The sequence below is a fragment of the Microbispora triticiradicis genome (assembly GCF_005864065.1).
Classification (GTDB): domain Bacteria; phylum Actinomycetota; class Actinomycetes; order Streptosporangiales; family Streptosporangiaceae; genus Microbispora; species Microbispora triticiradicis.
Window position 1 is genome coordinate 171,895 of the sequence record NZ_VANP01000005.1, and the last position, 426,334, is coordinate 598,228.

At 72.3% G+C, this 426,334-nt stretch carries 362 protein-coding genes, 2 rRNA genes and 4 pseudogenes; 147 read left to right on the forward strand and 221 right to left on the reverse strand.

Going from position 1 to position 426,334, the window contains the following annotated elements:
• The first annotated feature begins 535 nt into the window (after positions 1-535).
• The 3 genes from FED44_RS14935 to FED44_RS14945 all read left to right on the forward strand — a co-directional run bounded on the left by FED44_RS14935 (position 536) and on the right by FED44_RS14945 (position 3,006).
• The gene (locus FED44_RS14935; protein ID WP_187406095.1) at positions 536-1,348 is read left to right on the forward strand and encodes a ThiF family adenylyltransferase; all 813 of its coding nucleotides are present in this window, start codon (positions 536-538) and stop codon (positions 1,346-1,348) included.
• Positions 1,345-2,190 carry a pyridoxal-phosphate dependent enzyme gene (locus FED44_RS14940; RefSeq protein WP_138461050.1) on the forward strand — a complete coding sequence of 282 codons (846 nt, stop codon included), beginning with the start codon at positions 1,345-1,347 and terminating at the stop codon, positions 2,188-2,190. Before FED44_RS14935 ends, FED44_RS14940 begins: the two co-directional genes overlap by 4 nt.
• Before the next feature lie 330 nt (positions 2,191-2,520).
• Positions 2,521-3,006, forward strand: a complete 486-nt coding sequence (locus tag FED44_RS14945; RefSeq protein ID WP_138461051.1) for a hypothetical protein — start codon at positions 2,521-2,523, stop codon at positions 3,004-3,006.
• A 34-nt stretch (positions 3,007-3,040) separates the two neighbouring features.
• Here FED44_RS14945 and FED44_RS35795 read toward each other — a convergent pair whose 3' ends face one another.
• Positions 3,041-3,199 carry a hypothetical protein gene (locus FED44_RS35795; RefSeq protein WP_167521478.1) on the reverse strand — a complete coding sequence of 53 codons (159 nt, stop codon included), beginning with the start codon at positions 3,197-3,199 and terminating at the stop codon, positions 3,041-3,043.
• 91 nt (positions 3,200-3,290) lie between these two features.
• Between FED44_RS35795 and FED44_RS14950 the strand changes: the two genes are divergently transcribed.
• Together FED44_RS14950 and FED44_RS14955 are read left to right on the forward strand one after the other, a co-directional pair.
• Positions 3,291-4,019, forward strand: coding sequence for a VOC family protein (locus FED44_RS14950; protein ID WP_138461052.1), 729 nt, complete (start codon positions 3,291-3,293; stop codon positions 4,017-4,019).
• A 97-nt stretch (positions 4,020-4,116) separates the two neighbouring features.
• Positions 4,117-4,983, forward strand: coding sequence for a dihydrodipicolinate synthase family protein (locus FED44_RS14955; RefSeq protein ID WP_111701049.1), 867 nt, complete (start codon positions 4,117-4,119; stop codon positions 4,981-4,983).
• Here FED44_RS14955 and FED44_RS14960 read toward each other — a convergent pair.
• The 3 genes from FED44_RS14960 to FED44_RS14970 all read right to left on the reverse strand — a co-directional run bounded on the left by FED44_RS14960 (position 4,980) and on the right by FED44_RS14970 (position 7,996).
• A complete protein-coding gene (locus FED44_RS14960; RefSeq protein ID WP_138461053.1) occupies positions 4,980-6,206 on the reverse strand; it encodes a DUF6716 putative glycosyltransferase in 1,227 nt (408 codons plus the stop codon). The two genes, FED44_RS14955 and FED44_RS14960, sit on opposite strands and share 4 nt — an antisense overlap.
• Entirely contained in the window at positions 6,203-7,255 is a 1,053-nt protein-coding gene (locus FED44_RS14965) for a hypothetical protein (RefSeq protein ID WP_244301944.1), read from the reverse strand. The genes FED44_RS14960 and FED44_RS14965 overlap by 4 nt, the downstream gene beginning before the upstream one ends.
• Positions 7,256-7,345: 90 nt before the next feature.
• Positions 7,346-7,996, reverse strand: a complete 651-nt coding sequence (locus tag FED44_RS14970; protein ID WP_138461054.1) for a TetR/AcrR family transcriptional regulator C-terminal domain-containing protein — start codon at positions 7,994-7,996, stop codon at positions 7,346-7,348.
• A gap of 81 nt (positions 7,997-8,077) precedes the next feature.
• Here FED44_RS14970 and FED44_RS14975 point away from each other — a divergent pair, with 81 nt between their 5' ends.
• From FED44_RS14975 to FED44_RS15010, 8 genes are all read left to right on the forward strand, one after another.
• Positions 8,078-9,613, forward strand: a complete 1,536-nt coding sequence (locus tag FED44_RS14975; protein WP_138461055.1) for an FAD-dependent monooxygenase — start codon at positions 8,078-8,080, stop codon at positions 9,611-9,613.
• A 90-nt stretch (positions 9,614-9,703) separates the two neighbouring features.
• On the forward strand, positions 9,704-10,522 hold the full coding sequence (locus tag FED44_RS14980; RefSeq protein WP_111701012.1) for an aldo/keto reductase: 819 nt from the start codon (positions 9,704-9,706) through the stop codon (positions 10,520-10,522).
• A 392-nt stretch (positions 10,523-10,914) separates the two neighbouring features.
• Entirely contained in the window at positions 10,915-12,366 is a 1,452-nt protein-coding gene (locus FED44_RS14985) for a sulfatase family protein (protein ID WP_244301945.1), read from the forward strand.
• Positions 12,367-12,669: 303 nt separating this feature from the next.
• Positions 12,670-14,019: an ABC transporter substrate-binding protein gene (locus tag FED44_RS14990; RefSeq protein ID WP_111701014.1), complete on the forward strand. Its 1,350-nt coding sequence runs from the start codon at positions 12,670-12,672 to the stop codon at positions 14,017-14,019.
• Between the two features lie 84 nt (positions 14,020-14,103).
• The gene (locus FED44_RS14995; RefSeq protein ID WP_111701015.1) at positions 14,104-15,078 is read left to right on the forward strand and encodes a carbohydrate ABC transporter permease; all 975 of its coding nucleotides are present in this window, start codon (positions 14,104-14,106) and stop codon (positions 15,076-15,078) included.
• Entirely contained in the window at positions 15,075-15,968 is an 894-nt protein-coding gene (locus tag FED44_RS15000) for a carbohydrate ABC transporter permease (RefSeq protein ID WP_111701016.1), read from the forward strand. The genes FED44_RS14995 and FED44_RS15000 overlap by 4 nt, the downstream gene beginning before the upstream one ends.
• Positions 15,969-16,009: 41 nt before the next feature.
• A complete protein-coding gene (locus tag FED44_RS15005) occupies positions 16,010-17,401 on the forward strand; it encodes a GH1 family beta-glucosidase (protein WP_138461219.1) in 1,392 nt (463 codons plus the stop codon).
• Between the two features lie 28 nt (positions 17,402-17,429).
• A complete protein-coding gene (locus FED44_RS15010; protein ID WP_111701018.1) occupies positions 17,430-18,449 on the forward strand; it encodes a LacI family DNA-binding transcriptional regulator in 1,020 nt (339 codons plus the stop codon).
• A gap of 104 nt (positions 18,450-18,553) precedes the next feature.
• Here FED44_RS15010 and FED44_RS15015 read toward each other — a convergent pair whose 3' ends face one another.
• Genes FED44_RS15015 through FED44_RS37325 form a run of 9 tightly spaced genes read right to left on the reverse strand, consistent with a single transcriptional unit; the run spans position 18,554 to position 36,905 of the window.
• Positions 18,554-21,733, reverse strand: a complete 3,180-nt coding sequence (locus tag FED44_RS15015; RefSeq protein ID WP_138461057.1) for a non-ribosomal peptide synthetase — start codon at positions 21,731-21,733, stop codon at positions 18,554-18,556.
• Positions 21,730-23,736, reverse strand: a complete 2,007-nt coding sequence (locus FED44_RS15020) for a non-ribosomal peptide synthetase (RefSeq protein WP_167521479.1) — start codon at positions 23,734-23,736, stop codon at positions 21,730-21,732. Before FED44_RS15020 ends, FED44_RS15015 begins: the two co-directional genes overlap by 4 nt.
• Positions 23,737-23,749: 13 nt before the next feature.
• Entirely contained in the window at positions 23,750-25,180 is a 1,431-nt protein-coding gene (locus tag FED44_RS15025) for a condensation domain-containing protein (RefSeq protein WP_167521480.1), read from the reverse strand.
• Between the two features lie 8 nt (positions 25,181-25,188).
• The gene (locus tag FED44_RS15030; protein WP_111701022.1) at positions 25,189-25,371 is read right to left on the reverse strand and encodes an MbtH family protein; all 183 of its coding nucleotides are present in this window, start codon (positions 25,369-25,371) and stop codon (positions 25,189-25,191) included.
• 1 nt (position 25,372) lies between these two features.
• On the reverse strand, positions 25,373-27,244 hold the full coding sequence (locus tag FED44_RS15035) for a condensation domain-containing protein (protein ID WP_138461060.1): 1,872 nt from the start codon (positions 27,242-27,244) through the stop codon (positions 25,373-25,375).
• A complete protein-coding gene (locus FED44_RS15040; protein ID WP_182875282.1) occupies positions 27,241-27,552 on the reverse strand; it encodes a phosphopantetheine-binding protein in 312 nt (103 codons plus the stop codon). The genes FED44_RS15035 and FED44_RS15040 overlap by 4 nt, the downstream gene beginning before the upstream one ends.
• A complete protein-coding gene (locus FED44_RS15045; RefSeq protein WP_138461061.1) occupies positions 27,546-29,129 on the reverse strand; it encodes a condensation domain-containing protein in 1,584 nt (527 codons plus the stop codon). The genes FED44_RS15040 and FED44_RS15045 overlap by 7 nt, the downstream gene beginning before the upstream one ends.
• A 1-nt stretch (position 29,130) precedes the next feature.
• Entirely contained in the window at positions 29,131-30,765 is a 1,635-nt protein-coding gene (locus tag FED44_RS15050; protein WP_138461062.1) for a class I adenylate-forming enzyme family protein, read from the reverse strand.
• Positions 30,762-36,905, reverse strand: a complete 6,144-nt coding sequence (locus FED44_RS37325; protein ID WP_244301947.1) for a non-ribosomal peptide synthetase/MFS transporter — start codon at positions 36,903-36,905, stop codon at positions 30,762-30,764. Before FED44_RS37325 ends, FED44_RS15050 begins: the two co-directional genes overlap by 4 nt.
• Before the next feature lie 558 nt (positions 36,906-37,463).
• Between FED44_RS37325 and FED44_RS15085 the strand changes: the two genes are divergently transcribed.
• The 3 genes from FED44_RS15085 to FED44_RS15095 are packed head-to-tail and all read left to right on the forward strand — an operon-like array spanning position 37,464 to position 40,749.
• Positions 37,464-38,375, forward strand: a complete 912-nt coding sequence (locus FED44_RS15085; RefSeq protein ID WP_244301948.1) for a thiamine pyrophosphate-dependent dehydrogenase E1 component subunit alpha — start codon at positions 37,464-37,466, stop codon at positions 38,373-38,375.
• On the forward strand, positions 38,372-39,349 hold the full coding sequence (locus tag FED44_RS15090) for an alpha-ketoacid dehydrogenase subunit beta (RefSeq protein WP_111701027.1): 978 nt from the start codon (positions 38,372-38,374) through the stop codon (positions 39,347-39,349). The genes FED44_RS15085 and FED44_RS15090 overlap by 4 nt, the downstream gene beginning before the upstream one ends.
• Positions 39,346-40,749, forward strand: a complete 1,404-nt coding sequence (locus tag FED44_RS15095) for a 2-oxo acid dehydrogenase subunit E2 (protein WP_138461064.1) — start codon at positions 39,346-39,348, stop codon at positions 40,747-40,749. The genes FED44_RS15090 and FED44_RS15095 overlap by 4 nt, the downstream gene beginning before the upstream one ends.
• A gap of 352 nt (positions 40,750-41,101) precedes the next feature.
• Here the strand turns inward: FED44_RS15095 and FED44_RS38620 are convergent.
• Positions 41,102-41,212, reverse strand: a pseudogene (locus FED44_RS38620) (helix-turn-helix domain-containing protein); the annotation flags it as partial.
• A 149-nt stretch (positions 41,213-41,361) separates the two neighbouring features.
• On the opposite strand from FED44_RS38620, the gene FED44_RS15105 reads away from it, so the two are divergent.
• From FED44_RS15105 to FED44_RS15115, 3 genes are all read left to right on the forward strand, one after another.
• Positions 41,362-42,684, forward strand: a complete 1,323-nt coding sequence (locus FED44_RS15105) for a GH1 family beta-glucosidase (RefSeq protein ID WP_111701029.1) — start codon at positions 41,362-41,364, stop codon at positions 42,682-42,684.
• 593 nt (positions 42,685-43,277) lie between these two features.
• Positions 43,278-44,168 carry an aldose 1-epimerase family protein gene (locus FED44_RS15110; protein ID WP_138461065.1) on the forward strand — a complete coding sequence of 297 codons (891 nt, stop codon included), beginning with the start codon at positions 43,278-43,280 and terminating at the stop codon, positions 44,166-44,168.
• The gene (locus FED44_RS15115) at positions 44,168-45,181 is read left to right on the forward strand and encodes a phosphotransferase family protein (RefSeq protein WP_111701031.1); all 1,014 of its coding nucleotides are present in this window, start codon (positions 44,168-44,170) and stop codon (positions 45,179-45,181) included. Before FED44_RS15110 ends, FED44_RS15115 begins: the two co-directional genes overlap by 1 nt.
• Before the next feature lie 91 nt (positions 45,182-45,272).
• On the opposite strand, the gene FED44_RS35800 is transcribed toward FED44_RS15115, so the two are convergent.
• Complete coding sequence (locus tag FED44_RS35800; protein WP_165900698.1) at positions 45,273-45,440, reverse strand: hypothetical protein; 168 nt, start codon at positions 45,438-45,440, stop codon at positions 45,273-45,275.
• A gap of 169 nt (positions 45,441-45,609) precedes the next feature.
• Between FED44_RS35800 and FED44_RS15120 the strand changes: the two genes are divergently transcribed.
• Together FED44_RS15120 and FED44_RS15125 are read left to right on the forward strand one after the other, a co-directional pair.
• The gene (locus tag FED44_RS15120) at positions 45,610-46,860 is read left to right on the forward strand and encodes an FAD-dependent oxidoreductase (protein WP_111701032.1); all 1,251 of its coding nucleotides are present in this window, start codon (positions 45,610-45,612) and stop codon (positions 46,858-46,860) included.
• 11 nt (positions 46,861-46,871) lie between these two features.
• Positions 46,872-48,206: a class II 3-deoxy-7-phosphoheptulonate synthase gene (locus FED44_RS15125; protein ID WP_396700325.1), complete on the forward strand. Its 1,335-nt coding sequence runs from the start codon at positions 46,872-46,874 to the stop codon at positions 48,204-48,206.
• 95 nt (positions 48,207-48,301) lie between these two features.
• Here FED44_RS15125 and trxA read toward each other — a convergent pair whose 3' ends face one another.
• Positions 48,302-48,667 carry a thioredoxin gene (trxA, locus tag FED44_RS15130; RefSeq protein WP_111701033.1) on the reverse strand — a complete coding sequence of 122 codons (366 nt, stop codon included), beginning with the start codon at positions 48,665-48,667 and terminating at the stop codon, positions 48,302-48,304.
• 127 nt (positions 48,668-48,794) lie between these two features.
• Between trxA and ctaD the strand changes: the two genes are divergently transcribed.
• Positions 48,795-50,480, forward strand: coding sequence for an aa3-type cytochrome oxidase subunit I (ctaD, locus tag FED44_RS15135; RefSeq protein ID WP_111701034.1), 1,686 nt, complete (start codon positions 48,795-48,797; stop codon positions 50,478-50,480).
• Positions 50,481-50,597: 117 nt separating this feature from the next.
• Here ctaD and FED44_RS15140 read toward each other — a convergent pair whose 3' ends face one another.
• The 3 genes from FED44_RS15140 to FED44_RS15150 form a co-directional block, all read right to left on the reverse strand.
• Positions 50,598-53,096, reverse strand: a complete 2,499-nt coding sequence (locus FED44_RS15140; protein ID WP_138461066.1) for an ExeM/NucH family extracellular endonuclease — start codon at positions 53,094-53,096, stop codon at positions 50,598-50,600.
• 251 nt (positions 53,097-53,347) lie between these two features.
• Positions 53,348-54,280, reverse strand: a complete 933-nt coding sequence (locus tag FED44_RS15145; RefSeq protein WP_138461067.1) for a universal stress protein — start codon at positions 54,278-54,280, stop codon at positions 53,348-53,350.
• 92 nt (positions 54,281-54,372) lie between these two features.
• Complete coding sequence (locus tag FED44_RS15150) at positions 54,373-54,843, reverse strand: universal stress protein (protein ID WP_111701037.1); 471 nt, start codon at positions 54,841-54,843, stop codon at positions 54,373-54,375.
• Between the two features lie 452 nt (positions 54,844-55,295).
• On the opposite strand from FED44_RS15150, the gene FED44_RS36420 reads away from it, so the two are divergent.
• Entirely contained in the window at positions 55,296-56,012 is a 717-nt protein-coding gene (locus FED44_RS36420; protein ID WP_187406077.1) for a permease prefix domain 1-containing protein, read from the forward strand.
• Here the strand turns inward: FED44_RS36420 and FED44_RS15160 are convergent.
• Positions 55,972-56,295, reverse strand: coding sequence for a PadR family transcriptional regulator (locus FED44_RS15160; RefSeq protein WP_111701038.1), 324 nt, complete (start codon positions 56,293-56,295; stop codon positions 55,972-55,974). The genes FED44_RS36420 and FED44_RS15160 overlap by 41 nt on opposite strands.
• Before the next feature lie 88 nt (positions 56,296-56,383).
• Between FED44_RS15160 and FED44_RS15165 the strand changes: the two genes are divergently transcribed.
• The 4 genes from FED44_RS15165 to cydC are packed head-to-tail and all read left to right on the forward strand — an operon-like array spanning position 56,384 to position 61,977.
• Complete coding sequence (locus tag FED44_RS15165; protein ID WP_111701039.1) at positions 56,384-57,571, forward strand: cytochrome ubiquinol oxidase subunit I; 1,188 nt, start codon at positions 56,384-56,386, stop codon at positions 57,569-57,571.
• Between the two features lie 10 nt (positions 57,572-57,581).
• On the forward strand, positions 57,582-58,319 hold the full coding sequence (locus tag FED44_RS15170; RefSeq protein ID WP_138461068.1) for a cytochrome d ubiquinol oxidase subunit II: 738 nt from the start codon (positions 57,582-57,584) through the stop codon (positions 58,317-58,319).
• An 11-nt stretch (positions 58,320-58,330) separates the two neighbouring features.
• Positions 58,331-60,253, forward strand: coding sequence for a thiol reductant ABC exporter subunit CydD (gene cydD, locus FED44_RS15175; RefSeq protein ID WP_138461069.1), 1,923 nt, complete (start codon positions 58,331-58,333; stop codon positions 60,251-60,253).
• Positions 60,250-61,977, forward strand: a complete 1,728-nt coding sequence (gene cydC, locus FED44_RS15180; RefSeq protein WP_138461070.1) for a thiol reductant ABC exporter subunit CydC — start codon at positions 60,250-60,252, stop codon at positions 61,975-61,977. Before cydD ends, cydC begins: the two co-directional genes overlap by 4 nt.
• Positions 61,978-62,036: 59 nt before the next feature.
• On the opposite strand, the gene FED44_RS15185 is transcribed toward cydC, so the two are convergent.
• The 7 genes from FED44_RS15185 to lon all read right to left on the reverse strand — a co-directional run bounded on the left by FED44_RS15185 (position 62,037) and on the right by lon (position 71,548).
• A complete protein-coding gene (locus tag FED44_RS15185; RefSeq protein ID WP_117410516.1) occupies positions 62,037-63,344 on the reverse strand; it encodes a S1C family serine protease in 1,308 nt (435 codons plus the stop codon).
• Positions 63,345-63,501: 157 nt separating this feature from the next.
• Positions 63,502-65,022: an acyl-CoA synthetase gene (locus FED44_RS15190; RefSeq protein WP_244301949.1), complete on the reverse strand. Its 1,521-nt coding sequence runs from the start codon at positions 65,020-65,022 to the stop codon at positions 63,502-63,504.
• A 75-nt stretch (positions 65,023-65,097) separates the two neighbouring features.
• Positions 65,098-66,237: a Fic family protein gene (locus tag FED44_RS15195; RefSeq protein ID WP_138461072.1), complete on the reverse strand. Its 1,140-nt coding sequence runs from the start codon at positions 66,235-66,237 to the stop codon at positions 65,098-65,100.
• Positions 66,238-66,304: 67 nt separating this feature from the next.
• Complete coding sequence (locus FED44_RS15200) at positions 66,305-67,135, reverse strand: MetQ/NlpA family ABC transporter substrate-binding protein (RefSeq protein WP_138461073.1); 831 nt, start codon at positions 67,133-67,135, stop codon at positions 66,305-66,307.
• A gap of 22 nt (positions 67,136-67,157) precedes the next feature.
• A complete protein-coding gene (locus tag FED44_RS15205; RefSeq protein ID WP_138461220.1) occupies positions 67,158-67,799 on the reverse strand; it encodes a methionine ABC transporter permease in 642 nt (213 codons plus the stop codon).
• Positions 67,800-67,810: 11 nt separating this feature from the next.
• Positions 67,811-68,755, reverse strand: coding sequence for a methionine ABC transporter ATP-binding protein (locus tag FED44_RS15210; protein WP_138461074.1), 945 nt, complete (start codon positions 68,753-68,755; stop codon positions 67,811-67,813).
• 432 nt (positions 68,756-69,187) lie between these two features.
• A complete protein-coding gene (gene lon / locus FED44_RS15215; RefSeq protein ID WP_138461075.1) occupies positions 69,188-71,548 on the reverse strand; it encodes an endopeptidase La in 2,361 nt (786 codons plus the stop codon).
• Between the two features lie 165 nt (positions 71,549-71,713).
• On the opposite strand from lon, the gene FED44_RS15220 reads away from it, so the two are divergent.
• Entirely contained in the window at positions 71,714-73,180 is a 1,467-nt protein-coding gene (locus FED44_RS15220; protein ID WP_244301950.1) for an MFS transporter, read from the forward strand.
• Between the two features lie 69 nt (positions 73,181-73,249).
• Here FED44_RS15220 and FED44_RS15225 read toward each other — a convergent pair whose 3' ends face one another.
• Both FED44_RS15225 and FED44_RS15230 read right to left on the reverse strand, forming a co-directional pair.
• On the reverse strand, positions 73,250-73,840 hold the full coding sequence (locus FED44_RS15225) for an HAD-IA family hydrolase (protein WP_117410508.1): 591 nt from the start codon (positions 73,838-73,840) through the stop codon (positions 73,250-73,252).
• Positions 73,841-73,870: 30 nt separating this feature from the next.
• Complete coding sequence (locus FED44_RS15230; protein WP_138461076.1) at positions 73,871-74,704, reverse strand: hypothetical protein; 834 nt, start codon at positions 74,702-74,704, stop codon at positions 73,871-73,873.
• 204 nt (positions 74,705-74,908) lie between these two features.
• Between FED44_RS15230 and arfB the strand changes: the two genes are divergently transcribed.
• Entirely contained in the window at positions 74,909-75,331 is a 423-nt protein-coding gene (gene arfB, locus FED44_RS15235) for an alternative ribosome rescue aminoacyl-tRNA hydrolase ArfB (RefSeq protein ID WP_117410506.1), read from the forward strand.
• Positions 75,332-75,377: 46 nt separating this feature from the next.
• Here arfB and FED44_RS15240 read toward each other — a convergent pair whose 3' ends face one another.
• From FED44_RS15240 to FED44_RS15255, 4 genes are read right to left on the reverse strand one after another with little or no spacing between them, the layout of a single operon-like run.
• Positions 75,378-75,866 carry an SRPBCC family protein gene (locus FED44_RS15240; RefSeq protein WP_117410505.1) on the reverse strand — a complete coding sequence of 163 codons (489 nt, stop codon included), beginning with the start codon at positions 75,864-75,866 and terminating at the stop codon, positions 75,378-75,380.
• On the reverse strand, positions 75,863-76,105 hold the full coding sequence (locus tag FED44_RS15245; protein WP_138461077.1) for a hypothetical protein: 243 nt from the start codon (positions 76,103-76,105) through the stop codon (positions 75,863-75,865). Before FED44_RS15245 ends, FED44_RS15240 begins: the two co-directional genes overlap by 4 nt.
• Before the next feature lie 26 nt (positions 76,106-76,131).
• Entirely contained in the window at positions 76,132-76,767 is a 636-nt protein-coding gene (locus tag FED44_RS15250; RefSeq protein WP_138461078.1) for a hypothetical protein, read from the reverse strand.
• A gap of 54 nt (positions 76,768-76,821) precedes the next feature.
• Positions 76,822-77,601, reverse strand: a complete 780-nt coding sequence (locus tag FED44_RS15255; protein WP_117410502.1) for an HAD-IIA family hydrolase — start codon at positions 77,599-77,601, stop codon at positions 76,822-76,824.
• 169 nt (positions 77,602-77,770) lie between these two features.
• Between FED44_RS15255 and FED44_RS15260 the strand changes: the two genes are divergently transcribed.
• Positions 77,771-78,832 (forward strand): LLM class flavin-dependent oxidoreductase, encoded by a 1,062-nt coding sequence (locus FED44_RS15260; RefSeq protein WP_138461079.1) that lies wholly within the window; start codon positions 77,771-77,773, stop codon positions 78,830-78,832.
• 76 nt (positions 78,833-78,908) lie between these two features.
• On the opposite strand, the gene FED44_RS15265 is transcribed toward FED44_RS15260, so the two are convergent.
• On the reverse strand, positions 78,909-79,799 hold the full coding sequence (locus FED44_RS15265; RefSeq protein ID WP_117410191.1) for a TIGR03619 family F420-dependent LLM class oxidoreductase: 891 nt from the start codon (positions 79,797-79,799) through the stop codon (positions 78,909-78,911).
• 23 nt (positions 79,800-79,822) lie between these two features.
• Here FED44_RS15265 and FED44_RS15270 point away from each other — a divergent pair, with 23 nt between their 5' ends.
• Positions 79,823-80,704 carry a phosphotransferase family protein gene (locus FED44_RS15270; protein ID WP_244301951.1) on the forward strand — a complete coding sequence of 294 codons (882 nt, stop codon included), beginning with the start codon at positions 79,823-79,825 and terminating at the stop codon, positions 80,702-80,704.
• Positions 80,705-80,722: 18 nt separating this feature from the next.
• Entirely contained in the window at positions 80,723-80,989 is a 267-nt protein-coding gene (locus tag FED44_RS15275) for a TFIIB-type zinc ribbon-containing protein (RefSeq protein WP_117410188.1), read from the forward strand.
• A gap of 73 nt (positions 80,990-81,062) precedes the next feature.
• Here the strand turns inward: FED44_RS15275 and FED44_RS15280 are convergent, their stop codons facing one another.
• The gene (locus tag FED44_RS15280) at positions 81,063-82,028 is read right to left on the reverse strand and encodes a hypothetical protein (RefSeq protein ID WP_111701563.1); all 966 of its coding nucleotides are present in this window, start codon (positions 82,026-82,028) and stop codon (positions 81,063-81,065) included.
• Between the two features lie 253 nt (positions 82,029-82,281).
• Between FED44_RS15280 and efeU the strand changes: the two genes are divergently transcribed.
• The 7 genes from efeU to FED44_RS15315 all read left to right on the forward strand — a co-directional run bounded on the left by efeU (position 82,282) and on the right by FED44_RS15315 (position 90,321).
• Positions 82,282-83,127 carry an iron uptake transporter permease EfeU gene (gene efeU / locus FED44_RS15285; protein ID WP_111701562.1) on the forward strand — a complete coding sequence of 282 codons (846 nt, stop codon included), beginning with the start codon at positions 82,282-82,284 and terminating at the stop codon, positions 83,125-83,127.
• A gap of 14 nt (positions 83,128-83,141) precedes the next feature.
• Positions 83,142-84,284: an iron uptake system protein EfeO gene (gene efeO, locus FED44_RS15290; protein WP_138461080.1), complete on the forward strand. Its 1,143-nt coding sequence runs from the start codon at positions 83,142-83,144 to the stop codon at positions 84,282-84,284.
• A 55-nt stretch (positions 84,285-84,339) separates the two neighbouring features.
• A complete protein-coding gene (efeB, locus tag FED44_RS15295; RefSeq protein ID WP_244301952.1) occupies positions 84,340-85,590 on the forward strand; it encodes an iron uptake transporter deferrochelatase/peroxidase subunit in 1,251 nt (416 codons plus the stop codon).
• A 205-nt stretch (positions 85,591-85,795) separates the two neighbouring features.
• Positions 85,796-86,932: a hypothetical protein gene (locus FED44_RS15300; RefSeq protein WP_138461082.1), complete on the forward strand. Its 1,137-nt coding sequence runs from the start codon at positions 85,796-85,798 to the stop codon at positions 86,930-86,932.
• A gap of 56 nt (positions 86,933-86,988) precedes the next feature.
• On the forward strand, positions 86,989-88,152 hold the full coding sequence (locus FED44_RS15305; RefSeq protein ID WP_244301953.1) for a toxic anion resistance protein: 1,164 nt from the start codon (positions 86,989-86,991) through the stop codon (positions 88,150-88,152).
• Positions 88,149-89,714, forward strand: a complete 1,566-nt coding sequence (locus FED44_RS15310) for a VWA domain-containing protein (protein ID WP_138461083.1) — start codon at positions 88,149-88,151, stop codon at positions 89,712-89,714. Before FED44_RS15305 ends, FED44_RS15310 begins: the two co-directional genes overlap by 4 nt.
• The gene (locus tag FED44_RS15315; protein WP_111701557.1) at positions 89,701-90,321 is read left to right on the forward strand and encodes a hypothetical protein; all 621 of its coding nucleotides are present in this window, start codon (positions 89,701-89,703) and stop codon (positions 90,319-90,321) included. Before FED44_RS15310 ends, FED44_RS15315 begins: the two co-directional genes overlap by 14 nt.
• A gap of 16 nt (positions 90,322-90,337) precedes the next feature.
• Here the strand turns inward: FED44_RS15315 and FED44_RS38085 are convergent, their stop codons facing one another.
• The 4 genes from FED44_RS38085 to FED44_RS15335 all read right to left on the reverse strand — a co-directional run bounded on the left by FED44_RS38085 (position 90,338) and on the right by FED44_RS15335 (position 97,506).
• Positions 90,338-92,290 carry a CehA/McbA family metallohydrolase gene (locus FED44_RS38085; protein ID WP_138461084.1) on the reverse strand — a complete coding sequence of 651 codons (1,953 nt, stop codon included), beginning with the start codon at positions 92,288-92,290 and terminating at the stop codon, positions 90,338-90,340.
• A gap of 241 nt (positions 92,291-92,531) precedes the next feature.
• Positions 92,532-93,593, reverse strand: a complete 1,062-nt coding sequence (gene meaB, locus FED44_RS15325) for a methylmalonyl Co-A mutase-associated GTPase MeaB (protein WP_138461085.1) — start codon at positions 93,591-93,593, stop codon at positions 92,532-92,534.
• Complete coding sequence (gene scpA, locus FED44_RS15330; protein ID WP_138461086.1) at positions 93,590-95,719, reverse strand: methylmalonyl-CoA mutase; 2,130 nt, start codon at positions 95,717-95,719, stop codon at positions 93,590-93,592. The genes meaB and scpA overlap by 4 nt, the downstream gene beginning before the upstream one ends.
• Entirely contained in the window at positions 95,716-97,506 is a 1,791-nt protein-coding gene (locus tag FED44_RS15335) for a methylmalonyl-CoA mutase family protein (RefSeq protein ID WP_138461087.1), read from the reverse strand. The genes scpA and FED44_RS15335 overlap by 4 nt, the downstream gene beginning before the upstream one ends.
• 204 nt (positions 97,507-97,710) lie before the next feature.
• On the opposite strand from FED44_RS15335, the gene FED44_RS15340 reads away from it, so the two are divergent.
• Entirely contained in the window at positions 97,711-98,457 is a 747-nt protein-coding gene (locus tag FED44_RS15340; protein WP_138461088.1) for a VOC family protein, read from the forward strand.
• Positions 98,458-98,581: 124 nt separating this feature from the next.
• On the opposite strand, the gene FED44_RS15345 is transcribed toward FED44_RS15340, so the two are convergent.
• The 3 genes from FED44_RS15345 to FED44_RS15355 all read right to left on the reverse strand — a co-directional run bounded on the left by FED44_RS15345 (position 98,582) and on the right by FED44_RS15355 (position 101,103).
• Complete coding sequence (locus FED44_RS15345) at positions 98,582-99,157, reverse strand: nucleotidyltransferase domain-containing protein (RefSeq protein WP_138461089.1); 576 nt, start codon at positions 99,155-99,157, stop codon at positions 98,582-98,584.
• 54 nt (positions 99,158-99,211) lie between these two features.
• Positions 99,212-100,228 carry a phosphotransferase gene (locus FED44_RS15350; protein ID WP_208759006.1) on the reverse strand — a complete coding sequence of 339 codons (1,017 nt, stop codon included), beginning with the start codon at positions 100,226-100,228 and terminating at the stop codon, positions 99,212-99,214.
• A 95-nt stretch (positions 100,229-100,323) separates the two neighbouring features.
• Positions 100,324-101,103: a peptidoglycan recognition protein family protein gene (locus FED44_RS15355; protein WP_111701549.1), complete on the reverse strand. Its 780-nt coding sequence runs from the start codon at positions 101,101-101,103 to the stop codon at positions 100,324-100,326.
• Between the two features lie 280 nt (positions 101,104-101,383).
• Here FED44_RS15355 and FED44_RS15360 point away from each other — a divergent pair, with 280 nt between their 5' ends.
• Together FED44_RS15360 and FED44_RS15365 are read left to right on the forward strand one after the other, a co-directional pair.
• Positions 101,384-102,448, forward strand: a complete 1,065-nt coding sequence (locus FED44_RS15360; RefSeq protein WP_111701548.1) for a DUF5925 domain-containing protein — start codon at positions 101,384-101,386, stop codon at positions 102,446-102,448.
• A gap of 469 nt (positions 102,449-102,917) precedes the next feature.
• Positions 102,918-103,652 carry a TNT domain-containing protein gene (locus tag FED44_RS15365; RefSeq protein ID WP_111701547.1) on the forward strand — a complete coding sequence of 245 codons (735 nt, stop codon included), beginning with the start codon at positions 102,918-102,920 and terminating at the stop codon, positions 103,650-103,652.
• 8 nt (positions 103,653-103,660) lie between these two features.
• Here FED44_RS15365 and FED44_RS15370 read toward each other — a convergent pair whose 3' ends face one another.
• Positions 103,661-104,377 (reverse strand): alpha/beta hydrolase, encoded by a 717-nt coding sequence (locus FED44_RS15370; RefSeq protein WP_138461090.1) that lies wholly within the window; start codon positions 104,375-104,377, stop codon positions 103,661-103,663.
• Between the two features lie 64 nt (positions 104,378-104,441).
• On the opposite strand from FED44_RS15370, the gene FED44_RS15375 reads away from it, so the two are divergent.
• The 4 genes from FED44_RS15375 (at position 104,442) to FED44_RS15390 (ending at position 109,429) form a co-directional block, all read left to right on the forward strand.
• Complete coding sequence (locus FED44_RS15375) at positions 104,442-105,020, forward strand: TetR family transcriptional regulator (RefSeq protein ID WP_138461091.1); 579 nt, start codon at positions 104,442-104,444, stop codon at positions 105,018-105,020.
• Between the two features lie 101 nt (positions 105,021-105,121).
• Positions 105,122-106,228, forward strand: coding sequence for a C39 family peptidase (locus tag FED44_RS15380; protein ID WP_244301954.1), 1,107 nt, complete (start codon positions 105,122-105,124; stop codon positions 106,226-106,228).
• On the forward strand, positions 106,225-108,066 hold the full coding sequence (locus FED44_RS15385; protein WP_244301956.1) for a S9 family peptidase: 1,842 nt from the start codon (positions 106,225-106,227) through the stop codon (positions 108,064-108,066). Before FED44_RS15380 ends, FED44_RS15385 begins: the two co-directional genes overlap by 4 nt.
• Positions 108,067-108,133: 67 nt before the next feature.
• Complete coding sequence (locus FED44_RS15390; protein WP_138461092.1) at positions 108,134-109,429, forward strand: M20/M25/M40 family metallo-hydrolase; 1,296 nt, start codon at positions 108,134-108,136, stop codon at positions 109,427-109,429.
• 6 nt (positions 109,430-109,435) lie between these two features.
• On the opposite strand, the gene FED44_RS15395 is transcribed toward FED44_RS15390, so the two are convergent.
• Positions 109,436-109,933, reverse strand: coding sequence for a DinB family protein (locus tag FED44_RS15395; protein WP_138461093.1), 498 nt, complete (start codon positions 109,931-109,933; stop codon positions 109,436-109,438).
• Positions 109,934-110,374: 441 nt separating this feature from the next.
• Between FED44_RS15395 and FED44_RS15400 the strand changes: the two genes are divergently transcribed.
• Positions 110,375-111,019 (forward strand): hypothetical protein, encoded by a 645-nt coding sequence (locus tag FED44_RS15400; RefSeq protein ID WP_138461094.1) that lies wholly within the window; start codon positions 110,375-110,377, stop codon positions 111,017-111,019.
• A gap of 52 nt (positions 111,020-111,071) precedes the next feature.
• Here FED44_RS15400 and FED44_RS15405 read toward each other — a convergent pair whose 3' ends face one another.
• Both FED44_RS15405 and FED44_RS15410 read right to left on the reverse strand, forming a co-directional pair.
• Complete coding sequence (locus FED44_RS15405) at positions 111,072-112,427, reverse strand: nucleotidyl cyclase domain-containing protein (RefSeq protein ID WP_208759007.1); 1,356 nt, start codon at positions 112,425-112,427, stop codon at positions 111,072-111,074.
• A 153-nt stretch (positions 112,428-112,580) separates the two neighbouring features.
• The gene (locus tag FED44_RS15410; RefSeq protein ID WP_167521481.1) at positions 112,581-114,524 is read right to left on the reverse strand and encodes a tetratricopeptide repeat protein; all 1,944 of its coding nucleotides are present in this window, start codon (positions 114,522-114,524) and stop codon (positions 112,581-112,583) included.
• Positions 114,525-115,133: 609 nt separating this feature from the next.
• Between FED44_RS15410 and FED44_RS15415 the strand changes: the two genes are divergently transcribed.
• Entirely contained in the window at positions 115,134-115,694 is a 561-nt protein-coding gene (locus FED44_RS15415; protein WP_167521482.1) for a DUF1707 SHOCT-like domain-containing protein, read from the forward strand.
• Between the two features lie 102 nt (positions 115,695-115,796).
• Here the strand turns inward: FED44_RS15415 and FED44_RS15420 are convergent, their stop codons facing one another.
• From FED44_RS15420 to FED44_RS15435, 4 genes and pseudogenes are all read right to left on the reverse strand, one after another.
• Positions 115,797-116,636, reverse strand: coding sequence for an ABC transporter permease (locus tag FED44_RS15420; protein WP_244301957.1), 840 nt, complete (start codon positions 116,634-116,636; stop codon positions 115,797-115,799).
• On the reverse strand, positions 116,623-117,552 hold the full coding sequence (locus FED44_RS15425) for an ABC transporter permease (RefSeq protein WP_111701538.1): 930 nt from the start codon (positions 117,550-117,552) through the stop codon (positions 116,623-116,625). The genes FED44_RS15420 and FED44_RS15425 overlap by 14 nt, the downstream gene beginning before the upstream one ends.
• 7 nt (positions 117,553-117,559) lie before the next feature.
• Complete coding sequence (locus tag FED44_RS15430) at positions 117,560-119,155, reverse strand: peptide ABC transporter substrate-binding protein (protein WP_167521483.1); 1,596 nt, start codon at positions 119,153-119,155, stop codon at positions 117,560-117,562.
• A 90-nt stretch (positions 119,156-119,245) separates the two neighbouring features.
• Positions 119,246-120,277, reverse strand: a pseudogene (locus tag FED44_RS15435) (RNA-guided endonuclease TnpB family protein).
• A gap of 137 nt (positions 120,278-120,414) precedes the next feature.
• On the opposite strand from FED44_RS15435, the gene FED44_RS15440 reads away from it, so the two are divergent.
• The 3 genes from FED44_RS15440 to FED44_RS15450 all read left to right on the forward strand — a co-directional run bounded on the left by FED44_RS15440 (position 120,415) and on the right by FED44_RS15450 (position 123,216).
• Positions 120,415-121,386, forward strand: a complete 972-nt coding sequence (locus tag FED44_RS15440) for a helix-turn-helix transcriptional regulator (RefSeq protein ID WP_111701536.1) — start codon at positions 120,415-120,417, stop codon at positions 121,384-121,386.
• Between the two features lie 49 nt (positions 121,387-121,435).
• Complete coding sequence (locus FED44_RS15445; protein ID WP_111701535.1) at positions 121,436-122,251, forward strand: DUF4253 domain-containing protein; 816 nt, start codon at positions 121,436-121,438, stop codon at positions 122,249-122,251.
• 92 nt (positions 122,252-122,343) lie between these two features.
• Positions 122,344-123,216 (forward strand): SAM-dependent methyltransferase, encoded by an 873-nt coding sequence (locus FED44_RS15450; RefSeq protein WP_244301959.1) that lies wholly within the window; start codon positions 122,344-122,346, stop codon positions 123,214-123,216.
• Positions 123,217-123,241: 25 nt separating this feature from the next.
• Here FED44_RS15450 and FED44_RS15455 read toward each other — a convergent pair whose 3' ends face one another.
• The 3 genes from FED44_RS15455 to FED44_RS15465 all read right to left on the reverse strand — a co-directional run bounded on the left by FED44_RS15455 (position 123,242) and on the right by FED44_RS15465 (position 125,939).
• Positions 123,242-124,240, reverse strand: a complete 999-nt coding sequence (locus tag FED44_RS15455; protein ID WP_167521484.1) for a lactonase family protein — start codon at positions 124,238-124,240, stop codon at positions 123,242-123,244.
• Positions 124,241-124,388: 148 nt separating this feature from the next.
• Entirely contained in the window at positions 124,389-125,132 is a 744-nt protein-coding gene (locus tag FED44_RS15460) for a sensor histidine kinase (RefSeq protein WP_167521485.1), read from the reverse strand.
• Between the two features lie 123 nt (positions 125,133-125,255).
• A complete protein-coding gene (locus FED44_RS15465; RefSeq protein WP_208759008.1) occupies positions 125,256-125,939 on the reverse strand; it encodes a TetR/AcrR family transcriptional regulator in 684 nt (227 codons plus the stop codon).
• 188 nt (positions 125,940-126,127) lie between these two features.
• Here FED44_RS15465 and FED44_RS15470 point away from each other — a divergent pair, with 188 nt between their 5' ends.
• The 3 genes from FED44_RS15470 to FED44_RS15480 all read left to right on the forward strand — a co-directional run bounded on the left by FED44_RS15470 (position 126,128) and on the right by FED44_RS15480 (position 128,852).
• The gene (locus tag FED44_RS15470) at positions 126,128-127,150 is read left to right on the forward strand and encodes an aldo/keto reductase (RefSeq protein WP_111701532.1); all 1,023 of its coding nucleotides are present in this window, start codon (positions 126,128-126,130) and stop codon (positions 127,148-127,150) included.
• A 129-nt stretch (positions 127,151-127,279) separates the two neighbouring features.
• Positions 127,280-128,185 (forward strand): alpha/beta hydrolase family protein, encoded by a 906-nt coding sequence (locus tag FED44_RS15475; RefSeq protein ID WP_187405990.1) that lies wholly within the window; start codon positions 127,280-127,282, stop codon positions 128,183-128,185.
• Positions 128,186-128,471: 286 nt separating this feature from the next.
• Positions 128,472-128,852 carry a hypothetical protein gene (locus FED44_RS15480; protein WP_138461103.1) on the forward strand — a complete coding sequence of 127 codons (381 nt, stop codon included), beginning with the start codon at positions 128,472-128,474 and terminating at the stop codon, positions 128,850-128,852.
• 40 nt (positions 128,853-128,892) lie between these two features.
• On the opposite strand, the gene FED44_RS15485 is transcribed toward FED44_RS15480, so the two are convergent.
• From FED44_RS15485 to FED44_RS15495, 3 genes are all read right to left on the reverse strand, one after another.
• Positions 128,893-129,477: an Rv1733c family protein gene (locus FED44_RS15485; RefSeq protein WP_138461104.1), complete on the reverse strand. Its 585-nt coding sequence runs from the start codon at positions 129,475-129,477 to the stop codon at positions 128,893-128,895.
• A 452-nt stretch (positions 129,478-129,929) separates the two neighbouring features.
• Positions 129,930-130,919, reverse strand: coding sequence for an Acg family FMN-binding oxidoreductase (locus FED44_RS15490; protein ID WP_117408297.1), 990 nt, complete (start codon positions 130,917-130,919; stop codon positions 129,930-129,932).
• A 59-nt stretch (positions 130,920-130,978) separates the two neighbouring features.
• Positions 130,979-131,641: a CBS domain-containing protein gene (locus tag FED44_RS15495; protein ID WP_138461105.1), complete on the reverse strand. Its 663-nt coding sequence runs from the start codon at positions 131,639-131,641 to the stop codon at positions 130,979-130,981.
• A gap of 281 nt (positions 131,642-131,922) precedes the next feature.
• On the opposite strand from FED44_RS15495, the gene FED44_RS15500 reads away from it, so the two are divergent.
• The gene (locus FED44_RS15500) at positions 131,923-132,624 is read left to right on the forward strand and encodes a CBS domain-containing protein (RefSeq protein ID WP_117408299.1); all 702 of its coding nucleotides are present in this window, start codon (positions 131,923-131,925) and stop codon (positions 132,622-132,624) included.
• A gap of 208 nt (positions 132,625-132,832) precedes the next feature.
• On the forward strand, positions 132,833-133,717 hold the full coding sequence (locus tag FED44_RS15505; protein WP_138461106.1) for a PRC-barrel domain-containing protein: 885 nt from the start codon (positions 132,833-132,835) through the stop codon (positions 133,715-133,717).
• A 340-nt stretch (positions 133,718-134,057) separates the two neighbouring features.
• Here the strand turns inward: FED44_RS15505 and FED44_RS15510 are convergent, their stop codons facing one another.
• From FED44_RS15510 to FED44_RS15535, 6 genes are all read right to left on the reverse strand, one after another.
• Positions 134,058-134,669 (reverse strand): FxsA family protein, encoded by a 612-nt coding sequence (locus FED44_RS15510; RefSeq protein ID WP_244301960.1) that lies wholly within the window; start codon positions 134,667-134,669, stop codon positions 134,058-134,060.
• 71 nt (positions 134,670-134,740) lie between these two features.
• Complete coding sequence (locus FED44_RS15515) at positions 134,741-135,484, reverse strand: polyprenol monophosphomannose synthase (RefSeq protein WP_138461107.1); 744 nt, start codon at positions 135,482-135,484, stop codon at positions 134,741-134,743.
• Positions 135,484-137,052 carry an apolipoprotein N-acyltransferase gene (lnt, locus tag FED44_RS15520; protein ID WP_244301961.1) on the reverse strand — a complete coding sequence of 523 codons (1,569 nt, stop codon included), beginning with the start codon at positions 137,050-137,052 and terminating at the stop codon, positions 135,484-135,486. The genes FED44_RS15515 and lnt overlap by 1 nt, the downstream gene beginning before the upstream one ends.
• Positions 137,053-137,593: 541 nt before the next feature.
• Positions 137,594-139,945 (reverse strand): HelD family protein, encoded by a 2,352-nt coding sequence (locus FED44_RS15525; RefSeq protein WP_138461108.1) that lies wholly within the window; start codon positions 139,943-139,945, stop codon positions 137,594-137,596.
• A gap of 99 nt (positions 139,946-140,044) precedes the next feature.
• Complete coding sequence (locus FED44_RS15530) at positions 140,045-140,518, reverse strand: Lrp/AsnC family transcriptional regulator (protein ID WP_117408305.1); 474 nt, start codon at positions 140,516-140,518, stop codon at positions 140,045-140,047.
• Positions 140,519-140,681: 163 nt separating this feature from the next.
• Positions 140,682-141,806, reverse strand: coding sequence for a M24 family metallopeptidase (locus FED44_RS15535; protein ID WP_396698094.1), 1,125 nt, complete (start codon positions 141,804-141,806; stop codon positions 140,682-140,684).
• 209 nt (positions 141,807-142,015) lie between these two features.
• Here FED44_RS15535 and FED44_RS15540 point away from each other — a divergent pair, with 209 nt between their 5' ends.
• The 3 genes from FED44_RS15540 (at position 142,016) to pdxR (ending at position 145,475) form a co-directional block, all read left to right on the forward strand.
• Entirely contained in the window at positions 142,016-143,038 is a 1,023-nt protein-coding gene (locus tag FED44_RS15540) for a PP2C family protein-serine/threonine phosphatase (protein WP_138461109.1), read from the forward strand.
• Between the two features lie 25 nt (positions 143,039-143,063).
• Positions 143,064-143,954 (forward strand): 5'-3' exonuclease, encoded by an 891-nt coding sequence (locus FED44_RS15545; protein WP_117408329.1) that lies wholly within the window; start codon positions 143,064-143,066, stop codon positions 143,952-143,954.
• A 72-nt stretch (positions 143,955-144,026) separates the two neighbouring features.
• Positions 144,027-145,475, forward strand: a complete 1,449-nt coding sequence (gene pdxR, locus FED44_RS15550) for a MocR-like pyridoxine biosynthesis transcription factor PdxR (RefSeq protein WP_244301962.1) — start codon at positions 144,027-144,029, stop codon at positions 145,473-145,475.
• A 20-nt stretch (positions 145,476-145,495) separates the two neighbouring features.
• Here the strand turns inward: pdxR and FED44_RS15555 are convergent, their stop codons facing one another.
• From FED44_RS15555 to FED44_RS15565, 3 genes are all read right to left on the reverse strand, one after another.
• Complete coding sequence (locus tag FED44_RS15555) at positions 145,496-146,851, reverse strand: FAD-binding oxidoreductase (protein WP_138461111.1); 1,356 nt, start codon at positions 146,849-146,851, stop codon at positions 145,496-145,498.
• Positions 146,852-146,984: 133 nt separating this feature from the next.
• Entirely contained in the window at positions 146,985-147,434 is a 450-nt protein-coding gene (locus FED44_RS15560; protein WP_138461112.1) for a hypothetical protein, read from the reverse strand.
• Positions 147,435-147,578: 144 nt separating this feature from the next.
• A complete protein-coding gene (locus tag FED44_RS15565; protein ID WP_138461113.1) occupies positions 147,579-148,388 on the reverse strand; it encodes a nuclear transport factor 2 family protein in 810 nt (269 codons plus the stop codon).
• A gap of 114 nt (positions 148,389-148,502) precedes the next feature.
• Between FED44_RS15565 and FED44_RS15570 the strand changes: the two genes are divergently transcribed.
• Positions 148,503-149,111 carry a TetR/AcrR family transcriptional regulator gene (locus tag FED44_RS15570; protein ID WP_167521486.1) on the forward strand — a complete coding sequence of 203 codons (609 nt, stop codon included), beginning with the start codon at positions 148,503-148,505 and terminating at the stop codon, positions 149,109-149,111.
• A gap of 66 nt (positions 149,112-149,177) precedes the next feature.
• On the opposite strand, the gene FED44_RS15575 is transcribed toward FED44_RS15570, so the two are convergent.
• Positions 149,178-149,810, reverse strand: a complete 633-nt coding sequence (locus tag FED44_RS15575) for a TetR/AcrR family transcriptional regulator C-terminal domain-containing protein (RefSeq protein ID WP_138461115.1) — start codon at positions 149,808-149,810, stop codon at positions 149,178-149,180.
• Positions 149,811-150,160: 350 nt separating this feature from the next.
• Between FED44_RS15575 and FED44_RS15580 the strand changes: the two genes are divergently transcribed.
• Together FED44_RS15580 and FED44_RS15585 are read left to right on the forward strand one after the other, a co-directional pair.
• A complete protein-coding gene (locus FED44_RS15580) occupies positions 150,161-151,120 on the forward strand; it encodes a quinone oxidoreductase family protein (protein ID WP_138461116.1) in 960 nt (319 codons plus the stop codon).
• Positions 151,117-151,470, forward strand: coding sequence for a site-specific integrase (locus FED44_RS15585; RefSeq protein WP_138461117.1), 354 nt, complete (start codon positions 151,117-151,119; stop codon positions 151,468-151,470). The genes FED44_RS15580 and FED44_RS15585 overlap by 4 nt, the downstream gene beginning before the upstream one ends.
• 558 nt (positions 151,471-152,028) lie before the next feature.
• Here FED44_RS15585 and FED44_RS15590 read toward each other — a convergent pair.
• Entirely contained in the window at positions 152,029-152,814 is a 786-nt protein-coding gene (locus FED44_RS15590; protein ID WP_138461118.1) for a TetR/AcrR family transcriptional regulator, read from the reverse strand.
• Between the two features lie 60 nt (positions 152,815-152,874).
• Between FED44_RS15590 and FED44_RS15595 the strand changes: the two genes are divergently transcribed.
• From FED44_RS15595 to FED44_RS15615, 6 genes are all read left to right on the forward strand, one after another.
• The gene (locus tag FED44_RS15595; RefSeq protein ID WP_117408314.1) at positions 152,875-153,702 is read left to right on the forward strand and encodes an ABC transporter ATP-binding protein; all 828 of its coding nucleotides are present in this window, start codon (positions 152,875-152,877) and stop codon (positions 153,700-153,702) included.
• Positions 153,699-154,511 (forward strand): ABC transporter permease, encoded by an 813-nt coding sequence (locus FED44_RS15600; protein WP_138461119.1) that lies wholly within the window; start codon positions 153,699-153,701, stop codon positions 154,509-154,511. The genes FED44_RS15595 and FED44_RS15600 overlap by 4 nt, the downstream gene beginning before the upstream one ends.
• Positions 154,512-154,720: 209 nt before the next feature.
• The gene (locus FED44_RS15605) at positions 154,721-155,032 is read left to right on the forward strand and encodes a transposase family protein (RefSeq protein ID WP_138461120.1); all 312 of its coding nucleotides are present in this window, start codon (positions 154,721-154,723) and stop codon (positions 155,030-155,032) included.
• Positions 155,029-155,190, forward strand: a complete 162-nt coding sequence (locus tag FED44_RS35805; protein WP_165900787.1) for a hypothetical protein — start codon at positions 155,029-155,031, stop codon at positions 155,188-155,190. The genes FED44_RS15605 and FED44_RS35805 overlap by 4 nt, the downstream gene beginning before the upstream one ends.
• A 53-nt stretch (positions 155,191-155,243) precedes the next feature.
• A complete protein-coding gene (locus FED44_RS15610; RefSeq protein WP_244301963.1) occupies positions 155,244-156,671 on the forward strand; it encodes an RNB domain-containing ribonuclease in 1,428 nt (475 codons plus the stop codon).
• 86 nt (positions 156,672-156,757) lie between these two features.
• A complete protein-coding gene (locus FED44_RS15615) occupies positions 156,758-157,237 on the forward strand; it encodes a hypothetical protein (RefSeq protein WP_138461121.1) in 480 nt (159 codons plus the stop codon).
• Positions 157,238-157,329: 92 nt separating this feature from the next.
• On the opposite strand, the gene FED44_RS15620 is transcribed toward FED44_RS15615, so the two are convergent.
• The 9 genes from FED44_RS15620 to FED44_RS15660 form a co-directional block, all read right to left on the reverse strand.
• The gene (locus tag FED44_RS15620; RefSeq protein WP_138461122.1) at positions 157,330-158,301 is read right to left on the reverse strand and encodes a hypothetical protein; all 972 of its coding nucleotides are present in this window, start codon (positions 158,299-158,301) and stop codon (positions 157,330-157,332) included.
• Between the two features lie 85 nt (positions 158,302-158,386).
• Positions 158,387-158,740, reverse strand: coding sequence for a PadR family transcriptional regulator (locus FED44_RS15625; RefSeq protein ID WP_244301964.1), 354 nt, complete (start codon positions 158,738-158,740; stop codon positions 158,387-158,389).
• A gap of 78 nt (positions 158,741-158,818) precedes the next feature.
• Positions 158,819-161,536 carry a DEAD/DEAH box helicase gene (locus tag FED44_RS15630; RefSeq protein WP_117408320.1) on the reverse strand — a complete coding sequence of 906 codons (2,718 nt, stop codon included), beginning with the start codon at positions 161,534-161,536 and terminating at the stop codon, positions 158,819-158,821.
• 96 nt (positions 161,537-161,632) lie between these two features.
• On the reverse strand, positions 161,633-162,523 hold the full coding sequence (locus FED44_RS15635; protein ID WP_138461123.1) for a diacylglycerol/lipid kinase family protein: 891 nt from the start codon (positions 162,521-162,523) through the stop codon (positions 161,633-161,635).
• Positions 162,524-162,572: 49 nt separating this feature from the next.
• On the reverse strand, positions 162,573-163,439 hold the full coding sequence (tatC, locus tag FED44_RS15640; protein WP_117408322.1) for a twin-arginine translocase subunit TatC: 867 nt from the start codon (positions 163,437-163,439) through the stop codon (positions 162,573-162,575).
• 39 nt (positions 163,440-163,478) lie between these two features.
• Positions 163,479-163,805 (reverse strand): Sec-independent protein translocase subunit TatA, encoded by a 327-nt coding sequence (gene tatA, locus FED44_RS15645; protein ID WP_117408323.1) that lies wholly within the window; start codon positions 163,803-163,805, stop codon positions 163,479-163,481.
• A 64-nt stretch (positions 163,806-163,869) separates the two neighbouring features.
• Positions 163,870-164,058, reverse strand: coding sequence for a hypothetical protein (locus FED44_RS15650; protein WP_117408324.1), 189 nt, complete (start codon positions 164,056-164,058; stop codon positions 163,870-163,872).
• 36 nt (positions 164,059-164,094) lie between these two features.
• Positions 164,095-165,048: a helix-turn-helix transcriptional regulator gene (locus FED44_RS15655; RefSeq protein ID WP_244301966.1), complete on the reverse strand. Its 954-nt coding sequence runs from the start codon at positions 165,046-165,048 to the stop codon at positions 164,095-164,097.
• The gene (locus FED44_RS15660) at positions 165,045-165,986 is read right to left on the reverse strand and encodes a helix-turn-helix transcriptional regulator (RefSeq protein WP_117408325.1); all 942 of its coding nucleotides are present in this window, start codon (positions 165,984-165,986) and stop codon (positions 165,045-165,047) included. The genes FED44_RS15655 and FED44_RS15660 overlap by 4 nt, the downstream gene beginning before the upstream one ends.
• 38 nt (positions 165,987-166,024) lie before the next feature.
• On the opposite strand from FED44_RS15660, the gene FED44_RS15665 reads away from it, so the two are divergent.
• Positions 166,025-167,092 (forward strand): DUF3866 family protein, encoded by a 1,068-nt coding sequence (locus FED44_RS15665; RefSeq protein WP_138461124.1) that lies wholly within the window; start codon positions 166,025-166,027, stop codon positions 167,090-167,092.
• Here FED44_RS15665 and FED44_RS15670 read toward each other — a convergent pair.
• Both FED44_RS15670 and FED44_RS15675 read right to left on the reverse strand, forming a co-directional pair.
• Complete coding sequence (locus FED44_RS15670; RefSeq protein WP_138461125.1) at positions 167,038-167,514, reverse strand: DUF3291 domain-containing protein; 477 nt, start codon at positions 167,512-167,514, stop codon at positions 167,038-167,040. The genes FED44_RS15665 and FED44_RS15670 overlap by 55 nt on opposite strands.
• A gap of 14 nt (positions 167,515-167,528) precedes the next feature.
• On the reverse strand, positions 167,529-168,254 hold the full coding sequence (locus FED44_RS15675) for a helix-turn-helix transcriptional regulator (protein WP_396698175.1): 726 nt from the start codon (positions 168,252-168,254) through the stop codon (positions 167,529-167,531).
• A 249-nt stretch (positions 168,255-168,503) separates the two neighbouring features.
• On the opposite strand from FED44_RS15675, the gene FED44_RS15680 reads away from it, so the two are divergent.
• Positions 168,504-169,373, forward strand: coding sequence for a chitosanase (locus tag FED44_RS15680; RefSeq protein ID WP_279633869.1), 870 nt, complete (start codon positions 168,504-168,506; stop codon positions 169,371-169,373).
• An 82-nt stretch (positions 169,374-169,455) separates the two neighbouring features.
• Here the strand turns inward: FED44_RS15680 and FED44_RS15685 are convergent, their stop codons facing one another.
• The 5 genes from FED44_RS15685 to prcB form a co-directional block, all read right to left on the reverse strand.
• Entirely contained in the window at positions 169,456-170,427 is a 972-nt protein-coding gene (locus FED44_RS15685; RefSeq protein ID WP_117408752.1) for an FKBP-type peptidyl-prolyl cis-trans isomerase, read from the reverse strand.
• 71 nt (positions 170,428-170,498) lie between these two features.
• Positions 170,499-171,857: a Pup--protein ligase gene (pafA, locus tag FED44_RS15690; RefSeq protein WP_117408751.1), complete on the reverse strand. Its 1,359-nt coding sequence runs from the start codon at positions 171,855-171,857 to the stop codon at positions 170,499-170,501.
• Between the two features lie 69 nt (positions 171,858-171,926).
• Entirely contained in the window at positions 171,927-172,613 is a 687-nt protein-coding gene (locus FED44_RS15695) for a hypothetical protein (protein WP_117408750.1), read from the reverse strand.
• Between the two features lie 157 nt (positions 172,614-172,770).
• Positions 172,771-173,607: a proteasome subunit alpha gene (gene prcA / locus FED44_RS15700; protein ID WP_117408749.1), complete on the reverse strand. Its 837-nt coding sequence runs from the start codon at positions 173,605-173,607 to the stop codon at positions 172,771-172,773.
• Between the two features lie 21 nt (positions 173,608-173,628).
• Positions 173,629-174,444, reverse strand: a complete 816-nt coding sequence (prcB, locus tag FED44_RS15705; RefSeq protein WP_208759019.1) for a proteasome subunit beta — start codon at positions 174,442-174,444, stop codon at positions 173,629-173,631.
• Positions 174,445-174,759: 315 nt separating this feature from the next.
• Here prcB and FED44_RS15710 point away from each other — a divergent pair, with 315 nt between their 5' ends.
• The 3 genes from FED44_RS15710 (at position 174,760) to FED44_RS15720 (ending at position 181,018) form a co-directional block, all read left to right on the forward strand.
• A complete protein-coding gene (locus tag FED44_RS15710) occupies positions 174,760-176,022 on the forward strand; it encodes a Gfo/Idh/MocA family protein (RefSeq protein ID WP_244301968.1) in 1,263 nt (420 codons plus the stop codon).
• Between the two features lie 61 nt (positions 176,023-176,083).
• Complete coding sequence (locus FED44_RS15715; protein ID WP_244301970.1) at positions 176,084-179,323, forward strand: glycoside hydrolase family 38 N-terminal domain-containing protein; 3,240 nt, start codon at positions 176,084-176,086, stop codon at positions 179,321-179,323.
• A gap of 105 nt (positions 179,324-179,428) precedes the next feature.
• A complete protein-coding gene (locus tag FED44_RS15720; protein WP_138461126.1) occupies positions 179,429-181,018 on the forward strand; it encodes a phosphatase PAP2 family protein in 1,590 nt (529 codons plus the stop codon).
• Between the two features lie 97 nt (positions 181,019-181,115).
• Here FED44_RS15720 and FED44_RS15725 read toward each other — a convergent pair whose 3' ends face one another.
• On the reverse strand, positions 181,116-181,328 hold the full coding sequence (locus FED44_RS15725; protein ID WP_117408698.1) for a ubiquitin-like protein Pup: 213 nt from the start codon (positions 181,326-181,328) through the stop codon (positions 181,116-181,118).
• Between the two features lie 256 nt (positions 181,329-181,584).
• Between FED44_RS15725 and FED44_RS15730 the strand changes: the two genes are divergently transcribed.
• Complete coding sequence (locus tag FED44_RS15730) at positions 181,585-182,700, forward strand: serine/threonine-protein kinase (RefSeq protein WP_165900812.1); 1,116 nt, start codon at positions 181,585-181,587, stop codon at positions 182,698-182,700.
• Positions 182,701-182,756: 56 nt separating this feature from the next.
• On the opposite strand, the gene FED44_RS15735 is transcribed toward FED44_RS15730, so the two are convergent.
• The 6 genes from FED44_RS15735 to FED44_RS15760 all read right to left on the reverse strand — a co-directional run bounded on the left by FED44_RS15735 (position 182,757) and on the right by FED44_RS15760 (position 189,758).
• The gene (locus tag FED44_RS15735) at positions 182,757-183,113 is read right to left on the reverse strand and encodes a PepSY domain-containing protein (protein WP_138461127.1); all 357 of its coding nucleotides are present in this window, start codon (positions 183,111-183,113) and stop codon (positions 182,757-182,759) included.
• A gap of 24 nt (positions 183,114-183,137) precedes the next feature.
• Positions 183,138-183,611, reverse strand: coding sequence for a response regulator (locus FED44_RS37335; protein WP_244301972.1), 474 nt, complete (start codon positions 183,609-183,611; stop codon positions 183,138-183,140).
• A gap of 293 nt (positions 183,612-183,904) precedes the next feature.
• Positions 183,905-185,422 (reverse strand): depupylase/deamidase Dop, encoded by a 1,518-nt coding sequence (dop, locus tag FED44_RS15745; RefSeq protein WP_117408704.1) that lies wholly within the window; start codon positions 185,420-185,422, stop codon positions 183,905-183,907.
• 75 nt (positions 185,423-185,497) lie between these two features.
• Positions 185,498-186,709 (reverse strand): acyltransferase family protein, encoded by a 1,212-nt coding sequence (locus FED44_RS15750; RefSeq protein ID WP_244301973.1) that lies wholly within the window; start codon positions 186,707-186,709, stop codon positions 185,498-185,500.
• Between the two features lie 216 nt (positions 186,710-186,925).
• Positions 186,926-188,689: a proteasome ATPase gene (gene arc, locus FED44_RS15755; RefSeq protein WP_117408706.1), complete on the reverse strand. Its 1,764-nt coding sequence runs from the start codon at positions 188,687-188,689 to the stop codon at positions 186,926-186,928.
• Between the two features lie 205 nt (positions 188,690-188,894).
• Positions 188,895-189,758: a tRNA (adenine-N1)-methyltransferase gene (locus FED44_RS15760; RefSeq protein ID WP_117408707.1), complete on the reverse strand. Its 864-nt coding sequence runs from the start codon at positions 189,756-189,758 to the stop codon at positions 188,895-188,897.
• Positions 189,759-190,039: 281 nt separating this feature from the next.
• Here FED44_RS15760 and FED44_RS15765 point away from each other — a divergent pair, with 281 nt between their 5' ends.
• The gene (locus FED44_RS15765) at positions 190,040-191,155 is read left to right on the forward strand and encodes a GNAT family N-acetyltransferase (RefSeq protein ID WP_117408709.1); all 1,116 of its coding nucleotides are present in this window, start codon (positions 190,040-190,042) and stop codon (positions 191,153-191,155) included.
• A gap of 147 nt (positions 191,156-191,302) precedes the next feature.
• Here the strand turns inward: FED44_RS15765 and FED44_RS15770 are convergent, their stop codons facing one another.
• Together FED44_RS15770 and FED44_RS15775 are read right to left on the reverse strand one after the other, a co-directional pair.
• Entirely contained in the window at positions 191,303-192,526 is a 1,224-nt protein-coding gene (locus tag FED44_RS15770; RefSeq protein WP_117408711.1) for an aminotransferase class III-fold pyridoxal phosphate-dependent enzyme, read from the reverse strand.
• An 85-nt stretch (positions 192,527-192,611) separates the two neighbouring features.
• The gene (locus FED44_RS15775; RefSeq protein ID WP_138461129.1) at positions 192,612-193,514 is read right to left on the reverse strand and encodes a carbohydrate kinase family protein; all 903 of its coding nucleotides are present in this window, start codon (positions 193,512-193,514) and stop codon (positions 192,612-192,614) included.
• 52 nt (positions 193,515-193,566) lie between these two features.
• Here FED44_RS15775 and FED44_RS15780 point away from each other — a divergent pair, with 52 nt between their 5' ends.
• On the forward strand, positions 193,567-194,160 hold the full coding sequence (locus FED44_RS15780; RefSeq protein WP_138461130.1) for a TetR/AcrR family transcriptional regulator: 594 nt from the start codon (positions 193,567-193,569) through the stop codon (positions 194,158-194,160).
• 60 nt (positions 194,161-194,220) lie between these two features.
• Here FED44_RS15780 and FED44_RS38090 read toward each other — a convergent pair whose 3' ends face one another.
• Positions 194,221-195,843: an FHA domain-containing protein gene (locus FED44_RS38090; protein ID WP_138461131.1), complete on the reverse strand. Its 1,623-nt coding sequence runs from the start codon at positions 195,841-195,843 to the stop codon at positions 194,221-194,223.
• 250 nt (positions 195,844-196,093) lie between these two features.
• Positions 196,094-197,224: a site-2 protease family protein gene (locus FED44_RS15790; protein WP_117410590.1), complete on the reverse strand. Its 1,131-nt coding sequence runs from the start codon at positions 197,222-197,224 to the stop codon at positions 196,094-196,096.
• A gap of 186 nt (positions 197,225-197,410) precedes the next feature.
• On the opposite strand from FED44_RS15790, the gene FED44_RS15795 reads away from it, so the two are divergent.
• From FED44_RS15795 to FED44_RS15805, 3 genes are all read left to right on the forward strand, one after another.
• Positions 197,411-198,271 carry a RecB family exonuclease gene (locus tag FED44_RS15795; RefSeq protein ID WP_117410591.1) on the forward strand — a complete coding sequence of 287 codons (861 nt, stop codon included), beginning with the start codon at positions 197,411-197,413 and terminating at the stop codon, positions 198,269-198,271.
• A gap of 199 nt (positions 198,272-198,470) precedes the next feature.
• Positions 198,471-199,901 carry a sensor histidine kinase gene (locus FED44_RS15800; protein ID WP_138461132.1) on the forward strand — a complete coding sequence of 477 codons (1,431 nt, stop codon included), beginning with the start codon at positions 198,471-198,473 and terminating at the stop codon, positions 199,899-199,901.
• Between the two features lie 58 nt (positions 199,902-199,959).
• Positions 199,960-200,643, forward strand: coding sequence for a response regulator (locus tag FED44_RS15805; RefSeq protein ID WP_138461133.1), 684 nt, complete (start codon positions 199,960-199,962; stop codon positions 200,641-200,643).
• A 243-nt stretch (positions 200,644-200,886) separates the two neighbouring features.
• On the opposite strand, the gene FED44_RS15810 is transcribed toward FED44_RS15805, so the two are convergent.
• The 8 genes from FED44_RS15810 to metH all read right to left on the reverse strand — a co-directional run bounded on the left by FED44_RS15810 (position 200,887) and on the right by metH (position 212,009).
• Positions 200,887-201,963, reverse strand: a complete 1,077-nt coding sequence (locus FED44_RS15810) for an ABC transporter ATP-binding protein (protein WP_187405988.1) — start codon at positions 201,961-201,963, stop codon at positions 200,887-200,889.
• Positions 201,960-202,985 (reverse strand): ABC transporter ATP-binding protein, encoded by a 1,026-nt coding sequence (locus FED44_RS15815; protein ID WP_117410594.1) that lies wholly within the window; start codon positions 202,983-202,985, stop codon positions 201,960-201,962. Before FED44_RS15815 ends, FED44_RS15810 begins: the two co-directional genes overlap by 4 nt.
• A complete protein-coding gene (locus FED44_RS15820; protein WP_117410595.1) occupies positions 202,982-203,998 on the reverse strand; it encodes an ABC transporter permease in 1,017 nt (338 codons plus the stop codon). Before FED44_RS15820 ends, FED44_RS15815 begins: the two co-directional genes overlap by 4 nt.
• Before the next feature lie 73 nt (positions 203,999-204,071).
• The gene (locus FED44_RS15825; RefSeq protein WP_117410596.1) at positions 204,072-205,832 is read right to left on the reverse strand and encodes an ABC transporter substrate-binding protein; all 1,761 of its coding nucleotides are present in this window, start codon (positions 205,830-205,832) and stop codon (positions 204,072-204,074) included.
• Positions 205,833-205,876: 44 nt separating this feature from the next.
• Positions 205,877-206,875, reverse strand: coding sequence for an ABC transporter permease (locus tag FED44_RS15830; RefSeq protein ID WP_396698130.1), 999 nt, complete (start codon positions 206,873-206,875; stop codon positions 205,877-205,879).
• A gap of 360 nt (positions 206,876-207,235) precedes the next feature.
• Positions 207,236-207,715: a cellulose synthase gene (locus FED44_RS15835; RefSeq protein ID WP_117410597.1), complete on the reverse strand. Its 480-nt coding sequence runs from the start codon at positions 207,713-207,715 to the stop codon at positions 207,236-207,238.
• Positions 207,716-207,789: 74 nt separating this feature from the next.
• Positions 207,790-208,431 (reverse strand): HAD family hydrolase, encoded by a 642-nt coding sequence (locus FED44_RS15840; protein ID WP_117410598.1) that lies wholly within the window; start codon positions 208,429-208,431, stop codon positions 207,790-207,792.
• Positions 208,432-208,544: 113 nt separating this feature from the next.
• Positions 208,545-212,009, reverse strand: coding sequence for a methionine synthase (gene metH / locus FED44_RS15845; protein ID WP_138461134.1), 3,465 nt, complete (start codon positions 212,007-212,009; stop codon positions 208,545-208,547).
• A 218-nt stretch (positions 212,010-212,227) separates the two neighbouring features.
• Between metH and FED44_RS15850 the strand changes: the two genes are divergently transcribed.
• On the forward strand, positions 212,228-213,082 hold the full coding sequence (locus FED44_RS15850) for a PAC2 family protein (RefSeq protein WP_117410600.1): 855 nt from the start codon (positions 212,228-212,230) through the stop codon (positions 213,080-213,082).
• A gap of 51 nt (positions 213,083-213,133) precedes the next feature.
• Here the strand turns inward: FED44_RS15850 and FED44_RS15855 are convergent, their stop codons facing one another.
• Genes FED44_RS15855 through FED44_RS15865 form a run of 3 tightly spaced genes read right to left on the reverse strand, consistent with a single transcriptional unit; the run spans position 213,134 to position 214,518 of the window.
• Positions 213,134-213,721 (reverse strand): TIGR03086 family metal-binding protein, encoded by a 588-nt coding sequence (locus FED44_RS15855; protein WP_138461135.1) that lies wholly within the window; start codon positions 213,719-213,721, stop codon positions 213,134-213,136.
• Complete coding sequence (locus FED44_RS15860) at positions 213,708-214,190, reverse strand: SRPBCC family protein (RefSeq protein ID WP_117410602.1); 483 nt, start codon at positions 214,188-214,190, stop codon at positions 213,708-213,710. The genes FED44_RS15855 and FED44_RS15860 overlap by 14 nt, the downstream gene beginning before the upstream one ends.
• The gene (locus FED44_RS15865; protein ID WP_117410603.1) at positions 214,123-214,518 is read right to left on the reverse strand and encodes an ArsR/SmtB family transcription factor; all 396 of its coding nucleotides are present in this window, start codon (positions 214,516-214,518) and stop codon (positions 214,123-214,125) included. The genes FED44_RS15860 and FED44_RS15865 overlap by 68 nt, the downstream gene beginning before the upstream one ends.
• A 259-nt stretch (positions 214,519-214,777) precedes the next feature.
• Between FED44_RS15865 and FED44_RS15870 the strand changes: the two genes are divergently transcribed.
• Positions 214,778-215,107, forward strand: a complete 330-nt coding sequence (locus FED44_RS15870) for a plasmid mobilization protein (RefSeq protein WP_167521487.1) — start codon at positions 214,778-214,780, stop codon at positions 215,105-215,107.
• Between the two features lie 14 nt (positions 215,108-215,121).
• On the opposite strand, the gene FED44_RS15875 is transcribed toward FED44_RS15870, so the two are convergent.
• The 7 genes from FED44_RS15875 to FED44_RS15905 all read right to left on the reverse strand — a co-directional run bounded on the left by FED44_RS15875 (position 215,122) and on the right by FED44_RS15905 (position 225,088).
• A complete protein-coding gene (locus FED44_RS15875; protein WP_117410605.1) occupies positions 215,122-215,835 on the reverse strand; it encodes a sirohydrochlorin chelatase in 714 nt (237 codons plus the stop codon).
• Between the two features lie 113 nt (positions 215,836-215,948).
• Positions 215,949-217,112 carry a uroporphyrinogen-III synthase gene (locus FED44_RS15880; RefSeq protein WP_117410606.1) on the reverse strand — a complete coding sequence of 388 codons (1,164 nt, stop codon included), beginning with the start codon at positions 217,110-217,112 and terminating at the stop codon, positions 215,949-215,951.
• Entirely contained in the window at positions 217,109-217,465 is a 357-nt protein-coding gene (gene nirD, locus FED44_RS15885) for a nitrite reductase small subunit NirD (RefSeq protein WP_117410607.1), read from the reverse strand. Before nirD ends, FED44_RS15880 begins: the two co-directional genes overlap by 4 nt.
• Complete coding sequence (gene nirB, locus FED44_RS15890; protein WP_117410608.1) at positions 217,462-219,915, reverse strand: nitrite reductase large subunit NirB; 2,454 nt, start codon at positions 219,913-219,915, stop codon at positions 217,462-217,464. The genes nirD and nirB overlap by 4 nt, the downstream gene beginning before the upstream one ends.
• Positions 219,916-219,929: 14 nt before the next feature.
• Complete coding sequence (locus tag FED44_RS15895; protein ID WP_138461137.1) at positions 219,930-221,330, reverse strand: FAD-dependent oxidoreductase; 1,401 nt, start codon at positions 221,328-221,330, stop codon at positions 219,930-219,932.
• A complete protein-coding gene (locus FED44_RS15900) occupies positions 221,327-223,429 on the reverse strand; it encodes a molybdopterin oxidoreductase family protein (RefSeq protein WP_244301974.1) in 2,103 nt (700 codons plus the stop codon). Before FED44_RS15900 ends, FED44_RS15895 begins: the two co-directional genes overlap by 4 nt.
• A gap of 288 nt (positions 223,430-223,717) precedes the next feature.
• Positions 223,718-225,088 carry an MFS transporter gene (locus tag FED44_RS15905; protein WP_117410611.1) on the reverse strand — a complete coding sequence of 457 codons (1,371 nt, stop codon included), beginning with the start codon at positions 225,086-225,088 and terminating at the stop codon, positions 223,718-223,720.
• 513 nt (positions 225,089-225,601) lie between these two features.
• Between FED44_RS15905 and FED44_RS15910 the strand changes: the two genes are divergently transcribed.
• A complete protein-coding gene (locus FED44_RS15910; protein ID WP_138461139.1) occupies positions 225,602-226,429 on the forward strand; it encodes a peptidoglycan recognition protein family protein in 828 nt (275 codons plus the stop codon).
• A 66-nt stretch (positions 226,430-226,495) separates the two neighbouring features.
• On the opposite strand, the gene FED44_RS15915 is transcribed toward FED44_RS15910, so the two are convergent.
• The 4 genes from FED44_RS15915 to FED44_RS15930 are packed head-to-tail and all read right to left on the reverse strand — an operon-like array spanning position 226,496 to position 230,380.
• Complete coding sequence (locus tag FED44_RS15915) at positions 226,496-227,752, reverse strand: nucleotide sugar dehydrogenase (protein ID WP_138461140.1); 1,257 nt, start codon at positions 227,750-227,752, stop codon at positions 226,496-226,498.
• 33 nt (positions 227,753-227,785) lie between these two features.
• On the reverse strand, positions 227,786-228,763 hold the full coding sequence (rfbB, locus tag FED44_RS15920) for a dTDP-glucose 4,6-dehydratase (protein WP_138461141.1): 978 nt from the start codon (positions 228,761-228,763) through the stop codon (positions 227,786-227,788).
• Positions 228,760-229,827, reverse strand: coding sequence for a glucose-1-phosphate thymidylyltransferase (locus FED44_RS15925; protein ID WP_138461142.1), 1,068 nt, complete (start codon positions 229,825-229,827; stop codon positions 228,760-228,762). Before FED44_RS15925 ends, rfbB begins: the two co-directional genes overlap by 4 nt.
• Positions 229,828-229,864: 37 nt before the next feature.
• The gene (locus FED44_RS15930; RefSeq protein ID WP_117410616.1) at positions 229,865-230,380 is read right to left on the reverse strand and encodes a GNAT family N-acetyltransferase; all 516 of its coding nucleotides are present in this window, start codon (positions 230,378-230,380) and stop codon (positions 229,865-229,867) included.
• 243 nt (positions 230,381-230,623) lie between these two features.
• Between FED44_RS15930 and FED44_RS15935 the strand changes: the two genes are divergently transcribed.
• Positions 230,624-231,598: a glycosyltransferase family 2 protein gene (locus FED44_RS15935; protein ID WP_138461143.1), complete on the forward strand. Its 975-nt coding sequence runs from the start codon at positions 230,624-230,626 to the stop codon at positions 231,596-231,598.
• A complete protein-coding gene (locus FED44_RS15940; protein WP_138461144.1) occupies positions 231,595-232,329 on the forward strand; it encodes a WbqC family protein in 735 nt (244 codons plus the stop codon). Before FED44_RS15935 ends, FED44_RS15940 begins: the two co-directional genes overlap by 4 nt.
• Here the strand turns inward: FED44_RS15940 and FED44_RS15945 are convergent.
• From FED44_RS15945 to FED44_RS37345, 7 genes are all read right to left on the reverse strand, one after another.
• Complete coding sequence (locus FED44_RS15945) at positions 232,296-234,551, reverse strand: hypothetical protein (RefSeq protein WP_138461145.1); 2,256 nt, start codon at positions 234,549-234,551, stop codon at positions 232,296-232,298. The two genes, FED44_RS15940 and FED44_RS15945, sit on opposite strands and share 34 nt — an antisense overlap.
• A gap of 328 nt (positions 234,552-234,879) precedes the next feature.
• On the reverse strand, positions 234,880-235,584 hold the full coding sequence (locus FED44_RS15950) for a class I SAM-dependent methyltransferase (protein ID WP_138461146.1): 705 nt from the start codon (positions 235,582-235,584) through the stop codon (positions 234,880-234,882).
• Between the two features lie 19 nt (positions 235,585-235,603).
• A complete protein-coding gene (locus FED44_RS35810; RefSeq protein ID WP_167521488.1) occupies positions 235,604-236,002 on the reverse strand; it encodes a GtrA family protein in 399 nt (132 codons plus the stop codon).
• 173 nt (positions 236,003-236,175) lie between these two features.
• Positions 236,176-237,330 (reverse strand): dTDP-4-amino-4,6-dideoxygalactose transaminase, encoded by a 1,155-nt coding sequence (gene rffA / locus FED44_RS15960; RefSeq protein ID WP_138461148.1) that lies wholly within the window; start codon positions 237,328-237,330, stop codon positions 236,176-236,178.
• A 110-nt stretch (positions 237,331-237,440) separates the two neighbouring features.
• Positions 237,441-238,580, reverse strand: a complete 1,140-nt coding sequence (locus FED44_RS15965) for an ice-binding family protein (RefSeq protein WP_117410621.1) — start codon at positions 238,578-238,580, stop codon at positions 237,441-237,443.
• A gap of 175 nt (positions 238,581-238,755) precedes the next feature.
• Complete coding sequence (locus tag FED44_RS15970) at positions 238,756-240,810, reverse strand: DUF4082 domain-containing protein (protein ID WP_167521489.1); 2,055 nt, start codon at positions 240,808-240,810, stop codon at positions 238,756-238,758.
• A 421-nt stretch (positions 240,811-241,231) separates the two neighbouring features.
• Entirely contained in the window at positions 241,232-241,549 is a 318-nt protein-coding gene (locus FED44_RS37345; protein WP_117410623.1) for a hypothetical protein, read from the reverse strand.
• Between the two features lie 1,375 nt (positions 241,550-242,924).
• On the opposite strand from FED44_RS37345, the gene FED44_RS15980 reads away from it, so the two are divergent.
• A complete protein-coding gene (locus FED44_RS15980) occupies positions 242,925-246,281 on the forward strand; it encodes a DUF4082 domain-containing protein (protein ID WP_117408533.1) in 3,357 nt (1,118 codons plus the stop codon).
• Here FED44_RS15980 and FED44_RS15985 read toward each other — a convergent pair.
• The 7 genes from FED44_RS15985 to FED44_RS16015 form a co-directional block, all read right to left on the reverse strand.
• Positions 246,273-247,325 (reverse strand): glycosyltransferase family 4 protein, encoded by a 1,053-nt coding sequence (locus FED44_RS15985; protein ID WP_117408532.1) that lies wholly within the window; start codon positions 247,323-247,325, stop codon positions 246,273-246,275. The genes FED44_RS15980 and FED44_RS15985 overlap by 9 nt on opposite strands.
• 79 nt (positions 247,326-247,404) lie before the next feature.
• On the reverse strand, positions 247,405-248,697 hold the full coding sequence (locus FED44_RS15990) for a lipopolysaccharide biosynthesis protein (RefSeq protein WP_117408531.1): 1,293 nt from the start codon (positions 248,695-248,697) through the stop codon (positions 247,405-247,407).
• A 3-nt stretch (positions 248,698-248,700) separates the two neighbouring features.
• The gene (locus FED44_RS15995; RefSeq protein WP_138461150.1) at positions 248,701-249,840 is read right to left on the reverse strand and encodes a glycosyltransferase; all 1,140 of its coding nucleotides are present in this window, start codon (positions 249,838-249,840) and stop codon (positions 248,701-248,703) included.
• A gap of 9 nt (positions 249,841-249,849) precedes the next feature.
• Positions 249,850-251,124 (reverse strand): hypothetical protein, encoded by a 1,275-nt coding sequence (locus tag FED44_RS16000; RefSeq protein ID WP_138461151.1) that lies wholly within the window; start codon positions 251,122-251,124, stop codon positions 249,850-249,852.
• A complete protein-coding gene (locus FED44_RS16005; RefSeq protein WP_165900803.1) occupies positions 251,121-252,224 on the reverse strand; it encodes a glycosyltransferase in 1,104 nt (367 codons plus the stop codon). The genes FED44_RS16000 and FED44_RS16005 overlap by 4 nt, the downstream gene beginning before the upstream one ends.
• 37 nt (positions 252,225-252,261) lie before the next feature.
• Complete coding sequence (locus FED44_RS16010) at positions 252,262-252,993, reverse strand: class I SAM-dependent methyltransferase (RefSeq protein WP_165900802.1); 732 nt, start codon at positions 252,991-252,993, stop codon at positions 252,262-252,264.
• Between the two features lie 142 nt (positions 252,994-253,135).
• The gene (locus FED44_RS16015; protein ID WP_138461152.1) at positions 253,136-255,394 is read right to left on the reverse strand and encodes a hypothetical protein; all 2,259 of its coding nucleotides are present in this window, start codon (positions 255,392-255,394) and stop codon (positions 253,136-253,138) included.
• Positions 255,395-255,692: 298 nt separating this feature from the next.
• Here FED44_RS16015 and FED44_RS16020 point away from each other — a divergent pair, with 298 nt between their 5' ends.
• The 5 genes from FED44_RS16020 to FED44_RS16040 all read left to right on the forward strand — a co-directional run bounded on the left by FED44_RS16020 (position 255,693) and on the right by FED44_RS16040 (position 261,289).
• Positions 255,693-256,853, forward strand: a complete 1,161-nt coding sequence (locus FED44_RS16020; RefSeq protein WP_244301976.1) for a glycosyltransferase — start codon at positions 255,693-255,695, stop codon at positions 256,851-256,853.
• Positions 256,850-257,794 (forward strand): NAD-dependent epimerase/dehydratase family protein, encoded by a 945-nt coding sequence (locus FED44_RS16025; RefSeq protein WP_138461153.1) that lies wholly within the window; start codon positions 256,850-256,852, stop codon positions 257,792-257,794. Before FED44_RS16020 ends, FED44_RS16025 begins: the two co-directional genes overlap by 4 nt.
• A gap of 65 nt (positions 257,795-257,859) precedes the next feature.
• On the forward strand, positions 257,860-258,858 hold the full coding sequence (locus FED44_RS16030; RefSeq protein ID WP_117410289.1) for an NAD-dependent epimerase/dehydratase family protein: 999 nt from the start codon (positions 257,860-257,862) through the stop codon (positions 258,856-258,858).
• Entirely contained in the window at positions 258,855-259,883 is a 1,029-nt protein-coding gene (locus FED44_RS16035) for a glycosyltransferase family 4 protein (RefSeq protein WP_138461154.1), read from the forward strand. Before FED44_RS16030 ends, FED44_RS16035 begins: the two co-directional genes overlap by 4 nt.
• A 5-nt stretch (positions 259,884-259,888) precedes the next feature.
• Positions 259,889-261,289 carry a tyrosine-protein kinase domain-containing protein gene (locus FED44_RS16040; protein ID WP_138461155.1) on the forward strand — a complete coding sequence of 467 codons (1,401 nt, stop codon included), beginning with the start codon at positions 259,889-259,891 and terminating at the stop codon, positions 261,287-261,289.
• A gap of 98 nt (positions 261,290-261,387) precedes the next feature.
• On the opposite strand, the gene FED44_RS16045 is transcribed toward FED44_RS16040, so the two are convergent.
• The 4 genes from FED44_RS16045 to FED44_RS16060 all read right to left on the reverse strand — a co-directional run bounded on the left by FED44_RS16045 (position 261,388) and on the right by FED44_RS16060 (position 265,659).
• Positions 261,388-261,981: an arsenate reductase/protein-tyrosine-phosphatase family protein gene (locus FED44_RS16045; protein WP_117410286.1), complete on the reverse strand. Its 594-nt coding sequence runs from the start codon at positions 261,979-261,981 to the stop codon at positions 261,388-261,390.
• Between the two features lie 75 nt (positions 261,982-262,056).
• Positions 262,057-263,826 carry a DUF4012 domain-containing protein gene (locus FED44_RS16050; protein WP_138461156.1) on the reverse strand — a complete coding sequence of 590 codons (1,770 nt, stop codon included), beginning with the start codon at positions 263,824-263,826 and terminating at the stop codon, positions 262,057-262,059.
• A 36-nt stretch (positions 263,827-263,862) separates the two neighbouring features.
• Entirely contained in the window at positions 263,863-264,549 is a 687-nt protein-coding gene (locus tag FED44_RS16055) for a hypothetical protein (protein WP_138461157.1), read from the reverse strand.
• A 282-nt stretch (positions 264,550-264,831) separates the two neighbouring features.
• Positions 264,832-265,659 carry a hypothetical protein gene (locus FED44_RS16060; protein ID WP_138461158.1) on the reverse strand — a complete coding sequence of 276 codons (828 nt, stop codon included), beginning with the start codon at positions 265,657-265,659 and terminating at the stop codon, positions 264,832-264,834.
• A gap of 285 nt (positions 265,660-265,944) precedes the next feature.
• Between FED44_RS16060 and FED44_RS16065 the strand changes: the two genes are divergently transcribed.
• On the forward strand, positions 265,945-266,595 hold the full coding sequence (locus FED44_RS16065) for a class E sortase (RefSeq protein WP_244301978.1): 651 nt from the start codon (positions 265,945-265,947) through the stop codon (positions 266,593-266,595).
• 16 nt (positions 266,596-266,611) lie between these two features.
• Positions 266,612-266,752, forward strand: coding sequence for a hypothetical protein (locus FED44_RS35815; RefSeq protein ID WP_165900863.1), 141 nt, complete (start codon positions 266,612-266,614; stop codon positions 266,750-266,752).
• Between the two features lie 43 nt (positions 266,753-266,795).
• On the opposite strand, the gene mshC is transcribed toward FED44_RS35815, so the two are convergent.
• The 6 genes from mshC to FED44_RS16095 all read right to left on the reverse strand — a co-directional run bounded on the left by mshC (position 266,796) and on the right by FED44_RS16095 (position 271,837).
• Positions 266,796-268,013 carry a cysteine--1-D-myo-inosityl 2-amino-2-deoxy-alpha-D-glucopyranoside ligase gene (mshC, locus tag FED44_RS16070; RefSeq protein WP_138461159.1) on the reverse strand — a complete coding sequence of 406 codons (1,218 nt, stop codon included), beginning with the start codon at positions 268,011-268,013 and terminating at the stop codon, positions 266,796-266,798.
• A 10-nt stretch (positions 268,014-268,023) separates the two neighbouring features.
• Complete coding sequence (locus tag FED44_RS16075; RefSeq protein ID WP_244301980.1) at positions 268,024-268,836, reverse strand: NRDE family protein; 813 nt, start codon at positions 268,834-268,836, stop codon at positions 268,024-268,026.
• A 94-nt stretch (positions 268,837-268,930) separates the two neighbouring features.
• Entirely contained in the window at positions 268,931-269,707 is a 777-nt protein-coding gene (locus FED44_RS16080) for an SCO1664 family protein (protein WP_117409433.1), read from the reverse strand.
• Between the two features lie 37 nt (positions 269,708-269,744).
• Positions 269,745-270,311 (reverse strand): DUF3090 domain-containing protein, encoded by a 567-nt coding sequence (locus FED44_RS16085; RefSeq protein ID WP_117409432.1) that lies wholly within the window; start codon positions 270,309-270,311, stop codon positions 269,745-269,747.
• A gap of 9 nt (positions 270,312-270,320) precedes the next feature.
• Positions 270,321-271,022, reverse strand: a complete 702-nt coding sequence (locus FED44_RS16090; RefSeq protein ID WP_117409431.1) for a histidine phosphatase family protein — start codon at positions 271,020-271,022, stop codon at positions 270,321-270,323.
• Entirely contained in the window at positions 271,019-271,837 is an 819-nt protein-coding gene (locus FED44_RS16095; protein WP_117409430.1) for an undecaprenyl-diphosphate phosphatase, read from the reverse strand. Before FED44_RS16095 ends, FED44_RS16090 begins: the two co-directional genes overlap by 4 nt.
• A gap of 35 nt (positions 271,838-271,872) precedes the next feature.
• Between FED44_RS16095 and FED44_RS16100 the strand changes: the two genes are divergently transcribed.
• The 3 genes from FED44_RS16100 (at position 271,873) to FED44_RS16110 (ending at position 274,730) form a co-directional block, all read left to right on the forward strand.
• Positions 271,873-272,820, forward strand: a complete 948-nt coding sequence (locus tag FED44_RS16100) for an aldo/keto reductase (protein ID WP_117409429.1) — start codon at positions 271,873-271,875, stop codon at positions 272,818-272,820.
• Between the two features lie 141 nt (positions 272,821-272,961).
• Positions 272,962-273,945, forward strand: a complete 984-nt coding sequence (locus FED44_RS16105; protein ID WP_117409428.1) for a hypothetical protein — start codon at positions 272,962-272,964, stop codon at positions 273,943-273,945.
• Between the two features lie 182 nt (positions 273,946-274,127).
• Positions 274,128-274,730 carry a DUF2690 domain-containing protein gene (locus FED44_RS16110; protein WP_154956589.1) on the forward strand — a complete coding sequence of 201 codons (603 nt, stop codon included), beginning with the start codon at positions 274,128-274,130 and terminating at the stop codon, positions 274,728-274,730.
• Positions 274,731-274,764: 34 nt separating this feature from the next.
• Here FED44_RS16110 and FED44_RS36435 read toward each other — a convergent pair whose 3' ends face one another.
• The 3 genes from FED44_RS36435 to FED44_RS16125 all read right to left on the reverse strand — a co-directional run bounded on the left by FED44_RS36435 (position 274,765) and on the right by FED44_RS16125 (position 277,326).
• Positions 274,765-275,667 carry a helix-turn-helix domain-containing protein gene (locus FED44_RS36435; RefSeq protein ID WP_187405989.1) on the reverse strand — a complete coding sequence of 301 codons (903 nt, stop codon included), beginning with the start codon at positions 275,665-275,667 and terminating at the stop codon, positions 274,765-274,767.
• A 158-nt stretch (positions 275,668-275,825) separates the two neighbouring features.
• The gene (fabI, locus tag FED44_RS16120) at positions 275,826-276,590 is read right to left on the reverse strand and encodes an enoyl-ACP reductase FabI (protein WP_117409426.1); all 765 of its coding nucleotides are present in this window, start codon (positions 276,588-276,590) and stop codon (positions 275,826-275,828) included.
• Between the two features lie 31 nt (positions 276,591-276,621).
• Positions 276,622-277,326, reverse strand: coding sequence for a beta-ketoacyl-ACP reductase (locus FED44_RS16125; protein ID WP_117409425.1), 705 nt, complete (start codon positions 277,324-277,326; stop codon positions 276,622-276,624).
• Positions 277,327-277,402: 76 nt separating this feature from the next.
• Here FED44_RS16125 and FED44_RS16130 point away from each other — a divergent pair, with 76 nt between their 5' ends.
• Together FED44_RS16130 and FED44_RS16135 are read left to right on the forward strand one after the other, a co-directional pair.
• Positions 277,403-278,896, forward strand: coding sequence for a TldD/PmbA family protein (locus FED44_RS16130; protein WP_117409437.1), 1,494 nt, complete (start codon positions 277,403-277,405; stop codon positions 278,894-278,896).
• On the forward strand, positions 278,893-280,338 hold the full coding sequence (locus FED44_RS16135; protein ID WP_244301981.1) for a metallopeptidase TldD-related protein: 1,446 nt from the start codon (positions 278,893-278,895) through the stop codon (positions 280,336-280,338). The genes FED44_RS16130 and FED44_RS16135 overlap by 4 nt, the downstream gene beginning before the upstream one ends.
• A 41-nt stretch (positions 280,339-280,379) precedes the next feature.
• Here FED44_RS16135 and FED44_RS16140 read toward each other — a convergent pair whose 3' ends face one another.
• Entirely contained in the window at positions 280,380-280,595 is a 216-nt protein-coding gene (locus tag FED44_RS16140; protein WP_117409424.1) for a dodecin, read from the reverse strand.
• Positions 280,596-280,681: 86 nt separating this feature from the next.
• On the opposite strand from FED44_RS16140, the gene FED44_RS16145 reads away from it, so the two are divergent.
• Positions 280,682-281,005 (forward strand): DUF3099 domain-containing protein, encoded by a 324-nt coding sequence (locus FED44_RS16145; RefSeq protein WP_244301982.1) that lies wholly within the window; start codon positions 280,682-280,684, stop codon positions 281,003-281,005.
• 261 nt (positions 281,006-281,266) lie between these two features.
• Here the strand turns inward: FED44_RS16145 and FED44_RS16150 are convergent, their stop codons facing one another.
• The 4 genes from FED44_RS16150 to FED44_RS16165 form a co-directional block, all read right to left on the reverse strand.
• Entirely contained in the window at positions 281,267-281,569 is a 303-nt protein-coding gene (locus FED44_RS16150) for a DUF6457 domain-containing protein (protein WP_117409422.1), read from the reverse strand.
• The gene (gene mobA / locus FED44_RS16155; protein WP_117409421.1) at positions 281,566-282,222 is read right to left on the reverse strand and encodes a molybdenum cofactor guanylyltransferase; all 657 of its coding nucleotides are present in this window, start codon (positions 282,220-282,222) and stop codon (positions 281,566-281,568) included. Before mobA ends, FED44_RS16150 begins: the two co-directional genes overlap by 4 nt.
• A 21-nt stretch (positions 282,223-282,243) precedes the next feature.
• Positions 282,244-283,233, reverse strand: coding sequence for a GTP 3',8-cyclase MoaA (gene moaA / locus FED44_RS16160; RefSeq protein ID WP_117409420.1), 990 nt, complete (start codon positions 283,231-283,233; stop codon positions 282,244-282,246).
• Positions 283,234-283,370: 137 nt separating this feature from the next.
• Positions 283,371-283,802, reverse strand: a complete 432-nt coding sequence (locus tag FED44_RS16165) for a YjdF family protein (protein WP_167521490.1) — start codon at positions 283,800-283,802, stop codon at positions 283,371-283,373.
• A gap of 269 nt (positions 283,803-284,071) precedes the next feature.
• Between FED44_RS16165 and FED44_RS16170 the strand changes: the two genes are divergently transcribed.
• Positions 284,072-284,434 (forward strand): cupin domain-containing protein, encoded by a 363-nt coding sequence (locus tag FED44_RS16170; RefSeq protein ID WP_138461163.1) that lies wholly within the window; start codon positions 284,072-284,074, stop codon positions 284,432-284,434.
• A gap of 22 nt (positions 284,435-284,456) precedes the next feature.
• Here the strand turns inward: FED44_RS16170 and FED44_RS16175 are convergent, their stop codons facing one another.
• A complete protein-coding gene (locus tag FED44_RS16175) occupies positions 284,457-284,891 on the reverse strand; it encodes a hypothetical protein (RefSeq protein ID WP_138461164.1) in 435 nt (144 codons plus the stop codon).
• 186 nt (positions 284,892-285,077) lie between these two features.
• On the opposite strand from FED44_RS16175, the gene FED44_RS16180 reads away from it, so the two are divergent.
• On the forward strand, positions 285,078-286,232 hold the full coding sequence (locus FED44_RS16180; RefSeq protein WP_117409417.1) for an RtcB family protein: 1,155 nt from the start codon (positions 285,078-285,080) through the stop codon (positions 286,230-286,232).
• Here FED44_RS16180 and FED44_RS16185 read toward each other — a convergent pair.
• The 3 genes from FED44_RS16185 to FED44_RS16195 all read right to left on the reverse strand — a co-directional run bounded on the left by FED44_RS16185 (position 286,220) and on the right by FED44_RS16195 (position 290,234).
• Positions 286,220-287,500, reverse strand: coding sequence for a cytochrome P450 (locus FED44_RS16185; protein ID WP_117409416.1), 1,281 nt, complete (start codon positions 287,498-287,500; stop codon positions 286,220-286,222). The two genes, FED44_RS16180 and FED44_RS16185, sit on opposite strands and share 13 nt — an antisense overlap.
• Positions 287,501-287,583: 83 nt before the next feature.
• Positions 287,584-288,756, reverse strand: coding sequence for a cellulose binding domain-containing protein (locus FED44_RS16190; RefSeq protein ID WP_138461165.1), 1,173 nt, complete (start codon positions 288,754-288,756; stop codon positions 287,584-287,586).
• A 140-nt stretch (positions 288,757-288,896) separates the two neighbouring features.
• Positions 288,897-290,234 (reverse strand): hypothetical protein, encoded by a 1,338-nt coding sequence (locus FED44_RS16195; protein ID WP_138461166.1) that lies wholly within the window; start codon positions 290,232-290,234, stop codon positions 288,897-288,899.
• 93 nt (positions 290,235-290,327) lie between these two features.
• Here FED44_RS16195 and FED44_RS16200 point away from each other — a divergent pair, with 93 nt between their 5' ends.
• The 4 genes and pseudogenes from FED44_RS16200 to FED44_RS37350 all read left to right on the forward strand — a co-directional run.
• Positions 290,328-290,975 carry a glycosyltransferase family 2 protein gene (locus FED44_RS16200; RefSeq protein WP_138461167.1) on the forward strand — a complete coding sequence of 216 codons (648 nt, stop codon included), beginning with the start codon at positions 290,328-290,330 and terminating at the stop codon, positions 290,973-290,975.
• The gene (locus FED44_RS16205) at positions 290,972-291,655 is read left to right on the forward strand and encodes a TIGR04282 family arsenosugar biosynthesis glycosyltransferase (RefSeq protein ID WP_208759011.1); all 684 of its coding nucleotides are present in this window, start codon (positions 290,972-290,974) and stop codon (positions 291,653-291,655) included. Before FED44_RS16200 ends, FED44_RS16205 begins: the two co-directional genes overlap by 4 nt.
• Entirely contained in the window at positions 291,652-292,263 is a 612-nt protein-coding gene (locus tag FED44_RS16210) for a methyltransferase domain-containing protein (protein WP_208759012.1), read from the forward strand. The genes FED44_RS16205 and FED44_RS16210 overlap by 4 nt, the downstream gene beginning before the upstream one ends.
• Positions 292,264-292,370: 107 nt before the next feature.
• Positions 292,371-293,720: pseudogene (locus FED44_RS37350) on the forward strand (DUF2079 domain-containing protein); the annotation flags it as partial.
• 113 nt (positions 293,721-293,833) lie between these two features.
• Here FED44_RS37350 and FED44_RS16220 read toward each other — a convergent pair.
• Positions 293,834-294,712, reverse strand: a complete 879-nt coding sequence (locus FED44_RS16220) for a UbiA family prenyltransferase (RefSeq protein ID WP_138461169.1) — start codon at positions 294,710-294,712, stop codon at positions 293,834-293,836.
• A 100-nt stretch (positions 294,713-294,812) separates the two neighbouring features.
• On the opposite strand from FED44_RS16220, the gene FED44_RS16225 reads away from it, so the two are divergent.
• The 9 genes from FED44_RS16225 to FED44_RS16265 all read left to right on the forward strand — a co-directional run bounded on the left by FED44_RS16225 (position 294,813) and on the right by FED44_RS16265 (position 305,320).
• On the forward strand, positions 294,813-295,892 hold the full coding sequence (locus tag FED44_RS16225) for a type III polyketide synthase (RefSeq protein ID WP_111698770.1): 1,080 nt from the start codon (positions 294,813-294,815) through the stop codon (positions 295,890-295,892).
• Positions 295,893-295,935: 43 nt separating this feature from the next.
• Positions 295,936-296,487 (forward strand): isoprenylcysteine carboxyl methyltransferase family protein, encoded by a 552-nt coding sequence (locus FED44_RS16230; protein ID WP_138461170.1) that lies wholly within the window; start codon positions 295,936-295,938, stop codon positions 296,485-296,487.
• Positions 296,484-297,545: an NAD(P)/FAD-dependent oxidoreductase gene (locus FED44_RS16235; RefSeq protein WP_138461171.1), complete on the forward strand. Its 1,062-nt coding sequence runs from the start codon at positions 296,484-296,486 to the stop codon at positions 297,543-297,545. Before FED44_RS16230 ends, FED44_RS16235 begins: the two co-directional genes overlap by 4 nt.
• Positions 297,546-297,786: 241 nt before the next feature.
• A complete protein-coding gene (locus tag FED44_RS16240) occupies positions 297,787-298,500 on the forward strand; it encodes a sensor histidine kinase (RefSeq protein ID WP_138461172.1) in 714 nt (237 codons plus the stop codon).
• Between the two features lie 279 nt (positions 298,501-298,779).
• Positions 298,780-301,389: a class III lanthionine synthetase LanKC gene (gene lanKC, locus FED44_RS16245; RefSeq protein WP_138461173.1), complete on the forward strand. Its 2,610-nt coding sequence runs from the start codon at positions 298,780-298,782 to the stop codon at positions 301,387-301,389.
• 6 nt (positions 301,390-301,395) lie between these two features.
• Positions 301,396-301,521 carry a SapB/AmfS family lanthipeptide gene (locus tag FED44_RS16250; protein WP_111698761.1) on the forward strand — a complete coding sequence of 42 codons (126 nt, stop codon included), beginning with the start codon at positions 301,396-301,398 and terminating at the stop codon, positions 301,519-301,521.
• A gap of 82 nt (positions 301,522-301,603) precedes the next feature.
• Positions 301,604-301,735, forward strand: coding sequence for a SapB/AmfS family lanthipeptide (locus tag FED44_RS16255; RefSeq protein WP_111698776.1), 132 nt, complete (start codon positions 301,604-301,606; stop codon positions 301,733-301,735).
• 88 nt (positions 301,736-301,823) lie between these two features.
• Positions 301,824-303,563, forward strand: a complete 1,740-nt coding sequence (locus FED44_RS16260) for an ABC transporter ATP-binding protein (protein WP_244301983.1) — start codon at positions 301,824-301,826, stop codon at positions 303,561-303,563.
• Positions 303,560-305,320, forward strand: a complete 1,761-nt coding sequence (locus FED44_RS16265) for an ATP-binding cassette domain-containing protein (protein ID WP_138461175.1) — start codon at positions 303,560-303,562, stop codon at positions 305,318-305,320. The genes FED44_RS16260 and FED44_RS16265 overlap by 4 nt, the downstream gene beginning before the upstream one ends.
• On the opposite strand, the gene FED44_RS16270 is transcribed toward FED44_RS16265, so the two are convergent.
• The 4 genes from FED44_RS16270 to FED44_RS16285 all read right to left on the reverse strand — a co-directional run bounded on the left by FED44_RS16270 (position 305,222) and on the right by FED44_RS16285 (position 310,105).
• Positions 305,222-305,878, reverse strand: coding sequence for a response regulator transcription factor (locus FED44_RS16270; protein WP_111698755.1), 657 nt, complete (start codon positions 305,876-305,878; stop codon positions 305,222-305,224). The genes FED44_RS16265 and FED44_RS16270 overlap by 99 nt on opposite strands.
• A 210-nt stretch (positions 305,879-306,088) precedes the next feature.
• Complete coding sequence (locus tag FED44_RS16275) at positions 306,089-307,045, reverse strand: hypothetical protein (protein ID WP_138461176.1); 957 nt, start codon at positions 307,043-307,045, stop codon at positions 306,089-306,091.
• Positions 307,046-307,222: 177 nt separating this feature from the next.
• Complete coding sequence (locus FED44_RS16280; RefSeq protein ID WP_133305899.1) at positions 307,223-308,185, reverse strand: hypothetical protein; 963 nt, start codon at positions 308,183-308,185, stop codon at positions 307,223-307,225.
• A 75-nt stretch (positions 308,186-308,260) separates the two neighbouring features.
• The gene (locus FED44_RS16285) at positions 308,261-310,105 is read right to left on the reverse strand and encodes an AMP-dependent synthetase/ligase (protein ID WP_138461177.1); all 1,845 of its coding nucleotides are present in this window, start codon (positions 310,103-310,105) and stop codon (positions 308,261-308,263) included.
• 167 nt (positions 310,106-310,272) lie between these two features.
• Between FED44_RS16285 and FED44_RS16290 the strand changes: the two genes are divergently transcribed.
• Positions 310,273-311,778, forward strand: coding sequence for a peptide MFS transporter (locus FED44_RS16290; RefSeq protein ID WP_138461178.1), 1,506 nt, complete (start codon positions 310,273-310,275; stop codon positions 311,776-311,778).
• Between the two features lie 61 nt (positions 311,779-311,839).
• Here the strand turns inward: FED44_RS16290 and FED44_RS16295 are convergent, their stop codons facing one another.
• Both FED44_RS16295 and yczR read right to left on the reverse strand, forming a co-directional pair.
• On the reverse strand, positions 311,840-313,687 hold the full coding sequence (locus tag FED44_RS16295; RefSeq protein WP_167521491.1) for an HNH endonuclease signature motif containing protein: 1,848 nt from the start codon (positions 313,685-313,687) through the stop codon (positions 311,840-311,842).
• Between the two features lie 618 nt (positions 313,688-314,305).
• Positions 314,306-315,787 carry a MocR-like transcription factor YczR gene (gene yczR, locus FED44_RS16300; protein WP_138461180.1) on the reverse strand — a complete coding sequence of 494 codons (1,482 nt, stop codon included), beginning with the start codon at positions 315,785-315,787 and terminating at the stop codon, positions 314,306-314,308.
• A gap of 64 nt (positions 315,788-315,851) precedes the next feature.
• Here yczR and yczE point away from each other — a divergent pair, with 64 nt between their 5' ends.
• From yczE to FED44_RS16320, 4 genes and pseudogenes are all read left to right on the forward strand, one after another.
• Complete coding sequence (gene yczE / locus FED44_RS16305) at positions 315,852-316,490, forward strand: membrane protein YczE (RefSeq protein ID WP_111698739.1); 639 nt, start codon at positions 315,852-315,854, stop codon at positions 316,488-316,490.
• A 24-nt stretch (positions 316,491-316,514) separates the two neighbouring features.
• Positions 316,515-318,350 carry a glycoside hydrolase family 15 protein gene (locus tag FED44_RS16310; RefSeq protein ID WP_138461181.1) on the forward strand — a complete coding sequence of 612 codons (1,836 nt, stop codon included), beginning with the start codon at positions 316,515-316,517 and terminating at the stop codon, positions 318,348-318,350.
• A 132-nt stretch (positions 318,351-318,482) separates the two neighbouring features.
• The gene (locus FED44_RS16315; protein ID WP_111698735.1) at positions 318,483-319,070 is read left to right on the forward strand and encodes a snapalysin family zinc-dependent metalloprotease; all 588 of its coding nucleotides are present in this window, start codon (positions 318,483-318,485) and stop codon (positions 319,068-319,070) included.
• A gap of 12 nt (positions 319,071-319,082) precedes the next feature.
• Positions 319,083-320,882 (forward strand): annotated as a pseudogene (locus tag FED44_RS16320) (glycoside hydrolase family 15 protein); the annotation flags it as partial.
• A gap of 3 nt (positions 320,883-320,885) precedes the next feature.
• On the opposite strand, the gene FED44_RS16325 reads toward FED44_RS16320, so the two are convergent.
• From FED44_RS16325 to FED44_RS16335, 3 genes are all read right to left on the reverse strand, one after another.
• Positions 320,886-321,875, reverse strand: coding sequence for a pirin family protein (locus FED44_RS16325; RefSeq protein ID WP_138461183.1), 990 nt, complete (start codon positions 321,873-321,875; stop codon positions 320,886-320,888).
• 91 nt (positions 321,876-321,966) lie between these two features.
• Positions 321,967-322,872, reverse strand: a complete 906-nt coding sequence (locus FED44_RS16330) for a hypothetical protein (RefSeq protein WP_244301984.1) — start codon at positions 322,870-322,872, stop codon at positions 321,967-321,969.
• A gap of 43 nt (positions 322,873-322,915) precedes the next feature.
• Complete coding sequence (locus tag FED44_RS16335) at positions 322,916-323,878, reverse strand: S66 peptidase family protein (RefSeq protein WP_244301985.1); 963 nt, start codon at positions 323,876-323,878, stop codon at positions 322,916-322,918.
• 31 nt (positions 323,879-323,909) lie between these two features.
• Between FED44_RS16335 and FED44_RS16340 the strand changes: the two genes are divergently transcribed.
• Positions 323,910-324,788: a sulfotransferase family protein gene (locus FED44_RS16340; protein WP_117410030.1), complete on the forward strand. Its 879-nt coding sequence runs from the start codon at positions 323,910-323,912 to the stop codon at positions 324,786-324,788.
• Here FED44_RS16340 and FED44_RS16345 read toward each other — a convergent pair.
• The 5 genes from FED44_RS16345 to FED44_RS16365 all read right to left on the reverse strand — a co-directional run bounded on the left by FED44_RS16345 (position 324,785) and on the right by FED44_RS16365 (position 330,545).
• On the reverse strand, positions 324,785-326,680 hold the full coding sequence (locus FED44_RS16345; protein ID WP_138461184.1) for an ABC transporter ATP-binding protein: 1,896 nt from the start codon (positions 326,678-326,680) through the stop codon (positions 324,785-324,787). The two genes, FED44_RS16340 and FED44_RS16345, sit on opposite strands and share 4 nt — an antisense overlap.
• A gap of 56 nt (positions 326,681-326,736) precedes the next feature.
• Positions 326,737-327,591 carry an enoyl-CoA hydratase/isomerase family protein gene (locus tag FED44_RS16350; RefSeq protein WP_117410032.1) on the reverse strand — a complete coding sequence of 285 codons (855 nt, stop codon included), beginning with the start codon at positions 327,589-327,591 and terminating at the stop codon, positions 326,737-326,739.
• A gap of 198 nt (positions 327,592-327,789) precedes the next feature.
• Positions 327,790-328,005 (reverse strand): helix-turn-helix domain-containing protein, encoded by a 216-nt coding sequence (locus tag FED44_RS16355; protein ID WP_030904785.1) that lies wholly within the window; start codon positions 328,003-328,005, stop codon positions 327,790-327,792.
• A 115-nt stretch (positions 328,006-328,120) separates the two neighbouring features.
• Positions 328,121-329,719: an ABC-F family ATP-binding cassette domain-containing protein gene (locus tag FED44_RS16360; protein WP_117410033.1), complete on the reverse strand. Its 1,599-nt coding sequence runs from the start codon at positions 329,717-329,719 to the stop codon at positions 328,121-328,123.
• Between the two features lie 130 nt (positions 329,720-329,849).
• Entirely contained in the window at positions 329,850-330,545 is a 696-nt protein-coding gene (locus tag FED44_RS16365) for an acVLRF1 family peptidyl-tRNA hydrolase (RefSeq protein WP_138461185.1), read from the reverse strand.
• A gap of 119 nt (positions 330,546-330,664) precedes the next feature.
• On the opposite strand from FED44_RS16365, the gene FED44_RS16370 reads away from it, so the two are divergent.
• Positions 330,665-332,005 carry an EAL domain-containing protein gene (locus FED44_RS16370; RefSeq protein ID WP_244301986.1) on the forward strand — a complete coding sequence of 447 codons (1,341 nt, stop codon included), beginning with the start codon at positions 330,665-330,667 and terminating at the stop codon, positions 332,003-332,005.
• Between the two features lie 16 nt (positions 332,006-332,021).
• Here the strand turns inward: FED44_RS16370 and FED44_RS16375 are convergent, their stop codons facing one another.
• From FED44_RS16375 to FED44_RS16405, 7 genes are all read right to left on the reverse strand, one after another.
• Entirely contained in the window at positions 332,022-332,627 is a 606-nt protein-coding gene (locus FED44_RS16375; RefSeq protein WP_117410035.1) for a response regulator transcription factor, read from the reverse strand.
• Positions 332,624-333,805 (reverse strand): sensor histidine kinase, encoded by a 1,182-nt coding sequence (locus tag FED44_RS16380; protein ID WP_117410036.1) that lies wholly within the window; start codon positions 333,803-333,805, stop codon positions 332,624-332,626. Before FED44_RS16380 ends, FED44_RS16375 begins: the two co-directional genes overlap by 4 nt.
• Positions 333,806-333,824: 19 nt before the next feature.
• Complete coding sequence (locus FED44_RS16385) at positions 333,825-334,562, reverse strand: ABC transporter permease (RefSeq protein ID WP_117410037.1); 738 nt, start codon at positions 334,560-334,562, stop codon at positions 333,825-333,827.
• Between the two features lie 2 nt (positions 334,563-334,564).
• Positions 334,565-335,449, reverse strand: coding sequence for an ABC transporter ATP-binding protein (locus FED44_RS16390; protein ID WP_117410038.1), 885 nt, complete (start codon positions 335,447-335,449; stop codon positions 334,565-334,567).
• Between the two features lie 95 nt (positions 335,450-335,544).
• Positions 335,545-336,390: an ATP phosphoribosyltransferase gene (gene hisG, locus FED44_RS16395; protein WP_138461186.1), complete on the reverse strand. Its 846-nt coding sequence runs from the start codon at positions 336,388-336,390 to the stop codon at positions 335,545-335,547.
• Positions 336,391-336,457: 67 nt separating this feature from the next.
• Positions 336,458-336,721, reverse strand: a complete 264-nt coding sequence (locus tag FED44_RS16400; protein WP_117410040.1) for a phosphoribosyl-ATP diphosphatase — start codon at positions 336,719-336,721, stop codon at positions 336,458-336,460.
• 131 nt (positions 336,722-336,852) lie between these two features.
• Positions 336,853-337,818 carry an acetylxylan esterase gene (locus FED44_RS16405; protein ID WP_117410041.1) on the reverse strand — a complete coding sequence of 322 codons (966 nt, stop codon included), beginning with the start codon at positions 337,816-337,818 and terminating at the stop codon, positions 336,853-336,855.
• A gap of 321 nt (positions 337,819-338,139) precedes the next feature.
• On the opposite strand from FED44_RS16405, the gene FED44_RS16410 reads away from it, so the two are divergent.
• The 3 genes from FED44_RS16410 to FED44_RS16420 all read left to right on the forward strand — a co-directional run bounded on the left by FED44_RS16410 (position 338,140) and on the right by FED44_RS16420 (position 341,317).
• The gene (locus FED44_RS16410; protein WP_117410042.1) at positions 338,140-339,405 is read left to right on the forward strand and encodes an extracellular solute-binding protein; all 1,266 of its coding nucleotides are present in this window, start codon (positions 338,140-338,142) and stop codon (positions 339,403-339,405) included.
• Between the two features lie 122 nt (positions 339,406-339,527).
• A complete protein-coding gene (locus FED44_RS16415) occupies positions 339,528-340,442 on the forward strand; it encodes a carbohydrate ABC transporter permease (RefSeq protein ID WP_117410043.1) in 915 nt (304 codons plus the stop codon).
• On the forward strand, positions 340,442-341,317 hold the full coding sequence (locus FED44_RS16420) for a carbohydrate ABC transporter permease (protein ID WP_117410044.1): 876 nt from the start codon (positions 340,442-340,444) through the stop codon (positions 341,315-341,317). The genes FED44_RS16415 and FED44_RS16420 overlap by 1 nt, the downstream gene beginning before the upstream one ends.
• Before the next feature lie 117 nt (positions 341,318-341,434).
• Here the strand turns inward: FED44_RS16420 and FED44_RS16425 are convergent, their stop codons facing one another.
• The 9 genes from FED44_RS16425 to FED44_RS16465 form a co-directional block, all read right to left on the reverse strand.
• Positions 341,435-343,021: a DEAD/DEAH box helicase gene (locus FED44_RS16425; RefSeq protein WP_138461237.1), complete on the reverse strand. Its 1,587-nt coding sequence runs from the start codon at positions 343,019-343,021 to the stop codon at positions 341,435-341,437.
• Between the two features lie 401 nt (positions 343,022-343,422).
• Positions 343,423-343,815 carry a metal-sulfur cluster assembly factor gene (locus FED44_RS16430; protein ID WP_373868694.1) on the reverse strand — a complete coding sequence of 131 codons (393 nt, stop codon included), beginning with the start codon at positions 343,813-343,815 and terminating at the stop codon, positions 343,423-343,425.
• 73 nt (positions 343,816-343,888) lie between these two features.
• A complete protein-coding gene (gene sufU / locus FED44_RS16435) occupies positions 343,889-344,326 on the reverse strand; it encodes a Fe-S cluster assembly sulfur transfer protein SufU (protein ID WP_117410045.1) in 438 nt (145 codons plus the stop codon).
• A gap of 2 nt (positions 344,327-344,328) precedes the next feature.
• A complete protein-coding gene (locus FED44_RS16440) occupies positions 344,329-345,594 on the reverse strand; it encodes a cysteine desulfurase (RefSeq protein ID WP_138461187.1) in 1,266 nt (421 codons plus the stop codon).
• Positions 345,594-346,346 (reverse strand): Fe-S cluster assembly ATPase SufC, encoded by a 753-nt coding sequence (sufC, locus tag FED44_RS16445; protein ID WP_117410047.1) that lies wholly within the window; start codon positions 346,344-346,346, stop codon positions 345,594-345,596. The genes FED44_RS16440 and sufC overlap by 1 nt, the downstream gene beginning before the upstream one ends.
• 6 nt (positions 346,347-346,352) lie before the next feature.
• The gene (locus tag FED44_RS16450; RefSeq protein WP_117410048.1) at positions 346,353-346,679 is read right to left on the reverse strand and encodes a non-heme iron oxygenase ferredoxin subunit; all 327 of its coding nucleotides are present in this window, start codon (positions 346,677-346,679) and stop codon (positions 346,353-346,355) included.
• Positions 346,676-347,800: a Fe-S cluster assembly protein SufD gene (sufD, locus tag FED44_RS16455; RefSeq protein WP_117410049.1), complete on the reverse strand. Its 1,125-nt coding sequence runs from the start codon at positions 347,798-347,800 to the stop codon at positions 346,676-346,678. Before sufD ends, FED44_RS16450 begins: the two co-directional genes overlap by 4 nt.
• Positions 347,800-349,212 carry a Fe-S cluster assembly protein SufB gene (gene sufB / locus FED44_RS16460; RefSeq protein ID WP_138461188.1) on the reverse strand — a complete coding sequence of 471 codons (1,413 nt, stop codon included), beginning with the start codon at positions 349,210-349,212 and terminating at the stop codon, positions 347,800-347,802. Before sufB ends, sufD begins: the two co-directional genes overlap by 1 nt.
• Positions 349,209-350,012: a helix-turn-helix transcriptional regulator gene (locus FED44_RS16465; protein WP_244301987.1), complete on the reverse strand. Its 804-nt coding sequence runs from the start codon at positions 350,010-350,012 to the stop codon at positions 349,209-349,211. The genes sufB and FED44_RS16465 overlap by 4 nt, the downstream gene beginning before the upstream one ends.
• A gap of 352 nt (positions 350,013-350,364) precedes the next feature.
• Here FED44_RS16465 and FED44_RS16470 point away from each other — a divergent pair, with 352 nt between their 5' ends.
• From FED44_RS16470 to FED44_RS16480, 3 genes are all read left to right on the forward strand, one after another.
• Positions 350,365-351,294 carry an ABC transporter ATP-binding protein gene (locus FED44_RS16470; RefSeq protein WP_244301988.1) on the forward strand — a complete coding sequence of 310 codons (930 nt, stop codon included), beginning with the start codon at positions 350,365-350,367 and terminating at the stop codon, positions 351,292-351,294.
• Positions 351,295-351,350: 56 nt separating this feature from the next.
• Positions 351,351-352,067 carry an ABC transporter permease gene (locus tag FED44_RS16475; RefSeq protein WP_117410060.1) on the forward strand — a complete coding sequence of 239 codons (717 nt, stop codon included), beginning with the start codon at positions 351,351-351,353 and terminating at the stop codon, positions 352,065-352,067.
• A gap of 90 nt (positions 352,068-352,157) precedes the next feature.
• Positions 352,158-353,069 carry an EamA family transporter gene (locus tag FED44_RS16480; protein ID WP_117410051.1) on the forward strand — a complete coding sequence of 304 codons (912 nt, stop codon included), beginning with the start codon at positions 352,158-352,160 and terminating at the stop codon, positions 353,067-353,069.
• A gap of 18 nt (positions 353,070-353,087) precedes the next feature.
• On the opposite strand, the gene FED44_RS16485 is transcribed toward FED44_RS16480, so the two are convergent.
• Positions 353,088-353,798 (reverse strand): GntR family transcriptional regulator, encoded by a 711-nt coding sequence (locus FED44_RS16485; protein ID WP_117410061.1) that lies wholly within the window; start codon positions 353,796-353,798, stop codon positions 353,088-353,090.
• Between the two features lie 173 nt (positions 353,799-353,971).
• On the opposite strand from FED44_RS16485, the gene FED44_RS16490 reads away from it, so the two are divergent.
• Complete coding sequence (locus FED44_RS16490) at positions 353,972-354,979, forward strand: COX15/CtaA family protein (RefSeq protein WP_138461190.1); 1,008 nt, start codon at positions 353,972-353,974, stop codon at positions 354,977-354,979.
• A complete protein-coding gene (locus FED44_RS16495; protein ID WP_244301990.1) occupies positions 354,976-355,704 on the forward strand; it encodes a SanA/YdcF family protein in 729 nt (242 codons plus the stop codon). The genes FED44_RS16490 and FED44_RS16495 overlap by 4 nt, the downstream gene beginning before the upstream one ends.
• Positions 355,705-356,073: 369 nt before the next feature.
• On the opposite strand, the gene FED44_RS16500 is transcribed toward FED44_RS16495, so the two are convergent.
• Together FED44_RS16500 and FED44_RS16505 are read right to left on the reverse strand one after the other, a co-directional pair.
• Positions 356,074-357,189 (reverse strand): lytic polysaccharide monooxygenase auxiliary activity family 9 protein, encoded by a 1,116-nt coding sequence (locus tag FED44_RS16500; protein ID WP_222867892.1) that lies wholly within the window; start codon positions 357,187-357,189, stop codon positions 356,074-356,076.
• Positions 357,190-357,370: 181 nt separating this feature from the next.
• Positions 357,371-358,720 (reverse strand): PrsW family intramembrane metalloprotease, encoded by a 1,350-nt coding sequence (locus FED44_RS16505; RefSeq protein ID WP_244301991.1) that lies wholly within the window; start codon positions 358,718-358,720, stop codon positions 357,371-357,373.
• 141 nt (positions 358,721-358,861) lie between these two features.
• On the opposite strand from FED44_RS16505, the gene FED44_RS16510 reads away from it, so the two are divergent.
• A complete protein-coding gene (locus FED44_RS16510) occupies positions 358,862-360,424 on the forward strand; it encodes a N,N-dimethylformamidase beta subunit family domain-containing protein (RefSeq protein ID WP_138461193.1) in 1,563 nt (520 codons plus the stop codon).
• Positions 360,425-360,432: 8 nt separating this feature from the next.
• Here the strand turns inward: FED44_RS16510 and FED44_RS16515 are convergent, their stop codons facing one another.
• Positions 360,433-361,386 carry a heme o synthase gene (locus FED44_RS16515; protein ID WP_111699317.1) on the reverse strand — a complete coding sequence of 318 codons (954 nt, stop codon included), beginning with the start codon at positions 361,384-361,386 and terminating at the stop codon, positions 360,433-360,435.
• A 198-nt stretch (positions 361,387-361,584) separates the two neighbouring features.
• Between FED44_RS16515 and tkt the strand changes: the two genes are divergently transcribed.
• From tkt to FED44_RS16560, 9 genes are all read left to right on the forward strand, one after another.
• Positions 361,585-363,726, forward strand: coding sequence for a transketolase (gene tkt / locus FED44_RS16520; protein WP_208759013.1), 2,142 nt, complete (start codon positions 361,585-361,587; stop codon positions 363,724-363,726).
• Between the two features lie 10 nt (positions 363,727-363,736).
• The gene (gene tal / locus FED44_RS16525) at positions 363,737-364,840 is read left to right on the forward strand and encodes a transaldolase (protein WP_111699318.1); all 1,104 of its coding nucleotides are present in this window, start codon (positions 363,737-363,739) and stop codon (positions 364,838-364,840) included.
• Between the two features lie 7 nt (positions 364,841-364,847).
• Positions 364,848-366,473 (forward strand): glucose-6-phosphate isomerase, encoded by a 1,626-nt coding sequence (locus tag FED44_RS16530; protein ID WP_111699319.1) that lies wholly within the window; start codon positions 364,848-364,850, stop codon positions 366,471-366,473.
• 214 nt (positions 366,474-366,687) lie between these two features.
• Positions 366,688-368,208: a glucose-6-phosphate dehydrogenase gene (zwf, locus tag FED44_RS16535; protein ID WP_138461241.1), complete on the forward strand. Its 1,521-nt coding sequence runs from the start codon at positions 366,688-366,690 to the stop codon at positions 368,206-368,208.
• Entirely contained in the window at positions 368,205-369,152 is a 948-nt protein-coding gene (locus FED44_RS16540; RefSeq protein WP_138461194.1) for a glucose-6-phosphate dehydrogenase assembly protein OpcA, read from the forward strand. Before zwf ends, FED44_RS16540 begins: the two co-directional genes overlap by 4 nt.
• On the forward strand, positions 369,149-369,928 hold the full coding sequence (gene pgl, locus FED44_RS16545) for a 6-phosphogluconolactonase (protein ID WP_138461195.1): 780 nt from the start codon (positions 369,149-369,151) through the stop codon (positions 369,926-369,928). The genes FED44_RS16540 and pgl overlap by 4 nt, the downstream gene beginning before the upstream one ends.
• 164 nt (positions 369,929-370,092) lie before the next feature.
• Positions 370,093-375,264 (forward strand): pentapeptide repeat-containing protein, encoded by a 5,172-nt coding sequence (locus tag FED44_RS38095; protein ID WP_138461196.1) that lies wholly within the window; start codon positions 370,093-370,095, stop codon positions 375,262-375,264.
• Between the two features lie 3 nt (positions 375,265-375,267).
• Entirely contained in the window at positions 375,268-375,942 is a 675-nt protein-coding gene (locus FED44_RS16555; protein WP_111699323.1) for an SLATT domain-containing protein, read from the forward strand.
• Positions 375,943-376,057: 115 nt separating this feature from the next.
• Positions 376,058-377,290, forward strand: a complete 1,233-nt coding sequence (locus FED44_RS16560) for an ROK family transcriptional regulator (protein ID WP_111699324.1) — start codon at positions 376,058-376,060, stop codon at positions 377,288-377,290.
• A gap of 162 nt (positions 377,291-377,452) precedes the next feature.
• Here FED44_RS16560 and FED44_RS16565 read toward each other — a convergent pair whose 3' ends face one another.
• The 3 genes from FED44_RS16565 to FED44_RS16575 form a co-directional block, all read right to left on the reverse strand.
• Positions 377,453-378,334, reverse strand: a complete 882-nt coding sequence (locus FED44_RS16565) for a hypothetical protein (protein WP_138461197.1) — start codon at positions 378,332-378,334, stop codon at positions 377,453-377,455.
• Between the two features lie 93 nt (positions 378,335-378,427).
• On the reverse strand, positions 378,428-379,945 hold the full coding sequence (locus tag FED44_RS16570) for an SMP-30/gluconolactonase/LRE family protein (RefSeq protein ID WP_167521494.1): 1,518 nt from the start codon (positions 379,943-379,945) through the stop codon (positions 378,428-378,430).
• Between the two features lie 430 nt (positions 379,946-380,375).
• Positions 380,376-381,440 carry a GNAT family N-acetyltransferase gene (locus tag FED44_RS16575; RefSeq protein ID WP_111699326.1) on the reverse strand — a complete coding sequence of 355 codons (1,065 nt, stop codon included), beginning with the start codon at positions 381,438-381,440 and terminating at the stop codon, positions 380,376-380,378.
• A gap of 195 nt (positions 381,441-381,635) precedes the next feature.
• Between FED44_RS16575 and FED44_RS16580 the strand changes: the two genes are divergently transcribed.
• Together FED44_RS16580 and FED44_RS16585 are read left to right on the forward strand one after the other, a co-directional pair.
• A complete protein-coding gene (locus FED44_RS16580) occupies positions 381,636-383,033 on the forward strand; it encodes an NAD(P)/FAD-dependent oxidoreductase (RefSeq protein WP_111699327.1) in 1,398 nt (465 codons plus the stop codon).
• A gap of 43 nt (positions 383,034-383,076) precedes the next feature.
• A complete protein-coding gene (locus tag FED44_RS16585) occupies positions 383,077-384,681 on the forward strand; it encodes an amidohydrolase (RefSeq protein ID WP_138461198.1) in 1,605 nt (534 codons plus the stop codon).
• Between the two features lie 53 nt (positions 384,682-384,734).
• On the opposite strand, the gene FED44_RS16590 is transcribed toward FED44_RS16585, so the two are convergent.
• The 12 genes from FED44_RS16590 to uvrA form a co-directional block, all read right to left on the reverse strand.
• Positions 384,735-385,505, reverse strand: coding sequence for an SDR family NAD(P)-dependent oxidoreductase (locus tag FED44_RS16590; RefSeq protein ID WP_165900546.1), 771 nt, complete (start codon positions 385,503-385,505; stop codon positions 384,735-384,737).
• Between the two features lie 304 nt (positions 385,506-385,809).
• Complete coding sequence (locus tag FED44_RS16595) at positions 385,810-386,157, reverse strand: RNA polymerase-binding protein RbpA (RefSeq protein ID WP_111699330.1); 348 nt, start codon at positions 386,155-386,157, stop codon at positions 385,810-385,812.
• Between the two features lie 74 nt (positions 386,158-386,231).
• Positions 386,232-386,462 (reverse strand): preprotein translocase subunit SecG, encoded by a 231-nt coding sequence (gene secG, locus FED44_RS16600; protein WP_111699331.1) that lies wholly within the window; start codon positions 386,460-386,462, stop codon positions 386,232-386,234.
• Positions 386,463-386,627: 165 nt separating this feature from the next.
• A complete protein-coding gene (gene tpiA, locus FED44_RS37370) occupies positions 386,628-387,407 on the reverse strand; it encodes a triose-phosphate isomerase (protein ID WP_111699332.1) in 780 nt (259 codons plus the stop codon).
• On the reverse strand, positions 387,408-388,595 hold the full coding sequence (locus FED44_RS37375; protein WP_111699333.1) for a phosphoglycerate kinase: 1,188 nt from the start codon (positions 388,593-388,595) through the stop codon (positions 387,408-387,410).
• Complete coding sequence (gap, locus tag FED44_RS16615) at positions 388,595-389,599, reverse strand: type I glyceraldehyde-3-phosphate dehydrogenase (protein WP_138461199.1); 1,005 nt, start codon at positions 389,597-389,599, stop codon at positions 388,595-388,597. Before gap ends, FED44_RS37375 begins: the two co-directional genes overlap by 1 nt.
• A gap of 205 nt (positions 389,600-389,804) precedes the next feature.
• On the reverse strand, positions 389,805-390,785 hold the full coding sequence (whiA, locus tag FED44_RS16620) for a DNA-binding protein WhiA (protein ID WP_138461200.1): 981 nt from the start codon (positions 390,783-390,785) through the stop codon (positions 389,805-389,807).
• A 63-nt stretch (positions 390,786-390,848) separates the two neighbouring features.
• Positions 390,849-391,883: a gluconeogenesis factor YvcK family protein gene (locus tag FED44_RS16625; protein ID WP_111699336.1), complete on the reverse strand. Its 1,035-nt coding sequence runs from the start codon at positions 391,881-391,883 to the stop codon at positions 390,849-390,851.
• 237 nt (positions 391,884-392,120) lie between these two features.
• On the reverse strand, positions 392,121-392,990 hold the full coding sequence (rapZ, locus tag FED44_RS16630) for an RNase adapter RapZ (RefSeq protein WP_111699337.1): 870 nt from the start codon (positions 392,988-392,990) through the stop codon (positions 392,121-392,123).
• Positions 392,991-393,231: 241 nt separating this feature from the next.
• Complete coding sequence (uvrC, locus tag FED44_RS16635; protein ID WP_138461201.1) at positions 393,232-395,370, reverse strand: excinuclease ABC subunit UvrC; 2,139 nt, start codon at positions 395,368-395,370, stop codon at positions 393,232-393,234.
• A 181-nt stretch (positions 395,371-395,551) separates the two neighbouring features.
• The gene (locus FED44_RS16640) at positions 395,552-395,977 is read right to left on the reverse strand and encodes a Rieske (2Fe-2S) protein (protein WP_111699338.1); all 426 of its coding nucleotides are present in this window, start codon (positions 395,975-395,977) and stop codon (positions 395,552-395,554) included.
• Positions 395,978-396,155: 178 nt separating this feature from the next.
• Positions 396,156-398,996 carry an excinuclease ABC subunit UvrA gene (gene uvrA / locus FED44_RS16645; RefSeq protein WP_111699339.1) on the reverse strand — a complete coding sequence of 947 codons (2,841 nt, stop codon included), beginning with the start codon at positions 398,994-398,996 and terminating at the stop codon, positions 396,156-396,158.
• Between the two features lie 268 nt (positions 398,997-399,264).
• Here uvrA and FED44_RS16650 point away from each other — a divergent pair, with 268 nt between their 5' ends.
• The 4 genes from FED44_RS16650 (at position 399,265) to menC (ending at position 403,389) form a co-directional block, all read left to right on the forward strand.
• Positions 399,265-400,089: a maleylpyruvate isomerase family mycothiol-dependent enzyme gene (locus FED44_RS16650; protein WP_138461202.1), complete on the forward strand. Its 825-nt coding sequence runs from the start codon at positions 399,265-399,267 to the stop codon at positions 400,087-400,089.
• A gap of 12 nt (positions 400,090-400,101) precedes the next feature.
• Positions 400,102-400,746, forward strand: coding sequence for an MBL fold metallo-hydrolase (locus FED44_RS16655; protein ID WP_111699341.1), 645 nt, complete (start codon positions 400,102-400,104; stop codon positions 400,744-400,746).
• Positions 400,747-400,805: 59 nt separating this feature from the next.
• Positions 400,806-402,224, forward strand: a complete 1,419-nt coding sequence (locus FED44_RS16660) for a GntT/GntP/DsdX family permease (protein ID WP_111699342.1) — start codon at positions 400,806-400,808, stop codon at positions 402,222-402,224.
• A 64-nt stretch (positions 402,225-402,288) separates the two neighbouring features.
• The gene (gene menC / locus FED44_RS16665) at positions 402,289-403,389 is read left to right on the forward strand and encodes an o-succinylbenzoate synthase (RefSeq protein WP_138461203.1); all 1,101 of its coding nucleotides are present in this window, start codon (positions 402,289-402,291) and stop codon (positions 403,387-403,389) included.
• Positions 403,390-403,399: 10 nt separating this feature from the next.
• Here menC and FED44_RS16670 read toward each other — a convergent pair whose 3' ends face one another.
• The 13 genes from FED44_RS16670 to FED44_RS16730 form a co-directional block, all read right to left on the reverse strand.
• Positions 403,400-403,696, reverse strand: a complete 297-nt coding sequence (locus FED44_RS16670) for a hypothetical protein (RefSeq protein WP_111699344.1) — start codon at positions 403,694-403,696, stop codon at positions 403,400-403,402.
• A 100-nt stretch (positions 403,697-403,796) separates the two neighbouring features.
• Positions 403,797-404,648 (reverse strand): CDP-diacylglycerol--serine O-phosphatidyltransferase, encoded by an 852-nt coding sequence (gene pssA / locus FED44_RS16675; RefSeq protein WP_111699345.1) that lies wholly within the window; start codon positions 404,646-404,648, stop codon positions 403,797-403,799.
• Complete coding sequence (locus FED44_RS16680; RefSeq protein ID WP_396699172.1) at positions 404,635-405,309, reverse strand: phosphatidylserine decarboxylase; 675 nt, start codon at positions 405,307-405,309, stop codon at positions 404,635-404,637. Before FED44_RS16680 ends, pssA begins: the two co-directional genes overlap by 14 nt.
• Positions 405,310-405,434: 125 nt before the next feature.
• Positions 405,435-406,448, reverse strand: coding sequence for a TerC family protein (locus tag FED44_RS16685; RefSeq protein WP_279633875.1), 1,014 nt, complete (start codon positions 406,446-406,448; stop codon positions 405,435-405,437).
• 298 nt (positions 406,449-406,746) lie between these two features.
• Positions 406,747-407,856, reverse strand: coding sequence for a glycosyltransferase family 4 protein (locus tag FED44_RS16690; protein WP_262367384.1), 1,110 nt, complete (start codon positions 407,854-407,856; stop codon positions 406,747-406,749).
• Positions 407,853-409,691, reverse strand: coding sequence for a murein biosynthesis integral membrane protein MurJ (gene murJ / locus FED44_RS16695; RefSeq protein WP_138461204.1), 1,839 nt, complete (start codon positions 409,689-409,691; stop codon positions 407,853-407,855). Before murJ ends, FED44_RS16690 begins: the two co-directional genes overlap by 4 nt.
• A gap of 49 nt (positions 409,692-409,740) precedes the next feature.
• Positions 409,741-410,709: a hypothetical protein gene (locus FED44_RS16700; RefSeq protein ID WP_244301993.1), complete on the reverse strand. Its 969-nt coding sequence runs from the start codon at positions 410,707-410,709 to the stop codon at positions 409,741-409,743.
• Positions 410,710-410,834: 125 nt separating this feature from the next.
• Positions 410,835-411,818, reverse strand: coding sequence for a copper transporter (locus tag FED44_RS16705; protein WP_165900947.1), 984 nt, complete (start codon positions 411,816-411,818; stop codon positions 410,835-410,837).
• On the reverse strand, positions 411,815-413,011 hold the full coding sequence (steA, locus tag FED44_RS16710) for a putative cytokinetic ring protein SteA (protein ID WP_244301995.1): 1,197 nt from the start codon (positions 413,009-413,011) through the stop codon (positions 411,815-411,817). Before steA ends, FED44_RS16705 begins: the two co-directional genes overlap by 4 nt.
• A gap of 273 nt (positions 413,012-413,284) precedes the next feature.
• The gene (gene recN / locus FED44_RS16715; RefSeq protein WP_138461206.1) at positions 413,285-415,057 is read right to left on the reverse strand and encodes a DNA repair protein RecN; all 1,773 of its coding nucleotides are present in this window, start codon (positions 415,055-415,057) and stop codon (positions 413,285-413,287) included.
• 345 nt (positions 415,058-415,402) lie between these two features.
• On the reverse strand, positions 415,403-416,323 hold the full coding sequence (locus tag FED44_RS16720) for an NAD kinase (protein WP_117410446.1): 921 nt from the start codon (positions 416,321-416,323) through the stop codon (positions 415,403-415,405).
• A gap of 122 nt (positions 416,324-416,445) precedes the next feature.
• Positions 416,446-417,255 carry a TlyA family RNA methyltransferase gene (locus tag FED44_RS16725; RefSeq protein ID WP_117410447.1) on the reverse strand — a complete coding sequence of 270 codons (810 nt, stop codon included), beginning with the start codon at positions 417,253-417,255 and terminating at the stop codon, positions 416,446-416,448.
• Between the two features lie 136 nt (positions 417,256-417,391).
• Positions 417,392-417,658, reverse strand: coding sequence for a hypothetical protein (locus FED44_RS16730; protein WP_138461207.1), 267 nt, complete (start codon positions 417,656-417,658; stop codon positions 417,392-417,394).
• A 265-nt stretch (positions 417,659-417,923) separates the two neighbouring features.
• On the opposite strand from FED44_RS16730, the gene FED44_RS16735 reads away from it, so the two are divergent.
• Complete coding sequence (locus tag FED44_RS16735; protein ID WP_138461208.1) at positions 417,924-418,271, forward strand: SCP2 sterol-binding domain-containing protein; 348 nt, start codon at positions 417,924-417,926, stop codon at positions 418,269-418,271.
• Between the two features lie 154 nt (positions 418,272-418,425).
• Here the strand turns inward: FED44_RS16735 and FED44_RS16740 are convergent, their stop codons facing one another.
• Positions 418,426-419,448 carry an HAD-IIA family hydrolase gene (locus FED44_RS16740; RefSeq protein ID WP_117410450.1) on the reverse strand — a complete coding sequence of 341 codons (1,023 nt, stop codon included), beginning with the start codon at positions 419,446-419,448 and terminating at the stop codon, positions 418,426-418,428.
• A 2-nt stretch (positions 419,449-419,450) separates the two neighbouring features.
• Positions 419,451-419,789 (reverse strand): tetratricopeptide repeat protein, encoded by a 339-nt coding sequence (locus tag FED44_RS16745; protein ID WP_225311584.1) that lies wholly within the window; start codon positions 419,787-419,789, stop codon positions 419,451-419,453.
• A gap of 174 nt (positions 419,790-419,963) precedes the next feature.
• Between FED44_RS16745 and FED44_RS16750 the strand changes: the two genes are divergently transcribed.
• A complete protein-coding gene (locus FED44_RS16750; RefSeq protein WP_244301997.1) occupies positions 419,964-421,190 on the forward strand; it encodes a DUF1015 family protein in 1,227 nt (408 codons plus the stop codon).
• Here the strand turns inward: FED44_RS16750 and FED44_RS36445 are convergent.
• Positions 421,165-421,722 (reverse strand): single-stranded DNA-binding protein, encoded by a 558-nt coding sequence (locus FED44_RS36445; RefSeq protein ID WP_208759014.1) that lies wholly within the window; start codon positions 421,720-421,722, stop codon positions 421,165-421,167. The genes FED44_RS16750 and FED44_RS36445 overlap by 26 nt on opposite strands.
• Positions 421,723-421,823: 101 nt before the next feature.
• Here FED44_RS36445 and FED44_RS16760 point away from each other — a divergent pair, with 101 nt between their 5' ends.
• Complete coding sequence (locus tag FED44_RS16760) at positions 421,824-422,750, forward strand: MBL fold metallo-hydrolase (RefSeq protein WP_244301998.1); 927 nt, start codon at positions 421,824-421,826, stop codon at positions 422,748-422,750.
• A 68-nt stretch (positions 422,751-422,818) separates the two neighbouring features.
• Here the strand turns inward: FED44_RS16760 and FED44_RS36450 are convergent, their stop codons facing one another.
• From FED44_RS36450 to FED44_RS16775, 3 genes are all read right to left on the reverse strand, one after another.
• Positions 422,819-425,686, reverse strand: coding sequence for a tetratricopeptide repeat protein (locus FED44_RS36450; RefSeq protein WP_187406109.1), 2,868 nt, complete (start codon positions 425,684-425,686; stop codon positions 422,819-422,821).
• A 362-nt stretch (positions 425,687-426,048) separates the two neighbouring features.
• Positions 426,049-426,165 (reverse strand): 5S ribosomal RNA (gene rrf, locus FED44_RS16770).
• Positions 426,166-426,250: 85 nt separating this feature from the next.
• Positions 426,251-426,334 (reverse strand): 23S ribosomal RNA (locus FED44_RS16775); the annotation flags it as partial.

Below are 426,334 nucleotides of genomic sequence, written 5' to 3' on the forward strand. Positions count from 1 at the left end.
TCGAATCGTTCACGTGATGTCCTGCATCCATGGTGCGCGAGCATGCTTGAGGATCACTTATGGCCGCTCTTAAAAGGCGCTGGAATTATCCTTAACCGCGCGAAGTCGAAGTCGCGGATCGTCACACATCCCCGTGGCGCCGACTTCCCGCGTACGGCGCGTCGGGCCGGTACGCGAGTGGGCGCCCGGCCCACTCGCCTGAGCGCAACGACGTTCGCGCTGGTCACAGAATCTTGACAGTGTCACATCGGATATGCCTAGGATGTCGGCGTGGAACCCGACGACGATCGCCGTGGACGTCAAAGGGCGGCCCGTCATTCCGAGTAGGGCGGCGGCCGCCGTCTTCCCCTCCTATATCCGCGAGCCGCGCGCATCTGCGATGAGACGAACACCGAGACGCCCGTCGGGCGCTCCGTGAGGCGTTTCCTCGACAGGATCCAGATGCGCGCCCCGGCTCGAAACACAGACTCAGCCTGCCGAGGGCGCTGCGGCACTCCACAGCGGAATGGCTCCGTGTGCAGAAATGAGGTTGCCCATGGAAGGCTTCACCGTGAATCCCCGGCTTCAACGTAATCTGGGGATCCTGGACGAGGAATCGATGCGGAAGGTCGCGGACACCCATGTTCTCGTGGCCGGGGTGGGCGGCGCGGGCGGGCAGTGCGCGGTGGATCTGGCCCGCCTGGGCTTCGGCTGGGTGACGCTGGCGGATTTCGACGTCTACGAGGTGCACAACGCCAACCGCCAGATCGGCAGCTTCGACAGCACCCTCGGTCAGCCGAAGATCGAGGTCGTCGGCGACATGTGCCAGGACATCAACCCCGAGCTGCGCATCCGTAAGGCCGCCGAAGGCGTGACGGAGGACAACGTCGATTCGCTGCTGTCGGGATTCGACGGCAAGCCGGTGGACTACGTGGTGGAGACCATCGACATCGCCGGCGCCCGGGCCAAGGAATGGTTACATCAGGAATGCCGCAAGCGGGGCATCGTCGTCATGACCGGCCTGATGCTGGGATTCGGCGCCGCCCTGCACGTCTTCCAGCCCGAAGCGCCCCTCTACGAAGACCTGTTCATTCTCCCGGACGGACGCATCGACCTCCCCAAGATCGTTCCCGGGCTCGGCAGCTACGTCGTCCAGGAGTATTGGGACGCCTGCTTCGCCGGACGCGGACACGCTCCCACCTGCGTTCTCGGAGCCACCACCGCGGCCGGGATGATGGTCGGCGAGATGATGCGCGGCATCCTGCTGGGACGCGATCAGATGGTGTCCTACCCCGAATACCTGTACGTGGACCTGTTCGACCACCGCTACGTGCGAGGCCCGGTCGCCGGCCGCGTCTCCCCCACATGAACGCCACGCTCACACGTTTCCCCCTCACCCGGCCCGAGGAGAATGGCCCCGCCGTGCTGTGGGGCGGGATGTACGAATCCGGCAGCCTCAAACACCTGACGTACGAGCTGTGCCTGAACGCGGCTCCCCGGGACGCCCGGGGATTCGTCGAGATCTCCGGCTCCTCGACCGCGCTCGCCCTGGACCTGCTCGGGAGAAGACGACGACTGCCGACCGTCGCCGTCGCCGACGCGTCCGGCCGCGATCACCTCACCCGGCGCGGCTTCCGCGGCCGGGTGCACACGATCACGAGCATCGGCGAAGCCCACGAGGTGTGCCTGGAGTACGAACGGGCGGGCTGGTACTGGCCCAGGCAGTTCACCAACCCGGCCCTGGTGGGATACGTGGAGCGATGGGCGTGGCGTCTTCTGCGGCAGCTCCGCGCGGACTGGCCCGGCATCCGCCACCTGGTGTGCGGGTTCGGCACCGGCGCCACCGTCGCGGGACTGCACCGCGTCTTCGCCCCGCTCGGGTACGCGGTCGTGGGACTGCAGGCCAGGCGAGGCGACCCCGTTCCCGGATGGCGGAACTACGCCCTGCAGAACGTGGGCGAGCAGGATCTCTTCCACCGCTACCAAGCGGACATCCCGCTGGCCACCGCAGCCGGAGCGGACGCCCCCGGTAGAGGCGCGCTGCAGTCGCTTGTCGCGTTCGCCCACACCCACACCCATCCCGAACAGGTACTGGTGATCTCCCACGACGGCCGGCCCCGCGGGGATCTCGCAGGGCGATCCGATGACCGGCCACCGTGGGTTCGGCCCAGGAGCCCGGCCCTTACCGACAGACCGCGGCCACTCGGATAAGAGCGACCCGCTGCACCATGCGACACCACCGGTTCGGAGGTACGGATTTTGCTCCACGAGATCCCGGAGACAGGCCATAGACGGATAGTCGCCGCCACGGTACTGGACGATCTCCTTCGCGAGTGTGAAGCCTGGTTCAGTCGGCGACGGCTGACTCTGAAACACGACGAGGACGTCTCGAACTGGGTCCGTCACATGCGAACAGCGCCCGCGACCGACGGCATAAATCCTACTTATGACCCGGAACACAGTCCCGTTTCCCCAGGGAACAGTTACTGGCTGGACGTCAGGGACCGCGACGCACGGACTGTCGCGTGCATCGCCGCTCGAATGATCCATACGGACGACTTCGCGCAGCACATGAGCTCCATGCGGCTGTGGTTCGACCCGCTCCCCTCGGAGATGGGAGGGCCACTGAATCTTCTTCTGCCTTCGAATACGCCGGTCATCTCCGGCACGGTGGCGCACTACGGTGGACATTGGGTCCACCCGGACTGGCGGGGAAACGGAATTCCGGGAATCCTCCTCCCCATGGCGAAGATCCTCACGATGGAGCTGTTCGGGAGCGACTGGGACACGGGGATCGTGCTCTCGAACAGTGCTCAGAGGCGCAACCTCATGGCCGCGTATGGTTTCGCGAAGGCAGAACTGTGCTACTCCGGCTTCTTTCCTCCTCTGCGTCGCGACGAGACTTTCTTCCTGGTTCGCAGCACCCGGGAACAGACCCTGCACGACCTGCCCGCTGTGATAACCGGTTTGCGCGAGGACGGAGAGGAACCGGTCCTCACAACCCGGACCGGAAGTAGAAACGGTTGAGGCCGACGGCGTTGGAGATGACGCCGCCCGCGGCTCAGGCGTGGGAGGAGTCGGAGCGGGTGATGTCCTCCAGGCCGCCGTTCTCGTTGTGGTCTAGCCGTTTAAGTGGGTGCCGGGGATGGTGCGGCTGGTGGTGGGCAGCGCGGGACAGGTTCTGGCCCGTGACCTTCCCGGCCCAGCGCTCCCGCCGCACCTGGTGACATGAGGCACGGCGTTTGGAGCGATCCATGTGCGAGTGCCGCCGAAGGCTGTAACCATCGCCGGGCGACAGGAAGGTGAGTGACTTGAGTGAGCCCGCGGTCCGGCCGAACGAGACGACGGTGCCCTTGATGCCGTGCGCGTCGGTGGAGGAGACCCTGGCGTTCTACGAGGCGCTGGGATTCGAGGCGACCTACAAACAGAGCAAGCCCTATGTCTATCTGGCGTTGCGGTGGAGCGGATTCCAGCTGCACTTCGGGCCGGCGCCCAAGGGCCTGGATCCGGCCCGGGAGGAGTCCGGCGGCTGCCTCGTCATGGTCGACGCCGTGGCGCCGTACCACGCGGCGTTCGTCGCGGCGATGCGCCGCGTCTACGGGAAGGTGCTGAGTTCCGGCCTGCCGCGGATTACCCGCTACCGCCCCGGCGCATCCCGGTTCACGCTGATGGATCCGTCCGGGAATTCGATCATATTCATCCAGCGCGACGAGCCGGCCGCGTTGGAGTACGGCGGCTCGAAGAAGCTGACGGGCCTGGCCAAGGCGCTCGACAACGCGCGGATCCTGCGCGAGTTCAAGAACGACGACCTGCAGGCCTTCCGTGCGCTCAAGTCCGCGGTGCGCAGGCACGGCGCGGACGCCTCGCCGGTCGAGCGGGCCATCGCCCTGTGTCACCTCCTCGACCTGTCCACGGTCCTCGGTGAGCCCGCCGATCCCTGGCTCGCCGATCTGCGCGGTCTGGAGCTCACCGCCGACGACCGGCGGCGCGTCGAGGCGGAACTCGGGCATCTCGCCGGACTCCAGGAGTGGCTCCCCTGAGAGCAACGCGGCATTGATGCCATGATTAGAGTTTCTAATAAATAAATTCAGGAGAATTAAATTGTTCTTATAGATCGCGGTGCCGGACGCTGCCGTCATGACACTGACCGGTTTGTACGTCCCACTGATCACCCCCTTCGACGTCGAGGGCGCCGTCGCCCTGACAGTGCTGGAAGCCCTGGCGCACGACGTGCTGGACGCCGGCGCGACGGGCGTCGTCGCGCTGGGCACCACGGCAGAGCCGGCCTCGCTGACAGACGGCGAGCGGCGCGCCGTCCTCGACGTGGTCGCCGGGGTCTGCCGGGCCCGCTCGGCGGAGCTTCTGGTCGGCGCGAACACTGCGGAGGCGCTGACGGCGCTGCGCCGCCGTCCCGAGGTGACCGCCGCCCTCACGCTCGTGCCGCCGTTCGTGCGGCCCGGCGAGGCCGGGGTGGTCGCGCACTTCACCGCGCTCGCCGCGGCGAGTCCGGTGCCGCTGGTCGTCTACCACGTGCCCTACCGGACGGGTCAGCACCTGTCCGCCGACGCCCTCCGGCGGCTCGCCGGGCTGCCCGGTGTGGCCGGGGTGAAGTACTCCGCCGGTGGGATCGACGCGGAGACCGTCGAGCTTCTGGCGGATCCGCCGGAGGGCTTCGCGGTGCTGGGCGGTGACGACGTCGTCATCTCACCTTTGCTGGCGCTCGGCGCGCACGGCGGGATCCTCGCCTCGGCGCATCTCGCCACAGCGCGGTTCGCCGAACTGATCACCTTGTGGCGGTCGGGCGACGCCGCCGGGGCCCGGGCGCTCGGCCACCGCCTGGCGGCCCTGTCGGCGGCCCTGTTCGCCGAGCCCAATCCCACCGTCGTCAAGGCCGTCCTGCACGCGCGGGGCCGCATCCCGGCCCCCGGCGTACGGCTGCCGCTGCTGCCGGCGGGCCCGGAGACGCTGCGACGGGCGCTCCGGGCGGCGGACGCCGTCGTCTAGAGGGCCTTGAGGTAGCGGCGCATGCGGCGCTTGGCGCGGTAGCCGTACCGGAGGACCTTGGGCGGCACCTCCAGGCGCAGCCGGGCGCGGCGGCGGGCGGCGGCGTGCTCGGGACCGTCCAGGAGCGAGCGGGCGGGCTCCAGCGTGCCCGCGCGGGCCGCCGAGACCAGCGCGGCCACCCGGCCGGTCCAGTCGGTGGCCGAGGCGTCGTGGAAGTAGTTGGCCCGGCACCACTCCGCGTCCGGGGTGCGGAAGTCCGCCTTCGCCAGGTCGTCGAGCGTGCCCAGGCAGCTGCTGCCCTCGAACACCAAGTTGATCATCTCGGCGCTCACCCCGAAGTCCGACAGCACGAGCAGCGGCACGTTCCCGGCGATGGCCTCCAGCGCGGCCGTCGAGCTGACCGTGACGAACCCGGCCGCGCGCGACAGGTGCTCGTGCATCGGCCCGGCGGCGAAGCGGACCAGGTCGCGATCCACCCGGCCCTCGTCGGCCAGCGCGTTCCACAGCCGTTCGTAGTGGTGGCGTTCGTTGTGCGTCTGCCGCTCGTCGTCGCGGGCCCGCAGCTTGACCACCACGTCCAGGTCCGGCCGGGCCCCCGCGAGCGCGGCCAGGGCGAGCAGGACGTCCTCGCGCTCCTCGCGGCGGCGGGGCACCTTCGCCTGCGTGGCGAACACCACCCGGTCGCGGACGCCCCCGCCGGTGTCCGCTCCGAGGCCGCCGAGGTCCAGGTAGGGCAGCCGGGCGAGCGCCACCGCCCCTCCCCCGCCCAGTTCCCGGCCGATGGCCGAGAACTCGGCGACCTCGCGGCCGCTGTGCACCACGAACAGGTCGCAGCCGCTGCGGAACAGCCAGGCCTTCTCCGTCGCGGGCACGGAGATGCCGGGCAGCCCCGACACCAGCACCGGGCGGGGCCGCAGCCCGGCCAGCGTCTCCGCCGCCAGCGCGTCCACGACGGGTCCGGTGCAGGCGAGCAGCACGACGTCGGGCCGGAACCGTTCGGCGGTCCGCCGCAACTGCCGCGCCGGCAGCACCGCGGGCAGTTCCCGCCCCGCGGCCCCGGCCCGGGTGCCGCTGACCGCGGCGGCGATCTGCGCCGCCGAGGGCGCGATGGGGGTACGGACGACGACCAGGTCCGTGGTCCAGTCCTCCGGGAGCGCGTCGAGCAGGCCCGCGGCCCACTTGAGGTACGAATCGGAGTCGGCCACGGCGAGCAGACGGGTCAAGGAGCGACCTTTCCTTCACTTGTACGGGGAGAGTCCGGCGGCGCCCCGCTCACCTGCTGGGGCTGGTGCGCGAACAACTGGAGATGGGAACGGAGGGACGGGGCGGCCGAGGAGGTCCACCAGTCGTCCGGCACGTCCACGGCCTCCACCGGCACGCCCCGGGCCGACAGCAGCACGCGCAGCGAGGTCACGGCGGTGGACGGCAGGCTCAGCACCCGCTGGCCGGGCCGCAGGTCGCGCAGCGTCATCTCGGCCGGGGCTCCGGCGTCGTACACGGTCAGGCCGGCGATGCGGCGCACCCGGTCGAGGTCGCGGGGGTCCTCGCGCCGGTGGGGGAAGTACGCGACGGGCTCCTCGATCCGCTCCAGCCAGCGCAGGTAGCGGTCGCGGTGGATGAGCCCGTTGCGTACGAGCGAGGTGCCGAGCACGACCGTGCGCTCCGGCGGCGGCCGATCGGCGGGCTGGGCGCGCAGCCAGGCGAAGTCGTGCCGGACGAGCCGGACGCCCGCGCCCTCCACCTCCTCGGCGAGGCCGGGGGGCACGGGAAGCGCGGTGAAGACCGAAGGGCGGCGCGTGCGCAGGCGGAACCCCGCCGCCGCGCCCAGGACCTTGCGGCCCAAACTCGCCGTCGCGCGGGCGCGTAACAGGGGGCGCCGCGCGACCAGCAACTCCAGGAGGCGGATCGTGGCGAGCCCGTCGTCCACGAGCACGGTGCGCCCGGGAACGGCCGTCACGAGGGCGAGCTGGACCCGCCCGGAGAAGGCGTCGCCCACCGCCCAGGTTCGGCTCGGCCGGGGAATCCGCTCGGACGGCTCGGCGAACTCCAGCCCTTCGGGCAGCCCGAGCCGCCCCAGCTCACGCCGGGTCATCCGGAGCGCGGGCAGCCCCGCCCGCGGCACCACCCGGGTGATGCTGCCGAGGAGCCCCGCACTGTGCGCCTCGACGACGCACAGAAGCTGCAGGGGGGACTCCACCCATGCGACGGCCTGCCCCTGCCCGGCGGCGTGGCGCCGTCCCTCGTCATCCACGCCGCGTGAGGATTCGTTCACGACGCGCTCACCCTAGCCACCCCATGCGACGTACGCGGGAACTCGGGGTGAACGGACCCTGGCCGGAAGTGTGATGTCCAGGTCGGCGGGTCAGCCGCCAGCGGGTTGCCGCGACGAGTCCTCGTGAAGGACGCGTAGTCCCGTCAGCATGAGCGTGAGGCTGTAGTGGAAGTCCTCGTCGGCAGTGCGACCGGACGCGTGGCGCTCGCGCAGCGCCCGCGCGAGGGTGGGGAACGGGAACCGTTCGTCGGAGACCATCGCGAGTTCGGCGTCCGGAGCCGGACGCGACTGCTCTTCGACGGCACGGCCGATCACGAAGTGCGTCAGTGCGCCCGCCGCGCGCGAAGCGTCCGCGAGCTCGAAGCCCGTCTCGTGGAGCACGGCCGTGACGCGCTCCACGAAACCGCCGAGCGCGAGTGCCCGCGTGACGTCGGCGCCGAGTGCGACGCGCGCCCCGTCCCGATGGGCGAGCAGGCCGCGCCGGAGCTCATCGCAGGACCGCTCCAGCCACAGCCACCAGGGCTGCGCGGGACCCGGGCCACCCAGTCCGGCCACCACCGGCCCGAGCATGAGTTCGGTCATCTGGTCGAGCAATGCCCGCTTGTCGGCGAAATGCCAGTACAACGCCGGCGCCTTGACGCCCAAGGCGGTCGCCACCCGTCGCACGGTCAGCTTGTCCAGGCCCTCCTCCCGCAGCAGTTCGAGCGCCACCTGAGCCACGCGGCGCTTGTCGATCCTCACTCCGCTCACCTCCGGTTTGACATTTTAACAAGTTAAGGACAGCGTGGCTCCCGTTCATTTAACAAGTTAAGGAGAGATGGGATGCACGAGGATGTGATCGTGGTCGGAGCCGGTCCCGTCGGCCTCATGCTCGCCGCCGAACTTCGCCTGGCCGGCGTCTCGCCGCTCATCCTGGAGCGCTTGGCCGAGCCTGCCCCGCAGCGCAAGTCGCGTGGAGTCGGGCCGCTGGCCTTCGAAGCGCTCCAGCGGCGCGGACTCGGCGAGAGGCTGGCCGCTCACCAGCCGGAACGCACCGCGGAGAAGGCACGGGACCACGGCAGCGAGAAGAACCACTTCGCCTGGATCCACAAGATCGACCCGTCACCGCGGGACGAACCCGACCGCCGCGGCGCCCTCGTCTGGCAGCCCGACCTGGAAGCCGTCCTCGCCGAGTACGCGGCCGAACTCGGCATCCCCGTTCTTCGCGGGCACACGGTGACCGCGATCACCCAGGACGACGCCGCAGTGACGGTGACGGCCGAGACCGCCGGCGGGCGGTGCGAACGCACAGCGGCCTACGTCGTGGGATGCGACGGCGGGCGCAGCACGATCCGCAAGCTGGCCGGGTTCGACTTCCCGGGAACGCCGCCGCTCATGACGGCCCGCCAAGCCCGTGTGGAGATCACCGACCCTGATGCACTGCCCCCATCGGGCCGCACCGCGGCCGGCATGCTCATCCACGGCCCGGGAATGATCGGAGTCTTCGACTTCAGCCCCGATCAGGAGGAGCCACACGGCCCGCTCACCCGCGAGGAACTCCAGGCCAGCGTGCGGCGCGTCGCCGGCGTCGACGTGACCGTCACGGCGATGACCGACACGTCGCGCTTCACCGACAACGCCCGCCAGGTCACCACCTATAGAAAGGGGCGTGTCCTGCTGGCCGGCGACGCGGCACATGTCCACTCCCCCAACGGCGGCCAGGGGCTGAACCTGGGCCTGATCGACGCCGTCAACCTCGGCTGGAAGCTGGCCGCCGAGATACGCGGCCAGGCGCCCCCCGGACTGCTCGACAGCTATACGGCCGAACGGCACCCCGCCGGGGCCGCCGTGCTGCACAACACCCGCGCCCAGTCGGCACTCATGCTGCCCGGGCCGCACACCGACGCGCTGCGCGACATCGTCTCCGACCTGATGGACATCCCGGAGGTGAACCGGTACTTCGGCCGGATGCTCGGAGGGCTCGCGACGCGCTACTCCTTCCCCTACACGCCTCCGCACGCGCACCCCCTGATCGGCCGCCTCTGCCCCGACCTCACCTGCGTCGTCACCACGGGCGACGGCGAGCTCCGGTCCGCGCGGCTCAGCCGGTTCACCATCACCGGCCCCTTCGTCCTCCTCGTGCCGGCCGGCCACCCCGCCATCGCGGCCGCCGCCGGATGGCGAGACCGGTTGAAGGTCGTCCCGGCCGCCGCCATCGACCATGACCAGCTTTCCGCGGCGCTGATCCGCCCGGACGGCGCCGTCGCCTGGGCGAGCGCGCCCGGCCGGCCGTGTGACATCGCACTTATGCGAACCGCGCTGCACACCTGGCTCGGCGCCCCGGCCGCCTCTCGTCCGCCCGGGGCCGCCGTCGTCTGACGGGCCGCCCGTACAGGTGCGCGCATGGACGCCGACCGCGGGTCCGCACCCAGAAGGGATCATGCCGGGGCGTTGGGGCAGCATGGGGGCATGGAAGACATCGACTTGAACAACGGCGTTCCCATGCCCCGGCTCGGCTTCGGCGTCTGGCAGGTGGCCGACGACGAGGCGGAGAAGGCGGTCACGACGGCGCTCGAATGCGGGTACCGGAGCATCGACACGGCCAGGCTCTACCAGAACGAGGAAGGCGTCGGCCGGGCCCTGCGCGCCTCCGGCATCCCCCGCGAGGAGCTGTTCGTCACCACGAAGCTGTGGAACGACCAGCAGGGCTACGACGAGGCGCTGCGCGCCTTCGACGGCAGCACGCGGCGGCTCGGCCTGGAGACCGTCGACCTCTTCCTGATCCACTGGCCCTCGCCGAAGCAGAACCGGTACGTCGAGACGTGGCGGGCCCTGGAGAAGCTGTACGCCGACGGGCGGGTCCGGGCGATCGGGGTGTCCAACTTCACCGTGGACACGATGGAGCGCCTGCTCGCCGAGACCGGCGTGGTCCCCGCGCTCAACCAGATCGAGCTGCACCCGCAGCTCGCCCAGCGGGAGCTGCGCGAGTTCCACGCGCGGCACGGCATCGCCACCGAGGCGTGGAGCCCGCTCGGGCAGGGCCGGGGCCTGCTCGACCTGCCGGTTCTCGCCGAGATCGGCGGCAGGTACGGCAAGACCGCCGCGCAGGTGGTGCTGCGCTGGCACCTCCAGCTCGGCAACGTGGTGATCCCGAAGTCGGTGACGCCCTCGCGCATCAGGGAGAACATCGAGGTCTTCGATTTCGAGCTGAGCGCGGAGGACATGGCCGCGATCGACGCCCTCGACGCCGGTCGCCGCCTCGGGCCCGACCCCGCCACCTTCGGATAGGAACCGGCCCGCCGGACAGGGAGACCGGCCCGCGCCCCGCGGAACCCGCGCCCTGTGGAACGCGCCTACAGAAAGCGCGCCCTATAGAGAACGGTCGCACCGCCCTCCCCGCGGCGCCCCGCCGCGCGGAGGGCGGCGCGTACGGGCCGGGTGCGCGCATCCGCGGAGCGGGGTGCGGCATCGGGGGGCGAGCCTGGGAGAGCTCAGCCGGCGCGGGCACGCAGCGGGCCCGGCTTGAGGGGACGGGCCCCGCGTGAGCGCAATAGGAGTGGACAGGCGTGGCCGGGCCGGGGACGCATGTCACGGCGAAGCCTCCCGAACCGGACGCGGCACGTCCACAGGGTCACCCTGCGTGCGTTTCCGCAGGCGGGCAGGGGGATATGGTTGCTGCCGTGCCGCAACCGCGACGATCGACGAAGCTGTGGGCAGGGCTCGCCGCGGCGCTCCTGCTGGCTCTCGGGCTCACCGGCGCGGCCCGGGTCGAGCCCGCCCCGCCGGAGCACCGGCCCAACATCGTGCTGATCCTGACCGACGACCTCGACGCGGCGGATCTCAGCCGGTTCCCCAACATCGGCAATCTGCTGGTGAGTCAGGGCACCACCCTGTCGCGCTTCTTCGTCACCAATCCCTGGTGCTGTCCCTCCCGCTCCTCGATCCTCCGCTCGCAGTTCATGCACAGTCACCAGGTCGAGAGCAACCGGGCGCCGACCGGCGGGTTCACGAAGTTCCGGCCGCTGGAGGGGTCCACGATCGGGACGTGGATGCACGACGCCGGCTACCGGACCGCGCTCTTCGGCAAATATCTCAACAACTACCCTCAGGGAGCGCCGCGCACGTACGTCCCGCCCGGCTGGGACGACTGGGCCGTGCCGGTCACCCGCCTCTACCAGGAGTACGGCTACGCGCTCAACGACAACGGGACGATCCGGCGGTACGGCGACGCTCCGGAGGACTACCTGGAGGACGTGCTGAGCGCCAAGGCCGCGGCGTTCGCCTCGTCGGGAAGCGCACCGTTCTTCCTCTACCTCGCCCCCGTCGCACCGCACCTGCCCGCGCACCACGCGCCGCGTCACGCGGCCGCCTTCGCGGACGAGCAGGCGCCGCGCACGGCGTCGTTCGACCAGGCCGACCTGTCCGCCGAGCCCCGATGGCTGCAGGAGCGGACGCCGTTGTCCGACGCCGACGTACGCAGGATCGACCGGGTCCACCGCGACCGGCTGCGCGCGATGCTCGGCGTGGACGACATGGTGGGCGCCTTGGTGGACGCGCTCACCCGGGCGGGGCGGCTCGACGACACCTATATCTTCTTCACCTCCGACAACGGCTTTCATCTCGGCCAGCATCGGCTGAGGCCGGGCAAGACGACGCCCTTCGAGGAGGACGTCCGGGTGCCGATGGTGGTGCGCGGGCCCGGCGTGCCGGCCGGGGGCGTGATCGACGCGCTCGCCTCGTCCGTCGACCTCGCGCCGACGTTCGCCGAGCTGGGCGAAGCGTCCGTGCCGCTCTCCGCGGAGGGCCGCTCGCTCGTCCCGCTGCTGCGCGGGCTCGACGTGCCCTGGCGCGACGCCGTCCTGGTCGAGTTCTACCACCCCTCCTACTCACCGCAGTCGCCGCCGAGCTACGCCGTGCTGCGCACCGGCCGCTACGCGTACGTGGAGTACGAGACCGGGGAGCGGCAGCTCTACGACCTGTGGGAGGACCCGGCGGAGCTGCGCAACATCGCGGGCTCGGCGGAGCCGGGCGTCGTCGCCGTGCTGTCGGCCCGGCTGGCGCTGCTCCGGGCATGCGCGGGCATGACCTGCGCGCTGACGGACGCCGCGGGCGTCGGAGACGGCTCGGCATAACGGCGACTCCGGCCGCAGGTTAGGGGCAACCGGTATTCATTTCTGCCCATATGGTGATGGGAGCGCTCCCATGCGTAGTATGTACCGTAACATCCCATTTGAAGGCCCTAACCCCCCGTGGAGTAACAGTTAGGTTTCGGCATATTGACGCCCGCGTTGCTCATAGAGGACCCTTCGTGGGAGCGCTCCCAACAGTGCTCGCTCCTACAAGCACAACCATTGATCGCGGGCCGTGACGTCGGGGACCGGCCTGGGATGAACCTCCCAAGAGATTCGGGTACCACCTGAGAGGGGTCCGGAAGAATGTTCAACAACTCGCGCCGCGGCAGGCTGCTCGCGGTCGCCGCGGTGGCGGCGCTGACGCTCGGCGTCACCACCGCCTGCGGCTCGGACGACAAGCCCGCCGACAACGCGGCAGGCGGCTCCACCGCGGCGGCGGGTCCCGTGACCATCACGCTTCAGACGTTCGGCGGCGGCAAGAACTTCGGTTACAAGGAGGCCGTCGACAAGTGGAACGCCGAGCACAAGGACATCACGATCAAGTATGACAACCTGACCGACCAGTTCGAGCAGGTCTACTGGCCGCAGATGATCCAGTGGCTCCAGTCCGGCGCGGGCGCCGGCGACGTCGTCGGCATCGACGAGGGCGGCATGGGCCTCGCCAAGGCGCACCCCGAGTGGTGGGCCGACCTCGGCGAGTTCGGCCTGCAGAACCGCAAGGCCGACTTCGCGGACTGGAAGTGGGAGAACGGCGTCACCGCCGACGGCAAGCTGTTCGGCCTCGGCACCGACGTCGGCGGCATGAGCCTCTGCTACCGCCGTGACCTGTTCGAGAAGGCGGGCCTGCCGGCCGACCGCGACGAGGTCAGCAAGCTCTGGCCGACGTGGGACGACTTCGTCAAGGTCGCCCACAAGTTCCAGGACAAGATCAAGGACACCAAGTTCGTCGACGGCACCAACACGCTCTACAACGTGGTCCTGGTGCAGGAGGCCGCCAAGAACGGCAACGTCTCCTACTTCGACAAGGACAACAACCTGATCGTCGACAAGAACCCGGCGGTCAAGTCGGCCTACGAATTCGCCCAGAAGATCAGCCAGGAGGGCCTCACGGCCAAGCTGCGCAACTTCACGCCCGAGTGGAACACCGGCATGAAGAAGTCGCAGTTCGCCACCCTCGGCTGCCCGTCGTGGATGCTCGGCGCGGTGAGCGGTGACGGCGGCGCCGGACCGGACTTCAAGGGCAAGTGGGACGTCGCGGCGGTGCCCGGCGGCGGCGGCAACTGGGGCGGCTCCTGGCTCGCGGTGCCGAAGCAGTCCAAGCACCCCAAGGAGGCCGCGCAGGTCCTCGACTACCTGACCGGCAAGGAAGCCGAGGTCAGCGTCTTCAACTTCGCCGGCAACATGCCGAGCAACGTCCAGGCGCAGCAGGACCCGGCCGTTCAGGGCGCGAAGAACGAGTACTTCAACGACGCTCCGGTCGGCGACATCTTCGCCAAGTCCGCCTCGGCGCTTCAGCCGGTCTTCCTCGGCGTGAAGCACGCCCAGGTCAAGAACGCCGTCGAGTCGGTCGTCTCGGCGATCGACGACGGCTCGGTGCCGTACGCGAACGGCTGGAAGAAGCTGGTCGACGACGCAGTGAAGGCCGCGGGCTGATCCTGCCCGCCAGGTGAGCACCGGCCCGCCGCAGCGGCACCCCGCCGGCGGGCCGGTCGCCTGCTTTCACCCGAAAGGTAACTTATGAGCCTGCACGTCGACGCCGGGCGACCCACCCGCGCACCGATGCCGCCCGGCCGGAGGCACGTCCGGCCGAGATCGGGCCGGTCCTTCCTGACCTGGCTGGACCTCAAGGCCGCTCCGTACCTCCTGGTCTCTCCCTACTACCTGCTCTTCCTGATCTTCGGGCTCTTCCCGCTCGGCTTCACCCTGTACTACTCGTTCTTCGACTACGACCTGACCGGTACGGTCGAGTGGACGGGCCTCGGCAACTACACCGCCATGCTCGCCGACGCCGACTTCTGGAAGGCGGTCGTCAACACACTCGCGATGTTCGTCATCGCGACGGTCCCGCAGATTCTGCTGGCGCTGCTGCTGGCCAACGCGCTGAACAAGCGAATCAAGTTTCAGCTGTTCGTCCGGCTGGGCGTCCTGCTCCCCCTCGTCACCTCGGTCGTCGCGGTGGCGGTCGTCTTCACCCAGCTGTACGGCCGCGACTGGGGCGTCGTCAACTGGGTGCTGGGCTGGTTCGGGGCCGACCCCATCGACTGGAAGGCCCAGCGCCTCCCCTCCTGGATCGCCATCGCCACGATGATCGACTGGCGCTGGACCGGTTACAACGCGATCATCTTCCTGGCCGGCATGCAGACGATCCCCAAGGACCTCTACGAGGCGGCCTCGATCGACGGCGCGTCCCGGCGGCGCCAGTTCTGGCAGATCACGATCCCGATGCTCCGGCCCACGATGATCTTCGTGGTGCTGAACTCCACCATCGGCGGTCTCACGCTGTTCTCCGAGCCGACCACGTTCTACAACGGCAACGTCCACGGCGGCAGCGACAGCCAGTTCCAGACCGTCTCGATGTTCATCTTCGAGCAGGGCTTCCGCGAGTTCGACTACGGCTACGCCTCCGCGGCCGCCTGGCTGCTGTTCCTGCTCATCCTCGTCGGGTCGGCCATCAACTTCCTGCTCATCCGCCGGATCGGGGGCAACAAGTGACCACGCTCTCCGCGCCCGCCTCCACGCGGCGGCGCCGCGCCAAGGCGCCGGGAGGGGCCTCCGGCCTCTGGACCGCCACGCCGATGACGAGGCTCATCCTCGCGGTCACGATCATCATCTCGGCGTTCCCGCTGTACTACATGATCGTCATCGCCTCGCGCACCAACACCGAGGCGACCGACATGCCGCCGCCGTTCCTGCCGGGCGGCAACCTCGGGGAGAACATCCAGCGGGTGCTCACCAACCCCGACGCGCACTACCTGGCCGGTCTCACCAACTCGCTGATCATCGCCGCCACGGTGACGGTCTCGGTGGTGCTGATCTCGACGTTCGCCGGCTTCGCGTTCGCCCGGCTGAACTTCCGGGGCGGCAAGGTCCTCCTGCTGCTGGTCCTGCTGACCATGATGGTCCCGCTGCAGCAGATGGGCATCGTCCCCCTCTACCGCCTGATGGTCAGCCTCGAATGGGTCGGCTCGATCAAGGCGGTGATCCTGCCCTACCTGCTCAACGGGTTCGGCGTCTTCCTCATGACGCAGTACACCCAGCAGGCCGTGCCCAACGAACTGGTCGAGGCCGCCCGCGTCGACGGCGCGTCCACGCTGCGGATCTGGTTCAACGTCGTCCTGCCGGCCGTACGGCCGGGCATGGCGGTGCTGGGCATCAACACGTTCATGCTGATCTGGAACGACTTCATGTGGCCGCTGATCGTCCTGACCCCGGACAACCCGACGGTTCAGGTCGCCATCAACTCGCTCAACGCGAAGTACGGCACGGACTACGTGCTGATCTTCAGCGGCACGCTGATGTCGATTCTCCCGCTCATCGTCGTCTTCATCCTGTTCGGCCGACAGATCATCGGCGGACTCATGGAAGGTGCGGTCAAGGCGTGACAACGCAAGACACACGACCAGAGGCGGAGGCGGCCGGCCTGATGTTCCCCACCGGGTTCGTCTGGGGCGCCGCGACCTCCGCATACCAGATCGAGGGCGGGCTCTCCGCGGACGGGCGGGGCACCTCGATCTGGGACAGCTTCTGCCGTCAGGAGGGCCGGATCGTCGGCGGCGACCACGCCGAGACCGCGATCGACCACTACAACCGGTACCGCGACGACGTGAAGCTGATGGCCGACCTCGGCCTGACGGCCTACCGGTTCTCCGTCTCCTGGCCGCGGATCCAGCCGGACGGCTCGGGCGCGTACAACGCCAAGGGCCTCGACTTCTACAAGAGGCTCGTCGACGAGCTGCTCAGCTACGGCATCGACCCGTGGCTGACGCTTTACCACTGGGATCTTCCGCAGGCCCTGGAAGACGCGGGCGGGTGGCCCGCGCGGGACACGTCGAAGCGCTTCGCCGACTTCGCCGCGACCGTCCACGCCGAGCTCGCCGACCGGGTCAGGAACTGGAGCACGGTCAACGAGCCCTGGTGCTCGGCGTTCCTGGGGTACGCCTCGGGCGAGCACGCGCCGGGCAGGCGTGAGCCGGCCGCCGCGCTGCGCGCCGCGCACCACCTCAACCTCGCGCACGGCCTGGCCGTGCAGGCGATGCGGGCGCAGAACGCCGGCTCGCAGATCGGCGGGTGCGTGAACCTCTACCCGGTCACGCCGGCCACCGCCAGCGAGGCCGACCAGGACGCCGCCCGCCGCATCGACGGGCTGCAGAACCGGTTCTTCCTCGACGCGCTGCTCAAGGGCGCGTACCCGGAGGACGTGCTGGCCGACCTGAGCCACATCTCCGACATGTCCTTCATCCAGGACGGCGACCTGGCCGCGATCGGCGCTCCGCTCGACATGCTGCTGGTCAACTACTACAGCCGCTTCACCGTGTCGGGCGCCCCCGGCGGCGCCGTGTCGGCCGCGGCCGCCCCGACCGACTCCGGGTCCCCGTGGATCGGCAGCGAGCACGTCGGGTTCGTCAACGCCGGCCGCCCGGTCACCGCGATGGGCTGGGAGGTCGACGACAGCGGGCTGTACGAGACGCTGCGGCGGCTCGCCGACGAGTACCCGCGCGTCCCCCTCTACATCTCCGAGAACGGCGCGGCGTACGACGACGTGTTCGGCGAGGACGGGACCGTGCACGACCCCGATCGCGTCGCCTACATCGAGGCGCACCTGCGCACCTGCCACGCCGCCATCGAGTCCGGCGTCCCGCTCCAGGGCTACTTCGCGTGGTCCCTGATGGACAACTTCGAGTGGGCGTGGGGATACGGCAAGCGCTTCGGCCTCGTCTACGTGGACTACGAGACCCAGGCGAGGACGATGAAATCGAGCGCGTTGTGGTATGCCGACACCATCAGGCACGGCGGCCTGCTGGGTCGGGCACAATAAGCGCAGACGCGATAAGGGGGCAGTATAGATGAACGGGGACCGCCGTTCCGGAGGTCGGCCGACTCTGGAAGCGGTCGCCGCGCGTGCCGGTGTCGGCCGCGGCACCGTGTCGCGGGTCATCAACGGCTCACCGAAGGTGAGCGACCGTGCCCGCGACGCGGTGTTACTGGCGATCCAGGAGCTCGGCTACGTGCCCAATCGGGCGGCGCGTACCCTTGTGACCAACCGGACCGACACCATCGCCCTGGTGGTGTCGGAATCGGAGCAGCGCGTCTTCGACGAGCCGTACTTCGCCGGGCTGATCCGCGGGATCGGCTCGGCGCTGGGCGAGACCGGTCTCCAGCTGATCCTCACGATGGCGCAGAACCGCGCCGAGCACGACCGCCTGGAGCACTACCTGACCGGGCAGCACGTCGACGGCGTCCTGCTCACCTCGGTGCACGGCGCCGACCCCCTGCCGGGACGGCTGGAGGATCTGGGCGTCCCCACGGTGCTCGGTGGCCGGCCCGTCGGGCTGAACCCCTACAGCTTCGTCGACATGGACAACCGCGCGGGTGCGCGGCAGGCGGTCAAGTATCTGGTCTCCAAGGGCCGGAGCCGGATCGCCACCATCGCCGGTCCCCAGGACATGGGCGTGGGTGTCGACCGTCTGGCCGGGTACCGCGACGCGCTGCTCGCCACCGGGATGAGCGAACGGGTCTCGTACGGCGACTTCTCCGAGGAGAGCGGCTCGGCGGCCATGCGTGAGCTGCTGGCCCGGCATCCCGATCTCGACGCGGTGTTCACGGCGTCCGACCCCATGGCGGTCGGGGCGCTGCGCGTGCTCAAGGAGAACGGCATGGTGGTGCCGGACGACGTCGCGCTGATCGGTTTCGAGGACTCGAAGGTCGCCCTGCACACGGAGCCGCCGCTGACCAGCGTGCACCAGCCGACGGAGGCGATGGGCCGGCAGATGGTCCAGCTCCTGATCGCCCGCATCAACGGCGAGCCGCTGGAGCAGCCGGTCGTCATACTCGACACCCACCTGGTGATCCGCGCCTCCGCCTGACGGGAGCCCTACCGCGAGACCGCCGCACACCCCCCGGGGTGTGCGGCGGTCTCGTTTCGCGTGCTTGCGAGGCCGTGCTTGCGAGCCCGTCCTCTGAGCAGGGCTCAGCCGTCGGCGGACGAGAGCAGGCGCTCGGCCTCCTCCTCCGACATGCCCTCCAGCTCGGCGACGAGCAGGTCCTCCAGCGCGACCGCGAGGTCGGCCACGGTGCGCCGCTCGAAGATCGTCCGGACCGGCACCTCCACCCCGGTCGTACGGCGCAGCCTGGCCGCGATCCGCGTCGCGAGCAGCGAGTGCCCGCCGAGGGCGAAGAAGTCGTCGTCCGCGCCGACGGAGGCGACGCCGAGCAGCTCGGCCCAGACCTCGGCCACCAGCAGCTCCGCGTCCGTGCTCGGCGGTACGTGCCCGGCCGACGGCCCCCGGACCGGCGCGGGCAGCGCCGCGCGGTCCACCTTGCCGCGGCTGGTGAGCGGCAGCGCGTCGAGACCGACCCAGGCGGTCGGGACGAGATGCCGGGGCAGGGTCCGCGCGAGGTGCGCGGCGAGCTCCTCCCCCGTCGCGGTCCCGGTCACGTACGCCACGAGTTCCTCGGCGTGGACCGTCACGAAGGCCTGGCCGACCCCAGGATGGTCGAGCAGCCGCGCCTCGACCTCGCCCGGCTCGATCCGGAAGCCGCGCACCTTGAGCTGCCCGTCGAGCCGCCCGAGGAACTCCAGCTCGCCGGCCTGGTTCCAGCGTGCCCGGTCTCCGGTGCGGTACCTGCGCGCTCCCGGCGGCCCTGCGGGGTCGGGGACGAAGGCGGCGGCCGTGAGCGCGGGGCGGCGCAGGTAGCCGCGGGCCACGCCGGCTCCGCCGACGACCAGTTCGCCGATCGCGCCCTGCGGGACCGGGACCCCGGCGGCGTCGAGCAGGTGGACCGTCGTCGCGCCGACGGGCCGGCCGATCGGCGGCCTGCCGTGCGGCGCCGCGCCGAGGCCGGCCCGCAGATCGGCGCCGAGGTCGGCCCACGTCGCGATGACCGCGGCCTCGGTCGGGCCGTAGGTGTTCAGCAGGCGGACGCCGTCGCCGAACCGGCGGCGCCAGCGCGTCACGGCGCCGCCGGACGCCTGTTCGCCGCCGATGATCACCAGGCGGAGCGCGGGCGGCCAGGCGATCTGGTCGATCTCCTCGACCAGGTGGTGCCAGTAGGCGGTGGGCAGGTCGAGCACGGTGATCCGCTCCCCGCCCGGCGCGGCCAGCAGGTCGGGCAGCGTCGCCGCCCCGCCGGGGAGCAGCACCAGGGTCGCTCCCGCGGCGAGGGCGGGGAACACCTCTTCGAGGTGGGTGTCGAAGCTCAGCGACGCGAACTGGACGACGCGGTCGCCGGGCGTCAGGCCGTACTCGCGGCGCATCCACCGGATCCGGGCCGCGATGGCGCGGTGCTCGACGGCGACGCCCTTGGGGCGGCCGGTGGAGCCGGAGGTGGAGATGACGTAGGCGACGTCTTCCGGCCGTGTCTCGTACGGCCCGTCCGGCTCCTCTCCGTCCGTGCGCCGTTCGCCGGCGGCCGCCTCTTCCTCGGCGAGCCCGCCCGCCGGGTCGACGGCGGTGAGCCCGGCGGGCGGCGTACGGGTCGTGATCACATGCGTCGCCCCGGCGTCGGCGAGCGAGAAGGCCATCCGCTCGTCCGGCTCGTCCGGCTCGAACGGCAGGTAGGCCGCACCGGCCCGCCAGACGGCGAGCAGCGCGACGATCGCCTCGGCCGATCGGGGCAGGCGGACGCCGACCACGTCGCCGGGTCGGACGCCGGACCCGCGCAGCGCCGCGGCGAGCCGGTCCGCCCGCCGGTCCAGCTCGCCGTACGTGACCTCGGTCTCCCCGCAGACCACGGCGACGGCCTCGGGCGTGCGGCGCACGGTCTCGGCGATCATCTCGGGCACCGTCGGCCCGGGGACGTCCGCGCCGTCACCGGCCAGGGTGCGGATGTCGGCCTCGTCGTCCCCGGTCCAGACGCGCAGCTCGGAGATCCGGCGGTGCGGCTCGTCGGCGACGGAGGCGAGCAGGAGCAGGAAGCGCTCGGCGAGCCTGCGGACGGCCTCCGCCTCGTGCGGGGAGCCGCTGGACCCGTCGTGGCCGAACGACACGGTGATCCCGGCGCCGTCCCGCCAGGCCTCGGTGTAGAGGCCGAGCTTCACCTGCCGGAAGCCGTCGGGGAAGAAGCCGACGGACAGGTCCCCGAAGGGGCGGGTGGGTCCCGTGTCCTGCGTGTGCAGGATGAACACGGTCGGCATCAGCGCCTGGGCGGGGTGCCCGATCCGCTCGAACGGCACCGAGGTCTTGCTCATCGCCGTCAGCGCCTCCCGCCCGGTGCGCCGCAGCAGCTCGCTGAACGCGGGATCCCCGCCGAGGTCGCCGCGCAGCACGACGGTCTGCGTGAGGTAGCCGATCAGCGGCTCCAGCTCGACCCGCTCGCGCCCGGCGACGACCGTCCCGACGAGGACGTCGTCGTGGCCGGAGTGGCGGTGCAGGAGCACCTGGTAGGCCGCCATGAGCACGGTGAACAGGGTGGTCCGGTGCTCGCGGGCCAGCCGGTCCAGCCGGTCCGCGACCTCCGGGCCGACCCGGACGATCTGGAACCCGCCCTGCCCGTGGCCCTCACCGCTCTCCGCGCCGTCGGCGTCCCCGCCGCCGATGCCCCCGATGCCGTACGGCAGGTCGGCCGGCGGCGGATCGGCCAGCCGCTCCTGCCAGTACGGCACCGCGCGCTCGGCGCGGCGGCGCTGCCAGCGGGCGTAGTCGGACGGGTGGACCGGCAGCGGCGCCAGTTCCGGCGCGCGGCCGCGCAGCCGCGCGGTGTAGCACTCCGCCAGGTCGTCGAGGAGGATCCCCAGCGACCAGCCGTCGCCGATGATGTGGTGCATCGTGACGCACAGGACGTGGTCCAGCGGCCCGATCCCGATCACCGCCACGCGCAGCGGCACGCCCTCCGCGAGGTCGAACGGCGCGTTGACGCGCTCGGCGACGAGCCGCCCGGCGTGCTCCTCGCCGGTCGCGGCCGGCCACGCCACCGGCGGCGGGGACCCGGCCGGTTCCGCGACCGCCCAGGGGACGCCGTCCTCCTCCTCGAACCGGGTGCGCAGGCCCTCGTGCCGGGCCACCACGTCGGCGATCGCCCCTTCGAGGGCGTCCCGGTCGAGGGGGCCGCGCAGCCGGCGGACGAGATACATGGTGTAGGAGGCGTCGCGCGGATCGAGCTTCTGCAGGAGCCAGAGCCGTTCCTGGTCCGGCGACAGCGGCGCCCTCATCGGTCCGACATCCCGTCGAGCACGGCCGCGAGGTCCTCGGCGCTGAGGCCGTCGAGTTCGTCGCGGAGCGCGGCGATCTCGGCGAGGTCGAAGTCGTCGTCGTCGAGCCGGTCCATCGCCGCCGCCAGCCCGGCCACCGTGGGGTTCTCGAACAGCTCCACGATCGGCACCGCGATCGCGAACCGCGCCTGGACCCTGGCGATGATCTGGGTGGCGGTCAGCGAGTGCCCGCCCAGCTCGAAGAAGTCGTCGTCGACGCCGACCGGCTCCGCGATGCCCAGCACCTCGCCCCACAGCGCCGCGAGGTCCTCCTCCAGCGCCGTGGACGGGGCCCGGTACGGCCGGCTCCCGGCGCGGGTCCACTCGGGCGCGGGCAGGGCGCCGCGGTCGAGCTTCCCGTTGGGCGTGAGCGGCAGGGCGTCCAGCACCACGAGACGCGCCGGCACCATGTATTCGGGGACGCTGCGGCGCAGCCGGTCCCGGAGGGAGGCCCACAGGCCCGCCTCGTCCGCGTCCGCTCCGGTTTCCCGGAAGGTCTCCCCGGCCGCGGTCTCCACCGCGACCTCTCGGGTGACGTGCTCTCCGGCGGCGCGCACGACGTAGGCGACCAGGCGCGCGAGGCCGTCGGGGCCGGCGTGGACGCCGACCGCAGCGCCGGCCACCTCCGGCGCGGCCCGCAGCACGGTCTCGATCTCGCCCAGCTCGATCCGGAAACCGCGCACCTTCACCTGCTGGTCGGCCCGGCCGAGGTAACGGAGCCTGCCGTTCTCCAGCACGGCCAGGTCTCCCGTGGCGTACAGGCGGGCCCCGGGCGTGCCGGAGAAGGGGTCGGGCCGGAACCGGTCCGCCGTCTGGCCCGGCATGCCGCGGTAACCCCTGGCCAGGCCGGCTCCGCCGATGTGCAGCTCCCCCGCCTCGCCGGGCGGCACCGGACGCCCGTCGGGCCCGAGGATGTGCACGGTCGTCCTGCCGATGGGCTCACCCAGGTCGATGGGGGCGGGCAGTCCGCTCTCGTCGGTCAGGGCGACCCGCCCGGCCGTCGACCAGACCGTCGTCTCGGTCGGGCCGTACACGTTCCAGAGCCGGGCGCCGTCGGTGAGGAGGGCGTCGGCGAGGTCGCGGGGCAGCGCCTCGCCCCCGCACAGCCGGGTCGCGATGTTCCCGGGGACGCCGCCGGACTCGATCAGGATGCGCCAGCTCGCCGGGGTCGCCTGCATGATCGTGACGGCGTCGGTCACGGCGCGCGACCGCAGTGCCCGGCCGTCCGTCGTCTCGTGCGCGGACGCGACGACGACCCGGGCGCCGCAGGTCAGCGGCAGGAGCAGCTCCAGCACGGAGATGTCGAACGACAGCGTGGTGACCGCGAGCCAGGCGTCGCGCGGGGTGAGCTCCAGCAGGGAGGCGAAGGACTCCAGCAGGTTGACCACCGCGCCGTGCGGGACCGCGACCCCCTTGGGCCGGCCGGTGGACCCGGAGGTGTACATGAGGTAGGCGAGATCCCCCACCGGCCCCTCGCCGTCACCGTCGCCGGCACCGTCCTGCCCCCGGCCCGCGACCGGCACGCCGTCCCACGCCAGCTCGACGACGTCCGGGACGCCGTCGAGCAGCCGGGAGTCGACGCCCTGCCCGGCCAGCACCAGCCGGATGCCCGCGTCCTCGCGCATGTGACGGAGCCGGTCCTCCGGGAACGCCGGGTCGAGCGGCACGTACGCGCCGCCGGCCCGCCACACGGCGAGCAGCGCGACGACCATGCCGGGGCACCGCTCCAGGCACAGGCCCACCGGCGTCTCCGGTCCGACGCCGCGGGCGCGCAGCAGCGCCGCCAGCCGGTCGGCCCGGTCGAGCAGCTCCCGGTACGTCAGCACGCCGCCGTCGCCGCTCACGGCGACCGCGCCGGGGCTCTCGTCACGCCACCGGCGGATCAGCGCGAGCGCCGTCGCGGCGTCCGTTCCCGGCTGCCCGGCACCCGAGGGAGCCGGCACGCCGCTCACCGCGTCACTCACTGTCATGCACCTTTCAATTCGAGAACGCGCCGCTCAGCGCGGACAGACGGGTGTCCGGGTCGGCCCCGGCCCGCCGTACGACCTCGGCGAAACCCCGCACGAGGCGGCGCGCGGTCGCGGGCGTGAACAGGTCGGCGCTGTAGTCGAAGACGCCGCCCAGCCCCTCCGGTCCGCGCCACAGGTCGAGCGAGACCTCGGACTTGGTGTGGCTGGGCGGGATCGTGTGGACCTCGGCGTCGAGGTCGGCGAACCGGGTCCCCAGCAGGTCGTCCTTGGGCAGGTCGCTGTGCAGGTTGAACATGGCCTGGCACAACGGCGGCCGGCCGACGTCGCGGGGGACGCGCAGCGCGGCCAGGATGTGCTCGAACGGCACGTCCGCGTGCCGCATCCCGGCCAGGGTCGCCTCCCGCACGCGGTCGAGCAGCTCGTGGAACGCCGGATCGCCGGACAGGTCGGCCCGCAGCACCAGCGCGTTGCCGAAATAGCCGATCAGCGGAGCGAGCTCGCTGCGGGTCCGGCGGGACACCGGGACGCCGACGCAGAAGTCGGTCTGGCCCGAGGCCAGAGCCAGGGTCGCCTGGTAGGCGGCGACCAGGGCCATGAAGGACGTGCAGCGCCGTTTCCTGGCCACCCGCTCCAGCGGGGTGACCTCCTCCGGCGGCAGCAGCAGCTCCTCGCGCGCGCCGCGCCCCGACCACCGGGACGGCCGGGGATGGTCGGCCGGCAGGTCGAGTGAGGGGGCTCCGGCCAGGCGGCCCGCCCAGTGCTCCACACCCGCCGTGTGGTCCCGCCGCCTCTCCTGTACGGCGAAGGCGGAGTACTGCATGGGCAGCTCCGCCAGGACGGGCTCACGTCCCTCGCGCGTCGCCGCGTAACACTCGGCGAGCTCGCGCATGAGCACGTCGAGCGACCAGCCGTCCACCACTATGTGGTGCAGGACGATGCACAGCACCACATCGTCCTCTCCCCGCCGGGCCACGCCGACCCGCAGGGGAGGCTCGTTCTCCAGGTCGAACGGGCGCTCGGCGAACTCCCGCAACGCCTCTTCGACCCCCGTCCCGTCGGGACCCGCCTCGCCGGAGGTCGCGAGGTCCTCCACCGGCGTCGGCGCGGGCGGCAGCACGACCTGCACGGGGGCGTCCCCGCGCAGCCGGAAGCGGGTCCGCAGCACCTCGTGCCGCTCGGTGACCCGGGTGAACGCCGCGGCCAGCGCGGCCGTGTCGAGCGGCCCGCGCAGCCGTACGGACCAGGGCAGGTTGTAGCTGGTGTCGGCGGGGTCGAAGCGGCTGAGGAACCACAGGCGCTCCTGCCCCGGCGACAGCGGCCACTCCTGCCCGCCGGGGTCCGCCGCGCCCCCGAGGGAGCGCAGTAGCGCCGCCCGGCGCTCGGGGGGCAGCCCGGCCAGCTTCTCGATCAGCGCCGCGCGGCGGTCGGCGGTGGTCATCCGCCCGGTCATCTGCCGCGTACGCTCAGCGGGCGCATGTCGGTCCACACCGTCTCGATGTGGTCGAGGCATTCCTGGCGGGTGCCCGTGAAGCCGGTGGGCCGCCACCCGGCGGGCGGCTCGCGGTCGCTCCACCACACCGAATACTGCTCCTCGTCGTTGACGACCACGAGCATCGGGGATTCGGTCATGTCACCTTCCCAAAGCAGTCATTGCGGAAGAAGGGACCCGGCCGCCGCCCTCCATGAGGCGGGGGCAGTCCGGCCAGCCGGAGGGGCAGGCCGGCGGCGCCGGGCACAGCACGTAGTGCCGGGGGGCGAGCACGCCGGTGCGACCGGCCGCGGCCCGCATCACCGCGGCGTGGACGGCGTCGGGCGTGTCCAGCCCGGGACGCGCCACGAGATAGCCGGTCAGCCGGGGCGGCCCGTCGTCGCCGGGCTCCACCACGACCGCGGCCGGCCCGGGTGCGCAGACCCGGCGCAGCAGCGCCTCGGTCTCCGGCAGGTTCACCCAGTCGGGACCGATCCGCGTCCATCCGGCGGGGCGCCGCACCGGGTCCAGGCCGGCGACCTCCGCGACCCGGTCCAGCTGCACGTCCGCCGAGACCGCCCGGACCAGCAGCTCCTCCAGGCCGCCGAGCATCCGCTCGGCGACGCGCCCGGGCAGGAAGGCCGTGTCCACCAGGACGAAGAACTCGCAGGTGGACGGGGCCGGGCCGGTGGCGAAGAAGATCTTCGCCTTGACCTTCGAGTAGGCCCCGACGAAGAACGTCCTGGTGCGGCCCCGGAGCGCGGCGAGCGCCGCGGCGTCCCCGGGGTCGACGTCCGGCAGGCCCGACCAGCGGCCGCCCTGCCGGACGTCGTTGAAGAACGCGTCCAGGTCGATGTCGGCGCCGCGGTTCCACGCCTCCGCGTCCCGGGCGGCGAGCACGAGCGAGGGGTCGTAGTGCCCGTTCCGGTAGGTCGCCATGGTCCTGCGGTGCCCCGGCCCCAGCGCCTCGGCGAAGGTGCCGGCCACCGGATCGCCGCGCCCCGGATCGACGGACCCCGGATCGCCGGCGCCCAGGTCGATGACGCAGAGCCCGTCCTGTGCGGCCGGCCCGGCCATCGCCCCCGTACGGAGGTGGTGCCGGTTCGACACGATGAGCTGCAGCGCGGCCGTGGAGTGCCCGGTGACGGCGGCCAGCAGGGCGGCGCTCGCGACCGTGAGCACGCTGGAGGTCGTCACGCCGTGCCGGGCGGCCAGCGCCTCGGCGGCGACGGCCGCCGCCGGGGAGTCCATCCCGTAGCGGACGAAGCGCGGCTCCTCCGGCTCCCGCTCGGGAAAGTCGAACATCGAGCGCGGCGCGGCCGCCAGACCGCTCCGCCAGTGACGCAGCGCCTGGGCGCCGGGCGGCGGGTCCGACCGTTCGAAGGCCGCCTGGTCGAGCGGCTGCCACTCCGGGACGGGCAGGTCCTCCCCGGCGACGAGCCGCGGCCACTCCGCGGCCACCATGTTCAGCGACCAGCCGTCGAGCGCGAGATGGGACAGCGCGAGCGCCAGCGCGCGCGGCCGGCCCCTCAGGCAGACCACCGCGCACCGGACCGGCAGCTCGGCCGCGTAGTCGAACCCGGTCGCGGCCAGCTCGGCGGCCAGCGCCTTGGCCGCGGTCATGGGCTTCGCCGCCGCCTCGTACACGCCCACGGTGAGCCGGCCTTCCCGCCTCACCCGCTGGACGGTCCCCGCCCCGGCGCCCGCCTCTGTGCCCTCCCCGGCGCCCGCCTGCGTGCCGGTCCCGGGGCGCGCGCCCTCCCGGACGTACGCCGTGCGCAGCGTCTCGTGCCGCTCGACGAGGCGTCCGACGGCGCGCAGCACGGCGTCGAGGTCGGCGGCGCCGGTCACCGGCAGGGTCCAGGGCAGGTTGAAGTAGGGGTCGCCGTCGTCCAGCCACTGGGTGGACCGCCAGATGCCCTGCTGCCCCCAGGTCAGCGCGGCCTGCCCGCCCCGCGTGCCACGGAACTCCACGGTGCGGGGCGGCAGCGCGGTGAGGCCGGGCGTCCGCGCCGCAGGCGGGCTGCCGGTCACCTCCGCTGCCCGCCGGGGTGCCCGTCGTCGTGCCCGCCGCTGTCGCCACCGCCGTCACGGTCCCCGGCACCGTCCTCGCCGGTGTGCGCGGCGATGTGCCCGGCCAGGCCGTCGAGCGTGTCGAGGTAGCCGCCGTCCAGGTCGACGTCGCAGTCGAACTCGGTCTCCACCATGTCGATCAGCCGGAGGTAGGCGAGCGAGTTGAGGCCGAGCGCGGGCAGGCTGCAGTCGGCGGCCAGCACGTCGGCGGCGGCCAGGTCCCCGCCGCTCGCCTTGGACACCAGCTCGGCGAGGCGTTCCCTCAGCATGCCTCCTCCCGCAGGAGGGCGACCTCCGCGGCGACCCCCGCGATCGTCGGCTCGTCGAAGAACAGGTCGAAGGACAGCTCCACGTCCATGCGCTCGCGCACCTTCGCGATGATCTCGACGATCGTCAGCGAGTGCCCGCCGAGGTCGAACAGGTCCTCGTCCGGCCCGATTTCGGGCCGTTTGAACACCTCGCTCCAGATCTCCGCGACCTCCGCCAGGTAGGGCGTTGCGTCCGCCTCGCCGGCGCGCGGCACCGCGGCCGGCTCCGCCTCGGTCCGTACGGAGGACGGCCCGGCCGGGACATCGACCGTGACCTCGACCGGGGCCGGCAGCGGCAGGTGGGAGATCTCGGTGTCCGGGGCGGTGGCCACCGCCTCCAGGAGGGCGAGCAGGTGCTCGACCAGGGACTCGCAGCCGGAGCGGCTGAGGATCGCCGGGTTGAACTGCAGCCGGGCCGTGATGCCGTCCGGCGCGTCGACCACCTGCAGGTGCAGCGTGCCGCGCACCGCGTGGTTGAACGACATCCAGTCGACCGACGCCGCCACGCCGGGGAACTCCGGCGCGCTCCCGTCCCGCCCGCGGTAGCTGACCGAGACCGGCGTCAGCGCGGTGCGCGGGCTCACGCCGCCGACCGCGCGGGCGAGCGGCACCTGCCGGAACCGGTAGACGGCCCGCAGCTCGCCGCGCACCGACCGGGCGAAGTCGGCGAACGTCCCGCTCGGGGTCCCGGCCCGCACCGGAAGCTCGTTCACGAAGAGGCCGATGTGGTCCCGCGTCTCCTCGGTCCTGGTGGACAGGTCCACCGACACCGCCGCGTCCTCGTTGCCGTACGCCGCCAGCAGGGTGTGCACGGCGGTGAGCACCAGCTCGAACCGGGTGACGCCCATCTTCTCGGCGGCGACGGCGAGGCCCGCGGGAAGGGCGAAGTCGACCGCCTCTCCCGCGGCGGCCCGGGTGGACACCCCCGACAGCCCGGGGAGCCGCAGGTCCTGCCGGTCCTGCCAGCGGTCCCGCCAGAACGCGGCGGCCTCGTCGAGCAGTTCGGCCACCCGGGCGTTCTCCCGCTCGACGGCCTCGCCGTACGTCAGCGGAAGGACCGGCAGCGGCAGCCCTGCGTAGGCGTCGGCCAGGCCGCGCACCAGGAGGTCCTTCGACATGCCGTCGAAGACCGCGTGGTGGGCGACGACGACCAGGAGGTGCCGCTCTGGCGCGAGCCGGAAGAGCCTGAACCGGGCCGTCGGGCCGGTCCCGAGGTCCAGGTCGAGGGACGCCTCGCGGTCGACCAGCTCGCCGGCCTCACGCCCGGCGGCGTCCTCGAACCCGATCGGCGGCGGAACGGCGGCCAGGGCGGGGCGCAGCACTGCGTCCCGCTCCGCCAGGGCCGTGGCCAGCTGGGGATGCGCGCCGACCACGTCGTGGCAGGCGGCCAGCAGCCGGTCCGTGTCGAGAGGGCCGTCGAAGCGGATGGCGAGCGGCATGTGGTACACCTGACCGCCGCAGCCCATCCGCTCCGTCACCCACATGCCGTGCTGTGCGAGGGACGCCTGCTCCCCCTCGCCCGTGAGCGTCGGTGACATCTCACTCGCCTTCTTTGCTGATCGTGGAGTCGCCCAGCAACGTGAGCAGTTCCTTCTTGATGACCTTTCCTGACTGGTTCCTGGGCAGGTCGTCGACCACGAGGATGCGTTCGGGCAGCTCGTGCCAGGCCAGCCGGTCCATCAGGAAGGCGCGTACCTCGCTCGCCGACAACCCCTGCCCCGCCCCCGGAACCGGCCCTGAGACCGGCCCTGAGGCCGGCCCCGGAACCGTCGCCGCCACCGCTGCGGGGCCCGACCTGGCGACGACCGCGGCGCCCAGCACGGAGCCCAGCACCGGGTGCGGGAGGCCGAACACGGCCGCCTCGGCGATCCCCGGATGCTCGTACAGCGCCGCCTCCACCTGGAGCGTGGACACCTTGTACGCGCCGGTCTTGACCACGTCGCTCTCGCGGTCGACGAGGTAGAGGTAGCCGTCGGCGTCCACGTATCCGACGTCGCCCATCCGCACCCAGCCGTCGCGGAACGCGCGGGCGCTGGCCTCCTCGTCGCCGTAGTAGGACCTGCTGGCGGCGGGCGACCGCATCCACACCTCGCCGGTCTCCCCGGGCGGGAGCGGGTTGCCCTCCTCGTCGGCGATGCGCAGCGACCCGTCGAACGCGGGCCGTCCCAGCGCGGCCGGCCGGGCCCGGTCGTAGATCATGATGGTCTGGGCGGGGGCGGCCTCGGTGGACGTGTAGTAGTTCGTCACCGTCGCGTTCGGGAAGGCCGCCGCGAGCCGCTCCGCCAGGGCGGGGGGCAGCGCCGCCGCCGCCGAGCCCAGCAGCACCACGCCGGACATGTCGTGCCGCTCGTGCAGCCCGGCGTCGAGGAGTTCGACCGCCATGGAGGGCACCAGGAACACGGTGCCGGGACGGTACGTCTCGATGAGCCGGGCGAACCTGCCGGGGGTGAACCGCGCGGGGGTCAGCACGGTGGGCCGGGCGTCCAGCGCGTTGATCAACATGGTCTGGCCGGCGTTGGTGCCGATCGGGAAGGCGTGCAGCAGGTGCCGCGAGTGGGCGAACCTGCGGTGCCTGGGCTGCGTGACGCACCCGTAGGCGAGGTTGGCGTGGCTGGCGCCGACCCCCTTGGGCCGGCCGGTCGTGCCCGAGGTGTAGAGGATCTGCGCCAGGTCGCCGGGCCGCACCGGCGGCGCGGCCGGGCGGGAGCCGGGCCCGGCGACGGACTCGAGCTCCGCCGGGGTCGCGGTCCAGGGCTCCGGCGCCGCCGGGCCCGGAGCCGCGCCGGAGCGGTCCGGCGGCAGGGAGAGGTCCCGGCCGAGCAGCACCGCCGACGCCGAGCAGTGCCCGATCATGTAGCGGATCTCGGCCGGCGCCAGCCGGTCGGACATCGGCACGGCCACCGCGCCCGCTTCGAGCACCCCGCAGAACGCCACGGCGAAGTCGATCCAGTCGCGGCTGCCGAAGTGCACCGCCACCCGGTCGCCCGGGGCGACGCCCCTCTCCGCCAGCCCGGCGGCGAGCGCGGCCGACCTGCGCTCCCACTCCGCGAAGGTGAGCGTCCCCTGCCCCTCCACGATCATCGCGACGCCGTCCGGCTCCTGCTGGGCGCGCAGCCGCAGCAACTCCGGCACGGTGAGCGTGGGCGTCCTCCGCGTCCTCGTCGTGCGCGTCATACCTGCTCCTTCTCGGCTGCCCGGCCGGACGTGAGGGTCGACACGGGGGCCGGCTCACCGGCCGGCTCAATCGGGGCGGCCGCGTCGAGCAGCGCCCGTCCCCGCGCGGGCCGGACGTCCACCGCACCGTCTGCCGGGCCGCCTGCCGGGCCGTCTCCCGCACCGTCCTTCCGGCCGGCGCCGGCCGCCCGGACCGACGCCATCCGCCGGGTCAGGGCCTGGTAGCCGACGACGTCGTCCGGCAGGGCGTCGGGCACCTCGTCGTCGAACCGGCGCAGCACCCCGATCCGCATGCCGACCAGTGCCACGGCGGCGATCGCCAGGGCGAAGCAGGCGTACATGAAGCCGATCCCGCGGCCGGGCCCGGTGCCGAGCACCGCGCCCACCGTCCCGGCGAGCGGTCCGCCGGGGGCGAGCAGCGGCTCGAAGACCTGCGCGCCGTACGGCGCGACCAGGCCGAACCCGATGGGCAGGGTGGACCAGGCGACCAGCGTGTTCAGCGCGATGACCCGGCCGTGGAACCGCTGCGGCACCTTGACCTGGATGATCGTGGCGTAGACGCCGTTCAGCAGGGTGAGGCACAGCGACATGCCGAACGCCCCGGCGGCGATCGGGAACAGGTCCGCGCGCAGCCCGGTCAGCAGGCAGAACACCGACAGGGCGAGCGTGGACAGCAGCACGCCGTGCAGCCTGCGGCGGCGCGGCCCGCCCCAGGCGGCCATGGCCAGGCCGCCGAGGAAGGCGCCGAGCCCGCCCGCGAACGACACCCGGCCGACCTCCGCCAGCGACGCGAACGACAGCACCAGCGGCGAGATCATCAGGAACAGCGGGGACAGGAAAACGTTCAGCACCGCGAAGTAGAACAGCATCGCGCGGAAGCCCCGGTTGCCCCAGGAGTGGCGGATGCCGCCCATCATCTCCGCGAGCACGCTCTCCCGCCGCTTCCACGCCATCGTCGCCGGGAAGCGGACCAGCAGGATGGTGAGCGTGGCGACGGCGTAGCTCGCCACGTCGATGACGAGGATGCCCTCCAGCCCGATCGCCGCCATCAGCCCGACGGCGATCAGCGGCACGATGAGCTGCGCGGTGCCGGCGGCCATCTGGACGACGCCGTTGGCGTGCCCGAGGAACCGTTTCGGCACGAGCTGCGGGATCGCCGAGCCGTACGCGAGCCGCTGGAAGGTCAGCGCGATGGACAGGCACACCAGCAGCGGATAGATGTGCCAGATCTGCAGGTTGCCGGTCCACAGCAGCACCCCCAGCGCGAGCTGGGTGCCGCCGGCGGCCAGGTCACCGGCGAGCATGACCCTGCGCCGGTCGAACCGGTCAACGATGGCGCCGGCCAGAGGTGCGACGAGCATGCCGGGCAGCAGGCCGAGCACGGAGAACAGCGCGAACCTGGCCAGCGACCCCGTCGTGAGATAGATCCACAGCGGGATGGCGAACTCGGTCAGCGCCGAGCCGGTGATCGAGACGAGCTGGCCCGCCGCGACGACGAGGAAGCGGCGCATGCTGGGAGGCGGGCCGACCCGTGGAGACGAGTCCGCCGAACCGGCCTGCCCGTCGCGCCCCGCCCGCCCGTCCTGCGCCGCGCCCGCGGAGCCGTCCCGACCGGCGGCTTCCGGACCGGCGGGTTCCGGACCGGCGGGTTCCGGACCGTCGTGACCGATGCCGTTCACGCCGTTCGCCGCGGTCTCCGCCGGGCCGTCATGAATGACACCGTCCACGCCGCTCCGACCGGTTGCGGCAACCTGGGCCTCGGCTTCGGGTCGTCGTGAGACGCCCTGGAGCCACCAGGTGCGGGTCTCGTCCCGTTCCATCCCCTCGGTGCGCCCGGAGGCGAGGGCGGCGTGCGTGCCGGTGACGATGTCGGCCAGCTCGGTGTTCCGGTATCGCAGGAAGAAGTGCCCGGCCTCGTCGAGCACGACGCACGCCGTCTCGTCCGACAGGCAGTGCCACTCCTTGTAGCGTTCCTGGTAGAACTCGGCCGCCGGGTCGCGTTCGCCGACCACGGCGATCACCGGCGCGCGCAGCGCCGGGCCGCCGCCCTCCTCGAAGATCCGGGTGAAGTACCGCTCGGCGGCGCGGGTGCCCTCCCGGCGGTTGCGCACGATCAGCTTGATCTGCTCCCGGCCGAGGTCCTCGACGTCGAGCCCGGCCGCGGTGAGCATGTTCACCCGCTGCTGGTCGCTGGTGAGGTGATCGAAGAACGTCCCGATCCAGCTCATGCCGCGACCCGGCCGGGCGAAGGGGAACACGCCGCCGAGGTACAGCGCGTCCACTGTGTGGCCGTCCGCCTCCAGTTTCCGGGTGATCTCGGCGGACAGCATGACGCCGAGGCCGCAGTGGCCGTACAGAACGAGCGAACCGCCGTTACGGTCCATGATCTCGGCGATCTCGGCCACGCAGCCGAGGACGACCTCGTCGAACGGCCGGGACTCCTCGCCCAGTTCGTGGCCGGGCACGGCGACCGAGTAGAGCGCCCAGTCGGCGGGCAGCGCGTCGGCGAGCGGCTGGTAGACGACCGCGCTGCCCCCGCCGTACGGCACGCAGACCAGGGTGGTGGTCGCGGTCCGGGCGGGGGTGAGCCGGTGCAGCAGGGAGCGCGGCACGTCCCCCTCGGCCGTGAGCAGCCGGGCCAGCTCGCGGACGGTGCGGTGCTTGAACACGTCGAGCACGGTGACCGGCCGGTCCGGGTACGCCCTGCGCAGCCGGGCGATGACCCGCATCGCGAGCAGCGAGTGGCCGCCCAGCGCGAAGAAGTCGTCGTGCGCCCCCACCCGCTCGACGTCGAGCACCTCCGCCCAGACGCTCGCCACGTCCTCCTCGGGACCGGGCTCCGGGGCGACGTACTCGGCCGCCGGGACGTCGGCCTCCGGCTCGGGCAGGCGCGAGCGGTCCACCTTGCCGTGCGACTTGAGCGGCAGCTCGTCCAGCCAGGCGTACCTGGAGGGGATCATGTACGCGGGCAGCCGGTCGGCCAGCCAGGCGCGCACGGCCGCGGCGCCGGGCCGTTCCCCGGGCCGTTCCCCGGGCCGTTCCCCGGGCTCGCCGTCCGGTGCGCTCCCGGGTGTGGTCCCGGCGGCCGGTCCGGCCGTGCCTCCGGCCGTGCTTCCGGTCGCGTTTCCGGCGGCGGGGACGAGGTAGGCGACGAGCTGTTCCCCGCGTGGTTCGACGACGGCCTGGGCGACGTCCGGGTGGTCGGTCAGCACCGACTCGATCTCGCCGAGCTCGACGCGGTAGCCGCGGATCTTCACCTGCAGGTCGCGGCGGCCCAGGAACTCGAGGTCGCCGGAGTCGGACCATCGGCCGAGGTCCCCGGTGCGGTACATGCGCGCCCCGGGCGGGCCGTACGGGTCGGGGACGAACCGGTCGGCGGTGAGGCCCGGTCGGTTCAGGTAGCCGCGGGCCAGCCGGTCGCCGCCGAGATAGACCTCGCCCGGCACCCCGGCGGGGACCGGCCGCAGCCGCTCGTCCAGCACGTACGCCCGCGCCCCGGGCAGCGGCGAGCCGATCGGCAGGCTCACGCTCGCCTCGGCCGGGCCGTCGGGAGCCGGGAGCCGGGCGACGTCGTAGGTGGTCACGCCGACGGTGGCCTCGGTGGGCCCGTAATGGTTGACGACCCGGCAACGGCTCGTCGCCGCCAGCTCGGCCGCCCAGCCGCGCGGGGCCGCCTCGCCGCCCAGCAGCAGCAGCTTCCTGGGCAGCAGGTCGGCCGGTCCGGCGGCGGCGAGCTGACCGGACGCGGGGAGGGTGGCCTCGCTCACGGACGCGAGCAGAGTGGCGAGGTGCGACGGTGTGATCTTGAGGTAGTCGATCCCGGTCCGGCGGAAGATCTCCGCCAGCTCCGGGCCGGCGGTGCGTGAGGGCACCAGATGAAGGGTGCCGCCGGTCATCAGGCACAGGTAGAAGACCGTGACGCCGAAGTCGAAGGCGAGCGACTGGAGCAGGGCGAAGGACGAACCGGGTTCCACCTCCAGCCTCTCGCGCACTCCGGCGAGGTAGACCAGCACCTCGTGGTGCTGCACGGCGACGCCCTTGGGCCGCCCGGTGGTGCCGGAGGTGTAGATCACGTACGCGAGGTCGCCCGGCGTCCCGGTCTCCCCGTCGGCGGCGGGCGGCTCCGGCGCGCGGTCGTCGTCGAGGTACACGGGGGTGACGTCGTCCGGGAGACGGTCCAGCAGGTCGGCGCTGGTGACGACGAGGGCGGCCCCGGCGTCGGCCAGCACGTAGCCGAGCCGGCTCTTCGGGTGCTCCGGGTCAAGCGGCAGATAGGCGGCGCCGGACTTCAGCACGCCGAGCACCGCGACCGCGAGCCCGGTGGACTGCTCCAGGCAGATCGCCACGCGGTCGTCGCGGCGCGCGCCGAGCGCGCGCAGCCTCCGGGCGAGCCGGTCGGCCGCCGCGTCCAGCTCGGCGTACGTGAGAGCGTCGTCGCCGCACACGACGGCGGTCGCGGTCGGAGTGCGGGCCGCCTGCGCCGCGATCACCTCGTGCAGGCTCACGGCGTTCCACTCGTGCGGACGCGCGGCGATCGGCTCATGCGCATGCTCGGCGGCCGGCGGCTCAGCGAGCCGCGCCGGGGCCGGCTCTTGCAGGTACGCGGCAATCGGCTCGTGCGGACGCGCGGCGGTCGTCTCGTGCGGACGCGCGGCGGTGGGCTCGGGTGACGCCGGGGTCGCACCGGATACCTCGGCGGCGGGCCCGTCCACCGGCACGCCGGCGAAGCCGAGCACGCGGCGCCGCTCCGCCTCCGGGAGCAGCTCCAGGTCCGACACCCGCGTGTCCGGGGCGGTGACGATCGACCTCAGCAGGTTCTCGAAGCACTCCGCGAGGCGTGCGACGGTGGCCGGGCGGAACAGCTCGGTGCGGTAGGTGAGGTTGCCGTGCAGGCCGTCGCCCAGATCCATCAGGTACAACCCGAGGTCGAACCGGCTCGCGGTCACCTCGAACGGATAGGCCGACAGGGTCAGGCCCTGCCCGCGCAGCGGGGCCGACCGGTAGTTCTGCAGCGCGAACATCACCTGGAACACCGGTGACCTGCTCACGTCGCGCTCGACCCCGAGCTCGCCGACGAGCCGGTCGAAGGGCAGCTCCTGGTGGGCGTAGGCGTCCAGCGCCGTCTCGCGCACCCGGCCGAGCAGCTCGGTGAAGGCCGGATCGCCGGACAGGTCGGCCCGCATCGGCAGCGAGTTGATGAAGAGGCCGACCACCCGCTCCAGCTCCGGCAGTTCGCGCCCGGACACCGGGGATCCCACCGCGAAGTCGTCCTGACCGGAGTACCGCGCGAGCAGCACCTCGAACGCGGCGAGCAGCGTCATGTACAGCGTCGCGCCGTTGGCCCGGCCCAGCTCGGTCAGCGCGTCCGCGAGCGCGCGGTCGAGCACGAAGCGGTGGGCGGCGCCCGCGGCGCCCTGCTCCGGCGGGCGCGGCAGGTCGGTCGGCAGCTCCAGCGGCGGCAGCCCGGCGAGCCGCTCCCGCCAGTAACGGACGTCGTCGTCGTGGGTCCGCCCGCGTTCCCACACCGCGTAGTCGCCGTACTGCACCGTCGGGGCGGCGAGATCGGCCTCGGTCCCGGTCCGGTACGCCTCGTGCAGGGCGAGCAGTTCCTCCATCACGATGTCGCAGGACCAGCCGTCGGTCACGGCGTGGTGCATCGTCAGGACCAGCACGTGCTCCCGGGCGCCGAGCCGGACCAGGAGCACCCGCAGCAGCGGGCCGTTCGCGAGGTCGAACGGCCGGTCCAGCTCCTCCTGCACGATCTCGTGCACGGCGGCGGCGTCGCCGGACACCCGGAACCCGACCGGCGGATCGTCGTCCAGCACGATCTCCGGGGTGCCGTCGTCGGTGGTGACGAACCGGGTGCGGAGGCTCTCGTGGCGCCGGGCGACCTCGGCGAGCGCGCGCTCCAGGGCCGTCTCGTCGATCTCGCCGCCCTCCAGCCGTACGGCGAAGGCGACGGTGTAGGCGGTGGTGCCCGGCGCGTACTGCTCCAGGAACCACAGGCGCTCCTGGGCGTGCGAGAGCGGCGGGTGGGTGCCGGCCGGGCGCGGCGGCACGGTGACCCTCGCGGCTTTCCCGGCCTTGAGCCGCTGCGCCAGCAGGGCCTGCTTGGCAGGTGAGAGACCGGTTCGGGTCACGGCGCCGGCACCTCGGGTGAATCCTGCGTTATGAACATGGCATTCCTCTGTGCGCTTCGCGCACCGGCACGCCGGCGGGCCGGTGCGGATATGCGGGCGGCCGACGACACGACGGTGACCGAATCACCGCCGGCGGGCCTCCCGCCTGATGCCGGCGCGCGCGGCGCGAATTTCGCCGCTCTTCGCGCCGGTAACCCCCCTCAAACAAGACGCATAAGTGGGAACGCTCCCACGGCAACGGAGGCTAGGGATGGGACCTTTCGTTCGTCAAGAGTCATGGAAGTTTCTGTCCGTTATTAGACCCAGGACGGGGAATGTGAGGATATTGCCGCAGATCGCGGACAATATGGGCTACAACCAGCCAAATCGCCCTATCGCCGAGGATTGACAGCACCCCTTACCCCACCTACGCTCCGTGGGAGCGCTCCCAGAATGGGTGCTCCTGTCCCTAGGCCGGGAACCCGGTGACCGAGCGCGCCCCTCCGTCAGTGACGCACCAGGAGCGGACCACCTTTGACCGTCACCGCCGCCGCACCCCCTCGGAGCCCACGGCCCGCCGTGAGCGACCAGGATCTCCGCTCGCTGCTTCTCATCCGGCACTTCGAGCGAGCCCTGCTCCGCCTGTTCGAGCGGGGTGTGCTGAGCGGCACCACCCATACCTGCCTCGGGCAGGAGTACGTCCCGGTCGCCCTTTCGGCCCTGCTCCGGGACGACGACTTCGTGTTCAGCAACCACCGCGGGCATGGTCACTTCCTCGCCCGCCATCCCGACCCGGACGGCCTGCTCGCCGAGATCATGGGCCGGGAGGGCGCTCTGTGCGGAGGCGTCGGCGGCAGCCAGCACATCTACCACCAGCGCTTCCTGTCCACCGGCGTACAGGGCGAGAGCCTGCCGGTGGCGACCGGGGTGGCCCTGAAACTGGCCGGCACGGGCGCGCTGGCCTGCGCGTACATCGGGGACGGCACCTGGGGTGAGGGCGCCGTCTACGAGGCGCTCAACATGGCGTCCCTGTGGCGGGTGCCGCTGCTGGTCGTGGTGGAGCACAACGGCATCGCCCAGTCGACCCCGACGTCCGTCCAGATGGCCGGCACGATCGCCGCCCGGGCGGCGGCCTTCGGCGTCCGCCACCACCACATCGCCTCCACCGACGTCGATGAGATCAGGGCGGGCCTCGCCCCGCTGGTGGACGCCGCACGGGCCGAGCCGTCCCCGCTGGTCGTGGAGTTCGCCACCCACCGTCTCGGACCGCACAGCAAGGGCGACGACACCCGCTCGCCGGAGGAGATCCGCCGGGTCCGGGAGTCCGACTGGTACGACCGGTACGCCGAGGCCGATCCCGAGCGGTTCGCCCGGATCGACGGGGAGCAGCGCGACCTCGTCGAACGGGTGGTCGCCGAGGTCTCCGCCCGGCCCGCCGCCTCGGCCGCCCCCACTGCCCTCGCCGCTCCGTCGCCGGAGGGCCGGTCGTGACCAGAGTCTCCGAGCACCTCAACCAGGCGCTGCACGATCTCATGGAGTCCGACCCCTCGGTCCACCTGCTCGGCGAGGACGTCAGCGACCCGTACGGCGGCGCGTTCAAGGTGACCCGTGGGCTGTCCAGCCGGTTCGGTTCCCGGGTGCGGTCCACTCCGCTGAGCGAGGGCGCCATCGCGGGGGTCGGCGCCGGGCTGGCCCTGGCCGGCGACAAGGCCATCGTCGAGATCATGTTCTCCGACTTCGTGGCCCTGGCGTTCGACCAGATCACGAACTTCGCCGCCAAGTCCACCTCGATGTACGGCAGGCCCGTGCCGGTGCCGCTCGTGGTCCGCTGCCCCACGGGCGGCAACCGCGGCTACGGCCCCACCCACAGCCAGAACCCGCAGAAGCACTTCATCGGGGTGCCGGGGCTGTCCCTGTTCGAGATGACGCCGTTCCACGACGCCGGCGACCTGCTCACCCGGATGTTCGAGCTGGCCCGGCCCTGCCTGTTCTTCGAGGACAAGGTCCTCTACACCCGGCAGATGCACGACACCGGCGACCTGTTCCGGTTCGAGGTGACCGACGACGTGGCGCGGGTGTACGTCGACGGCGCGGGCCCGCCCGACTGCACGCTGGTCACCCACGGCGGGCTCGTCCACCGGACGCTCGACGCCATGCGGGCGCTGCTGCTGGAGGACGAACTGGTCTGCGAACTGCTCGTGCCGGCCCAGCTCTACCCGGTGCCCCACCTGCCCGGGCTGGAGGACGCGCCGCACGTCTGCGTTGTGGACGACGGCACCGAGGGCGGCACCTGGGCGGCCGAGGTGGCCACGGCGCTCTACCCGCGCCTGTGGGGCCGCCTGCGCCGCCCGATCACCCTGGTCAACTCGGCGGACAGCGTGATTCCCGCCGCCCCCCATCTCGAACGCGAGGTGCTCGTGCAGGCCGGCCACATCCGGGCCGCGGTTCGGGAGGCCCTGTCGTGACCGGCTTCCCCGTGCCCAAGCTCAACAACAACGACACGACGTACGTCCTGGTCGAGTGGCTGGCCGAGGACGGCCAGGCGGTGCGCGACGGTGATCCGGTCGTGCTGCTGGAGACGTCGAAGGCCACCGAGGAGGTCGTCGCCCCGCGGGACGGCGTCCTGCGGCGGCTGCTCGCCGAGGGCGCCGAGTGCGAGCCGGGGCAGGTGATCGCCCAGTTGCTGGGGCCGGGTGACGAGGCCGCCCCGGAAGACCCGGCAGGCACCGTGAGGAGTACGGGAAGCGCGGAGAGCGCGGGCGGCGACCCGCGCGGGCCGGGCCTCCCGGCGGCGCCCGGCGACTCCGTTCCGGGCGGTCCCGGCGGCGCGGGTACCGGCGACGGCTCCGGCGTCGTCGTCACCATGCCCGCCCGCGAGCTGATCGAGGCGCACGGCGTCGCGATGGAGCGGGTGTACGCCCTGGGCCGCAAGGTGATCAGGCGGGCCGACGTCGAGGAACTGCTCGGCGGCCCGGCGCGCCCCTCCCCCACCGGAAGCACCGCCACGAGCGGAGGCGCGTCCGGGAGCGACCGGCCGAGCACGCCGGGGCACGTGGACGGCCTCTCGGCCACGGCCCACCCGGCCCCGGCCGGCTCGACCCCGAACGGTGCGGGCCGGGCCGAGTTCACCCTGGCCGAGGCGGCGCCCGACGGCGCGGGCCGGGACGACGACGCGGAGTGGATCACGCTGTCCCGGGCGCAGCAGCGGACGGCCGAGGTCGTCGAGCGGTCCCGGCGCGAGATCCCCGCGGCCTTCACCGTGATGAGCGTCGACGTGACCGAGGTGCTGTCGCTCGCCCGCGACCTCACCCGGAGGCTGCGCGCCCTGGTCGGCCTGCCCGAGATGGTGGTGAAGGCGACGGGTGGGCTGCTCGACCGCTTCCCGGTGTTCTTCGCCCAGCCCGGCCCCGGCCCTCGCCCGCGCCTGCGGCGGGCCACCGCCGCCAACGTGGGCGTGACTGTCGACGTGGGCCGGGGGCTGTTCATCCCGGTCGTCCGTGACGTGGCCGACCGGCCGCTCGCCGAGATCGCCCGCGACCTGGTCGGTTTCCGCAAGACGGCCCTCACCGGGTCCTTCCGGGAAAGCGACCTCGAAGGAGGCAATATCACGCTCACCCTGCACACCAGCGACGGCATCGTGCACGCCGTCCCGATCGTCTTCCCCGGCCAGACGTGCGCGCTTTCGCTGACCGCGCCCCGCCCGGAAGTCGTCCCCGACGGCTCGGGCTTCGCCGTACGGAAGACCGCCGCGATCGGCCTCGCGTACGACCACCGTTTCGTCAACGGCCGCGACGCCGCGGAGTTCCTCGGCGAACTCCGGTCGGCGCTCGAATCACCCGCGCGTTTCCTCACCGAGAATGGTTGACCTCATCCCCTCCCTGAAGGGAGGGCATTCCGACCGTCACCGGGCGGGTTTCCTGCTTCATTGCCGGTCGCCTCGTCCGAGAGGGCTCTCGTCGAGGTCTTACACCAGCTCCACAGGCGTTTCACCTCTCCGCCGGCCCGGCGGCGAGGACATTCTTGGCGGCGTTGACGTTCCGGCGCCGGTCGGCGATCCGGGCGCGGGCGACCTTCAGCCGGGCCCTGGCCCGGTTCGCGCTGCCCGCCGCTTTACGCGCGAGCGAGCGCTGGGCCTTGCCCATGCGCCTGCGGCCGGCCCGCTCATGGCCGGGGTTGGTGACCCTGCCGTCCTGGTCGGTCAGATCGGGAATCGGACGGGCCTTGTTGTAGACGACACGCACACACCCGAACGTCCGGGCAAGCTCGGACGCCTGCTCGGGAGTCGGGTAGAAGCGGTACCGGTAAGCCCGCCTCACGATCTGCGCCACGCCGCACATCAAGCCACCCGCCCGGCCAAGGTTCGCACCTTTGTTCGTACGGCGTTCCGCCTGGCAGACAACCGCCTGCCCATGCCCCGCTCCGCAAGGGGTCCGATTCCGCTCCCGCCCGAAGGCGGGGGTATCCACCGGAGGTTCTCATGAACTCACCCGCACGGTTTCCGACCGACTTCGTCTGGGGTGCGTCGACCGCGGCGTACCAGGTCGAAGGCGCGACCACGGAGGACGGCCGCGGGCCCTCGGTGTGGGACACGTTCTGCGCGGTTCCCGGAAACGTGCTCGACGGCGACAACGGTGACCAGGCCGCCGACCACTACCATCGCTACAACGACGACCTGGACCTGATCGCCGATCTCGGTCTGGGCAGCTACCGCTTCTCGATCGCGTGGCCGCGGATCCAGCCGACCGGCTCGGGCAAGGCCAACCAGAAGGGCCTCGACTTCTACCGCAGGCTCGTCGACGGGCTCGTCGAACGCGGCATCCGGCCGATGGCCACGCTCTTCCACTGGGACCTGCCGCAGGCGCTGCAGGACCGAGGGGGCTGGGAGAACAGGGACACCGCCGAGCGCTTCGCCGAGTACGCCGAGATCTGCTTCGACGCCCTGGAGATCAGGGACTGGCTGACCATCAACGAGCCCAAGACGGTCGTCGACTGCGGCTATCGGGAAGGTCAGCACGCGCCGGGCTTCAAGGACGACGCGCGCGCGTTCGTCGCCTGCCACCACCTGCTGCTCGCCCACGGCCTCGCCTCGCGGGTGCTGCACGAGCGGCACGCGGGACGCCGGATCGGGCCGGCGCTCAACCTCCACCCGACGTACCCGGCCGACGACACTCCCGAGGCGCTTGAGGCGGCCCGACACCAGGACGGCCTGGAGAACCGGCTCTACCTCGACCCCATCTTCAAGGGCTCCTACCCCGAGGACACGCTGCGCTGGATCTCCGAGCGTGGCCCGATGGCCGATTACATCCTGGACGGCGACCTCGCCGTCATCAGCGAGCCCATCGACATCCTCGGCGTGCAGTACTACACGCCGATCTTCGTGGACGCCAAGGGCGAGCGGGTCTTCCTGCACGAGCGGACCCAGGCCGAATGGCTGGAGGTCTACCCCGAGGGCTTCCACGACATCCTGGTGCGGGTGCAGCGCGACTACCCCGGCGTACCGATGATCATCACGGAGAACGGCCTGCCCACGGAGGACGCGCCCGGCCCCGACGGCCGCGTCCGCGACGAGCGGCGCATCACGTTCCTGCGCGACCACCTGGCCGCCATGCACCGCGCCATGGAGGACGGCGCGCAGGTGGAGGGTTACCACGTGTGGTCGCTGCTCGACAACTTCGAGTGGGCGCAGGGCTACAGCCAGCGTTTCGGCATCGTCTACGTGGACTACTCGACGCAGAAGCGCACCCCCAAGGACAGCGCGCTCTGGTACCGCGACGTCGTGAAGAGCGGCGAACTGCGCTGACGCGAGGGCCGCGCTCCGCGCGGTCGCGGCGGCACCCGCCTCGCAGGGCCCTCGCAGGGCCCTCGCAGGGCCGTGCCACCCGCCCCGCAGGGCTGTGCCATCCACCCGGCCGGTTCCGCCCCGGCCGGCCGCCCTCGCCGGATCCGGCTCCGCGGGCCCTGACTCCGGGCCGCCCGTCCGCTGCCGGGCCCACGGGCTCGGCATGCTCTGCCCATCGCTCCGGGCCGCCCGGCCCGGAGAGCACGGCGCGCACACCCGCGTGTTTCGCACGCGCCCGCCGGCCCTCGCCCGGCGAGGGGCGGCGACACGTGCCGTGAGCGGCTGAAACTTTCAGCGCGGTCAGGTGGGCGGTTTCCCATGCACGTGCAGCGAGACGCCGTGGAACGGCAAATTCAAAGCCGTTATACCGATCTACACCACAATCCCGGAATAAGTTGACGCGTTCGTCGGAAAGACTTAGCTTTACCTCCGGTGGGAGCGCTCCCACTCATCCCCCACCCCGCTTGGATCAAGGGCGATGAGCTGGGATAAAGTCCCTGCACACCGGCAGATGACCCGTTTCTTGACCTCGCGTCAGCGAAAGGACTCCCCCCGTGCCTGATTACACGATCACCGGCGGCGGCTACCAGGCCACGATCAGCGAGCGGGGCGGCGCGCTCCGGGTGCTGCGTCACGGAGACCGCGACCTGGTGACGAGCTGGCCGGAGGGCGGGCCGGTCCCCTACTACAGCGGCACGATGCTCGCTCCCTGGCCGAACCGGGTGGTCGGGGCCGAGTACGCCTTCGACGGACGGCGTCACCACCTGCCGGTGAACGAGCCCGACCGCGGTCACGCCCTGCACGGCCTGGTCTCCGACCGCGACTGGGAGTGCGCGGAACTGCTCGTGGTGGAGGACCACCACGGCCACGTCCGGCTGACGTACATCGTGGAGCCGGTCGAGGGCTATCCCCACAGGATCTCCCTGGAGGTGCGGCACGCGCTCTCCGAGGAAGGCCTGTCCACCACCCTGACCGCGCAGAACGTCGGCGAGAGCGCCGCGCCGTACGGCTGCGGGCCGCACCCCTGGCTGCTCGCCGGGCCGGACGTGACCACGTACGAGCTGGAGCTTCCGGCCGGCCGGGTGCTGCTCACCGACGAACTGCTCGCCCCCACCGACCTGGTGGACGTGGCGGGCACGCCGTACGACTTCAGGGCCCCGCGTGTCATCGGGGAGACCGCCGTCGACCACGCCTTCACCGGCGTGGCGGACGGCCGGGTGCGCGTGCGCGGCCCGGAGGGCGGGGTGGACCTGACCTGGGACCCGGCGGTCATGCCGTGGGTGCAGATCTGCACCGGTACGGGGCTCGGCCACCAGGGGCTGGCCGTGGAGCCCATGACCTGCCCGCCCGACGCGTTCAACTCGGGCACCGATCTGATCGTCCTGCAGCCGGGGGACAAGCACGAGGCCACGTGGACCATCGCGGCCGTCAACGAGGAAGGCTGATGGACAGCAGGACCAAGAGACGACTGTCCCCCGCGCAGCTCGGCGAGATCGCCCGTGACGCGCTGGGCTGCGGGCTGACCTCTTCGGAAGAGCTCACCGACGGCTTCGCCAACGCCGTGTGGCGGCTCGGGCTGGACGACGGGCGCCAGGTGGTCCTCAAGGTGGGGCCGCCGCCGGACCTCCGGATGCTGACCTACGAACGGCACCTGCTGCGCACCGAGGCGATGGTCTACCACCTGGCCAAGCCCGCGGGGCTGCCGATGCCCGACCTGCTGCGCGCCTCGTTCGACGACCCGGCTCTCGGCGGCGACTACCTCGTCCTGTCCGCCCTCGACGGCACCTCGTGGAGCGACACCCCTCTCGGCCCGGCGGAGGAGAACGCGGTCCGGTTCGAGCTGGGCCGCCATCTCGCCCGGCTGCACGCTATCCCGGGCACCGGCGTCTTCGGCTACCCGTACGCGGGGCTGACCGGCCGGACGTGGCGGGACGCGTTCCTCGTCATGATGGGCGCGGTGCTGGACGACGCCGTCCACTACAACACCCGGCTCCCCGCGACGATCGTGGAGATCGCCGGGCTCGTCCACAGGAACACGCACGTCCTCGACGAGGTGGTCACCCCGGCGCTGGTCCACTTCGACGTGTGGCCCGGCAACGTGTTCCTCGACGGCGACCGGCGCATCCAGGCGGTCATCGACTTCGAGAGGGCCTTCTGGGGCGATCCCCTGGCCGACTTCGTCACTCCCACCCTGTTCGGCGAGTTACGCGAGGACGACCCGCTGCTCGTCGGCTACCGGGCGGAGGGCGGTGAAGCGGACCTCGGCGACGGAGCCCGGATCCGGCTCGCCCTCTACCGGGTCTACCTCTACCTGATCATGCTCGTGGAGGACGGCCCCCGGCAATACCCGGAGGAGTCCTACGGCCGCATCCGCGACCTGTCCACCCGATCACTCGCGAGCTCCCTCGACACCCTGAGGGCCGGCCTGCGACAGCACGGGCCACACGCCCGCGTCTGAACCGGGCTCCCGCCCGGCCCGTCACACTGTCCGACGGGCACGCCACACCCCCGTGACCACCCAGGGTCACGGGGGTGTGGTCCGTTCCGGGTCAGGCGTCCAGCACGAGGGACTGCGAGCCGCAGCCGGTGCCGGTGTGCGGTTCGGCGTCGCCGGTCGCCGCGACGGCCGCGGGGGCGCCGACGGTCACCGAGGCCACGAAGGCCAGGACCATCGCTCCGGCCGCGACACGCGGCGCGCGGGGGACACGAGCAATCACGACGACTCCTCACAGCCGACTCTACTGATCACAAAATAGCGCGCCGTGGTCCGCTCCGGTAGGCCCGCTTCTCCTCGCCCCTCCCCGCTCCCGGGGGTCACCATCTGGTGGCCTGCCGGGTATGGAGTCCCCGAGCCGCTCGTGCGACAATCTCAACGGGTGATGAATTATGGACACGACATGTGTAATCGCGGGCGGCGGGCCCGCGGGGGCCATGCTCGGGCTGCTGCTGGCCCGTGCGGGCGTCGACGTCACGCTCCTGGAGAAACACGCGGACTTCCTGCGCGACTTCCGCGGCGACACGATCCATCCCTCCACCCTTCAGGTGCTCCACGAGATCGGGCTGGCCGAGGCGTTCCACCGGCTGCCGCACTTCGAGGCGCGCACCATGTCCCTGGAGACCGACGAGGGCCGGGTGCGCATCGCCGACCTGAGCAGGCTGCCCGGCAGGTACAAGTACATCGCCTTCGTCCCGCAGTGGGACTTCCTCGACCTCGTGACCGGCGAGGCGCGCCGCTACCCCAACTTCCGCCTGCTGATGAACGCCACGGTCACCGACCTCGTACGGGACGGCGGCGCCGTCCGGGGGGTGCGCTACCGCGACGAGCACGGCGCGGAGCACGAGATCCGGGCCGCGCTGACGGTGGCGGCGGACGGCCGGAACTCCGTCCTGCGGCAGGCGGCCGGTCTCGCGCCCCGGCGGTTCGGCGCGCCGATGGACGTCGTCTGGTTCCGGCTGTCGCGCGAGGCCGGCGATCCGGGGCAGCCGTTCCTGCGGGCGTCGGCCGGCGAGCTCATGGTCGCCATCGTGAGGGAGACGCACTGGCAGCTCGCCTACGTCATCCCCAAGGGCGGCTTCGAGGCGCTGCGGGCGCAGGGGGTCGCGGAACTGCGCGACCGGGTGCGGCGGCTGCTGCCCTTCCTCGGCGGCCGGGTGGACGAACTGCGCTCCTTGGACGAGGCCGGCGTGCTGCGCGTCGAGGTGAACCGTGTCTCCCGCTGGCACCTGCCCGGGCTGCTGCTGATCGGCGACGCGGCCCACGCGATGTCGCCGATCTTCGGCGTCGGGATCAACCTCGCGGTGCAGGACGCCGTCGCGACGGCCAACATCGTCGGGCCCGCCCTCCTGCGCGGCCGGGCGCCCTCGGCGCTGCTGGCGAGGGTGCAGCGCCGCCGTCGGATACCCACGGTCGTCGTCCAGACCGCGCAGCGGCTGGTGCAGGACCGGTTCGTCCGGCCCGCCCTCGCCTCCGGCGCCGTACGGCGGATTCCCGATCTCACCCGCGTGCCGGTGGTCCGCTCGCTGCTGCCCAGATTCGTCGGCCTCGGCGTGCTCCCCGAGCACGTCCGTCTTCCGCCACGAGTGAAAGGATCTCAGCAGATGGACAAGGAGGGGGCCACAGGGGACGCGGTGCAATAACCTTGGTGTCCGTGAGCGCATCGAACCTCGACACCTGGCGTGACCTGTCCGCGGCCCAGCAGCCCGACTGGCCCGACCGCGGTGAGCTCGACAAGGTCGTCGCGGAGCTGGCCGGCCTGCCTCCGCTGGTCTTCGCGGGCGAGTGCGACCAGCTCAAGGACAGCATGGCCGCGGTCGCCCGCGGCGAGGCGTTCGTCCTGCAGGGCGGCGACTGCGCCGAGACCTTCGCGGGCGCCACGGCCGAGAACGTGCGCAACAAGCTCAAGACGCTGTTGCAGATGGCGATCGTGCTGACCTACGCCGGCCGCGTCCCGGTCGTCAAGATCGGCCGGCTGGCGGGCCAGTTCGCCAAGCCGCGCTCCAAGCCCACCGAGGTGCGCGACGGCGTCGAGCTGCCCGCCTACCGGGGTGACATGGTCAACGGGTTCGACTTCACCCCGGAGGCCCGCCGCCCCGACCCGAACCGGCTGCTGCGCGCCTACCACTCCTCGGCCGTCACGCTGAACCTCGCGCGGGCCTTCACCAAGGGCGGGTACGCCGACCTTCGCCAGGTGCACGCGTGGAACCAGGACTTCGTCGCCGAGTCCCCGGCCGGGCGGCGCTACGAGCAGCTCGCGCGGGAGATCGACCAGGCGCTCGCGTTCATGCGGGCCTGCGGGGCCGACCCCGAGGAGTTCCACACCGTCGAGTTCTACTCCTCCCACGAGTCCCTGATCCTCGACTACGACCGGGCGCTCACCCGGATCGACTCCCGTACGGGCCTGCCGTACGACGTGTCGGCGCACATGGTGTGGATCGGTGAGCGCACCCGGCAGCTCGACGGGGCGCACGTGGAGTTCTTCAGCCGCATCCGCAACCCGATCGGCGTGAAGCTCGGCCCGACGACCACGCCGGAAGAGGCCATCGCGCTGATCGACAAGCTCAACCCGGACAACGAGCCGGGGCGGCTCACCTTCATCACGCGGATGGGCGCCGGGAAGGTGCGCGACGCGCTGCCGACGCTCGTCGAGAAGGTCAACGCGAGCGGCGCGACCGTGGCCTGGGTGTGCGACCCCATGCACGGCAACACGTTCGAGGCGCCGAGCGGCCACAAGACCCGCCGGCTCGACGACGTGCTCGACGAGGTCGCGGGCTTCTTCGAGGTCCACCACGCCCTCGGCACGCACCCCGGCGGCATCCACATCGAGTTCACCGGCGACGACGTGACCGAGTGCGTCGGCGGCGGGCACGCGATCGTGGAGGAGGACCTGGCGCTGCGGTACGAGACGGCCTGCGACCCCCGCCTCAACCGCGGTCAGTCGCTCGATCTCGCCTTCCGCGTCGCGGAGCTCTACCGCTCCAGCTGAAGTCGGGAGCTGAAGTCCGGCTGAGACCGGCACCGTCGCCCCGGCCGGTCCGCGTCCGGGGTGACGGGAGGGCCGGGCCGACACGGCCCGGCGCCTCAGCCGTTCTTGGCCTCCGCCTCGATCTGGGCACGGATGGAGTCCATGTCCAGCGCGCGGAGCTGACTGATCAGGTCCTCGAGCGCCGGCTTGGGAAGCGCGCCCGGCTGCGCGAACACCACGATGCCGTCCCGGATCGCCATGATCGTGGGGATCGCGGTGATCTCGAACCCCTCCGACAGGCCCGGCTGCGCCTCAGTGTCGATCTTGCCGAACGTGATGTCCGCGTGCTCTTCCGACGCCTTTTCGAAGATCGGTGCGAACGATCGGCAGGGGCCACACCAGGACGCCCAGAAATCGAGCAGTACGATGCCGTTGTCGGCGATGTCGTTGAAGTTCTTCTCGGTCACCTCGACGGTTGCCATGGGCGACTCCTTTCAGTCGGTCTTCAGCGGGCATAACCAGCCGGACGATTCAAGCATTCCATTCGCAGTGAGCCTCATGTCACCGGGTAGGAGACCCCCTTGAGCTGACGTTCGAAGGAGCAGGCGGATGACGACCCACGCCGTACGGCCGAGTGATCTGGTGCCCCACCGGGGCCCCGGCGCCCGTATCACCTCGTGGCTGTCGACCACCGACCACAAGGTCATCGGCAACCTGTACATGGTCACCGCGTTCTGCTTCTTCCTGGTCGGCGGCATCGAAGCGATGATCATCCGCGCGGAGCTCTTCGAGCCGGGGATGCAGTTCGTCACCCTGCAGCAGTACAACATGATGTTCACGCTGCACGGCAGCGTCATGCTGCTGCTGTTCGCCACTCCGCTGTTCGCCGGGTTCGCGAACGCCGTCATGCCGCTGCAGATCGGCGCTCCGGACGTGGCGTTCCCCCGGCTCAACATGGCGAGCTACTGGCTGTTCCTGTTCGGCGGGCTGATGGTGGTGGGGTCGTCGCTGGCGGGCGGGGCGCCGACCTTCGGGTGGACGGCCTACACGCCGCTGTCGACCGCGCCCTTCACCCCGCAGCTCGGCGGAGATCTGTGGATCATGGGGCTGGCGCTGTCCGGCCTCGGGACGATCCTCGGCTCGGTCAACTTCATCACGACGATCATGTGCATGCGCGCGCCGGGCATGACCATGTTCCGGATGCCGATCTTCACGTGGAACGTCTTCTTCACCTCGATCCTCGTCCTGCTCGCCTTTCCGGTGCTCGCCGCCGCGCTGCTGGCGCTGGAGATCGACCGCAAGCTCGGCGCGCACATCTACGACCCGCAGACGGGCGGCCCGCTGCTCTGGCAGCACCTGTTCTGGTTCTTCGGCCACCCCGAGGTCTACATCATCGCGATCCCGTTCTTCGGCATCATCACCGAGGTGATCCCGGTGTTCAGCCGCAAGCCGCTGTTCGGGTACGTCGGGATGGTCGGTGCGACAATTGCGATCACGGCGTTGTCGGTGACCGTGTGGGCCCACCACATGTTCGCCACCGGGCGCGTGCTGCTGCCGTTCTTCTCGTTGATGACGTTCCTGATCGCCGTGCCGACCGGGGTGAAGTTCTTCAACTGGACGGGCACGATGTGGCGGGGCCATCTCACGTTCGAGACGCCGATGCTGTGGGCGGTGGGGTTCCTCGTGACGTTCCTGCTCGGCGGGCTGACCGGGGTGATCCTGGCCTCTCCGCCGCTGGACTTCCACGTGACCGACACCTACTTCGTGGTGGCCCACTTCCATTACGTGGTGTTCGGCACGGTGGTGTTCGCGATGTTCTCCGGCTTCTACTTCTGGTGGCCCAAGTTCACCGGGCGGATGCTGAACGAACGTCTCGGGAAGATCCACTTCTGGATGCTGTTCATCGGGTTCCACCTGACGTTCCTCATCCAGCACTGGCTCGGCGCGCAGGGTATGCCCCGGCGGTACGGCGACTACTCGGCCAACGACGGCTTCACCTGGATGCACCAGGTGTCGAGCGTCGGGGCGTTCCTGCTCGGGCTGTCGACCCTGCCGTTCATCTACAACCTCTTCTGGACCTGGCGGCACGGCGAGAGGGTCACGGTGGACGACCCGTGGGGGCACGCCAACTCGCTGGAGTGGGCCACCTCCTGCCCGCCGCCGCGGCACAACTTCGTGTCGATCCCGCCGATCCGCTCCGAGCGGCCCGCCTTCGACCTGCGCTACCCGAGGGCCGGCGGCAAGCCGGGCGAGCCGCCGGAGACCAAGCGGGACTTCTTCGATCCCAACGCGTGAGCCGCCCACTGCGCCTGGCCCGTCCGGGGCGTCACAGGTCCCGCGGCGGCACAGGTCCCGGGGCGGCATGGAAAGGGGCCCCCGTCTCCGGGGGCCCCTTCCTTCACGTGCGGACCGTCAGCCCTTGCCGCCGGGCAGGTCCAGCCCGATGAGCAGCGGGTCGTGGTCGGAGGAGCGGAACGCGTCGGGCTGGTACAGCCCCGGCGGGTTGAACTCCGTGTTGTAGTCGAGGATGCGGGACTCGTCGGAGTTGACGTGCCAGATGGTCGCCCCGGTGACCCGGCTCGCCAGTTCGCCGCCGGCGAGGGCGTGGTCGAGCTCGCCCGACAGCCCGTCGAACAGGTAGCTGTAGCGCAGGGCCTCGGGGACGAACCGCTTGGTGAGGCTCACCAGCCCGCCCTGCTCCAGAGTGTGGATCGGGTCCTCCTCGCCGTACGCGTTGAGGTCGCCGATCACCAGCGGGCTGGTCAGGTGCATGCTGTCGATCAGCCCGAGCACGGCCCTGGCCTGCCGCACCCGCTCGTCGTTGTAGCAGCCCTGGCCGTGTTCCTGGTCCGGGGCGGGAGCGTCCGTGTCGCAGCCCTTCGACTTGAAGTGGTTGACGACCAGCGTGAACGACGGCCCGCCGTACACGCGGCGGAACTCCTGGATGAGCGGCGGGCGGCGGAAGACGGGGTCGGTGGACGACCTGGCGGCGCCGACCGGGGTGACCCTGGCCGGCTTGTAGATCGCCGTCACGTGGATGGCGTCGCCGCCCGGGTACGGGTGGGTGAGCGCCTTGTAGGTGCCGGCGCCGACCTTGGCGTTGAGCGCGTCCACGAGGGCCTGGACCGCGGTCTGGCCGTTGTTCTCCACCTCCATGAGCCCGACGACGTCGGCGTCGAGGCCCTGGAGGGTGGCGACGATCTTCGCGAGCTGGCGCTGCTGCTCCACGACCGTGTTCGCGCCGCGGGAGCCGAGCGTGGTGAACCAGTTCAGCGTGTTCAGGCTGGCCACCCGCACCGTGCCGCCCACCGCCTGGGGGGTGCCGAGGCGCGGGTTGGTGCGGGCGAAGCGGATCTCGGTGGTGGGCTGCAGGCGGTGCACGTCGAAGCCGTAGGTCAGGACTCCGGTGACGCCGTACGCGGTGTCGCCCAGGCGGGGGACGCCCCGCGTCCCGACGTACGGGATGGTGGCCGGGTTCTGCACCGTCGAGCCGTCGTCGATCAGCAGGGAGCGCCGCGCGTCGAGCGCGGGGTCGACGCCGTTCCGGTCGGTCGGCTGGAAGAGGCGGCCTCCGGCCGCGACGGTCACCTCGCCGTACCGGCCGAGGTTGTAGTGGTCGGTGAGGGTCAGCGGCTCGGGGAACGTCACGAGCATGTTCTCCAGCGGCTCGAAGGTCGTGCCCGCGGCCCTCGGCAGGGCGGTGTCGGCGGGCTTGACGCTTCCGGTGCCGCAGACGTCGACGGCGGTGACCGGCGACAGCTCGGTCAGGCCGTTGAACTCGGCCACCCGGCCGGTGACGAGCACCCGGTCACCGACCTTGACGTCCTTGAAGGATTCGCGGGCGAACGCGAACAGGCCGTCGGAGGTGGCGGGGTCGGCGTCGGGCGTCGGGTCCTGGAAGTAGAACCCGCTGAGCTGGTCGGTGCGCTGGAAGTCGCCGGTCACGACGCCTTCGACCCGGACCGTCTGCCCGGTCAGCGGGGAGGCCGTCCCGCTCCCCTGCACCTCGGCGATCTGCCGGTCCGGCGACACGCCGCAGGGATCCCCGGTGGGGGTGGACGACGGCGACGCGGACGGCGTGGCCGAGGGAGAGGCAGAGGGTGAGACGGAGGGAGAGACGGAGGGCGACGGCGTGACCGAAGGGGACTCCGACGGGGTCGCCGAGGGGGTCGCCGACGGCGACGGCGCGCCACAGGGGGCCGGCGCCGTGGCCGTGTTGCGCGGGGCGGGCGCGCCCGAGGCGAAGTCGGCGGCGTTGTCGTCGGTGTCGGCGCAGCCGCCGCCGGCCCGCAGGGCGGCCGTGGCGTTGCTCAGCGTGGGAGCCGCCGCCGTTCCCTCGAAGTAGTTGGCGTTGCCGTATCCGACCAGGTCCGCGATCTGCGCGGTCTGCTCGGGCGTGCAGGGGATGGAGCCGCCGTTGCACGCGAGGCCCGTGGCCGAGCGGACCAGGGCGACCTTCCCTGCTGTGCCGCTCAGCGTGAGCGTGCCCACGGTGTCGGGCGCCGGGAGCGCGCCGCTCGGCGTCGTCCCGGCCGAAAGCTGGACCAGGTGATACTGCCCGGGGGCGAGCGAGCCCGACAGGTTCTGCTTCTGGGAGCCGAACGACCCGGTGCCGGTCGCGCTGGCGTACTGCAGCGACCAGCCGTCCAGGCTGACCGTGGCCGTGCCGCGGTTGAACAACTCGACGAAGTCGTTGGTGTAGGGGGCGCCGGTGTTGCCGCCGCCCCCGTACACCTGGCTGATCACGGCGGTGCCCGGCTCGGCCGAGGCGGGCACCGGGGAGATGGCGGTGGCGAGGACGGGCAACAGGCCGGCCGCGGCGAGCACGGCGACGGCCCGCCCGCGAACACGGCGGCGAAGGCCGCGACCACCGGGGTGGTCGGCGGCGCTGACTCGGGAGAGAGCACGCATGCCCCGGACTTTAAGGGCAAGCCCCCTCAACACCAGGACCAAATGGTGTCTTTAGTAAAACATTGGCTTAATTTGACGATCTGCGTACGGCACGGCAGTGCGCGTGCTGCCATTGCGCGGCGCGGCCGGTGCTGGATCGGTCCATCGGGCGGGCCCGGCGCCCCCGGCTCAGCCCACCGGCTCAGCTCCCTGCGCACCCTCCGGCCGCACAGATCCGGTCGGATCGAAGCGGGCGGATCGGTGAGCGCGGGTCAGGGATGGACGACCGCCACCGGACAGGTGACGGCGTCGATCAGCGGCCGGGTGACCGACCCGAGCCTGGCGAGCGCGCCCTTCTCCCGGGTCGCGCCGACGACCAGCATGGTCGCGCCGGAGGAGGCGTCGGCCAGGACGTCCAGCACCGGGCCCGAGACGGGCTGGAGCGCCGTCTCCACCTGCGGATACCGCTCCCGCCAGGGCCGTACGGCGGCCTCCAGAAGCTCGACCGCCTCCCGGCCGGGGACGTCGGACATCACCATGGGAGCCATGCCCGCGCTCCAGGCGGCGGCCGGGTAGCGCATGGCGTGCACCGCGATCATCGACAGCCCGCGCAGAGCGGCCTCGCGGTAGGCGAAGGCGAGGACGTGGTCGTCACCGCCCCCGACGCCCGCGACGATCGGGCCGGGGTGGCGGGGGTGCGGCAGCGATCCCACGCCGCGCACCACGATCACGGGACAGCGTGCGTACGTGGCCACGTGCCCGGCGACGGAGCCCATCACGCGACGGGCCGCTCCGCTCAGGCCCCGCGATCCCACCACGACGAGATCGGCCGTCGCCGACAACGCGACGAGCCTCTCGGTGGCCTGGCCCTCGAACAGGTCCTCCCGCACGCGCACGCCGCTCGTGCACTGGCGCGCGCACTCGGCGCCGTGCCACAGCACGTGCTCGGCCGCGTGGTGCAGCGACTTGCGCGCCTCCTCGTCGCCCGGGGCGTACGGCGACTGCCAGGCGTGGCACACGGTGATGGGCGCCCGGCGGAACTCGGCTTCGTCCATCGCCCAGTCGAGCGCCTGCATGGCGAAGTCGGAGCCGTCGTACCCGACGACGATCCCCCGTCCGGTCTCCTCGCCGCTCTCCCGGCTGGTCCCCTGACCGATCCGCCGGCCGATCTCCTGGCCGGTCCCCTGCCGCCTGTCAGCATCCATGTCCTCAGGCTGCCCCGGCGCCGTACGGCCGGGCAGGGCGGAAAGTCCCGAAACGGGGAGGACGTCCGGCCCCGGGCCGGATCAGCGGCAGATCAGGAGCGGCTGCCGGCGAGCATCCCGGGACGGCGGTCGTGCTCCATGCCGGGCAGCACGACGACGACCGGGCACCTGGCCCGCAGCAGGCAGGCGGAGACGACGGGGTTGAGCACGGGGTAGGGCTCGGACTCGGCCTCGTGGGCGCCCAGCACCAGCAGGTCCGCGCCGTCCGTCGCGCGCAGCAGGACCTGGGCCGGAGGGCCCTCCACGACGACGGGCTCGACATGGCGCTCGCCGAGCTCGGCGACCGCACGCCCGGCGATGTCCAGTGCGGCCCCCCGCTCCTCCTCCCGGGAGGTACGGCCCGCGATCGGCGCGTAGTGCGCGTGCAGCCCGCCCGTCCACTCCCAGGCGTACACCGCCTCCACCACCGCGCCGCGCAGCGAACCCTCGGCGGCGGCCCACCGAAGTGCGGCCTGCGACGCCATCGATCCGTTGATTCCCACCACGATCTTCGGCTGGTTCACGTCCCGCCTCGCTCTCCGCTCTCAGTCTCGCCCACCGGGGTTAACGGCATGTTGCCGCGGCGAAACGGTCAGAAGACAGGGGTCCACGAGCATCCTCGTACCCACAAAGCCCCTCTGCCCCTCTCGTCCCATCGGGAACAGGCCATGTCTTGGAATGCGGCCCGGTCTGAGGACAGGGTATCGGTGGACCGGAGCGGTGCCGCTCGGCCGTTTTGCTCAGTGGATAGCAACTCCTTTCCCGGCCGTTGCCGTGTCTAAAGAAGATCATGTCGGGGTGGGCCGACGGCAGTGCCGTAGTGCTCGTGCCGGGGTGGCGCAGGTCCCCGCGTCCTGGGACCTTCGCCCAGGCCCACCGGCGGGCGAGCACGGCGGATGGGTGCGGGATCGGGGATCACCCTGATGCGCCCCGGCCTCCCGGACCGTACGCTGGCCCCTGGCCGGGGAGGGAGTCCATGGCGGGGGCGGGTGTGATCGACGAGTACGTCGCGGCGCTGGGGCGTGCGCTGCGCGGGCCTTCCGGCGTGCGGCGCGACCTGCTGGCCGAGGCGCGCGACGGCCTGCTGGACGCCGCCGAGGCCTACGAGTCCGGGGGCCTCCCCCGGGCCGAGGCCGAGCGGCGGGCGATCGCCGACTTCGGCACGGTGGACGAGATCGCGCCCGGGTTCCAGCGGGAGCTCGCGGTGAGCCAGGGCAGGCGGACGGCGGCGCTGCTGTTCCTGAGCGTGCCGCTGACCGCGTTCCTGTGGGCGGTGATCTGGCGGGTCTTCCCCGAGACCGCGCGGATCGAGCAGGTCAAGCCGGGATGGTTCGGCCTGCTGGCCAGGGCGGTGGACCTGCTGCAGCTCGGCGTGGGCGTCGTGGGCGGGCTCACGCTGCTCGCGCTCGGCCGCGGCCTGCGGCGGATCCGCCGCCCCGCGCTGGTCACCCGGCGACTGGGGCTGTTCGTCTGGGTGCAGACGCCGCTGGTCGGGGCGATGGGCCTGACGCTGGCGGCGGCAGCCCGGGGCCCGGTGGGGTTCTCGACCTATCTACCGGGGGTGGCCGTGTCGGCCATCAGTTATCTGTTCGCCGGATCCGCCCTGTTCAGCGCGGCCCGCTGCCTGCGCTGCACGACGGCGGTCACCGCGCTCAGCGCAGCGGATCGAGGACGCTCCCTATCGCGGTGGTGAACGAGCGCCAGGCCGACCGCTCCCCCGCCAGTGCCTTGCGTCCCGCGTCGGTGAGCCGGTAGGTCCGCCGCCTGCGCCCGCCGTCGGCGGCCCACTCCCCGGCGAGCAGCCCGGCCCGCTCCAGGCGCCGCAGCGCCGGGTAGACCGTCCCGGTCGGCACGTCGAGCGCGCCGCCGCTGCGCTCGCGCAACGCCTCGATGATCGCGTAGCCGTGCAGCGGCTCGCGCTCCAGCACGGAGAGCAGCAGGGCGTCCATGTGGCCCCGGAGCGCGTCGGCGTTCACGATCGCAGCCTATCCAGGTTCGTCACCGCCTCAGTCTATATGTAGGCTGTCTACATGTAGGCTGCCTACGCTTTCCCCTGGGAGAATCATGGATGTCGTCGATCTCGCCCGGCTGCAGTTCGCCGTGACGGGAAATCTCCATTTCCTGTTCGTCGTGCTGACACTCGGGCTCGCTCCGCTGGTGGCGATCATGCACACCCGCCTCGCCATCAGCGGGAATCTCCTGTACGAGCGGATGACCCGCTTCTGGGGACAGATCTACGTGATCAACTACGCGCTCGGCATCTTCACGGGCCTGGTGATGGAGTTCCAGTTCGGGTTGAACTGGAGCGGGCTGACGTCCTACGCGGGCGACGTGTTCGGCACACCGCTCGCCCTGGAGACGCTGCTCGCCTTCTTCCTGGAGTCCACGTTCCTCGGCTTGTGGATCTTCGGCTGGCACCGCCTGCCGCGCGGGCTCCACGTGGCCTGCATCTGGCTGGTGACGCTGACGGCGTACGCCTCGGCCCTGTTCATCATGGTCGCCAACTCCTTCCTGCAGAACCCGGTGGGCTCGGCCGAGGAGGGCGGACGGCTCGTGCTGCGCGACTTCGGCGCCCTGTTCACCAACCCGACCCTCGTCTTCGCGCTCCCCCACGTGCTGAGCGCCGGTCTGTGGGCCGGCGGGTTCGTCGTGATGGGCGCCAGCGCTTATCACCTGTACCGGCGCACCGCCGAGCGGGAGTTCTTCACCCGCTCCCTGCGCATCGGCGTGCTGACCGCCTTCATCGGGTCGCTGTTCACGGTGGGGTTCGGCTACGCTCAGTTCGGGCCGGTCAGCGACGTGCAGCCGGACAAGTTCCACGGGGCGGTCCCCGGCCTCGCACTCGGACTGATGATCACGATCGGGCAGTTCGTCCAGTTCGGCGTGATGTTCGTGCTGGCGCCGCTGCTCATCCGCGACCTGCTGGCCCGCTGGCGCTGGCTGCACCCGCTCCTCATGCTCATGACCCCGCTGCCGTTCGTCGCGGCGATCGCCGGCTGGCTCACGCGCGAGGTGGGCCGCCAGCCCTGGCTGGTGTACGGCAAGCTCTCCGTGGCCGACGCCCTCACCCCCGGGCTGACCCCGGCGGCGATCACGGCCTCCTTCGCCGCGTTCGCCGGCGTGCTCGGCCTGCTCGCCGTCGTGGACTGGGCCCTGATCATCCGCGCCGTACGGCGGGGTCCCGGGGAGGTCGCCCTCGGCGCTCCCGACCACTCCGCCGATCACTCTCCCGCCCCCGCCCACTCGTTCTGAGGACCCCGCAATGGAGATTGTCTGGTTCGCGACGTTCGCCGTCCTGCTGGCCGGTTACTTCGCCCTGGAGGGCTTCGACATCGGACTCGGCGTCCTGCTGCCCGTTCTGGGGCGCTCCCCCGCCGCCCGGGACCGCCTCGTCGGCGCGATGGCCCCGTTCGTGCTCGCCAACGAGGTGTGGCTGATCGCGCTCGCCGGAGTGCTGTTCGGTGCGTTCCCGGCGTTGGAGGGCCCGGTCCTGAGCGGCCTCTATCCCCTGGTCGCCGTCGTGCTGCTGGCCTGGATCGTGCGTGACGCGGGGCTGTGGTTCCGCCGCAGGGCCGGCGGCGCCCGCTGGCGGCTGCTGTGGGACGGCGCGGTGTGCGCGGGCTCCGCCGGGCTGGCCCTCGGCTGGGGAGCCGTGCTGACGGCCGTCGCCCGCGGACTGCCCGCCTCGCCCCTCGACCCGCTCGGCCTCGCGGGAGGCGTCGCGCTGCTGGCGCTGCTCGCCTGGCACGGGCGGACGTTCGCCGCGTGGCGGCTCGACGGCGCGCGGGGCGGTTCGCTGCTGCTGTCGGCCTGCGCCGCCGCGCTTCCCGCGGCGCTGGTCGTGGCGGGGGCGGCCGGGCGGATGCTCGGCGACGCCGCCCCGGATCAGACACTGACGGTGCTGGGTGTCATGGTGGTGCCGTTCGTCCCGTTCCTCGTGGGCGCGCAAGTATGGGTGTGGCGCACCTTCTCGAAGGGCGCCCTGCCGACGTTCTTCTAGATGGGTGACCGGTGCACAAGGATCTCCTTCGGCTGGCCCGCGCCGAGCGGAGCGTCCGTCTCCACCTCGTCTGCTGCCTGGCGGCGGCGGTGGCGGCCGGGCTGCTCGTGCTCGTGCAGGCGGAACTGCTCGCCGGGGTGCTGTCGGGCCGCTTCGCCGTCGCCGCGCTGCTCCCCCTGGCGCTGGTGGTCGCGGCGCGCGGGCTGTTCGGCTGGGCACAGGGGGTTCTCGCGGGCCGCGCGGCCACCGCGCTGAAGTCGGCCCTGCGGCGGCTGCTGCTCGGACGCGTGCAGGATCTCGGGCCGTCGTACCGGTCGGGTGAGGTGGTGACGCTCGCGGGGCGGGGGCTCGACGCGCTCGATCCGTATCTGACCGGTTATCTCCCGTCGGCCGCCGTGGCCGGGGTCGTGCCGTTCGCGGTCGTGGTCCGGCTGTTCGCCGCCGATCTCGCCACGGCGGTGATCGTGGTGCTCACGCTGCCGCTGATCCCGGTGTTCGGGGCGCTCGTCGGGTGGACCACCAGGGCGGTGACCGAACGCCAGTGGCGCGCCCTGGCCCGTCTCGGCGGCCACTTCCTCGACGTGGTGCGCGGCCTGCCGACGCTGCGCGCCTTCGGCCGGGCCCGTTACCAGGCGTCGGTGATCCGCGAGGTCGCCGAGGCGCACCGCGCCGCGACCATGCGCACGCTGCGGGTGGCCTTCCTGTCGTCGCTGGTGCTCGAACTCGTGGCGTCGCTGTCGCTCGCCCTGGTGGCGGTGCCCGTGGGCCTGCGGCTGCTGTCGGGCTCGCTCGACCTGCGCACGGCGCTGCTCGTGCTGCTGCTGGCGCCGGAGGCGTACCTGCCGCTGCGCGCGATGGGCACCCGGTTCCACGCCGCGATGGAGGGCGTCGCCGCCGCCGACGAGGCGTTCGCCGTGATCTCGCCCCCCGGACGGCCCGGCGAGACGGACGACACCGGGCGCGAGGCCGTACGGGAGGACGCGCCCGCCGGGGCGCCCCCGGTGTCGGCGGAAGACGCCGCGCCCGCGACGGAGACGCGTGCGGAGCACGCCGCGCCGGACGCGACGAGACGGGCGAGGGGCGCCGCTCCGCCCGGCGGGCCGGAGCCTCCCGAGATCCGGCTGGAGAACGTGACCGTGCGCTATCCGGGACGGGCCGAGGCCGCGCTCGACCGGGTCACGCTGGTCGTCGAGCCGGGTGAGCGGGTGGCGATCGCGGGTCCGAGCGGCGCGGGGAAGAGCACACTGCTGCACCTGCTGCTCGGGTTCGTGACCCCCGACGAGGGACGGGTGCTCGTCGGCGGTGAGGACCTCACGAGCCTCGACCTCGGCGAGTGGCGGCGGCGGCTCGCGTTCGTGCCGCAGCGCCCGCACCTGTTCGCGGACTCGGTGGCCCGGAACATCTCGCTCGGCTCGGCCGCCACGGCCGGGGAGATCCGGGCCGCCGCCGAGGCGGCCCAGGTGGCGGAGTTCGCCGAGTCCCTGCCCCAGGGGTACGACACCCCGCTCGGCGAGCGGGGGGCGAACCTGTCGGCGGGCCAGCGCCAGCGGGTCGCGCTGGCCAGGGCCTTCTGCCGCACCGGCACCGAGGTGCTGCTGCTGGACGAGCCCACGGCCCGGCTCGACGGCAGGAGCGAGGCGGCCGTCGTGGCGGCCACCCGAGGGCTGGCGCGGGGCCGTACGGCGATCATCGTCGCGCACCGCCCCGCGATGATCGAGCTGGCCGACCGGGTCGTCCGCCTCGACGGCGGCGCCCTCGTCCCCGCCGGGAACGAGCCCGCGCACGACGGACGGGAGGACGGACCGCGCGGCGAGGCCGCTCCCGGCGCCCTCGCCGCTCCGCGTGCGTGGCGCGGCCGGGCCGGTCACGGGACCGGCGGCCCCGGGGACGTGCGGAGACCGGCGGATCGAGGCGAGGACGGGGAGGCGGGATGAGCCGCACGAGGACGGCCGGCCCGTCGCCGCTGTCGGTGGTCGCCGTCGCCGGGACGGGGCGGCGGCTGGTGCTGGCCGCGGTCGCCGGGTCGGCCGCCGACCTCGCGGGGGTGGCGCTCATCGCGTCGGCCGCCTGGTTGATCACCAGGGCCGCCGAGCAGCCGCCGCTGGCGGCCCTGTCGGTCGCCATCGTGGCGGTGCGGGCGTTCGCCACCACCCGGGGGGTGTTCCGCTACGGCGAGCGGCTGGCCGGGCACGACGTCGCGCTGCGCGCCCAGGCGGGCACCCGCGAGCGCCTCTACCGGGCGCTGATCCCCGCCGGGCCGCTGCCGCAGCGCGGCGCCGACCTGCTCAGCCGGATGGTGGACGACACCGACGCCGTGCAGGACCTGCTCGTGCGGTGCCTGCTCCCGGCCGTCGCCGCCCTGGTCACCGGGCTCACCGCCGTCGTGATCGCGGGCTTCCTGCTGCCGGTCGCCGCGCCGGTGCTCGCCGCCGGTCTGCTCGCCGCCGGACTGGCCCTGCCGGTCGGCACGGCCGCCGCCGCGCGCCGCTGGTCGGCGCGGATCGCCCCGGCCCGCGCCGACCTCGCCGCCCGGGTGGCCGACCTGGTGCACGGCGCGGCCGACCTCGCCGCGTACGGCGCGCGGGACGAGGCCCTGTCGGCCGCGATGGACGCCGACGGGCGGCTCGCCCGCCTCGAACGGGGACAGGCCCGGATCAACGCCGCGGCGCTCGGGATCGGCGTGCTGGCCCAGGGGCTGACCGTCGCGGCGGTGGTCTGGGTGGCCCAGGGCGCCGGACTGGACCGGGTCGCGACGGCGGTGCTCGCCCTGACCTCGCTGGTGGCCTTCGAGCCCGCGCTCGCGCTGGGCGCCGCGGGCGAGCGGTTCGCGGCGGTGCTCGCGGCGTTGCGCAGACTGCGGGAGACGGCCGCCACTCCCCCGGCGGTCCGCGAGCCGGACGAGCCGGCGCCGCCGCCGGAGCCGCCGCTGACGGTCGAGGTGGAGGACCTGGTGGTGCGGCACGGCGGACGCGAGCCCGCGCTGAACGGCGTGAGCCTGACGCTGACGCCGGGCCGCCGGGTCGCGGTGGTCGGGCCGAGCGGCGCCGGGAAGAGCACGCTGCTGTCCGCGCTGATGCGCACGGTGGAGATCGAGTCGGGGGCGATCCGCCTCAACGGAACGGACGTGCGCCGCCTGTCCTCCGACGACGTGCGGGCGCGCGTCACCGGCCTCACCCAGGACCCGTACGTGTTCCAGGCCTCGTTCACGGACAACCTGCGCCTCGCCGGGCCGAGCGCCTCCACCGGCGAGATCGAGGCGGCCGTACGGCGGGCCCGCCTGGACGCGTGGGCGGGCCGCACGGGGTGGGACACGGTGCTCGGCGAGGACGGACGCACGGTCTCCGGCGGCCAGCTTCAGCGGCTCGCGCTGGCCCGGGCCCTGCTGTACGACCCGCCCGTGCTGCTGCTGGACGAACCGGCGGAGGCGCTGGACGAGGAGACGGCCGACCTGCTGACGGCCGACCTGCTGGACGCCACCAGGGGCCGCACCACTCTGCTGGTCACCCACCGGCTGCGCGGCCTGGAGCAGGTCGACGAGATCGTGGTGCTGGAGGGCGGCCGGGTCACCCAGCGCGGCGCCCACGCCGACCTCGTCGGCGTGCCCGGCTACTACCGGGACCTGTGGGAGTCGGAGGCGCTGACCCGGCGCCGCGCCTGAACGCCGATCGCCGGCGGGCCATCCCCCCGGAGGCCCGCCGGCGACGATCGTGGACGCCGTCAGTTCGTCGGCGAGTTTTCGGCGAGCGTGGTGGTGATGGTGCTCTCCTTGCCGTCACGGGTGAAGGTGACGGTCACCTTGTCGCCGGGACGGGAGCTCCGGATGATGCCGAGGACGGCCTCGGCGCTGTCCACCAGCTTGTCGTTGATCTTGGTGATCAGGTCGCCCTCCTTGAGGCCGGCCTTCTCCGCGGGGCCGCCCGCCGTGATCGAGCTGACCACCGCACCCGGCGAGCCGCCGACCGAGTCAGCCACGCTCACGCCGAAGAACGCGTGGGTCGCCTTGCCCGTCTTGATCAGCTGCTCGGAGACCAGCTTCGCGGTGTTGATGGGGATCGCGAAGCCGACGCCGATGTTGCCGGAGCTGGAGCCCGAGGTGGCGATCGCGGTGTTGACGCCGACGACCTCGCCGGCCGCGTTGACCAGCGCGCCGCCCGAGTTGCCGGGGTTGATGGCGGCGTCCGTCTGGATCATGCCGCCGATCGTCGTGCCCTGGCTCTGCTGCTGCTGTTCCTGCTGTCCCATCCCCCAGGGGAACTGCGGCTGCTGCTGCTCCTCCGGGCTCTCGGTCAGGGTGCGGTCGAGCGCGCTCACGATGCCGGAGGTGACCGATCCCTCCAGGCCGAGCGGGCTGCCGATCGCGAGCACCGCGTCGCCGACCTGGAGCCTGTCGCTGTCGCCGAGCGAGGCCGGGGTGAGCCCGGAGACGCCCTGCGCCTGGATGACCGCGAGGTCGGTGGTGGGGTCGGTGCCCTTGACGACGGCGTCCGCCGTCTTGCCGTCGCTGAACTTCACCCTGACGGTGCCGCCGCCCGCGCCGCCGGCCGTCACCACGTGGTTGTTGGTCAGGATCAGGCCGTCGGCGGACAGGATGACACCCGAACCCTCGCCGCCGCCCGCGGAGGTCTTCACCTCGATCGACACGACCGAGGGCATGATCGCCTTGGCCACCGCCGCGATGGTGTTGCCGGAGGAGTTGGAGACCCCCTTGACCACCGGACTCGCGATCACGGGCCGGTCGCCGTTCACGCCGTTGGCGACGAGGGCCCCGGTGACCCCGCCGCCCAGCGCCACGGCCACGAGGGCGAGGCCCGCGCCCGCCTTCTGGCGAGCGGTCAACGTGCCCTTCCGCACCGGAGGCGCCGGGAACTGTGCCGTGTCATAAGGACCGCTCCCGTGCGAGCCGTACGCCTGGTAGGCCCCGGTGTACTGCCCGTGCTGCGGCGGAGTGCTGCCGAACTGGCTCCAGCCGTGGCTGGGAAGCACATCGGTGTTCTCGTTGCCGGGAACGTGCTCAGGTGAGCTCATCGCCATCCCCCTCAATGGATCCGCCGGTCATCCCGGCTCTCCGCCGGTACAGGTAATACGATGACGCATAGGCGATAAGGTCACGTTAAGCGATCAGCGACGGGGTTCCCCGAGCGCCCTACGCGTACTTTATGCGAGGCCGCCCGATGCTCACGGCTCAGGCCGTACGCTGCCGGTACTCGTCCCTGAGCAGTCGCTTGTAGAGCTTGCCGCTGGCCTGGCGGGGCAGTTCGCCGCGGAAGTCGACCGACTTCGGGCACTTGTAGTGCGCCAGGCGCTCCCGGCAGTAGGCGATGAGCTCCGCCTCCAGGGCCGGACCGGCCTCCGCCGGGTCGAGCGGCTGCACGACGGCCTTCACCTGCTCGCCCATCTCCGGGTCCGGCACCCCGAAGACGGCCACGTCGGCCACCTTGGGATGCACCGCCAGCACGTTCTCCGCCTCCTGCGGATAGATGTTCACGCCACCGGAGATGATCATGTAGGAGCGCCGGTCGGTGAGGTAGAGGAAGCCGTCCTCGTCCACGTACCCGATGTCGCCCAGCGTGGTCCAGCCGCGACCCTTGGGGTCCCGCGCCGACGCGGTCTTCTCCGGGTCGCCGTGATACTCGAACTGCGGCCCCTTGGAGAAATAGACGGTGCCGCGCTCGCCCGGCGGCAGTTCGTCGCCGTTCTCGTCGCAGACGTGGGGGATCCCGAGCAGCGGGCGGCCGACCGTGCCCCGGTGCGCGAGCCAGTCCTCCGGCGAGGCGTACAGGAAGCAGTTGCCCTCCGTCCCCGCGTAGTACTCGTGGATGATCGGGCCCCACCACTCCATCATCCGCTCCTTGACCTCGACGGGGCAGGGCGCGGCGGAGTGGACCGCGCAGCGCAGCGACGACAGGTCGTAGCGCTCGCGCACCTCCCGCGGCAGCTTGAGCATCTTGACGAACATGGTGGGCACCCACTGCGCGTGGGTGACCTGGTGCCGCTCGACGAGCGCCAGCGCCTCCTCCGGGTCGAACCGCTCCATCACGACGACGGTCGCGCCGAGGCGCAGGAAGGTCAGGCAGTACCGCAGCGGGGCGGCGTGGTAGAGCGGCGCGGGCGACAGGTACACGCTGTCGGCCGCCGGCGCGAACAGGCGCTCGACCAGCCGGAGCAGGACTCCGGGCGCGTCCAGCGGCGCCAGCCTGATCGGCGGTTTGACCCCCTTGGGCCGGCCCGTCGTGCCGGAGGAGTACAGCATGTCGATGCCCTGGCACTCGTCCTCGACCGGCGTCGCGGGCTGCCCGGCCACGGCCTCCTCGTACGACGTGAAGCCCGGGGCGACGCCGTCGAGCATGAGCCGCACCTCGACGCGGGGCGTGGCCTCGGTGACGGCGCTCGCGACCTCGGCGAGCCGCGCCGAGGAGATGAAGACCCGCGCCCCGCAGTTGTCGACGATGTACGACAGCTCGTCGGCCTGGAGGCGGGAGTTGATGGCCGTGTAGTACAGCCCGGAACGGTGCGCGGCCCACGCGATCACCAGGAAGAGCGGATGGTTCTCCAGCATGAAGGCGACGTGGTCGCCGGGGCGCAGGCCGGCGGCCCGCAGCAGGTGCGCCAGGCGGTTGGACTCCTCGTCGAGCTCCCGATAGGTGATCACCCGGCCGGAGCCCGCCATGATCACTGCCGGTTTGTCCGGCGCCGTCGCCGCCATCGCCCCAGGGTGCATGACCGAAAGTTACTCGGTCCGCCACCGGCGCGGTAGGCGCGAGTTCCCGATGGCGTCCGCTCAGCGCTCCAGCGTCCGATAGGGGTCGCGCAGCGGCCTGGCCCGCTCGGCGTACGCGGCCTTGATCTCCGTCATCTTCGGCCCCGGGGAGTAGAAGCGCCCCTTCGTCTCGCCGTACGGCTGGAGCCATCCGGTGGCCGCCAGTTCACGCAGGTCGCGGGCGGCCTGGCCCTGGCTCAGCCCCTCGTCGGCCTGGTACATGCCGCGGCGCAGACGCCGGGAGACGAACACCTGGTAGAGCGCCGAGACCGTGCGCGGGTGCAGGCCCTGCTCCCCGGTCCGCTCCTCCAGCAGCATCCACACCTCGCCCGCCTCCGCGAGCCGGCGCCCCACGCGCTGTGCCTGCATGTGGTGGCAGCGCAGCACGAACCGCACCCACGCGAGGGTGTCACCGTGCGGGCTCCACCGGCCGCGTCCGACCAGGCCGAGCACGTCGTAGTAGTCGTAGGTGGTGCGGCCCTCGCCCAGCCACTCCTCGATCGAGGCGAACTCCGGCGTGGTGATCTGGTCGCGGCCGAGCACGAGCGTCTGCAGCGCCCGCGACATGCGTCCGTTGCCGTCCCGCCAGGGGTGGATCTTGACGAGGTTGAGGTGGGCCATAGCTCCGCGCACGTAGCCGGCGGCGTCGAGATCGCCCTCGTTGAGCCACTCGACCAGTTCCGCGAGCAGGGCGGGCACCTGCTCGTGGTCCGGGCCCTCGTAGACCACCTCGCCAGTGGCCGAGTTCCGCACGTAGATCCCTCCGGGCCGGATCGTGCCCGGGGTCTTGTTCACGTGGTGGCCGATCATCATGAAGTTCAGCGCGTGCAGCAGGCCGGCGTCGTAGCGGAAGGCCCATGCCCGCGAGAGGGCGCCGATGTAGGTGAGCGCCTGCTGGTACCCGGAGATCTCGCGGGCGACGGCGGCCGGCGTCTCCAGGGGGTCCTCCCCCGACATGATCGACTCGATGTCCTCGACGCTGGCGTGGTAGCCCTCGATGGAGTTCGAGCCCTGGATCGCCCGCGCCTGCAACTGCCGCCGCAGCAGGCCGTCCCAGCGGTGCGCCTCGGCCAGCCGGTATTTCAGGTCGCGCTGCATCTCCTCGATCTCGGCGAGCACCTTCTCGTCCGCGGCCTCCAGCGCCGGTGTGCCGTACAACATGGGGCCATGACAGCACGAACGAATCATCCAGTCAAGCGACCGGATGATTCGTCCATTTATGTGCGCATCAGGCCGCGGGGACGACCGATCCCTTGAACGTCTCCTCGATGTACTTCTTCACCTCGGGCCCGGTCAGCAGCCCGACCAGCGTCTTCACCCGGGGGTCGCTCTCGTGCCCCTGGGCGACCACCAGGCCGTTGGCGTACGGGTTGCCCTCGGCCTTCTCCAGCACCAGCGCGTCGGAGGACGGGTCGAGGTCGGCCTCCAGGGCGTAGTTGCCGTTGATCACGGCGGCGTCCACGTCGTCGAGCGAGCGCGGGAGCTGCGCGGCCTCCAGCGGGCGGAAGGTCAGGTTCTTCGGGTTGCCTGCCACGTCGCGCTCGGTCGCGGCGGTGCCCGCGCCGTCCTTCAGCGTGACCACGCCGTTGTCGGCGAGCAGCTTGAGCGCCCGGCCGAGGTTGGTGGCGTCGTTGGGCACCGCGACCGTGCCGCCCTGCGGCAGCGAGGCGAGGTCCTTCACCTTCCGCGAATACAGGCCGAGCGGCTCCAGGTGCACCGGGGCGACGAAGCTCAGCTTGGTGCCCTTGGACGCGTTGAAGTCGTCCAGGTAGGGCTTGTGCTGGAAGTAGTTGGCGTCGAGCCGGCCGTCCTGGAGCTGCAGGTTGGGCTGGACGTAGTCGCTGAACTCGACGAGCTCAAGCTTCAGCCCCTTGGCGGCGGCCAGGTTGTCGGCCACGTACTTCAGGATCTGCGCGTGCGGCACCGGGCTCACGCCGACCTTCAGCGGGGCGTCCGCCGCCGAGCCGGTGGCGGTCGCCGTGCCCGGCGACGAGGATCCGCAGGCGGACAGCACGAGCGCGACCACGGCGGCGATGACGAGGCCGAGCGTTCTACGCATGGGAAAGGACTCCTTCTTGTGGTTAACGGTGGGAAAGCCGGCGGGCGACGGCGTCGCCGAGGGTCTGCGCGAGCTGCACCACGACGACCAGGACGACCACGGTGACGACCATGAGCGTGGTCTCGAACCGCTGGTATCCGTAGCGGACGGCGAGGTCGCCGAGGCCACCGCCGCCGATCACCCCGGCCATCGCGGAGTAGGAGATGAGGGTGACCACGGTGACGGTCAGCCCGGCGACGAGGCCGGGCAGCGCCTCGGGCAGCAGGACGCGTGTCACGATCGTCACCCGGCCCGCCCCCATCGCCTCTGCCGCCTGCACGACGTCGCGGCCGACCTCGCGCAGCGCCGTCTCGACCAGCCGGGCGAAGAAGGGCGCCGCGCCGATCGTGAGCGGGACCACCGCGGCGGTGGTCCCGATCGTCGTGCCGGTGAGCACGCGCGTCAGCGGAATGACCGCGATCATGAGGACGATGAACGGCAGCGACCGCCCGACGTTGACGACCAGGCCGAGCACGCGCCGCACGGCGGGGGCGGGGAACAGCCCGCCGCGGTCCGTCCCGGCGAGGCAGACGCCGAGCGGGAGCCCGAACAGCACGGTGAACAGCGTGGACCAGCCCACCATCACGGCGGTCTGCCCGGTGGCCTCCCACAGCAGAGGGCTCATCTCCGACCAGGTCACGCGGCCTCCTCCACCAGCAGGCCGCGCTCACGCAGGCCGGCGAGGGCGGCCGCCGCACCGGCTCCGGTGATCCGCAGCCGCAGCCGGCCCGCCGGAGCCCCCGCCACCTGCTCGACCGCGCCGCCCACGACGGCGACGTCCACGTCGTACGTGCGCGCGAGACGCGACAGCAGGGTCTCGTCCGCGGCGAGGGCGACCGTCACGGTGCCGGGCTCGGCGGCCGGCAGCGGGAACAGCTCGGCCGCCAGCCGCGATCCGGGGGTGGCGAGCAGGCCGGGCAGGGAGCCCGCCTCCGCGATCCGCCCGTCACTCATGATCGCCGCGGAGTCGCAGACGGCCTTGATGACGTCCATCTCATGGGTGATGAGCAGGATCGTCAGCCCCAGCTCCCGGTTGAGCCGCCGGAGCAGGGCCAGGATCGACTGGGTCGTGGCGGGATCGAGCGCGGAGGTGGCCTCGTCCGACAGCAGCACCGACGGCTCGGCCGCGAGCGCCCGCGCGATGCCGACCCGCTGCTTCTGCCCGCCGGACAGCTGCGCGGGGTAGGCCCCCGCGCGGTCGGCCAGGCCCACGAGGTCGAGCAGCTCCGCGACCCGCCGGGCCCGGGCGGCCCGGCCGACGCCCATGACCTCCAGCGGGAAGGCCACGTTGCCCGCCACCGTGCGCGACGACAGCAGCGCGAAGTGCTGGTGGATCATGCCGATGCGCTGCCGGGCGCGGCGCAGGTCGGCCGCGCCGAGGGTGGTCAGCTCGTGCCCGTCGACGGTCACCACGCCCTCGTCGGGGCGTTCGAGCAGGTTGACGCAGCGCAGCAGGGTGCTCTTGCCGGCGCCGCTGCGTCCGAGCACGCCGAAGACCTTTCCCCTGCCGACGTGCAGGTCGACGCCGTCGAGCGCGACGACGTCGCCGTAGGCCTTGCGCAGGCCGGTAACCGTGATCACTTGCTGTCTCCGGAGAACGCGTACGGCTGCTGCGTGCCGGTCGGGAAGGGCGGGCGCCCGATCCGGAGCGGGGCCGGGTCGGACGGCGAGGAGAGCGTCATCGGGTGTGCGCCTTCGCGGGAGGGGCGGGAGGACCAGGGGCTCAGCCCGCGGGACACTCGCGTCGAGGCGGGTTCATCAGGTTCGGTACGCTCACGACCAGCTGAAACCACCTGTGAGCCTTCCGGTATTCCAGACCTGGAATGTGCCCTTTGTCACATGACAAGGCCCGCGCCCCGGGACGGGGACGCGGGCCTTGCGCGGGCAACCGCCATACGCAGGAACCCCCATGCGCAGGAACCTCCGGGCGGCGCCGCCGCGCTCACCGGCAGCGCTCCGGGCACCCGATGCCGATACCGGCCCTGCGACGGCCCTGCGACGGTCAGCCGGCGGTCAGGCGACGGCCTGCCGCGTGACCGTCGCGGGGGTCAGCGCCAGGTCGAGGACCTCGCGGACGTCGCTCACCGCGTGGACGGTGAGGTCGGCCAGCACCTCGGCCGGCACGTCGTCCAGGTCGGGCTCGTTGCGCGCGGGGATGAGCACGGTGGTGATCCCGGCCCGGTGGGCGGCCAGCAGCTTCTGCTTGACCCCGCCGATCGGCAGCACCCTGCCGGTCAGGGACACCTCGCCGGTCATCGCCACGTCGCCGCGGACCGGGCGGCCCGAGAGCAGGGAGGCCAGGGCCGTGGTCATCGTGACACCCGCCGACGGGCCGTCCTTCGGCACCGCGCCCGCGGGCACGTGGATGTGCACCGATCGGTCCCTGAGCGACCCGACCGGCAGCTCCAGCTCCGCGCCGCGCGACCGCAGGAAGGACAGCGCGATCTGCGCCGACTCCTTCATCACGTCGCCGAGCTGCCCGGTGAGCGTGACGCCGGTCGCGCCGGTCTCGGGGTCGGCCAGCGACGCCTCGACGTAGAGGACGTCGCCGCCCGCGCCGGTCACCGCGAGGCCCGTGGCCACGCCCGGCACCGCCGTACGCTGGCGGGCCTCCGGCAGGGACGACTCGGGCACGTGCCGCGGCCGGCCCAGGTAGGCGACCAGGTCATCGGGGGCGACCGTCACCGGCAGCTCCGTCTCGCCGAGGGCGACCTTCGCCGTCACCCGGCGCAGAACGCGGGCGATCGACCGCTCCAGCGACCGGACGCCGGCCTCGCGGGTGTACTCGCCCGCCAGGCGGCGCAGCGCCCCCTCCTCCACCGTCACGTCGGCGGTGGTGAGACCCGCCTTCTCCAGCTGGCGCGGCAGCAGGTGGTCGCGGGCGATGGCGACCTTCTCGTCCTCGGTGTAGCCGTCCAGCGTGACGAGCTCCATCCGGTCGAGCAGCGGCCCGGGCACCTGCTCCAGGACGTTGGCCGTCGCGAGGAACAGCACGTCGCTGAGGTCGAGCTCGACCTCCAGGTAGTGGTCGCGGAAGGTGTGGTTCTGCGCCGGGTCGAGCACCTCCAGAAGCGCGGCCGTCGGGTCGCCCCGGTAGTCCGCGCCGACCTTGTCGATCTCGTCCAGCAGCACGACGGGGTTCATCGAGCCCGCCTCGCGGATGGCCCGGACGATGCGGCCCGGCAGCGCCCCGACGTACGTGCGCCGGTGGCCGCGGATCTCCGCCTCGTCGCGCACGCCGCCCAGGGCGACCCGGACGAACTTCCTGCCCATGGCGCGGGCGACCGACTCGCCGAGAGAGGTCTTGCCGACCCCGGGAGGACCGGCCAGCGCGAGCACGGCGCCGCTGCGGCGCCCGCCGACCACGCCGAGGCCCTGGTCGGCCCGGCGCTTACGGACCGCGAGGTACTCCACGATGCGGTCCTTCACGTCGTCGAGGCCGGTGTGGTCGGCGTCGAGCACCGCGCGGGCGCCCGCGATGTCGTAGGAGTCGGTCGTGTGGACGTTCCACGGGACGTCCAGCACCGTGTCGAGCCAGGTGCGGATCCAGCCGGTCTCGGGCGACTGGTCGGAGGTGCGCTCCAGCTTGGCGACCTCCTTGAGCGCCGCCTCCCGGACCTTCTCGGGCAGGTCGGCGGCCTCGATGCGGGCCCGGTAGTCCTCCTCCTCGTCGGAGGGGTCGCCGCTCAGCTCGCCCAGCTCCTTGCGTACGGCGGCGAGCTGCTGGCGCAGCAGGAACTCGCGCTGCTGCTTCTCCATGCCCTCCTGGACGTCCTTGCGGATGGTCTCCGCGACGTCCATCTCGGCGAGGTGGTCGCGGGCCCACCCGACGAGCTTGTCGAGACGCTCCGCGGGGTCGGCGATCTCCAGCAGCAGCAGCTTCTGCTGGATGGTCAGCCAGGGGGCGTACCCCGAGCTGTCGGCGAGGACGGCGGGGTCGGTGATCTGGTTGACGGCGTCGACGACCTGCCACGCGCCCCGCTTCTGCAGGATCGTGGTGGTCAGGGCCTTGTACTCCTTGGCCAGCTCACCGGCCCTCGGCCCGGCGGCGACCGGCTCCAGCACCGTCGCCTCGACCCACAGCGCCGCGCCGGGGCCGGTGGTGCCGGTGCCGACGCGCATGCGGTGCACGCCGCGCACGACGGCCGCGGGCTCGCCGCCCGGCAGCCGTCCGACCTGTTCCACGACGGCGCTCACCCCCACCGGGCCGTAGCGGCCGTCGACGCGAGGCACCAGCAGGACCGTGCTCTCTCCACCGGCCCGGGCGGCGTCGATGGCCGCGCGGACCTCGGAGGCCGACAGGTCAAGGGGAACGACCATGCCGGGCAGGACGACCTCGTCATCGAGCGGGAGGACGGGAAGGACCTGGGACATCAGCACTCCAATGGGTTGAGTTATGCCGACTCAACTAACACGAGCCCGTCCCTGTTCCCTGTTCTGCGTCAGTTCGCTGTGAGCGATCGTAATCGTGTAATCACCGCATGATTCCCCCCGATGCCGCGACGCGTCCACCCCTCCGGATGGCGCATGATGGCGTGCATGGAATCCGGGCATATCCGACTCCGCTCGGCGACGGGCCGGTGGGTGCTGCTCACCACGGTCCTCGGGTCGTCCCTGGCGACCCTCGACGGCACCGTGGTCAACGTGGCCCTCCCCGCCCTCGGGCGCGACCTCGACGCCGGGATGTCCGGCCTGCAGTGGACCGTGAACGGCTACACACTCACGATGGCCGCGCTGATCCTGCTGGGCGGGTCGCTGGGCGACCGGCTCGGCCGGCGCAAGATCTTCGTCGTCGGGGTGGTGTGGTTCGCCCTGGCCTCCGCCCTCTGCGGGATCGCGCCGAACGCCCCGGTGCTCGTGCTCGCCCGCGCGCTCCAGGGCATCGGGGCGGCCCTGCTGATCCCCGGCAGCCTCGCGATCATCCAGGCGAGCTACGCGCCGGACGACCGGCCCCGCGCCGTCGGCGCCTGGTCGGGGCTGGGCGGCGTGGCCGCCGCCGTCGGGCCGCTGCTCGGCGGGTGGCTCGTCGAGGCGGCCGGCTGGCGGTGGGTGTTCCTGCTCAACCTGCCGCTCGCGGCCGTCGTGGTCGGCGTCGCCGCCCGGCACGTGCCCGAGACCAGGGACGCCGGGCCGCACGGCCGCTTCGACGTGCTCGGGACCGTCCTCGCCGCCCCCGCCCTGGCCGGCCTGACGTACGGCCTGATCCTGGCGGGCGACGGGCTGGTGCCGCTGTCCGCCGGAATCGCCTTGTCCATCTGCTTCGTGGTGGTGGAGATCCGGCGCTCTCCCCGATCGCTCGTCCCCGTGGGGGTGTTCGCCTCGCGGGAGTTCACCGCCGTCAACGTCGTCACGCTGGTCATGTACGCGGCGATGGGACTGGTGTTCTTCCTCCTGGTCGTCCAGCTCCAGGTGTCGGCCGGGATGTCACCCATCGCCGCCGGGTCGGCGATGCTCCCGGTCACCATCCTCATGCTGCTGCTGTCGTCCCGGGCCGGCGACCTGGCGGGGAGGATCGGCCCGCGCCTGCCCATGACGGGAGGGATCCTGCTGTGCGCGGCCGGGCTGCTGCTCATGAGCCGCATCGGCCCCGGCGCGTCCTACCTGGCCGACGTGCTGCCCGCGGCGTGCGTCTTCGGGCTCGGCCTGTCCGCCGCCGTCGCTCCCCTCACCGCGACGGTGCTCGCCACGGCGGAGGAGCGCTACGCCGGCGTCGCGAGCGGGGTCAACAACGCCCTGGCCAGGACGGGCGGGCTGCTGGCCGTCGCCGCCGTGCCGCCGCTCGTGGGGCTGACGGGCGACGCCTACGAGTCGCCCGCCGCGTTCACCCGGGGGTTCCACACGTCGATGCTGGTCTGCGCGGTCATGATGGCCGTCGCGGCGGCCGTCGCCTTCGTCACGATCAGGACGAACATCCTCGCCGCCCAGGCGGGCGGGCCGCCCCCGCCCGAACTCCCCGGCGAGGCTTCGCCGCTCGGCTCCCGCCCTCCGGCGAGTTCGGGCACCTGACCCGGGCGTTCACGCGCCCCCGCGCCCCGTGCGCGGGTGGCCGGAGACGGTCGCGGAGCGGCCGCGCGCTCAGCCGAGAAGCGTCTTCAGGTCCTCACGGAGCGCGGCGGCGTCGCGGAAGTGGACGGCGGCGAGCCCCGCCCCCTCGGCCGCCGCGACGTTCTCCAGCCGGTCGTCCACGAAGACGAGGTCGCCGGGGGCGACCCCGAGCCAGGCCACCGTCTCATGGAAGATCTCCGCCTCCGGCTTCACCAGGCCCATCCGGCCGCTGTAGAAACGCGGGCCGATCGGCCGCATGAACGGCAGCGCGTCGATGCCCTCGGCGACGCAGACCGGCATGTTGGACAGCAGCGCCATCGGCACCCCGACCTTGGCCAGCTCGTCGACGATCGCCACCGTCTCCTCGTTGGGCCGCGACCAGCTCGCCACGTCGAGGGCGACGACCTCGTCCAGGCCGGCGCCGTCCATCGGCCTGCCGTACACGTGGGACCAGTACGCGGCCGGGTCGAGCGAACCCCGGTCGAAGTCGAGCCGCACCTCCCAGTAGCGGTCTTCGAACCCGGGCTCGGCCCCTGTGACGTACGAGGCCAGGCGGGCGACGTCCTCGGGGGCCTGGGGGAGGGAGACGACGTTGCCGTAGTCGAAAAGCACAGTCTTCATGGTCGTACGATCATAACGCGTGTGCGCGACTCAGGTCACGAAGGGCTTCAGATACTCGTTGGCGCCCCCGCAGCGCAGGTAGTTGCGCACGGTGTGGAAGTCGAGCCAGTCGATGTCGCAGGAGACGTCCCGCTCGACCCCGTCGAAGCACGACGCCAGCGCGGCCGGGATAGCGGCGATGTCGTCCTTGTCGGCGATGTTGATCCAGCGGCGCACGCCCGGCGGGCGCGCTCCCCGGCCCCGGACCGGCACGGGGGCGAGCCGGTCGAACACGACGCGGCGCATGCCGAGCGGGCTGCCCAGCGTGACCAGCAGGTCGACGGACAGGTCGGGATGGGCCCACAGCGCCTCGTACGTGACCACGCTGCCGAGGGAGTGCGCGACGACCGCCCGGGGCCGGCGCCGGCGGATGACGTCGGCCACCGTGTCGCGGGCCCGTACGCGCGGGGCGCCGCCGCCGAGGTAGGTGGCCACCTCCGGGCAGAAGTCCTGCGCGAAGCGCACCGCCGCGGGGCCGAGCCTCGCCAGCAGCCACTCGGCCAGCAGGTGCGCGACGCCGGTCAGCGACTCCCCCGCCGCGTCCCGGAACGGGCCGCCGAGCTGGGCGGCCCAGTCGGCGAAGACCAGCTTCGAGGGTGTGCCCATCTGCCGGACCGGCCGGGGCGGGCCGCTGTGGAGATGGTGGGCGTAGTAGGCGATCTCGGTGAAGTAGTCGCCGGCGCCGCCCGTCCGGCCGCCCAGTCCCTGGTGCAGGTAGGCGTTCCACTTGGCCCGCACGGCCGCGGCGGCACCGTCCGCCGATCCGCCGGCGTCCTCGTAGTAGTGGTACTTGCCTATGCCGTGCACGCCGACGATCGAGGTCATGCTCCCGCCCCACAATGTCGCCCGGTTTCCGGAGGTCCCGGTTTTCCGGACGTCACTGTGCACGAGGTGCTGGACCGCGACAACCACAAGCCGCGTTTACGGCGATAAATGACGCGCGCCGGTGGTATCTACGTGGATAAGTTGTTCGTCCGGTCCATTCGTCTCCCCTGTTCGCCCCGTCCGTCCGACCGAAGAGGACTCGCCATGCCAGGCCCGTTGCACGTCCGCGGCTCGATCGTCGTGCCCGAGGCCGAGCTGACCTGGCGTTTCTCCCGCTCGTCCGGCCCGGGCGGCCAGGGCGTCAACACCACCGACAGCCGGGTCGAGCTGGGCTTCGACGTCGCGCGCACGACGGCCCTCGGCCCGGCGCTCCGGACCCGCGCGCTCGAACGGCTCGCTCCCCGGCTGGTCGACGGTGTGATCACGGTGACGGCCTCGGAGCACCGGTCGCAGTTGCGCAACCGCGAGGCGGCGCGGGAACGGCTGGCCGCGCTGCTCCGCGACGCGATCGCGCCGCCGCCGAAGCGGCGCCGTTCCACCAAGCCCTCCAGGGGCGCGGTCGAGCGCCGCCTGGCGGCCAAGAAACAGCGCTCCGACCTCAAGCGCCTGCGCCGTACGGCGGACTGAGCCGACCGGCGGGCACCCGGCCGGGGCCACGGCGCCGGCCGCGCCTCTACCGGTGCCCTCGGGGCGTCTCCGCCGTACGGGCGAGGTGGGCGGCGATGGCCTCCTCCCAGGAGCGCAGGAACGCGGGGTAGCCGTCCGCGAACCCGGCCAGTTCGGCCTCGGCCGCGACGGTCAGCGGAGTGAGGTCGTAGGTGACCGTCACGTCGCTGTGCCCGCTCCCGTCCGGCGCGAGCACGACGCCGACCGTCCCGGCGTGGACTCCCTCGCGCACCCGGGCGTAGGAGACCGACGAGCCGGGCTCGTGGGGGTCATGGGCGCGGTGCAGGACGATCCAGGTGGTGGCCGCGCCGTCCGCGCCGGTCTGGAAGACCGTTCCCGGCGCCGTGTCGTCCGCGACCCCCTCGGGGAAGCGCGGCTCCCAGCCCTCGACCCACTCCCGTTCGCCGTACGGCGTGAAGAGCCGGAACGCCTCGGCCGGCGGGAGCGCGACCCGCAGGCCGCCGGTGAGGCGGCGGCGCCGCGGCGCGGCGCTCACCTCTCCTCCAGCAGGTGGGCGTCGGCGGCCGTGAGCGTCAGGCCGTAGACCTCTCTGAGCTGCTCGATCTTGGTGAGGGTCTCCGGCCCGAACGGCGGCCTGCCCTCGAAGGCGTGCAGGACGATCCCCTCCACGAGGTCACCGAGGGAGATGTCCAGGTATTCGGCCAGGCCCTTGAGCACCTTCAGCGTGTTGCGCTCGATGCGGAGGCCGGTCTGGGCCCGCTCTACTGTTACCATGGTAACAAGTTACCATCCAGATAAGATCAGACCCTCCGGTCCTCCATCTCCCAGATGTGGTCGATCACGTGCCAGACGATCCGGCGGGCGGCGTAGCGGGCCGGCCATCCGCCCTCGGCGAGCGGCCCGCCGTCCGACGGCCGCGACAGGACGCGGGCGATGTCGTCACGCATGGCGGTCAGGCCGGCCGTGTCCTTGAACGGCTTGTGCCGTACGCCGATCTTCCTGGCATAGGACCGCTCGGCCTCACGGACGTGGGCCACCATCTTGTCCCGGTCCCTGCCGCCGCCCCTCGGGCCCTTGCGCAGTTCCTCCGGGGACGCCGCGGCCACCTCGGCGAAGACCTCCCACGCCGCCCGGGCGAGGGCGACCGTGCGTACGGCCTCCGGCGCGTCCACCGGCTCCCGGTCGAGGCCGGGGATCGCGGAGATCGCGCCGAAGTCTGTGGTCCTGTCGCCCTTGACCCGCTCGACGACCTCCGGGTCCCCCGGCGAGAACTCCAGCCCGGCCCGCTCGGCGATCACGCGGTAGCGCGGCGCGTAGTCCGCGAGGGTCCCGATCGCGGCCTCCTCGGTCCTGCCGATGCGGCACCAGCCCGGCCAGTCGGCCGAGCAGGCGAAGACCTTCTTGGGCCCGATCTCCAGATAGACACGGTGGTTCATGGGGCCAGCATGGCAGCCATACCTGCCGGCCCCTGTCAGGTTCTCCCGGCCGGCTCAGACGAGGTCGATGAGGTCGGCCACGGAGTTGACCACCTGGGTCGGCCGGAACGGGTACCGGTCGATCTGGTCCTTCTGCGTGACGCCGGTGAGCACCAGGATCGTGTTCAGGCCCGCCTCGATGCCGCAGACCACGTCGGTGTCCATGCGGTCGCCGATCATGGCGGTGCTCTCGCTGTGCGCGTCGATCTGGTTGAGCGCGCTGCGCATCATCATCGGGTTCGGCTTGCCGACGAAGTACGGCTCGACCCCGGTCGCCTTGGTGATCATCGCCGCGACCGCGCCGCAGGCCGGGAGCGAGCCCTCGGTCGAGGGGCCGATGGGGTCGGGGTTGGTCGCGATGAACCGGGCGCCGTTGTCGATCAGCCGGATCGCCCGGGTTATCGACGTGAAGCTGTAGGTGCGGGTCTCGCCCAGCACCACGTAGTCGGGGTCGAGGTCGGTCAGCACGTAGCCGACCTCGTGCAGGGCCGTGGTCAGCCCCGCCTCACCGATGACGTACGCCGAGCCCTCGGGCCGCTGGTCGGCCAGGAACTTGGCGGTGGCCAGCGCGGAGGTCCAGATCGACTCGGCGGGCACGTCCAGCCCCGCCGCGCGCAGCCGTACGGACAGGTCGCGGGCGGTGTAGATCGAGTTGTTGGTGAGGACGAGGAACCTCTTCCCCGACTCCTTCAGCCGCCTGATGAACTCGTCGGCCCCCGGCACCGGCTGGCCCTCGTGGACCAGCACGCCATCCATATCAGACAACCACGACTCAATGGGCTTTCGCTCGCTCATGCGTCCAAGCATGGCAGGTGGCGGGGCATCGAAGCACATTTCGCCAGACACCCGGAAATATCCGGATGCGACCTCAGGTTGGGCCGAACATGAGCGAGCGAAACAGGCAGGACGGCACACACGGCCTGACCGGCCCACGCGGTCCCGAAGCGCGAGGCGAGGGAGTGGCATGAGCGGCGAGGACGAGATCCGCGGCGTGCCGCGCGGAACGGCCGGAGTGCCGCTGTCGATCCTGGAGCTCGCGACCGTCGGCGAGGGCCAGACAGCCACCGAGTCGCTGCGTGACGCCACCGAGCTGGCCCGGCGGGCCGAGGAATGGGGTTATCACCGCATCTGGGTCGCCGAGCACCACGGCATGCCCGGGGTGGCGAGCTCCTCCCCGGCCGTGCTCATCGCGCATCTCGCGGCGGCCACCCGGACGATCCGGATCGGGTCGGGCGGCGTGATGCTGCCCAACCACGCCCCGCTGGTGATCGCCGAGCAGTTCGGCACGCTGCACGCACTGCACCCCGGCCGCATCGACCTCGGCCTCGGCCGCGCCCCGGGCACCGACATGGCGACGGCGAACGCCCTGCGCCGCTCCGCCGAGGTGGACCCCGACGACTTCCCCCGGCAGGTGGCCGAGCTGACCGGGTTCCTCGACGGCTCGTTCCCGCCCGGCCACCCGTACGAGAGGATCCGGGCCGTGCCGGGCGGCCCCGACTCGGCGGACACGGGCCGGCCGCCGATCTGGCTGCTCGGCTCCAGCGGGTTCAGCGCCAGGCTGGCCGGTCTGCTGGGGCTGCCGTTCGCCTTCGCCCACCACTTCAGCGCGGCCAACACCGAGCCCGCGCTCGACCTCTACCGTTCCTCCTTCCGCCCCTCCGAGGTGCTCGACCGCCCGTACGCGCTGATCGGGGTGGCGGCGGTCGCCGCCGACACCGAGGAGGAGGCGCTGCGCCAGGTCATGCCGGGCGCGCTGTCGTGGCTGCGGATGCGCCACGGCCGGCCCGGCCGGATGCCGACCCCCGAGGAGGCGCTGGCCTATCCGTACACCCCGATCGAGCGGGAGTTCGTCCGCGACCGGCTGGCGACCGTCGTGCACGGCGACGCCGAGACCGTGCGGGCCGGGCTGGAGGAACTGCGCAAGCGCACCGGGGCCGACGAGCTCATGATCACCACGATGGTCCACGGCGCCCCGGCCCGGCTGCGCTCCCACGAACTCGTCGCCCGCGCGTACGGCATGGTCTAGCGCCCGGCCGCCGCGTGGACCGGGCGGTGGCGCGCGACGCGTCCGCCCGGGCCCGCGCACAGCGGGCGGGCGGGCGCTACGGGGCGAGGGCGTCGAGGGCCTCCTCCGCGCGGCGCAGGGACTCTCCGGGGTCGGCCTCGGGGTCACCGATCTCGGGGTCGAAGTTGAGGTCGTGGAACACCTCGGTCACGCCCCTGGCCGCGAGCTCCTCCACGTCCCGCCGGATCTTGTCGTACGACCCGGTCAGCGGGCCCTCGTCCGCCGGGCGGACGCGGGTGACGCCGCGCACGACGAACCGCAGCGCGTCCGGGTCGCGTCCGGCCCCCCGGGCCGCCTCCTTGACGATGGCGATCTGCTGGTCGATGGTGCCGAGGTCGGCGCGGCTGGAGCTGATCCAGCCGTCGGCGATCCGCCCGGCGCGCTCCAGCGCCACCCGCGCGGTGCCGCCCAGCAGGACGGGCGGCGGCGTGGCGGGCCGGGGGTCCTGGTGGGAGCGCGGCACCTCGTAGAACTCGCCCCTGTGCTCGACGACGTCCTCGGTCCACAGCCGCCGCAGCAGGCCGACGTACTCCTCCGCGCGCCTGCCCCGCCGCTCCATCGGCACGCCGGACGCGGTGAACTCCTCCGGCAGCCAGCCCAGCCCGAGGCCCACGTCGAGCCTGCCGCCGGACACCTGCTGCAGGGTCGAGAGCTGCTTGGCCAGCAGCACCGGGCTGACGAACGGCAGGTTGAGCACGGCCACGCCGAGCCGCACCCGCTCGGTGATCCCCGCCAGGTACGCGAGCGCGACGACCGGGTCCTGCACACTGCGGTAGACGGGCCCCATCGCGTGGCCCTCCGGGTAGAGCAGCCGCTGGAACGCCCACACCCCGTGGTAGCCGAGCTCGTCGGCGCGGCGCGCGATCCGCCTCATGTTCTCCGGCGTCGCCCACGAGCCCGACACCGGCACGGCAAATCCAATCCTCATACCCGCACACTAGGGTGTCCGCCGTGGACGATCATCGCTTACAGGCCGGCGAGCTGGCCCGGCTGGCGGGGCGCGACGGGCCGGTGACGGTGCTCAAGCAGACCATGGCTCTCAAGCGGACCAAGGTGCTCGTGGTCCGGGCCGGCGACGTGGTCGTCAAGGCGCATCCGCCCGGCACCGACGAGAGGGCCCTGCGCGCCCGGCTCGACGCGGCCCGCGCCCTCGACGGCATCATGCTCGCCCCGCTCGGCCTCGAACGGCTGGACGGCCGCCTGGTGACGATCTGGCCCGCCGGCGAGCCGCTGACCATGGACGACGTGGAGGCGGGGACGACGCCGTGGGAGGAGGGCGGCCGGCTGCTCGCGCTGCTGCACGCCCGGCCGGTCCCCGCGGGCCTGCCGCCCGCCGGGGGCCCGTCGCGGCTGCCGCGGGCCATGGCCGACCTGGCGTCGGCCGGTGTTCCCGCCCCCGTCGCCGCCCCGATCCTGGAGGCGTACGCGACGCTGCCGCCGGCCCGGGAGGGCGGCGCGCTGACCCACGGCGACTGGCACCTCGGCCAGATCGTCCGGCACGGCGGCGGCTGGCTGCTGATCGACCCCGACGACCTCGGAGCGGGCGACCCGGCCTGGGACCTGGCCCGCCCCGCCGCCTGGTTCGCCGCCGGGCTGCTCGCCCCGGACGACTGGGAGCGGCTGCTGACGGCCTACCTCGCGGCGGGCGGGACCGCGGTGTCCGCGGACGATCCGTGGCGGGAACTCGACGCGCCGGCCCGGGCGTTGACCGTTCAGCTGGCCGCGACGGCGGTGGCCGCGGGGGCGAGAGCCGGGAAACCACCCGACGACGCCGCCGAGGCCCTGGTGTCCGCCTGCGAAAGGATCGTCGCGGCCGCCCGTGCCGGGACCTGAATGAGGGAGAGTTCGTACATGCAGTGCCCCAAGTGCCGTGGCCGGATGCGGACGTTCGACCGCAACGGGGTCCACATCGAGCAGTGTGACAACTGCCGCGGCGTCTTCCTGGACTACGGCGAGCTGGAGACGCTGACGCGCATGGAGGCCCAGTGGGCCCAGCAGACCTACGCTCCCCCGCCGCCGGCGCACGGAGGCCCCGCCTGGGGCGGCCACCACGGTGGCCATCACGGCCACCACGGCCACCGCCGTGACAGCTGGGTCGGCATGCTGTTCTCCAGCTGAGCACCACCCCCGTCGCGAACGAGGCCGCGGCCCGGTCACCCGGGCCGCGGCCTCGTTCGCGTCCTCCGTACGGTCACATGGGGAACGCGTCGGGGTCGACGTCGCTCGTGCTGGCGTTCCCGCCGAACACGGTGTTGAGGGTGAGGGTCCAGTTGTCCCAGCTCACCCGGCCCGCCGAGTAGACGGTGCGGAACCGCAGCGGATCGTCGAACTTCGAGAAGCCGCAGTCCCTGGTGAACGCGCGGGCGCTCCTGTCGTAGTCGGCCCCGGTCGTGAAGTAGACGCGGTAGGTCCCGTCCCGGACGTTCGCGAGCTTCGCGTTCGCCCCCTTGCGCACATAGAAGCTGACGGCCTTCCGCCCTCCGCGTACGAGGGTGACGACGCCGTCGTGCGATCCGCCGTTCTTCACGGTCAGTGCGCCCCGGCCGCCGCGGATCGCCGACAGCAGCACCGTGCCGTTGCCGAGGCGGCGGGTGTGCCGGGCGGGCGGCCTGAGCGCGACCACCGGGTAGTCTCCGGCCTTCGCCAGGTCGTCCGCGGACGCCCGGAAGGTCGTGAAGTCGCCCGACGCCCCGAGCTTGGCCAGCACGGCCGTGCCGTTGCACAGGGCGTGCGACGACACGTCCTGGTCCAGTGCGCCGAGCCTGCCGTTGAGAGCGCGCAGCGCCGCCACGTAGTCGGTGTGCTCGGGGGCGACGTCCTGGGGAGGCCGCAGGGCCCCGAGCCGCGCCACCGCGGACTCCAGGGCGCTCTCCGCCCGCCCGATGCGCTGGTGGAGGGACTTGAAGGTCCGCGCCTTGGCGATGGCGGCGAGGGTCGTGCCCGCGGGGCGGGCGGCGGCGAGCGCGCTCCGGTAGGCCTCCGGGGTCATCGCCGCCGGTTCCGTGGAGGAGGCGGCGGCCGACGGCCCCGCCGTCCCGCCGGAGGCGTTCCCGCCCGTTCCGCCGGGCCGCGCCGTGCAGGCGGCGAGCGCGCAGGTCGCGGCCAGCACGGCGACGACGCCGGGAACGGGGCGTGTGAGGGTCCGGGGGAAGATCACCCGAGACACTGTCGGCCTGTCGGCGGACCCTGTCAACACGATTCGGGGCATAGGTCGCCAACCGAGACCTCCGGCGCCTGTCCGGCCGAGTTGAGAGCGCGGACGGACGACGGTGCGGCACGGCCGCGCCCGCCCACCCCAGCGGTCCCTTGAGGTGACAAAGGCCCTACCCGGTTACTCGCGTCCGGGCTCTTGTCGCTAAGGTGAACCTGACCTAACTTAGGTAAGGCTTACCGACTATCCGGAGGGCGATGTGTTCGCGAGCTACCTCATCGGCCTTCGCGAGGGCCTGGAGGCGACCCTGGTCGTCTCCATCCTGGTGGCCTTCCTCGTGAAGAGCGGCAAGGGCGACCGCCTGCCGCTGGTCTGGGCCGGTGTCGGAGCCGCCGTGGCGCTCTCCGTGGCGTTCGGGGCGTTGCTGACCTTCACCGCGGCCAACCTCGGCTCGCGGGAGCACGAGATGTTCGACGCCTTCGCCTCGCTGGCCGCGACCGTCTTCGTCACCTTCATGATCTTCTGGATGCGTACGGCGGCCCGCCGGATGTCGGGCGACCTGCGCGAGAAGCTCGGCGACGCCCTGCGGCTCGGTTCCGCGGCCGTGGTCGTGGTGGCCTTCCTCTCGGTCGCCCGCGAGGGGCTGGAGACCGCCCTGCTGTGGTTCGCCGCCGTCCAGGGCGCGACCACCAGCGCGAGCCCGCTCACCGGCATCACGCTCGGCCTGCTCACCTCCGTCGCACTCGGCTACGGGCTGTACCGCAGCGCGGTGCGGATCAACCTCACCAAGTTCTTCACCTGGACCGGCCTGCTGCTGATCCTGGTCGCCGCCGGCATCTTCAAGTACGGCGTACACGACCTGCAGGAGGCGGGCCTGCTGCCCGGTCTGAGCACGTACGCCTTCGACATCAGCGGCCTGCTCGACCCCGGCGCCTGGTACTCGACGCTGCTGAGCGGCATGTTCAACATCACCGCGCAGCCGAGCGTGCTGGAGACCGTCGCCTGGGTCGCCTACGCCGTGCCCGTCCTCGTCCTGTTCCTGCGGCGGCCCTCGGTCAAGGCGCCCGCCGGCACCGCTCCCAAGTCTCCCCAGCCCGCTTCGTGACCGGAGTCCACCCGATGCGCACCCCCACTGTCCTGGCCGTCGCGACCATGGCCCTGGCAGGCCTCACGGCCTGCTCGTCCACCGGCTCCGGCGCCGGTGCCGGCACCGAGGCGACCGCGGCCGGCTCCGGCGCGATCGCCGTGGCCGCCACCGACACCGAGTGCAAGGTGGCGAAGTCCGACCTCGCGGCCGGCACCTCGACCTTCGCCATCACCAACAGCGGCACGAAGGTCACCGAGTTCTACGTGTACGCGCCGGGCGACCGGGTGATGGGCGAGGTGGAGAACATCGTGCCCGGACTGACCCGCGAGGTCGTGATGGAACTCCCCGCCGGCATGTACGAGACCGCGTGCAAGCCCGGGATGACCGGCAAGGGCATCCGCGGCCCGCTCAAGGTCAGCGGTGAGCACAAGCCGCTGAGCGGCGACGCCGGGCTCGCCGAGGCCGTGGCCAGCTACAAGCGCTACATCAAGAGCCAGTCCGACACGCTGCTCGACAAGACCAAGGAGTTCACCGAGGCGGTCAAGGCCGGCGACGTGGCCGGGGCCAAGGAGCTCTACCCGGTCGCCCGCACCTACTGGGAGCGGATCGAGCCCGTCGCCGAGGTCTTCGGCGACCTCGACCCGGCCATCGACGCGCGGGAGAACGACGTGCCGGACGGCGAGGAGTGGACCGGCTTCCACCGCATCGAGAAGGACCTGTGGGTCAAGAAGGACGTCGGCGGCGACGGCCCGATCGCCGACAAGCTGATGACCGACGTGAACACGATCGTGACGAAGGCCGCGGCGGTCGACCTCTCCCCCGTGCAGCTCGCCAACGGCGCCAAGGGGCTGCTGGACGAGGTGGCCACCGGCAAGATCACCGGCGAGGAGGACCGCTACTCGCACACGGACCTGTGGGACTTCGACGCCAACCTGCAGGGCTCGAAGGCGGCCGTACAGGCGCTGCGCCCGGTCCTGGAGGAGCGCGACGCCGATCTGGTCAAGACGCTCGACGCGAAGTTCGCCGACGCGGAGGCGGCGCTCGGCCGGCACCGTGACGGCGACGGGTGGAAGCTGCACACCGAGCTGTCCAAGGACGACCTGCGGGCGCTGTCCGACGCGATCAACGCGCTGGCCGAGCCGATCAGCAGGGTCGCGGCGGTGGTGGTCAAGTGAGCCCGAAGGCGCTCCGGCAGGCGGTTCGGAAGGCATGGCGAGGCGGGGAGGCATCGTGAGCGAGGGCTTGAGCCGCAGGCGGCTGTTCGGCCTCGGCGCGGCGGGAGTCGCCGCCGTCGGGGCGGGCGCGCTCGCCACCCGCTCCCTCGCGGAGCAGCCGGTCGCGTACGCCTCCGCCACCTCCGACGCCGTCCCCTTCTACGGCGCCCACCAGGCCGGCATCACCACACCCGCCCAGGACCGGCTCCACTTCGTGGCCTTCGACGTGATCACGAAGGACCGGGGCGAACTGGTGGAGCTGCTCCAGGAGTGGACGGCGGCCGCGGCCCGGATGACCCAGGGCAGGGACGCCGGCACCTTCGGCGCGGTGGGCGGCGCGCCGGAGGCGCCGCCGGACGACACCGGCGAGGCCCTCGGCCTGCCCGCGTCCGGCCTGACGCTGACCGTCGGCTTCGGCCCCTCGCTGTTCGACGACCGGTTCGGCCTCGCCGACCGCAGGCCCGCGGCGCTGGCCGACCTGCCCGCCTTCCCGGGCGAGGACCTCCAGCCCCAGATCTCGGGCGGGGACATCTGCGTGCAGGCGTGCGCGCACGACCCCCAGGTGGCGGTGCACGCGATCCGCAACCTCGCCCGCATCGGCTTCGGCAAGGTCTCCGTGCGCTACTCGCAGCTCGGCTTCGGCCGCACCTCGTCCACCTCCCGGGCCCAGGCGACGCCGCGCAACCTGATGGGCTTCAAGGACGGCACCAACAACCTCAAGCTGGAGGACACCTCCATGCTGCGCGACCACCTGTGGGCCGCGCCCGGCGACGGACCGGCCTGGATGGACGGCGGCGCCTACCTCGTCACCCGCAAGATCAGGATGCACATCGAGACCTGGGACCGCGCCCCGCTGGCCGAGCAGGAGGCCATCTTCGGCCGGGACAAGGGCAAGGGCGCGCCGCTAACCGGCAAGGACGAGTTCGACGCGCCGGACTTCGCCGCGAAGGGCCCGGACGGGCAGCCGGCGATCGCCGGCGACGCACACGTACGGCTCGCGCACCCCGACGCGCACGGCGGCGCGCGGCTGCTGCGGCGCGGCTACAACTTCGTGGACGGCTCCGACGGCCTCGGACGGCTCGACGCCGGCCTGTTCTTCATCGCCTACCAGCGCGACCCGCGCAAGCAGTTCGTGCCGATCCAGCGCATGCTGTCGCAGAAGGACTCGCTGAACGAGTACATCAAGCACGTCTCCAGCGGCCTGTTCGCCTGCCCGCCCGGGGTGGTCGACGGCGGCGACTACTGGGGCCGCACGCTGTTCACCTGAGCACGTGTCCTTGAAATAGCGCTTTGTCCCTTTTCGAGACAACTGAATTCCGGCCGGAGAGACCCCGATCGCCGCTTCGATGAATTCACCGTGAACATGCGTGGAATTCCTCGGGATCCCTCTTTCCTTCCGCCCGCGAATTTCCCTTTTCTCCCATAATTCGGGTACGGGGAATTCAGAGGCACGGGGCGAAGGAAACCGGGGAATGAAGCGTTGGATCGGGGTCGGGCTGGCGCTGCTGCTGGGTGTGGCCGTCGTCCTCGCCCTCGTGCTCGGCGACGACCGGGGCGGCGGTGACGGACAGGGCGACGGGCGGGGTGACGGGCAGGGAGCGCTCACGACGGTCCGCGGCGTCATCGGCTCGGAGAAGAAACCCTTCTTCGACGACGGCGCGGTCAGGGCGGCGTTCGCCAGGCACGGGCTGCGGGTCGAGGTCGACACCGCCGGTTCCCGCGAGATCGCGTCCACCGTGGACCTGCGTCCGTACGACTTCGCCTTCCCCTCCAGCGTCCCGGCGGCGGAGAAGATCCGGCAGACGCGCAAGATCGCCCGGACGTACTCGCCGTTCTACTCACCGATGGCCGTCGCGACCTTCCAGCCGATCGTGGACGTGCTGGCGAAGGCGGGGGTGGTGCGCGACTCGGGCTCGGGCTACCAGGTCCTCGACCTGCGGCGGTTCCTCGACCTCGTCGCCCGGGGCACCCGCTGGGACGCGCTGCCCGGCAACACCGCCTACCGGGCGCGCAAGCGGGTCCTGCTGACCACCACCGACGTCCGCACGTCGAACTCCGCCGCCATGTACCTCGCGGCGACCAGCTACGTGGCCAACGGCGACGACGTCGTGAGTTCCCGTGAGCAGGTCGCGGCCGCGGCCGCGAAGATCGCGCCGCTCTTCCTCGACCAGGGCTACTCCGAGTCGAGCACCGAGGCGCCCTTCGAGGACTATCTCGCGCTCGGGATCGGCAAGACCCCGATGGTGGTGATCTACGAGGCGCAGTACGCCGCGCGGCTGTTCGCGGGCGGCGGGGCCGTCCGCCCCGACATGCGGCTGATCTACCCCGCGCCGACCGTGCTGAGCAAGCACACGCTCGTGCCGCTCACGGCCCGGGCCGCCGAGGTCGGGCGGCTGCTGCAGGAGGACCCGGAGTTCGCCCGGCTCGCCGCGAGGCACGGCTTCCGCACCGCCGATCCCGGGGTGTTCGCGGACCTGGCGGCCAAGGCGAAGGCGCCGGTCCCCGGAAGCCTGGTCGACGTGGTCGAGCCGCCCGCCTACGACCGTCTGGAGGAGCTCGTCGCGACCATCGAGCGGCGCTATCTGGCCGGTGCGAAGCCGTCGTCCTGACCCCCCTTGTCCAGGAAGACAGTTTCCAGGAAGAGTCCCAGGAAGAGAGGACATCCGTGTCCGAAGATCTCGTGCTGACCCCGCCCGCCCCGGTGGCCGCGGTGCCGGTCGAGAAGGCGGCCACCATGCTGCCGCTCCCCGGCGAGCGCGCCGGCGAGCTCGCCCGGAAGGCGGCCGGCTTCGCCGACGAGCTCGGCACGCTCGACCACCGGTCGCCGGAGTTCACCAGGAAGGTGCACGACATCACCTCGATGGGCGACTCGGAGATCCGCGCCTCGTCCCAGGTGGCAAACCGGATGCTCAGGCGCCCGGTGGCGGCGCTGGCCTCGGCCAAGGGTGAGGGCGCCGACGGTCAGGCGCGGGTCGCCGGGCAGCTCGTGGCGCTGCGCCGGACGATCGTCGACCTCGACCCGAAGCAGGCGACCGCGGGCACCCGGCGGCTGCTGGGCGTCATCCCGTTCGGCGACCGGCTGCGCGACTACTTCGCCAGGTACCGCAGCGCGCAGAAGCACATCGACGACATCATCCGGGCGCTGAAGTCCGGGCAGGACGAGCTGCGCAAGGACAACGCGGCGATCGAGGGCGAGAAGGCGAACCTCTGGGAGTCGATGACGAAGCTCCAGGAGTACGCCGTGCTGGCGGCGGCGCTCGACTCGGCCCTGCAGGAGCGGATCGACCGGATCGAGCTCACCGACCCGGAGAAGGCGAACGCCCTGCGGTCGGACGCGCTCTTCGGGGTGCGCCAGAAGCACCAGGACCTGCTGACCCAGCTCGCCGTGTCGGCCCAGGGCTACCTCGCGCTCGACCTGGTGCGCAAGAACAACCTGGAGCTGATCAAGGGGGTGGAGCGGGCGACCACCACGACGATCGCGGCGCTGCGCACGGCCGTCACCGTGGCCCAGGCCCTGGCCAACCAGAAGCTCGTGCTCGACCAGATCACGGCGCTGAACGCCACCACCTCCGACCTGATCCTCGCCACCAGCGAGATGCTGCGCACCCAGGCCGGGGACATCCAGACCCAGGCCGCCGCCACGACGGTGAGCATGGAGACGCTGAGCAAGGCGTTCGACAACGTCTACTCGACGATGGACATGATCGACGGCTTCCGGGCCAAGGCCGTGGAGAGCATGGCCGTCACCGTCGGCAACCTCACCGTGGAGCTCGACCACGCCCGGGCCTACCTGGAGCGGTCCCGCCGCGCCGACGAGGCCGCGTCATGAGGCGAGCGGTCACGGCCGCCCTGGCCCTGCTGCTGGCCGCCACGGGCGCCTGCTCGGGCGGCGGAGCCGAGTCCCCGCCGGACGACCCCGCCGTACTGCGCGTCCTGGCGGGCAGCGAGATCAAGGACCTGGAGCCGCTGCTCGCCAAGGCGGCCGGAGCGGCGGGCGTGAAGGTGTCGCTCTCCTACACCGGCACCCTGGACGGCGCCGAGCAGGTGGCGAGCGGCGCCGCGGACGGCCGCTACGACGCCGTCTGGTTCTCCTCCAACCGCTACCTGTCCCTGATCGACGGGGCGACCGCGCGCCTGTCCACCCAGACCAAGATCATGGTGTCCCCGGTCGTCCTCGGCCTCACCCGCGCCAAGGCCCGCGAGCTGCACTGGGACACCGGCGAGGTCACCTGGACCGACATCGCCGAAGCCGCCGCCGGACACCGCTTCACCTTCGGCATGACCAACCCTGCGTCGTCCAACTCCGGTTTCTCCGCCCTGGTCGGGGTGGCGGCGGCGCTGTCGGACGCGGGCGAGGCGCTCGACCAGACCCAGATCACGGCCGTCACCCCCAAGCTGACCGGGTTCTTCGCCGCCCAGACCCTCACCGCCGGCTCCTCCGGCTGGCTCGCCGACGCCTTCCGCCGTCGCGCCGACGTGGACGGGCTGATCAACTACGAGTCCGTGCTGCTCGGCCTGCGCTCCGCCGGAGGCGAGCCGCTCACACTGGTCTACCCGGCGGACGGCGTCGTCACCGCGGACTACCCGCTCACGCTGCTCGCGTCCTCGCCGAAGAAGGCGCAGTACGGCAAGCTGGCGGCCTGGCTGCGCACCCCGGTTGCGCAACGAGAGATCATGACGACCACGGCCCGCCGGCCCATCGTGCCCGAGGTGCCGCCCGACGCCAGGTTCGGCACGGCCCCGCTGCTGGAGCTGCCCTTCCCCAACCGGCGCAGCGCCGCCGACGCGCTGATCAGCGCGTACCTGAACAAGGTGCGCCGCCCGTCGCGCACGCTGTTCGTGCTGGACACCTCCGGGTCGATGGAGGGCGACCGCATCGCGGCGCTCAGGGCGGCGCTCGCCACGCTGACCGGCGCGGACACCTCCGTGTCCGGGCGGTTCTCCCGGTTCCGCGACCGGGAGACGGTCACCCTGCTGCCGTTCAACACCGGGACCGGCCCGGGGAGCACGTTCACCGTGCCGGAGGGCGACCCCGCACCGGTCCTGGCCCGGATCCGGGCGTACGGCGACGGCCTGGAGGCCGGGGGCGGCACCGCCATCTACGACGGCCTGCGCGCGGCGTACCAGACGCTCGGGAGCGAGCAGGACGGCGGAAGCTTCACCTCGGTGGTCCTGATGACCGACGGCGAGAACACCGACGGCTCCTCCTACGAGGACTTCGCCGCCTTCCACCGGACGCTGAACACCCACGTCCCCACGTTCGTCGTGCTGTTCGGCGACAGCGACGTCTCCGAGATGCGCCAGGTCTCCGATCTGACCGGCGGCGCGGTGTTCGACGCCCGGCAGGCGTCCCTCGCCTCGGCGTTCAAGGAGATCCGTGGCTACCAGTGACCGCGTCCTCGCCTACCTCGGCTCGCTGCGGAACATCGTCGGCTCCGCGCTCGCGCTGGGCGGTCTCGCGCTGCACTTCCTCGGACTCGCCGGGTCGCTGTGGCCGGTGGTCGTCGCCGGGCTGTACGGCGTGGGCGCCCTGCTCACCCCGCCCGACCGGGTCCGGCTGACGATCTCCCACGCGGAGGTGGAGACGCGCGCGCTGCGGGCCGACCTGGACACCCTCGTGGCGAAGGTGACGACCGCCCGCTTCCCCGAGGACGTGGTGGCGAAGGTCGGCGACCTCGCCGGGATCCTGCGTGAGGTGCTGGCCAGGGCGGAGGCGCTCACCTCCGCCCCCGACCACCTGCACGTCGTCTCGCAGGCCGTCCGCGACTACCTGCCCACCAGCCTGGAGGCGTACGCCAACCTGCCCAGGTCGTACGCGCTGACCCGGCGGGGGTCGCGTGAGCGCAGCGCGCACGAGGAGCTGATGGCCCAGCTCGGCCTGCTGGAGTCGGGGCTGTCGGCCGTCGCGGAGGCCGTCTACCAGGGGGACGAGCAGGCCCTCAGGGACCAGGGCCGGTTCCTGCGGGACCGCTTCGGCGGCTCTTCACTCGACTTGTAGAGCGGGAGGGCCGGCGTCACAGGCGCGACTCGTACACCGCCCTGGCCTTCTCGACGAGGTCGAGATGATCGCGGAGCTGGGCCCTGGTGTGCAGCCGGGCCCGGCTCCTGATCAGCTCGTCGAGCAGGTCGAGCCAGCGCAGGCACCACCGGACGTCCTCCGGGCGGGCCACGTGCCGTCCCCGCACGTCGAGGTGGACCGGGCTCGTGTGGGCGTACGCCCGGCCGCCGGGGGACCGCGGATGGGCGCCGCCGCGGGCGACCGCGACCACGTAGGCCGGCGCGTCCACCGTCAGGGACACGGTGATCTCGGGACCCGGTCCCTCGGCCGTCACACCGTCCGCGGTGCGGATCTCCAGGTGCTCCACCTCCGGCCCGACGGTCCGCGCCCGGACCGTGACCGTCTCGCCGCCGTCCAGGTTGAGCGTCTCCCCCGGGCCCAGGCCGTCCACCGTGAGCTCCAGCCAGGGTCCGGTGGTGGCGAACGTGCGGCCCCGCCGTACGGCCTCGGCGAACGAGTCGGCGCCGAGCGGGCCGTCCACGCGGGCGTAGACGCGTTCCCAGCCCGGCGGGCTGGAGACCGTGTCCTGGCGGGTGAACGACAGCATGGCGTCGGTCCCGGCGAGCGCGGCGAGGCGGTTGCCCGCGCCGAGCAGCCTCCGGTAGACCTCGGCGGTCCCCGGCGTGGCCGACAGGTCGCTGAAGTGCAGCACCTCCATCCCGTCGACCAGGCCGAGCGCGGCGTCCACCACGAGGGCACGGCCGGAGCAGTTCCTGGCGCCGCCCGCGACGACGTCCTCGGGCGAGGAGACCGGGCCGTGGAAGGGGTGGGCGTACCCCAGCACGGCGCGCGGCTCCCGCAGGTCGCCGCAGACCGTCCCGTTGGGCGGCCAGTCGGCGTCCGCGCCGAAGCCGGTGTGGCAGACGGCCGGCGGCGCGGCGATCCCGAACACGTGGACGTGGCCGAAGAGGTCGTTGCGGTACTCCACGCCCATCCGGGCCACGTGCCCGGCGTCCGACCACGGCAGGTCGCGACCGGCCCAGTGCCGCAACGCCTCCAGGTCGTAGACCCGGTCGCCCGCGACGTTCCCGGCGACGAGGTTCAGCACGTGCAGGTCCTCGCCGTGCTGCGCCGCCGCCGCCTCGGCCGGGGCCGCGACCAGGTCACCCGCCCAGTTCAGGTGGACGTGCAGGTCCGCGCCGTACCAGCCCCGGGCGGCGGCGTCGTACAGCCGTTGCGGCGTCAGCCCGACCAGCGTCTCCTCCCCCTCCCTCGGGACCACCGTGGTCTCGGCCACGCCGTACTCCATGCCGCGGGTCACCCTGATCGCGACGGGCTCGGCGGGGACGGCGAGCACGAGGTCGTCGCCGTGGAAGAACGGCACGTCGTCGTTGTCCCGCCGCTCCGGCGCGCCGTCCGGGTACCACCCCTGGCCGTCCCGGGACGTCACGCTCCAGCGGCAGGGGAAGCCCGCGCGCAGGCGCAGCCGCGCGGCCCGGGCCGGCCGGGTGAGCCCGGACAGGTCCACCGCCTCGCCGTCCACGGTCAGCGTGGTCGCGGTCGTGACGTCGAGGAGCCGGGCGCCGCCCGCGGCGATTGCATACGGCACGCCACCGGCCGTCACCTCCACCGGGCCCGGCAGTGCGGAGTCGACCAGCAGGACGACGGGGACGGCCCCCGGTGACAGCAGCGGCCGGGCCGGTCCGTGCTCCAGGCGGCGGCCGTCCGGGGTCAGTCGCAGCACCACCAGGCCCCGGGGGACCTCTCCGTCCAGCGCGTCCCGGAAGGCCGCGTCGAGGTCGGGCCCGTGAGCCATCCGCCCGGCCACCGGGGGAAACCGGAGGAACGGCATCATCCGGACGTATCCCAGCGGCGGCTCACCCCAGGTGATCCCGTGCGCGGCCAGCAACGCGCCGTACTCCCGCAGCGCCCGCTCCACCTGTGGCGGCGTCATCGGGTCGTGGGTCATTCGCACCTCCCCGTAGTCGAAAGCGGCCACATCGTGGCACGGTTTCGGCCGGGGAAAACGTGCAATTGCACGTGCCCGGGCCCGCGGGTAGCGATCTGTCTCACCCGGGGGAAAGGTGATGACCCGAGTGCCCCCAGGATTCCACCGGCGTTCCGTCCCCGCCCCTCCGCCGGCGCACGCGGCGGGTCCCGGCGGCGCCCCGTGCGTCAGGCGGGCGGGGCCCGTGGGTCAGGCGGGCGCGTCAGGCGGGCGGGGCCTCCGCGGCGGTGCCCGCGCCGGGCGCCGGGCTCTTCCCGGCGTCCGGGCCGGCGGCGCCCCCGGTGGTGCCCCCGATGGTGCCCGACGCGTCGGGAGCGGCGGGCAGGAAGGCCGCGAGAATGCGGTCGGCGGCGAGGGCCGGGGTGAGGGTGCCGTCGAGGACCCGCCGCTCGATCTCCGGCGCGAGCGGCGCGACCGTCTCCCGCAGCATGGCCAGCAGGCGGTCGGTGACCAGCGCCCACGTCCACTCGACCTGCTGGCGGCTGCGCCGGCCGGCGAGGTCGGCGCCCTCCTGGTGACGCACCACGTGCGCCCACAGCTCCTCCAGGCCCGCGCCGGTGAGCCCGCTGCAGGTCAGCACCGGTGTGGTCGAACGCAGCAGCCGGAGCGCCCCGGACAGCTCCCGCGCGGCCCTGCGCGCGGCCGTCTCGTGCTCGCCGTCGGCCTTGTTGACCGCGATCACGTCCGCGAGCTCCAGCACGCCCTTCTTGATCCCCTGGAGCTGGTCTCCCGTACGGGCGAGGGTGAGCAGCAGGAACGTGTCGACCATGTCGGCGACCGCGGTCTCCGACTGGCCGACGCCGACGGTCTCGACGAGCACGACGTCGTAGCCGGCCGCCTCCACGACGACGACCGCCTCCCTCGTGGCCTTCGCCACGCCGCCGAGCGTCCCGGCGGTCGGGGACGGCCGGATGAAGGCGTCCGGGTCGGCCGACAGCTTGGCCATCCGGGTCTTGTCCCCCAGGATGCTGCCGCCCGAGCGCCGCGACGAGGGATCGACGGCCAGCACGGCCACCCGGTGCCCCTGACCGGTGAGATAGGTGCCGAGGGCCTCGATGAAGGTCGACTTGCCGACCCCCGGCACCCCCGACACCCCGACCCTGCGGGCCTTCCCGGCGTGCGGGGTGAGCTCGACCAGCAGCCGCTGCGCCAGCTCCCGGTGATCGGCCCTGGTCGACTCCACCAGCGTGATCGCCCGGGCGGTCCACCGCCGGTCGCCCGACAGCACGCCCTCGACGTAGTCCTCGACCACCGGTGCGGTCACTTGTGGCCCAGCCGTGCCGACAGCTCGCCCAGCAGCTCCAGCGCGGCGTCGGCGATCACCGTGCCGGGCAGGAAGATCGACGAGGCGCCCGCGGCCCGGAGCTCCGCCACGTCGCCGGGCGGGATCACCCCGCCGACCACGATCATGATGTCCGCCGCGCCGAGGCCGGCGAGCGCCTCGCGCAGCGCGGGCACCAGCGTCAGGTGCCCGGCCGCGAGCGAGGAGACCCCGACCACGTGGACGTCCGCCTCGACAGCCTGCCGGGCGACCTCCTCGGGCGTCTGGAACAGCGGGCCGACGTCGACGTCGAAGCCGAGGTCGGCGAAGGCGCTCGCGATCACCTTCTGGCCCCGGTCGTGGCCGTCCTGGCCCATCTTCGCGACGAGGATCCGGGGCCTGCGGCCCTCCGCCTTCTCGAACTGCGCGCTCGCCTCGCGGACCTGGTCCGCGGCGCCGCCCACCTCCGCCCGGTACACCCCCGATATCGTACGGATCTGGGCGGCGTGCCGTCCGAAGACCTTCTCCAGCGCGTCGGAGATCTCCCCGACGGTCGCCTTGGCCCTGGCCGCGTTCACCGCCAGCTCCAGCAGGTTCTCCCCGCTCGCCGCGCCCTTGGTCAGCGCCTCCAGCGCCCCGGCGACCGCGTCGGCCGAGCGCTCCTCGCGGAGCCTGCGCAGCTTCTCGATCTGCTGGTCGCGCACCGCCGTGTTGTCGACCTTCAGCACCTCGATCGGCTCGTCGGCCTCGAGGCGGTACTTGTTGACGCCGATCACCGGCTGGCCGCCGGAGTCGATGCGCGCCTGCGTGCGGGCGGCCGCCTCCTCGATGCGCATCTTGGGCAGCCCCTGGTCGATGGCCCTCGCCATGCCGCCGGCCTGCTCGACCTCCTGGATGTGCTTCCACGCCGCCCGGGCCAGCTCACGGGTCAGCCACTCCACGTAGTGGGAGCCGCCCCACGGGTCGATCACCCGGCCGGTGCCCGACTCCTGCTGGAGCAGAAGCTGGGTGTTGCGCGCGATCCGCGCCGAGAAGTCGGTCGGCAGCGCGAGCGCCTCGTCCAGCGCGTTCGTGTGCAGCGACTGGGTGTGCCCCTGGGTGGCCGCCATCGCCTCCACGCAGGTCCGTACGACGTTGTTGAACACGTCCTGCGCGGTCAGCGACCAGCCCGACGTCTGGCTGTGCGTGCGCAGCGACAGCGACTTGGGGTTCTCCGGCCCGAAGCCCTTCACCAGGCGGGCCCACAGCAGCCGGGCGGCGCGGAGCTTGGCCACCTCCATGAAGAAGTTCATGCCGATGCACCAGAAGAACGACAGCCGCGGCGCGAACTCGTCGATGCCGAGCCCGGCCCCGACGCCCGCCCGCAGATACTCCAGGCCGTCGGCCAGCGTGTACGCGAGCTCCAGGTCGCAGGTCGCCCCGGCCTCCTGGATGTGGTAGCCGGAGATCGAGATGGAGTTGAACTTCGGCATGTTCCGGGAGGTGTACTCGAAGATGTCGGAGATGATCCGCATCGACGGGCCCGGCGGGTAGATGTAGGTGTTGCGGACCATGAACTCCTTGAGGATGTCGTTCTGGATGGTCCCCGCCAGCTTGTCGGGCGTGACCCCCTGCTCCTCGGCGGCGACGATGTAGAGCGCCAGGATCGGCAGCACCGCCCCGTTCATGGTCATCGACACGCTCATCCGGTCGAGCGGGATCCCCTCGAACAGCTGCCGCATGTCGTAGATCGAGTCGATCGCCACGCCCGCCATGCCGACGTCGCCCGCGACGCGCGGGTGGTCGGAGTCGTAGCCCCGGTGGGTCGCGAGGTCGAAGGCGACCGACAGGCCCTTCTGCCCGGCGGCGAGGTTGCGCCGGTAGAACGCGTTGGACGCCTCCGCGGTGGAGAACCCGGCGTACTGCCGGATGGTCCACGGCTGCGTGACGTACATCGTGGGATACGGGCCGCGCAGGAACGGCGCGAGACCGGGATAGGTCCGTGGGGCGCCGTCCGCCCCGAGGTCGGCGGCCGTGTAGAACGGCTTCACCGCGATGCCCTCGGGGGTCTCCCACGCCGGCCCGCCGCCGGGGACCTCCGGCGCGGCGGCGCCCGATCCCAGATCTATCTCCGAGAAATCCGGAATCATCGGCTCACTCCCAGGTCGTCGAACGTCGTGCGGAGCACCCCGAGCGCGTCGCATCCCGCGTACACGTTGGCGTCCACCCCTTCATACTCGCCCTTCCCCGCCAGCCACACCTTCCGCGCCCCCGCCTCACGGAGCGCCGCCGCGACCGCCGCCGCGTGCTCGCCGTACAGGCGGTCGCTGGAGCACAGGCAGGCCACGGGGGCGCCGGACTCGCGGAACGCCGCGGCGATCGCGGCCGGGTCGGTGCCCGGCCCGCCGGCGACCGTCGCGATGCCGCCCGCGGCGAACAGGTTGGCCGCGAACGTCGCCCTCGCGGTGTGCGCGGCGATCGGCCCGATGGTGGCGAGGAACACCGTGGGCCGGCTCGGCTGCGCGTCGGCGAGGTCGCGCAGCGCCTCGAACTCCTCGGCGTGGCGCACCAGCGGCAGCCCGTCGCCGGGCGTACGGGCGAGGCCGGGGCCCGGCCTCCGGGTGACCGGTCTCTCCCCCAGGTCGGGGAACTCGCTGACCCCGGTGATCGGGTCCCGCCGGTGGGCGATGTTCACCGCCCGCGCGGCGCGCGTCTCCGCCAGTCGCTCCGGGACCAGCCGCTCCAGCGCCGCGGCCATCCCGCCGGACCGCTCGATCTCCTGGAACCACTCCCAGGCCCGGCGGGCGAGGTCGTCGGTGAGCCGCTCCACGTACCACGAGCCCCCGGCGGGGTCGGCCACCCGGGCCACGCCGGCCTCCTCCACCAGCAGCGCCTGCGTGTTGCGCGCGATGCGCCGGGCGAACGCGTCGGGCAGCCCGAGGCAGGCGTCGAACGGCTGCACGGTCACCGCGTCGGCCCCGCCCGTCCCGGCCGCGAAACAGGCCAGGGTCGTGCGCAGCATGTTCACCCAGGGGTCCCGCACGGTCATCATCGCCGAGGACGTGACGGCGTGCTGAAGCTGGCGCCCCGACCCTCCGGCGACCTCGGCCACCCGCGCCCACATCCGCCGCGCCGCCCGCAGCTTGGCGATCGTGAGGAACTGGTCGGCGGTCGCGGCGTACCGGAACTCGATCTGGCCCAGCGCCTGCTCCACCGGCAGTCCCGCGCCGGTCAGCGCCCGCAGGTAGGCCACGCCGGTCGCGATCGAGCAGCCGAGCTCGTCGGCGTCCGCGCCGCCCGCGTCGTGGTACGGCAGCGCGTCGACGGTGATCGCCCGCAGGCCGGGGTGATCCGTCGCGCAGCGGCGGGCGAGCGATACCGCGTCGTCCAGGACGGCCGGCGCGCCGGTGCGGGCCGCCAGCCCGATCGGGTCGGCGCCGAGGTTCCCGCCGGGCAGCGCCACGTCCCCGGCCAGGCGCAGGAACGCCTCCGCCGCCTCCGCCGTACGGGGCCCGGCGTCGAGGACGACCGGGGCGAGGTCGAGCAGGACGCCGTCCAGCACGGCCGGCAGCGCGGCGGGGTCGATCGAGGTCAGGTCGAGCCAGAGGGAGGTGACGCCGTTCTCCAGGTCGGCGTGGATCGCCTCGCGGGTGACGGCCGGGTCGGGGTCGGCGTGCCGCTGCCGCACGTCCCACAGGCCGGGTCCGCGGACCACGCGCGGCGCGTCGGGCAGGTCGCTCGCGTCGTACAGCGCGGCGATCCGGACACCGTCATAGGAGATGGTCGACAGGGCGTCCTCGGCCGCGTCGTCCGTCCCCTCCCAGCCGGTTTTGCGCAGCACCCCGAGCGCGAGCGCGCGCCACCGTTCCCGCGTTGCCTGCGGAAATCCTGCGGTGGGATCGGCGAGGTCGTCGAGTTCAACAGGCGGCACCGTCATGAACCGGATGCTATGGGGATTCTCGCGTCGGCGGGGCAACTGCCCCCGAGTCTGGGGTCCCCGGGTCCCGAATCTGGGGACGGCGAGCGTCGCCCGGACGCCTCACGGAGGCGTCCCCGGCACCGGCGACGCGGGAGAGAGCCGGTCTCCGTCTGGCGACGGCGCCCGCGGATGTCGTACGCAGGACGCCTAGGATCGGGCGGCATGGCGCTGCGACCTGTCATGGTGAACATCAAGGCCGTCGATCACGCGGCGGTCGGCCGGTTCTGGGCGGAGGCGCTCGGCTGGACCGTTCACAGCGGAGGATCCGGCGTGACCACCTACGCCGCACCCGCCGGCGACCTCGTCTGGCCGCACCCGGTCGCCGTGTGCGTCGACGTCGTCACCGTCCCGGAACCCAAGACGACGGCGAAGAACCGGGTGCACCTCGATCTCGCCACCACCTCGGCGGCCCATCAGGCGGACCTGGTCGCGCGCCTGGTGGATCTCGGTGCGACGCCGGCGGATGTCGGCCAGGGCGACGTGCCGTGGACGGTTCTGGCCGATCCGGAGGGCAACGAGTTCTGCGTGCTGGAGCCCCGGGAGAGGTACCGGGACACCGGCCCGATCGCCGCGGTGGTGGTCGACTGCGCGGACCCGCGGGCTATGGCCCGGTTCTGGGGCGAGGCGATGGACTGGACCCTGCACGAGGTGACCGGCGACCAGGCGACGCTGCGCTCCGCCAAGGGCGTCGGCCCATATCTGGAGTTCCTCCGCACGCCCGGCGTGAAGACCGTGCCGGACCGCGTCCATCTCGACCTGCTGCCGTACCCCGGTGACGACAAAGCGGCGGAGGTGGCCCGGCTGCGGGCCCTCGGCGCCACCGACCTCGACCTCGGCCAGGGCGACGTCCCGTGGACGTGCCTGGCCGACCCGGAGGGCCACGAGTTCTGCGTCCTCGCCCTCTCCTGACGCGGAGCCTGAACGACACTCTCCGGTGCGCGGGCGGGAGGTGCCGCCACGCCCCGCCCGGACCGCGGACGACGGTTACCCGCGTCTCTCGGAGTGGTCGAGGCAGCGGGAAGCGCTCCCGGCGTCAGGAATGGGGGGTCCGGCTTCTGGGCCCGACCTCCGATTGCCTGTGCCTTCTTTCGTACATGGCGGCCTGCAGCCGGGCGACGTCTTCGAGGTCTTTGGGGCGGCGGGGCACCCCGGGAACCCAGACCGGCATCATCCGCTTGATCTCGATCTGCGCGGCGGGACTGATGATCGGGCACCGCAAGCGGCCCAGCCGGCCGGGCTCCGCGTCGAGCATTCCCTCCGGCCAGGGCTCCCCCTTCCACGGGCCGCCTCCGACCACCACCCGGCCGTCTCCGTCCGTCGCCAGAAGAGCGAAGCTCAGTTCCACGTCCCCACGGCCGAAGTCCAGTTGCTGCTCGGGCGGCGGGCCGGGTATCGGTTCGTAACCGCGCCCTGTCAGCTTCGCGGCCAGGCCGGGCGCGTCCTCCGCCCAGGCGAACCAGTCGACGTCCCTGTGGTCGCGGGTGATCTCACCGAGGTAGAAGTCCATCGCCCAGCCGCCGCGTAGCCAGACCTGGACACCGATCTCCCCCGCCAGACCGATCACCTCGTCGATCGCGTGCAGGTGCCGAGCCGCGCGTTCTTCATCCACGTATGGGACGCTACGCCACGATCTTTACGCTTGTGAGCTCCCCGGGCGTACAGGTCAGTCCCGGCCGGATTCGAGGTAACCGGTCAGGTAGGTCAGCGCCGCGGCGGCGTCACCGCCGGGGCCGTGCGGACGGCGCAGGTCGTCGACGAAGGCGGCGATGTCGGCGAGCCGCCACCAGAGAGGATAGAGAGCGAGGCCGGCCGCCGTGACGGCCCGGCCGGTGAGGCGGGTGTAGCGAGCCAGCACGTCGCCGCCGTCGCCGGTCTCGTCCTCGCCGAGCATGCGGGCGAGTGCCGGGGTGAGCATCCACAGGTCCCGCTCCGGAGGAGCGACCAGCACGGTGTCCCAGTCGACGAGTCGCGGACCGGCCGGGGTACGCAGGATGTTGCCGGGGTGCGGTTCGCCGTGTGTGACGACCCACGCCGTTCCAGGGTCGCGCACCTGCTCGACGCGTGAATCGAACTCTGCGAGCGACCTCCGCACCTGCCCGGCATGGGCGGTCAGCAGCGCACGGGCCGGCTCGGCGTACGGCCCGCCGGTCCACTCGCGATCGAGGTCCCGCAGCGCCTCCTCCAGCCCGTCCCGGCCGGGCAGCGCCAGGTCGGACCGGGGCGCGACGTCCGCCACGAGCGGGGTCGCCTCGTGCAACGCGGCCAGCAGGCCGGCCAGCTCGGCGCGGTCCTCGGGCCGGTGCGCGCCGAAGTGCCCGGCGGCGCCCTCCACCATCGGGAACACCGACAGGGCGTACCGCGAGGTCAACCGCCGGACCAGGGCGCCGGTCGCGGCCGGGATCGGCGCGAGCACGAAGTCGAGCCCCGCGTCCCGGCGCAGTGCCAGCGCGACGCCGAACGCCCGCTCGAGGCCGTGGAAGGCGTCATCGCGTCCGGCGTCCACGGCGCCGAGGTCGTCCACCTTGACGAACCACGCCTGCCCACTCCGATCCACCACCGACCAGTGATGGCTGCCCGCGCCCACCGGGAGGTACGCGGCTGAGCGGGGCTCCATGCCCCAGCCCTCGGCCAGCGCGTTCGTGAGCTCGGCCTCCGCCAGGTCGGCCGGTCTGTCCCTCATACGCCGAAAGTGTGGCCGATCCCGGGGCCCGGACGCGGATAATTTCTCGCCTGGCGGCATCGGCGGCCGTGGGCGCGCCGAGGCCGGATCCGGGGTCAGGACTTGGCGGTGAAGGCCGCGTCCCAGGTCTGCTTGCCGACGATCCCGTCGACGTCGAGGTGCTTGTCCTTCTGGAACCGGCGGCACGCCTCCTGGGAGTCCGGCCCGTACGCGCCGTCGACCGTGATGTCGTAGCCGAGTGTCTTCATCCGCGACTGCCAGGCGCGGACGTCGTCACCGTGCATCACCGGGGGATACTTCAGCAGCCGCCCGGGCCACTTCTGGGTGGGCTGCGGTCCGGGCTTGGGATCGGGCAGGCTGGTGCCGCCGGGGCGAGGAGCGCCCTTCTTGACCCAGGCGTACAGGGCGTCGCCGGGGCAGTCGGTGGAGTAGCCGTCGCGGTGGCCCTTGATCTCCTTGCCCGCGCCGCCCTTCGCACGGAGGTACTCCACCGCGTCGAGGATGGCGTGCAGGATCCCGTCGGTGGGCTGGACCAGCCCGGCGTTGCCGACCAGGCCGAGCACGGCGTAGTGGCCGGAGTTCAGGCCGGGGCCGTTGGCGGCGGGCAGGTGGCCCGGCCCGCGGCCGACGAACACCTTCCGGTGCGGGCACGCGACCATCGAATAGCCGATGTCGAGCCAGCCGTTGCCGTCCATGTGGAAGTTCTGGATCGACTTGACCATGGCCACGCACTTGGCGTGGTCGCGGACGATGCCGGGGTCCACGCGTCCGCCGGTGTAGTGGACCTTCACGCCCCGGGTGGAGGCCAGCGAGGAGTACGAGCCCCTGGGCGAGCGCGCCCCCCAGTCGGCGCGGGACACGAGATCGATGGCCACAGTTCTCTCCGTAGAAGCCGTACAACTGGACACCGAGGGTAGCGGGAACTCCTCGGCAACCACTGCCTTTTGCCGATAAGAAACCGCTTAAACGGCAAGCAAACTGAATAGAGTGATAAATCCGTCGACAATCCACGTCGAACGTCGAGATCATGACCGTATGTCCGTTGTCAGGGAGGTCGACTTCACTCCGCCGTCCATGCCCACGCCCCCGCCGCCGTCCGGGCCTTCCGGACCCTCCGGACCGTTGGGGCCGTCCTCCGGACCGCCGGCTCTGCCGATGCGGATCTGGCTCGACGACGCCGACAGCCCGGCCGACGTGATCGACGCCCTCGCGCTGTCGCCGTTCGCCACCGGGGAGCAGCCCTGGTCGCGTACGACCAACCTCAGCCGGGTCCGCGCCGACGCCCCGCTCGCGGCCGAGGGTGGCCGTCTGCTGCGCGTGGCACAGCACACCGACGGGTACGAGACCCGGCTGTTCGCCGGTGAGGGGTGGACGCTGCGGGTGGTCCGCAACCTCAACCGGTCGGCGATGCTCACCGCCACGGCCGTCAGCGAGGAGCTGGCCGGCACGGTCCTGGAGCAGGCGACCAAGGGCGCGGAGGAGGAGCCGCCGGGCGGCGACCACGTGCGGATGGGCTTCTGGTGGAGCTCGGGCCACGGCCCCCGCCGCTCCGCCAAGCCGATCACCACCTCGTCCTGGCAGGACATCAGGCGGAACTACCCGGCGGCGGCCGCCGGTCGCCTCGACGCGCTCATGGCGGTCGACTCCCACGACGTGGCCGGCCGGCTGATCCTCCTGCACGGCCCGCCGGGGACCGGCAAGACGACGCTGCTCCGTACGCTGGCGCGCGAGTGGGCGTCGTGGTGCCAGGTCGACTGCGTGCTCGACCCCGAACTGCTCTTCAACGACCCCGGCTACCTGATGGACGTCGCCGTCGGCTGGGACGGCCCGGACGACGACGACGAGGAGCCGCGCTGGCGGCTGCTCGTCCTGGAGGACTGCGACGAGCTGATCCGCGCCGAGGCCAAGCAGTCGACGGGCCAGGGCCTCTCGCGCCTGCTCAACCTGACCGACGGGCTGCTGGGCCAGGGCCGGGACGTGCTCGTGGCCATCACGACGAACGAGGACCTCAGCCGGCTCCACCCGGCCGTCGTACGGCCCGGCCGGTGCCTCGCCCAGATCGAGGTCGGCCGGTTCGACCGGCCACAGGCGGCGGAGTGGCTGGACGGCGCGGCGGCGACTCCCCCGGACGGCGCCACGCTCGCCGAGCTGTTCGCCCTGCGGGACGGCCGTCCTGCGCCCCTCCCCGAGCCGCCCGCCACCACCGGGCAGTACCTCTGAGCGACAGGTCCCCGGCCCGCCGGGGCCGGGGACCTGCGTCCGCCAGCGAATCGATCACGGACGCCGCTCGGGGTGCCGAGGCCGCTCAGCCGACGTGACAGGCGCGGCCGGGCACGTGACCGCCGGGCACGTGACCGCACCATCGGGACACCCCGCGCGCTCTCACCGGCAGGGAGCGTCTCGGCATACATTTCGATTTCGGCCGCCTCCGCGCGAATCGCCGCAATGGCACGGCCCACCGCCTGCCGCCATTCTCCACACCCGCCGTTATCCGCTTTTTTTCAGCTTTGATACATCCGGCCCACCAGGGGTTTTGGTCGTCACGGCGAATTCCTTGCGCTGCATCTGAATGAAGATCGGGTAGGCACGAGTTCATCGCGTCAGAGCGATCACGGGATTTCCCAGAAACAGCTCGATCTGATGCGCCATGTCCAGATCGCATGCTGCATGCGCATTCTCGGGAGAATTCGTGCGCGTTCTTTCTCGCAAAACGTCCCTGGCCGCCTGCGCCCTCACCGTGGCGGCCCTGACCGGAGCCCCGGCCCAGGCCTCGGCCACATCCGGGCAGGCGGCGGCCGGGTCCGCCAAGGGCGTCCCGGCCGCCGCGCCTCCGGCCCGGAGCGCGAACTGGGGCACGCCCTGCGGACCGCCGTTCGTGCAGGACGACAAGCTCCTCGGACCGCTGGTCCTGCCGCACACCTCCCCGCTGAGCGAGATCCTGGCCGGCTACCGGCGGTACGGCGGCCTCATCCCGGCCGACTTCCTGCGCCGTTATCTGAACCCGGCCACCAACTTCTACCGCTTCCCTCCGGACTCCGGCTTCGCGCACGCGGGCGGGTTCAGCAATGCCCGCGTGCTCGTCACGCAGGTCAAACTGCCGATCGGATACAAGGTGGACCGCTTCGGCGGGGAGACCGGCGCGTTCCTCGCCCCCTACGGCACGCCGTTCCCCGCCCGGGCGCTGCCGCCCAGCAACCTCAACAACGCGCCGGGCGACCCCCACCTGTGCAACTATCACGTCTACCGGGTGATCCGGCCGTTCTACGTCGACGGCGGCCCGGCGGCCCCGGCCTTCCAGCAGCCCGGCCAGGGCGAGCAGTTCCACACGATCGCCCGGTACATCCCCGGCGCGCCGGCCAACCCCGACGGCGAGGTCTCCATCGGCTGGCTGGTCGGAAACGGCTACCTCCTCCCGCTCAACTGACGGCCCCGTCATCCGTCGGCGGTGAGGCGCAGGACCAGGCCGGCCACCTCATCCGGGCGAGACAGGAACGGGTGGTGGCCCGCGTCGATCTCCACCACCCGGTCCGCCCGCGCCGCCTGGGCGCGCTGCAGGGGCGGCGGCGTCCCGTTGTCGCAGGCGCAGACGAGGTAGGTCGAGGGGATCTCCTTCCAGGCGGCGGCGCCCACCGGCCGGACGGTGACGGCGGCGGTCTGCCGCACCAGGCGGGCGTGCGCCCCCGCGACGGCCTCCTCGTCGCAGTCCTGCAGGAACGTCTCCGTCGCCGTCTCCGGGCGCACGCCGAACGTCCCGTCGGAGCCGAAGTCGAGGTAGGGCGAGGGCCCGCCGTCCCCGAAGGACGACAGGCTCTCGCCCGGCTCGGGCAGGAAGCTCGTCACGAACAGCAGGTGCCGCACCGAGTGCAGCCCCGCGGCGGCCTCGGCCACGACGACGCCCCCATAGCTGTGCGCCACCACCACGACCGGACCGGCGACGGACGCGAGATGCGCGCGAACCGCCGCCACGTCGTCGGGCAGCGACGGCCCGTCGGCGCCCGGGAGCCGCCCGCCCTCCTCATGGCCCTCTCCGCAGCTCGGCAGGGGCGGCGCGCCGCTGGGGACTCCCTCGGACTCCAGGATCGCGGCGGTGCGGTGCCACCACCACGCTCCGTCCCGCACGCAGGCTCCGTGGACGAACACGACACGCACGACGGCCTCCTCCGACGACGGTAGGCTTATAAGCGTAATGCGTGTTACGTGAAAGGCGGCCGCGATGCCCCGGCGTCCCCAGCCGGAGATCAGGGCCAGGCTGCTCGCCGCCTGCGCCGACCACCTCCTCGCCCACGGCCTGCCCGCGAGCCTGGCCGCCCTCGCCACGAGCGCCGGCACCTCGCCGCGCATGCTGATCTACCACTTCGGCACCCGGGAACGGTTGCTGCGCGAGGCGCTCCAGCAGGCGAGGACCCGTCAGCTCGCGTTCTTCCGGACGGCCCTCGCGCCCCGGGACGAGCCGTACGCGCGGACGCTGGAGCGGGCCTGGCGCACGCTGACCGCCCCGGAAGGCGCGCCGTTCCTCCGGCTGTTCGGCATGGTGCACGGCACACCCGAGGGGGCCGCCCTGTGGCCGGACTTCCGCGAGGCCGCCACCACGGACTGGCTCGGCGTGCTGGAGGAGGGCCTGCGGCCCGAGCACGGCGAGGCGGCCCCCGCCCTGGCGACCGCGACGCTGGCGGTCGTACGCGGGCTGCTCCTGGACCGCGACACCACGGGAGACGACGGCCGCACGGCCACCGCCTTCGCCGCGTTCCTGCGCCTGCTCGGCCCGGACGGAGCACGGCGCGCGATGCCGTAGCGTCCGTGTGTCGGATACGTAAACCATCCGATGCGCCAGGTCAGGGCGGAAACCACAATCGGCGAGGTGGTCACCCTGCTGTATGCCGAGCGGAGCCCCAGTTGAGCCTCGTCGTCCTGCACCGATGGTCCGTCGGCGGGCAGGAGGACGGAACGGCGAAGTACCTGGACCCGTTCGCGCCCGGCGGTGAGCGGGAATGGCCCTACATCCGCTGGACCTCCGAGGAGCGGGAGATCGGCTTCCCGGCCACCCAGCTCGTGCCGTCGTGGACGGCCGCCACGCCCCCCGGCGCGTGGCTGGAGATCGAGATGCGGGCCCGGACCGTGAGCGGCGCCCTGACCAAGTGGTACGTCATGGGCCGGTGGGCCGAGAGCGACGCCGACATCCACCGCACGTCCCTGCCGGGCCAGGGGGACGCCGACGGCGACGTGGCGGTGGACACCCTCGTCGCGGCCCGGCCCGTCACGTCGTACCGGGTGCGGGTCACCCTTTACGGTGGCGGCGGCCACGTGCGGTCGCTCACCGTGATGGCCTCCTCCGTACGGCCGGGCACGAGGGGCGGCGCCGCGCCGGGAACCATGGGAGCACGGGGCGCGCGGGGGGTCGAACTGGACGTGCCGCGCCGGTCGCAGAAGGCGCACCTCGGGCACTACCCGCAGTGGGACGGCGGCGGGGAGTCGTGGTGCAGCCCCGCGGCGTTCACCATGGTGCTCGGCTACTGGGGACGCGGGCCCACTCCGGCGGACCTCGCCTGGGTGACTCCCGGCGATCCGTGCCCGGCCGTCGACCACGCCGCCAGGGACATGTACGACCACAGCTACCAGGGCACCGGCAACTGGCCGTTCGGCGTCGCGTACGCGGGCCGCTACGGGCTGGACGGCTTCGTCACGCGGCTGCGCTCGCTGAGCGAACTGGAGCGTTTCATCGCCGCCGGAATCCCGGTGATCACCTCACAGGCGTTCCGCGAGCACGAGCTTCCCGGCGCCGGATACTCCACGAGCGGCCACATCATGGTCGTCACGGGGTTCACGGCGGAGGGCGACGTGATCGCGAACGACCCCGCCGCGCCGGACGACGACGGCGTACGGCGGATCTACCCGCGCGCCGCCTTCGAGAGCGTCTGGCTGCGCGGCACGAGCAGCGGGGGGATCGTGCACATCGTCCACCCGCCGGGTACGACTCTTCCGGACTCGGGGGGGAACTGGTGACGATTCGGGCCGTGGACGTCGCGCGGGTGGACGACCGCCCGCTGTGGGTGGAGATCTCGGGCGACGAGGTCTGGTGGGACGAGCCCCGGCCGCACGAGGGCGGCCGGCGCTGCGTGGTGCGGCGGACGGCCGGCGGCGCGATCGAGGACGTGCTGCCGCAGGGCTGGAACGCCCGGAACCGGGTGATGGAGTACGGCGGGCGGTCCTGGCGCGCGCACGAGGGCCGGCTGGTGTTCACCGACTGGGCGGACGGCCGGATCCACCTGTGCGCCCCCGGCGGGGAACCGGTCCCGCTCACCCCCGAGGGCCCCGCCCGCTACGCCGACCTGGTGGTGCGCGGCGACGAGGTCTGGTGCGTGCGGGAGCAGGGCGGCCCCCGGAGCGCGGACCGCGACATCGTCGTGGTGCCGCTCGACGGCTCCCCTCTGCGCAGCGTGGTCGCGTCCCACCGCTTCCTGATGAACCCCCGGGTGTCGCCGGACGGCCGCACGCTCGCCTACATCGGCTGGAACCACCCCGACATGCCCTGGGACGCCACCGAACTGTGCGTGGCGCCCGTCGCCGGCGGCCCGCACCGGGTGCTGCTGTCCGGCGCGTCCACCTGCCAGGCCGAGTGGCGCGACGACGAGAGCCTTTACGTCGTGACCGATCCCACCGGCTGGTGGAACATCCACCTCGTGGGGCTGGACGGCACGACGTGTGACCTCACCCCCGTCCCCCTGGAGTTCGGCGACGCCACCTGGAAGATCGGCGGCACGTTCTTCGCCGTCACCGGCGGGCGGATCGCCGCCGTGTACGGCACCGCCGACGAACGGCGGCTCGGCGTGCTCGACCGGCCCCTGCCGAACGGCTCGGGCGGCGCCGCCATCCGCGACGTCGGCGGCGGCTACACCTTCTGGGCGCCCACCCTGTCGGCGCAGGGCTCCCACGTCGTCGGCGTCGCGGCCTCGCCGCACCGGCCGTACGAGGTGGTGCGGGTCGACCTGGACACCGGGCGGCACGAGGTGCTCTCCCCCGGCAAACCGGTGCCCGGCGACGCCGAACTGCCCACGCCCGAGGCCGTGACCGTCGACGGCGTCCACGCCCACGTGTACGCCCCGCCCGGCGGCGGGCCCGCGCCGTACGTGTTGTTCGTCCACGGCGGGCCGACCGGGTCGGCGGCGCCGGTGCTCGACCTGGAGATCGCCTACTTCACCAGCAGGGGCATCGGCGTCGCCGAGGTCAACTACGGCGGCTCGACCGGATACGGCCGGGCCTACCGCGAGCGCCTGCGGCACAACTGGGGGGTCGTCGACGTCCGCGACTGCGAGACCGTGGCGCGGTGGCTGCTGCGCACCGGGCGGGCGGAGAAGGTGGCGATCAGGGGCGGCAGCGCGGGCGGCTGGACCTCGATGGCCGCCCTCGTCCACAGCGACGTCTTCTGCGGGGCGGTGTCCCACTACGGCATCTCCGACCCCGAGCGCTGGGCGGCGCAGACGCACGACCTGGAGTCGCACTACCTCGACGGGCTGATCGGCCCGCTGCCCGAGACCCGCGACCGGTACCTCGACCGGTCGCCGGAACGGCACGCCGCGCGGGCGTCGGGCCCGGCGCTGCTCCTACACGGGCTGGAGGACAAGGTGGTCGATCCCGCCGAGTCCGAGCGCTTCGCCGCCGCGCTCGCCCGGCACGGCCACCGGTGGGCGTACCTCACCTTCGAGGGGGAACAGCACGGATGGCGGCGGGAGGACACCATCGTCCGGGCGCTGGAGGCGGAGCTCGCGTTCTACGGGATAGTCTTCGGCTTCCCCACGCCCGAGGTCCCACCGCTGACACTGCACAACGGGGAGGCACATTGAGGGAGCGGAGCGACAGACACGGTGCGATTCGCTCCTGCGACTCCGAGCCGTCAGGCGAGGAGACGGCATGAGCGAGGTCGCGGCGATCTGTTCGGAGCTGCTGAGGATCGACACCACCAACGACGGGTCGGGCGACGGCCCGGGCGAACGGCGGGCCGCCGAATACGTGGCGTCCCTGCTCGCCGAAGCCGGGATCGACCCGGTGGTGTTCGAGTCGGCGCCGCGCCGCACCAGCGTGGTCGCCCGCATCCCCGGCGACAGTCCCGACGCGCTGCTCCTGCACGGGCACCTCGACGTCGTGCCCGCCGACCCCGCCGAGTGGCGTACGCACCCGTTCTCCGGGGAGATCGAGGACGGCTGCGTACACGGCCGGGGCGCGGTCGACATGAAGGGCACGCTCGCGATGACGCTCGCGTGGGCCCGCGAGAACGCGCGCCGGGGCGTACGGCCCCGGCGCGACCTGGTGCTGGCGTTCCTCGCCGACGAGGAGGCCACCGGGGAGTACGGCGCGGGGCACGCGGTGGAGCGGCACCGCGACCTGTTCGAGGGCTGCACCGAGGCGATCAGCGAGTCCGGCGGTTTCTCCTGGTACGAGGGCGATGTCCGCATCTATCCGGTGGCCGTCGGGGAACGCGGCACCGCGTGGATGCGGTTGACCGCCCGCGGTGTGCCGGGGCACGGGTCCAAGCCCGCCGTGGACAACCCCGTCGCCGAGCTGGCCGCCGCCGTCGCCCGCATCGCCGCCCACGACTGGCCCGTACGGCTCACGCCCGAGGTTGCCCGGCTGATCGAGGAGCTGTCGCGGGCACTCGGCCGGCCGATCGACGTCGACCGGCTGGACGAGGAGATCGAGCGGTTGCCCCGCGCGGCCGCCCTGTTCAAGGGGGTGCTGCGCAACTCGGCCAACCCGACGATGCTGAACGCGGGATACAAGGTCAACGTCATCCCCGGCACAGCAGAGGCCCACGTCGACGGCCGTTTCCTGCCGGGACAGCGCGAGGAGTTCCTGGAGACCGTCGACCGGCTGCTCGGCCCGAAGGTCTCCCGCGAGTTCGTCAGCTTCGAGGAGGCCGTCTCCTCCCCCGCCGACGGGTTGTTCGACGAGCTCACCGCCGCCCTGCTCGCCGAGGACCCCACCGGCAGGCCCGTCCCGTACGTGATGACCGGCGGCACCGACGCCAAGTGGTTCGCCAGGATCGGCATCCGGGGATACGGCTTCGCGCCGCTGCTGCTGCCGCCAGGCCTCGACTACTTCGGCATGTTCCACGGGCTGGACGAGCGGGTCCCCGTCGAGGGCCTGGAGTTCGGCGTCCGCGTCCTCGACCGCCTCCTTATGGGCGATCAGCCGGCCGAATTACCGTGACAGACGCTAGGCGTGCCGGTGATCGCCGCTCGCGCCGTCGATGAGCTCGCGCACGATGTCCATGTGGCCGACGTGCCGGGCGGTCTCCTCGATCATGTGAATGAGCACCCAGCGCAGCGTCATCCTCTCGCCGCGCTCGTTGGTGCCGAGGTCCTCGAGGCCGAACTTCTCGATGACCTCGTCCGAGGACGCGCGGGCGCGGGCGTAGAAGGCGAGGACGTCGGCCGTGGTCTCGCCAGGGTCGACGCGCAGGTCGGCGTCCTCGTCATCGTCGTCGAACGGGAGCTCCTCGTGCTCCTGCCCGAACGTGCCGGCGAACCACCAGTACTCGACGGCTGCCAGATGCTTGACCAGGCCCAGGAGGTTCGTCCCAGACGGGGTCATGGGGCGTCGCAGCGCCTCGTCGTCCAAGCCCTCGACCTTCCACAGCACCGCGTCGCGATGCCGGTCCATGCTGGCCTGGAGGCTTTCCTTCTCACCACCGGTGAATGGGACTCTTCTCATGCCCGGAACGTAACAGTCGCCCCGTCACTCGGGCTAAGTGGTGGGGCCACCCGGCACACCCGCCATGGACCTCGAAGGGCGTGTCATCAGACCTGGTGAACGTATGTGGTCAACGCACTAGACAGGAAAGCGATCCACCCGCAGTGCTGAAGTTGGCGGCCTTGGCCTGGGCGCGGGTGGCGAAGTGACGCCGGTCGAGCAACGACGCCTGCTTCTCAGCGCTGGTCAGACCGTCCTTACGGCGGCCCTCATCACGCTCAGCCTGGACCACCCAGTTAGGTATGGACTGCGCGGTCGGCTCGAACTCCTTGCCCAGTGTTCCACGGGCTGGACGAGCGGGTCCCCGTCGAGGGCCTGGAGTTCGGCGTCCGCGTCCTCGACCGCCTGCTGACGGCGTGAAATCAGCTGTGCCCGGCCGTGGATCGGTGAGACATTCGGAGGATGGGGATCGATCGCGAGGCGTGGGCCGACGGTCTGTTCGGCCCACGGGAGGACCTGCGGGATGGTCTGCTGGACGACGTGCCGGACGAGCCGCTCGACGTCGTGGTCTCGCTGACCGAGTTGCTCGGCACCGCCGGGGAACTCGTGGGCAGATACTCCACTCCGCAGCTCGCGGATGGTCTGTGGTATCTGGCGGCCGACTCCGGGCTGTTCCGGCAGCTCTACAACCCTGCCGTGCCCGAGGACCCGCGAGCCGAATGCGCCGCCGCGATCCGGGAGCTGCACAAGCGGCTGTTCGAACCCCTCTGCGAGAACGCGCTGAGCCACGGCGACCACGGCGCGGCCGTGAAGGAACGCCTCAACAGCATCTGTTACATGTGGTGGGATGTCTTCCCCACCTGGGGCAGCCCGAACGACCCCGCCGCCCGCGGGGTCGACGAGGTGCTGCTGAACGTCATGCGCGGCACCCTCTCGAGTGAGAACGTCGCCTGCGTGGAGAGCGGTCTGCACGGGCTCGGTCACTGGCACACCAGTTACCCGGACCTGGTCGAGAGCACGATCGACGCGTTCCTGCGTGAGCGGCCGGAGATCGGCGTGGCCCTGCGCGACTACGCGCACGCCGCCAGGCGCGGCAGGGTGCTGTGAGCCACCGCACCGGCGCCCCGGCCGTCCCCTGAGCGGCCGGGACGCCGCGAGGTCACCCCAGGTGGAAGGTCATGTCCACGCCTGAGACGGTGTGGCGGACAAGGGCGAACCCGTCCAGGTCGGCGTGCGCGCCGACCGCCTGGCTGAGGCACACCGCCTGCTGCGGGGCGAGGTCCTGCGCCATCTTGGAGGCCAGGTTCACCGGCGCGCCGGCCACGTCCCAGACGCCGGCCGGCGTCCAACCGGCCAGCACCGGACCGGTGTCCACCCCGATCCGGCAGGTCATCCCGACCTCCGCCAGGGCGGTCCGCAGATCGCGGGCGAAACGCACCGCTGGAGCGGGCTCGTCGAACAGGTAGATGGCCAGCGGGCCGGCCACCTTGATCTCGACGGCGCCCTCCGGCGGCAGGAGGCGCCGCCCGGTCTCGCGCATCAGGGCCGACAGGTCCAGCCCCCGCAGGATCGCGACCTCGGATCCGCCGTGCCCGTCCACGACGCCGTCAACGACCTGGTGCACGGCTTCGTCCACGGCGCGGTCGCCGGCGTCCGCCTCGCCGCGCTCGACCAGGACCACCGTCCGCTCGCTCAGGTGCCGCTCGGCGAGCGTCGCGGCGAGCCCGGTGTTCCCCGGATCGCGCTCCAGGCGCAGCAGGTCCTCGTAGAAGGCGGCGGAGTACGGGATCGGATACCGCGCCCCTTCTCCGGACGCCCCGTTAGCGGACGCCCCGTTACCGGACGCGGTCTCGGCGGCGGCGCGCGGGCCGTCGAGCACCCGGTAGACGGCCCGCAGCGGGCCACCGGGGACACCCGGCACGTCCTTCCTGCGCAGGACGAAGGAGTGGCCTTCCGGCAGCCGCTCGGCGACCGCCTCGGTCACCGCGATCTCGCCGCCTTCGGTGTGGTTCTCCGCGAGGACCTCGACGGCGTCGGCCTCCGCGCCGTACAGGCCGCCGTCCAGGTCGTAGAAGCTTCCGTGGTGGACGCCGACGCCGATCCGGACCCGGCAGCGGCGGACGATCTCGTCCTGCGTCCGCAGCAGGGCCGACAGCAGCACGTCGGCGCCGATGGAGGCGGGATGGAACATCTGCGCGTTGTCCGCCGCCCAGACGCCGACCGCCCGGCCTCCCGCCGCCGTGCCGTACGCGTGCAGGAGGCGTTTCGGGCCGTCGATGAGCGCCAGCACCTCCAGCAGGCCGAGGCTGCGGCTGAGCCTGGTCAGCCCTGCCGAGTCGGACACCACGCTGTAGCCGGTGGTGACGTGCGCGCCGAGCAGGCGCCGCGCGTCGGCGGCGGTACAGCCGCTCGCCCGCCACTGTTCGACCAGAGCCATCGGCAGGCCGGGGGCCACATCCCGGGCGAGGTCGAAGGCGCCCGGGTCGTGCCGGGGCATCGTACGATCGGAAGTCACGCACGAACGCTACTTACAGCAAACAGGCAGCCACTCACGGTTTCCCGCCTAAGTTGGAGCGCCCGTTTCCAGGTGAAGACACTCCCGTAATCGCGGGAACAGCGGTCTTCGCGCCCGGGCGCCCCCGGAGGCCGTCACACGTCTGGACCCAGGTCACCGTTGCAGGGCGTCTTCCGCCAGCTGGAAGTCTTCGAACACCGAGTGGCCTTCCGGGACCGATCCACCCAACTCGGTCAGGACACGATTGAGTTCGGCCCGCGCGTCCCTCTTCCGTCTCATCGTCGCCAGTGCGCGCGCCAACGTCAGCCGGGTCTTCAGCATTTCGGGATGCCTGTCGCCGAGCGTTCCGCGCCCGGCGTCCAGCACCGCTCGCAACTCGGCCTCCGCCTCTCGCGGTTCCCCCTGTTCGAGCAGCACACGCGCGAGAAGGTGCTGTGTGGTGATGGTCAGGAAATGCTCGGCACCCAGGAGGGTGCGCACATCGCCGAGCAACGCAGTACATCGTTGCCGACACTCCTCATATCTTCCCTGCCGGAAAAATATGTCATCGAGCACGTATCGCGTGACAAGTATGTAGTAATCACCGGGTTCGAGCACTCTGATCCTGACCTCGAGCACCCGGCGGGCCACTTTCTCGGCCTCGTCGAGCCGATCCGTCATCGCCAGGACATACGCCAACTGGAACAGGCTGATCAGCGTCTGCGGATCTTCCGCACCAAACGCCTTCGACCTTGCCTCGGCGACAGCGCGGTACTCCCGCTCCGCATCGGCGGCGTTTCCGGTGTAAAGCAGCGCCCCTGCCAGCTCGTGCCTGAGATCCAGAAGCCCCGGATCGGATTCCCCGAGACCGCGCACGAGTGAGAGCGCGGTCCGCGTCACGTCGAGCGCGGTGGTGTAGTAGCCCGCGTAGACAAGAGCGGCGATCGCGCGCGCCACGCACTTCGCCATCTCGCCGAGGTACCCGTCCACAGGATGCCGACTGACCTGCTCCAACGCGGACATCATGTGAGGCCGCATATCGAACCAGCGTGGCCAGTCGCGAGGTTCCTCCATCTTCAGCCCTTCGACGGCATGAAGGACGAGCGCAACGGAGACTTTCGTGACGAGCGCGGTCTCCCGCCCCTCGTCCAGGTGGAGGCGGTTGGCCTCCGCGATGAGGGGATGGACCACGATCGCGACGCCATCGACCGGCTGCCCCTCCGCTATGTCGATGAGTTTGACGGACTCGAGCGCCTTCATTCCCTCGGTCACCGCTTCGACGTCGCCGTCGCACAAGTCCGCCAGAATCCCCTTGTCCAGCATCCGGGTGGGGATTGGTATGGAGGGCGCGAAGCACGACAGGGTTCGCAGTATCGGACGCGCCTGACCTCGTCCCTGCGCGTTCAGCATGTCGAGCGACGATTCCCAGGTTCTCGACAGGACGTCACGCTCGCTCTCGCCTTGTTTCATCAGTGTGCTCAGATTGGTTCTCAAGGAGAAGGAGTAGGCGGCGAAACTCGGCTCCGAGGAGAAAGGCGAGGACAGGAGGGAGCCGACATGGCGCAGGGCTAGCGGAAGGAACCCGAGTCCGTCGGCCAGCGCCTCGGCCTCCTGATATGAGCCCGACGACGGCGCGAGGTCACGGAGCATCAGTGCCGCATCCCGCGGATCGAGCGGCCCCACCTTATCGGCGCTCGTGAAGGTCCCCCACTGCGACAGGTCGCCCAGCCGGCTTGTCACGAGCAGAGTTCCCCTGTGTGTGGGGCGGAGCCAGCCGTTCCCGTCGCCGGCCTTGATCGTGCCCACGTCGAGCACCCGGATGTCATCGACGTTGTCGATGATCAGCAACCACTTCTTGTGCCGCTCCAGATATCTCCAGACGAGGTCGGCGGGATTTCCGCGGCCGGCCAGAACATCCTCGACCTCGTTTTCCCTCGCCCCGAGCGCGCGTGCGATGTCCACCATGGAGGTGATGAATTCCGGCGAGGTAACACCCGAAACCCACCACACCATCCGCCTCCTGCCAGCGACTTCCTGGGCCGTCTTGATGGCTATCGCGGTCTTACCCGAACCGCCCAGGCCGTGCAGTAGGTGAACCTTTCCGTTGGGCCGCCGCACGGCCTTTCGGAGCTTTCGGCGCACGGCCTTCCGGTCTCTGAATACCTTGGGCAGCCGCCCTACCGGCGGCCTGAGAATAACTCGTGGGTCCAGCACTGCACTTCCGGAAGGAAGAGGGTCGTGCGGCTTCTTCCCGCCATCCCGTCTAAGCTGCAAATACGCTATTACTACCCCGATCACGCCGACGGCCGACCCGACCACTTTCAAAGATAATTCAACGTCCACCATTCCAGACTAAAGACCATGCGGATCGGGTACAAGCAGGCAACCGATCGCAGGGAACGATCGGAATCACACCCGCCTAGAAATCCGACATTCCACGGGAAACGGGTCACCTACTGCTGCGACGCCTGGACGACCTGCAGGCCGTGGAGGGCGATCACGACCTGCGGGGCGTGAATCCGGCTCGGCTTCGTGGGATAGGAAACCGACAGCGCCGTGACGATGCCCGTCCCCCCGCGGTCGGCATGGGCGAGCGGCAGTTCCCAGGTTCTGGCTGGGACGTCGCGATTGGCGGCCGCACGCTGGGCATGTGCTCAGACCCCTACGTACCCCCTAAAGCTCCACAAGCCCAGGGACGGGGAACGGACACATCATTACAGTGAAGATATGTCTGGTGAAACGGTGCCCGGTCGGGGCGAGCTGCGCGCGTCTGACAAGGATCGAGAGCAGGTCGTGGAGCTGCTACGAGTCGCCGCCGGAGACGGCCGGTTGAGCTCGGACGAGTTGGACCAACGGATCGAAGCGGCGCTGACGGCGCGTACCTATGGGGAGCTCGATGCGCTGACCACGGACCTCCCCGCGGCCGGACGGGCGTTGGCGGCCGGTCTTCCGAAGGAGATGACGCGGATCGCGGTCGGCAGCGCGAGCGCGAAGCGCGACGGCGCTTGGGTGGTGCCGCAGCGCATGCAGGTCGAGTGCAAGAGCGGATCCGTCCTCCTCGACTTCACCGGTGCCGTCATCTCTTCACCCACGTTGGAGATCGAGGCGTCGGTGGGCAGCGGATCGGTGACGCTGGTGGTTCCGCCGGACGTCCTCGTGGACGTCGAGGATGTGGCGGTGGGCAGTGGCAGCGTGCAGAATCACACGCGTGTCGCCCCTGGCACGCCGGTTCGGCTGCGCGTCCACGTGACGGGGAGGATCGGCCCAGGCACCATCATCGTGCGATAGCACGGGCCGCCCCGCAGCGGTTTCCGGCGACAGCCGCCGCGGCGTCCGAGGCCGCACAACGCACTCCCCGCCGACGATTCGGGCGGCCCTCGGGCATGCGGGTCAGCGCAGGCGGGGGTCGAGGGCGTCGCGGACGACGTCGCCGAGCATGAGGAAGCTCAGCACGGTCGCGGTGAGGAACAGCGCCGGGAAGACCAGCAGGTGCGGGTGCTCGGCGAAGAACGTCTGCGCCGTGTTGAGCTGCAGGCCCCAGGACACGTCGGGGTACTGCAGGCCGACGCCGAGGTAGTCGAGCGTCGCCTCGCCCGCGATCACGTTGCCGACGTTCAGCATCGCGACCACGAAGACCGGGGCGACCGCGTTGGGCAGGATGTGCCTGACCATCAGCCTGCGGTCGCTCGCGCCGAGCATGCGGGCGGCGGCGACGTAGTCCATGTGCTTGATCGCGATGACCTGGCCGCGCATCAGGCGGGTCATCGTCGTCCAGCCGAGCAGGACGAGGACCAGCGTCATCGCCCACATCCCGTGGTCGGGGAAGGCCACCAGCACGACCGTCGCCCCCAGCACGAAGGGGACGCCGAAGAACACGTCGGTGGTCCGCGAGATCAGCGCGTCGGCGAGGCCCCCGTAGAACCCGGCGACGAGCCCGAGCACGATGGCGATCAGCAGGGCGAACACGGTCACCGCGACGCCGACCACGACGGACGCCCGGGTGCCGTGCACGACCTGCGACCAGTAGTCGCAGCCCTGCAGGTCGTATCCGAACAGCGCGCCGGCCTGCGGGCCGCGCTTGGACATCCGCAGGTCGCAGCGCTCGTTCGGGCCCAGGGCGGCGAACAGCCCGGGGAAGGCCGCCATCGCCGACGCGACCAGCAGGACGGCGGCGGAGAGCCAGAAGACCACCCGGCCGCGCAGTTCCAGCCAGGCGTCACGCGCGAGCACGGCGGATCCTCGGGTCGAGCACGCCGTACAGAAGGTCGACGGCGAGGTTGGCGGCGATGAAGACCATGACGAGCAGGGTGACGACGCCGACGACGACCGGGCCCTCCTGGAGCTGGATCGACTGGAACACCTGCTGGCCGATCCCGGGCAGGTTGAAGATGCCCTCGGTGACGACCGCGCCCGCCATGAGGTTGCCGAAGTCGACGCCGAGGTAGGTCACGACCGGGATCAGCGAGTTGCGCAGCGCGTGCAGCCCGACGACCCGCCGCCGGACCATCCCCTTCGCGGTCGCCGTACGGACGTAGTCGGCGCGCAGGTTCTCCACCAGCGAGGTGCGGGTGAGCCGCGCCACGTACGCCAGGCCGAACGAGCCGAGGACCATGCCGGGCAGCAGGTAGCTGCCCGGCCAGCCGTCGTCGGTCCCCGCGGTCGGGAACAGTCCCAGGTTGAGGCCCAGCACGATCTGGGCCGTGTACCCGACCACGAACACCGGGACCGCGATGACGAACGTGGTGCCGGCGAGGACCGCCGTGTCGGCGGCCCCGCCCCGGCGCAGCCCGGCGAGGACGCCGAGGCCGATGCCCACGACGAGTTCGAAGACCCAGGCGGTCAGCGCGAGCTGTGCGGTGACCGCCCACCGGTCCTGGAGCAGCTCGCTCACCGGCTGCCCGGTGAAGGTCTCCCCCAGGTCGCCGCGGAACACCCCGAGCATGTAGTGGCCGTACTGCACGAGCAGCGGCTCGTCGAGGTGGTAGCGCTGCCGCATGACGGCGAGCACCTGCTCGGGCACCGGCTTGTCGCCCGCGAGCGCCAGCATCGGGTCGCCGGGCAGCGCGAACACCATCGTGTAGATCAGGAAGGTGGTCACGACGAAGACCGGGACCGCCTGCGCCAGGCGCCGCGCGGCGTACCTCACTCCCGCGTCACCCCTGCTTCACGCTGATCGCGTAGAGGTTCTTGCTGTACGGGGTCACGTTCACGCCGCTGATCCGGCCGGAGAAGCCGACCTGGTTCTGCCAGTTCCACAGCGGGATCATCGGCATCTCGGCGAGCGCGACGTCCTCGGCCTTCTGGTAGAGCGGCAGGCTGGCGTCGAGGCCGGGCGCCGAGTTGGCCTGCTTGATCAGGTCGTCGAACTCCTTGTTCTCCCAGCCCATCCGGTTGCCCGCGCCCCACATGTACTCCAGGTAGTCCTGCGGGCTGGGGTAGTCCATGACCCAGTTGTTCCGGTACGGGCCGTCCTCCTTGCGCTCGCGGAGCGACGACAGGTAGTCGGAGGCGGGGACCTTGCGCAGCTTGATGTCGGAGATGCCGAGGTTCTGCTTGAGCTGGTTGGCGACGGCGGTCATCCACTGCTCGTAGCTCGGGTCGGCGTTGGAGAACCACAGGGTCAGGGTGCCGCTGAAGCCGCCCGCCTGGTCGAACAGCGCCTTGGCCTTGGCCGGGTCGTACGTGCAGGCCTCGCCGCAGGCGTTCTCCCGGTAGCCGGGCACCAGTGGCGCGAGCAGCGACGCCATCGGCTTGAACGCGCCGTCGTAGACGGCGTCGACGATGGCCTTCCGGTCGATCGCCATCGAGAACGCCCGGCGCAGGTCGCGGCTGGCGAACCGCTTGTCGAACGTCGGGAAGCCCAGGTAGTCCATCGTGCCGTCGGGGGTCCGCAGGAACCGGTCGCCGAGCAGCCGCTGCGCCTCGGCCGTGCTGGCCGGCGGGATCGTGGTCAGCAGGTCCACCCGGCCGGCCCGCAGGTCGGTGTAGGCGGTGTCACGGCCGGCGTAGATCTTGAAGGTGACCCCGCCGGCCTTCGCCCTGCGCTCTCCGTTGTAGGCCGGCGACCGCTTGACCTTGATCTGCCGGTCGTGCTCCCAGGCGCCGTCGAGGACGAACGGCCCGTTGCCGACGGGCGCCTGGTCGTACGCCTTGAGGTCGGCGAACGCCGCCTTCGGCATCGGCGCGAACGCGATGTACGCCAGCGTGATCGGGAACTGGCTGAACGGCGCGGTGAGCGTGACCTCCAGGGTGTGGTCGTCCACGACCTTGAGGCCGCTCATCTTGTCGGTGGACGGGTCGCCCTTCTCGGGGTTGAGCTTGTCGTAGCCCTCGATGTTGGCGAAGTAGTAGTTGTTGGTCCACCCGTTCGGGCCGTAGGCGGTGGCGTTCCAGGAGTCGGCGAAGCTCTGGGCGGTGACGGGCTCGCCGTTGCTGAACGCGCCCCCCTGCCTGATCTTGATCGTCCAGACCTTCTGGTCGGTGCTGGTCACCGACTCGGCCGCGCGCATCACCGGCTTGCCGCTGGCGGCGTCGATGGAGACCGGGGTCTCGAAGAGCGTGTCGAGCACGGTGATCGAGTAGTCGCTGGACGTGTTGCCGGGGGTGAGGTGGTCGGGCTCGGTCAGCGCGACGGAGAAGCGGTCGGCGTCCGCGCCCTTCGCGCCGCCGGACGAGGATCCTCCACAGCCGCCGCTCAGCATGACCGCGGCCGCGGCGAGGGCGGCCGCCCGGCTTCTCGTGACCCGCACTGTGCTCCGCCTCTCCGTGGTGTTGCGGGTGAGGGTAGGAAACGGGGCCGCCGTCTGCATCGGAGACTTTACGTATTGCTCGCGAGATCTTTACCGGGCAGTCTGAGCGTGGAGGATCGTTGACATCCTCCCCTCCTGCAGGGAGGGGAGTCCAACCCTCACAGGTTGGTCTTCCTGCTTCGCTGCCGGTTGCCCGCTCGGAGGACTCCGTTGAGGTCTTACACCAGCTCCACAGGCGTTTCACCTCTCCGCCGGCCCGGCGGCGAGGATGTTTCTGGCGGCGTTGACGTCCCGGTCATGGACCGCGCCGCAGGCGCACTCCCAGGTTCGGACGTGCAGCGGCATCGACTTCTGCAGTGCCCCGCAGGCCGAGCACAGCTTGGAGGAGGGAAACCACCGGTCGATCACGACGAGTTCCCGCCCGTACCACCCGGCTTTGTACTCCAGCATCGACCGCAGTTCCCGCCAGGAGGCGTCGGAGATGGCGCGGGCGAGGGAGTGGTTCTTGACCATGGCGCGGACGGTGAGGTCCTCGATCACGACCGTTTGGTTCTCATGGACGAGCCGAGTGCTGAGTTTGTGCAGGAAGTCCCGGCGCCGGTCGGCGATCCGGGCGTGGGCGCGGGCGTCCTTCAGCCGGGCCCTGGCCCGGTTCGCGCTGCCCGCCGCTGTGCGGGCGAGCGAGCGCTGGGCCTTGGCCAGGCGCCTGTGGCCGGCCCGCTCATGCCGGGGGTTGGCGACCTTTCCGTTCTCGTCGGTCACGCCGGGGATCGGGCGGGACAGAGCCACCAGGCTGGTGATCCCCGCGTATTTGGCCCGCTTGGCGAAGAAGTTCGCGAAGGCGGCCTGCAGGTGCCGCAGCGCCTGCTGCAACGGCACGGACGACACCTCGGCCAGGAACGCCAGCTCTTCGGTGCGTTTCCACGCCGTCAGCGCGGCCGAGGACTCCGCGTAGCAGACGCGGGCGCCCTCCCGGGTGTAGGCGCGGGTGCGTTCCTCCAGCGCCTTGTTGTACACCAGGCGCACACACCCGAACGTCCGGGCAAGCTCGGACGCCTGCGCGGGGGTGGGGTAGAAGCGGTACTTGTAGGCCCGCCTCACCGTCTGCGCCACGCCGCACATCATGCCACCCGATCAGCTGACGATCGCGCGACTTCCTACAGCGGTTCGCCTTCCGGCGAAACGCCTCCCCCCGCCCTGCCCCGCAGGCAGCCCGATTCCTCCCCCGCCTGAAGACGGGGGTTCCCTCGGAGGGATCGATGAACCCAATCAGCCTCAGCGCCCGCGGCCTGCACGCGGTCGCCGAGCTGGGCTTCCAGGTGGCCCGGCAGGGGGCGCACGGGGCGATGACCGCGCTGGGCGAGGTCATCCCCGTGGAGGCCTACGAGTTCGTCGCGTTCGACCCGGCGACCGGCCGGCACCGCTCGCTGGTCTCGGCCGGGTACACCCGCGTGGACGACGACGCGGCCGAGGAGTACGCCGGGCTCGACGCCTACCGCCGCGCGATGTCCGCGCGCACGCCGGTCGTCATGGGCTCTCCCGGCACCGAGCGCTACTTCCGCCGCCATCTGGAGCCGTACGGCTGGCGCTCGGGGATCACCACGCCGCTGTTCCTCACCGGCGGGCGCTACACCGGCCTGCTGCACGTCGGCTCCCGCGCGGACCTGCCGCCCGAGGCGCCCGCGGTGATCAGCGCGGTGTCGCCCGCCCTGGCCCACCTCACCGACGTGACCCGCTGCGTGGTCGATCCCCTCGGCCTGCCTCCGGGCTTCCACGCGCTGGCGTTCGAGCGCGGCGGGCGGCGGCGCGACGTGGCGGGCTGGCCGCCCTCGCGGGCCCTCGCCGCCGAGCCGGCCATGGCGGACCTCGCGCGGGAGTTCATCGACTCGCGGGAGCTGTCGCGCCGCGGGCTGTGGCTCGACGGCACGGGCCAGTGGCGGGAGATGCGCCTGCACCGGGCCGGCGTCGGCTTCCACGGCTCCATCCAGGGCGCGGTTCTCGCCGAGCGTCCCTGCGCGCTGCCGTACGACCTGACCACCCGGGAGATCGAGGTGCTGACCCGGGTCGCGCGGGGCGACTCCAACCCCCAGATCGCCGCCGCGCTGGTGCTGAGCGTGCGCACAGTGACCACTCATCTGGAGCACATCTTCGCGAAGCTGGGCTGCGACAGCCGTACGCGCCTGACGACCAAGGTCCTCGCCGAGGGACTGGGCCGGCTCGACATCGCATAATGATCGCCCTGGCGGGACGCGCCGGGGCCAGGTCCGACATTATTGGCGCATGTCGGTTCACGAGCGTCGGCGCCTCCCCACGGGTCTGGAGCTGCTGTTCGGCGACGGCGGCGACGGCCGGGTGCTGTCCGCCGGCCTGCCGCCGGGGTCCCTCGTGTGGCCGGACCCCGACTACGACCGGATGCGCACCCATCACCGCCCGTCGTTCTGGCTGAGCGACGAGCCGGTGCCCGCCGGGCTGTGGGCCCGGCTGCGCGCCGAGCACCCCCGCTCGGGCCTGTGGCCGGTGCTGCTGGAGGACGGCGTGCAGCCCTGGTCGGCCGGGCAGATCGCGCCCGACTCGCCCGAGCAGGTCGACTACTTCACCGCGGCCGGGTTCATGGCCGAGGCGTGGCAGGACCTGCTGCTGGGCCACGAGGCCTACCTCGCGCCGTTCGGGGCCGAGTGTCCCGGGCCCGCGCCGCCCGCCGCGCCGGTGGCCGACCCGGACGTGGTGGCCGACTGGTACGCCGACGTGGTGGCCGAGCGCATGACGCTCCTGGGGCTGGCCGCGGTGGGCCGCGGCGCCGACGCGATGGTCGCGATCGGCTGGCAGGGGGCGCTGCACCACAACGAATGGACCGTGCCGCTGGCGGCCGTCGTGCGCAGCTGGGAGGAACGGTTCGGGGCGCGGGTCGTCGGCATGGGGTTCAACACCCTCGACCTCAGCGTCGCCGCGCCGCCCGCCACACCGGCGCACGCGTTGCACGTCGCGGCGGAGCACTGGACGTTCTGCCCCGACAGCGTCCTGCAGGGGCCGGGCACGCTGGCCGACTACGCCGAACAGCTTGTAGGCAGCAATGCCTGGTCATTCTGGTGGGATTGAAGGTCCTCGCGGTTTTCCCGGGTGATCGGCATTCGACACATCGAACTTACCGGAATAATCATTCATGGTTGATCCGGAGCGAGGGAGGCCGAGTGGACGGCGCGGAACTGGGTGGCCTGAACGCGGGTGGCCCGGATCGGGGCGGCCCGGACCCGGGAGGCCCGCGGCCCGCCAAGGTGGCGGGCCTCGACGTCGGGCGCGCCAACATCGCGCGGATGAGCGACTACATCCTCGGGGGCAAGGACAACTTCGCCGCGGACCGGGAGTTCGCCGAGAGCCTGATGGCCATCGCCCCCGAGGTGAAGACGATGGCCGTGGACACCCGGACGTTCCAGGAACGGGTGGTCCGCTTCCTGGTCGACCAGGGCGTGCGGCAGTTCCTCAACGTGGCGTCCGGCCTGCCGACCCGCCGCAACACCCACGAGGTCGCCCAGGAGCTCGCGCCGGACGCCCGGGTGGTCTACGTGGACGACGACCCGGTGGTGCTCAGCCACGCCCGGGCCCTGCTCGCGCGCACCCCCGGCACCGGGGTGGTCAAGGGCTCGCTCCTGCGCCCGGCGGAGATGCTGGCCGACCCCGAGATGCTCAGGCTCGTCGACTTCCGGGAGCCGGTCGGGCTGCTGATCCCGGCCCGGCTGCAGTACCTCCCCGACTCCGACGAGCCGTACAAGTGCGTGGCCCACATGCGCGACCACCTCTCCTCAGGCAGCTACCTGGCCCTCGGCCACGCCGTCTTCGACACCCGGCCCGAGCTGGCCGCACCGCTCGTCGAGCTGTTCCGGCAGATCGTGGCGCGGGCCGACGAGGTGCCGCGGACCAGGGAGAAGGTGCTGCGCTTCTTCGACGGGACCGAGCTCGTCGAGCCCGGCCTCGTCTACATCCGGCAGTGGCGGCCGGAGGCGCGGGAGAGCGTCACGCGGGCCCAGCGGGTGTGGATCGTCGGCGGCGTCGGCCGCGTCCCCTGATCGTCGCGCCGCACCCGCGGGCCGGTCAGCGGACGAGCACGCACGAGGGGGTGCCCACGGCCAGCACCTGGCCGCCGTGCTCCGGCAGCCCCTCCTTCAGCCCCAGCGCGACGACCGCGTCCGACCGCTGGCAGGCCACGTAGAGACGGTCGCCGTCGATCGCGAAGTGCCGGGGCCACCGGCCCCCCGCGGGCGCCTCGGCCACCATCCTGAGCCCGGGCCCGCCGACGGCGAAGACGGCGACGGTGTCCGGCCCCCGGTTGGCGACGTACAGGTGGCGGCCGTCGGCGGACAGGGCGATGTGGGACGGCAGGTTCTCCCCCTCGGCGCCGCTCGCCCGGACCATCCCCGCCTCCCGCCAGGAGGCGTCGTAGACGCGTACGGTGCCGTCGAGCTCGCCGGTGACGTACCAGTGGCCCTCGTGGTGCAGGAAGTGCCGGGGGCCGCTGCCGGGAGCCAGCCGTACGGAACCCTCCGGGTGCGGGCGCATGCCGGGCAGGAAGCGGCGGACCTCGTCGGTGCCGAGGTCGGTCACGTAGAGGACGCCGTCGGGGCCGAAGACGGCCATGTGGGCGTGCGGGCCCTCCTGCCGTTCGGGGTGGGGGCCCCGGCCCTCGTGCGGGAACGTCAGCGGGCCGGGCTCCGGCATGCCGTCCTCCCCCAGCCGGTACGCCGTGACGGTCCCGTCGCCGTAGTTGGCGATCGCGAGCCACTCGCCCCGGTCGTCGATCGCGAGATGGCAGGGCAGCGACCCGCCGCTCGGGTGCTCGGCCAGCAGGCGCGGGGCGGCCCGGTCCTCGCCGGCGGCGAGGACCGCGAGGCCGCCCTCCCCCTCACGTTCGAGCACGGCGTAGAGCAGCGGCAGCCGGGGGTGCCCGGCGACGAAGGACGGCCCGGAGACGGCCGTCTCGGCCACCGCCTCCAGCCGCCCCTCCGCGTCCGGCCGGGCCACCGTCAGACCGGGGCCCGATCCCTCCGTGTCGGGCGTGTATCCGCCGATCACCAGGTCGCCGGGTCGGGGCATCGTCACTCCAGGGGGATGAGTCGGGCCGGTCAGGTGATCGAATGCTATCGGCGCGGCGGCCCTCATCGGTCAAGGACCCGTCAGGCGGCGGGTCAGATGCGCCGTCAGGGGCACTGTCAGACGTCGGGCAGACGGCCGGAAGCGCCTGTCAGGCGGCGGGCAGGCGGAGCACGAACCGGGCGCCGCCCGACGGCGCCTCCTCGACCTCGACGCTGCCGCGGTGGGCCTCGGCGATGACCCTGGTGATCATGAGCCCGAGCCCGCCACCGTCGTGGCCGCAGTGGCCGCTGAGCCGGGTGAACCGCTGGAAGACCCGGCTCCGTTCGGCCTCGGGGACGCCGTCCCCGTCGTCGTCCACCAGCATCCGCGCGATCCCGCCATGCCGGGACACCTCCACCACCACACCGCGGCGGGCGTACCGCTGGGCGTTGTCCAGCAGGTTGGTGAGCACCTGACGCATCTGCTCGCGTACGGCGCTGACGTTGACCTGCCCGGACAGGCGGACCGTGACCGGGTGAGGGTCGCGGCGCGAGGCGACCTCCCGGCCGACGAGGTCACTCAGGTCGACCAGCTCGCGCCCCTCCTCGCCGGCCTGCCGCCCGGTGAGCAGCAGCATGCTCGTCACCACCGCCTCCGCCCGGTCGAGGCTGGGCAGCAGGCGCCCGGTCAGCGACGCGACGTCGGCCTCGGCGTCCTGGGCGGCGTCCTCCAGCTCCAGCCGTACGGCCGTGAGCGGGGTGCGTAGCTCGTGCGACAGGTCGGCGGCGAACCAGCGCAGCCGGTCGCACTCCGCGGCGAGGGCCTTCCGCGCGCGTCGTTCCATCGTCGCGGCGGCGGCCGCGCACACCAGCACGCTCGCCACCGCCCACACCGAGATTCGCTTAGTCCGCATCAGAATGCCTCGTACCCCTATCTCTTCTTTAGGCATATACGACAAGAAGGGTTATGGGGTTGCAGGGGCCCAGTTTTTACCTAATATCCGACATATGGGAAGGAAAAGGTCTGATCAAAGCGCTCAAGAGTGAGCCCGGCTCGCATCGGCGCCGTAACGTAGCCCGTCGACGAGCAGTCCGACCATGCGCCGGCTGAAGGCCGCCCCCTCGCCCGCCACGGGCAGGCACAGGTTGGCGACGGCGTAGAGAAGGTCCTCCGGGCTGACGTCGGCGCGGATCTCGCCGCTCGCCGCCGCGGCGTCGAGCAGAGATCCGAGTGCGGGTCCGAGACGCCCCTGGAAGTAGCCGGGCAGGGCGTCGAACGCCGGATCGCCCGAGTGGAGGGCGGCGGCGAGTCCTCGCTTGGTCGCGACGAACTCGGTGTACCGGTGGAGCCAGCGGGCGAGCGCCTCTCCCGGGTCGTGCTCCTCCATCAGCACCGGGGCCGCCTCGGCACAGGCGTCCACCTCTCGCTGGAACACGGCCTTGACCAGGTCGGAGCGCTGCGGGAAGTGCCGGTACAGCGTGCCGACTCCGACGCCGGCCAGATCGGCGATCTCCTTCGCGGGCGCGTCCACGCCCGAGGTGGCGAAGACGGCTTTCGCCGCCGTGAGCAGGGAGTCGATGTTGCGTTGCGCGTCGGCCCGCAGCCGGCGCGGCGCGCGCCCGGGTGCGCCGGTGCCCGTGGAACCGCCCGTGGAACCGCCTGCGGTGCCGTCTGTGGTGCCGTCTGTGGTGCCGGGTCCGGCCGGCGCCGTGTTCTCCACCACGTCCCTCCTTCGCTTGCGTAACCGGAAAGCCATTCCGTATAGTCGTTTCCGGAAAGCCGTTCCGCTTCGCCTCAGGATACGGCACGCCCCGGCGTCCCACGCCCCGGGCTTCACGTCCCCGGCCTTCATCAACCCGGCGGCCGCCGCCCGGCCGCCGCCACCCACTCGTCATCACGGGAGATCGCATGCGTTACCGACCCCTGGGCCGCACCGGCATCAAGGTCAGCCCCTTCGCCCTCGGGGCGATGATGTTCGCCACGTCCTTCGGCAATCCCGACCCCGACGACTCGATCCGCATCATCCACAAGGCGCTGGACGCGGGGATCAACTTCATCGACACCGCCGACGTCTACGGCGACTCCGAAGAGGTCGTGGGCAGAGCGCTCCAGGGACGTCGCGACCACGTCGTCCTGGCGACCAAGATGAGCCGCCCGATGGGCGACGATCCCAACCAGCAGGGCGCCTCGCGGCGCTGGATCATGATCGCGGTCGAGAACTCGCTGCGCCGGCTGCGGACGGACCACATCGACCTCTTCCAGATCCACCGGCCGGACCCCGACACCGACATCGAGGAAACCCTCTCCGCGCTCACCGACCTGATCCGCAGCGGGAAGGTCCGTGCGATCGGATCGTCCACGATGCCCGCCTCCGACATCGTCGAAGCGCAGTGGGTCGCCGAGCGGCGCGGCCTCGAACGGTTCCACACCGAGCAGCCGCCCTACTCGATCCTCAACCGCGCCATCGAGACCGAGGTGCTGCCGGTCACGCAACGCCACGGGATGGGCACGCTGGTGTGGAGCCCGCTCGCGCAGGGCCTGCTCACCGGCCGCGTCCGCAGGGGGCAGCACAACGACCTGCGCCGCGCGAGCCTCTTCCGGCACCTCAACGACGAGCGCCGGCTCGACGCCGTCGAACGGCTCATCCCGATCGCCGAGAAGGCGGGCCTGCCGATGACCCACCTCGCGATGGCGTTCGCGATCGCCCATCCCGGCGTGACCAGCGCGATCATCGGGCCGCGCACGATGGAGCACTTCGACGACCTGCTCGCGGGCGTCGACGTCACGCTCACCGACGAGATCCTCGACCAGATCGACGAGATCGTCCCGCCCGGCACCGACGTCGGCACGCTCGACCAGGCCTACCTGCCCCCGGCCCTGCTGCGCCCGGAACTCCGGCGCCGGCCGGTCACCGAACGTGCCGCCGCCTGACCGCGACCCTCACGGCCGGTCCCACTCCGCACCGGCCGGAAAACCGCGACGAACCTCTTGGAAGAAGGACCTGTGAGCGCGCCGTTCACCGAAGCCGCCGGTATTCCCGTCAGCGATCCCACGCCTGTCATGACCTTCAGCCCTGTCGTGCTGCCTGTCCCGGGCCGGACCGTCGATCTGCGGATCAAGGTCTCCGCGCCCGCCAGTGGGGGCGACCTGCCCGTCATCCTCCTGTCGCACGGCCACGGGCCGTCGAACTTCGTGTCCTCCCTGCACGGCTACGGGCCCCTCGCGGACTTCTGGGCCGCTCACGGTTTCGCCGTGATCCAGCCCACCCACCTGGACTCGATGACGCTGGGTCTGCGTGAGTCGGACGACCCGGAGGCGCCGTTGTACTGGCGGTCCCGGGCCGAGGACATGCGCCACATCCTGGATCACCTCGATCGGATCGAGGCCGCCGTACCGGGACTCGGGGGACGCCTGGACCACAGCCGGATCGCCGCGGCCGGGCACTCGATGGGCGGGCACACGGTAGGCCTGCTGTGTGGCCAGGGGGTCGCCGATCCGGCCGGCGGGACGCCGGTGGACCTCTCCGACGCCCGCGTCAAGGCGGGGGTGCTCATGGCCCCTCCGGGCGGAGGCGAGGACCTCGCCGCGTTCGCGGCCGAGCACTATCCGGTTCTGAGGACCACCGGCTTCGCCGCGATGACCACGCCCGCCCTCGTCGTCGTCGGCGAGAACGACCGGAACCCGGCGTTCTCCGATCGCGAGGACTGGCGCGCCGACGCGTACCACCTGAGCCCCGGCCCCAAGAGCCTGCTGACGCTGTTCGGGGCGGAGCACGGCCTCGGCGGCGTCGGCATGTACGACGCGGCGGAGACGACCGACGAGAACCCCGAGCGCGTCGCCGCACTGCGGGCGCTCGTCTGGGCCTATCTCCGCACCACGCTCTATCCCGGCGACTCCGCCTGGGCCGACGCGATCGCCGCGCTGCACGGCATGCCCGATCCGCTGGGCACGGTCGAGTCGAAGTGAACCGGTCACCTGGCCCTGGCGGCTCCGCGCGGGCCTGCCCGCCGTACGGGCCGCCGAGGCCGGGCGGCGGGCTCGGGCAGCGGGGTCGGAGCGGCGTCGGACCGCGGCGTCGGACCGCGGCGTCGGGCAAGGGGCAGGAGCGCCCGGCTGACGCGGCGAATCGCCGTCACGCGGGTAATTTCCCGTTCTCGGCTCCCCCAGGACGCATGTCGGGCCCCAATAGTGCGGGTACGGAACTTATGCCACATCTGTTCGCTTAGCACCGGATTTGATAGGGGGTTCTCCGGTGGCTCCTCTCCGCACGGAAGCTCTCCGATCCGAACCGGTCCCGCCGGTCCTGCGCCTCGGCCTGGCCGCGCTGCTGGCCGCCGCGGCGGCCGCGGTCACCCTCGCGGTGCCGCCACCGGCGGACGCCGCCACGGCGCACCGCCATCGGCCGCGCGCGGCCGCGGCCAAACACGGCCACAGCGTACGGCAGGTGGCCCGTGGCTCCCGGACCCACGTGAGGGCCTACCGGTCCGGCAACGGCCGGTACAACCAGAACCAACTCGGCGTCTACACGCCGTCCTTCCTGGGCGGCCCGCAGCAGAGCACCGTCACCAACGCCGGGCAGAACAACGTGCAGAACGCCTACGGCGGCGGCGACGTCTGCCAGTTCATGCGGTGACCACGACGGCGGCCGGTGGTCGCCCCACCGGCTCCGCCGGTCAGATCCGGTGCCTGCGCCACCGCTGGTCGGCGTCCGCCCAGGCCGCGTCCCACTCCCGGTAACGGGCGCGGTCCAGCCGCCGCCGCGTCAGGACGAGGCAGGCGGCGGCGAGTGCGACCGCGGCGGCCATGACGCCGGAGGCGGCGAGCCCCGCCCTGGCGGTCATCTCGGCCCGATGCGGCGGCGGCGTGACCGGCCTGCCCTCGCCGTCGATCCACAGCCGGGCGCGGGGCCCGTCCCGCAGCAGGAGGGCGGCCGGCACCATGCCTTCGCGGACCCCGCCGTCCGGCAGCGTCCAGCGCGCCGCGGTCGCCCCCAGCAGGACGTGCGCGTCGGCCGCGCTCGCGGTGGCCTCGCCCGTAAGCGTCGCCTCGACCAGCTGCCGCGCCCCCGGCCCCGCCGCGGGCCCGCCGCCGTACGCCGCGCGGGCGGCCAGCGCGGCCGGCCACACCGCCAGGAGGACGGCGACCAGCGCGGCCGCCACGAACCCCGCCTCGACCCGGTCCGACCGGCGGCGCAACGGGTTGCGGTCGGGCCGGTAACGACGCAGCCCCGCAACGACCCAGACGGCGATCGATCTCATGGCAACACCTCCCAGGCATGGTTCTCGCGCCACCGTCGGCTCCCAGGAGAGTGCCCCCCAGAGCGTCCCCCAGAGTGAGCCTGAGGGCCGCTGCCGGGAGTCCGGCGAAACCAGACGGCGTGGGCGGGATCTCGGGCGGGCCGGCGGTCCGCGTCCACTGCCCACGGCTCCGCCTTCCACGCACGCGCGAGCCACCCGGAAGTGAGGAGATCCCGGCCCGCGAACCAGGTGTGCCGCTGACGCGGACCGGAGGGAGACGAAAGCGACTCGCGTCGCGGGGCGCACCCGGGTGAGCCGGATCGGTGCACCAGGTATCAGCAGGCGTCAGCTCTCCGGCGTGCCGCCGTACCGGACGTCGAGCGGCCTGTGCGGCTTGCCGGGGTTCTCGCTGGCTCGGCGCTCGGCGCTCGGCGCTCGGCGCTCGGCGCTCGGCGCTCGGCGCTCGGCGGAGCTTACTCCAGGACGTCGGAAGGGGTGCGCCGGACGCTTTCGCTCTCGTCGAGGACGAACCCCATCCTCATGATCATCTGGGGCGCCTCGCCCGAGCACAGGTGCCTGCGGATGAACTCGCGCAGCTCGCACATCTCCAGCGCCTGGGTGTGGAAGGCGGCGCTCACGCCGTACGCGGAGGCGTGCAGCAGCATCCGCTGCAACCCCTCCCCCGCGATCAGCCAGTCCTCCCGGGCGTCGCCCGGCGTGCAGAGCAGCGCCACGAGGCCGGTCGAGGTGGAGACCCGCTCCTCGGTGGCCGCCCCCCACTCGTTTCCCCTGCTGTAGTCGCGGGACGCGAAGTGCTGCGGGTAGGTCCGCCGGGGATCGGTCGGGTAGCCCGCCACCGGCACGCCGTCGCGCCGCGCGCTGCCCGGAGGCCGGGCCCAGCGCATGAGTTCGAGCACGAACTGCCGGTCCTGCGCCTGCACGTCCTGGGCGGCCCCGGTGAGCGCGGCGAGCACCCGTGCCGGGGCGTCCGACCTGACGGGCGCGAGGTGCGCCCCCTCGGCCGCGGCCTCCCGTACGAGCGCGTCGGTCAGGGGGTCGGGCATGGGCAGCGCGGTGAACCCGGCCCGATGGGTGCGGCGGCGCTGGACCTCCCCGTACAGCAGGCGGGTGTGCTCGCCCGGCTCGCGCCCCGGCCGCACCCGCACCGTGGCCAGCAGCATCGGACCCTCCGGATTGGGCAGCCGGCGCACCTCGGGCTCGTACCCGAGCGCCATCAGCGTGATCCGCACGTTGAACAGGGCGGCGCCGCAGCTGATGGTCATCTGCCGGCCGGTGGGATCGGAGACGCGCAGTCTCCGGTCCGGGTCGGCGCGCAGGCTGATCTCGTCGCCGGAGACGGCGAACGTCCAGGGCTGGGTGTTGTGGATCGAGGGCGCCCACAGGGCGGCCTCCACGGCCTCCCGCGCCGCCTGCGCGATCCCCTCAGATGTCCGAGTGTTCACGATCTTTCCCTCTCACGGGGCGCGTACCGCCCGGCCTCGAAGCGCCGCGGCGTGCCGCGCTACAGCAGCGGCGGCGCGATGAGCAGGTCGTCGACGAGGAAGGCGAGGTCGTCGGCGTCGACCTCGACGACGCCCTCGACCCGGCGGACGGCGTGCAGCAGCGGCTTGACGGCCGACCTGCGGGGCACCTGCCCCTTGATCGTCACCACTCCGCCGGAAACGTTGACGTCGAGGTCGCCGATGTCGAGATCCATCCGGTCGACGACCCGCTCGATCTCGGCCCGGATCTCCGCCGCCGGCCGCGCGAAGACGCGCAGCAGGTCGCCCTGGTGCACGGTGCCCACGATGCGGCCGCTCACCGCGTCGATCACCGGGAGTTGCTTCACGCGGTTGCGGTGCATCAGCCGGGCCGCGTCGCGCACGGGGGTGCCGCCCGTCACCGTGATCGCCGGCCGCGTCATGATCTGCCCGGCGTTCGCACCCGCCGCCTTGCGCTGCTCCACGCGCCGGCGCGGACCGCTGAAGACGCGCTCGCCCAGGTCGATCTCCTTCAGCAGCATGTCGTCCTCGGAGACCACCCCGACCGGGCGCCGGTCGGCGTCGATGACGGTGACCGCGCCCACTCCGAACCGCCGCATGGTGGCGACGAGGTCCGCGAACGACGCGTCCATCCGCACCGCGATGGCCACCCTGCCCATGACATCCTTCACCTTCGCCGTCATGACGACGCCTCCCGTCTCTCCATGCCAGCGTGCCCCGCCCGCGTTCCCGCTGGTGAGCGGTGAAGGTCCCGAGTGGACGGGACTTTCGGCCACCGATCCGCGGCTCCGGGGCGGGCGCGTCAGCGGCTGGACGGATGGCCGGACGGGTGGCCGGACGGGTGGCTGGACGGGTGGCGGGGTGGTGGCGAAGGGCCCGGCCGGGAGGGTCGTCGGTCCCTTCGCGCCCGGCCCGCGACGCGATGCGATGGGAGATGAAGGGACCCGTCCGGAAGGAGCCGGTCATGCACATGAAGGTGCGGGACGTCATGACGAGTGAGGTCGCCTCCGTCAACGGCAGCACGCCGTTCCGCGACGTGGCCGAGATCATGATCGCCCATGGAGTCAGCGCGGTGCCCGTCGTCGACGGCGAGGGCCACGTCATCGGCCTGGTCTCCGAGGCCGACCTGCTGCGCAAGGAGGAGTTCCGCGAGCAGTTCTACCGCGAGGGCTACCGGCCGCCCCTGCGCGCCCGTCTCCGCGAGGCCGTGGGCCACGGGACCGTACGGACCCAGGAGCGGGCCCGTGGCGTGACCGCGGCCGAGCTCATGTCGGCGCCCGCGGTCACCACCCGGCCGTACACCAGCGTGGTCAGCGCGGCCCGCCTGATGAGCGAGCACGGTGTGAAGCGCCTGCCGGTCGTGGACGACGAGGACGTGCTCGTCGGCATCATCAGCCGCCACGACCTGCTCAAGGTCCTCGCCCGCGGCGACGCCGACATCGCCCGCGAGGTACGCGAGGACATCGTCGGCACCTGCCTGTGGGCCGACCTGTCGGGCGTCGAGGTGTCGGTCGAGAACGGGGTCGTGACCCTCACCGGCGCCGTCGGACGCCGCTCGCAGGCACGCGTGCTCACCCGGATGGTCGAGCGGACCAACGGCGTGCTCGGCGTGGCCGACCGCCTCGAATGGAAAGAGGACGACCTCGGCCCCTGGGAAGGGCACTGACGGAGGCGGCCGCCGCCCGGGACGGGGGACGACGAATTTTCCGCCGGATCCCGTGCCGCGTCGGTCATCGTTGACCTGGGCAGACGCGGACGGAGAACGGGTACGGCGGAGACGCGGCAGCCCGTGTTTTTCCACGGGAGTGGTTTTCGCCCGCCGATCGGCGGTAGCGAGAAAAGAGACCGATCAAGCGAGAGACAAGGAGAAGCACGTGATCACCCACGAGCAGATCCCCATGGTGCTCGACCACCCGGTCCACGACTCGAACGGCGACAAGATCGGCGACGTCTCGCACGTCTTCCTGGACGACGCGACCGGCCTGCCGAAGTGGCTCTGCGTGAAGACCGGCCTGCTGCACACCAAGGAGGCCTTCGTTCCCCTCCACGAGGCGAACGTGACGGCCGGCGGGATCGAGGTTCCGTACGACAAGGAGCACGTCAAGAACGCCCCCGACGTCGACCTGGACGAGGGCGGGCACCTGTCCGCCGAGCAGGAGCGCCTGCTCTACCGCCACTACGACATGGGCTGGGACGAGGCCTGGGAACGCGCCAACGAGCCCGGCAGCCTGACCGGCTGGGCCGACAGCGGCGGGCGCCGCGAGCGTGAGCGCCTGGGCCACCCCGGCGAGACCGCGGACCGCGCCGGCGACGGCACGGACTACGCCGGTACGGGGACGGACTACGCGGTGACCCGTCGCGGGGAGCGGTACGGCACCGACGACCCGTCGCTCGGCTCCATGGACCGGCTGGACGCCGAGATCCCCGGCACCCGGCCCGGTGAGCCGCTCGCGCCGCGGGACCCGGCGACCCGCTCCGGCGAGCTCTTCGGCGGCGGCGACACCGGCGTCTCCTCCAGCGAGCCGTACGACATGGACGACCCGGCGACCAGGTCAAAGGAGCGGTTCGAGGGCGGCGACCCCGTGAGCGGCTCCGGGGAACGGTTCGTCGGCGACGCCGAGACCCGCGCCGAGAAGCGCTTCGACGCCGATCCGGACATCCGCGCCGGGCAGCGTTTCGGCACCGACGCGAAGACCCGCGACCGCTACGAGGATCCGGACGCCGAGCGGGACCGCGATCATCGGGGCCCCGGCCTCTGATCCGGCCGCTGATCCCGGCTCCGGACCCGGGCATCCGCCCGTCACCAGCCCCGTTGCCCCGGTGTGCCTCCGCCGCCGGGGCAGCGGCGTGCCCGGGACCCCCACCGCGTTTGACCCACCGCGTTTGACCCACCGCGTTTGACCCACCGCATCGGACCCACCGCGTCGATTCGTGCCAGGACTGGGACGGCCCCGGCGAAGCGAGCCAGGGCAGTGCGGCCGGCCGTCGCCGGGCACTCGCAGGGCTCCCCCGCCGCGTCGACCCACTGCGTCGGCCCACTGCGTCGACCAAGGCCGGGGCCAGGTCGCAGTGGCGAGGCGTCTTGGGCCCGGGCTCGGGTCAGTGCGAGCGGCCGTCGCCGGGGGCCGGGAAGGGGTCCTCCTCGATCACCTCGCCGCGCACCACCCTGTTGCGGGAGCCTTCCGCGCGACCGGACCGCGCCTGATCGAACCCTGCCTGACCGGACCGTGCCTGACCGGACCGTGCCCGGTCGGACCCCGCGGGGCCGAATCCCGCTGGGTCGGACTCCACCTGGCCGAACAGCGGCGCGTACGGCGAGCGGGCGGCGAGCGACCGCACCCGGCGGCCGAGGAACCACGACAGCCACCGCCGGGCGATCGGCCGGGTGAACGGCAGGATCAGGAAGAACCCGAACACGTCGCTGAGGAAGCCGGGGGTCAGCAGCAGGGTGCCGCCGGCCACGATCATCGCGCCGTCGGCGAGCTCACGGTCGGGCATCCGCCCCGACTCGACGGCGCTGCGCAACGCGGCCCACGCCCGCCGTCCCTCCCGGCGCACCAGCCAGGCCCCGACGAGGCTGTCGGCGATGAGCAGGGCGACCGTCTGCCACCCGCCGATCACGCTGCCCACCCGGATCAGAAACCAGATCTCCAGGACGGGCACCACGAGGAACCCCAGGAACAGCCCGATCCGCACCATTTCTCGCCCCACTCACCCCGGCACCCGTACGTTGCGGTCAACGTCCCCGCGCCCGCCGGGGTTCCTGAGGATCTCCCCCGCGCCTATCGCCGTGGGCGAAACCGCTCCCCCAGGCCGGCGATACCCCAGAGGGCGACGCGCCAGAACGCCTCAAGGATGATCTTACGGCTCATCTTGCTGCTGCCCACGGTGCGCTCGACGAACGTGATCGGCGCCTCGGTCACCCGCAGGCCCTGCCGTACGGTCCGGAGCGTGAGGTCCACCTGGAAGCAGTAGCCCTGCGACTCGACGCCGTCCAGCTCGATCTTCTCCAGGGTGGCCGCGCGGTAGGCGCGGAAGCCCGCCGTGGCGTCGCGGACCGGGATGCCGAGGACCAGCCTGACGTAGGTGTTCGCGCCCCGGGACAGGAACTCGCGCGAGGCCGGCCAGTTGACGGTCTTGCCGCCGGGCACCCAGCGCGAGCCGATGGCCAGGTCGGCGCCGTCGGCCACCGCGTCGAGCAGCTTGTGCAGCTCCTCGGGCTGGTGGGAGCCGTCGGCGTCCATCTCGACCAGCACGTCGTAGCCCTCGGCGAGGCCCCACCGGAACCCGGCGATGTAGGCCGCGCCCAGCCCCTGCTTGCTCGTCCGGTGCAGGACGTGGACGTGGTCGTCCCGCTCCGCCAGCTCGTCGGCGATCCGGCCGGTGCCGTCCGGGCTGTTGTCGTCGGCGACGAGGAGGTGGACGTCGGGCAGCGCCTCTCGCAGCCGCCGCGTGATCAACGGGAGGTTCTCCCGCTCGTTGTACGTGGGGACGATAACGAGCACCCGCCCTGGGGTCCGCTCCATCAGCTTCTCCTCCGCCCAGAGATGGCCCCAGAGACGGCCGCCACCGTCGCTCCGGCTCCCATGAGTACCAAAACCCACTCCGGTAGCGCACCTACCCTTGCCGCCACCGTCTTCTGCGTCCTGACCGGCACGTCCAGCACGTTCATGCCCGCCACGAGCTCACCGGTCCGCCAGCCGACCCGGCCGTCCGGGCCGACGTACGCGGAGATCCCCGTCGTCGCGGCGGTGACCACGGCGCGGTTGAACTCCACCGCGCGCAGCTGCGACATCGCGAGCTGCTGCGGGGGCAGGTTGGTGAGCGCGTAACTGGCGTTGTTGGTCTGCACGACCAGGGGCGTGCCGCCGGCCAGCACCGCGTCGCGCACCGTGCCGTCGAACGCGACCTCGTAGCACTCCACCGCGCCGATCGTGACCGGCCCCATCCGCAGCGCGCCCGGCCGGTCGCCCGCGACGGACTGCCGGCCGACCAGGTTGGCCCGCGACGACAGGGCCAGGAACAGGTCCTTGAACGGGGTGTACTCCCCGAACGGCACCAGCCGCCGCTTGTCGTAGTACGCGCCGGGGCCGGTGACCGGGTCCCAGACCACGCCACGGGTGGCCCGGTTCTCGGCCCCGATCTTGACGACCGCGCCGACCAGGACCGGCACGCCGACGTCCTTGACCGCCGAGTCGATGACCTCCCGGGCGTACGCGCTGTCGTAGGGGTCGATGTCGGTGGAGTTCTCCGGCCAGACCACGATGTCGGGGCGCGGAAGCGTCCCGGCGCGTACGGCCTGCGCCATGCGGTGCGTCTCGTCGGCGTGGTTGCGCAGCACGACAGCGGGTTCGTCGCCGAGGAAGTTCATCCCCCGCCCAGGGACGTTGCCCTGGATGACCCCGATCCGCACAGTCCTGCCCTCGTCGCCGGGCCGGGGCACGATCAGCCCCAGCACTGGTACGGCTATCGCGGCGAGGAACGTTCCGGCAACCACCCGGTCCGCGCGCCACCTCGGCGGACGCCCTCTGACCAGCGCGGCGAGCAGCGCGCCCGTGAGGGCCACGGTGAAAGTTACAAGCGGCGCGCCGCCCAGGGCGGCGAAACCCGTGTACGGCGACTCGCCCTGGCTGAAGGCCAGCCGCGCCCACGGGAAGCCGCCGACGGGGAACAGTCCCCGGGCCCATTCCTGCACCACCCACAGGCAGGCGACCCACAGCGGCCACAGGCGCAGCCGCATCACCAGCGCGGCCGCGACGGCCAGCGCCGCCCAGAACAGGCTCTCGACGCCCACCAGGGCCAGCCAGGCGTCGTCCCCGATGGGACGGACCCAGGCCAGCGCGGGCAGCAGGAACGCGAGCCCGCCCGCGTACCCGATCCAGGCGGCCCGGCGCGGGCGGGCGCCGCGCAGCGCGAGGGCGAGCAGCGCCACGCCCAGCGGGGCGCAGAACCACCAGCCGAGCGGCGGGAAGGCCAGGTAGAGCAGTACGCCGCCCGCGACGGATGCGGCGAGGCGGGCCGGTGCCTCCGGCACCCGCCACGAGCCCGCGCGGGAGGCGGCCGCCGCCGGCTCCTGCGCCGTCTTCAATGCCACGGAGCGGTCTCTCCTCGCCTCTTCCCAGCACCGGGGCATCTGTCGTGAGCCCGATGACCTGCCGCGAGCCGGTGCCACGCCTGCCCGTACTCACCGAGGTCCAGCGTCGCAGACGACTCCGGAGCCCGCCAAACCGAGCCCCGGCCACTCTACGGCCGCCGCAGTGGTGATCTTCGCGAGGAGGAGAGGGGGTAAGGGGTCCCGGGCGCCCTTCGGACCGGTTCCGTCCCGTCGGCGGCGGGCGCGGATCTCCGTTGTCTACTGGGCGCCCGGGCCCCTCCTGGGTCCAACCCCCCGGCCGGCTGGGGTGCCCCGCCTAGGCGGGACGCGGCTCTACGCCTGGTGTGCTGACGGAGGTATCCCCAGGTCAGGCCCGGGAGCCACGCTCCGTCATCGACGCAGGAGCCGACGGCGCCACAGTACGGCCAACCGGTCAGTCCCGTGCTGGACTGCGCAGCAAACTACCGACCTCAGCGCAGTTGTCAACCACTCCCTGACCAGCGCAGACATCACGTTTCCGCAGGTGGGAAGGGGGCCTGGATCAGCGCCGTCCCAGTCCCTCCAGAACCTGCGGCAGCTCACCCCTGTGGACGACGCCGAGACGGCTCGTGGCGCGGGTGAGGGCCACGTAGAGGTCGCTCGGCCCGCGGGACGACTCACGCAGGATCAGCCCCGGCTCGACCACGATCACCGCGTCGAACTCCAGCCCCTTGGCCTCGGCGACTGGCAGCACCGCGACCGGCGCGTCCAGCGCGGCCGGGCCCGTGCCGACGGCGGCGCCCGGCACCGCCGAGCGGACGATCTCCCCGATCTCCGCCGCCATGCCCGCTGGGACGATCACCACGACGCGGCCCTCCTCGACCACCTCGGCCGCGGCCAGCGGGCCCGTCTCGGCCAGGGAGGCGACCGGCAGGGCCCACGGCCGCTCCCCGGTCTCCCGCACCGACTCCGGCGCCTTGAGGTCGGGGCCGACGAGCTGGAGCACGCGGGCGGCGACCTCCATCAGCTCGGCCGGGGTGCGGTAGTTGACGGTGAGGCGCTCCTCGCGCCAGCGGCCCGCGACGTACGGGTCGAGGACCCGGCCCCAGCTCGCCGCGCCCGCGGCCGACCCGGTCTGCGCGATGTCCCCGACGATCGTCATCGACCGGCTCGGGCAGCGGCGCATCACCATCCGCCAGGCCATCTCCGACAGCTCCTGCGCCTCGTCCACGATCACGTGGCCGAAGGCCCACGTACGGTCCCGGGCGGCCCGCTCGGCGGTGGTGAGGTAGGGGTCGTCGGCCTGGTGCCGCTCGGCGAAGCGCTCGGCGTCCATCACGTCGGCGAGGCCGGTCAGCTCCAGCACCTCGCGGGCGTAGGCGATGCGCTCCTCGCGCTCCTGCTCGGCCCTGCGCGCCGCGCGCAGCACGCCCTCGTCGATGTCGCCGAGCAGCTCGGCGGCCTCGTCGAGCAGCGGCACGTCGGCCTCGCTCCACCAGTTCTCGCCCTGCTTGTCTCCGGCCTTCTCGCCGGGCCCGTCCCCGGGCCTCTCGCCCGTCCTGGGCGGCTCGCGCAGCAGCAGGTCGCACTCCCGGGCGTCCAGTCCCGCCGCGGCCATCCGGCCGCGGTCGGTGAACAGGCCGATCAGCAGCTGCTGGGGCGTGAGGTACGGCCACAGCCGGTTCAGCGCCACCCGCACCGGTTCCTCGGTGCGCAGCTCCTCGCGCAGGTCGGCGAAGTCGGCCTCGTCGAGCGAGCCCCGCCCGAGGTGCCGGGCCGCCTGCCGGGTGAGCGCGGTCAGCAGGTGCCGGACGAACACGGCCCTCGCCTGGTTGTGCGGGCGGCGCGAGCGGCCGGCCTTCGAGCGGGCCGCCTCCAGCGTCTGCCGGTCGAGGGAGAGAGTGAACTTGTCGAGCCTGATCTCCACGGGCGTGCGCGGCATCCGCTGGCGCTCCCGCACGGCCCGCTCGATCACGCGGGCCATCGCGCCCCGGCCCTTGACCGCGGCGGCCTCGGCGGACTCCCGCCTGCCCGGGGTGACACCCGGGTACAGCTCGCCGACCGTGGACAGCAGCACGTCGGTCTCGCCGAGGGACGGCAGCACCTGCTCGATGTAGCGCAGGAACGTGAGGTTGGGCCCGAGGATCAGCACACCGCGGCGTTCCAGCCGCTCCCGGTAGGTGTAGAGGAGGTAGGCCGCGCGGTGCAGGGCCACCACGGTCTTGCCGGTGCCCGGCCCGCCCTGGACGACGAGCACGCCGTTCAGGTCACTACGGATGATCTTGTCCTGCTCGGCCTGGATCGTCGCGACGATGTCGCGCATCCGGCCGGTGCGCTTCTCGCCGAGCGCGGCCAGCAGGGCCGCCTCGCCGTTCAGCGTGGCCCGGTCGGCGTCGCTGATGCGGTCGAGGTCGAGCAGGTCGTCGTCGATCGAGGTGACCGTGCGGCCCCGGCTGTGCAGGTGCCGTCGCCGGGTGACTCCCATCGGTGCGGCCGGGGTGGCCCGGTAGAACGGCTGCGCCACCGGGGCCCGCCAGTCGATGAGCAGCCGGTGCTGGTCGTCGTCCGACAGGCCGATGCGGCCGATGTAGAGCCGCCTCTCGTCGGCCCGGCCCTCACCGGCCCGGCCTTCTTCCGCGTGGCTCTCTTCCGCCTCGTTCTCGTTCTCTTCGGCGAGGTCGAGCCGGCCGAAGCACAGGCCGTGCTCCACGGCCCACAGACGGGCGAGGCGCTGGGCGTACATGCCGGCGAACGAGTCGCGCTCCGAACGGTTCTGGTGGGTGCCGGAGGCCCCCTGGGCCAGCACGGCGTCGAGCTGCCCGCGCGTGCGTTCCCGCAGCACGTCGAGGCGCTCGTACAGCGCCGCGACGTACTTCTGCTCCCGGGCCAGCTCGCCCGTCGAAGATGGTGGCATAGGCCGCCAGATTCTACGTGCCGTCCCGCCCTTTTCCATCATCGGGCGCGACGTCGTCCCACTGTGCACCCTGGCAGGCCGTTTGACTGGTTTGGCCGGTCACCCCTCGGCGGCTCCTGCCTCCGGTTCTCTTCCGAGCACCGGGGAGCGATAGTCGTACGGCGTGCTGAGGACGACCGTCGTGCGGGTGCTGACGTTCGCGGAGGCGCGGATCTGCTGGAGCAGTTCCTCCAGGCCGAGCGGCGAGGCGACACGCACCTTGAGGATGTAACTTTCATCCCCCGCGACGCTGTGGCAGGCCTCGATCGCGGTCAGATGGCTGAGCCGCACCGGGGCGTCGTCCGGCGCGGAGGGGTCGTTCGGCTTGATCGAGACGAACGCCGTGAGGGGAAGCCCGATCTCGTCGTAGTCGACGAGCGCGGCGTATCCACGGATCACTCCGCGCTTTTCGAGCCTGCGTACGCGCTGGTGCACGGCGGAGACCGAGAGCCCGGTCTCCTTGGCCAGATCGGTGAAGCTCATCCGGCCGTCCGCCGCCAGCAGCGTGACGATGCGGCGATCTATCTCCTCCACCCCAGCAACGGTAGCGGCGGCGGGACCCGGCCGGGGAATCGCCGCCGGACCCCTTCCGCGATGGAACGATCTCACCCCCGGATGTGCTCCGCCCGCGCCACCCGAGCCGGTCGTGACCGTCGGGTGGCGCGGGCGACGCGCTCCAGCGGGACGATCTCGGCGATCACACGACGACGAGCTCCCTGGTGGTGCCGTTCAGCCGCTCGCCCGCCGTCTCGCCGCAGACGACGATGTCCTCGATCCGGGCGCCGTGACGCCCCGGCAGGTAGATGCCGGGCTCGACGGAGAACGCGAACCCCGGCCGCATCTCCTCGGTGTTGCCCGCGACGATGTACGGCTCCTCGTGGGTCTCCAGGCCGATGCCGTGCCCGGTGCGGTGGACGAAGTACTCTCCGTACCCCGCCTCGGCGATCACCTCGCGGGCGGCGGCGTCCACGGACTCGCAGGTCACCCCGGGCCGCACGTGGGCGCAGGCGGCCTCCTGGGCGGCTCTGAGCACCTCGTAGTACGCCGCGAAGTCGGCCGGCGGCTCACCGACGCAGTACACCCGGGTGGAGTCGGAGCAGTATCCGCTCGGCATCGTGCCGCCGATGTCCACGACGACGGGCTCACCGGGCCGGATCACCCGGTCGGTCAGCTCCGCGTGCGGGCTCGCGCCGTTCGGGCCGGAGCCCACGATCACGAAGTCGACCCGGGCGTGCCCCGCCTCGACGATCGCCTCGGCGATGTCCCTGCCGACCTCGCGCTCGGTGCGGCCCGCCTTGAGCAGCCCGGGGACGAGGGCGTGCACGGCGTCGATGGCCGCCCCGGCCTCCGCCAGCGCCGCCTTCTCGGCGGGCGACTTGCGCATCCGCAACTCACGCAGCACGTCGCCGGCCAGCGTCTGCTCCGCGCCGGGCATCGCCGCGCGGAACCTCAGCGACTGCAGCGCCCACATGCGGTCGGCGAGCCCGACCCGGGCGACCGGGCCCAGGCGGCGGGCCACCTCGGCGAACGGGTCGTCGGTCTCGTCCCAGGCGACGAACTCGACACCGAGCCGGGAGGCGGGCGAGTGCTCTGCGGCGGGCAGTTCGAGGCGCGGCACCATCAGGAACGGCTCGCCGGACACCGGCACGACGAGACAGGTCAGGCGTTCGAGCGGCATGGCGTCGTACCCGGTGACGTAGCGCAGGTCCGGGCCGGGCGTCAGCAGCAGCGCGTCGAGACCGGCGCGGCCGGCGGCCTCGCGCACGGCGGCCGGGCGGGTCGTGGGATACAGGGCGGAGGCATCCGGAGACGTCGTTGTCACGATGCCCAATCTAACGAGATCCGGACCCCGATGGCGTACACGGGGACCCTTAGCACAGACGCACGCGGGCGGGCTGCGAGAGGCAGCGGCTTATTCCACGCCGTAGAAGAATTCCAATCCTCAGGGTAAGCACTGCTGCTACGCTCCGCGTCAGGACGATCACGAATCGTCCGCACGACAGTGCAAGAGCGGCATCGAGAGCGAGACAGATGGTCGGCGTAGTGGGCGGCGCGAAGCCCGCCCTTCCCCCCGCGGACAGCCCGGACGTGACTCCCGTCGCCGCCCCCGTCGGCACCCTTCCCGCCGGAGCGCCCTCGGGCGTCGCTGTGCCCGAGCCGGGACCCGCCGAGTACGGGCCGCCTCCGGCGCTGCTGGAGCCCGTCCCCGAGCGGGTGCCGGCGACGGTCGCGGACGCCGGCGGACGGCGGTGGGCGGAGCTGGTGGTGACCGAGTCCTGGCGACAGACACAGGAGGCGCGGGAGCGCGCCGCCGAGGAACGGCGCGTCACGCTGGCGCTGCGGGAGGCGATCCTGCCCGAGCCCGGCGCCTCGATCGAGCTGCCGTACGCCCGGATCGCGGTCCGGTACGTCCCGGCCGGCCGGGAGTCGAGCCTCGGGGGCGACTGGTACGACGCGGCCCCGCTCCCGGACGGCCGCATGTTCCTCGCCGTCGGCGACGTGTCGGGGCACGGCCTGCCCGCGATCGCGGAGATGGCGCAGCTGCGGCACGCCCTGCTCGGCCTGAGCATGACCGGGGCCTCCCCCGGCATGCTGCTGTCGTGGCTGAACGCCCTGGTGCTCACGCGCCTGGACGACACGACCGCGACCGCGGTGTGCGGCCACTTCGACCCGGCGTCCCGCCTTTTCACGTGGGCACAGGCGGGGCATCCCGCCCCGATCCTGGTGCGCCGCGGGGGCGTGCGCCAGCTCGGGGCGCCCAGGGGAGTCGTGCTCGGGGCGACGTCGAGCCTGCCGTACGGGGTGGCCGACGTCCGCCTCGAGCCCGGCGACCTGCTGCTGATGTTCACCGACGGCCTCGTGGAGCGACGCTCGCGTGACATCGGGGCCGGGGTGTCGCTCGTCATGCGGGCGGCCGCCTCGACCGGCGCGACCGGGGCCGACCTCGACGCGAGCCTCGACCGCCTGCTGGAGGCGATCGGCGGCCCCAACCCCGAGGACGACACCTGCCTGCTGGCGGTGGCGGTGACCGGAGACGGCCCGCGCACGGCCTGACAGGCGTGACAATGGTCGGGTGCTGATGCTTCTCGACACCCCGTCGCTGTACTTCCGTGCCTTCTACGGGGTTCCGGACTCGGTGACCTCGCCGGACGGCATGCCGGTGAACGCGGTGCGGGGGCTTCTCGACATGATCGCCACCCTGGTCCGGCAGCACTCGCCCCGGGAGATCGTCGCGTGCATGGACGCCGACTGGCGTCCCGCGTTCCGGGTGGCGGCGATCCCGTCGTACAAGGCCCACCGGGTGGCGAGCGGCGAACAGGAGGAGGTGCCGGACACACTGGCCCCGCAGGTGCCGGTCATCGAGGAGGTCCTGGACGCGCTCGGGATCGCCCGCGTCGGGGTCGACGGCTACGAGGCCGACGACGTCATCGGCACGTACGCGACCGCCGCCGGCACGGCCGTGGACATCGTCACCGGCGACCGGGACCTGTTCCAGCTCGTGGACGACGACAAACCGTGCCGGGCCCTTTACACAGTAAGGGGAATCCGGAACCTGCAGGTCGTCGACGAAGCCTTCGTCCGGGAGAAGTACGGCATCCCCGGCCGGGCGTACGCCGACTTCGCGACGCTGCGCGGCGACCCGAGCGACGGCCTGCCCGGCGTCCCCGGCGTCGGCGAGAAGACGGCCGCCGCGCTCATCACCCGCTTCGGCTCCCTCCCCGCCCTGCTCGCCGCGCTGGACGAGGGCGGCGCCGACGGCTTCCCGGCGGGCGCGCGGGCCAGGCTCGCCGCCGCCCGCGACTACCTGGAGGTCGCCCCCGCCGTGGTCAGGGTGGCCCACGACGTGCCGCTGCCGGACGTCGACGTCAGCCTCCCCGCCGCGCCCCGCGACCCCGAGAGGCTGGTCGCGCTGTCGCAGAAGTACGGCCTGGACAGCCCGCTCAACCGCCTGCTCGCCACCCTGGGGTAGGCGCAGCGCCGGCAGGTCACTCGGCCTGGCAGGAATCGGTACACGCCGGTAGGGTCCGATCCCGTGGGGCGCGTGAGGACCAATTCCGGGCCGGCCGACGAGCTGCTCATCAAGCTGGACCGCGACGCCGGGGTGCCCCTGCACCGGCAGATCGAGACGTCCATCCGCGCCCGCATCCGGGCCGGCCTGATGCGAGCGGGCGCGTCGCTGCCGCCCACCCGCACCCTCGCGACAGGCCTCGGTGTTTCCCGCGGGGTCGTGGTGGAGGCCTATCAGCAGCTCGTCGCCGAGGGTTACCTCGTCAGCCGGTCGGGCGGTTACACCCAGGTCGCCGCGTCGATGCCGCCGGCCGGCGCGGCTTCCGCGGCTTCGACGACGCAGCCGGCCGCGCGTAGTGCAGGCCTCGGTGCCGGCCTCGGTGCCGGCTGCAGGGTCGACTTCGGGTACGGGCGCACCGACGTCTCACAGTTCCCGCGGGCCGCATGGCTGCGCTCGGTCCGGACCGTGCTCACCACCACGCCCAACGACCGGTTCGCCTACCTCGACGGGCGTGGCGTGCCGGAACTGCACGAGACCCTGTGCGACTACCTCAACCGGGTGCGCGGCACAGCGGCCGTCCCCGGCAACATGGTGATCTGCAGCGGCTACGGGCAGGGCATCTCTCTGCTGATCCAGGTGCTCGTCCAGCACGGCGCCAGGCGGATCGCCCTGGAAGACCCGTCGTCCAACGACGACGCCCGGGTGCTGGCCGGCGCCGCCGGTCTGGACGTGGTCGGCATCCCGGTGGGGCCGGACGGCGTTCAGGTCGACGCCCTCCATCGGGCCGACGCCGACGCGGTCGTGCTCACGCCGTCGCACCAGTGGCCCACCGGAGGAGTGCTGTCGGCCGCGGCGCGGGCCGAGGTGATCCGCTGGGCGGAACGCCGCGGCGCGATCGTGGTCGAGGACGACTACGACGCGGAGTACCGCTACGACCGGTCGCCGGTGGGCGCCATGCAGGGCCTGGCACCCGATCACGTCGTCTACTGCGGTACGGCCAGCAAGACGCTCGCGCCGGGGCTGCGGCTCGGCTGGCTGGTGCTGCCTCCCCATCTGGTCGCCGACGTCGCCGCGGCGAAGGTGCTCGCCGACCGCGGTTCACCCGTCATCGACCAGTTGACGTTCGCCGACTTCCTCGCCCGCGGCGAGTTCGACCGCCACCTGCGCCGGATGCGTCCGGTGTACCGCCGCCGCCGCGACGCGCTGCTGGGCGCCCTGCGCACCCACCTGCCCGATCTGGAACCGGCCGGAATCGCCGCCGGGCAGCACGTGGTCGCCTGGCTCCCGCCCGAGCTCGACGAGGCGGCGGTGGTGACGGCCGCCGCCCGGCACGGGCTCGCCATCCACGGCGTCGACCCCTACCGGATCGCCGGCACCGGACCGGGTGGCCTCATCTTCGGCTACGCCACCCTCGGAGAGGCCGCCATCGCCGAGGGGGTCGCGCTGCTGGCGACGGCCATCAGAGACGTACGGGCACCCTGATCCCGCGTAAGCGCTGCGCGTCAGGATGCCGGGAGGATGTTCTGGTTCAGATGGAACACGTTGGCCGGGTCGTACGCGGTCTTCACCGCGGTCAGCCGGGCCAGCTTCGCGGCCGGATACGCCCGCCGCACGCCGGGCTGCCCATCGGCCAGCTCGTCGGCCGTCAACGAGTTGACGTACACCCCACTCGCGTACGGCTCGAGCGACGCGCCGGCGGCGCGGGCGGCACCCATCCTGGCGTCGTCCTCGGCCGGGTCGCTCCAGCGACAGCCGGCCCCGAACTCGAACATCGTGCCGCGGTGACCGAACGCCGCGTCCGCTTCCGGAACGTCGGCGATCGCGCCGCCGTGCGCCTGCAGGCCGACGCCCGGCAGGTCCTGGCTCGCGCTCAGGTCGGCGGCTCCGCGCAGCAGGAACGCCTCGATCGCCGCGGTGGGAAAGCTCCGCAGGTAGTGCGCCTTGGAATAGCGGCGGTAGGCGTGGCCGCCGATGGAGTCGTCACGCCGCTGAAGTTCGAGGTACGACGGTGTGGTGACCCGAGAGGCGACGGGACGTCCGAGCGCCCGCATCGCGGGGAGCAGCCGGCGGCCCTCGTCCGGGTCGCCGACCCACACGAACCCCAGCGTGGCGATCGGGCCGGCGGGACCGCTGCCGACATCGGCGGTGAACGTCGCCTGCCGGGGCGCGACGGCGTTCAGGTCGCGCCAGCCCTCGATGACCGGGACGGCGTCCTCGGCGCGGAAGTCGAACTCGGCGACCAGCGTCCGCGTACCGACGCGATGCAACTGGAACTCGAACTCGGTGACGACGCCGAAGTTGCCGCCACCGCCGCGCAGGCCCCAGAACAGGTCGGGGTTTTCGCTGCGGCTCGCGGTCACCACGTCCCCCTCGGCGGTGACCATCGTGTAGGAGACGACGTTGTCGCAGGCCAGGCCGTACTGGCGGGCCAGCCAGCCCATGCCGCCGCCGAGCGTCAGCCCGCCGACGCCGGTGTGCGAGACGTTGCCCGCGGTGGTCGCCAGGCCGTACGCCTGGGACGCCCGGTCCAGCGCGCCGAGCAGCGCGCCACCCTGCACCCGGGCCCGGCGACGGACCGGGTCGATCCGCACGCCCCCCATGAGCGTCAGGTCGATCATGAGACCACCGTCGGGCACGGCGAAGCCGGCGACGTTGTGGCCGCCGCAGCGCACGCCGATCTCCAGGTCCAGTTCCCGGGCCAGGCGCACGGCGGCGACCACGTCGGGGACGCCCGCCGCGCGGACGATCATGCGTGGACGCCGGTCGACCATGGCGTTCCACACGGTACGGGCGGTGTCGTAACCGGCGTCGCCAGGCGTGAGGAGCCGGCCGTCGAAGCGGGTCGCTGTCGTTGTCATGCCACTCAGGCTGACAGGAATCGGTACCCTCGATAAGGTCCGATTCCGCAGGCGTATGGAGGACCAATTCGGACGACGCCCGGCAGGCCGATCGCCGGCGCCCGTCACCGAGCAAGCACGGTCGGATTCCTCGTCAGCCGGTCCCGAAGATCCACATGCAGGTCTGCGACACCTTGGCTGTCGTCTCGACTCCATATTCTGGATCGCCCTGGAACCACTGGTACTGGTCGGATGCCGCAGCGTTCGTCGGGAAATGCAGATATTTGTTGCTGCTGGTCAGCAGTACCGCGCCGCATCCGTCCGCGTCGTCCAGGGCTGTGATGGCGCTGGACATCTCCGGATTGATTTTCTGTACGGCCTCGTAGTAACTCGTTCCCGACCGGAACACGGCGATGTAGTGCGTATAGCTGCAATGCGCGTAGTATCTGTTGCTCCCGATTTTGCCGCTGGTGCATACGGGTGCATCCGGCGACGTGTTGTTCGTGTACCCGTCGACGAGGGCGTTGGCCGGAGCAGCCGACGCCAGGAGTGCTGTAATCGCCGCGACAAAAACCAGAGCGGAGGCGCGGGTCGTCTTTCTCATGAGCAGAACGTAAGGCGATGGGGATGCGACTTCCTTGCATGATCCTTGCACGCGGCTTACATCGGCGCCACCTCGCTGGTTCGCGGCAGCGGCGTAATCGCGCACGGTGCTCGCAGGGCCGCGGAGGCGTCGTCGGTGGCGCGTTCACACATCCCGTCCCATGGCGGCCGTGGCTGCGGGGATGTTGACGTAGTCGCGCAGGCGGGTGATCTGCCCGTCGCGCACGGTGAGCACAACGAGGTTGGGAAGCACGAAGTCGCCGGTGGTCACGCTGGTCCCGAGGGCTTCCTGCTCAACGATGATCGTCTCTGGGTCGCCGGTGTCGTGGATGGCAAGGGTGCGGTAACGCTCGTACTTCAGCCGGTGATCCTTCCACCCGGCGGTTATCCAGTTCACGATTTCGTCCCTGCCCGCGAGCCGGGACGGCAGGCCGGGGAGTGTGAACGGGAACTCATGGGACGCGTCGAGGGCGTAGACGCGCCTCAGTTCATCGGCGGACTGGCCGATGGCGGCTTGGCGGTAACGCTCCAGAACCTCACGCGGACCGGCCAGTCGCCCGCCGAGTGCCGCCCGCCTGGCGGTCACCCTGCGGTAGCTGATCTTCCAGCCGTCGGGCCGGCGCGTGACGATGTCGTCGTAGACGACACTGCCGGCCGTTCCGTCGGCCTTGATGCCGATTCCCTTGGACTGGACCCGCGCCGAGCGGTCGTCGATCTGAGTGATCACGATATTGGTGACGTGATGGCCGACCGGGTTGGCGTTGCCCAACGCGAGCGCGGCCTCACGGATGGCCGCGGTCCCGTGCAACGAGCCGAGGCCGAAGTCGTCCAGGTCATAGGTGACATCCGGGGTCAACAGCTCGCTCGCCTGGTCCAGCCTGCCGGCGTCCGTGAGGTGGCCGTGGAGATTGATCAGGTCGGTGATGTCGATGCGGTCCTGCTCCGTCAGCGCCATTGGGGGTGGCCCTCCATGCTCTGGCTGATCCATACCAGTAAAGTGAGGCATGGTCCGGTTCGATGCGGTCACGGTAACGGACCATGTCCCCGGTTATCAAGGAGAGGTGCGCGCATGGTGTCGGCAGGCCACGACCCACGGCCGGCCGCCGGGCGTCCGAGACGTGCGGACGCCCGGCGGAACTACGAGCAGCTGATCGAGCAGGCGAAAATCGCGTTCGCCGAGTTCGGCGTGGACGCCTCACTGGACGAGATCGCTCGGCGGGCAGGGGTGGCCAGCGGGACGCTGTACCGGCATTTCCCCAAGCGGCTGGATCTCATCGAGGCGGTGCTCTCCGAGCAGATAGCCCAACTGGTCGACCTTGGCCACCGGCTGCTGACGGCCGAGGACGAATTCGACGCGCTGTCCACCTGGATGCGTGCCGTGCTCAGGCATGGCCTGACCTATCGGGGCCTGTCGGCAGCCGTGATGGACTCGGCCCTCAATCACGAGGATGGCCCGGTATCGACCTGGCACACGCAGCTGTTCGAGGTGGGAGCGGCGTTGCTGGCGAGGGCGCGGCAGACAGGCGTGATCGTCTCCGACACGAACGACGCGGACGTGATGAAGATGATCGGCGCTATCGCCTGGGCCGCCCAGGACGCCCCTGACAGCTCAGCTCAGGCCGACCGCCTGTTCGCCCTCCTCATGAACGGACTCCGCCACGGCGGCGCCCACCGATGACCAGGCCGTGCGAGCCGTGGCAGCAGACGCCGGAGAAGCTCACCCGCCTGCCGAGCGGCTGACCGGTCAGGACGTTGGACCGGACCGCGCGGCAGGACCATGGATGATCTGTTCCAGGCAGTCGCGGAACAGATCGTCGACGGTGCGGCCGGGTTGGAAGTACTCGGCCACACCGGCCATCACGGTGGGGTAGGCCGCGGCGTACGCGGCCATGTCGAAGCCGTCCAGGGCTTCCGCGTCGGGGCGGCCCGCCTGTTCCTCCAGGACGTAGCCGACGGTGAAGCGCAACACCGTCAACACGATCAGGCGCGCCTGCCGCAGGGGAATGCCCCGCCCGACCAGCGTGCTCATCGCCAGCTCGGAGATGTCGGCCATCTTGAGGGACAGTTGGGAGGCCGCGATGATGCGGGCTCCGTCCGGGTGGGCCAGCAGCGCGCGCCGCAGCCGCCCGGCCAGGCCGATCAGCCAGTCCTGCCAGCACTCGTCCGGCGCGGGCGGCGCCGGCTCGGGGAACTGCTGCTCGAGAATCGCCTCGGCGATCGCGGTGACCAGCGCCGCCTTGTTCGAGAAGTGCCAGTAAAGGGTCGGCGACTGTACGCCGAGCCGGGCGGCCAGTTTGCGCGTGGTCACGCCGTCGAGACCCTCGGCGTCCAGTAGCGCGACGGCCTCGGTGACGATCCGCTGCTTGTCCAGAGCCAATCCCGGCACCTCCCTTCCGCACCCTATCAGTGGTAGATTTCTCTATCGGTGATAGAGACTTCAGCGCCAGAGGAGGCGACGATGAGACACCGGCACTCGCTCCGCGACCTGCTGCACTGGGCGACCCATCGCATTCCGGGGATTCCCGCGCACACCGAGCAGCCGGCCGGGCACCAGGGCCAGGCCCGCCACGGCCATGGGTGGCGGCACTCGCCCACGCACCACCGTTCGCACCACCGTTCGCACCGCCGTTCGCACCGCCACGGGTTCAACCACTCTCCGGCCCGTCCGCCTCGCGTCCTGGCGGCGTGGCAGACACGGATCGCCCGCTTGTCAGGCCAGGAGCCGACATGAAGGCAGCGGTGCTCCACGAGGCCGGCGGCATCCCGCGCTACGAGGACTTCCCCGATCCGGTGGCCGGCGACGGCGAAGTGATCATCGACGTCAAGGCGGTCGCCGTGGAGAACGTCGACAAGGCGATCGCGGCCGGCACGCACTACGCCAGCGAGAAGTACATCGGCCGGTTTCCGGCGATCCCCGGCTTCGACGGCATCGGCGCCCTCCCGGACGGCACGCTCGTCGGGTTCGGCGGCATCCGCCTGCCCTACGGCGCACTCGCCCAGAAGGCCGTGGTGTCCCAGGGCTCCTACGTGCGGATCCCCGACGGCATCGACCCGGCCGTGGTGGCCGTGATGGCCTCGGCCGTCACCGCGATGTCGATGAGAACGGCCGCCGGGTTCGTTCCCGGGGAGACGGTGCTGGTGCAGGGCGCCACCGGGGTGGCCGGGCGGCTCGCGGTCAAGGTGGCCCGGCTGCTGGGCGCCGGCCGGATCGTCGCCACCGGCCGGGACGACGACCAGTTGCGCGAGGTGCAGGCCATCGGAGCCGACGCGGTGATCAACACCGCGGTCTCCGACGAGGCTCTGGCGCAGGCGTACCTCGACACTAGGGGGGACGGCTACGACGTCGTCGTGGACTACCTGTGGGGCAGGCCCAGCGAGATCCTGTTGCGCGCACTGGTGCCGCGGTCGTTCGCGTTCGCCAAGCCGACCCGGGTGGTCCAGATCGGCGAGTCGGCCGGAGCCGAGCTCGCCCTCGCCGGGTCGAGCCTGCGCACCTCCGGCGTGGAGATCTACGGCGCGGCCAAGGGGCTCGACCCGCAGACCATGGACGAGGCGTACCAGCAGATCGTGACATGGACGCGGGCCGGCGAGCTCACCTTCGACGTGGAGCAGGTCCCGCTCAGCGACATCGAGACCGCCTGGCAGCGAACCGACCTCAAAGGCAGGCGTCTCGTAGTGATGCCATGACCGGCCCGCCCACCACACCAGCGGTGATCACCGGGAAGCGTTCCGTCGCCGTCCCCGCCCACGACGCCCGCGGCGTCAGCGTGCCACTGCCGTACGGCATCCGCATGACCCCCGAGGCGATCAACCTGGTCGTCAAAAATGCCGCCCGAGTCGCCGACCACCCACACTCAAACCGCTACTCCGTCCACGGCCTGTGCGCCGGCGGAGCCACAGACGCCGCCGACGCCGGCGCGACCATGTCCGGCATCTGCCAGCACGGCCGCTGGTCGGAGAGGTCCCCGGTTGTCATGCAGTACATCCGCCACCGTGACAAGTGGAGGAGCAACCCGAAGCTGCGCGTGGGCCTATGAGCAGGGTGGCCGGCCGTACGGGTTGCCTAGACCCCCTTGGCGTGGCAGGTAGACAACCTCCGGCACCTGCGCACTCTTGTAGACATTACTCGGCGATTTCAGGCTCACCGCAACGAAGTCTTTCGCGCATCACTCTCCGATACTCCGTTGGATCCGGATCATAGAGGATGCAATTGGCACGCCAGGACTGGAGTCCATTCTCAATCTCACGGAGAGACCGAATGTGATCCCCCTCTCCTCCATGGCGCACCAAAGCGGGATTCGTGCAGCCGCTGAATTGCATTGCGGATCATAGGATCCCGATTCCTATGATCCTGGTCCGTGACCCAGGGAATTTTAAAGTCGCCCGTCTGGGGTGACCGCCACCTGTTGCCTGGATACTTAGCGTAATGCCGAAACGAAGACGACCTTCTCCGTGATCACGGGAGTTTCCACGCTTCCAAACCGCGGGCCGATATGACGTAACGTTTCCGGGTCGCTCCGCGCCCGCACGAACTTGCCACTGCCTCCTGCCTGCCCGGCATCAAGGCCCCGCCCGCGCGGAGTTCACCCCAGCTTTCAGGCTGTTGCTGATGAGCGTTCCGCAACGAGAACGGCCAGACCAGCGATCAGCCGTTCCAGCCCGAAGGCGTAGGCGTGTTCGGGGTTGTGGGCTGACTGATAGGCCTGTCCGGCAGCTTGGCCGACCCGCGATGCGATCGGGAACGCGGATGGGTCGAAGACCTCGGACAGTGCGGGCTCGACGGTCTTCCACCACTGCTCGTCGGTGAGGCCGGTGCGGCGCACTGTTCGGTCCGCTTCGATCCTTTGCCGGGCGACCCCTTCAACGTGGGTGTGGACCAGCGTGATCACCGCGTCCATCTCCACGTCGGTCAGGCCGATTCCGTCTACCGTGCGGAGCTCGCGCTCGTACTTGGCAATGGTGTTTGGTCCCAGCGGCGGTCGGCCGGTGAAGATCTGCAGTACCCAGGGGTGACGCAGATAGAGCTCCCAGTTCACCCGCGCCATCTGACGCAGCCCGTCCTCCCAGCTGTCAGCGTCCCCGGGCGCCCCGAGTTCGTGTACGGCCTCCGCGTACACCGTGTCGAGCATGATCTCCAGCAGCTCGTCGCGTGAGGCGATGTAGGTGTAGAGCGACATGGTCCCCACTCCGAGCGCCTCTGCCACGCGCCGCATCGACAACGACTCGAGGTCTTGATCGTGGTCGGCCAGCTCGATCGCGGCGGCCGCCACCTGCACTGTGGTCAGCGTGTGCTTCGGGCCCCGCCGGGGGGGCTGGCGGGTGCCCCACAGGGCTGCGATGGTGCGCGCGGGGTCTCCTGCGCCTGGGGTCTCAGTCGCCATGGAGCAAGGATAGATTCATTTACTTGGTATGGCGTACGAAGTTGCCCTACCATACTCCGTATGGCATACGAAGAATTTGCCGGGAGAGCCGGCCCGTTGAGCGAGCCGGCGATCGAGGCCATCGACGTGCGGAAGCGCTACAAGGACAAGACGGCCCTCGACGGCTTCTGCCTGCGGGTCAGGACCGGGACCGTGTGCGCCCTGCTGGGACCGAACGGTGCTGGAAAGACAACCGCCGTGCGGATCCTCACCACCCTGCTGCGACCCGACGCCGGTCAGGTCCACGTCGCGGGATGCGATGTCCGCGCCGATCCCCGGGCGGCTCGCCACCGGATCGGCCTTGTCGGACAGAACGCCTCGGTCGACGAGATCCTCACCGGCCGGCAGAACCTGATCATGTTCGGCAAGCTCTGCCACCTGCCCACCCCGGCCGCCCGACGACGGGCGGACGAACTGCTCGAGCAGTTCGACCTGACCGAAGCCGCCGACAGATCGGTCGCCGGCTACTCCGGCGGCATGCGACGCCGGCTCGACCTGGCCGCCGGCCTCATCCTGTCCCCGCAGGTCCTGTTCTTGGACGAGCCCACCACCGGGCTGGACCCGCGGGCTCGCATGGACGTGTGGAGCACGATCAAGTCCATCGTCGGGACAGGAACGACCGCGCTGCTCACCACCCAGTACCTGGAGGAGGCCGACCAACTCGCCGATCAGATAGCCCTCATCGACGCCGGCCGCGTCGTCGCCGAGGGCACCCCTGGCGAGCTCAAGGCACAAGTCGGGCCGGACCGGGTCGAGACCGTCGTCCGCAAGCCCACCCTTGACGAGGTCTTCCTGCACCTCACCGGACAGCCCACTACCACCCAGCAGATCCAGGAGCAGGCAGAATGACCACGCCGAGCACCCGTCACCCCCGGCCGCATGCCGACGTCTTGCGTGACACCGCCACGCTGACCGGCCGGATCCTCCGGCACTGGCGTGGGCGGCCCGTCTCGATCCTCCTCGGGCTGCTCTTCCCGGTCCTGATGGTGGTGATGTTCGGCTACATCTTCGGCGGGGCGATGGCCGCCCCCGGCGGGAAGTACATGGACTTCCTCATCCCCGGCATGCTCGCCATGACCATGCTGTTCGGCCTTGAGTCCATGGTCGTGTCCGTGACCAACGACACCGCCAAGGGCATCACCGAACGCATCCGCTCGATGCCGATCACCACGACCGCCGTGCTCGCCGGCCGCAGCGCCGCCGACATCCTCAACTCCGTCGTCGGCCTAGCCATCATGATCGCTACCGGCCTTCTTGTGGGCTGGGCTCCCAACCGGAGCCTCCTGCAGGCCCTTGCCTCCGTGGGGCTGCTTCTGTGGCTGCGCTTCGCGTTCACCTGGGTCGGTATCTACCTCGGGCTCCTGCTGAAGACTCCGGAGTCGGCCGTCGCCGTGCAGGTCCTGGTCTGGCCGGTCGGGTTTCTCTCCAGCGCGTTCGTCTCACCCGACACGATGCCGGCCTGGCTTGACGCGATCGCGACCTGGAACCCTCTGTCCGCCACCGCCACCGCAATCCGGGAGCTGTTCGGCAACCCGAGTTGGAGCGCGGGCGGCTGGGCCAATCAGCACTCGATCATGCTCGCCTTGGCCTGGCCGGCTGTGCTCACGGTGATCTTCCTGCCCCTCGCCGTGCGGCAATATCGCGCCCTCGCCGCATGATCTGGGCGGCGACTCAACGGTGAGAGCGTCCAGCGTGTGACCAGTACCCACCGACGCGGACCGGGGCGACTTCAAGGTCGCCCGTCTGGTGATCGTCGCCCGATATCCGGATCGACAGCGACTACCTATGGTGACGCTGAACAGAGATGACCTTCTATTCGTGATCACGGAGTTTCCACGCTGCCAAGATCGCCACAAGAAGGTCATCGGTGCCAGTCTCGCATGCCCCATCGCCGTTGCTGGAGATGCTGGCGGGCATCACCGATCCGCGTGACCGGCGGGGGATCCGGCATCCGCTGCCGGCGGTATTGGGAGTCGCGGTGGTGGCGACGCTGGCCGAGGCGGCCAACTACCGGGAGCTTGGGTCGGTCGCGGCCGATCTGCCGCAGCGGCTGCTGCACATACTGGGAGCCCGCTGGAATCAGGCCCGCCATCGGCTGGCGGCACCGAGCGCGGGAACGCTGCGGCGGGTGCTGATCGGGCTGGACGCCGACGAGCTGGACACGGCCGTGGGGTCATGAACTGGGGCATTGAGAACCTCACCACCGGCCCCGCGTCGACGCCGGGCAGGCCCATGCCCGGCGAGATGACGAGCCGCCGCGGCGGCGTGGTGGTCACCTGGGGCAAGGACAGGACCGGCTCCCGCATCGCCCCGGTCCAACCGGCGTCCACAGCGTGATCTTCGCAGGTCGTTTACGGCCTGATATGTCCAGGCTCGGGTAGGTTGATCGCGTGCCGTACACGACGATCCGCCTCCGGGACACCGCGAACGGCCTCCGGGACGGGTTCGCCCGCATCCGCAGTGACTTCCACCTCCCGGACGGCTTCCCCGAACCTGTGCAGGAGGAGGCCGAACGGGTCGCGAAGGCTCCGGCCGTACCCGCCGAGGACCGTACCGGCCTGCCGCTGGTGACGATCGACCCGCCCGGGTCGATGGACCTCGACCAGGCGCTGTGCATCGAGCGGCGCGGGCCGGGCTACCGCGTCTGGTACGCGATCGCCGACGTCGGGGCGTTCGTCCGGCCGGAGGGGGCGATCGACGGCGAGGCGCGGAGCCGCGGCGAGACCGTCTACATGGCCGACGGCCGGGTGCCGCTGCATCCCCCGGTCCTGTCGGAGGGCGCGGCCAGCCTGCTCCCCGGGCAGACCCGTCCCGCCGTGCTGTGGCGGCTCGACCTCGACGCGGCAGGCGAGATCGAGGCCGTCGACCTGCGCAGGGCGCTGGTCCGCAGCCGCGATCGGCTCGACTACGAGACGGTCCAGGCCGCCGTGGACGCCGGGCGGGCTGAGGGCACGCTCGCCCTGCTCGCCGAGGTGGGGCCGCTGCGCCTGGAACGGGAGCGGGCCAGGGGCGGGCTGTCGCTGCCGACTCCCGACCAGGAGGTGGTCGCCGACGGCGACGGCGGCTACCGGCTGGAGTTCCGCGGCAACCAGCCCTGCGAGGCGTGGAACGCGCAGATCTCCCTGCTCACCGGCATCGCCGCCGCGCAGATCATGCTGGAGGCGGGCATCGGTGTGCTGCGGGTGCTCCCCCAGGCCGGCCCCGAGGACGTCGTCAAGGTCCGCCGGGTGGCCGCCGCGCTCGGGGTGCCCTGGCCGGACGGCGCGACGTACGCCGACGTCGTGCACGGCCTCGATCCCGCGCTCCCCGGGCACGCCGCGTTCCTGCACGAGTCGACCGTGCTGCTGCGCGGCGCGGCCTACACCGCCTTCGACGGCAGCCCGCCCGAGCAGTCGCTGCACGCCGCCGTCGGCGCGCCGTACGCGCACGTGACGGCGCCGCTGCGGCGGCTCGTCGACCGGTACGGCACGGAGGTCTGCCTGGCGGCGACGGCGGGCCTGCCGGTCCCCGAGGATGTCGCGCGGGCGCTGCCCGACCTGCCCGGGCGGATGGCCGAGGGCGGCAGACGGGCCGCGGCGGTCGAGCGGGCCTGCGTCGACCTCGTCGAGGCGGCCGTGCTGCGGCCCCGGATCGGCCAGGTCTTCGAGGCGGTCGTCATCGACGTCGCCGACGGCAAAGCGGGCGGGCAGGTCCAGGTGGCCGACCCGGCCGTCATCGCGCGCTGCGACGGCGACCGGCTTCCGCTCGGCGAGCGCATCCCCGTACGGCTCAACCGCGCCGACCCCGCCACCCGAGAGGTCCGCTTCACCGCTGCCTGACCGGAGGCGGGGGTAATCCGGCGATTCGCCGCCTGCGAGGGGCGGCCGTCGTTATCCTGCCGACGCAGGCCACCGGCGGAGGGGACATGACGACGGACGGCTCCGCGCCCGAAGCGGGCCGCGGCCCCCGCCCCTGGGGCGAATACGCGCTCATGGTCGCCGGTCTCGCGGTCCTGTGGGGCGTCACCCAGTGGCTGAAGGAGAACTGCGAGCCGCCGGACACCGTGTGGGCGGCCGGGATCGCCGCCACCGCGCGGTTCTTCGCCGCCGATCCCCTGCGGGCTCTCGGGTACGCGGCCGAGGGCCTCCGGATGACCGCCGCGCCGGCCCTGCTGTACGTCTGCCAGGACCTGCGGGCCAGCCGGCCGCTGCGGCAGTACCTCGCGCTGTCCCTGACGCTGCTCGGCCTGGCGCTGCTCACCATGGTGTGCGGCGTGCTGATCCAGCCGGCCTCCGCCTTCTCCTACCTCTTCACGGGCCTGTTGCTCGGCACCGGCCTGACCGGCGCCGCGGCGCTCGTCCACGTGGGGTTCGCGTGGTACGCGGACCGGAAGGCGGGCCGCTGAGGACGGACCGGAAGCCGCCGCCGTGGCATACGCCCGCCGGCCCCGGTCCGTCCCCCGGCAAAGGCCGCGAGTGCGGCGCGGGACCGGCCGCGTCAGGCCTCACGGGCGAGGGGATCGGCCCCGTCACCCGCTGGGCGCGCCGCCCGTCGTCCCAGGATCGCCAGGATCGCCGTCAGCGCCAGAACCTTCAGCAGGGCGGTCAGCCACCCGTTCGCCGATGCCGTCGTGGAGGTTGACCACGTCAGCTGGACCACGAACGGGATGGCGAGCACTGCTACGGCGCGGCGGCCGGCCGGCCGGCGAAGCGCCAGGCCCGCTGCGATGACCGCCAGGACGAGCAGTGACCCGCCGTCGGACAGGACGCCGGAGACGATCACCGACACCACAGGTGGGACCGGAGCCGCGGAGGACCAGACCGGCAGCAGCACGACGACGGCCATGAGGCTCCACGCCACGACGCGCCGGGCGCCGAGGAGGACGAGAGCGGTCCTGGGGGTGCGGGACAGGGTCAGTGCCACCGCCGCGGCGACCGCCAGGTAGAGCGAGCTGTCGCTCCAGGGCCAGGCGGTGAGGGCGTGCGCTCCGCTGTACGGCACCTGGATGGTCGCCCAGTTCCACGCGATAGTCGCCGCGGCCCACCACGACGCCGCGGCGGCCACCATGCGGACGTTCATCGCGGCCGCACCGAGAGCCACGGCGGCGGGCAGCACCGGCGTCACGGTCGTCACGAGCGGCAGCAGCACCTCCGGGGCCTGCGGCGGAGACATGACCAGCCCGTACGCGAGTCGCGTCAGCGGGCGGAGCAGCACCAGCAGGGCGCCCACGACCCCCGCGACCGCGAGAGCGTCCTGCCAAGGGCTTCCCGAGACGCGGCGCACGGCCCGCCGGGCGTGCAGGCGGAGCGCACCGAGCAGGAGATCGGCGGACTCCCAGGGCCCGGGGCGGGAGCAGCCGGAGTCCGCCCCCGCGAGCAGCACTCCGATCATCTCCTCCTCGTGGACCACCCGGTGATCCCGCGGATACCAGGCCAGCAACCGCCTGTATCGCCTTTCCAGCCCGTTCATGCCACCCCCTCGCCTCGCGAGCCCAGGACTCGCCGCAGCCCCACGCGGTGATCATCGATCGTGCCGGGCGCGCCGGCTCGCGCGCTCATGCCAACCCTCCAGCCAGACCGGGAAGGTCAGGAAGCCCGGACAACCGGGACATCGCGGCCTCGCTGTGCCTGCGCATCCGCTCGGCCTCGGCAGCCAGGCGCCGAGCGCCCTGCCCGGTGATGCGGTAGTAGCGACGTGCCCTGCCGTCGACGATCTCCTCCCGGTCGGCCTCGACCAGGCCTTCCTCGCCAAGCCGGTCCAGGGCCGCGTACAGGGTGCCCGCGCGCAGCCGGCTACGGCCGTCCGAGATGCGCTGGACATCGGTGATGATGCCGTATCCATGCTGGGGCCCGGCCGCGAGCGCGGTCAGGATCAGGAACGTCGGCTCCTGCATCGATCTGCTGCTCATGTCATCAGCATATACCGATGATCAGACTATTGGCCCCGCCGTTCCTCCGTACGGCTCACCCTGTACGGAGGAGGCGGGTCAGCTCACCGAGGAGTAGGCGACGACTCCGCGGCGCATGGCGTCGACGGCCTTGCCGGCGTTCTCCGCGACCTTGCCGCCCCTCGGCGCGGCCTCCCTGATCTGCCCGAGCAGGTCGAGCAGCTGCTTGATCCAGCGGACGAAGTCGCCCGCCGCGAGGTCGCAGTCGGTCAGCACGGCGTCGAGGCTGTGGCCCTTGGCCCACCGGAAGGCCGCCCAGGCGAAGCCGACGTCGGGCTCGCGGACGAACGACAGGCCGTGATCCTGTTCGATGCCCTCCAGCTCGCCGAACAGGCGCACCATCTCCGCGAGCGCGTCCCTGGCGGCGCCTGCCGGGATCTTGGGACTGCGCATGTCGTCGGACTGACGCGACTCGTAAACCAGCGCCGACACGCAGGCGGCGAGCTCGGCGGGGTCGAGCCGGTCCCACACGCCCGCCCGCAGGCACTCGGAGGTGAGCAGGTCGAGCTCGGTGTAGAGGGAGGCGAGCCTGCGGCCCTCCTGGGTGACGGTCTCGCCCTCCAGGTAGCCGAGCTGGTCGAGCACCCCGCAGACCCGGTCGAAGGTCCGCGCGATGACGTGGGAGCGCCCCTCGACCCGGCGGCGCAGGCCCTCGGTCTCGCGGAGCAGCTTGTAGTAGCGCTCGGCCCACCGGGCGTGGTCCTCGCGCTGGTCGCAGCCGTGACAGGGGTGCTGCCGCAGCTCGCGGCGCAGCCGGAGGATCTCCTCGTCCTCCGCTGCGTGGTCACGCGCCCGGGGCGGCTTGCCGAGGTCGCGGTCGCCCAGCTTCGCGTGCACGGTCGAGACGAGGTTCGCCCGTTCCTTGGGCGAGCGGGGGTTGAAGCCCTTGGGAATCCTGATCTTGTCGACCGGCTCCACCGGCACCGGGAAGTCGGCCGCCGACAGCCGCTTCACCTGCTTGCCGATCGTCAGCACGAGCGGCGCCGGCCCCTCGTGGCCCCGGGCGTTGGTGCCCGGGTCGAGCACGACCGCGATGCCCGCGCGCCGCCCGCCCGGCACCCGGATGACGTCCCCGGGCTTGAGCTCCTCAAGCGACTGCACGGCCTGGGCCCGCCGGGCCGCGCCCCGCTGGCGCGACAGCTCCGCCTCGCGGTCCGACAGTTTCCTGCGCATCGCCGCGTACTCCTGGAAGTCGCCGAGGTGGCAGGTCATCGCCTCGGAGTAGCCCTCCAGGGCGTGCTCCGCCTTGCGGAGCTGGCGGGCCAGCCCGACCACCGCCCGGTCGGCCTGGAACTGGGCGAAGGAGTCCTCCAGCAGCGTGCGCGCCCGCTCCCGGCCGACCTGCCCCACGAGGTTGACCGCCATGTTGTACGACGGCTTGAAGCTGGAGCGCAGCGGATAGGTGCGGGTGCCCGCGAGGCCGGCGACCGCGAGGGGGTCCATCCCCGGCTGCCAGACCACCACCGCGTGGCCCTCGATGTCGATGCCGCGCCGCCCGGCCCGTCCGGTGAGCTGGGTGTACTCCCCCGGGGTGAGGTCGGCGTGGGTCTCGCCGTTCCACTTGTCCAGCTTCTCGATGACCACCGACCTGGCCGGCATGTTGATGCCGAGCGCCAGCGTCTCGGTCGCGAAGACCGCCTTCACCAGGCCCTTGGTGAACAGCTCCTCGACGACCTCCTTGAACGCGGGCAGCATGCCCGCGTGATGTGCCGCGAGGCCGCGCTCCAGGCAGTCGCGCCATTCGAGGTAGCCGAGCACCGCGAGGTCCTCGTCGGGCAGGTGGGCCGTGCGCTCGTCCACGATCTGGCGGATCTCGTGGCTCTCGGTCTGGGTGGTGAGGCGCAGCCCGGAGTAGAGACACTGCATGACCGCGGCGTCGCAGCCGTTGCGGGAGAAGATGAAGGTGATCGCCGGAAGCAGGCCCTCGGCGTCGAGCTTCTCGATCACGTCGGAGCGGCTCGGGGTCGTGCCCCGGCCGGGACGCGAGTAGCCCCGCCTGCCCCGGGCCTGCGCCAGCCGCATCTCGTCGCGGGAGATCCGCATCAGGGACGGGTTCACCCGCAGGACGCCGTCGCCCTCGTTGACGAACAGGTCGTACATCCGGTTGCCGACCAGCATGTGCTGCCACAGCGGCACCGGCCGGTGCTCGTCGACGATGACCGTGGTGTCGCCGCGCACCTCGCCCAGCCACTCGCCGAACTCCTCGGCGTTGCTGACCGTCGCCGACAGGGCCACCACCCGCACCGACTCCGGCAGGTGGATGATGACCTCCTCCCAGACCGCGCCGCGGAACCGGTCGGCGAGGTAGTGGACCTCGTCCATCACGACGTACGCGAGGCCGGTCAGCGTGTTCGACCCCGCGTACAGCATGTTGCGCAGGACCTCGGTGGTCATCACGACGATCGGGGCCTCGCCGTTGACGCTGTTGTCACCGGTGAGGAGACCGACCTTGCGCGCGCCGTACCGCCGGACCAGGTCGTTGTACTTCTGGTTGGACAACGCCTTGATGGGCGTGGTGTAGAAGCACTTGCGGCCCTGCTCCAGGGCCAGATGGACGGCGAACTCCCCCACCACCGTCTTGCCCGACCCGGTGGGCGCGGCCACCAGCACGCCGTCCCCCGCCTCCAGCGCCTGGCAGGCGTCGATCTGGAACTCGTCGAGCTCGAAGTCGTAAAGTTCGCGGAACGAGGCGAGAGCCGGCCCGGCACCGGACTGCCCCTCACGGAAAGCGGCGTAGCGTTCCGCTGGCGTACTCATACGTCAACCCTACCGATAACGGGATTCCGGGCAGCCCTTCCCGCTTCACCGTCGGGGCGCTCGGACCTTCTCTTCTCATGCCCGCGGCGTATTCCTTTACGTTGTAGATTCGGGGACCAGGACGTGGAGGGCGGCCGGCTCGACCACGCAGGTGAGGGGGGCGGTGCCGATCCGCTCGCCGTCGGCGTAGGCGACGGTGTCCGGGGCCTCGATCTCCACCCGCCGGGCCCGTCGCAGGGTCACCGCGGGGTGCCCGACGTGACTGCCCCGGTAGACCCGGGGGAACGTGCGGAGGAACTCCGCCTTCGGGATCGCTCCGAGCACGAGGACGTCGAGCAGGCCGTCGTCGGGCCGCGCGTCGGGGCACACCCGCATCCCGGCGCCGTACGAGCGGGTGTTGGCCACCGCCACGAGCATCGCCTCGCGCTCGACGGCCTCGCCGTCGAGGGTGATGCGGAACGGGATCGGCGTGAACGAGCGCAGTTCCCGCGCGAGCGCGACGAGATACCTGGCCATGCCGGGCGGCCACGTCATGACGTTGGCCCGTTCGTTGACGCGGGAGTCGAACCCGCAGGCGAGGACCCCGGCGAACCACTCCCCCGTACCGGTCCTGCCCGCGTCCACGGCCCTGGACGCGCCGCGGGTCACGACGTCCGCCGCGGCGAGCAGGTCCCGGCGGGGGACGCCGAGGGCGGCGGCGATGTCGTTGCCGGTGCCCGCGGGCAGGATGCCGAGCGGCACGGACGTCCCGGCCACGGCCTGTACGGCGAGGTGGACCAGGCCGTCGCCGCCGAACGCGACGAGTGCGGCGGGACCGGCGGCGACGGCCGCACGGGCCCGGTCGAGCGCGTCCTTCGCCGAGGTGCCGACGACCACAGAGACCGGGCGGCCGTCCGCGCGCAGCCGGCGCAGCACCGGGGCGAGCAGGCGCAGCGTACGGCCGCCGCGGGCGGCGGGGTTCACCAGAACGACAAGGTCATCGCGCACAGGCGGAACCTACCGCCGCCCGCGCGGCGGCACCAGAGCGGTTCTCCGGTCAGTCCCGGGCGTCGACCGAGGCCGAGTCCGCCGCGGCGGACGGCCCGTCGAGCTCCTCCTCGATGGCACGTGCGTGGGCCGCGTCGGCGGCGTCGCGCTTCTTGTCGTGGAAGTACATGAAGGCCATCGCGACGAAGAACAACGCGACCATCGGGAGCGCCAGGGCCAGCATGGTGATGGGGTCCTGGCTCGGCGTCGCGACGGCGGCGAAGACGAACATCAGGAACACGACCATGCGGGTGTGCTTGGACACCATCCGGTAGCGCACCACGCCGATGACGTTGAGGAACACCAGCAGCAGCGGCATAAGGAAGGAGATGCCGAAGATGATGAGCATCGCCAGCGCGAAGCTGAGGTACTCGTTGATGCTCACCAGCGTCAGCGTGCCGTCGGGGGCGAAGCCGAGCAGCAGCGCCAGGCCCTTGTCCATGGTGATGTAGGCCAGGGCCGCTCCGGCCGTGAACAGCGGGACGGAGAGGCCGAGGAACGCCACGGTGTACCGGCGCTCGTTCTGATACAGGCCCGGGGTCACGAAGGCCCAGAGCTGGTAGATCCAGAACACCGCCGACACCACCAGGCCGAACATGACCGCGACCTTGAGGTTCACGAAGAACGAGTCGAAGACTCCGTTCACCACCAGGATGCACTGGTCCTTGTTGAACTGGTGGGCCTGCGGCAGGCGGCAGTACGGCTGCTTGAGGAAGTTCCAGATGGGCTCGAAGTAGATGAACCCGACGGCGGTTCCGACGACCACCGCCAGGATGGCTTTCACCAGCCGGTTGCGCAGCTCGCGGAGATGCTCCATGAGCGTCATCCGCCCGTCCTCCGACGTGACCACGGGAGTAGACCGTTTCAGCAGCGCCATCTAGCTCGTCCTGGGATCGATGGGGGTGTGCGGCGGTGGCTAGTTGGAGCGCGGCTCGTTCTGCGAGCTCACCGGCTGCTGCGTCTCACGCAGCCTCCGGTTCTCCTCCTCCAGCGCGCGCAGCCGCTCGTCGACCGACGGGGTTGCCGGGGGGATCTGCGCCGGCGGCGGGGCGACGGTCTGGGCCTCGGCCCGCGCCGTGGTGGCCTTCGCCTCGTCCTCGTCGCTCATCTTGCTGGTTTCCTTCTTGAACAGGCGCAGCGACTGCCCCAGAGCCTTCGCGGTGTCGGGGAGCTTCTTGGCGCCGAAAAGAAGGATCAGAACCAGGAGGATCAGGATCCATTCCATGGGTCCGAGGTTGGGCATGTCGTGTCCTTACCGCGAGGGCCGTACCTACTCCACCGATCGTACGCGCAGAACGGCCTGAAGTTCACCTGCTGTCCGAATCCGCTGTTGGGCTGATCTTGCGAAACAGCTCCTCCCGGGCCCGCACTCGGCTCCTCGCCCGGTCGACCTCGGCCCGCAGCGCCCGCGCGGCGGCGAACACCCGGGCGGCCGGCCAGGCGAGGACGGCGAGCCCGGCCACGGCCGCCCCGGTGAGGGCGAAGATCCAGGTCATTCCGGTCCTCTCGCAGGTCAGGCGGGGTGCCGAGGGTCAGACCGCGGTCTCGTAGGCGGCCAGCGCCTCGGTGGCGGCGGCCGACACCCGCTCGGCAAGGGACGCCGGGGACACCACCCGGCCGCTGTCGCCCAGCCGGAGCGCGAGCCGTACGAGCCAGGACTGGTCACGAGCCCGCAACGATACGCGGAGCCGGCCCTCCCCCAGCTCGGCGACCTCCTCGCACGGGTAGTACTCGGCCACCCAGCGCCCGGCGGGGGTGAGCTCCAGCTCCACCACCTCGTCGCCGTCCGACGGCCGGAACACGCCCCGGGTGACGTCCATCGGCTCCGCCTCGGCCGGCGGGTCGGCGGCCACGTCGAGCACCTCGACGTCCTTGATCCGGTCGACGCGGAACATCCGCATCGCCTCCGCGCGGTAGCACCAGCCCTCCAGGTAGTGCTGCCCGTCCACGAGCACCACCCGCAGCGGGTCGACCTCCCTGGGGGTGATCTCGTCCCGGCCCGGCACGTAGTAGCGCAGCGAGAGCCTGCGGCCCCGCCGGGCGGCGTCGGTGATGACCGCGTGGGCGTCCGGGGCCGCGCCGATCTCCACCTGGACCTGGCTGCTCACCGTGGCGGCGCCGTCGCCGGCCGCCTGCTCCAGCTTCGCGATGACCCGTCCGAGCACGTCGCGGTCCTGGAACTCGGGCAGCTCGTCGAGCATGCGCAGCGCGACGAGCAGGGCGCTCGCCTCGTCCACGCCGAGCTTCAGCGGGCGGGCGATCGCGTCGGCGTTGTCGATGAGGATCTCGCCGCCGTCCCACGAGACGTCGATCAGGTCGCCGGGGGTGTGGCCGGGCAGCCCGCACATCCAGACGAGCTGGAGGTCGTCGACGAGCTGCTTCTCCGACAGGCCGAACAGCCGCGCCACCTCGGGCACCTGTGCGCCCGGGTGCGACATGAGGTACGGCACGAGCGCGAGCAGCCGCGGCAGCCGGTCCGAGCTCACTGCAGGGCTCCCTTCAGACGGCGGATCACGGCCTCGCGGGCGTCCGGCGGCTCGACCACCACGGCGTTGCGGCCGAGACTGGCCAGCCAGCCCGCCAGGCGCTCGGGGTCGGCGAAGGTCACCTCGGCCTCGTCCCACTCCTCCGGCCCGGTGCGTACGGCCTGGGCGGCGTGGCGCAGCCCGAGACAGGTCCCCTTGCGCACGCGCACCAGCGCGACCCGCTCCCTGGGCAGATCCTGGTAGCCCACCATCGACCGCAGGTCGAGCCCCTCGGGGACGGTGAAGGCACCCGGACGCCCGAGAGTGGAGACGGCCCCGGTGATCCGGCTGAGCCGGAAGACCCGGGGCGCTCCGCGGTCGCGGTCGTGGCCGACGAGATACCACCTGCCGCGCCGGCTGACGACGCCCCACGGCTCGACCGTCCGCCGCAGCACCGACTCGCTGCCGGCCGAGCGGTAGTCGAACGTCACGGCCCGCCGGTCCCGCACGGCCTCCCACAGGGCGGGGAACGCCGGATCGCGGGTGTCCACCCGCAGCTCCAGGGGGCTCTCCGGGAGGTCGGCGTGCACGCCACCGGCCGTGAGCTTCAGCAGGGCCCCGCTGGCGGCCTCCGCCAGGCTGGCCCGCTGCCACACCTGGGCGGCCAGGCCGATGACGGCGGCCTCGTCCGGCTCCAGCGTGATCTCGGGCAGCTCGTAGGACTCGCGGCTGATCCGGTAGCCGGGATCGTCCTCCCAGGGGTCCTTGTGGACCTCGATCGGGATGCCGATCTCGCGCAGTTCGTTCTTGTCGCGCTCGAACATGCGCTGGAAGGCCTCGTCGTTGTCCGGGTCGTACCCGGGCACGGCCTGCCGGATCTGCTCCGCGCTCAGCGGCCGCCGCGTCGCGAGCAGGCAGATCACCAGGTTGAGCAGCCGCTCGGTCTTCCGCCGCGACATGGGGCCTCCCTTCCGTCGGAAACGCTACCCTTTCCGGCGTGATCAGATGGCGCAAGGGCGAGGTGGTGCGGGTTCGGCGCGAGTGGCCGGGGGCGGTGGAACTCGACGTCGCCGTCGCCGAAGGCGAGTGCCGGGCACTCGCCTATCCCCCGCTCGTCGGACGCCCTGAGGTGGGCGACACCGTCCTGCTCAACACGACCGCCCTCGCCATGGGCCTCGGTACGGGAGGGTACGCCATGGTGGTGGCCGTCCCCGACCGTTTGCCGCAAGATCCTTCCGGCCCCGGCCACCTCGTGAAGGCACGCTACACCCCCTTGCAGGCCACCGTGCTCGGCGCGGACGAGCAGGGCTCCCCCCACCACGAGGCGCTGCGCGAGGCCGACTCGCTCGACGGCATGCCGGTCGTGGTGGCCGACCTGCACTCCGCGCTGCCCGCGATCCTGTGCGGCCTGTACGCGGACTCCCCGGGGATCAGGGTGGCGTACGTGATGCAGGACGGCGGGGCGCTGCCGGCGTGGTTCTCCATGTCGTGCGCGAAGCTGCGGGAGGTCGAATGGCTGTGCGGGGTCGTGACGACCGGCCAGTCGTTCGGCGGTGACGTCGAGGCGGTCACGCTGCACACCGGTCTCCTCGCGGCCCGCCACGTGCTCGGCGCGGACGTCGCGGTGGTCGCGCAGGGCCCGGGCAACCTCGGCACCGGCACCCGCTGGGGGTTCTCCGGCGTCGCCGCGGGCGAGGCGGTGAACGCCGCGGCCGTGCTGTCCGGCCGGCCCGTGGCCGCGCTCAGGGTGAGCGAGGGCGACCTGCGCGAGCGGCACGTCGGGGTGTCGCACCACTCGCTCACCGCGTACGGCCGGGTGGCGCTGGCCCCGGCCCGGGTCGCCGTGCCCGTCCTGCCCGGCCCGTTCGGGGCCACCGTGAGCGAGCAGGCCGCGACCCTCGCCGGCCGGCACGAGATCGTCACGGTGCCGGTGGACGGCCTGCACGAGGCGCTGAAGGCGTCACCCGTGCGGCTGTCGACGATGGGCCGCGGCCTGGAGGAGGATCTCGCCTACTTCCTCACCTCGGCCGCCGCCGGGCGGGACGCCGCCTCGCTGCTGTCGTAGAACTCACGGAACGTGAACGCCTCCGGGCCCGCCCCTTCGGCCCGGAGGACGCTCAGGCGCGCCATGGCCTCGGCGAGCGACGGCCGATAGCCCTCGGGCACCCACCACATCACGGTGTACGGCTCGGCGGCCCGGTGGAACCACTCCAGGCGGCGCCGCATCACGGGCAGGTGCGCGCTGCGGTAGACGAAGTTCCACAGTGTCTCGCGCGACTCCCAGATCGAGAAGTTCACGAGCAGGTCGTCCCCGTAGTCGTGGCGGATCGTGTCGGTGGGATCCTCGCCCCCCTTCATGCGCCAGACGAATCCGGGGGCGGCGTCCGACAACGCGTTGATCGGTTCCAGGGCGGCGACGAAGTCCGCCAGAGTGAGGGAGTCGAGGGGTTCCCTGAGATGGGCGACGTTGAGCTGGGCGAGATGCATGCCCCGATTCTAAGTCAATCTTCGTTGTTTTTAGAAGCCCTCGGGTTTTCGGAAGCTCCGGTGTTCTGGGAAGCCTCCGGGTTTGCGAAAGCCTCCGGGGTCGCGGCGGCCCGGGTGAAGGCGACACAACACTCCCCCGGCCGCGGGTCGAGGGCGGCGGAGACTCCGGTCTCCCCCAGGCCGGCCAGCAGCCCCTCGCACAGCGCGGCGTTCATCGAGCACACCAGCAGGGGATGGCTCTCGGCCAGCACGTGGAAGGGGCAGTTGCGCAGCCGGATCCGCCCCTCCTCCTCGTACGGCTCGTAGCCCCGCTCCCGCAGCACCTCCGCGAGATCGCCGGCCTCGCCGGAAGCCTCTTCCGGGGCCGCTTGGGCGGCGAGGCGCTTTCCGGCCCGGCGGGCGGCCTCCTCCGCCTTCTCCTCGCCGCCCAGCAGGTCGACGGTCTCGGCCAGCACGAGCGCGAGCGTGCGGTAGTCGCGGGGCGGCAGGCTCACCGACCGCTCCTCACGCGCCCGCCGGTAGACCTTTGCCGGACGCCCGCTGCCCGGACCCGTCCTGCCGGTGAGCCGCCGGAAGCCCGCCTCCAACAGGCCCGCATCCACCAGCTTGTCGAGGTGGAAGGCCGCCAGCGTCCGCTGGACCCCGACGGCCTCGGCCGCCTCGTTGCGGCCCACGTCCCGCCCCCGCTCGCTCACGAACCGGTACAACGCCCGCCGCACCGGATCGCCCAGCGCGCTCATCGACTCCAGGTCGTCGCTCACCACAGCGGGAGTCTAGGTGCCCCTCCCGCCGGCCTTTTCCGCGCCGGTCGCCCAGAGCCGGCACCTCGCCGCGTTGCCGTCCGGCGTTGACACCGCCGTGGCGGCGCTGATTTGTTAGGAAACCTTCCTGGCCGGTCCCCCGCAGGCGCACCCCGCTCCGCCTCCCCGCCTCTCCTCCGCGGGTTCCGGGCGGGCGGCCCGGCGCGGGCGCAGAACGGAGCGACGCACGTGCAGACCCCCCTGATCAGGCATGTCCCCCGGCGGGCGGCCCTGCTGCTGGCCCTCGCGGCCGTCGTCCCCGCGGCGACTGCGCCGGGCGCGCACGCGGCCCCCGCCCCCGGCGCCTCCCCCGGCCCAGCCCTGTCGATCACCGTACGGCCCGCGCCGACCGGCCTCACGGACGCGAGGAAGAAGGAGATCGCGATGGAGATCGTCTCCAGCGCGGAGAACTCCTCGCTCGACTGGAAGGCCCAGTACGCGTACATCGAGGACATCGACGACGGGCGCGGCTACACGGCGGGCGTCATCGGGTTCTGCTCCGGCACCGGCGACATGCTCGACCTGGTGGAGGTCTACGCCAGGCGCAGGCCCGGGAGCGCGCTCGCCGGATATCTCCCGGCGCTGCGGAAGGTGAACGGCACCGCCTCGCACCGGGGACTCGGCCCCGGCTTCGTGAAGGCCTGGCGCGCCGCCGCGACCGACCCGGTCTTCCGGCGGGCGCAGGACGCCGAACGCGACCGGGTCTACTTCGATCCGGCCGTCGCGCGGGCCGAGGCCGACGGTCTGCGCGCCCTCGGCCAGTTCGTCTACTACGACGCGATCGTCATGCACGGTCCCGGCGCCGACCCGGTCAGCTTCGGCGGCATCCGCAGGACGGCCATGAGGAAGGCGAGAACCCCGGCGCAGGGCGGCGACGAGGTCGCCTATCTCAACGCGTTCCTCGACGCCCGGAAGGCGGTGATGAGGACCGAGGAGGCGCACGCCGACACCAGCCGGGTCGACACGGCCCAGCGGGTGTTCCTCAGGAGCGGCAACCTCGACCTCGACCCTCCGCTGCGCTGGAAGGTGTACGGCGACGCCTACGAGATCCCCGGCTGACCCGTCGCCCCCGATCCGCCCGGCACCCGTCCGGCGAGCGGGCGGGGCCGGGGATCGGGGCTCTGGTGGTGCGGCGGCGCAGTCAGGCGGCGCCGAGGACGTCGACGACGAAGACGAGGGTGTCGGTGCCCTTGATGCCGCCCTGCTCGTTGCCCTTCTTGCCGTAGCCGAGCTCCGGCGGGATCGTCAGGAGCACGCGGCTGCCGACCGGGACGCCGGTCAGGCCCTGCGCCCAGCCCTTGACGACCTGGTTGAGGGCGAACGTCGCGGGCTGGCCGCGGTCCCAGCTGGAGTCGAACTTCTTGTCGGTGCCCCAGATCTTGCCGACGTAGTGGGCGAGGACCGTCTGGTCGGCCTTCACCTCCGGGCCGCCGCCCTTGATCACGGTCTTGACCGTGAGCTTCTTCGGGGCCTTCTCGCTGGTCTTGGTGGTGAGCCCGGGGGCCTTGTCGCCGGCGGAGCCGTCCAGCTTGACACCGGTGACGCCCGGGTCGACCGCGGTGCCCTGGACCGACTTCAGCGTGGCCGAGACGACGTCGATGACCAGCACCTGCGACGTGCTGTCGAAGTCCTGGCCCTGCTGCTTGGCCTGGGTGAGCTGATCGGCGGAGAGGTTGTCCTTGGCGACCACGGCCATCACCCGGCCGCCGGGCTTGGCGCCGACCAGCGCCTCGTGCAGCGCCTTGGGCAGCTGCGGGCTGACCGTCACGAACTCCGACTTGTTCTGGTCGTAGTCGGAACCGGCCGCCTTGTTCTCCTTGCCGTCCCAGTTGTAGACCGTGACCTTCGCGGTGAGGACGTCACCGTCCTTGGCGGGCGTCCCCTGGCCCTCGAGCACCTTGAGAGAGGCGGAGGTGAGGGAGGGCTTGCCCGAGGGGAAGGTCAGGGTCGGCTTCTGGCCGGCCGCACCGGTCACCTTGATGGCCGAGGCAGCGGCCTGGCCGCTGGAGGCGGCGCTCCCGGGGCTCGCGGTGGACGTGCTCTTCTGCGCGGTTCCGCAGGCGGCGGCGAGCAGGAGAGGTAGGGCGGCGACGAGTGCCGTACGACGGCGCATATGGGAATCCTCAAACAGACAGCGGGTCCGGGCCAGGCTACCCGAACCCGCCGTCAGAGCGGTGTAAGAGATCACATACCCGCGATGAGCTTGTCGACCCTCTCGTCCACGCTGCGGAACGGATCCTTGCACAGCACCGTCCGCTGGGCCTGGTCGTTGAGCTTCAGGTGGACCCAGTCAACGGTGAAGTCACGCCGCTTCTCCTGCGCCTTGCGGATGAACTCTCCGCGCAGCTTGGCCCGCGTGGTCTGCGGCGGAACCGATTTCGCCTCGAAGATCCGGACGTCGTCGGCCACCCGCTCGACCGCTCCCCTCTTCTGCAGGAGGTAGAAGAGGCCGCGCTTGCGGTGGACGTCGTGGTAGGCGAGGTCGAGCTGCGCCACCCGGGGCGAGGACAGCGGCAGGTCGTACTTCTGTCTGTAACGTTCAATCATCTGGTACTTGGTGACCCAGTCGATCTCCCGCGAGACGAGGTCGAGGTCGCCGGTCTCGACCGCGCGCAGCGTGCGTTCCCACAGCTCCAGCACCCGCTTGGCGATCTCGTCCCCGCCGCGGCGGTCGACGAAGTCGCGCGCCTTGGCGAGGTACTCCTGCTGGATCTCCAGGGACGACGCCTCCCTGCCGTTGGCCAGGCGCACCCGGCGGCGCCCGGTCATGTCGTGGGACACCTCCCGGATGGCCCTGATCGGGTTCTCCAGGGACAGGTCCCGCATGACGATCCCGGCCTCGATCATGCGCAGCACCAGGTCGGTGGCGCCGACCTTGAGCAGCATCGTGGTCTCGCTCATGTTCGAGTCGCCCACGATGACGTGCAGCCGGCGGAACCGCTCGGCGTCCGCGTGCGGCTCGTCGCGGGTGTTGATGATCGGCCGGGACCGGGTGGTCGCCGAGGAGACGCCCTCCCAGATGTGCTCGGCCCGCTGGGAGACGCAGTAGACGGCTCCGCGCGGGGTCTGCAGCACCTTGCCCGCGCCGCAGATGATCTGCCGCGTCACCAGGTAGGGGATCAGGACGTCGGCCAGCCGCCCGAACTCCCCGTGCCGGCCCACGAGGTAGTTCTCGTGGCAGCCGTAGGAGTTGCCGGCCGAATCGGTGTTGTTCTTGAACAGGTAGATGTCTCCCGCGATGCCCTCCTCGCGGAGCCGCTTCTCGGCGTCCACGAGGAGACCCTCCAGGATCCGCTCCCCCGCCTTGTCGTGGGTCACCAGCTCCACGACGTTGTCACACTCAGGGGTTGCGTACTCGGGATGGCTGCCCACATCCAGGTACAGGCGCGCTCCGTTGCGCAGGAAGACGTTGCTCGATCGGCCCCAGGACACCACTCGCCGGAACAGGTACCGCGCCACCTCGTCCGGCGACAGCCTCCGCTGCCCGCGGAACGTACAGGTGACGCCGTACTCGTTCTCCAGCCCGAATATGCGTCGATCCATCACCTCACCCTATTCCCCGGAACCGGCGGCCGAACAGTGATCAGGCGGGGGAATGCGACGGAGGTGCTCTCAGGGGGCGTAAATCTCCACCACCTTGACGATCTGCCCCCTCTGCACCGTGATGAGTGCCCGCAGGTCACCGGCGTCGGCCCGCAGGATCAGCTTGTCGCGGGGACAGCGCTGGGTGCCCACATAACGGCTGTTGATGGTCTGGTCGTCGCCCTTGCATCCGACGGCGCTGAGGAACACGACGCTCTTCGCGAGGGGCGCGGCGAAGGCCATCACGTCGCCTTCGGGCGGTCCTTCGAAGTGGCCGTTCGTGCTGCCGCCGACCTCCGGCACGAATCTGATCGGCCGGTACTCCGCGACGTTCTCGTCCTGCATGGTGACCAGCTGCCCGCGCAGCACGCCGTCCCTGCTCGGGCTGAGGCCCTTGGTGAAGTCGTGCCCGGGGTCAGACTGGAAGGTCTCGCCGAAGACGTCGGGCGTCGCGGCGGTGATCGGCGGACCGGCCTTCTCCGTCTTCCGGGGAGCGGGGGTCGTGGCCGCGGGTACGGGGGCGTCCGACGTGCTGGGGGCCTGCGAGGCCTCCGGGGTGTTGCCGGACGGCTCCGCCGGGGAGGCCGGCGCCGTCACGGTCACCGTGGCGGTGGCCGTGGCCGTGGCGCCGGAGGAGCCGGAGCAGGCGGTCAGCGACAGGAGGGCGACGGCGACGGCCGGGACGCCCGCACGCCGGAAAAGATCAAATGTCGTCACAACCGGATGAGACTAGCGAAACAGGGCTTTGGTTGAGCCGGAATCCCCAATGCGGCCCAATCCCTGACGCGGCCCACGGAGGAGCCCGCGGACACGGCGGCGGCGCCGCGCCCCCGGAGAGGGACGCGGCGCCGTGGCGCGTACGGCGAGGAGTGCCCTACTCGCCGGAGCCCGTGTCGATGTCGCCCTCGGGCGCGATCGGCGGGGCGGTGGGCGGCGGCACCGCGGGAGTGGTGTCGGGGGCGTGCTCGGCGGTGGCGTCGCCCGCGGGCTCCCCGCCCGCGGCGCCTCCGCCGCTCTCCCGGCCCTCCTGCAGGATCCGCTCCAGCCGCGGGGGGGTCAGGCGCAGGAACTTGCGGTGCTCCCGGGCCCGGTCGAGCACGGCGACCTCAAGCTGCGTCGCGGGCGGGCGCTCGCCGCCCGGCTCGGTGAGGGCGGCCAGTGCGGCGTCGAGCGCCCGCGGCAGCGGCAGCCCCTCCCGGTAACGCTCCTTGAGCCGGCCCGCCACGGCTTCGGCCTGGCCGCCGATCACGGCCATGCCCTGCTCGTCGAACACCGAGCCGTCGAAGGTGAGCCGGTAGATCTGGTCGTCCTCGGGCACGTCGCCCACCTCGGCCACGACGATCTCGACCTCGAGCGACTTGATCGACTCGGTGAAGATCATGCCGAGGTGCTGGGCGTACAGGTTGGCGAGGCCGCGCCCGGTGACGTCGCTGCGGTTGAAGGTGTAGCCGTTGATGTCGGCGTAGCGGATGCCGGCGAGCCGCAGCGACTCGAACTCGTTGTACCGCCCGACCGCGGCGAAGCCGATGCGGTCGTAGATCTCGCTGATCTTGTGCAGCGCCCTGGACGGGTTGGGCGCCACGAACAGGATGCCGTCGGCGTACTGCATGACGACCACGCTGCGACCTCGGGCGATGCCCTTTCGGGCGTACTCCGCCCTGTCCCGCATGATCTGCTCGGGTGAGGCATATCCTCCGAAGGGGATGGACACCGGGGGTGATCCTCTCTTGGGTTAGCGCAGCGGGGCGGTCGGGCCTTCTGGAGCGGTCATCCGCGTCTCCAGCATCGACTCGACGAACTCGGCGACCTCGTCGTCCGGCAGGCGGCGGTACCCGTCGGCGTTGATGACCGCCACCACGGGCCAGATCCGTCGTGTGACGTCGGGCCCGCCCGTCGCCGAGTCGTCGTCGGCCGCGTCGTACAGCGCGTGCAGGCAGGCCAGGACGGCGTCCTGCGGGCTGCTGTTCTCCCGGTACAGCTTCTTCAGCGAGCCCCGCGCGAAGATCGAGCCCGAGCCGATCGAGTGGTAGCCGAACTGCTCGTACGGCCCGCCGCCCACGTCGTAGCTGAAGATCCGGCCGCCGTCGCGGGCCGGGTCGTAGGCCGCGAACAGCGGCACGACCGCCAGGCCCTGCATCGCCATGGGCAGGTTCTCGCGGATCATGGTGGCCAGGCGGTGCGCCTTGCCCTCCGTGGACAGCGAGCGGCCTTCCCGCTTCTCGTAGTGCTCAAGCTCGACCCGGTAAAGGAGGGCCACCTCGATGCCGAGGCTCGCCGTACCCGCGATGCCGATGCAGGAGTAGTCGTCGGTGCGGAACACCTTCTCGATGTCCCGCTGCGAGATGATGTTCCCGGAGGTCGCCCGCCTGTCACCCGCCATCACCACGCCGCCCTCGCAGGTCGCCGCGACGATGGTGGTCGCGTGCGGGATCTGCTCGCCCACCGGGGCCGCCAGCGTCTGCGCGCGGGTCGGCAGCAGGTTCGGCGCGTGCGCGCCGAGGAACTCGGTGAACGACGACGACCCCGTATCTATGAAGAGGCTGTTCATCCAGGCCGGCTGAGATGCCACGCGACTCCCTCCAAGCATGCGTTGTTACGCCCGACCCTACTCAGGTCGGCGCACTGGTTGCACTCTTCCCGATCAGCTCAGCGCGAACCGAGATCACCGGGCGCGCCGGTCCACGACCCCGGCTCGCTCGCCGGACCTTCTCTTTACGCGGAGGTGATCGTCCGCCCCGGCCGGCGTGTCCGCACGTCAGGGCGTACGGGAAAGGCGCGGGGCCGGGCGTGGTTGTGCGCCGCCGCCGGTGGGGAAGGTGCAGGGGCACGGGACGCCGGACGCCGAGCCGGGGAGGGTGAGGACGTGAAGACGGTGAACGTGGGCATCGCCGGGCTGGGCGTGATCGCGCAGGCCGTCTACCTGCCCCTGCTGGCGCGGCGGCGCGACCTGTTCCGGATCGCCGCCGTGTGCGACCTCGACCGCGACCTCGCGGAGGCGGTCGGCCGGGAGGCCGGCGCAACGGCGTACGACGACCCGCTGGCGATGCTCGACGGAGCCGGTGGAATCGGCGGCGGTGGACTCAACGGGGGCGGACCCGGCGGAGGCGGGCTCGACGCGGTCCTCGTGCTGACGCCGGGATCCCACGGCCCGCTGGTGCGGGCCGCGCTCGAACGCGGCCTGTGGGTGCTGGCCGAGAAGCCGCTCGCCTACAGCCGCGCCGAACTGGACGGCCTGCCCGGCGACCGGCTGATGGTCGGCTACATGAAGCAGTACGACCCCGCCTCCCAGCGGCTGCTGGAGGCGCTGCACGAGGCGGGCGGGCCGGGCGTCGTCCGCCACCTGGACGCCACCGTGCTGCACCCGTCGGAGGACTCCCAGCTGCTGTTCGCCCGCGTGCGCCGCGGACGTCCCGCGCCCGGGCGCGTCGCCCCCTACGCCGAGGCCGACGAGGAGGCGCTCACCGCCGCGCTCGGCACGTCGTCGGAACGGCTGCGGCGGCTGTACGCGGAGGTCGTGCTGGGCAGCCTCTGCCACGAACTGTCGCTCATGCGGCTGTTCACCGGGTCGCCCGACACCGTGGACCACGTCGCCGTGTGGCCCGCCGACGCCTTCCCGCCGTCGGTCGAGCTGAGCGGGACCCTGCCCGCCGAGGGCTCCGGCAGGTACGGCGTGCGCTGGCACCACCTGCCGAGCTACCCGGCCTACCACGAGATCGTGACGCTGCACCACGAGCACGGTTCGATGGAGCTGCGCTTCCCCTCGCCCTACCTGCTCAACGCGCCCACCCGGCTGACGGTCGCGTGCCGGGTCGGGACCACCGAGCGGACGATCGTGCACGAGGACGTCGCCGAGTCATTCGAGCGGCAGCTTCTCGCCTTCCACCGGTTCGTCACGCAGGACGAACGTCCACTCACCGGACTGGACGGGGCCCTGGAGGATATCGTCACGGCGCAGCGGATCGTCCACCGGTACGCCCGGTGGGCGGGCATCCCGATCGCCGGGGAGTGCGCGGGCGAGCCCACCGGCGCCCCGCCGCAGGCGACCGCCGGGGGCGCCGACAGCAGCGACGCCGAGGAGGGCGCGAGTGGAGCCGGTCACGCCGAGGAGCGCGTCAGCCGACCGTGAGCCACCCGCCGGCCCGGCGGACCCCGCTCCCGCTCCCGCCGATGCGGCGGAGCCCCGGCCCGTGAACGCGGACGAATGCGCACCCGCCCCCGCCACCACGCCTGCCATCGCCGATGCCGGACTCCGGTCCGCGAGTGCGGGCCGGCTGCAACCCCCTGCCGGCTCGGCGGAGCCCGTGCCCGCGCGGGACGTGCCGGGCGCGGGCCGGGAGATCGTGGTGGTTCCGCACACCCACTGGGACCGCGAGTGGTATCTCCCCTTCCAGCGGTTCCGGGCCGGGCTGGTGCGCGTGCTCGACGAGGTCCTGGACGCCATGACGGCCGATCCCGCCTACCGGTTCACCATGGACGGCCAGCTCGCGGCGATCGAGGACTACCTGGAGCTCCGGCCGTCCCGGCGCGGCGACGTCGCGCGTCTCGTCGCCGAGGGGCGGCTGGCCGCCGGGCCCTGGCTGATCCTCGCCGACGAGTTCCTGTGCTCGGGCGAGACCCTGCTGCGCAACCTGGAGTACGGCATGCGCGGCGCCGCCGCGCTCGGCGGGGCGATGCCGGTCGGCTACCTGCCCGACCAGTTCGGCCACTGCGCGCAGATGCCGCAGATGCTCGCGCTGGCCGGGCTGCGCCGGGCCTGCCTGTGGCGCGGCGTGCCGGCCCGCGTGGACCGCGACGTCTTCGACTGGACCGGCGCCGACGGCACGGCGATCAGGACGAGATACCTGCCCGGCGGGTACGGCAACGCGTCGGGCCTGTTCACCGGCCCGCCGGAGGGCCTGCCCGACCGGGTCGCCGCCTTCGCCTCCGTGATGGAGGGCTGGGCGGCGGGAGAGACCCTGCTGGCGATGTGCGGCGGCGACCACTCGGCCCCCGTCCGGGAGATCACCGCTTCCGGACTGCGCGTCGCCACCCTCGCCGAGGCCCTCGCCGACGACGGCGTCGCGCCGGAGCCCGCCGACGAACCCGAGCACGGGCCGGAGCCTGGGCCGCACGATGGGCCGGAGCGGAGGCCAGGCTGGGCGAACCCGGGCCCGGACGCGGGCGGCCGTCCGGACACGACGGCCGGCGACCGTCCGGACAGGATGGCAGACGGCCGGTCCGCCGAAACCGAGCGGACGGTTCCGCGAGTGCGGGGTGAACTGCGCTCGCACGCACGGGCGAACATCCTGCCCGGCGTCGTCTCGGCGCGTGTCCCGCTCAAACAGGCCATGGCGCGGGCCGAACGGACTCTCATCCGCTACGCCGAGCCGCTGGCGGCACTGTGGCTCGCGGACCGGTCGTCCCGGCGGCACGCCGCCGGCCATGCCCAGGAGGAACGGCCGCCCGGGTCCGCCGCCCGCGCGAACCCCCTCGGTCCCGGCCGCGAACCTCTCGGCGAGGCTCCGGCCGGGCGGCTGCTCGACATGGCGTGGCGGGCGGTGATCGCCGCCGGCGGGCACGACTCCGTCACCGGGTGCGGCTCCGACGAGACCGCTCTCCAGGTGGCCGCGCGGATCGCGGAGGCCGGGCAGACGGCCCAGGCGGTCGTGGACCTCGTCGCCGCCGCGCTCGCCGAGGCGGCGCCGAAGGGCTCCCTCGTGGTCGTCAACCCCTCGCCGTTCGAACGGACCGGCCTGGTGCTCGCCGACCTGCCGGAAGGCCGCGCCCGGCTGGTGGACGCGGCGGGACGCGCGGTCCCCCTCCAGCGGCTCGGGCACGCGCCCACGCTGCTCGACGAGACCGTCATGGACGACCTGCGGCTGCTCCTCGGCCGCGTCCACGAGCGTGAGCTCTACGGCCACGAGATCGTCTCCTGGGACGCGGCGGACGGCGTCTTCACCGTGACCGTGAGCCGTCACGCCTCCGGCCGCTACGCCTACGAGGACCTGCGGCGGGCGATCCTGGAGGCGGGCCCGGGGTTCTGGGTCGTCCGCACGGTGGCCGAGCCCGTGGTCACCGTCGCGGCGCTCGTCACCGTGCCGCCGCTCGGCCGCTCCGTCCTCACCTCCCGGTCCCCCGCACCCGCCGGCGACCGGGACGACGCCGCCCGCGCCGAAGCCCCGCAGCCTGCCGGAGGCACCGCGCCTGCCGGTGCCTCCGTCCCGGAAGAGGCCGCCGTCCCGGAGGAGACCGCCGGGCGCGCGGAGCCGGCCGCGGTGGCGCACCCCCTGCGGGTCGATCCGTACGGCTTCGACCCGGTGCTCGACAACGGGCTGCTGCGGGTGTCCGTGGCCGCAGACGGGACGCTCTCGCTGCTCGCCGCCGACGGAACCGAGGTCCACGGGGTCGGACGCGTCGTCCACGGCGGGGACGTCGGCGACACCTACAACCACGCCCCGCCGCCGATCGACCGGCTCCTCGACCGGCCCGTGGACGTCTCCGTCGAGGAGATCTGCTCGGGCCCGCTCACCGGTGTGTACGAGATCGTCCGGGAGTACGACTGGCCTGCCGCGATCGGCGACGGCACAGCGCTGTCCGGCAACACAGGGTGGTCCGGCGGCGCGGACGTCCGGACGGTCGTGACCACCCGGGTGGAGCTGCGGGCGGGCGAGCCGTACGCGCGGTGCGAGATCACCATGGACGTGCGCTGCCGCGACCACCGCGTCCGCTGGCACACGCCGCTGCCACGGGCGGCGGCGGAGTCGTACGCGGAGGGGCAGTTCGCGGTGGTGCGGCGGGGCCTGACGGCCGAGGGCGGGGGCGGCGAGCGGCCGATCCCGACCTTCCCCGCGGAGTCGTTCGCCGCCGCGGGCGGCCTGGCCGTGCTGCTCGACCATGTCAGCGAATACGAGATCACCGAGGGCGGGACGGAGCTGGCGGTGACGCTGGTCCGGTCCGTCGGCCATCTGTCCAGGAACCGCAACCCTTACCGGGACGAGCCGGCGGGCCCCGAGATCCCGGCTCCGGCCGCCCAGTGCCAGGGGCCGCTGTCGGTGCGCCTCGCCGTCCTGCCGTACGCGGGCGAGTGGCACGAGGTGGGGCTGCCGCGACTCGCGGAGGAGTTCCGCCATGATCTGCTCGCCGTACCGGGCGCCGGCCGGGCGGCTCAGCCCGGTCGCGGGCCGGACGCCGGACCGGGCGTCGGGCTGTCGGTGTCGGGAGAGGGCGTGGTGATGGCGGCGCTGCGCGAGCGGGACGGACGGCTGGAGGTCCGCCTGGTGGCCGAGTATCCCACGGTCACCGAGGCGGTCGTGCGGGGCGGTTTCACCGCGGCCTGGACGGCCGACGCATTGGGCTCCCCGGTGCGTCCGCTGCCGGTGCGGGACGGATGCGTACGGCTCCGCCTGCGGCCCTTCGAGATCGCCACGATCCACCTCTCGGAGGATTGACCGGGCACCCTCCCGGCCAGCGCTTTTCCGACGGCCCGGCCGGGGTAGGGGAAATATCCACTCGCCTCCGGCACCGGGCGAGCATCAGTGGGGCAGGAGGAGGGCATGCTGGACCGGTCGCACCGCCTGGAGCCGGGCCGCCTGGAACGCTTCGCTCTCCGCGGCGCGCCGGGACTGGCCGTGGTGAGCCTGGCGGGCACCGGTTTCGCACTCCTGACCGGTCTGGTGGCCGGCCGGTGGGAGCCGCTGTACGCCGCCGACCGGGCCGTGACCGACGATCTCAACCGACTGGTGGCCGGCGACGCGCTCACCCTGGAGATCCTCAGCACGCTGACCGACTTCGGCGGCGGCACCGTCCTCACCTGTGTGCTGGTCCTCGCCACGGTTCTCCTGCTCGTCCGGCGCGAGGTACGGCAGGCCGCCTACGTCGTGGCCACGTCGCTCGGCTCGCTGATCCTCTACCCCGTGCTGAAGCTGCTGATCGGCAGGCTGCGTCCCGTCGTGGCCGAGCCCGTGGCCACGGCGACCGGGTTGAGCTTCCCCAGCGGGCACTCCATGAGCTCCCTGGTCTCCTACGGCGTGCTGCTGCTGGTCTTCGCGCCGCTCGCGCCTCGCCGGGCGCGTGCCCTCGCCGTCGCCGCGGTCGCCTGCCTCGTCGTGCTCGTCGGCTTCACCCGCGTCGCGCTCGGCGTGCACCACCTGAGCGACGTGATCGGCGGCTGGCTCCTCGGGCTGGTCTGGCTGTGGGTCACCGCCGCGGCCTTCCGGCCCTGGCGTCCGGAGGTCGTGCCCGGCACCTCACCGGATGAGGGACCGGTCCTGGAGGACGCCGCGGCCCCGCGGCCCGGACCGCACAGGGGCCGGGAGCCTGGGGGCCGGGAGACTGGGGGCCGGGAGCCGCTGCCGCGTCCCTGGCGCGCCGCGGCGGAGGCGCTGACGGCCTGGGTGCTCGTCCTCGGGGCGCTGTTCGGGACCGGGCTGCTGCTCACCCGGGCGTCCGGGAGCACGGCCCTGGCGGTCGCCGATCACGTGGTCGTCCGGTGGGTGGCCGATCTGCGTGGTCCGGTGCTGGACGGGGTGGCCGCGTTCGGCAGCCGGATCGGAGGCACTCCGTGGATCCTCGCCGGCGCCCTCGCGGCCTGCGCTCTCGTCCTGGCCGTGCTGCGGCGCGCACGGCCGGCGCTGTTCCTGCTCGTGGCGACGGCCGGGCAACTGGCCCTGGTCCTCACCGCCGCGGCGGCCGTCGGCCGCTCCCAGCCCGCCGAGCCCGTCCGTCTGCCCGGCGACCTGACCATCGTCCGGCCCACCGCCCCGCCGGTCGCCCCACCCGGCGATCCGGCGGCCGGCCTGGCGGTCGCCGTGCACGAGTCCTGGCCGCCGCTGACGTCCGGCTTCCCCTCCGGCCAGGTCGCCGGCGTGGTGGCCCTCTTCACGGCGATCGTGGTGCTGGTCCGGCACAGTGCGGCACGCCGCCCCTGGCTACTGGCCGCGGGCGCGGCGGCCGTGCTCGTCCCGCTGCTGTGCGCCCTGTCGCAGATCTACCGTGGAACGCAGCACCCCATAGGCGTGCTCGCGAGCGCGCTGCTGGCGCTTCCGTGGGTCGCCGTGGCGTGGTGGGTGCTGCTCCGCGACCGGTCACACCGAACACATCGGCCACTTGGCCCACACCGTCCGCCCGGTCGCCGAAGCCGGTGACCGGCCGGGCGCTCGCCCGGCCGGCAACGGGGGCGCGGCGGCCGGCGCACCGGATGGTCCCGGGCGCCGCCACCGGCCCAGACGTCTCCCCCCTGGGTTACTGTCCGCCCTTCTGCACGTAGGAGCGGACGAACTCCTCCGCGTTCTCCTCCAGGACCTCGTCGATCTCGTCCAGGATCGCGTCGACATCGTCAGTGAGCTTCTCGTGGCGCTCCTGCACGTCCGAAGACGCCTGCGCCTCGACTTCCTCGACCTCGTTCTCCTGGCGGCCAGTCTGCTTCTGGCCGCCACCGGTTTCCTTGGTCGCCATCCCTGACACCTCCGCTGCTCGGGGGGACGCCTCTCCCCATATCTTCCCCGAACCGACCGACAATGCGCGCCCCGGGGCACGCGATCTTTGGAACGGTGCCCGCGGCGGGCACATCGGCCCTCGGCATGGGCCTTCTCTACATCGGATCGTTATCGACGTCACACTCTTCGTGGCCGCCTTTGGTCGTCGCGCCCCCACCTACGGGACGACAATGGGGGATCACGGATCTGGGCTGGCTCTAGCGCACGGGTGGTCGATGGCATCGCACGCACGGCAACTGCTGGCGGATCGGTACAAGCTGCTGACCCCCTTCCGGCGGGACGGCGGAGGGATCATGTGGCAGGCCCATGACCTTCGCCTCAAACGCGACGTCGCGATCAAGGAAGTGCAGCCGCCGTACCGTGTGGACGTGGCGGACCTGCCCGCGGCCCGCAGGCAGGCGCTGCGGGAGGCCCGCTCGGCGGCCCGGCTGAGCCATCCGGCCGTGATCACCGTGCACGACCTCCTGGAGGACAAGGGCCGTCTCTGGATCGTCACCGAGCTGCTCCAGGGGCTCACGCTCGGGGACACCGTGCGTCATCTCGGACGGCTGCCGGTCCACTGGGCCGCCTGGGTCGGTTTCCAGCTCCTCTCGGGCGTACGGCACGCGCACGCGATGGGCGTGGTCCACGGGGACATCCGGCCGGGCAACGTGACGCTGACCGAGGACCGGGTGGTGCTGACCGACTTCGGCATCGCCGCCTTCGACCGGGACGTGACGGGACCGGCGACGGTGCCCGTGACGCGGTCGGGGGCCTATCTCGCGCCCGAGCGCCTTCGTGGCGAGGCCCTCACCCCCACCGCCGACCTGTGGTCGTTCGGCGCCACGCTGTACTGCGGTGTGGAGGGCAGGCCGCCGTACCCGAGCATGGGCCCGCTGTCGGCCGGGATGATGCTCGGCCGCGAGCCGGACCCGCCGCGCAGGGCGGGCCCGCTGCGGCCCCTGATCGAGGGCCTGCTGCGACGTGATCCGCTGGACCGCCTCACGATCGAGCAGGCCATGCAGATGCTGGTGGAGGTGCTACGGCGGCAGGGCATCCCCGCCGCCGCGCCGGGCCGCACCTCCGGCGAGCTGCCCAGCCGTGCCAGGACCAACCCGTACGGGCACTCCCCCGCTCTCGGCGCGCCCCCTCGGCAGGGCGAGCTGACCGCCGGGTTTCCGCACGGAGAGAACCGCCAGCGAGGGGGCGTCCCGCGCTGGCCCGCGCCGCCCGGCCGTCCGCGCCGTCCCGGCGGTGCCGGCGGCCTGACCAGTCCCTCCGGTCCCGGCTATCCCCGGAATCTCGGTGGAGGTCACCCGGACGGCCCACGCCCGCCGGCCGCCCCCCTGTGAAACGTGGGGCCACCGGCCGGGCCCGGCGCGAAGGACGGCCGGATCGTGCTCCTCGGTCAGCTGTGATGGGTGCGGAACTTGACGATCCGTCCGGTGGCGATCGAGACGTAGACCCGGTACTCCCGGTGGCCTCTGCGCAGCTCGACCTTCCAGGTGCGGTGGCCGTGCTCCCACTCCCGCTCGGCCTTGATCACTCGCGCGCCGGGCACCCGTCTCTTCGCGATGACGATCGCCTGCCGCCGGGTGAACCCGGAGGAGGAGACGGCCGAACGTGCCGTGGCCGCGGAGGACGCGGCCGATGTCTGAGCGGGCGCCTGGGCGGGGGCGGAGGCCGAGGCGACGGCCGTGCCCCCGGCGGCCAGAGCGGCGATGGTGGCGGCGGCTGCGATGGCGATGCTCGTTGTCTTACTCATGACCCCACCGTCACAGCGATCATGCTAGGGCCGCGAACCCGGCCCGGCGTCCGACACCGTCAGCAGGACCCCGCCGCCCCGGCCGTCCGGGCCGGTCGTCCCCCCGGGGGCCAGGCCGACCCGGAACGACGCGCCGTCCGGGGTGTGGGCGAAGACATTGCCCACCAGCGCGTCCACACAGGCGGCTAGGTCGTCGGCGGAGACCGCGACCCGCAGCGGGCCGGCCGCCAGGTCGAGCGTGACGGTCCTCGCCTGGTCCTCGGCGAGCACCGACCAGAACGCCACCACCGGGACGCGGCTCACGGTGCGGAGCATGCGTAACAGGTCGGCGCCGTCCATGTCGGGCAGACCGAGATCGAGCACGATGAGGTCGGGACGGTCCTCCACGGCCGACCGGAGGCCGTCGAGGGTGTTGGAGGCGGAGGAGACGGCATGTCCGCGATCGCTGTCGGCTCGGACGGCCGCCGGGCGGCCCGGCGGAGCAGCCGATGCCCGCACGCCCGACACCCGTACGCGCGAGGCTGAGCCCGCGGCGGCACGCAAGCTGATCTCCACGGGCGCGGGCAGCGTCATCGCCTGACGGCGGGCTGGCGCGCCTCCAGTCGTGGACCCCTGCCCAGGGCTTCCGGGTCGACGACGTCGACCCGGGCCCGGACCACCGCGCCCGCGTGAGGTTCCAGTCGGACGAGGGCAGGCTGGAGATCGAGGTGCGCTGCCCCGGCGGCGTGCCGGCCCCTCGGATCTCCCGGCACGGCTGACCCCGCCGGCGTCCTCTCGTGGCCGGTGGCGGGTCAGGCCTCGCCGGTGAGGGCCGCGACGAGGTCGGCCGCGGTGCGGCACCGGTCGAGCAGGTCGCCCACGTGCGCCTTGGTGCCGCGCAGTGGCTCCAAGGTCGGCACGCGCTGGAGCGACTCTCGGCCGGGGATGTCGAATATCACCGAGTCCCAGGAGGCCGCGGCGACCGACTCGCTGTACTGACGGAGGCACCGGCCGCGGAAGTAGGCCCGGGTGTCGGTGGGCGGCGTCTCGACCGCGCGGTCGACGTCCTCGTCGGTCACCAGGCGCTGCATCCGGCCCCGGGCGACCAGGCGGTTGTACAGTCCGCGGTCGGGCCGGATGTCGGAGTACTGCAGGTCGACCAGCTGCAGACGGGGATGCGACCACGGCAGGTTGTCGCGGGTGCGGTAGCCCTCCAGGATCTCCAGCTTGGCGACCCAGTCGAGCTCCCGCGAGAGCTGCATCGGGTCCTCGGCCAGCCGGGTGAGCACCGACTCCCAGCGGTTGAGCACGTCCTTGGTCAGGTCGTCCACGCCGGAGCCGAAGCGGTCCTCGACGTACTTGCGGGCCTGCTCCAGGTACTCCATCTGCAGCTGCACGGCGGTCATCTTCCGCCCGTTGCGCAGCGCGATCTCGTACTTGCAGGTCGGGTCGTGGGACACCGCGCGCAGCGCCGCGACCGGCGACTCCGGCGCCAGGTCGATGGTGAGGAATCCCTCCTCGATCATCGCCAGGACCAGGGCCGTCGTACCGAGCTTCAAATATGTCGAAATTTCCGACATGTTGGCGTCGCCGATGATCACGTGCAGGCGGCGGTACTTCTCCGGGTCGGCGTGCGGCTCGTCCCGGGTGTTGATGATCGGCCGCTTCAGCGTGGTCTCCAGCCCGACCTCGACCTCGAAGAAGTCGGCGCGCTGGCTGATCTGGAAGCCCTCGCCGCGCGAGTCCTGGCCGATGCCGACCTTCCCCGCGCCACACATGACCTGCCGCGACACGAAGAACGGGGTCAGGTGCCGGACGATGTCCGCGAACGGCGTGGCCCGGCGCATGAGGTAGTTCTCGTGGCACCCGTACGAGGCGCCCTTGGCGTCGGTGTTGTTCTTGTAGAGCTGGATGGGCGCGTTGCCGGGGACGGCGGACGCCCGGACCGCCGCGTCGTACATCACCCGCTCGCCCGCCTTGTCCCAGATGACCGCCGCCCTGGGGTTGGTGCACTCGGGCGTCGAATACTCAGGATGGGCGTGGTCGACGTACAGACGCGCGCCGTTGGTGAGGATCACGTTGGCGAGCCCGAGGTCCTCGTCGGTGAGCTGGCTCTGGTCGGCCACCTCACGGGCGAGATCGAATCCCCGGGCGTCGCGGAGCGGGTTCTCCTCCTCGAAGTCCCATCGGGCCCGGCGGGCGCGGGCGGCCGACGCCGCCAGGTACGCGTTGACGACCTGTGAGGAGGTCACCATCGCGTTCGCCCCCGGTTGACCGGGCACGGCGATGCCGTACTCGGTCTCGATGCCCATCACCCGCCGAACCGTCATTCCCACCCCGCCCGTGTCAGGCCGTCGTCGTCATATCCGAGCCTAGCCCTTTCTCTATGCCCTGCTACCGAACAGTTACGGCACAGATGCCTCGGGACTTTGCGCCGGAATCGGCGGCACCGTCCGGGAAGGGGTGCCCCGGCCGCGCCGGCGGGACCCGCGCGAGCGGTCGAGCAGGGCCCCCAGCCTGGACCGGAGCCACCGCTGGCCGGGCCTGTCGACCAGCCGGTAGACCGCGTACGCGAGCGCGATCGAGACCGTCATCGTGATCCCGGTCAGCAGCCAGGGGTCCAGCACGTCCCGGTACGCCGGGATCAGGACGGCGGAGATCGTCTGGTGCAGCAGATAGAGCGGGTACGTGAGGGCGCCGACGGTGACGAGGGGACGCCAGCGCACCCACCGCAGCCAGCCGAGGGCGACCGCGGCCATCAGGAGGTAGATGAGCGTGATCGCGACGATGACGGCCTCCGGCGGCGCCGGGTAACGGGCGATCCCGATCAGGCGCACCCGCTCCCCCACGCGCTCCAGGGCGGCGTGCAGGGACATCCCATAGCCGGCCGCCACGAGCAGCCACGGCACGAAGGCCGCCGACCGCGCCCCGAAGCGGTGGATCAGGAAGAAGGCCATGCCCGCGATGAAGTACGGCGCCTGCCTCGGCATGAAGACGAAGACCAGCACGTCGTTCTGGGTGAACTCGGCGAGCAGGGCCAGGCCGGCCCAGGCCGCCAGGAACACCAGGCAGCGCCGCAGCGTGATCCCCACGAGGGAGAACAGCGCCAGGAGGACGTAGAACCGCAGTTCCACCCAGAGCGACCAGAAGACGCCGCCGGCGTGCCCGACGTCGAACGCCCCCTGCAGCATGGTCAGGTTGAGCAGGTACTCCCCGGTGCTGAGCTTGGGGTCGAACCCGGAGACCCCGCTGAACCGGTACAGGATGAAGATCACGATCACGGCGAACCAGTACGCCGGGTACAGCCGGGAGACCCGGGACACGGCGAACTCGCCGACCGTGTGGCCCCACACGCTCATCAGGATGACGAATCCGCTGATGAGGAAGAACAACTCGACGCCGAGGATGCCCAGCGTGGTGAGGCGGGCGACCGGCGCGAACAGCTTCGTGGGGAACTCGTCCCACAGGGACTTGCTGGCCGCCATGTAGTGGAAGGACATGACCGCGAACGCGGCGACGAAGCGCAGGACGTCGAGTTCGACGAGTCGGCGGCCCCTCGCGGACCGGCCGTCGCCGGGCGCGTCCGGCGCGCCCGCGGGAGGAACGGAATGTCGCACAGGACTCACAGGACCCACCCGCGCGCGCCAAGAAAGATCACGCCATCTTTGACGTGATCACATGCCCTTCCGGTTCCCTCCGAGATCCACGATCTCCGGACGACCCCCGGAAAACGGGAGGAGCGGCGCGATACGGGATCGCGCCGCTCCTCCTCCGTGTCCTTCTCGGCACCGGCGCCGGCCAGGCCGGCGCCGGACTATGCCGACTACGGATGCCTACAGGTACTGACCGGTGTTGGCGACCGTGTCGATCGAACGGCCGGCCTCGGTGCCCTGCTTGCCCTGCACGAGCGTGCGGATGTAGACGATCCGCTCGCCCTTCTTGCCGGAGATGCGGGCCCAGTCGTCGGGGTTGGTGGTGTTGGGCAGGTCCTCGTTCTCGGAGAACTCGTCCACGCAGGCGGCCAGCAGGTGGGAGATCCGCAGGCCCTTCTGCCCGGTGTCGAGGAACTCCTTGATGGCCATCTTCTTGCCCCGGTCGACGATGTTCTGGATCATCGCGCCGGAGTTGAAGTCCTTGAAGTAGAGGACTTCCTTGTCGCCGTTGGCGTAGGTCACCTCGAGGAAGCGGTTCTCCTCGCTCTCGGCGTACATCCGCTCGACGGTCCGCTGGATCATCCCGGCGATCGTGCCCTCACGGCTGTCGCCGTGCTCGCTCAGATCCTCCGGGTGCAGCGGCAGCTCGCTGACCAGGTACTTCGAGAAGATGTCCTTGGCCGCCTCGGCGTCCGGCCGCTCGATCTTGATCTTGACATCCAGGCGGCCGGGCCGCAGGATCGCCGGGTCGATCATGTCCTCGCGGTTGGAGGCGCCGATGACGATGACGTTCTCCAGGCCCTCGACACCGTCGATCTCCGACAGGAGCTGGGGGACGATGGTGTTCTCGACGTCGGAGGAGACGCCGGAGCCGCGGGTCCGGAAGATCGAGTCCATCTCGTCGAAGAACACGATCACCGGGGTGCCCTCGGAGGCCTTCTCCCTGGCCCGCTGGAACACCAGGCGGATGTGCCGCTCGGTCTCGCCGACGTACTTGTTGAGGAGCTCGGGGCCCTTGATGTTGAGGAAGAAGCTCTTGCCGGACTGACCGGTCTTCTCCGCGACCTGCTTGGCCAGGGAGTTGGCCACGGCCTTGGCGATCAGCGTCTTGCCGCAGCCGGGCGGGCCGTACAGGAGCACGCCCTTCGGCGGGCGCAGCTGGTGCTCGCGGAACAGGTCGGCGTGCAGGTAGGGCAGCTCGATGGCGTCCCTGATCTGCTCGATCTGCCGGCTGAGGCCGCCGATCTCCTCGTAGGAGATGTCGGGGACCTCCTCCAGGACGAGCTCCTCCACCTCCGACTTGGGGATGCGCTCGTAGACGTAGTTGGATCGGGGTTCGAGAAGCAGGGAGTCGCCGGCACGCAGCGGCTGGTCCAGCAGCGAGTGGGCGAGCTTGACGACCCGCTCCTCGTCCGCGTGGGAGATGACCAGCGCACGGTCGCCGCTCTCCAGCAACTCCTTGAGCATGACGATCTCGCCGACGTCCTCGTAGCCGAGGGCCTCGACGACGTTGAGCGCCTCGTTCAGCATGACCTCCTGGCCACGCTTGAGCGAGTCGGCGTCGACGGCCGGGCTGACGTTCACCCGGAGCTTGCGCCCGCCGGTGAACACCTCGATCGTGCCGTCGTCCCTGGCCTCCAGGAACACGCCGAAACCGGACGGCGGCTGCGCCAGCCGGTCGACCTCCTCCTTCAGGGCGACGATCTGGTCCCTGGCCTCCTTGAGGGTGGCGACCAGACGCTCGTTCTGGCTCGTGAGAGCGGCCACCTGTGCCTGCGCCTCATGGAGGCGCTCCTCGATGACCCTGGCCTGCCGGGGAGACTCGGCCAGCTTCCGGCGCAACGCGGTGATCTCCTCCTGCAGGAAGGAGACCTGTGTTGTGAGATCGGCGACCTCCCGTTCGCGCTGCGCGGCTCGAGCCTCAGCGTCGTCGCGAGCTGCCACGCCCCGTCACCTCCTTCCCCGTCGAGAACGACTACTCAAGACCCTACCTATCTTGGCGCTGTACGTAACCTGGCCGGGCAGTGTTCGTGTAGTTACGTTGGGTGTTCGGCGTTTGATGCCTTATGGGTGGAATATTCGGATCAGCATTAGCAACGCACCCGAATGCTCCCGTGTCACGGGGCTTTGCCGGGATGTGGCCGAATCGTCACACTTGTTCGGTCCCCTCTCCGTACGCCCCCTTGGCGGGGCGCCTGCGCCGCGGCGGGGGCGTGACACCGTCCGCCATGCGACGGGCCGTGACGAGGAAACCCGTGTGGCCGACCATCCGATGGTCCGGCCGGACCGCGAGACCCTCGACATGCCAGTCGCGAACCAGGGTCTCCCACGCGTGGGGCTCGGTGAAACTCCCGTGCTCCCGCAGGGCCTCCACCGTTCTGGACAACTGAGTCGTTGTCGCAACATAGCAGCAGATAACTCCTCCTGGGGTGAGAGATTTCGCCGCCGCGTCCACGCACTCCCAGGGAGCCAGCATGTCGAGGACGACGCGGTCCACGTCGGCCTCGTCCAGCGCGTCGACGAAGTCGCCGACCACCAGGCGCCACTGCCCCTGCGGGCCGCCGAAGAACTTCTCCACGTTCTTGGTGGCCACCTCGGCGAAGTCCGCGCGCCGCTCGTAGGAGGTGACCTTCCCCTCCGGCCCGGCCGCCCGCAGCAGGAAGCAGGTGAGCGCGCCCGACCCCACACCGGCCTCGACGACCCGCGCGCCGGGGAAGATGTCGGCCATGGCGACGATCTGCGCCGCGTCCTTCGGATAGACCACCGCCGCGCCGCGCGGCATCGAGACCGCGTAGTCGGCCAGCAGGTGCCGGAACGCCAGGTAGGACGTGCCGCCGGAGGACCGCACCACGGACCCCTCGGGCTGCCCGATCAGGTCGTCGTGCGGGATCGACCCCTTGTGCGTGTGGAAGACGCCGCCCTCTTTCAGCGTCACCGTGTGCCGCTTGTTCTTGGGGTCGGTGAGCTGAACCTGATCTCCAGCCCGGAACGGACCGTGCCTGCGAAAACCCATGCGGAAAAGGCTAGTGCCGCGACCGCCGAGGTTTGCCCGCCGGGAGCGGTGTCCAGAGTGGTGCATCGCAAGGCGGAGGAGGAGGCCATAGCGGAGCTATGGGCGACGAGGACAACGCGGCGAGGTGCCGCTCTGGGCGACGCGACGGGGCAAAGATCGGCGGGAGGGGCACAAGGTGCCGCGACCGCCGAGGTTTGCCCGTCAGGGGCGGTGGCGCCGAGTGTCCCCGGCCGCCGGAAAACGCCTGGCCGTGACGGGGAGACCGCTGGTAACAATGGGACATGTTGCCCCAAGAGGCCATCCCCGCCGGTCCGGCCGTTCTGCGCCTGCCGGTCGAGGGGGACGCCGACCAGATCGCCCGCGCCTGCTCCGACCCCGGCATCCCGCGGTACGTCCCGTTCATGCCCTCGCCGTACACACGGGACGACGCGCTGACGTGGATCACCAAGACCGTGCCCGAGAAGTGGGGGGACGGCGGCGCGTACTTCGTCGTCGCCGATCCCGCGACGGACGAGGTCCTCGGCGCCGCGGGGCTCCAACCGCGCGACCGCTTCGGCGCGTCCGACGTGGGCTACTGGCTCGCGCCGTGGGCGCGGGGCCGCGGCGTCGCCACCGCGGCCGTGCGGGTGCTCGCCGAGCGGGCCTTCGCCCTGGGCGTCACCCGGATCTCACTGCTGGCCGACGTGGACAACATCCCGAGCCAGCGGGTCGCCTTCCGGTCCGGGTTCGCCCACGAAGGCGTGCTGCGCGGGGCGGGTATTCCCCGGGGCGACACCTCCTCCGACGTCGCCGTGTTCGGGCGGCTGAGCACCGACCCCGGCGACCCGATCACGCCCTTCCTGCCGTTCTTCCCCGGCGGCTCGCTCGACGGCGGCTCGCTCACCGACGGCGTGGTGCGGCTCACGCCGCTGACCACCGCCGACGCCGCCGATCACTTCGCCCTGGCGTCCGTGCCCGACGTGACGGAGTCGCACGTGCCGCCCAGGCAACCGGTGTACGCCGGCAGCGAGCTCGTCTGCCGGTACGCGCGCCATCGATGGCTGACCGGGCAGCGGATAGACGCCGCGATCAGGGACGAGCGCACCGGGGAGTTCGCCGGGGACATCCAGCTCACCGGCGTCGTCCCGGACCTCGGCCAGGCCATGCTCGGCTACAGCCTGCTCCCCGCCTTCCGCGGGCGCGGCCTGGTGACCCGGGCCGTGACGCTGCTGATCGACTGGGCGTTCGGGCAGACGCCGCTGCGCAGGATCGTGGCCGGCACCACGACCGGCAACACGGCGTCGCATCGGGTGCTGGAGCGCGCCGGTTTCACCCGTGAGCATCTCGTACGGGGACTGCTGCCGGGCCCCGGCGGCACCCGCGTCGACGACCTCCAATGGGCCCGTACGCGCGACTGAGCCCTTTCCCGGACCTCGTGGAGGATCGCGGAACGGACAACCCGCCCGCGCTCGGGCGCCGCCCGGAACCCGGCACCCGAGCGCGGGCCGTCCGCGGCCCGCGACGCCCGCTGGGGCGTCCCGGCCACACCGATGCCGGCCGGCCCCTCAGTCGGCGCCGTACGCGGCCCGCAGCTTGGCGAAGGCGGCGTCCGTCCCCTGGAGCGCCCGGTCGATCTCCTCGTCGGTGTGGGCGGCCGACAGGAACCAGTTGTGCCAGGGGTGCAGGTAGACGCCCTCCTCAAGGCAGGCCCCGGCCCAGTGGATGCCCTTCTCCAGCGTGTCGTCGCCCTCGAAGGACAGCCACGGCACCTGCACCGGGCCGGTCTGCCGCACCACGAAGCCGTGGGCGGCGGCCTGGGCGGCGAGCCCCTCGCGCAGCCGGGTCCCCGCCCGGTGCATGAGCGCGGGCCCGTCACTCTCCCGCAGGATCTCGATCGTCGCCTTGGCGGCGGCCATCGCGGTCGCGGAGAACCAGAACGAGCCAGTCGAGTACAGCGTCTGGGCCGCCCCCCGGAGCGCGTCGGCGCCGGTGAGCGCGGCGATGGGGAATCCGTTGGCCATCGCCTTGCTCCAGGCCGTGAGGTCGGGGCGCACGCCGAGAGGCTCCCACGAGCCGCGCAGGTCCAGCCGCCACCCGGCCCGCACGTCGTCGATCACCAGTGCCGCGCCGAGGCGGTCGGCCAGCGCCCGCACCCCCCGGGCGAACGCGGCGTCCGCGGGCTCCTGGTCCTCGAACGAGTCGTGCTTGAAGGGGGTGACGAGGATCGCGGCGACGTCGCCGTCCGCCTCGGCCGCCGCCGCCTCGGCGCTCGCGAGGTCGTTGTAGGTGAACTCGATCGTGTCCGCCCGCTGGTTGGGGGTGACCCCCGAGAGGCCGGGCGTGCACCAGGGGTCGGCGCCGTGGTAGGCGCCGTGAGCGACGAGGACCTTGGTCCGGCCCGTGGCCGCCCTGGCCACCATCAGGGCCTGCGTGGTGGCGTCGGTGCCGTTCTTGGAGAACATGGCCCAGTCCGCCGACGGAATCAGGTCGACCAGCAGTTCGGCCAGCTCGACCATGACCGGGCCGGGGCCGTTCAGGCAGTCGCCGGACGCCTGCTGCGCCGCGGCGGCGGCCTCGACCCGGGGCTCGCGGTGACCGACGATCATCGGTCCCCAGCTGCACATCAGGTCGACGTACTCGCGGCCGTCCGCGTCCCACTGACGGGCTCCCTCGGCCCGGACGAAGAACTGGGGATAGCGGTCGCCGTGCAGGACCGCGTTGAGGTGGCCGTACATGCCACCGGGGATGACCTTCGCGGCACGGGCCCGCAGGGACGCGTCGACGGACATGGGCGGACTCCCGGGGTTTCGGAGGAGGGGGAACCGGAGCGGCAGAGACCGGAGGGGGACCGTGGGAGGGGGGACCGGACGGAGATCAGTCGTCGACGGGGCCGTCCAGGCCGGCGTCGGAGCCGAGCCCGCCCGCGACCCGCGCGGCGACGGCCGTGCCGAGGCGGGCGGCGCCGAGCACGTCCCGGCCGCGCAGCAGGCCGGCGGCGAACCCGGCGCAGTACGCGTCGCCGCAGCCCGTGGTGTCGACCACCGGCACGTCCAGGGCGGGCACACGGGTGAGCCCCCCGGCGGTGGCCACGAGGCTGCCGGCGGCCCCGAGGGTGACGATCACGCCCTTCGGGCCCTCGCCGAGCAGCGCGGCGGCGGCCTCCTCCGGAGTCTCGGCGCCGGTGAGCATGAGGGCCTGCTCCTCGTTGGGCAGCAGGTAGTCGACGTGCGGCAGGAACGCCCGTACGGCGGGCATCAGGTCCGGCAGGTTGGACAGCAGGTCCAGCGTGACGATCGTGCCGCCCTCGCGGGCCTTGCCGAGCAGCGCGTAGAACTCGGGGTCGTGCAGGCCCCAGGTGACGTCCATGCCGCCGAGGTGCACCACCTTCGCGGCGGTCAGGCGGCCGGCGTCGAGGTCGGCGGTCGCCAGACCCAGGTTGGCCCCGGGCACGTGGAACGAGGGCCGTCCCCCGTCGGGCCGGATCGGCAGGATGGAGGCGGCGGTCTGCTCCCCCGGACGGCGCACGACGCCGCTCACGTCCACGCCGTGCCGCGCCATGATCATCAGGAGGAAGTCGCCCAGCTCGTCGCCGCCGACGGCGCCCATGGTGGCCACCGGCACACCGATCTTCGCGAGGGCCACGGCCGTGCCGGCGGCCGCCCCCGCGGCGGTGATGCGGATCTGCTCCAGCAGGTGGGTGTCCTGGCCGGACGGGATGGACTCGACCGGGCGGGCCAGGACGTCGACGATATGCACGCCGACTGTCACAACCGTCATGTGCGGATAATAGACGGGCGCCCGACTAACATGTCAACCGAGGTGATGGAGCGTGCCGAAGATCGTCAATCATGAGGAACGCCGGGGGGAGGTCGTCGCGGCGGCGCGCCGGATCATCCTGCGCGACGGCATCGAGGCGGCGACGACCCGGGCCATCGCGAAGGAGGCCGGCTACTCCAACGGCGTGCTCACGCACTACTTCGCGGACAAGGACGAGATCCTGCTGTCGGCGCTGGAGGCCTCGCACCGGCGCATCGCCGACCGGCTGCGGGAGAAGCTGTCCGGCCGCACCGGGCTGGCGGCACTGCGGGAACTGCTGCTCGACAACGTCCCCCTCGACGGCGAGCGCGCCGGGGAGACCGGGCTCGAGGTCGGCTTCTGGGGGCGCTGCCTGACCAGTCCCGCGCTGCTGGAGGTGCAGCGGCGGGAGGCCGCCGAGCTTCGCTACGTGGTGACCAGCCTGCTGAGGTCCGCCGCCGAGGCCGGTGAGATCCGTACGGACGAGGACCCGGAGGACGTGGCCGAACGGCTGCTCGCGCTGGTGGACGGCCTCAGCGTGCACCGGCTGCTGTATCCCGCGAACGTCACCGCCGAGCGGCTGGAGCGGCTGCTGCTGCGCGAGATCGACCGCCTGCGCGGCGGCTGACCGGCCGCCGGGTGCCCGTATCCGGGTCCCCGGCGGTCCGGCCGCCGTCTCAGGCGGGCGTCAGGCGGGGCGGTGCGCCTCGTAGCGCATGGTGCGGGAGACCCCGATGCGCACGGTCGTGCCGGGCAGGATCGGCACCGGCTCGTTCGGCGGGATGTCGTAGAAGTTGGGGTCGCCCGGCGGCTGGATCTGCGTGCCGTTCACCGACCCCAGGTCGAGCAGGTTGACGTCCCAGTTCTCCAGGAACACCCGCAGGTGCCGGCGGGACACCGAGCCGTCCGGGCTGGTGACCCTGGCCGGCCTGGCCTCGCCCGACTGCACCTCGGGGGCCCGCTCCGGGTCGCGGCCCAGCAGGTAGTCGGCCTCCAGCGGCAGCGCCATGCCGTCGTCGAGCAGCAGCGCGCCGAGCGGCGGGCGCGGGCCCTTGTACGGCACCACCGCCCGCTGGTCGATGGGGACGCCGCAGACCGCGCAGTACGGCGCGCGCGGGTCGTTGAAGTGGTCGTTCTTGCAGTCGACGCCGTACACCATGGGCCGCGGCTCCGGGTCGGGCGCCACGTCGAGCTGGGTCGCCTCCCCCGGCTCGTCGTCGGAGGCCTGCGACGCCCCCTCGAAGGGCCCGTCGAAGGGCCCGTCGAAGGGCCCGTCGAACGGGCCGCCCAACGGTCCGCTTCCCGGCCCGTCCGGGGAGCCGCCCCGGTCCTGTGCTCCCCGGTCCTGGGCGGGCCCGTCCTGGGCGTCCTGGGGCCCGCCGCGGTCGTCGGACGGCTCGGGCAGCCCCGGGGACTGCTGCGGCCCGGAATGGGACGGGGTGTAGGGCGGGGCGGGCTGGGGGCCGGAGTGCTGCGCGGGCGCCGGGTCCGACAGTCCGGACGGCAACGGCGGCAGCGGCTGGGAGACGTGCGGCGGCTGGGCGGGCGGGGGGACCGGCTGGGACGACGGACCGGACGACGGGGGCGCCGCGTGCTCGGCCGACGGCCCGGGGCCGGACAACGGCCCGCCGCCGAACGGCGAGACGGGCGGCGAGAGGGGCGGCTGGGCTGGCGGGGAGACGGGCGGGGGCGGCACCACGGGCCCCCGCGGCCCGATCGGCTCCGGCACCCCCACCGGCGGGGGCTGCGCGCCCGTGTGCTGCCCCTGATGCTGCGGCTGGTGCTGCGGCGGGCGCGGGGGCAGCGGCGGGAAGGCGAGGTCGCCGTGCCGGGTGAGGTCGCACTCCAGCCCGGCTCCCGTGACGACGCCGCCGTCCAGCCGGGCGTACGGGCTCGACGGGCCGGCTCCCGGCAGGCGCAGCAGCACCGTGGACACCGGGCCGTTGACGAGGCGGTCGGTCCAGGTCAGCGCGTCGTGCCCGGCGAGGCGCACCTCGCCCTCCGGGCCGGACACGCTCGCGTACGCGGCCCCGCTGACCAGCACGGCCACGCCTCCCCCTGCGGGACCGGCGACCGCGCAGGCCACCGGCTCCCCGATCGAGCGGTCCATGGCGCGCGCGAGCACCTGGGCCACGCGCCGGGCCAGCGCCCGGCCGTCCCCGCCCGTCGTGGCGGTCTCGTGCAACGCGCTCAGCAGGTCCTCGACCGGCTGGTCGCCGCCGGTGGCGCACACGAGCAGCAAGCCGTTCAGATGGGCGACCACGCCCTCTCCCGGCAGCGGGCGGACCACCCCCACGCCCTGTTCCGTCACAGAAGTTCTCCCTCCGGAAACGCCACCGGATGTCCGGCATCATCGCCGGCACGCCGTGTGCCGGATCGATCACCCCAGAAAGTAGCAAAAAGTATGGTGAACCGGCCTGCCGGAGCGCGCGTACGGGCGACCGAGCGTGCTCGGGCCCCGGTCTCGCTCAGCACCCTAGCCCCCGGCCGTCCCGATGACGAGTGCGCGGGCCCCGCCCCGGGCGCCCCGGCCCGCCCCGCCCGGAAGGCCAGGGTGACGCTCACACGCCGCTGAACATGCGGTTGACGTCGGCGGTGGCAAGCACGCCGTAGATCTCTCCGCCGCGCTCGACGAGCAGGTATTCGGGCGCCGGAGAGCCCCGCATGGCGTCGAGCAGCGACTCCCCCTCCAGGTCGGCGCCGAGCACCAGCGCGGGCTCCAGGGTGCGCGACAGGGCCCCGACGTTCACCCACGGCCTGCGCTGCTCGGGAGTGGCGTTGACCGCCGCCTCGTTCACGATGCCCACCGGGTGCCCGTCGTGGTCCACCACCACCATCGCCCCGGCTCCGGACTCGCGCGCCCGGCGCAGGCCCTCGGAGAGCGGCACCTCGGCCGTGACCGGGATCGCCCTGCGCGCCAGCACCCGGGCCCGCAACTGCGGAAGCCGGGCCCGTACGCGGGCGACCCGCAGCGACTGGGAGGCCCCGAGCCAGATGAACGACGCCAGCACCACCGTCCAGAGCATGCTGCCGATGGCCGGCTCCTGCCCGGCCATCAGGTTCATCAGGAGCGGCACCACGACCACCGCGACCGCCACGCCGCGCCCGACCCACGCGGCGGCCATCGTGCCCGTGCCCGAGTCGCGCTTGACCTTCCACACGGCCGCCCGCAGCATCCGGCCGCCGTCGAGCGGCAGGCCGGGCAGCAGGTTGAACACGCCGACGATCAGGTTGGACAGCCACAGCTGCCACATCAGCACCTGGGCCAGGCCGCCCGGCGGCACCACGAACGCCTCCACGAGGGCCCCGATCCCGGCCAGCCCCAGCGACAGCAGCGGCCCGGCGAAGGCCACGTTGAACTCCCGGCCCGCCGTCTCGGGCTCGCGCTCGATCTCCGAGACGCCGCCCAGCATGTAGAGGGTGATCCGGCGCACCGGCAGGCCGTAGTGCTTGGCCACCACGCAGTGCGCCAGCTCGTGCAGCAGTACGGAGACGTACAACAGGACGGCGAAGGCCAGCGCGACCAGGTAGGTGGCGGACTCGCCGTAGCCGGGCAGCATGTCGGCGAACCGCGGCTGGAAGCTGACCGTGATGAACGCCGCCACGATGAGCCACGTCGGCGAGACGTAGACGGGAATGCCGAACGGCCGCCCCATCCGCAGTCCGGTGGACTCCTTGGCAGGTGTGCTCATTTGGCCGCCTTCCCTCCCGCGCCCCTCGATGCTACGCGGCGCGACGTGAGATCAGCCTAAGAGCTGACCGCCCGCCGCGGAGCACGCGATCGTCCCGGCGGTACGGGAGACGGCGGCGGGGAGACGGCGGCGAGGGGACCGCGGGCGCGGACGCGTTCTGTCGGCTCGATGTCCTACAGTTCCGGCATGACCCTCGCCGAAGAGCGCGCCGTTATCGGGGCGCTGTCCCCCTCCCGGGCCGGTGACTTCATGACCTGCCCCCTGCTCTACCGGTTCAGGGTGATCGACCAGCTCCCCGAGCGTCCCTCGGCGGCCGCGGTCCGGGGCACCCTCGTCCACGCCGTGCTGGAGCGGCTGTACGACCTGCCGGCCGAGGCGCGGACGGTCGCCGCGGCGCAGGAGCTGCTGGAGCCGCAGTGGCGGCGGCTGCTGACCGAGGAGCCCGACTACGCGGGGCTGTTCGAGACCGACGAGGAGCGCGACGCCTGGCTGACCCAGGCCCGCGGCATGGTCGAGCGTTACTTCACGCTGGAGGACCCGCAGCGGCTGGAGCCCGCCGAGCGCGAGATGTACGTCGAGGCCGTGCTCGACAGCGGCCTGCTGCTGCGCGGCTACATCGACCGGCTCGACGTGGCCCCGACCGGCGAGACGCGGATCGTGGACTACAAGACGGGCACGGCGCCGGGGCGCGAGTGGGAGGCCAAGGCGCTGTTCCAGATGAAGTTCTACGCGCTGGCGCTGTGGCGGCTGAAGGGGCAGGTCCCCCGGATGCTCCAGCTCATGTACCTCGGCAACGGCGAGATCCTCCGCTATGTCCCCGACGAGGCGGACCTGCGGGCCACCGAGCGCAAGGTCGAGGCGCTGTGGGCGGCGATCGAGCGCGCGGTGCGCACCCGCGAGTGGCGGGCCCGCCGCTCGCGGCTGTGCGACTGGTGCGACCACCAGGCCCTGTGCCCGGAGTTCGGCGGCACGCCGCCGCCCGTGCCGGACCGCGAGCCCGGCCTGTCGGCCCGCGTGAACAGGCGGTCCGCCGCCGACGAGATCTAGCGACCCCGCCCCCTCGCACCGCCCTCGCACCGCCCCTCGCACCGTCTCGGCACCACTCCGCCCGCGCACATCGCCGGGGCCGGTGTGCCCGGCCGTGTCCCACGCTCGCCGGGCCAGTGCGCGCATCCTCCGTACGGAGGATGCGGGATTTCCCTCCCGGGCAGGGTGGACACGCGCGGGGACGGCCTAAGTTTGGTACGTGCGCACCACCCCCGGCAGTACGCGATCCTGGCTTCGGGCTCATCCCCTGGTCTTCGACGCGATCCTCGCGGTGGTGCTGACGACCGCGTCCCTGTGGTGGATCGCCTCGGCCGGCCCCGAGGAGGGAGCCGGCTGGCTGAGATCCGCGACGCCCCGTCCGGCGGACGCGTTGAACCTGGTCCTGGCGGCGGCCTGCACGCTGCCCGTGGCGCTGCGGCGTAGCCGGCCCCTCGTCCTGCTCGTGGCCACCTGCGTCCCGCAGGCGGCGCTCGACACACTCCACTACGACCCCGGTCTCAGCGAGTTCGGCGGGCTCGTGCTGCTCTACTCCGTCGCCGCCTACCGGGGACTGGCGCTGAGCCTGGCCGCCCTCGTCGTCTCCTTCTCCTCCTACGTCGCCAGCGCCGTCAGCGGGGTCATCACCCCGTCCTGGACCGACCACGTCGTCGTGACCGCCGTCCTCCTGCTGTGCTGGGTGTGCGGCCGGGCGTTGCGGCTGCGCCGCGCCTACCTCGACGAACTGGTCCAGCGGGCGCACCGGCTGGAGCGGGCGCGGGACGCGGACACGCGGGCCGCCCGGGCCGAGGAACGCTCCCGGATCGCCCGCGAGCTGCACGACGTGGTGGCCCACCACGTGAGCGTGATGACCGTGCAGGCCGCCGCGGCGCGCCGGATGCTCGACACCAAGCCGGACGTCGCCCGCGACGCCCTCACCGCCATCGAGGAGATGGGCCGTACGGCGATGGCGGAGATGCGCAACATCGTCGGCGTGCTCCGCACGGACGGCCCGGCCGAGCGCGGGCCGCAGCCGGGCATGCAGGACCTGCCGGCGCTGGTCGAGCAGATGCGCGAGGCGGGCCTGCGCACGCAGTTGCGCATCGAGGGCGACCGGCCCGGCCTGCCGCCCGGGGTCGACCTCGCCGCCTACCGCCTCGTGCAGGAGGCGCTCACCAACAGCCTGCGGCACGCCGGGCCCGCGGCCCGCGCGTGGGTCACCGTCCGGCACGAGGGGAACGAGCTGACCCTCCAGGTCGAGGACGACGGGCGGGGCGCGGCCGAGGAATCGGTGCGTATCGGTGGCAAAGGTCATGGGCTCGTCGGCATCCGCGAGCGTGTGGCCCTCTATGGTGGAGTCCTGCGGATCGGACCCCGCGTCGGGGGCGGGTTCGAGGTCCGCGCCCGCTTCCCGTTGAAGGACAGCCCCCTGAAGGACAGGCCCGTCAGGGTCGGCTCCGGCAGGGACGGCTCCGTCAAGGGCGGTCCGGGCAGGGAGCTTCCCCTCAGGCACGTCGCCCCCGGCGACGACACGACCGAGCACGCCCCCGAACACGGCACGACCGGGCACGACGCCCCCGAACACGGCACGACCGGGCACGAGCCCGCCACGAACCATCCCCTCACGCACGGCCCCCTCAAGGACACGACATGACGATCAGGGTGTTCTCCCCCGCGCGGCGGGTCGCCGCGACGCCCAGGACGGACGGATCATGACGATCCGGGTGTTGCTGGTCGACGACCAGCCGCTGCTGCGCACCGGATTCCGGTTCATCCTCGAAGCGGAGGCCGACGTCACCGTCGTGGGCGAGGCCGGCGACGGCGCGACGGCGATGGAGCAGTCCCGCGCCCTGCTGCCCGACGTGGTGCTCATGGACGTCCGCATGCCCGGCACCGACGGCATCGAGGCCACCCGCCGCATCGTTCGGGAGGCCGCGCCCACCGCCCACGTGCCGAAGGTGCTCGTGCTGACCACGTTCGACCTGGACGAGTACATCGTCGAGGCGCTGCGCGCGGGCGCGAGCGGGTTCCTGCTCAAGGACGTGCCCCCGGACGACCTGGTGCAGGCGATCCGGGTGGTGGCCGCCGGCGACGCCATCGTGGCGCCGAGCGTCACCCGGCGGCTGCTGGACCGGTTCGCCGCCCGACTGCCCTCCGCGCACCAGCAGGCCACCCCCGCGCGGCTCGACCGGCTCACCGAACGCGAGCTGGAGGTCCTGCGCCTCATCGCCAAGGGCATGTCGAACGCGGAGATCGCCGCCACGCTGGTGGTCAGCGAGACGACCGTCAAGACGCACGTGGGGAACGTGCTGACCAAGCTCGGCCTGCGTGACCGGGTGCAGGCGGTCGTGCTCGCCTACGAGACCGGGCTGATCGTCCCCGGCGCCTTCTCCTGAGCCTCAGCGCGGGCGGGCGCACGCTCCTCCTCGGGGAGTAGCGAAGCCCGCCGGATCCTCCTGTGGGCGCAGGCGCGGGCCGTACGCGCGGCCGATGCCCGGCCGGGCCCGCCCCGGGTACCGTCGGAGACAGGGCGTGGCCGTGGGGGCGCGGAACACGCCCCGCCGGTACGGCTCCCGGGGACCGTCTTGGGGGAAGGACGGAGGGAGCCGTACCGGCGGAGGACGCCGCGCGCCGGTCACTCAGGCGAGGGCGCCGCCCTCGGGGGCGGGGGCGGCCTCGGCCGGGACAGCGCCCGTGGAGGCCGTGCCTCCCAGGACGCCTTCCAGGGAGCCGGCGACGTTCTCGGGGAAGTGGCAGGCCACCTGGTGGCCGGGGGCGAGCGTCTCCAGCGGCGGCTCGACCGTCCGGCAGACCTCCTGCGCCTTCCAGCAGCGGGTGTGGAACCGGCAGGCGGGCGGCGGGTTCAGCGGCGAGGGCACGTCGCCCTGCAGCCGGATCCGCTCCCGGCCCGCGCGCCGCTTCGGGTCCGGGATCGGGACCGCCGACAGCAGCGCGTTGGTGTACGGATGCATGGGCGATTCGTACAGGCCCTTGCGGTCGGCGATCTCGACGATCTTGCCGAGGTACATCACCGCGACGCGGTCGCTGATGTGCCGCACCACCGACAGGTCGTGCGCGATCACGACGTAGGTCAGGTCGAGCTCCCCCTGCAGGTCTTCCAGCAGGTTGACGACCTGTGCCTGGATCGACACGTCGAGCGCGGAGACCGGCTCGTCCGCGATGATCAGCTTGGGCTTCAGCGCGAGCGTCCTGGCGATCCCGATGCGCTGCCGCTGACCGCCGGAGAACTCGTGCGGATAGCGGTTGTAGTGCTCGGGGTTCAGGCCGACGAGCTCCAGGATCTCCTGGACCGCCTTCTTCGTGCCCTGCTCGGTCTTGATCCCCTGGATCCGGAACGGCGCGCCGACGATGGCGCCGACCGTGTGGCGGGGGTTGAGCGAGCTGTAGGGGTCCTGGAAGATCATCTGCACGTCCCGGCGGAGCGGGCGCAGCCGCCCCTGGGACATGTGCGTGACGTCGTGTCCCGCGAAGACGATCTTCCCGCCGGTGGGCTCGATCAGCCTCGTGATGAGGCGTCCGGTGGTGGTCTTGCCGCATCCCGACTCGCCGACCAGGCCGAGGGTCTCCCCCTTCCTGACGTCGAAGCTGATGCCGTCGACGGCCCTGACCGCGCCGACCTGCCGCTGGAGCAGGCCCTTGGTGACCGGGAAGTGCTTCTCCAGCCCCTGTACGGACAGCAAGGGCTCCTCGTTCACGAAGCCTCCAGGTTGGGCTTGACTTCTTTCTGCCAGATGGCGCGCCTGCGCTCGGCCGGCAGGTGGCAGCGCACCAGGTGGCCGCCCTCGCTCTCCAGCAGCTCGGGAACCTCCACCTTGGCCAGGCCGCCCGTACGCTCCTCGAACACGCAGCGCGGGTGGAACGCGCAACCGGACGGCACGTTGATCAGCGACGGCGGCGAGCCCTTGATCGGCAGCAGCCGCTCGGTCGGCTCGCGGTCCAGCCGCGGCATCGAACCGAGCAGGCCCCACGTGTAGGGGTGCTCGGGCCGCTCGAAGATGTCCTCGGAGGTGCCGTACTCCACGCACTTGCCGCCGTACATCACGAGGATGTCGTCGGACAGCTCGGCGACCACGCCGAGGTCGTGGGTGATGATGATCAGCGCGGCGTCGAAGTCGCGCTGCAGGTCGCGCATCAGGTCGAGGATCTGCGCCTGCACGGTCACGTCGAGCGCGGTCGTCGGCTCGTCGGCGATCAGCAGCTCGGGGTCGCAGCTCAGCGCCATCGCGATCATCGCGCGCTGCCGCATGCCGCCGGAGAACTCGTGGGGGTAGCTGTCCACCCGCCGGTCCGGCTGCGGGATGCCCACCCGGCCCAGCATGTCGACCGCGTGCTTGCGCGCGACCTTCTTGCTGACGTCGTTGTGGATGCGGTAGGCCTCGATGATCTGGTCGCCGACCGTGTAGAACGGGTGCATCGCCGACAGCGGGTCCTGGAAGATCATCGCCATCTTCTTGCCGCGGAGCCTCCGCACGTGCTCCTGGCTCGCGCCGACGAGCTCCTCGCCGTCCAGCCAGATCTCGCCCGAGATGCGGGCCCGGCCGCCCTTGTGCAGGCCGAGGATGCCGAGGCTGGTGACGCTCTTGCCCGACCCGGACTCTCCGACGATGCCGAGGGTCCTGCCCCGCTCCAGCGAGAACGACAGCCCGTCGACCGACCTGACCAGGCCGTCGTCGGTCGGGAAGTGGATCCGCAGGTCCTTCAGTTCCAGGAAGCTCATCCCAGCCTCACCCTCGGGTCCACGACGGCGTACAGGAGGTCGACGATCAGGTTGGCGAGCACCACGAACAGGGTGACCAGCAGCACGACACCCATGATCTTGGGCAGGTCGTTTGACTGGATCGCCTGGACGGCGTACTTGCCGAGCCCGGGGAGGGAGAACGTGCTCTCGGTCAGCACCGCGCCGCCGAGCAGCAGCCCGAGGTCCAGGCCGAAGATCGTCAGGATGGGGGTGAGCGCGCCGCGCAGGCCGTGCTTCACGATGACCTTCGACTCCGGCAGGCCCTTCGCGCGGGCCGTGCGGATGTAGTCCTCCCCCATCGTCTCCAGCATGCCCGCCCGGGTCAGCCGGGCGTAGCTCGCCGCGTAGAGGAAGGCCAGCGTGATCCACGGCAGGATGAGGTCGTACGCCCACTCGCCGGGGTTCTCGGTGATGGCCGTGTAGCTGCCGCCCGGCGCCGTGATGCCGAACCGGTAGCTGAAGAAAACCAGGCAGATGATGCCGGTGAAGAAGATCGGCAGGGAGACCCCGGCCAGGGCCACGCCCATCGCGGCCCGGTCGAAGAAGCTGCCCCTGCGCAGCGCGGACACCACGCCCGTGGCGACGCCCGCGATCAGCCAGATGATCGACGCTCCGATGGCCAGCGACACGGTGACGGGCAGCCGGTCCAGCAGTTCGGGCCACACGGGCGTCTTGGTGATGAACGAGTAGCCGAGGCAGGGAGCCGGGCAGTGCTCGACGCTCGCCCCGGTGTCGTATTCGGCACCCAGGACGATTCCCTTGATCCATCTGCCGTACTGCACCACCAGCGGATCGTTGAAACCGAGCTTGTCCGCGATGGCCGCCACCGTCTCCGCCGAGGCGCCCTTGCTGCCGACGTAGCGGCTCGCGAAGTCGATCGTCGTGACGCCCGCCAGACGCGGGATCACGAAGAAGATGGAGAAGGTGACGATGCTCACCACGACGAGCATCAGCACCGCGGCGATGAGCCGCCGGATGATATATGAGACCACTGTTCCCCCGGCTCCGGGAGTCCGGCCGGTCGCCCGGCCGGACCCCCTTGCGCCTTGCCTCGTCGCCTAACGGTTACTCGACACCCATGTTGAGGTAGTCGTACATGTCCCAGGCGCCCGAGACGAACACGTTCGTCAGGCCCTTGCCCCGCAGAAGCAGGCCCTTCGACCACACCTCCGGCAGGACGTAGGCGCCCTCCATGACCTTCTGGTCGATCTGGCCCCAGATCGCGTCGCTCTTGCTCTTGTCCTGCTCGCTGTTCGCCTGGTCGATGAGGCTGTCGATCTCGTCGCTGCGCACGCTCAGGTTGTAGTTGCCCGCCGCGCGGACGACCCGGCTGTCGACGATCTGCGACATGAAGCCGAAGCCCGTGTTCCAGTCGGCCGACCAGCCGTTGGTGGCGAGGCCGATGTTGTTGGCCTTGGTGTAGGCCGGCTTGCCGGCGTAGCTGGAGAAGTACTCGCTGGTGGGGAAGCCCTTCAGGGTCAGCTTGATGCCGACCTTGGCGAGCGCCTGCTGCAGCGACTCGGCCGCCGCCTGCTCCTTCGGACGGTCCGAGCGGAACGTCATCACGGTCTCGAAGCCCTCGGGCTTGCCGCAGGCCTGCAGCGCCGCCTTGGCCTTCTCGACGTCGCCCGTGGCGGTCGGGTACAGGTCGAGCTTCTTCCAGCCGCCGATCGACGGCGGCATCAGGCCGGTCGCGATCTCGCCGGCGAGCTGGCCGCCGTAGGCGTTCTGCAGACCGACCCGGTCGGCGCCGTAGATGATCGCCTTGCGGCAGTCGACGTTGTCCAGCGGCGGGTTGTCACCGAGGATCGAGATGTACCAGGTCCGGGAGCCGGTCGGGTTGTCGGTCCGGTTCTTGAGCTGCGGGTCGGCCTGGATCGTGCCGACCGCCGCGGCCTGGACGCCGGTGCCGGCCAGGTCGACGTGCAGGTCGCCGGCGACGATCCGGTTGTCCAGGTCGTTCGCCTCGACGCCGAGCGAGACCTCGTAGCGGTCCGGCAGCGCCTTGCGGATCGGGTCGGTGGCCTGGTCCCAGTTCGGGTTGCGGACGAGGGTGTACTGCTTGCCCTCCTCGACCTTCTCGAACATGTACGGGCCCGACGCGACCGGGTGCTGGCGGTACTTGATGCCGGTGTCCTTGTCCTTGGGCACCGGCACGGTGGCGGGCAGCGCGGCGAAGTTGTCGAAGCCGGAGAAGGCCTTCTTGAGGTGGAAGACGATCGTCTGGTCGTCCGGCGTCTCGATGGCGGAGTCGGTATTGACGTCCGGCGTCTTGTAGACGCTCTTGAAGTCCTTCGGCAGGTCCAGCCAGTCGTTGAAGTACGTCGGGCCGTTGACGAAGGTGTCCTTGTCGAGCTGGCGCAGCACGGCGTACTTCACGTCCTTGGACGTGATGGGGGTGCCGTCCTCGAACTTGACGCCCTGCCGGAGCTTGTAGGTCCAGGTCTTGCCGTCGTCGGACGACTTGCCGAGGCTCTCCGCCAGGTCGGGGACCAGCTCGCGGCCGCCCTGCCCGGGGGCCGGCTTGTACGTCACCAGCGGGCGGCCGTAGATGCGCGAGAAGTTCCACGACAGGCCGTAGTAGGTGTCACCGGGGTCGATGGAGTCCCACGCCTCGGTGATGGCCATCTTGAGCGTTCCCCCCTTCTTGTCGGAGGGGTTCACCACACTTTCCAGACCGGCGTTGGCCTGCGCCTCCTGGCTGCCCGCCGCCGAACCGGAGTCGTTCTTGGTCTCTCCGCCGCCGCCACCGCCGCACGCGGAAAGGCCCAGGGAGAGAGCGACACCCGCGGCCAGGAAGGCCGGTGTGGCGTATCTCTTCTTCATGTGTATTGCACCCCTTGTAGGTAGGAGCCGGGGAACCGGAGGGATCAGCGGGACGACTTGGGATCGAGCGCGTCGCGGAGACCGTCGCCGAAGAGGTTGAAGGCGAGCACCGTGATGAAGATCGCCATGCCGGGGAAGAACATGAAGTGCGGGACCGTGTAGTACTTCACGGCCGCCGACAGCATGCCGCCCCAGGTCGCGGTGGGCGGCTGGATGCCCACGCCGAGGAACGACAGCGCCGCCTCGAACAGCACGTTCGTCGGGATCAGCAGCGTCGCGTAGATGAGGATCGGCGCGATCAGATTCGGAAGAACCTCGCGGAAGAGGATATAGGGCCCACGCGCCCCCAGGCTTCGCGCGGCGTCCACGAACTCGCGCTCGCGCAGCGACAGCGTCTGGCCCCGGATGATCCGCCCGATGTACGGCCAGTTGAAGAAGCCGATGACGAAGATCAGCAGCAGGATGCGGAGCGTGTCGCCCTTCACCGCGAGCTGGGTCTCGAACTGGCCGAGCACGCCGACCAGCGAGAGCGCGAAGACCAGGAGGGGGAAGGCGAGGAAGATGTCCATCGCCCGGCTGATCAGGGTGTCCACCCATCCGCCGAAGTAGCCGGCCACGATCCCCATGACCGTCCCGATCACGACCGACAGGAGCGTGGCGAAGAAGGCCACGAGCAGCGAGATCCGGGCGCCGTAGACGACGCGGCTGAACAGGTCGCGCCCGTTGACCGGCTCGACGCCGAACAGGAAGTCCTTGCCGATGCCGCTGCCGCCCTTGGGCTGCATGGTCAGGGTGTCGATCATCTCCTGGTGGAACTCGTTCGGCGGATGGCCGAACCAGCCCACGAGCAGCGGCGCGAAGATCGCGACCAGGATCAGGAGGACAACGACGAGGCCGCCGGTGATGGCCACCTTGTCGCGCTTGAGCCGCATCCAGGCGATCTGGCCGAGCGAGCGGCCCTGGATGGGGGCGCCGCCGGCCTTGGCGACGGCCTCCGGCTCCGCGCGCATCTCCTCACCGGAGACGTCGAGAGGGGCGCTCACCGGGCCCCTCCGGTGGCCGCTGTACTGCGGGCGGCGCACTCAGAAGAGCCGGAGTACGGCACTGAGGCGGAGGAGCGAAGTTCGCTCATGACCTTGCTTCGCGCGGCCATTTGGTGTACGGCCCCCTGGGTCCCAGACGACATTGTCCAGCGAGGCCCGCTGTCGACGGCGCCCCGCAAACGGACAATGTATGCGTTGAGCTGGGATGACCAGTCCCCAGAGCAGGCCTGTGGCCCAACTGTGATTTACCAGAAACTCATTCGTGTTGATCTTGAAAGGATTGTCGGAGTCCCGTTTCGATTGTGTCGTGGAACTGTAACATTGCACCCACGGGTAACTTGGTCCCACGATGTGGGATGTTCAGCCGATCCCGCGCCGCTTCAGGATGTCCTCGATCTCGGAGAAATCGTCCGCCGCGGGCTGTTCGACCTGACGTGGTGCCGCCTTCGCGGTTTGCACCTTCTTGGGCGTTTCAGCCTTCGGTGCGGCCGGTGTCGTCTCGGCGGGACCGGGGCGGGGCGTACGGGCCCGGGAGAGCGACCGGCCGCGCATCGCGCCGGACACGACGAACAGCACCGCCGACAGGCCCGCCACGGCCACGCCGGCCCACGCGAGCGGCGACAGCACCAGGCCGGTCACGAAGCTCACGGCGGCCGTGCCGATGTTCCACAGCGTGGCCTGCGCGCCGGTGAGATAGGCGGCCAGCGGCAGCAGGGACCACGCGGCGGCCCGCAGACCCGCGGCCGCTCCCCTGCGGCGGAAGGCCAGATAGGTGAGCACGAGGCCCACCGCGGTCAGGCCGCCGCACACCGGCAGCCAGGCGATGTCGTTGTAAGTCATGGCGGGGCCCCTTCGTCACGTACCTCCATCCTGGCATCCGTGACGCGATCATGCGGGGCCCGCGCCACCCCGATTCAGCGGACGAGTGCCCGGAGAAAATCCACGTCCACGTCGAGCAGCGACGGCATGACGACCCGCCCGGGCGCCTGCGCGATCGGCAGCACGCCCGGCACGGCGACGACCCGGCAGCCCGCCGCCGTCGCCGACGCCACGCCGTTCGGCGAGTCCTCCAGCGCGACGCACCGCCCCGGGTCGACCGACAGCAGGCCCGCCGCCGTGAGGTACGGCTCCGGGTGGGGCTTGGTGCAGGTGACGTCGTCGGCCGTCACGATCACTTCGAAGTGCTCCCGGCCCACGGCCTTCAGCACGGCGTCGGCGATGATCCGCAGCGACGACGTGACGAGCGCGGTGCGCACCCCGTGGTCGGCGAGCCCGCGCAGCAGGTCCAGGGCGCCCGGCATCGGCGTCACGTCGGCCGACAGCCTGCTCTCCATACCGTCGATCAGCCACTGCCCCACCAGCATGGGATCGACGTCCGCCCGCGTCAGCTCCAGCATGTACCTGACGGTGCGGTCCCAGGAGCCGCCCACGAGCTGCTCCTGGTGCTCCGGGCCCCAGGTGCCGCCGAGGCGGGTGACCACCTCGGTCTCGACCTCGAACCACACCCCTTCGGTGTCGACGAGCAGTCCGTCCATGTCGAACAGCACGGCGTCCACGTGGCCCCTTTCCCCCGGTCACCCCCCCGATGAGGGGGGACTGACATGGTACGGGGGCCGCGTGGGCGCGACGACGGCCGGTCGGACGTTGCGGCACCCGTCCGGGCGCCCGGTCAGACGTTGAAGTACTTCGCCTCGGGGTGGTGGACGACCAGGGCTGAGGTGGCCTGCTCCGGGTGGAGCTGGAACTCCTCCGACAGCGTCACGCCGATACGCGCGGGGTCGAGCAGCTCCATGACCTGCACCTGGTCCTCCAGGTTGGGGCAGGCCGGGTAGCCGAAGGAGTAGCGGCAGCCGGTGATGTTCACCTTGAGCATGTCGGCCAGCGACTCGTCGCCGCCGATGCCCAGCTCCGACCGCACCCGCGCGTGCCAGTATTCGGCCAGCGCCTCGGTGAGCTGCACCGACAGGCCGTGGAGCTCCAGGTATTCGCGGTAGGCGTCCTTCGCGAACAGCTCGGCCGCGGCCGCGCTGACGCGGTTGCCCATCGTGACGACCTGGAGGCCGACGACGTCCACCTCCCCCGACTCGCGGGAGCGGAAGAAGTCGGCCAGGCACAGGTGGCGGTCGCGGCGCTGACGCGGGAAGGTGAAGCGGGTGCGCTCCTTGCCGTCCTCGTCGAGGATGATCAGGTTGTCGCCCTCGCTCACACAGGGGAAGTAGCCGTAGGCGACCGCCGCCTCCAGCAGGTTCTCCGTCTGCAGGCGCTCCAGCCACATCCGCAGCCGGGGCCGGCCCTCCGTCTCGACCAGTTCCTCGTACGACGGGCCGTCGCCGCCCCTGGCGGCCTTCAGGCCCCACTGGCCCATGAACGTCGCCCGCTCGTCGAGGAACGCGGCGTAGTCGGCCAGCGGGATGCCCTTCACCACCCGGTCGCCGAGGAACGGCGGGACAGGCACGGGAACGTCCGCCGCGACGTCGGAGCGGGCCGGGACGTCCTCCTCCGCGGTCCGCGTCAGCACCGCCCCGGTCTTCACCCGGCGCGCGCGCAGCGGCGGCAGCGACGCGCCGTCCTCCCCGCGCTTGACCGCCATGAAGGCGTCCATCAGGCGCAGGCCCTCGAACGCGTCGCGGGCGTAGCGGACCTCGCCCCGGTACACGTCGGCCAGGTCCTGCTCGACGTACGCCCTGGTCAGCGCGGCGCCGCCGAGGAGCACCGGGAACTTGCCGGCAAGACCCCGGGAGTTCAGCTCCTCGAGGTTCTCCTTCATCACGACGGTGGACTTCACCAGCAGCCCGGACATGCCGATCACGTCGGCCCGGTGCTCCTCGGCGGCCTCCAGGATCGCCGACACCGGCTGCTTGATACCGAGGTTCACCACGTCGTAGCCGTTGTTGGACAGGATGATGTCGACGAGGTTCTTGCCGATGTCGTGCACGTCGCCCTTCACCGTGGCGAGCACGATGCGGCCCTTGGTGCTGCCCTCGACCTTCTCCATGTGCGGTTCGAGGTAGGCCACGGCCGTCTTCATCACCTCGGCCGACTGGAGCACGAACGGAAGCTGCATCTCGCCGGAGCCGAACAGCTCGCCGACGACCTTCATGCCGTCGAGCAGCACGTCGTTGATGATCTCCAGTGCGGGCCGCTGGGCGAGGGCCTCGTCGAGGTCGGCCTCCAGGCCCTTGCGCTCGCCGTCGACGATGCGCCGCTTGAGCCGCTCCCACAGCGGCAGCCCGGCCAGCTCGGCCGCCTTCCCGGCCTTCACCGACGCCGCGTCCACGCCCTCGTACAGCTCCATGAACCGCTGCAGCGGGTCGTAGCCCTCGCGCCTGCGGTCGTACACCAGGTCGAGCGCGACCTGGCGCTGCTCGTCCGGGATCCGGTTCATGGGCAGGATCTTGGAGGCGTGCACGATCGCGGAGTCGAGCCCCGCGTTGACGCACTCGTTCAGGAACACCGAGTTCAGCACGATGCGCGCGGCCGGGTTGAGACCGAACGACACGTTGGAGACGCCGAGCGTGGTCTGCACGGTCGGATAACGGCGCTTGAGCTCGCGGATCGCCTCGATCGTCTCGATGCCGTCGCGCCGGGTCTCCTCCTGGCCGGTGGCGATCGGGAACGTCAGGCAGTCGACGATGATGTCCTCGACCCGCATGCCCCAGTTGTGCACCAGGTCCTCGATGAGGCGGGCGGCGATCCGCACCTTCCACTCGGCGGTGCGGGCCTGGCCCTCCTCGTCGATGGTCAGCGCGACCACGGCCGCGCCGTGCTCCCGCACCAGGCGCATGACCTTCTGGAACCGCGAGTCGGGGCCGTCGCCGTCCTCGTAGTTCACCGAGTTGATCACGGCCCGGCCGCCGAGCATCTCCAGGCCCGCCTCCAGCACGGCCGGCTCGGTCGAGTCGAGCACGATCGGCAGCGTCGAGGCGGTGGCGAAGCGGAACGCCAGTTCCTTCATGTCGGCGACGCCGTCGCGGCCGACGTAGTCGACGCACAGGTCCAGCAGGTGCGCGCCGTCGCGGGCCTGCGCCCGGGCGATCTCGACGCACTCCTCGTAGTTGCCCGCCAGCATCGCCTCGCGGAACGCCTTGGAGCCGTTGGCGTTGGTCCGCTCGCCGATGGCCAGATACGACGTGTCCTGCCGGAACGGCACGTGCTGGTACAGCGAGGCCGCGCCGGCCTCGGGACGGGGGCGCCGCTCGCCGCGGGCGCGCCCGCCGACCCGCTCGACCACCTGGCGCAGGTGCTCGGGGGTCGTGCCGCAGCAGCCGCCCACGAGGGCGAGCCCGTAGTCGCGGGTGAAGTTCTCGTGCGCGTCCGCCAGCTCGCCCGGGCTCAGCGGGTAGTAGGCGCCGTCGGACGTGAGCTGCGGCAGCCCGGCGTTGGGCATGCACGACAGCGGCACGCGGGCGTGCCTGGCCAGGTAGCGCAGGTGCTCGCTCATCTCGGCGGGGCCGGTGGCGCAGTTGAGCCCGATCAGGTCGACGCCGAGCGGCTCGATCGCGGTCAGCGCGGCGCCGATCTCGGAGCCGAGCAGCATCGCGCCGTTGGTCTCGATGGTGACCTGGGTGATGATCGGAACGTCCCGCCCGGCGGCCTCGACGGCCCGCTTCGCGCCGACGACGGCCGCCCGGACCTGGAGCAGGTCCTGGCAGGTCTCGATGATCAGGGCGTCGGCCCCGCCGGCGATCAGGCCGGCGGCGTTGTCCCGGTAGGCGTCGCGCAGCGTCTCGTACGGCAGATGGCCGAGCGTGGGGAGTTTCGTGCCGGGACCCATCGAGCCGAGGACGAACCGGGGCCGGTCCGGCGTCGACCAGTGGTCGGCCCGCTCCCTGGCGAGGCGCGCGCCGGCCTCGGACAGTTCGAAGATGCGGTCTTCGATGCCGTACTCGCCAAGAGCCGCACGGTTGGCGTTGAAGGTGTTGGTCTCGACGCAGTCGACCCCCACCTCTAGGTAGGCGTCGTGGACGGCCCGCACGATGTCGGGACGGCTCACGTTGAGCACGTCGTTGCAGCCCTCGTGGCCCTGGAAGTCGTCAAGGGTGGGGTCGTAGGACTGCAGCATCGTCCCCATGGCCCCGTCGGCGATCAGAACTCGCTCGGACAGCACGGTACGGAAGGACGGTCTGCTGGTCATGGAGCAAGACTATCGGCCCGCCGGGCGGATCACCGATTCCGCGCACCGAAAGGGGAGGACCGGTGGAGGAGGGGCGGGCCTTTCCGCACCCTCTGACATCGCCGCAGGTCGGGGCCGCGCCACGGGCGGGTGTGCCCGGCGAAGGTGACGGGCGGGGCCCCTCACCGAATAGTCTTGGAGTGAGCCATACTGCATAGGGCCAGTGAGGGAGGCGGCGCGTGATCGAGTTCGAAGGGCTCCCCGAGCTCGTCGACCCGGTGCTGATCGCCGCGTTCGAGGGGTGGAACGACGCCGGCGAGGCGTCCAGCGGCGTGCTCGCGCACCTCGAGGCCGAGTGGAAGGCCACGCCACTCGTGGAGCTGGACCCCGAGGACTACTACGACTTCCAGGTGACGCGGCCGGTGATCGAGCTCGGCGACGGCCTCACCCGCTCCGTCGTCTGGCCGACCACCCGGCTGCTGCTGGCCCGCCCGCCGGGCGCCAAGCGCGACGTGGTGCTGCTGCGCGGCATCGAGCCCAACATGCGGTGGCGCTCGTTCTGCGCGGAGCTCGTGGGGCTCTGCCACGACCTCGGGGTCGAGCTGGCGATCCTGCTCGGCGCGCTGCTCAACGACTCGCCGCACACCCGCCCGGTGCCGATCACCGGCTCGGTCAGCGACCTCGGCCTGGCCCGCGCGCTGAACCTGGAGCTGAACAAGTACGAGGGCCCGACCGGAATCGTCGGCGTGCTCCAGCACACCCTGGGCACGGCCGGGCTGGAGACCGTGTCCCTGTGGGCGTCGGTCCCCCACTACGTCGCCCAGCCGCCCAACCCCAAGGCGACGCTGGCGCTGCTGCGCCGCATCGAGGACATGCTCGACATCCCCATGCCGTACGGCGACCTGGCCGAGGAGGCGCGGGCCTGGGAGCACGGCGTGGACGAGCTCGCCGCGCAGGACACCGAGGTCGCCGAGTACGTCAAGGAGCTGGAGGAGCGCAAGGACGCCGCCGAGCTCCCCGAGGCCAGCGGGGACGCGATCGCCGCCGAGTTCGAGCGCTACCTGCGCCGCCGCGACCGCGGCACCGACCGCTGATCCGGCGGCGTCAGGCGCCCGCGTCGAGAGCGGCGGGGCCGTTCTCCGCCGTCAGGGGACGTCCGGCCCGGCGCCCCGCCAGAACGGGTCCCTGCCGATGAATCCCAGCAGCCTGGTCTGGGCGTCCGCGTCGCCGGGCACCTCGACCCGCGCGCCGAACTGGCCGGAGGAGCGCATGACCTCCTCCATCCCCTCCATCCCGGCGAGGAGCAGGGCGCAGAAGCCGGGGTCCAGCCGGTCGTCCTGGCCCGTGGCCCTGGAGAGATCCCAGGTGTGCATGAACACGTCAGCGGTGTAGAACCGGTCGATCGCGGCGCCGAGAGGCAGGCTGCCGACGTGGGGGTTGGCGAGTTCCCGGTGCGCCGTCTCCGGATCGTCCAGCACCGCCTGCACACCGTCGCAGTGCACCTGCCACGCGGCGACCGGGTCCTCGTCCACGGACGGCCCGTGGGGCAGTTCGACGCCGGCGCCCGAGGCGAGAAACCCGGGGAGCCATCCGGTCAGGTGCCGCACGACGTCGCGGGCGGCCCAGCCGGCGACCGGGGACGGCGCGTCCCAGGACCGGGCGCCGCGGACCCGGTCGGTGAACAGCCCGGCGATCTGGCGGTGCCGCTCGGCGGGGCGGTCAGACAGCGTCATCGGCGAGCATCCTGTCCAGCTTCGCGTACCCGTCGTCGACACCGACCTCCATGCCGCTGCGCAGCCACGCGTCGCGGCTCTCGAAGCTTTCGGTCAGCGACTGCGTCCGCAGCCGCGTGCGGCCGTCGCCCAGGTCCTCGAACCACAGCGTCTCCAGCGCGACCCCGTCGGGATCGCCCTCGAACGTGAAGGTCTGCACGATACGGTCCGGCCGTACCTCGTGGAAGCAGCCGCGGAAGACGTACTCCGTGCCGTCGTGCGCCGAGACGTACCGCCAGCTCCCGCCGGTACGCGCGTCCCAGTGCTCGATCCGGGTGACGGTGGTGTCGGGCCCCACCCACCGGGCGAACAACACGGGATCGGTGTGCGCGCGGAACAGCCGCTCGGGCGTCGCCGCGAAGTCACGAGTCATCCGGATCACCGGCACACTCGCGTCGGCCTCGATGATCGTCTCCGTGATCCTGTCCATTCTCGTCTCCGTCCATCTCCGCCAGAACCGCGTCGAGGCGGCGGTAGCGCCGCTCGACGCGCTCCCGGTGGCGCTCGATCCAGATGCCCATCAGTTCGAAGGCGTGGGCCTCCAGGCGTACCGGCCGGGGTTGCGGCCCGCGCGGACGGCTGACGAGCCCGGCGTCCTCCAGCACCCGCAGGTGCTTGTAGACGGCCTGCAGCGTCATCCCGTACGGCTCGGCCAGGCGGCTCACGGTCGCGTCGCCCTCCGAGAGCCGGGCGACCATGTCGCGCCGGGTCGGATCCGCGAGGGCCGCGAAGACCCGGGACAGCGCGTCCGTAGCCATCACCCTCTTTCAACCCGCTGGTTGAAAGAACCTTAGGCCACGCAGGGGACGTCCGTCAACCATACGGTTGAAAGACCAGCTCATACCGCACGCCAGCCAAGCCGCCCGCGATCGGGAAGTACTCCTGATCCCACGGCCGCTCCGACCGCAATTGAGGACCCACACAACGGAAAGTAATTGAACCGTCGCCTTATGCACACGAAATCCAATTCGTGCATGGCATAATCCAGCATGCGATGCTGGCCGCACTGAGAAAGCCGTGACCGAGTACAACGGCCCCTGGCCCACGGACGACATCGAGCTCAGCCTGGACGACGAGTCGGACGTCGACCTCCAGGCCGAGGAGGTCTACGGCCGGCGAGGCAACCGGATCGACCAGGCGTACGTGGACGCCGCGGTGGAGCATGTGCGGCGTACGGTGGGTCGCCCGTCTCTCACGGCCCCTGGAACGCGTTCGCCGCAGGTGACGTTCCGTCTCAGTCCCGAGGAGAAGGCCGCCGCCAGAGAGCTGGCAGAACGGGAGGGAAAGACCGTGTCTCAACTGGCCCGGGAGGCCTTCGCCCGCTACCTTCGCGACCACGCCGCCTGACGTACGCCCGGACCCTAGCCCGCGAGGGCGGGCAGGCCGGTGGGGTGGCGGCGGGCGAGGGCCTCGTCGAAGCGGGTCCAGACCAGGGCGGCGAGGTCGTCGTCCACGCCGAGGGGCGCGCTGACCAGGTCGGCCCCGGCGCCGGTCAGGCGGTCGTGGAAGAAGCCGGGCGCGAGCAGGTAGGACGCGACGGCGACCCGGGGCGCGAGGCCCGACCTGGCCCGTTCCATCGCCTCGGCGACCGTGGGGGTGCCGGACGAGGCGAAGGCGGCGGTGACGGGACGCGACAGCCGTACGGACAGCAGGCGCGCGGCGGCGCGGACGTCGTCCAGGGCGGCGGGGTCGGACGACCCGGCCGCGCCCAGGATGACGGCGTCGCAGGGCCGCAGGCCGGCGGCGGCCAGGCGCCGCGCCAGCACCGAGGTCAGCAGCGGGTGCGGGCCGAGCTGCCCGGCGACGACCGCGTCGGGCCGGGTGCGGGCGACGACGGCCGGCAGATCGATGTGGGCGTGGTATCCCCCGGCGAGGAGCATCGGGACCACGACGACCGGTCCCGGCGTCCCCGCCAGCACGTCGGCGAGCAGCGGCGAGCTGATCTCCAGGAACGCCAGCTCCACCCCCGCGCCGGGCCGGGCCCGGCGCACCCGCGCAGCGAGCGACTCCATCACCGACTCCCAGTGCCCGCTGCGCGCCCCGTGCGCCGCCATCACCAGGGTTGGGGTCTCCATCTCGCACTCCTCCGCCCCGAGGCCCCGAGAGCCTCCGTCGTCGTTCCCGCCACCGAGCCGCCTCATTTCGCGAGCCGCCTCACACGGGCCGTCGTCTCACCGCATGGGCGGCGTCACCGGTCGTCGCGGCCGCAGGCGAGGCGGTAGCCGCGCTTGACGACGGTCTCGACGATGCCGGAGGGGCCGAGCGCCCGGCGCAGCCGGGTGATCGCCATCTCGACGGCGTGCTCGGCCGAGTCGCGGGAGGGCCCGCCGGGCAGCACCACCCGCAGGTCGGCACGGCCCACCACGTGCCCGGGGCGCTCGGCGAGCCGCTTGAGCACGGCCATCGGGGCGGGCGGCAGCGGCTTGAGGTTGCCGTCGACCACCACGGCGTGGCCGCGGATCTCCAGCTCGTGGCCGCCGGCGACGAGCCGGGTGACCCCGCTCTCCGGCAGGTGCCGGGCGAGGGTCCGGGCGAGCGCGCCCAGGCGGGCCCGATCGGGCTGGACGGCCCGTACGCCCCGCTGGGTCAGCGGCCCGGCCGTGACCGGGCCGACGCAGGCCGCGACCACCCGGGTGTCGAACGCGGCGAGCAGGGCGTCCTCCAGCCCGTCGGCGCGGGCGGCGCCCAGCATGGCCAGCACGGCGGGCGCGCTGGTGAAGGCGACCGCGTCCACCGAGCCGGTGATGGCCTGGCTGATCAGGCGGCGCAGCGGTGAGGTGTCGCGGTAGGGCAGCCAGCGGTAGACGGGCACCTCGATGACGTCCGCCCCCGCCTCGCGCAGCGCGGCGACGAAGCCGTCCAGCGGCTCGCCGTGCAACTGCACGGCGATGCGGCGCCCCTGCAGGTCCTGCGCGAGCAGGTACTCCTTGACCTCCTCGCACGACTCGGTGCCCGGCGTCCAGTAGTCCGCCAGCCCGGCCGCCCGCACCGCTCCCCTCGCCTTGGGGCCGCGGGCCAGCAGCCGGGCGCCGGCCAGGTGGGCGTTGAGGTCGGTGGACAGCCCCCAGCCCTCCGCCGCCGCCATCCAGCCGCGGAACCCCACGCCCGTGGTGACGACCACGTCGTCGACCGGCGCCTCCAGGCAGGCCCTGGTCGCGGCGAGCAGTCCGGTGTCCTCCGCCAGCGGCACGATGCGGATCGCGGGCGCCCGCACCACCCGGGCGCCCCGCCGTTCCAGGAGCGCCGAGAGCTCCTCGCTGCGGCGGGTCGCCGTCACCCCGATCGTGAACCCGGCCAGCGCGTCCGGCGCCGTCTCCAGGGTCATCGGGGCCTCCTCAAGCAGCGTGGTCATACCACGCTCACCTCCACGGTTCCGTCCGTCACACGAATGGGATAGGTCGGCACGGCGACGCCCGGGTCGTCCACGCACACGCCGGTGACCAGTGAGAACACCTGCTTGTGCATGGGCGAGGCCACGGTCGGCTCGCCGCCCCTGGTGCCGACGATGCCCCGGCTCAGCACGTACGCCCCGCTGAAGGGGTCGAAGTTGCCCAGGGCGTACAGGGCTCCGTCGAACGTGCGGAACACCGCGACCTGCCGGGTGCCGACCAGCACGGCCGCGCCGCGCTCGGGGAGCAGGTCGGTGTAGGAGCAGACCGGGGTCCATCGGTCGGTACGGGTCGCCGTCTCGTTGAGGATGGTCATGAGCGCACTGCCTCCAGAGGAATCAGCACCGGTTTGATCTGGTCGCGTTCGGTCTCGAAGGAGATCGAGGGGTCGGGGATGCCCGGGGCGTTCACGAAGCTGACGAAGCGCCGCAGCTTGTCGGGGTCCTCGATGGCGGCGCGCCACTCGTCGACGTACGTGGCCACGTGCCGCTCCATCTGCGCGTCGAGGTCGGCGCAGATGCCGAGCGAGTCCTCCATGATCACCTCACGGAGGTAGCCGAGACCGCCGTCCAGGCCCTCCAGCCACGCGGCGGTGCGCTGCAGCCGGTCGGCGGTGCGGATGTAGAACATCAGGAACCGGTCGATGGTCCTGACCAGGTCGTCGGTCGACAGGTCGGCGGCCAGCAGGTCGGCGTGGCGGGGCTTGAAGCCGCCGTTGCCGCCGACGTACAGGTTCCAGCCCTGCTCGGTGGCGATGACGCCGAAGTCCTTCGACCTGGCCTCGGCGCACTCGCGGGCGCATCCGGAGACGGCCGACTTGAGCTTGTGCGGCGAGCGCAGCCCGCGGTAGCGCAGCTCCAGCGCGATGGCCAGGCCGACCGAGTCCTGCACGCCGTACCGGCACCAGGTGGACCCGACGCACGACTTCACCGTGCGCAGGGCCTTGCCGTACGCGTGCCCGGACTCGAAGCCGGCTTCCACGAGACGGCGCCAGATGGCGGGCAGCTGCTCGACCCGGGCCCCGAGCAGGTCGATGCGCTGCCCGCCGGTGATCTTCGTGTAGAGCCCGAAGTCGCGGGCCACCTCGCCGATCACGATGAGCTTGTCCGGAGTGATCTCGCCGCCCGGGATGCGCGGGACCACCGAGTAGGTCCCGTTCTTCTGGATGTTGGCGAGGAAGTGGTCGTTGGTGTCCTGCAGCGTGGCCTGCTCGCCGTCGAGGATGTGGCCGCGGCCGAGGGACGCGAGGATCGAGGCGACCACCGGCTTGCAGATGTCGCAGCCGCGGCCCGTCCCGTGTTCGGCGATGAGCTGTGAGAACGTGGTGATCCCCCGCACGCTCACGATGTCGAACAGCTCGGCCCGGCTGTGGGTGAAGTGCTCGCACAGCGCCTTGCCGACGTCGACGCCCGACTTCACCAGGATCTGCTTGAGCATCGGCACGCAGCTGCCGCAGGTGGTGCCGGCCCGGGTGCAGTCCTTGATGCCCTGCACGTCGGTCAGGCCCTTGTCGGCGATGGCCGCGCAGATCCTCCCCTTGGTGACGTTGTTGCAGGAGCAGACCTGGGCGTCGTCCGGCAGGTCCGTCGACGTGGTGCCCGCGCCCGCGAACAGCAGGTCGCTCGGCGCGCCGGGCAGCGGCCTGCCGACGAAGGGCCGCAGCGCGTTGTACGGCCCGGCGTCGCCGACGCAGATGCCGCCGAGCAGGGTCGTGGCGTCGTCGCTGACGAACAGGCGCTTGTAGACGCCGGCGACCGGGTCCATGTAGGTGACGTCGAGCGCGCCCGACATGGCCCCGAACTGCGCCACCTCGACGCCGAGCAGCTTGAGCTTGGTGGACATGTCGGCGCCGGTGAAGGCGGCCGAGCCGAGCAGGATCCGGTCGGCGGCCACCTCGGCCTGGGCGAAGCACGGCGCGACCAGGCCGTAGACCATCCCGGCGGCCAGCGCGCACTCGCCGATCGCGTAGATGTGCTCGTCGGAGGTGCGCATGCCCTCGTCCACCACGATGCCGCCGCGCTCGCCGACCTCCAGGCCGCAGTCCCGCGCGAGCTCGTCGCGCGGCCGCACCCCGGCGGAGAAGACGACGACCTGGGCGTCGACGGCCTCGCCGTCCGGCCTGACCAGCGCGGCCACCCGGCCGTCCGGCCCGGCCTCGATCGACCGGACCCCGGCGCCGGTGTGGACGGTGAGCCCGAGCGCCTCGATGTGGTTACGCAGCACCGAGCCGCCGCCCTCGTCCACCTGGCGGGGCATCAGCCAGCCGCTCATCTCGACGACGTGCGTCTCCAGCCCGAGCCCGCGCAGGGCGTCGGCCGCCTCCAGGCCGAGCAGGCCGCCGCCGATGACCACGCCGGCGCGGGCGTCCCGCGACGCCTCCCTGATGGCGTCCAGGTCGTCGATGGTGCGGTAGACGAAGCAGCCCGGCAGGTCCCTGCCCGGCACCGGCGGCACGAACGGCGCCGACCCGGTGGCCAGCACCAGCACGTCGTACGGCTCGGAGTAGCCGGCGTCGGTGGCGACGGTGCGGGCGGCGCGGTCGACGCCGACCACCTTCACGCCGGTCCGCACGCTCACGCCGTCCGGCACCCGGTACGTGAGGTCGTCCACGCTCTTGCCGCTGAGATAGGAGGTGAGCGCGACCCGGTCGTAGGCCGGGCGGGGCTCCTCCCCGAACACCGTGATCGTCCCGTCGAAGCCCCGCTCCACGAGTGTCTCGATCAGGCGGTGTGCGGTCGGTCCGTGTCCCGCCACGACGATTCTCATGCGCTGACGTACCTTCATGCGCTCACGCCTTCCTGCTCACACAACCAGCCGACGATGCCCTCGACCGCGTCGCGGCAGCCGCCGCACCCGGTGGTGGCCCTCGTCGCGGCGGCTACGGCCTCCACGTCACGCGCGCCGGACTCCCAGCACGCCCTGATCTGGCCCTTCGTCACGTTGTTGCACTGGCAGACCCGGGCCGAGTCCGGCATCCGGGTCGGGTTGTCGGCCGTCGCCGCGGCGCCCACGCCGGGGAACAGCAGGCCGGTCCGGTCGCCCGGGAGCGGCCCACCCCGGTCGAACAGCTGGGTGAGCGTGCCCACGGCGGAGGTCTCGCCCAGCAGGATCGCGCCGACCAGCCGGCCGTCGCGGATGACGAGCTTGCGGTAGGTGCCCTTGTGCCGGTGGGAGAAGCGGACGATCTCCGCCTCCTCGTCGGTCAGGTGGGTCTCCCCCATCGCCGCGAGCTCGACGCTCTTGGCCTTCAGCCGGGTGACCAGCCGCGAGCCCCGGTAGCGGGCGCCCTTGTCGGCCCCGGTCAGCAGGTCGGCGAGCACCGACGCCTGCTCCCAGGCCGGCGCCACCAGGCCGTAGACCCGGCCCGCGTGCTGCGCGCACTCGCCGATGGCGAAGATCGACGGGTCGTCCGTGCGCAGCTCGTCGTCGACGACGACGCCGCGCTCGACCTCCAGCCCCGCGTCGCGGGCGAGGCCGACGACCGGGCGCACGCCGCAGGCGACCACCACCAGGTCGGCGTCGACCAGTTCCTCTCCCGCCAGCTCCACGTGCCGCTCCCGCACAGCGGTCACGGTGACGCCGGTGCGGATGGCGACGCCGAGCGAGCCGAGCGTCTCGCGGAGGATGAGCCCGGCCTCCGCGTCAAGCTGGCGCTCCATCAGGTGGTCGCGCACGTGCAGCAGCGTCACCGGGACACCCCGGCCGGCCAGCCCGCGCGCGGCCTCGATGCCGAGCAGCCCGCCGCCGATGACGACCGCGCTGCGCGCGCTCGTGGCGGCCTCCCTGATGCGGTCGCAGTCGTCCAGCGTGCGGAACGCGGTCGCCCGCTCCACGCCGGGGATCGCCGGGATCACCGGCTCGCTGCCCGTGGCCAGCACGAGCACGTCGTACGGCTCGCGCGTCCCGTCGGCCGCGACGACGGTCCGGGCGTCCCGGTCGATCGCGGTGACCTCGACGCCGAGGTGCGCGGTCACGTTGTGCTCGGCGTGCCAGCGGGGGCCGAGCAGCCGGACCTGGTCCGGCCGCGACGTGCCCGCCACCACGTTCGACAGCAGCACCCGGTTGTACGGCTGCCAGGCCTCGGCGCCGAACACGGTGATCTTGACGTCCCGGTCCCGGGCGCGCACCTCGCTCACGAGACGCGCGCCGGCCATGCCGTTCCCCACCACGACGAGCCTCACGCGTCACGCTCCATGTCCTCGCCGGTGCACCGTTCGAGAGCGGCGGCGCAGACCTTGAACTCCGGCATCCGCGACATCGGGTCGAGCGCCGGGTTGGTGAGCAGGTTGACGCCCTCCCAGTGGAACGGCATGAACACGGTGTCGGGCCGGATCGAGGCGTTGACGCGGGCCACCGCCTCGGCGGCGCCCCGGCGGCTGCGCACCCGCACGCGGTCGCCGGGCGCGACGTTCAGCCGTTCGGCGAGGTCGGGGTGCACCTCCACGAAGACCTCCGGCGCGACCTGGTTGAGCGACCGGATGCGGCGCGTCTGCGCCCCCGACTGGTAGTGGGCGAGCACCCGCCCGGAGGTCAGGTAGAGGGGAAACTCCTCGTCCACGTCCTCGGCGGGCGGGCGGTGGTCCACCGGCACCATGCGGGCCCGTCCGTCCGGGGTGGCGAAGCGGTCCAGGAAGGGCCGCGGCGTCCCCGGGTGGGGCCCGGCCTCGGGCGCGGTCTCGGTGGCTGGGCAGGGCCAGAACACGCCGGTCTCGGCCGCGATCCGCTCGTAGGTGATGCCGGAGTAGTCGGCGATACCTCCGGCGGAGGCCCGGCGCAGCTCGTCGAAGACCGTGCGCGGGTCGGCGGGGAACTTCTCGCCGCAGCCGAGCCGCTCGGCGAGCCCGCCGAGGATCCGCAGGTCGCTGCGCGCGCCCGGCGGCGGCGCCGCGGCCTGGCGGCGCAGCAGCACCCGGCCCTCCAGGTTGGTCATCGTGCCCGACTCCTCGGCCCACTGGGTCGTGGGGAGCACGACGTCGGCCATCGCCGCGGTCTCCGACAGCACGAAGTCGGCGACGACGAGCAGGTCCAGCGCGGCCAGCCGCTCCGTCACGTGCCCGGCACGCGGCGCGGAGACGACGGGGTTGGAGCCGAACAGCAGCAGCGCCCTCGGCCCCTCCGGAGTGCCGAGCGCGTCGAGCAGTTCGTACGCCGACCTGCCGGGTCCGGGCAGGTCGGCGGGGTCGACCCCCCACACGGCCGCGACGTGCGCCCGCGCCGCCGGGTCGTCGATCTTCCGGTAGCCGGGGAGCTGGTCGGCCTTCTGGCCGTGCTCCCGGCCGCCCTGGCCGTTGCCCTGACCGGTCACGCAGCCGTACCCGGAGCCCTCCCGGCCCGGCAGGCCGAGGGTGAGCGCCAGGTTGACGAACGCGGTGACGGTGTCGGTGCCCTTGGCGTGCTGTTCCGCGCCCCGGCCGGTCAGGATCATCGCGCGCCCGGCCTCGCCGAGGATGCGTACGGCCTCGCGCATCTGGGCGACGGGGACGCCGGTGACGCGCTCCACCCGCTCGGGCCACCAGGCCGACACGGAGGCGCGCACGGCCTCGAAGCCGGTGGTGCGCGCGGCGAGGTAGCCGAGGTCTGCGTGGCCCTCGGCGACCGCGATGTGCAGCAGGCCCAGCGCCAGCGCGAGGTCGGTGCCGGGGGTGGCCTGCAGGTGCAGGTCGGCCAGCCGGGCGGTCTGCGTGAGGCGGGGGTCGATCACGACGAGCCGGCCGCCCCGGGACCGCATCGCGGTCAGGTGCCGCACGAAGGGGGGCATGGTCTCGGCGACGTTCCCCCCGGCGAGCAGCACCGCGTCCGCCCGCCCGATGTCGGTGATGGGGAACGGCAGGCCGCGGTCCATCCCGAAGGCGCGGTTGACGGCGGCCGCCGCCGAGGACATGCAGAACCTGCCGTTGTAGTCGATCTGGCTGGTCCGCAGCGCCACCCGGGCGAACTTGCCGAGCTGGTAGGCCTTCTCGTTGGTCAGCCCGCCGCCGCCGAAGACCGCCACGGCGTCCGGCCCGTGCTCGGCCCGGATGGCCCGGAGGCGGCCGGCGGTGTAGTCGAGCGCCTCCTCCCAGGTCACCGGCTTCCCGTGGAGCAGCGGGGTGGTGATCCGTTCGGGTGAGGTCAGCAGTTCGGCCGCCGTCCAGCCCTTCTGGCACAGGCCGCCGGCGTTGGCCGGGATGTCCTCTCTCGGGGTGATCTCGCCGTTGGCGACGTACATGCCGCACTGCAGGGCGCAGTAGGGGCAGTGCGTGGCCGAGCCCACTGTGGTGTCCCCGTGGACCTGTGACATCACAGGACCTGGAGCGTGCAGTGAGATCGGCATGGATCCGATGGTGGGTACAGGCGGTTTCACCGCTGGGTCCCTTCTGTTACCGCTGTGCTACAAGGCGCCAACCGCGCTAACTTCGGCGATCGCGGCGTGGTGAGAGACCTCGTCGTCTCCGGAGCTCACTTGTGCTGTCGCCGCCGGTGAGACGTACGGCGGAAAAGAGCGGGCGCCGCACGGGCGCCCGCGGGGGTGGGGTCCGGACCCTGCTCAAACAGGCCCGCTCGGATCGGCCCGCTCGGACCGGCCGGCTCAGACGCGGGCCGCCGCCAGGCTGGGGGCCGCCTTCGCGCCGAGGGTCCGCATGTAGCAGAACCAGGTGACGGCGAAGCACAGGGCGTAGAAGGCGGCGAAGGCCGCCAGCGCCGCTCCCGCGCCGCCGGTGGCGGCGATGGAGCTGCCGAACCCGCGGTTGATGAAGAAGCCGCCGAACGCGCCGATCGCGGAGATGAAGCCGATGGCCGCCGACGCGTCGCGCTTGCCGGTGCGCAGCGCCTCCTCGAACTCGGGCGTGCCGGGCTCGACGCCCGCGACGGCCTTGGCGCGGAAGATGGCCGGGATCATCCGGTACGTGGAGCCGTTGCCGACGCCGGCGGTGCCGATCAGCAGCATGAAGGCCACGAAGAACAGCGCGAAGTTGTGGGCGGACATGGCCTGCCACACGAGGAGCACCGCGCCGATCATCGCGGCGAAGTTCCAGAACGTGACCGCGGCCCCGCCGAGGCGGTCCGACAGCCAGCCGCCGGCGGGCCGGATGACCGAGCCGATCAGCGGGCCGAGGAACGCCAGCGAGACCATCGAGGCGTGCTCGGCGAACTGCGACTTGATCAGCAGCGGGAAGGCCGTCGAGTAGCCGATGAACGAGCCGAACGTGCCGATGTAGAGGAGCGCCATGATCCACGTCTGGGCCCGGCCGGCCGCCTTGACCATCTCCCTCGGCTCGGCCTTGGCGGAGGTGAGGTTGTTCATGAAGAAGTACGCGCCGGCGGCGGCGAGCAGGATGAACGGCACCCAGAACAGTCCGGCGGCGGCGAGCCCGAAGCCCCCGATGACCAGCGGCATCAGCAGCTGCACCGAGCTGACGCCGATGTTGCCGCCCGCGGCGTTCAGGCCGAGGGCCGCACCCTGCCTGCTCTGCGGGTAGAAGTAGGTGATGTTGGCCATGCTGGAGGCGAAGTTGCCGCCGCCGAGCCCGGCCGTCGCCGCGATGGCGAGGAACGCCCAGTAGGGCGTGCCCGGGTCGTTCACCGCGACCGCCAGCAGCACCGCCGGCACCAGCAGCAGCAGCGCGCTGACCACCGTCCAGTTGCGCCCGCCGAACCGCGCGGGGGCGAAGGTGTAAGGGATGCGCAGCGCGGAGCCGACGAGGTTGGGCAGGGAGACGATCCAGAACAGCTGGTCGGTGGAGAACTTGTAGGCGCCGAGCTTGACGGCGACGATGCTCCAGACGGTCCACAGCGTGAAGCCCAGGTGCTCGGCCAGGATCGAGAACACCAGATTGCGCCGGGCCGTCTTCTTCCCGGTGCCCTCCCAGAACGCGGGATCGTCCGGTCGCCAGTCACCGATCCACCGGCCCTTCCCGGGCTCGCCGGTAGCCGTGTTCGCCGCCTGCGTCACGGTCATCGTTCCTCCTGCGTCTCGTGTCAGCTGGGGGCGTCTTTCTCAGCTGGGAACCGGTACCGACGCTAGGAAGGGGTCGTTACGCACCTTGACGATGTGTGATCGTGCGGTCGTTACATGTGCCGCACCCCGGAAACATGCAATCCACAGGCATAACGGACGCAACACCGCGTTAACAACCGGTCGCCCGCGCGGGAGTCCGCGTTAAGGCCGCGTGTCGCCGCCCGCACCCGTGCCGCCCGGCTCCGCGCGCGGGCCGGTCGCACGCCGTCACGAAGGTCAGCGCTCCCGCGACCGAGCACCTCGTGTGGTCATTTCACGACATTCCCGTGATCACGGGACTGCCGTTTCGTGACCGGGGTGCGCCGTTTCCGCCACCGGGATGGCACAGACATTTCGGTTGACATGTGACCGGTTTCCCGGCGGCAGGAATATCCGCGGTGGTGGACGGGGATACCGAAGCCGCCTCCCGCCTGATGCGGGCCCGCGTGGGCCCGCGCCCACCCGGGAGGACGGATGCCAGCGATCTCGCGTCGCGCGTTCCTGTCGTCGGCGTACCTGTCCGTGGCGCTGCTGTCCGCCCAGGGCGGGATCACCTCACTGGCCGGGCCCGCCCTGGCGGCCCGCGGCCCCCGGCGCCCGCGCGTGTACACCCGCTCGGAGTGGCGGGCCGACCCGCCCGCGAGCAAGGCCGATGTGCTCGACCGGGGCCCCGACCGGCTCGTCGTCCACCACACGGCGACGGCGAACACCGGCGCGGCCGACCTGGAGGCGGCCTTCCGGCTGTCCCGGGCGATCCAGCGCTACCACATGCGGCGCAACGGCTGGGAGGACATCGGCGAGCAGTTCACGGTCAGCCGGGGCGGCTACGTCATGGAGGGCCGCAACCGCTCGCTGCCGGCCGTAGAGGCGGGCAGGCACGTGCTGGGGGCGCAGGCGGCCGACCACAACGACCACACGCTGGGCGTCGAGACGGAGGGAACCTACACCTCCTGCCTGCCGCCCGCCCGGCAGCTGGCCGCGCTTACCTCGCTGCTGGCGTGGCTGTGCGACGCGTACGAGCTCGACCCGCGCGTGGCCATCGTCGGCCACCGCGACCTCAACCGGACCGCCTGCCCGGGCGACCGCCTCTACGCGTACCTGCCGCAGCTGCGGGCCGACGTGGCGCGCCGTCTGGGCGGCCGGGCGCCCCGCCGCCTCGCTGCCGCGCCACCGTGGCCGGCGCTGCCGGACGGCTCCCCTGACGGCCACGGCGAGAGTGTGGCGCTCGTCGGCGACCTGCCGTTCGAGCACGGCCCGGCGGTCGGCCCGCACGACCTGACCCGGCACCCCCGCGTCCTCTGACCGGCACCGCCGCCCCGGCCTCCCGGCCCGCTCTCGTGGCGGCGGGCCGGGAGCGGAGGCGCCGCGTCAGAGCCGCTCGACGTTGGGTCCCCGGCAGCGGTTGCGGGTGTCGAGGACGAAGGCGCTCTCGCGCCGGATCATCTCGTAGTCGAAGCAGTCGTGGTCGGTGAGGATCACGACGGCGTCGGCCGCGGCCGCCTCCCGCGCCGACGGCTCGGCGATCCCCACCCCCTCGGCCACGAACGCGAGGTCGACGTGCGGATCCGCCGCGTACACCCGCGCGCCCAGCCTGCGCAGGAGCCTCGCCACCTCCAGCGCGGGAGACTCGCGGCAGTCGCCGGTGTTCTTCTTGTACGACAGGCCGAGCAGGAGGACGCGGCTGCCGTTCACGGCCTTGCGCCGGTCGTTCAGCGCCAGCACCAGCCGGTCGACGACGTGCGCGGGCATGTGGTCGTTGACGTCGTTGGCCAGCTCCACGAACCGGAAGTTGTGCCCCAGACTGCGCTTGACCTTCCAGGACAGGTACGACGGGTCGATCGGCAGGCAGTGGCCGCCGACCCCTGGCCCCGGGGTGAAGCGCATGTAGCCGAACGGCTTGGACGAGGCGGCGTCGATGGCCTCCCACACGTCGATGCCGAGCTGCCTGGCGAAGACCGACAGCTCGTTGACCAGGGCGATGTTGACGTGCCTGAAGGTGTTCTCCAGGAGCTTGCACAACTCGGCCACCTGCGGCGAGGACACGGGGACGACGCGCTCGACGACGGTCTCGTAGAAGGCGCGGACCCGCGCGAGGGCGGCGTCGTCGAGGCCGGAGACGACCTTCGGCGTGTTCTCCAGGCGCCACCGCGCGTTGCCGGGGTCGATCCGCTCCGGGCTGTAGCCGAGGTGGAAGTCGCCGGGAGCGCGCAGGCCCGACCCCTCCTCCAGGATCGGGCGCAGGTACTCCTCCGTCGTCCCCGGATAGGTGGTCGACTCCAGCACCACGGTCGCGCCCGGCCGCAGATATGGGGCGAGCGACCGGCCGGCCGACGCGATGTGGCTGAGATCGGGCACGCCGTCGGTCAGCGGCGTCGGCACGGTGATCACACAGACGTCGAAGCCGTCGGCGTCGGCGTAGTCCGCGCTGGCCCGGTAGCGGCCCGTCCCGTGGGCGGCGGCGAGCGCGTCGTCGCCGACGTCCTCGACGTACGACTGACCGGCGTTGAGCCGCTTGACCCGCAGCTCGTCCACCTCGACGCCCACCACGTCGAACCCGGCCCGCACCGCGCGGACCGCCAGCGGCAGGCCGACATACCCCTGCCCCACCACGACCAGTTTCTCCATCAAGGACCCCCGTCCCCTGGCAGTTACGATGTCTCAGCCGCGGCGGTCCACGAGCGGGCGCCACCAGTCCTGGTGGTCCCGATACCAGCGCACGACGTCCGCGAGCCCCTCGTCGAACCCCGTCAGGGGCTCGTAGCCGATGGCCCGGATCTTTCCGCTGTCCAGCGCGTACCGCCGGTCGTGACCCGGCCGGTCGGGTACGCGCTCGACCATCTCCCATCCGGCGCCGAAGGCGTCGAGGATCCGGCGGGTGAGATCGAGGTTGCTCAGCTCGACGCCGCCGCCGATGTTGTAGACCTCGCCGGGCTCCCCCTTGTCCAGCACGAGCTGGACGCCCCGGCAGTGGTCGTCCACGTGCAGCCACTCCCGCACGTTGCCGCCGTCGCCGTACAACGGCACGGGACGCCCGTCGATCAGGTTGGTGACGAACAGCGGGACGACCTTCTCCGGATACTGGTACGGCCCGTAGTTGTTGGAGCACCTGGTCACCCGGACGTCCATCCCGTACGTGCGGTGGTAGGCGCGGCAGAGCAGGTCGGCCCCCGCCTTGGCGGCCGAGTAGGGCGAGTTCGGCAGCAGCGGCTCCGCCTCCGTCCACGTCCCCTCGTCGACCGAGCCGTACACCTCGTCGGTGGACACCTGGACGAACGTGCGCACGCCCGCCTCCAGGGCGGCCTGCAGCAGCCGCTGCGTGCCCAGCACGTTGGTCGTCACGAAGTCGCCCGCGCCGCTGATCGACCGGTCGACGTGAGTCTCGGCGGCGAAGTTCACGACCACGTCGTGCCCGGGGACCAGCTCGCGCAGCAGCGCCGCGTCGCAGACGTCGCCGCGCGCGAACGTGAAGGCGGGGCGGGTCTCCACCGGGGCGAGGTTGGCCGGGTTGCCGGCGTAGGTGAGCTTGTCCAGCACCGTGACCCGGGCGTCCTCGTACCCGGGGTAGGCGCCCGACAGCAGCGAGCGGACGTAGTGGGAGCCGATGAAGCCGGCCGCGCCGGCGACGAGGATCTTCACGCGCGCACCTGCACCTTGCTGTGGTCTCCGATCATGAGCTGGTAGGCGTTGGGCACCCCGGTCGCCTTCGTGACCTCCGCGTTGCGGCCGATCAGCGAGTGGGTCATGCCCCGGACGCCCCGGATGGCCGAGTCGGCCAGCACGATGCTGTAGTCCACCTCGGCGTCCTCGATCACGCACCCCTCGCCGATCGAGGTGTACGGCCCGACGTACGAGCCGATGATCTTGGTGTCGGTGCCGATCACCACCGGGCCGCGGATGACCGAGCCCTCCACCACGGCGCCGGGGGCGATCACCACCCGCCCGGTCACCTCCGACAGCCCGTCCACGGTCCCCGCGACGCCGGGCTCGACCGCCTCCAGCACGATGCGGTTGCACTCCAGCATGTCCTGCAGGCGGCCGGTGTCGCGCCAGTAGCCGGTGACGAAGTGGGACCGCACGCGGTGCCCGCTGTCGATGAGCCACTTGATCGCGTCGGTGATCTCCAGCTCGCCCCGCGCGGACGGCCCGATCGCGCGTACGGCCTCGTGGATCGCGGGCGAGAACGTGTAGACCCCGACGATCGCGAGGTCGCTGCGCGGGTGCTCGGGCTTCTCCTCCAGCGCGACGATCTCCCCGTGCGGGCCGAGTTCGGCCACTCCGTAGAACTGCGGCTCGGCCACCCGGGTGAGCAGGATGCGGGCGTCGCACTCCTCGGCGCGGAAGGCGTCGACCAGGCCGCGGATGCCGCCGACCAGGAAGTTGTCGCCCAGGTACATGACGAACGGCTCGCCGGCCAGGAACTCCCGCGCGACGAGGACGCAGTGCGCCAGCCCGAGCGGCGCCTCCTGGGGGATGTAGGTGACGTCGAGCCCGAACGCCGAGCCGTCGCCGACGGCCGCGCGGACCTCCCGGCCCGTGTCGCCGACGATGATCCCCACGTCGGTGATGCCGGCGTCCCTGATCGCCTCCAGTCCGTAGAAGAGCACCGGCTTGTTGGCGACGGGGACGAGCTGCTTGGCGGAGGTGTGGGTCAGCGGGCGCAGCCTCGTGCCCTTGCCGCCCGCCAGGACGAGTGCCTTCACCGCTGTCCGCGTCCTTCCGCGGCACCCCGTGGGCGGCTCATCGCGGCTCACCGCGGAGCAGCGAGTAGAGGACCTGGTCGTGCCAGCCGCCGTCACGCCACTGGGCCCGCCGCAGGACACCCTCACGCGTGAACCCGATCTTCTCCACCGCGCGCTGCTCGCCGATGTTCTCGACGTCGGCGAAGCACTGGAGGCGCTCGGCCCGGGTGTGCGCGAACAGGTAGTCCGCCAGCAGGCGCTGCGCCTCGGTGCCGATGCCGCGGTTGCGGTAGCCGGTGAAGACGCAGATCCCGATCGTCCAGCACCAGCACGTCGTCTCGGGTCCCCAGGCCGTCTTCCACCAGGCCACCCACCCGGCCGTGTCCCCGCCGGAGTCGACGGCGAGCCGCCCGTAGTCGTCGCCGAGCAGGCCGTCGTCCGCGAACCGCCGGCGCAGCGCGCCCGAGTGGCGGTATCCGTACCACTGGAATTCGCCCCGCGCCTCGGGCGTCGCCCGTTCCGCTTCGAAAACGTCGAGGTCCGCCTCGCGGACCGGCCTCAATGTGACGTCCATGATCTCCCCTCACATACGGGAGCCGCGCGGAAGGAACGGAATGTCCGGCGCCTTTTCTCCCGGGCGGGGCCGCGGGAATTCCATCCGGCCGCCCGCCAGTCGCCAATGCTATGCGCGGACCAGCGCGAAGCCGGCGGGCCACATTGGGAACAAGCGTGAAAGGTGCGGATCGGATTTCTCAATATCCCGCAAATTCGGATGTGCGGCACGAGGAGGCCGGCAGCCGCTCATCACAATGACGCCATGACCAACGTATCCGTTGTGATTCCCTGCTACCGATCCGCCCGGACGCTGCCGGCCCTGGTGGAACGCCTTCTCGCCGTTCTGCCCACCGCCGCGGACCTCTTCGAGGTCGTGCTCGTCGTGGACGGCTCGCCCGACGACACGTGGGAGGTGGCCCAGGGCCTCGCCGAGCGGCACGGCAGCGTCCGCGCCGTGCTGCTGGCCCGCAACTACGGACAGCACAACGCCCTGGTCGCGGGCATCCGCTGCGCGCGCTACGAGGTCATGGTGACGATGGACGACGATCTGCAGCATCCGCCGGAGGAGATCCCCCGGCTCCTGGCAGGCCTGGAGCCCGGCCTCGACATCGTGTACGGCGTGCCGAGCGGCGGGACGCACGGGCGAATTCGCGATTTCGCCTCCAAATCCCTTAAGTGCGGGCTTTCCGGGCGGTTCGGCGCGGAGAACGGCGCGGACATCTCCGCGTTCCGCGCCTTCCGGAGTTTTCTGCGGGAGTCGCTGGACGGCGTCGGGGGTCCGCACACGCAGATCGACATCGCCTTCTCGTGGGCGACCACCCGGGTCGGCACCGTACAGGTGCGGATGGACAGCCGGCTGGCCGGCCGCTCCAACTACACGCCCGCGATGCTCGTCCGCCACGCGATCGGCGTGTTCGTCGGCTACAGCACGCTCCCGCTGCGCCTGGTGACCTATTTCGGCCTGCTGACCGGAGCGTTCGGCATCGTCCTGCTGACGGTCTTCCTCTGGACGTACTGGTCGGGCGACAGCACCGTCAAGGGCTTCACCTCGACCGCGTCGATGATCGCGTTGTTCGCGTCCGCCCAGATGATCGCGCTCGGCATCATCGGGGAGTATCTCGGCAGGATCCACGTCGAGAGGATGGGACGCCCCACCTACATCGTCCGCAGCCGGGCCGAGAGCGGTGCGGCGCAGCCGATGACGGTGACGGGCGGCCCGGAGGGGTGGAGCGCGTGAAGCGGGTCGCCGTCGTGCAGTCGAACTACATCCCCTGGAAGGGGTACTTCGACCTGATCGCCCACGTCGACGAGTTCATCCTGTTCGACGATGTGCAGTACACCGACAGGGACTGGCGCAACCGCAACCTGGTCAAGACGGCCGCCGGTCCGAAGTGGCTGTCCGTCCCGGTACGGCGGGGCCCGCGCGGCCGCCTGATCAACGAGGTGGTCGCGAGCGACCCGGACTGGCCCCGCGCGCACTGGCTCCTGCTCGCGCAGACCTACCGTAAGGCCCCCTGCTTCCAGGCGGTCGCGCCGGTGATCGAACGGCTCTACCTCGGCTGCCGCCACGACCGGCTGTCGGACATCAACCGGCACTTCCTCGAAGGGCTGCTGGACGTGCTCGGCATCCCGGCGCACCTGACCCGCGCCGAGGACTACGCCGCGACCGGCGCCAGGACCGAGCGGCTCGTGGACCTGTGCCGCAAGGCGGGCGCCGACGAGTACCTCACCGGTCCGGCCGCCCGCGCCTACCTGGACGAGAGTCTCTTCGACCGGGCCGGGATCGGGGTCCGGTGGTTCGACTACTCCGGCTATCCGGAGTATCCGCAGGCGCACCCGCCGTTCGACCACCATGTCAGCGTGCTCGACCTGATCTTCAACACCGGGCCCGCCGCCGCCCGGTATCTCAAGAGCGCCCGGCATCTCGAGAATGCTCAGTGCCCCGCGGCCGGGCCGGCGATCTCGTAGACGGCGAAGTCCCCGGAGCGGAACCGCGTGGCGGCGACGTCTCCGAGCCTCGCGCCGGGGACCGTCAGCCGCTCGTCCGCGAACAGCCAGCGCACCCCGTGACGGTCCCGCAGCGACCGGGCCGCCCGCCACGAGGGCGCGGCGAACAGCGCCTCGTTCGCCCGGAGCCGCTCGCGGTCCCAGAACGGCAGATACCAGAGCACCTGGCCCGGACTCCACCGGTCCAGGTTCGCCGTCGCGTAGGCCCATCCCTCGACGAGCACCCGCCGCTCGGTCAGCGCCGACACCCAGGCCGCGCGGCTGTCGCAGGGGCCGTCGACGCCGAGACGGCAGTGCAGGTTCGTCGCGACGACGTCGCCGGGGCGGGAATGGTCGCGCAGCCACCGCGCGGCGGTGACGACGCCCCGCGGCATCGCCTGGGCCTGTGCCGCCCGGTCGGCGTCCTCCGCCGCGACCACCGGAGCCTTGTACGTCACCGGAAGGACCCGGGTGAACCAGGCGGCCGGCGCGGCGAACGCCGAGGTCACCACGAGTGTGAGAGCGAACGGGGGCAGCGCGCCGCGCCGCGCGGCGGCCAGCGCGACCGCCGTCAGCGCCACGAAGACCAGCAGGGCGGCGTACGGCAGGGCGAGCACGCCGAGCGGCTCGCCGTCGGGCAGCGGGACCCGCACGTCGCACAGGATCCGGATGCAGTAGGCGGCGACGGCTCCGGCGACGGCGGCGCACAGGACGGACAGCGGCGACGTCCCCGACCCGCGCAGGACGGTGACGAGCCCGTAGACCGAGACGATCGCCAGATAGGGATAGGGCGCCTGGAGGAAGTAGATCTCCGACAGGCCGGGATGCCCGAAGCAGAGCGCCACGCCCAGCCCGGCCAGACTCATGCCGAGGGTCAGCACGACGGCGGGCCGGGCGAGCGCCCGGGGCCGGGTGAGCAGGCCGAGCGTCCCGCACCAGGCGACGGCTCCGGACAGGACGCACAGGAGGGTGAGCCCGAGGACCGTGGCCGCCGGCCCCGCGAGCGGCTTCCCGTCGCCGGTCACGCCGCCCCACGTCACGCGCATCAGGGACAGCGGGGCGGCCGTCGTTCCCCCGCGTACCCCGCCGTACAGGACGAACTGGGCGAAGAGCAGGCAGGCCGCGCTCATGCCCAGCGCGACCAGGGCCGGGCCGTCCGGGCGTCGGCGCCGCACCGTCCCGGCGACGGCCACCGCCGCCAGGCCCGCCGTGAGCAGGGGCAGGTACGTCGCCTTGGCCCCCATGACGGCGGCCAGGAAGATCCCGAGCAGGAGCCACTCGCGCGGGTTCCGCCGCCGGTTCTCCAGCAGCCGCCGGTTCTCCAGCAGATCGCTCAGCAGGAGGAAGACCGGGACGAACAGCAGCGCGCCGAAGGTCTGCGTGGGGCTCGACCAGGACTGGACCGGTTTCCAGACCAGCGCCCCGCCGACCGGGCCGATGTAGAGGTTCGGCGCCGCGACGAGGAAGACGGCGGCCAGGGCGGCCAGAGCTCCGGCCCGCGACCCGATCACGCGCCGGGCGGCCAGGCCCAGCAGGACGACGAGCGCCGCGATCATCGGCAGCATGCCGAGGCGGAACAGCAGGACCAGCGGCTCCACGCCGGTCACCCAGCTCGCCGCCGCGTAGTGGGCGTAGACGAACCAGTGGTACGGCAGGGGCTCCCCGGCGACGATCGGCATCGTCGGGGGCACGTGGTGCCGCAGCTCGCCGATGAACGCCAGGTGGAGGGGCATGTCGGGGTACGACGCCCCGAGCGCCGGCCAGGCGAGGGCCTGCGTGCGGAAGAAGTTGACCGCGCTCCAGACCACCAGGTAGGCGACGACGAGGGCCAGCGACCAGGACCACCAGATCGGCGACCGGGCCGCGGCCTGGGCGCTTCTCCAGTGGCGCCGCAGGCGGGGCACGAGGAGGAAGGCCGCGTACGTCGCGACCGGCCAGGCGAGGACGAGCAGCGGCGCCCCCACGGCCCTGGCCGCTACGTAGGCGAACACCTCCAGCGCGTATCCGAGGGCCAGCCCGAGCGCGACCTCCTCGCCCCGGGAGCGGTCACCCCGGTAGAGGGCCCGGACCAGCAGCGTTCCCGGGGCCGCGAGGCAGACGACGACGTAGCCGCAGAAACGTGCCGTGTCGGAGACGCGGACGCCGTAGCGGCTCAGCGCGGCCGCCGTCAGCGCGAGCACCACGACGGCCGGCGCCCATCTCACCAGCGTCCGCCGCGTTCGCCGCGTCCGCCGCGCCGGTGCGCCGTCCGCCGGCGCGGCGGCCATGAACTCCCGCGGCGATCCGAGCGGGCTCCGGGTCCGCGGACCTCCCCCGGCCGCGCCTCCCGCAGCCGAATGGACCAGCGTTCTCTCATCCGAAAGGGACGGGCCCGTCGCAGGGATTTCCCGAGGCGAGGTGTCAGCCATGCGTGCGATTCTCGCGGCGGCGGCAGTGCGTATTCGCCCGCGACCTCGTTCCGGGCGGAGTCCTTGACATTCCTTTGCGGCATCCCGCGCTACGGCCGGACAATGCGGGAATCGGGAATCGCCCTCAGAAAGACGAGGGACGGTGCGCCCGCACGACCAGGGTGACCCCGGGAAGCGATTTGACGGGCAGATATCTCTCCGCCGCGACCACCGCGCCCAGCCCCAGGTTGACCAGGCGCGGCACGTCCGTGACGTCGGAGCCGCCGATGCGCTTCCTGCGCCAGGCAACGATCGGCCGCATCAGCACGTTCCAGCTCCACATGCGGTCGACGACCAGCCCTGCCCCGCACAGCAGCGCGGCCAGCTCCTCCCGGGCGTACCGGCGGAAGTGGAAGGACGCCACGTCGTGTGCCGACCACAGGGCCATGTCGCACGGGACCGTGATCAGCGCCCGGCCACCCGGCCGCAGCACGCGCACCAGCTCGCGGGCGGCCGTGTGGTCGTCCTCGATGTGCTCCAGCACGTCGAACGCGAGCACGAGGTCGAAGGACTCGCCGGGCAGCGGCAGGTCGCACGCGTCGGCGTGGATCGCCCGCAGACCCCGCCGTACGGCCAGCTCGACCGCGGTCTCGGAGTAGTCGGCCGCCAGCGCGTCCCACCCGTGCTCGACCAGCACGCGGGTGTTGCCGCCGCCCGCGGCGCCGATGTCGAGCGCCCTGCCGGGCGGCCCGAGCCGCCGCAGCTCCCGGGCGAGCATGACGCGCCGCTCCCGATACCACCAGTGCCGGTCCTCCAGCTCGACCGTACGGCGGATGTCAGTGGCCTCCATGGCAGCCTTCCCCTAGCGATCAGTTCTTACGGCGGGACGGAAACGTCCAGAGTCTGTGCACGAGGTAGCACAGCGGCACGTTCACGACGATGACCAGCGCCTGGGCCACCATGATCGGAATCCCGGCGAGCTCCACCATGAGTGGAACGCCCGTGACCGACGCCGCCAGGAAGCCCAGCCCGACGGCGTAGAACCGCAGGTGGCCGAGCACCCAGGACGATCCGGACACGCGGAAGACCATCAGCCGATACCACGGATAGACCACGACCGAGGCGACGAAGTGGCTGGTCACGAGCAGGAGAAGGTACGGCACCCGGTGCCCGAGCGCGGCCAGTTGGACGCCGAGGATCGCGTAGTACACCACGGCCGACAGTGCGCCGCCGCCCAGGTAGAGCACGCGCCGCCGGTCGAGCGCCACGGACAGGACCCGGCGCGCGAGGTGACGGCGCCCCGCGGGCCGGCCGCCTCCGGCGTCCGCGCCGCGCCGGTCACCGGAGGTCGCGAGCGGCCGCCGAGTGTGACCCGGACCTGGACTTCGGGTGGGTCCCGGAGCTGATCCCGGCGCGAACCCGGCCGTGTTCCGGCGCACCGTCAGCGCACCTCGTAGCCGCGCACCGCGTCGACGACGCGAGCCGCGCCGGCCTCGCCGAGACCCGCGTACAACGGCAGCCGTACGAGCCGGTCCGCGACGTTCTCGGTGACCGGGCAGCCGCCGGGGGCCGCCCTGCCGTGCCGCGGGCCGGCCGGAGAGCTGTGCAGCGGCTGGTAGTGGAACGCCGCCTGCACGCCGTGCGCCGCGAGGTGGGCGATGAACGCCTGCCGGTTGCGCAGGTCGGGCAGGAGCAGGTGGTAGAGGTGCGCCGGATGCGCGCGGTCGCCGGGGACCGCCGGCTGCGCCACCCCGTTCTCGGCCGCCCAGTCCGCGAGACCCTCGTGATAGTTCCGCCACACCGCCTGGCGCAGCCGCTGGATCGCGTCGAACGACTCCAGCTGGGCGGTCAGCATGGCGGCGAGGACGTCCGAGGGCAGATAGCTCGACCCGATGTCGACCCACTGATACTTGTCGACCTGTCCCCGGAAGAACCGGCTGCGGTCGGTGCCCTTCTCGCGGATGATCTCCGCGCGCGCGGCGAGGGCGGCGTCGTTGACGAGCAGGGCGCCCCCCTCCCCGCACTGCACGTTCTTCGTCGCGTGGAAGCTCTGCGTCGCCATGAGCCCGAACGACCCGAGGGGCCGGCCCCGGTAGAGTCCGCCCAGTCCGTGCGCGTTGTCCTCGATCAGGGCCAGGCCGTGGCGTCGCGTCACCGCGCCGATCGCGTCCATCTCGCAGCCCACCCCGGCGTAGTGGACGACCACGACGGCCCTGGTCCGCTCGGTGATCGCGGCCTCGATCAGGCGTTCGTCGATGTTCAGGGTGTCCGGCCTGCAGTCCACGAACACCGGCACCGCCCCGCGCAGTGCGTAGGCGTTGGCGGTCGACACGAACGTGAACGACGGCATGAGGACCTCGTCGCCGGGCCGCAGGTCCAGCAGGATCGCCGACATCTCCAGGGCGTGCGTGCACGAGGTCGTCAGCAGGGCGCGGCCGGCGCCGGTCAGTTCGCACAGGAGCCGGCCGGCCCGCTCGGTGAACGGCCCGTCCCCGCAGGTGAACCCCTGACGTACCGCCTCCGAGAGGTAGGCGAGCTCGTTGTCCGCCACGTGGGTCCGGTTGAAGGGGACGGCCTTCGGGCTGGTTGTGCTCACCGCCGTAGTGAACAACGGCCCCGCGTCCCCCCACCGCCGCCGCCGCGCGTGGTTGGCGAAACATGGCGCAACCCTTACGGCGGCGGGGGCGGGGCCGGGGATCGGCCGGCCTACCGCGCGTTGACGACCTGCACCACCTCGTTGGAGGTGCTGGGCGCGAAGCGCACCCACGCCTCGGCCTGCGCCGTGAGACCGCCGAGGTAGACGGCGGTGATGTGGTGCTCCCCCACCGACAGCGCCGAGGTCGTGAACGTGGCGGGCGTGTCGGCGCCGGTCTGCATGCCCGTGCCGATGACGACGCCGTCGTCCTTGAAGAGCACCCTCCCGGCGGGTGCCAGCGTGCCGCTGCGGGGGCGGACCCGCGCGGTGAACGTGACCGGGAACTTCGCCTGGGAGGGGTTGGGCGAGGAGGTCAGCTGGGTCGTGGTGCCGGGGTCGAACGGCAGCATGACACGGGTCGGCGGCGGAACGACGGCGTTGATCTCGTTCGCGCCGTCACCCACGTTGTCGGCCTCGGTGGTGCCCTCGATCGTGACCGTGTTGTCGAGGAGGAGGGTCCGTCCGTCGACGACGGCGCCCTCCGCGACCTTGATCGAGCCGCGGGCCAGGACGGTGCCGCGGAAGGTGGAGTACGTCCCGAGGACGGCGCCCTCGGTGGCCTGCCAGAAGACGTTGTCCGCCTGCGCTCCGCCCGTCAGCGTGACGTTGCTGACCCTGGCCGTGGTCAGCGTGGCCGCGCGGAAGACGAAGACCGCGTCCGGGTTCCCTCCGGCGTCGATGACGAGCGTGCCGTCGATGCGGAACGTCCCGTCCGCCGAGTCGTAGACGCCGGGGGTCCTGCGGGTGCCGCCGAGCTCGGCGGGCACGGTGACGGCGGGGCCCCGAGCCGAGATGTCGTCGTACGCGGCGGTGGCGTCGGCCATCACCTGCGCCGCCTCGGCGTCACCGGCGTGGACGTCCCCCTCGACCACCCCCGGCGGGAAACCGGTGACGGCGGTGCCGGGGCTGACGTCGACGTCCCCGGTTATCAGGGTCATGTTCGTGCTGATGACCGTGCCCGCCGCGAGCACCGCCGTGTGCTCGGCGGCGCCGAGGTCCACCGGGGGCTGGTCCGCGCTCGCGCGGCCGTCCGTCACGACGAGGACGCCCGCTACCAGGGCCGCGACGAGGACCCCGGCAAGGGCCGCGTACAACCACACCGCGGTGGCACCGCGTGGGAGAAACCGGCGGTGACCGGCGACTGCCGCCATGAGAGGACTCCTCCTTCTCGGGGATCCGGCCCTGCCGCGTGGCCGTCCCGGACGGGACGATCGGCGCGGTGGCCTGCCCGCGCGTAAGCATTGGGTAAGGGACCGGCAGGGACACGGCCGGACACCGGGCCGGGGCGTTTCGTTGCCCGTTCTTTGCCCGGTGCCGGCCGTTCGTTCAGCTCTGCTGGAACACGACGTCGACCCAGTAGTTCGACGAGCGGAAGGTGCTGGACGGGAAGGTGTCGCTGGCGCTGTAGGCGTACACCCCGTTGCCGCCCGACGCGCCGTCGGCGGGCGCGGTCAGTGGCCCGTTGGTGCGCGGCGAGGTGAAGTACGGCCTGGTCACCGAGTAACGCCCCGAGGTGTGGTACGAGGCGACATAGGTGGTGCCCGCGGTGACGGGGACGGGGTCGGGGAAGTCGACCTGCTGCCATCCGGAGGCGGTCTCGTTCGTGAAGGTCGCGGTCGCCAGCTGTGTGCCGCCGGAGGTCCACAGGCTGCCGATGTGGGTCCCGGTGTTCAGCGGGCCCTTGTAGAAGCGGACCCCGGTGACCATGCCGCCGGTCGCGGAGGTGAACTTCACGCCGAGCACCGCGTCCTGGTCGTCGGGCTGGTTGACGACCGCGGGGGTCGCGGTGTTGTCCCAGAGCGTCTGCGCGGGGGTGAACATCACGTCGACCCAGTAGTTCGACGCCCGGTAGCTGCTGGTCGGGAAGGTGTCGCTGGCGCTGTAGGTGAAGACCCCGTTGCCGCCCGACGCGCCGTCGGAGGGCGCGGTGAGGGGGCCGTTGGTGTACGCCGAGGCGAAGTAGGGCCGGTTCATCGCGTAGAAACCGGACGTGGTGTGGTACGAGGCGATGTACGTGGTGCCGGAGCTGATGGCGACGGGGTTGGCGAAGTCCATCCGCTGCCATCCGGTCGCGGTCTCGTTCGTGAAGGTGACGGTGGCGAGCTTCTGGCCGTCGGACGTCCATAAGCTGCCGGTGTGGGTCCCGGTGTTCTGCGAGCCCTTGTAGAACTTGATGCCGGTGACGACGCCGTCCACCGCCGCCTGGAACTTCACGCCGAGCACCACGGCCTGCGGGTCGTTCCGTGACGCCTGGTCCGGGGTCACGGAGTCGCTCCACAGGCTGACGCTCGACACGCTCTGCACCAGCTCCGGCGAGGTGCTCGGGGCGAAGTGGATGACCGCCTCGCCGTCGAAGGTGTCGCCGCCGAGGTAGACGGCCGTGATGCGGTGCTGCCCGGCGCTGAGGCTCGACGTGGTGAGCCTGGCGGGATGCCCGTCGTCGTGGTAGTCAGTGCCGATGACCGTCGTCCCGTCCTTGAACGCCACGTAGCCCGCGGGGACGATCGACCCCGACTGCGCCTGGACGTTGGCCGTGAAGGTCACCGCGTCCCCGGTGTCGGACGGGTTGAGCGAGGAGGTCAGGCTCGTGGTCGTGGGCGGGTTGTTCGGCACCGTCACGCGGGTGGCCGGGGGGCTCGTGGTGCCCTGCAGGCCGATCGTGTTGTTCAGCGAGAACAGCCGTCCGTACACCGCGGCGCCCGAGCTCACCGACACCGCGCCGGAGGCGAGCACGTTCCCGCGGAAGGTGCAGAACGTGCCCAGCGACGCGGTGCCGCTGAGCTGCCAGTACACGTTGTCCTCCTGGGCACCGTTCACCAGGGCGATGTTGCTCACGCCGCCGGCGGTGAGGGTGGTGCCCCGGAAGACGAAGACGGCGTCGGGGTCGGCCTGCGCGTCGAGCGTGAGTGTGCCGTTGACGGTGAAGGGGCCGGTGGTGGAGTCGTAGACGCCGGGGGTCCTGGTCGTTCCGCCGAGGGCGGGTGGGATCGTGGCGTTCGGCGACATGGCCGTGATGGCGTTGTACGCGGCGACCACGTCGGCCTTCGCGCCGGCGGCCGCGGCGCCGGTCCGGATGGAGCCGCTCACGGTGCCCGGCGGGAAGCCGGTCACCGTGGTCCCCGGGCTCACCCCGAGATCCCCGGTGATCGAGGTGAGGTTGGTGTTCGTCACCGACGTCCCCGCCAGCACCGCGTACGTGTCCGCGTCGCCGAGCGTCAGGGACGGGTCGGCGCTCGCGCCGCCGGGGATCGCGACCCCCGGTGCGAGCATGGCGAACAGAGCCGTGAGGACGGCCGAGAGGCGGCGCCGTACGGTTCCGCCCGCGCCGGGACGGCGTCCGCGACCCGATGTCCGTACGGCGGGCTCCCGCCCGCGTTTCATCGCATTTCCATCCATTTCCTGACCTTTCTCGCATAATCGGGCGAATGCCACATGACCCTGCGCGTCGCAGTGGGACTTTCTATACGAACCGGCTCACGGAGCCGAGAGATGCGACGCGCAAACGATGACGCGAGGAAGGTCGCCACGGAATGGATGATTACCGCGCCGATAAACAGGATCTATATGCGGACGAAAAAGATCTACTAAATGCCCGCTCGGGTTGGATGGTACTCCCGGACCTTCGTAGGTTCCATACGGTCCACTCCTTTTGCTACGCCCGGCTCCGCTTTCATCGCATTTCCAGATACGCGATGCGGCTTTTGCGCCGGGCGTTTCCGGCCGCCCTGCCGTCGGCCGTGCGGTAGAGCCGGGGGTGGGCCGGGCGGTGGGCCGGGCGGGAACTCCGCCCGGCCCCGGACGGTCAGGACACGACGGCGAACGGACGGCAGTTGCCCGGCCAGGCGGGGACGCCGCCGGTGCCCGGGGCCGGGAAGACGGTGCACCGGGTCTGCGCCACCTGATCGGCGGTGGCCACGGTCACGTACAGGTCGTTGCCCGTGCCCGCCAGCTCGGCGTCCACCGAGGCGGCCAGCACGCCGGCGGGGTAGCCCGCGACGTGGGACAGGTCGTACCAGGTGTTCGTGCGTGGATCCCGGACCAGCGTCCGGCCGTCGCCGGGCACCCGGCCGAGGAACGTGAGGAGCGACCCGGGATTGCCGACGAACGAGGTCGAGTCCACGCTCGTCGTGGGTCCGGCGGGCCCGGGCGGCCCTTGCGGACCCGCCTTCCCCTCCGGTCCGGCCGGTCCCCGCGCTCCGGCGGGCCCGGGCGGTCCTTCCGGGCCGGCCTTCCCCTCCGGTCCCGCGGGTCCTTCGGCTCCTTCCGGTCCTGCGGGTCCTTCCGGTCCTTCGGGCCCTTCCGGTCCTTCGGGCCCTTCGGGCCCCATGGGGCCTTCCGGCCCGGGTGGTCCCTGCGGCCCCCGCTCGCCGGTCTCTCCCGCGGGTGCGGCCGCGCCCCGCTCCCCGGACGAGCCGGACGGGGCGGACAGGGCGAACGGGACGAACGGACCGGCGGGGCCGCCCGCTCCCGACAGCCAGGGCGGCGCGGACGGCAACGGCCGGATGGCGCGGCCCGAGTCTCGGGACCCGCCGTCGTCGTCCCACAGGGGCACGACTCCCGCCGGTCCGGCCGGCCGGGCCGGCGCGGCGGCCCCCGTCCCACCCGAAACGGCCCCCGCCCCACCCGAAGGCGCGGGCCGCGAAGCGGCCGCGGGGCCGTCTCCTCCGGCCGCGTCGTCCCAGGACCAGGGCGGTGCGGCGGTCACGGCGCCGGCCCCTCCCCGTGCGCCTGCACCGTTCGTCGCGCGTGCGCCGCGCGGCGTGCACGGCCGCTTCCTCGCCTTCTTCACGCCGCGGTCCGCCGGACCGTGCGGACGCCCGGGGGCGCATTCCGTGTCCGTCTTCGGCCCTCGCGGGCCGTGGCTCGCGGACGCGGTCCCGCCCGCCGCGAAGCGCGCGACCCCCGCGCCGGCCGGGGCGGCCAGAGCGGCCGGGGCGACCGGCGCCATACCTCCGCCGGCGATCATGCCGGAGACCACCGTGGCGACCACGCCGACTCCCACAGTGGCGACGGCACGCCGCAGTGCGCCCGCCCCGATGGGCGACCGCGACGTCGCTCCACTTTCCCGATTCACGCGAACCCGTCCTTCCAGCGAGAAATCCAGCTTCTGACGCCCGCTCCCGGGCCGCCGCGAAATCCCGGCCGACTCTTTTCCCTGGTAAACCGCCGCACGGGTGTTCCGGGGGCCGCGCGGCGGGAGGCGTGCCGATTCCACACCCATTCCCTGCCCCGCTATTCCACGGCGCTTTACCCGGGCCCGCGCCGGCGGCGCCCACCGGGCGTGCGAAATGCGAAACGGTGTCCGCCCTGCCGGGAACTCTCCGCTTCCGCGCATGCCGCCGGGCGATATTCGGTCCCCGCTATCCTTCGCTAGCCGTCCTCAGCTTAAGGCGTTCCGCCGCGCGAACCAGAGGTTGTACATGCCAGGCGAATGGAAAACAATCGGCGCTGCCCGGAAAACAGGATTTCCCCGCACCGCGCGTATCTTCGGCACCATGCTGACGGCCGCGGCCGTTCTGCTCGCCACCGCCTGGGCTCCGGTGCCCGCCGAAGACCTGGGCCAAGGTGACGTGAGGATCGTAAGCACGAGCCCCTCCGGCTCACCGCAGGGCACGCCCACCCCCGACGCCAAGGTTTCCCCCGCTGCTCCCACAGGTGCCGCCACGGACGGCCACGCCCCGCCGGCCCCCATGCCACCCGGCACACCCGGGACCGTGCAGGCGGCCCAGGCTGCCCAGGCGGCCGAGGCGATCCCCACGGCGGACGCGCGGGCCGCACGCCTCGGCGGCTGGCGGCACCTGCGGCTCGGCCACCGCCGGGCGTCCCGTCAGACCTGCCCGCCGACGTCGATCATCTGCATAGAGAACAGCCTGCCGGGCAGTCCGCCCTCGGAGTGGGACGTGCCCGGTGCGGGCAGCCCGGCGATCACCGGTTACGCCACCCAGATGAGCGTCAACGCGGGACAGACCCAGCAGTTCAAGGTGAACGCCCCCTCGATCACCTCCTACCGGATCGACATCTACCGGGTCGGCTACTACAGCGGCCTGGGCGCGCGGAAGATCGCGACCGTCAACCCGTCGGTCCCGCTGCCGCAGTCGCAGCCGGCCTGCCTCAACGACACGACGACGGGACTGGTCGACTGCGGCAACTGGAGCGTCTCGGCGTCCTGGGCCGTCCCGGCCGACGCCGTCTCCGGCGCCTACCTCGCGAACTTCGTCCGTACGGACGGCACCAGCGGCGTCAGCCAGAACATCTTCGTCGTCAGGAACGACGCGCGTAACTCCGACATGCTCGTGCAGACCTCCGACGCGACCTGGCAGGCGTACAACACATACGGCGGCAACAGCCTGTACAAGGGCCTGCCCGCGGGCCGTTCCTTCAAGGTCAGCTACAACCGCCCGGTCATCACCCGCGCCGGATGGCCGGAGACCTACTTCTTCAACGCCGAATATCCGATGATCAGGTGGATGGAGTCCAACAGTTACGACGTGAGCTACACCAGCAGCGTCGACACGGTGACCAGCGGCTCCCAACTGCTCAACCACAAGGTGTTCCTCTCCTCGGGACACGCGGAGTACTGGTCGTCGGAGATGCGCGACAACGTCGTCAACGCCAAGAACAAGGGCGTGAACATCGCCTTCTTCACCGGCAACGAGATGTTCTGGAAGACGAGGTGGGAAAGCAGCATCGACCCCTCGGCGACCCCGAACCGGACGATGGTCTGCTACAAGGAGACCGTCGCCAACATGAAGATCGACCCGAGTCCCACCTGGACCGGGACCTGGCGTGACCCGCGTTTCGCCCAGCCGCCCAACGGCGGCTTTCCGGAGAACGCCACGACCGGCACGCTCTTCATGATCAACGGCAACGTCAACAACGCGATCACCGTTCCGGCGGAGTACGCCCCGATGCGCCTGTGGCGCAACACCTCGGTCGCGAACCTGCAGCCCGGGCAGGTCGCCACGTTCCCCAACGGGACGCTGGGCTACGAGTGGGACCAGGCTCCGGACAACGGCTTCGCTCCGGCGGGGCTGGTGCTGCTCTCCCGCACCACCCTGGCCAGCCCCAACAAGTTCCTGCTCGACTTCGGCGCGACGTACGGCGCCGGGGTCGCCACACACAGCCTCGTCCTCTACCGCGACCCCAGCGGCGCGTACGTCTTCGGCGCGGGGACCATCCAGTGGTCGTGGGGGCTGGACGCCGTCCACGACCGGCCGGGCACGCCGACCGACATCCGGATGCAGCAGGCGACGGTCAACCTGCTCGCCGACATGCGGACGCAGCCGGCCACCCTGCAGCCGGGCCTGGTGCCGGCCACGCCGTCGACCGACACCTCTCCCCCGACCTCGACGATCACCACCCCGTCGAGCGGCGCCTCGGTGCCCGGCGGCACCACCGTGACGATCGCCGGAACCGCCTCCGACACCGGAGGCGGCGTCGTGGCGGGGGTCGAGGTGTCGGTCGACGGCGGCACCACGTGGCATCGGGCGACCGGCCGGACCACCTGGCAGTACGCGTGGACGACGACCAGCAACCAGGGCCCGGTCACGATCAGGTCCCGGGCCGTCGACGACATCGGCAACGTCCAGCGCACCCCGGCCGGCAGGTCGGTGACGGTCAACGCGGGATGCCCGTGCTCCATCTGGTCTCCGGACACCGTGCCCGCCACCATCACCAAGGACGACAAGCAGCCCGTCGAGCTCGGCGTCCGGTTCCGCGTGCGGACCCCCGGTTACATCTCCGGGATCAGGTTCTACAAGGGCCCGCTGAACACGGGGACGCACGTCGGCAGCCTGTGGACCAACACCGGACAGCTGCTGGCGCAGGCGACCTTCACCAGCGAGACGGCGAGCGGGTGGCAGCAGGTCGGCTTCTCGACGCCCGTGCCGGTGAACAACGATGTCAGCTACGTCGCCTCCTATCACACCAACACCGGGAACTACTCGGTCAACCGGGACTACTTCGTCACGCAGTACTCGAACGGTCTCATCACCGGGCCGGCGGACGGCGCGGACGGCGGCAACGGGCTCTACACCTACAGCAAGACGAGCACGTTCCCGACCAGCACCTACCGGGCCAGCAACGCCTGGGTCGACGTGGTCTACTCGCAGGCGACCACGCTGTGGGACGAGTCGGCGACACCGGACATCGTCGCCCAGCCCGACAACAAGGCGGTCACGCTCGGCGTCAAGTTCCAGTCCTCCGTCTCGGGCGCCATCCGGGGAATCCGGTTCTACAAGAGCACCCAGAACACGGGGGTCCACGTCGGCAGCCTGTGGACGACCGACGGCCAGCTGCTGGCGAACGTGACGTTCACCAACGAGACGCCGTCCGGGTGGCAGCAGGCGCTCTTCTCCACACCCGTGAACATCACGCCGGGCACCACGTACATCGCGTCGTACTTCACTCCGACGGGGTTCTACTCGCTGGACCGGGACTACTTCACCACCCAGTACAGCCGCGGCCCGCTCACCGCTCCGGCCAGCACCGCGTCCGGGGGCAACGGGGTCTACACCTACGCCGGGGCGAACACGTTCCCGACCGCCACCTACCGGGCCTCCAACTACTGGGTGGACGTGCTGTTCGACCCCGCCCAGATGCAGGCCGCCGCCCGCCGGGCCCTGCGCTACGGAGTGGACCGGGCGTACGGGAACCCGGTGCCGCTCTCGGTTCCGGGGCGACGGCCCGTGGCGCCGTACGCGCCGGCACCGTTCGTCCGCAGGAGCGGCCGGCCCCAGCACGGCACCGCACGGGCGCCGATGCTGGAGAGGCTCCCGTACCTGGTCCCCGGCCCGGCGAAGGACAGGAAAGGTCAAAGGGCCCGCCCGAGGTCGATCACACGATCACGGTGACCCGTACCAGTCCTCGATGCGGGCCGCCACGAGCGGCCAGTCGAGGCCGGCGACGGCCGCCCTGGCGCGCCCGGTCATCCGGGCGCGGGCCTCGTCCCCGTCCAGCACCGACCGCAGGCAGGCGAGGAGGTCGTCGGCCGATCCGCTGCGGAAGACACGGTAGGCCTCGCGGTCGGCCACCACCGGGTCCAGCGTGGCATCGGAGGACACCACCACCGCGGTGCCCAGGGCGAGCGCCTCCAGCGCGGCCGTGGGCACGCCCTCCCCGACGGAGGAGAGCCTGCATGAGGAGAGCACGAACACCTGCGCCCGACTCACCAGCCTGTAGACCTCGTCGCCGGGAAGGTGCCCGGTGAACTCGACGCCCCGCTCCGCGCTCGCCAGACGTTCGAGGCGGGCGCGCTCGGGCCCCTCGCCCACGATGACGAGGCGCATCCCGGGCCGTACGGCGCGCAGCCGGCGGAACGCCTCGATGGTCAGGGCGTGATTCTTGACCGGGACGAGGCTGCCCACGCTGACGATGAGTCCGGGTTCCGGGGTGGCCCGCGACCGGAACGCCTCGAGCCGGGGCAGGTCCACTCCGCTGGAGATCGTGAGGATCGCATGCGCGGGGACGCCGGCTCTGCGCAGGTCGGCCGTGGGCCGGGTGCCGAGCGCGGTGAATCCGGCGACGTGGCGGAAGGCCCACGGCATGATCGCTCGGTGCCGCATCGCCAGCGCGCCGTGCACGGTGACCAGCAGCGGAACACCCAGCCGCCGGGCGACCGGGCCGAGGAAGAGCGCTTCACGGTGGTCCCCGTGCAGGTGCACGACGTCCAGCGGCCCCAGGCGCGGAAGCACGCGGGCGCAGTCGACGGCGAACGCGAGGGGGTCCGACCTTCCGGCGACGGCGCGGGTCACGCGGCTGCGCTCCGGCGTCACCGCCGCGACGCCCGGCGGGACCCCTCCGTGCCGGAGGGCCACCAGCACCTGGTGCCCCCGGAGCGCCTGTTCGTGGGCGACCCGCGCGGTGTGGCGTTCCTTGCCTCCCGGCTCCGGAGGCATCCGGTATGAGATATGGAGAATCCTCACGTCATCCTCTCCGATGGTTCCCGCGCCCGCCCCCGACGCCCGCGGGCCGTCTCTACACGGATCTGCGCGCGCTCACCAGACCGCGGGTCCCGCGCCCCCGGTCGCGCAGCGAGGCGGCGACCCACCGCACATCGGCGGCGCGCGGCAGCAGATCCCCCGCGCCGAGTCCGGCGACCCTGGCGAACCACCCGACCTCCACCGCCGCCATGGCGCCGTAGCTCAGGGTCGAGGCGAGGGCCGCCCCGGCCGCTCCCCACAGTGGTATGAGCACGGCGTTCAGCGCGACGTTCGACGCGAGGGCGCACGCGGCGACGGCGGTCATCGTCATCGGACGGCCCAGCCGCACCAGGTACTGCTCCACCGGCCGCAGCAGCGACCAGGCCACCGTGCCGGGGGCGAGGACGAGCAGCGGCGTCAGGCTCCCCGAGAAGGCCGCGCCGTACAGGGTGGGGATCAGCAGGGGCGAGACGCACGCCAGCGAGCAGACGGCGGCCGACCCGAGCATGAGGTTGAGCCGGACGGTCCGGGCCGTGACGGCCCGGGCCTCGGCCTCGTCCCTGACCGCCTGGCGGGCGACCACGATCTGGGCCAGCGCGTCGGTGGGCACCCTCGACAGGGACAGGAACGAGGTCGCGACGGTGTACAGACCCACCTCGGCCGGTGTCACCCAGACGTTCAGGAGCAGCACGTCGACGGTGAGCAGGAGATGGAACGCGACCGCGCCCAGGTGGTAACGGCCCGACAGCGCGAGCTGGCGGCGGGCGAGCGCCCCCTCCCCTCGCGCCGGCAGCCTGAGCGGCCGGACGAACAGCGCGAAGGGGAGGATCGTGGAGACGGCCCAGCAGGCGACCACCGCCGTCAGCGTGAGCGTCCCCGTGACCGCGAGCAGCAGGATCGGGACGTACAGCACCACTGCGGACAGTACGGTAGATCTGTTGGCCGTTCCGACCCGGGACTGGAGCAGCAGGACGCCCTTCAGGTTGAGCGCCGCGACGCCGAACGGCACGGCGGACAAGGCCATGACCATGAGCTGAGGGGCGACCGGCAGGCCCAGGACGGTCACCACGCAGAAGATCACCGCCCCGGCGGCCGCGCCGAGGACCAGCCCGAGGACCATGGCGTTGCCGACGAGGGGCCCATGGCGGTCCAGGACCGGCCACAGCGCCATCTGCGACCTTCCGACCGACAGATGGCCCACGACCGTGGCGATCCCCGCGGTCGTGGTGACGGTCGCGTAGACGCCCCGCCCCTCGGGTTGCAGGCCGCGGGCGAGGAAGACGCCCGCCACGGCGGCCATGGCCAGCGGGAACGCCTGGCTGGCCATGGTCTGCAGGAAACTCCGCACGCTCTAGCTCCTCCGGCGGGCCGTGAGCAGCCGCCGGTACAGGTCGAGGTGCTCGTCGGTCACGGTCTCGATGTCGAGGTTCCGCCAGGCCCAGGCGCGGGCCGACGCGCCCAGCGAGGCCGCGAGAGCCGGGTCGTCGACCAGCCGGGCGATGCCGTCCGTCAGGGCGCGCGGCGTCCGGGAGGGCACCAGGACACCCCGGTCCTTCAGCAGTTCGGGGGTGCCTCCGACCGCGGTGGCGACGATCGGCCTGCCCGCCGCCATCGCCTCCATGACCGCGTTGCTCAGGCCCTCCGCCGTCGAGGGCAGGGCCACCACGTCGGCGCGGGCCAGCAGTCCCGCGGTGTCCTGGCGGAAGCCCAGGAAACGGACGTCGACTCCCGCCTCCGCGGCCTGCCGCTCGAGCCGCTCGCGCTCCGGGCCGTCCCCGGCGAGCACGAACGTGCAGGGGCGGCCCCGGCGGGCGAGCAGCGCGGCGGCCTCGACGAGGAAGCGCTGCCCCTTGTTCTCGCTGAGGCGGGCGACGCACAGGACCACGGGCAGCGCGGTGTCGACGGGCTCGGGCTCGACCCGGTCGAAGGCCGAGGGCGGGAGTCCGTTGTAGATCACGCTCACCTTGCGGCCGGGAACGGCCTCGACCTCGCGTGTGCCCTGGGCGATCACCGCCGAGTTGGCCACGATGTGGTCGGTCATCCGGTTCACCGCCCGCTCGATCGCGGCCGTCCACGGCTTCTTCGGCCGTAGGTAGCCCTGCGTGCGCCGGGCGGTGACGACCACCGGCACCCGTGCCAGCCGGGCCGCAGGGGTCCCCACGAGGTAGCACTCCCACAGGTAGCCGTGCAGGACCTCGGGCCGGAGGTCCCGCAGCAGCCCGACCAGGCGGGCGAAGGCCTGCGCGTTGCCGGGCGGCGGGACGATTCCCTCCGGGTTGCGGGAGAAGCCCAGATAATGCACGTCGATCCCGGCCGCGCGCAGGTCGTCGGCGTGCGGGCCGCCCCTGGACATCACGAACACGTGGACCTCGACGCCCCTGTCCCGCAGCCGTTCCGCGAGCAGGCACAGTTGTCTCTGGGCGCCTCCGAGCCCGAGGTGCCCGATGAAGAGCACGACGCGCCGCACTTTGCCTTCGTCTGCCGGTGCCATCGGACGACCTCACGTTCCGCGTATGAGTGAGCCGGGAGCTTCGGGGTCGGTGGCGCGCTCCTCCGGTGGCCCGGCGTACGGCCGCGTCCTGCTCCACGCGATCGCCGACAGCAGGCTCGTCACCATCACGATCGGGATGCGCTGCCGGAAGATCAGGCCGATGTTCGACATGGTCGTCGCGTACGCGATGGAGGCGGGCACCAGGAACAGCATCAGGATCAGGAGCGTCCTGCGGTCGTGGCGCCACAGGTGGCGCGCGCCCTGGGCCGCGCAGAAGAGCAGCCAGTACCAGAGCAGCGTGTCGATCTTGCCGAGCTGGAGCGCCATGCTCCCGCTCGCCCACGGGAAGGGCGACAGCAGCGTGTAGGCCAGCTTCGGTCCCAGGTCGCTCCACGCGTTGCCGCCGTCGTCGAAGACGACGCCTGATCCGCCCTCGGCGTTCGCGAGCCGGGTGTGCTGCGACTGCCCGCGGTCGAGTTGCGCCTGCATCGTGCCGAGCGGCCCGCCGTCCTGGTCGAGGCCCTGGTCGAAGCCCTGCAGCAGGACGAGGACCGGGATCAGCACGACGGCGAAGATGACGAGGCTCCGGCCCGACAGCGCGTGTTTGACCCGGACGGCCCCGGCGAGCAGCGGCAGGCTGCACATGAACACCATGTAGGGGCGCACGTTCCACAACGCCCAGAGCAGCGGGCCGAGCGCGGCGACCTTGAGCGGGTCGAAGCGCCGCAGGTTGGACACGGCGAGGCCCAGGCACGTCACCACGAGGAACGCGTTGAATCCGTCCTTGAACATGTCGGAGGTGTGCAGCAGGAACCCCGGCAGGAACGCGGTGAGCACGAGGAGCCGGAACGCCGCCCGCTCGTCCGCGCCGAGGAGCCGGGCGAACCTGTACAGGACGACGCACAGCCCGCAGCCGAGCGACGCCACGACCGCGGTGCAGGCCAGGGGCGCCTTCCCGCCGCACAGGTACATGACCAGCGCGAAGACGTGGCATGGGACCGCCACGCCGTAGACCGACCCCAGCTCGTCGGAGGTGACGTAGTGCACCCCGTTCCTGTGCCACAGCTCGACGATGCCGAGCGCCCTCGCCTCGTAGGAGTAGTTGTCCCCGCCGTATCCCAGGCCCGACCGCATCAGCAGGACGTGGACGGCCAGCCGTACGGCGAAGGCGGCCAGCAGCACGGGGAGCACGCGCCACGCCACCCGCGGCTTGAGGCCGGCGTGCACGACGACGACGAGCAGCACCGCGGCGGCGATGACGACGATGTACTCCACCGGCGTCACCCCACGTCCCTTGAACAGGCCTCGGCGTACAGCGCGTCGAACCACTCCGCGGCCCGCCTGATGTCCACCAGGTCGGCGCTCTCCCGGGCGCCCGCCCGGAGCCGGGCCAGCGTGCCGGGCCGCATCGCCCGCAGGATGCCCTCGGCGAGCCCGTCCGCGCTGCCCGGCGGGGTGAGCACGCCGTTGCGGCCGGTCTCGATCAGGTCGGGCACGCCCCCGACGGCGGTGGAGACCACGGGAACCCCCGCGGCCAGCGCCTCCATGACGACGACCGGCAGCCCCTCCCAGGAGGAGCTGAGGACGAGCAGGTCGGCGGCGGCGATCAGCCGGCCCGCGTCGGGCACGTGGCCGGCTATCCGGACGGCGGCGTCGAGCCCGAGCGCGGCGATGCGGCGGGCCGTCGGCTCCAGCTCCGGGCCGGAGCCGGCGAGCAGGAAGACGGCGCGCGACTCGGCCGCGACGACTCTGGCGGCGGCGTCGACCAGCAGCCTGTGGTTCTTCTGCGGCCGGAAGTTCGCGACGTTGACGATGAGGAAGGCGTCATCGGGGACGCCCCGCTCCCGCCGGGTGACGGCGGCGAGCGCCGCCCTGTGTCGCTGCTCCGCCACGCGCACCCCGTGCACGCAGGTGGCCGGGGCGCGACCGCGCCTGCCGGTACGCGCCCGGGCGACCTGGGGCGAGACCGCGACGATCCGGCTGTCCAGCCATCCGGTCAGCCGGTCGAGCAGCATGGTCACCGGGCGGTAGCGCACGTTGTGCACCGTCGAGACCAGGACCGGCCGGGGACGCCAGAGCCGGGACACCGGCCGCAGCAGCGCCCCGGGCAGCGGCGAGTGCAGGTTGACGACGTCCGGCCGCAGGCGCCTGACCTCGTGGAGCAGGCGCGCGAGCCGCAGCGGCCGCGGGCAGGCGGTGAGGTCGACGACCTCGATCCCCGCCGACCTGAGCCTGCCGGTCAGCTCGGAGGTGGAGGCGCTCAGGCACACGACCGTGTAGCGGTGCGCCTGCCGTGACGCGGCCAGCAGCCGTTCCACGAGGAGCACCTCCGCGCCTCCGACGTCGAGCGTCTTGATCACTTCGCAGACATGGACACAGCGCATCGCGCTCGATCCCCTCGCAAGGCGTTCCATCGGGGTGCTAGCGGCGCTCGACGGCCCGCAGCCCCGAGCCCGTGACACCGATGTACTTGCCTTCGTAGGCGAAGACGCGGAAGAGCGGCTGCCGCTCGGCGTACTCCCGGAAGACCAGGTTGTCCTGGATGTCGTCCATCACGAGCACGTGCCTGCCGGTCAGGTGGGGCCGTACCCGCCGGAGGAAGAACTCCCGCCCGTGCCTGGTCTTGTCCGAGTCATAGTGAACGAGATCGACCATCGTGTCCGGGGACAGGAATTCCTCGAGATTGCGGCGGTCGCCCTTTATCCGCAGGGACCATCGGCTTTTCAGGTCATTCGGCACGACATATCCGATATAGCGCTCGGGGTGGGCGAGCCGGAAGAACGGGAAGTCGCTCGACATCAGCCGGCCGAATCCGTTGACCCGCATCGCAGCGAGCATCGCCGCGGTGGACCATCCGGCCGCCACCCCGGTCTCCAGGGCGAGCGCGGGCCGTACGACCCTGGTCAGCAGATAGAGCAGTTGCATGCCGCCGGCCCCGCCCAGGTTCACCCCCGCCGCGGCGAGCGCCTCCATGCGCGGCCGGGCGAGGTCCGCGAGGGACTCGGCGAACTCCTTGCCCTCCCGCCACAGGACCGGGTCGACGCCGTCGCCCCAGGCGTCCATGTCCTCGGCGTGTTTCGCCGCCCAGGCGCGCGCGGAGCTCCTCTCCCGGTCGTGCCCCTGGCTCAGCCGAGACCATATTTTCCGCGTCATCACGGGGAGATAAGCGGGGCGGGCGGCATTTCTGGCGACGACGCGAATATCCATGGTCGAAGGATACGGCGACGGTCTATTCGACAGCCGGAGCGCCACCGGAATATCTCGGAAAACAAAGCGGGCGGCGGTGTCCGGGAATTCACCCGGCACGGTAGATCGTGTAATCACCGGCGCGATATGCGGGTGCGCCTCCCGGATTTCCGCCCAGCCCCTCGAAGACGAGCCAGCGCACACCGTAACGGTCGCGCAGGCGCCTGCTCGCGGCCGGGGAGGGAGCGAGGAAGGCGGCGTCGTTGTCCCGCAGTCGCTCCCGGTCCCAGAACGGGATGTTCTGCACCGGCAGTCCAGGATGCCAGCGCGCCATGTTCGACGACGTGTAGGTCCAGCCCTCGACCAGCACCCGTCGTTCGGCCAGCGCGGCCAGCCAGAGATGACGGTTGTCACAGGGGTTCCGGTATCCCCACCGGCAGTGGGCGTTCGTCGCGACCAGGTCGCCGGGGTCCGAGTGCGCCCGCAGCCACCGGGCGGCCGCCACGGTCCCGGCGGGGACCGCCTCCGCGGACGCCCCACTCCGGTGAGCGGCGGCGCCCCCGCCCCCGCCGTACGGGACGGCCCTCGCGATCCACGCCCCGGGCAAGCCGACGGCGCTGACCATGAAGACCACGAAGGCCCAGACCCGCGCACGGGCCCATCCCCTGACGAGGAGCACGAGGGCGGCCGACGCGACGGCGACCGCCAGCGCGGCGTACGGCCGGAAGAGGAGGGCCTCCGGGAGGCCGGGCTCCAGCGGGACCGCGACGCCGGCGACGACCCGGAGCAGAACCTCCACCAGCACCCCGGTGCCGACGGCCACCGTCACCGCCGTCTTCGACAGCCGCGCCCTGGCCCGCACCTCCGCCAGCCCGCGGACCGCGACGATCGCCAGGTAGGGGATCGCCCCCGCCAGGAAGTAGATCTGGCTCATCTGGCAGTGCCCGAACACGACCACCGCTCCCAGGCCCGACGCCCCCATGCCGGTCAGCAGCAGCGGTCCCGGGCCCATAGGCGCCCGCGACCGGCCTACCAGCCCGGCGGCTCCGAACCAGACGACCGTCCAGCACAGCGCGTACAGGAGCGCGCCCCCCAGGGGCGCCGCGCCGCTCCCCGGCCGGCCGGTCAGCTCTCCCCAGGTGAAGCGCATGAGCGAGAGTGGATCCACGACCATCCCGTTGCGCGCGCCGCCGAACAACACGAACTGCGCGTACAGGAGACACGCCCCGGTCATCACCGCCGCACCGAGCAGCGCCCGGGGAAGCCTGCGCCGCCTGGCCGCCTCGACCGCGCCCACCGCCGTCAGCCCGGCGGCGAGCAGTGGCAGTTGCGTGGCCTTGGCGCCCATGACCCCGACGAGGAAGGCGCCCAGCAGGACCCACCGGCCGGCGTCACCGCGGCGTTCCAGGATCTCGATCACGAGCAGGACGACGGGCGCGAACAGCAGCGCCCCGAACGTCTGCGACGGGCTCGTCCACGACAGGACCCGCCAGGTGAACACCCCCGTGGAAGCGCCCAGGTACAGGCTCGGGGCCGCGACGAAGAACGTGCCGGCGACGGCGGCGAGCGCTCCCGCCCGGGAGCCGGCGACGCGCCGCGCGATCATCGTGAGCAGGACGACGAGCGCGGCGAGCACGGGGAGCATGCCGAGGCGGAACAGCAGCACCAGGGGCTCGATCCCGGTCACCCAGCTCGCCGCCGCGAGGTGCGCGTACACGAACCAGTGGTAGAGCAGCGGCTCGCCCGCGACCATGGGCGCGGTGGGCGGCATGTGGTGCTTCAGCTCGCCGAGGAGTGCCAGGTGGTACGGCAGGTCGACGTTGGAAGCCGCCATGCGCGGCCAGGTGAGCGCCGCCTGCCGGTAGAAGGTGACCGCGCTCCAGGCGACGAGGACCATGACGGCCAGTGACAGGGCCCACGACCACCACAGCGGCGCGGGCGGCGCGGGCGCGCGCGACACGCGACGGCGCAGCCTCGCCGACGCGGCGACGGCCGCGTACGTGGCGGCCGGCCACGCCAGGACGAGCAGCGGCGCCCCGGCGGCCCGGGCGGCGGCGTAGACGACGACCTCGGCGACATAGCCGAGCGCGACGCCCAGCGCGATCTCCTCGGCCAGGGTGCGGCGGCCCCGATACAGGGCACGCACCAGCAGCGTCCCCGGCAGCGCCACGCAGGCGGCGAGGTAGGCGGCGAAGACGAGCAGGTCCCTCACGGACACGCCGTAGAGCACCGCCGCGCCCCCCGTGAACGCGGTCGCCGTCGCCGCCGGGAGCCATCTGCCGAGACGGCCCGGCCTCTCGTCGCGCTCCCGGAGAGGAGCGGTGTCCCCCGCCCGTGGCGGCAGTGTGGCGGGCGCTGTCTTGGCCATGGGGCCAACCCTGACGAGCACGGGCGCGATACCGGGGCCGCGGCGCGGGCGGCCGGTCGACTCCTTGCCACTCTTTTGTACGGGCCCCCGGTTCGGGTCGTCGCTCTGCTTTTCCCGACGAAGCGCCCCGGGACGTGCTCGGGAGGTCCTCGATCATGCCTCGGTAGGGAATGCGAAAAGGCTTCGCCGCGGCCGTGACGGTGTCGGCGAAAAGCTCAAATCGCGGGTTAGCTTCTCCGACGTGAACAGGCTCATCACCGAAGAGCCCGTGGTGAGACCGGATGACCGAATTCGGGTCATGGAAATCATCGCGCGCATGAACATCGGCGGCCCGGCCACCCAGATTCTGGGGCTGTGCGAACGGCTGAACACCGAGGAGTTCGACCACCGCCTCTACACCGGGCAGGTCGAGGAGACCGAGGGCGACCGGCTCGGGAACACGGTGGCACGGGTGCACCGCGTCCCCGGCCTGGGCCGCTCGGTCCGGCCCGGCGACGACTGCCGCGCGCTGCTGCGGCTGGCCGCCGAGATGCGGGCCTTCCGGCCGCACATCGTGCACACCCGTACGGCCAAGGCGGGCGCGCTCGGCCGGGTGGCGGCCCGCCTCGCCCGGGTCGGTCCGGCATGGGGCGGGGGGCGGACCGTGCACGTCTTCCACGGCCACCTGCTGCACGGCTACTTCTCACCCGCGAAACGCCGCCTCTACGTGGGGGTGGAGCGGCGACTGGCCGCCATGACCGACCGGCTGGTGACGGTGGGCGCCAACGTGCGCGACGACCTGCTCGCGGCCGGGATCGGCCATCCCGGGCAGTACGTCGTGATACCGCCGGGCGTACGGCTGGGCGGGGTGCCCGGCCGCGAGGCCGCCCGCGCGGAGCTGGGCCTTCCTCCGGACGCGCCGGTCGTCGCCTTCGTCGGCAGGCTCACCGGGGTGAAGCGGCCCGACCGGTTCCTCGCGGCCGCGCGGGCCGTGCTCGCCCGCCTGCCCGCCTGCCGGTTCGTCGTCTGCGGCGGCGGCGAGCTCACGGACGAGGTGGAGCGGGCCGCCGCCGGCGCCGCACCGGGCGCCTTCCACCTCCTGGGGTGGCGGGCGGACGTCGAGACCGTCTACGCGGCGGCCGACGTCGTCCTGCTCACCTCCGACAACGAGGGCACGCCGCTGACGTTGATCGAGGCCGGCATGGCGGGCACTCCCGTCGTCGCCACCCGCGTGGGCAGCGTCGAGGAGGTCGTCCGGCACGGGGTCACCGGCCTGCTGGCCGCCCCGGACGCGGGCGAACTGGCCGAGCACGCCTTCCGGCTGCTGACCGATCCGGTGCTCGCCCGCCGCATGGGCGAGGCCGCACGCCGCTGGACGACGGAGTCCTTCGCGGTCGAGCGCCTGGTGGCCGACACCGAGGCGCTCTACCGGTCGCTGTACGCCGCGTCCAGCCCGTCGTTCCCAAGGAGAATCGCATGAGAGTCCTGGTCACCGGAGGCGCCGGCTTCATCGGCGCCAACCTCTGCCGGGCGCTGACCACCCGGCCCGAGGTCGAGAGCGTCACCGTGCTGGACGACCTGAGCAGCGGGGACCCGGCCAACCTCGCCGACGTCGGGGCCGACCTCGTGACCGGCAGCATCCTCGACCGGGACCTGCTGGCCGAGCTCGTGCCCGGCGCGACGCACGTGATCCACCTCGCCGCGCGGCCCTCGGTGCCCCGGTCGGTGAAGGACCCGCTCGCCTCGCACGCCGTCAACGCGACGGGGACACTGCACGTCCTGGAGGCGTGCCGGGCCACCCGCCCGCATGTGATCCTGGCATCGTCCTCCTCTGTGTACGGCGACGGCGCCGAGGCCTACAAGCACGAGGACCTGCCGGCCCGGCCGCTGAGCCCGTACGGCGCGAGCAAGCTCGCCACGGAGGCGTACGCGCTGGCGTACGCCGCGAGCTACGGCCTCCCCGTGCTGCCGTTCCGCTTCTTCAACGTGTACGGCCCGCTCCAGCCGGCCGGGCACGCGTACGCCGCGGTGATCCCGGCGTTCGTCGGCGCCGCGCTGGCGGGGCGGCCGGTCCCGATCCACGGCGACGGGCGGCAGGCGCGTGACTTCACCTACGTGGGCTCGGTGGTGGACGTCCTCACCGACGCCGCGGCACGCCGGGTCACCAGCGGCACGCCGGTCAACCTGGCCTTCGGCACCCGCGTGTCCCTGCTCCAGCTCAAGGACGCCCTGGCCGCCGTCCTCGGCCGGCCGGTCGAGGCGGAGTTCCTGCCACCTCGCGCGGGCGACATCCGCGAGTCGCAGGCGTCGGCCCGCCTGCTGCTCGACCGGCTCCCCGGCGTCCGGCCGGTGCCGCTGGAGGAGGGGCTGCACCTCACCGTGACCTGGTTCGAGAAGACGTCCGGCGCCGGGAGCGCCTGACACACCACCTTCGCGCACGAAGTCCTATTGCGATCCTGTCAACCTCCACTTGCTGGGAGAAGGCCTTGACCACGTCAAGCGGGAACACCTATCTGATCACCGGCGGGAGCGGCTTCGTCGGATCCCACCTGACCGACGCCCTGCTCGCTCGCGGCGACTCGGTCGTCGTCCTGGACGACATGTCGACCGGCCGCCCGGCCAACCTCGCGCACCACGCGGGTGACCCGCGGCTGCGCGTGGTCCAGGGCTCGATCCTGGACGAGCTCGCGGTGGACCACCTCGTGCACGAGTGCGACGTGGTGGTCCACCTTGCCGCCGCCGTGGGGGTGAAGCTGATCGTCGAGCAGCCGCTGCGCTCGCTCACCACCAACATCCGCGGCTCGGAGATCGTCGTGGAGGCGGCGCACCGCTACCGGCGGAAGATTTTGGTGACCAGCACGAGCGAGATCTACGGGAAGAACTCGGCCGGCCCGCTCCCGGAGTGGTCCGACCGGATCCTGGGCAGTCCGGACGTCGTCCGCTGGGCCTACAGCACGGCCAAGGCGGTGGAGGAGATCCTGGCCAACGCCTACCACAGCGAACGCGGCCTGCCGACGGTCGTCGTCCGGCTGTTCAACACGGTGGGGCCGCGGCAGAGCCCGGCGTACGGAATGGTCATCCCCCGGCTCGTCCGGCAGGCGCTGACGGGCGTGCCGCTCACCGTGCACGGCGACGGCACGCAGACCCGCTGCTTCGCACACGTACGCGACGTCGTGCGGGCCCTTCTCCTGCTGCTGGACGACGACCGCGCGGTCGGCGGGACGTTCAACGTCGGCTCGAGCGACGAGGTGAGCATCCTGGAGCTGGCCAAGCTGATCGTCGAGCTCACCGGGAGCACGTCCGGCGTCGATCTCGTCCCGTACGCCGAGGCGTACGGCAAGGGCTTCGAGGACATGACACGCCGGGTTCCCGACACCGGCAGGCTGCGCGCGCTGACCGGGTGGACGCCGGCCCTGTCGCTGGACGACATCCTGCTGGAGACCATCGCCGAGGCCCGCGCGGAAATCGCGGCCACGGGCCGGTGAACGGCGCCACCGCCCTGGTCATCGCGATCAGCGCCTTCGTCGGCTGCGCGGCGGCGACCCCCGTGATGCGGCGCCTCGCGCTGCGGTGGGGACTCACCGACAGGCCCGGCGGGCACAAGTCGCACCGGCGGCCGACGCCCTATCTGGGCGGGATCGCCATCATGCTGTGCACCGTCGTCCCCCCGGTGGCGCTGGCCGGCGCGGCCTGCCAGCGGATCGCCGGCATCCTCGTCGGCGCCGTGGCCATGGCCCTGCTCGGGCTGATCGACGACATCGCGCCGCTTCCTCCGCCGACCCGGCTGGCCGTACAGGCGCTGGCGGCAGGGGTGGCCGTGACGAGCGGGGTCGTCGCGCCGGTGACCGGGACCTGGCCGGACGTGCCGATCACCCTGCTGTGGATCGTCGTGGTCACCAACTCGTTCAACCTGCTCGACAACATGGACGGCGCGCTGGGCGCGGTCACCGTGGTCAGCACCGCGCTCCTGGCCGCCGCCGCCTTCGTGTCCGGGCGTCCGGAGACCGGCCTGCTCCTGGCCGCTCTGTCCCCCGCCGCCCTGGGGTTCCTGCTGCACAACTGGGCGCCGGCGCGGATCTTCATGGGGGACGCCGGTTCGCTGTTCATCGGGTTCGTGCTGGCGTCCTCGGCGGCACTGGTGATCACCGGCACCGGGACCGGCACGGCGGTCGCGGGCCTGCTCCTGCCGACCTTCGTCGCGACCGTGGACACCGGGATCGTGCTGCTGTCGAGGCGGAGGGCGGGCCGGCCGCTGCTGCAGGGCGGCTCCGACCACCTCTCACATCGACTGCACCGGCTCGGTCTCGGCAAGCGGCTCACGGCCCTCGCGCTCGCCGCCCTCGCGGCCGCCGCCAGCCTGGCCGACCTGGCGATGACACTGGGCTGGATCGCGCCGGCCGGCGCGGCGATCGGCGGCATCGCCGCCGCCTGCGTCGCCGCCGTGCTGCCGCAGCGCGTCCCGGTCTATCCGCCGGCCCGTCCCCGGACCTCTATCCCTGTAAGGGGCTGACACCGATGGAACTGCTCTATTACGCGCGGCTGATGCGCAGATACTGGCCGCTCCTGCTGCTGTCCGTGCTGGCGGGCGTGGGAACCGCCCACGTCGTGACCGTCAACACCCCGCCCAAGTACCTCGCGTCGATCACGATGCTGGTGTCCGCCGACGCCAGGGACGGTGGTCTTTCGACCGCGCTCCAGGCGGGGGCGCTGTCCCAGCAGCGGGTCCAGTCCTACGCCACCTTGCTGACCAGCCGCCAGGTGGTCGGCCGGATCGCCCGTGGGGAGGACGTCACCGACCTGCAGGCCAGGATCACTGCCGATGCCATCCCCGACACGACGCTGCTACGGGCCACGGTCGCCGACAGCGTCCCGGTGCGGGCGGCCGCCCGGGCGAACACGCTGGGCGCCACGTTCGCCGCGCTGATCGACCGGATCGAGCGGCCCACGCCGAAGAGCCCGCCCACGATCCGGGTCACGGTGATCGACGAGGCCGAGGTCCCCAGGGAGCCCGTCGCACCGCAGCCCTTGACCAACATGGCGCTCGGCGCGCTCATCGCCCTGTTCGCGGCCGTCTCCGGCCTCGTTCTGCGCGACCGGCTGGACACGACCGTGAAGACGGCGGAGACGCTGCAGAAGGTAGCCAGGAGTTCGATCCTCGGGGTCATCGGCTACGAACGGGACGCCAAGCGGCATCCGCTGATCCTGCGCGACCAGGGCCGGTCGTCACGCTCGGAGGCGTTCCGGTCGCTGCGGACGAACCTCCAGTTCATCGGGGTGGACAGGCAGCCCAAGTCGCTCGTCGTGACCAGTTGCCTGCCGGGCGAGGGCAAGTCGTCCACGTCGGCCAACCTCGCGATCACCATGGCCCAGGCGGGCTGGCGGGTGGTCCTGGTCGACGCCGACCTGCGGCGCCCCAGCGTCCCCCGCTACCTCGGCATCGAGGGCGGAACCGGGCTCACCGACGTGCTCATCGAGCGGGCACGGCTGCACGACGTCATCCAGACGTGGGGGCAGCAGGGCCTCTCCGTGCTGCCCAGCGGCCGGATCCCGCCGAACCCCAGCGAACTGCTCGGGTCGCGGGGCATGCGCACGGTGCTGGCCCAGCTCACCGAGGAGTACGACATGGTGATCATCGACGCGCCGCCGCTGCTGCCCGTCACCGACGCCGCCGCCCTCGGCGCGATCTGCGACGGCGCGCTGCTCGTCGTGCGGCACGGCAAGACCCGGCGCGAGCAGGTGCTCCGGGCCGGTGAGCTGCTGTCGTCGATCAACGCCCGCCTCGTCGGCACCGTGCTGAACTTCGTGCCCGCCAAGCACGGCTCCTACTACGGGTACGGGTACGGATACGGGTATGACGCGGCCGCCCAGGAGGCCACGCCGGAGACGCCGCAGCCGCAGGCGCCCATACCGGTGTGACGGCACGAGAGCAGGTGCGTGGGGCCGCGTCGGGTGACGCGGCCCCACGCGTTCGCGCGGCGAGCGGCCGGATCAGGCGGCAGGGTCAGGCGGCAGGGTCAGGCAGTCGCGTGCGTCAGCAGGCGGATCGGGGCGGCGAGCGCGTCCGCGATGCGGCGGGCCGCGTCCCGGTAGGCCCTGCGGGAGCCTCCGTAGGGGTCGGCGATGTCGGGCCGCTCCACCCGGACCAGCCCGCGCAGCGCCCCGGTCTCCTCCAGCAGGGCCCGCGCCCGGCGTACGGGACCCTCGTGGCCCGGCACCCGCCCGGCGGGGACCGCGCGGGCCAGCGCGCCGAACTCGACGATGGTGAACGCGCGCGCGGCCGCGACGGGATGCAGGGCCACCGCCGCGGCGCGATGCTCGGACGAGGCCGCCAGCACGAGATCGGCGCCGGCCACCGCCGCGGCGGTGAGCGGGCGTGAGGCGAACCCTCCGGGATCGCCGCCGAGCCGCAGCAGCGCCCCGCACGCCCGCTCGGCCATCGGAAGTCCCGGCCTGGCGTGGGTGCCCGCGCTGCCCACGAGGATCGGCGAGCCCGGCCCGAGCGCGGCCCTGGCGAGCCGCTCGGCCATGGCCGACCTGCAGATGTTGCCCGTGCACACGAACAGGATGCGGAAGGTCTCCCCGCCCTCCGGCGGATGCGTACGCTCCATGGGCGGGACGCTAGGCCGGACCCGGCGCGCCGCCGCTCGCGGCACGCCGGGCTTTAACGGTTCCTGCCGGTCCCCTCAGGAGGGGCCGCAGCCCCTGACGTCTGCCGTCACCAGTGTGCGCTGCGGGCGGACGAGCGGCTGCACCGGGACCACGGGAGCCGCCGCCGAGTACGGTTCGAGCAGGTCGAACTCCAGCGTCCTCGACTGGCCGGGCGCGAACTCCAGCACCTTGGAGTAGACGGGATGGGACCGCTCGGTCTCGGAGTAGAACGAGATCGGCCGGCCGTCGAGCCGGACCCCCGTCGCCTTCGCCCCGATTCCCGCGTACAGCGACACCCACAGCACGTTGGAGCCGGCGGCGTGGGGACGCCGCGGGTCGTCGAGCCGGCCGGTGACGTAGGCGGGCAGCGGCCCGCGCGGCACGTCGTTGGTCAGCCGGACCCGCACCCGCGAGGTGCGCAGCCCGTCCGGACGGCACGGGCCGAGCTCGTAGGTGAGCGAGCGGTCCAGGTAGTAGTCGAGCTTGGTGCCGGCCGAGTTGTTCACGACGAGCCCGGCGTACGGCTCGCGCCGCTCGGGCAGCACCCCGCCGACCGGGGTCGACGCGAGACGGCGCTGCTCGTCCCCGGCCCGGCTCCAGACCGTGAGCCGGCTCTCGCCCACCATGCGCGCGAAGGCGGGCAGCAGCCGCGTGGGCTCCCCCAGCCGGCCGGTCAGCGCCTCGCTGACCGCTCCGGCGATCCTGACCAGGTACTTCTTGCGCTCGGCGGGGTCCGGATAGCGGGCGTAGGCCTCCCGCTCCGTCAGGTCGACGACGTTGCCCGCCGTCACCGTCCCACCGCCGCCGGGAAGCCTCACCGGCCCGATGGCGCCCAGGATGTAGGAGAGGCCGACGGGGTCGGTCGCGATGGCCCCGTCCAGCTCCTGGCCGGTCTGGCGGCGCCACAGTCCGGTCCAGGTGGCCGCGGCGTAGGGGAAGTGCGGGGACAGGTTCGACACCGACAGCGTCGTGGTCGCGCCCCGCCCGTAGCGGGAGGCGAAGGCGGAGCCGAGGTCGGCGACGGGCTCGGCGCTGGCCGCCATGCCGGTGTTGGCGGACAGCCGGGTGACGGACACCCTGCCGCCGTCGGCCTTCAGCACGCCGAAGGCGCCGACGAGGCCGCCGGTCCCGCGGGCCTCGGCGTTCGTCTCGAACGCCAGGAAGTAGCGGCGGGGACCGTCGCGGCCCAGCATGGGCGGCAGGAGGGCGGCGGCCTCCGCCCCCTGGCTCAGCATGCCGTGCAGCCGGCCCGCCTCGCGGAGCGCCGTGTCGCGCGCCCCGTCCAGGGCGGCCAGGCCCGTCGACGCCGGGGTGCCCGCCACCCGCGATCTCGCCGCGTCCACGCGGGTGGCGCCGTCGCGCAGCACCGGCGCCATCGCGTCGAGGGCGGCCAGCGCGCGCCGCAGGTCCCCCCGCGCCCGCGCGCCCGCGGACAGCAACGGCGCGGCCGCGTGCTCCACGCGGGTCAGCACGTCGGTGATGTCCGCGACGGACGCGGCCAGTCCCCGGGTCGTGGCCGCGCCGTCGCCCACCACCGGGAGGTGGGTGAGCAGCGCCCAGTCGGGGCCGCCGGTCAGCCGCCGCGCCTCCGCCGCGTGACCGCGGGCCTCGGCGAGCGTCGCGGCGACGGAGCGGGCCGGCCCTAGGGCGCCCGGCCGCAGCCGGAGCAGGGCGGCCCGCGTCGCCTCCAGGTGGTCGCGCACGCTCAGCCCGAGGTGGGCCGCCCAGCCCCCGGCCAGCACGAGGCCGAGGGCCAGCGACGGCAGGCCGGCGACGACCAGCCTGCGAGTTCTTCCAGGTGTCACCGGGCCGCTGCGCCCCGGACCGCGGGCCACCTGCTTCTATTCGGCATCGCCGGACCGCCGACGCCGCGCGGACAACAGGGTGCAGCCGAGTGCGACGGCCAGCAGGCCCGCTCCCGCGACGGCCACGCCCGCGGGCGCGCCCGTGAACGGCAGGCGGCCGCCTCCCGAGGCCTGCGCGGGAACACCGCCGGTCGGCGCCTCTCCGGCGGCCGGCCCGCTCTCGAAGGAGCCCTCGGACTCCTCCTCGCCGGGCATGTCCTCGTTCTCGTCGGCGCGCTCCTCCTCTGCCTCCTCCCCCGGCATCTCCTCGGACTCGTCCTCGCCCTCCGTCTCCTCGGGCGCGACGGCCTGTACGGGCTCCCCCTGCGCCTGCTGCCCGGCGTTCTGCACCGGTGCGATCCCGCCCGCGCCGGCGGGCGCGACGATGGGCTGCGCGTTCCCGTTGTTGGTGTCGTTGGTCGTGGAGACCTGCGGCCAGCTCCAGCCCTGCCAGTTGTTGTTCGGCCACCAGAAACCGTTGTTGTTGTTGGTGGTGTGGACGGGCTGCACCTCGGCCTGCTCGTTCTCCTGCACGGCCGGCGCCACGACCCCCGGGTCCACCACGTTCTCCACGCTGATGGGCCTGGGCGGGTAGACGCCGTCGCCCGACGGCAGCACCGTGGACCCGACGGACTCCGCGGCCGCGACCCCGGGGATCCCGAGGGTCAGGCCGCCGGCGACCATTGTCGCCAGAAAAATTGGTCTTTTAGTTTTACGCGCCACTTGGACTCCCGATAACGGCCATTATGCCGACTGAGCATTCGCCCGGATTGCCAGCGACATGTCGCTGCTCGACTGTTATATGCGTCCGGTTAACGGCCGCTCCGCCCCGGCGCACGGCGCTTACCGAACGATCGCGCAGGGTTCTCGCTTCGTTGACCGGCCTCCCCGCCACACCTGCCGCGCGTCCCCTGCCGCGCGTCCCCTGCCACGGCATCCCCGGCCACGGCTCCGCGGGCACCGGTGCTACCCGGCGTCGGTGGAGCGCCACCGCCGGGCGGTGGCGAGGGTGCAGCCGAGCGCGACGGCCAGCAGGCCCGCGCCGGCGGCGGCCACGCTCACCGGCGCGCCGGTGAACGGGAGCCGAGCGCCGCCCGCCGGACCGCCCGCGGCGACCGGCGCGGGGCCGGCCATCTCCTCGGGAGCCACGCCGGCCGGCGCCTCGTCCGCCTCGTCCGCCTCGTCTTCGTCGGCCTCGTCGGCCTCGCCGGTCTCCGCCTCGTCGGTGGTGTCCTTCTCGGGGGACTCCTCCTCGTCCGTCTCCTCCCCGGGGAGTCCTTCCTCATCGGTGGTCTCCCCGGGTAGCTCCTCCGCCGGCCCCTTCGCCGGCCACTGCTCCGCGCTCTGCGTCGCGTTCTGCAGCGGTGCCATCTCAGCGCCGCCCGCACCCGCACCGGTGCCCGGGCCGATGGCCGGACCGACGCCGGTGACGCTCGGGCCGGCGCCGCGACCCGCGCCCGCGGGCGCGGCGATGGGCTGCGCGTTGATCGTCTTGGTGTCGCTGTAGGTGTAGGCCAGCGGATAGCTCCAGCCGCCGGCGTTCCGGTTCCAGGCCCCGCCGTTGTTGTTGCACGCGTTGCCCGTGCAGACGGGCTGCTGCGCGGCCGTCCCCGGCCCGCTCTCCTGCACGACCGGGCTCGCGTCCACGTTCTCGCCCGGCTCCTCGGCGTTCTCCACCGTGACGGGCTCCGGCGAGAGGGCCGTATCGTCCCCCGCCGGGGCGACCGGTGGCATGACGGTCCGCGCGGCCGCGGCCGCGGGGATCCCGAGCGTCAGGCCGCCCGCGACCGTCACCGCCAGAAGAATGGGTAGGGTGTTTTTTCGCGCCAATTTGGACTCCCGATAACGGCATTCACGTAAACGAGCATCTGCGACTGTTGTAAGCGGCCGGTGAAGATCGGCTCGACACGGCGCACGGCGCTTACCGAACGATCGGCCAGGGTTCTCGGTCCGTTGACCGCGACCCGCTCGCCGCTTCGCGCGCGCGGCGCGGCCTGGTGTGAGTCGGGAGTGCCAAAGAATTCACCAACGCCCCCGCGCGACGGCCGCGAATCGTCACCGGAAGGCGATACTCGGTCCGTGCGCGGAGACGACGGCGGAGCCGTGACGGCGACCGTACGGGTGATCGGCGAGCTGTGCCTGCCCGCCGGTCTGGTCCTGCTGCTGTTCTACGCGTACCTGCTCTGGGGCACCGGCGCGGAGACCGAACGGGAGCAGCGCGTCCTGCAGCGGCGGCTGGGGGAGGTCTTCCTGCGGCATGAGAGGCGGACGGGCCCCGCCGCGGTGCGGCCCGGCGACGCCCTGGCGCTGCTGCGCATCCCGCGCCTGGGAGCCGGGTACCGGTTCGCCGTCGTCGAGGGCGTGGGCCCGGACGAGCTGCGCAGGGGCCCCGGTCACTACCCCGGCACCGCCCTGCCCGGTCAGGTCGGCAATTTCGTGCTCTCGGGACACCGCACCACCTACGCGGCGCCGTTCAACCGGATCGACCGGCTTCAGCGCGGCGACGACATCATGGTGGACGCGTGGGACGCCCGCTACACCTACCAGGTGACGCGCAAGGAGGTCGTGGATCCCGGCGAGGTCGACGTCGTCGATCCCGTCCCCGGCCACCCGGGGCAGCGGCCCACCACCGCGTACATGACCATGACCACCTGCCACCCCAAGTTCTCCGCGACGCAGCGCCTGGTCGTCCAGAGCGTGCTCGTCCGCCGTGAGGAACGCCGCGACTGACCGAGGGAGATCTGGCGTGTACAGGTTCCTCTGGCGGCTGCTGCCCGGCGGCGCCGCGCTCCGGCTGACGATCGCCGTGCTGCTGACCGGAGGCGCGGTGGCCGCGCTGTGGTACGTCGTGTTCCCCTGGCTGGCGCCGCGCCTGCCGATTGGTTGAGCCGGCCGCCGGGCTCACGGCACCGCCCGGCGGCCGCACCCGGTCAGAGGGCGACGCCGAGCAGCGCGTCGGCGACGTCGCGGACCAGCGCGGGCGAGGACGTGTCGTCGCCCTCCCCGGCCGCCCAGGCGTCGATCGCGGCAAGCGCGCCGGGCGCGTCGAGGTCGTCGGCGACCCGCTCGCGGACCGCGGCGAGCACGGGCTCGCCCGCGGGCCCCGCCGGACGCGTCACCGCCGCCCGCCACCGCGCCAGCCGGGCCTCGGCCTCCGAAAGCTGGTCCCCCGTCCACTCCCAGTCGGTGCGGTAGTGGTGCGCCAGCAGGGCGAGCCGGACGGCCATGGGGTCGGTCGTGCGCCGCAGCCGGGAGACGAACACGAGGTTGCCCTTGGACTTCGACATCTTCTCGCCGTCCAGGCCGACCATGCCGGCGTGCACGTACGCACGGGCGAACGGCCACTCGCCGGTGGCGACGTGGCCCTCGCAGGCGCCCATCTCGTGGTGGGGGAAGATCAGGTCGGAGCCGCCGCCGGCGACGTCGAACCCGGTGCCGAGGTTGCGCAGGGCGATGGCCGTGCACTCGACGTGCCATCCCGGCCGGCCCCGGCCGAACGGCGAGTCCCAGGAGGGCTCGCCCGGCCGCTCGGCCCGCCACAGCAGCCAGTCGAGCGGGTGACGCTTGCCCGCCCTGCCGGGGTCGCCGCCGCGCTCGGCGAACAGCGCCAGCATCGTCTCCTCGGAGTAGCCCGAGACCGCGCCGAACTTCGGCGCCGCGGTGACGGAGAAGTAGACGTCGCCGTCGCCGTCGACGTCGTAGGCCGCGCCGCGCTCCGACAGCCGGCCGATCACCCCGGTGATCTCCTCGATCGTCTCGGTGACCCCCACGTACTCGCGGGGCGGCAGGATCCGCAGCGCCTCCATGTCGGAGCGGAACAGCTCGATCTCCCGCTCGCCGAGGGACCGCCAGTCGGTGCCGGTCGCCGCCGCCCGCTCCAGCAGCGGGTCGTCCACGTCGGTGGCGTTCTGCGTGTAGTGCACGTCGTGGCCCGCGTCCCGCCAGGCCCGGTTCACGAGGTCGAAGGCGAGGTAGGTGTTGGCGTGCCCGAGATGCGTGGCGTCGTACGGCGTGATGCCGCAGACGTACATCCGGGCCTCTCCCGTGGGGGCCGTCTCCCGCACCTCTCGGGCGGCGGTGTCGTACAAACGGAGCGGAAGGCCCGGACCAGGCAGCCTGGGGACATTCGGAGCAGACCACGATCGCATGGTGTGCAGCCTATCCGCGCGCCCGACGGCTCCGGCCGGGCGGTCCGCCCCGGGACGTGTCGATCTCGTGCCAGGTGGAGGGGTCGTCCGGCTGGGGACAGAAGTCGTAGCGCAGCCCCTCCGGGGCCAGGGCGACCAGCGTCACCGACAGGCTCGCGAAGATCCGCCCGTCCGGGAGACGCCGCCGCATGATCAGCGCCCGGGGGTCGTCCCAGGCCACCGCGCCCCCCACCGTGCCCTCCGCCGTGCCCTCCGCGGTGCCGCCCATCCCGGCGCCGGAGGCCGGGTCCAGCCACTCGCCCCAGAAACGCTCCGTGGAGCCGCCGTCGGTCCACTCCGGCCGGGCGGCGCGGGTGAACCGGGGCCGGAACCAGGCCGTCCGCGGGTCTCGGCCGGACCGGTCCCAGCCCGTGTTGACGATCATGTGCACGCCCCCGGGCAGCTTCTCCTCGGCGAGCCGTCCGCCGTCCCAGCTCCACAGCCGTACGCCGTCGAGACCGCCGAGGACGAGATGGAAGGGGTCGTAGCGGAACAGGTCGACCGGCGGCAGCTCCCCCGCCTCGGCGGCCAGCAGCGGCAGCTCGCCGCGGGACCGCCGCCCGGCCGCGGGAGCCGCGGTGCCCTCGCCGTTGAGCAGCGCGGCGACGCGCCGCTCCGCCGGGTCGGCGGCCAGCCAGGTGCCGCCCGCCTCCAGGTCTCGGCCCCCGATCAGCCCGGGGTGGTCGGGCCAGTGACGGTCGGGTGACATCCACGGCCGCGTGACGAACTCGTCACGCACGCCCACCAGGAGCACCGGTGTGCCGGCCTCCGGGTCGACGCTCACGATGACCGTACACACTGCGTGTTCCCTCCGAAAAAGGTAGAGACCCCTGCAGAGTGCACAATACGTACGTTCTGCGCAAGCTTCGGGCGGACCATCAGATCGGCGGCCATGGGATGGCGGGCCAGTCGTCGGAGGGATGCGGGTGGACGCCGGTGGCCAGCAGCCTCTTGACCCGCTCCCAGGTCGCCTCCACCTCGGCCTGGGTGAGCAGCTCGCGCAGCCGCCGCCCGAGACGGCCCCGCTCGATCTCGCGCTCCAGCCGCTCCAGCACGTTGACCGCCTCGCGCGGCAGCGTCCTGCCACGCCACTGCCACAGCACCGTACGTAGCTTGTCGTCCACGGAGAAGCACACTCCGTGGTCGACGCCGTACACATGGCCGTCCGGCAGCGGGAGCAGGTGGCCGCCCTTGCGGTCGGCGTTGTTCACCACCGCGTCGAAGACGGCCATGCGGCGCAGGGCGGGGTTGCGGCTGCGCATCACGGTCATCAGGTCGGCGTCGGGATCGGCGTCGATCCACAGCTGCACCATGCCGGGGCCGAAGGGGCCGTCCCGGAGGACCGTCGGCGGCACGATGCGCCAGCCGGTGACCGCCGCCACCTCGTAGGCGGCCACCTCCCGGGCAGCGAGCGTGCCGTCGGGGAAGTCCCACAGAGGCCGCTCACCCCGCACCGGCTTGTACACGCACGCCGCCGCGTGCTCGCCGGTGGCGACGGAGCAGTAGAGCGTCATGTTCGTGGCCTCGACGAGTCGCCCGGCCACTTCTAAGGTGCCCTCCCGCAGCAGGCGCATCGCCGCCGCGTCGTCCAGTCCCGCCCCGTCGGGTCCCGCTCTGTCCACGCCGCCGATGCTCGCCTCGTCCTCAGCCGTCATCCGGATCCTCGCCACGCCGCGCGTACCGCCCTGCCCCTCACGCGGACAGCCCTCCGGGGTGGTGGCCGTTGAGCCGCACGCAGATGTGGCCCTCCGGGTCGAGGGGGCGCCCGCACAACGGGCACGGAGGCCGGCCCGCGGCCACCACCTCCAGGGCCCTGCGGCTGAACGCGCGGGCGGCGGCGGCGCTGATCCGCACCCTGAGGACGGCGGGCTCGGGCCGGTCGTCGGCCGGCGGCTCGTCCTCCTCGTCGCCCTCGCCCGCCTCCTGCGCCTCGATGACCACCTGGGAGGTCTCCGGGTCCCAGGCGAGCGCCATGGTCCCCACCCGGAAGTCCTCGTCGAGCGGCAGCTCCAGCGGCCCCTCGTCGGTCAGATCGGCGGGGGCGACGGCCGGGACCGGCGCGCGCCCGCCGCTGCGCCGCAGCACCTCGTCGAGCAGCTCGTCAAGGCGGTCGGCCAGCACGGCGACCTGGAACTTCTCGAGCGCCACGGTGGTGATCCTGCCGTGGCCGCGCGCCTGCAGGAAGAAGGCTCGTGCGCCCGGTTGCCCAACGGCACCGGCCACGAACCTGTCAGGCGGATCGTAATCGAAGACCGGCATAGCCCGACCTTATGTGGTCCCTGCTCCGCCGCCGACGGCGGCGTCGCTTCCGGTGGTGGTTTCTCCCCCGTCTTCCCGCGACGGAACCTCGGGCGGGGGCACCAGGTTGGCCACTCCCCCGCCCACGTCGTTGGCCCTCAGCAGGAAGGGGCGCAGCGGTGTGTAACGGATCACGGTGACGGAGGCGGGGTCGGCCGTGATGCGCTGGAACTGGTCCAGGTGCAGCCCCAGCGCGTCGGCCACGATCGCCTTGATGACGTCCCCGTGACTGCAGACCAGATAGGTGGCCTTCTCGCCGAGCCGCTCGTTCCAGTCCCGTACGGCCCGCACGGCCCGGCTCTGCACCTCCGCCATGGCCTCGCCGCCGGGGAAGACCGCCGCGCTGGGATGGGCCTGCACGACCCGCCACAGCGGCTCCTCGGCGAGCTCCTTCAGCGGCCTGCCGGTCCAGTCGCCGTAGCCGCACTCGCCGAACCTGTCGTCGGTCTGCACCGTGACCGGGCGGCCCTGGGCGATGGCGGCGGCGGTCTCCTGACACCGGTCCAGCGGGCTCGACACGATCGCGTCCAGCTCCAGCGGCGCGAGCCGCTCGGCCACCGCGCGCGCCTGCTCCCGGCCGCGCTCGTCCAGGTGGACGCCGGGCGTCCAGCCCGCCAGCACCGGGCCGGTCAGGTCGGTCAGGCCGTGCCGTACGAGAAGGACGGTCGTCATGACTGGAGCACCCCCAGGTAGAGGAGGGTGAGGAGGAACGTTCCGGCGAAGACGCGGTAGACGACGAAGACGATCGTGGAGTGCCGCGCCACGTAACGCAGCAGCCAGGCGATCGAGGCGTACCCGACCACGAACGAGACGACGGTCGCGATCAGGGTCGGCACGAGCGGCGGGCCGCCGCCGTCGCCGACGTCGCGCAGCTCGAACAGGCCCGACAGCACCACGGCCGGGATGGACAGCAGGAAGGAGTAGCGGGCCGCCGCCTCGCGCGTGTAGCCGAGGAACATCGCGCCGGTCATCGTGGAGCCCGAGCGGGACGCGCCGGGGATCAGCGGCGCCATCTGCCACAGCCCCACGATCAGGCCGTCGCGCATGGTGAGGTCGGCGACCTCCTTCTTCTTCCTGCCGAACTGCTCGGCCGCGAGCAGCAGCAGGCCGAACGCGATCAGCATGGTGGCGTTGAGCCAGAGGTTGCGGGCCGGGCCCTCGATCGCGTCCTTGAACAGCAGGCCGGCCACGCCGATCGGGATCGTGCCGAGCCCGATGTACCACCCCATGCGGGCGTCGAGGTCGCCCCGCAGCTCCGGCGTCCACAGGCTGCGCAGCCAGGTCCAGAGGATCCGGACGATGTCGCGCCAGAAGTAGAGCAGCACGGCCAGCATGGTGCCGAGCTGGATCACCGCGGTGAAGGCGGCGCCGGGGTCGCCCCAGCCGGCCAGCTTGGGCACGATCAGCAGGTGGGCGGAGCTGGAGATGGGCAGGAACTCGGTGAGACCCTGCACGACTCCCAGCACGATGGCCTGAAGTACGTCCATGGTGCGGACAGCCTATCGGCTAGTCTGTCCGCACAATGGACCAGCGACTTGTCGGGCGCAGCGGTCTCTCGGTGTCCCGGATCGGGCTCGGCACGATGACCTGGGCCCGCGACACCTCGGCCGAGGAGGCGACCGCTCAGCTCACCGCGTTCGCCGAGGCCGGCGGCACGCTGATCGACACGGCCGACGTGTACGGCGGGGGCGACGCGGAGCGGCTGATCGGCCGGCTCATCCGCGACGTGGTGCCGCGCTCGGAGCTGGTGATCGCGACCAAGGCGGTCCTCATGCCCGGCGGCGAGCGGGACGCCTCCCGCCGCCATCTCATCCGCGCCCTCGACGCGTCCCTGGCCCGTCTCGGGCTGGAGGAGGTCGACCTCTGGCAGCTCCACGCGTTCGACGACCGGGTGCCGCTCGACGAGACGCTCGCGGCCGTCGACTTCGCCGTCTCGACCGGCCGTACGGCCTACGCCGGAGTGTGCGACTACACGGGCTGGCAGCTGGCCGCCGCCGCGACCTGGCAGCGGTGCGGCGACGCGCGCGCCCCCCTCGTCGCGGTGCAGGCGGAGTACTCCCTGCTGGCCAGGGAGCCGGAGGAGGAGCTGATCCCGGCCGCCGCGCACGTGGGCGCCGGGCTGCTCGCCTGGTCACCGCTGGGACGCGGCGTGCTGACCGGGAAGTACCGCACCGGGATCCCCGCCGACTCGCGCGCCGCCACCCCGCACTTCGCCGAGTTCGTACGGCCCTATCTTGACGAGCGGTGCCGCCGGATCGTGGAGTCGGTGACCACGGCGGCCGAGGGGCTCGGCGTGTCGCCGCTCGCGGTGGCGCTCGCCTGGGTGCGCGACCGCCCGGGCGTGTCGTCGGCGATCGTCGGCGCCCGCACCCACGCGCAGCTCCTCGGCGTGTTACAGGCCGAGGAGCTGACCCTGCCGTGGGAGATCCGGGAGGCCCTGGACGACGTGTCGGACGTCTCCGACCCCTGACCCGCCGAGAGGCGAACGAGAATCGTCTTCACGTATCACGCATCGATACCGAATTGCAACTTTCTACTGCATAACCCCGCGCTCTGGCGAAGAGTGGCGGGTATGTCGGGGGATTGACCAGACGACCGCGGAAGGGAACACATGGGCACCGCACGCAAGGCCTCCGCCATCTCCGCCGGGGCTCTCGCGATCGCCCTGGGCGGTGGGCTCCCCCTCGCCGCGTCCCCGGCATGGGCCGACTGCACCACCGGCGGCGGGCTCGTCTCGGGACTCACCGGCGGCGTCTGCAACCTGGTGGACGGCGTGGGCCGCGTGGCGGACGGCGTCACCGACGTCGCGGACAAGGCGACCGGAGGGGTGACGGAGCCGGTCACCAAGGCCGTGGACGACACCGTGCAGACGGTGACCGGCACCGCCGGCACCGCCGTCGACGACATCGGGAAGACGGTGGACGACACCGTGAAGGCGGCCACCGGCGCGGCCGGGACGGCGTCGGACGCGGTGGGCTCGGCGGGCGGCGGCGTGACCGGAGGCGGCTCGGGAGACTCCCCGGCCGGGAGTGCTCCCACTCCCGTCCAGGATCTGACCGACGGGCTGAGCCGGACGATCCAGGACACCTGCCTGCCCCTGGTGGCCGGCGAGCGCTGCGCGTCCGGCGACGAGACGGGCACCGGCGCCGGCGGGAGCGGCCGGAAGCACCGCCCGCCCGCGACCGCCGGCCGTCCGGCGCGTCCGAAGCCCTCGCACGCGCCCGAGGGCGCCCTCCCGGCGGAGCCGTACCGGCCGGGGCCGGCCGCGCAGAGCGGCGGGACGCCGGCCGCGCCCTCTCACCCCGTCGTGGACCCGGACGCGGACGGCCTGATCCCGCTCCTGTGGCCGGGTCAGAAGATGCCCGAGTTTCCGGGTCTGCCCGGCCGGGTCACCGGCGTGCCCCTGCGGGACCAGCGGCCGTACGACGCCGTGGGGACGGCCCTCACGGCGGCGCTGCTGCTGTCGGCGGTGCTCGCCACCCGGGTGGTCTCGGCGCGGCGGGCCCGCGCCGGGCAGCAGGAACCGCAGGAGTCGATCCCGTTCGAGGGCGGCCTGCGGCTGCCCGACCGGTCGGGCCGCCACCGGCTCGCCTGAGCGCGCCGTCTTCCGTGACGTCGTCCGAGGTCACGGATTGATGCGCGGCGCCGCCGGACGGACGGGTTGATGCGCGTTGTCTCCACTCCCTGTGCGGCCGTCGCCGCCGTCCCCCCACGTGGGCTTCCATGCCTGTCGTGGCACCCGCGAAGGGCCGGGTGCCGGCAGGAGAGGAGGAGCCCGTGACGAGATGGAGCACCGTCCTGAGGACGCTCGCCGTACCGGCGCTCGCCGCGACCGTGCTCGCGGCGGCCCCGGCGGCGTCGGCCGGATCGGGAGGCGGATCGGGGCCGGGGCAGGGGTCCGGGCAGGGCTCGAGAGCACCGTCCGGTCCGGGGCCGGGGCGGGCCATGGGGCCGGAGCCGTCGGGTGCGGCGCGCTCCCCGCACCGCTCGGGGACGTTCTGCGCCCTGAGCCCGGGCCGCCGGTTGTGCGACGGCACCGACCCGGTGGACTCGGCGTGCGCGTCCGGCGCGTACACCGTGCGCAGCTCCAGGCTCTGGTACCGCGACGGCCGCGGGCCGGCGGGCGCCACGGCCGAGTTGCGGTACTCGCCCCGGTGCGGGACGAACTGGTCCAGGGTCACGTTCGACGGGGGCCGGACGGGCCCGGTCACTGTCATGGTCTGCCGGGGTGACGGCTACGGCGACTGCACCGAGGCGTACCGCACGCGCGGCGGCTCGGCCTACTCCGACCAGCTGTACGCCAGGGACGTGCCGGCGACGGCGTACGCCTGGTGCTGCGGCGCCGGACCCGGCTCGGCCGGCGCGTGGGCGAGGGGCTGAGCCCCGCCCGGCGAGGACGTGGAGGGCGGGCGCGTCAGCGGGCACAACGGGTCGCGGCGTGCGGGCCCTCCCCCCGCTCGGTGACCACCCAGCCCTCCACCCACACGCACCCCCGTGCCAGGGAGAGCATGTCGCCGTAGCTGCCCGGCGGCGTGTTGTTGGACCACCGCGAGCGGACCTGGGCGTTGTCCGCCGGGCGGTGCGCGGCGAGCCACACCGTGTACAGACGGGGATTGTCGTAGTGCGCGGACGCCCATGCCGTGTCGCAGACCGGGCTGCGCCGCAGCCGCAGCGTCCCGAAGCGGGCGCCGCCCGGCAGGAGGAGCGGGACGGCGTCGAGCGTTTCGAGCGTGTCCGGGTCGGGCCCGCATCCCCGGGCCCGGGGGTCGTCGCCGTCCATGTCCTCGGCCTGGCTCGCGTCCGTCGTCCGGTCGGTGAGGTGCTGGTTGCGCGACGTCCAGCCGGGCGCGAGCAGCGGGCCGCCTCCTGCGGCGCCGAGCGCCACCGCGCCGGCGGTCACGAGGGCGGCCAGCGGCACGAGCAGGCGCCCGCGTTCGCGTGCCCGGCCCGCGAGGCCGCCGGACGCCCCGCCGGGCGCGGCGGACGGGACGTCCTGTCCCTCGTCCGCCGCCGGAGACGGCGGTTCCCCGCCGGACGTCTCTGGGGCATCGGCGATCTCCGCGCTGACGCGGTGCCAGCGCCGCGTCCATTCGTCCTCGTCGCCGCCGCAGGCCCTGACGAAGGCGAGGGTGACCTCCAGGCTGGGCAGGACCCGCCCGCCCGCCGCCCGCGACAGCACCGTGGCGGAGTAGTGGGCCCGCTCGGCGAGGGCACGGTAGGTGGGTGTCCCGGCCTCCTCACGCAGCCGCCGCAACGCCACGGCGAACGCCTGGACGGGACCCTCCTCGGGGCTCAGGTCGCGCTCTGGTCGTCCCATCGTCCCCACCCACGGCCGCCGGACGGCCAGGACCTCGCGGGCTCACCGGGTCACGCCCGCCCAGGCGGGCGGACCCCACGCACGTCCCGATGGTAGGCGCGGCGACGGCAGGCGGCAAGATCGCGGGGCCGCGGGCACCCGCGGCGGAACCGCCGCCGTCAGGCGCCCATCGCGTGCACGCCGCCGTCGACGTGGACGATCTCGCCGGTGGTGGCGGGGAACCAGTCGGACAGCAGCGCGAGGCACGCCCGGGCGGCGGGGGCGGTGTCGGTCAGGTCCCAGCCGAGCGGCGCGCGCTCCGGCCAGGAGTCCTCGAACTCCTGGAAACCGGGGATGTTCTTGGCCGCCATCGTGCGGAGCGGACCGGCGGCGACGAGGTTGACCCGGATGCCGTGCCTGCCCAGGTCGCGCGCCAGGTAGCGGGAGCACGACTCCAGCCCGGCCTTGGCGACGCCCATCCAGTCGTAGACCGGCCACGCCTTGGTCGCGTCGAAGTCCAGGCCGACGACCGCGCCGCCCTCCTTCATCAGCGGCAGGCAGGCGACGGCGAGCGACTTGAACGAGAACGTCGAGACGTGCACCGCCGTGGCGACGTCCTCCCACGAGGTGTTGAGGAAGTTGCCGCCCAGGCAGGACTGCGGGGCGAAGCCGATGGAGTGGACGACCCCGTCCAGCCCGTCGAGGTGCTCGCCGACGCGGTCGGCGAGCGTGTCGAGGTGGTCGGTGTCCTGCACGTCCAGTTCGATCACCGGCGGCGGCTCGGGCAGCCGCTTGGCGATGCGCTCGACCAGGCTGAGACGGCCGTAGCCGGTCAGCACGACCCGCGCGCCCTCCTCCTGGGCCAGCTTGGCGACGTTGAAGGCGATCGACGAGTCGGTGAGGACTCCCGTGACCAGCAGTCGCTTACCGTCCAGCAAACCCATGTCCAGCTCCGCTCAGTCAGTGCTCAGTGGCTCAGTGGCCCATGCCGAGGCCGCCGTCGACGGGGATGACCGCCCCGGTGATGTAGGAGGCGTCGTCGCTCGCCAGGAACCTGACGACCCGCGCGATCTCCTCCGCGTGCGCCTGCCGTCCGAGCGGGATGCTCTTGCGGATCTGCTCCTGCGTCGCCTCGTCGAGCACCGCGGTCATGTCGGTCTCCACGAACCCGGGCGCGACGACGTTGACCGTGATGCCCCGCGAGCCGAGCTCGCGGGCGAGCGAGCGGCCGAAGCCGACCAGCCCGGCCTTGGAGGCGGCGTAGTTCGTCTGGCCGGCCGAACCGGACAGGCCGACGACGGAGGAGATCAGGATGACGCGCCCGCGCCGCATCCGCAGCATGGGCCGCACGGCCCGTTTGGCGACGCGGTAGGCGCCCGTCAGGTTCGTGTCGATGACGTCGGTGAAGGTCTCTTCCTTCATCATCGGCAGCAGGGTGTCCTTGGTGATCCCGGCGTTGGCGACGACCACCTCGACCGGGCCGTGCTCGGCCTCGGCCTTCTCGAAGGCGGCGTCGACGTCGGCGGCTCTCGTCACGTCGCAGCGGACCCCGAACAGGCCCTCCGGGGGCTCTCCGGAACGGTAGGTGACGGCGACGGCGTCTCCCGCGGCGGCGAGCTCACGGGCGATCGCGAGGCCGATACCGCGGTTTCCACCGGTGACGAGAACAGAGCGAACCATGCAACCGACCGTATCGGCTACCGGACGGTAACCGCTTGTCCGCAGGACACAAGATCACAGGGCTAGGATCGTGGACATGCGCCAGATCGACCCGGACTTCCTCGCCCTGCCACTGCGGCGGCTGGCGGACGCGGCCCTGCAGCGCGCCCGTGACCTGGGCGCCGAGCACGCCTCCTTCCGCCTCGAACGGGTGCGCGCCGAGACCCTGCGCCTGTTCGACGCCCGCCTGGAAGGGTCCTCCGACGCCGACGACCTCGGGTTCGCCGTACGGGTGATCAAGGACGGCACCTGGGGGTTCGCGTCCGGCATCGAGCTGACCGCGGAGGCGGCGGCGCGCGCCGCCGAGGAGGCCGTGCGGGTGGCGGCCGTCAGCGCGCCGATCAACCGCGAGCCGGTCGGGCTCGCCCCCGAGCCGGTGTACGACGACGTGACCTGGGTGTCGGCCTACGACGTCGACCCGTTCGACGTGCCGCTGGCGGACAAGACGGCGCTGCTGGCGGAGTGGTCGTCCGGCCTGCTCGGCCGCACCGACCACGTCTCCGCCTCGCTCATGCAGGTCAAGGAGCAGAAGTTCTACGCCGACTCGGCGGGCACGGTGACCACACAGCAGCGGGTCCGGCTGCATCCCGTGCTGACGGCGATGAGGACCGACGGCGACCGGTTCGACGACATGCGCACGCTCGCGCCGCCGGTCGGCCGGGGGTACGAGTACCTCACCGGCGCCGGCTGGGACTTCCCCGCCGAACTGGCCGAGCTGCCCGACCTGCTGGACGAGAAGCTGAAGGCGCCCTCGGTGGAGGCCGGGCGGTACGACCTGGTCGTCGACCCGTCCAACCTGTGGCTGACCATCCACGAGTCGATCGGGCACGCGACCGAGCTGGACCGGGCGCTCGGATACGAGGCGGCCTACGCCGGCACCTCGTTCGCCACGTTCGACCAGCTCGGCAGCCTGCACTACGGCTCGCCCGTGATGAACGTGACGGGCGACCGCACGGTCGAGCACGGCCTCGCCACCGTCGGCTGGGACGACGAGGGCGTCGCGGGCCAGTCGTTCGACATCGTCCGGGAGGGCACGCTGGTGGGCTACCAGCTCGACCGCCGGATGACGCTGCTGAAGGGCCTCGGCAGGTCGAACGGCTGCGCCTTCGCCGACTCCCCCGGGCACGTGCCGATCCAGCGGATGGCGAACGTCTCGCTCCAGCCGGCGCCGGACGGCCCGTCCAGCGAGGAGCTGATCTCCCGGGTGGAGCGCGGCGTCTACATCCTGGGCGACAAGAGCTGGTCGATCGACATGCAGAGATACAACTTCCAGTTCACCGGGCAGCGGTTCTACCGCATCGAGAACGGCCGGCTGGCCGGGCAGCTCCGCGACGTGGCCTACCAGGCGACCACCACGGACTTCTGGCGTTCCATGGAGGCCGTCGGCGGCCCCGGGACGTACGTGCTCGGCGGCGCCTTCAACTGCGGCAAGGGCCAGCCGGGCCAGGTCGCGCCGGTCAGCCACGGCGCCCCGGCGGCGTTGTTCCGCGGCGTACGGATCCTCAACACCGTCCAGGAGGGTGGCAAGTGAGCGACCATTTGAGCGACGGGGTGAGTGGCGGGGTGAGCGGCGGGCTGGTCACACCGCAGGAGACGGTGGAGCGGGCGCTCGCGCTGAGCGAGGCCGACGGCTGCGTCGTCATCGTGGACGAGGGCTCGACCGCCAACCTGCGCTTCGCCGGCAACACGCTGACGACCAACGGCGTCGCCCGCTCCTCGCGGCTCACCGTGATCTCCGTGGTGGGCGCGGGGGTTGGGGTCGTGTCACGCTCCGCCGTACGGGACGGGCAGCTCGCCGACGTGGTGGCCGCGGCCGACCGCGCCGCCCGCGAGGCCCGCCCGTCGGAGGACGCGCGGCCTCTGGTGGGCACGGACGGTGTGGACACGGAAGCGGCGAACACGGCGGCCGCGGGCTGGGACCGGCCGGTGGAGCCGACGTCCATCGACGTCTTCGGCGGGTTCGCCCCCGCGCTCGGCGAGGCGTTCGCCGCCGCCGACGCCTCGGGACGCAGGCTGTACGGCTTCGCCGAGCACATCGTGACCTCCACCTTCGTCGGCTCGTCCGCCGGCCTGCGGCTGCGCCACGACCAGCCGACCGGCCGGCTGGAGCTGAACGCCAAGTCGGCGGACCTGTCGCGTTCGGCCTGGACGGGCGTCGCCACCCGCGACTTCGCCGACGTGGACGTGGCCGCGCTCGACGCCACGCTCAGCCGGCGGCTCGACTGGGCCAAGCGGCGGATCGACCTGGAGCCGGGTCGTTACGAGACGATCCTGCCGCCGACGGCGGTCTCCGACCTGATGATCTACCTGTACTGGTCGTCCGGCGCGCGCGACGCCGCCGACGGGCGCACGGTGTTCTCCCGGCCGGGCGGCGGCACGCGGGTCGGCGAGCGGCTGTCGCCGCATCCGATCTCGCTGTACAGCGACCCCGCCCACCCCGGGATCGCGTGCGCGCCTTTCGTCGTCGCGCACGCCTCCGGCCGCGAGCAGTCGGTCTTCGACAACGGCCTGCCCCTCGGCCGCACCGAGTGGATCAGCGACGGCACACTGGCCAACCTGGTGCAGACCCGGCACTCGGCGGAGCTGACCGGCCTGGCCGCGACCCCGCAGATCGACAACCTGGTGATGGAGGGCCCGGCGGGCGGGCGCTCGCTGGAGGAGATGGTCGCCTCGACCGAGCGGGGACTGCTGCTGACCTGCCTGTGGTACATCCGGGAGGTCGACCCGCAGTCGCTGCTGCTGACCGGGCTCACCAGAGACGGGGTGTACCTGGTCGAGAACGGCGAGGTCGTCGGCGAGGTCAACAACTTCCGGTTCAACGAGTCGCCGGTGGACCTGCTCGGCCGCCTGACCGAGGTCGGCGCGAGCGTGCCCACCCTGCCCCGCGAGTGGGGCGACTGGTTCAACCGCGCCGTCATGCCGCCGGTCCGCGTGCCCGACTTCAACATGTCGACGGTCAGCCAGGCGAGCTGAGCCCGCCCGGCCGTCCTGCGCGGCCGTTCTGCGCGGCCGTCCTATTCGGCGTCCTCGAGGCGGAAGCCCACTTTCATGCCGACCTGGAAGTGGGCCACCTCGCCGTCCACGATGTGGCCGCGCACCTCGGTCACCTCGAACCAGTCCAGGTGCCGCAGGGTCCGGGCGGCCCGCCGGACGCCGTTGCGGATGGCCTGGTCGACGCTCTCCTCCGAGGTGCCCACTATCTCGGTCACCCGATAGGTGCGATCCGACATCACGTCCTCCTGCCTGTGCCTGTCCGCGTGATCGTAACCCCCCCGCGGACGTCCCCCCGCTCCCTCCGGGGTCTACCGTGGAAAACGTGAATCCATGGCGCAGGTTCAGAAAAGACCGCCCGGTCGTTCACCAGGTGACAGACGCCCAGCCGTCGCTGTCCAACGACATCCGCAAGCGTGAGATCAGTTATCTCATCAAGATGGGCATCCGGATCGTCTGTCTCATCCTGGCCGTCGCGGTGCCCTCCCCCTGGCCTGTCAAGGCCCTCTTCGTGGCCGGTGCGGTTCTTTTGCCGTACGTTGCCGTTCTCGGGGCCAATCAGAGAGGTCACACGCCTCCTCCGCGCATGGACTTGACCTCGCCTAACCAAACCGAGATACCACGGCATCGACGCGAGATCGGGTCGTGACAAAGTCTTGACGCAACCCATGGGTTGGAGGTGTACAGTTTAGCCAAGCGCTCTGGTCCCCCGTCGGAGCGCTAGTGCCGGCGTTCCGGGCCCCCGTCGGAACGCCGATGAAGCGACGCCGGGTGGTTTGCCCCCGTAACCACCCGGCGTCGCCCTTTTTATGGGATCTTTCGCCTTCGGCCTTTGCGCAGCCAAACGTTTGGTATGTGCATCATTTCCGCCACTCGCCGGAAAACGCCCGTTTCCTGATGATCCGAGGGATCAGGTGTCGCTCGGGGTCTCGGTGGTCGGGGTCTCAGCGCTCGGCGTCTCGGCGCTCACGGTCTCGGCGGTCTCCGCCGCCCAGTCCTTCGCCATGCGTGAGAGCCGCCCGGCGGCGTCCGGCCCGGCGGTGCCGGCTCCCTGCGCGAGCCCGAGCAGGTAGGCGGTCAGCGGCGCGGCCGGCCGCGCCACGCCGTGCGCGACATCCCTGGTCAGGTCGAGCACCAGGGTCCGGTCCACCTGCGTGGGGTCGATGCCGAGTTCGCGGCAGACCCGCTCCGTCCACTCCTCCAGCACGTTCACGCGCGCTCCCTTCGTTCGCCGGCCCGGGCGCGGGCCGCGTGGAGATCCTCGATGCTGTCGCAGTCGAACCACGGCGGCGTCGCCCCCGCCGCCAGGCGCACCGGCACCGGCGCGAGCGGGCCGAGCAGTCCCCGCAGCGACCGGCCCTCGTACGCGCCGAGCGCGGCCCGCAACGCGGCCGTGCGCCACACCCCGGCGAGCCACTGCTCCCGGCCCGTGTCGTCGACGAGCACCGCCCCCGCAGTGGCGCCCGCTGTGCCGCCTTCAGCGTCTTTCTCGGGCAACGCGGCCAGCAGGGCGGCGACGTGGGCGGCCCGGAGGAACGGCAGGTCGGCGGCGAGCAGGACGACCGACGGAGACGTCACCTCGGCGAGCCCGGCGCGCAGCGCGGGGACCGGCCCGCCGCCCGGCGGGTCCTCCCTGGTGAAGACCACCCCGGGCAGATCCCTGGGCGGGCCCACCACGATCACGGCACGGGCCGCGCGGACCGCCGCCGCCACCCGCTCGACGAGCGGCACCCCGCCGACCAGCGCGCCGGGTTTGTCCGCGCCGCCGAGCCGCTCGGCCCGGCCGCCCGCCAGGATCACCGCGTCGTACGGCGGGTCGTACGGCGGGTCGCCGCCCGCCTCGCCGGTGCCGTGAAGAGCGCACATGGAAGCCCCGGTCAACCCCGGTCAGCCGCCGATGGCGGACATCGGCCGGGCCGGCTGGAGGAAGGCGGAGTCGTCGATGCCGTGCCCGGCCTTCTTGCCCCGCACCGCCGCCACCCAGCGCGCCGCCAGGTCGTCGTCCGAGGCGCCCGAGCGCAGCGCCGTACGCAGGTCGGACTCCTCGGTGGCGAACAGGCAGTTGCGCACCTGGCCGTCCGCGGTGATCCGCACGCGGTCGCAGGCGCCGCAGAACGGGCGGGTGACCGAGCCGATCACGCCGACCCTCCCGGGCCCTCCGTCCACCAGGAAAAGCTCGGCGGGGGCGCTGCCGCGCTCGCGGGGGTCGTCCTCGGTGAGGTCGAAGGAACCCTTCAGCAGCCCGAGGATCTCGTCGGCCGTCACCATGTCGTCGCGGCGCCAGCCGTGCTGGGCGTCGAGCGGCATCTGCTCGATGAAGCGCAGTTCGTATCCCTGGTCGAGACAGTGGCGCAGCAGCGGCACGGCGTCGTGCTCGTTGATCCCCCGCATCAGCACCGCGTTGACCTTGACCGGCGTGAGCCCGGCGGCGGCCGCCGCCGCGAGGCCGTCCAGCACGTCGTGCAGGCGGTCACGGTGGGCGAGCCGGATGAACACCTCCCGGTCGAGCGTGTCGAGGGAGATGTTGACGCGGTCGAGCCCCGCCTTCGCGAGCGGCTCGGCGAGCCGGGCCAGGCCGATGCCGTTCGAGGTCAGCGACAGTTGCGGACGCGGACGCAGCGCGGCGGCGGCGGAGACGATCTCCACGAGCTCGCGTCTGAGCAGCGGCTCGCCGCCGGTGAAGCGGACCTCCCGGATGCCCAGCCGCTCGACGCCGATCCGCACCAGGCGGACGACCTCCTCGCCCGTGAGCAGATCGGGCTTGGGCAGCCAGTCGAGGCCCTCGGGCGGCATGCAGTACGCGCACCGCAGGTTGCACCGGTCGGTCAGCGACACGCGCAGGTCGGTCGCGACCCGGCCGAAGGAGTCAACCAGCACAAAGGACCTCCATCATCAGAGCCACCAGCCTAAGCCCTGCCGTCAAGACGACCACAACCTCCGTCCCGCCGCCGGGATTCCCTCAAGGGCGCGTCCGTCGGCCACTCCGCGTGGGTGACGTGTCTGCCGGCGCGCGGTCACCGGTCGCGGCGGCGCTCGATCCGCTTGCGGTGGGCGACCTCGCGGCGCCGCTCCGCCAGCGCGCGCTCGCGCTCGCGCCGGTCCAGGCGCGCCTGGCCCTTGGTGCTCTCCAGTTCGAGCCGCAGCGCCTCCTGAGCGGCCGTGCCGCGCCGCGTGACCCGGGCCGCCGCGCGGGCGGCCAGCTTGGCCGCGCGCTTGGGATTGACCGGCCGCTCCCCGCGCTCCCCGCGCTCCTCAAAGGGTACGGAGGGGGCCGCCTCCGCGCGTTCGAGCAGGGCGACCCCGTGCCGCATGAGGAACTCGTACAACTCGGGGCCGGTCGGCTCCGCGCCGAGGACGAACCGGGTCGCGCGGAGCTCGCCGTCCTCGGCGATCTCCAGGACGCCCACCCAGAACGGGCTCTCGAAGTAGACGGACAGGGAAACCACGATGCCTCCAGGTATGCCGACAGGCGGCTTGGCGAAGCCGCTTTCCGGCACACCGGACATCCTCCGAGGCCCCCCGAGGGGACACGAGAGGCGGATACGAGACCGCCGGCACCAGTTCGACACTGGTTCCACACTGGTTCGACACTGGGCCGACGGGTGCCCGGGCTACCGACCGGGACCGCGTTTTCGTGTGCGCGGCCAGTTTAACGGCCGTCCCCCCCTCGCGGCGATCACCTTTCCGGGGCGCCGCACCAGGCAGACTGGCGGGCATGGAGCCGATCTCTCTCGACGTGCGTGCCAGGGAACTGCTCGACCGCGCCGCCGCCGCGTCCAGCGGGCGCGCGGCCGACACCGTGCACGGCGGCCACGAGCACGGCGGCCACGAGCACGGCGGCCACGGGCAGGCGCTGCGCCAGACGCTGCTCGCCCTCACCGCCGGGACCGGCCTCGCCGAGCACGAGAGCCCGGGTGAGGCGACCCTGCTGGTGCTGCGCGGTCATGTACGGCTGAGCAGCGGCGACGCCTCCTGGGAAGGGCGGGCCGGTGATCTGCTGGCCGTCCCCGGCGCACGGCACGCGCTCGACGCCGTCGAGGACAGCGCGGTCCTCCTCACTGTCGTCAGACGCCCCTGACCGCACCCGACGCGATCGGGCGTCAGACGGCCTGGAGGACGCAGCCCAGGGCGAGCAGCGCCAGGACCTTCACGGCCTCCAGCGCCACGTAGTAGAGGTGGGCCCTCGACCGCGTCCGCGCGGGGTCCTCGCCCGCGAGGACCCGGTCGGACCTGCGGTTCAACGGGGGGCGTACGAGCACGAGCTGCACCACCAGGACGACCGCGGCGACGGCGGTGAGCACCACCACGGCGACGGCGGGTGATCCGGTCGCGACCGCCGCGATCACGACGACGGCCAGCACCGCCTCGGCGGCGTTGAGCGCGCGGAAGACGAGGCGGCCGATGCCGAGGCCGATCGGGACCGTCACGCCGGGCGCGCGGAACTTCAGCGGCGCCTCCAGGAACGAGATCGCCAGCACCATCCCCAGCCAGACGAAGGCCGCAGCCGCGGCCACGGCCGCCGACGTGTGGTTCACCGTGCGCCTTCCCCTCGTCCGGCCGCGCCGGAAGTCGTCCCCCCGCGGCATGATCCGGCCCCGAGGGGTAGGGCGGCAAGCGACTTTTGGTGCCGATAAATCGGTTGGGATACCCGCGTGACGCCCGGCACAGTTGATCTCGACGGGGATCTCGACAGGGGATCTCGATCAAGAAGGGGAACCACGATGCCGAAGCACATCGCCCCCAAGGTGCTGTCCTGGGCGAGCGAGATCGACGACGGGACGGCCGTGCAGGCCGCCCGCGCGGCGCGCCTGCCGTTCGTGCCCGGGCACGTCGCGCTCATGCCGGACGCGCACGTGGGCATCGGTGCGACGGTCGGCTCCGTCATCCCCACCGAGGGCGCGATCATTCCTTCCGCCGTCGGGGTGGACATCGGCTGCGGCATGGTCGCGACCGAGACCACGCTGACCGCCGCCGACCTGCCCGACTCGCTCGACGCGCTGATGCGGCTGGTGGAGCGGCGCATCCCGGCCGGAGTGGGCAAGGGGCACGCCGACCGCGCGGTGGACCGCGCGCTCGGCGAGCTGGGCCGGCCGCACACCGGTCTCACGCCCAAGCAGGAGACCACCGTGGCCTGCCAGTTCGGGACCCTCGGGTCGGGCAACCACTTCGTGGAGGTCTGCCTCGACGAGCGCGACCGGGTGTGGACGGTGCTCCACTCGGGCTCGCGCGGCATCGGGAACCAGCTCGCGACCGCGCACATCAAGGGCGCGAAGCAGCTCATGCGGAGCATGGCGATCGGGCTGGAGGACCCCGACCTCGCCTACTTCACCCAGGGCACCCCGGAGTTCACGGCGTACGTCGAGGACATGCTGTGGGCGCAGCGGTACGCGATGGCGTCGCGGGCGCGGATGGACCGGGTGCTGGGCGAGGCGCTGTTCCGCGTCGTCGGCTCGGGCTCCCGGGTCCGGACCATCAACTGCCACCACAACTTCACCCAGATGGAGACCCACGACGGCAAGGACCTGTGGATCACCCGTAAGGGGGCGATCAAGGCCGACACCGGGGACGAGGGCGTGATCCCGGGTTCGATGGGCACCCGCTCGTACATCGTCCGCGGGCGCGGCAACCCGCTGTCGTACAACTCCTGCTCCCACGGCGCGGGCCGCCGGATGTCGCGGTCCCGGGCCAAGCGCGAACTGTCGGCGGCGTCGCTGCGGGAGGCGATGCGCGGCCGGACCTGGAACGCCGACCGGGCCGCCGCCCTGGTCGACGAGCACCCCGAGGCGTACAAGCCCATCGACCAGGTCATGGCGGACCAGAAGGACCTCGTGGAGGTCCGGCACACGCTGCGCCAGGTGTTCAACTACAAGGGGTGAACCTGTGGGCGTGGCCGTGACACCACCGGCTCGCGGTGGACGGCCGCGCCCACGGGCCGGAGCACGAAGCCGTCGGCCACCCTGGCCGGGATCCGGTACGGCGAGACGGTGAGGTCCTGCGGAGGCAGGGTGTAGTCCAGCCGGGCCAGCCGGGGCGCGAGCGCCTCCAGCAGGCCCACGGCGACCGGCTCCCCCGGGCATCGGTGCCCGGTCGCCGGATCGCCCCCGCCCTGCGGGATCAGGTCGTACGGCCCGATCTCCCGCCCGATGAACCGCTGCGGGTCGAACGAGCACGGGTTCGGCCAGAGGGCGGGGTCGTGGTTCTGCCCCCAGACGTCGAGCAGCACGAGCCAGTCGGCCAGGATCGGCTCGCCCTTCCAGGTGAGGTCCTTGGCCGCCTTGCCCGCGACGAACGGGGCGAAGGGATAGAAGCGCCGCACCTCATGCGCGAACGCCTCGGCGTAGGCGCCGTCCACGTCGTCGTTCAGGCGGACCCGGGTGACCGGCCAGTTGTGCATGGCGTGCGCGGCGAACGTGAGGAACCAGGCCACGGCGACGGTGGGACGCACCAGGTTGAGCAGTTCGACCGCCGCGAGCCGGGCCGCGAGCGGCTGCCCGTCGGGCTCCCGGTGCGCGGCGACCACGCCCAGCGCCGACGTGGGCGGCACCCGCGAACCGCCGCGCCGCACGTCCTCGACCATCTCCGCGAGCCACGCCTCCCGCCGGACCCGGGCGCCGCGGGCTCGCCAGTGCCGGGCGCCGGGCGAGCCGAAGCCGTCGACCATCGCGACCAGGTCCGCGGCGAGCGGGCCGGCCTCCTCCTCGTCGAGGGGAATTCCCGCCCAGCGGCACACCCCCGTGGTCAGGACGCGGGCGGCCTCGTCGAAGAGCACGACCTCTCCCCTGCCGGGCCAGGTCGCCACCGTCTCGTCCCAGGCCGCGGTGGTCTCCCGTACGAGGGAGGCGACGCTCTCGGGGGTCATGAGGCCCATGAACATGGCCTTGCGCGCCCGGTGTGCGCCCTGGTCGAGGCCGTGCACGGCCCCGTGGCCGAAGAGCGTGCTCTTGATCGGCTCGGGCAGCGCGGGGGCGCGCTGGACGTGGTTGTCGTCGTAGAAGAAGCGGGCGGCGTCGGGCCCGCGCAGCACGACCGCGCGCTGGCCGAGCAGCCGCGTGCGGATCATCTCCCCCTGGGCCTCCCGCCATCGGGACGGCAGCCAGGCGTAGCCCTCTAGCAGCAGAAGAAGCGTGGTGTCAAACAGCGGCATATGTCCTGACTGCCCGCACCCGTCCCGGAGAAACGGTCCCGCCGTACGACCCTGCGGCGGGCCGTACGGCGGGCAGGTGACGGTCAGCTCTTCACGCAGGTGCCGTTGTTCAGCGTGAACGCGGCCGGATCGGGGTTGGCCCCCGTCTGCTTCCCGGTGAAGCCGATCAGGACGGTCTTGCCGGGCTCGATCACCTGGTTCCAAAGCAGGTTCACGGCGGTGACGTCCTTGCCCGACTGCGACCAGGTGGCGGAGTAGCCCTGGGCGACCTTCTGTCCCGCGTCGGGGAAGGCGAAGCGCAGCGTCCAGCCGCTGACCGCGGACGAGCCGGTGTTGGTGATCTTCACGCTCGCCGTGAAACCGCCGGGGAAGCTCCAGGCGCTGTACTCGACCTTGCAGGTGGCCGGGGGCGGAGGCGAGGCCGGCGGCGAGTTCGTCCCGGGGTAGCCTCCGGACGCGATCACATTGACCGGGTCGGAGGGGAGGCTGAGGTTGCCCGCCGCGTCCCTGGCCACGATGACGTAGGTGTACGTCTGGCCGGTGACGAGGTTGCCCTCGAGGAAGTTCCAGGTGCCCCCGGGCTTCGTGCCCGCGAGAATCCAGGCGGTGTCCGTACGCCGGTAGATGTCGTAGGCGGCGACGCCGACGTCGTCGGTGGACTCCGACCAGCACAGCGACGTGCCGCGGAAGTCGGGCAGGCAGTTGGCCCGGAGGCCGGCCGGCTTGCTCGGCGGGGTCGTGTCCCCGGTGACGGGGGTCGGCGACACGGACATGCCCGTGACCGCCGGGGTGCTGAAGGGCGCGGTGGGCCTGCTGGTGTTCCCGGTGGCGTCCTTGGCCACGAGGTAGAACGTGTAGGTGCGGCCGACGGTCAGCCCGGTGGTGACGAAGCTGGTGGACGTGGTGGAGGCCGCCTTGACGAAGCCGGCCGCCGTGAGGCGGTAGACCTCGTAACCGGTCACCGCGACGTCGTCGGTGGACGGCGACCAGCACAGGCCGATCACGCCCTGGGAGCTGCCCGTGGGCAGGGGCGGCGGGCACGCGTACACCGTGGGCGGCGTGGAGGGCGGGGTGACGTCCGTCCCCGCGGCCCCGCCCGCGCCCTGCCGCGGAGCCGCGTTCTCCGCCGGCACGACGGCGTTCGCCGGTGGCGCGCTCACCGCGAGGACGGGCGGCGCGGCGAGGTTGGCCGCCAGCAGCGCGACGGCGGCGGCGCCCGCCGCCGTCCATGCGACCGGCCACGAAAGTCTGGGCACGTTCTCACCTCTCCGTTGACGATGATCGGCTCACGACATCGCCCGGATCATCCGGCGGCCCGGCAGGGCCGTCAAAGAATCGTTCGCCCACTCCGTGGTCGCCACGGGTCGTACGGCGCGTGACGTGTAATTTTCACCGCTCACCAGGGCGACCGGACGAGCCCCTGCAGCAGCAGGCCCGTCAGCGCCTGCGCGGCGAGCAGGCGGCGGTCCGGCGCGCGCCCGGCCGCCGCGGTGATCCACAGGGCGTACGGCAGCCAGATGCGCTCCACCTCGCCCCGGGTGACGCCGCTGAGGTCGAGGGCCAGCACCGCGACGAGCGCGGCCACGGGCAGGATCCGCCCCGCCGCCGACCCCGCCATCAGCCGGGGCGCGGCGAGCCCGGCGGTGGCGGCGGGTCCCGTGACCAGGGCGAGCACGGCCAGGTTGGCGAACAGGAAGTACAGGTACGGCCGGGCCGCCCCGGGATCGGCCGCCCACTCGGCGTGCGTGGCGGCGACCCCGTCGGGCCACCAGAAGCCTCCGGCGGCGAACAGCGCGCTCACCGCCGCCATCCCGGCCAGGCAGGCGAGCACGGCCGCCCTCGCCGCCTTCGCCGCACCGGCCCCCGCGTCCCGCAGCGCGACGACCGCACCGACGACAGGGATGAGCAGGTACGGCACCAGGCCGTAGCTCAGGTACGGCAACGCGCCCAGTGCCACCCCCGCGGCACCTCCGCGCCACAGGCCGACCGCGACCCCGCCCGCCCGCCCGCGTGCCCCGGGTCCGTCGCCGCCCGGCAGCGCGAGCAGCAGCAGGGCCGTCCCCCACGCCCCCACTCCCGCGAAGAACGCGTCCATCGTCGTCGCGATCCACACCGCCGCGGGCGACAGGGCGAGGTACGGCAGCGCGCGCCGGGCCGCCTCCTCACCCGAGACGCGCCGCACCGCCAGTCCGATCGCGACCGTGGCCGAGCATCCGATGACGACGACGAGGACGGCGGCCCAGAACGGTCCCGGCAGCCCGGCGGCGGCCAGTGCCCACAGCACCAGCACCGGCAGCGGCGGGTGTCCCCGCACGTGCGTGGGGTAGGCGGGCAGATCGCGGGTGAACCCGGCCAGCCAGCCGAGCGGGTCGTCGCCCACCGCCCCCAGCACGGCCAGGTACTCCTGGGGATGGGTGAACGGCCACGCCAGCCCCTCCCCCGACACCGCCAGCAGGACGGTCCACGCGAGCGACACGCCGAAGGCCGCCGCGAGCGCCGCCCGCAGGGGCAGGTTCGCGGTCAACCGGGGCAGCACGGGCACCGCGACGGCGGCGAGCACGGCCGCGGGCACGAGCGCGGCCGTGCCCGCCGCCGTGGGCAGCCGGGCGAGCGCGTGCAGCGGCGGCAGATGGTCGATGCGCAGCACCCCCTGCGCGTGCAGCACCCCGCCAACCGCGAACACTCCCGCCACCAGGCCGGCCCACGCCACCGGCAGGCCCCGTCGTGTGATCACGACGCACAGGCTAGGCACACCGGAGCCGTCGGCCCCTGTCACGTAGTCACTTCGTAAGAACTGAGCGGCCCGGGCGGCCCTACCGTCGGCGGCATGAAGATCGATGTGGTGCTTCCCTGCCTCGACGAGGCGGAGGCCCTGCCCTGGGTGCTCGGCCGGATGCCGGACGGCTGCCGGGCCATCGTGGTCGACAACGGGTCCACCGACGGGTCGGCCGAGGTCGCCGCCCGGCACGGCGCGCTCGTCGTGACCGAGTCCGTTGCGGGGTTCGGCGCCGCCTGCCACGCGGGTCTCACGGCCGCGACCGCGCCCGTCGTCTGCTTCATGGACGCGGACGCCTCGCTCGACCCGCGCCAGTTGCCGCACGTCGCGGAGGGCGTGCTGGACGGCACCGCCGACCTGGTGCTGGGCCGCCGCCGGCCCGCCGCCCGGGGGGCGTGGCCCGCGCACGCCCGGCTGGGCAACCGGCTGCTGGCCTGGCGGCTGCGCCACCGCACCGGCGCCGCGCTGCACGACCTCGGTCCGATGCGCGCGGCCCGCCGTACGGCGCTGCTCGGCCTGGGCCTGCGGGACCGCCGGTTCGGCTACCCGCTGGAGATGGTGCTCCGGGCGAGCGAGGCGGGCTGGCGCATCGGGGAGGTCGAGGTCGACTACCTGCCGCGCGTGGGCCGGTCCAAGGTCACCGGCACCGTTCTCGGCACCGTGCGGACGGTCCGCGACATGTGGCGGGCGGCGGCGTGACACCGGCCGCGCGCGTCCCCCCGCAGAGCCCACCGCAGTTCATCGTCATCGCCAAGGAGCCCAGGCCGGGAAGGGTCAAGACACGGCTCACCCCGCCGTACACGCCCCGCCAGGCCGCCGCGCTCGCGGAGGCGGCGCTGCGCGACACGCTGGCGGCCGTCGCCGCCGCCCCGGCCGCGCGCCGGGTGCTGGCCCTGCTCGGCGAGCCCGGCCCCTGGCTGCCCGCCGGTTACGACGTGGTCCCGCAGCGGGGGAACGGCCTCGCGGAGCGGCTGGCACACGCCTTCGACGACGCCTTGGCGGCCTGCCCGGCGCCGGCGGTGCTGATCGGCATGGACACCCCGCAGGTCACCCCGGGCCTGCTGAGCGAGGCGGGACGGCTGCTGGGCGAGCACGACGTCGTGGTCGGCCCGGCCGCCGACGGCGGGTTCTGGCTGCTCGGGCAGCGCGGGCCCGATCCCGCCCTGCGCTCCGGGCTGCTCGCCGGGGTGCCGATGTCGCGCTCCGACACCGGGGCGCTGCTGCTGCGCCGGATCCGTGAGGCGGGCCTGCGGGCCGCCCTGCTGCCCGAACTGACCGACGTGGACACCGCCGCCGACGCCCGCGCGGTGGCCGCGCGGGCCCCCTCCTCGCGGTTCGCGGCGGCGCTGGCGGCCCTCGGCGCGGACGTCCCGGCGTGATCGGCCCCCTCTACGCCGAGTCGCTGGACGGCGCGCGGGTCGACGTCGAGGCGGCCGACGGCAGGACGTGGCCGCTGGAATCGTGGCGCTGGCTCGACGGCGCCGAAGGGGACGAGGCGATGCTGGCCCGCTGCGGTGACCCCACGCTCGACGTCGGCTCCGGACCCGGGCGGCTCACGGTGGCGCTGACCAGGCGCGGGGTGCGGGCCCTCGGCATCGACGTCACGCCCCGGGCCGTCCGCCTCACCCGCCTGGCCGGGGGCCGGGCCCTGTGCCGGGACGTGTTCGGCCACGTGCCGGGCGGCGGGCGCTGGGCGACGGTGCTGCTGGCCGACGGCAACATCGGCATCGGCGGGGACCCCGAGGCACTGCTGCGACGGGCCCGCGAACTGCTGCGGCCCGGTGGCGAGGTGGTCGCCGAACTCGGCCCTCCCGGCACCGCCACCCGGTCGGAGCGGGTCAGGCTGCGGCGGGACGACACGGTCACCGGCTGGTTCGCGTGGGCCCGTGTCGGGGCGGACGGCATCGGCCCGCTCGCCCGGCGTACGGGCTTCCGCCGCGCGGAGGTGTGGACCGAGGCGGGACGCTGGTTCGGCGTCCTCGGCTGAGTCCGGCGGCAGGCCGAACCTTTGACCACAGCTTTGACCACGCGTTGCGGGAAACGCGGACCGGCTCCGCCTGCCCCTGGGGCGCGCCTCGATAGCCTCCCGGAGGAATGTCGGGGAGCGCATGGCCGTCGCCCGCGGCGCGGCGCCGGGACCTCGCCGCCGTCGCGGCCCTCACCGCCGCGGCGGCGGTCGCCTACGCGATCCACTCCTGCGTGCGGCTGTCGCGTTTCCGGGCGGGCGCGTACGACCTGGTGATATTCGACCAGGCGGTCCGCGCGTACTCCCGCTTCGAGGCGCCCGTTTCGATGGTGAAGGGCGTCCACAACGGGTTCGGGCCGGGGTTCTGCGTGCTCGGCGACCACTGGTCTCCGGCGCTGGCGCTGCTGGCGCCGCTCTACTGGATCCACGATGGGCCCGCGACGCTGCTCGTCGCGCAGGCCGTCCTGCTCGCCCTGTCCATTCCGTTCGTGTGGGCGTACGCCTTCCGGGCCGCCTCCCGGTATGGGGCCGGAGGCGGCCGCGTCGCCCATCCCGTCGCGGCCGCCTACGCGCTGTCGTGGCCGATCGCCGAGACCGTCGCCTTCGACTTCCACGAGGCGGCGTTCGCGCCGCTGCTCACGGCGGTGGCGCTGGAGCGGTACCAGGCCGGGCGCGGGCGGGCCGCGCTTCTCACCGCGCTCGCCCTGCTCCTGGTCAAGGAGGACATGGGCCTGCTGCTGGCCGGATTCGGGCTGTTCCTGCTCACCCGGCGGCGTGACCGGTGGCCGGGCGCGCTGCTCGTCGCCGGCGGCGTCGCGGCGACCCTGGTGGCGACGTCGGTCCTCGTCCCCCGCTTCGGCGGCAGGACCGGCTACTACTGGGCCTACTGGACGCTGGGCCCCGACCTCCCGCGGGCCGCGCTCCACGCCGTCACCCGGCCCGGCGACGTCCTCGCGCTGCTCGCCGACCCGCCGCTGAAGCTGCGTACGGCGGCGCTGACGCTGGCGCCCGTGCTGTTCACCGCGCTGCTCTCCCCGGCGGCGCTCGCCCTGATCCCGCCGCTGCTGGAACGCCTGCTCGCCAGCACCTATCCGAACTGGTGGACGCCGAGGTACCACTACACCGCATTCGTCGTCGCGCCGGTCTTCGCCGCCGGGGTCGACGGCGCGCTGCGCGCCGCCGCCCTCATGACCAGGCGGGCCGGCACCAGGGCCGGCACTGGGCGGGCGGCACGGCTCGTCCGCGGGTGGGCGATGCTGGTGCTCGCGACCGCGCTCGCCCTCGTGCCGTTCTTCTCGTTCGGCGCGTCGCTCACGCCCGCCTTCTACGCGGAGACCACGCGGACCCGCGCGGCGCAGCGCGCCGTCGCCGCCGTCCCCGACGGCGCCCTGGTCGAGGCGGCCGACTCCCTGGCCCCCGCCCTGTCCCCGCGTACGCGCACGCTGCTGTGGGACAGGACGCCCCGATGGGCGCCGTGGGTCGTCGCCGACGTGGGCGTCCGGACGTTCCCCTTCGCCGGCCTCCGGCAGCAGGTCGAACGCGTGGCGCGGCTGCGCGGGCACGGCTACCGCGTGGTGTTCGAGCAGGCCGGCTACGTGGTGCTCACCACGACGCCGGCGCCCGTGGCCGCGAGGAGCAGGATGTCGATCCCGGCGGCGGCGACCGCGGCGGCGAAGGGCGCCTTGGGCAGGCGGCGGCCGAGCGACAGACCGGCCACCGCGCACAGGGCCACTCCCGCGAGGGCGAGCCACTCCGCCGGGCCGGGCGGGCCCGGCGGCGCCACGGCGAGCAGCAGGGACGCCGCAAGCGGCGGCACCGGCATCAGGGCCCTGACCCGGGCGGCGCCGAGCCGCTGGGGCCAGCCCCGCACGCCGGTCGCCAGGTCCGTCTCGATGTCGGGCAGCACGTTGCCGAGGTGCGCGCCGCAGCCGAGCAGCGCCGCCGCCACCACGGCCCACCACGCGGGCAGCGGCGGGCCCTCGTGCTGAGCCGGCATGCCCGCCGCGACGAACACCGGCACGGCGCCGAACCCGATCGCGTACGGCGCCCACGACGCGGCCGTGCCCTTCAGCCACAGGTTGTAGGCCCAGGCCGCGGCGACGGCGAGCAGGTGGGCCGCGGCCGGCAGCGGCCCGCAGGCCAGCGAGAGCGGCACGCACGCCGCCAGCGCCGTGAAGGCCGCGGCGCGCACCGTGCCCGCGGTCACCAGGCCCGCGACGACGGGCTTGCCGATCCGCCCGGCCGCGGCGTCCCTGGCGGCGTCCACGGCGTCGTTGCACCAGCCCACCGAGAGCTGGCCGGCCAGCACGGCGAGCGCCACCGGCACCGCCCCGGGGAGGCCGCGCCCGGCGAGCGCCACGAGCGCCGTGACCAGGACCGTCACCGCGACGGCCGGGCCCGGATGGCACGCGCGCGCCAGCCCGGCCAGCTGCCGCGGCATGTCGCCGGGGAGTGCTCTGGAGCAGGTCATCGTCACGAGCGTAACCGGATGATCCGGGTTGGTAGGTATGTGAGCCGCCTGGACGGGCAAGAGTGCAAGTAGTTTCCTCCGCCAGCCAGTGGGATGTGAGATGACCCGGATCGCGGCCGTCCATGGTGTCCTTCCTCCCCATCGCCACTCGCAGAAGGAGATCACGGACACGCTGGCGAGGGTCTGCCTCCCTCCGGGCGCCGACCGCCGGCTCCTCGACAGGCTGCACGCGAGCGCGCGGGTGGAGCACCGCAACCTCGTGCAGCCGCTCGACCGGTACGGCAAGCTGGACGGCTTCGGCATGGCCAACGACCTGTTCATCGAGGCCGCCCTCGACCTGGGCGCGGAGGCCGTGACCGGCGCGCTCGACGCCGCCGGCCTCACTCCGGCGGACGTGGACATGATCATGTGTACGTCGGTCACCGGCGTCGCCGCGCCGTCCCTGGACGCCCGGCTGGCCAACCGGATCGGGCTGCGTCCCGACGTGAAGCGGGTGCCGGTGTTCGGCCTCGGCTGCGTGGCGGGGGCGGCGGGCATCGCCCGGCTGCACGACTACCTGCGCGGGTGGCCGGGCCATGTCGCGGTGCTGCTCTCGGTCGAGCTGTGCTCCCTCACCCTGCAGCGCGACGACTCCTCCACGGCCAACCTCGTGGCGGGCGCGCTGTTCGGGGACGGCGCCGCCGCCGTGGTCGCGTACGGCGACGACCGTGAGATCCCAGACCGTGAGATCCCCGGGGGGCGGCCGGGCCCGGCCGTCGTCGCGACCCGCAGCCGCCTCTACCCCGGCTCGGAGCGGGTGATGGGGTGGGACGTGCGCGACAGCGGGTTCCGGGTCGTCCTGGACGCCGGGGTGCCCGACGTGGTGCGCACCCACCTCGCCGGGGACGTGGGCGGGTTCCTCGGCGACCACGGCCTGGACATCGGCGACATCACCGCGTGGGTCTGTCATCCCGGCGGCCCGAAGGTGCTGGAGGCGGTCGCGGAGACGCTCGCGCTGCCGGAGGGCGCGCTCGACCTCACCTGGCGCTCGCTGGCCGCCATCGGCAACCTGTCGTCCGCGTCCGTGCTGCACGTGCTGCGGGACACCCTGGCCCTGCGGCCACCGCCGCCGGGCACCCCGGGGGTGCTCCTCGCGATGGGCCCGGGATTCTGCTCCGAGCTCGTCCTGCTGCGCTGGTGAAGGAGGGCCGGCGGGAGCCGGCCGGGAGGGATGGAGGGGACCGATGTCGCCCTGGTACGCGGTGCTCGTCGCGCTCGTCGGTGTGGAACGCCTCGCGGAGCTGTTCGTCGCGCGCCGCAACGCCCGCTGGAGCATGGGCCGCGGCGGGGTGCTGTACGGCGCCGGGCACTACCCCTGGATGGTCGCCCTGCACACCGGCCTGCTCGCCGGGTGCCTGCTGGAGGCGGCGCTGGCGGACCGGCCATTCGTCCCGGCCCTGGGCTGGCCGATGCTGGCGCTCGTCGTGGCCGCGCAGGCGCTGCGCTGGTGGTGTGTCACGAGCCTCGGCCCCCAGTGGAACACCCAGGTCATCGTCGTGCCGGGCCTGCCGCTCGTGACGCGGGGGCCGTACCGGTTCGGGTGGCTGCGTCACCCCAACTACGTCGCCGTGGCGGTGGAGGGCGCGGCCCTGCCGCTCGTGCACTCCGCGTGGCTGACCGCGCTGGCCTTCACCCTGCTCAACGTGCCGCTCATGGTCGTCCGCCTGCGGTGCGAGAACGCGGCCCTCGCGACCGCCGCCCCCGCCGCGCCCGGTTCCCTGCGGCCCGCCCGGTGATCGACGTGCTGGTGGCCGGGGGCGGGCCCGCGGGGCTGGCCACGGCCATCCACGCGGCGCTGGCCGGCCTGGAGACGGTCGTGGTCGAGCCGAGGGCCGTCCCGGTCGACAAGGCGTGCGGGGAGGGCCTGATGCCCACCGGCGTCGCCGCCCTCGCCGGCCTGGGCATCGACCCGGGGATCGCGCTGCCGGAGAGCAGGCCGTTCCTGGGCATCCGCTACGTCGACGGACGGCACCGGGTGCAGGCGGAGTTCCGGGACGGCGCCGGGCTCGGCGTGCGGCGCACCGCGCTGCACGCGGCCCTGGCCCGGCGCGCGCGGGAGGCCGGAGTCCAGGTGGTCTCCGGGCGGGTCGCCGGAGTGCGCGCCGGCGACGCCGACGTGCGCGCGCGGGTGCTGCCCTCCGTCGGGGTCCCCGACGGCTCCGGTCTGCGGGCGCGCTGGCTGGTCGCGGCGGACGGCCTGCACTCGCCGATCAGGGCGTCCCTCGGGCTGGACCTGCCCGATGGCGGCCCCCGCCGGTACGGCCTGCGCCGCCACTACCGGGTGGCGCCGTGGACCGACTTCGTGGAAGTGCACTGGGCGCCGGGCGGCGAGGCGTACGTCACGCCGGTGGGCGACGACCTCGTCGGCGTGGCCGTGCTGAGCGGCGAGCGGCGGGGATACCACGAGCACCTGGCGGCGTTCCCGGACCTGCTCGCCCGGCTGGACGGGCCGCCCGCCACCCCGGTGCGCGGAGCCGGGCCGCTGCGCCAGCGGGTCCGCCGGCGCGTGGCCGGGCGGGTCCTGCTCGTGGGCGACGCGGCGGGCTACGTGGACGCGCTCACCGGCGAGGGCCTCTCGCTCGCGCTGCTGTCGGCCCGCGCGCTGGTCGGCTGCCTGCGCGCGGGCCGCCCCGAGGAGTACGAGGCCGCCTGGCGGCGCCTGTCACGGCGGTCGCGGCTGCTCACCGCCACGCTGCTGGAGGCCCGGCGGCACCCCCCGGCGGCGCGGATGATCGTGCCGGCCGCCCGGCGGCTGCCCGTACTGTTCCGCGCGGCGGTCCGATCGCTCGCCTGAGCGACCCGTGAAAGCGGCCCAGGGGATGAATCCGGACATGGTCTAATTTATCCATGGCCGGAATTCACAGTTCGCGAACGCCCGTTTTTAGGGGCCGCCGCACAGCGTTATATCCCCCGACGTTAGAACTTACTTCGAGATGAACGAAGTGGCCATCTTTTGTGACAGGTATGCAAGGATATAGCGTATGTACCGAAAGGCGAGGCCGATGTTACGGCGAGGATGACTGGAGGGTCGTCACTTGCCTGACTTCGCGATACTCGCCCTGCTCACGCTGCTCGGCGCGCTCCCCATCGCCGCGCTGGCGGTCCTGGCCCTCCGGCTGCGCCGGCTGCGCGCCATGCAGGCCGAGGCCGTCCGCCAGGCCGCGGCCGAGGCCCGGGAGCAGTTCGGCCGGGACGTGCACGACCTCGTGAGCAGCCGGCTGTGGCTGGCCACACTGCGCAGCGAACTCGCCTACCGCCTCGCCGAGGACGACAACCCGCTGCGCCCCGCCCTCGCCGACGTGGTGCAGGCGATCCGCCAGGCCGCCGCGGACATCCGCAACGTGACCCGCTCGTTCCAGGACGTCTCACTGCCGTCGGAGCTGGCCAACGCGCGTGCCGTGCTCCGGGCGTACGGGACCGACTGCAAGATCGAGACCACCGACGCTGAGCTCTCGGACCAGATCAGCGCCACCCTCGCCATCATGGTGCGGGAGGCCGTGACCAACGTCGTGCGGCACAGCAGGGCGACCCTGTGCGTCATCGAGATCGCCCTGCGCGCCGGCACGGTGACGCTGACCGTGGCCAACGACGGCGTCGACCCCTCCGCTCCGTCCGGCACCGGCAGCGGCCTGGACAACCTCCGCACCCGCGCGGCCGCGCTCGACGGCGTCGTGGGAACGGTCCTCGACCCGGACGGCTGGTTCCGCCTGGTCGCCGAGATCCCCAGCAGGGGCGAAGGCCGCCGCTGACCGGTCGCCGGCCGACGGACCGCTCCGAAGGACTCCACGCTCGCGTCCGCCACCATGTCCGACATCATGTCCGCGCACTTGACCTGCCGGTTGACAGAGAACCTCACTGCCGGGCCTCACCAAGGCGTCCAAGCGACCGTGAAGAGCGTCACCCTATGACCCGTGACCGCGTCATGGTTTGTTATGTGCAGATTTCACATGGCGCAGTTGACGGGCGTAACTTGGCCCATCCCCGCAATTCCGGAATTCTTACTTGTGACCGGCCTAAGGGGACATCTGGTGATTAGTAAGTACGAGATTTACTGCCTCGCAGATCCCTTGTTCTACGACACGCTCGACAGCAAGCGCGCGGAGCACCCGGATTTCTCCGTGGCCGCGCGGCCCACCCCCGAGGGATGGGCGCATCTCGCGACCGGAACGTGGCTGCACTACGCGCCGGCCGGCGCCACGTTGCCGACCCAGGGATGGAAGATCCACATCTCCTCCTCCGTGCGGGAGGCGGAGCGGGTGATCGCGGCGGTGTGGGACTACTGCGTGCCCCGCGGGCTGGCCTTCAAGTTCCTGCGCGGCCGGCGCGTGATGACCATGCAGAACTCCAAGTACGCCTTCCGCGGGTCGAGCGGCAAGCTGGTCACCATCTACCCGGTCGACGAGGCCGAGCTCGAACTGACGCTCAAGGAACTGGCCGAGGTCCTCGACGGCGTCGAGGGCCCGTACATCCTCAGCGACCTGCGCTACGGCGACGGACCGCTCTACGTCCGGTACGGCGGGTTCGCCGAGCGTCACTGTCTCGACGAGAGCGGCGAGCAGGTCCTCGCGATCGAGAACGCCGACGGCGAGCTCGTCCCCGACGTGCGTGGCCCGGGGTTCTCCCTGCCCTCCTGGGTGCCCCTGCCGGCGTTCCTCGAACCCCACCTCGCCGCCCGCAACGCCGTGACCATGGAAGGCGTGCCGTACCAGGTCGACAGCGTGCTGCACTTCTCCAACGGCGGCGGCGTCTACCTCGCGCACGACACGCGCACCGGCGAGAAGGTGGTGCTGAAGGAGGCGCGTCCGCACGCCGGGCTCGACGTGGAGGGACGCGACGCGGTCACCCGCCTGCGGCACGAGGCCGAGATCATGGAGCGCCTCGCCGGGCTGGACTGCGTCCCCCGCCTGCACAGCCACTTCACGGTGGGCGAGCACCACTTCCTCGCGCAGGAGTACGTCGACGGCACCTCGCTCAGCCAGCTCATCGCGCAGAAGCACCCCCTCACGCGGGCCGACCGCACACCGGAGATGAACACGGACTACGCGGAGTGGGCCGTCACGATGCTCGCCAAGGTGCGGGCGGCGGTCTCGGCCCTGCACGAGCGCGGCGTGGTGTTCGGCGACCTGCACCCCTTCAACATCCTCGTCGAGGACGACCGGGTGGTGCTGATCGACTTCGAGGTCTCCTCGCCGGTCGAGGAGCGCAGGCGGCCCACGCTGGCCAACCCCGGCTTCGTCCCGCCGAGCGGCCTGGCCGGCGTCGAGGCCGACGAGTACGCCCTGGCCTGCCTGCACCTCGGGATATTCGCCCCGATGACCACCATGCTGCTGCAGCTCCACCGGCCCAAGGCCGCCCAGCTCGGCAGGCTGGTGAAGGAGACGTTCCCGGTGCCGCCCGAGCTGATCGACGGCGCGGTGGCGACGCTCCTCGGCCTCGAGACCGGCGTACGACCGGCCGAGCCGGAGCCGAGCCGGCTCTCCGAGGGCTGGCCCGCGCTCCGGGACGCCCTGGCGACGGCGATCCTCGCCTCGGCGACACCGGGGCGCGACGACCGGCTGTTCCCCGGCGACATCGTCCAGTTCGAGCCCGGCGGCGGCGTGAGCCTCGCGAACGGCGCGGCCGGCGTGCTCTACACGCTGGCCGCGACGGGGGCCGGGCGCTTCCCCGAGCACGAGGAGTGGCTGGTCAGGCGGGCGGCGGAGCCGGGCATCGGAATCGGCTTCTACAACGGGCTGCACGGCGTGGCGTACGCGCTGGAGGAGCTCGGGCGGCGCGCGGACGCGCTCGGCGTGGCCGAGCGGTGCCTGCGGGAGCCCTGGGAGGGGCTCGACCTCAGCCTCTACCGCGGCCTGTCCGGCGTCGCCCTCGCCCTGATGCACCTGCACGACGCGACCGGCGAGCCCGAGTTCCGCGAGCGGGCCGCGCGCGTCGTCGCCGCGGTGGCCGACCGGCTCGGCGGCCCGGACGACGTCCCCGAGATCAGCGGAGGCAGGTATCCGCACGCGGGGCTGATGTACGGCTCGTCGGGGCCCGCCCTGATGTTCCTGCACGCGTACGAGCGCACCGGCGACCCCGGTCTGCTCGACCTCGCGGCCACCGCACTGCGCCAGGACCTGCGCCGGTGCGTCGGCCGCGAGGACGGGCAGCTCCAGGTGCAGCAGGGCTGGCGGACCAACCCCTACCTGGACGAGGGGTCGGCCGGCATCGGCCTGGTGCTCGACCGCTACCTCGCGCACCGTGACGACGACGACTTCGCCGGGTCGCTGGCCGCCATCCGGTCGGTGCTGACCCTTCCGTACTACGTCCAGTCGGGGCTGTTCGCCGGCCGGGCGGGCATGATCGCCTGCCTGTCGTCCGGCTCGCGCCCCGACCCCGGGGCCGCCGAGGCGCAGATCGCCCGGCTGGCCTGGCAGGAGCTTCCGTACCAGGGCGGGCTGGCCTTCCCCGGCGCGCAGTTGCTCCGCCTGTCCATGGACTTCGCCACAGGGAGCGCCGGCGTGCTGTTCGCGCTCGGCACCGCGCTGCACGACGAGCCGGTCCGCCTCCCGTTCCTCGAGCCCCCCGGACGGTCACAGGCGCAGGCCCCCCTGCGCACCGCCGCCGGGTCGCATGTCCCGACCAGCACCGGAAGGAGGTGAATCGCAATGGCGCTCCTCGACCTTCAGACCCTCGAGACCCCCGGTGGTCACGGTGGCGGCGGCGGCAGCAACCTGAGCCTGCTCGCCTGCACCCCGCACGAGAACAGCAGCCTCAGCCTCATCTGCGGCTGACGGCTCCTCGCTCAACCCCACTTCCGGCACCGTGTTCCGGCACCGTGCCGGGTGAACCATCCAAAAAAGGGAGATGATCCACATGGCGCTTCTCGACCTGCAGACCCTCGAGGCCCCCACCGGTGGCGGCGGCGGTGGCACCCAGGGCAGCAACCTGAGCCTGCTGGGCTGCACCCCGCACGAGAACAGCAGCCTGAGCATCATCTGCGGCTGATAGCCGCGGCTGCTGGCGCATGAAGCGAAGGTCTGGGCGGTCGTCGCGGCCGCCCAGGCTTCCGCGTTTCGGGACTGGAGGACCCCTGGTGAGTTCTCGTTCGGCGGACCTGCTGATCGCGCGGGCCGTACGGCGCGGCGGGCCCTGGCTCGCGGTGCTGACGGCGACGGCGCTGACGGGCGCCGCCGCCGACCTGCTCGTCCCGGCGGCGCTCGGCCGAGCGCTCGACGCCGTCGTGCGGACCTCCCCCGACCTCCCGGAGACGGTCGCCGTCGCCGCGCTGCTGGCCGGGCTCGTCGTCGTGTGCGACGCGCTGGGCGTCCTCGCCGCGGGGGTGAGCGGCGCGCGGGCCGCCCAGTGGCTGCGCACCCGGGTCGTGACCCACACACTGTCGGCCGGGACCGGGATGACCCGGCATCTCGCCCCCGGGGAGATCGTCACCCGCGCCGGCGTGAACGTCGAGGAGGCGGGCCGGACCCCGGAGGCCGTCGTCACGGCCGCCACCCTGGTCATTCCGTCGGCCGGCAGCGTCGTCGCCCTCGCGCTGATCGACCCGTGGCTCGCGGTCACGCTGGTGGCCGGCCTGCTGCTGATCGTGGCCGTGCTGCGCGCGTTCATGCGGAAGACCACCGCGGCCTCCGGCGGTTACCAGGAGGCGCAGGGCCAGATCGCGGGCATGCTCGTCGGAGCGCTCGCCGGTGCCCGCACCATCAGCGCGGCCGGCACCGAGGACCGCGAGGCCGCACGGGTGCTGGCCCCGCTCCCCCGGCTGCGCGCCCAGGGCCTCGCGCTGTGGCGGCTGCAGGCGCGCGCCGGTGTGCAGGCCGCCGTCGTCGTCCCGCTCCTGGAGATCGCGGTGCTCGCCGTCGGCGGGCTCCGCCTGTCGGCGGGCGATCTCACCGTGGGCGAACTGCTCGCCGCCGCGCGCTACGTCGTGCTCGGCGCGGGCCTCGGATCGGCGCTGGGCTACGCCGCGCGCATCGCCCGCGCCCGGTCGGCCGCGCAGCGCCTGGAGCAGCTTTTCGCCGTGCCGCCCCCGGCGTACGGCTCCCGCCCGCTGCCGCCGGGCCCGGGCACCCTGGAACTACGTGACGTGACCGTACGGGCCGACGGGGTCCGGCTGCTCAGCGGGATCAGCTTCGTCGTGCCGGGAGGCACCTGCACGGCGGTGGTCGGCCGCTCCGGCTCGGGCAAGTCGTCGCTGGCCGCCGTCGCCGGACGGCTCGCCGACCCCGAGCAGGGCGTCGTGCTGCTGGACGGCGTGCCGCTCCGGGAGATCGGCAGGGAGCCGCTGCGGCGTGCGGTCGGGTACGCGTTCGAGCGCCCGGCCCTGTTCGGCCGCACCCTGGGCGAGGCCGTCGGCTTCGGGCTCCCGGCTCATGACGAGAACAATGACGAGAACACCGTGCCGCCGGATACGGTGCGGGCCGCCGCCGTCGCGGCCTGCGCCGACCCCTTCGTCCGCAGGCTGCCCCTCGGGTACGCCACCCCGGTCGAGGAGGCGCCGATGTCCGGGGGCGAGATCCAGCGGATCGGCCTCGCCCGCGCGTTCGCCCAGGCCGGGCGGGTGCTGATCCTCGACGACGCCATGTCGAGCCTCGACACGGTCACCGAGCGGCAGGTCGGGCGCGCGCTCACGGGCAGCCTGGCCGACCGCACCCGCCTGGTGGTGGCCCATCGGGTGACGACGGCCGCGCAGGCCGACCAGGTCGTGTGGCTGGAGGACGGGCGGGTCCGCGCGATCGGCACACACGAACGGCTGTGGGCCGATCCCGGCTACCGGGCCGTCTTCCAGGCACCCGTCTTCCAGGAACAGGAGGCGTCGTGAGGCGGCGGGTCCTCCTGGACGCGCTGTGGCGCGAGCCGTCCCGGCTGCTGTGGCTGGCCTGCTGGTCGGTGGCCGAGGCCCTGCCCTCGCTCACCGGGGGATACGCAGTCGCGCGCGCGGTGGACGACGGGTTCGCGGCCGGCCGGCCGGGCGTCGGGTTCGCCTGGTTGGGGGTCCTGGCCGCCGCGTGGGCGGTGGCCGCGGTGTCCGCCCGGCAGGTGCTGCTGCTGATCGCCGGGATCGTCGAGCCGTTCCGCGACGACCTGCTGAGGCGGGTGGTGACCGGGGCGCTGCGGGCCGGGCGGGGCGGCGACAGCGCGGCCGTCGCCCGGATGAACCACCAGGTCGAGCTGGCCAGGGACGCCTTCGGCGCCATCATCACGGTGGTCAGGTCGTTCGTGTTCACGCTGGTCAGCGTGGCGGTGGGGCTGTCGACCCTGGCGCCCGCCGTGGTGCCGCTCGTGCTGCCCCCGGTGGCCCTCGGGCTGGGCCTGTTCCTCGTCTCCCTGCCCTCGCTCGCGCGGCGGCAGCGGGAGTTCATCGTGGCCGACGAGCGTACGGCGGCCGCCGTGGCCGCGATGGCGAGCGGACTGCGGGACGTGACCGCCTGCGGCGGGGAGGAGCGGGTCGCGGCCGAGGTCGGGCAGGCGGTGACCCGGCAGGCCGCGTCCGCGCGGGCGCTCGCCCGGGTGACCGCGACGCGGACGCTGTCGCTGGCCGTGGGAGCGTGGCTGCCGGTCGTGCTGCTGCTCGCGGGCGCGCCCTGGCTCGTCCGCCAGGGGATCACCGGCGGGGTGATCCTCGGCACGCTGACCTACGTCATGCAGTCACTCGCCCCCGCGCTGGGCGGCCTGGTGCAGGGCCTCGGCGTCAGCGGCGTACGCCTCGCCGTCACGCTGGAGCGCATCCTGCACGTGCCCGGCCCGCCGGTGGCGCACGGTGACACAGAGCCGGACAGTGCCCGCCTGGTGCTCCGGGGCGTCCGGTTCGCGTACGGCACCGCCGATCAGAAGGCCCCCGAGCCGGTGATCGACGGCCTGGATCTCGACGTGCCGGAGGGCGACCACCTGGCCGTCGTCGGCCCGAGCGGGATCGGCAAATCCACGCTGGCCGCGCTGGTCGCCGGCCTGCTCACGCCGGACGAGGGCGAGGTCCTCGTCGGCGGCGTCCCGGCCGCGCGGGTGCTCCCGGCAGCCCGCGCGCTGATCCCCCAGGAGGCGTACGTCTTCCCCGGCACCCTGGCCGAGAACCTGACCTATCTCGCACCCGGCGCGACACCGGAGCGGGTGGACGAGGTGGTGACGGCGTTCGGGCTCACAGACCTCGCGCAGCGCTGCGCGGGCGGCCCGCTCGACCCGGCCGAGCTGTCGGCGGGCGAACGGCAGCTCATCGCGCTGGCCAGGACCTATCTGTCCCCCGCCCGGCTGGTCGTGCTCGACGAGTCGACCTGTCACCTAGACCCGGCGGCGGAGGCGCGGGCGGAGGCCGCGTTCGCGGCGCGCGGCGGGACGCTGGTCGTGGTGGCCCACCGCATCTCGTCGGCCCTGCGCGCCAAGCGGGTGCTCGTCATGGACGGCACCCGGGTCGGGCTCGGCTCCCACGAGGAGATGGTGGCCGCGTCACCGCTGTACGCCGACCTCGTGGGGCACTGGACCGGCCTACCGGCGGGAGCGGTAGCGGAGGATGCCGATGTCGCGTCCGGCCGACGGCCAGAGCCAGCCGCACTCGGAGGCGATCTGAATCGCCTCGACGCGTGAGCGGGCCCCCACCTTGCCGAGGATGCGGGACAGGTAGTTGCGTACCGTGCCCTGTGACAGGGACAGGCGGTCGGCGATCTCGCAGACGGTGGCCCCCGCGGCGGCGGTCTCCAGGACATCCAGCTCGCGGGCGGTCAGCGGGTTGGCGTCGGCGTCGAGCGCCGCGACGGCCAGCTCGGGGTCGATGACCCGCTCGCCCGCGGCCACCCGGCGGATGCAGTCGACGAGGTGGGCCGGAGAGGCGTCCTTCACGACGTAGCCGCGCACATTGGCGTCCAGCGCCTTGCGCAGGGCCGTGGGCGTGCCGAGCCCGGTGAGCACGACGGTCTTGCAGGAGGGTAATCGGCGGTGCAGCTCGGCCGCCGCGGTGAGGCCGTCGACGCCGGGCATGCCGATGTCGAGCACGGCGACGTCGGGGCGCCGCAGACAGCCCAGCCGCACGATGTCCTCGCCCTTGTCCGCCTCGGCCACGACCTCCAGGTCGTCCTCGCTCGACAGCAGTGCGACCAGCGCCTTGCGGATGAGGTGCATGTCCTCGGCGAGCATCAGTCGGATCAACCCAGACTCCCTACCACGCGACGCGAGCGGGTGCTCGCCCTGTGTGACCGCGATCTCACCACTATGACCGCCGGACGTGAGCACAGGGACCTCTCTACCCGAACTGTCATCGTTAATCTGCGGATGAGTCAGGAAAAAGCCGGACGCCTGGCCTCCTAGGGGGGCCAGGCGTCCGTGAACTGCTGATATGTTCGTTTTCTGGGGTGTTACTTAGTGGTGCCGGATCACCTTGACATAGTCGGTGGCCTCGGAACCCTTGAGACGGCGGGTGCCGTCGAAGCGCACGCCCCAGGTGCCCGACTGGTAGGCCCGCACCCGGGTGGCGAAGTCGCCGTCGCCGTCGGTCCTGATGGTGTCCACGTACCGCCACTTGCGGGAGCCCGCGGGCAGGAAGTAGACGCCGACCTCCTGGGAGCCCAGCCAGTGCCAGTCGTGCCAGTAGTCACGGCTGTCGTAGCAGTCGTCGTGCCCGCCGCGATGGCCGGTGTAGCCGTTCCAGCCGAAGTACCAGTCGGAGTAGCACTGCGCGACCTGCAGCTCACCCTTGAGGGTCAGCGCACGGCCCTTGCGGACCGGCTCGGGCGTGGCGTCGAAGCCGACGATGCGGGTCGCCTTGGGGCCGGACGGACGCGGCGCGTGCCACTCCTTGCGCTTGACCCTGAAGGAGCGCTCCGCGGTGAGCGTCCGGCCGTCGAGGCCCTCGGCCTCGATCCGCACCCTGTAGACGCCCTCCCGGTCGTGCCTGTCGAAGCTCCACGACTGGGAGAAGGTGTCGAAGGACGGGCCGTCGTGCGGGCCGCCGCTCTTACGCTTGCCCCACCACGGGCCGTCGTGGCCACCGTGGCCGCCGCCGTGCCCGCGGGACCCGGACAGGGTGAAGGTGACCTTCCTGACGTCCTTGGTCCTGACCGAGGCGGAGACCGTGGCGGAGCCACGCCCGCCCACGACGACCACGTCCGGGTTGACGCCGAACCACAGGATTCGCGCTTCGGGCACGTACGGGCGCCGGCCGTCCGCGGTCGGGGTGGGTGTGGGGGTCGGCGTCGGTGTGGCCGACGGTGTGGGCGTCGGCGTGGATGTGACCGGGTCCGCGTGAGCGGGCGCGGTCGCGAGCGCCGTGGCGCCCATGGCGATCACTGCCAGGGCGGTAGCAGCTCGTTTCACCATGAGGGTGTGTCCTCTCCCCGTGTTCAAACGCGCCCCCGGGTTGGGGCGCGCCAACGTCATAGACGCTAAAAGGAAAAGGAAAGTTGCCAGGTTTCTCAGGGTAAACTGTAACGAGTCTGTAACTGTCCCTTATATGCCACTTCTGTGCTTTCTATGGCATTAAAGGGTGTTTTATGCCTAGCGCTCGGAGCTAACATCGGCGGCGTAGCGGGGCGATCCCGCGTACTCGGCGCGCCAGGCGCCCTGGCCGTCCTCCCGCGTCCGGGCGCTGAACCAGCCGTCCCTCCGGGTGACCGCCTCGCCCACGGGCCGCCACTCCGACGACCCGGCGGGCCTGAAGGAGATCCTCACCCGCTGTCCGGGGAAGGGCCGGTAGTCGACCCGCCCGCCCGGGTCGACGCGCAGCAGCGTCCCCGTGACCCGGGTGTCGTCCCCGCCCCGGCCACGGGCGACCTTGAGCCCCTCGATCTCGGTCGCGCGCCGCAGATGGAACACCGCCCGCGCGACGGCCGTCCCGCCCCGGGCGTCCACGGCGGTCGCGGTGACCGTCCAGGGCCCGCTCGGGTACCACCGCGACAGGGGCCGGTCGGGCAGGAAGCGCCACGTCTCCCATCCCCCGGTCGCGCTGTCTCCTCCGGCCGCGCTGTCTCCTCCGGCCGGGACCGGCCCGGCGGCCCGCCCGTGCCTGGCCGCGCCGACGATGCCGGGCACCGCGGTGGCCAGGCCGCTCAGCCCCGGCATCGGCACGGCGTCACCGAACGGCGGTGGGGGGCCGTCGCCCGGATCGTCCTCCCCTCCGGGCTCTCCTTTACCAGGCCCCCCTGCACCGGGCTCTTCTCCACCCGGCCCCTCCCCGCCTGCGCCCTCCCCTCCCGGTTCCTCCCCAGGGGCGGAGGGGGCGCGGCCGGGTTCGAGGACGACCGAGACGCGGTTCGCGCCGCGCGCCACCACGTCGACGACCAGCCGTACCGATCCGGCCGGCCCGACGACGGGGTCGGACGGCCGCACCACGACCGAGCGGATCGCCGTCCCACCGGCGGCGGGCACGGGAGCGGGCACCGTGGCCGGAGATGACGCGACGAGAGATGACCCGGCGAGGGAGGACGCGACGAGTGCGGGCACGAGAAGAGGCGTCGTCATGCCCCGAGACCGTACGCACGCCCGGCACGCGTCCCGCCCCCGACACTCTCCCGGGCCGGTAAAACTTCCCCAGGCTCAGCCGGCCGCGTACAGTTCCTCGATCACGTCGGCGTACCTGGCGTGCACGACGCGGCGCTTGAGCTTGAGGCTCGGGGTGAGCTCCTCGGTCTCGGCCGTCCACTCGACCGGCAGCAGCCGCCACCGCTTGACCTGCTGCACCCGGGCGAGCTTGCGGTTGGCGGCCTCCACCGCAGCCTCGATCTCCTTGAGCAGGTCCGGATGCCCGGCCAGGGCGGCCAGCGACTCGAAGGCGATGCCGCGGGCCCGCGCCCACTCGGGCGCGACCTCCGCGTCGAGCGTGAGGATCGCCACGGGGTACGGCCGCCCGTCGCCGTACGCGAGGGCCTGCCCGATGAGCGGGTGCTCCTTCAGGTGGCCCTCGATCACGGCCGGGGACACGTTCTCCCCTCCGGAGGTGATGAACAGTTCCTTCTTGCGGTCGACGATGCGGACGAACCCGTCCTCGTCGATCGATCCGACGTCGCCCGTGTGCAGCCAGCCGTCGGCGTCCAGCAGTTCGGCGGTCGCCTCGGGCAGGCCCAGGTAGCCCCGGGTGTTGAGCGGGCTGCGGGTGAGGATCTCGCCGTCCGCCGCCACCCGCACCTCGACGCCGGGCTCGGCCCGTCCGACCGTGCCGAGCCGGAAGACCTCCGGGCTGTTGACCGTGAAGGCGCCCGTCGTCTCGGTCATGCCGTAGACGTCGATGACCTTCAGTCCCAGGCCGGCGAAGAAGCGCTGCACCTCGGGCGGCATCGGCGCGGCGGCGGTGGCGCACCAAAGGGCCCGGTCGAGCCCGATCAGGCCGCGGATCACCGACAGCAGTGCGGCGTCCGCCCGCTCGTACGCCTCCCGCACCTCCGGCGAGACCGTGTGGCCGTACTGCTGCCCCTCGATGTAGGCGAGCCCGGCGGCCATCGCGGCGCGGACGTTCTCCTGCTGGTCGGCGGGCTGCGCGGCCAGGAGCGCCTGCAGCCGGGCGGCCATCTTCTCCCAGACGCGGGGCACGCCGAAGAACAGCACCGGGCGCACCTGGCCCAGCGCCGTGGCGAGGGCGGCCAGGTCAGTGCAGAAGTACACGTGGTTGAGCTTGAACAGCGGCAGGTACAGGCTGAGCGCCCGCTCGGCGATGTGGGCATAGGTGAGATAGGAGATCTGCGTCCCCCGCTCGGGCAGGTCGATCATCCGCTGCGTCGCCGCGATCTCGAAGAGCACGTTCGCGTGCGTGAGCGGGACACCCTTGGGCATGCCGGTCGTGCCGGAGGTGTACAGCACGCTGAGGACGTCGTCCGGGGTCACCTCCCGCCAGCGCCGCTCGGCCGCCTCCGGGTCGGCGGCGTACGCTCGCGCGCCGAGCACCAGGAAGTCCTCCCAGCTCAGGAAACGCTCGTCGCCTTCGGGGGCGCCCTCCAGCATGATGATCCTGGTCAGTTCGGGCAGCTCCCCGAGCACGGGCTCCCAGCGGGCCAGGTCGCCGGGGCCGCCGAGCACCGCTACCCGGGCCCCGACGTCACGGGCGACGTACGCGACCTGCTCGGGGGCGAAGGTCGCGTAGATGGAGCAGGAGACGGCGCCCGCGTGGACGGCGCCGAGGTCGGCCAGCACATGCTCGCTCCGGTTGACCAGCATCAGCGCGACCGCCTCCCCCGGCCGCAGGCCGAGCACGGCATAGCCGGCGGCGATCTCCAGCACGCGCCGCCGTGCCTCGGCGTACGTCAGCGTGCGCCAGCCTCCGGCGCCGTCGGGATCGGAGTAGGCGGGCGCGTCCGGGTTCTCCTCCGCGGCCCATCTGAACTGTTCGCAGAGGGTCCTGTCCGCGATCTCGTGCTCGATCGCGGCCCGCTCCTCGAGAACGCCGGCCATCGTGCCTCCCAACGGGTATGTCGCACGCGTGGCCTGCATCGCACCACAGGGGATCACCGAGGACAAGACTCCGTGGGCGGGGAGCACAAGAATGCGTCATCTCAAACGGACAAACAGGACATAAGTGCATATAAAGTACTGAGATGATGCGTGATCGGGGGGTACGCATGGCATCCGGACGACCTGGGCCGCCTGCCGGGGAGCGACCGTTCTTCGGCCACCCGCGAGGGCTGGCCACGCTGTTCGGCACGGAGATGTGGGAGCGCTTCAGCTACTACGGCATGCGCGCCGTGCTCGTGCTGTTCCTGACGGCGCCCGCCACCCGCGGCGGCATGGGCCTGCCGGAGACGACCGCCGTGGGCGTCTACGGCGTGTACGTCGCCTCGGTGTACCTGCTGGCCGTCGTGGGCGGCTGGCTGGCCGACCGGCTGCTCGGGGCGCGCAGGACCGTACTGGTCGGCGCGTCGGTGATCATGGGTGGCCACCTGAGCATGGCGATGCCCATGGGCGGCGGATTCGTCTGGCTCGGCCTCGTGCTCATCGCGCTGGGCAGCGGCCTGCTCAAGCCGAACATGGCGGCGCTGGTGGGTGAGTTGTACCGGCACGAGGACGACGCCCGGCGCGACTCCGGCTACACGATCTTCTACATGGGCGTGAACCTGGGCGCGTTCCTCGGCATCATGATCGTGCCCTGGCTGCAGACCGGCGGCCGCTGGCACCTCGCCTTCGGCGCGGCGGCGATCGGCATGCTCTTCGGCCTCGTGCAGTACGTACGGGGCAGGGCGACCCTCTGCGGCGCCGGCGAGGAACCCGACCACCGGCTCACGCCCGCCGAGGAACACCGCTTCAAGGTCGTCGCCGGGCTCTGCCTCGCCGTCGCCGCGGGCGGGCTCGCCCTGTGGGCGGTCAGCGGGACGCTCACCGTCGACCGCTTCGCCCTCGTGCTCACGGTCGTGACGGCCGCCGTGCCGATCGCGTACTTCGCCTTCCTGTTCTCGTCCCACGAGGTCACCGCGGAGGAGCGCAGAGGGCTGTTCGCGTACGTGTGGCTGTTCCTCGCCGCGGCGATCTTCTGGCTCGTCTACGACCAGGCCGGAAGCTCGCTGCTGCTGTTCGCCAAGAAGGACACGAACCTCGACGTGTTCGGCTTCACGATCCCCCCGGGCTGGGTGGGGAACATCAACTCCCTCGCGATCATCGTGCTCGCCCCGCTGTTCGCCGAGATGTTCCTCAAGGCCGGCACCCGGATCAGCACGCCGCTCAAGTTCGCGATCGGCCTGGTGATCGTCGGGCTGAGCTTCGTCGTGATGTCCGTCGCGGCGGGCGTCGCCTCGGACGGGGTAAAGGTCTCGATCATGTGGCTGTTGTCGGTCTACCTCATCCAGACCATCGCCGAGCTGTTCCTCAGCCCGGCCGGGCTGTCGGCCACCAACAAGCTCGCCCCCCGGGCCTTCGAGAACCAGCTCATGGGCGTGTGGTACCTGGCGATGGCGCTCGGCGACTCCGTCGGGGGCCAGACCTACCGGCTGACCACGGTCGTGTCCATGCCCGTGTACTACCTGGTCCTCGCGCTCGCCGCGGTCGCCGCGGGCCTCCTCATGCTGCTGTTCGTCCGCAGGCTCCGCCTCCTCATGGCCGAACACCACCTGCCACCCGTGCCCGCCTCGTCCTGACCGCCGCCGCCCCGGCCCCTCACATCACGATGAGCGCAAGCCCTCTGGATCCAGCGCGCGCCTACACCCGCAGTCGGGCAGTGCGGGGGTTGCGGTAGGTGAAGGCCCAGCGGTCGGCTCCGATCTTGCGGCGGGTGTAGCGGTTCGGGTGGCGGTAGCGGTCGCGGTTGTGGAACTGGCACGCCGGTCCCAGCAGTCTGAGGTCGGTCAGCCCGCCGCTGCACCAGTCCTCGGCGTGGTCGATCTGGCACATGGTGGCGGGCAGCGGGCAGCCGTCCACCCAGCAGGTCGCATACCGGGCGAAGACCGCCCGCCGCTGCGCCGGGGTCGCCAACCGCACCTTGCGGCCCATGTCCAGCACCTGCCCACCGGCATCCATCACGATCCGCACCAAAGTGCTGGTACGGGCCAGCCGATGCACGCCGGCAACAGGCAGCAGATGCCCGGTCGCCAGGATCAACCCCGGCAACCCCCGCAACCACACCCCCGGCGGCGGACTGTTCACCCCCACCCCCGCCCAGGCACCGCCACCCGTCCACGGCGGAGCAGCAGACTCCGCTTCCGGAGGGCCGTCGCACTCCCCACGCGGCGGGGTGCTGCGTTCCGCTCCCAGCCAGGCATCGGGTCCCGCTTCCGGCGGAGCGTCGGCTCCCGCCCCCGGCATCCAGCGCGGCGTCTCATCCGGCTTAGAGGCATGCCAGTAGTCCTCCGCTGGGCAGTCACCGGCGGGGCGGCCCTCAGCGTTGTCATGGGCGTCGGCGTCCTCAGGCGGCGGATCAGAGGCGGAGTCGGCGGCACAGGGCTCGCCGGTGGCGCCGGTCGCGCCGATACAGGTCGCCTCTGCGCAGTTCGCGCCCGCACAGGTCGCATCGGTGCGGGTCGCACAGGCCCCGGAGCCGCAGTCCGCAGCGGCGCAGGCATCAGGGCCGGGAACGGGGTCGTCGCCTGAGCCGGGCTCAGGGCCGGGGTCGGTGCCTGAAGGGTCGGGATCAGGACCAGGGCCTGGGTAGGTGCCGGAGTCGGGGCCAGGGCTGTCGCTCGGGTCGGCGTCTGAGGGGTCGCTGGTGGGGTGGTCGGCAGAGGGGTCAGCTGTGGGGTCGTCTGAGGGGTCGGCTGTGGGATCACCTGAGGGGGTGGTGCCTGCGGGCTCGCGTGAGGGTTCGCCGGCTGGGGGGTCGTCGGGCAGGGATTCGGCGTTGACCAGCACCAGGAGCTCGGTTGCGATCTTGTTCTCCAGGAACGCGATGAACGCATCGGCGTTCCGCACACTCGGGGTGCGGTCGTCGCCCTCGGCCTTGGGCTTGGCGTAGACGTCCAGCAGGTGCTGCAACCGCGCGGCCGCCTCGACCGGGAGGTAGAACTCTCCCTCCAGCCCGCCGTTCCGGCGCCGCCACACCCGGAAGAACCGGCGGTCGAAATCGGCCTGCTCATCCTGCTCGTGCCCGTCGGGGTCCAGCACCGCCCGCAGATACCGCCCCGCCTTTGCCACCTCAACCGCACCCGCCGAACCTGCCAACTCCAGCAAAATCCCCTCAGCGGTGATCGCCTGCTCGTCGGTCAACCCCGCAGTGGCCGTGCAGATCGCCTCCACGATCCCCTCCGCCAGGCTGCCCACCGCGAACCGCTCACGCACCCGCGACAGACGACCCAACTCCACGCCCATCGTCACCAACCGACCGGCCCCGAGGATGGTCATCCCGCCGACGGATCGCAGCCACAACCTGGTGGAGGCATGCCCGTGGTTCTTCGCCTCTCCGGCCCGATGCACCCGGCCCACCCGGGCGGCCAACGCCGAGGTGATGCGGTCCCGTGCCGCCAGCAACTCCTCCGCCTCGGCCAGACACACCTGCGCCGACTCAGGCACCGACACCAGCGCCACCGCCCGGGCCGCCTCACCAACAGCCGCCACCGCCACCCACGACGACCCACCAGCACCAGAAGCATCCCGGTCTGGGCCCGCACCGCTCCGGCCGGCGCCCTCGGCACCGCCAGACACGCCACCGGACTCACCACCAGAAGCACCAGTGGGATCACCGCTGGCGGCAGACCCGATGCCGTCAGGAGAAGCACCGTCTGGGGAGACACCACGCGCGTTCTCATCGTGGGTGGATTCGGCACCAGACGTGGCACCCCCACGAGTCGTGAATGGACGAGCGGGCCCCGGCGATTCCGCCGAGTCGTCGAACCGACTCGCATGCTTCCGCGCCACAGGGTCGACAATCGGCACATATTCGCGGGCGAGTGAATCCTCGGTGGACCACAGGGGCGAGCGGGCGGTGAGCTGCCCCCACCAGTCGTCGGCACCGGTATCGTTCGAACGAGAGGGGCGCTCAGGCCCAGTGTCGAACAGATCCATAACACCTCCCCGAGAGATTCGAAATCCTGTATGAATTCTTCCACATCAGCCGGTCATGAACACCCCCGCACCGGGAATTGCTGGAGCCACAGGCGAATTCCCAATTGCCTAATATGTGGCCCCTGCCCGGCTTCTTTGCAATTGGCGGCGAAATAGCCAGCCAGACGGTGGTCACAGGGTCGGCGTGAGCGGCTCCCGGGATGGGCGGCCGGCCGGAGGGCCCCCAAGGAAGGCCATGCCGGAGACGACGTGCGAGGCGCCCGGGGAAGTGGCCGGGGAGGAGGCGAGGCGGCGTACCGCATCCTCAAGCACGGCCGGGGGCTGGGTGAACGTCAGCCGCACGTACCGCTCCAGCGTGCCGTCCACCCCGAACCACGGCCCCGGGGACAGCCGTACCCCCCGGGCGGCGGCGGCCTCCGCGACCGCGCTCGCCGACGGGGTGTCGAGCCGCACCCACAGCGACCCGCCGCCGGGCGGCGGGGTGAAGGCCCAGCCCGGCAGCCGCTCGCGCAGGACCCCGGTGAGCGCGGCGAGCGAGGCGTTGAGCGCGCGGCGGCGCTCGGCCCGCGCCTCCTCGATGCGCTCGAACAGGAAAGCCACGACAAGCTGGTCGAAGACGGCGCTCGCGATGTCCACGGCGGCGCGCAGCAGGGCCAGGCGCCGCACCATCGCCGCGGTCGTCCGGATCCAGCCGACCCGCAGGCCGCCCCACCACAGCTTCGACGCCGATCCCACGCTGATCACCCGCCCGTCGGTGTCGAACGCGGCCAGCGGCGTCGCGCGTACGGAGGCGTCCAGCGCCATCTCGGCCCAGACCTCGTCGGCGATGAGCGTCGTGCCATGACGCCGCGCGGCCCCGACCAGCGCGGCGCGGCCGGCGTCGTCCATGAGGTGACCCGTGGGGTTCTGGAAGTCGGGGATGACGTAGGCGAGGCGGGCCGCCGACTGGCGCATCGCGCCGCTCACCAGGTCGAGGTGCCAGCCGTCCTCCTGGACGCCCACCGGCACCAGGCGGGCCGACCGCAGCCGGGCCGCGTCGATCGCGTGCGGGTACGTCGGCGACTCGACCAGCACCGGGTCCCCCGGCCCCGCGAGCAGGGACATGATCAGATGGACGGCCTGCTGCGCCCCGCCCGTCACGAGGATCTGCTCGGGCCGGGTGGGCAGCCCCCGCTCGCCGTACCGGCGGGCGATCGCCTCCCGCAGCGGCGCGAGCCCGAGCGGGTGGTAGCCCGAGCCCAGCGCGTACCGGTGGTAGGCCCGGCCCGCCTCCTCCACAGCCTCGCCGAGGAGGGAGATCGCGGGCGGGGCGGCGGCGTGCAGCGGCAGCAGCCCGTCCTCGTCGGAGGCGAGCCACGGGTTGTCCACGCCCAGTGCGCCGGGGTCCGGCAGGGCGGTGCGGCTCCCCGACCCCTGCCTGCTCTCCAGGTAGCCCTGCTCGCGCAGCCGGTCGTACGCGGTGGTCACGGTGGTGCGGCTGACGCCGAGCGACTCGGCCAGGTGCCGTTCCGGCGGCACGCGCACCCCCACGGCGAGTCTCCCGTCGAGGATCAGACCGCGTACGGCGTCCGCGAGCGCCCGGTAATACGGGCGGGAGCTCGGCGGGACCCGGACGAGCCGGGCGAGCTGGGGAGCGCTGAGATACCGGTCCATGCGGACCAATTTCGTCGATTGGCCCTTTTATGGCAAACCATTGGCCTGCACCATTGAGCCCACTATGACCGAACTCTCCCTTTCGCGCCCCAGCTCGCTTCCGTTCCGGCTCGTCCGTCTCTACGTCGGCCTGGCGCTCTACGGCGGCGGGATCGCGCTGCTCGTCGAGTCCGGCCTGGGCCTCGACCCGTGGGAGGTCTTCCACCAGGGCCTCTCGGTGCGTACCGGCTGGTCGATCGGCATGTGCATCAACCTGGTGGGCGCGCTGGTGCTGCTGCTGTGGATCCCGCTGCGGCAGCGGCCCGGCCTCGGCACGATCAGCAACGTCCTGGTGGTGGGCACGAGCGCCGACGCCGTGATGTGGCTGGTGCCCACGCCCGCCGTGTGGCCGGTCCAGTGGATCTTCCTGCTAAGCGGGATCGTGGCCATCGCCGCCGCCTCCGGGCTCTACATCCACGCGGGCTTCGGCCCGGGGCCGCGCGACGGCCTGATGACCGGCCTGCACCGGATGGGCCTGTCGATCCGGCTCGCCCGCACGATCGTCGAGCTCACCGTGCTCGCCGCCGGATGGCTGCTCGGCGGCACCGCCGGGATCGGCACCATCGTGTTCGCCCTGACGATCGGCCCGCTGACGCAGGTCTTCATGAAGCTGTGGGCCCCGGCCGGGGTCACCACCCGGTCACCGGGTACGCAGCCGTCATGACGCGCCGCGCGGGGAGGTGAGCGAATGCGGATCGAGGACTACGCCCTCGTCGGGGACACCCAGTCGGCCGCCCTCGTCGGCCGGAACGGCTCGGTCGACTGGCTGTGCCTGCCGCGTTTCGACTCCCCCTCGTGCTTCGCACGCCTGCTCGGCGACGAGTCCAACGGCTTCTGGCGCCTGGCCGCCGCGGGGCGGGACACGGCCGCCAGGCGGGCGTACGTCGGGGACTCCCTGGTGCTCGCGACCGACTGGGAGACCTCCACCGGGACGGCCAGGGTCCTCGACTTCATGCCGGTCCGGTCGGGCAACCCGGACCTGGTACGGATCGTGGAGGGCCTGTCGGGCACGGTCGAGATGACGACCGAGATCCGCATCCGCTTCGACTACGGCCGCATCGTGCCCTGGGTCCGCCGTACGGGCGGCCACCTGCACGCCGTCGGCGGCCCCGACTCGGTCTGGATCCACTCCCCCGTCCACCTCCAGGGCGGCTACTACCGGCACCAGGCCGCCTTCACCGTCTCCGCCGGGGAGCGGGTGCCCTTCGTGTTCACCTGGCATCCCTCCCACCAGCCGCGGCCGAGGGCCATCGACCCTCTCGCCGAACTCGGCCTGACCATCCGGCTGTGGCAGGACTGGGCCGCGCGCTGCGGCTATCGCGGCCCGTGGCGTGACGCCGTGGTCCGCTCGCTGATCACGCTCAAGGCCCTGACGTACAGCCCGACCGGCGGCATCGTCGCCGCGCCGACCACCTCGCTGCCGGAGCACCTCGGCGGGGTGCGCAACTGGGACTACCGCTACTGCTGGCTGCGCGACGCCGCCATGACGCTCGACGCGCTCCTGCGGGCCGGATACGTCGAGGAGGCCGACGCCTGGCGGGTGTGGCTGCTGCGGGCCATCGCCGGCCGACCCGAGGACCACCAGATCATGTACGGCGTGGCCGGTGAACGCCGCCTGCCGGAGACGACGCTCGACTGGCTGCCCGGCTACGAGGGCGCCCGGCCCGTCCGCATCGGCAACGGCGCCGCCGGCCAGTTCCAGCTCGACGTCTACGGCCAGGTGGTCAACGCGCTCTACCGGGCCCGCAAGCAGGGCATGGCGCCCGACGACTACACCTGGGCGCTGCTGGTGAAGGGGGCCGAGTTCCTCGAACGCAACTGGGACCGGCCGGACGAGGGGCTGTGGGAGGTGCGCGGGCCGCGCCGCCACTTCGTCCACTCGAAGGTCATGGCCTGGCTCGCCATGAGCCGCATGACCCGAGGGGCGGCCGAACTGGGGCGTACGGGGCCGTTCGAGCGGTGGGGCGCCCTGCGTGACCGCATCCACGCGGAGGTCTGTGAGAAGGGTTACGACCCGGTCCGCAACACCTTCACCCAGTCCTACGGCTCACAGGAGCTCGACGCCGCCCTCCTGCAGATCCCCATCGTCGGCTTCCTGCCCCCCGACGACCCCCGCGTCACCGGCACCATCGACGCCGTCGAACGCGAACTCATGACCGACGGCTTCGTCCTGCGCTACCCCACCGCAGAACACAACCCAGCCGAACACAACCCCGTCGACGGCCTCCCCGGCGGCGAAGGCGCCTTCCTCGCCTGCAGCTTCTGGCTCGCCGAAGCCCGCGCCCTCACCGGCCGCCACCACGAGGCCAACCAACTCTTCCAGCACCTCGTCAACCTCACCAACGACGTCGGCCTCCTCGCCGAGGAATACGACCCCCGCACCCACCGCCAACTCGGCAACTTCCCCCAAGCCTTCAGCCACATCCACCTGATCCGTACCGCCCAGGCGCTGAGCGGCGCGGCCGCGCGCCCGCTTTACGGCACTCCGCCGCCCACCACAGCCGGACGTCCCGAGACGGGCTGACGGTCAGGCGCCCTATACCGAAGTGATAGGGGGAAAGTGGCCTGTCCCCGCGGGGCTTCGCCGCGCGTACGTTGACGGCAGCCCCACCCGAGGCGTGCCTCGCGGTGGCAACCCCCGATCGAGGAGATCTCGATGCGCCTGTCACGATTCCTCCGCGCCCTCCCGGCCCTGGTCCTGGGCCTCGTCCTGCTGTCGCCCCTGCCGTCCGCCCACGCCGGGGTGAGCGGGGTGAGCGGGGTGAGCACAGTGAGCGCGGTGCGCGTGCTCCGCTACGACGCGAGCCGGGCCGCCGAGTTCCGCACAGTGGTCGACCAGGCGGCCCAGGTGTGGAACGCGAGCGTCACCAACGTCCGGCTCGTGGCCGGCACACCGGCCGACTTCACCGTGCTCGCCGACAACGGCTGGCCGCGCACGAGCCGCACCAGCCTCGGCCGGGGCACGATCTGGATGGGCAGGGAGGCGACGAGCGAGGGCTACTACCCGCTGCGCATCGCCACCCATGAGATCGGCCATATCCTCGGCCTGCCCGACCGGCGGACCGGCCTGTGCTCCGACCTGATGTCCGGTTCCAGCGCCCCGGTGAGCTGCACCAACGCCAACCCCAGCGCGGCGGAGCGCAGCGCGGTCAACGCCAACTTCGCCGGTTCGGCCCTGCTAGGCGGATCCGGCGCTCTCTTCGTCGACCGGCCGGACGCCGCGAGCCTCGCTCCGGCGGCGTAGGAGCGGCGTAGGTACCGCCTCCCGGGTAGCGTGGCGGGCATGCGGATCGAGGACTACGCCCTCGTGGGCGACATGCAGTCGGCCGCCCTCGTCGGCCGGAACGGCTCGGTCGACTGGCTGTGCCTGCCGCGTTTCGACTCCCCCTCGTGCTTCGCCCGGCTGCTCGGCGACGAGTCCAACGGCTTCTGGCGCCTGGCCCCGACGGGCCACGAGGAGGCGACCCGCCGGGCGTACGCCGGGGACACGCTCGTCCTGGAGACCGTCTGGGAGACGCCCACCGGCGCGGTCAAGGTGATCGACTTCATGCCGCCCCGCTCGGCCAACCCCGATCTCGTACGGATCGTGGAGGGCCTGTCGGGCACGGTCGAGATGAGCACCGAGATCCGCATCCGCTTCGACTACGGCCGCATCGTGCCCTGGGTCCGCCGTACGGGCGGCCACCTGCACGCCGTCGGCGGGCCCGATTCGGTCTGGATCCACTCTCCCGTCCATCTCCAGGGCGGTGACTACCGGCACGAGGCGACCTTCAGCGTGTCCGCCGGGGAGCGGGTGCCGTTCATGTTCACCTGGCACCCCTCCCACCACCCGGAGCCCGAACGGATCGATCCCCTGGAGCAGCTCCGCGAGACCGTGGCCATGTGGGAGGCCTGGTCGTCCCGGTGCGGATACCGGGGCCCGTGGCGTGACGCCGTGGTCCGCTCGCTGATCACGCTCAAGGCCCTCACCTACAGCCCGACCGGCGGCATCGTCGCCGCGCCGACCACCTCGCTGCCGGAGCACCTCGGCGGGGTGCGCAACTGGGACTACCGCTACTGCTGGCTGCGCGACGCGGCGATGACGCTCGACGCGCTGACCGGCTCGGGGTACGTCGAGGAGGCCGACGCCTGGCGCTCCTGGCTGCTGCGCGCCATCGCCGGCCGCCCGGAGGACATCCAGGTCCTGTACGGCGTGGCGGGCGAGCGCCGGCTGCCGGAGACGACGCTCGACTGGCTGTCCGGGTACGAGGGGTCCCGGCCGGTGCGGATCGGCAACGGCGCGGCCACGCAACTCCAGCTCGACATCTACGGGGAGGTCGTGAGCGCCCTGTACGAGGCGCGCAAGCAGGGCATGCCCCCCGACGACCACGCCTGGGCGATGATCACCGCGGTGATGAGGTTCTTCGAGCACAACTGGGACCGGCCGGACGAGGGGCTGTGGGAGGTGCGCGGGCCGCGCCGCCACTTCGTCCACTCGAAGGTCATGGCCTGGGTCGCGGCCGACCGCATGGTCCGGGTGATCGAGGAGCTGGGCCGGAAGGGCGACGTGGAGAGGTGGCGGGGGCTGCGTGACCGCATTCACATGGAGGTCTGTGAGAAGGGTTATGACCCGGTCCGCAACACCTTCACCCAGTCCTACGGCTCACAGGAACTCGACGCCGCCCTCCTGCAGATCCCCATCGTCGGCTTCCTGCCCCCCGACGACCCCCGCGTCACCGGCACCATCGACGCCGTCGAACGCGAACTCATGACCGACGGCTTCGTCCTGCGCTACCCCACCGCAGAACACAACCCAGCCGAACACAACCCCGTCGACGGCCTCCCCGGCGGCGAAGGCGCCTTCCTCGCCTGCAGCTTCTGGCTCGCCGAAGCCCGCGCCCTCACCGGCCGCCACCACGAGGCCAACCAACTCTTCCAGCACCTCGTCAACCTCACCAACGACGTCGGCCTCCTCGCCGAGGAATACGACCCCCGCACCCACCGCCAACTCGGCAACTTCCCCCAAGCCTTCAGCCACATCCACCTGATCCGTACGGCGCTGGCTCTGCGAGGCTAGCCGTCAGGGCGTCTCGGACAGCGGGACGTCGGCGTGCGGGACCCGCTCGGCGGGGATGACGCCCAGGCGTCCCGCCTGGTAGTCCTCCATCGCCTGGATGATCTCGGCGCGGGTGTTCATCACGAACGGGCCGTAGTGCGCGACCGGCTCGCGGATCGGCCGCCCGCCGAGGAGCAGCACCTCCAGAGCGGGCTCGGCCTGCGGCTGGGCGGTGTCCGCGGCGAGGGTCAGCGACCCGCCCGGGCCGAAGAGGGCGAGCTGCCCCTTGCGGACCGGCCGCCGCTCGGCGCCCACGGAGCCCTGGCCGGCCAGCACGTAGGCGAGGGCGTTGAAGTCCGGGTTCCACGGCAGGTCGAGCCGGGCGCCCGGGCTGACGGTCGCGTGCACCATCGTGATCGGGGTGAACGTGACGCCGGGGCCGGCGTGCCCGTCCAGGTCTCCGGCGATGACCCGGAGCAGCGCGCCGCCGTCGGCGGAGGCGAGCAGGGCCGCCTCCCGCCCCCGGATGTCCTGGTAGCGGGGCAGGTGGAACTTGTGCGCGCGGGGGAGGTTGACCCACAGCTGGATGCCGTGGAAGAGCCCGCCCGAGACCACCAGGTGCTCCGGGGGCTTCTCGATGTGCAGCAGGCCGGACCCCGCGGTCATCCACTGGGTGTCGCCGTTGGTGATGGTGCCGCCGCCTCCGTTGGAGTCCTGGTGCTCGAAGACGCCGTCGATGATGTAGGTGACCGTCTCGAAGCCGCGGTGCGGGTGCCACGGCGTGCCCTTCGGCTCACCGGGGGCGTACTCGACCTCGCCCATCTGGTCCATGTGGATGAACGGGTCCAGCAGCGACTGCGGCACCCCGGCGAACGCGCGCCGTACGGGGAAGCCCTCGCCCTCGAAGCCGCTGGGCGCGGTCGTCACCGACCGTACGGGGCGAGGTCCGGCGACGGCCGGATCAGGTGCGGCGACGCGGGGCAGGGTCAGGGTGTCTGCGGTGACGGCGGGCATGGCCACCTCTCCTGGTTGAAAGTTCAACTTCTGACGCGTTGAACCATGCCCGGCCGCGGGACATTCCCGGCGCCGACCAGTTCAGCCGAACTCAGGACCGGCCGGCGATCCGGGCGAGGAGCCGGGCGAACTCCGGCGGCGGCGCGACGACGAGCCGGGTCTGCCCGTCGTGACTGATCAGGTCGGCCTGGATGCGGGTCAGCTTGCCGCGGCGCCACCAGTACACGTGCGGGCTGAGCCCGTCGGCGTGGCCGGCGTGCTCCCGGTGGGCGAACAGGCGCAGCCGCTCGATGGCCCGCACCACGCCGATGCCGGCCACCGGATGCACGGCGATCAACCCCCGGTGCGGCAGCACGGCGAGCATGCCGTCCTCGGGCACGTGGGTGTGCGCGGGCAGGCGGCGCAGGTGGGCGGCCGCGCTGGGCGCGGTCAGCAGCGTGACCTCCGTGCCGCCCAGGTCCAGCCGGGACACCGTGGGCCGCTCGTCGGCCAGGGCGTTGCCCACCGCGACGTCGAGCGCCTCACCCGGGGGGATGGGCCAGCAGAACGCCTCCTCCGGGCGGACCGGGCGGGCGCCGATCGTCAGCACCTCGATCAGGTCGGCGCTCAGGTGGCGGCCGATGATCCGGGAGGGGTCGGGGAAGGCCGGGTCGTCGGCGGCGTGGACCCGCGTGCGCAGCAGCGGCTTGATCGGCTTGAGGTTGCACGCGTCGAAGGGCTCCCCCGACACGGCGTGGGCCAAGTGCTCGGAGACCAGCATGGGCCAGTCCTCCCGGGTGCGCCGGGCGGCCTCACGGCGCAGGCCGACGAGGTTCACCACCCGTTCGCGCTCGGGGGAGGACAGCGTCAGCGACGTGCCGTCGGCGGCGAACCCGCAGGTGTAGCCCATGGTCTCGGCGACCAGCCCCAGCAGCGAGTCGAGATCGACGTCCTCGACGGCTCTCGGGGCGGGATGGTCCGGTCGCGTCCGGCTGAGCAGTCGCCGCAAGAGTCCCAACGCACCATCCCTTCACCACGGCCCGGGCGCCTCCGGGCGCGTATCAGGTTGCCGCGTCGGAGTCGCGGATTGCGCCCGCGACGGAACACGATTCGGTCACAATAGCCACATTCGTCTCCAACCACATACTCAGCTGTGGTGATCCGTGTCCGACGGGCAGCCCGGCGAGGACCGGCACACCCAGCGGCGCCAGGCGTTCGGCCAGCACCGGCAGCGGGTCGCCGCAGTCCACCCATGATCCGAGCACGATCCCCGCCGCGCCGTCCAGGCAGCCCGCCTGGAGCAACTGCGTCACCATCCGGTCGATCCGGTACGGCTCCTCGGTCACGTCCTCCAGCAGGACGATCCGGCCCTCCCCCCGCATCGCGTACGGCGTGCCGCACAGGGCGGCGAGCAGGGCGAGGTTGCCCCCGGTGAGCCGTCCCTCGGCCCGTCCCGGCACGACGACGCGGTCGCCCGTGATCGGGGCGGGCGTGCCGCCCTCGAACAGCGCCTGCCGCAGGTGGGCGAACGTGACCGGTTCGGGCCCCCCGGGGTCGCTGATCGTCGCGCAGGCCGGCATCGGCCCGAAGAGCGTCGCCAGGCCGAGCCTGTCGGCGAAGGCCCGGTGCAGCGCGGTGATGTCGCTCGACCCCAGCAGGATCTTCGGCCCGGCCGCCGCCATGGCGTCCCAGTCGAGCAGCCCGAGCAGCCGGGTCGTGCCGTAGCCGCCCCGCGCGCAGATGACGGCCGCCACCTCGGGGTCGCACCAGGCCTCCTGGAGATCGGCGGCGCGTGCGGCGTCGGGCCCCGCCAGGTAGCCCTCCCGGGCCCGCACCGACGCTCCGTGCACGACCCGCAGGCCGAGCTCCTCCAGGACCGCCCCGCCGCGCTCCAGCCGTACGGGATCCACCGGCCCGGCGGGCGCGACCAGCGCGACGGTGTCCCCCGGCCGCAGCCGCCGGGGCGCCTCCGGTACCGTTACCGAGGCGACACCCCCCGCCCCGCCGCGGATGCGCTCGCTCACCCTTCAAAGGGTGTCAGACTAAGCGGTATCTATGCGACCTCCGACGCACATCCTCGTGGTCAACGGCGTCAAGGTCCGTCGCCCGGTGTTCGTGATCGCGGCCCCGCACTCCGGCGCGGACCTGCTGGGCCGTGCGCTCAAGCGCTCCCCCGGCTTCCACGTGACCATGGGCAGGGGCCCGGTGACCCGGGTCGTCTACGCCTTCGCCCGGAGGCCCTCGATCGCCCGTAGCGGCGGGGCGCCCCGGGTGCTGCGCGACGTGCTGGCGGAGGCCTGGCAGGTCGTCCCGGCCTCCTGTGCGGAGTGCACGACCGCCTGCCGGGAGGCCGGCGGCATCATCGGCGCCGGGCCCTGCGTCGGGCCGGACGCGCTGTCGCGGTTCGGCGACGCCAGTCCCGACCTGATCTACAGCACGCCGGTGCTGCTGCGGGCGTTTCCGGACGCCCGGTTCATCCAGGTCATCCGCGACGGCCGCGACGTCGTCGCCGACATGCTGGCCGATCCCGCCTGCATGGCCTGGGTCAAGCCGCACATGCTGAGCGAGGACGCCGAGTTTCCCAACCCGTTCCTCGGCGTGCGCTCGGCCGAGCACCGGCAGCGCTGGGCCGAGATGCCGGCCGCGGGCAAGTGCGCCCTGCGCTGGCGCGGCGCCGTACGGCTGAGCGCGGCCCTGCGCCGCGAACTGCCCGCCGAGCACCTGCTCACGCTCAGGTACGAGGACCTGGTGGCCGCGCCCGGCGAGGCGATCGACGCGGTGTCGTCCTTCCTGGAGACCAAGGTCTCGATGATCGCGCTGTACGGCGCGACGATCCCCCGGCCGGGCGGCTGGCGCAGCCGCCTGTCCGGCGAGGACGCCGAGCTGGTGGAGAAGGTGGCCAGGGAGGAACTGGCCCGTCTCGGATACCGCTAGCGTCCCGAGCCGCCTGAGCCCCCTGAGCCGGTGAACTGGGTGCGGTACAGCTCGGCGTACGCGCCGCCCTTCTTCAGCAGTTCCTCGTGCCGGCCGTGCTCCACCACCCGGCCGTCCTCGATGACCAGGATCGCGTCGGCCTCGCGGATGGTCGACAGCCGGTGGGCGATCACCAGCGAGGTCCGTCCCCGCAGGGCCGTCTTCAGCGCCTGCTGCACCGCCGCCTCGGACTCGGAGTCGAGGTGCGCGGTGGCCTCGTCGAGCACGACGACCCGGGGCGCCTTGAGCAGCAGGCGGGCCAGGGCGATGCGCTGCTTCTCCCCGCCCGACAGCCGGTATCCGCGGTCGCCGACGACCGTCTCCAGCTCCTCGGGCAGGTTCTTGACCAGGTCGGCGATCTGGGCCGCGCGCAGGGCCTCCCAGACCTCCTCGTCGGTGGCGTCGGGACGGGCGTAGCGGAGGTTGCTGCCGATCGTGTCGTGGAACAGGTGGGCGTCCTGCATGACCACCCCGACCGTGTCCCTGATGCCGTCGAGGGTGGCGTCGCGGACGTCGAGCCCGTTGATCCGCACGGCTCCCTCGTCCACGTCGTACAGCCGGGAGACCAGCGAGGTGATGGTGGTCTTGCCCGCGCCCGAGTGGCCGACGAGCGCCACCAGCTCGCCCTCGCGGGCGGTGAACGACACGCCCTTCAGCACCTCCTGGGAGGGGCCGGTGTCCGGGCGGGCCACCGACTCCAGCGACGCCAGCGAGACGTCGGAGGCGGCCGGGTAGCGGAAGCGCACGTCGTCGAACTCGATCGTCACCGGCCCCCCGGGGATCGGCCGCGCGCCGGGCTTCTCGGCGACCATCGGCTTGAGGTCCAGGACCTCGAAGACCCGGTCGAAGCTCACCAGCGCGGTCATCACGTCGACGTGCACGTTCGACAGGCTGGTCAACGGGCCGTACAGGCGCATGAGCAGGGACGACTGGGCGACCAGGGTGCCGAGCGCGAACACCCCGGAGATCGCCAGCGTGCCGCCGAGGCCGTAGACGAGCGCGGTGGCCAGCGCGGCGACCAGCCCCAGCGCGATGCGGAACACCGCGCCGTACATCGCGACGATCACGCCGACGTCGCGGACCCGGCCCGCCCGCTCGGCGAAGTACGCCGCCTCGTCGTCCGGCCTGCCGTAGAGCTTGGCGACCATCGCCCCGGCCACGTTGAAGCGCTCGGTCATCACCGAGCTCATCTCGGCGTCGAGCTGCATCTGCTCGCGGGTCAGCGCCGACATCCGGCGGCCGACCCACTTGGCGGGGAAGATGAAGATCGGTAACAGGACCAGCGCGACCAGCGTGACCTGCCACGACAGCACGATCATGGTGCCGAGCACCAGCACCAGGCTGATCACGTTGGAGACCACCGACGACAACGTGCTGGTCAGCGCCCGCTGCGCCCCGATGACGTCGGTGTTCAGCCGGGAGACCAGCGCGCCGGTCTGGGCCCGCATGAAGAACGCCACGGGCATGCGCTGGACGTGGTCGTAGACCTCCGTGCGCAGGTTGTAGATCAGGCCCTCGCCGATGCGCGCGGAGAACCAGCGCTGCGCCAGGCCGAGCCCGGCGTCCACGACGGCCAGCGCGGCGATCGTGACGGCGAGCCACAGCACCACCTCGACCCGCTTCGGGATGATGCCGTCGTCGATGATCGACTTCATCAGGAGCGGGTTGGCGACCACGATGACCGCGTCGACCACCACCAGCGCGAGGAATCCGGCGATCTGCGCCCGGAAGGGCCGCGCGTACCCGGCGATGCGCCGGACGGTCCCCGGCGCGATGCGCTCCTTCGTCACGGAGCTGTCACGCCGCAGGGACCGCATCACCTGGAAGCCGTAGCCCCCGTTCATCATCGACATATGCCGTACATCCTCCCAGGCCGTGCAGCGATGGGAGGACTCCCCCGATTCCCCCGTCAGCTCCCAGCGAACAGTGCGCGGATGCGCGCCACCTGTTCGGCCCGTTCGGCGGCGGCCTGCTCCTCCAGGGTGCGCCCCGGCGCGGCCCTCAGCAGGCGCTTGGTGGCGGTCGCGGCGGCGTGGTCGGTGGCCAGCAGCGCGGCGGCCAGGTCACGGGTGGTCTGGCCGAGCTCGCCCGCCGGCACCGCGATCTCGGCCAGGCCGAGCCGTACGGCCTCCTCGGCCCCGACGACACGGGCGGTCAGGCACATCTCGATGGCGCGGGGAACCCCGACGATGTCGGCCAGGGGCTTGGTCCCGGTCAGGTCGGGAACCAGCCCCAGCGCGGGTTCCTTCATGCAGAACTTCACGTCGTCCGCGACGACCCGCAGGTCACACGCGAGCGCGAGCTGAAAACCCGCCCCGATGGCGTGACCCTGCACGGCCGCGATCGACACGATCTCCGGCCTGCGCAGCCACAGGAAACCCCTCTGTGCCTCCGCGATCAGCCGTTCCAGCTCGGTGTCGCCGAGCGCCGCGGCGCTCGCGAAAGATTCCTGCCCGGGTACCCCCTCGGGCGTGAACATGCGCAGGTCGATTCCGGCTGAGAAGGACGGCCCCTCGCCTCTGACCACGACCACTCTCACCCGCTCCGGAAGGGTGTCCCCTATCCGGGCCAGAGCCGACCAGGTCGCGAACGTCTGTGCGTTGCGCTTGTCCGGCCGGTCCAGGGTGACGGTCGCGATCTCGCCGTCCACCTCGCAGCGCAGTCCGATCTCGGCCGGCGCGGCCGCCGAGACCGTCGACACATCGGAGCCGCCGCCCGTCTCGCGGGCGTGCTCCGGATCCCCCCCCACTGCCGCTTCCGCCATGCCTGCTCCTGCCTTCGGTGAGGAGCCACGTCGCCTCGCACGGCCGGTCCGGTGCGGCGCACCGCCCGTGCCGGGCGTCCGCGCTCCTGTTCGACCCGCGGTCGTGCCCGAGCCTACCGAACGACGTTCTGGTTAGCTGGACCCGACCACTCACTCTCACAGGAACGAGCGGCTGCGGTCGCGCGTCTTGAGGTGGATCTAGCGCTTGGACTTGCCCCGGGTCGCGCCGCCGCGCCCGCGCAGAGTCACTCCGGACTCGCTCAGGATGCGGTGGATGAACCCGTACGACCGGCCAGTGGAAGCGGCCAGAGCGCGGATGCTCTCACCCGCGGAATAGCGCTTCTTGAGATCGCTGGCCAGCTTTTCCCGGTCGGCCCCGGTCACCCGGGTGCCCTTCTTCAGAGTCTCGGCCACGAGTACCTCCTGTAGTGCCAGACTTCCGCAGCGTTACTTCAGCCCATGATCAGTCATTTCGACGGGATCGGCTACCTACTCCGCGGGAAAAGATCCCTACCCGCTCAAATTAAGATCAGGCAAGCGCCACAAGATCGGAAAATTCGTCGCTCCATGCGTCTTCTACTCCGTCTGGCAACAGAATCACCCTATCCGGCTTCAGCGCCTCCACGGCGCCCTCGTCATGGGTGACCAGCACAATCGCGCCCGTGTAGGAGCCGAGGGCGGTGAGCACCTGATCGCGGGAGGCCGGATCGAGGTTGTTGGTGGGCTCGTCCAGCAGCAGCACGTTGGCGCTCGACAGCACCAGCGTGGCGAGCGCCAGACGGGTCTTCTCACCGCCGGACAGGACCCCCGCCGGCTTGTCCACGTCGTCTCCGGTGAACAGGAACGAGCCGAGCACCTTGCGCAGGTCGACGTCGGCGAGGTCGGGGCCCGCGGAGCGCATGTTCTCCAGCACCGTGCGCCCGGCGTCGAGGGTCTCGTGCTCCTGCGCGTAGTAGCCGAGCTTGAGCCCGTGGCCGGGCAGGACCTCGCCGGTGTCGGGCTTCTCGATGCCGCCGAGCAGGCGCAGCAGGGTCGTCTTGCCCGCGCCGTTCAGGCCCAGGATGACGATCCGGGAGCCCCGGTCGACGGCGGCGTCGACGTCGGTGAACACCTCCAGCGAGCCGTACGACTTGGACAGGCCGCGGGCCGTCAGCGGCGTCTTGCCGCAGGGCGCCGGCTGGGGGAAGCGCAGCTTGGCGACGCGGTCCGACCGGCGCTCGCCCTCCACGCCCGAGAGCAGCCGCCGCGCGCGGCGCTCCATGTCCTGGGCCGCCTTGGCCTTGGTGGCCTTCGCCCGCATCCGGTCGGCCTGGGACAGCAGGGCGGACGCCTGCCGCTCGGCGTTGGCGCGCTCCCGCTTGCGCCGCTTCTCGTCGGTCTCCCGCTGGGTCAGGTAGGCCTTCCAGCCGACGTTGTAGGTGTCGATGACGCAGCGGTTCGCGTCCAGGTGGAGCACCCGGTTTACCGTCGCTTCAAGAAGGTTGACGTCGTGGCTGATGATCACCAAGCCGCCCTGGTGGGAACGCAAAAAATCGCGAAGCCAGCCGATCGAGTCCGCGTCGAGGTGGTTTGTGGGCTCGTCGAGCAGGAGAGTCTCCGCTCCGCTGAACAGGATTCGAGCCAGTTCGACCCGCCTGCGCTGCCCTCCGGAGAGGGTCTGCAGCGGCTGGCCGAGAACCCGGTCGGGCAGCCCGAGGCTGGAGGCGATCGACGCGGCCTCCGACTCCGCGGCGTAACCGCCGAGGACGTGCAGGCGGTCCTCCAGCCGGCCGTACGCGCGCACCGCCCGGTCGCGCACGCGCGGGTCGTCGGCGGCCATCCCGGCCTCGGCCTCGCGCAGTTCGCGCAGCACCTCGTCGAGCCCTCGGGCCGACAGGATCCGGTCGCGCGCCAGCACGCTCAGGTCTCCCGTACGGGGGTCCTGCGGCAGGTAGCCGACGCTGCCGGAGATCGTGACCGAGCCCGTGGCGGGCAGGCCCTCGCCCGCGAGGACCTTGGTGAGGGTGGTCTTGCCGGCGCCGTTGCGCCCGACCAGCCCGATCTTGTCGCCCGGGTTCACCCGGAACGAGGCGCCCTCGATGAGCAGGCGGGAACCCGCGCGAAGTTCGACGTCGGTGGCGATGATCATGATGAAGGGGACACTCCCGTGGATGATGCGGACAGGACCGGTGCCGGGAGCGATCAGTCGGGAGCGCTCATGGGCTCAAGTGTAGTGCCGCCGTCACCGCCGCCGGCTGCGGCGAGCGCCCGCCCGCCGGTCAGGGGTCGAGCAGCCGGATCCGTACGGCGCGGAACAGGTCCGGGGCGCCCTCCAGGACCGCCAGCCGGGGATCGGGAACGGTGAGGAACGGCCCGGCCTCCAGGGCGAACAGCGGCGCGAGACGCCGGTCCTCCCGGATCTCGTCGATCGCCCGCCGGTCCCCGCCGAGCACCAGCGCCTCCAGGTCGGCCAGCCGCGGCGTCAGCAGCCGGAAGGCCACGTCGGCGGCGGCCCCCAGCGCCTCGGCCGACTGCTTGTCCCTGCGCCGGGCGAAGCGCTGCTGGGACCATCCCCCCGCCGCGCTGCGCCCGTGGACCTGACGCGACCCGGCCTTGGCGGCGACCAGGCGGGTGCCGGTGAAGACACCGGCGGCGTGCCCGCCGAGGCGGGCCAGCAGCACGCCGACGGTCCGCTCGCGGCAGGCGTGGGCCACCAGTGCCGCCGCCGGGGCCGGTAGTCCGGGAGGCGCCAGGCCCGGCGCGACGGACAGCGTGGCGGACGGCGGGCGCAGCGGCGGGAACGGCACATGGCACTCGGCGACCGCGCCGTCGGCCGCGTCGAGACGCACGACGTCCGGCAGGGTGACCGCCTCGATCGGGCCGTGCCGTACGGCGAAGCGCTCGATCCAGCCCGCGAGCCGCTCGGGGGCCACCGAGACCCATCTGCCGCCTCCGGCGGCGGGCCGTCCCGTCATGGCTGATCAGACTACCGGTGTGGTCGTTTGCCGGATTCCCTCCAACTGATGGGGAAATGTAGGTGAATTTCCCACTGTAAGCGTCAACGGCCCCCGGGAGTCGTCCCACAATTCACCCCGTGACGCTCCCCTCCTCCCCGGCGTCGCCGGTCGCCGCGTCCCTCCCGGGCGCCCCGTCGGCGTACCACCCGGACGACCCGCAGGGACACCACCCGGCGGGCCTCGTGCGGCGGTACACCCCCGCCGCCTCCGCAACCGGGCCCCTGCCCTCGCCCTTCACCCCGGGGACTCCCCACGGAACTCACCACGAAATCCGCCACGGCACTCCGCTCCGCCCGGCCGTCCCGCTGTTCCTGCCGGTGGTCGACCTCGACACCGGTGGCGCGATCGCCGTCCAGGTGGTCCCCGAGGACCCCGGCGGCGTGGGGGGCGTGGCGGACACGGTGAACGGCGTGCTGGCCGCGGCCCGCGAGGAGACCGCGCTGCCGCTGGTGCTGCCGATCTCCGCCACCGTCGTCGCCGCCGGTTCGGCCGGCACGGCGCCGCTGCACGAGGCGCTGCGGATGTGCAACCGCCGTCCGCGCGAGGTCATCCTGATGATCGAGGGCGACCTGGCGGCCGTGGGGCGGACCGCCCTGCTGTCCGGGATCGACGGTCTGCGCGCGGTGGGCTACCTCGTCGCCTTCGGCGAGCTCGGCACGGCCCCGCTGCCGCTCGACCTGCTCGCCGACGCCGCGCCGTACGTGATCGCGCTCTCCGGCGATCTGGTGGCGCGGGGAGCGCGCGACCCCCGGCGCGGCGCGCTCGTGGAGTCGCTCGTCCGCCTGGCCCGCGGCGCCGGGGCGCACGTGCTCGCCCCCGGCGTACGCGAGGAGACGCAGCTCGCGGCGGTGCGCGGCTGGGGCATCAGGCTCGCTCAGGGGCCCCTGCTCGCGCCGCTCGACTGGCGGCCCTCCCACGGCCACAACCGCGTCCACGTGCCGCTGCCGGTGCCGGAGGCCGAGGCCGTCCCGGCCGCGCCGGGCCTCACCGGACCGGGTGCCTACGGATTGGGACCACGCGTGCAGGAGTTCCTGCTCCCGGCGGTGACGCTGCCGGCCGGTTCGACGGCCGAGGAGGTCGTGGGCGTGCTCAGCGCGGAGCCCTCGATCACCAGCGTGGTGCTGGTGGACGAGTACCAGCGCCCGCAGGGCAGCGTCGACCGCAGCCGGTTCCTGCTGTTCATGGCCGGGGCGTACGGCCACGCGCTGCACGCGAAGAAGCCGGCCAGCCGCCTGGCCGACGCCCCGAAGATCGTGGCGAAGACCACCCCGGCGATCGCGGCCATGCAGGTGGCCGGGCGCGACAACACCCGCGCGTACGACGACCTGGTGGTGGTCGACGAGGTGGGCCGGTGCATGGGCGTGGTCCGGATCAGCGACCTGCTGCGCCACGTCGCCGAGATCCAGGCCGCCCGCTGACCCGGCCGGCGGCGGGTCAGAGCCAGCCCTGCGCCTGGGCCTTCTGGACGGCCTCGATGCGGTTGCGCGCCGCGGTCTTCTGGATGGCCGCCGACAGGTAGTTGCGCACCGTGCCCTCCGACAGGTGCAGCCGCAGCGCGATGTCGTTGATGGTCGAGCCGTCCGCGGCGGCCGACAGCACGTCCCGCTCGCGCGGCGACAGGGGGTTCGGCCCGGCGCTGAGCGCCGCGGCGGCCAGCCCGGGGTCGATCACCCGCTCTCCCCGGAGCACCCGCCGGATGGCGGCGGCCAGGTCGCGCGCGGGGCTGTCCTTGACCAGGAACGCCACCGCCCCGGCCTCCATCGCCCGGCGCAGGTAGCCGGGCCTGCCGAAGGTCGTGAGGATCACCACGCGGCACCCGGGGACCCGCCGGCGCAGCTCCTCGGCGGCGGCGATGCCGTCCCTGCCGGGCATCTCGATGTCCAGCAGCGCGATGTCCGGCCGGGTCGCCTCGGCGACCTCGACCGCCTCGTCGCCGTTCGCCGCCTCCCCGACCACCTCGATGTCGGGCTCCAGACCGAGCAGCGAGGCCAGCGCGCCCCTGACCATGCTCTGGTCCTCCGCCAGCACGACCCTGATCATTCGGCCAACCTATCCGCGGCGATCTCCGGAGTGGGAGGGCGGGTGAGGTCCGGGGGCGGCGCGACCCTGATCCGCACCCGGAACCCCCGCCCGCCGCTCTCGACCTCCAGGTCGCCGCCCGCGGCGCGCGCCCGCTCGCCGAGCCCGGTCAGGCCGTTGCCCGGCCGGTACGGCCCGCCGCGGCCGTTGTCGGCGACCTCCAGCACGGCGCCCCGCTCGCCGTACGACACGGTGATCTCGCAGCGGGTGGCCCGGGCGTGCCGTACGACGTTGGTGGTGGCCTCGCGCACGGCCCAGCCGAACAGGCCGTCGAGGTCCTCGGGCAGCGGCGCGCCGGACGTGCGGGCGGTGAGGGCGATCCCGGCGGCGGCCAGCGCGGCGCGGGCGCCGTCGATCTCCTCCGGCAGCGAGCTGCGGCGGTAGCCGGTGACGGCCTCGCGCACCTGGAGCAGCGCCTGCCTCGCCACCGCCTCGATGTCGGCCACCTCCCCGGCCGCCTTCGGCGATCCCTGCTCGGCCAGCCGGCGGGCGAGCTCGCTCTTCAGCACGATCAGCGAGAGGCCGTGTCCCAGCAGGTCGTGCAGGTCGCGGGCGATCCGCAGCCGCTCCTCGGCGGCGGCCAGCCTGGCCACCTCGCTCTGGGCCTCCTTGAGCTTGCCGATGAGGACGCGGGTGTTGCGGACGCTCATGAACAGCACGCCGAGGGTGGCGGTCTGCAGCACGAGCATCCACAGCAGCCCGTCCTCGGCGCCGATCACCAGGCCGTCGGCGATCAGGAGCGCCGCCATGGCGCCGATGCCGAGCACGGCGCGCCGGGGCGGCAGGGCCATCGCGTAGACGACGGCCAGGTAGACCGGCAGGGTCAGCCAGCTCTCGCTGTGGAACACCAGCGGGAAGGCGGCCCCCATCAGGGTCGCGAGAGCGAGCAGGGGGAATATCCACCGGGGACGGTGGCCGAGGCCGCGCGGGCCCAGCACGACCGTCAGGTAGACGCTCACGAAGGCCGCGAGCGCGACCATCCGCCAGACCGCCTGCGCCGTCCCCACCCTGCCGTCGATCACCTCGGCCACCGGGTAGAACAGGTAGATCAGGCCGAGCGACATGCCGATCAGCCGCCGCAGGCGGTACGGGCCGTCGTCCGGTCCGCCGAAGCTGAAGATCCTGGCCAGCCGGCTCATCGCGCCGCCCCTCTCCGGATCAGGCGCGGACCACGGCACGTCGGTAGACGAACACCGCGACGGCTCCCAGCGCGACGGCCCAGGCGACGATGCCCGCCACGTCGGGCCCGTACGGCGCCTGCCCGGCGACGATGCGCCATCCGATGCCCGCGTAGTCGTACGACGGCAGCACCCTGGCGACGTTCCGCATGGCCTCCGGCATGAGCGACGTGGGGAACCACAGGCCGCCCAGCAGGGCCAGGCCGAACATGGAGATCATGGCCACGGGCTGGGCGGTGTCGGGCCGCAGCATCGAGCCGATGGCGAGGCCGAGCGCCACGAAGGGGATGGTCCCGATCCACATGAACGCGAGCAGCCCGGCCCACTGCCCCGCCGGCAGCGACACGTGCTGGGTGAGCACCGCGGCAAGCCCCACCAGCACCAGCGCGGGCAGCACCAGCAGCAGGGACGCGACGAGCTTGGTCGCGAGGATGGCCCAGGCGGGCAGCGGGGTGATCTGGAGCTGCCGCAGCCAGCCGCTGTGCCGTTCCTGCGCCCAGGGCACGGCCGTGGACATCACCGACGAGGCGAGCGCGCCGTACGCCGCCATGTTGACCATCAGCAGCACGCTGCCCTTGATCCCGGTGGTCTCGTCCGTCTGCGCGCCCCACAGGTTCGAGTACAGCAGGTAGAAGCCGAGCGGGAAGGCGACGACGAAGATGACGTACCGCTTGTTGCGCAGCATGCGCAGCACTTCGACCTTCAGGTAGTGCGTCATCGTCACGACTCCTTGGTGAGAGCGAGGAAGGCGTCCTCCAGATCGGCCCCGTGGACCTGGAGATCGCGCACGTCGAGGGTGGTCTTCCGGTACAACGCCTCGACCGTCGAGTCGAGGTCGGTGGTGCGCAGCGTGACACGGCCCGCCTGGAGCTCCACGCCGGTCGTGCCCGGCAGGCTCTCCAGCCCGGCGGCCGGCTGGTCGCCCAGCCGGAAGCTCACCGTCTGCCCGGCCACCCCGGCCTTGATCTCGGCGGCGGTGCCGTCGGCCACGACCCGCCCCCGCGCGATCACGACGACCCGGTCGGAGTTCTCGTCGGCCTCCTCCAGGTAGTGCGTCGCGAACAGGATCGTGCGCCCCTGCGCCGCGTATCGGCGCATGTTCTCCCAGAACGTACGGCGGGACTCGACGTCCATGGCCGCGGTCGGCTCGTCGAGCAGCAGCAGCCTCGGCCCGCCCGCGACCGCCAGGGCGAAGCGGACCCGCTGGGTCTGCCCGCCGGAGAGCCGGTTCGCCCGCCGCCCGGCCAGCTCGGTGAGGTCGGCGAGCCGGAGGATCTCCTCGCGCGGCAGGGGGTTCGGGTAGAGCCGGCGGACGAAGTCCACGGTCTCGGCCACGGTCAGCTCGGGGATCAGCTCGCCCTCCTGGAGCATCGCGCCGATCTCGCCGTGGGCGACGGCGGTCTCCGGCGGCTCGCCGAAGACCCGGATCTCGCCCGCCGAGGGCCTCAGCAGGCCCAGCAGCATGTTGATGGAGGTGGACTTCCCGGCCCCGTTCGGCCCGAGGAGCGCGACCGTGCTGCCGGCCGGGACCTCCAGGTCGAGGCCGTCGACCGCGAGCACGTCGCCGTACCTCTTGGTGACGTCCGTGAAGGAGATGGCGTTCATGACGACAAAACTAGAAGCGGGCCGGGAAACGCGGCAGTGGGATGCCTCCGGCCTCCGCGATGACAAATGTCATCGCGTGCGGCCGGCCCCGCGGGTCACAGGCGGCAGGCGAAGATGGCGGTGACGAGGATCGCCTTGGCGCCGATCTCCCAGAGCTGGTCCATGACCTGCTGGTGGCCCTTGCGCGGGACCATCGCCCGCACCGCCACCCAGCCCTCGCGGTGCAGCGGGGAGACGGTCGGTCCCTCCATGCCCGGGGTGATCGAGATGGCCTCGTCGATGCGCTCGGCCCGGATGTCGTAGTCGATCATGACGAAGTCGCGGGCCACCAGCACGCCCTGCAGGCGGCGGATGAGCTGCTGGAAGCCGTTGGCCTCCGGCGCCCCGGCCCGCTTGATCAGGATGGCCTCGGAGTGCGCGATCGGCTCCCCGAAGACCTCGAGCCCGACGTTGCGCAGCGTCGTGCCGGTCTCCACCACGTCGGCCACCGCGTCGGCGACGCCGAGCCTTATCGCGGTCTCGACCGCGCCGTCGAGCTTGATCACCCGGGCGTCCACGCCCTGGTCGGCGAGGTACTTGCCGAGCAGCCCGGCGTACGAGGTGGCGATGCGCAGGCCGGACAGGCCGGCGACGCCGGAGTGGGCGCCGGCCGGGGCGGCGAAGCGGAACGTGGACCGCCCGAACCCGAGCGGCATGACCTCCTCGGCCGGCGCCCCGGAGTCGAAGAGCATGTCGCGCCCGGTGATGCCGGCGTCCAGGGTGCCCTCGCCGACGTAGACGGCGATGTCGCGGGGGCGCAGGAAGAACAGCTCGCAGGAGTTCTCGGAGTCGACGACCACGAGTTCCTTGCTGTCCCTGCGCTGGCGGTAGCCCGCCTCCTTCAGCATGGTCTGGGCGCCCTCGGAGAGCGCGCCCTTGTTCGGTACGGCGATGCGCAGCATGAGTGAAAGATCCTTCCAGGCAGGACGAGGTCGATGAGATTCAGGACATCCGGGGCCGCCGCGGCGGCTACAGATGCTTGTAGACCTCGTCCAGCCCGATCCCGCGGGCCAGCATGAGCACCTGGACGTGGTAGAGGAGCTGGGAGATCTCCTCCGCCGCCCGCTCCGCCGACTCGTGCTCGGCCGCCATCCAGCTCTCCGCGGCCTCCTCGACGACCTTCTTGCCGATGGCATGGACGCCGGCGTCCAGCGCGGCCACGGTGCCGGACCCCGCGGGCCGGGTCCGGGCCTTGTCTGTCAGCTCGGCGAACAGCTCTTCGAAGGTCTTCATGGTCTCTCTCGGAATCGTGGGCCTGCCCGTTCAGGGTATCGGCCCCAGGGTAGTTGCGGACGCGGGGAGTCCGCGCCCCGCGTCCACCCTGCGAGATCACACGGCGAGATCACGCCCGCGTCCGGCCCGACTCAGCCGAGGATCTTGCGGGCCAGCCGGAGCTGCTCCAGGGCCTGCTGCGACTCGCCGCCCTCGTGGCCGTTGAACGGCCACACGGTGATGTCCTTGGGGCCGGCGTAGTGGTTGTAGGCCCCGAACACGGTGGAGGGCGGGGTGACGCCGTCGCGCAGGGCGACGGAGAACCGGGCGGGCGTGCGGGCCCGCGCCGCGAAGTGCAGCCCGTCGAAGTAGCCGAGCGTGGCGAAGATCTCCTCGACCCGGGTGCGGTGGATGCCGCAGAACCGCCCCAGCTCGCCGTACGGGTCCTCGTCGGTGATCTCCACCGCGTGCCGGATGTCGCACATGAACGGCACGTTGACGAACGCGTACGCGAGGTCCGGCACGAGCGCCGCGGCGGCCAGCGCCATGCCGCCGCCCTGGCTGCCGCCGGTCACGACGACGCGCCCGGCGTCCACGAGGGGATGCGACCTGGCCGCCTCCACCGCCCGCACGACGTCGGTGTAGAGCCGCCGGTAGTAGTAGTCGTGCCGGTCGAACACGCCCTGGGTGAGCTTGCCGGGGATCTGCGCGCCGTTGCCGCCGACCGGGTCGGGCGTGTCGCCCGAGCGCCAGGTGCCGCCCTGTCCGCGGGTGTCCATCACGAAGGTCGCGTACCCGGCGGCGGGCCACAGCAGCCAGTCGTGGGGCCGGCCGCGGCCGCCGCCGTACCCGATGAACTCCATCACACACGGCAGCGGGCCGGACGCGCCCGCCGGCGCGATGAACCACCCCTTGATCGGATGCCCGCCGAACCCGGCGAACGTCACATCGGCCACGTCCACCAGCGCGAGGTCCGCCTCGTACGGCTCGAAGACGGCGTTCAGGTCGTGCTCGCGCGCCTCGGCGAGCGTGCGGTCCCAGAAGTCGTCGAAGTCCGCCGGCTCCCGGCGCTCGGGCAGGTACGCACGCAGGTGGTCGAGGGGCATGTCAACGAACATGGGGGCTCCCGTGGACTGGTGGGGCATACGCCGGTCAAGGCTACACAAGTGCCTCGTTTCAGGGTTCTGACCCGGTTAAGGGTCGCCAACCGGAACGAATCTCCTGATCAGATAAGGCGATCACCTGCGTAATCACGCCTGATGACCTGTAAAGCCCGGATTGACGGGCCGAAAGACCCTCTTGCAACTAATCCGGTTTAGTGCTGGACTCTGCACGAATTCCACGCGTGTGAGGTGCGTCCGCACGGCACGGTGTCGCGGCGGCCGCCTCTCGGGGGCACGACATGTCAATCGATCACCGTCCGTGAGATCGGAGACCCCATGCGACGAACGACAGCGGCCGCCCGCGCCGCCCTCATCACCGGCCTGATCGCCCTCGGCGCGGGCTGCGCGACGAGCGGCACCCCGGAGACCAGGCAGGCCGACGCGAACGCCCCCGCCGCGATCACGTGGTGGTCCACCGGAGGCGACGACGAGAGCGCGGCCTTCCAGAAGGCGGCCGACCTCTACACGAAGTCGCACCCCAATGTGACGATCAAGGTGCAGACGCTGAGCTGGGACGACGCGTACGCCAAGCTGCTCGCCGCCTCCACCAGCCGGAGCGGGCCGGACGTCGTCTCCGGCGGCATGACCTGGACCATCCAGTTCGGCCTGCGCGGCGGGATGGTCGACCTGCGCAAGTACGGCGTCGAGCAGCTCAAGGCGCAGGCGCAGCCCGCCCAGTGGAAGTCGGCCGTCTCCCCCGACGGCACCGTCTACGGCATCCCGCTGGACATGTCCACCGAGGCGCTCTACTACCGGACCGACCTGCTGGAGAAGGCCGGCATCAAGGAGCCGCCCACGTCCTGGGACGAACTGACCGCCGACATCGGGAAGCTCAAGGACGCCGGGGTCAGGACCCCGTTCAGCATCGACTGGGGCAACCTCGACTGGATCGGCTACTTCAACTTCCTCTACCAGGCCGGCGGCAGCTTCTACACGCCGGACTGCAAGCCCTCGCTCGGCACCCCCGAGGCCGAGCGGGCGCTGTCGTTCTGGATCGACCTGCACCGCAAGTACGGCGCGCCCACCGACACGGTGACCACCTCGGACGCGCTGGACGCGGGCACCGCGATGGTCTACGGCGGCAACTGGAACGCGCTCGGCATCGACACCTCCAAGCCCAAGCTGAAGGGCAAGTGGGCGGTGGCCCCGCTGCCCGCCGGTCCGGCGGGCCCGACGACCTTCATCGGCGGCCGGGCGGTCGGGGTGACCTCCTACAGCAAGCACATCCAGCAGGCGGCCGACTTCGTGAAGTACCTCTACACCGACGAGGCGGTCGACGCGGTGAACGCCGAGTCGAAGGCCCGCAACGTCTCCTACCTCCCGCCGCGTCCGGACAAGGTGGCCGACTCGCCGTTCCAGCCGCAGCAGTCCGAGGTGTTCGCGAAGATCATCAGTACCGGCGCCGCGGCCCCCGGATGCCCCGGCTGGGACGAGAGCGCGGGCGACGTGGCCAAACACCTCCAGTCGGCGATCCTCGGCAAGGCCGACATGAAGACGGCCCTGGGCGAGGCCGCCAAGGTCATGGAGCGCAACGCCGGCTGACCGCCCGCCCACGGCCGCGGACCGGCCGGTGACACCTGACCTCTCACCGGCCGCGGCACCCTCCCCGGCCGCCCCGCGTCCGTACGGATCGCGGGGCGGCCCCCTTTCGACTGGAGAGATTCATGACAACCCCTGCCGCCGTCTCCCGGCACCGATGGCGCCGCCACGGCACGTCCTATCTGATGCTGCTGCCGTTCCTCGCCCTGTTCGCCGGCTTCCTGGTCTGGCCGCTGGCCAATTCGCTCTATCTCAGCTTCACGAGGTTCGACGGGGTGACCGCCCCCGAGTTCACCGGGCTGGAGAACTTCCGGCGCCTGCTGTTCGACGACGACCGGTTCCGGCACGCCCTCGGCAACACGTTCCTCTACGTGGTGGCGTCCGTCGGCATCGGCACGCTGCTGTCGCTCGGTCTCGCGCTGGCATTCAGCGGGTCGGGCTGGCCGCACCGCGTCATGCGGACCGTCTTCTTCCTGCCCTCGGTGACCTCGTCCATCGCGCTGATGCTGCTCTGGAAATGGATCTTAAATCCGGGTGACTTCGGCCTGGCCAACACCGTCGCCGGATGGTTCGGCGGCCGGGCCGTCGAGTGGCTGGCCACGCCCGGGCTCACGATCCCGATCCTCGTGCTCATGTCGGTGTGGGGCGGGATGGGCTACGGCATGGTCCTGTACGTCGCCGGGCTCAACACCATCCCCCAGGAGTACTACGAGGCCGCCCGCATCGACGGCGCCACGTCCTGGCAGCAGTTCCGCCGGGTCACGCTGCCGCTGCTGCGCCCGGTCACCACGTACGTGGTCGTGACCGGCCTGATCGGGGCGTTCCAGGTCTTTGAAGCCGTCTACATCGTGTTCCGGGGCACCAACAACATCGGCGGCGTGCTCGACTCGGGCCTGATGATCGTGCCCTACCTCTACGACCAGGGCTTCACGCACTTCAAGCTCGGCTACGCCTCGGCGATCGCGTGGGTGCTCTTCGTGATCATCTTCGCGCTCAGCATGGTCAACCTCCGCATCGGCCGCGCCCTGAAGGAGCTCTGATGACCGCCGCTCCCCTGCTGCGCCTGCCGTTCTACCTGCTGTCGCTCACCATGATCGCGCCGTTCTACTGGATGGTGATCACGGTGTTCAAACCGGTGACGGAGATCGACAGGCAGCCGCCGTCGTTCGTGCCCGAACACCCCACCCTGGACAACTTCTACGACCCCGGCTACTCCCCCACCCAGGTCAACCCCGGCCACCTCCAGGGCATCTTCCAGCGGTTCCAGGTCGACTTCGGCTTCGGCCGGTTCATGTTCAACAGCCTGGTGATCACCGTCGCGATCACGGCCGGCTCGTTGCTGATCGCCTCGCTGGCGGCGTACGTGATCACGAAGCACCGGGTGCCGGGCAGACGGCTGATCTTCCTGATGATCGTCGCCTCGATGATGGTGCCCTGGCAGACCACGCTGGTGCCCAACTACGTCATCATGCGGAACCTGGGCTGGCTGGACACCTACCAGGGCTACATCGTCCCGGCGCTGGCCAAGGCGTTCGTGCTGTTCTTCCTGGTGCAGTTCCTCCACTCGATCCCGGACGAGCTCGTCCAGGCGGCCCGGGTCGACGGGGCCGGGGAGTGGCGCATCTGGTGGCGGATCGTGCTGCCGCTGCTGCGCCCCGCCCTCGCCGCGATGTCGATCTTCATCGTGCTCGCCGAGTGGAACAACTTCCTCTGGCCGCTGATCCTCGTGCAGAGCGACGAGATGGCGAACATCCCGGTCGCGCTCGCGCGCCTCAACTCGTACTTCACGGGGGCGCAGAACCAGGGAGCGATCATGGCGGGCGGCCTGCTCGCCTCTCTGCCGTCGATCGTCTTCTTCCTGGTCTTCCAGCGCTACTTCACCCGGGGGATCGTGCTGAGCGGCCTCAAGGGCTGAGCGACGCCGCCGGGGACGCACCGGGAAAGCACCGAGGGGAGGGATCGCGATCAGCATCCGGATCGCGATCCCTCCCCTCGGGAGAGCCCAGGTCAGAGAACCCAGGTCAGAGGCGCGTCAGCGGCCGGTGTACCGGCGACCGCCGCCGCCGCGCCCGCCACCGCTGTAGCCGCCGCCACCGCCGCCGCTGCCACCGCGGGGACGTCCGCCGCCGCCGTAGGAGCGGTCGCCGCCATGGGGCCGGTCACCACTGTGGGGCCGGTCACCACTGTGGGGCCGGTCAGCACTGTGGGGCCGGTCAGCACTGTGCGGCCGGTCGCCGCCGTAGGAACGCTCGCCGTTGAAGGAACGCTCGCCACCGGCACGCCCGGTGCCACCGCCGCCGCCACCGCCGCGGGAACGGTCGCCGAAGCGCCGGGGGCGGCCGGCCCGGGACTGGTCGTCCGGCCGGGACCGCAGCGGCGTGCGCACCTCCGGTTCCCACACGGGCACCGTGTCGCCGCTCGGCCGCCTGGCCCCGGCGATGTCGGCCAGGATCGGGTCGCCCGGAGCCACCCGGTGCCGGGACGCGACGACCCCCGCCTTGCGGGTCAGCGACTCGGTGGCGCGGCGCTCGCTCGGCAGCACCAGCGTCAGCACCACCCCATGCTCGCCGGCGCGGGCCGTACGGCCGCCGCGGTGCAGGTAGCTCTTGTGGTCGGCCGGCGGGTCCACGTGCAGCACGAGACTCACGTCGTCCACGTGGATGCCGCGGGCCGCGACGTCCGTGCAGACGAGCACGCCGATGTCGCCCCGGCGGAACCCGTCGAGGATGCGGGTGCGCTGGTTCTGCCGCTTGCCGCCGTGCAGGCCGCCGGCTCGGACCCCCGCCCGGGCCAGCTGCTTGACGACCCGGTCCACGCCGTGCTGGGTCCGCACGAACAGGATGGTCCGGCCGTCGCGGTTGGCGATCTCCGCCGTGACGTCCGTCTTCTCCTCCCGGTGCACCTGGAGCAGGTGGTGCTCCATCGTGTCGACGGGGGAGGTGGCCGGGTCCAGCGAATGGACGACCGGGTCCGTCAGGAACCGCTGGACCAGTTTGTCCACGTCGCCGTCGAGCGTCGCGGAGAACAGCAGCCGCTGGCCATCCGCCGGCGTGCGCGCCAGCAGCGCGGTCACCACCGGGAGGAACCCGAGGTCGCACATGTGGTCGGCCTCGTCCAGGACGGTGATCTCGACCTCGCCGAGGTCGCACTCGCCCTGCTCGATCAGGTCGGTGAGGCGGCCGGGCGTGGCGACGACGACGTCGACCCCGCGGCGCAGATCCTCGATCTGACGGCCCATCGGCATGCCGCCGACGACGGTCCTGGTGCGCAGCGACAGCCCTCGGCCGAGCGGCTCGATGGCGTTCGCCACCTGGAGCGCGAGCTCGCGGGTGGGCACGAGGACGAGGGCGCGGGGCCGCCGGGGGCGGGCCCGCTCCCCCGCGATCCTGGCCAGCGTGGGCAGGCCGAACGCGAGGGTCTTGCCGGAACCGGTCCGGCCCCGCCCGAGGACGTCGAGTCCGGCGAGGATGTCGGGAATGGCCGCCTGCTGGATCGGGAACGGCGCGGTGATGCCCTGCCGGGCGAGCCCCGTCACGAGCGGCCTGGGCAGTCCCAGATCCGCGAACTCAACGGGGTTCTCGGTGATACCGGCGGTCGCGCCGTCACCGAGGTCAAGCATGGTCACGTAATCGTGCCTTTCGTAGGAGATCCCGCCACGTGGGCGGGTTGAGAACGTGCCGGAGCACGCGGGGCGTCACTTCTGCGAAAGGACGACCCATGACGTACGGCGAGCCGTACCGATCGGGGCGCGGCACGCCGGTGACTGACCGGCGGCCCTGGGCCCGGAGAACCGTGCGCCCTGAAACCGTGCACCCAGAGAACCACAAGCAGGCGTCCGGTGCGGTGGGCCGCCTGGCGGCGGCCTCCCGCGGACGCTCGACTCGCGTCGCACAAGATGGAGCAAAGAATCACTCTACGGCATTCCCGCGCGGCGCGGGGCGACACAGACCCGCGCGGCGGGATGAGCACCGGCAGGCGGCCTCCCGGCGGAAGGCCGCCATGGACGGGCAGCGGGACGGATCAGACGTTGAAGCCGAGCATCCTGAGCTGGTCGCGGCCCTCGTCAGTGATCTTGTCCGGGCCCCACGGCGGCAGCCAGACCCAGTTGATGACCACGTTGGAGACCAGGTCGGCGAGCGCCGAGTTGGCCTGGTCCTCGATGACGTCGGTGAGGGGGCAGGCGGCGCTGGTGAGCGTCATGTCGATCGTCGCGATCGGCCGCTCGCCCTCGCCGGCCGGGTCGAGGTTGACGCCGTAGACGAGGCCCAGGTCGACCACGTTGATCCCGAGCTCGGGGTCGACGACGTCCTTCAGCGCCTCCATCAGGTCGTCCAGACTGGGAGACCCGTCGAAGGCGCCGGGCTCGGCGGCCTCGGTCACGGTTCCCGTCGGGGTCTCGGTGGGCTTGCTCACGTCGTCTCCTCAGCTCTTCTCCCGGGCCGGTCTGTGCGCCCAGCCAGGGCGTCAACACCGGTGGGGTGTCCGGTCATCCCTGGCTCCGCATCAGCGCGTCCTTGTAGGCCATCCAGGCCAGCAGCGCGCACTTGACCCTGGCCGGGAACTTCGCCACGCCGGCGAACGCGACGGCGTCGCCCAGCACGTCCTCGTCGGGCTCCACCTGGCCCCTGCCCTGCATCAGCCGGGTGAACTCCTCCACCACCGACAGCGACTCGTCCACCGTGGAGCCGGTGGCGAGCTCGTGCAGCACCGAGGCGGCGGCCTGGCTGATCGAGCAGCCCTGGCCGTCGTAGGACACATCGAGCACCTTGCCGCCGTCGGCCACCTTCACCCGCAGCGTCAGCTCGTCGCCGCAGGTGGGGTTGACGTGGTGGACCTCGGCGTCGAAGGGCTCACGCAGGCCGCGCCCCTGGGGATGCTTGTAGTGCTCCAGGATCAGCTCCTGGTACATGGATTCAGCGATCATGTTCAGCCGAACACCTTCTGCACGTGGTGGAGGCCGCGGACCAGTGCGTCGATCTCGGCCGTCGTGTTGTACAGGTAGAAAGACGCCCGTGTGGTGGCCGGGATGCCGAACCTGAGATGCAGCGGCCGGGCGCAGTGATGACCTACCCGGACCGCGATCCCGTACACGTCGTCGAGGATCTGCCCCACGTCGTGGGGGTGGATGCCCTCCAGCGTGAACGAGATCGTGCCGCCGCGGGCGATGGGCGTGCGGGGCCCGATGATCCTGAGCCCGGGGATCTCCGGCAGCGCCTCCAGGGCGTACGCCACCAGTTCCTTCTCGTGCGCCTTGATCTGGTCCATGCCGACGGCGTTCAGGTAGTCGACCGCCGCGCCGAGCCCGATCGCCTCGACGATGGGCGGCGTCCCGGCCTCGAACTTGTGCGGCACCGGCGCGTACGTCGAGTGGTCCATCCAGACCGCCTCGATCATCTCGCCGCCGCCGAGGAACGGCGGCATCGCCTCGAGCAGCTCACGCCGGCCCCACAGCACGCCGATGCCGGAGGGACCCACCATCTTGTGGCCGGTGAACGCGACGAAGTCGACGCCCAGCTCGGCCACGTCCACGGCCTGGTGCGGCACGGACTGCGACGCGTCGAGCATCATCAGCGCGCCGACCTCGCGCGCCCGCGCCAGGATCGGCGAGACCGAGTTGACCGTGCCCAGCACGTTCGACTGGTGCGCGATCGAGACGATCTTGGTCCGCTCGTTGACCAGCTCCTCCAGGCCCTCGACGTCGAGGCGGCCCTCGTCGGTCACCGGGAACCAGCGCAGCGTCGCGCCGGTGCGCTGCGCGAGCAGCTGCCACGGCACGATGTTGGAGTGGTGCTCCATCTCCGAGATGACGATCTCGTCGCCGGGGCCCATCCGGAACCGCTCGTCCTCGCCGACGGGGTTGCCGAAGGCGTACGCCACGAGGTTGAGGGCCTCGGAGGCGTTCTTGGTGAAGACGATCTCGTCCCGCGACGGCGCCCCGACGAACGCGGCGATCTTGTCGCGGGCCTCTTCGTACGCGACCGTCGACTCGCTGCCGAGCACGTGCAGGGCCCGGCCGACGTTGCCGTAGTGCCAGGTCAGGTGGTCGCGCATGGTCTCGACCACCTGGGCCGGCTTCTGGGAGGAGTTGCCGGAGTCGAGGTAGACCAGCGGCCTGCCTCCGGGAAGCTCGCGGGTGAGGACCGGGAAGTCCTTCCTGATCCTCTCCACGTCGAAGCCGGACACCGCACTCATCAGGCGGACGCCGCCTTCGAGGTGTAGGCCTCGTAGCCCTCGGCCTCCAGCTTGTCGGCCAGCTCGGGGCCGCCCTCCTCCACCACGCGCCCGCCGGCGAAGACGTGGACGAAGTCCGGCTTCACGTAGCGCAGGATGCGGGTGTAGTGGGTGATCAGCAGCACGCCGGTGTCGCCGGAGGCGCGGAACCGGTTGACGCCCTCGGAGACCACGCGCAGGGCGTCGACGTCGAGGCCCGAGTCGGTCTCGTCCAGCACCGCGATCTTCGGCTTGAGCAGCTCCAGCTGGAGGATCTCGTGCCGCTTCTTCTCACCGCCGGAGAAGCCCTCGTTGGTGTTGCGCTGGGCGAACGCCGGGTCGATGGACAGCGCGTCCATGCCCGACTTCAGCTCCTTGGCGAACTCGCGCAGCTTCGGCGCCTCGCCGCGGACCGCGGTGATCGCCGAGCGCAGGAAGTTCGACACGCTGACGCCGGGGACCTCGACCGGGTACTGCATGGCCAGGAACAGGCCGGCGCGGGCGCGCTCGTCCACCGCCATGTCCAGCAGGTCCTCGCCGTCGAGCAAGACGGTGCCGGAGGTGACGGTGTACTTGGGGTGCCCCGCGACGGCGTACGCCAGCGTGGACTTGCCCGAGCCGTTCGGGCCCATGATGGCGTGCGTCTCGCCGCTGCGGACCGTCAGGTCGACGCCGCGCAGGATCTCCTTGTCGCCCACGGCGACGTGCAGGTCACGGATCTCAAGGGTGGACACTGGTATTTACTCCTTCGAGAGCGAGACGTACACGTCGTCGCCTTCGATCTTGACTCGGTAGACGTTGACGGGCCTGGTCGCGGGCGGCCCGGTGGGCTTGCCGCTGCGCAGGTCGAAGCAGGAGCCGTGCAGCCAGCACTCCAGCGTGTTGTCGTAGACCTCGCCCTCGCTGAGGCGGACCTCGGCGTGCGAGCACACGTCGCGCAGGGCGAAGACCTCGCCGCCGGTCCGCACCAGCGCGACCGGCGTGTCCTCGACCTCCAGGCCGACGACGCCCCCGTCGGGGATGTCGGCGACCTGGCAGACCTTCTCCCAGCGGAGCTCGCCGCTCATCGGGCCAGCTCCGCCTCGACCGCGGACAGCACGCGCTCGCGCAGCTCCGGAAGCTGGATCTTCTCCAGCAACTGGGCGAAGAACCCGTGGATGACCAGGCGGCGGGCCTCGTCGAACGGGATGCCCCGGGCCTGCAGGTAGAAGATGTGCTCGTCGTCGAGGCGGCCGGAGGCGGACGCGTGGCCCGCTCCCGCGACCTCGCCGGTGAGGATCTCCAGATTCGGCACCGAGTCGGCGCGGGCGCCGTCGGTGAGGATGAGGTTGCGGTTGAGCTCGTAGGTGTCGGTGCCCTCGGCCTCGGCCCGGATGATCACATCGCCGATCCAGACCGCGTGGGCGGCGTCGCCCTGCAGCGCGCCCTTGTAGGTCACGTTGCTGCGGCAGTTCGGCACGCTGTGGTCCACCAGCAGGCGGTGCTCCAGGTGCTGCCCGGCGTCCACGAAGTAGAGCCCGGTGAGGTCGGCGTCGCCGCCCGGGGCGGTGTACGACACCGAGGGCGACAGCCGTACGAGGTCACCGCCGAGGGTGACCACGAACGACCGGAACGTCGCGTCCTTGCCGAGCCTCGCGTGGTGGTGGGAGACGTGCACGGCGTCGTCGTCCCAGTCCTGCAGGCTGACGACCTTCAGCGTCGCGCCCTCGGCCACGTCGAACTCGACGTTGTCGGCGTAGACCGCGCTGCCGCGGTGGTCCAGGACCAGCACGGCCTCGGCCATCGGCTCCACCGACACGAGGATGTGCCCGTAGGCGGCGGCGCCGGCCCCGGACCCGCGCAGCGTGATCACGGTGGGCCGGGAGGCGGCCGTCATCCTCGGCACCGTGACGACGGTGGCCTTCTCGAACGACGAGTACGCCTGCGCGCTGACCCGGTCGGCCGGGGTGTAGGTCCGGCCGAGCCGGGCGTCGTCGCGGGCGACGGTCTCGACCCGCACCTCGGGCGCGGCCTCGACGTCCACCACGACGCCACCGGTGACGGCGGCCGTGCCGTCGTGCAACCCCTTCAGCCGCGCGAGCGGCGTGAAGCGCCACTCCTCCTCGCGACCCGTCGGCACCGGGAAGTCCGCCACGTCGTACGACGCCTTCTCGTGCAGCGTCGACAGCGGTTTGGTCTCCAGGCCCATCAGCCGACCGCTCCTTCCATCTGCAGCTCGATCAGGCGGTTGAGCTCCAGGGCGTACTCCATGGGCAGCTCGCGGGCGATCGGCTCCACGAACCCACGGACGATCATGGCCATCGCCTCGTCCTCGCCGAGGCCCCGGCTCATCAGGTAGAACAGCTGGTCCTCCGACACCTTGGAGACCGTGGCCTCGTGGCCCATCGAGACGTCGTCCTCGCGGACGTCGACGTACGGGTAGGTGTCGGACCGGCTGATCTGGTCGACCAGCAGCGCGTCGCACTTGACGGTCGAGGCCGAGCCGGCCGCGCCCTCGTCGATCTGCACCAGGCCGCGGTAGGACGTGCGGCCGCCGCCGCGTGCGACGGACTTGGAGATGATCGTCGAGGAGGTCTTCGGCGCGAGGTGCACCATCTTGGCGCCCGCGTCCTGGTGCTGGCCCTCGCCGGCGAAGGCGACCGACAGCGTCTCGCCCTTGGCGTGCTCGCCCATGAGGTAGACGGCCGGGTACTTCATCGTGACCTTGGAGCCGATGTTCCCGTCGATCCACTCCATGGTCGCGCCCTCGTACGCCACGGCGCGCTTGGTGACCAGGTTGTAGACGTTGTTCGACCAGTTCTGGATCGTCGTGTAGCGGCAGCGGGCGCCCTTCTTCACGATGATCTCGACGACCGCCGAGTGCAGCGAGTCGGACGAGTAGATCGGCGCGGTGCAGCCCTCGACGTAGTGGACGTAGGAGTTCTCGTCCACGATGATCAGCGTCCGCTCGAACTGGCCCATGTTCTCGGTGTTGATCCGGAAGTAGGCCTGCAGCGGGATCTCGACGTTCACGTTCGGCGGCACGTAGATGAACGAGCCACCGGACCACACGGCGGTGTTGAGCGCGGCGAACTTGTTGTCGCCCACCGGGATCACCGTGCCGAAGTACTCCTTGAAGAGCTCCTCGTGCTCGCGCAGGCCGGTGTCGGTGTCGACGAAGATGACGCCCTTTTCCTCGAGGTCCTCACGGATCTTGTGGTAGACGACCTCGGACTCGTACTGGGCGGCGACGCCGGCGATGAGGCGCTGCTTCTCCGCCTCCGGGATGCCGAGCTTGTCGTAGGTGTTCTTGATGTCGGGCGGCAGCTCGTCCCAGGAGGCGGCCTGCTTCTCGGTGGAGCGCACGAAGTACTTGATGTTGTCGAAGTCGATGCCCGTGAGGTCGGAGCCCCAGGTCGGCAGCGGCTTCTTCCAGAACAGCCGAAGGCCCTTGAGGCGCAGGTCGAGCATCCACTCCGGCTCGTTCTTGAGCGCGGAGATGTTGCGGACGACCTCTTCGGACAGCCCACGCCGGGCCGTGGCCCCCGCCACGTCCGCGTCGGCCCAGCCGAACTTGTAATTCCCGAGGCCTTCCAGCTCCGGGCGGTCGGTGACAGTCACCTGCCGGACTCCTTGCTCGTCGTTGTGCTCGATATGTGTGCGGCCGGTGCGGGTGCGACCGGCGGATCGGTACGGCCGTGCCGCGCGGCCAGCGCGGGTGAACTGACGTGGGTGGTGCAGACGCCGTCGCCGTTGGCGATCGTGGCCAGCCGCTGCACCGGAGTGCCGAGCAGCCGGGCGAACGCCTCGGTCTCTGCCTCGCACAGCTGCGGGAACGCCGCCGCGACGTGCGCCACCGGGCAGTGATGCTGGCAGAGCTGCTCGCCGCCCTTGCCGGTCGCGGTCGCGGACGCCGCGTATCCCTCCGTCGACAGCGCCTCCGCCAGCACGCGGACCCGCTGCTCGGCCGGGACCTCGCGCATCAGCGTCTCCAGCCTGCCGACCAGCCCGGACACCTGCGCCCGCGCGAACTCCGACACCGCATCGCCGCCCAGGCGCTCGGCCAGGAAGCGCAGCGCGCTGCCGGCCAGGTCGTCGTAGGCGTGGACGAAGGCGCTGCGGCCCGCGTCGGTGATCGCGAACATCTTGGCCGGCCTGCCGCGTCCCCGCTGACCGCGGGGGCGGGCCGTACGCGGCTCGATCATGCCGTCGGCCAGCAGCGCGTCGAGGTGACGGCGCACCGCGGCCGGTGTCAGCCCGAGCCGCTCGCCGAGCGCCGCGGCGGTCACCGGCCCGTGTTCCAGGATGAGCCGGGCCACCCTCGCCCGGGTGCCCCGCTCGGCGCTGATGTCGCCCCTGCCGGCGCCGATGGCGGCCTCACGCGCGGGGGACGCGGACGCCGAGAACGGCCGCGTCGCCACGGCCCTCTCCACGCTCTGTCGCCCCTGCACGTTTTTCACAACATCAGTGTGCCGTAATTCCTTCCCGGTCGACAAACCCAAGACGGGGTCGACGGGCATGCAATTTCTCACGCAGGCAAGGCTTACCTAACCTGCGACGACGGCGCCGCGAAGGTTTTCCGTGCTCTTTACTCCGCGGACGTTCGCGAGCGGCGTCCGCCGACGAGAGCGCGCCCGCCGCTCCCTAAACTCGATGCAGTCGACGGCGTGGAGCGGGGTCCGGATTTCCGTCCCGCCGCGCGGTCGCGTCTGTGAGGGGAGGCCGGTCGCGTGACCGGGGTAGGCAGCACGCCCGGCGGCGTGGGTGACAGCGGTGGGTGACAGCGCGGTGAGCGACGGCGCGCCGGCGGTCGAGATCGACGGACTGGTCAAGCGGTACGGCCGCACCACGGCCGTCGACGGGCTGGCCTTCAGCTGCGCCCGGGGCGCGGTCACCGCCATCCTCGGCCCGAACGGCGCGGGCAAGACCTCCACGATCGAGATCTGCGAGGGGTTCCGCAGGCCGGACGGCGGGACCGTGCGGGTGCTCGGGCTCGACCCGGCCGATCCCGCGCTGAAGCCGCGCCTGGGGATCATGCCGCAGGCGGGCGGGGTGCCGCCGGCCGCCCGCGCGGGCGAATGGCTGCGCGTGGTCTCCCGGTTCTACGCCCACCCCCTCGATCCGGACGCCCTGCTCGCCCTGCTGGGCCTGACCGCGCACGCGCGCACGCCGTACCGGCGGCTGTCGGGTGGCCAGCAGCAGCGCCTGTCGCTCGCGGCGGCCGTCGTCGGGCGGCCCGAGCTGGTCTTCCTGGACGAGCCGACGGCCGGGCTCGACCCGCAGGCCAGGCACGCCTGCTGGGACCTGGTCACCGCACTGCGCGACGCCGGGGTGTCGGTCGTGCTGACGACCCACCAGATGGACGAGGCCGAGAGGCTCTCCGACCACGTGGTGGTCATCGACCACGGACGGGTGGTCGCCGAGGGCACGCCGTCGGAGCTGACCGGTGCCGAGCGCCAGCTCAGGTTCCGCGCCCGCCCCGGCCTCGACGTGGAGGAACTGCTCGCGGCGCTGCCGCCGGGCAGCGCCGCCAAGGAGTCGCCGTCGGGGCACTACATCATCGAGGGACAGGTCGGCCCCCAGCTGCTGGCGACCGTCACCGCGTGGTGCGCCACCGAGGGCGTGACCACCGAGGACCTGCGCATCGAGCGGCGCACGCTGGAGGACGTCTTCCTCGAACTGACCGGCAGGGAGCTGCGGTGAGCGCGATCACCACGCTGGACCTCACCCCGCGGCCCGGAGCCGCGCCGCTGCACCGGATGGTGCTCGCGCAGGCGGGCGCGGAGATCCGGGCCACGCTGCGCAACGGCGAGCAGCTCCTGCTCACCCTGATCATCCCGATCCTGCTCTTGGCGGGCTTCTCCGCGGCCCCGCTCGTGGACGTCGGCGGCGGCCGGCGGGTCGACTTCGTCGCCCCCGGCATCCTCGCGCTCGCGGTCATGTCGACCGCGTTCACCGGCCAGGCCATCGCCACCGGCTTCGAGCGGCGGTACGGCGTGCTCCGGCGCCTGGGCGCCACCCCGCTGTCGCGGACCGGGCTCCTGCTGGCCAAGACCGTCGCCGTCGTCGCGGTGGAGGCGCTGCAGATCGTGGTGATCACCGTGGTGGCCCTGGCCCTCGGCTGGTCGCCGCACGGCGGCCCGCTGTGGGCCGTGCCGCTCCTGCTGCTCGGCACGGCGGCCTTCAGCGGCCTCGGCCTGCTCATGGCGGGCACGCTGCGGGCGGAGGCGACGCTCGCCGGGGCCAACCTCGTCTACCTGGTGCTGCTCGGGCTCGGCGGCGTGCTGTTCCCGCTGGACCGGTTCCCGGGCGGGGTGCGGCAGGTGCTGGAACTGCTGCCGATCAGCGCGCTCACCTCCGGCCTGCGCGGCGTCCTCGGCGACGGCGGCGGCTTCCCCGGCGGCCCGCTGCTCGTGCTGCTCTGCTGGGCCGTCGCCGCCCTCGCCCTGGCCGCCCGCACCTTCCGCTGGGAGTAGTCCGGCGGGTCCGTCGCCCGTTTGCACCGTGTGTATACACCGTATGATTGCGGAGTTTGCGCTGATCGGGGTGACGGGTGAGGGTTGGGCATGACGGCTGAATCGCTGTCCGGGGCAGCCGAGCCGTATCGCGCGGGGCCACGGGCCGGCAGGGCGCTGCGGGCGGCGTCGGACGCGGTGCCGCCGCCGGGGCTGGTGCTGCTGGCCATTCTGTCGGTGCAGGTGGGGGCCGGGCTGGCCAAGAACCTGTTCGGGCAGGTTCCTCCCGCGGCGATGGTGTTCCTGCGCATTGCCACCGGCGCCGTCATGCTCCTGGCCGTGGTGCGGCCGAAGGTGCGCGGGCTGTCGCGGCGCGACCTCGGCGTCGGCGTCGCCTTCGGGCTCAGCCTCGCCCTGATGAACCTGTCGTTCTACGAGGCCCTGGCCCGGCTGCCGATCGGGATCGCGGTGTCCATCGAGTTCATCGGGCCGCTCACCCTGGCCGTCGTGTCCTCCCGCCGCCGGCTGGACCTGCTGTGGGTGGCGCTGGCCGCCGCCGGCGTGATCCTGCTCGCGCCCTGGGGCGAGGCGGGCTCCGCGACCTGGGCCGGCATCGGGTTCGCCGCGCTGGCCGGGACGTTCTGGGCCGCCTACATCGTGTTCTCGGCGGCCACCGGCGCCCGGTTCCCCGGCGCGAGCGGGCTGACCTTCGCCATGATCGTGGCCACGGTGTTCGTCACCCCCGTCGGGGTCGTGGCGGGCGGCGACGCCCTGCTGCGGCCCGAGATCCTGCTCCTCGGGGCCGGCGTCGGCCTGCTCTCCTCGGTCATCCCGTACTCGCTGGAGCTGGAGGCCCTGCGCCGGATGCCCAAGCGGGTCTTCGGGATCCTGATGAGCCTGGAACCCGCCGTCGCCGCGCTCGTCGGCCTGTTCGTCCTGCACGAGGTGCTCCAGGGCCGCGAGTGGGCGGCGATCGGCTGCGTGGTCGTCGCCTCCATCGGCGCCACCCGCGCCGGCGGCTGAACCGTACGCCGCCGGGCCCTACTGCGGCGGGTCGGCCGACCAGATCGCGCGTACCTGCTGGATGTGGTGGTGGGTCAGGCGCTCGGCCGCCGGGACGTCGCCGCGTACGACGGCGTCGAGAAGGTCGAGGTGCTCGCGGGCCGAGGCCACCAGCATCCGCGTGTCGGGCAGCCCGCGCAGCCCGTAGAGCCGGGCCCGGGCCCGCAGGTCCCTGACCGTCTCCACCAGCCGGGCGTTGCCCGACAGGCCGAGCAGCGCCAGGTGGAACCGCTGGTCCGCCGCGACGTAGGCGAGCAGGTCGCCGCGGGCGGCCGCCGCCACGATCTCCCGGGCCAGCGGGCGCAGCTCCTCGGCCTCGGCGGCGCGGCCCTCCCGGGCCAGCCGGGCCACCGTGGGCGCCTCGATCAGCCGCCGGATCTCGATGATCTCGTCGAGGTCCCGCTCGGACACCTCGGCCACCCGGAAGCCCTTGTTGCGCAGGGCCTCGAACAGGCCCTCCTTCGCGAGGTCGAGCATCGCCTCGCGCACCGGTGTGGCGGAGACGCCGAACCTCGCCGCCAGGGCGGGCGCCGAGTAGACGACGCCCGGCCGCATCTCCCCGGCCACCAGCGCGTCGCGCAGCGCCTGCGCCACCTGCTCGCGCAGGTTCTGCCGGGTGGCCGGAACCGCCGGGCCGGCGTCGCAGGGCTCTACGCGGCCCGGCTCCCCGCGTACCGGTTCTCCGCGCATCTGCCTTCCCCCCGCCCCGGACATCGTCCGGTCACCGCCCTCCTCACGCTCCACGGCCGATCGTACCGTTTCCCCGCCCGCGATGATCTACGCGTACGGGCTCCGGGAGCGGCCCTTCGCGCAGGCACGGGCCCCCCGGGGCGGGGAGGGGACCACCCCGGGGGCCGCCTACCATGAGTGTCGTGAAGCCCACGACTGACCGGATTCGCTCCGCCCTGCTCGCCCTGTACCGCTCGATCGTGTTCCCGACGGCCGAGTCGATGCGGCGGTGGGCGCTCGCGGCGATCGTGGTCAACGTCGGCATCACGATCACCGGCGCCGCCGTGCGCGTCACCGGCTCGGGCCTCGGCTGCCCGACCTGGCCGCGCTGCACGCCCGGCAGCTTCGTGCCGGCGCGGATCGACACCCACGCCCCGGTCAACATGGCGATCGAGTTCGGCAACCGGCTGCTGTCGTTCCTGGTGCTCGCGGTCGCGGCCGCGTGCGTGGTCGCCGCCTGGAGGCTGGGGCGCGGCGAACGCGGCAGGCCGGTCCTGCTGCGGCTCGCGCTGCTGCAGCCGGCCGGAGTCGTCGTGCAGGCGCTGTGGGGCGGCCTGGTGGTGCACAGCATGCTCAACCCGGTGACCGTGGCCGTCCACTTCCTCTTCTCGATCGGCATGACCGCCGCCGCCGTCGTGCTGTACGCGCGGGCCTCCGAGGGAGACGCCCCGGGGCAGCGGCTGGTCCACAAGGACATCCGCACGCTCGGGTACGTGCTGGTCGCCGCCGCCTTCACGCTGCTGCTGGCGGGGGTCGTGGTGACCGGAACCGGCCCGCACTCGGGGGACGAGGCGGCCTCCCGGTTCGGCTTCGACATCCAGAGCGTGGTGCGGCTGCACACCGACGTCGCCTACCTCGTCGTCGGGCTGACGTTCGCCCTGCTGTTCGCCCTGCACGTGACCGACTCCCCCGGCCGCGCCCGGCGTGCCGCGCTCGTGCTGCTCGGCGTGGAGCTGTCGCAGGGCGTGGTCGGGTACGTCCAGTACTTCCTCGCCGTGCCCGCGGCCCTGGTGCTGCTGCACGTGCTCGGAGCGACGCTCGTGTGGATCTGCGCGCTCCGCGTCGTGTTCCTCATGCGCACCCGGGGACCCGTGCCCGTCTCCGCGGCCGAACGGCCGGAGCTCCACCACGCGGCGGTGTGAGCGAGGTGGGAGGCTTACCCCGCCCCTCGTCCCGCCTGGCGCCCTGGACCTGGTCGCGTACGGCCCGGCGCCGGGGCTTCCAGGCCCTCGTCGCCCTGAGCGTTCTGCCGCTGGCGCCGATCACCTGGGCCTGGCTGACGAGCGCGGCGCACCGGGTGACGGCGGAGCCGGGCACGCGGTGGACCGCCTCGGTGCCCGCCATGCCGACCGCGCTCGTGCTCGGCGCGGGCGTCATGGGCGACCGCCCCTCCCCCATGCTTCGCACGCGGCTCGACATCGCGGCCGACCTCTACCGCGCGGGCCGGGTGCGGGCCCTGCTGCTGTCCGGCGACAACAGCCGCAGGAGCTACGACGAGCCGACGGTCATGCGCGACTACCTGGTCTCCAGGGGCGTCCCCGGCGAGCGGATCGTGCTCGACTACGCCGGGTTCGACACCTGGGACTCCTGCGTCCGGGCCAAGGAGATCTTCGGGGCGTCGCGTCTCGTGGTGGTCACTCAGGTGTTCCATCTCCCCCGGGCCGTCGCGCTGTGCCGGACCGCCGGGCTCGACGCGTTCGGCGTCGGGGACGACTCCAGCCGCGACTGGCCGACGGAGACGGTGGTCTACGCGATGCGGGAGTTCCCCGCCGCCGCCAAGGGCCTGCTCGACGGCCTGGTCCTGCGCTCCTCGCCGCGGTTCCTCGGCCGGCGCGAGGTCACCCTCGACCGCGCACTGGCCCGCTGACGGAGCGGCTCCTCTCCTGAGAGGTACGGCTCGGCCCTCTCCGCGCGGCGGCGGGCGACGCCGCGCATTGTGGCCTGACGTCGTGCCGCGAAACTTTCATCCGGTCGCCCCCGGCGACCTGGGCCGATTGTGGCGGGCGGGCCCGGGCCGCTGGCCGGTGGCGGAGGAGGGCGTTAGGGTCCGGGGCACGTGGGAGCGCTCCCACCTATCCGTACGGGAGGTGAGGCCACACCACGAGTGGCTATCGCACCGCGGGTACGAGGCGGACCCTCCTCCGCCCACCCATCGCGCGACGCCCGGGGAGGCCGTCACGGCGGCCTCCCCGGGCGTCTCCCGCGAATCCGGACTCAGTTCACCGTCGCGCGCCGCTCAGCCGCAGCTGATGTCGCTGATCGTCGGCGCGGCCGACCCGGAGCCGAGGAACCCGGCAGTGGCCGAGGCCCCCGGGGCCAGCGAGTTGTTGTACGTCGGCGCGTGGATCATCGCGAACGGCCCGCTCTGCATCGAGGTCCCGTTCCACGCCTGGGTGACCGTCGCGCCGTTGGACAGCTGCCACTGGATGTACCAGCCGTTCAGCGGGCTCGTGCCGGTGTTCTTGATCGTGGCCTCACCCTGGAAGCCGCCCGGCCAGGTGTTGGTCAGCTTCACCGTGGCGGTGCAGGACGGGTTCCCGGTCGTCGGGGACGCCGAGGGGCTCCGGCTGGGCGTGGCACTCGGGCTGGCGCTGGGGCTCACACTGGGGCTCACGCGGGGGGACGCGCTGGGGGACGCGCTGGGGGACGCGCTCGGCGACGGGTTGCCGCCGACGAAGTCCACGTCCGAGCAGCCGTAGAACGTCTCCTGGCTGTCGGAGCGGTACCAGACGGCGTAGATGATGTGCCGGCCGCTCTTGTTGGGCAGCTTCCCGGAGAAGCGGTACGCGCCGTTGGTGACCGCGGGCTCGGGGTCGGCCGTCAGGAAGGGCTGCTCCTCCATGTCCGCCCAGGTCAGCGGCTTGGTGGGGTCGTAGCCGTCCTTGGTGACGTAGAGCTTGAAGCCGCCGGGGTGGGGCACCCAGGCGCCGTAGACGAAGTCGTACGTCGCGCCGGCCCTGACCGTGGTGGTCGGCCAGTCGGTCCTGGCCGCGTCGTAGGCGGCGTACTTGCTGAAACCGCCGCTGCACAGCTGGCCGTCGGGGATGAAGCCCCGGGTGCGGCCGCCGCCGTCGGAGCGGAGCACGCCGTACCAGTCGTAGAGGGGCTGGGTGCCGCCGGCCGCCACCGCGTCCTTGCAGGCGGCGTTCTTGGGGATGATCTGGCCACCGGTCAGGCCGTCGGTGTAGCAGGCGTAGGTGCGGCTGGCGGGGGCCTGCAGCGCGCCGTGGGCCTCGGCGGCGGTCTGGGTCACTACCGCGACGACGCCGGCGAGCAGGGCCGCCACCGCGGCGAGGACGGCGAGGTTGCGCCCGGATCTCAACCGCGGAGTTCGCAGGGGCAGGAATCTCACAGGGGTTCTCCTCTGATGGGCGGGCACGCCTTCGGGGAGGAAGGTCGCGCCGTCTTGAGCTGTCGTACGAGAAGAACGCGTGCGGCATCGCCGCACGCCCTCCTGAGCCCACCCATCAGTGGCCACCGCGCACCATGATTGAAACACGCGCGAGGCGCCCGGGCCAACCGCGGCCGGCGGATCAGTTCGGCCGGTGTCCGCCCTGCGGCGGCTGCTGCCCATAACCGCCGGGGGGAAGACCGCCGGGGGCATGACCGCCAGGGGGAAGGCCGCCAGGGGGAAGGCCGCCGGGGCCGGGCGGGCCGTACCAGGGCGGCACGGCGGGGCCGCCCGGCCATCGGCCCGGGGGCGGCGCGCCGGGGGCGTACCCCGGCGGCGGCACCCCGCGCGCCGCGTCCGCCTGATGACGCTCCGGCAGCGGGAAGGACATCCGGGCGTAGGCCATCAGGTCCGCCAGCGACCGCTGCTGGGCGCGGAAGGTCTCCTCGTCGACGCCGCCCCTGGCCGCGCGAGCGTGCAGCAGCCCGAGCTCGGTCGAGGCGAGCTGGTAGTCGATCATCGCTCGCGCCCCCGCCCGGCCGCCGAGGGCCTTGGCCCAGGCCCGAGCGTGCCTCCGGCGGCGCAGCGACGACAGCATGAAGATGTCCGCCTGGTTGATCAGCCCGTTGCGCTCGTACGGCGGGAGGTAGTGCTGGATCAGCCCGACGATCCGCCGCCTGTCCCGGAAGATCACGACGAGTTCGACCACGAGCAGCAGCATCAGCAGCAGGTAGGCGATGGCCAGCCCGCCGAGCCCGCCGAAGGTGGCGAGGCCGTTCCAGAGGCCGTGCAGCAGCATCGCCCCGATCCAGCCGATGACGATCACGATGACGCCCACCGCGCCCCGGCGCTGGGCGGCGTACGCGACCGCGATGCCGATCAGCGAGGTGAACAGCGGATGGGCGAACGGCGAGAGGACGGCCCTCAGCACGAGCGTGGCGGCGAGCCCCTGGGCGCCGTTCTCCTGCAGCGCCGCGATGTAGTAGCTGACGTTCTCCGACATGGCGAAGCCCAGCCCGACCATGCTGGCGTAGATGATCCCGTCGGTCGGGCCGTCGAGCTCGTGCCGGCGGAACCACAGCAGCCCGAGCAGCACCAGCCCCTTAGCCGTCTCCTCGACCGGCGGCGCGCCGAAGGTGGCGACGAGGTTCCGCGCGTTGCCGACGTCACCGAGCTGGTGAGCGACGTAGACGAGGTTGAGCGAGTTCAGCAGCCCGGCGAGCAGCACGGCGATGCCGGCGCCCCAGGCGAACGCGAAGGCCAGGTTGCTGCGCGGCTCGGGTTCCATGCGGTCCAGCGCCAGCACGCCCGCGAGCAGCAGCGGCACCGGCGCCACCGCGAGCCCGAGCGCGATGAAGAACTGGACCGGGTCGCCGTTGATGATGTCGAAGGAGAACGACACCAGGGCGCAGAACCCGGCGATGACCAGGCCCGCGATCAGACCGACGGACGGGCGTTCCTTCAGGACGGCGCGAGGGTCGAGGCCTGCCACTTTGCGACTGTAACCGAACACGGCCGCTGCGGTCCCCCTCCGGTCCCAGGAGATCCCAAAGATCCCGTGCCGGGAATTATCCCGCATGTCGAGCGGGAGGATCGGCCGAGCGGAGCGGAACCGGGGGCACAATAGGCGATCATGAACGTCGCACCACGCGGCGGGCTCGGGCGGCGCGGCTTCCTGCGCGTCGCGGCCGCGGCGGCCGTCGGCTCGGTCGCCGCCTGCGAGCCCGCCGTACAGCTCAGGGGATCAGGGCAGGCCACGTCCCCGGGAACAGCCGCCTCGCCGCCTTCGCCCGGATCGTCCCGCACGCCCGCACCGGAACGGCTCATGGCCGGCGACCCGGACTGGCGGATTCGCCGGACCGGCCCCGACGAGGCGATAGAGGGCTACTGCGACCGCGCGAGCGTGCTGCCCGGCGAGACCATCGGGCTGCACGTGTCCACGACCGGGGACCGCTTCCGGGTCACCGCCTACCGCATGGGCTGGTACGGCGGCGCCCTGGCCCGCCGGGTGTGGCGCTCGGCGTGGGCGCGGGGACTCGACCAGGGCCGCGGCAGGGTCGCCGGGGACACCCGCACCGTTCGCGCCGGCTGGCGGCGGAGCATGACGGTGCCGACCGAGGGCTGGCCGGAGGGGGTCTATCTGCTGCGCCTGGACTCCGAGCGCGGCCACCAGCGGTACGTGCCGCTGGTCGTGCGCTCGGCCTCCGGAGCCGGCCGTACGGTCCTCGTCCACGCGACCCCGACCTGGCAGGCGTACAACCGGTGGGGCGGCTACAGCCTGTACTACGGGGAGGACGGCAGGTACGAGAGCCGGTCGCTCGCGGTCAGCTTCGACCGGCCGTACGACGCGACCGGGATGGAGAAGTTCCTGGTCCACGAGCGGCCGGTGGTGGCGCTGGCGGAACGGCTCGGCCTGCCCCTCGCCTACACGACGCACGGCGACCTGGAGAACGGCCACGACGTGCTGTCCGGCGCCTCCGCCGTGATCTTCCTGGGCCACGACGAGTACTGGACGCCCGGGGTGCGCCAGACCGTGGCCGGGGCCCGCGACGCGGGCGTCAACCTCGCCTTTCTGGGCGCCAACACCTGCTACCGCCGGGTGCGGCTGGAGGACGACGGCCGGACGGTGGTCTGCTACAAGACCGCGGTGGACCTCGACCCGCTGGTCCGCAGGCGCCCGTCGCTCGCGACCACCGACTTCCGGGCGGCGCCGAAGGCCGACCCGGAGTCGTCGCTCGTCGGGGTCTACTACGACGGCTATCCGGTCGACGCGCCCTTCGTGGTGCACGAGCCCGATCACTGGATCTTCGCCGGCACCGGCGCGCGCCGCGGCGACGCCTTCCCCCACCTGGTGGGGGTGGAGTACGACCGGGTGAACACCGACGTGCCGACGCCGAGGCCGCTGCAGATCCTCGCGCACTCGCCCGTCACCTGCGTGGGACGGCCCAGCTTCGCCAACGCGGCCTACTACACCGCCCCGGGCGGGGCCGGGGTGTTCGCCTCGGGGACCATGCGGTGGGCGGAGACGCTCATGGCGGGCACCCGGGACCTGCCCCGGGCGCACGGCATCGGCGCGCGCACGCGGGCCTTCGTCACGACCGCGACGACCAACCTGCTGAAGGGCTTCGCCGAGGGCCCGGCGGCCGGGCGCATGCCCGCGCCGGACGACAACGTGCGGAGGACCTACCGGCGCTGAGCCGCAGCTCAGACGAGCAGCGAGTCGATCGCGACGGCGAGGAACAGCAGCGCCAGGTAGATGTTCGACCAGTGGAAGAACCGCATCGGCCGCAGGTCGACGCCGGTGCGGCCGGCGTTCACCCGGCCCAGCAGGCGGTGGACCTCCACCAGGCAGACCACGCCGAGCACGAGCGCGACGGCCGGGTAGAACAGGGAGGTTCCGGCGACCGGCCACAGCAGCAGCGAGCACAGCACGGTGGCCCAGGTGTAGGCGACGACCTGCTGCACGACCCGGCGTTCGGTGGCCACCACCGGGAGCATCGGCACCTCGGCCGCCGCGTAGTCCTCGCGGTACCGCATGGCGAGGGTCCAGGTGTGCGGCGGCGTCCAGAAGAACACCACGCCGAACAGCACGACCGGGGCCCACGACAGCCCGCCGGTGATGCCGGCCCAGCCGATCAGCACCGGCATGCACCCGGCGATGCCGCCCCACACGATGTTCTGTGACGTACGCCTCTTCAGCACCAGCGAGTAGACGAAGACGTAGAACAGGATCGCGCCGAGCGACAGCGCGGCGGCGAGCCCGTTCACCGTGAGGGCGAGGCCGAGGGTGGACAACGTGCCGAGAATCACACCGAAGACCAGCGCGCCCGCCGGGGAGACGTCGTGCTTGGCGAGCGGCCGCCTGCGGGTCCGCCGCATCGTGCGGTCGATGTCCCGGTCGATGTAGCAGTTCAGCACGTTCGCGCTGCCCGCCGAGAGCGTGCCGAAGATCATCGTGGCGGTGGCCGTCCACAGGTCGGGCAGCCCGCGCGCCGCCAGGAACATGACCGGCAGGGTCGTGATCAGCAGCAGTTCGATGATCCGCGGCTTGGTGAGCGCCACGTAGGCCTTCACGAGCGCCCCGGCGGAGCGGGGAGCCGTGGCCGTCGCGGTGGGCCCGAGGGGGGCCACCGCCTGCTTGTTCGTCAGGACCGTCAAGGCGCTTCCAACACGTGCGAGGTCAACGCGTAACCTTCTGATTAGGGCGGATCTCCGGGCAGCGGCCGGCACTTGAGCAATCACTGTAGTCGCCGGAGCGGGTGGTCCCCGAACCGGGGGCGAAGTCGCGGGCGCGTACCGGAGGTGCCTACCAAACGGTATTACTGCCGACCCGTTAGGGTCCGGTGTGGGCGGGAAATGCCAGAACCGGCGCGAAAACCAGAGGGGATCGAGCAGTTGAGCAGCGCAAGCCTTGAGTGGAGTGACCTTGACCGGCAGACGGTCGACGTCGTACGTGCCCTGGCGATGGACGCCGTGGAGAAGGCCGGATCGGGTCACCCCGGCACCGCGATGAGCCTCGCCCCCGCCGCCTACCTTCTCTTCCAGCGGGTCCTGCGGCACGACCCCTCGGATCCCAAGTGGGCGGGACGTGACAGATTCGTCCTCTCCTGCGGGCATTCGAGCCTGACGCTTTACATCCAGCTCTACCTGTCCGGCTATGGCCTGACCCTCGACGACCTGAAGTCGCTGCGTCAGTGGGGCAGCCTCACCCCGGGTCACCCGGAGTACGGCCACACCCTCGGCGTGGAGACCACGACGGGTCCGCTCGGCCAGGGCATCGGCAACGCGGTCGGCATGGCCATGGCCGCCCGCCGCGAGCGCGGCCTGTTCGACCCCGACGCGGCCGAGGGCGCGTCGCCGTTCGACCACATGATCTGGTGCTTCGCCTCCGAGGGCGACCTGGAGGAGGGCATCAGCCACGAGGTCAGCGCGCTCGCCGGCCACCAGAAGCTCGGCAACCTCGCCGTGGTCTTCGACTCCAACCACATCTCTATCGAGGACGACACCCAGATCGCCCTCTCCGAGGACATCGCCAAGCGCTACGAGGCGTACGGCTGGCACGTCCTGGAGGTCGACTGGACCGCCACCGGGGAGTACGAGGAGGACGTCCAGGCGCTGTACGCGGCGATGGAGGCGGCCCGCGCGGAGACCGAGCGGCCGACGTTCATCAAGCTCCGCACGGTCATCGGCTGGCCGGCGCCGAACAAGCAGAACACCGGCAAGATCCACGGCTCGGCCCTGGGCGCCGACGAGGTCGCCGCGACCAAGCGCGTCCTCGGCATGGACCCGGAGAAGAGCTTCGACGTCCCCGGCGAGGTGCTGGAGCACGCCCGCGAGGTCGTCCAGCGCGGCCGGGCGCTGCGCGCCGAGTGGGACGAGGCGTACCAGAGCTGGCGTGCGGCCAACCCCGAGCGGGCGGAGCTGTTCGACCGCATCTCCGGCCGGAAGCTGCCCGAGGGCTGGGACAAGGCGCTGCCGACGTTCGAGATCGGCTCGCAGGTGGCCACCCGCAAGGCGTCCGGCGAGGTGCTGAGCGCGCTCGCGCCGGTGCTGCCGGAGCTGTGGGGCGGCTCGGCCGACCTGGCGGAGTCCAACAACACCACGATGAAGGGCGAGCCGTCCTTCATCCCGGACGAGTACCAGACCAAGGAGTTCCCCGGCGGCAGGTACGGCCGGACGCTCCACTTCGGCATCCGCGAGCACGGCATGGGCGCGATCCTCAACGGCATCGCGCTGCACAACGGCACCCGCCCGTACGGCGGCACGTTCCTCGTGTTCAGCGACTACATGCGCCCGTCGGTGCGGCTCGCCGCGCTGATGAAGCTGCCGGTGACCTACGTCTGGACGCACGACTCGATCGGCCTCGGCGAGGACGGCCCGACCCACCAGCCGGTCGAGCACCTGTGGGCGTTGCGCGCGATCCCCGGCCTCGACGTCGTCCGCCCGGCGGACGCCAACGAGACCGCGGCCGCATGGAAGGCGATCCTGGAGCACGACGACCGGCCGGCGGGCCTCGCCCTGACCCGGCAGAACGTCCCGACCCTGGAAGGCGCGGGCGACCCCGACGCCGTCGCGAAGGGCGGCTACGTCCTGCAGGACGCCTCCAACGGCCAGCCGGCCGTGGTGATCATCGGCACCGGCAGCGAGGTCCAGCTCGCCGTCGAGGCCCGCACGATCCTGGAGTCGCAGGGCATCCCGACCCGTGTCGTCTCGATGCCGTGCGTGGAGTGGTTCCAGGCGCAGGACCCGGCCTACAAGCAGACCGTGCTGCCCCCCGCCGTGCGTGCCAGGGTCGCCGTCGAGGCGGGAATCCCGCTCGGCTGGCGCGAGTTCGTGGGTGACGCGGGCGAGGTCCTCGGTCTCGACCACTTCGGCGCCTCCGCGCCGTACAAGACGATCTACGAGCAGTTCGGCCTCACCGCCGACCGCGTCGTCGCCGCCGCCAAGGCCAGCCTGGCCAAGACGGGCGCCGACAAGGGCGAGACGACCGGAAACTGAGGGACGAAGGATGAATGAGAACCTGAAGCGGCTGTCCGACGCCGGAGTCTCCATCTGGCTCGACGACATCAGCCGGGAGCGGCTGCGCTCCGGCAACCTCTCCGCCCTGATCCGCGACAAGAACGTGACGGGGGTCACCTCCAACCCCACGATCTTCGCCTCCGCGCTCAGCAAGGGCGACGCCTACGACGCGCAGATGCGCGACCTCGCCACGCGCGGGGTGACGGTCGAGGAGGCCGTACGGGCGATCACCACGTTCGACATCCGCTGGGCGGCCGACGTGCTGCGGCCGGTCTTCGACGCCACCCGCGGCGTCGACGGCCGGGTGTCGATCGAGGTGGACCCGCGCATGGCCCGCCGGACCGAGGCGACCATCGCCGAGGCCCGCGCGCTGTGGTGGCTGGTCGACCGGCCGAACGTGCACATCAAGATCCCGGCGACGGTCGAGGGCCTGCCCGCGATCACGCAGGCGATCTCCGAGGGCATCAGCGTCAACGTCACGCTGATCTTCTCGCTGGAGCGGTACCGCCAGGTGATCGACGCCTGGCTGAGCGGACTGGAGAAGGCGAAGGCCAACGGCCTCGACCTGGCCACGATCGAGTCGGTCGCGTCGTTCTTCGTCAGCCGCGTGGACACCGAGATCGACTCCCGCCTCGACAAGATCGGCACGCCGGAGGCGGCGGAGCTGAAGGGCCGGGCCGCGGTGGCCAACGCCCGCCTGGCGTACGCCGCGTACGAGGAGGTCATGAACTCCCCGCGCTGGCAGGCGCTGCGCGCGGCGGGCGCGCACCCGCAGCGTCCGCTGTGGGCGTCCACGGGCGTGAAGAACCCCGACTTCCCCGACACCCTGTACGTCGAGCAACTGGTCACCGCGGGAGTGGTGAACACGATGCCCGAGAAGACGCTGGACGCGTCGGCCGACCACGGCCGGATCTCCGGCGACACCATCCGCCCCTTCTACCAGCAGGCGTGGGACGTCATGGCCTCGCTCAAGCAGGCCGGCATCGACTACGACGACGTGGTCCGCGCGCTGGAGGAGGAGGGCCTCGAGAAGTTCGAGACGTCCTGGGGCGAGCTGCTGGAGACCGTCGACGGCGAGCTGCGGAAGGCCTGATCTACATATGACTATCGAGGTGACCCTCGGCGACGAGGCGGACGCCGTCGCCGCTGTGAGGGACAAGCTCGTGGCCGAGGGGGTGCCCGCGGCTCTCGCCGCGGGCGACCCCGCCCTCTGGGGGCCGCAGGCGCAGCCCGAGGCCGCCATCCGGCTGGGCTGGCTCGGCCTGCCGAACACGAGCCGGGAGCTGCTGCCGGAGATCGCGAAGCTGGTGGAGCGGGCCCGCGCCGCGGGCCTGGACCACGTCGTGCTGGCCGGGATGGGCGGCTCCTCCCTCGCCCCCGAGGTGATCTGCGCCACCGAGGACGTCCCGCTGACCGTCCTCGACACCACCGACCCGCACCAGGTGCGGCGGGCGCTCGCCGACCGGCTCGACCGCACGGTCGTGGTGGTGGCGAGCAAGAGCGGCGGCACGGTCGAGACCGACAGCCACCGGCGCGTCTACGAGCAGGCGTTCCGCGACGCGGGCATCGACCCGGCCGAGCGGATCGTGGTCGTCACCGACCCGGGCTCGCCGCTGGAGCGGGCGGCCAACGAGGCCGGCTACCCGGTGGTCCTCGCCGACCCGAACGTCGGCGGCCGTTACAGCGCGCTCACCGCGTTCGGCCTGGTGCCGAGCGCCCTGGCGGGCGCGGACGTGGCGAAGCTGCTCGACGACGCCGCCGCCGTGGCGCCGCTGCTCGCCCAGGACGAGGGCAATCCCGGCCTCGACCTCGGCGCGCTGCTCGGCGCGCAGGCCCTGCGCGGGCGCGACAAGCTGATCCTGCGGGACGCGATGTCCGACATCACCGGCCTGCCCGACTGGATCGAGCAGCTCATCGCCGAGTCGACCGGCAAGGAGGGCAAGGGCGTCCTGCCCGTCGTCGGCGCGGAGGCGGCCGAGGCCGACGACCAGTTCCTCGTCTCGATCGGGCCCGACAGCGGCACGACCGTCGACGGGCCGCTCGGCGCGCAGTTCCTGGTCTGGGAGTACGCCACGGCGGTCGCGGGCCGGGTGCTCGGGATCAACCCGTTCGACCAGCCGAACGTCGCCGAGTCGAAGGAGAACACGACCCGGATCCTGGAGGAGGCCGGAGACGGCCCCCTGCCGACCGGCACTCCGATGCTCACCGACGGCCCGGTCGAGGTGTACGGCGACGTGCCCGGCGACCTGAAGAATCTGGCCGACGTCCTCACCTGGCTGCTGCGGTCGATCCCCGAGCGCGGCTACCTGGCGATCATGGCCTACCTCGACCGGGAGGCGGCGTTCGACGCGGCGGTCGTCGGCGAGGCGTCCTTCGAGGAGATGACGGAGACGTGGGCCGGCGCCGACGTCGCCACCCTCCGGGCGCTGCTCGACTACCGGACCGACCACGCCGTCACGTTCGGCTGGGGACCGCGCTTCCTGCACTCGACCGGCCAGTACCACAAGGGCGGGCCGTCGGCCGGGGTGTTCCTCCAGGTCACCGGTGCCGTGACCGACGACATCGAGGTTCCGGGCAAGCCGTACACGCTGGGCCGGCTCCAGCTCGCGCAGGCGCTGGGCGACCTGGGGGCCCTGACCTCCCGGGGCAGGCCGGCCGTCCGCCTGCATCTGACCGACCGCGTCGCCGGAGTCAGGCACCTGCTCTCCGTGGCCGAGGAGCTCTGACCATGCGATGCGTTACCGGCGACGGGCCCGTCCCCCGGGAGGAGACATGACGGAGCAACAGGAGTCCCGGGCCGGCGACGACGGCCGCGGCGCGGCGCCGGGTCAGGAGGACCGGGCCGTCGAGCAGGTCCACGACGTGGCGCTGCCGGTGGCGGAGCACGCGGCGGTGACCGCCGCGCAGGCCGCCACCACCACCGCCACGACCGACCTGACCATGGAGGTCAACCCGCTGCGCGACCCGCGCGACCGGCGGCTGCCGCGGGTCGCCGGGCCCTGCGTGCTGGTGCTGTTCGGCGTCACCGGAGACCTCGCCAAGCGCAAGCTGCTGCCGGCGATCTACGACCTGGGGAACCGGGGGCTGCTGCCCCCGGGCTTCTCCCTGGTCGGCTTCGCCCGCCGCGACTGGGCGCACGAGGACTTCGCGCAGGTCACGTACGAGGCGGTCAAGGAGCACGCGCGGACGCCGTTCCGCGAGGAGGTCTGGAAGCAGCTCAGCGAGGGCATCCACTTCTGCCCCGGCGAGTTCGGCGACGACGGCGCGTTCGACGTGCTCTCCATGATGCTCAAGGAGATCGACGAGACCCGGGGCACGGGCGGCAACTACGCCTTCTACCTGTCGGTGCCGCCGAAGTTCTTCCCGGTCGTCGTCGAGCAGCTGAAGCGGACCGACCTCGCCAAGGCCCCCGACGGGTCCTGGCGCCGGGTGGTCATCGAGAAGCCGTTCGGGCACGACCTGAAGAGCGCCCGCGAGCTCAACGAGATCACCAGCGCGGTGTTCCCGGAGAGCTCGGTCTTCCGGATCGACCACTACCTCGGCAAGGAGACCGTCCAGAACATCCTGGCGCTCCGGTTCGCCAACACCCTGTACGAGCCGATCTGGAACCGCGGCTACGTCGACCACGTGCAGATCACGATGGCCGAGGACATCGGCATCGGCGGCCGGGCCGGCTACTACGACGGCATCGGCGCGGCCCGCGACGTGATTCAGAACCACCTGCTGCAGCTCCTGGCGCTCGTCGCGATGGAGGACCCCACGTCCTTCGACGCCGACGCGCTGCGCCGGGAGAAGGAGAAGGTGCTGCGGGCCGTCAGGCTGCCCGCCGACCTGTCCACCGGCACGGCCCGCGGGCAGTACGACGGCGGGTGGCAGGGCGGCGAACCCGTCGTCGGCTACCTGGAGGAGCAGGGCATCCCGCCCGAGTCCACCACCGAGACGTACGCCGCGGTGAAGCTGGAGGTGGCCAACCGCCGGTGGGCGGGGGTGCCGTTCTACCTGCGTACCGGCAAGCGGCTCAGCCGCCGGATGACCGAGGTGGCGGTGGTCTTCCAGCGGGCTCCGCACCTGCCGTTCAGCCAGGACGACACCGAGATCCTCGGTCACAACGCGCTGGTCATCCGGGTGCAGCCGGACGAGGGCATCACGGTGCGCTTCGGCTCGAAGGTACCCGGCACCGCGATGGAGGTCAGGGACGTCAACATGGACTTCGCCTACGGCGAGTCGTTCATGGAGTCCTCCCCCGAGGCGTACGAGCGGCTGCTGCTCGACGTGCTCATCGGCGACCCGCCGCTGTTCCCGCACCAGCGGGAGGTGGAGCTGTCCTGGAGCATCCTCGACCCGATCGAGGAGTTCTGGGCCTCCCAGGGCAGGCCGGAGGGGTACGCGTCGGGCTCCTGGGGCCCCGCCTCGGCCGATGCGATGCTGGCCAGGGACGGACGCGCCTGGAGGCGGCTGTGACGACGTTCAACCTGACCGAGACGACCGCGTCGAAGATCTCTTCGACGCTGACCCGGCTGCGGCACCAGATGGGGGCGCCCGCCGTCGGCATGGTGCTGACGCTCGTCGTGGTGGTCGACGAGGCCGGGCAGTACGACGCCCTGCGCGCGGCCACCGACGCGGCGCGCGAGCACCCCTCGCGCATCCTGATCGTGATCAACCGCGATCCCGCCGAGCCCAACCGGCTGGACGCCGAGATCCGCGTCGGCGAGTCGGCGCCGGGTGAGGTCGTGCTGCTGCGCCTGTACGGCGAGCTGACCGAGCACGGCGACTCCGTGATCATGCCGCTGCTGCTCACCGACACGCCGGTGGTGGCGTGGTGGCCGGGCGACTGCCCCGAGGTTCCCGCGAAGAACCCCATCGGGCACCTGGCCAACCGCCGGATCACCGACGCCCGGTCGGCCCAGGACGCCGTGGCCGCCGTCGCCTCCCGGGACGCCAGCTACGTCCCGGGCGACACGGACCTCGCCTGGACCCGGCTGACGCCGTGGCGGAGCCTCCTGGCCGCCGCCTTCGACCAGCCCGTCGGGAAGATCGAGAGGGGCGTCGTGGAGGCCTCGCCGGGCAACCCCAGCGCGCCGCTGCTGGCCGCCTGGCTCTGCGACCGCCTGGAGGCGCCGATCGAGGTCGCCGACTCCGGCGGCCCCGGGCTGACCGGGGTACGGCTGCTGATCGAGGGCGGCGGCGAGATGACGGTGAGCCGGGGCGACGCCCGGCTGGCCACGCTGTCGCGGCCGGGGCACCCGGACCGCCGGGTCGCCCTCGCCCGCCGCCCCACGTCGGAACTGCTCGCCGAGGAGTTGCGCCGGCTCGACCCGGACGACATCTACGCCACCACGATCCGCCGCCTGGCCCAGACGAACGAGCAGGCGGATCGTCGGGCGAAGAAGGGCGGGCGGTCGTGACCGCCGTACCCGGGGTCATCGTCCACCGCGACGCCACGGTGCTGGCCCAGGCCGTGTCCGCCCGCCTCATCACGAGGCTGGTGGACACGCAGGCCGCCCGCGGCTCTGCGCACCTGGTGCTGACCGGCGGCACCGTGGGGATCGCGACGCTCGCGGCGCTGGCGGCCACGGCCGCGCACGACGCGATCGACTGGCGGGCGCTCGACATCTGGTGGGGCGACGAGCGGTTCCTGCCGACCGGCCACCCGGAGCGCAACGAGACGGGGGCACGGCAGGCGCTGCTCGACCACGTGGACGTGGACCCGGAGCGGGTGCACGTCATGCCCGGCCCCGACTCGGGGATGACCGCCGAGGAGGCAGCCGAGGCGTACGCGGTGGAGCTCGCCAAGGCGGCCAGGCCGGAGGACCACGGGCCGGTGCCGTCGTTCGACGTGCTGCTGCTGGGCATGGGCCCGGACGGCCACGTCGCCTCGCTGTTCCCCGACAAGCCCGCGGTGTACGAGGAGGAGCGCTCGGTGGTGGCCGTGCACGGCTCCCCCAAGCCGCCGCCGACCCGGCTGTCGCTGACGTTCCCCGCGCTCAGGGCCGCCAGGGAGACCTGGGTCGTGGTGGCCGGCGAGGACAAGGCACAGGCCGTCCACCTCGCCCTGTCCGGCGCGGGGCCCTTCCAGGTGCCCGCCGCCGGGGCGCGCGGGCGGCAGCGCACGCTGTTCCTGCTCGACCGCGCCGCCGCCGCCAAGATCCCGCCCGGCCTCGGCCGGATCGCCTCCCCCTGAATCCTGTTCCGCGAAAGAGCGGCCGGGCCGGGTATCCTACCCCGCCCGGTCGTTTCTTTTTGCACAACTGATGGCGCGAATCCTCATTTATGGAGTCTCACCGCCGACAGGACAATTGTGGTTAGAATTTCCGCCCGGTAGCGATTCGCGCATCAGGAGGTGTGGTGACGGAGCGGCGCGCGATAACGGTGCTGCACGTGTCGGACACCCAGTTCGGCGCCCATCACCGGCACGGCGCCGAGGGCGTCACCGAGCAGGACCGGACGTACTCCTCGCTCGCGGCACGGCTTCTCTCCGACGTCAAGCGGTTGCGCGAGGAGCACGGCGTCTCCCCCGATCTCGTCGTCGCTTCGGGCGACCTCGCGGAATGGGCACGCCCGGCCGAATTCGACCAGTTTTATGACTTTCTGACCGAACTCGCCTCCGGGCTCGGACTGAGCCGGTCGCGCGTGGCCATGGTGCCCGGAAACCACGACGTCAACTGGAAGAAGTGCGAGGCGTATTTCCTGAACTGTCAGGGCGACGACACCGAGCCGGTCCCGCCGTACTGGCCGAAATGGGAGCCGTACGCCCAGACGTTCACCCGGTTCTACGACGGCGTCCCGGGGGTCTCGTTCGCCCGTGACCAGCCGTGGACGCTGTTCGAGGTGCCGGAACTGAAGACCGTGATCGCCGGGCTCAACTCGACCATGGCCGAGAGCCACCGCGACGAGGACCACTACGGCTACTGCGGCGAGGCGCAACTGCGGGCGTTCGCCGAGCTCTTGTCGGCCTTCGAGCGGGAGGGCTGGCTGCGGATCGGCGTGATGCACCACAACCCGGTGATCGACGACGAGCACGACGACGCCTTCCTCCGGGACCGGGCGGCCTTCCGCGAAATCCTCGCGCCTCGTCTGCACGTCTTGCTGCACGGCCACACCCATCAGGGCCGGGTGGAGAGTTTCGGGGCCGACGCCCTGCCCGTGCTCTGCTCGGGCAGCGCCGGCGTGCGGCAGAGCGCCCGGCCGGACGACGTCCCCAACCAGTACCAGCTCGTCGAGATCACCCGGACCGGGTTGCGGGTCCACGGCCGGCGCTACAACCCCGACCGGCTGCGCTGGGAAGCCGACACCGCGATCGGACGCGACCCCGACCAGTCCGTGCTCGCCATCGACCGGCCGTTGCGGGAGGCGCACGCCGCCTTCCCCGACCCCGATCGGGACGGACCCGGACCGGACGACGGCACCTCGTACGCCAGTCGTCGGTTCATCGAGCAGTTCCCGCGGCGTGACGACCTGCTCTCACGGGTGCGCCGCGTGTGCGAGTTGCGCCACCCCGATGCCGAGGTGGACGAGGTCCGCAACGGCACGACCCGGACATACCTGCGCGTCTCCCGGTTCGACGGATACCGCGTGTCCATGTTCCCGGTCGGTGTCTACACGGGATGCCCCGGCTGGGAGGAGGTCCGGGCGTTCCACGACGAGGTCGACGCCCTCTACCGGGCCGGTGACCCGTACCTGACGTCGTTCCTCGTCTACGACGGCGAGCCCGTGCCGGGAGAGCTGCGCCGGTGGGCGGAACTGCGCGGGCTCCAACTGCAGAACCTGCCGAGGTTCCAGGGCATGGACGCGCTGCGCCCGTACGCCGGCCGTCAGGCCAGGCGGCTGGCCGGAAGTGACGTCTATCCGTCGAGGCTGTTCGTACCCCAGCGCTTCGTGGTCGTGCGCGGCGGGTCCGCCGCGACGCCGGGGCCGGCCGAACCGGCGGTCGACCTGCTGACGCGGCTGCGTGAGTGGGTCGCGGACCACGAGGGCAGGTTCGTCGTCGTCCTGGGCGACTTCGGATATGGCAAGACGTTCCTGTTACGCGAGCTGACGCGGCTGGTGCAGGAGGAGGGCCGGCCCCCGGTGATCCCGATCCTGATCCAGCTCCGGGAGCTGGAGAAGGCGCACAGCCTGGACGAGCTGCTGGCCGCCCACCTGACGGCCGGAGGCGAGGAGGTGATCGACCTCCAGCGGCTGCGCTACCTCATCGAGGAGGGCCGCGTGCTGCTGCTGTTCGACGGCTTCGACGAACTGGCCCTGCGGATCACCTACGACCAGGCGGCCGAGCACCTGAAGTCGCTGGTGCAGGCGGCGCGGGGACGCGCGAAGGTCGTGCTGACCAGCCGGACCCAGCACTTCCTGTCCGAGCGGCAGGTGGAGACCGCGTTGTCCGCCCAGCTCTCCGGGGTGCCCGGCCATCGCCTGGTCAAGCTGCTGGAGTTCGACGACGGGCAGATCCTGGAGTTCCTCACCCGGCAGATGGGAGGGGACGAGGAGCGGGCCCGCGCCCGTCTCGACCTCCTGGGCGACGTCCGCGACCTGCTGGGACTGTCGCGCAACCCCCGGATGCTGAGCTTCATCGCACGCCTGGACGAGGACCGGTTGCGTGAGATCCGCGACCACGAGGGAGAGATCAGCGCGGCCCGGCTCTACCGCGAGCTGCTCCAGCGGTGGCTGGAGTTCGAGTTCGAACGGGCCCAGCCGCGCGGCGCGATGCGGGCGTTGTCGGTCGCCGACCGCTGGAACGCCGTACGCACGCTCGCGCTCCGGCTCTGGGAGTCCGGCGAGGACACGCTGGGGCTGGCGGAGCTGGGCGGTGCCGCCAGCACTCTCGGACACCTCGCGGACCTGCAGATCAGCCCGGAGCAGGCCTCGCACATGATCGGCTCGGGCACACTGCTGGTGCGCACGGAGGGCGAACGGTTCGCGTTCGTCCACCGGTCGGTCATGGAGTGGCTGGTTGCCGACCACGTCGCCAAGACCCTTCGCGACGGCGACGAACCCGGAGAGATGAGCACCCGCCTGGTCTCCGACCTCATGGCCGACTTCGTCGCCACCCTCGCCGGTCACCGGCGATCGGTCGCCTGGGCCCGCGAGACTCTCGCCGAGAGCGATTTCCCGGTCGGGATCGCCAAGGTGAACGCCCTGACCCTGCTGAGAAGGCTGCGCGTCCCGGTCAGCGACGGCAGGTCGAAGGTCTACCTGCCTGGGGCCGACCTGCGGGGTCTCGATCTCAGCGGCACGGACCTGCGTGGCGCCAAGCTCTTCGGCGCGAACCTGGAGGGCGCCCGTCTCGACGGCGCCGACCTCGGCGGGGCGAACCTGATCGGGGCCGACCTCACCGATGTCTCCGGCAGGGGCGTGCGGCTGGTGGAGGCCCACCTCGGCACCGCGAACCTGTCGCGCGCCCGGCTCCTCGGCGCCGATCTGAGGGGCGCGGCGGTCGACGATGTCAGGTGGTGGCGCACGGCGCTCGTCGGCGCCCGTCTGGACGCACCCGAGGAGATGGCCCGGGCCCATCCGGATGCGGCTCTTCCGGGACAGGCGCCGCCCTCCCTCCAGTTCGGTCCCGTGCGCAGCGTGGTCAACTGTCTGGCCTGGGGCGGCCCTTCTGGCAAGATCCTCGTCGCCGGAACGTCCGATGGGACGCTCGCCGTCTGGGACGCCGCCACCGGACAGCCGATCCGCAGCTTTGGTGCCCACATTCGCGGCATATTGGCCATCGCGATCAACCCGGAACAGTCACATGTGGCCACCTGCGGCGATCACGGCAGCGTCCGCGTCTGGGACGTCACCACCGGCGCACGGATCCACACGCTCGACGGCCACACCTCCTGGGTGGGCGCCGTCGCCTACAACCCTCACGGCACCGGCCTCGCGACAGGAGGATGGGACAGGACCATCCGCGTCTGGGACACGATCAGCGGTGCAGTGACTCGTACCTTCACCGCTCCCGGCCCTGTACACGCGCTCGCCTACAGCCCTGACGGCACAAGCCTCGCCGCCGTCGGAGACGGCCCGATCGTCCACATCTGGGACCTGAGCACCGGGTCGCTCGCCCTATCGTGGGTATGCGACCTCAGGTCGCTGAACACGGTCGCCTACCATCCTGACGGAAGGCGGATCGCCGTCGGCGGACTCGACGGTGGCGTCCAGATGTTGGATACGCGAACCGGCACCCTTGTCCGGATGTCGGAGGGACACTCCGGCCACGTCCGCGCCCTCCTGTACAGCCCCGACGGATCCTGGCTCGTGAGCGATGGTGGCCGTGCCGGGACCATCCGCGTCCGGGACACTCGTAGCGGAGAGACTCGCCAGGTCCTCGACGGACACGTCGGGCATGTGACGGCCCTCGCTTACAGCCCGGACGGCACCGCGTTCGCCAGCGGCGGCACAGACCAAGCCGTACGCGTGTGGGATGCCGCGACCGGTGTCTCCTCGGACACGCTGGAGTCCTGCACAGAGGGGATGCGGGCCGTCGCCCACAGTCCCGACGGCGCTCACCTGGCGACCCTGGACTACGACGGCGTTCTGCGGCTCTGGGATACCGGAACCGGCCGCCTCAACCGGGTTCTCCTGGGGCGCCCGGGTGCCGCGGCCCTCGCCTACAATCCCGACGGTATTCACGTCGCCGTTGGCGGCATGGACGGTGTCGTGGTCGTCTGGGACGTGACGGCCGGTCGCAGCGTGCAGGTGATCGAATCGGAGACCGGGTGGGTGAGCGACCTCGCCTACAGCGCCGACGGTCTTCATCTCGCCGCAGCGACAGAGCACATGATCCGTGTGTGGGACGCCACGACCGGTGACACCGTCCGCACCCTGCCAGGCGGCTCCAACGCCTGGAAGGCCCTTGTATACAGCCCCGACGGCAGTCGCCTCGCCGTGTGCGAAGGCACAGAGCCCATCTGCGTCTGGGACACCGCGACCGGCCGTCTGCTCCGCGCGTTCGGCGGCCGTGCCGACAGTGGAGTGACCGCCATCGCCTACAGCCTCGACGGCACCCGGCTGGCCAGCAGCGGCAACAACCATGTCATAGGAATCTGGAACGCCGAGACCGGGGAGCCGTTACGCCTCCTGAAGGGGCATGACGACCAGGTGCGGACCATGGCCTTCAGCCCCGACAGCAGGCGCCTGGTCAGCGCGGGTGACGACCGTACGGTGCGGGTGTGGGACTCGGAGTCCGGCGACCTCCTGCACGTGCTCCGTGGCCACCAGGGGTTCGTGCTGTCCGTCAGCCACAGTCCCGACGGCAGGCAGGTGGCCAGCGCCGGGAGTGACGGCACGATCCGGATCTGGGACGCCGTCGCGGGCGAGGCCGTGGCGACGCTGCTGGCGCTGCAGGACGGGTGGGCGGCCTTCAGCCCGGACGGCCTGACGTACAAGTATCGCGGCACTCCCGGCGGCGCGTTCTGGTGGGCTGCCGGTCTGTGCACGTTCGCGCCGGGGGAACTCGACGAGTTCGTCCCGGAGTTGCGACGGGTGGACGACGACACCCCGCTGACCGCGCTCGCGAAGCCGTACGGGAAGGGATGAGCCGTGCCCGACGAGACGACCGGCCCGGACCGGGACCGGCCGGGAAGCCTGCCGCCGGAGCGGCCGCCGGGCCCGCTCGCCCGGCGCAGGCAGCGTGACCTGGGCACGCGCCCGTTCCCGCTGCTGACGCCGGAGGAGTGGCGTGAGCCCGGCGGCGCGCTGCGGCGGATGTACGAGAGCGCGCAGGCCAGGGCGATGGAGACCGCCGACTGGTACCTGGACGACCGGGTACGCATGCGGCTGGCCTCGCAGGTCCTGCGCGGGCTGGCCATCCTGCTGGCGGCGGCCGGTGGCCTGCAGCCCCTCGCGGCGGCCGCGGGCGGGACGGCGGGCGCGCAACTCGGCGGCGGCAACCTCGCCTGGGGATACGTCCTGCTGGCCGGCGCGGGCGTCTGCGTCGCCCTCGACCGCATCCTCGGCCTGTCGTCGCGGTGGATGCGCGACATCACGACCGCGCAGAGGATCCAGCAGCGGCTGGTGGACTTCCAGTTCGACTGGGCCGACCTCAACGCCCGGGACGCCGTGGGTCAGGAGCCGGTCCCGGTGCACGACTACCTCGCGCTGCTGCGGGCGTTCCTCTCCGACATCTCCTCGATCACCCAGGAGGAGACCTCCGAGTGGGTGAACGAGTTCCAGAGCGCGGTGGCCCAGCTCACCAACCACTCCGGCGACCGCTGAGCCGCCTTGGGGATATTCCTGAGCGGGACCCCGATTGGTAACCTCACGGGGTGGCAGGGTTCGGTGAGGCAGGGGCGACGGGCGCCTCCGCCCTGCGTCCCCGCGGCGCGGCCCGATGAGGGCCGGGAGCCCGCAGGGTCCGCCGACACCGAGGGGCGGCCGGACCCAGGAGGAGATCCGCCGCAGCAACCTCGGCGCCCTGCTGCGGCACGTCCACCTGAACGGCCCGGTCTCCCGCTCCGCGCTCGCCGGCCGGATGGGCCTGAACCGCAGCACGATCATGGCGCTGACCGCCGAGCTCACCGCCGCGGGCCTGGTCCGCGAGGAGCTCCCCGCCGACACCCGCCGGGCGGGCCGGCCGTCGCTCGTGGTCCGGCCCGAGTCGGGCCGGGTGTACGTCCTCGCCTTCGACGTCCGGGTGGACCGGCTGGTCGCCGCCAGGGTGGGGCTCGGCGGCGTCATCCTCGACCGCAGGGAGGCGGTCAGGCGGCGACAGGCCGACGCCGATCTCGACGACGTCGTCGGCGTGCTGGCGGAGTTCGGCCGGGAACTGCGGCGCGAGGCCGATCCGGGCTCGGTGTGCGCCGGTGTCGGCGCGGCCTACTGCGGCATGATCCGGCCCGCCGACGGCACGGTCCGGTACGGGCCCTACATGGGCTGGGTCGACCAGGCGTTCGGCGACGAGCTCGCGGCCGGGCTCGGGCTGCCGGTCGCGGTGGGCAACGAGGCCCATCTGGGCGCGCTGGCCGAGCACGAGCGCGGGGCCGGCGTGGGCTTCGACAACCTCGTCTACCTGCACGGCGACGTCGGAGTGGGCGGCGGGATCATCGTCGGCGGCCGGCTGCTCGGCGGCGACGGCGGCTACGGCTGCGAGCTGGGGCACATGGTGGTCAACCCGTACGACGGGCGGCCCTGCATGTGCGGCTCGCGCGGCTGCCTGGAGGCGGAGGTCGGAGAGCACGCCCTGATCGACGCCGCCGGCCGGTCCGGCGAGCTCACCGGACGTGAGGGGGTGCGGGCCGTGGTGGCGGCGGCCGGGCGCGGCGACGAGGCGGCCGCGGAGGCGCTGGAACGGATCGGCGACTGGCTGGGCATCGGGGTGGCCAACCTGATCAACCTCTTCAACCCCGGCCTGGTGATCTTCGGGGGCATGCTCCGCGACGTCTACCCCGGCTCGGCGGAGCACGTCCGCCGCCGGGTGGAGGCCAACGTGCTGCTCATCTCGCGGGAGCGGGTGCGGCTGCGCGTCTCGGCGCTCGGGGACGACGCGACGCTGATCGGCGCCGCCGAGCTGGCGTTCTCCTCCCTCATGACCAGTCCGCTGGAGGCGCTCGCCCACCTGCGATGACGCCGGGCCGGACACCAGGCGAGGCGGCGGACCCGGACCGGCACCGCGCCTGGTGAGGCCTCGGGCCACCCGCGCCTCCCGATCTCCTCAGTGTGCCGCGGAACGGCCCGGACAGGCGATCGACGGCTTCGCGACCCGCACCCGCGCGCATGCCGGGTCGTCTCACTCCTCGGCGGACCGTGCGGCGTCGAGTGCTTCGCGTGCCTCGTCGGCGCGGAGATGGGCCGAGCGGGCGGCGCGTTCCGCGCCCGCCTCCTCGCGCCGGGCGGCGTCGAGCCGGTGGGAGGCGGCCTCCAGCTTGTCCTTCGCCCTGGCGAGCTTCGCCGTCAGCGTCTCCACCTTCTCCGCACGCCGTCCGTGCTCGCGCGCGGCGTCGGCGTGCTCGGCCGCCCGGTCGGCGCGGCTCCGCTCCGCCTCGGCCGCCGCCTGCTCGGCCTCGGCGAGCGCGCGTTCGAGGTCCTTGACCCGTCGCTCGCGTTCCGCCTCCCCGCGCCGCCGTTCCGCCTCCAGAGGCTTCCTCTCCGCCTCCCGGCTCTCGCCCGCGCGGCCGGCCCTCCCGGCCGGGCGTACGGGGGCCGGGGTGAAGCCGCTGTAGCTGAGGGGGCGGGTCAGCCTGCCCCGGCGCACCTGCTCGGCCGCGTCCTCGTCCACCACGGCGGCGTCGAGGGTCTGCTCGATCTCCAGGTCGGCCGCCGGGGCCAGCGGATGCCCGGCCGCCTCGGCGTTCTCCCGTACGGACCGGACGGTGCGGGCGATGAGCGGGGTGCGTTCGCGGCCCGCCTCCGCGAGCGCCTCGGCGTCCTGGGCGCGCCACGCCTCGCGCAGCCGCCGCCCCAGGTCGAGCAGCGGATCGAGCAGCCCCTCCCGCCGGGCTGCCTGGTTGACCGCCCAGGCGACGACGGCCGGCCTGCGCAGCGCCTTGATCTGCTTGGCCAGCGCGGCGTCACCGGCGGCCTTCGTCTCCTTCGCCAGGGCGTCCCGGGCCGTGGTGAACTCCCCGGGCACCATGCCGTAGAGCCGGTCCGCCGCCTCGTCGAGGTCCACAGACCACCTCTACCTCAGTTTTCCCCGGCGTTCAAAGGTGTCGCGTCGGGTGTGAGGCGCCCGGCCGGGGCCGGACGCCTCACATCGGGACTGTCAGTACGGCCAGCCGGGGACGTTCAGCCGGACGCGGTAGAGGCCGAAGTTGCCGGTGTTCCCGCCGCGGGAGGGCGTGCCCGAGGTGATGTACAGCGTCTGGCCGTCGGGGCCGCCGAAGGCGACGTTGGTGGTGTTCTGCCCGGCGGAGATGGTGCCGAGCTGCACGCCGGACGGCGCGTACACGTGGACCTTGCCGTCGTTGAAGGAGGCCTGGTACAGGTTGCCGGCGCAGTCGATGGTCACGCCGTCCGAACCGTTCAGGGACGCGAAGTCGGAGCGGGTGCCGACGCTGCCGTCGGAGTTGACGGGCCACTTGTAGATCCGGCCCGTGCCGTTGCCGCCGACGTAGAGCGTCTTGCCGTCAGGGGAGAGCGCGACGCCGTTCGGCTCCCGGATGGTGTCGTCGATCAGCGTGACGACGTTGTTCTTCACCCGGAACACGCCGGTGCGGCCGGACATCTGGTCGGTCCGGTTGGCGCGCTGGAAGTCGGGGTCGGTGAAGTAGACGGTGCCGTCCGGGCCGACGGTGAGGTCGTTGGGCGAGTTGAAGGCGCGGCCCTGGTAGGAGGAGGCGACCACCCCACGCGTCCGGTCGGGCAGGTGGAAGGAGGAGACGCTGCGCTGGTCGTGGGTCGCGGCCAGCAGGGTGCCGCCGTCCCGGGTGAGGGCGAGGCCGTTGCTGCCGGAGTTGGGAATGAAGGTCTGGAAGGTGTTCGGCTCGGTGAACCGCAGCACGTCCGAGGGCTGGACGTTCTCCGACCCGGTGCCGTCACGCATGAGCGACAGCAGCAGGGTCTGGGTGGCGGAGTCCCAGACCGGGCCTTCCAGGAAGTTGAACCCGTCCCGGATCTTGGTGGCGGTCACCGACGACGACGGCAGCGGGTTGGGGTAGGTCGCACCCGGCGTGCACGGTCCGACGCCGGGGCGCGGCGTGCCCGTGGGGGTGACGCTCGGCGTCGGCGAAGGCGTCGGGGTCGGCGAAGGCGTCGGGGTCGGGGTCGGTGAAGGCGTGGGGGTGGCCGAGGGCGTGACGGTGGGCGTGGCCGAGGGCGTGACCGTGGGCGTGACCGTCGGCGTGGGGGTCGGGCTGAGGGTCACGGGCCCGCTGCACATGACGCCGTTGAGCCAGAAGGTGTTGGGTATCGGGTTGCCGCCGGTGATGCTCGCGGTGAACCCCATCCCGCTGGCCGTGCCGTTCGTGGCGATGGAGCCGTTGTACGACAGGCTGGTGGCGGCCACGCGCGTGCCGGACTGCGTCCAGGTGGCGTTCCAGCCGGACGCGATCTTCTGGCCGGAGTCGGGGAAGTCGAACTCCAGCTTCCAGCTGCTGACCGGGTCGCCGAGGTTGGTGATGGCCACGTCGCCCTGGAAACCGCCGCCCCACTGGCTGACGATCTTGTAGGTCACCTTGCATCCGGCGGCGGCCGCGGCCGGCGTCGTCACCGTCGCGACTCCACCGGCGACGAGCGCGGCGGCCAGCCCGGTGGCCGCGACGGTGGCGAGACTTCGTCTCATAGGGAAGTCCTTTCGGGAACGGCGACGGGCGGCTGCCGCCCGCGTGTCAGAGTGCCGTCCCGAAATTAAGCGACTGAGCAGACGGTCGCGATCGGCCGCCCGGTGCGGCGTTCGCCCTGTGAGACGAGGTGTGGTTGTCTTTGTCGCGGCGGCGGGTCACGCGCGGCACCGGCGGCCCCCTCAGCCTGCGCGAACGCGACCGCCTTCGCACCCGGCGAGCCGATCGGCGGCCGGAAGGCGCCCAGGCCACGGCGCTGAAACGTTCAGCCCGCGCCGAGCGCGCCGGGACGTGCGCCAGTGTGACCCGAGCGGCCCGAGCGGTCCGGCGCGGTGCCCGGAAGCGGCTGACCCTCCACACGGCCGGCGGCGGCGACCGTCCTGGTCCGGTGCCCTGAGCAACACCGGACCAGGAGGACCACCCGTGAGGACGTCAGCTCGGGGATGCCGCCGCCATCACGCCGACGGCGATCCGCCCCTCCATCACACCGGGGTCCTCGGTGTGGGTGAGCGACGCGCCGAGGGAGCTCAGCAGTCTGCGCAGGCGCATGTTGTCGAAGAGCAGGGTGACCCGCACCTCGGCGAAGCCGAGGTCCCGCGCCTGGGTGAGGAGCATGCGGGCGAGCGTGCCGCCGAGGCCTCTCCCCTGCCAGCGGTCCTCCACCAGCAGCGCGATCTCCGCGATGCCCGGGTCCGCGGTGAACAGCAGGCTGGCGAGGGCCACCACCTGCCCGTCGTGACCGGCGACGAGCGACTGCCCGCGGGCACGGTCGCACAGCCGGTCGAGCATGCGCGGCGGCAGGTTGGGGTTGGAGGTGAAGTAGCGGAACCTGCGCGTCTCGGGCGAGCAGCGTTCGTGCAGGTCGCGCAGCGCCTCGCGGTACAACGGGGTCAACGGCTTGACCTGCACCTCCGCGCCGTCGGCGAGCCGCACCGGCCCCTCGGCCGCGGACGGCTCGGCCGGCGGCTGCGCCAGCCTCACCATCGCGGCGGCGCGGGCCGCCTCCGTCAGGGTGAACGGGAGCCCGGCGCGGCGCAGCCGGATCGACCGGCGCGGCGCCACGGGCACCACCAGCAGCGTGGGGTCGGGAAGCTCCGGCGTCTCCCCCTCGTTCCGGTCGCCGGGACGCGCCGCGGCCGCGCCGTACACCCAGCGGGCGTCGTCGGCGCGCAGCAGCTCGCCCAGGATCTCCGGCAGGCGCCAGGGCGCCGACCGCAGCCGGGCGGCGAGCAGCAGCGTACGGGTCGGCTCGTCGGTCAGTTCGTGCGCGGTGGCGGGCACGATCCGCACGCGCCGCCCACCGGCCGCCTCCAGCGCCTCGCGTACGGCCTCGGGGGACGCCGGGATCTCCGTGACGAACTCGTCGACCGTGCCGTCCGTGTCGGGCTGCACCGAGAGACCGAGTATGTTGCCGCCCCTGTCGGCCAGGGCCGACGTCAGCGACGCCAGCCGTCCCGGCCGCTCGTCCACGGTCGTACGGATCCGGAAGAACCCCATCGGTGCCGCTCCCTCCGTTGCGCTGACCCTCAGCCTGCCGGAGAGCTGTTACACGCTTGCTACACGGCGGTGAGCCGATCGTTTCCTTTTGGTATGGCACGTTACGACCATGGTTATCCGCATGACTCCTCCGGATCTGCCACGACATCCGTTGCCGAATGGCGACAAGGGAACGGATATAGCAGGATGTCCTGCATGAGCGCTCCCCTGTCCCCTGAGTTCGTCAACGGTGAGGTGTCCTTCTGGTACCGGTCGTCCGGGGTCCCGGCGCCCGGCGAGCGCCTGGACGGCAACACGCGGGCCGACGTGGCCGTGGTCGGCGCGGGCTACACCGGCCTGTGGACCGCCTACTACCTGAAGAAGGCCGACCCCTCGCTGCGAATCGTCGTGTTGGAGAAGGAGTTCGCCGGTTTCGGGGCCTCGGGACGCAACGGGGGCTGGCTGACCGGCGCGCTGGCCGGCTCTCCCGAGCGTTACGCGAAGACCCACGGCGCGGACGGCGCCCGGCGGCTGCAACGGGCGATGTTCGAGGCGATCGACGAGGTGATCCGGGTCGCCGGCGAGGAGGGCATCGACGCCGACATCGTCAAGGGCGGCCTGCTCACCGTCGCGCGCGGCCCGGCGCAGGCGCTGCGGCTGCGCGAGGAACTGGCCGGCCAGCGCGAGTGGGGCTGGGGTCCCGAGGACGTCCGGCTGCTGTCCGGCGACGAGATGAACGACCGGCTCAGGGTCGCGGACGCGCTCGCCGCGACCTGGACCCCCCACTGCGCCCGGATCCAGCCCGCCAAGCTCGCCCGCGGACTGGCCGCGGCCGTACGGAACCTCGGCGTGGACGTCTACGAGGGAACCCCGGTGACCGCCATCGCGCCGGGCCGGGCGGTCACCCCGTACGGCACCGTGTGGGCGGACCACGTGCTGCGCTGCACCGAGGGGTTCACCGCCGGCATCGACGGCCACCACCGCGACTGGCTGCCGATGAACAGCTCCCTGATCGTCACCGAGCCGCTGCCGGCGGAGGTCTGGGACGAGATCGGCTGGCAGGGCCGCGAACTGCTCGGCGACATGGCCCACTACTACATGTACGCCCAGCGGACGGCCGACGACCGGATCGCCTTCGGCGGGCGGGGCAGGCCGTACCTCTACGGATCGCGGATCGACGAGCGCGGGCACACCCACGCCTGGACCGTGGACGCCCTGTGGGACCTGCTGGTCGCGTTCTTCCCCGCCGTCGCCCGCTCGCGGGTGGCGCACGCCTGGTCGGGCGTGCTCGGCGTGCCGCGCGACTGGTGCTCGGCCGTCCACCTGGACCCGGCGACCGGCCTCGGCTGGGCCGGCGGCTACACGGGCCACGGCGTGACCACCACCAACCTCGCCGGCCGCACGCTGCGCGACCTCGTGCTGCGCCGCGACACCGGCCTGACCCGGATGCCGTGGGTGGACCGGCGGGTGCGCGCCTGGGAGCCCGAGCCGCTGCGCTGGCTCGGCGTCCACTCGATGTACCGTCTCTACCGGCTCGCCGACGCCCGCGAGAGCGGGGGCATGACCAGGACGTCCGTGCTGGCCCGGATCGCCGACAGGATCACCGGCCACTGACGACGTTCCGCGTCTGTTCACCAGAAAGAAGGATTCGACACCCGTGAGTTCCACCCTCCTCTTCCGCGGCGGCCGCGCCTTCACCCCGGACGGCTTCGCCGAGGCGGTCCTCGTCCGCGACGGAGTCATCGCCGCCGTCGGCGCCGAGGCCGACCTCGTACGGCTGGCTCCGGACGCCGAGCCGGTCGACCTCGGCGGCGGCCTGCTGACGCCGGGCTTCACCGACGCCCACATCCACCCGGTGCAGGCCGGGCTGGAGCGGGCCAAGTGCGACCTGTCCGAGGTGTACGGCCTCGACGCCTACAAAGCCGAGATAGCCGCCTATGCCGCGAGAAATCCGGAGAAGGAGTGGATCGACGGCGGCGGCTGGGACATGGCCGCCTTCCCCGGCGGTCTCCCCCACCGGTCCCAGCTCGACTTCCTCGACCGACCGGCGTACTTCGTCCAGCGCGACCACCACGCGGCGTGGGTCAACACGCGGGCCCTGGAGCTCGCCGGGATCACCGGCGACACCCCCGACCCCGCCGACGGCCGCATCGAGCGCGACCACGACGGGACGCCGAGCGGCGTGCTGCACGAGGGCGCGATGGACCTCGTCGGCCTGCTGACCCCCCGCCCGACCCCGGCCGACGTCGACGCCGCCCTGATGGACGCGCAGGCCCACCTGTTCTCCCTCGGCATCACCGGCTGGCAGGACGCCATCGTCGGCTCGTACGCGGGGTCGGACGACCAGTTGCCCGCCTACCTGTCCGCGGCCTCCTCCGGGCGGCTCAGGGCGCGGGTGGTCGGCGCCCTGTGGTGGGACCGCACCCGCGGGGCCGAGCAGATTCCCGGCCTGGTCGAGCGGCGGGCCATGGCCGAGGGCCTGGACCGGTTCCGGGCGACCTCCGTGAAGATCATGCAGGACGGCATCCCGGAGAACTTCACCGCCGCCGTCATCGAGCCCTACTGCCGCTGCGGCGGAACCGGCCTTTCGTACGTCGACCCCGCCCTGCTCGGCGGGTACGTCAAGGAACTGGACGCCCAGGGCTTCCAGGTGCACTTCCACGCCATCGGCGAGCGGGCCGTACGCGAGGCGCTCGACGCGCTGACCGGGACCGACCCCGGCAACCGCCACCACATCGCGCACGTGCAGATCATCACGCCGCAGGACGTGCCGCGCTTCGCCGAACTCGGCGTGACGGCCAACCTCCAGCCGCTGTGGGCGACCCACCACCTGCAGATGGACGAGCTGTGCATCCCCTACCTGGGCGAGGAGCGGGCGTCCTGGCAGTACCCCTTCGCCGACCTCGTACGGCACGGCACCCGCCTCGTCGGGGGCTCCGACTGGCCCGTCTCCTCGGCCGACCCGCTGGCGGCGATGCACGTGGCGGTCAACCGGACCGAACCCGGCAGCTCGGTCCACGCGACGTACCCCACCGCGCAGACGCCGTTCCTGCCGGAGCAGAGCCTCGACCTGAGGACGGTCATGACCGCCTACACCGAGGGATCGGCCTGGATCAACCGCTCCCCCGCCGGTGTGATCGAGGCGGGCCACCCGGCCGACCTCGTCGTCCTCGACCGCGACCCCTTCGCCCTCGACCGGAAGGACATCTGGACTACCAAGGTCGTCATGACCTTCCTCGACGGCGAACAGGTGCACGGCTGAGCTCACGCCCCCACGGGACGCGGCCGCCTGCTCCGTGAACCGGTACGACGTCGTCACGGTGGCATGCGATAACCCGCGTCGAGCCTGGGACTGGCGGCGTTGAAATACCTGTTCTCGACGATGTGGGCGGCGAACGCCGCGAATTCGTCCGGGGTGCCGAGCCGGCGAGGGTTGAGGAACTGTTTGACCCCCTCCGCCTTCGTGTCCTCGTCGACATAGTCGTCGACCATGGGGGTGTCGAAGCCCCCGGGGACGATGGTGTTGACGCGTATTCCGCGCCCGGCGAACTCGCGGGCGGCGGGCAGGGTCATGCCCTCGATGGCGGCCTTCGTCGCGGCGTACCCGATCAGTCCGGTGGTGGCCTCATGGGCGGCGACGGAGGAGGTGTTGATGATGACGCCCCGCTCGCCGTCCTCGTCGGGGTCGTTGCCCAGCATCACGGCCGCCGCATGGCTCATGACGTTGAAGGTGCCGATGAGATTGGTGCTCACGAGCCGCGTCAGCACGGTCGTGTCGCTGGGCCGCCCGGCCTCGGTGACGAGGACGACGGGGGCGAGGATGCCGGCGGTGTTGACGTTGACGTCGATCGTTCCGAACCTGTCCAGGGTGGCGGCCACGACGGCGGCGACCGCCTCGGCGTCGCCGATGTCGGCACCGATCCCGAGGGCGTTCACGCCGAGATCGGCGGCGATCCGGGCGGCGACCGCGCCGCGCCGGCCGACGATGACGACGTTCGCGCCCCGGGCGGAGAAGTGTCGTGCGACTCCCTCACCGAGCCCGGAGGTGCCGCCGGCGACGAGGACCGTCTTCCCGCGAATGTCCATGATCTCCTCCGGAGCAGGCCGGTGGCAGGTTTTACGGCTGCGCGCCGTCTCGGGTGTCCCCCACATTCTGTGCGGAGCCGGGGGCGTCGGATATCCATGCGATGGTCTTCTTGGGTCGACCCCCGGGAAGCGGTTCCTGTCTCGCCGGAAAGATCCTGGCGGAAACGCGAAAGCCCGGAGCCGTGGAAGGCTCCGGGCCTGCTCGGGTCGCCGGGACCACTCTCGCGGCCCCGGACACCCGGCTACTTCTCCGTCGTCCGCGGATCGATGATCCCCGGCGACGCCGTCCGGGCGAACTCGGCGGTCAGTAGATCGGGCGGGAGGAGGAGCGCAGCCGCTCCAGCGCCTCGGCGAGGATCTGCGCGCCGTCCTTGTCGCTGCGGCGCTCCTTCACGTACGCGAGGTGCGTCTTGTAGGGCTCGTTGCGCGGCGGAGCCGGAGGGTTCGACTGGTCCTGCCCGGCCGGCAGCCCGCACCGCGGGCAGTCCCAGAACTCGGGGACGGCCGCGTCGCTGGCGAAGCTCGGGCGCGTCTCGTGCATGTTGGCGCACCAGAACGGGACCCGCACACGGGGGGCGGCCTCGCCGCGTTCGGCCTCTCCCATGGGGCCGGCGCCGACTCGGCTGCCACGGATCGCGTTGCCACTACCCACCGATGAACTCCTTGCTCGATCGCCCCGCGGACGGGGGGAGGTGAATCTCTGTCACGCGTGGCCGGAGACCGTCGCTACGGCTTGAGCAGCAGGCCCAGCGCGATGATGCAGACGAACCAGACGGTGCCCGTGATGATGGTCAGGCGGTCGAGGTTGCGCTCGACCACCGACGATCCGCCGAAGGACGACGAGAAGCCGCCGCCGAACAGGTCGGACAGGCCGCCGCCCTTGCCCTTGTGAAGCAGCACGAGCAGCACCATCAAGGCGCTCGCCAGGATGAGGGCGATGGAGATTCCGATTATCACCGTAGACCTGTTCCTATATCCGGGCGTGCACGACTATCCGGGCGTGCACGACGCGAGTGCACGGCGTCATCAACGTGCGGATGCACGACGCCATCAGCGTGACGATTCATTTGTGTTCTTCGAGGGTACGACTTGTTGTCAAGTCGCACCCCCCGAACGGCACAGCTAGCCGGAGACTTCGCCGAAACGGCAGATCTTGACGTACTCCCCCGCATCGAGGCTGGCCCCTCCGACGAGGGCGCCGTCGATGTCGGCTTCCGCCATGATCCCGGCGACGTTGTCCGACTTCACCGAGCCACCGTAAAGGATACGGACAGCTGCGGCCACATCGTCACCGTACAGCTCGGCGAGTCGCGTCCTGATGGCGCCGCACACCTCCTGGGCGTCCTTCGGGGTGGCGACCTCGCCGGTGCCGATCGCCCAGACCGGCTCGTACGCGACCACGATCGACTTCACCTGGTCGGCGGGCACACCGTCGAGCGCGCCGTCGAGCTGCGCCAGCGTGTGCTCGACCTGGCGGCCCTCCTGGCGCACCGGCAGCCCCTCGCCCACGCACAGGATGGGCGTCAGCGAGTGCCGGTAGGCGGCCTTGACCTTGGCGTTGCACAGCGCGTCGTCCTCGCCGTGATACTGCCGCCGCTCCGAGTGGCCCACGAGGACGTAGGCGCAGCCGAGCTTGCCCAGCATCGCCCCGGAGATCTCCCCGGTGTACGCCCCGGAGTCCTGCGCGGACAGGTCCTGCGCGCCGTAGGCGATGCGCAGCTTGTCGGCGTCCACCAGCGTCTGCACGCTGCGCAGGTCGGTGAACGGCGGGATGACCGCCACCTCCGCCCTGTCGTGGTCGCGGTCGTTCAGCGAGAACGCCAGCTTCTGCACCAGGTTGATGGCCTCGAGGTGGTTGAGGTTCATCTTCCAGTTGCCGGCGAAAAGCGGCTTGCGCGCCATCTACTCCTCCAGCGCCGCGAGTCCGGGCAGCGTCTTGCCCTCGAGGTACTCGAGGCTGGCGCCGCCACCGGTGGAAATGTGCGAGAAGCCGTCCTCGGGCAGCCCGAGCCTGCGTACGGCCGCGGCCGAGTCGCCGCCGCCGACCACGGTGAACGCCTCCGACGCCACGAGCGCCTCGGCCACCGCGCGGGTGCCGCCGGAGAACGCGTCGAACTCGAACACGCCCATCGGGCCGTTCCAGAACACGGTCCGCGCGTCGGCCAGCTTGGAGGCGAACAGCTCACGGGTGCGCGGGCCGATGTCGAGGCCCTCGCGGTCGGCCGGGATAGCCGTGGACTCCACGACGTCGTGCGGGGCGTCGGCCCCGAACTCGGTCGCGGCCAGCACGTCGACCGGCAGCACCAGCTCGACCCCGCGGGAGGCCGCCTCGTCGAGGAAGCCCTTCACCTGGTCGATCTGGTCTTCCTGCAGCAGCGACTTGCCCACCTCGTGGCCCTGGGCCTTGAGGAAGGTGTAGGCCATGCCGCCGCCGATGAGCAGGCGGTCCACCTTGGCCAGCAGGTTGGCGATCACGCCGAGCTTGTCGGAGACCTTCGCGCCGCCCAGGACGACGACGTACGGCCTGGCCGGGTCCTCGGTGAGCCTGCGCAGCACGTCGACCTCGGCGAGGACCAGGTCGCCAGCCGCGTGCGGCAGCCGCTTGGGCAGGTCGTAGACGCTGGCGTGCTTGCGGTGCACGGCGCCGAAGCCGTCGCCGACGTAGACGTCGGCGAGGGCGGCCAGCCGCTCCGCGAACTCACCCCTGACCGCGTCGTCCTTGGACTCCTCGCCCGGCTCGAAGCGCAGGTTCTCCAGCAGGGCGACCTGCCCGTCCTGGAGGCCGGCGACCACGCTCTGGGCCGACTCGCCGACCGTGTCGGCGGCGAACGCCACGTCCTCGCCGAGCAGCTCGGCCAGCCGCCGGGAGACCGGGGCGAGCGAGTACTTCGGCGTGACGGAGCCCTTGGGCCGGCCGAGGTGCGCCGCGACGACGACCTTCGCGCCGCGCTCCAGGAGCTTCCTGATCGTCGGCACCGACGCGCGGATGCGGCCGTCGTCGGTGATCGTCTCCCCGTCGAGGGGGACGTTGAGGTCGGCGCGCACGAACACGCGCCGGCCCTTCACGTCGAGCTCGTCGATTCCGATCATCAGAGGGAGGCGCCCACGTACTCGATGAGGTCGGCGAGGCGGTTGGAGTAACCCCACTCGTTGTCGTACCAGCCGACGACCTTGACCTGGTTGCCGATGACCTTGGTGAGGCCGGCGTCGAAGATGCAGGACGACGGGTCGGTGACGATGTCGCTGGAGACGATCTCGTCCTCGGTGTAGCTGAGGTAGCCCTTGAGCGGGCCCTCGGCGGCGGCCTTCAGCGCGGCGTTGACCTCTTCGACGGAGGTCTCGCGGCCGACCTCGACGGTCAGGTCGGTGGCCGAGCCCGTCGGGATCGGCACGCGCAGCGCGTAGCCGTCGAGCTTGCCCTTGAGCTCGGGCAGGACCAGGCCGATGGCCTTGGCGGCGCCGGTGGAGGTCGGGACGATGTTCAGCGCGGCGGCGCGGGCGCGGCGCAGGTCCTTGTGCGGGCCGTCCTGCAGGTTCTGGTCCTGCGTGTAGGCGTGGACGGTGGTCATCAGACCCTTCTCGATACCGAAGGTGTCGTTGATGACCTTGGCCATCGGGGCCAGGCAGTTGGTGGTGCAGGAGGCGTTCGAGATGATCGTGTGCGCGGCCGCGTCGTACTTCTCGTGGTTGACGCCCATGACGATCGTCACGTCTTCGTTCTTCGCCGGAGCGGAGATGATGACCTTCTTCGCGCCGTTGTCGGCATGCACCTTGGCCTTGGCGGCGTCGGTGAACAGGCCGGTCGACTCGACGACGACGTCGACGCCCAGGTCGCCCCAGGGCAGCTTGGCCGGGTCGCGCTCGGCGAAGGCCTTGATCGCCTTGCCGTCGACGGTGATCTCGTCAGCCGAGGACTTGACCTCGTACGGCAGGCGGCCCAGGATGCTGTCGTACTTCAGCAGGTGGGCCAGCGTGGCGTTGTCGGTGAGGTCGTTGACGGCGACGACCTCGATGTCCTTGCCGCTGGCCGCCACAGCGCGCCAGAAGTTGCGGCCGATACGGCCGAAGCCGTTGACGCCTACGCGGATGCTCACGGATCCGATCTCCTCGTACGTCGTGCGCCGGTGTACCGGCGCGAGGACTGTGTTAAACCTCAATGACAGACCTTATCGGACCCAAATTGGTGTAGACCACGGGGCCGCGTTTTGGCGGCGTGTCCCCCCTTGCCAGCCGGTGAGCGGCTCCGTTCCCGCAGGCGGTGGCCCGGGGAACGGTCCCGGTGAAGCGACCGGGAGCGGGTCAGTGCGCGAGCATGTCCGCGGTGAGATTGGCCTCGGTGTTGGCGATGCCGAGGTCCTGGGCGCGCTTGTCGGCCATGGCGAGCAGCCGCCGGATGCGCCCGGCGATGGCGTCCTTGGTCAGCGGCGGGTCGGCGATCTGGCCCAGCTCCTCCAGGGACGCCTGCTTGTACTCCACCCGGAGCCGGCCCGCGATCACCAGATGCTCGGGGGCGTCCTCGCCGAGGATCTCCAGCGCGCGCTGGACCCTCGCCCCCGCCGCCACGGCGGCCCGGGCGGACCTGCGGAGGTTGGCGTCGTCGAAGTTGGCCAGGCGGTTGGCGGTGGCCCGCACCTCCCGGCGCATCCGCCGCTCCTCCCAGGCCAGCACGCTGTCGTGCGCGCCGAGCCGGGTCAGCAGCGCGCTGATCGCGTCGCCGTCGCGCACGACCACCCGGTCGACCCCGCGCACCTCACGGGCCTTGGCGTGGATCTTCAGGCGCCGGGCGGAGCCGACCAGGGCCAGCGCCGCCTCCGGCCCGGGGCAGGTCACCTCCAGCGACATCGACCGGCCCGGCTCGGTCAGCGAGCCGTGGGCGAGGAAGGCTCCCCGCCAGGCCGCCTCGGCGTCGCAGGTGGCGCCGGACACGACCTGCCGGGGCAGGCCGCGCACCGGCCGGCCGTGGTTGTCGATGAGACCGGTCTGCCGGGCGAGCGCCTCGCCGTCCTTGTAGACCCGTACGACGTAGCGTGAGCCCTTGCGCAGCCCGGCGGGGGCCAGCACGAGGACCTCGGCCTTGTGGCCGAAGACCTCCCCGATGTCCTTGATGAGCCGGCGGGCGGTGGCGTTGGTGTCGAGCTCGGCCTCGATCACGATCCGCCCGCCCACGAGGTGCAGCCCGCTGGCGAACCGCAGCAGCGTCGACACCTCCGCCTTGCGGCAGCAGGGCTTGAGCACCGGAAGGCGGCTCAGCTCGTCTTTCACCACGCCCGTCATGGCCATCTGCGCGTGTCCTCCCCCAAACAGACTCTGCCCGTCAGTCTCTCGCACCTTGGGAGCAGGCAATCACCGCTTCGCGCGGAAAATCTCGGCCAGGACAGCGGCAAGTCGTGGTCCGTCGTGCCGGGCAGATCCGTCAGACGCTGCCACATCGGCCAGAACCACCCGGGCGCCCATCGCCCCCGCGGCCTTCTCCAGCGCCCTCGCGTCGCTCACCACCGCGCCGTCCGCGACCACCGCGTCGAGGAGCAGGGCGGGGGCGTGCTCCCTGAGCACCTCCAGGTGCCGTTCCGGGGAGAAACCGTCGGTCTCGCCGGCCTGTGGCACCAGGTTGAGGATCAACAGCCGCCGGGCGCTGCTCTCGTGCAGCGCCCGGGCGAGCTCGGGCACCTTGAGGTGCGGCAGCACGCTGGTGAACCACGAACCCGGCCCGAAGACCACCCAGTCGGCGGCCTCGATGGCCTCGATCGCCTGGGGGCAGGCGGGCGGGTCGGGCGGCAGCAGCGAGATGGAGCGCACCCGGCCGGGCGTCAGCGCGCAGGCGACCTGCCCGCGCACCGTCGTGACGGCGCCGTCCAGCTCCACCTCCGCCTGGATGTCGAGCGGCACGGACGCCATCGGCAGCACCCGGCCGTGGGCGCCGAGCAGCCGGCCCACCCATTCCAGGCCCACCACGGGGTCCTCAAGAAGCTCCCACAGGGCGACGATGAGCAGGTTGCCGACGGCGTGCCCGTGCAGGTCTCCCTCGCTGCGGAAACGGTGCTGGACGACCTCGCTCCAGGTCCTGCCCCACTCGTCGTCGCCGCACAGGGCCGCGAGCGCCATCCGCAGGTCGCCGGGGGGCAGGACGCCGAGCTCACGCCTGAGACGGCCGCTGGAGCCGCCGTCGTCGGCTACGGTCACCACGGCCGACAGATCGTCGGTGACGGTCCTGAGGGCCGACAGGGAGGCGTACAGACCGTGACCGCCGCCGAGCGCGACGACCTTGGGTCCGTTGCTCGCGGGTGCCGCGCCGCTCCGGGGAGTGCTGCCGTACGCGGGGGAATCACGGGGGTGATCGGGGTCGGAGGGATCGGCCGGTTCCGGGACGGGGTCCTTCATCGTCCTCCTCACCTCGTCGCGGGCACCGTCTCGCGGAGCCGCGGCGTTCGTGCTGATCGGTCACGCTCTGCGCCGAACCGAATCCGGCTCGGGCCGCATCCCGCCACCGTACGCCCTCCGCGGCGCCGCCCGCCCGCCCGATCGTCCCGGTGCCGCCGGAGCGGGCCGGCCGCCGTCACCCGCCCTTCGCCATGCCCGTCTCGGGCACGTCCCCGGCACGCCGGCGACCGGGAGGGGTCACTCGCGGCCCACGTCCCGGTGGCTGACCTGGACGTCCATGCCGCGCTCCCGGAGACGGGCGCCGAGCTGCTCGGACATCGCCACGCTGCGGTGCTTGCCTCCGGTGCAGCCGACGGCGAGCGTGGCGTAGCTCTTGCCCTCGCGCGTGTATCCGGCGGCCACCACGCCGAAGACCTCCTCGTAGCCGTCGAGGAACTCCTTGGCGCCGGGCTGGCCGAGCACGTAGTCGCGCACGGGCGCGTCGAGGCCGTTCATCGGCCGGAGCTCCGGCACCCAGTGGGGGTTGGGCAGGAACCGGCAGTCCACCACGAGGTCGGCGTCGACCGGCAGGCCGTACTTGTAGCCGAAGGACACCACGTTCACCTTGAGCCCGGGGCGGTCCTCGCCGCCGAAGAAGGAGACGATCTTCTTGCGCAGCTCGTGGACGTTCAGCAGGGACGTGTCGATGACCAGGTCCGCGTTGGCGCGGATCTCGCGGAGGATGCCGCGCTCACGGTCGATGCCGTCGACGAGCCGCCCGTCGCCCTGCAGGGGGTGCGGACGCCGCACGTTCTCGAACCTGCGGACCAGCTCCTCGTCGCTCGCTTCGAGGAACACCACCCGGACGCCGACGCCGCGCCCGTCGAGCTCCTTGATCGCGGCGTTGAGGTCGGTGGTGAAGGCGAGGCTGCGCACGTCGACCACGGCCGCGACCCGGTCGGTGGCCATGTTCACCCGGCCCGCCTCCTCGGCGAGCGAGGACAGCAGACCCGGCGGCAGGTTGTCGATGACGAACCAGCCGAGGTCTTCCAGGGCCTTCGCAGCGGTGCTGCGCCCCGCCCCCGACATTCCCGTGATCACCACGAATGCCGGCTCAGTCGTGCTCATCGCCCGCTCACCGCCCTGCCGCCCGATGTCCAGCCCAACCTATCAACCGGCCGGACCCCGGCGCCCCGCGACGCACCCGCGACTCACCCCGGCGCCGCCCGCCCGTGCCGCACCGCCGGCCTCGTGGTCGGCCCCCTGTCGGGCCCTGTAGTCGGCCCTGTAATCGGCTCCGTAGTCGGTCGCGCTCCCAGCGGCCGGGTCGCCGCCGCGATCCTCCGCCCGCTGACGGTCCCCGGCCCGCTCACGATCCCTGTCCGGCGGGCGAGGGGCCCTGCCCGGCGGGCGAGGGGCTCTGCCCGCGGAGCGCCGCGACGATGGCCTCGGCGGTCGCCGGGCCGATGCCGGGGACCTCCTGGATCTCCTCCGCGCCGGCCTCTCGCAGCCGCTTCACCGAGCCGAAGTGACGCAGCAGCGCCTGCCGTCGCGCCGGGCCCAGGCCCGGCACCTGGTCGAGCGCGCTCTCCCGGAGCGATTTCGACCTCTTCGATCGATGGTAGGTGATGGCGAACCGGTGCGCCTCGTCACGGACGCGCTGCAACAGGTACAGTCCCTCGCTGCTGCGCGGCAGGATCACCGGCTGGTCGTCGCCGGGCAGCCAGACCTCCTCCAGCCGCTTGGCCAAGCCGCAGACCGCGACGTCGTCGACGCCGAGTTCGTCCAGCGCCCGCCGGGCGGCCGCGGCCTGCGCCGGGCCGCCGTCCACCACGACGAGGTTGGGGGGATAGGCGAACTTGCGGGGACGGCCGGTCTCCGGGTCGATCGGCGTCCCGACGACCGGTTCGCGCGCGCCGTCGTCGAAGCCGGCGTCGGCGTCCGCCTCCACCCCGTCCGCTTCCACCCCGTCTGCCTCTACCCCGGCCGCCTCCGCGCCCGGTCCTCCGGTCACATTCGCGCCCGGCCCCGCCGGCGCGTCCCCGGCCGGCTCCGGGATCGGCCCTGGGGCCGGCACTGGGGTCGGCCCTGGGGCCGGCTCGGTGTCCAGTTCCCCGGTCGCCACCCGCTCTTCCAGGTAGCGCTTGAACCTGCGGCAGATGACCTCGTAGATCGAGGCCACGTCGCCCTCGCCGCTCCTGATCGAGAAGCGGCGGTACTCGCTCTTGCGGACGAGGCCGTCCTCGAAGACCACCATCGAGGCGACCACGTTCTCACCCTGGATGTGCGACACGTCGTAGCACTCGATCCGCAGCGGCACCTGGTCGAGGTCGAGGGCGTCGGCGATCTCCTGGAGGGCCCGGCTGCGCGTGGTCAGGTCGCTCGCCCGGCGCAGCTTGTGCTGGGCCAGCGACTCCTTCGCGTTGCGCTCGACGGTCTCCATGAGGCTCTTCTTGTCGCCCCGCTGGGGGACGCGCAGGTCGACCCGGGAGCCCCGCTGCTCGCTCAGCAGTTCGGCCAGCGCGGCCTCGTCCGGCGGCCGGGCCGGCACGAGGATCTCGCGGGGGATCGTCGCCTCGCCGTACATCTGCAGCAGGAACTGCTCGACCAGTTCGCCGGGGGTGGTCTCCTCGACCTTGTCGACCACCCAGCCGCGCTGGCCGCGGATGCGCCCGCCGCGCACGTAGAAGACCTGGACCGCCGCCTCGAGCGGGTCCTCCGCGAGGGCGATCACGTCACAGTCGGTGTCGTCGCCGAGCACCACCGTCTGTTTCTCCAGTGCCCGCTGCAACGCCTGGACGTCGTCGCGCAGCCGGGCGGCCCGCTCGTACTCCTCCACGGCGGCGGCGTCGCGCATCTCGCGCTCAAGCCGCTTGATGAACCGCCCGGTGTTGCCGGCCATGAAGTCGCAGAAGTCCTCGGCGAGCGCGCGGTGCTCCTCGGGGGTGACCCGGCCGACGCACGGCGCGGAGCACTTGTCGATGTATCCGAGCAGGCACGGCCGCCCGATCTGCCCGGCCCGCTTGAACACGCCCGCCGAGCAGGTGCGTACGGGGAAGACCCGCAGCAGCAGGTCGACGGTCTCCCGGATGGCCCACGCGTGCGAGTAGGGGCCGAAGTAGCGGGTGCCCTTCCTCTTCGCCCCCCGCAGCACCTGCACCCGGGGGAAGTCCTCCCCCATCGTCACGGCCAGGAAGGGGTACGACTTGTCGTCGCGGTACTTGACGTTGAACCGCGGGTCGAACTCCTTGATCCAGGAGTATTCGAGCTGGAGCGCCTCGACCTCGTTGCCGACCACGGTCCAGTCCACCGAGGCCGCGGTCGTGAGCATGGTCTGCGTCCGGGGGTGCAGTCCGGCGAAGTCCGCGAAGTAGGAGTTGAGCCGCTGTCGAAGGCTCTTCGCCTTGCCCACGTAGACGACCCGGCCGTCCGGGTCACGGAAGCGATAGACGCCTGGCGATTCGGGGATCGATCCGGGCGCCGGTCGGTAGGTTGCCGGGTCCGCCACATTCCAAAGACTACTGGCCCCGACCGACATTCCCGCCGCCACGGCGATCCCTGCGGCGTTCCGGCACGACGCCTTTACGTTGTAGATCAACAACCTCGCGGGGTGCGACCACCCAGGGGCGCCATGAGCCGCGGCGGCCGTCGCGATCTCGCGCGACGGCCGCCACCGGCCCGCACGCGGCTCAGGCGAGGGTGATGCTGTCGCCGCTCACCGTGATCTTCTTCTCGGCGAGGGGCTTGTTCGCCGGCGGGTTGGTAACGGACCCGTCCTTGGCGCTGAACCTGCTGCCGTGACACGGGCAGATGATCTCGTTGTTCGCGACGCTCCCGACCGGGCAGCTCTTGTGGGTGCAGGTCGCGCTGAACGCCTTGAACGTGCCGGCCTCCGGCTGGGTGACGACGACGTCCTGGTCCTTGAAGACCTTGCCGCCCCCGACCGGGATGTCGGAGGTCTTCGCGATCTCCCCGCCGCCCGCCGCGGCCTGGCCGTCCGCCGGAGCCGCCTCGGACGTGGCCGTGCTGTCGCCGCCCGAGCACGCGCTCAGGACCGCCGCCAGCCCGGCCCCTCCGGCACTGAAGATCACGGCCCGGCGTGTCGAATCCGTCATGCTTTTCCTTCCCTCGTACCGCGGCCCGGGACAGATGTCCGTCCCGGGTTCTCCCCTTGCGTGACGCGTCACCCCTGTGTGTCCAGGTACGGCCCTCACCCCGTGGCCGGTTCAGCGGGTCGTTCCAGGGGGACGTCGTCCGAGCGGAAAGAGTAGGGAGGAATCATGAGACGAACTCTCATACACCCAGGATTTTCCTGAGGAACGCGCCGGTGTGGCTCTCCTCGACCTTCGCGACCTCCTCGGGGGTGCCGGTGGCGACGACGGTGCCGCCCCCGGAGCCGCCCTCGGGGCCCATGTCGACGATCCAGTCGGCGGTCTTGATGACGTCGAGGTTGTGCTCGATGACGATGACCGTGTTGCCCGCGTCCACGAGCCGGTTGAGCACCCCGAGCAGCCGCCGGATGTCCTCGAAGTGGAGACCGGTGGTGGGCTCGTCCAGCACGTACACGGTGCGGCCGGTCGAGCGCCGCTGCAGTTCGGAGGCGAGCTTGACCCGCTGCGCCTCACCGCCGGACAGCGTCGTGGCCGGCTGGCCCAGCCGTACGTACCCGAGCCCGACGTCGTTCAGCGTCTGCAGGTGGCGGCGGATGGCGGGGATCGCCTCGAAGAACTCCAGCGCCTCCTCGATCGGCATGTCGAGGACCTCGGAGATCGTCTTGCCCTTGTAGTGGACCTCCAGGGTCTCCCGGTTGTACCGGGCGCCGTGGCAGACCTCACAGGGGACGTAGACGTCCGGCAGGAAGTTCATCTCGATCTTGATGGTGCCGTCGCCGGAGCACGCCTCGCAGCGCCCGCCCTTGACGTTGAAGCTGAACCGGCCCTGCAGGTAACCGCGGACCTTCGCCTCGGCCGTGGCCGCGAACAGCTTGCGCACGTGGTCGAAGACGCCGGTGTACGTCGCGGGGTTGGACCTCGGCGTCCGGCCGATCGGCGACTGGTCGACGTGGACGACCTTGTCGACCAGGTCGGTGCCGGCCACCCGGGAGTGCCGTCCTGGCACGGTCTTCGCGCCGTTCAGCTCCTTGGCCAGCGCGGCGTACAGGATGTCGTTGACCAGCGTCGACTTGCCCGAGCCCGAGACGCCGGTGACCGCGGTGAACACGCCCAGCGGGAACTCGACGTCGACGCCCTTCAGGTTGTGCTCGCGGGCGCCCTTCACGACGAGCTGCCGCTTGCGGTCGCGCGGGCGCCGGATCTCCGGCATGGTGATCGCCTTGCGGCCCGACAGGTACGCCCCGGTCAGCGACTCCTCGCTGGCGAGCAGTTCCGGCACCGTGCCGGAGACGACGACCTGGCCGCCGTGCTCGCCCGCGCCGGGGCCGATGTCGACCACCCAGTCGGCGGCGGCGATGGTGTCCTCGTCGTGCTCGACCACGATCAGCGTGTTGCCCATGTCGCGCAGCCGGATCAGCGTCTCCAGCAGGCGCTGGTTGTCGCGCTGGTGCAGGCCGATGGACGGCTCGTCCAGCACGTACAGCACGCCGACCAGGCCCGACCCGATCTGGGTGGCCAGCCGGATCCGCTGCGCCTCGCCGCCCGCCAGCGTGCCGGCGGCGCGGTCGAGCGTCAGATAGTCGAGGCCGACGTCGAGCAGGAAGCCCAGCCGCGCGTTGATCTCCTTGACCACCCGCTCGGCGATGTGCATGTCACGCTCGGAGAGGCGCAGGCCGGTCAGGAACCGCGCGCACTCGGCGATCGACATCGCCGAGAGCTCGGCGATGGAGGTGTCCCCGACGGTCACGGCGAGCGAGACCGGCTTGAGGCGGCGGCCCTGGCAGGCCGGGCAGGGCACCTCGCGCATGAAGCCCTCGAACCGCTCCCGGCTGGCGTCGCTCTCCGACTCGGCGTGCCGGCGCTGCACCCAGGGGATGACGCCCTCGAAGTCGGTGTAGTAGGAGCGCTGCCTGCCGTACCGGTTGCTGTAGCGGATGTGCACCTGCTCGTCGTGACCGTGCAGGATCGCCTTGCGCGCCTTCTTCGTCAGCCGCTCCCACGGGGTGTCGAGGTCGAAGCCCAGCGCGTTGCCGAGCGCCTCGATCAGGCGGACGAAGTAGTCGCTGGTGTGGCCGTTCGCCCACGGGCTGATCGCGCCGTCGCCGAGCGTGCGCTCGGGGTCGGGCACGAGGAGGTCGGGGTCGACCTCCATGCGGGTGCCGAGACCGGTGCATTCGGGGCAGGCGCCGAACGGCGAGTTGAACGAGAACGACCGCGGCTCCAGCTCCTCGAACGACAGGTCGTCGTAGGGGCAGTAGAGGTGCTCGGAGTAGAAGCGCTCGCGGTTGGGGTCGTCGTCCGGGAGGTCGACGAAGTCGAGGGTGATCGTGCCGCCGGACAGCTGCAGCGCGGTCTCGACGGAGTCGGTCAGCCGGCGCCGCGCGCTCTCCTTGACCGAGAGCCGGTCGACGATGACCTCGATGTCGTGCTTCTCGTACTTCTTGAGCGTCGGCGGCTCCTCCAGCCGCACGATCGTGCCGTCGACGCGGGCCCGCGCGTATCCCTTGGTCTGCAGCTCGCGGAACAGCTCGGCGTACTCCCCCTTGCGCCCGCGCACGATCGGGGCGAGCACCTGGAACCGGGTGCCCTCCTCCAGTTCGAGCACGCGGTCGACGATCTGCTGGGGGGTCTGGCGGGCGATCGGGCGGGCGCACTGGGGACAGTGCGGCTTGCCGATGCGGGCCCACAGCAGCCGCAGGTAGTCGTAGACCTCGGTGATCGTGCCGACGGTGGAGCGGGGGTTGCGGCTGGTCGACTTCTGGTCGATGGAGACGGCCGGCGACAGGCCCTCGATGAAGTCCACGTCGGGCTTGTCCATCTGGCCCAGGAACTGCCGCGCGTAGGCGGACAGGGACTCCACGTACCGCCGCTGCCCCTCGGCGAAGATCGTGTCGAAGGCCAGGCTGGACTTGCCGGAGCCCGAGAGCCCGGTGAATACGATCAGAGCGTCTCGCGGGAGGTCGAGCGAGACGTCCTTCAGGTTGTGTTCGCGTGCGCCACGCACGATCAGGCGGTCAGCCACGGTGGTCCCGATGAGTCGATGAGTTGATGGAGGTGCACGGGCAGGCTATCCAGAGCCACCGACAATTCCAGGGGACGTCGTCCGGCGGCCGGAGGGGGCGGTCCCGCGTGCTGTCCAGGGACACGCTCCGTCACCAGGGTATGAGTTTCGTCAAACCCCCGCCCGCGTTCCGCGCGAAACCCCTGCTCATACAACCGCCGAGGACGCCCCGCTCTTCCCGGACGGGCCGTGCGGAACGGCAGGAGGCGCCGGGGGCATGATTTCCTCCATGTCCGTCATCGACGAAATCGAGCGAGAGCTGGCCGACGCGACGGAGCGCCTGCTGGCGACCGCCGCCCGCCTCACCGACGAGGATCTCCGCGCGCCGTCGCTGCTGCCCGGCTGGACCCGGGGGCACGTGCTCACCCACGTCGCCCGCAACGCCGACAGCTGCGTCAATCTGCTCACCTGGGCGCGTACGGGGGTCCGCACGCCGCAGTACCCCTCCGCGGCGGCGCGCGCCGCCGGCATCGAGGCGGGCGCCGCGCGCCCGGCCGGGGAGCAGGTCGCCGATCTGCGGGACAGCGCCGAGCGGTTCGCCGCGGCGGTCAAGGGCATGCCCGCCGCCGCCTGGGCCGCGCCGGTCTCCGCCATGACGCCGCCCGAGCACCCCGCGTGGTACGTCCCCGTCCGCCGGCTCAGGGAGATCGAGGTGCACCACGCCGACCTCGGGGCAGGCTACGGATGGGCCGACTGGCCCGAGACGTACGTGCGCCGGGAACTCCACGACACGCTGCGCTGGCTCGGCGGAACCTGCCCGGTGGGCGTGGTCGTCGCGCGGGAACCGGAGACCGGCGTGATCGCGGGTGTGTGGACGGACCTCGGCGACGGCCCCTCGGTGGAGGGATCGCCCCGCGAACTGCTCGCCTGGCTCGCGGGAAGGACCACCGGCGAGCGGCTGCGGCTCGCCCCGGCCGGCACTCTCCCCGGAGAGGACGGCGCGCTGCCGGGGCAGGTCCCGGACGGGAGCCCGCCGGCCGCGCCGCCCTGGCCGAAGTCGGCCCCGGAGGGACTACCCGCCGAGCCGCCGGCGACCTGGCCGCCGGCCCGATAGAAGGGAGCGACGATGAGCTACACGGGAAACGTCACCAAGGGCGGGGCCGCCGACGTGCGGGAGGTCCCCGGACTGACCATCTCCAAGATCGAGGTCGGCGACTTCGGCAACAACGCGTACCTGCTGCGCTGCACGGACACGGGCGACGGGCTGCTGATCGACGCGGCGGCCGAACCGGACCGGCTGCTCGGCCTGATCGGCGACATGCCGATCAGCTCCATCGTGACCACCCACCGGCACCCCGACCACTGGGGTGCGCTGGAGGAGGTCGCCCGTGCCACCGGCGCGCAGACCGTCGCCCACCCGCTCGACGCCCCCGAACTGCCGGTGGAGACCACCCTGGAGGTCGGGCACGGCGACCGGGTGACGGTCGGGGTGGTGACGCTGGACGTCATCCACCTGCGCGGCCACACGCCCGGCTCGATCGCGCTGCTCTACCAGGACCGCCACCTGTTCACCGGCGACTCCCTCTTCCCGGGCGGCGTCGGCAACACCCAGAAGGACCCGGCGCGGTTCGAGCAGCTGTTCACGGACGTGGTGGAACGGGTCTTCGACCGCCTGCCGGACGAGACGTGGGTCTACCCCGGTCACGGCCGCGACACCACGCTCGGCGCCGAGCGGCCGCACCTGCCCGAGTGGCGGGCCCGCGGCTGGTGATGATTCGGGGGGCTCCTGCGGGGCAGCGGTGACCGCACGGACCGTCTGAGGAGCCCCCGATGACTTCCCCGATAACCAGCCTCGCGTCCACCCCTGTCGAGGCGACCCTGCCGGGCGCGGCCGCGTGGACCGGCCACGACACCCGCCTGATCCTCGCCGCCCTGGCCGGCATCGCGGTCATCGTGCTGCTGATCACGAAGCTCCGCGCGCATCCGTTCCTCGCCCTCGCGATCGGTTCCGGGACGCTGGGGCTGGTGGCGGGCATGGCGCCGCAGAAGCTGATCGACAGCTTCTCCGCGGGTCTCGGCTCCACCGTGGCCGGGGTCGGCGTGCTGATCGCGCTCGGAGCCATGCTGGGCAAGCTGCTGGCCGACTCGGGCGGGGCCGACGAGATCGTCGACGGGATCCTCCGCCGCACCGGCGACCGCGCCCTGCCCTGGGCGATGACGCTGATCGCGGTGCTCATCGGGCTGCCCATGTTCTTCGAGATCGGGCTGGTCCTGCTGATCCCGGTGATCCTGCTGGTGGCCCGGCGAAGCTCGCGCCCGCTGCTGCTGATCGCGGTTCCCGCGCTGGCCGGGCTGTCCGTGCTGCACGGCCTGGTGCCTCCGCATCCCGGGCCGCTGGTCGCGATCGACACGCTCAAGGCCGACCTCGGGCTCACGCTCGGGCTGGGGCTGCTGGTCGCGATCCCGACCGTGATCGTGGCCGGTCCGCTGTTCGCCCGGTTCGCCGCCCGATGGGTGGAGCCCGCGCCGCCCGAGCGCCTCGAACGCGAGCAGACCCCCGGGCCCGGGGACGGGGAGCGCGGCAGGCCGTCCTTCGGCGTCACGGTGGCCACGATCCTGCTGCCGGTCGTGCTGATGCTCGGCCGGGCCGTCGCGGAGATCGTCCTGCCGAAGGGCGACGCCGTGCGCACCGCGCTGGAGGTCCTCGGCACCCCGCTGATCGCCCTGCTGATCGCGGTGATCGTGGCGATGTTCACGCTCGGCCGCCCGGCGGGCCTCGGCCGCGGCGGCGTCTCCTCGACGATCGCCGACTCGCTCCCGCCGATCGCCGGGATCCTGCTCATCGTCGGCGCCGGCGGCGGGTTCAAGCAGACCCTGGTCGACTCCGGGGTGGGCAAGGTCATCGGCGAGGCCGCGCAGGGCGCGAACGTGCCCGTGCTGGTGCTCGGCTGGCTGATCGCCGTCGGCATCCGGCTGGCCACCGGATCGGCCACTGTCGCGACCATCTCCGCGGCCGGGATCGCCGCCCCGCTCGCCGCCGGGCTCTCCCCCGCGCACGTCGCGCTGCTCGTGCTCGCCATCGGCGCGGGGTCGCTGTTCTTCTCCCACGTCAACGACGCCGGCTTCTGGCTGGTCAAGGAGTACCTGGGCATGTCCGTCGGCCAGACGATACGCACCTGGTCGATCATGGAGACGATCATCTCCGTGGTGGCGTTCTGCTGCGTGCTCCTGCTCGGCCTGGTCGTCTGAGCCCTCTCCGGCGCGTCCGTATAGTGGTCGGCGCACACCGTCCATCCCTTGGAGCCGGGCCCACATGCAGATCACCGGAATCGAGCTGCGCCGGATCTCGATGCCGCTCGTCGCGCCGTTCCGCACCTCGTTCGGCACCGAGACCACCCGCGACGTCCTGCTGGTCCGGGTCGTGACCCCGGACGCCGAGGGCTGGGGCGAGTGCGTGGCGATGTCCGAGCCGCTGTACTCCTCCGAGTACGTGGACGGCGCGGCCGACGTGATGCGGCGCTTCCTGATCCCGGCGCTGCCCCGCACGGCGGACCCGCAGGCCGTCGGCCCGGCCCTCGCGCCGATCCGGGGGCACCGCATGGCCAAGGCGGCGCTGGAGGCGGCCGTGCTCGACGCCTCGCTGCGGATCACCGGCGAGTCCTTCGGCCACTACCTCGGCGCCACCCGTGACCGGGTCCCCTGCGGAGTCTCGGTCGGGATCACCGGGTCGGTCGCCGAACTCCTCGACACCGTCGCGGCGTACGTCGAGGAGGGATACGTACGGGTCAAGCTGAAGATCGGGCCGGGCTGGGACGTGACGCCGGTCCGCGCGGTCAGGGAGCGGTTCGGGGAGGGCCTGCTGCTCCAGGTTGACGCCAACGCGGCCTACACACTGGCGGACGCCCGCCACCTCGCCCGGCTGGACGCCTTCGACCTGCTGCTGATAGAGCAGCCGCTCGCCGACGACGACCTCGTGCAGCACGCCCGGCTCGCCCGCACCCTCCGTACGCCGATCTGCCTGGACGAGTCCATCGAGTCGGCGGCCCACGCGGCGGCGGCGATCACCCTCGGCGCGTGCTCGGTGGTCAACGTCAAGCCGGGCCGGGTGGGCGGATACCTGGAGGCGCGGCGCATCCACGACCTGTGCCGCGCCCACGGCGTCGCGGTCTGGTGCGGGGGGATGCTGGAGACCGGGATCGGCCGGGCGGCCAACGTGGCGCTGGCGGCGCTGCCGGGGTTCACCCTGCCCGGGGACACCTCCGCGTCCCGCCGCTACTTCGGCACCGACGTCACCCCGCCGTTCGAGCTGAGCGGCGGGCACCTCGACGTGCCGGCCGGCGCGGGCCTGGGCGTGGAGCCCATCCCGGACGTCCTCAACGAGGTCACCACCGCTACGGAGTGGATCCCGTTCTGATCGGCGGTTCTCAGGCGTCGCCCAGGGCCGGGTGCGGCCTCGGCTCGCCGGTGGTGAACACCTTCACGATGCGGTCGGCCGCGAGGGAGGGCTCCTCCGCGCTCTCCACCACGTCGCCCCACGACCAGCGGTAGAACCAGCCGTCCGGCATGGCGACGCAGTCCACAGTCTCGGAGAACAGCGCCGCGTCGGGGTCCCTGACCTTCAACGACGGCGGATCGGGGCGCAGGGACGCCTCCAGCCCGCGCAGTTCCAGCTCCCTGGCCAGCTTGCCGAGGAAGTACGTGCGGGTGTGCTCACGAGGCATGGCGACCGGGCTCCAATGGAATAGGCGTTGTATCCACGTGATTGGCCGGGCCCGGATGAAAGGGCCCCAGCCGACCGGGGCCCCTGTTCGTGCGACGACGTCAGCCCGCGTTCACCGAGCGTCGTTCCCTGCGCCGCTTGTGTTTGAACATGAGGACGCGAAGCGGGATGGCGGACACGATCGCGATCTGCATGGTCGCGCCGACCCTGATGAGCTGGTCGCCCCCGGCGAGCTGGGCGGCCCAGATCGTCAGGCAGGCCACGTTGATCAGCATCCAGGCCAGCACGACGGCGGCCAGGTTGCCCTTCGGCTTGGGATACTCGATGCGGCTGACCATGAGCCAGGCCACCGCCATGATGCCCGCGATCGTGAGGTAGTTGGGCTGGAAGAGCAGCACGATCGACACCACGGTCATGGCGCCCATGGGGATGGGCAGGCCCATGAAGTCGCCGCTCTTGGTCTTCACGCAGGCGAAGCGGGCCAGCCGTACGACGCCGGCGAGCAGGATCGACCCGGCCGCGACCAGCACCAGCCACAGCGGGAGCTTCCCGGAGAAACCGGCCCAGATCATCACCATGAAGGCGGGCGCGAAGCCGAAGCTGATCACGTCGGCGAGGTTGTCCAGTTCGGCGCCCATCGCGGACGCGCGGAACTTCCGGGCCACCAGGCCGTCGAACAGGTCGCAGGTCGCGCCGACGAGCAGCAGCACGACGGCCGTGCCGAAGAAGCGGGGGTCGGGGGCGAACTTCACGTTGGCCTGCAGGCTGCTGATCGCCGACCAGGCGAGCACGCAGACGGCCAGGAAGCCGCTGAGCGCGTTGCCCAGCGACAGGGAGTCGGCGGCGGACAGGCGGAAGGCCTTGCCGACGGGCCCGCGCGGCTCGTCGTCCACCTCCTCCACCGGCCACGCGGCTCCGGCGCCGAATCCGGACCCGAGATCAGACGTTGTCAATGCGAGTCACCCCCGCGACGGTTCGGGTGCCGACGGTGACCGCCGGCGCGATGCCCTCGGGCAGGTAGAGGTCCACCCGGGAGCCGAAACGGATCAGCCCCACCCGCTCGCCCTGGACGACCTTCGCGCCCGCGAACAGGTACGGCACGATGCGGCGGGCGACTGCGCCGGCGATCTGCACCATCTCGATGTCGCCCAGAGCGGTGTCGAAGTGCCAGACGACGCGCTCGTTCTTGTCGCTGTCCTTGTTGAACGCGGGCACGAACCCGCCGGGCACGTGCTCGACCGAGGTGATCGTGCCGGCCGCGGGCGCCCGGTTGACGTGGACGTTCAGCGGGCTCATGAAGATCGCGACCCGGGTACGGCCGTCGGGCCAGGGATCGATGCTCTGCACGACGCCGTCGGCGGGCGAGATGAGCCGCCCCTCGCCCGGCGCGCGCTCGGGGTCGCGGAAGAACCACAGCATTCCGCCGGTGAGCGCGGCCAGTGGAGCCGCCGCCAGCGCCCAGCGGGGCGACCTGCGGGTGAGAACGGCGGTGACGGCCGCCGCCGCGGCGGTCGGAGCAAGCCACGGGGACACCCCGCGGGCGAGCCGGACCCGGCCGCGGGGACTGTCCGCGGGCTCGGATACAGGGCCGCGGGGCAACGATTCGTTGGACACAGGTGACCTTTGTACTCTTCCAGGCGACTATGAACCGGCGTGCGAGCTAACGATCGATATTACCGATCCGGCGGTCAATATGCGGCACAACGAGAACAAGCAAACAGGGTTATGTACCCGTTTCGCTAGCCCTGGGGGGCCTCGGCCTGGGAGGCCTCCGCCGGGGAGCCTGCCGCCGGAGGTACCGCTTTCTCATCGCGACGGGCCTTGACCAGACTGGCGAGAGTGGTCACGGCCATCGTCACGCAGATGACCGCCAGGGACACCCAGATGGGGATCTGCGGAGCCCAGGAGACCTCGTTCTCATGGAGCGCTTCAAGAATCAGCTTAACCCCGATGAAACCGAGGATGAACGCCAAACCATAGCTGATGTAGACCAGCCGCTGGAGCAGCCCGCCGAGCAGGAAGTAGAGCTGACGCAGTCCCATCAGGGCGAACGCGTTCGCGGAGAAGACGATGAAGGCCGCCTTCGTGAGGCCGAAGATCGCCGGAATCGAGTCGAGGGCGAACAACAGGTCCGTGGTGCCGATGGCGATCATCACGATCAGCATGGGCGTCACCATGCGCCTGCCGTCCACCCGCACCGTCACCCGGGAGCCGACGTAGTCGGAGGTCGTGGGGAACACCCGGCGCGCCCAGCGCAGCAGGATGTTCTCGTTGAACTCCTCGTCGTCCTTGTTGTGATCCCTGAGCAGCGTGTACGCGGTGTAGATGAGGAAGGCCCCGAACGCGTAGAGCAGCCAGCCGAACCGGTCGAGGGCGGCGGCGCCGACGGCGATGAAGATCCCGCGCATCACGAGCGCGAGGACGATGCCGACCAGCAGCACCTTGTGCTGGTAGATACGGGGCACCCCGAACCGCGTCATGATCACGTAGAAGATGAACAGGTTGTCCACGCTGAGGCTGTATTCCGTCAGATAGCCCGCGAAGAACTCACCTCCGGTGCCTGCGCCGGCCCACACCGTCAGGCCGATGCCGAACAGCACCGCCAGGGATACGTAGAAGCCCACCCAGATCCCGGCCTGGCGCATCGAGAACTCGCGGGGTTCACCACGGTCGACGATCCACAGGTCGACGGCGATCACGACGAGCAGACCCATGATGACCAGGGCCCACAACCACCAAGGAGCATGTACCACATCAACCTCCGGCACGCGCGCTGAACACACTGCCGGAGGTCTCTCCCGCCCGCACGCGCTCAGCGGACCGACGGCCCCGGGTGCATACACCGTGATGACGGAACCGCCGCGAAGGGATACTCCCCCCCAACCGGTCCAGTATATGAATCAGCCTTGGCCGCGCCTAATCCTTGTCCGCATCGCCGTGGTCGGCGGGGGACGCCCTCCTCACGTCCGGGCCGGTCTCCCCTGGCTGCCGGGCCAGGGAGGTCTCACCCCGGCGCCACCCCAGGCCGCGGAGGTCGGCCGGACGGGCCGGCTACTCCGCCGGCGGCAGCCCGTAGGCCGTGAGGACCGACCGGAGCGCCGCGTCCTCGTCGGGCAGTTCCCGTCCCCGCCGTACGGACGCCTGCGCGAGGCGGGCGGCCAGGGCGGGATCGCCGAGCAGGCGGCCGATCTCCCGGCTCAGCGCACCAGCGTCCTGCGGGGGCACCAGGAGAGCGGCGTCGCCCACCATCTCCGGCACCCCGCCGACGCGGGTGGCGATGACCGGCCGTCCTGCCCGCAGCGCCTCCTGCACGCTGAGCGGCTGGCCCTCCCACCGGCTGGGCACGATCACCGCCGTCGCGACCTGGAGCAGGTCGGCCGTCTCGGCCCAGCCGTAGAGGACGACGGGCAGTTCCTCGGCGTCCACCCGCGCCTGGAGTTCCTCGCGCAGCGGCCCGTCGCCCGCGATGACGAAGACCGGGTCGCCCTTGTACGGCCCGGCCGCCGCGTCGAGCAGCGTCTCCAGGCCCTTCTGCTGGGCCAGCCGGGCGACGGTGAGCAGGATCGGCCGCAGCGCCGGGTCGGCCACGCCGGTCGGCAGGCGGGCGGCGATCTCGGCCCGCACCTCCCCGGGAGTCCGGCCGGGCTCGGCGAGCGGCGGCGCGGGCACCACCGCGGGGTCCACCCGCGCGGCTCCCCCGGCCCGCATACGCTCGCCGATGTCGGGTGACACCACGAGGACGCGGTGGGCCCGGCGGGCGACGATCCGTTCGAGGACCCGGTAGACCCCTCCGATCGCGCCGCCCGCCGTGACGGCGTTGTGCAGGGTGACCACCAGGCGGGGCCAGCCCCGCGATCCGGTCAGGGCGAGCGCGGACAGCGCGCCGGCCCGCAGGCCGTGGGCGTGCACGACGTCCGCGCCGCGCGTCAGCCCGCGCAGGCGGACGACGGTCCGCGGGTCGCGGGCGGGGTGTGGCCGGTCGGAGATCCGGACCTCGGCGAAGTCCGCTCCGGCTCCGGTGAAGCCGAAGGCCTTCTCGGTGTCGAGCGGCCCCGCCACCAGCACCCGGTGCCCCCGCGCGACCAGGCCCCCGGCGAGCATCCGCACGTGCCGGGCCACACCGCCGGCGCTCGATCCCAGCACGAGAACGATGCGGCTCACGTCGTGTCCTCCCCCTGATGGGCGTCCGGGTGGGCGCTCGGGTGAGCGTCCTGGTGAGCGTCTTGGTTGCGGTCCGTCCCGCGCCGGCGCACCGCCGACAGGGCGGCGGTCACGTCGGCGCGGTCCACGAGCGCGGCGACGGCGACCCCCGCGGCCACCGCCGCGAGGCCCGCCGGAACCGCCGTCAGCAGGCCACCCCACGGCCCGCCGTCGCCCAGGGGAAGCCGGGCGGCCGCCGCTCCGGCGAGGAAGCCCGCGCCCCCGCCCAGCAGGGCGGCGAGACCGGCCCGGGCGACTCCGCGTACGGCCTCCGGGCCGCGGGCCCGCACGACCGAGGCGAGCAGCAGCGCGGCGCCCACCGTGATGCCCGCCGCCTGGCCGAGCGCCAGCGCCCCCAGCCCCCAGCCCCGTGGCAGCAGGAAGACCAGCGCCACCTGGGCCGCGGCCACGAGCAGCCATCCGGCGACCGTCCCCCGGGCGGCCGCCCTGCCCTGTCCCGTGGCGTACAGGACCCTGCTCAGATGGGCCGTCAGCCCGTACCCGATCAGGCCGGGCGCGAACAGCGCGATGCCCCGGGCGAACTCCGCCGCGCCGACGGCGGCGTCGGCGCGGGCGAGGAACACGTGCGCGACCGGCTCGGCGACCGCGGCGAGCGCGCCGGCCGCGAGTCCGCAGACCAGCACGACCGCCCGGGTCGTGCGCGCGGACAGCGCCGCGAAGCCCTCGCCGTGGGCCCGGGCGGCGAGCGCGGGGAACGCGCTGGTCGCGATGGGCACCGCGAGCACGGCGTACGGCACCTGGTAGACGGCCCAGGCGTAGTTGTACGCGGGCAGGGCGCCCCCGCCGATCCGGTTGGCCAGCGGGATCACGATCAGCGCGGCGACCTGCTGGGCGACCAGCGCGCTCAGCCCGGCGAGGGCCAGCCGCCGCACCTGCGCGGCGACGCCCTCGGGGAAGCGGAGGGTGGGCCGCCATCGCAGGCCGAGCCGCCAGGTGGGCCACACCACGGTGAGGACGAGGGCGAGCACGCCGAGCGTCGTTCCCGCCGACAGCGCGATCTCGGCCGGGCGGGGCACGGTGGCGGGCTCCCGGTGGCCGCCGCTGAGCGGCCCGAAGGCCAGGTAGGCGATGATCACCACCACGCTCGACACCAGCGGCGCCAGCGCCGGGCCCGAGAAGCGGCGATGCGCCTGCAACACCCCGTACAGGACGACGGCCATGCCGTACAGCGGGATCTGCGGGGCGAAGACGACGAGCATGCGCGCGGCGACGGCGGCGACCTGACCGGCGTCGCACCCCTGCACCCGGGCGAGCAGCCCCGCCACCGGCCCGGCGACCAGCGCCGTAAGCACGCCCAGGGGCACGAGCAGCACCAGCACCCAGGACATCAGCGCCGAGGCGATCCACCCGGCCTCGTCGCTGGCCCGGTCCGGGCCCCTTGTGGTCGTCCTGCCGGTCGCCGTGCCGGTCGTCGTGACAGTCGCTCCGCCGCCCGCCCTGCCGATCGCCGTGGCTTCGGCCGTGGTGGCCGGGCCGCCTGCCGGGCTGCCCACAGGGCTGGCCACAGTGCTGGCCACAGTGCCGTCGCCGGCGGCGCGGGCCGCCGCTCCGGCGAGCGCGGGCACCACCATGCCCGCGAGCGCGCCGCCCACGACGACCTCGAAGATGATGTTGGGCACGTTGTTGGCCGTGTAGTACGCGCTGGCCAGGCAGTTCGTGCCGACCGTGCGCGCGAAGGCCAGTTGCTTGGCGAACCCCGTCACCCGTGCCAGGACCGTGATGACCCCGATGAGGATCGCGGCCCCCGCGATCCCCGCTCCGAGCCGTCTGCTCACGGCTCGGTCGCCGTACGTCGCCAGCCTGGCCGATGGGTGGAGCTCCAGGTCACCCGAGCGGCCTCGGCGTGCCGGGAGCGGGCTGCGGAGCGCGGCGGCCGAGCATGTCCAGGCGGTTGAGCACCGGGTTGCCCGCGATGACCTTGGTGAAGCTGATCTTCTCGGACGCGGCGGTGAGCCCGGCGACGGCGGCGAGGGCGGCCAGGCGCGCGGGCCGGTTCAGCCGGGCCGTGGCGGCGAGCCCGAGCAGCGCGCCGAGCGCGTTCGCCCCGGCGTCGCCGAGCATCGCCCGCTCGCCCAGGTCCTCCGGCAGCAGCGCCACCGCCGCGCCGAGCGGCACCGCGGTCAGCGCGGCGGCCTGCCGGGAGCGCGGGCCGTACGGCGCGGCGATCGACGCGGCCAGCAGCGGGACCCCGGCGAGGAGCCCCACCTTGACGGCGCGGCCGGGCCGCAGGTCGAACAGGTTCGCCAGGTTGGCGCTGCCCGCGATCAGCGCCCCGTCGACGAGCGTGTCGGCGGACCATCCCAGGGCTCCGCGCCTGGAGCGTGCCGGGACGCCTCCGTGGGACGGGGCGAGCGCGGCCGCGGCGAGGCCGGTGGCGCCGATCCCGAGGATCTTGACGGCGCCGCTGGTCACCTCGCCCCGCGCGAGGGCGGTCAGGTGTCCCTTGAAGCCCTTGGACGAGTTCGTGCCGAACAGGTCGTCGTAGGCGCCGAGGACCCCGCTGCCCGCCCCGGCCAGCACCGCCGCCGCCCGGGCCCGCATGGACAGGCCGGGGGCGAGAGCGGCCGCGGCGACGGCGCCGGCCGCGAACGCCGGGCCCTCCAGCAGCGTGACCGGCTCTCCCCGGTGGTTGACCCGCGTCCAGTACTCGTCGGCGGTCTTCTCGTCGCCGATGGGCGGCCTGCGCCGGAAGGCGGCGAAGGCCGCGCGGGCCGCGACGGCGCCGAGCACCGCACCGACGGCGGCGCCCGCCGCCGCGGCGGCGCGGGTGCCGGCCTGGGGACGTATGGCCACGGCTGTTCCCCTTCTCTGCGTACTGGGTCGTGCTGGTCGTGCCGCTTGCTTCGTACTCAAGTCGTGCCGGCCGGTCGGGCTTCGTCCTCGCCCGCCCGGCGTACGGACGGCGCGCGGGCGGCGGTTCAGCCCCGGCTGCCCGCCGGGGTGGGGGTCGGGCTCTGGCTGGGCGGCGTCACCGAAGGCTCGAACGCCGTGGCCCCGCTGCCGATCCCGTACGCGCCCGAGCGGCCGGTCAGTTGCTCCCGCAGAGCGTAGACCACCACGACCCGGCCCGCGGCGAAATCGAGAGTGTCGACGGTCGAGACGGCGGAGGCCACGCCTCCCGTGTCGTGCAGGGCCTCGATGACCCCGCCCGCGGCGGAGGCGTTGGCGGTGCCCGCGAGGACGGTGCCGAGAGCGCCGCTGTCGAGACCGGCCGCGACCGAGACGACGGCGTTCGTCTCCCGCTCGGCGTCCTCCCCGTCGTACGGCTGGGCCGGCGCGAGCACGATGGCCATCGTCGCCCGCTCCTCGGGTTTGCCGCTCACCGTGAGGAAGTCGCCGGACTGGAACGCCTCCAGGACTCCGGCGGCCGCCGCGTTGGTCCGGCCCGCCTGCCCGCGGTCGTTGGTCACGACCGCGCTCGCGAGTATCGCGGCGGCCTTGTCGTACGGCGAGGCGCCGTCGGGGAACGTCGTGCCGGGCGGGGCGAGGGTGGCCGCCAGCCCGTCGACGAGACTCGCCTGGTCCGCCTCGATGAACTTCTCGGTGAGGCTGATCCTGCCGCTGTAGACGCCGCCCGCGCCGGTCACGAGCTTCTCGACCGCGTCGCGCATCGCGGCCGGCGCGCCCGGCGCCTCGACGAGCAGGACGTGCTCCCCGAGAAGCTGGCCGCGTACGAGGTCGGTCAGGTGCGCGGTGATCAGCGAGTCCGAGCCCTCCTCGCGGCTCTGCAGCTGCGAGATCTGGGCCAGGTTGCTCTCGTTGGCCTTCCGCAGGGACGCGGTCATCTCCTCGGCCGACTTGAAGAACATGGGCTCCAGCACGGTGCTGCCCAGCACGATTCCGACCGTGAGCGCGAGGAAGATCGCCACGATGGAGACGAGGTGATAACGGAAATCGATCACGAGAAGAGTCCGACCAACCAGAAGATGAAGCCGTTCCAGGCCACGCGCAGGCCGTTCAGCCACACCTGGCCGATCGGCGAAACCGAGATCACCACACCGATCGTGACCAGTGTGGTGGCCACGAGAAGCAGCAGGGAGGGGGTCGAGATCCGGCTGCGGTAGAGCCGGCTCACGCCCTTGGCGTCCACGAGCTTGCTGCCCACCCGCAGCCGGGTCAGGAAGGTGCTCGCCGCGCCCGACCTGCCCTTGTCGAGGAACTCGTCGAGCGTCCAGTGCGTGCCGACCGCGACGATCAGCGTGGCGCCCTTGTCGTCGGCCAGGAGCATCGCGATGTCCTCGCTGGTCCCGGTCGCGGGGAACACGACCGCCTCCTGGCCCAGCCGGTGCACCCGCTCCAGCCCCGGCGCCCGGCCGTCCCGGTAGGCGTGGACGACCAGCTCGGCGCCGCAGCGCAGCGCCTTCTCCGAGACCGAGTCGAAGTCGCCGACGATGATGTCGGGGATGTAGCCCGCCTCCAGCAGGGCGTCCGCGCCTCCGTCCACGCCGATGAGCACGGGCCGGTACTCGCGGATGTACGGCCGGAGCGTCGCGATGTCCTCCTTGTAGTGGTAACCGCGGACCACGATGAGGGCGTGACGGTTCTCCAGGGACGTGCGGATGTCCGGGACGCCGACCCCGTCGATGAGCAGGTCGCGCTCGCGCCGGACGTACTCCATCGTGTTCGCGGCGAACGCCTCGATCTGGACGGCGAGGCCCGCCCGGGCCTCGATCATCGCTGCTTCGACGCTCTCGGCGGTCTGCGGCTCCCCCTTGCCGACCAGTTCGTCGCCGAGGTAGACCATGCCATCGTGGACGCGGATCACGTCGCCGTCGGCGATCCGCTCGAACAACTCGGGCGACGCGTTGTCGATCAGCGGAACGCCCGCGTCGATCAGGATCTGCGGCCCGAGGTTGGGATAGCGGCCGCTGATACTGGCGGCCGCGTTCACCACGGCGGCCACGCCGCACGCGACGAGAGCCTCCCCGCTGACCCGGTCGATGTCGACGTGATCGATAATCGCGATTTCACCGGGCTGGAGGCGCTTGGTCAGCCTCTTCGTCCGTCTGTCGATTCTCGCCACTGCCGACACCCCGGGAAGGCCCTCGACCTTCCTGCGGCGGAGGCCCGGAACGCTCAAGCTCGGGACCTTCATCATGACCATCCTGCCAGAGGCGGAGACCGCCACGCTTCCACACCCCAAGGCTCGTCTGAATTGTCACCGCAAGTCAGGGATGTTGCCGAGGTGCGGAACCGGGGGCGTCCTGGCCCGCGCACCTGTCTCGTGACGACGTCCGTCCCCCGTTCCTCCGCCCCCTCGTGCCCCGGGGCTTGACTGCTTCCCGGCGCGCCCTGACCCAAACGCCACCCCCCGGCGCGCCCCGCCGAGTGTACGGGAACGGCCAGGTCAGCGCATACGGATGCCAGGTCAGCCGGTGGCGGCCCGCCGGCCGGAGCCCCGGGCCGCCTTCGACGCCTCCTTCTCCCAGGCGCCCTTGTCGGCGGCGGCGATGGACAGCAGTTCCGCCGCGTGCGCCCGCCCGAGCTCGGAGTCCTCCAGGCCGGCCAGCATCCGTGACAGCTCCCGCTCGCGGCCCTCCCGGTCGAGCGCCACCACGCCGCTGCGGACCACCCGGCCGTCGCTCGCCTTCTCGACCACGAGGTGCTGGTCGGCGAACGCCGCGACCTGCGGGAGGTGGGTGACCACGATCACCTGGGCGGTGCGGGCCAGCTTGGCCAGCCGCCTGCCGATCTCCACGGCCGCCTTGCCGCCCACGCCCGCGTCGACCTCGTCGAAGACGAACGTCGGGACGGGGTCGGCTCCCGCGAAGACCACCTCGATCGCCAGCATCACCCGGCTCAGCTCACCGCCCGAGGCCCCCTTGGTCAGCGGCAGCGGTGGCGCGCCGGGATGGGAGGCCAGCCGGAGCTCGACCTCGTCGACGCCGTGCGGCCCGAACTCGCCGGCGGCGGTGATGGCGACGCTCACCCGCGCGTGCGGCATGGCGAGAGCCGTCAGCTCCTTGGTGACCGCCTCGCCGAAACGCTCAGCCGCGGCGGTCCGGATGGCGGTCAGCTCCCCGGCCAGCTCTGCGAGCCGCCCGCCGAGCTCCCCGTGCTCCCGGGTCAGCTCCTCGATGCGGTCGTCGTCGCCGTCGAGCTCCGTCAGCCGCTCAGCGGCCCGCTGCGCCCAGGCGAGCACGGCGGAGACGTCCTCGCCGTACTTGCGCATGAGACCGTTCAGCGTGGCTCTGCGCTCCTGCACCGCGGCGAGCCGTGCCGGGTCGGCCTCGACCGACTCGGCGTACGCCGCCAGCTCGGTCGCCACGTCGGAGACCAGATAACCGGCCTCGGCCAGCCGTTCGCTCAGCCCGGCGAGCGCGGGGTCGAAGTCGCGCACGGACTCCACGGCCGTCCTCGCGTGGCCGAGCAGCGACACGGCGTCCTGCACGTCCTGCGCGGTCGTCATGGGGTCGCCGAGCAGCGCCGCGTGGGCGGTCGTCGCGGCGGTGCGCAGCGCGTCGGCGTGGGAGAGCCGCTCGGCCTCCTCCTTGAGCTCGACGTCCTCCCCCTGCCTCGGCTCGGCCTTCTCGATCTCCTCCAGGCCGAACCGCAGCACGTCGGCCTCCTGCGCCCGCTCCCTGGCCTTCGCGGTCAGCTCGTGGAGCAGGTCGCCCACCTGCTTGTGCCGCTTGTACGCCTGCTCGTAGGCGCGCAGCGGCTTGACCAGCTCGTCTCCGGCGTAACGGTCGAGCGCCGCGCGCTGCCTGCCCGGTTGCAGCAGCCGCTGCTGGTCCATCTGCCCGTGCACGGCCACGAGGTCGTCGGCGATGTAGGTCAGGGTCCCGACCGGTACGGCACGGCCGCCGAGCCAGGCGCGGGAGCGGCCCTCGGCCGAGACCGACCGGGAGATGATGAGCTGCCCGTCCTCGACCTCGCCGCCGACGTCGCCGACCTGCTGGGCCACCCGCCCCTCGGCCTCGATCACGAGGGTGCCCTCGATGAGCGCCTTGTCGGCGCCCGGGCGCACCCTGGCGGGGTCGGCCCGCCCTCCGAACAGCAGGCCGAGACCGGTCACGACCATCGTCTTGCCCGCGCCCGTCTCACCCGTGACGACGGTGAATCCGGGTGACAGCTCCAGAACGGCCTCGTCGATCACGCCGAGCCCCTGGATGCGGACCTCCTCGACCCGTGGCCGCACTGGTCCCTCCCGTAATGCCGACCGAACCCGCCAGAGATCCTACGCGTAACTCGTCAAGATTTTCGAGGACGGCGAGTCGGGACCGCGAACCGAACGAGAATCTGTGGACAAGGAACCGCTGGTCAACGGGCAAATCACCGTCAACCGCCGCGACTCCGTCGCCGATCTGTGGTCAGCCGTTCCGCGGCCGGCCGTTCCATGGTCACCCGTTCCGCGGTCAGCCGGTCTTGGTTGTGCCGGCCTTGGTTCAGCCGGCCTTGGTCAACCGGCCTTGGTCAACCGGCCTTGGTCAACCGGCCTTGGTCAACCGGCCTTAATCAGCCGGTCTTGGTCGGCCGGCCTTGGTCAGCCGGAGCGCACCCGGCCGCGCCAGCCCTGAACGGGCAGGTCGAACTTCGCGACCAGGCGGTCGGTGAAGGGCGCGCCGGTGGTCTCCACGCCGAGCAGCCGGGCGAGCCGTACGGGCACGTCGGCCCTGCGGACCTCGACCCGGGCGCCGGGCGGCACGTCGAAGCGGCGGCGGCCGTCGCACCACAGCACTCCGGCGCTGGTGTCGGGCAGGATCTCCACCGCCAGCGTGGATCTCGGAGACACCACCATCGGCCGGGCGAACAGCGCGTGGGCGCTGTTGGGCACCAGCAGCAACGCCTCCACCTCGGGCCAGACGACCGGCCCGCCCGCCGAGAACGCGTACGCCGTCGACCCCGTGGGTGTCGCGCAGATCACGCCGTCGCAGCCCCATCGGGACAGCGGCCGGCCGTCGATCTCCGCCACGACCTCCAGCATGCGGTCCTTCTTCTCCACCGACGCCTCGTTGAGCGCCCAGGTCCGCGCGAGCACCGAGCCGTTCAGGCGCACGACGACCTCGATCGTCATGCGTTCCTCGACTTCGTAGCGCCCCTCCGCCACCCGGTCAACCACGGACGCGAGGTCCTCCATCTCGGCCTCCGCGAGGAAGCCCACGTGGCCGAGGTTCACCCCCAGCAGCGGCACCCCGGCCGGGCGCGCCAGTTCCGCGGCCCGCAGCAGGGTGCCGTCACCGCCCAGGACGATGAGCAGCTCGGCCTCCTGCGACGCGGCCCCGTTCTCGGGGACCACCTCGGCCAGGGCGCAGCCGAGCTCCTCGGCCTCGTCGTCCAGCACCCGGACGTTGACACCCGCCGCGATCAGCCGTTCCATGACCAGCCGGGCGCTGCGCACCGCCGCCTCCCGGCCCGTGTGCGCCGTGACCAGGACGGTCCTCTTGGCGTCCGCCCGGTCGTCCATCACGTCTCCCGTGCCTCCTGTGCCCCCCGTACCGCTGACCGTGCCGCTCACCGTGCTCGTCGTCTCCACGCCTCGCCGCCCGCGCCCGCTCTCCGGCCCGCGCCCGCTCTCGCCGCCCGCGCTCACTGGGGGCCCTCCGCGACCGCCGTGCCGATGGCCGCGTCGAGGTCGGGGACCGGGTCGTGTCCCGGTCCCTTCCCCAGCCACAGCAGGTATTCCACGTTGCCCGACGGCCCGGGCAGCGGGCTCGCCGTCACTCCCTTGACGGTCAGGCCCAGCGACCGGGCGGCGACCGCGACGTCCCGCACCGCCTCGGCCCGCAGAGCCGGGTCGCGTACGACCCCGCCCGCGCCCACGCGGTCCTTGCCCACCTCGAACTGGGGTTTGACCAGCATCGCGAAGTCCGCCACCGCGGCCGCGCAGGCCGCCAGCGCGGGCAGGACCAGGCGCAGGGAGATGAAGGACAGGTCTCCGACGACCAGCGTCGGGGGCTCGCCGACCATCTCCGGGGTCAGATCACGGACGTTCACCCGCTCCATCACCGTCACCCTCGGGTCGGTGCGCAACGACCAGGCGAGCTGGCCGTACCCCACGTCGACCGCGAGGACGTGCGCGGCGCCGTGCCGGAGCAGCACGTCGGTGAACCCACCGGTCGAGGCGCCGGCGTCGAGGCAGCGGCGCCCCTCGGCGCTCAGGCCCGCGAAGGCGCGCAGCGCGCCGAGCAGCTTGTGCGCCCCTCTGGACACGTAGTCCGGGCCCTCCGGCGTCTCCGCCACGACGATGGGCGCGGCGGTGTCCACCTGGGTGGCCGCCTTGCCCGCGACACGTCCGCTCACGCTCACCCGGCCCGCGTCGATGAGCTGCGCCGCCTGCTCGCGGGACCGGGCGAGCCCGCGGCGCACGAGCTCGCTGTCCAGCCGGACGCGCTTCACCCGGCCCGCCCCGGCACGGCGCCCCGCCGTACGGCGGGCAGACGCATGGCGGGCAGACGCATGGCGGGCAGACGCATGGCGCTCGAACACACGGCGGGCTTCCGGCCACCGCCGGACGCCGGCGCCTGGATCGCCCTCACCGGTGGTTCTCCGGCGGCGTCCCGGCCTCGGCCGGCTGCCCACCCAGGGCCCCCACGCGGGAGTCCGCTCTGCCGGATTCTCCTCCGCCTGAGTCCTCGACGGACGCGAGCACCGTCTCAAGGCCGGTGAGAACCCGTTCGAAGACGCCCACGTGCCCGGACACCGGCGTCTGCGCCAGCTCCCCGAGCGGCGACAACGCGGCCCGCACGCCGTCGGTGCCCGAGGCGGGTGGCTCCCCCGGCGCGATATCGCTGTCCGTCATGGTCCCTTCCTGCTCCGATCGGCTGCCCGTCACCGCCGCCTGCGGCTGCCGGTCGTCCCGACGCTATCGGACCCGGCCGACGATCGCGTCCCATCCCGCCGTCCCTCGGAGACTTCGCGGTGCCGCCGACCGGCGACTCGGCCTCGATTCCGCGCGGGTGGCCGGTGAAGGGCCTACTGTCGGTGGTAGGAGGAATCGCATCAGCGACCCGTGGCCGGCACGCGGCCCGCGGGAGAACACGGTCCGTGAGGAGAAAGGCAGGCGCATGGCGACCGTCGAGGAGTGCCGGGCGGCGCTGGACAAGCTCGTCGAGCAGTTCGACGGCATAAGCGCGGAGGACCGGGCCAAACACGTCGTCGAACGCAGGCTCGCCTGCCGCATCTCCGACCTCGGCGTGACCTTCTTCGGCCGCCTCCACCGGAACGGCCTCGACCCGTTCAAGGAGGTGCCGCCGGAGGACGGCAGGCCCGCCGAGGTCAAGCTCACGCTGAAGAGCGAGGACCTGATCTCCATGGTGAACGGCGAGCTCGACATGGGCCGTGCGCTGCTCGGCGGCCGTGTCAAGATCGACGCCAGCCTCAACGACCTCCTCCGTCTCCGCAAGCTCCTCTGACGCCTCCGGCGCTCCCTTCCCAGGCCGCGCTTCTCGCGGGCCCGCTCTTCCCGGGCCCGCTCTTCGCGGACCGGCATCGCCCGAGCCGAACCCGGCGGCGCCATCCGGAACGCGGTCTTTGCCCGCTCAGCGGTCTCGGGCGGGGCTTCCGGGGTCACCGGCCGAGTGCCGTCAGCGCCGCCTTCACGGCGTCCTCGTCCGCCTGGCCGTCGCCCACCGCCTCCCAGGTGGCGGCGCACGCCGCCCGCAGGCCGTCGACGGAGTCGCCCTCCCCCGTGAGCGCGAGCCTCCCGTCCTCCCACGCGGCCGCCCAGCCGCCGCAGGTCCACCCGGTCGTCCCGCGCCGCACGCCGGCCGCGGGCCGGTGCAGCCCCGACAGGTCGGCGGCGATGTGCGTCGGACGGTGGTGGGGCGCGGCGGTGAGCACGTCGAGAGGACCGGCGACGCCGGTGAGCACGAGCAGGCTGTCGACACCGGCCCGGTTCGCGCCCTCGATGTCGGTGTCGAGCCGGTCGCCCACCACGAGTGGCCGCTGTGCCCGGGTCCGGATCATGGACTCGCGGTGCAGCGGCGGCTCCGGCTTGCCCGCCACGGCGGGTTCGACGCCGGTGGCGGTGGCGATCACGCGGCTCAGCGAGCCGTTGCCGGGAAGCTTGCCCCGATCCGTGGGCATGGTGGTGTCCCTGTTGGCCGCGACGAACCAGGCGCCACGGCCGACGGCGAGCGCTCCCTCCGCCAGCAACCCGTAGGACAGGTTGTCGGCGAAGCCCTGCACCACGGCGGCGGGCTCGTCGAGGGCCGTCGTCACCGGGCGCAGCCCATGCTCACGCAGCGCCATCCGCAGTCCCATTCCGCCGACCACCAGGACGGCCGCGCCCGCCGGCACGTGCTCCGCCACCAGCCGGGCGGCCGCCTGCGCGGACGTCACGACGTCTTCCGCGGTGGCGGGAGCGCCCAGATGACTCAGGTGCTGCGCGATCGCGCCGGGCGTGCGCGACGCGTTGTTCGTCACGTACGCGAGCCGTACGCCGAGGTCCTGGGCCTCGCGCAAGGCCTCCGGCGCACCGGGGACCGCGTGCCTGCCGAGATAGACGACGCCGTCGAGATCGAGCAGGAGCGTGTCGTAGTCGTCCACGAGCACGCCGGACGTGCGGGACGTGGGGGAAGAGGTGTTCATCGTCACGCCCGCCTCGCCCGCAGCGTCGCCCGGACCTGCTTGAGCGCCGAGACGTAGTGCCGCAGAGGCCGCATCGCGACCGCCATCGCGAGCGGCTCCTGCGCCGCCTCGATGTCGCCGCTGCGCCACAGCGCCATGCCGAGACCGAAGTAGGCGTAGTCCTCCGTCGGGTTGGCGTCGACGATCCAGCGGAAGCTGCCGGCGGCCTCGTCGTACCGGCGGGAGTTGAACTGGGCCCTGGCGAGCGCCTCGCGGATGCTGCGCGAGCCGGGCTCGGCCTGGGCGGCGTGCTCCAGGATGGCCGCCGCGGCGGCCGGGCTCCCCTCCTCGAGCAGTTTCATGCCACGCCTGAACCACTCGTAGACGCCGCCTGAAGGCGCACCGCCCGGATCATTGGAAGAAGCATAGGACTCGTTTCGTCCTTCGATCATCGGGTAAGCCTTCCTGCACTCCGTTTCGTATGAACCGGGCACCGCAGCGTCGAGGAGTCCGGGCCTTATGGCAACATGCCCGGTATGGAGAGTTCTGAACGGGCGGGACTGGTGCTGCGTCCGTTCCACGGCGTCCGTTACGCGGTGGACGACATGGCCGCCGTCACCTCGCCTCCGTACGATCTCATCTCCCCTGAGGAACTGCGGGAACTGCTCGGTCGTCATCCGAACAACGTGGTGCGGCTGATCCTTCCCGGAGCCAGCCACTACGGCGAGGCGAGCGCGGCGCTGACCGCCTGGCTGGCCGACGGAGTGCTGACGGTGGACACCCTGCCCGGCCTGTACGTGTACGAACAGAGCGGCGTCGGCTTCCTGCAGCGGGGCCTGATCGGCGCGGTGGGCGTCGGGTTGCCCGCCGTCCTTCCGCACGAGAACGTGCTGCCCGAGCCGGTCGCCGACCGCCTCGCGCTGATGCGGGCGACCCAGGCCAACCTGGAGCCGATCTTCCTGCTGTACGAGGGTGGCGGCACCGCCTCCCGGCTGGTCGACGACGTGGCGACCCAGCGCTTCCCGTCGATGGACGTCCGGACCCGCGAGGGCGTGCACCACCGTCTGTGGGCGGTGACCGACCCGAACGAGATCGAGGCCGTCGCCGAGGACCTGCGCGAGCGCCAGGCACTGATCGCCGACGGCCACCACCGTTACGCGACGTACGAGGCCCTGCGGAAGGATCACCTCGGGCCCGGCCCCTGGGACTACGGCCTGGCCTACCTGGTCGACTCCACGGTGTATCCGCCCGATCTGCGGGCCATCCACCGGGTAGTTCCCGGGCTGCCTCTGCAGGAGGCGGCCGCGCGGGCCAAGGGCGCGTGGCAGGTTCACGAGTTCGCCTCCGTCGAGGACGCCCTCGCGGGGCTCGCCAGGGCGACCGGGCCCGCCTTCGTGCTCGCCGGCGAGGGCCCCGCCCATCTGCTGACGGACCCGGACCCGTTGCAGGTCGAGCACGCCATGCCGGCCGAGCGGTCCGCGCGGTGGCGGGCGCTCGACACCTCGGTGCTCACGATGTTCCTCCTGCCGAAGGTGTGGGGGATCACCGACAGCGAGCAATCGGTGATGGTCGTGCACCACGACCCGCTCGCCGCCGTGGAGAAGGCCCGCCGTGTCGGCGGCACGGCGGTGCTGCTCAATCCGCTGGCCACCGACGACGTGCTCACGGTCGCGGCGCAGGGCGAGCGCGTGCCACGCAAGTCGACCTCGTTCGGTCCCAAGCCCCGGACGGGGCTGGTCATGCGGACCTTCGCCGCCGACTGACCCCAGCGCCGTCCGCCGGCTCGGGGCCGGACGCTCCGGTCCCAGCGGTCGGATCCCGAGGCCCGGCGACCGGGTCAGGCCGCACCGCGGCTGTCACGCTCGGCTCCCGCGCCTGGACCATCGGGCCCGGCTCCGGCACCGGCGGCAGCTGATTCGATACCTGCGCCGGGATCCCGAGGCCCGGCCTCCGCGCGCGGGACCCGCCCGTACGGGATCTGTTCCGCGGAGGCGCCGGCTGGAGGCGGCGCGCCGTACGGACCTCGATCTCGTAGCGGCTGCGGCCACGCCACCAGCGGCGACGCAGGGCGCCCTCCACCTCGACCAGATCATCAAGTCGCCAGCCGGTCACCGAGTCCCGCACCTCGTCGTCGAACGTCGCGCATTCGATCGCGTCGGAGCGCTGGTAGCCCGGCCCGCCACCCGGCCTGCGAACCGCGAGCCGCCACTGGGTCAGCAGGGTCCCGCTCGGCAGTTCGCGGTGCGCCGGCTCCATGGACAGCCGCCCGGCCAGCACCACCTCGTTGCGGTGCATGTGATCTCCTCTCTGTCAGGGATCACTGTGCGAGATTAGGCTGGGCCCACGAGGACCTGAACGGCGTTCTGTGAATATCGGTTCTAGTTCCGGGGGTAGCTGTGGACAACGTCACTCCGCTCGGCGGCGAGGTGTACGAGATCGACACCCGGATGGCCGGTTATTCGGGCATCACGGCGGGTTACCTGATCCTCGGCGACCGGCCCTGCCTGGTCGAGACAGGGACCTCGACCTCGGCTCCCGTGGTGAGGGACGCGCTGTCCTCCCTCGGCGTCGGGCCGGACGACCTCGCGACCGTCGTCGTGACGCACATCCACCTCGACCACGCCGGCGGGGTGGGGGACATCGCGGCCTACTATCCCTCGGCCGAGATCGTCGTACACGAGAAGGGAGCCCGCCACCTCGCCGACCCGTCCCGGCTGATGGCGAGCGCGAAGATGGTGTGGGGCGACAAGCTCGACGTGTTGTTCGGCGCCCTGACGCCCACCGACGCGGCACGCATCAGGGCGTTGGGCGACACCGGAACGATCGACCTCGGCGGTGGCCGCACCCTGGCCAGCCACTACTCTCCCGGCCACGCCAAACACCACGTGGGCCTGCTGGACTCGCTCACCGGCGACCTCTACGTGGGAGACGCGGCGGGCGTGTACCTGCCCGAGACCGGAGATCTGCGGCCCGCCACGCCGCCGCCGGATTTCGACCTGGATGTCGCGCTCGACTCGATCGCGTTGTTCTCTGCTCTCACGCCGCAGCGACTGCTGTTCAGTCACTACGGCCCCGTGGAAGACGTTCCGTCGATTCTGGAGAGGTCGGCGGAGGAACTGCGTGTCTGGGTGGATCTCACCAGGCGCGCCCACGCCGACGGCATGGAGTTCGATCACGCCGTGGCGATGGTGCGGGACCGGACGCGAGAGCGGTACGCCGCGCTGCGCGCCGACGACGCCACCGCGGAGCGGTTCGAACTGCTGAGCGAGGCGGCCTCGAACGTGGCGGGAATCATCCACTGGCTGGACCGCCCTGCGCGATGAGCGTCCACGCGCACGACGGGCGCCGCCGCGGGGGCCATACCCGGCGACGACGCCCGTCGTACGGACGATCAGCGCTTGCCGTGCTCCCCGGAGTCCTCCGGGTCGTCGAGCACGTCCCCGAAGTCGGGCTCGATGAAGGCGGGGCCGAAGGCAGAGACCTCGCCCCTGTTCTCCTTCACGGACCGCTCGCCCGGCTCGGCACCGCCCTGCCCGGCCGGTGGTACGGCCGCCTCGCCGGCGGCTGCGGCCGCCCCCGTGGCCGTCCCATCCGCCGCAGTAGTCGTCCCCGGCTCAATGGTCGTTCCAGGCACAGCGGTCGTTCCAGGCACAGCGGTCGTTCCCGGCGCGGAGGGAGAGCCGTCGCCGGAGAGATCGGCGCCTGGCCGGTCGTCACCCGGGACGTCGCTCTCCACGATCTCGCTCTTCACGCCCTCACTCTTCACGGCGTCGTCCGCCGCGAGATCCTGCTCCGCGAGGTCGCCCTTCTCCGAGTCGCTTTTCTCCGAGTCGTCAGCAACGAGGCCGTCGTCCGGAACGTCCTCGTCGGCCTCGTCGGCGAGGTTCTCGTCGGCAAGGTTCTCCGGAAGACTCGCCTCGTCGTCCTCGTCCTTGACCGCCTCCTGGATCTCCTCGTCCTCGGGGAGACCGCCGTACTCGCCGGAGCCGGACTCGGAGTCGGACTCGGACTCGTCGGACTCGTCGTAGTCCTCCTCCAGGTCCTCGATGAGTCCTCCGGTCAGCTCCGCGTACCGCTCGGCCGCGTCGGTCTCGCCGTCCTCGTCGAAGCCCATCGCGCGGGCGAACCAGTCAGTGGCCGCCTGCTCGTGCCCGGCCTCCGCGAGGGCGTCGGCGTAAGCGAAGGCCAGCCGCGCCGACCAGGGCTTCGGCTGGGGGTCGCGCAACTCGGGAACACGCTGCAACGTGATCACGGCCGCGTCGTGCTGGCCGAGGTCGCGGCGCGCTCCCGACTCCACGATCGCGAGCTCGATTCTGCCCGCGCGGTCCAGCCGTTCGGCCTCACTGGAGCGGACAAGGTCGAGCGCCCGTTCCGGCCGCCCGAGACCTCGTTCGCAGTCAGCCATGATCGGCAGATATTCGTCGGAGCCGGTCATCCGGCGGGCGGCACGCAGGTCGCCGAGCGCCTCGGCGTACTGCCCCGCGTGGTAGGCGGCGATCCCCGTCGCCTCGCGGACCACCCCGATCCTGCCCGCGAACCGCCGGGCCACCTTGGCGTGCTCGTACGCCTTCTCGGGGTCCTCCGCGCTCAGCGCGCGGGCGGCCGCGACGAGGTGACTGGCCACGAGGTCAGCGAGGTCGTTCGGCAGTGAGCCGAGCTCCGCACGCGCCTCCCGGTCGAGTTCGTCAGGCGTGATGTCCGGGTCCAGCGCGGGCAGCTGCTCACGCGGCGTGTTCTCCCTCTCGTCATCCGGCCGGCCGTACCGGGTGCGGCTGCCGCCCCGGTCGTCCCGGCCGTCCCTGCTGAACGGTCGCGCCTCGCCCCGGTCGCCGCCGGACGGCCGCGACTCGTCGCGGTCCCTGCTGAAGGGGCGGGGACCACTCCGCTCGCCTCGGAACGGAGGCCGCGCCCGATCGCCAGAGCCGGAGAAGGAGCCGGAGCCGGAGCCCGGCCCACGTCCGCGGAACGTCCGTCCGCCCTCCTCACGGTCACGGCCGGAGCGCCTGTCGTCGCGCTCCCTGAAGGACCCCGCGTTCCGGTCCTCCGCCGGACGGCGCGGCCGGCCGCCGAAGGAGTCGCGGTCGCGGTACCGGGGACCGTCGCCACCCTCCTGCCGGCTCTCGTACGGACGCTTGGGCCTGTCCTGGCCGCCGACGCCCCGGTCCCGGTCGCCGAAAGAGCGCTGCGGCCGGTCCTCACCGTACGGACGTCGCGGACGATCCTCCCCGTAGGGACGGCGAGGGCGGTCCGGCCGCTGATAGCCGCCCGCGCCCCTGTCCTCGCGGCCTCCCGGGCGGCTCTCCTGGCGACCTTCCTGCCGGCCGTGGTCGCGGTCGTCGGAACGGCGCGGCGGCCGGGCATCGTATCCGCCGCGCTCGTCGCGATCACTGCGAGGTGCGAACGGCCGGCCTCCACGGTTGTCCCGGTTCTCGGAGGAGTCACGGTCGCGGAAGCCGTAGCGTCCCCCGAAGCCGCCGCCCTGGCGCTGCGGACGGTCCTGGTAACCGCCGCCCTCACGGCGGTCAGGACGGCGTTCTCCGTACGGCCTGCTGCCACGGTCATCGGAGCGGAACGGCCGGCCACCCCGTTCGTCACGCTCCCGGGCGCCGTATCCGCCTCGGGCGTCGTCACGATCGCCGTACGAGCGCCTCGGCCTGTCCGTGCGGAAGGAGTCCCGGTCCTGGTAGGTACGGCCGCCCTGGCGCCCCTCGACGCCCTCGGTCCGGCGGGTGCCCTCTCCGCCCTGCTCTGCGCGGCCGCGCCCGAAGTCACGGCCCCCATCGCGGTCGCGGTAGCCACCGCGGTCCCCGCCACGGCCGCCCGCACTGTCGCCGGCACCGAAGGGGCGACGGTCGCGATCGTTCCTGTCGTCGCGGTCGCGATAACCGCTGCGCCTGTCGCGGTCGCCGTAGGAACCACCGGCCCGGTCATCCCGGCCGCGCGACTCGAACCGCCCACCGGACGGCCCGCCCTGGGGGCGGTAACCCTGCCTGTCTGAACGGAACGGGCGCTCGCCGCGGTCAGTCCGGTCGGTGCGACCCCCGCGGTCCTCACGGTCCTCACGGTCATTGCGGTCGTTGCGGTCGTTGCGGTCGTTGCGGTCGTTGCGGAAGCCTTCTCGCCGCTCCGCGGAGCGGCCACCGAAGCCTCCGCTCCCCCTGTCGCCGCGGAAACCTCCGGTGCGCTCCGCCCGGTCTCTGTTCTCTTCGCGGTTGTCTCCGCCACGGCCCGCGCCGTCGCGCCCGTCTTCTCTGTTCACTTCTGTCCTCTGTTGCTTGCTCACCGCGTCCGGTTCGCCGGCCGCAGGGCTCCTGTCTTCCCTTGTGTCCTGACTGACTTCTGGGGCTTCGTCCTGTACCCGAGGAGTTCCAGGGAAGACGTCATGTCTGTCGCGACTCCACTGAGACCGCGTCCGCCGCAGCCTTCGGTTCTCGTTCTACGCGACGAAGGCCACCACGTGGTGGGTGGCCCGGCACTTGCCAGCCTAGCGCGCCGGTACCACCGCATGAGCCCCGACAGGAGCTTTCCTCATCCGGTGAGACCTCCGCCGGCGGGGACTCAAGTTCGGGAAACCAAAAAAAGGGGGGTCATCCCATACGGGATGACCCCCCTCAAAAGATTGTCCGGCGGCGTCCTACTCTCCCACACCGTCCCCGGTGCAGTACCATCGGCGCTGGTAGGCTTAACTTCCGGGTTCGGAATGTAACCGGGTGTTTCCCCACCGCTATAACCGCCGTAACCCCATGAAACACACAACCACCCACACCACAAGGGCGTGTGCCGGTTGCTGTCTCTGAGATCACATAGTGAACGCGAGCATAATATGGTCAAGTCCTCGGCCTATTAGTACCGGTCAGCTCCACGCATTACTACGCTTCCACTTCCGGCCTATCAACCCCATCGTCTA

Coding starts and splice junctions, on each gene's coding strand:
- FED44_RS16170 (WP_138461163.1), top strand. CDS start 284,072: ATGGAGCCGATCTCTCTCGACGTGCGTGCCAGGGAACTGCTCGACCGC.
- FED44_RS16365 (WP_138461185.1), bottom strand. CDS start 330,545: ATGACGGGACGGCCCGCCGCCGGAGGCGGCAGATGGGTCTCGGTGGCC.
- FED44_RS15590 (WP_138461118.1), bottom strand. CDS start 152,814: ATGGCGACTGAGACCCCAGGCGCAGGAGACCCCGCGCGCACCATCGCA.
- tatA (WP_117408323.1), bottom strand. CDS start 163,805: ATGCCCAACCTCGGACCCATGGAATGGATCCTGATCCTCCTGGTTCTG.
- FED44_RS16255 (WP_111698776.1), top strand. CDS start 301,604: ATGGCGCTTCTCGACCTGCAGACCCTCGAGGCCCCCACCGGTGGCGGC.
- FED44_RS15915 (WP_138461140.1), bottom strand. CDS start 227,752: ATGGAGAAACTGGTCGTGGTGGGGCAGGGGTATGTCGGCCTGCCGCTG.
- FED44_RS16415 (WP_117410043.1), top strand. CDS start 339,528: ATGACAACCCCTGCCGCCGTCTCCCGGCACCGATGGCGCCGCCACGGC.
- FED44_RS15625 (WP_244301964.1), bottom strand. CDS start 158,740: ATGAGCAGCAGATCGATGCAGGAGCCGACGTTCCTGATCCTGACCGCG.
- dop (WP_117408704.1), bottom strand. CDS start 185,422: ATGACGGTTCGGCGGGTGATGGGCATCGAGACCGAGTACGGCATCGCC.
- FED44_RS15120 (WP_111701032.1), top strand. CDS start 45,610: ATGGACACGACATGTGTAATCGCGGGCGGCGGGCCCGCGGGGGCCATG.
- FED44_RS16230 (WP_138461170.1), top strand. CDS start 295,936: ATGTCGCCCTGGTACGCGGTGCTCGTCGCGCTCGTCGGTGTGGAACGC.
- FED44_RS15730 (WP_165900812.1), top strand. CDS start 181,585: ATGGCATCGCACGCACGGCAACTGCTGGCGGATCGGTACAAGCTGCTG.
- FED44_RS14975 (WP_138461055.1), top strand. CDS start 8,078: ATGCACGAGGATGTGATCGTGGTCGGAGCCGGTCCCGTCGGCCTCATG.
- tal (WP_111699318.1), top strand. CDS start 363,737: ATGAATGAGAACCTGAAGCGGCTGTCCGACGCCGGAGTCTCCATCTGG.
- FED44_RS16350 (WP_117410032.1), bottom strand. CDS start 327,591: ATGGCGGAAGCGGCAGTGGGGGGGGATCCGGAGCACGCCCGCGAGACG.
- FED44_RS15205 (WP_138461220.1), bottom strand. CDS start 67,799: ATGAGCCCTCTGCTGTGGGAGGCCACCGGGCAGACCGCCGTGATGGTG.
- FED44_RS15965 (WP_117410621.1), bottom strand. CDS start 238,580: ATGGCGGCAGTCGCCGGTCACCGCCGGTTTCTCCCACGCGGTGCCACC.
- FED44_RS15515 (WP_138461107.1), bottom strand. CDS start 135,484: ATGGAGCGGACCCCAGGGCGGGTGCTCGTTATCGTCCCCACGTACAAC.
- FED44_RS15255 (WP_117410502.1), bottom strand. CDS start 77,601: ATGAGCGAGCGAAAGCCCATTGAGTCGTGGTTGTCTGATATGGATGGC.
- FED44_RS15900 (WP_244301974.1), bottom strand. CDS start 223,429: ATGTCACAGGTCCACGGGGACACCACAGTGGGCTCGGCCACGCACTGC.
- nirB (WP_117410608.1), bottom strand. CDS start 219,915: ATGAGAATCGTCGTGGCGGGACACGGACCGACCGCACACCGCCTGATC.
- FED44_RS14955 (WP_111701049.1), top strand. CDS start 4,117: ATGACACTGACCGGTTTGTACGTCCCACTGATCACCCCCTTCGACGTC.
- trxA (WP_111701033.1), bottom strand. CDS start 48,667: ATGGCAACCGTCGAGGTGACCGAGAAGAACTTCAACGACATCGCCGAC.
- FED44_RS16045 (WP_117410286.1), bottom strand. CDS start 261,981: ATGGAGCGTACGCATCCGCCGGAGGGCGGGGAGACCTTCCGCATCCTG.
- hisG (WP_138461186.1), bottom strand. CDS start 336,390: ATGCTGCGCATCGCCGTACCGAACAAGGGCGCGCTCTCCGAGGGCGCC.
- FED44_RS15835 (WP_117410597.1), bottom strand. CDS start 207,715: ATGACTTACAACGACATCGCCTGGCTGCCGGTGTGCGGCGGCCTGACC.
- FED44_RS15250 (WP_138461078.1), bottom strand. CDS start 76,767: ATGAACCACCGTGTCTATCTGGAGATCGGGCCCAAGAAGGTCTTCGCC.
- prcB (WP_208759019.1), bottom strand. CDS start 174,444: ATGAACAGCCTCTTCATAGATACGGGGTCGTCGTCGTTCACCGAGTTC.
- tpiA (WP_111699332.1), bottom strand. CDS start 387,407: ATGGCGCGCAAGCCGCTTTTCGCCGGCAACTGGAAGATGAACCTCAAC.
- FED44_RS15720 (WP_138461126.1), top strand. CDS start 179,429: ATGCTGGACCGGTCGCACCGCCTGGAGCCGGGCCGCCTGGAACGCTTC.
- FED44_RS15600 (WP_138461119.1), top strand. CDS start 153,699: ATGACCACGCCGAGCACCCGTCACCCCCGGCCGCATGCCGACGTCTTG.
- FED44_RS14995 (WP_111701015.1), top strand. CDS start 14,104: ATGAGCCTGCACGTCGACGCCGGGCGACCCACCCGCGCACCGATGCCG.
- FED44_RS16340 (WP_117410030.1), top strand. CDS start 323,910: ATGCGACCTCCGACGCACATCCTCGTGGTCAACGGCGTCAAGGTCCGT.
- FED44_RS15025 (WP_167521480.1), bottom strand. CDS start 25,180: ATGACCACCGCCGACCGCCGCGCGGCGCTGATCGAGAAGCTGGCCGGG.
- scpA (WP_138461086.1), bottom strand. CDS start 95,719: ATGATTCCGGATTTCTCGGAGATAGATCTGGGATCGGGCGCCGCCGCG.
- FED44_RS36445 (WP_208759014.1), bottom strand. CDS start 421,722: ATGCACCGCAACGAGGTGGTGCTGGCCGGGCGGCTGTCCATGGAGCCG.
- FED44_RS15500 (WP_117408299.1), top strand. CDS start 131,923: ATGCACATGAAGGTGCGGGACGTCATGACGAGTGAGGTCGCCTCCGTC.
- FED44_RS16530 (WP_111699319.1), top strand. CDS start 364,848: ATGACTATCGAGGTGACCCTCGGCGACGAGGCGGACGCCGTCGCCGCT.
- FED44_RS15275 (WP_117410188.1), top strand. CDS start 80,723: ATGCAGTGCCCCAAGTGCCGTGGCCGGATGCGGACGTTCGACCGCAAC.
- FED44_RS16090 (WP_117409431.1), bottom strand. CDS start 271,022: ATGACGACCGTCCTTCTCGTACGGCACGGCCTGACCGACCTGACCGGC.
- FED44_RS16345 (WP_138461184.1), bottom strand. CDS start 326,680: ATGTCGATGATGAACGGGGGCTACGGCTTCCAGGTGATGCGGTCCCTG.
- yczR (WP_138461180.1), bottom strand. CDS start 315,787: ATGGACCGGTATCTCAGCGCTCCCCAGCTCGCCCGGCTCGTCCGGGTC.
- FED44_RS15105 (WP_111701029.1), top strand. CDS start 41,362: ATGAACTCACCCGCACGGTTTCCGACCGACTTCGTCTGGGGTGCGTCG.
- FED44_RS16730 (WP_138461207.1), bottom strand. CDS start 417,658: ATGACGGACAGCGATATCGCGCCGGGGGAGCCACCCGCCTCGGGCACC.
- FED44_RS15050 (WP_138461062.1), bottom strand. CDS start 30,765: ATGACGCGCACGACGAGGACGCGGAGGACGCCCACGCTCACCGTGCCG.
- efeO (WP_138461080.1), top strand. CDS start 83,142: ATGCGCACCCCCACTGTCCTGGCCGTCGCGACCATGGCCCTGGCAGGC.
- FED44_RS16670 (WP_111699344.1), bottom strand. CDS start 403,696: ATGCCTCGTGAGCACACCCGCACGTACTTCCTCGGCAAGCTGGCCAGG.
- FED44_RS37375 (WP_111699333.1), bottom strand. CDS start 388,595: ATGATCGGAATCGACGAGCTCGACGTGAAGGGCCGGCGCGTGTTCGTG.
- FED44_RS15905 (WP_117410611.1), bottom strand. CDS start 225,088: ATGACCGTGACGCAGGCGGCGAACACGGCTACCGGCGAGCCCGGGAAG.
- FED44_RS16475 (WP_117410060.1), top strand. CDS start 351,351: ATGGTGCTCGCGCAGGCGGGCGCGGAGATCCGGGCCACGCTGCGCAAC.
- FED44_RS16185 (WP_117409416.1), bottom strand. CDS start 287,500: ATGCCGCTGTTTGACACCACGCTTCTTCTGCTGCTAGAGGGCTACGCC.
- FED44_RS15985 (WP_117408532.1), bottom strand. CDS start 247,325: ATGCCTCCGGAGCCGGGAGGCAAGGAACGCCACACCGCGCGGGTCGCC.
- nirD (WP_117410607.1), bottom strand. CDS start 217,465: ATGACCATCCTCAACGAGACGGCGACCCGTACCGACCGATGGACCCCG.
- ctaD (WP_111701034.1), top strand. CDS start 48,795: ATGACGACCCACGCCGTACGGCCGAGTGATCTGGTGCCCCACCGGGGC.
- steA (WP_244301995.1), bottom strand. CDS start 413,011: ATGAAGGTCCCGAGCTTGAGCGTTCCGGGCCTCCGCCGCAGGAAGGTC.
- FED44_RS16625 (WP_111699336.1), bottom strand. CDS start 391,883: ATGAAGGACCCCGTCCCGGAACCGGCCGATCCCTCCGACCCCGATCAC.
- whiA (WP_138461200.1), bottom strand. CDS start 390,785: ATGGCCATGACGGGCGTGGTGAAAGACGAGCTGAGCCGCCTTCCGGTG.
- FED44_RS15675 (WP_396698175.1), bottom strand. CDS start 168,254: ATGAGCGCGCTGGGCGATCCGGTGCGGCGGGCGTTGTACCGGTTCGTG.
- FED44_RS15935 (WP_138461143.1), top strand. CDS start 230,624: ATGACCAACGTATCCGTTGTGATTCCCTGCTACCGATCCGCCCGGACG.
- FED44_RS15970 (WP_167521489.1), bottom strand. CDS start 240,810: ATGAAACGCGGGCGGGAGCCCGCCGTACGGACATCGGGTCGCGGACGC.
- FED44_RS15670 (WP_138461125.1), bottom strand. CDS start 167,514: ATGCATCTCGCCCAGCTCAACGTCGCCCATCTCAGGGAACCCCTCGAC.
- FED44_RS16100 (WP_117409429.1), top strand. CDS start 271,873: ATGGACCAGCGACTTGTCGGGCGCAGCGGTCTCTCGGTGTCCCGGATC.
- FED44_RS36420 (WP_187406077.1), top strand. CDS start 55,296: ATGGCGGGGGCGGGTGTGATCGACGAGTACGTCGCGGCGCTGGGGCGT.
- FED44_RS15265 (WP_117410191.1), bottom strand. CDS start 79,799: ATGAGGATTGGATTTGCCGTGCCGGTGTCGGGCTCGTGGGCGACGCCG.
- FED44_RS16735 (WP_138461208.1), top strand. CDS start 417,924: ATGGCGACCGTCGAGGAGTGCCGGGCGGCGCTGGACAAGCTCGTCGAG.
- FED44_RS16275 (WP_138461176.1), bottom strand. CDS start 307,045: ATGGTGAAACGAGCTGCTACCGCCCTGGCAGTGATCGCCATGGGCGCC.
- menC (WP_138461203.1), top strand. CDS start 402,289: ATGCAGATCACCGGAATCGAGCTGCGCCGGATCTCGATGCCGCTCGTC.
- FED44_RS16125 (WP_117409425.1), bottom strand. CDS start 277,326: ATGGTTCGCTCTGTTCTCGTCACCGGTGGAAACCGCGGTATCGGCCTC.
- FED44_RS16745 (WP_225311584.1), bottom strand. CDS start 419,789: ATGAAACTGCTCGAGGAGGGGAGCCCGGCCGCCGCGGCGGCCATCCTG.
- FED44_RS15860 (WP_117410602.1), bottom strand. CDS start 214,190: ATGGACAGGATCACGGAGACGATCATCGAGGCCGACGCGAGTGTGCCG.
- FED44_RS15760 (WP_117408707.1), bottom strand. CDS start 189,758: ATGGGTTTTCGCAGGCACGGTCCGTTCCGGGCTGGAGATCAGGTTCAG.
- FED44_RS16575 (WP_111699326.1), bottom strand. CDS start 381,440: ATGGGGTTCTTCCGGATCCGTACGACCGTGGACGAGCGGCCGGGACGG.
- FED44_RS15485 (WP_138461104.1), bottom strand. CDS start 129,477: ATGAGATCGATCGCCGTCTGGGTCGTTGCGGGGCTGCGTCGTTACCGG.
- FED44_RS16095 (WP_117409430.1), bottom strand. CDS start 271,837: ATGGACGTACTTCAGGCCATCGTGCTGGGAGTCGTGCAGGGTCTCACC.
- FED44_RS16020 (WP_244301976.1), top strand. CDS start 255,693: ATGGAAATCATCGCGCGCATGAACATCGGCGGCCCGGCCACCCAGATT.
- FED44_RS15865 (WP_117410603.1), bottom strand. CDS start 214,518: ATGGCTACGGACGCGCTGTCCCGGGTCTTCGCGGCCCTCGCGGATCCG.
- arfB (WP_117410506.1), top strand. CDS start 74,909: ATGCCAGGCCCGTTGCACGTCCGCGGCTCGATCGTCGTGCCCGAGGCC.
- FED44_RS15145 (WP_138461067.1), bottom strand. CDS start 54,280: ATGGATGCTGACAGGCGGCAGGGGACCGGCCAGGAGATCGGCCGGCGG.
- FED44_RS15140 (WP_138461066.1), bottom strand. CDS start 53,096: ATGCGTGCTCTCTCCCGAGTCAGCGCCGCCGACCACCCCGGTGGTCGC.
- FED44_RS15630 (WP_117408320.1), bottom strand. CDS start 161,536: ATGAGTACGCCAGCGGAACGCTACGCCGCTTTCCGTGAGGGGCAGTCC.
- FED44_RS15980 (WP_117408533.1), top strand. CDS start 242,925: ATGCTGACGGCCGCGGCCGTTCTGCTCGCCACCGCCTGGGCTCCGGTG.
- FED44_RS15335 (WP_138461087.1), bottom strand. CDS start 97,506: ATGACGGTGCCGCCTGTTGAACTCGACGACCTCGCCGATCCCACCGCA.
- FED44_RS16480 (WP_117410051.1), top strand. CDS start 352,158: ATGACGGCTGAATCGCTGTCCGGGGCAGCCGAGCCGTATCGCGCGGGG.
- FED44_RS15390 (WP_138461092.1), top strand. CDS start 108,134: ATGAGCGAGGTCGCGGCGATCTGTTCGGAGCTGCTGAGGATCGACACC.
- FED44_RS16140 (WP_117409424.1), bottom strand. CDS start 280,595: ATGTCGGATCGCACCTATCGGGTGACCGAGATAGTGGGCACCTCGGAG.
- FED44_RS15620 (WP_138461122.1), bottom strand. CDS start 158,301: ATGAACGGGCTGGAAAGGCGATACAGGCGGTTGCTGGCCTGGTATCCG.
- FED44_RS14990 (WP_111701014.1), top strand. CDS start 12,670: ATGTTCAACAACTCGCGCCGCGGCAGGCTGCTCGCGGTCGCCGCGGTG.
- FED44_RS15765 (WP_117408709.1), top strand. CDS start 190,040: ATGTTGCCCCAAGAGGCCATCCCCGCCGGTCCGGCCGTTCTGCGCCTG.
- FED44_RS16450 (WP_117410048.1), bottom strand. CDS start 346,679: ATGAGCGGCGAGCTCCGCTGGGAGAAGGTCTGCCAGGTCGCCGACATC.
- sufD (WP_117410049.1), bottom strand. CDS start 347,800: ATGGGCCTGGAGACCAAACCGCTGTCGACGCTGCACGAGAAGGCGTCG.
- FED44_RS15220 (WP_244301950.1), top strand. CDS start 71,714: ATGGAATCCGGGCATATCCGACTCCGCTCGGCGACGGGCCGGTGGGTG.
- FED44_RS15580 (WP_138461116.1), top strand. CDS start 150,161: ATGAAGGCAGCGGTGCTCCACGAGGCCGGCGGCATCCCGCGCTACGAG.
- FED44_RS16005 (WP_165900803.1), bottom strand. CDS start 252,224: ATGCGCTGTGTCCATGTCTGCGAAGTGATCAAGACGCTCGACGTCGGA.
- FED44_RS15560 (WP_138461112.1), bottom strand. CDS start 147,434: ATGAGAAAGACGACCCGCGCCTCCGCTCTGGTTTTTGTCGCGGCGATT.
- FED44_RS15360 (WP_111701548.1), top strand. CDS start 101,384: ATGCGGATCTGGCTCGACGACGCCGACAGCCCGGCCGACGTGATCGAC.
- FED44_RS16285 (WP_138461177.1), bottom strand. CDS start 310,105: ATGGCCGGCGTTCTCGAGGAGCGGGCCGCGATCGAGCACGAGATCGCG.
- FED44_RS16310 (WP_138461181.1), top strand. CDS start 316,515: ATGCGGATCGAGGACTACGCCCTCGTCGGGGACACCCAGTCGGCCGCC.
- FED44_RS16385 (WP_117410037.1), bottom strand. CDS start 334,562: ATGACGCACTACCTGAAGGTCGAAGTGCTGCGCATGCTGCGCAACAAG.
- FED44_RS15855 (WP_138461135.1), bottom strand. CDS start 213,721: ATGACGCTGTCTGACCGCCCCGCCGAGCGGCACCGCCAGATCGCCGGG.
- FED44_RS15595 (WP_117408314.1), top strand. CDS start 152,875: ATGGCATACGAAGAATTTGCCGGGAGAGCCGGCCCGTTGAGCGAGCCG.
- FED44_RS15930 (WP_117410616.1), bottom strand. CDS start 230,380: ATGGACGTCACATTGAGGCCGGTCCGCGAGGCGGACCTCGACGTTTTC.
- cydC (WP_138461070.1), top strand. CDS start 60,250: ATGAGCCGCACGAGGACGGCCGGCCCGTCGCCGCTGTCGGTGGTCGCC.
- FED44_RS16105 (WP_117409428.1), top strand. CDS start 272,962: ATGGGCACCGCACGCAAGGCCTCCGCCATCTCCGCCGGGGCTCTCGCG.
- FED44_RS15735 (WP_138461127.1), bottom strand. CDS start 183,113: ATGAGTAAGACAACGAGCATCGCCATCGCAGCCGCCGCCACCATCGCC.
- FED44_RS16650 (WP_138461202.1), top strand. CDS start 399,265: ATGTCCGTCATCGACGAAATCGAGCGAGAGCTGGCCGACGCGACGGAG.
- FED44_RS15015 (WP_138461057.1), bottom strand. CDS start 21,733: ATGAGGGCGCCGCTGTCGCCGGACCAGGAACGGCTCTGGCTCCTGCAG.
- FED44_RS14945 (WP_138461051.1), top strand. CDS start 2,521: ATGATCCATACGGACGACTTCGCGCAGCACATGAGCTCCATGCGGCTG.
- FED44_RS15775 (WP_138461129.1), bottom strand. CDS start 193,514: ATGACGGTTGTGACAGTCGGCGTGCATATCGTCGACGTCCTGGCCCGC.
- FED44_RS15045 (WP_138461061.1), bottom strand. CDS start 29,129: ATGTCACCGACGCTCACGGGCGAGGGGGAGCAGGCGTCCCTCGCACAG.
- FED44_RS15185 (WP_117410516.1), bottom strand. CDS start 63,344: ATGAGCTCACCTGAGCACGTTCCCGGCAACGAGAACACCGATGTGCTT.
- FED44_RS16560 (WP_111699324.1), top strand. CDS start 376,058: ATGAGGGCCGGGAGCCCGCAGGGTCCGCCGACACCGAGGGGCGGCCGG.
- FED44_RS16010 (WP_165900802.1), bottom strand. CDS start 252,993: ATGACGCGGAAAATATGGTCTCGGCTGAGCCAGGGGCACGACCGGGAG.
- FED44_RS16015 (WP_138461152.1), bottom strand. CDS start 255,394: ATGGCCAAGACAGCGCCCGCCACACTGCCGCCACGGGCGGGGGACACC.
- FED44_RS16510 (WP_138461193.1), top strand. CDS start 358,862: ATGAACGTCGCACCACGCGGCGGGCTCGGGCGGCGCGGCTTCCTGCGC.
- FED44_RS15795 (WP_117410591.1), top strand. CDS start 197,411: ATGACCCTCGCCGAAGAGCGCGCCGTTATCGGGGCGCTGTCCCCCTCC.
- FED44_RS16220 (WP_138461169.1), bottom strand. CDS start 294,712: ATGACCTGCTCCAGAGCACTCCCCGGCGACATGCCGCGGCAGCTGGCC.
- FED44_RS14935 (WP_187406095.1), top strand. CDS start 536: ATGGAAGGCTTCACCGTGAATCCCCGGCTTCAACGTAATCTGGGGATC.
- FED44_RS15440 (WP_111701536.1), top strand. CDS start 120,415: ATGAACCCAATCAGCCTCAGCGCCCGCGGCCTGCACGCGGTCGCCGAG.
- FED44_RS15245 (WP_138461077.1), bottom strand. CDS start 76,105: ATGGTAACAGTAGAGCGGGCCCAGACCGGCCTCCGCATCGAGCGCAAC.
- FED44_RS16130 (WP_117409437.1), top strand. CDS start 277,403: ATGCGCCAGATCGACCCGGACTTCCTCGCCCTGCCACTGCGGCGGCTG.
- FED44_RS15540 (WP_138461109.1), top strand. CDS start 142,016: ATGGTCGGCGTAGTGGGCGGCGCGAAGCCCGCCCTTCCCCCCGCGGAC.
- FED44_RS15350 (WP_208759006.1), bottom strand. CDS start 100,228: ATGAGGGACAGACCGGCCGACCTGGCGGAGGCCGAGCTCACGAACGCG.
- FED44_RS16420 (WP_117410044.1), top strand. CDS start 340,442: ATGACCGCCGCTCCCCTGCTGCGCCTGCCGTTCTACCTGCTGTCGCTC.
- FED44_RS15445 (WP_111701535.1), top strand. CDS start 121,436: ATGTCGGTTCACGAGCGTCGGCGCCTCCCCACGGGTCTGGAGCTGCTG.
- FED44_RS15470 (WP_111701532.1), top strand. CDS start 126,128: ATGCGTTACCGACCCCTGGGCCGCACCGGCATCAAGGTCAGCCCCTTC.
- FED44_RS16325 (WP_138461183.1), bottom strand. CDS start 321,875: ATGCCCGCCGTCACCGCAGACACCCTGACCCTGCCCCGCGTCGCCGCA.
- FED44_RS15375 (WP_138461091.1), top strand. CDS start 104,442: ATGCCCCGGCGTCCCCAGCCGGAGATCAGGGCCAGGCTGCTCGCCGCC.
- FED44_RS15030 (WP_111701022.1), bottom strand. CDS start 25,371: ATGACCGAATCCCCGATGCTCGTGGTCGTCAACGACGAGGAGCAGTAT.
- FED44_RS16085 (WP_117409432.1), bottom strand. CDS start 270,311: ATGCCGGTCTTCGATTACGATCCGCCTGACAGGTTCGTGGCCGGTGCC.
- FED44_RS15115 (WP_111701031.1), top strand. CDS start 44,168: ATGGACAGCAGGACCAAGAGACGACTGTCCCCCGCGCAGCTCGGCGAG.
- pafA (WP_117408751.1), bottom strand. CDS start 171,857: ATGGATCGACGCATATTCGGGCTGGAGAACGAGTACGGCGTCACCTGT.
- FED44_RS15660 (WP_117408325.1), bottom strand. CDS start 165,986: ATGTCGCGGCGGAAGACCGAGCGGCTGCTCAACCTGGTGATCTGCCTG.
- FED44_RS15615 (WP_138461121.1), top strand. CDS start 156,758: ATGACGACGGACGGCTCCGCGCCCGAAGCGGGCCGCGGCCCCCGCCCC.
- FED44_RS15300 (WP_138461082.1), top strand. CDS start 85,796: ATGAAGCGTTGGATCGGGGTCGGGCTGGCGCTGCTGCTGGGTGTGGCC.
- FED44_RS15225 (WP_117410508.1), bottom strand. CDS start 73,840: ATGAAGACTGTGCTTTTCGACTACGGCAACGTCGTCTCCCTCCCCCAG.
- FED44_RS16750 (WP_244301997.1), top strand. CDS start 419,964: ATGGAGAGTTCTGAACGGGCGGGACTGGTGCTGCGTCCGTTCCACGGC.
- FED44_RS16360 (WP_117410033.1), bottom strand. CDS start 329,719: ATGATCATCGCCACCGACGTCGAACTTCGCGCGGGTTCCCGCCTGCTC.
- mshC (WP_138461159.1), bottom strand. CDS start 268,013: ATGCGATCGTGGTCTGCTCCGAATGTCCCCAGGCTGCCTGGTCCGGGC.
- FED44_RS16390 (WP_117410038.1), bottom strand. CDS start 335,449: ATGAACGCCATCTCCTTCACGGACGTCACCAAGAGGTACGGCGACGTG.
- FED44_RS15770 (WP_117408711.1), bottom strand. CDS start 192,526: ATGTCCGTCGACGCGTCCCTGCGGGCCCGTGCCGCGAAGGTCATCCCC.
- yczE (WP_111698739.1), top strand. CDS start 315,852: ATGACCGAACTCTCCCTTTCGCGCCCCAGCTCGCTTCCGTTCCGGCTC.
- FED44_RS15525 (WP_138461108.1), bottom strand. CDS start 139,945: ATGCCACCATCTTCGACGGGCGAGCTGGCCCGGGAGCAGAAGTACGTC.
- FED44_RS15585 (WP_138461117.1), top strand. CDS start 151,117: ATGACCGGCCCGCCCACCACACCAGCGGTGATCACCGGGAAGCGTTCC.
- FED44_RS16180 (WP_117409417.1), top strand. CDS start 285,078: ATGCCGAAGCACATCGCCCCCAAGGTGCTGTCCTGGGCGAGCGAGATC.
- mobA (WP_117409421.1), bottom strand. CDS start 282,222: ATGTGCGCTCTTCACGGCACCGGCGAGGCGGGCGGCGACCCGCCGTAC.
- FED44_RS15495 (WP_138461105.1), bottom strand. CDS start 131,641: ATGACGGCGAAGGTGAAGGATGTCATGGGCAGGGTGGCCATCGCGGTG.
- FED44_RS16055 (WP_138461157.1), bottom strand. CDS start 264,549: ATGGTCGCCGGCGGCCTGACCCTCGGGATCCCCGGGGTCGCGGCCGCG.
- FED44_RS16375 (WP_117410035.1), bottom strand. CDS start 332,627: ATGATCAGGGTCGTGCTGGCGGAGGACCAGAGCATGGTCAGGGGCGCG.
- FED44_RS15685 (WP_117408752.1), bottom strand. CDS start 170,427: ATGCGCCGTCGTACGGCACTCGTCGCCGCCCTACCTCTCCTGCTCGCC.
- FED44_RS15825 (WP_117410596.1), bottom strand. CDS start 205,832: ATGAAGAAGAGATACGCCACACCGGCCTTCCTGGCCGCGGGTGTCGCT.
- zwf (WP_138461241.1), top strand. CDS start 366,688: ATGGAGGTCAACCCGCTGCGCGACCCGCGCGACCGGCGGCTGCCGCGG.
- FED44_RS15805 (WP_138461133.1), top strand. CDS start 199,960: ATGACGATCCGGGTGTTGCTGGTCGACGACCAGCCGCTGCTGCGCACC.
- FED44_RS15005 (WP_138461219.1), top strand. CDS start 16,010: ATGTTCCCCACCGGGTTCGTCTGGGGCGCCGCGACCTCCGCATACCAG.
- FED44_RS15195 (WP_138461072.1), bottom strand. CDS start 66,237: ATGTTGTACGGCACACCGGCGCTGGAGGCCGCGGACGAGAAGGTGCTC.
- FED44_RS15475 (WP_187405990.1), top strand. CDS start 127,280: ATGACCTTCAGCCCTGTCGTGCTGCCTGTCCCGGGCCGGACCGTCGAT.
- FED44_RS16720 (WP_117410446.1), bottom strand. CDS start 416,323: ATGGACGACCGGGCGGACGCCAAGAGGACCGTCCTGGTCACGGCGCAC.
- FED44_RS15260 (WP_138461079.1), top strand. CDS start 77,771: ATGAGCGGCGAGGACGAGATCCGCGGCGTGCCGCGCGGAACGGCCGGA.
- FED44_RS16640 (WP_111699338.1), bottom strand. CDS start 395,977: ATGACGGATTCGACACGCCGGGCCGTGATCTTCAGTGCCGGAGGGGCC.
- FED44_RS15910 (WP_138461139.1), top strand. CDS start 225,602: ATGCCAGCGATCTCGCGTCGCGCGTTCCTGTCGTCGGCGTACCTGTCC.
- FED44_RS15790 (WP_117410590.1), bottom strand. CDS start 197,224: ATGAGCACACCTGCCAAGGAGTCCACCGGACTGCGGATGGGGCGGCCG.
- FED44_RS16660 (WP_111699342.1), top strand. CDS start 400,806: ATGACTTCCCCGATAACCAGCCTCGCGTCCACCCCTGTCGAGGCGACC.
- FED44_RS15455 (WP_167521484.1), bottom strand. CDS start 124,240: ATGCCCCGACCCGGCGACCTGGTGATCGGCGGATACACGCCCGACACG.
- FED44_RS16440 (WP_138461187.1), bottom strand. CDS start 345,594: ATGAGTGCGGTGTCCGGCTTCGACGTGGAGAGGATCAGGAAGGACTTC.
- FED44_RS16580 (WP_111699327.1), top strand. CDS start 381,636: ATGAGCGCTCCCCTGTCCCCTGAGTTCGTCAACGGTGAGGTGTCCTTC.
- FED44_RS15725 (WP_117408698.1), bottom strand. CDS start 181,328: ATGGCGACCAAGGAAACCGGTGGCGGCCAGAAGCAGACTGGCCGCCAG.
- FED44_RS16315 (WP_111698735.1), top strand. CDS start 318,483: ATGCGCCTGTCACGATTCCTCCGCGCCCTCCCGGCCCTGGTCCTGGGC.
- FED44_RS38085 (WP_138461084.1), bottom strand. CDS start 92,290: ATGACCCACGACCCGATGACGCCGCCACAGGTGGAGCGGGCGCTGCGG.
- metH (WP_138461134.1), bottom strand. CDS start 212,009: ATGACCAGCAGACCGTCCTTCCGTACCGTGCTGTCCGAGCGAGTTCTG.
- FED44_RS16570 (WP_167521494.1), bottom strand. CDS start 379,945: ATGAGACGAAGTCTCGCCACCGTCGCGGCCACCGGGCTGGCCGCCGCG.
- FED44_RS16400 (WP_117410040.1), bottom strand. CDS start 336,721: ATGAAGACCTTCGAAGAGCTGTTCGCCGAGCTGACAGACAAGGCCCGG.
- FED44_RS15010 (WP_111701018.1), top strand. CDS start 17,430: ATGAACGGGGACCGCCGTTCCGGAGGTCGGCCGACTCTGGAAGCGGTC.
- FED44_RS16080 (WP_117409433.1), bottom strand. CDS start 269,707: ATGACGGCTGAGGACGAGGCGAGCATCGGCGGCGTGGACAGAGCGGGA.
- FED44_RS16380 (WP_117410036.1), bottom strand. CDS start 333,805: ATGAGCCGGCTGGCCAGGATCTTCAGCTTCGGCGGACCGGACGACGGC.
- FED44_RS15570 (WP_167521486.1), top strand. CDS start 148,503: ATGGTGTCGGCAGGCCACGACCCACGGCCGGCCGCCGGGCGTCCGAGA.
- FED44_RS16485 (WP_117410061.1), bottom strand. CDS start 353,798: ATGCGCGGAGAACCGGTACGCGGGGAGCCGGGCCGCGTAGAGCCCTGC.
- FED44_RS15190 (WP_244301949.1), bottom strand. CDS start 65,022: ATGGCGGCGACGGCGCCGGACAAACCGGCAGTGATCATGGCGGGCTCC.
- FED44_RS15565 (WP_138461113.1), bottom strand. CDS start 148,388: ATGGCGCTGACGGAGCAGGACCGCATCGACATCACCGACCTGATCAAT.
- FED44_RS16590 (WP_165900546.1), bottom strand. CDS start 385,505: ATGGACATTCGCGGGAAGACGGTCCTCGTCGCCGGCGGCACCTCCGGG.
- FED44_RS16290 (WP_138461178.1), top strand. CDS start 310,273: ATGGCATCCGGACGACCTGGGCCGCCTGCCGGGGAGCGACCGTTCTTC.
- FED44_RS16410 (WP_117410042.1), top strand. CDS start 338,140: ATGCGACGAACGACAGCGGCCGCCCGCGCCGCCCTCATCACCGGCCTG.
- FED44_RS15340 (WP_138461088.1), top strand. CDS start 97,711: ATGGCGCTGCGACCTGTCATGGTGAACATCAAGGCCGTCGATCACGCG.
- FED44_RS16040 (WP_138461155.1), top strand. CDS start 259,889: ATGGAACTGCTCTATTACGCGCGGCTGATGCGCAGATACTGGCCGCTC.
- FED44_RS15650 (WP_117408324.1), bottom strand. CDS start 164,058: ATGACCTGGATCTTCGCCCTCACCGGGGCGGCCGTGGCCGGGCTCGCC.
- FED44_RS16225 (WP_111698770.1), top strand. CDS start 294,813: ATGACCCGGATCGCGGCCGTCCATGGTGTCCTTCCTCCCCATCGCCAC.
- FED44_RS36435 (WP_187405989.1), bottom strand. CDS start 275,667: ATGGGACGACCAGAGCGCGACCTGAGCCCCGAGGAGGGTCCCGTCCAG.
- FED44_RS16200 (WP_138461167.1), top strand. CDS start 290,328: ATGAAGATCGATGTGGTGCTTCCCTGCCTCGACGAGGCGGAGGCCCTG.
- sufU (WP_117410045.1), bottom strand. CDS start 344,326: ATGATCGCTGAATCCATGTACCAGGAGCTGATCCTGGAGCACTACAAG.
- fabI (WP_117409426.1), bottom strand. CDS start 276,590: ATGGGTTTGCTGGACGGTAAGCGACTGCTGGTCACGGGAGTCCTCACC.
- FED44_RS16490 (WP_138461190.1), top strand. CDS start 353,972: ATGAGTGTCGTGAAGCCCACGACTGACCGGATTCGCTCCGCCCTGCTC.
- FED44_RS15995 (WP_138461150.1), bottom strand. CDS start 249,840: ATGGCACCGGCAGACGAAGGCAAAGTGCGGCGCGTCGTGCTCTTCATC.
- FED44_RS15400 (WP_138461094.1), top strand. CDS start 110,375: ATGGGGATCGATCGCGAGGCGTGGGCCGACGGTCTGTTCGGCCCACGG.
- FED44_RS15950 (WP_138461146.1), bottom strand. CDS start 235,584: ATGGAGGCCACTGACATCCGCCGTACGGTCGAGCTGGAGGACCGGCAC.
- FED44_RS14940 (WP_138461050.1), top strand. CDS start 1,345: ATGAACGCCACGCTCACACGTTTCCCCCTCACCCGGCCCGAGGAGAAT.
- FED44_RS15040 (WP_182875282.1), bottom strand. CDS start 27,552: ATGCTGAGGGAACGCCTCGCCGAGCTGGTGTCCAAGGCGAGCGGCGGG.
- FED44_RS15460 (WP_167521485.1), bottom strand. CDS start 125,132: ATGCGGACTAAGCGAATCTCGGTGTGGGCGGTGGCGAGCGTGCTGGTG.
- FED44_RS15200 (WP_138461073.1), bottom strand. CDS start 67,135: ATGCGTAGAACGCTCGGCCTCGTCATCGCCGCCGTGGTCGCGCTCGTG.
- FED44_RS16655 (WP_111699341.1), top strand. CDS start 400,102: ATGAGCTACACGGGAAACGTCACCAAGGGCGGGGCCGCCGACGTGCGG.
- FED44_RS15880 (WP_117410606.1), bottom strand. CDS start 217,112: ATGACCACGCTGCTTGAGGAGGCCCCGATGACCCTGGAGACGGCGCCG.
- FED44_RS15395 (WP_138461093.1), bottom strand. CDS start 109,933: ATGAGAAGAGTCCCATTCACCGGTGGTGAGAAGGAAAGCCTCCAGGCC.
- FED44_RS15555 (WP_138461111.1), bottom strand. CDS start 146,851: ATGACAACGACAGCGACCCGCTTCGACGGCCGGCTCCTCACGCCTGGC.
- rapZ (WP_111699337.1), bottom strand. CDS start 392,990: ATGAGCACGACTGAGCCGGCATTCGTGGTGATCACGGGAATGTCGGGG.
- FED44_RS15165 (WP_111701039.1), top strand. CDS start 56,384: ATGGATGTCGTCGATCTCGCCCGGCTGCAGTTCGCCGTGACGGGAAAT.
- FED44_RS15170 (WP_138461068.1), top strand. CDS start 57,582: ATGGAGATTGTCTGGTTCGCGACGTTCGCCGTCCTGCTGGCCGGTTAC.
- tkt (WP_208759013.1), top strand. CDS start 361,585: ATGCCAGAACCGGCGCGAAAACCAGAGGGGATCGAGCAGTTGAGCAGC.
- FED44_RS15310 (WP_138461083.1), top strand. CDS start 88,149: ATGAGGCGAGCGGTCACGGCCGCCCTGGCCCTGCTGCTGGCCGCCACG.
- FED44_RS14980 (WP_111701012.1), top strand. CDS start 9,704: ATGGAAGACATCGACTTGAACAACGGCGTTCCCATGCCCCGGCTCGGC.
- FED44_RS35805 (WP_165900787.1), top strand. CDS start 155,029: ATGAACTGGGGCATTGAGAACCTCACCACCGGCCCCGCGTCGACGCCG.
- FED44_RS16280 (WP_133305899.1), bottom strand. CDS start 308,185: ATGACGACGCCTCTTCTCGTGCCCGCACTCGTCGCGTCCTCCCTCGCC.
- FED44_RS15875 (WP_117410605.1), bottom strand. CDS start 215,835: ATGGAGACCCCAACCCTGGTGATGGCGGCGCACGGGGCGCGCAGCGGG.
- FED44_RS16025 (WP_138461153.1), top strand. CDS start 256,850: ATGAGAGTCCTGGTCACCGGAGGCGCCGGCTTCATCGGCGCCAACCTC.
- FED44_RS15415 (WP_167521482.1), top strand. CDS start 115,134: ATGTCTGGTGAAACGGTGCCCGGTCGGGGCGAGCTGCGCGCGTCTGAC.
- FED44_RS16740 (WP_117410450.1), bottom strand. CDS start 419,448: ATGAACACCTCTTCCCCCACGTCCCGCACGTCCGGCGTGCTCGTGGAC.
- tatC (WP_117408322.1), bottom strand. CDS start 163,439: ATGGCGCTGCTGAAACGGTCTACTCCCGTGGTCACGTCGGAGGACGGG.
- FED44_RS16425 (WP_138461237.1), bottom strand. CDS start 343,021: ATGCTTGACCTCGGTGACGGCGCGACCGCCGGTATCACCGAGAACCCC.
- FED44_RS16405 (WP_117410041.1), bottom strand. CDS start 337,818: ATGTTCGTTGACATGCCCCTCGACCACCTGCGTGCGTACCTGCCCGAG.
- FED44_RS15230 (WP_138461076.1), bottom strand. CDS start 74,704: ATGACCTCGATCGTCGGCGTGCACGGCATAGGCAAGTACCACTACTAC.
- FED44_RS15545 (WP_117408329.1), top strand. CDS start 143,064: ATGCTTCTCGACACCCCGTCGCTGTACTTCCGTGCCTTCTACGGGGTT.
- FED44_RS15815 (WP_117410594.1), bottom strand. CDS start 202,985: ATGAGCTTCCTGGAACTGAAGGACCTGCGGATCCACTTCCCGACCGAC.
- FED44_RS16250 (WP_111698761.1), top strand. CDS start 301,396: ATGGCGCTCCTCGACCTTCAGACCCTCGAGACCCCCGGTGGTCACGGT.
- lon (WP_138461075.1), bottom strand. CDS start 71,548: ATGTCCCAGGTCCTTCCCGTCCTCCCGCTCGATGACGAGGTCGTCCTG.